The 461,373-nt window shown below is 73.7% G+C and carries 343 protein-coding genes and 1 pseudogene (2 of these 344 only partly in view); 212 read left to right on the forward strand and 132 right to left on the reverse strand.

Annotation, left to right across the window (positions count from 1 at the left end; genetic code table 11):
- The 3 genes in view from O7613_RS07580 to O7613_RS07590 are tightly spaced (at most 37 nt apart) and all read right to left on the reverse strand, a layout consistent with a single transcriptional unit that may run on beyond the window.
- Positions 1–405, reverse strand: the 5' portion of a protein-coding gene (locus tag O7613_RS07580) for a 2-oxo acid dehydrogenase subunit E2 (RefSeq protein ID WP_281583476.1). It extends 330 nt beyond the left edge of the window; the window shows 405 of its 735 coding nt (coding positions 1–405); the start codon lies at positions 403–405; its stop codon lies off the left edge, out of view.
- Complete coding sequence (locus O7613_RS07585; RefSeq protein WP_282292959.1) at positions 402–4,517, reverse strand: beta-ketoacyl synthase N-terminal-like domain-containing protein; 4,116 nt, start codon at positions 4,515–4,517, stop codon at positions 402–404. The genes O7613_RS07580 and O7613_RS07585 overlap by 4 nt, the downstream gene beginning before the upstream one ends.
- A 37-nt stretch (positions 4,518–4,554) precedes the next feature.
- On the reverse strand, positions 4,555–7,656 hold the full coding sequence (locus tag O7613_RS07590; RefSeq protein WP_282292961.1) for an amino acid adenylation domain-containing protein: 3,102 nt from the start codon (positions 7,654–7,656) through the stop codon (positions 4,555–4,557).
- A gap of 219 nt (positions 7,657–7,875) precedes the next feature.
- Here O7613_RS07590 and O7613_RS07595 point away from each other — a divergent pair, with 219 nt between their 5' ends.
- The 3 genes from O7613_RS07595 to O7613_RS07605 are packed head-to-tail and all read left to right on the forward strand — an operon-like array spanning position 7,876 to position 10,274.
- The gene (locus O7613_RS07595) at positions 7,876–8,721 is read left to right on the forward strand and encodes a hypothetical protein (protein ID WP_281583473.1); all 846 of its coding nucleotides are present in this window, start codon (positions 7,876–7,878) and stop codon (positions 8,719–8,721) included.
- Entirely contained in the window at positions 8,718–9,506 is a 789-nt protein-coding gene (locus O7613_RS07600) for an alpha/beta fold hydrolase (protein WP_282292963.1), read from the forward strand. The genes O7613_RS07595 and O7613_RS07600 overlap by 4 nt, the downstream gene beginning before the upstream one ends.
- Positions 9,507–10,274 (forward strand): AfsR/SARP family transcriptional regulator, encoded by a 768-nt coding sequence (locus O7613_RS07605; protein WP_281583471.1) that lies wholly within the window; start codon positions 9,507–9,509, stop codon positions 10,272–10,274.
- Positions 10,275–10,409: 135 nt separating this feature from the next.
- Here the strand turns inward: O7613_RS07605 and O7613_RS07610 are convergent, their stop codons facing one another.
- Together O7613_RS07610 and O7613_RS07615 are read right to left on the reverse strand one after the other, a co-directional pair.
- A complete protein-coding gene (locus O7613_RS07610; RefSeq protein ID WP_282292965.1) occupies positions 10,410–13,265 on the reverse strand; it encodes a LuxR family transcriptional regulator in 2,856 nt (951 codons plus the stop codon).
- A 311-nt stretch (positions 13,266–13,576) separates the two neighbouring features.
- Positions 13,577–16,300 (reverse strand): AAA family ATPase, encoded by a 2,724-nt coding sequence (locus tag O7613_RS07615; RefSeq protein WP_348775400.1) that lies wholly within the window; start codon positions 16,298–16,300, stop codon positions 13,577–13,579.
- A 238-nt stretch (positions 16,301–16,538) separates the two neighbouring features.
- Between O7613_RS07615 and O7613_RS07620 the strand changes: the two genes are divergently transcribed.
- Positions 16,539–17,525, forward strand: coding sequence for a pyridoxal-phosphate dependent enzyme (locus O7613_RS07620; protein WP_281583468.1), 987 nt, complete (start codon positions 16,539–16,541; stop codon positions 17,523–17,525).
- A gap of 32 nt (positions 17,526–17,557) precedes the next feature.
- Here O7613_RS07620 and O7613_RS07625 read toward each other — a convergent pair whose 3' ends face one another.
- Complete coding sequence (locus O7613_RS07625; RefSeq protein WP_281583467.1) at positions 17,558–17,767, reverse strand: DUF5988 family protein; 210 nt, start codon at positions 17,765–17,767, stop codon at positions 17,558–17,560.
- A 142-nt stretch (positions 17,768–17,909) separates the two neighbouring features.
- Between O7613_RS07625 and O7613_RS07630 the strand changes: the two genes are divergently transcribed.
- The 3 genes from O7613_RS07630 to O7613_RS07640 all read left to right on the forward strand — a co-directional run bounded on the left by O7613_RS07630 (position 17,910) and on the right by O7613_RS07640 (position 19,711).
- Positions 17,910–18,167, forward strand: a complete 258-nt coding sequence (locus O7613_RS07630; protein WP_282292967.1) for a hypothetical protein — start codon at positions 17,910–17,912, stop codon at positions 18,165–18,167.
- A 221-nt stretch (positions 18,168–18,388) separates the two neighbouring features.
- On the forward strand, positions 18,389–19,504 hold the full coding sequence (locus tag O7613_RS07635) for a cytochrome P450 (protein ID WP_281583465.1): 1,116 nt from the start codon (positions 18,389–18,391) through the stop codon (positions 19,502–19,504).
- Between the two features lie 12 nt (positions 19,505–19,516).
- Positions 19,517–19,711, forward strand: coding sequence for a ferredoxin (locus O7613_RS07640; RefSeq protein WP_281583464.1), 195 nt, complete (start codon positions 19,517–19,519; stop codon positions 19,709–19,711).
- Positions 19,712–19,840: 129 nt separating this feature from the next.
- Here O7613_RS07640 and O7613_RS07645 read toward each other — a convergent pair whose 3' ends face one another.
- From O7613_RS07645 to O7613_RS07675, 7 genes are all read right to left on the reverse strand, one after another.
- Entirely contained in the window at positions 19,841–26,341 is a 6,501-nt protein-coding gene (locus O7613_RS07645) for a type I polyketide synthase (protein ID WP_282292968.1), read from the reverse strand.
- 150 nt (positions 26,342–26,491) lie between these two features.
- Positions 26,492–38,077 (reverse strand): type I polyketide synthase, encoded by an 11,586-nt coding sequence (locus O7613_RS07650; RefSeq protein ID WP_282292969.1) that lies wholly within the window; start codon positions 38,075–38,077, stop codon positions 26,492–26,494.
- 53 nt (positions 38,078–38,130) lie between these two features.
- Positions 38,131–59,646, reverse strand: coding sequence for a type I polyketide synthase (locus O7613_RS07655; RefSeq protein ID WP_282292970.1), 21,516 nt, complete (start codon positions 59,644–59,646; stop codon positions 38,131–38,133).
- 46 nt (positions 59,647–59,692) lie between these two features.
- Positions 59,693–75,337 (reverse strand): type I polyketide synthase, encoded by a 15,645-nt coding sequence (locus O7613_RS07660; protein WP_282292972.1) that lies wholly within the window; start codon positions 75,335–75,337, stop codon positions 59,693–59,695.
- 34 nt (positions 75,338–75,371) lie between these two features.
- Complete coding sequence (locus O7613_RS07665; protein ID WP_282292973.1) at positions 75,372–84,800, reverse strand: type I polyketide synthase; 9,429 nt, start codon at positions 84,798–84,800, stop codon at positions 75,372–75,374.
- Positions 84,801–85,009: 209 nt separating this feature from the next.
- Positions 85,010–87,877 (reverse strand): LuxR family transcriptional regulator, encoded by a 2,868-nt coding sequence (locus O7613_RS07670; RefSeq protein WP_282292974.1) that lies wholly within the window; start codon positions 87,875–87,877, stop codon positions 85,010–85,012.
- 829 nt (positions 87,878–88,706) lie between these two features.
- Complete coding sequence (locus O7613_RS07675) at positions 88,707–89,183, reverse strand: OsmC family protein (protein ID WP_281583457.1); 477 nt, start codon at positions 89,181–89,183, stop codon at positions 88,707–88,709.
- A 272-nt stretch (positions 89,184–89,455) separates the two neighbouring features.
- Here O7613_RS07675 and abc-f point away from each other — a divergent pair, with 272 nt between their 5' ends.
- Positions 89,456–91,087 carry a ribosomal protection-like ABC-F family protein gene (abc-f, locus tag O7613_RS07680; RefSeq protein WP_282292975.1) on the forward strand — a complete coding sequence of 544 codons (1,632 nt, stop codon included), beginning with the start codon at positions 89,456–89,458 and terminating at the stop codon, positions 91,085–91,087.
- A gap of 66 nt (positions 91,088–91,153) precedes the next feature.
- The gene (locus O7613_RS07685) at positions 91,154–91,999 is read left to right on the forward strand and encodes a hypothetical protein (protein ID WP_282292976.1); all 846 of its coding nucleotides are present in this window, start codon (positions 91,154–91,156) and stop codon (positions 91,997–91,999) included.
- Between the two features lie 6 nt (positions 92,000–92,005).
- On the opposite strand, the gene O7613_RS07690 is transcribed toward O7613_RS07685, so the two are convergent.
- The 4 genes from O7613_RS07690 to O7613_RS07705 form a co-directional block, all read right to left on the reverse strand.
- Positions 92,006–93,979 (reverse strand): acyl-CoA dehydrogenase, encoded by a 1,974-nt coding sequence (locus O7613_RS07690; protein WP_282292977.1) that lies wholly within the window; start codon positions 93,977–93,979, stop codon positions 92,006–92,008.
- An 83-nt stretch (positions 93,980–94,062) separates the two neighbouring features.
- Positions 94,063–94,719, reverse strand: a complete 657-nt coding sequence (locus O7613_RS07695; protein ID WP_282292979.1) for a response regulator transcription factor — start codon at positions 94,717–94,719, stop codon at positions 94,063–94,065.
- Positions 94,716–96,668 (reverse strand): sensor histidine kinase, encoded by a 1,953-nt coding sequence (locus O7613_RS07700; RefSeq protein ID WP_282292980.1) that lies wholly within the window; start codon positions 96,666–96,668, stop codon positions 94,716–94,718. Before O7613_RS07700 ends, O7613_RS07695 begins: the two co-directional genes overlap by 4 nt.
- Before the next feature lie 100 nt (positions 96,669–96,768).
- Positions 96,769–99,915, reverse strand: a complete 3,147-nt coding sequence (locus O7613_RS07705) for a hypothetical protein (RefSeq protein WP_282292981.1) — start codon at positions 99,913–99,915, stop codon at positions 96,769–96,771.
- Positions 99,916–100,118: 203 nt separating this feature from the next.
- Between O7613_RS07705 and O7613_RS07710 the strand changes: the two genes are divergently transcribed.
- A complete protein-coding gene (locus tag O7613_RS07710; protein ID WP_282292982.1) occupies positions 100,119–100,274 on the forward strand; it encodes a hypothetical protein in 156 nt (51 codons plus the stop codon).
- On the forward strand, positions 100,271–101,281 hold the full coding sequence (locus O7613_RS07715; RefSeq protein WP_282292983.1) for a cupin-like domain-containing protein: 1,011 nt from the start codon (positions 100,271–100,273) through the stop codon (positions 101,279–101,281). Before O7613_RS07710 ends, O7613_RS07715 begins: the two co-directional genes overlap by 4 nt.
- Before the next feature lie 18 nt (positions 101,282–101,299).
- Here O7613_RS07715 and O7613_RS07720 read toward each other — a convergent pair whose 3' ends face one another.
- On the reverse strand, positions 101,300–102,706 hold the full coding sequence (locus tag O7613_RS07720; RefSeq protein ID WP_282292985.1) for an alpha/beta hydrolase: 1,407 nt from the start codon (positions 102,704–102,706) through the stop codon (positions 101,300–101,302).
- 608 nt (positions 102,707–103,314) lie between these two features.
- Between O7613_RS07720 and O7613_RS07725 the strand changes: the two are divergent.
- Positions 103,315–104,064 (forward strand): annotated as a pseudogene (locus tag O7613_RS07725) (XRE family transcriptional regulator).
- Positions 104,065–104,097: 33 nt separating this feature from the next.
- Here the strand turns inward: O7613_RS07725 and O7613_RS07730 are convergent.
- Positions 104,098–104,412 carry a TraR/DksA C4-type zinc finger protein gene (locus O7613_RS07730; RefSeq protein ID WP_281583447.1) on the reverse strand — a complete coding sequence of 105 codons (315 nt, stop codon included), beginning with the start codon at positions 104,410–104,412 and terminating at the stop codon, positions 104,098–104,100.
- Positions 104,413–104,729: 317 nt separating this feature from the next.
- Between O7613_RS07730 and O7613_RS07735 the strand changes: the two genes are divergently transcribed.
- Positions 104,730–104,960, forward strand: coding sequence for a potassium transporter TrkA (locus O7613_RS07735; RefSeq protein WP_281583446.1), 231 nt, complete (start codon positions 104,730–104,732; stop codon positions 104,958–104,960).
- A 3-nt stretch (positions 104,961–104,963) separates the two neighbouring features.
- Here O7613_RS07735 and O7613_RS07740 read toward each other — a convergent pair whose 3' ends face one another.
- The 3 genes from O7613_RS07740 to O7613_RS07750 all read right to left on the reverse strand — a co-directional run bounded on the left by O7613_RS07740 (position 104,964) and on the right by O7613_RS07750 (position 107,731).
- Positions 104,964–106,193, reverse strand: a complete 1,230-nt coding sequence (locus O7613_RS07740; RefSeq protein ID WP_281583445.1) for a helix-turn-helix domain-containing protein — start codon at positions 106,191–106,193, stop codon at positions 104,964–104,966.
- Between the two features lie 70 nt (positions 106,194–106,263).
- Positions 106,264–107,307, reverse strand: a complete 1,044-nt coding sequence (locus tag O7613_RS07745) for a polyprenyl synthetase family protein (protein ID WP_282292988.1) — start codon at positions 107,305–107,307, stop codon at positions 106,264–106,266.
- A gap of 7 nt (positions 107,308–107,314) precedes the next feature.
- Positions 107,315–107,731 carry a hypothetical protein gene (locus tag O7613_RS07750; protein WP_282292990.1) on the reverse strand — a complete coding sequence of 139 codons (417 nt, stop codon included), beginning with the start codon at positions 107,729–107,731 and terminating at the stop codon, positions 107,315–107,317.
- Between the two features lie 154 nt (positions 107,732–107,885).
- Between O7613_RS07750 and O7613_RS07755 the strand changes: the two genes are divergently transcribed.
- The 7 genes from O7613_RS07755 to O7613_RS07785 all read left to right on the forward strand — a co-directional run bounded on the left by O7613_RS07755 (position 107,886) and on the right by O7613_RS07785 (position 117,673).
- Positions 107,886–108,863: a hypothetical protein gene (locus tag O7613_RS07755; protein WP_282292991.1), complete on the forward strand. Its 978-nt coding sequence runs from the start codon at positions 107,886–107,888 to the stop codon at positions 108,861–108,863.
- A 218-nt stretch (positions 108,864–109,081) separates the two neighbouring features.
- Positions 109,082–110,635: a phenylacetate--CoA ligase family protein gene (locus tag O7613_RS07760; protein WP_282292992.1), complete on the forward strand. Its 1,554-nt coding sequence runs from the start codon at positions 109,082–109,084 to the stop codon at positions 110,633–110,635.
- A gap of 2 nt (positions 110,636–110,637) precedes the next feature.
- On the forward strand, positions 110,638–111,078 hold the full coding sequence (locus tag O7613_RS07765) for a DUF4188 domain-containing protein (RefSeq protein ID WP_281583435.1): 441 nt from the start codon (positions 110,638–110,640) through the stop codon (positions 111,076–111,078).
- Positions 111,075–112,157: a hypothetical protein gene (locus O7613_RS07770; RefSeq protein ID WP_282292993.1), complete on the forward strand. Its 1,083-nt coding sequence runs from the start codon at positions 111,075–111,077 to the stop codon at positions 112,155–112,157. Before O7613_RS07765 ends, O7613_RS07770 begins: the two co-directional genes overlap by 4 nt.
- 1 nt (position 112,158) lies before the next feature.
- Positions 112,159–113,199, forward strand: coding sequence for a nitroreductase (locus O7613_RS07775; RefSeq protein ID WP_282292994.1), 1,041 nt, complete (start codon positions 112,159–112,161; stop codon positions 113,197–113,199).
- A 187-nt stretch (positions 113,200–113,386) separates the two neighbouring features.
- Positions 113,387–114,775 (forward strand): glycoside hydrolase family 43 protein, encoded by a 1,389-nt coding sequence (locus tag O7613_RS07780; protein WP_281583432.1) that lies wholly within the window; start codon positions 113,387–113,389, stop codon positions 114,773–114,775.
- Between the two features lie 72 nt (positions 114,776–114,847).
- Entirely contained in the window at positions 114,848–117,673 is a 2,826-nt protein-coding gene (locus O7613_RS07785) for a glycoside hydrolase N-terminal domain-containing protein (RefSeq protein WP_282292995.1), read from the forward strand.
- 106 nt (positions 117,674–117,779) lie between these two features.
- Here the strand turns inward: O7613_RS07785 and O7613_RS07790 are convergent, their stop codons facing one another.
- Positions 117,780–118,496: a hypothetical protein gene (locus tag O7613_RS07790; protein WP_281583430.1), complete on the reverse strand. Its 717-nt coding sequence runs from the start codon at positions 118,494–118,496 to the stop codon at positions 117,780–117,782.
- Positions 118,497–118,570: 74 nt separating this feature from the next.
- Here O7613_RS07790 and O7613_RS07795 point away from each other — a divergent pair, with 74 nt between their 5' ends.
- A complete protein-coding gene (locus O7613_RS07795) occupies positions 118,571–119,398 on the forward strand; it encodes a PIG-L family deacetylase (RefSeq protein WP_281583429.1) in 828 nt (275 codons plus the stop codon).
- Between the two features lie 12 nt (positions 119,399–119,410).
- On the opposite strand, the gene O7613_RS07800 is transcribed toward O7613_RS07795, so the two are convergent.
- Together O7613_RS07800 and glnA are read right to left on the reverse strand one after the other, a co-directional pair.
- Positions 119,411–120,577 carry a glutamate--cysteine ligase gene (locus O7613_RS07800; protein ID WP_282292996.1) on the reverse strand — a complete coding sequence of 389 codons (1,167 nt, stop codon included), beginning with the start codon at positions 120,575–120,577 and terminating at the stop codon, positions 119,411–119,413.
- Positions 120,578–120,680: 103 nt separating this feature from the next.
- Positions 120,681–122,105: a type I glutamate--ammonia ligase gene (glnA, locus tag O7613_RS07805; RefSeq protein ID WP_281583428.1), complete on the reverse strand. Its 1,425-nt coding sequence runs from the start codon at positions 122,103–122,105 to the stop codon at positions 120,681–120,683.
- Between the two features lie 156 nt (positions 122,106–122,261).
- On the opposite strand from glnA, the gene O7613_RS07810 reads away from it, so the two are divergent.
- Positions 122,262–124,043, forward strand: a complete 1,782-nt coding sequence (locus tag O7613_RS07810) for an N-acetylglutaminylglutamine amidotransferase (RefSeq protein WP_282292997.1) — start codon at positions 122,262–122,264, stop codon at positions 124,041–124,043.
- A 17-nt stretch (positions 124,044–124,060) separates the two neighbouring features.
- A complete protein-coding gene (locus tag O7613_RS07815) occupies positions 124,061–124,321 on the forward strand; it encodes a hypothetical protein (RefSeq protein WP_281583426.1) in 261 nt (86 codons plus the stop codon).
- 18 nt (positions 124,322–124,339) lie between these two features.
- On the opposite strand, the gene O7613_RS07820 is transcribed toward O7613_RS07815, so the two are convergent.
- The 9 genes from O7613_RS07820 to O7613_RS07860 form a co-directional block, all read right to left on the reverse strand.
- The gene (locus tag O7613_RS07820; protein WP_281583425.1) at positions 124,340–124,510 is read right to left on the reverse strand and encodes a hypothetical protein; all 171 of its coding nucleotides are present in this window, start codon (positions 124,508–124,510) and stop codon (positions 124,340–124,342) included.
- A gap of 101 nt (positions 124,511–124,611) precedes the next feature.
- Complete coding sequence (locus tag O7613_RS07825; protein ID WP_282292998.1) at positions 124,612–125,313, reverse strand: aspartate/glutamate racemase family protein; 702 nt, start codon at positions 125,311–125,313, stop codon at positions 124,612–124,614.
- Complete coding sequence (locus O7613_RS07830; RefSeq protein WP_282292999.1) at positions 125,310–126,590, reverse strand: FAD-dependent oxidoreductase; 1,281 nt, start codon at positions 126,588–126,590, stop codon at positions 125,310–125,312. Before O7613_RS07830 ends, O7613_RS07825 begins: the two co-directional genes overlap by 4 nt.
- Positions 126,591–126,602: 12 nt before the next feature.
- Positions 126,603–127,481, reverse strand: coding sequence for a family 3 encapsulin nanocompartment shell protein (locus O7613_RS07835; protein ID WP_281583422.1), 879 nt, complete (start codon positions 127,479–127,481; stop codon positions 126,603–126,605).
- Positions 127,482–127,495: 14 nt separating this feature from the next.
- Positions 127,496–128,335 (reverse strand): class I SAM-dependent methyltransferase, encoded by an 840-nt coding sequence (locus O7613_RS07840; protein ID WP_282293000.1) that lies wholly within the window; start codon positions 128,333–128,335, stop codon positions 127,496–127,498.
- 31 nt (positions 128,336–128,366) lie between these two features.
- Positions 128,367–129,197, reverse strand: a complete 831-nt coding sequence (locus O7613_RS07845) for an SDR family oxidoreductase (RefSeq protein ID WP_282293001.1) — start codon at positions 129,195–129,197, stop codon at positions 128,367–128,369.
- A 5-nt stretch (positions 129,198–129,202) separates the two neighbouring features.
- Positions 129,203–130,168, reverse strand: a complete 966-nt coding sequence (locus O7613_RS07850; RefSeq protein WP_281583419.1) for a sulfotransferase domain-containing protein — start codon at positions 130,166–130,168, stop codon at positions 129,203–129,205.
- On the reverse strand, positions 130,165–131,346 hold the full coding sequence (locus O7613_RS07855; RefSeq protein WP_281583418.1) for an MFS transporter: 1,182 nt from the start codon (positions 131,344–131,346) through the stop codon (positions 130,165–130,167). Before O7613_RS07855 ends, O7613_RS07850 begins: the two co-directional genes overlap by 4 nt.
- Entirely contained in the window at positions 131,343–132,659 is a 1,317-nt protein-coding gene (locus O7613_RS07860) for an aminotransferase class I/II-fold pyridoxal phosphate-dependent enzyme (RefSeq protein WP_281583417.1), read from the reverse strand. Before O7613_RS07860 ends, O7613_RS07855 begins: the two co-directional genes overlap by 4 nt.
- Positions 132,660–133,097: 438 nt before the next feature.
- Between O7613_RS07860 and O7613_RS07865 the strand changes: the two genes are divergently transcribed.
- Entirely contained in the window at positions 133,098–134,195 is a 1,098-nt protein-coding gene (locus O7613_RS07865; protein WP_281583416.1) for a right-handed parallel beta-helix repeat-containing protein, read from the forward strand.
- 86 nt (positions 134,196–134,281) lie between these two features.
- The gene (locus O7613_RS07870) at positions 134,282–137,074 is read left to right on the forward strand and encodes a BTAD domain-containing putative transcriptional regulator (protein WP_282293002.1); all 2,793 of its coding nucleotides are present in this window, start codon (positions 134,282–134,284) and stop codon (positions 137,072–137,074) included.
- 34 nt (positions 137,075–137,108) lie between these two features.
- Here the strand turns inward: O7613_RS07870 and O7613_RS07875 are convergent, their stop codons facing one another.
- Positions 137,109–138,335: a helix-turn-helix domain-containing protein gene (locus tag O7613_RS07875; RefSeq protein ID WP_282293003.1), complete on the reverse strand. Its 1,227-nt coding sequence runs from the start codon at positions 138,333–138,335 to the stop codon at positions 137,109–137,111.
- A gap of 84 nt (positions 138,336–138,419) precedes the next feature.
- On the opposite strand from O7613_RS07875, the gene O7613_RS07880 reads away from it, so the two are divergent.
- The 5 genes from O7613_RS07880 (at position 138,420) to O7613_RS07900 (ending at position 145,897) form a co-directional block, all read left to right on the forward strand.
- Positions 138,420–139,511, forward strand: a complete 1,092-nt coding sequence (locus tag O7613_RS07880; protein WP_282293004.1) for a ferredoxin reductase — start codon at positions 138,420–138,422, stop codon at positions 139,509–139,511.
- Positions 139,512–139,525: 14 nt separating this feature from the next.
- Complete coding sequence (locus O7613_RS07885) at positions 139,526–140,665, forward strand: acyl-CoA desaturase (RefSeq protein WP_282293005.1); 1,140 nt, start codon at positions 139,526–139,528, stop codon at positions 140,663–140,665.
- A 155-nt stretch (positions 140,666–140,820) separates the two neighbouring features.
- Complete coding sequence (locus O7613_RS07890) at positions 140,821–142,374, forward strand: glycosyltransferase (protein ID WP_282293006.1); 1,554 nt, start codon at positions 140,821–140,823, stop codon at positions 142,372–142,374.
- Between the two features lie 816 nt (positions 142,375–143,190).
- Positions 143,191–144,363, forward strand: a complete 1,173-nt coding sequence (locus O7613_RS07895) for an alanine--tRNA ligase-related protein (RefSeq protein WP_282293007.1) — start codon at positions 143,191–143,193, stop codon at positions 144,361–144,363.
- Between the two features lie 67 nt (positions 144,364–144,430).
- Positions 144,431–145,897 carry an ATP-binding protein gene (locus O7613_RS07900; RefSeq protein WP_282293008.1) on the forward strand — a complete coding sequence of 489 codons (1,467 nt, stop codon included), beginning with the start codon at positions 144,431–144,433 and terminating at the stop codon, positions 145,895–145,897.
- A gap of 56 nt (positions 145,898–145,953) precedes the next feature.
- Here the strand turns inward: O7613_RS07900 and O7613_RS07905 are convergent, their stop codons facing one another.
- Positions 145,954–147,303, reverse strand: a complete 1,350-nt coding sequence (locus tag O7613_RS07905; RefSeq protein ID WP_282293009.1) for a hypothetical protein — start codon at positions 147,301–147,303, stop codon at positions 145,954–145,956.
- A gap of 190 nt (positions 147,304–147,493) precedes the next feature.
- Between O7613_RS07905 and O7613_RS07910 the strand changes: the two genes are divergently transcribed.
- Positions 147,494–150,952 carry a BTAD domain-containing putative transcriptional regulator gene (locus O7613_RS07910; protein ID WP_282293010.1) on the forward strand — a complete coding sequence of 1,153 codons (3,459 nt, stop codon included), beginning with the start codon at positions 147,494–147,496 and terminating at the stop codon, positions 150,950–150,952.
- Here O7613_RS07910 and O7613_RS07915 read toward each other — a convergent pair.
- Entirely contained in the window at positions 150,940–152,295 is a 1,356-nt protein-coding gene (locus O7613_RS07915; protein WP_282293011.1) for a VCBS repeat-containing protein, read from the reverse strand. The two genes, O7613_RS07910 and O7613_RS07915, sit on opposite strands and share 13 nt — an antisense overlap.
- 149 nt (positions 152,296–152,444) lie before the next feature.
- Here O7613_RS07915 and O7613_RS07920 point away from each other — a divergent pair, with 149 nt between their 5' ends.
- Entirely contained in the window at positions 152,445–154,256 is a 1,812-nt protein-coding gene (locus tag O7613_RS07920) for an acyl-CoA dehydrogenase (RefSeq protein ID WP_282293012.1), read from the forward strand.
- Positions 154,257–154,298: 42 nt separating this feature from the next.
- On the opposite strand, the gene O7613_RS07925 is transcribed toward O7613_RS07920, so the two are convergent.
- Both O7613_RS07925 and O7613_RS07930 read right to left on the reverse strand, forming a co-directional pair.
- Positions 154,299–154,799: a hypothetical protein gene (locus O7613_RS07925; RefSeq protein WP_282293013.1), complete on the reverse strand. Its 501-nt coding sequence runs from the start codon at positions 154,797–154,799 to the stop codon at positions 154,299–154,301.
- A 436-nt stretch (positions 154,800–155,235) separates the two neighbouring features.
- Positions 155,236–156,075, reverse strand: coding sequence for a helix-turn-helix transcriptional regulator (locus tag O7613_RS07930; protein ID WP_282293014.1), 840 nt, complete (start codon positions 156,073–156,075; stop codon positions 155,236–155,238).
- 113 nt (positions 156,076–156,188) lie between these two features.
- Here O7613_RS07930 and O7613_RS07935 point away from each other — a divergent pair, with 113 nt between their 5' ends.
- The 4 genes from O7613_RS07935 (at position 156,189) to O7613_RS07950 (ending at position 159,733) form a co-directional block, all read left to right on the forward strand.
- On the forward strand, positions 156,189–157,184 hold the full coding sequence (locus O7613_RS07935; RefSeq protein ID WP_282293015.1) for an aldo/keto reductase: 996 nt from the start codon (positions 156,189–156,191) through the stop codon (positions 157,182–157,184).
- A gap of 102 nt (positions 157,185–157,286) precedes the next feature.
- Positions 157,287–158,072, forward strand: coding sequence for an alpha/beta hydrolase (locus tag O7613_RS07940; protein WP_282293016.1), 786 nt, complete (start codon positions 157,287–157,289; stop codon positions 158,070–158,072).
- Positions 158,073–158,215: 143 nt separating this feature from the next.
- A complete protein-coding gene (locus O7613_RS07945; protein ID WP_282294506.1) occupies positions 158,216–159,412 on the forward strand; it encodes a helix-turn-helix transcriptional regulator in 1,197 nt (398 codons plus the stop codon).
- Between the two features lie 120 nt (positions 159,413–159,532).
- Complete coding sequence (locus tag O7613_RS07950; protein ID WP_282293017.1) at positions 159,533–159,733, forward strand: hypothetical protein; 201 nt, start codon at positions 159,533–159,535, stop codon at positions 159,731–159,733.
- A 458-nt stretch (positions 159,734–160,191) separates the two neighbouring features.
- On the opposite strand, the gene O7613_RS07960 is transcribed toward O7613_RS07950, so the two are convergent.
- The gene (locus O7613_RS07960) at positions 160,192–160,572 is read right to left on the reverse strand and encodes a helix-turn-helix domain-containing protein (protein ID WP_282293019.1); all 381 of its coding nucleotides are present in this window, start codon (positions 160,570–160,572) and stop codon (positions 160,192–160,194) included.
- Positions 160,573–160,657: 85 nt separating this feature from the next.
- On the opposite strand from O7613_RS07960, the gene O7613_RS07965 reads away from it, so the two are divergent.
- Positions 160,658–161,278 carry an NAD(P)-binding domain-containing protein gene (locus tag O7613_RS07965; protein WP_282293020.1) on the forward strand — a complete coding sequence of 207 codons (621 nt, stop codon included), beginning with the start codon at positions 160,658–160,660 and terminating at the stop codon, positions 161,276–161,278.
- A 77-nt stretch (positions 161,279–161,355) separates the two neighbouring features.
- Entirely contained in the window at positions 161,356–162,024 is a 669-nt protein-coding gene (locus O7613_RS07970; RefSeq protein WP_282293022.1) for a uridylate kinase, read from the forward strand.
- Positions 162,025–162,030: 6 nt separating this feature from the next.
- Here O7613_RS07970 and O7613_RS07975 read toward each other — a convergent pair whose 3' ends face one another.
- Both O7613_RS07975 and O7613_RS07980 read right to left on the reverse strand, forming a co-directional pair.
- On the reverse strand, positions 162,031–162,387 hold the full coding sequence (locus O7613_RS07975; RefSeq protein ID WP_281583400.1) for a nitroreductase/quinone reductase family protein: 357 nt from the start codon (positions 162,385–162,387) through the stop codon (positions 162,031–162,033).
- 33 nt (positions 162,388–162,420) lie between these two features.
- A complete protein-coding gene (locus tag O7613_RS07980) occupies positions 162,421–162,828 on the reverse strand; it encodes a nitroreductase family deazaflavin-dependent oxidoreductase (protein WP_281583399.1) in 408 nt (135 codons plus the stop codon).
- Between the two features lie 78 nt (positions 162,829–162,906).
- Here O7613_RS07980 and O7613_RS07985 point away from each other — a divergent pair, with 78 nt between their 5' ends.
- A complete protein-coding gene (locus tag O7613_RS07985; RefSeq protein ID WP_281590332.1) occupies positions 162,907–163,446 on the forward strand; it encodes an ATP-binding protein in 540 nt (179 codons plus the stop codon).
- Positions 163,447–163,453: 7 nt separating this feature from the next.
- On the opposite strand, the gene O7613_RS07990 is transcribed toward O7613_RS07985, so the two are convergent.
- The 4 genes from O7613_RS07990 to O7613_RS08005 form a co-directional block, all read right to left on the reverse strand.
- On the reverse strand, positions 163,454–164,410 hold the full coding sequence (locus O7613_RS07990; RefSeq protein WP_282293025.1) for a sulfotransferase: 957 nt from the start codon (positions 164,408–164,410) through the stop codon (positions 163,454–163,456).
- A 97-nt stretch (positions 164,411–164,507) separates the two neighbouring features.
- Positions 164,508–167,207 carry an RICIN domain-containing protein gene (locus O7613_RS07995; protein ID WP_282293027.1) on the reverse strand — a complete coding sequence of 900 codons (2,700 nt, stop codon included), beginning with the start codon at positions 167,205–167,207 and terminating at the stop codon, positions 164,508–164,510.
- 301 nt (positions 167,208–167,508) lie between these two features.
- Positions 167,509–168,114, reverse strand: a complete 606-nt coding sequence (locus O7613_RS08000; RefSeq protein WP_282293029.1) for a YdeI/OmpD-associated family protein — start codon at positions 168,112–168,114, stop codon at positions 167,509–167,511.
- Between the two features lie 189 nt (positions 168,115–168,303).
- Positions 168,304–168,483 carry a hypothetical protein gene (locus tag O7613_RS08005; protein ID WP_281583395.1) on the reverse strand — a complete coding sequence of 60 codons (180 nt, stop codon included), beginning with the start codon at positions 168,481–168,483 and terminating at the stop codon, positions 168,304–168,306.
- Positions 168,484–168,722: 239 nt separating this feature from the next.
- Here O7613_RS08005 and O7613_RS08010 point away from each other — a divergent pair, with 239 nt between their 5' ends.
- Positions 168,723–169,331, forward strand: coding sequence for a class I SAM-dependent methyltransferase (locus O7613_RS08010; RefSeq protein WP_282293031.1), 609 nt, complete (start codon positions 168,723–168,725; stop codon positions 169,329–169,331).
- Positions 169,332–169,418: 87 nt separating this feature from the next.
- A complete protein-coding gene (locus tag O7613_RS08015) occupies positions 169,419–169,808 on the forward strand; it encodes an OsmC family protein (protein ID WP_281583393.1) in 390 nt (129 codons plus the stop codon).
- On the opposite strand, the gene O7613_RS08020 is transcribed toward O7613_RS08015, so the two are convergent.
- Positions 169,700–171,052 carry an MFS transporter gene (locus O7613_RS08020; protein ID WP_282293033.1) on the reverse strand — a complete coding sequence of 451 codons (1,353 nt, stop codon included), beginning with the start codon at positions 171,050–171,052 and terminating at the stop codon, positions 169,700–169,702. The genes O7613_RS08015 and O7613_RS08020 overlap by 109 nt on opposite strands.
- A gap of 91 nt (positions 171,053–171,143) precedes the next feature.
- Here O7613_RS08020 and O7613_RS08025 point away from each other — a divergent pair, with 91 nt between their 5' ends.
- The 3 genes from O7613_RS08025 (at position 171,144) to O7613_RS08035 (ending at position 173,494) form a co-directional block, all read left to right on the forward strand.
- Entirely contained in the window at positions 171,144–172,094 is a 951-nt protein-coding gene (locus O7613_RS08025) for a LysR family transcriptional regulator (protein WP_282293035.1), read from the forward strand.
- A 74-nt stretch (positions 172,095–172,168) separates the two neighbouring features.
- Positions 172,169–172,807, forward strand: a complete 639-nt coding sequence (locus O7613_RS08030; protein WP_281583390.1) for a class I SAM-dependent methyltransferase — start codon at positions 172,169–172,171, stop codon at positions 172,805–172,807.
- 18 nt (positions 172,808–172,825) lie between these two features.
- Positions 172,826–173,494, forward strand: a complete 669-nt coding sequence (locus O7613_RS08035; protein ID WP_281583389.1) for a hypothetical protein — start codon at positions 172,826–172,828, stop codon at positions 173,492–173,494.
- 87 nt (positions 173,495–173,581) lie between these two features.
- On the opposite strand, the gene O7613_RS08040 is transcribed toward O7613_RS08035, so the two are convergent.
- Both O7613_RS08040 and O7613_RS08045 read right to left on the reverse strand, forming a co-directional pair.
- The gene (locus O7613_RS08040; RefSeq protein WP_282293037.1) at positions 173,582–174,679 is read right to left on the reverse strand and encodes a winged helix DNA-binding domain-containing protein; all 1,098 of its coding nucleotides are present in this window, start codon (positions 174,677–174,679) and stop codon (positions 173,582–173,584) included.
- A gap of 80 nt (positions 174,680–174,759) precedes the next feature.
- The gene (locus O7613_RS08045) at positions 174,760–174,891 is read right to left on the reverse strand and encodes a hypothetical protein (protein ID WP_282293039.1); all 132 of its coding nucleotides are present in this window, start codon (positions 174,889–174,891) and stop codon (positions 174,760–174,762) included.
- A 118-nt stretch (positions 174,892–175,009) separates the two neighbouring features.
- On the opposite strand from O7613_RS08045, the gene O7613_RS08050 reads away from it, so the two are divergent.
- Entirely contained in the window at positions 175,010–175,975 is a 966-nt protein-coding gene (locus O7613_RS08050) for an RNA polymerase subunit sigma-70 (protein ID WP_282293041.1), read from the forward strand.
- A gap of 50 nt (positions 175,976–176,025) precedes the next feature.
- Here the strand turns inward: O7613_RS08050 and O7613_RS08055 are convergent, their stop codons facing one another.
- From O7613_RS08055 to O7613_RS08085, 7 genes are all read right to left on the reverse strand, one after another.
- Positions 176,026–176,205 carry a hypothetical protein gene (locus tag O7613_RS08055; protein WP_281583385.1) on the reverse strand — a complete coding sequence of 60 codons (180 nt, stop codon included), beginning with the start codon at positions 176,203–176,205 and terminating at the stop codon, positions 176,026–176,028.
- 73 nt (positions 176,206–176,278) lie between these two features.
- Complete coding sequence (locus tag O7613_RS08060; protein ID WP_281583384.1) at positions 176,279–176,989, reverse strand: spermidine synthase; 711 nt, start codon at positions 176,987–176,989, stop codon at positions 176,279–176,281.
- 84 nt (positions 176,990–177,073) lie between these two features.
- On the reverse strand, positions 177,074–177,682 hold the full coding sequence (locus O7613_RS08065) for a class I SAM-dependent methyltransferase (protein WP_282293044.1): 609 nt from the start codon (positions 177,680–177,682) through the stop codon (positions 177,074–177,076).
- On the reverse strand, positions 177,621–178,517 hold the full coding sequence (locus O7613_RS08070; RefSeq protein WP_281583382.1) for a sulfite exporter TauE/SafE family protein: 897 nt from the start codon (positions 178,515–178,517) through the stop codon (positions 177,621–177,623). Before O7613_RS08070 ends, O7613_RS08065 begins: the two co-directional genes overlap by 62 nt.
- Positions 178,514–179,101 (reverse strand): rhodanese-like domain-containing protein, encoded by a 588-nt coding sequence (locus tag O7613_RS08075; RefSeq protein ID WP_281583381.1) that lies wholly within the window; start codon positions 179,099–179,101, stop codon positions 178,514–178,516. Before O7613_RS08075 ends, O7613_RS08070 begins: the two co-directional genes overlap by 4 nt.
- Before the next feature lie 107 nt (positions 179,102–179,208).
- A complete protein-coding gene (locus O7613_RS08080; RefSeq protein ID WP_282293046.1) occupies positions 179,209–180,609 on the reverse strand; it encodes an MBL fold metallo-hydrolase in 1,401 nt (466 codons plus the stop codon).
- A gap of 126 nt (positions 180,610–180,735) precedes the next feature.
- On the reverse strand, positions 180,736–181,005 hold the full coding sequence (locus O7613_RS08085) for a metal-sensitive transcriptional regulator (protein WP_281583379.1): 270 nt from the start codon (positions 181,003–181,005) through the stop codon (positions 180,736–180,738).
- 234 nt (positions 181,006–181,239) lie between these two features.
- Here O7613_RS08085 and eccB point away from each other — a divergent pair, with 234 nt between their 5' ends.
- Positions 181,240–182,622 carry a type VII secretion protein EccB gene (gene eccB / locus O7613_RS08090; RefSeq protein ID WP_281583378.1) on the forward strand — a complete coding sequence of 461 codons (1,383 nt, stop codon included), beginning with the start codon at positions 181,240–181,242 and terminating at the stop codon, positions 182,620–182,622.
- A 77-nt stretch (positions 182,623–182,699) separates the two neighbouring features.
- On the opposite strand, the gene O7613_RS08095 is transcribed toward eccB, so the two are convergent.
- Positions 182,700–183,302, reverse strand: a complete 603-nt coding sequence (locus O7613_RS08095; RefSeq protein ID WP_282293047.1) for a class I SAM-dependent methyltransferase — start codon at positions 183,300–183,302, stop codon at positions 182,700–182,702.
- 165 nt (positions 183,303–183,467) lie between these two features.
- Between O7613_RS08095 and O7613_RS08100 the strand changes: the two genes are divergently transcribed.
- The 11 genes from O7613_RS08100 (at position 183,468) to O7613_RS08150 (ending at position 211,398) form a co-directional block, all read left to right on the forward strand.
- Positions 183,468–184,811 (forward strand): hypothetical protein, encoded by a 1,344-nt coding sequence (locus tag O7613_RS08100; RefSeq protein ID WP_282294507.1) that lies wholly within the window; start codon positions 183,468–183,470, stop codon positions 184,809–184,811.
- A gap of 90 nt (positions 184,812–184,901) precedes the next feature.
- On the forward strand, positions 184,902–185,297 hold the full coding sequence (locus O7613_RS08105) for a DUF2267 domain-containing protein (RefSeq protein ID WP_281583375.1): 396 nt from the start codon (positions 184,902–184,904) through the stop codon (positions 185,295–185,297).
- Between the two features lie 328 nt (positions 185,298–185,625).
- Positions 185,626–189,093, forward strand: coding sequence for an AMP-binding protein (locus O7613_RS08110; protein ID WP_282293049.1), 3,468 nt, complete (start codon positions 185,626–185,628; stop codon positions 189,091–189,093).
- A complete protein-coding gene (locus O7613_RS08115; RefSeq protein WP_282293051.1) occupies positions 189,090–192,212 on the forward strand; it encodes a thioesterase domain-containing protein in 3,123 nt (1,040 codons plus the stop codon). Before O7613_RS08110 ends, O7613_RS08115 begins: the two co-directional genes overlap by 4 nt.
- Positions 192,209–195,709 (forward strand): amino acid adenylation domain-containing protein, encoded by a 3,501-nt coding sequence (locus O7613_RS08120; RefSeq protein WP_282293052.1) that lies wholly within the window; start codon positions 192,209–192,211, stop codon positions 195,707–195,709. Before O7613_RS08115 ends, O7613_RS08120 begins: the two co-directional genes overlap by 4 nt.
- A gap of 32 nt (positions 195,710–195,741) precedes the next feature.
- Positions 195,742–201,189 carry a type I polyketide synthase gene (locus O7613_RS08125; protein ID WP_282293054.1) on the forward strand — a complete coding sequence of 1,816 codons (5,448 nt, stop codon included), beginning with the start codon at positions 195,742–195,744 and terminating at the stop codon, positions 201,187–201,189.
- Positions 201,190–201,216: 27 nt separating this feature from the next.
- Positions 201,217–202,170 carry a TauD/TfdA family dioxygenase gene (locus O7613_RS08130; protein WP_281583370.1) on the forward strand — a complete coding sequence of 318 codons (954 nt, stop codon included), beginning with the start codon at positions 201,217–201,219 and terminating at the stop codon, positions 202,168–202,170.
- Between the two features lies 1 nt (position 202,171).
- Entirely contained in the window at positions 202,172–202,360 is a 189-nt protein-coding gene (locus O7613_RS08135; protein WP_281583369.1) for an MbtH family NRPS accessory protein, read from the forward strand.
- The gene (locus O7613_RS08140) at positions 202,357–205,464 is read left to right on the forward strand and encodes an amino acid adenylation domain-containing protein (RefSeq protein WP_282293056.1); all 3,108 of its coding nucleotides are present in this window, start codon (positions 202,357–202,359) and stop codon (positions 205,462–205,464) included. The genes O7613_RS08135 and O7613_RS08140 overlap by 4 nt, the downstream gene beginning before the upstream one ends.
- Complete coding sequence (locus O7613_RS08145) at positions 205,461–210,971, forward strand: non-ribosomal peptide synthetase/MFS transporter (RefSeq protein WP_282293058.1); 5,511 nt, start codon at positions 205,461–205,463, stop codon at positions 210,969–210,971. The genes O7613_RS08140 and O7613_RS08145 overlap by 4 nt, the downstream gene beginning before the upstream one ends.
- A 142-nt stretch (positions 210,972–211,113) precedes the next feature.
- Complete coding sequence (locus O7613_RS08150) at positions 211,114–211,398, forward strand: DUF2277 domain-containing protein (protein ID WP_282293060.1); 285 nt, start codon at positions 211,114–211,116, stop codon at positions 211,396–211,398.
- 76 nt (positions 211,399–211,474) lie between these two features.
- On the opposite strand, the gene O7613_RS08155 is transcribed toward O7613_RS08150, so the two are convergent.
- Entirely contained in the window at positions 211,475–212,140 is a 666-nt protein-coding gene (locus O7613_RS08155; RefSeq protein ID WP_282293061.1) for a TetR/AcrR family transcriptional regulator, read from the reverse strand.
- 54 nt (positions 212,141–212,194) lie between these two features.
- Here O7613_RS08155 and O7613_RS08160 point away from each other — a divergent pair, with 54 nt between their 5' ends.
- Together O7613_RS08160 and O7613_RS08165 are read left to right on the forward strand one after the other, a co-directional pair.
- Positions 212,195–212,959 (forward strand): SDR family oxidoreductase, encoded by a 765-nt coding sequence (locus O7613_RS08160; RefSeq protein ID WP_282293063.1) that lies wholly within the window; start codon positions 212,195–212,197, stop codon positions 212,957–212,959.
- 117 nt (positions 212,960–213,076) lie between these two features.
- Positions 213,077–213,631 carry a DinB family protein gene (locus tag O7613_RS08165; protein WP_282293064.1) on the forward strand — a complete coding sequence of 185 codons (555 nt, stop codon included), beginning with the start codon at positions 213,077–213,079 and terminating at the stop codon, positions 213,629–213,631.
- Here the strand turns inward: O7613_RS08165 and O7613_RS08170 are convergent.
- The gene (locus tag O7613_RS08170; RefSeq protein ID WP_282293065.1) at positions 213,577–214,794 is read right to left on the reverse strand and encodes a serpin family protein; all 1,218 of its coding nucleotides are present in this window, start codon (positions 214,792–214,794) and stop codon (positions 213,577–213,579) included. The genes O7613_RS08165 and O7613_RS08170 overlap by 55 nt on opposite strands.
- Positions 214,795–214,834: 40 nt before the next feature.
- Entirely contained in the window at positions 214,835–215,347 is a 513-nt protein-coding gene (locus O7613_RS08175) for an NUDIX domain-containing protein (protein WP_282293066.1), read from the reverse strand.
- A gap of 63 nt (positions 215,348–215,410) precedes the next feature.
- Here O7613_RS08175 and O7613_RS08180 point away from each other — a divergent pair, with 63 nt between their 5' ends.
- The gene (locus O7613_RS08180; protein ID WP_282293068.1) at positions 215,411–216,148 is read left to right on the forward strand and encodes a class I SAM-dependent methyltransferase; all 738 of its coding nucleotides are present in this window, start codon (positions 215,411–215,413) and stop codon (positions 216,146–216,148) included.
- A gap of 102 nt (positions 216,149–216,250) precedes the next feature.
- Positions 216,251–216,745 (forward strand): type II toxin-antitoxin system PemK/MazF family toxin, encoded by a 495-nt coding sequence (locus O7613_RS08185; protein ID WP_281590000.1) that lies wholly within the window; start codon positions 216,251–216,253, stop codon positions 216,743–216,745.
- 154 nt (positions 216,746–216,899) lie between these two features.
- Here the strand turns inward: O7613_RS08185 and O7613_RS08190 are convergent, their stop codons facing one another.
- Positions 216,900–217,535, reverse strand: a complete 636-nt coding sequence (locus tag O7613_RS08190; RefSeq protein ID WP_281589998.1) for a GGDEF domain-containing protein — start codon at positions 217,533–217,535, stop codon at positions 216,900–216,902.
- Positions 217,536–217,757: 222 nt separating this feature from the next.
- On the opposite strand from O7613_RS08190, the gene O7613_RS08195 reads away from it, so the two are divergent.
- From O7613_RS08195 to O7613_RS08210, 4 genes are all read left to right on the forward strand, one after another.
- Complete coding sequence (locus tag O7613_RS08195) at positions 217,758–218,015, forward strand: DUF397 domain-containing protein (RefSeq protein WP_281589996.1); 258 nt, start codon at positions 217,758–217,760, stop codon at positions 218,013–218,015.
- 107 nt (positions 218,016–218,122) lie between these two features.
- On the forward strand, positions 218,123–219,010 hold the full coding sequence (locus O7613_RS08200; protein ID WP_281589994.1) for a helix-turn-helix transcriptional regulator: 888 nt from the start codon (positions 218,123–218,125) through the stop codon (positions 219,008–219,010).
- Positions 219,011–219,104: 94 nt separating this feature from the next.
- Positions 219,105–219,953, forward strand: coding sequence for an SAM-dependent methyltransferase (locus O7613_RS08205; RefSeq protein ID WP_282293072.1), 849 nt, complete (start codon positions 219,105–219,107; stop codon positions 219,951–219,953).
- Between the two features lie 57 nt (positions 219,954–220,010).
- On the forward strand, positions 220,011–221,438 hold the full coding sequence (locus O7613_RS08210; protein WP_281589990.1) for a serine/threonine-protein kinase: 1,428 nt from the start codon (positions 220,011–220,013) through the stop codon (positions 221,436–221,438).
- 20 nt (positions 221,439–221,458) lie between these two features.
- Here O7613_RS08210 and O7613_RS08215 read toward each other — a convergent pair whose 3' ends face one another.
- Positions 221,459–222,151, reverse strand: coding sequence for a carbon-nitrogen hydrolase family protein (locus O7613_RS08215; protein WP_282293074.1), 693 nt, complete (start codon positions 222,149–222,151; stop codon positions 221,459–221,461).
- Between the two features lie 65 nt (positions 222,152–222,216).
- Between O7613_RS08215 and O7613_RS08220 the strand changes: the two genes are divergently transcribed.
- Entirely contained in the window at positions 222,217–222,963 is a 747-nt protein-coding gene (locus tag O7613_RS08220) for a DedA family protein (protein ID WP_281589984.1), read from the forward strand.
- Between the two features lie 10 nt (positions 222,964–222,973).
- On the opposite strand, the gene gdhA is transcribed toward O7613_RS08220, so the two are convergent.
- Entirely contained in the window at positions 222,974–224,305 is a 1,332-nt protein-coding gene (gdhA, locus tag O7613_RS08225) for an NADP-specific glutamate dehydrogenase (protein ID WP_281590331.1), read from the reverse strand.
- 183 nt (positions 224,306–224,488) lie between these two features.
- Here gdhA and O7613_RS08230 point away from each other — a divergent pair, with 183 nt between their 5' ends.
- Complete coding sequence (locus O7613_RS08230) at positions 224,489–225,322, forward strand: hypothetical protein (RefSeq protein ID WP_281589983.1); 834 nt, start codon at positions 224,489–224,491, stop codon at positions 225,320–225,322.
- A 16-nt stretch (positions 225,323–225,338) separates the two neighbouring features.
- Entirely contained in the window at positions 225,339–226,310 is a 972-nt protein-coding gene (locus O7613_RS08235) for a pirin family protein (protein WP_282293075.1), read from the forward strand.
- Positions 226,311–226,576: 266 nt separating this feature from the next.
- Here the strand turns inward: O7613_RS08235 and O7613_RS08240 are convergent, their stop codons facing one another.
- Complete coding sequence (locus O7613_RS08240; protein ID WP_281589979.1) at positions 226,577–226,846, reverse strand: DUF2795 domain-containing protein; 270 nt, start codon at positions 226,844–226,846, stop codon at positions 226,577–226,579.
- Positions 226,847–226,989: 143 nt separating this feature from the next.
- Here O7613_RS08240 and O7613_RS08245 point away from each other — a divergent pair, with 143 nt between their 5' ends.
- On the forward strand, positions 226,990–227,397 hold the full coding sequence (locus tag O7613_RS08245; RefSeq protein ID WP_282293076.1) for a DUF2267 domain-containing protein: 408 nt from the start codon (positions 226,990–226,992) through the stop codon (positions 227,395–227,397).
- 490 nt (positions 227,398–227,887) lie between these two features.
- Here O7613_RS08245 and O7613_RS08250 read toward each other — a convergent pair whose 3' ends face one another.
- Entirely contained in the window at positions 227,888–229,045 is a 1,158-nt protein-coding gene (locus O7613_RS08250; RefSeq protein ID WP_282293077.1) for a CaiB/BaiF CoA-transferase family protein, read from the reverse strand.
- 243 nt (positions 229,046–229,288) lie between these two features.
- Between O7613_RS08250 and O7613_RS08255 the strand changes: the two genes are divergently transcribed.
- The 4 genes from O7613_RS08255 (at position 229,289) to O7613_RS08270 (ending at position 232,083) form a co-directional block, all read left to right on the forward strand.
- Complete coding sequence (locus O7613_RS08255) at positions 229,289–230,323, forward strand: TerC/Alx family metal homeostasis membrane protein (RefSeq protein WP_281589973.1); 1,035 nt, start codon at positions 229,289–229,291, stop codon at positions 230,321–230,323.
- Between the two features lie 119 nt (positions 230,324–230,442).
- Positions 230,443–231,033: a sulfite oxidase-like oxidoreductase gene (locus tag O7613_RS08260; RefSeq protein WP_281590329.1), complete on the forward strand. Its 591-nt coding sequence runs from the start codon at positions 230,443–230,445 to the stop codon at positions 231,031–231,033.
- A 1-nt stretch (position 231,034) separates the two neighbouring features.
- The gene (locus O7613_RS08265) at positions 231,035–231,793 is read left to right on the forward strand and encodes a ferredoxin reductase (RefSeq protein ID WP_281589971.1); all 759 of its coding nucleotides are present in this window, start codon (positions 231,035–231,037) and stop codon (positions 231,791–231,793) included.
- Between the two features lie 17 nt (positions 231,794–231,810).
- Positions 231,811–232,083 carry a DUF6510 family protein gene (locus O7613_RS08270; protein WP_281589969.1) on the forward strand — a complete coding sequence of 91 codons (273 nt, stop codon included), beginning with the start codon at positions 231,811–231,813 and terminating at the stop codon, positions 232,081–232,083.
- 32 nt (positions 232,084–232,115) lie between these two features.
- Here O7613_RS08270 and O7613_RS08275 read toward each other — a convergent pair whose 3' ends face one another.
- Both O7613_RS08275 and O7613_RS08280 read right to left on the reverse strand, forming a co-directional pair.
- On the reverse strand, positions 232,116–233,801 hold the full coding sequence (locus tag O7613_RS08275) for a glycosyltransferase family 2 protein (RefSeq protein ID WP_282293078.1): 1,686 nt from the start codon (positions 233,799–233,801) through the stop codon (positions 232,116–232,118).
- 169 nt (positions 233,802–233,970) lie between these two features.
- The gene (locus O7613_RS08280; RefSeq protein WP_281587641.1) at positions 233,971–234,615 is read right to left on the reverse strand and encodes a C39 family peptidase; all 645 of its coding nucleotides are present in this window, start codon (positions 234,613–234,615) and stop codon (positions 233,971–233,973) included.
- A gap of 621 nt (positions 234,616–235,236) precedes the next feature.
- Here O7613_RS08280 and O7613_RS08285 point away from each other — a divergent pair.
- On the forward strand, positions 235,237–235,920 hold the full coding sequence (locus O7613_RS08285; RefSeq protein WP_282293080.1) for a GNAT family protein: 684 nt from the start codon (positions 235,237–235,239) through the stop codon (positions 235,918–235,920).
- Positions 235,921–236,036: 116 nt separating this feature from the next.
- Positions 236,037–237,338, forward strand: a complete 1,302-nt coding sequence (locus tag O7613_RS08290) for an NAD(P)/FAD-dependent oxidoreductase (RefSeq protein ID WP_282293081.1) — start codon at positions 236,037–236,039, stop codon at positions 237,336–237,338.
- A gap of 10 nt (positions 237,339–237,348) precedes the next feature.
- Here O7613_RS08290 and O7613_RS08295 read toward each other — a convergent pair whose 3' ends face one another.
- The 3 genes from O7613_RS08295 to O7613_RS08305 all read right to left on the reverse strand — a co-directional run bounded on the left by O7613_RS08295 (position 237,349) and on the right by O7613_RS08305 (position 240,308).
- Complete coding sequence (locus O7613_RS08295; protein WP_281589961.1) at positions 237,349–238,443, reverse strand: AI-2E family transporter; 1,095 nt, start codon at positions 238,441–238,443, stop codon at positions 237,349–237,351.
- Between the two features lie 39 nt (positions 238,444–238,482).
- Positions 238,483–239,268 (reverse strand): fused MFS/spermidine synthase, encoded by a 786-nt coding sequence (locus O7613_RS08300; protein WP_282293082.1) that lies wholly within the window; start codon positions 239,266–239,268, stop codon positions 238,483–238,485.
- An 86-nt stretch (positions 239,269–239,354) separates the two neighbouring features.
- Entirely contained in the window at positions 239,355–240,308 is a 954-nt protein-coding gene (locus O7613_RS08305) for a DUF2267 domain-containing protein (RefSeq protein ID WP_282293083.1), read from the reverse strand.
- A 226-nt stretch (positions 240,309–240,534) separates the two neighbouring features.
- Between O7613_RS08305 and O7613_RS08310 the strand changes: the two genes are divergently transcribed.
- Positions 240,535–240,846, forward strand: a complete 312-nt coding sequence (locus O7613_RS08310) for a hypothetical protein (RefSeq protein WP_281589956.1) — start codon at positions 240,535–240,537, stop codon at positions 240,844–240,846.
- A gap of 77 nt (positions 240,847–240,923) precedes the next feature.
- Here the strand turns inward: O7613_RS08310 and O7613_RS08315 are convergent, their stop codons facing one another.
- Both O7613_RS08315 and O7613_RS08320 read right to left on the reverse strand, forming a co-directional pair.
- Positions 240,924–241,358 (reverse strand): STAS domain-containing protein, encoded by a 435-nt coding sequence (locus O7613_RS08315; RefSeq protein WP_281589953.1) that lies wholly within the window; start codon positions 241,356–241,358, stop codon positions 240,924–240,926.
- On the reverse strand, positions 241,355–241,690 hold the full coding sequence (locus O7613_RS08320) for an STAS domain-containing protein (RefSeq protein WP_281589952.1): 336 nt from the start codon (positions 241,688–241,690) through the stop codon (positions 241,355–241,357). The genes O7613_RS08315 and O7613_RS08320 overlap by 4 nt, the downstream gene beginning before the upstream one ends.
- 259 nt (positions 241,691–241,949) lie before the next feature.
- Here O7613_RS08320 and O7613_RS08325 point away from each other — a divergent pair, with 259 nt between their 5' ends.
- The 4 genes from O7613_RS08325 (at position 241,950) to O7613_RS08340 (ending at position 245,703) form a co-directional block, all read left to right on the forward strand.
- Positions 241,950–243,713 (forward strand): PP2C family protein-serine/threonine phosphatase, encoded by a 1,764-nt coding sequence (locus O7613_RS08325; protein WP_282293085.1) that lies wholly within the window; start codon positions 241,950–241,952, stop codon positions 243,711–243,713.
- On the forward strand, positions 243,710–244,762 hold the full coding sequence (locus O7613_RS08330; protein WP_281589947.1) for a cobalamin-dependent protein: 1,053 nt from the start codon (positions 243,710–243,712) through the stop codon (positions 244,760–244,762). Before O7613_RS08325 ends, O7613_RS08330 begins: the two co-directional genes overlap by 4 nt.
- 76 nt (positions 244,763–244,838) lie before the next feature.
- Entirely contained in the window at positions 244,839–245,186 is a 348-nt protein-coding gene (locus O7613_RS08335) for an STAS domain-containing protein (RefSeq protein ID WP_281589945.1), read from the forward strand.
- Positions 245,187–245,256: 70 nt separating this feature from the next.
- Positions 245,257–245,703, forward strand: a complete 447-nt coding sequence (locus O7613_RS08340; RefSeq protein WP_281589943.1) for a response regulator — start codon at positions 245,257–245,259, stop codon at positions 245,701–245,703.
- A 12-nt stretch (positions 245,704–245,715) separates the two neighbouring features.
- On the opposite strand, the gene O7613_RS08345 is transcribed toward O7613_RS08340, so the two are convergent.
- Positions 245,716–246,387: a hypothetical protein gene (locus tag O7613_RS08345; protein ID WP_282293088.1), complete on the reverse strand. Its 672-nt coding sequence runs from the start codon at positions 246,385–246,387 to the stop codon at positions 245,716–245,718.
- A gap of 477 nt (positions 246,388–246,864) precedes the next feature.
- Between O7613_RS08345 and O7613_RS08350 the strand changes: the two genes are divergently transcribed.
- Complete coding sequence (locus O7613_RS08350; protein WP_282293090.1) at positions 246,865–247,815, forward strand: endonuclease/exonuclease/phosphatase family protein; 951 nt, start codon at positions 246,865–246,867, stop codon at positions 247,813–247,815.
- Between the two features lie 9 nt (positions 247,816–247,824).
- On the opposite strand, the gene O7613_RS08355 is transcribed toward O7613_RS08350, so the two are convergent.
- Positions 247,825–248,253, reverse strand: a complete 429-nt coding sequence (locus tag O7613_RS08355; protein WP_282293092.1) for an OsmC family protein — start codon at positions 248,251–248,253, stop codon at positions 247,825–247,827.
- A 76-nt stretch (positions 248,254–248,329) separates the two neighbouring features.
- Positions 248,330–249,277: a serine/threonine-protein kinase gene (locus tag O7613_RS08360; protein ID WP_281589936.1), complete on the reverse strand. Its 948-nt coding sequence runs from the start codon at positions 249,275–249,277 to the stop codon at positions 248,330–248,332.
- Between the two features lie 166 nt (positions 249,278–249,443).
- Between O7613_RS08360 and O7613_RS08365 the strand changes: the two genes are divergently transcribed.
- From O7613_RS08365 to O7613_RS08385, 5 genes are all read left to right on the forward strand, one after another.
- On the forward strand, positions 249,444–250,199 hold the full coding sequence (locus tag O7613_RS08365) for a response regulator transcription factor (protein ID WP_281589934.1): 756 nt from the start codon (positions 249,444–249,446) through the stop codon (positions 250,197–250,199).
- Positions 250,177–251,712, forward strand: coding sequence for a HAMP domain-containing sensor histidine kinase (locus O7613_RS08370; protein ID WP_282293094.1), 1,536 nt, complete (start codon positions 250,177–250,179; stop codon positions 251,710–251,712). The genes O7613_RS08365 and O7613_RS08370 overlap by 23 nt, the downstream gene beginning before the upstream one ends.
- 45 nt (positions 251,713–251,757) lie before the next feature.
- Positions 251,758–254,079 carry a glycosyltransferase family 39 protein gene (locus O7613_RS08375; protein WP_282293097.1) on the forward strand — a complete coding sequence of 774 codons (2,322 nt, stop codon included), beginning with the start codon at positions 251,758–251,760 and terminating at the stop codon, positions 254,077–254,079.
- A 3-nt stretch (positions 254,080–254,082) separates the two neighbouring features.
- Complete coding sequence (locus tag O7613_RS08380; RefSeq protein ID WP_282293099.1) at positions 254,083–255,300, forward strand: glycosyltransferase; 1,218 nt, start codon at positions 254,083–254,085, stop codon at positions 255,298–255,300.
- 100 nt (positions 255,301–255,400) lie between these two features.
- On the forward strand, positions 255,401–256,141 hold the full coding sequence (locus O7613_RS08385) for a helix-turn-helix domain-containing protein (protein WP_282293101.1): 741 nt from the start codon (positions 255,401–255,403) through the stop codon (positions 256,139–256,141).
- Positions 256,142–256,219: 78 nt separating this feature from the next.
- Here O7613_RS08385 and O7613_RS08390 read toward each other — a convergent pair whose 3' ends face one another.
- Complete coding sequence (locus O7613_RS08390) at positions 256,220–256,618, reverse strand: VOC family protein (protein WP_282293103.1); 399 nt, start codon at positions 256,616–256,618, stop codon at positions 256,220–256,222.
- Positions 256,619–256,801: 183 nt separating this feature from the next.
- Here O7613_RS08390 and O7613_RS08395 point away from each other — a divergent pair, with 183 nt between their 5' ends.
- From O7613_RS08395 to O7613_RS08410, 4 genes are all read left to right on the forward strand, one after another.
- Positions 256,802–256,951 carry a hypothetical protein gene (locus O7613_RS08395; protein ID WP_281589926.1) on the forward strand — a complete coding sequence of 50 codons (150 nt, stop codon included), beginning with the start codon at positions 256,802–256,804 and terminating at the stop codon, positions 256,949–256,951.
- A 4-nt stretch (positions 256,952–256,955) separates the two neighbouring features.
- Positions 256,956–258,371 (forward strand): methyltransferase domain-containing protein, encoded by a 1,416-nt coding sequence (locus O7613_RS08400; protein WP_282293105.1) that lies wholly within the window; start codon positions 256,956–256,958, stop codon positions 258,369–258,371.
- Positions 258,364–260,406 (forward strand): sulfatase-like hydrolase/transferase, encoded by a 2,043-nt coding sequence (locus O7613_RS08405; RefSeq protein WP_282293107.1) that lies wholly within the window; start codon positions 258,364–258,366, stop codon positions 260,404–260,406. Before O7613_RS08400 ends, O7613_RS08405 begins: the two co-directional genes overlap by 8 nt.
- A 239-nt stretch (positions 260,407–260,645) precedes the next feature.
- Positions 260,646–261,929 (forward strand): citrate synthase, encoded by a 1,284-nt coding sequence (locus tag O7613_RS08410; protein ID WP_281589920.1) that lies wholly within the window; start codon positions 260,646–260,648, stop codon positions 261,927–261,929.
- A 180-nt stretch (positions 261,930–262,109) separates the two neighbouring features.
- Here the strand turns inward: O7613_RS08410 and O7613_RS08415 are convergent, their stop codons facing one another.
- Entirely contained in the window at positions 262,110–263,507 is a 1,398-nt protein-coding gene (locus O7613_RS08415; RefSeq protein WP_282293109.1) for a glycosyltransferase family 4 protein, read from the reverse strand.
- Positions 263,508–263,799: 292 nt separating this feature from the next.
- Here O7613_RS08415 and glgX point away from each other — a divergent pair, with 292 nt between their 5' ends.
- The 6 genes from glgX (at position 263,800) to O7613_RS08445 (ending at position 272,069) form a co-directional block, all read left to right on the forward strand.
- Positions 263,800–265,920 (forward strand): glycogen debranching protein GlgX, encoded by a 2,121-nt coding sequence (glgX, locus tag O7613_RS08420; protein WP_282293111.1) that lies wholly within the window; start codon positions 263,800–263,802, stop codon positions 265,918–265,920.
- Between the two features lie 2 nt (positions 265,921–265,922).
- Complete coding sequence (gene treY, locus O7613_RS08425) at positions 265,923–268,223, forward strand: malto-oligosyltrehalose synthase (RefSeq protein WP_282293113.1); 2,301 nt, start codon at positions 265,923–265,925, stop codon at positions 268,221–268,223.
- Positions 268,220–269,953 (forward strand): malto-oligosyltrehalose trehalohydrolase, encoded by a 1,734-nt coding sequence (treZ, locus tag O7613_RS08430; protein WP_281589912.1) that lies wholly within the window; start codon positions 268,220–268,222, stop codon positions 269,951–269,953. The genes treY and treZ overlap by 4 nt, the downstream gene beginning before the upstream one ends.
- A 334-nt stretch (positions 269,954–270,287) precedes the next feature.
- The gene (locus tag O7613_RS08435) at positions 270,288–270,593 is read left to right on the forward strand and encodes a hypothetical protein (RefSeq protein WP_282293115.1); all 306 of its coding nucleotides are present in this window, start codon (positions 270,288–270,290) and stop codon (positions 270,591–270,593) included.
- 56 nt (positions 270,594–270,649) lie between these two features.
- Positions 270,650–271,261 carry a DUF6518 family protein gene (locus O7613_RS08440; protein ID WP_282293117.1) on the forward strand — a complete coding sequence of 204 codons (612 nt, stop codon included), beginning with the start codon at positions 270,650–270,652 and terminating at the stop codon, positions 271,259–271,261.
- Between the two features lie 172 nt (positions 271,262–271,433).
- Positions 271,434–272,069 carry a hypothetical protein gene (locus tag O7613_RS08445; RefSeq protein WP_282293119.1) on the forward strand — a complete coding sequence of 212 codons (636 nt, stop codon included), beginning with the start codon at positions 271,434–271,436 and terminating at the stop codon, positions 272,067–272,069.
- Positions 272,070–272,113: 44 nt separating this feature from the next.
- Here the strand turns inward: O7613_RS08445 and O7613_RS08450 are convergent, their stop codons facing one another.
- Entirely contained in the window at positions 272,114–273,592 is a 1,479-nt protein-coding gene (locus O7613_RS08450; protein WP_282293121.1) for a glutamate--cysteine ligase, read from the reverse strand.
- A 184-nt stretch (positions 273,593–273,776) separates the two neighbouring features.
- Here O7613_RS08450 and O7613_RS08455 point away from each other — a divergent pair, with 184 nt between their 5' ends.
- Positions 273,777–274,130 carry a DUF3817 domain-containing protein gene (locus O7613_RS08455; RefSeq protein ID WP_282293123.1) on the forward strand — a complete coding sequence of 118 codons (354 nt, stop codon included), beginning with the start codon at positions 273,777–273,779 and terminating at the stop codon, positions 274,128–274,130.
- Between the two features lie 47 nt (positions 274,131–274,177).
- Here O7613_RS08455 and O7613_RS08460 read toward each other — a convergent pair whose 3' ends face one another.
- A complete protein-coding gene (locus O7613_RS08460) occupies positions 274,178–274,726 on the reverse strand; it encodes a hypothetical protein (protein ID WP_282294508.1) in 549 nt (182 codons plus the stop codon).
- Positions 274,727–274,868: 142 nt separating this feature from the next.
- Here O7613_RS08460 and O7613_RS08465 point away from each other — a divergent pair, with 142 nt between their 5' ends.
- The 4 genes from O7613_RS08465 to O7613_RS08480 all read left to right on the forward strand — a co-directional run bounded on the left by O7613_RS08465 (position 274,869) and on the right by O7613_RS08480 (position 280,738).
- The gene (locus O7613_RS08465) at positions 274,869–275,993 is read left to right on the forward strand and encodes a Vms1/Ankzf1 family peptidyl-tRNA hydrolase (protein WP_281589901.1); all 1,125 of its coding nucleotides are present in this window, start codon (positions 274,869–274,871) and stop codon (positions 275,991–275,993) included.
- Positions 275,986–277,743 carry a thiamine pyrophosphate-binding protein gene (locus O7613_RS08470; protein WP_282293126.1) on the forward strand — a complete coding sequence of 586 codons (1,758 nt, stop codon included), beginning with the start codon at positions 275,986–275,988 and terminating at the stop codon, positions 277,741–277,743. The genes O7613_RS08465 and O7613_RS08470 overlap by 8 nt, the downstream gene beginning before the upstream one ends.
- 212 nt (positions 277,744–277,955) lie before the next feature.
- On the forward strand, positions 277,956–279,371 hold the full coding sequence (locus tag O7613_RS08475; protein WP_281589897.1) for a hypothetical protein: 1,416 nt from the start codon (positions 277,956–277,958) through the stop codon (positions 279,369–279,371).
- A 233-nt stretch (positions 279,372–279,604) separates the two neighbouring features.
- A complete protein-coding gene (locus tag O7613_RS08480; RefSeq protein ID WP_281589895.1) occupies positions 279,605–280,738 on the forward strand; it encodes a SigB/SigF/SigG family RNA polymerase sigma factor in 1,134 nt (377 codons plus the stop codon).
- 122 nt (positions 280,739–280,860) lie between these two features.
- On the opposite strand, the gene ctaD is transcribed toward O7613_RS08480, so the two are convergent.
- The 4 genes from ctaD to O7613_RS08500 all read right to left on the reverse strand — a co-directional run bounded on the left by ctaD (position 280,861) and on the right by O7613_RS08500 (position 286,107).
- Positions 280,861–282,864 carry a cytochrome c oxidase subunit I gene (ctaD, locus tag O7613_RS08485; RefSeq protein ID WP_282293127.1) on the reverse strand — a complete coding sequence of 668 codons (2,004 nt, stop codon included), beginning with the start codon at positions 282,862–282,864 and terminating at the stop codon, positions 280,861–280,863.
- Between the two features lie 88 nt (positions 282,865–282,952).
- Entirely contained in the window at positions 282,953–283,681 is a 729-nt protein-coding gene (locus tag O7613_RS08490; RefSeq protein WP_281589891.1) for an ATP-binding protein, read from the reverse strand.
- A 226-nt stretch (positions 283,682–283,907) separates the two neighbouring features.
- Complete coding sequence (locus O7613_RS08495; RefSeq protein ID WP_281589889.1) at positions 283,908–285,062, reverse strand: glycosyltransferase; 1,155 nt, start codon at positions 285,060–285,062, stop codon at positions 283,908–283,910.
- Positions 285,063–285,093: 31 nt separating this feature from the next.
- Positions 285,094–286,107, reverse strand: a complete 1,014-nt coding sequence (locus tag O7613_RS08500) for a glucosyl-3-phosphoglycerate synthase (RefSeq protein WP_281589887.1) — start codon at positions 286,105–286,107, stop codon at positions 285,094–285,096.
- Between the two features lie 188 nt (positions 286,108–286,295).
- Between O7613_RS08500 and O7613_RS08505 the strand changes: the two genes are divergently transcribed.
- The 7 genes from O7613_RS08505 to O7613_RS08535 all read left to right on the forward strand — a co-directional run bounded on the left by O7613_RS08505 (position 286,296) and on the right by O7613_RS08535 (position 295,460).
- Positions 286,296–287,303 carry a Gfo/Idh/MocA family oxidoreductase gene (locus O7613_RS08505; protein ID WP_282293128.1) on the forward strand — a complete coding sequence of 336 codons (1,008 nt, stop codon included), beginning with the start codon at positions 286,296–286,298 and terminating at the stop codon, positions 287,301–287,303.
- A complete protein-coding gene (locus O7613_RS08510; protein WP_282293129.1) occupies positions 287,296–288,384 on the forward strand; it encodes a zinc-binding dehydrogenase in 1,089 nt (362 codons plus the stop codon). The genes O7613_RS08505 and O7613_RS08510 overlap by 8 nt, the downstream gene beginning before the upstream one ends.
- Before the next feature lie 51 nt (positions 288,385–288,435).
- Positions 288,436–290,181 (forward strand): ABC transporter ATP-binding protein, encoded by a 1,746-nt coding sequence (locus O7613_RS08515; RefSeq protein WP_282293131.1) that lies wholly within the window; start codon positions 288,436–288,438, stop codon positions 290,179–290,181.
- A gap of 112 nt (positions 290,182–290,293) precedes the next feature.
- On the forward strand, positions 290,294–292,588 hold the full coding sequence (secA2, locus tag O7613_RS08520) for an accessory Sec system translocase SecA2 (RefSeq protein ID WP_281589882.1): 2,295 nt from the start codon (positions 290,294–290,296) through the stop codon (positions 292,586–292,588).
- Between the two features lie 182 nt (positions 292,589–292,770).
- Positions 292,771–293,511 (forward strand): GAF and ANTAR domain-containing protein, encoded by a 741-nt coding sequence (locus O7613_RS08525; RefSeq protein WP_281589881.1) that lies wholly within the window; start codon positions 292,771–292,773, stop codon positions 293,509–293,511.
- Between the two features lie 76 nt (positions 293,512–293,587).
- On the forward strand, positions 293,588–294,094 hold the full coding sequence (locus tag O7613_RS08530) for a DUF2231 domain-containing protein (RefSeq protein ID WP_282293134.1): 507 nt from the start codon (positions 293,588–293,590) through the stop codon (positions 294,092–294,094).
- Positions 294,095–294,707: 613 nt separating this feature from the next.
- Positions 294,708–295,460, forward strand: a complete 753-nt coding sequence (locus O7613_RS08535; protein WP_281590323.1) for a class I SAM-dependent methyltransferase — start codon at positions 294,708–294,710, stop codon at positions 295,458–295,460.
- Here O7613_RS08535 and O7613_RS08540 read toward each other — a convergent pair.
- Positions 295,438–296,412 carry a DUF3500 domain-containing protein gene (locus tag O7613_RS08540; RefSeq protein ID WP_282293136.1) on the reverse strand — a complete coding sequence of 325 codons (975 nt, stop codon included), beginning with the start codon at positions 296,410–296,412 and terminating at the stop codon, positions 295,438–295,440. The genes O7613_RS08535 and O7613_RS08540 overlap by 23 nt on opposite strands.
- A gap of 19 nt (positions 296,413–296,431) precedes the next feature.
- Positions 296,432–296,824, reverse strand: coding sequence for an ankyrin repeat domain-containing protein (locus tag O7613_RS08545; RefSeq protein WP_282293138.1), 393 nt, complete (start codon positions 296,822–296,824; stop codon positions 296,432–296,434).
- 110 nt (positions 296,825–296,934) lie between these two features.
- Between O7613_RS08545 and O7613_RS08550 the strand changes: the two genes are divergently transcribed.
- From O7613_RS08550 to O7613_RS08600, 11 genes are all read left to right on the forward strand, one after another.
- Positions 296,935–297,387, forward strand: coding sequence for a cysteine dioxygenase family protein (locus tag O7613_RS08550; protein WP_281589874.1), 453 nt, complete (start codon positions 296,935–296,937; stop codon positions 297,385–297,387).
- Positions 297,388–297,437: 50 nt separating this feature from the next.
- Positions 297,438–297,929, forward strand: coding sequence for a rhodanese-like domain-containing protein (locus O7613_RS08555; RefSeq protein WP_281589872.1), 492 nt, complete (start codon positions 297,438–297,440; stop codon positions 297,927–297,929).
- 52 nt (positions 297,930–297,981) lie between these two features.
- On the forward strand, positions 297,982–298,590 hold the full coding sequence (locus O7613_RS08560; RefSeq protein WP_281589870.1) for a winged helix-turn-helix domain-containing protein: 609 nt from the start codon (positions 297,982–297,984) through the stop codon (positions 298,588–298,590).
- A gap of 291 nt (positions 298,591–298,881) precedes the next feature.
- Positions 298,882–299,487, forward strand: a complete 606-nt coding sequence (locus O7613_RS08565; protein ID WP_281589868.1) for a winged helix-turn-helix domain-containing protein — start codon at positions 298,882–298,884, stop codon at positions 299,485–299,487.
- A 103-nt stretch (positions 299,488–299,590) separates the two neighbouring features.
- On the forward strand, positions 299,591–300,220 hold the full coding sequence (locus O7613_RS08570) for a uridine kinase (protein WP_281589866.1): 630 nt from the start codon (positions 299,591–299,593) through the stop codon (positions 300,218–300,220).
- 196 nt (positions 300,221–300,416) lie between these two features.
- On the forward strand, positions 300,417–300,815 hold the full coding sequence (locus tag O7613_RS08575; protein WP_282293142.1) for a TraR/DksA C4-type zinc finger protein: 399 nt from the start codon (positions 300,417–300,419) through the stop codon (positions 300,813–300,815).
- A gap of 25 nt (positions 300,816–300,840) precedes the next feature.
- Entirely contained in the window at positions 300,841–301,710 is an 870-nt protein-coding gene (locus tag O7613_RS08580; RefSeq protein WP_282293143.1) for a DUF72 domain-containing protein, read from the forward strand.
- A gap of 104 nt (positions 301,711–301,814) precedes the next feature.
- Entirely contained in the window at positions 301,815–302,000 is a 186-nt protein-coding gene (locus O7613_RS08585) for a hypothetical protein (protein ID WP_281589860.1), read from the forward strand.
- A 5-nt stretch (positions 302,001–302,005) separates the two neighbouring features.
- Positions 302,006–302,434, forward strand: a complete 429-nt coding sequence (locus O7613_RS08590) for a DUF2267 domain-containing protein (protein WP_282293145.1) — start codon at positions 302,006–302,008, stop codon at positions 302,432–302,434.
- 213 nt (positions 302,435–302,647) lie between these two features.
- On the forward strand, positions 302,648–302,950 hold the full coding sequence (locus O7613_RS08595; protein WP_281589856.1) for a hypothetical protein: 303 nt from the start codon (positions 302,648–302,650) through the stop codon (positions 302,948–302,950).
- A gap of 9 nt (positions 302,951–302,959) precedes the next feature.
- Positions 302,960–304,231, forward strand: a complete 1,272-nt coding sequence (locus O7613_RS08600) for a cupin domain-containing protein (RefSeq protein WP_282294509.1) — start codon at positions 302,960–302,962, stop codon at positions 304,229–304,231.
- 124 nt (positions 304,232–304,355) lie between these two features.
- On the opposite strand, the gene O7613_RS08605 is transcribed toward O7613_RS08600, so the two are convergent.
- The 5 genes from O7613_RS08605 to O7613_RS08625 all read right to left on the reverse strand — a co-directional run bounded on the left by O7613_RS08605 (position 304,356) and on the right by O7613_RS08625 (position 309,400).
- On the reverse strand, positions 304,356–305,027 hold the full coding sequence (locus tag O7613_RS08605) for a hypothetical protein (RefSeq protein WP_282293147.1): 672 nt from the start codon (positions 305,025–305,027) through the stop codon (positions 304,356–304,358).
- On the reverse strand, positions 305,024–307,696 hold the full coding sequence (locus O7613_RS08610; protein ID WP_281589852.1) for an FtsK/SpoIIIE domain-containing protein: 2,673 nt from the start codon (positions 307,694–307,696) through the stop codon (positions 305,024–305,026). The genes O7613_RS08605 and O7613_RS08610 overlap by 4 nt, the downstream gene beginning before the upstream one ends.
- Positions 307,689–308,567: a hypothetical protein gene (locus O7613_RS08615; protein WP_281589850.1), complete on the reverse strand. Its 879-nt coding sequence runs from the start codon at positions 308,565–308,567 to the stop codon at positions 307,689–307,691. Before O7613_RS08615 ends, O7613_RS08610 begins: the two co-directional genes overlap by 8 nt.
- Positions 308,568–308,576: 9 nt before the next feature.
- Positions 308,577–308,837 (reverse strand): hypothetical protein, encoded by a 261-nt coding sequence (locus O7613_RS08620; RefSeq protein WP_281589849.1) that lies wholly within the window; start codon positions 308,835–308,837, stop codon positions 308,577–308,579.
- Positions 308,838–309,022: 185 nt separating this feature from the next.
- Positions 309,023–309,400, reverse strand: coding sequence for a hypothetical protein (locus O7613_RS08625; protein WP_281589847.1), 378 nt, complete (start codon positions 309,398–309,400; stop codon positions 309,023–309,025).
- 113 nt (positions 309,401–309,513) lie between these two features.
- On the opposite strand from O7613_RS08625, the gene O7613_RS08630 reads away from it, so the two are divergent.
- The 3 genes from O7613_RS08630 to O7613_RS08640 are packed head-to-tail and all read left to right on the forward strand — an operon-like array spanning position 309,514 to position 312,632.
- Positions 309,514–312,063 carry an ATP-dependent Clp protease ATP-binding subunit gene (locus O7613_RS08630; protein ID WP_282293150.1) on the forward strand — a complete coding sequence of 850 codons (2,550 nt, stop codon included), beginning with the start codon at positions 309,514–309,516 and terminating at the stop codon, positions 312,061–312,063.
- A gap of 45 nt (positions 312,064–312,108) precedes the next feature.
- On the forward strand, positions 312,109–312,282 hold the full coding sequence (locus O7613_RS08635) for a hypothetical protein (protein ID WP_282282010.1): 174 nt from the start codon (positions 312,109–312,111) through the stop codon (positions 312,280–312,282).
- Positions 312,282–312,632, forward strand: a complete 351-nt coding sequence (locus O7613_RS08640; protein ID WP_282294510.1) for a DUF3140 domain-containing protein — start codon at positions 312,282–312,284, stop codon at positions 312,630–312,632. Before O7613_RS08635 ends, O7613_RS08640 begins: the two co-directional genes overlap by 1 nt.
- 94 nt (positions 312,633–312,726) lie before the next feature.
- On the opposite strand, the gene O7613_RS08645 is transcribed toward O7613_RS08640, so the two are convergent.
- From O7613_RS08645 to O7613_RS08655, 3 genes are read right to left on the reverse strand one after another with little or no spacing between them, the layout of a single operon-like run.
- Positions 312,727–312,963 carry a hypothetical protein gene (locus O7613_RS08645; RefSeq protein WP_281589839.1) on the reverse strand — a complete coding sequence of 79 codons (237 nt, stop codon included), beginning with the start codon at positions 312,961–312,963 and terminating at the stop codon, positions 312,727–312,729.
- Between the two features lie 20 nt (positions 312,964–312,983).
- Entirely contained in the window at positions 312,984–313,970 is a 987-nt protein-coding gene (locus O7613_RS08650; protein WP_281589837.1) for a LysR family transcriptional regulator, read from the reverse strand.
- A 49-nt stretch (positions 313,971–314,019) separates the two neighbouring features.
- Positions 314,020–314,637, reverse strand: a complete 618-nt coding sequence (locus O7613_RS08655; protein ID WP_282293153.1) for a hemerythrin domain-containing protein — start codon at positions 314,635–314,637, stop codon at positions 314,020–314,022.
- Positions 314,638–314,764: 127 nt separating this feature from the next.
- Here O7613_RS08655 and O7613_RS08660 point away from each other — a divergent pair, with 127 nt between their 5' ends.
- Complete coding sequence (locus O7613_RS08660) at positions 314,765–316,084, forward strand: M20/M25/M40 family metallo-hydrolase (RefSeq protein ID WP_282293155.1); 1,320 nt, start codon at positions 314,765–314,767, stop codon at positions 316,082–316,084.
- A gap of 59 nt (positions 316,085–316,143) precedes the next feature.
- The gene (locus O7613_RS08665) at positions 316,144–316,797 is read left to right on the forward strand and encodes a hypothetical protein (RefSeq protein ID WP_282293157.1); all 654 of its coding nucleotides are present in this window, start codon (positions 316,144–316,146) and stop codon (positions 316,795–316,797) included.
- A 55-nt stretch (positions 316,798–316,852) separates the two neighbouring features.
- Here the strand turns inward: O7613_RS08665 and O7613_RS08670 are convergent, their stop codons facing one another.
- Together O7613_RS08670 and O7613_RS08675 are read right to left on the reverse strand one after the other, a co-directional pair.
- The gene (locus O7613_RS08670) at positions 316,853–317,044 is read right to left on the reverse strand and encodes a DUF5703 family protein (RefSeq protein WP_107155556.1); all 192 of its coding nucleotides are present in this window, start codon (positions 317,042–317,044) and stop codon (positions 316,853–316,855) included.
- A 69-nt stretch (positions 317,045–317,113) separates the two neighbouring features.
- On the reverse strand, positions 317,114–318,085 hold the full coding sequence (locus O7613_RS08675; protein WP_281589829.1) for an aldo/keto reductase: 972 nt from the start codon (positions 318,083–318,085) through the stop codon (positions 317,114–317,116).
- A gap of 163 nt (positions 318,086–318,248) precedes the next feature.
- Between O7613_RS08675 and O7613_RS08680 the strand changes: the two genes are divergently transcribed.
- Both O7613_RS08680 and O7613_RS08685 read left to right on the forward strand, forming a co-directional pair.
- Positions 318,249–319,301, forward strand: coding sequence for an LLM class F420-dependent oxidoreductase (locus tag O7613_RS08680; RefSeq protein WP_281590319.1), 1,053 nt, complete (start codon positions 318,249–318,251; stop codon positions 319,299–319,301).
- On the forward strand, positions 319,298–320,134 hold the full coding sequence (locus O7613_RS08685; protein ID WP_281589827.1) for an undecaprenyl-diphosphate phosphatase: 837 nt from the start codon (positions 319,298–319,300) through the stop codon (positions 320,132–320,134). Before O7613_RS08680 ends, O7613_RS08685 begins: the two co-directional genes overlap by 4 nt.
- A 56-nt stretch (positions 320,135–320,190) precedes the next feature.
- Here the strand turns inward: O7613_RS08685 and O7613_RS08690 are convergent, their stop codons facing one another.
- Complete coding sequence (locus O7613_RS08690) at positions 320,191–320,766, reverse strand: hypothetical protein (RefSeq protein ID WP_282293159.1); 576 nt, start codon at positions 320,764–320,766, stop codon at positions 320,191–320,193.
- A gap of 751 nt (positions 320,767–321,517) precedes the next feature.
- Here O7613_RS08690 and O7613_RS08695 point away from each other — a divergent pair.
- From O7613_RS08695 to mshC, 4 genes are all read left to right on the forward strand, one after another.
- Complete coding sequence (locus O7613_RS08695) at positions 321,518–322,231, forward strand: histidine phosphatase family protein (RefSeq protein WP_281590317.1); 714 nt, start codon at positions 321,518–321,520, stop codon at positions 322,229–322,231.
- 112 nt (positions 322,232–322,343) lie between these two features.
- Positions 322,344–322,937: a DUF3090 domain-containing protein gene (locus O7613_RS08700; RefSeq protein WP_281589825.1), complete on the forward strand. Its 594-nt coding sequence runs from the start codon at positions 322,344–322,346 to the stop codon at positions 322,935–322,937.
- Positions 322,934–323,752 carry an SCO1664 family protein gene (locus O7613_RS08705; protein ID WP_282293161.1) on the forward strand — a complete coding sequence of 273 codons (819 nt, stop codon included), beginning with the start codon at positions 322,934–322,936 and terminating at the stop codon, positions 323,750–323,752. The genes O7613_RS08700 and O7613_RS08705 overlap by 4 nt, the downstream gene beginning before the upstream one ends.
- Before the next feature lie 67 nt (positions 323,753–323,819).
- Positions 323,820–325,058, forward strand: a complete 1,239-nt coding sequence (gene mshC / locus O7613_RS08710) for a cysteine--1-D-myo-inosityl 2-amino-2-deoxy-alpha-D-glucopyranoside ligase (protein WP_281589823.1) — start codon at positions 323,820–323,822, stop codon at positions 325,056–325,058.
- 121 nt (positions 325,059–325,179) lie between these two features.
- Here mshC and O7613_RS08715 read toward each other — a convergent pair whose 3' ends face one another.
- Complete coding sequence (locus O7613_RS08715) at positions 325,180–325,971, reverse strand: GntR family transcriptional regulator (RefSeq protein ID WP_281589822.1); 792 nt, start codon at positions 325,969–325,971, stop codon at positions 325,180–325,182.
- A gap of 114 nt (positions 325,972–326,085) precedes the next feature.
- Positions 326,086–326,955, reverse strand: a complete 870-nt coding sequence (locus O7613_RS08720) for a PAC2 family protein (RefSeq protein ID WP_281589820.1) — start codon at positions 326,953–326,955, stop codon at positions 326,086–326,088.
- 239 nt (positions 326,956–327,194) lie between these two features.
- Between O7613_RS08720 and metH the strand changes: the two genes are divergently transcribed.
- From metH to O7613_RS08735, 3 genes are all read left to right on the forward strand, one after another.
- Positions 327,195–330,719 carry a methionine synthase gene (metH, locus tag O7613_RS08725; protein ID WP_282293163.1) on the forward strand — a complete coding sequence of 1,175 codons (3,525 nt, stop codon included), beginning with the start codon at positions 327,195–327,197 and terminating at the stop codon, positions 330,717–330,719.
- A gap of 120 nt (positions 330,720–330,839) precedes the next feature.
- On the forward strand, positions 330,840–331,220 hold the full coding sequence (locus O7613_RS08730; RefSeq protein ID WP_282293165.1) for a hypothetical protein: 381 nt from the start codon (positions 330,840–330,842) through the stop codon (positions 331,218–331,220).
- A 168-nt stretch (positions 331,221–331,388) separates the two neighbouring features.
- Positions 331,389–332,897: an FAD-binding oxidoreductase gene (locus O7613_RS08735; RefSeq protein ID WP_282293166.1), complete on the forward strand. Its 1,509-nt coding sequence runs from the start codon at positions 331,389–331,391 to the stop codon at positions 332,895–332,897.
- Positions 332,898–332,921: 24 nt separating this feature from the next.
- On the opposite strand, the gene O7613_RS08740 is transcribed toward O7613_RS08735, so the two are convergent.
- Positions 332,922–333,257: a YnfA family protein gene (locus O7613_RS08740; RefSeq protein WP_281589813.1), complete on the reverse strand. Its 336-nt coding sequence runs from the start codon at positions 333,255–333,257 to the stop codon at positions 332,922–332,924.
- 89 nt (positions 333,258–333,346) lie between these two features.
- On the opposite strand from O7613_RS08740, the gene O7613_RS08745 reads away from it, so the two are divergent.
- Both O7613_RS08745 and O7613_RS08750 read left to right on the forward strand, forming a co-directional pair.
- Positions 333,347–333,673, forward strand: a complete 327-nt coding sequence (locus O7613_RS08745; protein ID WP_281589811.1) for a metalloregulator ArsR/SmtB family transcription factor — start codon at positions 333,347–333,349, stop codon at positions 333,671–333,673.
- Positions 333,673–334,431: a cation transporter gene (locus tag O7613_RS08750; RefSeq protein WP_282293168.1), complete on the forward strand. Its 759-nt coding sequence runs from the start codon at positions 333,673–333,675 to the stop codon at positions 334,429–334,431. The genes O7613_RS08745 and O7613_RS08750 overlap by 1 nt, the downstream gene beginning before the upstream one ends.
- Here O7613_RS08750 and O7613_RS08755 read toward each other — a convergent pair.
- Both O7613_RS08755 and O7613_RS08760 read right to left on the reverse strand, forming a co-directional pair.
- Positions 334,406–334,930 carry a GNAT family N-acetyltransferase gene (locus O7613_RS08755; protein ID WP_282293169.1) on the reverse strand — a complete coding sequence of 175 codons (525 nt, stop codon included), beginning with the start codon at positions 334,928–334,930 and terminating at the stop codon, positions 334,406–334,408. The two genes, O7613_RS08750 and O7613_RS08755, sit on opposite strands and share 26 nt — an antisense overlap.
- 58 nt (positions 334,931–334,988) lie before the next feature.
- Positions 334,989–335,648 (reverse strand): HNH endonuclease family protein, encoded by a 660-nt coding sequence (locus O7613_RS08760; protein WP_282293170.1) that lies wholly within the window; start codon positions 335,646–335,648, stop codon positions 334,989–334,991.
- 243 nt (positions 335,649–335,891) lie between these two features.
- Between O7613_RS08760 and O7613_RS08765 the strand changes: the two genes are divergently transcribed.
- The 4 genes from O7613_RS08765 to O7613_RS08780 all read left to right on the forward strand — a co-directional run bounded on the left by O7613_RS08765 (position 335,892) and on the right by O7613_RS08780 (position 337,954).
- Positions 335,892–336,095 (forward strand): hypothetical protein, encoded by a 204-nt coding sequence (locus O7613_RS08765; RefSeq protein ID WP_281589804.1) that lies wholly within the window; start codon positions 335,892–335,894, stop codon positions 336,093–336,095.
- Between the two features lie 39 nt (positions 336,096–336,134).
- On the forward strand, positions 336,135–336,341 hold the full coding sequence (locus tag O7613_RS08770) for a hypothetical protein (RefSeq protein WP_281589803.1): 207 nt from the start codon (positions 336,135–336,137) through the stop codon (positions 336,339–336,341).
- Between the two features lie 109 nt (positions 336,342–336,450).
- Entirely contained in the window at positions 336,451–337,200 is a 750-nt protein-coding gene (locus O7613_RS08775) for a neutral zinc metallopeptidase (protein WP_282293172.1), read from the forward strand.
- Positions 337,201–337,315: 115 nt separating this feature from the next.
- Positions 337,316–337,954 (forward strand): HAD family phosphatase, encoded by a 639-nt coding sequence (locus O7613_RS08780; RefSeq protein ID WP_281589799.1) that lies wholly within the window; start codon positions 337,316–337,318, stop codon positions 337,952–337,954.
- A 52-nt stretch (positions 337,955–338,006) separates the two neighbouring features.
- Here the strand turns inward: O7613_RS08780 and O7613_RS08785 are convergent, their stop codons facing one another.
- The 5 genes from O7613_RS08785 to O7613_RS08805 form a co-directional block, all read right to left on the reverse strand.
- Positions 338,007–340,556 carry an ABC transporter permease gene (locus O7613_RS08785; RefSeq protein ID WP_282293175.1) on the reverse strand — a complete coding sequence of 850 codons (2,550 nt, stop codon included), beginning with the start codon at positions 340,554–340,556 and terminating at the stop codon, positions 338,007–338,009.
- Positions 340,556–341,323 carry an ABC transporter ATP-binding protein gene (locus tag O7613_RS08790; RefSeq protein WP_281589796.1) on the reverse strand — a complete coding sequence of 256 codons (768 nt, stop codon included), beginning with the start codon at positions 341,321–341,323 and terminating at the stop codon, positions 340,556–340,558. The genes O7613_RS08785 and O7613_RS08790 overlap by 1 nt, the downstream gene beginning before the upstream one ends.
- A 259-nt stretch (positions 341,324–341,582) precedes the next feature.
- Positions 341,583–342,266 carry a response regulator transcription factor gene (locus O7613_RS08795; RefSeq protein ID WP_281589795.1) on the reverse strand — a complete coding sequence of 228 codons (684 nt, stop codon included), beginning with the start codon at positions 342,264–342,266 and terminating at the stop codon, positions 341,583–341,585.
- Positions 342,263–343,207, reverse strand: a complete 945-nt coding sequence (locus O7613_RS08800) for a histidine kinase (RefSeq protein ID WP_282293177.1) — start codon at positions 343,205–343,207, stop codon at positions 342,263–342,265. Before O7613_RS08800 ends, O7613_RS08795 begins: the two co-directional genes overlap by 4 nt.
- Positions 343,208–343,286: 79 nt before the next feature.
- Positions 343,287–344,204, reverse strand: coding sequence for a PD-(D/E)XK nuclease family protein (locus O7613_RS08805; RefSeq protein WP_282293179.1), 918 nt, complete (start codon positions 344,202–344,204; stop codon positions 343,287–343,289).
- Between the two features lie 81 nt (positions 344,205–344,285).
- Between O7613_RS08805 and O7613_RS08810 the strand changes: the two genes are divergently transcribed.
- From O7613_RS08810 to O7613_RS08820, 3 genes are all read left to right on the forward strand, one after another.
- Entirely contained in the window at positions 344,286–345,428 is a 1,143-nt protein-coding gene (locus O7613_RS08810) for a site-2 protease family protein (protein WP_282293181.1), read from the forward strand.
- On the forward strand, positions 345,425–346,369 hold the full coding sequence (locus tag O7613_RS08815; protein ID WP_281589788.1) for a tRNA (adenine-N1)-methyltransferase: 945 nt from the start codon (positions 345,425–345,427) through the stop codon (positions 346,367–346,369). Before O7613_RS08810 ends, O7613_RS08815 begins: the two co-directional genes overlap by 4 nt.
- 143 nt (positions 346,370–346,512) lie before the next feature.
- Positions 346,513–347,085, forward strand: coding sequence for a hypothetical protein (locus tag O7613_RS08820; RefSeq protein ID WP_281589787.1), 573 nt, complete (start codon positions 346,513–346,515; stop codon positions 347,083–347,085).
- A gap of 48 nt (positions 347,086–347,133) precedes the next feature.
- Here O7613_RS08820 and O7613_RS08825 read toward each other — a convergent pair whose 3' ends face one another.
- A complete protein-coding gene (locus tag O7613_RS08825) occupies positions 347,134–347,427 on the reverse strand; it encodes a ferredoxin (protein WP_281589785.1) in 294 nt (97 codons plus the stop codon).
- 178 nt (positions 347,428–347,605) lie between these two features.
- Here O7613_RS08825 and arc point away from each other — a divergent pair, with 178 nt between their 5' ends.
- The 9 genes from arc (at position 347,606) to O7613_RS08870 (ending at position 356,146) form a co-directional block, all read left to right on the forward strand.
- Entirely contained in the window at positions 347,606–349,387 is a 1,782-nt protein-coding gene (arc, locus tag O7613_RS08830; RefSeq protein WP_281589783.1) for a proteasome ATPase, read from the forward strand.
- A 92-nt stretch (positions 349,388–349,479) separates the two neighbouring features.
- Positions 349,480–350,238, forward strand: coding sequence for a hypothetical protein (locus O7613_RS08835; protein WP_281589781.1), 759 nt, complete (start codon positions 349,480–349,482; stop codon positions 350,236–350,238).
- 158 nt (positions 350,239–350,396) lie between these two features.
- Positions 350,397–351,914 carry a depupylase/deamidase Dop gene (gene dop, locus O7613_RS08840; protein WP_348774325.1) on the forward strand — a complete coding sequence of 506 codons (1,518 nt, stop codon included), beginning with the start codon at positions 350,397–350,399 and terminating at the stop codon, positions 351,912–351,914.
- 107 nt (positions 351,915–352,021) lie between these two features.
- On the forward strand, positions 352,022–352,228 hold the full coding sequence (locus O7613_RS08845) for a ubiquitin-like protein Pup (protein WP_013286106.1): 207 nt from the start codon (positions 352,022–352,024) through the stop codon (positions 352,226–352,228).
- 77 nt (positions 352,229–352,305) lie between these two features.
- Positions 352,306–352,746, forward strand: a complete 441-nt coding sequence (locus tag O7613_RS08850; protein WP_282293187.1) for an endonuclease VII domain-containing protein — start codon at positions 352,306–352,308, stop codon at positions 352,744–352,746.
- Positions 352,665–353,504: a proteasome subunit beta gene (gene prcB / locus O7613_RS08855; RefSeq protein WP_281589778.1), complete on the forward strand. Its 840-nt coding sequence runs from the start codon at positions 352,665–352,667 to the stop codon at positions 353,502–353,504. The genes O7613_RS08850 and prcB overlap by 82 nt, the downstream gene beginning before the upstream one ends.
- A gap of 52 nt (positions 353,505–353,556) precedes the next feature.
- Positions 353,557–354,390, forward strand: coding sequence for a proteasome subunit alpha (prcA, locus tag O7613_RS08860; RefSeq protein WP_281589777.1), 834 nt, complete (start codon positions 353,557–353,559; stop codon positions 354,388–354,390).
- A gap of 146 nt (positions 354,391–354,536) precedes the next feature.
- Positions 354,537–355,895 (forward strand): Pup--protein ligase, encoded by a 1,359-nt coding sequence (gene pafA, locus O7613_RS08865; RefSeq protein ID WP_281589775.1) that lies wholly within the window; start codon positions 354,537–354,539, stop codon positions 355,893–355,895.
- 56 nt (positions 355,896–355,951) lie between these two features.
- Complete coding sequence (locus O7613_RS08870) at positions 355,952–356,146, forward strand: hypothetical protein (protein WP_281589773.1); 195 nt, start codon at positions 355,952–355,954, stop codon at positions 356,144–356,146.
- A 39-nt stretch (positions 356,147–356,185) separates the two neighbouring features.
- Here the strand turns inward: O7613_RS08870 and O7613_RS08875 are convergent, their stop codons facing one another.
- Complete coding sequence (locus tag O7613_RS08875) at positions 356,186–357,121, reverse strand: hypothetical protein (protein WP_281589770.1); 936 nt, start codon at positions 357,119–357,121, stop codon at positions 356,186–356,188.
- Between the two features lie 279 nt (positions 357,122–357,400).
- Between O7613_RS08875 and O7613_RS08880 the strand changes: the two genes are divergently transcribed.
- Positions 357,401–357,949, forward strand: coding sequence for a carboxymuconolactone decarboxylase family protein (locus tag O7613_RS08880; protein WP_282293190.1), 549 nt, complete (start codon positions 357,401–357,403; stop codon positions 357,947–357,949).
- Positions 357,950–357,959: 10 nt separating this feature from the next.
- On the opposite strand, the gene O7613_RS08885 is transcribed toward O7613_RS08880, so the two are convergent.
- Positions 357,960–359,045 carry a DUF3866 family protein gene (locus O7613_RS08885; protein WP_282293191.1) on the reverse strand — a complete coding sequence of 362 codons (1,086 nt, stop codon included), beginning with the start codon at positions 359,043–359,045 and terminating at the stop codon, positions 357,960–357,962.
- Positions 359,046–359,089: 44 nt separating this feature from the next.
- A complete protein-coding gene (locus tag O7613_RS08890) occupies positions 359,090–360,079 on the reverse strand; it encodes a cation diffusion facilitator family transporter (RefSeq protein ID WP_282293193.1) in 990 nt (329 codons plus the stop codon).
- Between the two features lie 105 nt (positions 360,080–360,184).
- Here O7613_RS08890 and O7613_RS08895 point away from each other — a divergent pair, with 105 nt between their 5' ends.
- The 5 genes from O7613_RS08895 to tatC all read left to right on the forward strand — a co-directional run bounded on the left by O7613_RS08895 (position 360,185) and on the right by tatC (position 363,916).
- On the forward strand, positions 360,185–361,183 hold the full coding sequence (locus O7613_RS08895; RefSeq protein WP_282293195.1) for a WYL domain-containing protein: 999 nt from the start codon (positions 360,185–360,187) through the stop codon (positions 361,181–361,183).
- On the forward strand, positions 361,180–362,187 hold the full coding sequence (locus O7613_RS08900) for a YafY family protein (RefSeq protein ID WP_281589762.1): 1,008 nt from the start codon (positions 361,180–361,182) through the stop codon (positions 362,185–362,187). The genes O7613_RS08895 and O7613_RS08900 overlap by 4 nt, the downstream gene beginning before the upstream one ends.
- A 10-nt stretch (positions 362,188–362,197) precedes the next feature.
- The gene (locus O7613_RS08905) at positions 362,198–362,446 is read left to right on the forward strand and encodes a hypothetical protein (protein ID WP_282293197.1); all 249 of its coding nucleotides are present in this window, start codon (positions 362,198–362,200) and stop codon (positions 362,444–362,446) included.
- Between the two features lie 195 nt (positions 362,447–362,641).
- Complete coding sequence (gene tatA, locus O7613_RS08910; RefSeq protein WP_282293199.1) at positions 362,642–362,941, forward strand: Sec-independent protein translocase subunit TatA; 300 nt, start codon at positions 362,642–362,644, stop codon at positions 362,939–362,941.
- Positions 362,942–362,962: 21 nt separating this feature from the next.
- Positions 362,963–363,916, forward strand: coding sequence for a twin-arginine translocase subunit TatC (gene tatC, locus O7613_RS08915; RefSeq protein WP_282293200.1), 954 nt, complete (start codon positions 362,963–362,965; stop codon positions 363,914–363,916).
- A gap of 212 nt (positions 363,917–364,128) precedes the next feature.
- Here tatC and O7613_RS08920 read toward each other — a convergent pair whose 3' ends face one another.
- A complete protein-coding gene (locus O7613_RS08920; protein WP_282293201.1) occupies positions 364,129–365,013 on the reverse strand; it encodes an ABC transporter substrate-binding protein in 885 nt (294 codons plus the stop codon).
- A gap of 142 nt (positions 365,014–365,155) precedes the next feature.
- Between O7613_RS08920 and O7613_RS08925 the strand changes: the two genes are divergently transcribed.
- Both O7613_RS08925 and O7613_RS08930 read left to right on the forward strand, forming a co-directional pair.
- The gene (locus O7613_RS08925; protein WP_282293202.1) at positions 365,156–365,854 is read left to right on the forward strand and encodes a hypothetical protein; all 699 of its coding nucleotides are present in this window, start codon (positions 365,156–365,158) and stop codon (positions 365,852–365,854) included.
- Between the two features lie 79 nt (positions 365,855–365,933).
- Positions 365,934–366,860, forward strand: a complete 927-nt coding sequence (locus O7613_RS08930) for a diacylglycerol kinase (protein ID WP_282293203.1) — start codon at positions 365,934–365,936, stop codon at positions 366,858–366,860.
- Here the strand turns inward: O7613_RS08930 and O7613_RS08935 are convergent.
- Together O7613_RS08935 and O7613_RS08940 are read right to left on the reverse strand one after the other, a co-directional pair.
- On the reverse strand, positions 366,823–367,785 hold the full coding sequence (locus O7613_RS08935; RefSeq protein ID WP_282293204.1) for an EamA family transporter: 963 nt from the start codon (positions 367,783–367,785) through the stop codon (positions 366,823–366,825). The two genes, O7613_RS08930 and O7613_RS08935, sit on opposite strands and share 38 nt — an antisense overlap.
- Positions 367,782–368,468, reverse strand: coding sequence for an HAD-IA family hydrolase (locus O7613_RS08940; protein ID WP_281590314.1), 687 nt, complete (start codon positions 368,466–368,468; stop codon positions 367,782–367,784). The genes O7613_RS08935 and O7613_RS08940 overlap by 4 nt, the downstream gene beginning before the upstream one ends.
- A 164-nt stretch (positions 368,469–368,632) precedes the next feature.
- Between O7613_RS08940 and O7613_RS08945 the strand changes: the two genes are divergently transcribed.
- Both O7613_RS08945 and O7613_RS08950 read left to right on the forward strand, forming a co-directional pair.
- The gene (locus O7613_RS08945; protein ID WP_281589746.1) at positions 368,633–371,416 is read left to right on the forward strand and encodes a DEAD/DEAH box helicase; all 2,784 of its coding nucleotides are present in this window, start codon (positions 368,633–368,635) and stop codon (positions 371,414–371,416) included.
- Positions 371,417–371,578: 162 nt separating this feature from the next.
- Positions 371,579–372,517 (forward strand): MHYT domain-containing protein, encoded by a 939-nt coding sequence (locus O7613_RS08950; RefSeq protein ID WP_282293206.1) that lies wholly within the window; start codon positions 371,579–371,581, stop codon positions 372,515–372,517.
- Between the two features lie 388 nt (positions 372,518–372,905).
- Here the strand turns inward: O7613_RS08950 and O7613_RS08955 are convergent, their stop codons facing one another.
- Positions 372,906–373,829: a 5'-3' exonuclease gene (locus O7613_RS08955; RefSeq protein ID WP_282293208.1), complete on the reverse strand. Its 924-nt coding sequence runs from the start codon at positions 373,827–373,829 to the stop codon at positions 372,906–372,908.
- A 352-nt stretch (positions 373,830–374,181) separates the two neighbouring features.
- Here O7613_RS08955 and O7613_RS08960 point away from each other — a divergent pair, with 352 nt between their 5' ends.
- On the forward strand, positions 374,182–376,752 hold the full coding sequence (locus O7613_RS08960) for a discoidin domain-containing protein (protein ID WP_282293209.1): 2,571 nt from the start codon (positions 374,182–374,184) through the stop codon (positions 376,750–376,752).
- Between the two features lie 114 nt (positions 376,753–376,866).
- Here the strand turns inward: O7613_RS08960 and O7613_RS08965 are convergent, their stop codons facing one another.
- From O7613_RS08965 to O7613_RS08985, 5 genes are all read right to left on the reverse strand, one after another.
- Positions 376,867–378,303 carry a cellulase family glycosylhydrolase gene (locus O7613_RS08965; protein ID WP_281589740.1) on the reverse strand — a complete coding sequence of 479 codons (1,437 nt, stop codon included), beginning with the start codon at positions 378,301–378,303 and terminating at the stop codon, positions 376,867–376,869.
- Between the two features lie 144 nt (positions 378,304–378,447).
- On the reverse strand, positions 378,448–378,732 hold the full coding sequence (locus tag O7613_RS08970) for a BON domain-containing protein (protein WP_281590312.1): 285 nt from the start codon (positions 378,730–378,732) through the stop codon (positions 378,448–378,450).
- Between the two features lie 29 nt (positions 378,733–378,761).
- Positions 378,762–379,298, reverse strand: a complete 537-nt coding sequence (locus O7613_RS08975) for an STAS domain-containing protein (RefSeq protein WP_282293211.1) — start codon at positions 379,296–379,298, stop codon at positions 378,762–378,764.
- Entirely contained in the window at positions 379,295–379,609 is a 315-nt protein-coding gene (locus O7613_RS08980) for a hypothetical protein (RefSeq protein WP_282293213.1), read from the reverse strand. Before O7613_RS08980 ends, O7613_RS08975 begins: the two co-directional genes overlap by 4 nt.
- 9 nt (positions 379,610–379,618) lie before the next feature.
- The gene (locus tag O7613_RS08985; protein WP_282293215.1) at positions 379,619–379,990 is read right to left on the reverse strand and encodes an STAS domain-containing protein; all 372 of its coding nucleotides are present in this window, start codon (positions 379,988–379,990) and stop codon (positions 379,619–379,621) included.
- A gap of 151 nt (positions 379,991–380,141) precedes the next feature.
- Here O7613_RS08985 and O7613_RS08990 point away from each other — a divergent pair, with 151 nt between their 5' ends.
- The 4 genes from O7613_RS08990 to O7613_RS09005 all read left to right on the forward strand — a co-directional run bounded on the left by O7613_RS08990 (position 380,142) and on the right by O7613_RS09005 (position 383,734).
- Positions 380,142–380,816, forward strand: coding sequence for a response regulator transcription factor (locus O7613_RS08990; RefSeq protein ID WP_281589733.1), 675 nt, complete (start codon positions 380,142–380,144; stop codon positions 380,814–380,816).
- Positions 380,813–382,162 (forward strand): HAMP domain-containing sensor histidine kinase, encoded by a 1,350-nt coding sequence (locus O7613_RS08995; protein ID WP_282293217.1) that lies wholly within the window; start codon positions 380,813–380,815, stop codon positions 382,160–382,162. Before O7613_RS08990 ends, O7613_RS08995 begins: the two co-directional genes overlap by 4 nt.
- 98 nt (positions 382,163–382,260) lie before the next feature.
- A complete protein-coding gene (locus O7613_RS09000) occupies positions 382,261–382,797 on the forward strand; it encodes a GerMN domain-containing protein (protein WP_282293218.1) in 537 nt (178 codons plus the stop codon).
- A gap of 127 nt (positions 382,798–382,924) precedes the next feature.
- On the forward strand, positions 382,925–383,734 hold the full coding sequence (locus O7613_RS09005; RefSeq protein WP_282293219.1) for a SigB/SigF/SigG family RNA polymerase sigma factor: 810 nt from the start codon (positions 382,925–382,927) through the stop codon (positions 383,732–383,734).
- Between the two features lie 310 nt (positions 383,735–384,044).
- Here the strand turns inward: O7613_RS09005 and O7613_RS09010 are convergent, their stop codons facing one another.
- A complete protein-coding gene (locus O7613_RS09010; protein ID WP_282293220.1) occupies positions 384,045–386,072 on the reverse strand; it encodes a glycosyl hydrolase family 28-related protein in 2,028 nt (675 codons plus the stop codon).
- Between the two features lie 163 nt (positions 386,073–386,235).
- On the opposite strand from O7613_RS09010, the gene O7613_RS09015 reads away from it, so the two are divergent.
- The 14 genes from O7613_RS09015 (at position 386,236) to O7613_RS09080 (ending at position 414,564) form a co-directional block, all read left to right on the forward strand.
- Entirely contained in the window at positions 386,236–387,237 is a 1,002-nt protein-coding gene (locus O7613_RS09015; protein ID WP_348775401.1) for a LacI family DNA-binding transcriptional regulator, read from the forward strand.
- Between the two features lie 266 nt (positions 387,238–387,503).
- Positions 387,504–388,880 (forward strand): extracellular solute-binding protein, encoded by a 1,377-nt coding sequence (locus tag O7613_RS09020; RefSeq protein ID WP_281589721.1) that lies wholly within the window; start codon positions 387,504–387,506, stop codon positions 388,878–388,880.
- A 61-nt stretch (positions 388,881–388,941) separates the two neighbouring features.
- On the forward strand, positions 388,942–389,901 hold the full coding sequence (locus O7613_RS09025) for a sugar ABC transporter permease (RefSeq protein WP_281589719.1): 960 nt from the start codon (positions 388,942–388,944) through the stop codon (positions 389,899–389,901).
- Positions 389,902–389,904: 3 nt separating this feature from the next.
- Positions 389,905–390,792: a carbohydrate ABC transporter permease gene (locus O7613_RS09030; protein ID WP_282293225.1), complete on the forward strand. Its 888-nt coding sequence runs from the start codon at positions 389,905–389,907 to the stop codon at positions 390,790–390,792.
- 77 nt (positions 390,793–390,869) lie between these two features.
- Entirely contained in the window at positions 390,870–392,495 is a 1,626-nt protein-coding gene (locus O7613_RS09035; protein WP_281590310.1) for a glycoside hydrolase family 13 protein, read from the forward strand.
- Between the two features lie 115 nt (positions 392,496–392,610).
- A complete protein-coding gene (locus tag O7613_RS09040; RefSeq protein WP_282293226.1) occupies positions 392,611–395,481 on the forward strand; it encodes a discoidin domain-containing protein in 2,871 nt (956 codons plus the stop codon).
- 102 nt (positions 395,482–395,583) lie between these two features.
- On the forward strand, positions 395,584–399,870 hold the full coding sequence (locus tag O7613_RS09045; protein WP_282293228.1) for a discoidin domain-containing protein: 4,287 nt from the start codon (positions 395,584–395,586) through the stop codon (positions 399,868–399,870).
- Between the two features lie 439 nt (positions 399,871–400,309).
- Positions 400,310–403,186 carry a LuxR family transcriptional regulator gene (locus O7613_RS09050; protein WP_282294511.1) on the forward strand — a complete coding sequence of 959 codons (2,877 nt, stop codon included), beginning with the start codon at positions 400,310–400,312 and terminating at the stop codon, positions 403,184–403,186.
- 151 nt (positions 403,187–403,337) lie between these two features.
- On the forward strand, positions 403,338–404,357 hold the full coding sequence (locus tag O7613_RS09055) for a hypothetical protein (RefSeq protein ID WP_281589710.1): 1,020 nt from the start codon (positions 403,338–403,340) through the stop codon (positions 404,355–404,357).
- Positions 404,358–404,621: 264 nt separating this feature from the next.
- Complete coding sequence (locus O7613_RS09060; RefSeq protein ID WP_282293231.1) at positions 404,622–406,973, forward strand: TOMM precursor leader peptide-binding protein; 2,352 nt, start codon at positions 404,622–404,624, stop codon at positions 406,971–406,973.
- Between the two features lie 75 nt (positions 406,974–407,048).
- Entirely contained in the window at positions 407,049–408,521 is a 1,473-nt protein-coding gene (locus O7613_RS09065; RefSeq protein WP_282293233.1) for a SagB family peptide dehydrogenase, read from the forward strand.
- Positions 408,518–409,327: an HlyD family efflux transporter periplasmic adaptor subunit gene (locus O7613_RS09070; protein ID WP_281589705.1), complete on the forward strand. Its 810-nt coding sequence runs from the start codon at positions 408,518–408,520 to the stop codon at positions 409,325–409,327. Before O7613_RS09065 ends, O7613_RS09070 begins: the two co-directional genes overlap by 4 nt.
- Positions 409,324–411,507: an NHLP family bacteriocin export ABC transporter peptidase/permease/ATPase subunit gene (locus O7613_RS09075; RefSeq protein WP_282293235.1), complete on the forward strand. Its 2,184-nt coding sequence runs from the start codon at positions 409,324–409,326 to the stop codon at positions 411,505–411,507. The genes O7613_RS09070 and O7613_RS09075 overlap by 4 nt, the downstream gene beginning before the upstream one ends.
- A gap of 24 nt (positions 411,508–411,531) precedes the next feature.
- The gene (locus O7613_RS09080; protein ID WP_282293237.1) at positions 411,532–414,564 is read left to right on the forward strand and encodes an ATP-binding cassette domain-containing protein; all 3,033 of its coding nucleotides are present in this window, start codon (positions 411,532–411,534) and stop codon (positions 414,562–414,564) included.
- 9 nt (positions 414,565–414,573) lie between these two features.
- Here O7613_RS09080 and O7613_RS09085 read toward each other — a convergent pair whose 3' ends face one another.
- A complete protein-coding gene (locus O7613_RS09085; protein ID WP_281589700.1) occupies positions 414,574–415,320 on the reverse strand; it encodes a MerR family transcriptional regulator in 747 nt (248 codons plus the stop codon).
- Positions 415,321–415,689: 369 nt separating this feature from the next.
- On the opposite strand from O7613_RS09085, the gene O7613_RS09090 reads away from it, so the two are divergent.
- From O7613_RS09090 to O7613_RS09135, 10 genes are all read left to right on the forward strand, one after another.
- Positions 415,690–416,052, forward strand: coding sequence for a hypothetical protein (locus O7613_RS09090; protein WP_281589698.1), 363 nt, complete (start codon positions 415,690–415,692; stop codon positions 416,050–416,052).
- Positions 416,053–416,200: 148 nt separating this feature from the next.
- Positions 416,201–416,575: a hypothetical protein gene (locus tag O7613_RS09095; protein WP_281589696.1), complete on the forward strand. Its 375-nt coding sequence runs from the start codon at positions 416,201–416,203 to the stop codon at positions 416,573–416,575.
- A 24-nt stretch (positions 416,576–416,599) separates the two neighbouring features.
- Positions 416,600–417,766, forward strand: a complete 1,167-nt coding sequence (locus O7613_RS09100; protein WP_281589695.1) for a YcaO-like family protein — start codon at positions 416,600–416,602, stop codon at positions 417,764–417,766.
- A complete protein-coding gene (locus tag O7613_RS09105) occupies positions 417,759–419,156 on the forward strand; it encodes a TfuA-like protein (RefSeq protein WP_281589693.1) in 1,398 nt (465 codons plus the stop codon). The genes O7613_RS09100 and O7613_RS09105 overlap by 8 nt, the downstream gene beginning before the upstream one ends.
- Before the next feature lie 10 nt (positions 419,157–419,166).
- The gene (locus O7613_RS09110; protein WP_282293240.1) at positions 419,167–421,284 is read left to right on the forward strand and encodes a radical SAM protein; all 2,118 of its coding nucleotides are present in this window, start codon (positions 419,167–419,169) and stop codon (positions 421,282–421,284) included.
- Between the two features lie 912 nt (positions 421,285–422,196).
- On the forward strand, positions 422,197–424,809 hold the full coding sequence (gene lanKC / locus O7613_RS09115; protein ID WP_282293242.1) for a class III lanthionine synthetase LanKC: 2,613 nt from the start codon (positions 422,197–422,199) through the stop codon (positions 424,807–424,809).
- Positions 424,810–424,815: 6 nt separating this feature from the next.
- The gene (locus O7613_RS09120) at positions 424,816–424,935 is read left to right on the forward strand and encodes a SapB/AmfS family lanthipeptide (RefSeq protein ID WP_281589685.1); all 120 of its coding nucleotides are present in this window, start codon (positions 424,816–424,818) and stop codon (positions 424,933–424,935) included.
- Between the two features lie 44 nt (positions 424,936–424,979).
- Positions 424,980–425,099, forward strand: coding sequence for a SapB/AmfS family lanthipeptide (locus tag O7613_RS09125; RefSeq protein ID WP_281589684.1), 120 nt, complete (start codon positions 424,980–424,982; stop codon positions 425,097–425,099).
- 64 nt (positions 425,100–425,163) lie between these two features.
- Positions 425,164–426,831: an ABC transporter ATP-binding protein gene (locus O7613_RS09130; RefSeq protein ID WP_282293244.1), complete on the forward strand. Its 1,668-nt coding sequence runs from the start codon at positions 425,164–425,166 to the stop codon at positions 426,829–426,831.
- Entirely contained in the window at positions 426,828–428,603 is a 1,776-nt protein-coding gene (locus O7613_RS09135) for an ABC transporter ATP-binding protein (RefSeq protein WP_282293246.1), read from the forward strand. Before O7613_RS09130 ends, O7613_RS09135 begins: the two co-directional genes overlap by 4 nt.
- Here the strand turns inward: O7613_RS09135 and O7613_RS09140 are convergent.
- Both O7613_RS09140 and O7613_RS09145 read right to left on the reverse strand, forming a co-directional pair.
- Positions 428,533–429,144, reverse strand: coding sequence for a response regulator transcription factor (locus O7613_RS09140; RefSeq protein WP_281589679.1), 612 nt, complete (start codon positions 429,142–429,144; stop codon positions 428,533–428,535). The genes O7613_RS09135 and O7613_RS09140 overlap by 71 nt on opposite strands.
- Positions 429,145–429,260: 116 nt before the next feature.
- Positions 429,261–429,878 carry a response regulator transcription factor gene (locus tag O7613_RS09145; protein ID WP_282293247.1) on the reverse strand — a complete coding sequence of 206 codons (618 nt, stop codon included), beginning with the start codon at positions 429,876–429,878 and terminating at the stop codon, positions 429,261–429,263.
- Positions 429,879–430,169: 291 nt separating this feature from the next.
- Between O7613_RS09145 and O7613_RS09150 the strand changes: the two genes are divergently transcribed.
- Entirely contained in the window at positions 430,170–430,982 is an 813-nt protein-coding gene (locus O7613_RS09150) for a CPBP family intramembrane glutamic endopeptidase (RefSeq protein WP_282293248.1), read from the forward strand.
- On the opposite strand, the gene O7613_RS09155 is transcribed toward O7613_RS09150, so the two are convergent.
- Entirely contained in the window at positions 430,979–431,341 is a 363-nt protein-coding gene (locus O7613_RS09155; RefSeq protein WP_282293249.1) for a helix-turn-helix domain-containing protein, read from the reverse strand. The genes O7613_RS09150 and O7613_RS09155 overlap by 4 nt on opposite strands.
- Before the next feature lie 95 nt (positions 431,342–431,436).
- Here O7613_RS09155 and O7613_RS09160 point away from each other — a divergent pair, with 95 nt between their 5' ends.
- The 5 genes from O7613_RS09160 to O7613_RS09180 all read left to right on the forward strand — a co-directional run bounded on the left by O7613_RS09160 (position 431,437) and on the right by O7613_RS09180 (position 436,962).
- Positions 431,437–432,321: an NAD(P)-binding domain-containing protein gene (locus tag O7613_RS09160; protein ID WP_282293251.1), complete on the forward strand. Its 885-nt coding sequence runs from the start codon at positions 431,437–431,439 to the stop codon at positions 432,319–432,321.
- A gap of 252 nt (positions 432,322–432,573) precedes the next feature.
- Entirely contained in the window at positions 432,574–433,719 is a 1,146-nt protein-coding gene (locus tag O7613_RS09165; protein WP_282294512.1) for a helix-turn-helix transcriptional regulator, read from the forward strand.
- A gap of 153 nt (positions 433,720–433,872) precedes the next feature.
- Positions 433,873–434,025 (forward strand): hypothetical protein, encoded by a 153-nt coding sequence (locus O7613_RS09170; protein ID WP_281589661.1) that lies wholly within the window; start codon positions 433,873–433,875, stop codon positions 434,023–434,025.
- On the forward strand, positions 434,015–435,190 hold the full coding sequence (locus O7613_RS09175) for a helix-turn-helix domain-containing protein (protein WP_282293253.1): 1,176 nt from the start codon (positions 434,015–434,017) through the stop codon (positions 435,188–435,190). The genes O7613_RS09170 and O7613_RS09175 overlap by 11 nt, the downstream gene beginning before the upstream one ends.
- Positions 435,191–435,402: 212 nt before the next feature.
- Positions 435,403–436,962 (forward strand): polysaccharide lyase family 1 protein, encoded by a 1,560-nt coding sequence (locus O7613_RS09180; RefSeq protein ID WP_282293255.1) that lies wholly within the window; start codon positions 435,403–435,405, stop codon positions 436,960–436,962.
- A gap of 103 nt (positions 436,963–437,065) precedes the next feature.
- On the opposite strand, the gene O7613_RS09185 is transcribed toward O7613_RS09180, so the two are convergent.
- The 3 genes from O7613_RS09185 to O7613_RS09195 form a co-directional block, all read right to left on the reverse strand.
- Positions 437,066–438,487, reverse strand: a complete 1,422-nt coding sequence (locus tag O7613_RS09185) for a non-reducing end alpha-L-arabinofuranosidase family hydrolase (protein WP_282293256.1) — start codon at positions 438,485–438,487, stop codon at positions 437,066–437,068.
- 200 nt (positions 438,488–438,687) lie between these two features.
- Positions 438,688–439,749 (reverse strand): SRPBCC domain-containing protein, encoded by a 1,062-nt coding sequence (locus O7613_RS09190; RefSeq protein WP_281589654.1) that lies wholly within the window; start codon positions 439,747–439,749, stop codon positions 438,688–438,690.
- Between the two features lie 33 nt (positions 439,750–439,782).
- Positions 439,783–441,099 (reverse strand): low temperature requirement protein A, encoded by a 1,317-nt coding sequence (locus O7613_RS09195; RefSeq protein ID WP_281589652.1) that lies wholly within the window; start codon positions 441,097–441,099, stop codon positions 439,783–439,785.
- A gap of 112 nt (positions 441,100–441,211) precedes the next feature.
- Between O7613_RS09195 and O7613_RS09200 the strand changes: the two genes are divergently transcribed.
- The 3 genes from O7613_RS09200 (at position 441,212) to O7613_RS09210 (ending at position 444,617) form a co-directional block, all read left to right on the forward strand.
- Positions 441,212–443,056 (forward strand): serine/threonine-protein kinase, encoded by a 1,845-nt coding sequence (locus tag O7613_RS09200; RefSeq protein WP_282293257.1) that lies wholly within the window; start codon positions 441,212–441,214, stop codon positions 443,054–443,056.
- 84 nt (positions 443,057–443,140) lie between these two features.
- The gene (locus tag O7613_RS09205) at positions 443,141–443,926 is read left to right on the forward strand and encodes a hypothetical protein (RefSeq protein WP_281589648.1); all 786 of its coding nucleotides are present in this window, start codon (positions 443,141–443,143) and stop codon (positions 443,924–443,926) included.
- A gap of 7 nt (positions 443,927–443,933) precedes the next feature.
- Complete coding sequence (locus O7613_RS09210; RefSeq protein ID WP_282293259.1) at positions 443,934–444,617, forward strand: class F sortase; 684 nt, start codon at positions 443,934–443,936, stop codon at positions 444,615–444,617.
- A gap of 9 nt (positions 444,618–444,626) precedes the next feature.
- On the opposite strand, the gene O7613_RS09215 is transcribed toward O7613_RS09210, so the two are convergent.
- On the reverse strand, positions 444,627–445,217 hold the full coding sequence (locus tag O7613_RS09215; protein ID WP_282293261.1) for a TetR family transcriptional regulator: 591 nt from the start codon (positions 445,215–445,217) through the stop codon (positions 444,627–444,629).
- Between the two features lie 120 nt (positions 445,218–445,337).
- Between O7613_RS09215 and O7613_RS09220 the strand changes: the two genes are divergently transcribed.
- Together O7613_RS09220 and O7613_RS09225 are read left to right on the forward strand one after the other, a co-directional pair.
- Positions 445,338–446,978: an MDR family MFS transporter gene (locus tag O7613_RS09220; RefSeq protein ID WP_281589643.1), complete on the forward strand. Its 1,641-nt coding sequence runs from the start codon at positions 445,338–445,340 to the stop codon at positions 446,976–446,978.
- An 88-nt stretch (positions 446,979–447,066) separates the two neighbouring features.
- The gene (locus O7613_RS09225; protein ID WP_282293264.1) at positions 447,067–447,918 is read left to right on the forward strand and encodes a phosphatase PAP2 family protein; all 852 of its coding nucleotides are present in this window, start codon (positions 447,067–447,069) and stop codon (positions 447,916–447,918) included.
- Positions 447,919–447,926: 8 nt separating this feature from the next.
- Here the strand turns inward: O7613_RS09225 and O7613_RS09230 are convergent, their stop codons facing one another.
- Positions 447,927–450,005, reverse strand: coding sequence for a cellulose binding domain-containing protein (locus O7613_RS09230; protein WP_282293266.1), 2,079 nt, complete (start codon positions 450,003–450,005; stop codon positions 447,927–447,929).
- A 225-nt stretch (positions 450,006–450,230) separates the two neighbouring features.
- On the opposite strand from O7613_RS09230, the gene O7613_RS09235 reads away from it, so the two are divergent.
- From O7613_RS09235 to O7613_RS09265, 7 genes are all read left to right on the forward strand, one after another.
- Entirely contained in the window at positions 450,231–450,983 is a 753-nt protein-coding gene (locus tag O7613_RS09235; RefSeq protein ID WP_281589637.1) for a lytic polysaccharide monooxygenase, read from the forward strand.
- A 50-nt stretch (positions 450,984–451,033) separates the two neighbouring features.
- A complete protein-coding gene (locus tag O7613_RS09240) occupies positions 451,034–451,645 on the forward strand; it encodes a DUF305 domain-containing protein (RefSeq protein WP_282293268.1) in 612 nt (203 codons plus the stop codon).
- Between the two features lie 867 nt (positions 451,646–452,512).
- Positions 452,513–454,102, forward strand: coding sequence for a DHA2 family efflux MFS transporter permease subunit (locus O7613_RS09245; RefSeq protein WP_281589634.1), 1,590 nt, complete (start codon positions 452,513–452,515; stop codon positions 454,100–454,102).
- 159 nt (positions 454,103–454,261) lie between these two features.
- Positions 454,262–454,489: a hypothetical protein gene (locus O7613_RS09250; protein WP_281589632.1), complete on the forward strand. Its 228-nt coding sequence runs from the start codon at positions 454,262–454,264 to the stop codon at positions 454,487–454,489.
- Between the two features lie 35 nt (positions 454,490–454,524).
- A complete protein-coding gene (locus O7613_RS09255; RefSeq protein ID WP_281589630.1) occupies positions 454,525–455,607 on the forward strand; it encodes a PIN domain-containing protein in 1,083 nt (360 codons plus the stop codon).
- 17 nt (positions 455,608–455,624) lie between these two features.
- Entirely contained in the window at positions 455,625–456,098 is a 474-nt protein-coding gene (locus O7613_RS09260; RefSeq protein WP_282293271.1) for a molybdenum cofactor biosysynthesis protein, read from the forward strand.
- 162 nt (positions 456,099–456,260) lie between these two features.
- The gene (locus O7613_RS09265) at positions 456,261–456,827 is read left to right on the forward strand and encodes a sigma-70 family RNA polymerase sigma factor (RefSeq protein ID WP_281589628.1); all 567 of its coding nucleotides are present in this window, start codon (positions 456,261–456,263) and stop codon (positions 456,825–456,827) included.
- Between the two features lie 112 nt (positions 456,828–456,939).
- Here O7613_RS09265 and O7613_RS09270 read toward each other — a convergent pair whose 3' ends face one another.
- The gene (locus O7613_RS09270; RefSeq protein ID WP_281590304.1) at positions 456,940–457,674 is read right to left on the reverse strand and encodes a zf-HC2 domain-containing protein; all 735 of its coding nucleotides are present in this window, start codon (positions 457,672–457,674) and stop codon (positions 456,940–456,942) included.
- A 146-nt stretch (positions 457,675–457,820) separates the two neighbouring features.
- Between O7613_RS09270 and O7613_RS09275 the strand changes: the two genes are divergently transcribed.
- Positions 457,821–458,282 (forward strand): hypothetical protein, encoded by a 462-nt coding sequence (locus tag O7613_RS09275; RefSeq protein ID WP_282293272.1) that lies wholly within the window; start codon positions 457,821–457,823, stop codon positions 458,280–458,282.
- A gap of 355 nt (positions 458,283–458,637) precedes the next feature.
- Here O7613_RS09275 and O7613_RS09280 read toward each other — a convergent pair whose 3' ends face one another.
- Positions 458,638–458,874, reverse strand: a complete 237-nt coding sequence (locus O7613_RS09280) for a hypothetical protein (protein WP_282293273.1) — start codon at positions 458,872–458,874, stop codon at positions 458,638–458,640.
- Positions 458,875–459,027: 153 nt separating this feature from the next.
- Between O7613_RS09280 and O7613_RS09285 the strand changes: the two genes are divergently transcribed.
- The 3 genes from O7613_RS09285 to O7613_RS09295 all read left to right on the forward strand — a co-directional run bounded on the left by O7613_RS09285 (position 459,028) and on the right by O7613_RS09295 (position 461,094).
- Positions 459,028–459,834, forward strand: coding sequence for a helix-turn-helix transcriptional regulator (locus O7613_RS09285; RefSeq protein ID WP_282293274.1), 807 nt, complete (start codon positions 459,028–459,030; stop codon positions 459,832–459,834).
- Positions 459,821–460,012: a DUF397 domain-containing protein gene (locus O7613_RS09290; RefSeq protein WP_282293275.1), complete on the forward strand. Its 192-nt coding sequence runs from the start codon at positions 459,821–459,823 to the stop codon at positions 460,010–460,012. The genes O7613_RS09285 and O7613_RS09290 overlap by 14 nt, the downstream gene beginning before the upstream one ends.
- Before the next feature lie 449 nt (positions 460,013–460,461).
- Entirely contained in the window at positions 460,462–461,094 is a 633-nt protein-coding gene (locus O7613_RS09295) for a dihydrofolate reductase family protein (RefSeq protein ID WP_281589624.1), read from the forward strand.
- 5 nt (positions 461,095–461,099) lie between these two features.
- Here the strand turns inward: O7613_RS09295 and O7613_RS09300 are convergent, their stop codons facing one another.
- Positions 461,100–461,373 carry the 3' portion of an acyl-CoA synthetase gene (locus O7613_RS09300; protein WP_281589623.1) on the reverse strand. Its footprint extends 1,124 nt past the window's final position, so 274 of the gene's 1,398 nt are visible here — the last part of the coding sequence; its start codon lies beyond the right edge, outside the window; it ends in the stop codon at positions 461,100–461,102.

The following is a 461,373-nucleotide window of genomic DNA, read 5'->3' on the forward strand; positions in this document are numbered from 1 at the left end:
CAACCGGCGGACGGCCGCGAACTCCGGCATCGTGTCGGGGTCGCCGTCGCGGAACCGTTCGACCTGCCGCTGGATGTCGGCGAGGCTGGCCCGCTCGAGGCCCGGCAGCACGGCCGAGAGCACGACCCGGTGGCCCGACATCGTCTTGTCGAGGGTGAACTTGCCGCCGACGGTGTGGTAGCGGGCCATCCGCCGGCCGCGGAGCGCGACGTTGGCGTCGGGGTGCGCGGCGAGCACCCGGGCCGCGGACCACAACACGTACGTGACGATGGAGTGTTTCGTCGTGCGTCGGTGGGCCAGCACGGCGCTCATGTCGATCTCGGTGTCCAGGAACACCGGTGCGATCTCGCGGATCTGGTCGAGGAAGTAGAGGGTGTGCCGGCGCGGCCGGGGCAGGCCGCTCATTGGTGCCCCGCCGGGACCGCCAGCTCGTCGAGCAGGTGCGCGGCCAGCTCGGCCGGGGTCGGGCTGTCGTAGATGAGCGACGGGCTCAACGCCACCCCGGCCTCGTGGATCCGGGCGGTGAGTTCCATCGCCGTGATCGACGACAGTCCCATGTCGAGCAGGTTGTCGTCCGGGCCGATCGTGTCCGCCTCGTCGAGGCCGAGCGCGCCGGCGACCTGCGCCCGGATGTAGTCGATCAGCAGTCCGAGGCGTTCCTCCGGGGCGGTGGCCGCGAGCCGGTCGGCGAGCGGAACCTCGTCGGCCCGGTCGGTGGGCGCGGCGTCGCCGGCCGGGACGGCGTCGGTGAGCACGACCGTGGCGGGTGCCGACGCGGCCCAGCTCAGGCTGCCGGCGACGGCCCGGTCCGGGAGCGGGCGGGGCCCCGGCTGCACCACGAGTCCCCGTTCACCGGCGGCCACCCGGTCGAGGGCGGTCAGCTCGCAGTACCTGGTGGTGCCGGCGTCGTCCGGCGGGGCGAACAGGACGAACGCCGACAGCCCGAGCCCGCGGGTCAGCTCGTCGAGGTGACCGACCGCCGCGGCGCCGCCGGGTGCCGCGAGGTGCACCACGGCGTCGACCGGCTCGTCGGCCAGCAGGTCGGCCACCGCCGCCCGGTCGGCGAGGTCGCAGGCCACGACGGTCACCTTGGCCCCGAGCGCGGTCAGCTCGGCGCGGTCGTCGGTGTGCCCGGCGTTGACCAGGATCAGCTTCGGCGCGCCGTTGGCGGCGAGCCACCGGGCCGCGTGTCCGCCGAGCGCGGTGTCCGCCCCGGTCAGCAACACGGTCCCGGTCGGCGTCCAGCCGCCCCGAGCGGGGGAGGGGGCGGCGACGAGCCGCCGGACCGACAACCCGGTGTGCCGCAACGCCACAGTCGGTTCGTCGACGGCGCCGGCGAGGACCGCGACGAGCTGCCGCCGCACCACGTCGTCGAGTTCGGCCGGCAGGTCGAGGAGGCGGTAACCGTGCTCCCGGGCCACGCCCCAGGCGGTGGCGGCCTCGGCACGCGAGCCCCGGGCCAGCACCCACCGACCGCCAGGCCCGGAGATGTCGAACGGCTCGGCGGGTCCGGCCGGGGTGACTGTCACCTCGGCTCCCGCGTTGCGTAGGACGTCGGCGAGCACCTCGTCGCGGACGATCCAGCCACCTGCCAACCCGCCCGCGACAGATGGCGCCGGCACCGGGCTCCACGCGTGGGTGTGCCGCCCGGCGATCCGCCGGCGCAGGTCGCCGAGCGCCGGGAGCAGCGCCCGCAGGCCCGTGCGTTCGTCCTCGCTGAGGGACAGCAACGCCTCGAGGCGGGCGGTGTCCGCGCGTTCGACGGCCGGCCAGAAGTCGTCGTGCGCCGCCCCGGCGCCCGACGGCCCGGCGGCGTCGAGCCAGAAGGGCCGGCGCTGGAACGGATAGAACGGAAGCTCCACGGCGGCGGCCGGCTTCGGGCCGAGGACCGTCGCCCAGTCCACGGCGTGCCCGTCGGTGTGCGCCAGCGCGGCCGCGGCGAGCGCGGTGTGCGGCTCCGGCCGGTCGGCGTGCAGCAGCGGCCCGGCGGCGGCGCTCCGGCCGAGCGCCTCGCGGACGAAGCCGAGCAGCACCGGGCCGGGGCCGAGTTCGAGGTACGCGGTGGCGCCGAGCTGGTCCAGCGTGGACAACGCCGCGCCGAACCGGACCGGTTCCCGGATCTGCCGGACCCAGTGGCCGGGATCGTGCAGCTGCTCGGCGGTGGCGACGTCGCCGGTGAGCCCGGTGACGACCGGAACCGCCGGCGCGGCGAACGTGAGGTCGGCGACGGCCGCGTGGAACTCGTCCAGGACCGGGTCCATGTGGTGCGAGTGGAACGCGTGGCTGACCGTGAGCCGCTTGGTACGCCGCCCGCGACGGGCGAACCTCTCCGCCAGCGCGGCGACCCGGTCGGCGTCGCCGGAGACGACGGTACGCATCGGGGCGTTGACCGCCGCGATCGAGACGCCGTCGATGAGCTCGGCGAGCACCTCGTCCTCGGTCGCCTCGACGGCCGTCATGACGCCGCCCGCCGGCGCGGCCTGCATCAACCGGGCCCGGGCGGCGACGAGGCGGGCCGCGTCGGCGAGGGTCAGCACCCCGGCGGCGTGCGCGGCGGCGATCTCACCGACCGAGTGACCGGCCACCGCGTCGGGCCGGACACCCCACGACTCGAGCAGCCGGAACAGCGCCGTCTCCAGCGCGAACAGCGCGGTCTGGGTGTAGAGCGTCTCGTCGAGCCGGGCCGCGTCGGCGAACATCACGGCCCGCAGCGGGCGGTCGAGGTACGGGTCCAGGTGGTCCGCCGCCTCGTCCAGAGCGGCCCGGAAGACGGGATACGAGTCGTAGAGGCCCCGCCCGGCGCCGGCCCGCTGGGCGCCCTGCCCGGTGAAGAGGAAGACCAGCTTGCCGCCCGTACCGGCCACGCCGCGTACCACGTCGCGCGACTCGGTGCCGACGGCGAGCGCGGCCAGCCCGCGGGCGAGCCGGTCCCGGTCGTCGGCGATCACCGCGGCCCGGTGCGGGAAGTGGGTCCGGGTCGTGGCCAGCGCGTGCGCGACCGTCGCCGGGCCGGCGGCGGGCAGGCCGGCGCGCAGCCGGTCCGCCTGTGCTTCGAGGGCCGCGTCGGTGCGGCCGGACAGGAGCCACACGTACGGCCCGCCGGGCTCGTCGCCGGCCGGCGGTTCGGCGGGCGACGCCTGTTCGAGGATCACGTGGGCGTTGGTCCCGCTGATGCCGAACGACGAGACCGCGGCCCGGCGGACCCGGCCGGTGTCCGGCCACGGCCGCGACTCGGCGAGCAGGCGGACCGCTCCGCTGTCCCAGTCCACGTGCGGGCTGGGCGCGGTCGCGTGCAGCGAGCGCGGAAGCTCCCCGTACCGCATGGCCTGGATCATCTTGATGATCCCGGCCACCCCGGCGGCGGCCTGGGTGTGCCCGATGTTCGACTTGATCGAGCCCAGCCACAGCGGCCGGTCCCGGTCCTGGCGTTGCCCGTAGGTGGCCAGCAGAGCCTGGGCCTCGATCGGGTCACCGAGCACGGTGCCGGTGCCGTGGGCCTCCACCGCGTCGATGTCGTCGACGGTGAGCAGGGCGTTGGCCAGGGCCTGGCGGATCAGGCGTTCCTGCGACGGGCCGTTCGGCGCGGTGATGCCGTTGCTCGCGCCGTCCTGGTTGGTGGCCGACCCGCGGATGACGGCGAGCACCCGGTGGCCGTTGGCCTGGGCGTCGCTGAGCCGTTCCAGCAGCAGCAGGCCGCAGCCTTCGGACCAGCCGGTGCCGTCGGCGCCGGCGGCGAACGACTTGCACCGCCCGTCCGGGGCGACTCCCCGCTGCCGGCTGAACTCGATGAACACACCGGGCGTGTGCATCACGGTGACGCCGCCGGCGAGGGCCAGCTCGCACTCGCCGTTCCGCAACGCCTGCCCGGCGAGGTGAACGGCGACGAGCGACGACGAACAGGCGGTGTCGAGGGTGACCGCCGGTCCCTCCAGCCCGAACGTGTAGGCGAGCCGGCCGGAGGCGAGGCTGCTGGCGCTGCCGGTGCCGAGCAGGCCCTCCAGGTCGGGCGGAACGTCGTGCATGACCCGGACGCCGTAGTCGTCGTACATCACGCCGGTGTAGACGCCCACCGGCCGGCGGCGCAGGTCCGCCGGCACGATGCCCGCGTGCTCGAAGGTTTCCCAGGCGGTCTCCATCAGAAGCCGGTGCTGCGGGTCCATCGCCCGCGCCTCCCGCGGGCCGATGCCGAAGAACGCGGGGTCGAAATGGTGCGCGTCGTAGAGGAAACCACCCTCCCGGGTGTACGTCTTGCCGGTGTGCTCCGGATCCGGGTCGTAGAGGTCGGCGGTCGACCAGCCGCGTTCCTCCGGGAAGCCGGCGATCGCGTCGGACCCGTCGGCGACCAGTCGCCACAGGTCGTCCGGGGTCCGTACGCCACCGGGGTAGCGGCAGGCCATCCCGACGACCGCGATCGGCTCGCGGGCCGCGGCCTCCGTCCGGCGCAGCTGTTCCCGGGTTCGATGCAGGTCGGCGGTCACCCACTTGAGGTAGTCGACCAGCTTCTCCTCGTTGGTCATCGCAGCGTCCACGGCCCTTCTCTGTGGATCGGTGGCGTCACACGGCCGGTTCGGCGTCGAGTTCGCGGACCCGCGCGGCCAGCCCGGCCGGGGTGGGTGCGTCGAAGAGGTCGGCCAGCTTGAGCGGGACACCGATGTCGTCCTGGATCTGCTGGAGCAACTGCGCCCCGGCGAGGGAGTGGCCGCCGCTGGTGAAGAAGTTGGCGTCGGCGTCGACCTCGTCGTGGCCGAGGATGGCGCGCCAGTGCCCGACGAGCCGCGTCACCAGCGGGTCGGCGCCGTCGGGTGTCGGGTCGCCGAGGTCGGGGTGCGACGGTGCGGTGGACCGGTCCCGGTGGGCGTGGCCGGCGAGCTGCTCCAGCCGGGGGTAGTCCACCTTCTCGTTGGCGTTGACCGGCAGCGCGTCGACGGGGTGGAACTCCTGCGGGATCGAGGCGTGCGGCAGTTCGGCCCGGGCATGCTCCCACAGCGCCGCCGAGATGTCCGCGTCGCCGGTGGTCTCGACGAACGCGACCAGGCGGGCGTCGGCGCTGCGGTCGCCGACCGCGACGACCGCGACCGCCCGCACCTCCGGGTGGCTGAGCAGGGCCGCCTCGACCTCGCCCAGCTCGATGCGGTTGCCCCGCAGCTTGATCTGGCGGTCGGAGCGGCCGAACAGCTCGATGGTGCCGTCCGACCGCCAGCGCCCGACGTCGCCGGTGCGGTAGAAGCGGCCGTGCACCGGGTGCGTGCCGAACCGTTCCGCGTTGAGGTCGTCCCGCTCGTGGTAGCCGAGGGCGACGCCGTCCCCGGCGATCCAGACCTCGCCGCGGACACCGACCGGCAGTTGGCGGCCGTCCTCGGCGGCGACACCCAGGTAGGTGTTCCAGATCGGGCCACCGACGTCGAGCCGGTCACCCTCGATCCGGTCGACCCGCGCCCAGGTCGCCCACGTGGTGGTCTCGGTCGGCCCGTACGCGTGGTGCAGCTCGCAGCCGGTGTCCAGCAGCCGGCGGGCGATGTCCACCTGCACGATCTCCGCCCCGGTCACCACGCGCCGTCCGCTGAGCTGGTCGGCGACCTGGTCGAGCACGATCCGCCAGGTGGTCGGGGTGGCCTGGAGGATGTGCGGCTGGTGTTGTTCGATCGCCGCGCGCAGCGCCACGCCGTTGCTGCGGGCCTCGTCGGCGGCGACGGCGATCTGCCCGCCGCTGTAGAGCGGCACGTACATCTCCAGGTTGGCCATGTCGAAGGCGAACGTGGTGAGCCAGAGCGTGACGTCGGACCGGGTCGCGTCCAGGATGTCCACGTAGTGGGCGGCGGCGTTCGCGATGCTGCGGTGCCGGATCGAGACGCCCTTGGGCCGCCCGCTGGACCCGGAGGTGTAGATCAGGTAGGCGCGCTCGTCGGGGCCGGGCTCATGCGGGACCGCGGGCAACGGACCGTCCGGCGGCACGTCCGTGCCGTGGGCGTCGTGCAGCGCCAGGACGGTGACCGGGCGGTCCGGCGCCGCCTCCACCGGATGGTCGGCGAGCACGACGCGGGCGCCGGAGTCGCGCAGCACGTGCTGCACCCGGTGGGCCGGGTGTTCCGGGTCGACGGGCAGATAGCCGGCCCCGCACAGCCAGACCCCGAGCGCGTTGGCGATCAGGGTGGCGTCCCGGGCGGCGGCGATGGCGACGAGGTCGCCGGGGCGGACGCCGGCCCCGTGCAGCCGCTGGGCCGCGCCGGCCGCGGCGAACCACAGCTGGCGGTAGCTGACCGGGCCGGTCTCGTCGCGGATCGCGACGGCGTCGGGGGTGGCGAGCGCGTGGTGGCGAACGGCGGCGACGACCGTGTCGAAGGGGATGTCGTGGGCGGTTTCGTTCGCCGCCTCGATGACCGCGTGGTCGGTGGCGGACCAGACGGCGAGCTCACCGGTCGGGGTGTCGACGGTGTCGCCCAACATGGTCAGCAGGGCCTCGTAGCGGTGCAGCAGCGCCACCACGTCGTCCCGGTCCAGCACGTCGGTGGCGAAGCGGGCGACCAGGTCGATGCCGTCGTCCGCCGAGGCGACGAAGAACTCCAGGTCGTACTTGCTGAAGCCGTTGTCGATGACGAGCGGGCGGGCGTCCAGGCCGCCGATGCGGAACCGGGCCTGCTGGAGGGGGAAGTAGTTGAACAGGTGCCGGGTGAGCCGCGGGCGCCTGTTGTCTGCGGTACGCGGCACCAGCCGGGCGATGTCCTCCTCCGGCACGACGGCGTTCATCAGCGCGCCGAAGTAGGTGTCCCGGACCCGGCGGACCAGGGTGCGGAAACTCTCCCGCCGGTCGATCCGGGCGCGGATCGGCAGCACGTTCGTGTGGTGGCCGACGGCGCCGGCGGCCACCTTGCCGCGCACGTTCACCGGCGTGCCGACGGCGAGGTCCGGCCCGGACCCGTGCGAGGCGAGCAGCAGTTGGAAGGCGGTGAGCAGGATGACCGCCTCGGGCGCGCGCACCTCCTTCGGCAGCCGCCGAACGATCTCCCGGGTCGACGCGCTGAGCCGGTGGGTGACCTGGTCGCCGCGCAGGCTCGGCTGGTCCGCGTCGGGCGCGCCGCACGCCAGGCCGAGCGCCGCCGGGTCGTATCCGGCCAGCTCGGTACGCCAGAACTCGACGCTCTCGGCCGCCGGCTCCGCCTCGGTGAACGACGGCACCTCGGCGCGCAGCTCGGCCGGCAACGGTTCCGGCGTGGCCAGCGCGTCGTAGGCCCGGATCAGGTCGGCGAGGATGATCGAGCCGGAGATGATGTCGTAGACGAGGTGGTGGAAGGCGAGGCAGACGACATCGCCGTCGGCGTCCCGGCGCATCCCGGCCCGCACCAGCGGCCGGCCGTCGAAGGTGAACGGGCGGACGACGAAGACCTGCGGGTCACCGTCCGGCAGCCGCTCCAGCGGCACGTCGAAGTCGCCGGGGGCGACGACCTCCTTCTCCAGCGTCGAGCCGACCGAGTGGTAGACCGTGCGCAGCGTCTCGTAGCGGGCGAGGATCGCCCGCAGCGCGGCGGTCAGCCGGGCTTCGTCCAGCCGGCCCTCGACCTGGAACGCCAGGGTCAGGTTGTTCGGCGCGCTGTCCGGAACGAGGCGCTCCAACAGCCACAGGGCGGCTTCCTTCCGGCTGGCCGGGGTCCGTCCCGTCACCGCTGTCGCTGCGATATCCACCCTTGCCTCCCACCCCGGCCGGTGCCGCTGTCGGTCCGAACTGTAGGGACGCTCCCGGCACGCCGGGTACCCCTTGACCCGCGGACCGGGGGTGGTCGAGTAGGGGATCGATAGGGGTGCGCGAAGCCGGAGCGGCCCCCCGCGCTGACCTAGGCTCGGTCGGCATAGCACACCCGAATGCCCTGACTGGAGCGGAACATGGCGCGAGCTGATGGATGGCGGGTGCTTGCCGAGCCCGACCACGCCGAGCGGGTCATCCTGGCCGTCGACTTCGATGCCACCGGGCGGCCGGAGGCGAGGTTCTCCGATCTGGCGGAACGACTGACTGTCGACTGCGCGTTCTGGGAGACCCTTCCGCCCGGCCCCGACATTGAACGGACCGCGTCCGGGCCGGCGTACATCGAGCACTGGTGGACGGCGTTCCAGCGCCGGCCCCGGCCGGTGGCCGCGGTGATGGGGTTCTGCGGCGGCGCCGTCTACGCGGCAGCCCTGTCCGAGCGCGTCGCCGCCTGGCAGGGCAGCGAACCGCAGCTGCTGCTCTTCGACCCCGAGATCGCGGTGCCGCAGACGCTCGTGTGGCAGTTCCACAAGGTCGTCGGATACCTCGCCGGGGTGCTGCCGATGGAGGACATCCAGCGCGCCCAGGACGCCGCGCAGGACCTGCACGACCGCGAGTGCGGGATGGCGGAGATGTGCGAGACACTGTGCCGGCTCACCCTGGAGATGGGTGACGTGGCGTTCGCGCAGGCCGGGCTCAGCAAACCGCTGCGCGACGAGCTGATGGGGACGTTCTGTTCGTTCCTGCGCTACCTCACCGCCGCCGCCGAGCTGGACCCGCTGCCCCGCTGGCGGACGGCGACCGCCTTCCAGTCGGTCACCGAGCTGAGCGGGCTGCACGCCGTGCGTACGTCCGGCATCGGCGGCGCCGGGCCACTCGTGGGCCGGGAGATCGCGGTCGACGACGAGCACGCGAAGCTCCTCGCCAACGACGAGGTGGCGGCCACGGTGTCCGGCCTGCTCGCCGGCGACGGGAGCGCGCGGTGAGCCCGGCGTCCGCGGCGACGCGCACCGGCACCCCCTGGCTGCGGCGGTTCCACCCGCGCCAGGACAGCGAGGTCGAGCTCTTCTGCTTCCCGCACGCGGGCGGCTCGGCGAGCGCCTACTTCCAGCTCTCGCAGCAGGTGGCGCCGCGGGTGCAGGTCTCGGCCGTGCAGTACCCCGGACGGCAGGACCGCCGCAACGAGCCCCGCATCGACAGCGTCGACGAGTTCGCCGACCGGATGTGCGCCGAACTGCTCGCCCAGCCGGCCCGCCCGTTCGCGATGTTCGGGCACAGCATGGGCGCGGTCATCGCGTACGAGACGGCACAGCGACTGGCCGCCGCCGGCCGGGTGCCGGTCTGGTTCTTCGCCTCCAGCCGTCGTGCCCCGTCCCGCCTGCGGCACACCGACGTGCACCGGCGGGACGACGCGGGCATCGTGGCCGAGCTGCGGTCCCTCGCCGACGGCGAGGTCGGCTGGCTCGCCGACGAGGAGCTGCTCGCGTCGTTCCTGCCGGCGATCCGCAGCGACTACCGGGCCATCGAGACCCATCCGTACCGTCCCGGCCCGCCGCTGCGCTGCCCGGTGACCGCGTTCATGGGCGACCGTGACCCCTACACGACGCCGGACGAGGCCCAGTCGTGGCGCGACCACTGCACCGGGCCGTTCGACCTGCACGTGTTCCCGGGCGGGCACTTCTACCTCGACAAGCACACGGCGCAGGTGGCCGCCCACGTCGGTCGGGTGCTGGGCACCGCGGCCGGGGTGGCGCCGCGCGGGGAGGCGTAGATGCGATACGAACTACTCGGATCGTTGCGGGTGATCGGCCCGGACGGTCCGCAGATGCTCACCGCCCGGAAGATCGAACTGCTGCTCGCCGTGTTGCTGGTCCGCGCCGACCACGTGGTCAGCACCAACCAGCTCATCGGCGAGGTGTGGGGGGAGCGGGCGCCGCACCGGGCGACCGCGGGCCTGCACGTCTACGTGTCGGAGCTGCGCAAGTTCCTGGCCCGGCAGCGGCCCGGCACCGAGACCATCGTCACCCGGTCACCGGGCTACCTGCTGCGGCAGGGCGACGACGAGTTCGACTTCCAGGACTTCCTCGCCCTGGTCGAGGCCGGCCGGGGCTACCACGCCGCCCACCGGTACGAGGAGGGGGCCGAGGTGCTCCAGCGCGCGCTCGCGCTGTGGCGGGGCCCCCTGCTCGGCGAGCCGAGCGACGGCGTCATCGTCGGAAGCTTCGCCGCCTGGCTGGCCGAGGTGCGGATGGAGTGCCTGGAGATCCTCGTCGACGCGCAGCTCGAACTGGGCCAGCACCGCCGGCTCATCGGCCGGCTGCGTCAGCTGGTCGCGGACAGCCCGCTGCACGAGGCGTTCCACCGCCAGCTCATGCTGGCGCTCTACCGGTCGGACCGCACCGCCGACGCGCTCCAGGCATACCAGCAGGCGCGCGCGACGCTCAACCGGGAACTCGGCCTGGAGCCCTGCCGCGCGCTCCAGGAACTCCAGCACGCGATCCTGGTCGGCGACGAGCGGGTGCTCTCGGCGCGGGTGTAGACGCCCCGCACCGCCCGGTTCGGCTGGTCGTACGCCCTGCCTGCCCTCGCGTCCGGCCCATCGTGCACCGGCCCGCTAAAGCCGCGACAAAGCGACCGGGCCGCCGCCCGGTTGGCGGAACCGGCCGCCGCCCGGCTACGACGCGTCGTCGAGACCGCTCTCGTCCCGGCCCAGCATCTCCGCGGCCAGCGCGGAACGGCGCTTGACCTTGAGCTTGCGGTAGATGCGGGTGAGGTGCTGCTCGACGGTGCTGACCGTGATGTACAGGCGCCCGGAGATCTGTTTGTTGGTGTAGCCGTGCGCGGCGAGCATCGCCACCCGCCGTTCGGCGTCGGTGAGCTCATCGAGGCTACGCCCCGCCTGCGACCCCCGCGGCACCAGCACCGTGGGCTCGGCCGGGGCGGCCGGTTCGGCCACCTTCTCGACCGGCGCGGCCTCGGCCCGGGCGGAGCCGCCGCGCAGCAGCTGCAGACCGATGGGTTCCGCGCCGCACTCCTCGGCCAGTTGCGCGGCCCGCCGGATCCGCAGCCGGCCGCGGGCGCCGTCGCCGGCGGCCCGCAACGCGTGCCCCTGGTCGGCGAGCGCGCACGCCAGCTCCAACCGGTCGCCCGCGCCCTCCAGCAGGTCGGCGGCCTCGGACAGCAGCGGCCCGCGCTGGTGGGCCGGAAGCGTGGCGGCCAGCAGCCGCATCGCGACGCCGCGGGTACGCGCGTGGTGCCGGGCCGGCTCGTCCGGCCGGCGGTCGTCGAGCCGGTCCAGCTGGGCGCGGACCAGTTCGGCCGCGGCTGCCCGCCCGCCCAGGTGCAGTTCGACGCGGGCGAGTTCGAGCCGCCACGGCACCAGGCCGTCGGTGTCCATGCCCCACCGGGTCATCAGGCTGCCGCACAGCCGCAGCTCGTTGGCGGCGGTGCGGGCCCGCCCGGTCGCCAGGTGGTGGCGGGCGGCGGCCTGCAGATACGGCAGGCCGAACGGGGTGCGGAACATCGCCTCCGGCACCGGCTGGGTCAGGTGTTTCTCCGCGTCGTCGAGCCGGCCCGCGGTCGTGGCGGCGTTGACGAGCGTGGCCAGGGGCACGCCGACGGCGACACCCCACCCGTGCGGCGACACGTCGGTGAGGGCCGCGCTCGCGTGGTGCGCGGCCCCGGTCAGCGAGCCCGTCCGCAGCAGTGCCTCGGCCCGCAGCGCGTGGAAGACCGCCGTCCAGGTCGGTCGGTGCGCGAACGCGTCGTCGGTGGCCAGCTCGTCGAGCCACGCGAGGCTGTTGGCCGGGCAGCCCGAGTAGGTGAGCGCGGCCACCGCCGGGGCGAGTACGGCCGGGTCGACCGACGTCGGGCCGTAGCGGCGCAGCAGCAGATCGGCGGCCTGTGCGGCGTCCGTCGCCCGTCCGGGCTCGAGTGCCGTGCCGAGCGCCGCGATCGCGTCGAGGCAGGGGTGGACGGCCGCCGACTCGGCCAGCCCGGGTTCGGCCGGCCGGTCCGGACCGTTCGGGTCGGGACGTATCAGCGCGAGGAGCATCTCCGCGGTGCGGATGCGTGCCGGTGGCGTGGTGTCCGGCCGACGAAGCCGCAACGCCTCCGTGGCGTCCTCGGCGCGGCCCTGCCAGAGCAGGTAGGGTACGGCGCTCGCGGCCTCCGCGGCCGGAGCGCCGCGGCGCAGGCGCAGCACGATCTCGTCGAGTTGCGGCGCCGCGGACCGCGGATTGAGCTGCCAGCGGGCGCGCAGCAGCATCATCCGCGCGGCGGCGCGCTGCCGTGGGTCGAGCGGCCCGCGCTGGGCCAGCTGGAGATAGACGTTCGCCCGGTCGGCCCGCCCTCGCGACAGCTCGTGCTCGGCCGCCTCGTGCAGGGAGGAGACCGCCCAGGTGGCGCCGGCCCATCCGGCCGAGACGAGTTGTCCGGCCACCGCGTCGGGGGAGGCGCTGTGCGCGAACAGCGCGGTGGCCGCCCGGCGGTGCAGGTTCCGTCGTTCCTCGTCCGGGACGGCCGCGAGGATCCGCTCGATGATCCGCCGATGACGCAGCCGGTCACCGTCGGCGAGGCCGGCGCTCTCCAGGATCCGCATGGCACGGGTCACCGCCTCGGGGACGACGTCGAGCATCTGCCCGATGGTCTCCGGCGGCGCCGGCCGGCCGAGGACGGCGGCGGCGTGGGCCACCGCGCGGGTCTGCGGCTCCTGCCGGTAGAGGCAGGAGAGCACCGCCTGGTCGAAGGTGTGGCCGGCGACGCCGGGCGTCCGGGCGTGCTCGGCCAGCCAGTCGTCGACGAACGCGCGGGCGAGCAGGGGACTGCCGCCGGTGGTCCGGTGCGCCTCGCCGGCGATCTCGTGCGCGGTGACCGGATCGGTGTGCTCGGCGATCAGCTCGGCCAGTCCCTTTTCCGACAACGGATGCAACGCTATCCGGGAGAGGTGGGGTGAACTGAGCAGTTCGGCGCGGAACTCGGGGTGCGCGGGCACCGCCCGCGGCGATTCGGCGAGCACCAGCATGATCGGGGCGCGACGAATGCGTCGTGCCAGGTGCGAGAGGCAGAACAGCGACATCGCGTCGACCTCGTGCAGCCCGTCGATCACGATGCAGAGCGGCGCGACGCCGGCCAGGGCGAACAGCCCGGCGAAGATCGCACCGAGCAGCGCGGTGACCGCGGGACCGTTCGCCGCGCGCGGGTCGAGCGGGTCGGCCCCGCCGGTGGGCAGGCGTGAGGTGACGGCGAGGATCATCCGGCGAACGCGGTCCGCGACCGCGTTCGGGACGGTGGCATGCTCGAAGAGTTGGGCGATCGAACCGAGCGGGGTGCCGCGCCCGGTGAACGAACCGTCGGTGCCCAGTGTGCGTCCGCCGGCCGAGTGGACCTCGTCCGCGAACGCGTCCAGCAGGGCGGTCTTGCCGCTGCCGGCCCCGCCGGTGACGAGCACCACCTGCCCTCGTCCGGCGCGCGTGTCACGCCACGCGCCGGACACCGTGCTCAGCTGTTCCTGTCGCTCCACAAGTGGCATCGAGCGAGCTTCCCTCCCCCCGAGGGCGCAGGCCGTCTTCTCTGCGCGGGCATGGTCGATCACGTCCGGGACATCGTTCGTTCGCGCGTGGCAACCTCCGGTGTGGACGCCGGGACACGATCTCCGTGCGGTCCGCGCGGACCGCGGGCTGAGGCGGCCGATGCGGGGAACATGCCGAGTGTTCCAAGGTGCCGTCGCGCTGCGCAACGACAGATCACCCCACTGTTTCCGGCCCGCCCCCGGGAAGGAGTCCCGTTGTGGCCCCTAGGGGTTGACCGACGGCGGCGCGATGGATATGGAGGTGCCCGTGGCTAGTCGGTGTCGGTGGCGAGCAACCGGGCCGCGAGCTCGCCCCGCCCGCTCACCGACAACTTCCGGTAGATCCGGGTGAGCTGCTGCTCCACCGTGCTTGTGGTCAGGAAGAGGCGGCCCGCGATCTCCCGGTTGGTGTGCCCCTGTGCGGTCAGCGTGGCCACCCTTACCTCGTCGGCGGTCAACCCGCGTACCGCCTCCGGCATCGGCGTGGCCGTCCAGGCCGACTCGCCGGGCGCCCCGCTGCCGGCCGAGTAGGGGTCGAGGCTCCACTGCTCGACGACCCGGTCCGCCCGGCGCGTGGCGTGGCCGGCCCGCCTGTGATCCTCGGTGAGACGCAGGGCGCCGGCCAACTCGCTCAGCGCCCGCGCCAGCTCGATCCGGTCGCTCGACATCTCCAGGGCCCGGATCGCGTCCTCGAGCGTGGCCGCGCGATCGCGCAGGCCGACACAGCCGGCGAGGGTACGCAGGGCGGCGCCGCGCTCGCCCGGATGCCCCGCGCCGAGCCGGTCGAGCTGATCCCGGACCAGGTGTTCGGCGGTGCTCCGGCGGCCCAGCCTGAGCAACGCGCGGGCGGCCTCGGTACGCCACGGCACCAGCGCGGGCAGGTCGTGGCCCCAGCGGCGCATGAGCTCGCCGCACCGCCGGAAGTCGCGCAGCGCGAACCGGTCCGCGCCGCCGGCCATCGCGTGGACGCCCCGGGCCCGGAGATAAAACAGCCCGAAGACGCTGTCGAACATCACCGCCGGCACCGGGGTGCGCAGCCGGACGGCCGCGTCGTCGAGCTGCCCCAGGTCGGTAAGCGCCCGCACCGACACGGCGAGCGGAAGACCGATGGCGACCCCCCAGGCCGGCGTGGAGAGCCCCCGCAGCGCCTCGTCCGCGAGGTGGTACGCGGTCCGGGCGTCACTGCGACGCAGCGCGATCTCGGCCCGGACGGCGGTGAGCAGCGCTGCCGACAACCGGTCGAGGGCGGGACCGCCGAGCAGTTCCCCGCACCAGGCGTCGGCCCGGTCCAACCGGTCGGCGAACACAAGCGTGGCCAGCGGCCAGATCAGGGTCCAGTGCACCGGCTCCCGGGCCCCGCGCGCCCGCAGCGCGTGCTCGGCCGCTTCGGCGAGGGCGTCGTCCCCGCCCCGGCGTACCGCGGCCTCCAGGCCGGCGATGCCGGCCAGGCGCGTGCGCAGCGTGGCCGCCCCGGCCCGGCGCAGCGGTGGGCGGTGCGGTCCGTCCCGCTGCGCCGCCGCGAGCTCCGGGAACAGCAGATCGATCCAGAGGCCGGCCAGGAAGAGGTCGGCCGGGTCGTCCGGGTGGGCGCCGGCCGCGTGGTGCCACACCTCGCTCGCCTCGGTGACCCGGCCGAACCACAGCAGGTGGCGGATCGGCTCGACGGACCGGGCACAGTCGAGGCCGGCGGTGCGCACCGCGCTCGGGACGTCGGCCAGCTGCCGCAACCCGGCGTCCGGGTCGAACCGCAGCTGGAGGTCGGTGAGAGCGATCCGGATGCGGGCCTGCCGGGCCTCGTCGTCGCAGTGCCAGGCGGCGTGCCGGAGGCAGCGCCGGGCGAGCTCGGGCTCCGCGTCGGCCAGCTGGGCCGCCGCGTCGAGCAGGCTCTCGGCCATCCACGGCTCGGCGGCCGGGTCGATGGCGAGCAGGTGGGGCGCGATGGCGGTGGCCGACGCGCCGTCGCGGCGCAGGGCGGCGGCGACCCGACCGTGCAGATCGGCCCGGGCCGGATCGGGCAGCCCGTCGAGCACCGCCCGCGCCAGCGCCGGATCGCCGAGGCCGCCGTCGGTGACCAGACCGGCCGTGGTCCCGGGTCGCAGCGCCGGCAGTGTCGACGCGGCGCCCGGACCGAGCACGCCGGCCAGGACGTCGCGGGAGAGCCCGTCACCGGCGACGGCAAGCACGCGGACCGGGTCGAGCACGTCGGGCTCGCACCGGTGGAGGCAGGCGAGCACCGCGTCGCGGTACACCGCGCCGGCGACCAGCCGACTGGGCGCGTCCGAACGGCCGAAGGAGTCGTCGAGCAGGGCGCGCACCAGCAGCGGGTTGCCGCCGGTGACCCGGTGGCACTCGGCGCCGAGTTGACGCGCCAGCTCGACGCCGCAACGGTCGGCGAGAACCTCGGCGACGCCGGACTCGGACAGCATGGCGAGGGTCACCCGGCGGACCCGGGCCGGACGCAGCAACCCGGTGAGCGCCGGCGAGCGCGGGCCGACGCGTTCCGCCTCCGCCGTCACCAGCCGGACCAGCGCCGGCCGCGGTTCCCGCATCAGGTGGGACAGGCAGCGCAGGGACGCCGCGTCGGCGTGGTGGACGTCGTCGACCACGATGACGAGCGGCGTGCCGTCGGCGGGGCGCGGGTGAGCCTCGTCGAGAAGGCGACAGATCTGCCGTACCGCCTCGTCCGTCTCGTCCTCGGTGGTCAGCTCGTATGCCGCGGCGAGCCGTTCGGCGATCTCCCGGCCGGTCCGGGCGGGCACCGGCAGGTCGGGGCAGAGCTGCCGGAGCACGTCGAAGGGCAGGGCGCCCAGCCCGGAGGACGCCTCGGCGGTCGCGATCCGCGCGCCGCGCCGGGTCGCCCGCCGGGCGAACGCGTCCAACAGCCGGGTCTTGCCGGAGGCGACCGGCCCGCTCACGACCACCATGTCGGGACCGAGATCATCGGAAAACATTCGCTCAAGCAGTGCGAGCTGCTCGTCGCGCTCCACCAACCGCACCAGTCGGTCCCCTCACGTCACGTTCCGGGGTCTCGACGATCGGTCCGAGGAATGATGAAATCCGGGCGACCACCAGAACGGCGACATCACGGTAATCCCCAGCCGACCCGGTCACAACCCGGACATGCGCGCGCCGGGGGCGATGGCGTCCGCGGCTGAAGGGCAGCTTTAGCGATACGTTGGCCGGAACGCCGACGCTGCGGTGGTGACAGGGACAGAACAACGCGGCGCGGCAGTCATGACTGCCGTCGAGGCGCCGACGCCGGAGAGTGTGCGTGCCGCGGCCCGGCGGCTGGCCGCCCGCGTCGTGACCACCCCGGTGGTGCGGGACGACGAACTGGACCGGCTCGCCGGCGCCCGGCTGTGGCTCAAGGCCGAGTGCCTGCAGATCGGCGGCTCGTTCAAGATGCGTGGCGCGCTGCTCGCGGTCGGCCGGCTGGCCGGCGCCGGCACCGCCGGGGTGCTCGCGCAGAGCACCGGCAACCACGCGATCGCCGTCGCCCGGGCCGCGCGGGAGGTCGGCGTGCCGGCGACGGTGGTGCTGCCGACCGACATCGCACCCGGCAAGCTGCGCCGGATCCGCGCGGCGGGCGCCGAGGTGCTGCTGGCCGGCACCACGCTCGCCGAGCGTCTCGCGGTGCTGGCCGAGGTGCGGCGCACGCGCGGGCTGGACGTCGTCGACCCGTACGAGGATCCCGACGTCGTCGCGGGTCAGGGCAGTGCCACGGCCGAGATGCTGGCCCAGGTACGCGCCGCGGGCGGCCGCCTGGACGCGATCGTGCTGCCGGTCGGCGGTGGCAGCGCGGTCGCCGGAGGTTGTCTCGCCGCCGAGGGCGAGGACGTGCGGGTGGTGGCGGCCGAGCCGGCGGCGGTACCGGCCCTGACCGAGGCGCTGCGGGCGGGGCGCCCGGTGACCGTCCGGACGCGGCCGACGATCGCGGACGGACTCCGGCCGGACCGCATCGGCCAGCTGCCCTTCGCCCTCGCCCGGGGCCGGGTCGCGGACGTGGTCACCGTCGAGGAGGCGGAGATCGCGTCCGCGCTGTGTGCGGTCCTGATGCATGCCCGCCTGCTGGTCGAGCCGGCGGCGGCCACCGCCCTGGCCGCCGCGCTGCGGCTGTCGTCCCGCCCCGGCGACCGGTGCCGGGACATCGGCGTGCTGCTCAGCGGCGGGAACGTCGACAGCGGTCTGGTCACCCGCCTGCTTGCCGGTCACCAGGGTTGAGACGGGGTGCCCGGCCCGGCCGGGCACCCCGGTCACTCCGCGGCTCTGGTCTGCATGGTCCAGCGGAAGATCGGCAGCCCGGTCTCGGTGAACTCGTCCATCCGCTCGAAGTGCTCCCACGCGTTGTAGAACGGGACCTTCACCTTGTTCTCGGCCATGAGCACCTGCGGATTCCGTAGGTTGTCCGGCAGGTAGCCGGGACCGCCCTCCAGGCGGCATTCCTCGTAGCGGACATCGGTCATGATTCGACACCTCCATAGTGTCGCGCCGATTTAGTGGCGCTTCTCACGCTAAGGCGGCGTGGAAATGGCTGTCAACCCTCAGAAAAATCGTTTCGGCGCATCGCGGTCCGCTTAAGCGTCGTATTAGTGACGGGAAAGAAGGATGCCGGACAATCGCTTTCGCGGCCTGGGTTCGCGGATATCGCGTCGGTTGCGGGCCGGCGGGTGCACGTGGGCGGTCGGTGTCGTCGTCCGCCTCGAACTGCTGTTGTGCCCGCGCGGCGGACGGCCCGGCCGGTTCGGCCCGATCAGCGGGAACCTGGCGGAACGGGACCTGCCCGAGCGGCCGTTGACGGCGGACGAGCACCGCGCCTGGCTGCGGCTGGCCGCCGCGCTGCAAACGAACGACGAGGCCGGATGAGACCGACCCCTGCGGACCCGCCGGCATAGGGGGCAGGTTAGGGGTGTCGAGCCAGTTCGACGCGATAATACGATCGGATTCGGCCACTGGACCGACGATTGGTAATCGCAATGGACGATGTCGAAGCGGCAATTCCACCCGCCTTCCCGATGCCTCGCACCTGCCCGGTCGATCCGCCCGCCGGCTATGCGAAAATTGCCGCCGAGCAACCGATCTCGAAGGTGACGCTCCCCACCGGCAGGACCGCCTGGCTCATTCTGGGCCACGATTACCTGCGCCAGATCCTGGCCGATTCCCGGGTCAGCGTGAACCGCCTCGACCCGGCCTACCCGCACCTCGTCGAGATGGACGGGCAGGCGATGGGCGCCATCTCTCTGGTCAGCAAGTCCCTGGTGGGGCTCGACCCGCCGGAGCACACCGTGCACCGGCGGATGCTGATCAACGAGTTCACCGTCAAGAAGCTCGCCGCGATGCGCCCCCGCATCCAGGCGATCGTCGACGAGTGCATCGACAACCTGCTCAAGCAGGAGCAGCCGGCCGACCTGGTGACCGCCCTGTCCCTGCCGGTGCCGTCGCTCGTCATCTGTGACCTGCTCGGCGTGCCCTACACCGACCACGGGTTCTTCCAGGAGCGCACGCTCGTCGCGTTCAACCGCAAGTCCACCCAGATGGAGCGGATGCAGGCCGGCGCCGGCCTGCTGATGTACATGGACAAGCTGGTCACCGGGAAGGAGGCCGCGCCGAGCGACGAGGACCTGATCGGCCGGTTGATCACCAAGTACCGCGAGGCCGGCAACTACGACCACGCGCACCTGGTGGGGCTGTCGATGCTGCTGCTGATGGCGGGCTTCGAGACCACGGCCAACATGATCTCGCTGGGCACGCTCTCCTTCATCCAGAACCCGGACCAGCTGGCGAAGCTCACCGACGACGGCACCCTCGCGGTTCGCGCCGTGGACGAGCTGCTGCGCTACCTGAGCATCGTGGACGTGTCCGGCGGCTCCCGGGTGGCGCTCGACGACATCGAGATCGGCGGCGTGACCATCCGCAAGGGCGACGGCATCATCGCCCTGCTCAGCGGTGCGAACCGGGATCCCGGCCACTACGAGCGTCCGGACACGTTCGACATCGACCGGGGCGCCAGGTCGCACGTCGCCTTCGGCTACGGCATCCACCAGTGCCTGGGCCAGAACCTGGCCCGCCTGGAACTGGAGATCGTCTACCGGACGCTCTTCGAGCGGGTGCCCACGCTGCGCCTCGCGGTGCCGGTGTCGGAGCTGCCGCTGAAGGACGAGGCCAGCATCTACGGGCTGGCCGAGATGCCGGTGTCCTGGTAGGACGGCGCCGACATGAGGATCACCGCGGATCGGGAGGCCTGTGTCGGCGCGGGGCAGTGCGTGCTCTCCGCCGACACGGTCTTCGACCAGGACGAGGACGACGGTCGCGTACTGCTGCTCAGCGAGCGGCCCGACGACGACATCGCCGGGGTGGAGCAGGCGGTGCTGCTCTGCCCGTCGCAGGCGCTCACCCTCACCGACGACTGACCACACACCCCCCTCCACGCCTGCCCCCGGCCTTCGGGCCGGGGGCACGCGGCCTTTCCCTGTGGTACGCGAGCAGAAGCCGGCGGGCACGGCAGGCGGTCACCGCCTGCCGTGCCCGCCGTCGGTCGATCAGGCGCCGAGTTCCCCGTCCAGCATCGCGAAGAGCTCGTCGTCGCTGGCGACCGAGAGGTCCTCCGCCGGGTCCGGCTCGGCGGCGGTGGGTGCGTGCCTGTCGGTCCACTTCCAGAGCAGGCCACGCAGCCGTTCCTCGATGCGCCGCTCCGCCGCCTCGCCCGGCTCCAGCGCCGTGATCCGCGCCTCCAGCCGGCCGATCTCGGCAAGCACCGCGGTCGCCGCCGCGTCCTCGTCGGCCGGGGCGACGGCGCCGTGCAGGAAGGCGGCAAGCGCCTCCGGCGTCGGATAGTCGAAGACCATCGTCACCGGCAGCCGCAGCCCGACCGCCGCGTTCAGGCGGTTGCGCAGCTCCACCGCGGTGAGCGAGTCGAAGCCGAAGTCCTTGAACGCGCGCCCGGCGTCCACCTCGGCGACGGAGGCGTGCCCGAGCACGGTGGCGACCTGGGTGCGGACCAGGTCCAGCAGGATCGCCCGCCCCTCGTCCCGGGAGGCCGAGGCGAGTTGCCGGGCCAGGGCCGAGGCGTCCACGGTGACCCCGGCGGCGCTGCGCCGGGACGTGCCGCGGACCAGCCCACGCAGGATCGGCGGCGCGACCCCGGCCTCGACCTGGGCGCGCAGCGCCCGCGCGTCGACCCGGACCGGCGCCAGCACCGGCAGCGCGGACGACCACGCGGCGGTGAACAGGTCGAGTCCGTCCGTCGTGCTCAGGGCGAGCATGCCGGTCCGACCGAGCCGGGCCAGGTCGGCCCGGCCGAGGTGACCGGTCATGCCGCTGGCCTCGGCCCACAGACCCCAGGCCAGCGCGAGCGCCGGGCGGCCCCGGCCGCGGCGGTGCACGGCCAGCGCGTCGAGCGCCGCGTTCGCCGCCGCGTAGTTGCCCTGACCGGGACCGCCGAGCGTGCCGGCGGCCGAGGAGAACATGACGAACGCGTCGAGCGGCAGCCCGGCGGTCAGCTCGTGCAGGTGCCACGCGGCGTCCACCTTGGGGCGTAGGACCCGGTCCAGCTGTTCCGGCGTGAGCGCGTCCACGGTGGCGTCGTCGAGCACCCCGGCCGCGTGGACGACCGCGGTCAGCGGATGTGCCGCGGGAATCCCGGCCAGCAGCGCGGCCAGGGACTCGCGGTCGGCGAGGTCGCAGGCGGCGATCGTCACCCGGGCGCCTGCCGCGGTCAGCTCGTCGCGCAACGCCTCCGCGCCCTCCGCGGCCGGCCCGCGCCGACTGGTGAGCAGCAGGTGCCGGGCGCCGTGCTCGTCGACCAGCCGGCGGGCCACCAGGCCGCCGAGCACGCCGGTGCCGCCCGTGACCAGAACCGTGCCGTCCGGGTCGAGCGCGGACGGCACGGTGAGCACCACCTTGCCGGTGTGCCGGGCCTGGCTCAGGTAACGGAACGCCTCGGGGGCGCGACGCACGTCCCAGGCGGTCACCGGCAGCGGCCGTAGCGTGCCGTCGTCGAACAGGACGGACAGCTCGTCGAGCATCTCCTTGACCCGGTCCGCGCCGCCGTCCATCAGGTCGTACGCCTGGTAGGTGACGCCGGGGTGGTCGTCGGCGACGCGTTGCGGGTCCCGGATGTCGGTCTTGCCCATCTCCAGGAACCGGCCGCCGCGCGGCAGCAGCCGCAGCGACTCCTCCACGTACTCCTTGGCCAGCGAGTTGAGCACCACGTCCACGCCCTGGCCGCCGGTCGCCGCGAGGAACGCGTCGGCGAACTCCAGGTTTCGGGAGGAGGCGATGTGCGCGTCGTCGAGACCCAACGCCCGGAGGGTGTCCCACTTGCCCGGGCTGGCCGTGCCGTACACCTCGACACCCCAGTGTCGCGCGAGCTGGATCGTCGCCATGCCGACCCCGCCGGTCGCCGCGTGCAGCAGCAGCGTCTCGCCCGGCTGGATCTTCGCCAGGTCGACCAGCCCGTAGAAGGCGGTCAGGTAGACCACCGGGATGGTGGCGGCCTCGGCGAACGTGCAGTTCGGCGGCATCCGGGTGAGCAACCGGTGGTCGGTGACGGCGATCGGGCCGATGCCGGAGACCAGGCCCATCACCCGGTCGCCGGGGGCGAACTCGTCGACCCCCGGGCCGGTCTCCAGCACCACGCCGGCGGCCTCGCCGCCGAGCGGCCGGCCGTCGTTGCGGACCAGGCCGAGACTGATCAGCACGTCGCGGAAGTTGAGCCCGCCGGCCCGTACGGCGAGGCGCACCTGTCCCGCTTCCAGCGGCTGGTCCGCCTCCGGCCACGCGCGGATCAGCAGGTTGTCCGGGGTGCCACCGCCGGTGGAGTCCTCCTGCCAGTGCAGTCGCCACGCGGGGGCGTCCGGCAGCGGCAGGGCGGGCGCGCTGTCGGCGCGGGCCAGCCGGGCCACCTGCACCACGCCCTGCCGGACGGCGAGTTGCGGCTCGTCGAGCGCCAGCACACCGGCCAGCGCGGCCGTCGAGGCGGGATCCCGGTCCAGGTCGACAAGGGTCAGCCGGCCCGGGTGCTCGGACTGCGCCGAGCGCAGCAGCCCCCACGCCGCGGCGGCGGCCGGATCCATCCGGACGTCGTCACCCGGGACCGCGCGTACCGCCCCGGTGGTGACCAGGACGAGCCGCGGCCGGTCCGCGGCCACGTGCTCGCGGAGCAGGTCGAGAGCGGTACGCACGGCGGCGCGGACGCGGTCCGGCAGGTCACCGCCCGGGATCGGCAGCGCCGCGACCGTCACCTCGGGGTCCCCGGCGGTGGCGGGGGGCAGGTGGGCGGCCAGCCCGTACGGGTCGTCGCCATCCACCACCGCGCGCGGCGGCGTCTCCGGGCCGGGCCCGGTGGCCGGCGCGGTGGCCCAGTCCAGGTGGAACAGCCAGTCGTGGTGCGGCTCGCGGGTGGTGGCGAGCGCGGCGGCGGAGACCGGCCGGACCGCGAGCGCGCCGACCCGCGCCACCGGGCCGCCGGCCGGGTCGGCCAGGTCCAGCGTCACGCTGCCCGCGCCGGCCGGGCGCGCCCGGACCCGCAGCCCGGTCGCGCCGGAGGCCAGCAGCGCGGTGTCGGACCAGGAGAACGGCAGGAGCACCTCGCCGTCGCCGACCGGGGCCGCCCCGGTGAGCCCGGCGGCGTGCAGGGCGGCGTCGAGCAGCGCGGGATGCAGGCCGAAACCGGCCGCGTCGGTGCCGTCCGGCAGCTGCGCCTCGGCGTACACCTCGTCGCCGAGACGCCACGCGGCGCGCAGGCCACGGAAGAGCGGGCCGTAGCCGTACCCCTGCCGGTCGAGCCGTTCGTAGTGGCCGTCGAGCGGGATCGCGGTGGCGCCCGGCGGCGGCCAGGCGCCGGTGAGCGGTCCCGGGCCGGCGTCCGGCTCGTCGCCGGCGTCGGCCGGGGCGAGCAGGCCGGCGGCGTGCAGCGTCCAGGGCCGGTCCGTGCCGTCCTCGTCGGAGTCCGGCCGGCTGTGCACGGTGACCGGGTGCCGGCCGGTGGCGTCCGCCGCCGCGACCGTGACCTGGAGGGCCAGCCCGCCGGTCACCGGCAGCACCAGCGGCGCCTGCAACGTCAGCTCCTCCACCCGATCGCAGCCGACGCCGTCCCCGGCGTGCACGGCGAGGTCGACCAGGGCGGCGGCGGGCAGCAGGATCCGGCCGAAGACCGCGTGCTGGGCCAGCCACGGCTGGGCATGCAGCGACAGACGCCCGGTGAGCACCGTCGCGTCCCCGTCGGCGAGCGGGACGGCGGCGCCGAGCAGCGGATGCGTGGTGGCGGTGAGGCCGGCCGAGGTGACGTCGCCGGCCCCGGACGGCGTCGGCAGCCAGAACCGGTCGCGCTGGAAGGCGTAGGTGGGCAGGTCGACGCGCGGTCCGGACGGGATCCGCCAGTCGACGGGTACGCCGCCGACGTGGGCCCGGGCCAGCGAGGCGTGGAAGCGGACGAGGTCGCCGTCGTCGCGGCGCAGGGTGCCGAGGGTGAGTCCCGGCGCCGCGTCGGCCCGCTCGTCGAGCGTCTCCTGGATCGGCACGGTCAGGATCGGGTGCGGGCTGATCTCGACGAAGACCCGGTGCCCGCGCTCGTGCAGCAGCCGGGTGACGTCCGCCAGCCGGACCATCCGGCGCAGGTTGCGGTACCAGTAGTCGGCGTCCAGGACGGCGGGCTCCGGCTCCTCCCCGTCCACTGTGGAGTAGAACGCGATCTCCGCGGGCTGTGGGGTGATGCCGGCCAGGCTCGTCAGCAGCGTCTCCCGGACCGCCTCCACGTGCTCGCAGTGCGACGCGTAGTCCACCGGGACGGTGCGGGCGTCCACCCCGTCCGCCTGGGCGGCGGCGACGAGCGCGGCGACGGCCTCCGGGGTGCCGGCCACCACGGTGGCGGTCGGGCCGTTGACCGCGGCGATGGTCACCGCGCCGGCGGCCTCCAGCCGCGCCTCGACCCGGTCGGCGGGCAACGGGATCGAGGCCATCGCGCCGGTGCCGGCCAGCACGCCGAGGGCGCGGCTGCGCAGCGCGACCACCCGGGCGGCGTCCGGCAGGCTCAGCACGCCGGCGATGTGGGCGGCGGCGATCTCACCCTGGGAGTGCCCGACGACCGCGTCCGGCCGCACCCCGTACGACTCCCAGAGCCGGGCGAGGGCGACCATCACCGCGAACAGCGCGGGCTGCACCACGTCCACCCGGTCCAGGGACGCCGCGCCCGGCTCGTCGCGCAGCACCGGCAGCAGGTCCCAGTCGGTGTGCGGGCGCAGCGCCTCGGCGCACTCGGCGATCCGGTTCCGGAACTCGGGGCTGGCGTCGAGCAGCCCACCGGCCATGCCCACCCACTGCGAGCCCTGGCCGGGGAAGACGAAGACCACCCGGCCCGGGTCCCCGGCGGCCACCCCGGTCACCACGCCCGCCGGCGCGTCACCGGCGGCGAGCGCGTCGAGCGCGGCCGTCCGGTCGCCGGCGAGCACGACCGCCCGGTGGTCGAGTACGGCCCGGGTGGTGGCCAGCGCCGCGGCGATCCCGGCCGGGTCCAGGTCGGGCCGGTCGGCGACCAGGTCGCGCAGCCGCGCGGCCTGGGCGCGCAGGGCCGGTGCGGTCCGCGCGGAGAGCAGCCACGGCGCGGCGTCGGGGGCGGGGGTCGGCGCGGTGTCGTCGCCGCTGGGCGCCTCCGTCGCCGGGGCCTCCTCGACGATGACGTGGGCGTTGGTGCCGCTGATGCCGAACGACGACACGCCGGCCCGGCGGACCCGCTCCCCGCGCGGCCACGACCGGGCCTCGGTCAGCAGCGCGACCTCCCCGGCCGTCCAGTCCACGTGCGGGCTCGGCGCGTCCACGTGCAGGGTGCGCGGGAGCGTCCCGTGCCGCAGGGCCAACACCATCTTGATGATCCCGGCGACGCCGGCCGCGGCCTGGGCGTGGCCGATGTTCGACTTGATCGAGCCGAGCCGCAGCGGCCGGTCGGCGGGCCGGTCCCGACCGTACGTGGCGAGCAGCGCCTGCGCCTCGATCGGGTCGCCGAGCGTGGTGCCGGTGCCGTGCGCCTCCACCGCGTCCACGTCGCCCGGTTCGAGGCGGGCCGCGGCCAGCGCGTCGCGGATCACCCGCCGCTGCGACGGCCCGTTCGGGGCGGTGAGCTGACTGCTGGTGCCGTCCTGGTTGACCGCGCTGCCGGAGATGACGGCGAGCACCTGGTGGCCGTGGCGTTCGGCGTCCGACAGCCGTTCCAGCAGCAGCAGGCCGGCGCCCTCGCCCCAGCCGGTGCCGTCGGCGCCGGCCGCGAACGGCTTGCACCGGCCGTCGGGCGCCAGCCCCCGCTGCCGGCTGAACTCCACGAACAGCCGCGGCGTGGCCATCACCGTCACGCCGCCGGCCAGCGCGAGCGTGCACTCGCCCTGGCGCAGCGACTGCACCGCGAGGTGCACCGCGACGAGCGACGACGAGCAGGCGGTGTCCACGGTCACCGCCGGGCCCTCGAAGCCGAACGTGTAGGCGATCCGGCCGGAGGCGATGCTGCCGGCGCTGCCGGTGCCGATGAAGCCCTCGAACTCCGGCGGCATCGGCTGGATCCGGGCGCCGTAGTCGTTGTACATCACGCCGGTGAAGACGCCGGTGCGGCTCCGGCGCAGCGTCACCGGGTCGATGCCACCCGCCTCGAGCGCCTCCCACGTGGTCTCCAGCAGCAGTCGCTGCTGCGGGTCGATGGTGAGGGCCTCGCGGGGGCTGATGCTGAAGAAGTCCGCGTCGAAGTCGGCGGCGTCGTGCAGGAAGCCGCCCTCGCGGGCGTACGTGGTGCCGGTGCGCTCCGGGTCCGGGTCGTAGAGGGCGTCGGTGTCCCAGCCCCGGTCGTCGGGGAACGCCGAGATCGCGTCGGTCTCGTCGCGGAGCAGCCGCCACAGTTGCTCGGGGGTGCGCACCCCACCCGGGTAGCGGCAGGCCATCCCGACGATCGCGATGGGCTCGCGGGACCTGTCGGCCAGCCGACTCTGTTGCCGGCGTAGCTGTTCGTTCTCCTTCAGGGATGCCCGGAGGGCCGCAACGATCTGGTCGGTCGAGGTCGTCATCGCAGCTCCAGCGTCCAGCGGTCGAAGCGGGCTGCTCCAGGTTGCCGACCTGCGCTAACGGGCGGCTTGCCGGGCGCTAAAGCTGCGTCGGCCGGGCGCCAGCTGCGTCGGCCGGGCGCCGCGAACGGTCGCGGCGCCCGGCCGGCGCGCTCAGGCCCGGCCCAGCTCCCGGTCGATGAAGTCGAAGATCTCATCGGCGTCGGCGGTCTCCAGCCGGTCGGCGACGGCCGTGGCCGACGTCGCCGAGTGCTCGGTCCAGCGGGCCAGGAGCGTCTGGAGGCGCAGGGTGATCCGGCCGCGTCCGGGGTCGTCGGCGGCGACCGCGCCGAGCGCACGCTCCAGCCGTTCCAGCTCCTCGGCGGCCGGGTCCCGGACCTCGGCCGGGGCGAGCCGGTCGCGGACGTGCCGGGCGAGCGCGCCGGTGTTCGGATAGTCGAAGATCACCGTCGGCGGCAACCGCAGCCCGGTCATCGTGTTGAGCGTGTTGCGCAGCTCCACCGCGGTCAGTGAGTCGAAGCCGAGATCCTGGAACGGCCGGTCGACGTCGACGGCGTCCGGCGAGGCGTGCCCGAGCACCGTGGCGATCTGGCCGCGGATCAGGTCCAGCAGCACCGTCTCCCGCTCCCCGTCGCCGAGGTCGGCCAACCGTCGGGCCAGGGCAGCGGCCCCGGCGGAGGTCCGACGCGGCGGCACCCGGACGAGGCCGCGCAGGATCGCCGGCAGCACCCCGGCGCCCGCCTGGGCGCGCAACGCGACGGTCTCCAGCCGCACCGGCACGAGGGCCGGCGCCCCGTCGGCGAGCGCGGCGTCGAGCAGCCGCAGCGCCGTCGCGCCGGGCAGCGGGAGCAGGCCGTTGCGGGCCATCCGGGCCCGCTCGGCGTGCTCCAGCGTCGCGGTCATGCCGCTCTCCTGCTCCCACAGGCCCCACGCCAGGCTGGTGGCGGGCAGGCCGTCCACGCGCCGCCGCTCGGCGAGCGCGTCGAGGAACCCGTTCGCCGCCGCGTAGTTGGCCTGCCCCGGGCTGCCCACCGTGCCGGCGAACGAGGAGAACAGCACGAACGCGGCGAGGTCGTGGTCGCGGGTCAGCTCGTGCAGGTGCCAGGCCGCGTCGGCCTTCGGGCGCAGCACCGTGTCCAGCCGGTCGGGCGTGAGCGCGGTCAGGACGCCGTCGTCGAGGACACCGGCCGTGTGCACGACCGCGGTCAGCGGATGCGCGGCCGGGACCGCGTCGATCAACGCGGCGAGCGCGTCCCGGTCGGCGACGTCGCAGGCCACGATGCGCGGCTCGGCGCCGAGCGCGGCAAGCGACGCGGCCAACTCGTCCGCGCCGTCGGCCGCCGGGCCACGCCGGCTGGCCAGCAGCAACCGCCGGGCCCCGTACACGGTGACCAGGTGCCCGGCGACGTCCGCGGCGAGGGTGCCGGTGCCGCCGGTAATCAGCACGGTGCCGTCCGGGTCGAGGCGCGGCGGGGTCCGCTCCGGCGCCGGCTCGGTGGCGACCAGCCGTGGCACCAGGACCGCCCCGTCGCGTACCGCGATCCGTGGTTCGTCGGCGGCGATCGCGGCGCCGAGCGCGCCCGGGAGCGCGGCCCGCGACGCGGCCGTGTCGTCCAGGTCGACCAGGAGGAACCGGCCCGGGTTCTCGGTCGCGGCGCTCGCCAGCAGACCGGCCACGGCCGCGCCGGGCAGGTCGCGTGGCTGCGTGCCGGCGGCGGTGGCGCCCCGGGTCACCAGCGCCAGCCGGGTGTCGGCCAGCTCCGGCGCGGCCAGGAGGTCCCGGCACAGGTCCAGCACGCGTGCGGTGAGCACGTGCGCCCCGGCGACCGGGTCGGCGTCCGGCCCGGTCGACGCGACGTGCAGCAGCAGCCCGGGCGCGGCCTCGCCGGCGGCGACGGCGGCCCGCAGCGTGGCCAGATCCGGGTGGGACGCCGTGGCGCCGAGCCCGAACGGATCCGGCCCGACCAGCGTGAAACCGGTGTCCGCGGGGGCGCCGGACGCCGCCGTCCAGTCCAGCCGGTACAGGGTGCCGTCGCGGCCACCGGCGCGGCGTAGCTGCTCGACCGCGATCGGACGGATGGCAAGCGACTCGATCGTGGTCACCGGGGTGCCGGCCGAGTCGGCCAGGTCCACCCGCACGGCGCCGGATCCGGCCGGGGTGACCCGTACCCGCAGCGTGTCCGCCCCGGGTACGGGCAGGTCCACGCCGGAGAAGACGAACGGCACCTGGGCCTGCTCGGGGGTGCCCGGGAGCAGCGCGATCGCGTGCAGCGCGGCGTCCAGCAGCGCCGGGTGCAGGCCGAAACCGTCAGGTGTGGTCCCCTCGGGCAGCGTCACCTCGGCGTGGACCGTGTCGCCCTGCCGCCAGGCGGCCCGGACGCCCTGGAACGCCGGTCCGTAGGCCAGCCCGGCGGCGAGGAACCGCTCGTACAACTGGTCGACGGCGACCTCGTCGGCCCCGGCCGGCGGCCAAACCCCGCCGGGCGCGGTAGCCGGTTCCGGCGTGGTCGCGGCGGCGAGCACACCGTCGGCGTGCCGGGTCCAGACGCCGTCGCCGTTCGCGCCGGCCGGCCGGGAGTCGATGGTCAGCGAGCGGCGTCCGTCCGGGTCGGCGGGCCCCGCGACCACGTGCAGCCGCACGCCCGCCGGGTCGTCGAGGACGAGCGGGGCCGCGAGGGTCAGCTCCTCCAGCCGGTCGCCGTCGGTGTGCGCGGCCACGTGCAGGGCGAGTTCGGCGAACGCGGCGCCGGGCAGCAGCACGTGGTCCAGCACGGCGTGGTCGGGGATCCAGTCGGCGGTGTCCGGCCCGAGCCGGCCGGTGAACAGCCAGCCCCCGTCGGGCAGTTCGGTGGCGGCGGCGAGCAGCGGATGGCCCGCCGGGCCGAGCCCGGCCGCGGTGACGTCGGCGGTCGCGGCGCCGCGCAGCCAGTAGGGGCGGCGTTGGAACGGGTACGTCGGAAGCTGCACCCGCCGTGGCCGCAGCGGCGCGAGCACCGGCGACCAGTCCACCTCCACCCCGCGCACGGCCAGCCCGGCGGCGGAGGTCAGCAGCCGGGTCCAGCCGCCCTCGTCCCGCCGTAGCGTCCCGGTCACGGTGGCCTCGATGCCGGCCTGCTCGGCGGTGTCCTGGAGCCCGGTGGTGAGCACCGGGTGCGGGCTGCACTCGACGAAGTGCCGGAAACCGGCGTCGAGCAGCGCCGCGGCCGTCGGCGCGAACCGGACCTGGTGGCGCAGGTTGGCGTACCAGTAGTCGGCGTCCAGGGTGGCGGTGTCGATCGGCTCGCCGGTGAGCGTCGAGTAGAAGGCCACCTGGGCGGTCCGGGGTTCGATCCCGGCCAGCACCTCCCGCAGCCGGTCCTGGATCGCCTCGACGTGGTGCGAGTGCGAGGCGTAGTCCACCGGGATCCGGCGGACCCGCACGCCGTCGGACTCCCCGTCGGCCAGCAGCTCGTCCAGGGCGGCGACATCGCCGGAGACGACTGTGGCAGCCGGCCCGTTGACCGCGGCGACGCTGATCCGGCCGTCCCAGCGGGCGATGAGCTTCTCGGTCGCCTCGACGGGCAGCGGCACCGAGACCATGCCGCCCAGGCCGGCGATCGCGGCGAGCGCCTGGCTGCGCAGCGCCACGACCCGGCAGGCGTCGGTGAGGCTGAGCGCCCCGGCGACGTACGCGGCGGCGATCTCGCCCTGCGAGTGGCCGATGACGGCGTCCGGCCGGACCCCGAGGGCCTGCCACTGCCGGGCCAGCGACGTCATCACGGCGAACAGGGCGGGCTGCACCACGTCGGCGCGCTCCAGCGGCGGCGCGTCCGGCGCCCCGCGCAGCAGCTCCAGCAGCGACCACCCGGTGAGCGGGTCGAGGACGGCGGCGCACGTCTCGATGTGCTGGGCGAAGACCGGCGCGGTGGCCAGCAGCTCGGCCGCCATGCCGGCCCACTGCGAGCCCTGCCCGGGGAAGACGAAGGCGATCGGGCCGGCCGGACCCTCGGTGACGCCGCGCACCAGGTTCGCGGCGCCGCTCTCGGTGGGCAGCGCGGCCAGGCCGGCGAGCAGCTCGTCCCGGTCGGCGCCGACGACGACGGCGCGGTGCGGGTGCCGGGCCCGGCCGGTGGCGAGGGTCTGCGCCACGTCCGCCGGCCGCAACGCGGTTCCGGCCCGTACGAAGGCGCCGAGCTGCCCGGCCTGGTCCACGAGCGCCTGTTCGGTGCGGGCGGAGAGCAGCCAGGCGACCGGCGCGGACGCCGGCGGCTCCGACTCGTCGGCGGGCGCGTCGTCCGGCGCCTGCTCGATGATGACGTGGGCGTTGGTGCCGCTGATGCCGAACGAGGAGACCGCCGCCCGGCGGGGTCGCCCGTTCGGCTGCCACGGCTGCGCCTCGGTCAGCAGCGAGACGTTGCCGGTGCTCCAGTCGACGTGTGGGCTCGGCGCGTCGGCGTGCAGGGTCTTCGGCAGCTCGCCGTGTTGCAGGGCGAGGGTCAGCTTGATGACGCCGGCGATCCCGGCGGCGGCCTGGGTGTGCCCGATGTTCGACTTGATCGAGCCGAGCCAGAGCGGCCGGTCGTCGGGCCGGTCCTGGCCGTACGTGGCGAGCAGCGCCTGCGCCTCGATCGGGTCGCCGAGCTTGGTGCCGGTGCCGTGCGCCTCGACCGCGTCCACGTCGGCGGTGGTCAGCCGGGCGTTGGCCAGCGCCTGCTGGATGACCCGCTGCTGGGACGGCCCGTTCGGGGCGGTGAGGCCGTTGCTGGCGCCGTCCTGGTTCACCGCCGATCCGCGCACCACGGCGAGGATCGGGTGCCCGTTGCGCCGGGCGTCGGAGAGCCGTTCCACGAGCACCACGCCGGCGCCTTCGCCCCAGCCGGTGCCGTCCGCGTCCGCGGCGAACGACTTGCACCTGCCGTCCGGGGCGAGACCGCGCTGCCGGCTGAACTCGGTGAAGATCGCCGGGCTGGCCATGATGGTGGTGCCGCCGGCGACCGCCATGTCGCACTCGCCGCTGCGGATCGCCTGGCAGGCGAGGTGCAGCGCGACGAGCGAGGACGAGCACGCGGTGTCGACCGTGACAGCCGGTCCCTCCCAGCCGAACGTGTAGGCGATCCGGCCGGAGGCGATGCTCGTGGTGGTGCCGATCATCAGGTAGCCCTCGGCGCCGGAGGAGGCCGGCGACGTGCTGCCGTACGCCTGCGCGATCACCCCGGCGAAGACGCCGGTGTTGCTGCCGCGCAGGGTCGCCGGGTCGATCCCGGCCCGCTCCAGCGCCTCCCACGTCGTCTCCAGCAGCAGTCGCTGCTGCGGGTCGGTGGCGATGGCCTCCCGGGGGCTGATGCCGAAGAAGTCCGCGTCGAAGTCGGCGGCGTGCGGGACGAAGCCTCCTTCGAGCGCGTACGTCTTGCCGGCCGCCCCCGGGTCCGGGTCGTAGATGTCGGCGGTGTTCCAGCCGGGCCGGTCGGGGAACCGGCCGATCGCGTCGACGCCGCCGGCAAGCACCTGCCAGAGCTGTTCGGGGCTGTCCGCGCCGCCGGGGAAGCGGCAGGCCATCCCGATGATGGCGACCGGCTCGTCGGCCGGCCGGGTGGTGGCCGTCCGGCGGGTGGTCTTCGCGCGCGTCCCGCCGAACTCGGTACGCAGGAAGCCGCCGAGCGCGGCCGGTGTCGGGTAGTCGAAGACCGCGGTCGGCGACATCCGCAGCCCGGTGGCGGTGTTCAGCCGGTTGCGCAGCTCCACCCCGGTCAGCGAGTCGAAGCCGAGCTCGGAGAACGGCCGGTCCGGGTCGATGTCGTTGGCCGAGGCATGGCCGAGCACGGCCGCGATGTGGGTGCGGATCAGGTCGACGAGCAGCCGATGCTGTTCCGCCTCGCCCAGTCCGGCCAGCCGGTCGCGGAGCGCGTCGCCGTCACCGGTGTCCGTGTTGGTGGCCCGCCGGGCCGGCCCGCGCACCAGTCCGCGCAGGATCGGCGGCACCGCGCCGGAGAGGGCACGCAGCGCCCGGGCGTCCAGCCGGGCCGGCACCACCGTCGGGCGGGCGCCCCGGACCGCCGCGTCGAACAGGGCCAGCCCCTGCGCGGCGGTCAGCGCGGCGAGCGCGCCCGGACGCCGGGGCGTTTCGCCGCCCATCCCCGCCGCGTCCTCCCACAGTCCCCAGGCGAGGGAGAGCGCCGGTCGACCCTGGGCGTGCCGGTGTGCGGCGAGGGCGTCGAGGTAGGTGTTGGCGGCGGCGTAGTTGGCTTGTCCGGGGTTGCCGAGGGTGCCGGCGATGGAGGAGTAGGTGATGAAGGCGGTGAGGTGGTGTGTGCGGGTGAGGTGGTGCAGGTGCCAGGCGCTGTCGGCTTTGGGGGTGAGGACGGTGTCGAGTCGGTCGGTGGTGAGGTCGGTGAGCAGCCCGTCGTCGAGGACGCCGGCGGTGTGCACGACTGCGGTGGGTTGGTGGGTGTCGAGCAGGGCGGTCAGGGCGTCGGGGTCGCTGGTGTCGCAGGCGGTGATGGTGACCTCGGCGCCGTGTTCGGTCAGCTCGGTGTGGAGGTCGGTGGCGCCGGGTGCGTCGGGTCCGCGGCGGCTGGTGAGGATGAGCTTGCGGATGCCGTGGGTGGTGACGAGGTGGCGGGCCAGCAATGCGCCGAGGGCTCCGGTGCCGCCGGTGATGAGGACGGTGTCCTCGCTGGTGAGGGGGGTGGGGATGGTGAGGATGACTTTGCCGGTGTGGCGGGCTTGGCTGAGGTGGCGGAAGGCGGTGGGGGCGTCGCGGATGTCGAACGCGGTCACCGGCAGCGGCTTCAGCACCCCCGACGCGAACAGGTCGCCCAGCTCGCGCAGCATCTCCGCGACCAGATCCGGGCCCGCGTCGACCATGTCGAACGCCTGATATTCCACGCCCGGGTGGGCGTCCGCGACCACCTGCGGATCACGGATGTCGGTCTTACCCATCTCCAGGAACCGCCCACCGCGCGGCAGCAGCCGCAGCGAGGCGTCCACGAACTCCCGGGCCAGGCAGTCGAGCACCACGTCCATGCCCGCGCCGCCGGTCGCGTCCAGGAACTGCCGCTCGAAGTCGAGCGTACGACTGTTGCCGATCCGGTCGTCGCCGACGCCCTGGCCGCGCAGCGTCGGCCACTTCGGCGTGCTGGCGGTCGCGTAGATGTCCGCGCCGAGGTGCCGGGCGAGTTGCACGGCGGCGGTGCCGACGCCGCCTGTTGCCGCGTGGATCAGGATCCGCTCGCCGGGCCGCAGCACCGTCAACCGGGTCAGCGCGTAACACGCGGTCAGGAACACGATCGGCGCGGCGGCGGCCTCGGCGAACGTCCAGCCCGGCGGCACCGGGGCGACCAGCCGCTGGTCGGTGACGGCCACCGGTCCCATGGCGCCGGTGAACAGGCCCATGACGTGTTGGCCGGGGGTGAGGGTGGTGACGTCGTCGGCGACGTGGGTGATGATGCCGGCTGCTTCGCCGCCGATGGCGGCGTGTCCGGGGTACATGTCGAGGGCGATGAGGACGTCGCGGAAGTTGAGGCCGGCGGCGCGGACGGCGATGCGGACCTGGCCGGGTGCGAGTGGTTGGGTGAGTTCGGGTGCGGGGAGCAGGGCGAGGTTTTCCAGGGTGCCGGCCGTGGTGACGCCGAGGCGCCAGGGTCCGTCGGGGGCGGTCAGCGTCGGCGCGTCCGTCGTCCGGGTCAGGCGCGGCGCGTAGGCCACCCCGTCCCGGACGGCCAACTGCGGCTCACCGGTGCCGAGCAGGGCGGGCAGCGACGGCACGACCTCCGCCGCGCCGTCCACGAGCACGAACCGGTCGGGGTGCTCCGACTGGGCGACCCGCACCAGACCCCAGACCGCGGCCTGCGCCGGATCGGCCACCCGGTCACCAGGCTGGGCCGCGACCGCGTCCTGGGTACGCAGCACCAACGTCGTACCGGCCAGCCGGTCGTCGGCGAGCCACCGGCGGGTCAGCTCCAGCGTCCAGGCGGCCGGTCCGTGATCGGCGCCGGACCCACCGGCCGGCACCGCCGCGACCACGGTCGCCGGTGCCTCCTGGCCGGCGTCCAGCGCGGCGAACAGCGCCTCGACGTCGGGGTGGTCCCCGGCGCCGAGCACCAACGGGGCCGTCTCGTCCGGCTCGTCGGCGGGCCGCACCGTCGTCCACCGCACCTCGAAGAGCGAGCCGTCCGCGCGCGGACCGGCGGCGGCCAGTTGCTCCGCCGAGACCGCCCGCAGCGACAGCGACTCGATCGACGCGACCGGGGCTCCGGACAGGTCGGCGACCTGCACCGAGACCGCGTCGCCGTGGGGCGCCGGCGCCAGCCGGACCCGCAGCCGGGTAGCGCCGCCGGCGTGCAGCGTCACGCCGGACCAGGCGAACGGCAACCGGATCGCCGGGTCCGCCGCGTCCCGGGCGGCGGCGCCGAGCACCATGCCGTGCAGGGCCGCGTCGAGCAGCGCCGGGTGTACGCCGAAGCCGTCCGGGTCGGCGTCGTCGGGCAGCCGGACGTCGGCGTAGACGACGTCGCCGTCGCGCCACGCGGCCCGGACACCCTGGAACGTCGGGCCGTAGTCGAGGCCCGCGGCGGTCAGCTCGGGGTAGAGCCCGGTGACGTCCACCGGCTCGGCGCCCTCGGGCGGCCACGCCCCGGACAGCTCCTCCGCAGCCGCCTCGGCCGGTTCCGACCCGGGCGGGCGCAGCGTGCCGCTCGCGTGCCGGGTCCAGGGCGCCTGGTCGTCGGCGGCCGGGCGGGAGTGGACGGTGACGGTCCGGCCGCCCCGCTCGTCCGGCGCGCTGACGGCGGTCTGGAGGTGGACGGCGCCGCGCGGGTCGAGCACCAGCGGGGCCTCCAGCAGCAGTTCGTCAACGCCGGCGGACCCGGCCTGGGCGGCGGCGTGCAGTGCCAGGTCCACGAACGCGGTGGCGGGCAGCAGGACGGTGCCGTGCACGGCGTGCCCGGCCAGCCAGGGGTGGCTCTTCAGGCTCAGGTGGCCGGTGAACACCCAGCCGTCCTCGCCGGCCAGCGGCAACGCCGCCCCGAGCAGGGGGTGGGTGGTGCCGCCCAGGCCGAGGCCGCCGGCGTCGCCGGGGCGGCCCTGCACCCAGTAGCGCTGGCGTTGGAACGGGTAGGTGGGCAGGTCGGTGTGTCGGCCGGCGGGTGTGGTGGTGGTCCAGGTGGTGTGGTGTCCGGCGGTGTGGAGCGCGGCGTGGGCGTGCTGGCCGAGGTGGGCGGCGGTGATGGTGGCGTTGTGGTTTTCGGGGAGGCAGGCGTGGGTGAGTGCGCTGAGGGTGTTGTCGGGTCCGAGTTCGAGGTAGGTGGTGACGCCTGCGGCGTCGAGGGTGGTGATCATGTCGCGGTAGCGGACGGCGTCGCGGATGTGTCGGGTCCAGTAGCCGGCGTCGAAGGCTGGGGCGATGTCGCCGGTGCGGTTGGAGATGACCGGGATGGTGGCCGGGTGGTAGGTGACGGTCGCGGCGATGGCCTGGAACTCGTCCAGGATCGGGTCCATGTGGGGGCTGTGGAAGGCGTGTGAGGTGGTGAGTTTCTTGGTGCGTCGTCCCTGCCCGGCCCAGTGCACGGCGATCTGGGTGACGGCGTCGACGTCGCCGGAGATGACGGTGCTGGTGGGGGAGTTCAGTCCGGCGATGGAGACCTTCTCCGGGTCGAGCATCGGCGTCAGCTCGTCCTCGGTGGCCTCGATCGCGATCATCGCGCCGCCTGAGGTGGCGGCTTGCATGAGTCGTCCCCGGGCGGTGACGAGGAGCGCGGCGTCGGGCAGGCTCAACACTCCGGCGAGGTGCGCGGCGGACAGTTCGCCGATCGAGTGTCCGGTGAGGTAGTCCGGCGTGATCCCCCAACTGGTGACCAGGGCGTGCATTGCCACGTGTGTGGCGAACAGGGCGGGTTGGGTGTAGCGGGTTTCGTGGACGGCGTCGACCATGGCCTCGCGCAGTGGCCGGTCGAGGTGCTTGTCCAACTCCGCGCAGACGGCGTCGAAGGTTTCGAGGAAGACGGGTTCGTCGCGGTGGGCCATCTCGGGGTGTTGGCTGCCCTGCCCCGTGCACAGGAAGGCGATCTTCCCCGTCGGGCGGGCGATGCCGCGCACGAGGGAGGGGTGGGGGTTGTCGGTGGCGAGGGCGGTGAGCGCTTCGTGGTGGTTGTCGAGGATGACGGCGCGGTGGGTGTGCTGGGCGCGGCGGGCCAGGGTGTGGGCGACGTCGTCGGTCGGCAGTGACGTGGCGGCGGTGGTGAGGCGGGTGGCCAGGGCGGTCAGCGCGGCGGGGGTCTTGGCCGACAGCAGCCACGGCACCGGCGTACCGACCGGTTCCGGTTCTTCGGTGGCGGGTGGTTCTTCGATGATGAGGTGGGCGTTGGTGCCGCTGATGCCGAACGACGACACGCCGGCCCGGCGCGGGTGACCGTTGCGCTTCCATGGCTGGGCCTGGGTGAGCAGCGCGATGTTGCCGGCGTCCCAGTCGACGTGCGGGGACGGCTTGTCGACGTGCAGCGTCTGCGGGAGCAGGTCGTGGCGCAGCGCCTGCACCATTTTGATCACTCCGCCGACGCCGGCGGCGGCCTGCGCGTGGCCGATGTTCGACTTGATCGAGCCGAGCCAGAGCGGCCGGTCGGCGGGCCGGTCCTGCCCGTAGGTGGCCAGCAGGGCCTGGGCCTCGATCGGGTCACCCAGGGTGGTGCCGGTGCCGTGCGCCTCCACCGCGTCGACGTCGGCGGGCGACAGGCGCGCGTTGGCCAGGGCCTGGCGGATGACCCGCTGCTGCGACGGCCCGTTCGGCGCGGTGAGGCCGTTGCTCGCGCCGTCCTGGTTCACCGCCGACCCACGGATGACGGCGAGCACCGGGTGGTTGTTGCGCTGGGCGTCGGAGAGGCGTTCGAGGATGAGCATGCCGGCGCCCTCGCCCCAGCCCACCCCGTCGGCCGCCGCGGCGAAGGACTTGCAGCGGCCGTTGCGGGCCAGCCCACGCTGCCGGCTGAACTCGGTGAACAGGCCGGGCGTCGCCATCACCGTGGCGCCACCGGCAAGCGCCAGGTCGCACTCGCCGCCGCGCAACGCCTGCGCCGCCAGGTGCATGGCGACAAGCGACGACGAACACGCCGTGTCGACCGTGACCGCCGGGCCCTCCAGGCCGAACGTGTACGCCACCCGACCCGACGCGACGCTCGCCGAGCTGCCGGTCACGACGTACCCCTCGACGCTCTCCAGGCCCTGCATCAACCGGACCATGTAGTCCTGGCCGGTCGCGCCGATGAACACCCCGGTCGCGCTGCCGCGCAGCGACTCGGGATCGATGCCGGCCTCCTCGAACACCTCCCACGACGTCTCCAACAGCATCCGCTGCTGCGGATCCATCGCCAGCGCCTCGCGCGGGCTGATCCCGAAGAAGTCCGCGTCGAACTCGTTCGCCTCGTGGAGGAACCCGCCCTCCCGGACGTACGACTTGCCCGAGGCGTCCGGGTCCGGGTCGTACAGCTCGTCGGTGTCCCAGCCGGGCCGGGCCGGGAACTCGCTCACCGCGTCTGCACCGGTTGCGAGCAGCCGCCACAGGTCCGCGACGGATCCCACCCCGCCGGGGTAGCGGCAGCTCATCGCCACGATCGCGATCGGCTCGTGGTCCCGCGACTCCAGCTCGCGCAGCCGCCGGTTCGCCTGCCGCAGGTCGGCCGTCGCGCGCCGCAGGTAGTCGCGGAGCTTCTCGTCGGTTCGCGCCGGGTCGGTCGTCGGGTTCGTCGTCGCGGCCACATTCTCGGCAGGCATCACAGGTGCTCCGGATCTCGTCGTCGGTGCGGTCGTCGTGGGTGGTCGGGTGGTCAGCGGGTCCGGTCGTCGGCGCGGGCCAGCGCCATCTGCACGAGGTCGTCGACGTCGGCGGCGTCGATGTCGTCCGTGTGGTCGCCGCCGTTGCCACCGGCCGACCCGTCCGGCTGGTTCTCCAGGCTCAGCACCAGCTCCAGCAGACCGGCCTCGCGGAACCGGGCCAGCGGGATGGCCGCGATCCGGTCCCGCAGCTCGGCCTCCGCGTTCCGCTCGGCGGGCGCACCGCCCCGGGCCTCCGCCTCCACCCGCAGTTGGGCGGCGAGCCCGGCCGGTGTCGGGTAGTCGAAAAGCGTGGTGGCGGGCAGGCGCAGCCCGGTCGCCGCGGCCAGCCGGTTGCGCAGCTCGACGGCGGTGAGCGAGTCGAAACCCAGGTCCAGGAAGCCCCGTTCGACGTCGATGGTCGACGGGTCGGCGTGCCCGAGCACACCGGCGACCTCGGCGCGGACCAGGTCCAGCACCAGCCGGTCCCGAGCCGGTCCGGCCAGCCCGGCCAGCCGCTTGTCGAGCGGCACCGAGGTGGCAGCCGCCCGCCGGGCCGGGACCCGGACCAGACCGCGCAGCACCGCCGGGACGAGCCCGCCGGAAGCGCCGGCGGCCAGGTCGAACCGGGCCGCCACCAGGGCCGGCGGCCCGCCGGTCAGGGCCGAGTCGAGCACCGCCAACCCCTGCTCCGCGGTGAGCGGCAGCAGGCCACCGCGCGCCGCCCGACCGGCCTCGGCGTCCCCGCCCATGCCGCCGTCCGCCGCCCACAGGCCCCAGGCCAGGGCGACGGCGGGCAGCCCGCGCGCCCGACGGTGCGCGGCGAGCGCGTCCAGGTAGGCGTTGGCCGCCGCATAGTTCGCCTGGCCCGGGCTGCCGAGCACACCGGCGACCGAGGAGTAGAGCACGAACGCGGCGGACGGCCGGTCGGCGGTCAGCTCGTGCAGGTGGTGGGCGGCGTCCAGCTTCGGCGCCAGCACCGCGTCCAGACGCTCCGGGGTGAGCGACTCGACCACGCCGTCGTCGAGGACACCGGCCGTGTGGAACACCGCGGTCAGCGGATGCCGGCGGGGCACCGAGCGCAGCAGCGCGGCGGCCTGCTCCCGGTCGGCGATGTCGCAGGCCACGAGCTTGACCCGGGCGCCGAGGTCGCGCAGTTCGGCGCGCAGGGCCGCCGCGCCGGGGGCGTCCGGCCCCCGCCGGCTGGTCAGCAGCAGCCGGGTGATCCCGTGGGTGGTAACCAGGTGGCGGGCGAGCATCGCCCCGAGGGCGCCGGTGCCGCCGGTGATCAGGACGGTGCCGTCCGGTTCGAGGGCCGGGCCGGCGGTGGCCGCCGGCTCGGTGGGTGCCGCCGCCAGCCGGGGCACCAGCAGCGCGCCGGCACGCAGGGCCAGTTGCGGTTCCGCGCCGGAGGCCGCGCGGGCCAGTGACTCCGGCGCCACGTCGGCCGGCCCGTCGGGGTCGAGGTCCAGCAGGACGAAACGGTCGGGGTGCTCGTTCTGCGCCGACCTGATCAGGCCCCAGACGGCCGCGCCGGGCAGGTCGGTGACGTCCGCGCCGGGCGCGGCGGGGACCGCGCCCCGGGTCGCGAACACCAACCGGGTGTCGGCCAGCCGCTCGTCCGCCAGCCACTCCCGCACCAGGCGCAGCGCCCAGCGGACCGGCTCGTGGTCACCCGGATCGCGCCCCGCCGGCACCGCGGCCAGCACCGCCTCCGGTGCCGAGCCGGCGATCGCGGCCAGGTCGGGGCTTCCGTCCGGCATCGTGCCGAGGTGGACGACGGCAGGCGCCGAGGTCGACGGGCTGGCCGGCGACCAGTCCAGGTGGTAGCGCAGGTTCTGTCCGCCCGGTCGGACGGCGGCCAGTTGCGCGGCCGAGACCGGCCGGGTCACGAGCGACCCGACCGACGCGACGGGCGCGCCGGTCTCGTCCGCGACGGCAAGCGAGATCGCGTCCGGGCCGTCCGGGGTGAGCCGCACCCGGACCGTGCCGGCGCCGGCGGCGTGCAACGTCACCGCACGCCAGGCGAAGGGCAGCCGCAGCATCCCGTCGCGGTCGCGGTCGCGGTCGCGGTCGCCGTTGCCGTCGGCGGCGGCCGGGTGCAGGGCGGCGTCCAGCAGGGCCGGGTGCAGGCCGAAGCCCGCGGTGGCCGCCTCGGCCGGCAGCTCCACCTCGGCGAGGAGCGCGTCACCGGCGCGCCACACCGCCCGCAGGCCCTGGAACGCCGGGCCGTAGTGCAGACCGGACCGGGCGAGCCGGTCGTAGATCCCGGCCACGTCGACAGGTACGGCCCCGGGTGGAGGCCACTCGCCGGCCGCGAACGGCATCGGCTCGGCCTCCGGCCCGGCCTCGGTGAGCGTGCCGGTCACGTGCTGGGTCCAGGCCGTGCCGTGCGGCGCCTTCTCGTCCCGGGAGTGCACGGCAAGCGCACGGGTGCCGTCGTCGCCGGGACCGTCGACCGTCACCCGCAGCTGCACGCCGCCGTGTTCGGCAAGCACCAGCGGCGCGTGCAGGGTCAGCTCGGCTACCTCGGCGGCGCCGACCTGACCGGCGACATGCAGGGCGAGGTCCGCGAATGCCGCGCCGGGCAGCAGCACCAGGTCCTGCACGGCGTGGTCGGCCAGCCACGGCTGGGCCGGCAGCGAGATCCGCCCGGTGAAGACGCGACCGCCGTCCGGGAGTTCCACCTCGGCCTGCACCAGGGGGTGGCCGGTAGCGGCCTGGCCGAGACCGTCCGGGCTGTTCCGCGCCGCCGGCGGGTGCAGCCAGTAGGGCTGGCGCTGGAACGGGTACGTCGGCAGTTCGGTGTGCCGGCCGACCGCCGGTACGACGGGCGTGGCCAGGTCGTGTCCATGGACGTGCAGCTGGGCGCGGGCCCGTGCGGGCTCGACCGTGGGGACGACTGCCGACTCGTGGTCGTCGGGGAGGCAGGCGAGAGTGAGGGTGCTGAGCGTGTTGTCCGGTCCGAGTTCCACGTAGGTGGTGACGCCGGCCGCGTCCAGGGTGGAGACCATGTCGTGGTAGCGGACGGCGTCGCGGATGTGTCGGGTCCAGTAGGCGGCGTCGAAGGCCGGTGCCACCTGGCCGGTCCGGTTGGAGATGACGGGGATCCTCGCCGGGTGGTAGGTGACGCTCGCGGCGATGGCCTGGAAATCCTCCAGGATGGGGTTCATGTGGGGGGAGTGGAAGGCGTGTGAGGTGGTGAGTTTCTTGGTGCGTCGTCCCTGTGCGGCCCAGTGCACGGCGATGTCGGTGACGGCGTCGGTGTCGCCGGAGATGACGGTGCTGGTGGGTGAGTTCAGTCCGGCGATGGCGACCGCTTCGACGTCGAGCATGGGGGCCAGCTCGTCCTCGGTGGCCTCGATGGCGATCATCGTGCCGCCTGCGGTGGCGGCTTGCATGAGTCGTCCTCGGGCGGTGACCAGCAGGGCGGCGTCGGGCAGGCTCAACACGCCGGCGAGGTGGGCGGCGGACAGCTCGCCGATGGAGTGCCCGGTCAGGAAGTCCGGCGTGATCCCCCAGCTCGTGACGAGGGCGTGCAGGGCGACGTGCAGGGCGAACAGGGCGGGTTGGGTGTAGCGGGTCTCGTGGACCGCGTCGACCATGGCCTCGCGCAGCGGCCGGTCCAGGTGCTTGTCCAACTCCGCGCAGACCGCGTCGAACGTGTCGACGAAGACGGGATCACGCAGGTCCGCCATTGCCGGGTGTTGGCTGCCCTGGCCGGTGCACAGGAACGCGACCTTCCCGGCCGGGCGCGCGATGCCGCGTACCAGGGACGGGTGGGGGTTGTCGGCGGCGAGGGCGGTGAGCGCTTCGTGGTGGTTGTCGAGGATGACGGCGCGGTGGGTGTGCTGGGCGCGGCGGGCGAGGGTGTGGGCGACGTCCGCGTCCGCCTTGCCGTCGACGTGGGTCCGTAGTCGTGCGGCGGACTCGCGCAGCGCGTCGGCCGTGCGGCCGGAGAGCAGCCACGGCGCCGGCGTACCGGTGGGCTCCGGTTCCGGTCCGGCGGCGGTCGGTGGCTCTTCGATGATGAGGTGGGCGTTGGTGCCGCTGATGCCGAACGACGACACGCCGGCGCGGCGGGGGTGGCCGTTCGGGGTCCACGGCTGGGGGGTGGTGAGCAGGGTGACGTTTCCGGCGTCCCAGTCGATGTGCGGGGATGGCTGGTCGACGTGCAGGGTCTGCGGCAGTTCGCCGTGGCGCATGGCGAGGATCATTTTGATGACGCCGGCGGTGCCGGCGGCGGCCTGGGTGTGGCCGATGTTGGACTTGATGGAGCCGAGCCAGAGGGGCTGGTCGTCGGGTCGGTCCTGTCCGTAGGTGGCGAGGAGGGCTTGGGCTTCGATGGGGTCACCGAGGGTGGTGCCGGTGCCGTGTGCCTCGACGGCGTCCACGTCGGCGGGGGTGAGGCGGGCGTTGGCGAGGGCCTGCCGGATGACACGTTGCTGCGACGGGCCGTTGGGTGCGGTGAGGCCGTTGCTCGCCCCGTCCTGGTTCACCGCCGACCCGCGGATCACCGCGAGCACCGGATGGTTGTTGCGCCGGGCGTCGGAGAGCCGTTCCAGGACCAGCATGCCGGCGCCCTCGCCCCAGCCCACCCCATCGGCCGCCGCGGCGAAGGACTTGCACCGCCCGTCCGGGGCGAGGCCGCGCTGCCGGCTGAACTCGATGAACGTTCCGGGCGTCGACATCACCGTCACACCACCGGCCAACGCCAGGTCACACTCGCCGCCGCGCAGCGCCTGACCGGCCAGGTGCATGGCCACGAGCGACGACGAACAGGCCGTGTCCACGGTGACCGCCGGACCCTCCAGACCGAACGTGTACGCCACCCGGCCCGACGCCACGCTGTAGGCGCTGCCGGTGCCCAGGTAGCCCTCCAACTCGTCCGGAGCCTGACCGTAGAGACGGGCGCCGTAGTCGCCGTACATCACGCCGGCGAAGACACCGGTCGAGGAGCCGCGCAGCGTCGACGGGTCGATCCCGGCCGCCTCGAACGCCTCCCACGACGTCTCCAGCAGCAGCCGCTGCTGCGGGTCGATGGCGAGCGCCTCCCGCGGGCTGATGCCGAAGAAGTCGGCGTCGAAGCGGTCCGCGTCGTAGAGGAAACCCCCCTCCCGGACGTAGGACCTCCCGGTCGCGTCCGGATCCGGGTCGAAGAGCGTGTCCAGATCCCAGCCCCGGCCGTCCGGGAACGCCGCGACCCCGTCGGCGCCGGCCGCGAGCCGCTCCCACAGCTCCGCCGGGGTGGCCACGCCGCCGGGATAGCGGCAGGCCATGCCGACGATCGCGATCGGGTCGCCGTCGACCGCCGTCGCGGCCCGCACGGTCGCCGTCTCCCGCCCGCCGCCCAACTCCGTCATCAGGTGTCCGACGAGGGCGTCCGTGGTCGGGTAGTCGAAGACCATCGTCGCGGGCAGCCGCAGCCCGGTGGCCGAGCCGACCTGGTTGCGCAGCTCGATCGCGGTCAGCGAGTCGAAGCCCAGGTCCTGGAAGGCGCGGGCGGGGTCGACCGAGGCGGCCGACCCATGTCCGAGCACGGCGGCGACCCGGCCACGGACCAGGTCGAGCAGCGCCGTCCGCCGCTCGGCCTCGGTCAGCCCGGCGAGCCGCAACCCGGCGCCGGCGATCGCACGCCGCGCCCGGACCCGCACCAGGCCGCGCACCGCCGCCGGCAGCGGCTCCGCCTCCGCCAGCCTTCCCAGATCAAACTTCACGGGTACGACGAGTGGTCCGGCCGCCGCGCGCAGGGCCGCGTCGAAGAGCGCCAACCCTTCCGCGGCGTCGAGCGGGAGTACGCCCCGACCCCGCCCACCGTCGGCCGCCATCCCGCCGTTCGCGGCCCACGGACCCCAGGCGAGCGACGTGCCGGGCAGCCCGTGGGCGTGGCGGTGTGCGGCGAGGGCGTCGAGGTAGGTGTTGGCGGCGGCGTAGTTGGCCTGCCCGGGGTTGCCGAGGGTGCCGGCGATGGAGGAGTAGGTGACGAAGGCGGTGAGGTCGTGCGTGCGGGTGAGGTCGTGCAGGTGCCAGGCGGTGTCGGCCTTGGCGGTGAGGACGGTGTCGAGCCGGTCGGTGGTGAGGTCGGTGAGCAGTCCGTCGTCGAGGACGCCCGCGGTGTGGATGACGGCGGTCAGCCGGTGGCCGTCGAGCAGCGCGGCCAGAGCGTCGCGGTCGCTGGCGTCGCAGGCGGCGACGGTGACCTCGGCGCCGTGCGCGGTCAATTCGGCGTGCAGGTCGGTGGCGCCGGGTGCGTCGGGTCCGCGGCGGCTGGTGAGCAGCAGCCGGCGGACACCGTGGGTGGTGACGAGGTGGCGGGCCAGCAGCGCGCCGAGCGCGCCGGTGCCACCCGTGATCAGCACCGTGCCGTCCCGGTCCAGCCCGATGCCGGCGGCCTCCGGGGCGGGACGCGGAACGTCTACCGGGGCGGGACGCGAAACGTCCACCGGGGCGAGGCGCGGAACGTGGCACCGGTCGCCGCGTACCGCCAGCTCGGGGTCGGTGCCGGCGACGAGCCGCCGGAGCACGTCGGCCGGGATCCCGTCCCCGTCCGCGTCGAGCAGGTGGAACAGGTCGGCGTGCTCGTTCCGGGCGGTCCGGGCCAGGCCCCAGACGGCGGCCCCGGGCAGGTCGGTCACGTCCTCGTCGGGCTCGACCGCGACCGCGCCCCGGGTGACGAGCACCAGGCGGGTGCCGGCCAGCCGCTTCTCCGCCAGCCAGTCCTGCGTCAGCCGCAGGACGTCCCGCACCGGACCGTGGTCGGCCGGGTGCCGTCCGGCGGGCACCGCGACCAGCGCCACCGCGGGACGACCGTCGTCCCCGGCCAGCGCGGCCAGATCGGGGTAGGCGACCAGGCCGGGCCCGGCCGGACCGTCACCCAGGACGGCGACCGGCTCGTCCGCTCTGGCGTCCGCCGTGCCGTCCAGTGGCGTCCAGCCCAGTCGGTAGAGCGTGCCACCGGTCCGGGGGGCGGTCGCGGCCAGCTGCCCGGCGGTGACCGGTCGGGTGGCGAGCGAGGCCACCGTGGCGACCGGGGCGCCGGCCTCGTCCGTCACCAGCATCGAGATCCCGCCGGTGACCTGTCGCAGCCGGACCCGCAGGCTCGTCGCGCCGGTGGCGAAGACCCGTACGTCCGACCACTCGAACGGCAGGTGGGCCTCGTCCAGGGTCGTGGCCGTGGCGGCGGTGGCGTGCAGCGCGGCGTCGAGCAGCGCCGGGTGCACGGTGAAGCGGTCGGCGTCCGGGTGCTGCTCGTCGGGGAGTGCGACCTCGGCGTACACGTCGTCGCCGGCCCGCCAGGCGGCGCGCAGCCCCTGGAAGGCGGGTCCGTAGCCGTAGCCGGCGGTAGCCAGTCGGTCGTAGAGCGACTCGGTGTCCACCGGGGCGGCGCCCGCGGGCGGCCACGCGGTCAGGTCATCCGGGTCGTCGCCGGTGGACCGTCCGGCAAGCGTGCCGCTCGCGTGCGCGATCCAGGCGCTGTCGGGGCCGTCCGGGCGGGAGTGCACCGAGAACGGTCGCCGCCCCCGCTCGTCGGGGCCACCGACGGTCGCCTGGAGCCGCACCGTTCCCCGTTCCGGGAGGACGAGCGGCGCCTGGAGCGTCAACTCCTCCACCCCCGGGCAGCCCGCCCGGTCCGCGGCGTGCACGGCCAGTTCCACGAGCGCGGTCCCGGGCAGCACGACCGTGCCGAGCACGGCGTGGTCGGCCAGCCAGCGGTGCGTGCGCAGCGAGAGCCGCCCGGTGAGCAGCCATCCGTCGTCGTCGGCCAGCGGCAGCGCGGCTTCGACGAGCGGGTGGCCGGTGCCGGTCAGGCCGAGCGCCGCGGAACCGGGCTGGGCCCGGACCCAGAAGTGCTCACCCTGGAACGGGTACGTGGGCAGGTCGATCAGCCGCCCGGCGGGTGTGGTGGTGGTCCAGACCGTTTCACGCCCCGCCGCGTGCAGCACGGCTTGGGCGTGGTGGCCGAGGTGGGCGGCGGTGATGGTGGCGGTGTGGTTCTCGGGGAGGCAGGCGTGGGTGAGGGCGCTGAGGGTGTTGTCGGGTCCGAGTTCGAGGTAGGTGGTGACGCCAGCGTTGTCGAGGGTGGTGATCATGTCGCGGTAGCGGACGGCGTCGCGGATGTGTCGGGTCCAGTAGGCGGCGTCGAAGGCTGGGGCGATGTCGCCGGTGCGGTTGGAGATGACCGGGATGGTGGCCGGGTGGTAGGTGATGCTGTCGGCGATCGTCTGGAATTCGTCCAGGATGGGGTTCATGTGGGGGGAGTGGAAGGCGTGTGAGGTGGTGAGTTTCTTGGTGCGTCGTCCTTGCCCGGCCCAGTGGGCGGCGATGTCGGTGACGGCTTGGGTGTCGCCGGAGATGACGGTGCTGGTGGGGGAGTTCAGCCCGGCGATGGAGACCGTGGCGGGGTCGAGCATCGGGGTCAGTTCGTCTTCGGTGGCCTCGATGGCGATCATGGTGCCGCCGGGTGTGGCGGCTTGCATGAGTCGTCCTCGGGCGGTGACCAGGAGCGCGGCGTCGGGCAGGCTCAACACTCCGGCGAGGTGGGCGGCGGACAGTTCGCCGATGGAGTGTCCGGTGAGGTAGTCGGGCGTGATCCCCCAGCTCGTGACGAGGGCGTGCAGTGCCACGTGCACTGCGAACAGGGCGGGTTGGGTGTAGCGGGTCTCGTGGACCGCGTCGACCATCGCCTCGCGCAGCGGCCGGTCCAGGTGCTTGTCCAGTTCGGCGCACACCCGGTCGAAGGCTTCGACGAAGACCGGCTCGTCGCGGTGCGCCATCTCGGGGTGTTGGCTGCCCTGGCCGGTGCACAGGAACGCGACCTTCCCCGTCGGGCGCGCGGTGCCGCGTACCAGTGCGGGGTGGTCGTTGTCGGCGGCGAGGGCGGTGAGCGCTTCGCGGTGGTCGGCGAGGATGACCGCGCGGTGGGTGTGCTGGGCGCGGCGGGCCAGGGTGTGGGCGACGTCGACGTCCGCCTTGCCGTCGACGTGGTCGTGCAGCCGCACGGCGGACTCGCGCAGCGCCTCGGGGGTGCGGGCGGACAGCAGCCACGGCACCGGCGCGCCGGCCGGCGGCTCCGGCTCCTCCACGTCCGGTGCTTCCTCGATGATGACGTGGGCGTTGGTGCCGCTGATCCCGAACGACGACACGCCGGCCCGACGCGCATGACCGTTGCGCTCCCAGGGCCGGGCCTCGGTGAGCAGCGCGACGTGCCCGGCGTCCCAGTCGACGTGCGGGGACGGCTCGTCCACGTGCAACGTCCGGGGCAGCTCGTCGTACCGCATCGCCAGGACCATCTTGATGACGCTGGCGACGCCGGCGGCGGCCTGGGTGTGGCCGATGTTGGACTTGATGGAGCCGAGCCAGAGGGGCTGGTCGTCGGGTCGGTCCTGGCCGTAGGTGGCGAGGAGGGCTTGGGCTTCGATGGGGTCGCCGAGGGTGGTGCCGGTGCCGTGTGCTTCGACGGCGTCCACGTCGGCGGGGGTGAGGCGGGCGTTGGCGAGGGCCTGCCGGATGACACGTTGCTGCGACGGCCCGTTCGGCGCGGTCAGGCCGTTGCTCGCCCCGTCCTGGTTCACCGCCGACCCACGGATGACCGCCAGGACCGGGTGCCCGTTGCGCTGGGCGTCGGAGAGCCGTTCCAGGACCAGCATGCCGGCGCCCTCGCCCCAGCCCACCCCATCGGCCGCCGCGGCGAAGGACTTGCACCGCCCGTCCCGGGCCAGGCCGCGCTGCCGGCTGAACTCGGTGAACACGGTCGGGTTCGCCATCACCGTGGCGCCGCCGGCCAAGGCCAGGTCACACTCGCCGCCGCGCAACGCCTGTGCCGCCAGGTGGATCGCCACGAGGGACGACGAACACGCGGTGTCGACGGTGACCGCCGGACCCTCCAGACCGAACGTGTAGGCGATCCGGCCGGACGCCACACTTGTCGTGGTGCCGGTGATGCTGTAGCCCTCGATCTCCAGCGGCGCCTCGGTCCCGTACTGCTGGGCGACGACACCGGCGAAGACGCCGGTGCTGGTGCCGCGCAGCGTCGCCGGGGTGATGCCGGCCGCCTCGAACGCCTCCCAGGTGGTCTCCAGGAGTAGCCGCTGCTGCGGGTCGGTGGCGGTGGCCTCGCGGGGGCTGATGCCGAAGAAGTCGGCGTCGAAGCGGGCCGCGTCGTGGACGAAGCCGCCCTCCCGGGCGTAGCACTTCCCCGGCGCGTCGGGGTCCGGGTCGAAGAGTTCGTCGATGTCCCAGCCGCGCCCGTCGGGGAACTCGCCGATCGTGTCGGCGCCCTCGGCCAGTAGCCGCCACATCCGTTCCGGGGTGTCCGCCTCGCCGGGGAACCGGCAGGCCATCGCCACGATCGCGATCGGTTCGCCGGGCACGACGGCCGACGGCGCCGGCGTGGCGGTCGCGGTGGCGGCCGGCGCGATGTGGGTGAGCAGGTACGCGGCGAGCGCCTGCGGCGTCGGATAGTCGAAGATCATCGTCGCCGGCAACCGCAGCTCGGTGTCGGCGGTGAGGCGGTTGCGCAGCTCGACCGCGGTCAGCGAGTCGAAACCCAGATCCTGGAAGGTGCGGTCCGGGTCGACGGCGTCCGCGGCCGGATACCCGGCGACCGCGGCGACGTGCTCGCGGACGAGGCCGAGCAGCGCGCCGAGCCGGTCCGGTCCGGCCAGCCGGAGCGCGAGCGCCGACCCGCCCCGGCTGGTCCCCGAGGCGACCGCTCGCCGTGGCGCGGGCCGCACCAGCCCGCGCAGCAGCGGCGGCACGTCCGGGCTCCCGGCGAGGCGTCGCAGCGCGGCCGGGTCGAGGCGGGCCGGGACGAGCGTCGGAGCCGGATCGGCGAGCGCGGCGTCGAACAGCGCGAGGGCCTCCTCCGGTGTCATCGGCAGCAGGCCGCTGCGGCGCATCCGCTGCGCGTCGGCCTCGGCCAGCCCGCCGCCCATGCCGTCGCCCCCGGCCCACAGTCCCCAGGCGAGGGAGGTGGCGGGTAGTCCGTGGGTGTGGCGGTGTGTGGCGAGGGCGTCGAGGTAGGTGTTGGCGGCGGCGTAGTTGGCTTGTCCGGGGTTGCCGAGGGTGCCGGCGATGGAGGAGTAGGTGATGAAGGCGGTGAGGTGGTGTGTGCGGGTGAGGTGGTGGAGGTGCCAGGCGGTGTCGGCTTTGGGGGTGAGGACGGTGTCGAGTCGGTCGGTGGTGAGGTCGGTGAGGAGCCCGTCGTCGAGGACGCCTGCGGTGTGGATGATCGCGGTGGGCCGGTGCCTGTCGAGCAGGGCGGCGAGTTGATCGGGGTCTGCGCTGTCGCAGGCGGCGATGGTGACCTCGGCGCCGTGTGCGGACAACTCGCTGTGCAGTTCGGTGGCGCCGGGTGCGTCGGGTCCGCGGCGGCTGGTGAGGATGAGTCGGCGGATGTCGTGGGTGGTGACGAGGTGGCGGGCCAGCAATGCGCCGAGGGCTCCGGTGCCGCCGGTGATGAGGACGGTGTCCTCGCTGGTGAGGGGGGTGGGGATGGTGAGGATGACTTTGCCGATGTGTCGGGCTTGGCTGAGGTGGCGGAAGGCGGTGGGGGCGTCGCGGATGTCGAACGCGGTCACCGGCAGCGGCTTCAGCACCCCCGACGCGAACAGCAGACCGAGTTCGTCGAGCATCTCCCGGATCACGTCCGGCCCGGCGTCGACCATGTCGAACGCCTGATATTCCACGCCCGGGTGGGCGTCCGCGACCACCTGCGGATCCCGGATGTCGGTCTTACCCATCTCCAGGAAGTGACCGCCGCGCGGCAGCAGCCGCAGCGAGGCGTCGACGAACTCCCGGGCCAGCGAGTCGAGCACCACGTCCATGCCCGCGCCGCCGGTGGCGGCCCGGAACCGCTCCTCGAAATCCAGGGCGCGGCTGTTGCCGATGTGCTCGTCCGGGAGGCCGAGCGCCCGTAGCACCCGCTGCTTCGCCGGGCTGGCGGTCGCGTAGATGTCCGCGCCGAGGTGCCGGGCGAGTTGCACGGCGGCGGTGCCGACGCCGCCGGTCGCCGCATGGATCAGGATCCGATCCCCGCGACCCAGCCGCATCAGACGGGTGAGGCCGTAGTACGCGGTGAGGAAGACGACAGGCGCGGCGGCGGCCTCGGCGAACGTCCAGCCCTCCGGCACCGGCGCCAGGAGCCGCTGGTCGGTGACGGCCACCGGTCCCATGGCGCCGGTGAACAGGCCCATGACGTGTTGGCCGGGGGTGAGGGTGGTGACGTCGTCGGCGACGTGGGTGATGATGCCGGCTGCTTCGCCGCCGATGGCGGCGTGTCCGGGGTACATGTCGAGGGCGATGAGGACGTCGCGGAAGTTGAGGCCGGCGGCGCGGACGGCGATGCGGACCTGGCCGGGTGCGAGTGGCGCGGTGAGTTCGGGTGCGGGGAGCAGGGCGAGGTTTTCCAGGGTGCCGGCCGAGGTGACGCCGAGCCGCCACGGGCCGTCCGGCGGGCTCAGTGGCGTGGGCTCGGCGGCCCGGGTCAGGCGTGGCGCGTAGGCCACCCCGTCCCGGACGGCCAACTGCGGCTCACCGGTGGCGACCGCCGCGCTCAGCACCGCCGCGTCCGCCGGGTCCGGGCCGAGGTCCACAAGCTGGACGAGACCCGGGTGCTCGGACTGCGCGGCGCGGACCAGACCCCACACCCCGGCCGAGGACAGGCCGTCGACCGGGTCGCCGGGACGCGCCGCGACCGCGCCCCGGGTGACGATCACCAGGCGGCCGTCCGCCGGCGGGTCCGCCGCCAGGCGATCCTGCACCAGCGTCAGCGCACGCGCGGCGGCCCGGTGACCGGTCGGATCGTCGCCGTCCACGGTGGCCTCCACCACCTCCACGGCGTCACCGGCCCCAGGTTCGCCCACCGGCACCGGAATCCACTGCGTCCGGTACAGCCCGCGCCGGGTCGGATCCCCGGCCGCGGCGAGCTGTTCCGGCGAGACCGGGCGCACCGTCAGGGCCGCGACGGACGCGACCGGCAGGCCGGCGACGTCGATCAGCTCCAGCGACAACTCGTCGTCGGCGACCACCAGCCGGGCCCGCAGCACCGACGCGCCGGCGGCGTGCAGCGTCACGCCGCGCAGCGCGAACGGCAGCCGTACGTCGTCGTAGGTGAGCGCGGCAGCGTGCAGAGCCGCGTCGAACAGCGCCGGGTGCAGGCCGAACCCGGTCGGGTCGGCGTCACCGCCGAGCGCGATCTCCGCGTACACCGTGTCGCCGTCGCGCCAGGCGGCGCGCAGGCCCCGGAACTCCGGGCCGTACTCCACCCCGACGGCGGACAGGCGCGGGTAGAGGTCGTCGACATCCACCGGCTCGCCCGGTGGCGGCCAGGCGAAGCCCGCTGCCGACGCGGGCGGCGCGGCGCTCACCGTGCCGGAGGCGTGGCGGATCCACCCCTCGTTCTCGTCGGCGCCGGCCGGCCGGGAGTGCACCGAAACCGGCCGCTGGTCGCCCTGGGCCGTCCCGACCCGCACCTGGACCTGCACGGCGCCCCGGGCGGGCAGCGTCAGCGGCGCCTCCAGGATCAGCTCGTCGAGGTGCGGCGCGCCGACTTCGTCGGCCACGTGCAGCACCAGGTCGGCGAGCGCGGTGGCGGGCAGCAGCACGGTGCCGTGCACGGCGTGCCCGGCCAGCCACGGATGGCTCTGTAGGCCGATCCGCCCGGTGTAGAGGAGGCCGCCGCCGTCGGCGAGTTCGGCGGCGGCGCCGAGGAGCGGGTGGTCGGCGGTTGCCAGGCCGAGGCTCGCGGCGGTGCCGGTGGTGGCCGGGCGCAGCCAGTAGGGCTGGCGTTGGAACGGGTAGGTGGGCAGGTCGGTGTGTCGTCCGGCGGGGGTGGTGGTGGTCCAGGTGGTGTGGTGTCCGGCGGTGTGGAGTGTGGCGTGGGCGTGCTGGCCGAGGTGGGCGGCGGTGATGGTGGCGTTGTGGTTTTCGGGGAGGCAGGCGTGGGTGAGTGCGCTGAGGGTGTTGTCGGGTCCGAGTTCGAGGTAGGTGGTGACGCCGGCGTTGTCGAGGGTGGAGATCATGTCGCGGTAGCGGACGGCGTCGCGGATGTGTCGGGTCCAGTAGCCGGCGTCGAAGGCTGGGGCGATGTCTCCGGTGCGGTTGGAGATGACCGGGATGGTGGCCGGGTGGTAGGTGACGCTGTCGGCGATCGTCTGGAACTCGTCCAGGATGGGGTCCATGTGGGGGGAGTGGAAGGCGTGTGAGGTGGTGAGTTTCTTGGTGCGTCGTCCCTGTGCGGCCCAGTGCACGGCGATTTCGGTGACGGCGTCGAGGTCGCCGGAGATGACGGTGCTGGTGGGCGAGTTCAACCCGGCGATGGAGACCGCGGCGGGGTCGAGCATCGGCGTCAGTTCGTCTTCGGTGGCCTCGATGGCGATCATCGCGCCGCCGGGTGTGGCGGCTTGCATGAGTCGTCCGCGGGCGGTGACCAGGAGCGCGGCGTCGGGCAGGGTCAACACGCCGGCGAGGTGCGCGGCCGACAGCTCGCCGATCGAGTGCCCGGTGAGGTAGTCCGGCGTGATGCCCCAACTGGTGACGAGGGCGTGCAGGGCGACGTGGGTGGCGAAGAGGGCGGGTTGGGTGTAGCGGGTTTCGTGGACGGCCTCGACCATCGCTTCGCGCAGCGGCCGGTCGAGGTGCTTGTCCAACTCGGCGCATACCCGGTCGAAGGCGTCGACGAAGACCGGTTCGTCGCGGTGGGCCATCTCCGGGTGCTGGCTGCCCTGCCCCGTGCACAGGAACGCGATCTTCCCCGTCGGGCGCGCGGTGCCGCGTACCAGTGCGGGGTGGGGGTTGTCGGCGGCGAGGGCGGCCAGTGCCTCGTGGTGGTCGGCGAGGATGACCGCGCGGTGGGTGTGCTGGGCGCGGCGGGCCAGGGTGTGGGCTACGTCGAGGTCAGCCTTGCCGTCGACGTGCTCGCGCAACCGTGCGGCGGACTCGCGCAGCGCCTCCGCCGAACGGCCGGAGAGCAGCCACGGCACGGGTGTCCCGACCGATGGCGGCTCCTCGACGGCGGGCGCTTCCTCGATGATGACGTGGGCGTTGGTGCCGCTGATGCCGAACGACGAGACGCCGGCCCGGCGCGGGTGACCGTTGCGTTCCCACGGTTGCGCCTCGCTGAGCAGCGCGATGTTGCCGGCGTCCCAGTCGACGTGCGGGGACGGCTCGTCGACGTGCAGCGTCTGCGGGAGCAGGTCGTGGCGCAGCGCCTGCACCATTTTGATCACTCCGCCGACGCCGGCGGCGGCCTGCGCGTGCCCGATGTTCGACTTGATCGAGCCGAGCCAGAGCGGCCGGTCGTCGGGCCGGTCCTGCCCGTAGGTGGCCAGCAGGGCCTGGGCCTCGATCGGGTCACCCAGGGTGGTGCCGGTGCCGTGCGCCTCCACCGCGTCGACGTCGGACGGCGTCAGCCGGGCGTTGGCCAGGGCCTGGCGGATGACCCGCTGCTGCGACGGCCCGTTCGGCGCGGTGAGGCCGTTGCTCGCGCCGTCCTGGTTCACCGCCGACCCGCGAACCACCGCGAGCACCGGGTGGTTGTTGCGGCGGGCGTCGGAGAGCCGTTCGAGGAGCACGATCCCGGCGCCCTCGGCGAATCCGGCGCCGTCGGCCGTCGCGGCGAAGGACTTGCACCGCCCGTCCGGGGCCAGGCCACGCTGCCGGCTGAACTCGGTGAACAGGCCGGGCGTCGCCATCACCGTCACGCCACCGGCAAGCGCCAGATCGCACTCGCCGCCGCGCAACGCCTGCGCCGCCAGGTGCATGGCGACAAGCGACGACGAACACGCCGTGTCGACCGTGACCGCCGGACCCTCCAGACCGAACGTGTACGCCACCCGGCCCGACGCCACGCTGCCCGCGCTGCCGTTGCCGACGTAACCCTCCACCTCCTGCGGCACCTGGTTGATCAACCGTCCGCCGTAGTCGCCGTACATCAGACCGGCGAAGACGCCGGTGGCGGAGCCGCGCAGCGTGGCCGGGTCGATCCCGGCCGCCTCGAACGCCTCCCACGACGCCTCCAGCAGCAGCCGCTGCTGCGGGTCGATGGCGAGCGCCTCGCGCGGCGTGATGCCGAAGAAGTCGGCGTCGAACCGGTCCGCGTCGTAGAGGAAACCGCCGTGCCGGGCGTAGGACTTGCCGGGTGCGTCCGGGTCCGCGTCGTAGAGGTCGTCGAGGTCCCAGCCGCGCCCGGTCGGGAAGTCACCGATCGCGTCGACGCCGTCGGCGAGCAGCCGCCACAGCTCCTCGGGGGAGCTGACGCCGCCCGGGTAGCGGCAGCTCATCGCCACGATCGCGATCGGCTCCGCGGACGGGTGGCCGGCGCCGGCCACCACCCCGACCGCCGGGCCGGTCCCGAGCAGCTCCGCGCCGAGGTACGCGGCGAGCGCCGCCGGCGTCGGATAGTCGAACACGAGCGTGGCGGGCAGCCGCAGCCCGGTGGCGAGGGTCAGCCGGTTGCGCAGCTCGACCGCGGTCAGCGAGTCGAAGCCGAGTTCGGCGAAGGCCAGGTCGGTGGCGACCGCGTCGGCCGCGCCGTAGGCGAGGACCCCGGCGACGTGCCCGCGTACCAGGTCCAGCAGCAGCCGGTCGCGCGCCTCGGGGGCGAGGCCGGCGAGTCGCCCGGCCAACCCGTCGGCGTCGGGCGCGGTCTGGGCGGCCTGCCGGGCGGGCGTCCGGACCAGGCCGCGCAGCATCGCGGGCAGCCGCCCGGCGCCGGCCAGGGTCCGCAGCGCCGGCAGGTCCAGCCGAACCGGGGCGACCGCCGGACGGTCACCGGCGAGCGCGGCGTCGAACAGGGCCAGCGCGTCCGGCGCGTCGAGCGGCAGCACGCCGCCCCGGGCCAGCCGGGACCGGTCGCCGTCGGCCAGCTCGCCGGTCATGCCGCTGGCGTCGGCCCACAGCCCCCAGGCGAGCGAGACGGCGGGCAGGCCGCGCGCGTGCCGGTGGGCGGCGAGCGCGTCGAGGTAGGCGTTCCCGGCGGCGTAGTTCGCCTGCCCGGGGCTGCCCAGGGTGCCGGCCGCCGAGGAGTAGAGCACGAAGGCGGCGAGGCCGGCGTCGGCGGTCAGCTCGTGCAGGTGCCAGGCGCCGTCCATCTTCGGCCGCAGGACGGCGTCCAGCCGGTCCTCGGTCAGCGCGGTGACGATCCCGTCGTCGAGCAGCCCGGCGGCGTGCACGACGGCGGTCAGCGGATGCGCGTCCGGAACGGCGTCGAGCAGGGCGGCGACGGCGTCGCGGTCCGCCAGGTCGCAGGCGGCGATGGTGACCTCGGCGCCGCGCGCGGCCAGCTCGTCGCGGAGTTCGGCGCTGCCCGGGGCGTCGGCGCCGCGTCGGCTGGTGAGCAGCAGCCGGGTGACGCCGTGGCGGGCGACGAGGTGACCGGCGAGGAGCCGGCCGAGGGTGCCGGTCCCGCCGGTGATCAGCACGGTGCCGTCCGGGTCGAGGGCGGGTGGCGTCGGGTCGGACCCGGTCAGGGTGGTGGCGCGGGCCGCCAGCAGCCGGCCGTCGCGGACCGCGAGCTGCGGTTCGTCGCCGGCGGCGATCCGGGCGAGGAGGTCCGGGCCGGGCTCGTCGTCTGCGTCGACCAGGACGATCCGGCCGGGGTGCTCGGCCTGGGCGCTGCGGGCCAGGCCCCAGACCGCCGCCGCCGCAAGATCAGGAACATCCTCCCCGGTACGGGTGGCGACCGCGCCCCGGGTCAGCAGCACGATCCGCGCCTCGGTGTCGAGCCACCGGCGCAGCACCCGCAGGGCCTGCCGGACCGGCTCGTGGTCGGCCGGATGGGCGCCCGCGGGCAGGCGCACCGCGACCACCTCGGCGTCGGCCGGCTCGTCGCCGTCGAGCAGCACTACCGTCGGCGCGTCCGCCACCGCACGCGGCTCGCTCGGCACCCAGTCCACCGCGTACAGCGGCTGCCGGCCCGCCGGCCGCGCGGCGACCAACTGCGCGGCCGACACCGGCCGGGTGACGAGCGAGTCGATCGTGGCGACCGGCGCGCCGTCGGCGTCGAAGAGGGCCACCGTCACGGTGTCGTCCCCGGCCGGGGTGATCCGGACCCGGGCGGTACGGGCGCCGGTGGCGTGCAGCCGCATGCCGGCGAACGAGAACGGCAGCCGGACGGCGTCCCGGTCGTGCCCGAGGGCGATCGGGTGCAGGGCGGCGTCCAGCAGCGCCGGGTGGATGCCGTACCCGTCGGTCTCGGTCTCCGCCGGCAGCGCCACCTCGGCCCAGACCGCGTCGCCGGCGCGCCACACGGCGCGGACGCCCTGGAACACCGGCCCGTAACCGAGCCCGGTCTCGGCCAGCGCCGGATAGAAGTCGGCCAGGTCCACCGGCTCGCCGGCCGGCGGCCACGCCGTCAACCCGGCCGGCTCCGTACCGCCTGCCCCGGCCGCGCTGGCCGTGCCGGTGACGTGGCGGATCCAGGTCGGGTCCGCGTCGTCGTCCGCCGGCCGGGAGTGGATCGACAGCGCGCGGCTGCCGTCCGGCCCCGGCGCGTCGACCCGCAGTTGGACGTGCACGGCCCCGGACGCCGGCAGCATCAGCGGCGCGTGCAGGACCAGCTCCTCGATCCGGTCCGCGCCGGCCTGCCCGGCCGCGTGCAACGCCAGGTCGGCGAGGGCCGCGCCGGGCAGCAGCGGGTCGCCGAGCACCGCGTGATCGGCCAGCCACGGGTGCGCGTGCAGGGACAACCGGCCGGTGAACAGGTGCCCGTCGGTGTCGGCGAGCGTCACCGTCGCGCCCAGCAGCGGATGCCCCGACGGCCGCAGACCCAGGTCGGCGACGTTCCCGTCGCCGGGCGGCACGTCCAGCCAGTACCGCTGCCGGACGAACCCGTAGGTGGGCAGGTCCCCGGCGTGGACCGGGGCGGCGCCGTGGAAGACGGACCAGTCCACCTCGGTGCCGGCGGCGTGCGCCTGCCCGAGCGAGGTGTGGAACCGGCGCAGGCCGCCGTCGTCGCGACGCAGCGAACCGGTCGCGGTCGCCCCCGGCGCGGCGGTGTCGAGCGTCTCCTGGGTGGCGACGGTCAGCACCGGGTGCGGGCTGGCCTCGATGAAGACCCGGAAACCGGCCGCGTGGAGGGCGCGTACGGTCTCCTCGTAGCGGACGGTCCGGCGCAGGTTGGTGTACCAGTAGCGGGCGTCCAGGCCGGTGGTGTCGAACTGCCCGGCGGTGACGGTGGAGTAGAACGGGACGGCGGACGCCATCGGACGGATCCCGGCCAGCAGGCCGAGCAGTTCCTCCTCGATCGCCTCCACGTGCGCGCCGTGCGAGGCGTAGTCGACCGGGATGCGGCGGGCCCGCACGCCGTCCGCCTCACAGCGCGCGATCAGCGTCGCGAGCGGCTCGGCGTCGCCGGAGACGACGGTGGACGCGGGACCGTTGACGGCGGCGATGCCGAGCCGGTCGCCCGCGTCGGCCAGCAGCGCGGCGACCTCGTCCGCGGGGAGCGGGATCGAGGCCATGCCACCCCGGCCGCCGATCGCGGCCAGCGCCCGGCTGCGCAGCGCCACCACCAGGGCGGCGTCCTCCAGGCTGAGCGCGCCGGCGACGCACGCCGCGGCGATCTCACCCTGCGAGTGACCCACGACCGCGTCCGGGCGTACGCCGGAGGAGCGCCACAGCTCGGCGAGCGACACCATCACCGCGAACAGGGCCGGCTGCACCACGTCGGCCCGTTCCAGCGGCGGCGCGTCGGGGTGCCCGGCGAGCACGTCCAGGATGTCCCAGCCGGTGTGCGGTCGCAGCGCCGCCGCGCACTCCCGGAGCCGGTCCCGGAACACCGGGGCGGTCTCCAGCAGCTCGGTGGCCATCCCGGCCCACTGCGAGCCCTGGCCGGGGAAGACCAGGACGGTCCGGGCCGGCCCGGCGGCGGTGCCGGTCACCACGGCGGCGGACGGCTCACCGGCGGCGAGCGCGGCGAGCGCCTGGCGGAACTCGTCCGGGCCGTCCGCCACGATCGCGGCCCGGTGCGGGAACCGGGCCCGGGTGCTCGCCAGCGCGGCGCCGATGGTGGCCGGGTCGGCCTCGGAGTGGGTGTCCAGGTGGTCGCGGAGCCGGGCGGCCTGGATCCGCAGCGCCGGCTCGGTCTTCGCGGACAGGATCCACGGCCCGGGCGCCGGGCGGGCCGGCTCGGCGGCGGGCTCCTCGGCCGGCGGCTCCTCCAGGATCAGGTGTGCGTTGGTGCCGCTGATGCCGAACGACGACACCGCGGCCCGGCGCGGGCGCCCGGTCACCGGCCACGGCTGGGCCTCGGTGAGCAGGTCCACCGCGCCCTCGGTCCAGTCCACGTGCGACGACGGCGCGTCGATGTGCAGGCTCTTCGGCAGGACGCCGTGCGCCATCGCCTGGACGATCTTGATGACGCTCGCCGCGCCGGCCGCCGCCTGGGTGTGCCCGATGTTCGACTTCACCGAACCCAGCAGCAGCGGCCGGTCCGCCGGCCGCTCCCGACCGTAGGTGGCGAGCAGCGCCTGGGCCTCGATCGGGTCGCCGAGGGTGGTGCCGGTCCCGTGCGCCTCCACCACGTCGATCTGGTCGGAGGTCAGCCGCGCGTTCGCCAGCGCCTGCCGGATCACCCGCTGCTGGGAGGGCCCGTTCGGGGCGGTGAGCTGGCTGCTCGTACCGTCCTGGTTGAGCGCGCTGCCGGTGATCACGGCGAGCACCCGGTGTCCGTTGCGGCGGGCGTCGGAGAGCCGTTCCAGCAGCAGCACCCCCGCGCCCTCCGCCCAGGCCACCCCGTCGGCGGCCTCCGCGAACGACTTGCACCGCCCGTCCGGCGCCAGCCCGCGCTGCCGGCTGAAGTCGATGAACGTGCTCGGCGTCGCCATCACCGCGACGCCGCCGGCGAGCGCCAGCCCGCACTCCTCGTTGCGCAGCGCCTGGCAGGCCACGTGCATGGCGACGAGCGAGGACGAGCAGGCGGTGTCCACGGTGACCGCCGGGCCCTCGAACCCGAACGTGTAGGCGACCCGGCCGGAGGCGATGCTGCCCGCGTTGCCGGTGCCGATGAACCCCTCGAAGCCGGCCGGTGTGCGCTCCTGCAACCGGGAGCCGTAGTCGTTGTACATCACGCCGGCGAAGACACCGGTGTCCGAGCCGCGCAGGGTGTCCGGGGTGATCCCGGCCCGCTCCATCGCCTCCCACGACGTCTCCAGCAGCAGCCGGTGCTGCGGGTCGACGGAGAGCGCCTCCCGGGGGCTGATGCCGAAGAAGCCGGGGTCGAACAGGTCCGCGTCGTGCAGGAACCCGCCCTCCCGGGCGTAGCTGGTGCCGGTGTGCTCCGGGTCCGGGTGGTAGAGCGCGGTGGTGTCCCAGCCCCGGTTCTCCGGGAACGGCGTGATCGCGTCCACCTCACCGGCGACCAGGTCCCACAACTGTTCCGGCGTGCTCACCCCGCCCGGGTACCGGCAGGCCATGCCGATGATCGCGATCGGCTCGCGGCTCGCGGACTCCGCCTCGACCAGACGCTGCCGCGTCTGGTGCAGCTCGGCGGTGACCCGCTTCAGATAATCGCGGAGCCTGTCCTCATTCACCATGAACCTTCATTCCTCCGGATCCGGCGTGCTGAGCGGTGTCACGTCAGGAGATGCCGAGCTCTTTGTCGATCAGGTCGAACATCTCGTCGTCGCTTGCGGTGTCGATGCGGTCGGCGACCGACGCGCCGTCGCTCCGGGCGGCGTGCACCCGGGCGAGCAGGGTCTGCAGGCGGGTGGCGAGCGGGCCGAGCGCGTCCGGTCCCAGGCCGGGCATCCGCGCCTCCAACCGGTCCAGGTCGGCCAGCGGTGAGCCGTCCGCGGGCGCTCCGACCGGGCCGGTGGCGGTCGGTGCCGGGACGACCCGGCCGAGCAGGTGCCCGGCCAGCGCGGTGGGCGTCGGGTAGTCGAACAGGACGGTGGCCGGCAGGCGTACCCCCACCGCCCCGGCCAGCCGGTTGCGGAACTGCACCGCGGTCAGCGAGTCGAAGCCCATGTCGAGGAAGCCGCGCTCCGCCTCGATGCTCTCCGGCCGGTCGTGCCCGAGCGCGGCGGCCATCGTGCCGCGGACCAGGTCCAGCAGGACCCGGCGCCGGTCGTCGTCGCCGAGCGTCGCCAGCCGCCGGGCCAACGCCTCGGCGTCCGCCGCGGCCGTCTGCGCGGTCCGCCGGGCCGGCGCCCGGACCAGGCCCCGCAGCAGCGGCGGCACCGTCCCCGCCGAGGCCCGGGCGCGCAGCCGGGTCAGGTCGAGCCGGACCGGCACCAGGGCGGGCCGCTCCGGCAGCCGCAACGCGGCGTCGAAGAACGCCAGCCCCTGCGCGGCGGTCAGCGGCACCACGCCGGACGCCGCGATCCGGGCCGCGCCGGCCGGGTCGAGCGTCTCACCCATGCCCGCCGCCCACAGGCCCCAGGCAAGCGAGCTGGCGGGCAGCCCTCGGGCGTGCCGGTACGCGGCGAGGCCGTCCATCCAGGCGTTCGCCGCCGCGTAGTTCGCCTGTCCCGGACCGCCGAGTGTGCCGGAGACCGACGAGTACATGACGAACGCCGCCAGGTCGTGCCCCTGGGTCAGCTCGTGCAGGTGCCACGCCGCGTCCACCTTGGGTCGCATCGCGGTGGCCAGCCGGCGCGGGTTCAGGCCGGTCACCATGCCGTCGTCGAGCACCCCGGCCGCGTGCACCACCGCGGTCAGTCGCCGTCCGGCCAGCAGCGCCGCCAGCTCGCCCCGGTCCGCGGCGTCGCAGGCGGCGATGGTGACCTCGGCGCCGAGCGCGGACAGCTCGGCACGCAGCTCCGCCGCGCCGGACGCGGCCGGTCCTCGGCGGCCGGTCAGCAGCAGCCGCCGGGCACCGTGCGCGGTGATCAGGTGCCGGGCCAGGAGCGCGCCGAGCGCACCCGTGCCGCCGGTGATGAGCACCGTGCCGTCCGGGTCGAGCGCCGGCGCGTCACCCCCGGCCGGCGGCACGACCGCCAGCCGGGGCACCACGATCTCCCCGGCCCGGATCGCCAGTTGCGGCTCCGCGCCGGCCAGGGCCCGCCGGAGCAGGTCCGCTGGCAGCGCCGCCGCCGGCACGTCCGAGTCGAGCAGCCAGAACCGGTCCGGGTGCTCGCTCTGCGCGGTGCGCACCAGCCCCCAGACGGCGGCGGCCGAAAGATCAAGGACATCATCCCCGGTACGGGTGGAGACCGCCCCGCTCGTGACGATCGCCAGCCGGGTGTCGTCGAGCCGGTCGTCGCTGAGCCACCCCTGCACCAGTCGCAGGACGTCCTCGGTGGGCCCGTGGTCGGCGGCGGTCCGGCCGGGCGGCACCACTGCCACCACCACCGGCGGCCGGCCGGTGTCCCCGGCCACCTCGTCCGGATCCCGGTAGACGGTCGCGCCCGGCAGCTCCCGCAGCGCGCCGATCCGGTCCGGACCGGCGTCACCCGCGCCGGCGGCGGTCCAGGTCGTCGCGTACAGCGGGTCGGCGACCGCGACCCGGGCGCCGGCGATCTGCGCCCGGGTGACCGGCCGGGCGGTCAGCGAATCGACCCGCACCACCGGGGCGCCGGCGCCGTCGACCGCGGTCAGGCTCACCGTGTCCGGGCCGGTCGGGGTGACCCGCAGCCGGAACCGGGTGGCCCCGGTCGCGTGCAGGGTCACGCCGCTCCACGCGAACGGCAGCAGGATCTCCCCGTCCGCGCCGTTGTCGCGCGCGGCGACGTCCAGCAGCATCGGGTGCAGGGCCGCGTCCAGCAGGGCCGGGTGTACGCCGTACCCGGCCGGATCCGTCCCGGCCGGCAGCGCGACGTCGGCGTAGAGCGTCTCGCCGTCCCGCCACACCGCCTCCAGGCCGCGGAAGCGGGCCCCGTAGCCGTAACCGCGGACCGCGAGCGCGTCGTACAGGCCGTCGAGCCGCACGCTCTCGGCGGTCGGGGGCGCGGCGGTGTCCTCGGGGGCGGCGGTCGCGGCGTCGGTCGCGGTGCCGGTGGCGTGGGTGGTCCATTCGGTGCCGGCCGGGGCCTTCTCCGGCCGGGAGTGGATGGTGAGCGTCCGGTCGCCGTCGTCGCCGGCCGGGCCGACCTGCACCCGCAGGTGGACGGCCCCCTGCTCGGGCAGGATCAGCGGGGCCTCAAGCGTCAGCTCCCCGACGCCGTCCGCCCCGGCCTGGCCGGCGGCGTACAGCGCCAGCTCGACGAAGCCGGTCGCCGGGAGCAGGACCGCGTCGTGGATGGCGTGGTCGGCCAGCCAGGCGTGGGTGGCGAGGCCGATCCGACCGGTGAAGAGGTGGCCGCCGTCGGGCAGCTCGGTCGCGGCCGACAACAGCGGGTGGTCGGCGGTGGCCAGGCCGAGGCTCGCGGCGGTGCCGGTGGTGGCCGGGCGCAGCCAGTAGGGCTGGCGTTGGAACGGGTAGGTGGGCAGGTCGGTGTGTCGTCCGGCGGGTGTGGTGGTGGTCCAGGTGGTGTGGTGTCCGGCGGCGTGGAGCGCGGCGTGGGCGTGCTGGCCGAGGTGGGCGGCGGTGATGGTGGCGGTGGTGTCGTCGGGGAGGCAGGCGTGGGTGAGTGTGCTGAGGGTGTTGTCGGGTCCGAGTTCGACATAGGTGGTGACCCCGGCGGCATCCAGGGTGGAGATCATGTCGTGGTAGCGGACGGCGTCGCGGATGTGTCGGGTCCAGTAGCCGGCGTCGAAGGCTGGGGCGATGTCTCCGGTGCGGTTGGAGATGACCGGGATGGTGGCCGGGTGGTAGGTGACGCTGTCGGCGATCGTCTGGAACTCGTCCAGGATCGGGTCCATGTGGGGGGAGTGGAAGGCGTGTGAGGTGGTGAGTTTCTTGGTGCGCCGCCCTCGTCCGGCCCAGTGCACGGCGATCGCGGTGACGGCGTCGGTGTCGCCGGAGATGACGGTGCTGGTGGGGGAGTTGAGTCCGGCGATGGAGACCTTCTCCGGGTCGAGCATCGGGGTCAGCTCGTCTTCGGTGGCCTCGATGGCGATCATCGCGCCGCCGGGTGTGGCGGCTTGCATGAGTCGTCCTCGGGCGGTGACCAGCAGGGCGGCGTCGGGGAGGCTGAGCACGCCGGCGAGGTGGGCGGCGGACAACTCACCGATCGAGTGCCCGGTGAGGTAGTCCGGGGCGATGCCCCAACTGGTGACCAAAGCGTGCATTGCCACGTGCGTGGCGAACAGGGCGGGTTGGGTGTAGCGGGTTTCGTGGACGGCGTCGACCATGGCCTCGCGCAGCGGCCGGTCCAGGTGCTTGTCCAGTTCGGCGCACACCCGATCGAAGGCTTCGACGAAGACCGGCTCGTCGCGGTGGGCCATCTCGGGGTGTTGGCTGCCCTGGCCGGTGCACAGGAACGCGATCTTCCCCGTCGGGCGCGCGGTGCCGCGTACCAGTGCGGGGTGGTCGTTGTCGGCGGCGAGGGCGGTGAGCGCTTCGCGGTGGTCGGCGAGGATGACCGCGCGGTGGGTGTGCTGGGCGCGGCGGGCGAGGGTGTGGGCGATGTCGGCGTCCGCGTGGCCGTCGACGTGCTCGCGCAGCCGCGCGGCGGACTCCCGCAGCGCCTCCGCCGTGCGGCCGGAGAGCAACCACGGCACCGGCGTCCCGGCCGGCTCCGGCCCCTCCACGTCCGGTGCTTCCTCGATGATGAGGTGGGCGTTGGTGCCGCTGATGCCGAACGACGAGACGCCGGCCCGGCGCGGTGACCCGTTGCGCTTCCACGGTTGGGCCTCGGTGAGCAGCGCGACGTCGCCGGAATCCCAGTCGACGTGCGGGGACGGCTCGTCGACGTGCAGCGTCTGCGGGAGCAGGTCGTGGCGCAGCGCCTGCACCATCTTCACCACCCCGCCGATGCCGGCGGCGGCCTGCGCGTGGCCGATGTTCGACTTGATCGACCCCAGCCACAGGGGCCGGTCGGCGGGCCGGTCCTGCCCGTACGTGGCCAGCAGCGCCTGGGCTTCGATCGGGTCGCCGAGGGTGGTGCCGGTGCCGTGCGCCTCGACGGCGTCGACGTCGGCGGGGGTGAGGCGGGCGTTGGCGAGGGCCTGCCGGATGACACGTTGCTGGGACGGGCCGTTGGGTGCGGTGAGGCCGTTGCTGGCGCCGTCCTGGTTGACCGCCGACCCGCGGATGACCGCCAGGACCGGGTGGCCGTTGCGGCGGGCGTCGGAGAGCCGTTCGAGCAGGAGCATGGCGGCGCCCTCGGCCCAGGCGGTGCCGTTCGCGCCCGCGGCGAAGGACTTCGCCCGGCCGTCCGGGGCGAGCCCGCGCTGCCGGCTGAACTCGATGAACATGCCCGGCGTCGACATCACCGCCGCCCCACCGGCCAACGCCAGATCGCACTCGCCGCCGCGCAACGCCTGACCGGCCAGGTGCATCGCGACCAGCGACGACGAACACGCGGTGTCGACGGTGACCGCCGGGCCCTCCAGACCGAACGTGTAGGCGATCCGGCCCGACGCCACGCTCGTCGTCGTCCCGGTCAGCAGGTGACCCTCGACGCCCTCACCGCCGGTGTGCAGCAGCGACAGGTATTCGTGGGCGGACACCCCGGCGAAGACGCCGGTGGCGGTGCCGCGCAGCGTCGCCGGGTCGATGCCGGCGCGTTCCAGGGCCTCCCACGAGGTTTCCAGCAGCAGCCGCTGCTGCGGGTCGATGGCGAGCGCCTCCCGTGGGCTGATCCCGAAGAACTCCGGGTCGAAGCGGTCCGCGTCGCGTAGGAAACCACCGTGCCGCACGTACGTCTTGCCGCTGGCGTCCGGGTCGGGGTCGTAGAGGTCGTCGACGTCCCAGCCCCGGCCGTCCGGGAAAACCCCGACCGCGTCGACCCCGCCGGCGAGCAGCTCCCACAACGCCTCGGGGGTGTCCGCGCCGCCCGGGAACCGGCAGGCCATGCCGACGATGGCGATCGCCTCGTCGTCGGGACCCGTGGCGCGGGCGGGTGCCACGGCGACGGCCCGGTTCGCCGGGGCGTCGGCGAGGCGTCCGTGCACGAACTCGGCGATCGCCGCCGGCGTCGGGTAGTCGAAGACCAGGGTGGCGGGCAACCGCAGCCCGGTCGTCGCGCTCAACGCGTTGCGGAACTCCACCGCGGTCAGCGAGTCGAGGCCCATCTCCAGCAGCGCGCGGGAAGCGTCGATCCGGTCCACGTCGGTGTGGCCGAGCACCTCGGCGACCCGGGCGCGGACCAGATGCAGGACGGTACGTAGTTGCTCGCCCGCGGGCCGCCCGGCCAGCTGACCGCGCAGCGCCGCGCCGCCGGTCCCGGCGTCGGTGGCGGCCCGCCGCTGCGGGGCACGCACCAGCGCCCGGAAGACCGGGGGCAGACCACCGGCGGCGGCCCGGGACTGCAACGTGCCGTGGTCGAACAGGGCGGGCACCAGGGTCGGCGCCCCGGTGGCGAGCGCGGCGTCGAAGAGCGCGAGCGCCTCCGCGGCGGGCAGCGGCAGCACGCCGGTCCGGCCGATCCGGGTGGAGTCGGCGTCCGGAAGCGCCGCGCCCATGCCGCCGCCGTCAGTCGGCGCCCACAGCCCCCACGCCAGCGACGTCGCCGGCAGCCCGCGCGCGTGCCGGTGGGCGGCGAGCCCGTCCAGGTACGCGTTCGCGGCGGCGTAGTTGGCCTGCCCGGCGCTGCCGATCGTGGCGGCGACCGAGGAGTAGAGCACGAACGCCGCCAACGGGCGGTCCGCGGTCAGCCGGTGCAGGTGCCAGGCGCCGTCGGCCTTCGGGCCCAGCACCGCCGCCAGGCCGTCGTCGTCGAGTGCGCCGACGGTGGCGTCCCGCAGCACGCCGGCGGCGTGGATCACCCCGGTCAGCGGGTGGGCGTCCGGGATCGCGGCGAGCAGTGCGGCGAGTTGGTCCCCGTCGCCGGTGTCGCAGGCGGCGACGTCGGCGTGCGCGCCCAGCTCCGCCAACTCCTCGACGAGCCGGCCGGCGCCGGGTGAGTCCGGGCCGCGGCGGCTGGTCAGCAGCAGCCGGCGCACGCCGTACCTGACGACGAGGTGCCGGGCCAGCAGCGCGCCCAGCGCCCCGGTGCCGCCGGTGATCAGGACGGTCCCGGCCGGGTCGAACCGGCCCTCGACGACCGGCTCGGCCGGGCGGTCGGTGGTGACCAGTCGGGGGACGAAGGCCCGGCCGGCGCGGAACGCGATCTGCGGCTCCTCGGCCGCGAGCGCCTCGGCCAGCGGCTCCGGTGCCAGATCCGCGAGGGCGGCGTCGGCGTCGGCGAGCACGAACCGGCCGGGATGTTCGGTCTGCGCGCTGCGCACCAGACCCCACACCGCCGCCGCGGGCAGGTCGGTGACGTCCTCGGCGTCCTCGGTGGCGATCGCGCCCCGGGTCAGCAGCACCAGCCGGCTGCCGTCCAGCCGGTCGTCGGCCAGCCAGTGCCGGATCAGGTCGAGCGCCGCCCGGATCGGCGCGCGGTCGTCCGGGCCGCTGGCGGACGGCACCGGGGCCAGCACGATCGGGGGTACGGCGCCCGCGTCGGCGAGCGCGGCCGGATCCGGGCGGACCGGCACACCGGCCGGACCGGCACCCGGCACGCCGAGCACGGCAAGCGCCGGTGCCCCGGCCGCCGCCGCGAGGGTCCCAGCCGCAGGCGCGGCGGCCCCGGCGGGCGTGAAGGTCCCGGTCAGCGGCGCGGCGGTCCAGGCGAGGCGGTACAGCGGCGGCCGGGCGTCCGGACGGGACGCCGCAAGTTGCTCCGGCGACACCGGGCGCATGGTGAGGGCGTCGACCGCCAGCACGGGCGCGCCGGTCGGGTCGGCCATCAGCAGCGACACCGTGTCCGGCCCGGACGGGGTGACCCGGATCCGCAGCGCGGTGGCGCCGATCGCGTGCCGGCTGACACCGGTCCAGGAGAACGGCAGCCGCACCGTCCCGCCGTCGTAGCGGAAGTTCAGCGGGTGCAGCGACGAGTCGAAGAGGGCCGGATGTACGCCGTACGCCTCCGGCCCGGACCCGTCGGGCAGCCCGGTCTCCGCGTAGATCGTCTCGCCGTCCCGCCAGGCCGCCCGCATGCCCTGGAACAGCGGTCCGTAGTGGTAGCCGCGCTCGGCGAACTCCCGGTAGAAGCTCTCGGTGTCGAGCGGCGAAGCGCCGGCCGGCGGCCACGCCGCAAGCGCTTCGGCGGGCCGGGGCGTCTCGGCGGTGAGCGTGCCGCTGGCGTGCCGGGTCCACGCGGCCCCCGGCGCGGCGTCCTCCGGTCGGGAGTGGACGGTGAACCTCCACCGCCCGCCCTCCGCGGCGCCCGTGCTGACCCGCAGGTGCAGCGCGCCCTGCTCGGGCACGGCGAGGAAGACGTGGTGGGTCAGCTCCTCGACGGCCGCCGCGCCGATCCGGTCGGCGACCTCCAGGAGCAGGTCGATGAACGCGACGCCGGGCAGGACCACGGTGCCGTGCACGGCGTGCTCGACGAGCCACGGGTGGGAGCGCCGGGAGATCCGCCCGGTGTAGAGCCGGCCGTCACCGTCGGGGAGTTCCACCTCGGCCTGGAGCAACGGGTGGGTGGCGTCGTGCTGGCCGAGGCTGCTCGGGTCGCGCGGGGTGGCCGGTGCGGCGAGCCAGAACGGCTGGTGCTGGAAGGCGTAGGTGGGCAGGTCGAGGTGCCGGCCGGGCGGGGGCGTGGTGGTCCAGACCGTCTCGCGCCCCGCCGCGTGCAGCACGGCGTGGGCGTGCTGGCCGAGGTGGGCGGCGGTGATGGTGGCGGTGGTGTCCTCGGGGAGGCAGGCGTGGGTGAGGGCGCTGAGGGTGTTGTCGGGTCCGAGTTCCACGTAGGTGGTGACCCCGGCGGCATCCAGGGTGGAGACCATGTCCCGGTAGCGGACGGCGTCGCGGATGTGTCGGGTCCAGTAGCCGGCGTCGAAGGGCGGGGCGATCTCGCCGGTCCGGTTGGAGATGACGGGGATCGTCGCCGGGTGGTAGGTGACGGTCTGCGCGATGGCCTGGAACTCGTCCAGGATGGGGTCCATGTGGGGGGAGTGGAAGGCGTGTGAGGTGGTCAGCTTCTTGGTGCGTCGTCCCTGCCCGGCCCAGTGCACGGCGATCTGCGTGACGGCGTCGACGTCGCCGGAGATGACGGTGCTGGTGGGCGAGTTCAGTCCGGCGATGGACACCTTCTCCGGGTCGAGCATCGGCGTCAGCTCGTCCTCGGTGGCCTCGATCGCGATCATCGCGCCGCCTGAGGTGGCGGCCTGCATGAGTCGTCCCCGGGCGGTGACGAGCAGCGCGGCGTCGGGCAGGCTCAACACTCCGGCGAGGTGCGCGGCGGACAACTCACCGATCGAGTGCCCGGTCAGGTAGTCCGGCGTGATCCCCCAGCTCGTGACGAGGGCGTGCAGGGCGACGTGCGTGGCGAACAGGGCGGGTTGGGTGTAGCGGGTCTCGTGGACCGCGTCGACCATCGCCTCGCGCAGCGGCCGGTCCAGGTGCTTGTCCAGTTCGACGCAGACCGCGTCGAAGGTTTCGACGAAGACCGGCTCGTCGCGGTGCGCCATCTCCGGGTGCTGGCTGCCCTGGCCGGTGCACAAAAATGCGACCTTCCCGGCCGGGCGCGCGGTGCCGCGTACCAGTGCGGGGTGGGGGTTGTCGGCGGCGAGCGCGGCGAGCGCTTCGCGGTGGTCGGCGAGGATGACCGCGCGGTGGGTGTGCTGGGCGCGGCGGGCGAGGGTGTGGGCGATGTCGGCGTCCGCGTGGCCGTCGAGGTGGTCGCGCAGCCGGTCGGCGTTGTCCCGCAGCGCCTCCGGCGTCAGCCCGGAGAGCAACCACGGTGACCCCACCGGCGAGCCGGCCGCGCCCTCGCCGGACGGCGCCGCCGGAGCCGGGCCTTGCTCCAGGACGAGGTGCGCGTTGGTGCCGCTGATGCCGAACGACGACACCGCGGACCGGCGCGGCCGGCCGGTGTCCGGCCAGGCCCGCGACTCGGTGAGCAGGGCGACGCTCCCGGCGTCCCAGTCGATGTGCGGGGACGGCTCGTCGACGTGCAGCGTCTGCGGCAGCACGCCGTGACGCATGGCCTGCACCATCTTGATCACCCCGCCGATGCCGGCGGCGGCCTGCGCGTGCCCGATGTTGGACTTCAGCGAGCCGAGCCACAGCGGCTGGTCGTCGGGCCGGTCCTGCCCGTACGTGGCCAGCAGCGCCTGGGCTTCGATCGGGTCGCCGAGGGTGGTGCCGGTGCCGTGCGCCTCGACCGCGTCGACGTCGGCCGGTTCCAGGCGGGCGTTGGCCAGGGCCTGGCGGATGACCCGCTGCTGGGCGGGACCGTTGGGGGCGGTGAGGCCGTTGCTCGCGCCGTCCTGGTTGACCGCCGACCCCCGGATGACGGCGAGGATCGGGTGCCCGTTACGGCGGGCGTCGGAGAGCCGTTCGAGCAGGAGCATGGCGGCGCCCTCGGCCCAGGCGGTGCCGTTCGCGCCCGCGGCGAAGGACTTCGCCCGGCCGTCCGGGGCGAGCCCGCGCTGCCGGCTGAACTCGATGAACATGCCCGGCCCGGCCATGATGGTCGCGCCGCCGGCCAGCGCCAGGTCGCACTCGCCGCCGCGCAACGCCTGACCGGCCAGGTGCATGGCGACGAGCGACGACGAACAGGCCGTGTCGACGGTGACCGCCGGGCCCTCCAGACCGAACGTGTAGGCGATCCGCCCGGACGCCACACTCGTCGTCGTGCCGGTGAGCAGGTAGCCCTCCACCCCCTCCGAGCCGGTGTGGCAGAGCGAGACGTACTCCTGGGCGGACACCCCGGCGAAGACGCCGGTGGCGGTGCCGCGCAGCGTCGCCGGGTCGATGCCGGCGCGTTCCAGCGCCTCCCACGAGGTTTCCAGCAGCAGCCGCTGCTGCGGGTCGATGGCGAGCGCCTCCCGCGGGCTGATGCCGAAGAACTCCGGGTCGAACTGCTCGGCGTCGTAGACGAAACCGCCCGCCCGCACGTACGTCTTGCCGCCGGCGTCCGGGTCGGGGTCGTAGAGCTCGTCGGCGTCCCAGCCCCGGCTCGCCGGGAACCCGCCGACCGCGTCGACCCCGCCCGCGACGAGGTTCCACAGCGTCTCCGGGGTGTCCGCGCCGCCCGGGAACCGGCAGGCCATGCCGACGATCGCGATCGCCTCGTCGTCGCCCGCCCGGGTCCGCCGAACGGTCCGGGTCGGGAACTCGGCACCCGCGTCGGACAGCTCGGCGGTCAGGTGGGCGCCGAGCGCCGCAGGTGTCGGGTAGTCGAAGATCAACGTCGCGGGCAGGGCCAGCCCGGTCGCCTTTCCCAGCCTGGTCCGGAACTCGATCGCGCTCAGCGAGTCGAAGCCGAGTTCCTGGAACTGCCGGTCGGCGTCCACGGTCGCCGCCGACGCGTGCCCGAGCGCGCCCGCGACCTGCGCGCACACCAGGTCGGTGAGGATCCGCCGCCGCTCCGGCTCCGGCCGCCCGGCCACCTGCCGGCGTAGTTCGTCACCGCCGGCCTGGCCGCCGCGGGCCGCCCGCCGGGCCGGCGCGCGCACCAGACCGCGGAGGATGGCCGGCAGTTCGCCGCCGTCGGCCAGCCGGCGCAGCGCCGCCAGGTCCAGCCGGGCCGGCACCAGCGCGGGCCGGTCCCCGGCCAGCGCCGCGTCGAACAGTCCGAGCCCTTCCGCCGGGGTGAGCGGGACGATCCCGCCCCGGGCGACCCGGGCCGCCGCCGCCTCGTCCAGGGTCGCGCCCATCCCGTCGTCCCCGGTCGGCGCCCACAGCCCCCAGGCGAGGGAGACCGCCGGCAGCCCGTGCGCGCGCCGGTGCGCGGCCAGTCCGTCGAGCGCGGCGTTCGCGGCGGCGTAGTTGCCCTGCCCGGCCGTCCCGAGCGTCCCGGCGATCGACGAGTAGAGCACGAACGCGGCCAGGCCGGAGTCGGCGGTCAGCTCGTGCAGGTGCCACGCCGAGTCCACCTTCGCCGACAGCGTGGCGTCCAGGTGCTCCGGGGTGAGCGACGTGAGCGCGGCGTCCCGCAGTACCCCGGCGGCGTGCACCACGGCGGTCAGCGGGTGCGCGGCGGGCACGGTGGCGAGCAGCTCGGCGACCCGGTCGCGGTCGGTGAGGTCGGCGGCGACGATGTCCACGTGCGCGCCCAGCCCGGTGAGGGTGGCCCGGAGCGCGGTGGCGCCCGGGGCGTCGGGTCCGCGGCGGCTGGTGAGCAGCAGGCGGGTGACGCCGTGGCGGGTGACCAGGTGGGTGGCCAGGAGCGCGCCGAGGGCGCCGGTGCCACCGGTGATCAGGACGGTGCCGTCCGCGTCGAGCGGGGTCGGGACGCCGCCGGTCACGGCCGTCACCCGGGGCGCCAGGACCCGGCCGTCCCGCAGGGCGACCTGCGGTTCGTCGCCGTCGGCGAGCCGGGCGAGCAGATCGCCGTCCGGGTCCTCGTCGGCGTCGACAAGGACGACGCGTCCGGGATGCTCGGCCTGGGCGCTGCGGACCAGGCCCCAGACGGCCGCGCCCACCAGATCAGAAACATCGTCGCCGGTACGCGTCGCGACCGCGCCCCGGGTCAGCAGAAGCAGCCGGGCCTCGGCCGGCCGGGGCGCGTCGAGCCAGCGTTGGAGGAGCCCCAGGACGGCCGCGACCGGCCCGTGGTCGGGTCGCTCGCCGGCCGGCACCCGCACGGCGATCCGGTCCGCGAGCTCCGCGGGCCATCCGTCCTCCGCCAGCAACTCCACCGGAGCGCCCACGGCGGCGCCCGGACCCGGCCGGGGCACCCAGTCCACCCCGTACAGCGGCAGGCCGGTGTCCGGCCGGGCGGCGGCCAGTTGCGCGGCCGACACCGGGCGGGTGATCAGCGAGTCCACGGTCGCCACCGGCGCGCCGGTGCCGTCGGCGATGGTCAGCGCCAGCCGGTCCAGGCCGGACACCACGATCCGGACCCGCAGCGTGTCGGCGCCGACCGCGTGCAGCGCGATTCCGCCCCAGGTGAACGGCACCCGCACCTGGCCGGCGTCCGGGTCGTCCACGGGGCGCAGCGCGGAGCCGACCGCGATCGGGTGCAGGGCCGAGTCGAGCAGGCCGGGGTGCAGGCCGAAGTCGCCCGGGTCGGCGCCCTCCGGCAGCGACACCTCCCCGTAGATGGTGTCGCCGTCCCGCCACGCCGCCCGCAGGCCCAGGAAGAGCGGGCCGTAGCCGAAACCGGCGCCGGCCAGCCGCCGGTAGAGGTCCGCGACGTCGATCTCCGCGCCCGGGGGCGGCCACTCGGTCAGCCCGGCCGGCGTCGCGTCCGGGTCGGCGACGGCCAGGACGCCGGTGGCGTGCCGGGTCCAGTCCGTGCCGGGCGGCGCGTCCTCGGACCGGGAGTGGACGCTGAACGTACGCCGGCCGGCGTCGTCGGCCGCGTCCACGGAGACCCGCAGGTGCAGCGCGCCCTGCTCGGGTACGGCCAGGAAGACGTGGTGGGTCAGTTCTTCGATCAGGTCGCAGCCGACCCGGCCTCCGGCGTGCAGCAGCATGCCCACGAACGCGGCACCCGGCACGACGAGCGCCCCGTGCACCGCGTGCTCAGCGATCCACGGGTCGGTACGCGCCGAGATCCGGCTGGTGAAGAGGTGGCCGTTGCCGTCCGGCAGTTCGACCTCGGCCTGGAGCAGGGGGTGCGCGGCGGTGGCCTGGCCCAGGCTGGCGGCGTCGTGCGGGGTGTCGGAGGCGTCGAGCCAGAACGTCTGCCGCTGGAACGGGTAGGTGGGCAGGTCGATGAGGCGTCCGGCGGGTGTGGTGGTGGTCCAGGTGGTGTGGTGTCCGGCGGCGTGGAGCGCGGCGTGGGCGTGCTGGCCGAGGTGGGCGGCGGTGATGGTGGCGGTGGTGTCGTCGGGCAGGCAGGCGCGGGTGAGTGCGCTGAGGGTGTTGTCGGGTCCGAGTTCCACGTAGGTGGTGACCCCGGAGGCGTCCAGGGTGGACACCATGTCGTGGTAGCGGACGGCGTCGCGGATGTGTCGGGTCCAGTAGCCGGCGTCGAAGGCCGGGGCCACCTGGCCGGTCCGGTTGGAGATGACGGGGATCGTCGCCGGGTGGTAGGTGACGCTGTCGGCGATGGCCTGGAAGTCCTCCAGGATCGGGTCCATGTGGGGGGAGTGGAAGGCGTGTGAGGTGGTCAGTTTCTTGGTGCGCCGTCCCTGTGCGGCCCAGTGGGCGGCGATGTCGGTGACGGCGTCGACGTCGCCGGAGATGACGGTGCTGGTGGGGGAGTTCAGCCCGGCGATGGAGACCGTGGCGGGGTCGAGCATCGGCGTCAGCTCGTCTTCGGTGGCCTCGATGGCGATCATCGCGCCGCCGGAGGTGGCGGCTTGCATGAGTCGTCCGCGGGCGGTGACCAGGAGCGCGGCGTCGGGCAGGCTCAACACGCCGGCGAGGTGCGCGGCGGACAGCTCACCGATCGAGTGCCCGGTGAGGTAATCCGGCGTGATGCCCCAACTGGTGACCAAAGCGTGCAGGGCGACGTGGGTGGCGAAGAGGGCGGGTTGGGTGTAGCGGGTTTCGTGGACCGCGTCGACCATGGCCTCGCGCAGCGGCCGGTCGAGGTGCTTGTCCAACTCCGCGCAGACGGCGTCGAAGGTTTCGACGAAGACGGGTTCGTCGCGGTGGGCCATCTCCGGGTGCTGGCTGCCCTGCCCCGTGCACAGGAACGCGATCTTCCCCGTCGGGCGCGCGGTGCCGCGTACCAGTGCGGGGTGGGGGTTGTCGGCGGCGAGGGCGGTCAGTGCCTCGTGGTGGTCGGCGAGGATGACCGCGCGGTGGGTGTGCTGGGCGCGGCGGACCAGGGTGTGGGCTACGTCGAGGTCAGCCTTGCCGTCGACGTGCTCGCGCAACCGTGCGGCGGACTCGCGCAGCGCCTCCGCCGAACGGCCGGAGAGCAGCCACGGCACGGGTGTCCCGACCGATGGCAGCTCCTCCACCTCGGGTGCTTCCTCGATGATCAGGTGCGCGTTGGTGCCGCTGATCCCGAACGACGACACCCCGGCCCGACGCGGGGACCCGTCCGGCGTCCACGGCTGGGCCTCGGTGAGCAGCGCGACGTTCCCCGCCGACCAGTCGACGTGCGGGGACGGAGTGTCCACGTGCAGCGTCTGCGGCAACACACCGTTGCGCAGCGCCTGCACCATCTTGATCACCCCGCCGACTCCGGCGGCGGCCTGCGCGTGCCCGATGTTCGACTTCAGCGACCCCAGCCACAGCGGCCGGTCGTCGGGCCGGTCCTGGCCGTACGTCGCCAGCAAAGCCTGGGCCTCGATCGGGTCACCCAGGGTGGTGCCGGTGCCGTGCGCCTCCACCGCGTCCACCTCGGACGGCTTCAGCCGCGCGTTGGCCAGGGCCTGGCGGATGACCCGCTGCTGCGACGGCCCGTTCGGCGCGGTCAGGCCGTTGCTCGCCCCGTCCTGGTTCACCGCCGAACCCCGGATGACGGCGAGGATCGGGTGCCCGTTGCGCTGGGCGTCGGAGAGCCGCTCCAGGAGCAGGATGCCGGCGCCCTCGGCCCAGGCGGTCCCGTCGGCGGTGGCGGAGAACGACTTGCACCGCCCGTCCGGGGCCAGGCCACGCTGCCGGCTGAACTCGATGAACATGCCCGGCCCGGCCATGATGGTCGCGCCGCCGGCCAGCGCCAGGTCACACTCACCGCCGCGCAGCGCCTGACCGGCGAGGTGCATGGCGACAAGCGACGACGAGCACGCGGTGTCGACGGTGACCGCCGGGCCCTCCAGACCGAGCGAGAAGGCGATCCGGCCGGACGCCACGCTCGTCGTCGTGCCGGTCAGGACGTACCCGTCGACGTCCGCCCCGCCGGCGTAGCACAGCGACGCGTACTCCTGGCTGATCGCCCCGACGTAGACGCCGGTCCGGCTGCCGTGCAACGTCGCCGGGTCGATGCCGGCCCGTTCCAGGGCCTCCCACGAGGTTTCCAGCAGCAGCCGCTGCTGCGGGTCGATGGCGAGCGCCTCCCGTGGGCTGATCCCGAAGAACTCCGCGTCGAAGCGTTCGGCGTCGTAGAGGAAACCGCCGTGCCGGGCGTACGACCTGCCGGCCGCGCCCGGGTCCGGGTCGTAGAGGCCGTCCAGGTCCCAGCCCCGGGTGACCGGGAAGCCGCCGATCGCGTCCACGCCGCCCTCGACGAGCGACCACAGCGCCTCCGGGGTGTTCGCCCCGCCCGGGAACCGGCAGGCCATGCCCACGACGGCGATCGGCTCCTGCCGGTCCGCCTCCGCCTTGCGTAGTTGCCGCCGGGCCTGGGCCAGGTCCGCCGTCACGCGCTTCAGATAATCGCGAAGCTTTTCCTCGTTCACGAACAACCTCGATATCTTCCAGGCGGGCGGCGGCTCAGATCGCGTCGAGCTCGTTGTCGATGAAGTCGAAGATCTCGTCGTCGGTGGCCGAGTCGATTCGCTCGTGCACGGCCGTGGCCAGGTCGCGGTCCGGATCCCCGTCCCCGCGCAGCGCGAACAGCAGGTCCTCGACGCGGCCGACGAGCACCTCTCGCAGTCGCTCGTCCGGCGGCGACTGCCGGACGGCGGCCTCCAGCCGGTCCAGGTCGGCCAGGGCCGGCGGTGGCACGTCCTCCCCGGCCAGCTCGGTCAGCAGCAGCTCGGCGACGGCGGCCGGGGTGGGCCGGTCGAAGGTGAGCGTCGAGGGCAGCCGCAGCCCGACCGCGGTGCCGAGCCGGTTGCGCAGCTCCACGGCGGAGAGCGAGTCGAACCCGGCCTCCTTGAACGACCGGTCGCCGTCGACCGCGCCCGCGCCGGTGTGCCCGAGGACCGTCGCCGCCTCGGTGCGGACCAGGTCCAGCAGGACGCCGTGCCGTTCAGCCAGGGACAGCCCGGCCAGCCGGCGCGCCCAGGCCGCCGCCGGTGACTCGTCGGCCGCGGTGGGTTCGGCCGCCCGCCGGGCGGCCGGGCGGACGATGCCCCGCAGGATCGGCGGCACCGAGTCGGGGCGGACCCGCAACGCGGACACGTCCAACCGGGTGGGCACCACCATCGGCAGGCTCGTCTCCCGGGCCGCGTCGAACAGCGCCAGCCCGTCCTCCTCGGTGAGCGCGGTGATGCCGTTGCGGGCCATCCGCAGCAGGTCGGCCTCGTCCAGCCGGTCGGCCATGCCCCGGCCGGCCCAGAGGCCCCAGGCCAGCGACGTGGCGGGCAGCCCGACCGCCTGGCGGTGGGTGGCGAGCGCGTCCAGGAACGCGTTCGCGGCGGCATAGTTGGCCTGCCCGGCGTTGCCGAACGTGCCGACCACCGAGGAGAAGAGCACGAACTCGGCCAGGTCGGCGTCGCGGGTCAGCTCGTGCAGCAGCCAGGCCGCGTCCGCCTTGGGACGCAACGTGGCCGTGACGGCATCGGCGTCCAGCCGCTCGACGGTGGCGTCCGCGACCACCCCGGCGGCGTGGATCACGGCGGTCAGCGGGTGCGCCGCCGGCACGGCGGCCAGCAACGCCCGGACCGCGGCCGGCTCGGCGAGGTCGACGGCGGCCACCGACACCTCCGCGCCGAGCCCGGTCAGCTCGGTGACCAGCTCACCGGCGCCGTCCGCGGCGCCGCCACGGCGGCTGGCCAGCAGCAGCCGCCGGGTCCCGTGCCGGGCCACCAGGTGCCGGGCCACGAGCGCGCCCACGCCCCCGGTCCCGCCGGTGACGAGGACGGTGCCGTCCGGGTCGAGCGGCCGGGGCACGGTCAGCACCAGCTTGCCGACGTGCCGGGCCTGGGCCAGGAAACGGAACGCCTCGGGCGCCTGCCGGACGTCCCAGCCGGTCGCCGGCAGCGGACGGAGGGTGCCGTCGGCGAACAGCGGCATCAGCCCGTCCAGCATCGCCCCGATCCGCTCCGGGGGCAGGGCCAGCAGATCGAAGGCGCGGTAGGCGACGCCGGGATGCGCGGCGGCCACCGCCTCCGGATCGCGGATGTCGGTCTTGCCCAACTCGACGAACCGTCCGCCGCGCGGCAGCAGGCGCAGCGAGGCGTCGACGAACTCGTGGGCCAGGCAGTCGAGGACCACGTCGACTCCGGCGCCGTCGGTGGCGGCGAGGATCCGGTCGGCGAAGTCGAGGCTGCGTGAGGAGGCGATCGTGGACTCCGGGAGCCCCAGCTCGCGCAGCGTCTCCCACTTGCCGGGGCTGGCGGTGCCGTACACGTCGGCGCCGAGGTGCCGGGCCAGTTGCACCGCGGCCATGCCGACGCCGCCGGCCGCCGCGTGCACCAGCACCCGCTCGCCCCGGCGCAGGGCGGCCAGTTCGACGAGCCCGTACCAGGCGGTCAGGAACACCACCGGTACGGTGGCCGCCTCCGCGTACGTCCAGCCGGCCGGCATCGGCGCGAGGGTGTGCTCGTCGGTGACCGCGATCGGCGCGAACGCGCCGGTGAGCAGCCCCAGCACCCGGTCACCGGGCACGAACCGGGTGACGCCCGGCCCGGTGTCGAGCACCACGCCGGCGCCTTCCAGCCCCAGCACCGTGTGCTCGGGAATCATGCCCAGGGCGAGCGCCACGTCCCGGAAGTTCAGCCCGGCCGCCCGCACCGCGATCCGCACCTCGCCGGCCCGCAGCGGCCGGTCCGCGTCCGGGTTGGGGACCAGGGTCAGGCCCTCAAGCGAGCCGCGTTCGTGCACGTCCACCCGCCAGCCGCGGTCGGCGGTGGCGGCGGCGAGCGCGGTCTGCGGCGTCACCCGGGCCAGCCGGGGCACGAGCACCGCTCCCTCCCGGACCGCCACCTGCGGTTCGTCGCTGCTCACCGCCGGGACCAGCATGCGGTACGACTCCGGCCGCCCGTCGACGTCCAGGAGGGTGAACCGGCCGGGGTGCTCGACCTGGGCGGCGCGGATGAGCCCCCAGATCGGCGCGGTCCCGAGGTCCGGGGACGTGTCGGCGCCCTCCACGGACACCGCGTTGCGGGTGAGGACGACAAGCCGCGACCCGTCGAAGGCGTGGTTGTCCAGCCAGCCCTGCAACAGGGCCAGGGTCTCGGCGGTGTGCCGGTGCGCGCCCTGGACCGGGTCCTCGCCGGGCACGTGCGGCGGACTGGCGCACAGCACCACCGTGGACAGCGGGCTGCCGGTGCGTACCGCCGCGGCGAGCGTGCCCAGGTCCCGGTAGTCGCGGACGGCCACGCCGCTGTCGGCGAGCGCGCCGAACAGTTCGGCGTCGTCGCCGAGGACGGCCCACGGCGCGTCGGGGGCGCCGGGTGCGGCCGGGCCGGCGGGCAGCCAGCCGAGCCGGTAGAGGCCGTCCCGGTCCTCCGGCGCCTCGGTGAGCCGGTGGCGGGGGACCGGACGCAGCGCGAGGGACTCGACGTCGAAGACCGGCTGGCCGCCGTGGTCGGTGGCGGCCAGCGCGTACGCGTGCGTCCCGGCCGGGGTCAGCCGGACCCGCAGGGCGGTCGCGCCGCCGGCGTGCCAGTGCAGTCCGGTCACGGCGAACGGCAGCAGCAGTTCCCCGCCACCGTCCGGGTCGGCGTCCGCGCCGGCGGTGGCCAGGACGGCGTGCAGCGCCGCGTCGAACAGCGCCGGGTGCACCGGGAAACGTCCGGCGGCGGCCCGTTCCGATTCCGGCAGCCGCACCTCGGCGAAGAGGGCGTCGCCGTGCCGCCACATCGCGGTCAGCCCTCGGAAGGCCGGTCCGTAGTGGTAGCCGCGGGCGTCCAACGCGGGATAGAGGTCGTTCAGGCCGACCGGGGTGGCGCCGGTGGGCGGCCACGGGGCGCCGGTCGGGTTGGCGGGCGTGGTGACTCCGGCAGCGGCCAGTAGCGCGCCGCTGGCGTGCCGTACCCACGGCCCGTCGCCGACGCGCGCCCGGATGGTCAACGCCCGGCGTCCGTCGCTGTCCGCGGGTGCCACGTGCACCTGGAGGCCGACGAAGCCCGGCGCCGGCAGTCGCAGCGGCGCGTGCAGGGTGAGTTCGTCGACGTGACCGCCGCCGGCCTGGTCGACGGCGTGCAGAGCGAGGTCGGCGAACGCGGTGGCGGGCAGCAGGACGGCGTCATGGATGGCGTGGTCGGCGAGCCACGGGTGGGTTTCCAGGGACACCCGTCCGGTGAGCAGTTGACCCCCGTCGGGCAGGTCGGCGGAGGCGACCAGGATCGGGTGTTCGCTGCCGGCGAGGCCGAGGCCGACCGGGTCGGTGGTTTCCGGCTGGTTCAGCCAGTAGCCCCGGTGCTGGAACGGGTAGGTCGGCAGGTCGGTGTGTCGTCCGGCGGGTGTGGTGGTGGTCCAGGTGGTGTCGTGGCCCGCCGCGTGCAGCACCGCGTGGGCGTGCTGGCCGAGGTGGGCGGCGGTGATGGTGGCGTTGTGGTTTTCGGGGAGGCAGGCGTGGGTGAGGGCGCTGAGGGTGTTGTCGGGTCCGAGTTCGAGGTAGGTGGTGACGCCAGCGGCGTCGAGGGTGGTGATCATGTCGCGGTAGCGGACGGCGTCGCGGATGTGTCGGGTCCAGTAGGCGGCGTCGAAGGCTGGGGCGATGTCGCCGGTGCGGTTGGAGATGACCGGGATGGTGGCCGGATGGTAGGTGACGGTCGCGGCGATGGCCTGGAACTCGTCCAGGATCGGGTCCATGTGAGGGGAGTGGAAGGCGTGTGAGGTGGTCAGCTTCTTGGTGCGTCGTCCCTGCCCGGCCCAGTGCACGGCGATCGCGGTGACGGCCTCGGTGTCGCCGGAGATGACGGTGCTGGTGGGGGAGTTCAGTCCGGCGATGGAGACCTTCTCCGGGTCGAGCATCGGCGTCAGCTCGTCCTCGGTGGCCTCGATCGCGATCATCGCGCCGCCTGAGGTGGCGGCTTGCATGAGTCGTCCCCGGGCGGTGACGAGGAGCGCGGCGTCGGGCAGGCTCAACACTCCGGCGAGGTGCGCGGCGGACAGTTCGCCGATCGAGTGTCCGGTGAGGTAGTCCGGCGTGATCCCCCAACTCGTGACCAAAGCGTGCAGGGCCACGTGCGTCGCGAACAGGGCGGGTTGGGTGTAGCGGGTTTCGTGGACGGCGTCGACCATCGCTTCACGCAGTGGCCGGTCGAGGTGTTTGTCGAGTTCGGCGCAGACCGCGTCGAAGGTTTCGAGGAAGACGGGTTCGTCGCGGTGGGCCATCTCGGGGTGTTGGCTGCCTTGCCCGGTGCACAGGAAGGCGATCTTCCCCGTCGGGCGGGCGATGCCGCGCACGAGGGAGGGGTGGGGGTTGTCGGTGGCGAGGGCGGTGAGCGCTTCGTGGTGGTTGTCGAGGATGACGGCGCGGTGGGTGTGCTGGGCGCGGCGGGCCAGGGTGTGGGCGACGTCCGCGTCCGCCTTGCCGTCGACGTGGGTCCGTAGTCGTGCGGCGGACTCGCGCAGCGCGTCGGCCGTGCGGCCGGAGAGCAGCCACGGCGCCGGCGTACCGGTGGGCTCCGGTTCCGGTCCGGCGGCGGTCGGTGGCTCTTCGATGATGAGGTGGGCGTTGGTGCCGCTGATGCCGAACGACGACACGCCGGCGCGGCGGGGGTGGCCGTTCGGGGTCCAGGGTTGGGGGTGGGTGAGGAGGGTGACGTTTCCGGCCGACCAGTCGATGTGCGGGGATGGCTGGTCGACGTGCAGGGTTTGCGGCAGTTCGCCGTGGCGCATGGCGAGGATCATTTTGATGACGCCGGCGGTGCCGGCGGCGGCCTGGGTGTGGCCGATGTTGGACTTGATGGAGCCGAGCCAGAGGGGCTGGTCGTCGGGTCGGTCCTGTCCGTAGGTGGCGAGGAGGGCTTGGGCTTCGATGGGGTCGCCGAGGGTGGTGCCGGTGCCGTGCGCTTCGACGGCGTCCACGTCGGCGGGGGTGAGGCGGGCGTTGGCGAGGGCCTGGCGGATGACACGTTGCTGCGACGGGCCGTTCGGGGCGGTCAGGCCGTTACTCGCCCCGTCCTGGTTCACCGCCGACCCACGGATCACCGCGAGGACCGGATGGTTGTTGCGCCGGGCGTCGGAGAGCCGCTCCAACACCAGCATGGCCGCGCCCTCGGCCCAGGCGGTCCCGTCGGCGGTGGCGGAGAACGACTTGCACCGCCCGTCCGGGGCGAGGCCGCGCTGCCGGCTGAACTCGATGAACATGCCCGGCCCGGCCATCACGGTCGCCCCGCCGGCCAACGCCAGGTCGCACTCGCCGCCGCGCAACGCCTGACCGGCCAGGTGCATGGCCACGAGCGACGACGAACACGCGGTGTCGACGGTGACCGCCGGACCTTCCAGACCGAACGTGTAGGCGATCCGGCCCGACGCGACGCTGCCCGAGCTGCCGGTCAGCAGATAGCCGCCGAGCTGCTCCGGCGCCTCGTGCAGCGGCGGCCCGTAACCGGAGGCCATGCAACCGGCGAACACACCGGTACGGCTGCCCCGCACCGACGCCGGATCGATGCCGGCCCGTTCCAGCGCCTCCCACGACGTCTCCAGCAACAGCCGCTGCTGCGGGTCGATGGCGAGCGCCTCCCGCGGGCTGATCCCGAAGAACTCCGCGTCGAAGTGGTCCGCGTCGTAGAGGAAACCGCCCTCCCGGACGTACGTCTTGCCGTGCGCCCCCGGGTCCGGGTCGTGGATGTCGCCCCAGCCGCGACCGGTCGGGAAGGCGCCGATCGCCTCCGCGCCGGTCGAGACGAGGCCCCAGAGCGCCTCCGGTGACGCCGCGCCGCCCGGGAACCGGCAGGCCATGCCCACGACGACGATCGGGTCGGCGTCGTCGGCGGCGCGTGTCGCCGGGGCACCCGTCGGGGCGTCGCTCTCGCCGAGCGCCCGCGCCCGCAGGTGGCGGACCACCGCCGCCGGGGTCGGATGGTCGAAGAGCAGGCTGCTGGGCAGCCGCAGCCCGGTGATCCGGGCCAGCCGGTTGCGCAGCTCCACCGCGGCGGCCGACTCGAACCCGAGGTCCTTGAACGCGCGACCGAGGTCGACCTCGTCCGGCGCGGAGTGGCCGAGCACGAGGGCCACCGTGCGCCGGACCAGCTCGCGCAACCGGCGGTCCCGGTCGGCCGGCGGCAGCGCCCGGATCCGGTCCGCCCACCCGTCGGCCACCGGCTCCGGCGAGTCGTCCGCGAGCACCGGCTCCGGCGAGCCGGTCGAAGGCACCGGGACGGTCGCGACCGGCGCCGAGGGCCAGTAGTCGCGGCGCTGGAACGCGTACGTCGGCAGCGGCACCCGAGTCCCCGGGCGGTCGGCGAAGAACGCCCGCCAGTCGACGTCGGCCCCGCGGGTGTACGCCTGCGCCAGCGCGTCCAGGATCCGCTGCCAGGCGCCGTGGTCGCGGCGCAGCGAGCCCACCACCAGCGGCTCGGCGTCGTCGCCGTCCTCGCCGGCCAGCCCGGCGACGGTCTCCTGCACGCCGGCGAGCAGGACCGGGTGCGGGCTGCACTCCACGAACACCCGGTGCCCGGCGGCGGCGAGCGCGCGGACCGCCGGTTCCAACCGGACCGGCCGGCGCAGGTTCTCGTACCAGTAGTCCGCGTCGAGGCCGGCCGTGTCGAGGACGCCGCCGGTCACCGTCGAGTAGAACGCGACGGGCGACGACACGGGTGTCACCCCGGCGAGGTCGCGTAGCAGTTGCGCGCGGACCGGCTCGACGTGCGGCGAGTGCGAGGCGTAGTCGACGGGCACCCGGCGGGCCCGGATCTCCTCGGCCTGGGCGCTCTCCACCAGGGCGTCCACCGCCGCGCTGTCGCCGGCGACGACGGTGGCCGACGGGCCGTTCTCGGCGGCGATGGTGAGGCGGTCACCCCACGGCGCGATCCGGGACGTGACCTCGGCCGGGGACAGCGGGATCGACGCCATGCCGCCGGTGCCGGCGATCGTGGCCAGGGCGCGGGCGCGCAGCGCCACCACCTTCGCCGCGTCGGCGAGGGAGAGCGCTCCGGCGATGTGCGCGGCGGCGATCTCGCCCTGCGAGTGGCCGACGACGGCGGCGGGTCGTACCCCGAACGACTCCCAGAGCCGGGCCAGCGAGACCATCATCGCGAACAGCGTGGGCTGGACCACGTCGACCCGGGTCAGCGGCGGCGCGTCCGGCTCTCCGCGCAGCACGTCCACGAGTCGCCAGTCCACGTGCGGCGCCAGGGCGGCGGCGCACGCGGCGATCTGCTCGCGGAACACCGCGGAGGTGTCGAGCAGCTCGCGGGCCATCAGCGGCCACTGCGAGCCCTGCCCGGGGAAGACGAAGGTGACCTCGCCCGGTGCGGCGACGCCCTGCACCAGGCCCTCGGCGTCCTCGCCGGCCGCCAGCGCGTCCAGCCGTGCGGTGAGGCCGGGCAGATCCTCGGCGATCAGGACCGCGCGGTGGGTGAACGCGCCGCGCGAGGTGACGAGCGCCCGGCCGACGTCGCCGGGGGCGAGGTCCGGGTGCCGGTCGGCCCAGGCGCGCAGCCGGCCGGCCTGGGCCCGCAGGGCGGCGCCGGACTGCCCGGAGACGACCCACGGCGTCAGGGCGGTGGCGACGCGGGGCGTCAGGGCGGTGGCGACGCGCGGCTCGGCGGCCTCGGCGGGGGCCGGTGCGGTGCGGGGCGGTTCGGCGACCACCAGGTGGCAGTTGGTGCCGCCCATGCCGAAGGCGCTCACGCCGGCGACCAGCCGCCGCTCCGGGTGCGGCCACGGGCCGTGCGTGGTCCGCACGGCCAGGCCGGCCTCGTCGAGCCGGACGTCCGGGTTGGCGGTGCGGAAGTGCAGGTTCGGGGGCAGCTCCCGGTGACGGATGCTCAGCGCCACCTTGAGCAGGCCGGTGATGCCGGCGGCGCCCTCCAGGTGGCCGACGTTCGTCTTCGCCGAGCCGACCACGAGCGGGTCGCCCGCCGGCCGGGCGGCGCCGAGCGCGTCGCCGAGGGCGCCGGCTTCGATCGGGTCGCCGACCCGGGTGCCGGTGCCGTGCAGTTCCACGTACTGCACGTCGGTGGCGGCGAGCCCGGAGCGGGCGACGGCGTCGGCGATGACGTCGGCCTGGGCGTGCCGGCTGGGCACGGTCAGCCCGTCGGTGCCGCCGTCGTTGTTCGTCGCCCCGCCGAGCAGCACGCAGACGATGTGATCTCCGTCGGCCACCGCGGCAGCGAGCGGTTTCAGCACGACGACGGCGCCGCCCTCGCCGCGGACGAACCCGTTGGCCCGGGCGTCGAAGGTGTGGCATCGCCCGTCGGGGGAGAGCCCGCCGAACGCCGCGGCCCGCAGCGTGCTCTCCGGCGTCAGGATCAGGTTGACGCCGCCGGCCAGCGCCGTCGTGGACTCGCCGCGCCGCAGGCTGGCCGCGGCCAGTTGCACCGCGACGAGCGACGAGGCCTGGGCGGCGTCGACGGTCAGGCTGGGACCGAGCAGGCCGAGCGTGTAGGAGACCCGGTTCGCGATGATCGCCCGGTTCACACCGGTCATGGTGTAGGGGGAGGCGTCCGGCGCGGCGGTGAGCGTCGCGTAGTCGTCCCAGGTGGCGCCCATGAACACCCCGGTGGCGCTGTCGCGCAGGTCGCCGGGGACGATCCCGGCGTCCTCCAGCGCCTCCCAGGCCAGCTCCAGCGTCAACCGCTGCTGCGGGTCCATCGCGAGCGCCTCACGTGGCCCGACGCCGAAGAAGCCCGCGTCGAAGCCGCCGACCCCGCTCAGGTAGCCGCCCCGCCGCGCGCCGGGCTCCGCGGTGGCGAGCCGTTCGGCGGGCCAGCGGTCGGTGGGCGCGTCGGTCACGGCGTCGCCGCCGGTGGCCAGCAGCCGCCAGAACGCGTCCGGGTCGGGGGCCTGCGGCAGGCGGCAGGCCATGCCGATCACCGCGATCGGTTCGTCGGTCGGCTGCCTGTCCGCATCGGTCATCGTGTCGGCCCCTCCCGTTGCACGCCGGCCGACGCGACGTCTCGCGCCGGCTTCTCAGCCTCGGCTCCGGGGCTTGACCGGCCCTTGCCGCGGCCTAAAGCCATGCCAGACCAAGATCAAAATCCAGACCCGGGGGGTACGCGGAGACGCGCGCGACGGCACCCACCGGGTACCGCCCCGCGCGTGGTGTCGGGGTCCGGGCGGCCGGCTCAGGCCACGCTGACCTGGCTGCCGTCGGGGGAGCGTGTTCCGTCCCCGGCGGGGTCGTCGATGAGCCCGGTCGGCAGGTCGGTGCGCCGGCTCACCTGGAGCTTCCGGTAGACCCGGGTCAGGTGCTGCTCGACGGTGCTGACCGTGACGTAGAGCTTGGTGGCGATCGCCCGGTTCGTGTGCCCGACGGCGGCGAGCGCGGCCACCCGTCGCTCGGCGTCGGTCAGCCCGTCGACCGCGATCGCCGCGGCGAGGTGCGGGCAGGAGCCGCCGAGCGCGCCCGGCTCGGCGGGCTCGTCCGGATCGTCCGGGCCGAGGACCCCGCGGAGCCGGTCCAGCAACGGTTCGGCGCCGCTGCGCCGGGCCAGTCGGCGGGCCGTCTGCCAGGCCGCCCGCGCGGCGTCGGCATCACCGGCCCGGTGCAGGGCGTCACCCAGATCGGCGGTGGCACACGCGGTGGACAGCTCGTCGTCGCTGGCCCGCAGCAGACTCACCGCCTCCTGGAGCAGGGCGAGCCGCTCAGCCGGATCACTGGCCAGGGCCAGCACCCAGAGCGCGGACCCGCGCTCGCGGTCGTTGTGCTGCGGCAGCCGGCTGAGCTGGTCGCGGGCCAGCTCCCGGGCCTGCTGGGTGCGGCCGAGGGCGAGGTGCGCCCGGGCCAGTTCGGTGCGCCAGGGCACGAGCTCCGGCAGGTCGAGCTCCCAGGCGATCATCATCCGGCCGCAGGCCTGGAAGTCGATGAGCGCCGCCCGTACGCAGTTGGTTCGCAGGTAGTAGGTGCCGCGCGCGTGCAGGTACTTGAGGCCGAACGGGGTGTCGAACATGGCCGCCGGGACCGGGATGGACAGCCACTCCTCGGCCGCGTCGTAGGCGCCGGAGATGGTGGTGGCCAGCACCATGTTGGACAGCGGCGCGCCGACGGCCACGCCCCAGCCCTTCGCCGGGATCAGGTCGAGGCCGCGCCGGGCGTGCTCCTCGGTCGCCGCCAGGTCGCCGCGGCCCAGGGTGCCCTCGGCGAGGATCGCGGAGACCAGCGCCTGTGTGGTCGGCGTCCGGCGGTCGGCCGCCCGGTGCAGCACCGGGTAGTGCGACGAACCGGTGGCGCCGATCCGGTCGGTGAAGATCGTCGCCAGCAGCGCGATCGAGATCGGGCCGAGCGCTTCGTGATCCACCCGCGTGTTGTGCACGACCTGCTCGGCGGCGGCCACCGCGTCGCCGTGCGGACTGCGGGCGGCCAGCGCGGTCAGCTCCGCCGCCGCGTGCAACGGTCGGCACGGCGGTGGCACCAGGCCACGGGCGGCGAGGTTGTCCCAGGGCCCGCGGACCCGGTCCAGATGGTCGGGGAAGAGGTAGGCGAGCAGGAGCAGGGGCACGCTCAGGCTGGCGGCGAACTCCGGTTCCATCGGGTCGTTCGCGGTGAGCAGGGTGATCACCTCCACCGCGTCGTCGATGTGCGCGTGCCAGAGCAGGTACGCCACCAGTGCGACCGCGTGCCGGCGTACGAGCACGCCGGCACGCACGGCCGCGACCAGCTCGGGCAGCCGGCGGGCGGCGTCGGCGGGGTTGGTCTGCCACTCGATCCGGGTCAGCGCCGAGGTGGCCTCGGCGCGCTGGCGCTCGTCGACGCCCGCCGTGCAGGCCGAGTCCAGGAAGCTGATCGCGTCCTCGACCCGCCCGTCGGCCAGGGCCTGGTCCGCGGCCTCGTGCAGGGTCGGCGCCACCCAGGCCCCGTCGACCCGGTCGGCGTCGACGAGATGGCGGGCCACCACGGTGGCGGGCTCGCCGGCCGCGTGGCTGACGCTCGCCAGCCGCCGGTGCAGGTCCGTCCGCTCGTCGGGCAGCATGCCGGCGAGCACGGCGGTGCGGATCCGCGGATCCCGGAAGGTGCCGTCGGAGAGCAGGCCGACCCGGCGCAGCGTCAACAGCGCGCACCGGACCATCTCCTCGTTGATGCTCAGCAGCCGGGCCAGCACCGCGGGCTCGGTCGGCACGCCGGCCACGGCCAGCGCGCGGGCGACCGGCAGGGCGGGTGGCTCGCTGCGGTAGAGGCAGGTGCGTACGGCCTCGAGGAACGTCTCCCCGACGACCGTGCGGGTGCCGTCCGCGCCGTGGTCGATGCGCCGCAGCGAGTCGCCCACGAGCGCGGTGGCCAACCTCGGGTTGCCGCCGGTGATGGCGTGGTACTGCGCGGTCAGGCCGCGGTCGGCCGGCTGCGGGAGCCGGTCCAGCACCTGACCGATGCCCTGCCGGCTCAGTGGGCGCAGGGACAGCGAGACCGGGGCGGAGCTGTGCAGCAGTTCCGCGTACTGCATCGGATGGGCCGGCGCCAACTGCGGGATCACCGCCAGGACCACGAGCATCCGGGCGTTGCGGACCCGGCGCATCAGGTAGGACAGGCACTCCAGGGACGACGGGTCGGCATGGTGCACGTCGTCGACGTAGACCACGAGGGGCTGGTCGGCGGCCCGGCGCAGCAGGGCCATGCAGAGCGAGTGCAGGATCCGGGCCGACGGCTGCACATGGATCTGCTCGGTCGAGGAGCTGTCCCAGCGCCCGGACATGGCTTCGTCGAGGAGTCCCGCGATCGGCGAGTCGTGCCCGGTCACCAGCCCGGCGCCGTGCGCCAACTGCCCGATCACGCCCAGCGGCAGCGACTGCTCGGTCCGCGACGCCACCGCGGCGACCACCTCGGCGCCGGCCTCGGCGGCGAGGTGGGCGAGCCGGTTCAGCAGGACGGTCTTGCCGCTGCCGGAGGCGCCGCTGAGCACGATCGCCTGTCCCCGCCCCTCAAGGGCGGCGGACAGCAGGTCCTGCAGTATCTGTAAGTGCTCATCCCGCTCGATCAGCTCCCCCGTCGACTGGTTCATGGCTGCCTCCCCGTAGCCATACCGCCGAGTGTCGCGCTCGCGTCAATATATGCATCGGCTCATATTGATGGCAACGGGGAGGCGACATTCCCGGCGTCGGGAAACGCCCCTTTCCCGCAGATGCCGCATGTCATTTTGGCGACAGCGTCTTTGTTACCGGGCGGTCATCTATTCTCACCCGGGGTGGCGCGGGGGTAGATCCGGCCGCATCGCCCAGAGCGGAGCAAACCGATGGAGTCGGTTGCATCACCCCAGATATGATAAGCGTGCTAAATGGCTACATAGCGGCTCTTGGTCGGAGCGGCGATCGGAAATGTGGGGATTCGCTATTCCGGAATGGTTGCGGCGCGGAAATTCTCCGGTGGCCGACGATCGAATTCGAGCGAAATCACGGTGGCGAACCAGGCCCCGGCCATTGCCGTCTCCGGTGGAGGTGTGATCGTGTCCGGCCACGTCCGGGTCGCCCGGATCGCCGAGTGGCCGCCACGGGCGGCGCCCCGCCCACGGCGCCATCCGGCACCCATTCTGTCCCTTTCCCGGCACGTTTTCCGTCCGCCCCCGCAGGAAGTGGAAGAGTGGCTGGCCGTTTCGACCACAAAAGGCGTCGATGCGATTACTCTGTTTCGGCCGCAAAACCGCAGTTCAGGGCCGTGGCTCCCGAGGTGGCGGGGTGGACCGTCCACGCCGGGGCGTCATTCCCGGCCGATGGCGTCGATCGGTGCGAGGCGCATCGTGAACCGGGTGGCCATCGCGATTGCGCCCCAGGAAAGCGCGATCGTCAGCGCCACGATTGCGGCGAGTCCGCCGACCGGGACCCCGCGGTCCTTGCCTACCCCGCCGCCGCGGGTGGGGCAGGCGGCCGGTCATCCGGCTCCCGGCCGGCGGCGTCGACGATCTCCACGGGCGTGCCGAGCTGGACGGTGCGGGAGACGGTGCAGAGCCGGTCGTGCGACTGCCGCAGCGACCGGGGGAGCGCCTCGCGCGCCCGGTCACCGTCCGGTCCCTCCGGGAAGGTCACGGTGAACTCCACCCGGAGGTTCCGCATCCGGTTGCCGCCCGCCTCGTCCCGGATCTTGTCGCCGGTGACCTCGACGGAGAAGTGGGTCGGCTCGGCGCGACGGCTGGTGATGTGGTCGACGTCCACGGCGGTGCAACCGCCGAGCGCGGCCAGCAGCAGTTCCACCGGGGTGAAGCTGTCGTCCTGGCCCGAGCCCATGGAGATCGATCCGCCGCGGGCGTTGCGTGCCGTGTAGCTGGCCAGGCCGGTGCGCTCGATCTCCACCGAGCGGAAGCTGTCGTCACTCATGACAGCGAACCTACGAGGCCGCCCGGCCGTCACCCACCGGACGGGCCGGGTCGGCGTCGCCGGCCCCGGTCCGCCCGGTCGATCGGCTATCCTGGCCCGAGTCGCCCAGGACAGGAGCAGACCGTGGCAGGTGACGACGACATCTCCGGGTGAGAGCCCCGGAGCGGTGACCGACGGAGCGCGACCCGCGCCGTCGCGTCGCCCATGTCGTCCTGCCTTGCCCACGCCGGGCAGCGCCTCCGCGCCCGGATCACCTGTCTTCCGAGGTTCCCATGTCCGACAGTCATGTCGTCAGCTCCGCCCTGTCCTTCGCCTGGCCGGACGACACCCCGGTCTTCGAGGACCTGTCGTTCTCCGTGCCCGACGGGCGCACCGGCCTGGTCGCGCCGAACGGCGCCGGCAAGTCCACGCTGCTTCGGCTGATCGCCGGTGAGCTCCGCCCCACCGGCGGCAGCGTCACCGTCGACGGTGTGCTGGGCTACCTGCCGCAGCACCTGCCGTACGCTTCGCGGCAGACCGTGGCCGAGGTGCTCGGCGTCGACCGCGTCGTCGCCGCGCTGCACGCCATCGAGGCCGGCGACGCCGCCGAGGAGCACTTCACCACCGTCGGCGACGACTGGGACGTGGAGGAGCGGACCCGCGCCGAGCTCGACCGCCTCGGGCTCGCCGACGTCGCGTTGGACCGGCGGCTCGGCACCCTCAGCGGCGGCCAGGTGGTCACTCTCGGGCTCGCCGCCCAACTGCTCAAACGGCCCGACGTGCTGCTGCTGGACGAGCCGACGAACAACCTCGACCGCGAGGCGCGGGATCGTCTGACCGCCGTGCTCCGTTCCTGGACCGGGTGCCTGCTCGTGGTCAGTCACGACCGGGCCCTGCTGGACGAGATGGACCGCATCGCCGTCCTGGAACACGGCGAGATCCGCTGGTACGGCGGCAACCACACCGAGTACGAGCAGGCGGCGCAGGCCGAACGGGAGGTCGCCGAGCGGCAGGTGCGGCAGGCCGAGCAGGACGTGAAGCGGCAGAAGCGCGAGCTTCAGCAGGCCCGTGAGCGGGCGGCACGGCGTGCCTCCACGGCCTCGCGCAACCTGGCCGACGCGGGGTTGGCCCGGATCGTCGCCGGCGGCCTCAAGCGCGACGCGCAGGTGTCGGCCGCCAAGGCCGCCGACGTGCACACCTCCCGCGTCCGCGACGCCCAGGCCCGGCTGGACCAGGCCAGCGGCGCCGCGCGGCGGGACGACCACATCGCCCTGGACCTGCCCGACACGACGGTGCCCGCCGGCCGCACCGTCTTCCACGGCGAGGGCATGCAGGCCGGGTACGACGGCCGGCCGGTCTTCCACCGCGACGGCGTCGACCTGGACATCCGGGGTCCGGAACGGATCGCCCTCGTCGGTGGCAACGGCGCGGGAAAATCCACGCTGCTCCGGCTGATCGCCGGTGACCAGGAACCGGTCGCCGGCACCGTCACACGCGCGCAGGGGCGGGTGGCGTACCTGTCGCAGCGCCTCGACCTGCTCGACCCGGACCGCACGGTCGCCGAGAACCTCGCCGCCTTCGCGTCGGCGCGGCCCGAGGCGGAGCGGTTGAACCTGCTGGCCCGCTTCCTGTTCCGGGGCGCCCGCGTCCACCTGCCGGTCGGCGTGCTCTCCGGCGGCGAACTGCTGCGCGCCACGCTCGCCTGCGTCCTGTTCGCCTCGCCCGCGCCGCAGTTGCTGCTGCTCGACGAGCCCACGAACAACCTGGACCTGGTCAGCGTCGCCCAGTTGGAGAGCGCGCTCCTGTCGTACCGGGGGGCGTTCGTCGTGGTCAGCCACGACGAACGTTTCCTGGCCGAGATCACGGTGGGTCGCTGGCTGCGGCTGGCCGACGGCCGGCTCACCGAGACCGGCGGGCCGCGGTGATCGGCCGGTGGTTCCCGTCCGGCAAGGGGATGGGACAGCCCGCACACCGATGCCTACCCTGACCCGGTGACCTTCCTGACGGTCGTCGTCGTGAGCCTGGGATTCCTCGGATTCGCGATGATCGTGCTGGCGCCGGTCCTGCTGGCCCTGGCGGTGTCGGACGGCCGGCAGCACCGGTGGGTGCGCCGGCACCCGGTCTCCCCGTGCGCCGCGCTGCGCCCCGGCAGGAGACTGCCCTCGCGGCTCGCCGTCTACGGCCGGACCGTGCCGGGGCGGGACGGGTTGATCGTCGCGCCGCTGTCCGGCGTCGAGGCGGTGTGGTTCCGCACCCTGGTCTACTCGACCGTCACCTCCGGTGACCCGGGCCTCACCCAGACGTCCGTCCTCTGGGAACAGTCCGCCGGAGACCCGTTCGGTGTCGCCGACGACACCGGTACGGCCGCCGTGTCGGCGGGCCTGCTCCAGGCGGCCAGCCACGACCCTCGACTGTCGCTGTGGGCGAGCACCCGGCTGCCGGTGGCGCACGCCGGTCCCGTGCCGGTGCGGACCGTCGTCGACGAGGAGACCACGAGCCATCGCCACCACGGCCGGTGGCTCCAGCAGTTCATCGACCGTGGCCTGGTCCCGGCGGACGCGGCGCGGCGGGTGGACCGGGTGCGGGTGATCGAGCAGGTCGTCCACCCCGGCGAGCCGCTGCACGTGATCGGCAGGCCGGCGATCCTGGACGGCGGGGTCGCCGCGTTCACGCTGCCGCGTACCGGCCGTTACCTCCTGCTGAGCCGGGAGCCGGCGGAAACCGAGAGCACACTCGCAGGCGACCGCACGTACGGCATGGGGTGTGCGCTGTGGGCCGCGCTGGTCGGCGTGGCCGCCCTCGCCGCCGTCTGGGCGGTCGGCCGGGTGCTGGCGTAGCGGCGGCTACGGGTGGTCGGCGGTGTCGTGGGCGGCCATGGTCCCCTGCCGGCCGGGTTCCTCGCGCAGGACGGCGCAGTGCAGCCAGGAGTCCGGGATGGCGAAACCGTCCACGAGCGTGCGCATGTGCGGGCGCAGCTCCTTGAGCAGGCCGTTCACCACCCCGGTGATCGCCTTGGCGCGGGCCGGGGTGAGCCGGCCGTGCTCCAGCAGCCAACCCTTGTGGGTCTCGATGACGCTCAGCGCGTAGAGGTCGCAGACCCGGGAGAGCAACGCCCGCGTGGCCGGATCGGTGGCGGTTTCGATGCCGGCCACGAACGCTTCGAGCGTCACCCGGTCGATGTGCGCGGCGGCGACGGCGAGGACATGGTCCTGGACGTCGTTGAAGATGTCGAAGGGGCGGTCCTTCTTCGTGGCCGCGCCGTTGCGCAGGCGACGGACCGCGCCGTCGAGGAGGTGCCGTTCGCGGTCCTCGAAGACCTTGAGGTGCCAGCCGCGGTCGGTCACCGCGACCTCGTCGTCGCGGCCGGGCACGGCGCTGATCAGCCGTTCGATGAGCGAACGCGCGGCGGTGCGTTCGAGCACCATCTCGCGCACCTGCTCGGCGACGAACGAGGCCCGCCCCCAGCCGTCGAGCGAGCCGAACTCGTCCCGGTAGCCGGTGAGCAGCCCCTTGGCCACCAACTGGAGCAGCACCGTGTTGTCGCCCTCGAACGTGGTGAAGACGTCGGTGTCGGCCTTCAGGCCGGGCAGCCGGTTCTCCGCCAGGTAGCCGGCGCCGCCGCACGCCTCCCGGCACATCTGGATGGTGCGGGTCGCGTGCCAGGTCTGCGCGGCCTTCAGCCCGGCGGCCCGGGACTCCAGCTGCCGTTGCCGGTGCTCGTCGGCCGTCCCGTCGTCGCCCTGCACCTCGGCGAGCGCGGTGACCAGCTCGGACTGGGCGAACGTCAACGCGTACGTGGTGGCGAGCGCGGGCAGCAGCTTGCGCTGGTGGGCCAGGTAGTCGTTGAGCAGCACCTCGCGGTCGGCGTCGGGGGCGCCGAACTGGCGGCGGATGTCGCCGTAGCGCACCGCGATGGTGAGCGCCGACTTGGTGGCCGCCGACGCGGCGCCGCCGACGCTGACCCGGCCGCGGACCAGGGTGCCCAGCATGGTGAAGAAGCGCCGGGAGTCGTTCTCGATCGGGCTGGAGTAGGTCCCGTCGGCCGCGACCTGGGCGTACCGGTCCAGCAGCATGTCCCGCGGCACCCGCACGTGAGCGAAGCTGAGCCGTCCGTTGTCGACGCCGAGCAGGCCGGCCTTGGGTCCGGCGTCGCCGATGGTCACGCCGGGCAGCGGGTCGCCCCGCTCGTCGCGGATCGGGACCAACCACGCGTGTACGCCGTGCCGCCGCCCGCCGGTGACCAGTTGGGCGAAGACCACCGCCATCCGCCCGTCCCGGGCCGCGTTGCCGATGTAGTCCTTGCGTGCCGCCTCGTGCGGGGTGTGCAGGTCGAAGGTCTCGGTCCGCGGGTCGTACACGCAGGTGGTGCGCAGTTGCTGGACGTCGGAGCCGTGGCCGGTCTCGGTCATCGCGAAACAGCCGAAGATCCGGCCGGCGATGATGTCCCGCAGGTAGGCGTCGTGGTGCCGTCGGGTGCCGAGGGCCGCGACCGCGCCGCCGAACAGGCCCCACTGCACGCCGGCCTTGACCATCAGCGACAGGTCGACCTGGGCCAGCATCTCGATGGCGACGATCGAGCCGCCGACGTCGGCCCCGCCGCCGTACTCGGTGGGGAAGCCCGCGCCGATGCCCAGCTCCACCGGGAGTTCGCCGAGGAGCCGGCTGATCCGCTCGCGGGCCTGGTCACCGGTCTCGCCGTAGACCGGGAGGAAGCGTTCGTCGAGGTGCTCGCGGTGCGCGTCGCGAACCCCCGCCCACCTGCCGTCGAGCACGGACCGCAGGCGGGCCGGGTCGACCGGGCCGGGCAAACTGCTCATGGCTACCTCGGATGCCGCCGTCATGGCTACCGTTCGTACCCGGTAAACGCCGTCGACCGGCCGCGGTGACGCGGTGAGACCCGTCACGGCGGGGCGGCGGGTGCCCCCAGACCGTGGTCGCGGGCCAGCGCGATCGCCTCGCCCCGGCTGCCGAGGTGCAGCTTGACCAGGACGGCGGAGACGTTGTTCCGCACGGTCTTCGCGCTCAACCCGAGCCGGTGCGCGATGAGCGCGTTGGACAGACCCCGGGCGAGCAGGTCCAGCACCTCGCGTTCCCGGTCGGTGAGTTGCGGGAACGGCGCGTCGGACCGGGCGCCGAGCAGGACGCCGGCCCGGTCGGCGAGCGGGGCGCCGAGGATCAGGTCGCCGCCGGCCACGCCGCGGATGCCGCGTTCCACGTCCGCGGCCGAGGCGCCCTTGACCACGTATCCGCGTGCGCCGGCGCGGAGCGCGGCGACGAGTGAGGCGTCGTCGTTGAGCATGCTCACCACGAGCACCCGGACCGCCGGATGGTCGCGGCGCAGCAGCCGGGTCGCCTCGATCCCGGAGCCCTGCCCGAGGTGGAGGTCCATCAGGACCACGTCGGGTCGTACGCGGGGGACGAGCGTCAGGGCGTCGGCGGCGTCGGCGGCCTCGCCGACGCACTCGATGCCGTCGAGCGTGTCGAGCAGCGCGCTCATGCCGAGGCGGAAGACCGGATGGTCGTCCACCACGACGACGCGGATCGGGTTGTCGGTCATGGCTGCTCCAGGGGGATGGTCAGGCAGACGGCGGTGCCGCGCGGGCCGGCGGGTCCGACCGTCAGGGTCGCGCCCACCGCCTGCGCCCGTTCCCGCATCGCGTGCAGGCCGACGCCGGCGCCGGTGGGGCCGGCCGGAACTCCCCGGCCGTCGTCGGTGACGGTGACCCGGAGTCGGTCGGGTCGCTGGTCCAGCGACACCGTGCACCTGTCCACCCCGGCGTGCCGCTGCACGTTGCGGATCGCTTCGGCGGCGACACCGTACGCGGCGGTGGCGATCCGTTCCGGCAGCGGCTCCATGGTGGCCGGGCCGTGCAGCACGATCCGCAGTCCGGCCCGTGCGTACTGGTCCCGCAGCAGGTCCAGGGCCGGACCGAGGCCGCCGTCGGCGAGCACCGGGGGCAGCAGGCCGTGCGCCAGCTCACGGACCTCCGCCGCGCGTGCGGTCAGCTCGTCGGTCAACCGGTCCAGCAGCTTCTCGGCCCGGTCCGGGTCGCGGCGCAGCAGGTTGCGGGTGGCGGCCAGCCCCAACCCGATGCCGCTGAGCGCCGGCCCGAGACCGTCGTGCAGGTCCCGGCGCAGCGACTTGCGCTCCTCGTCGCGTACCTCCGCCAGCCGTTGCCGCGACCGGGCCAGGTCCCGGTTGGTGCCGGCGAGGTCGACCACCGCGGCGACCACCGGGGCGAGGACGGCGAGGGACTCGGCGGCCCGGGCGCCGAGCAGCTCGCCCGGCCGGGGCCAGGCGTGCAGGTAGCCGACCGACCGGTCGCCGCTGGTCAACGGCACGGTCAGCGGCGGACCGTGCTCGTGCGGTGGCGGCTGCGGTCCGTCCTCGGTGATCCGCACCTCGGCCAGCCGGAGCGCGGCGGCGACGGTGGCGCCGATGTCGGTGGTGCGGCCGACGCTGTGCATCACCTGGTGCAGCAGGGGCTCGGGCGCCTCGCCGTGCACCAGCCGGTCCACCCGCCGCTGCACCGCCACCCGCATGGGTTGGAAGGCCGCCGCGAGGACGCCTGTCACCACGAGCTGCGGCACCGGCGGGGCCGGCGGCAGCAGCCGGTCGAGCAGGGCCACCGTGAGGCAGTAGGCGGCGATCACCACGGCGGTCATGAGATACCAGACCAGGGTGCGGCGCACGGCCAACCGCAGCCCCCACAGTTGCTGGCGCAGCACCACCACCGCCACCGCGGCGGGGAAGAACGCCTGCGAGGCGAGCATCAGCAGCGCCGGCACGACGGCCGGCAGCACCGGCGGCAGCAGCGTGACGCCGAAGGCGAGGGTGAGCAGCGTGCTGCCGGCCGTCGCCCAGCCGAGGCCGTGGCGCTGGCGCGCCGGCCCGCGCCGCCACCGCCAGGCCAACCCGGCGCCGGCGAGCAGGCCGAGCCCGACAAGCGCGTACGGCAGGACGGGCGCCAGCGGTCGCAGCACCGCGGCCCGGGCCTCGCGCAGCTCGGGCGTCAGCGGCAGCACGCCCACCGGCGGCGGCGCGGTGGCGAGGGCCAGCACCGTCACCGCCAGGTAGCCGAGGCCGGTGGTCGCGGCGATCCGGTCCAACCGGCGCAGCGGCCGGTCCGGCAGCAGCCAGGGCATGACCACGACGAGCGCGTACAGGCCGGGCACCCAGGCCCAGACGTGCAGCGCGGTCAGCAACGGGGGCCCGCCGACGGCGAGCTGCCACTGGGCGGCGCACGCGGCGAGCGCGCTGCCGAGCGCCGCGGCGGCGGCGATGCCGCCGGGCAGCCGGCTGCCGGTACGCTGCCGGCCCAGGATCAGCCACGCCACGACCCCGTAGACCACGCCGTCGAGCAGGTCGACGAGCGAGTAGAGCTGGGTGGCCGTGTACGGGGGAGTCGCCACCGCCCAGGCGACGACCGCGCCGACGGTGAGCAGCGCGGTGGCGGCGAGGACGGTCCACGCGGTCCACCGCCCGACCGGGGATGCGTTCGGCATGTCGGGTCCACTGTGTCAGTCCGGCGCCGTCGGCGGGACCACCGGAACGGTGTACGCCGGACGGCGGGCCGGTCACTCCGACCGGCCCGCCGTCCGGGGATCAGCTCTGTGTGATCGCCGTGCCGGTGACCTTCAGCTGGTCGACCACGGCGGCGACCTCCGGCAGCCGCTCCCGGTAGACGTTCGCGGCGAGGCGCTGCGAGTACGTCTCGTAGACCGCGGCCAGCTCGCCGGCCCGCCCGATGGCCACCGCGTGGATGCAGTTGCCGAGGTACTCGTTCGGCGAGTTCGGGCTGTCCGCGCCCGAACACGACGTGCCGAAGATGGGCGCCTGCCCGACCCGTGGGTCGATCTCGGACATCGACTCGGGGCACGGGTCGCCCGGAACCGGCTGCGTGCAGGGCGCGTAGTCGGCCTCGGCGATGGTGTACGCCCGGCTGATGTTCGTGTCCGGCAGCTCCTGCCCGACCGGCGCGCCCGGGTGGCGGTAGTCGCTCGGCAGCAGGTTGCCGCCGAACAGGTAGCCGCTGAGCGAGGCGTCCGCGTCCAACGCCACCGGGAAACCGAGCTTCGTGTACGCCTGGAGCAGCCGGAACGCCTGGGTGACCTGGTTCCCGGCCTGGCGCAGGGGCGAGGTCGGATCGCCGAACCTCTGGTTGACCAACTGGTAGTAGCGCTTCTGCTTGCCCCACAGCATCCGGTCACCCAGTTGACGGGCGATGGTCAACCGCTCGGTGTTGTCGGCGTAACGCGCACCCGTCTCGAACGCCGGCAGGTGCACCGACTCGTCGTTGTGGGTCATGTAGTAGACCTCGTCGTAGCAGTACCCGGTGGGCGGGTTGTCCCGGGTGCTCCACGAGCAGACGATGCCGGCGCTCTTGGTGTTGCGCCAGGTCCGCACGTCCATCCAGAAGGCGCCCTGGTTGACGCTCATCTGCGCGTGCACGGTCAACTGGAGGTCCGCCCTGGTGGTCTCGGCGCGCGGACCGGTGGTGGTCGTGTGGTTGACCAGCTCCGCGTCGTAGCAGATCCGGAAGTGCGGCTGGAACTGCCGGCTGGTGCCGTGGGTGAGCAGTTGGAACGCGTTCGGCAGGTCGCCGAGGTTCACGTTGTTCGGGATGCGCACGCGCGGCAGCGGGCTGAACGGCGCGCAGCCGGACATCTTGGCGTCCGCGTTGTAGGTGCGCTCGTTGTCCGGCGTCCAGTAGGAGCGGGTGTTGGTCAACGGCGTCGGGGACTTCTGGTCCGGCCCGTACCACGGGTTGTAGCCGCCGCCGGTGGCCTCGTCCCGCAGCTTGCGCAGCTCGGCGGACTGGGCGTTCACCGCGCCCTTGTAGTTGTCGACGAGGCCGGTGAACAGCGCGTTGCGGTGCCCGTCGGCGGTCGGCCGGCTGAACCGGCTGCTCGCGTCCAGGATGACCTGGCCGGAGCGGCCCATCCGGGCGGCGAACGAGTTGTCGCCGGTCATGTCCCCGACAAGCGTCGGGTTCTCCAACGCCAGCGCGGTGAACGCCCGCGTCGACATGGTCCAGACCCCGGCGTGCGGGACCTTCGTGGTGGCCGGGTACACCGGGTCCCAGGTGCGGGCCAGGTAGGACAGGTAGTCGATGGCGCCGTAGGGGCTCTTCTCGTCGAGCACCCGCACCGGGTCGACGCCGCCCTGCGACCACTCGGCCGGCGTGAGCACGAAGGGGGCGCTGGCGGCGGTGGAGGTGGCCGAGGTGAACAGCCGCCCCTCCGTCTCGTCGTACTGCGCCACCGAGAGGGAACGGCCGGTGCGCGCCTTGTATCCGACGTAGGTGTTGATGGCGAACTCGGTGTCGCTCAGCGCGTTCTTCTTCAGCGCCTCCTGCATGGAGAGGCTGAGCTGGTCGACGCGGGTCTCCAGACCGTTGATCTGGCGCTTGATCGCGTCGATGTCGCGGATCACCCCGTCGAGGTCGTCGCGCATCCGCTCCAGGACCGACATGACGTCGTCGTAGATCGCCGAGAGCATCGCCTCGACCCGGTCGAACCGTTCGTGCATCTCGGTGCGCAGCTCGCCGACCTGCTCGCGCAGCTTGCCGATCTCCTGCATCACCAGCTCGTGCTCGCTCGGTGCGCCACCAGTGAACAGCGGGAGGAGGGTCATCACGGCGCCGAGGACGTTGCCGGTGAGCACCACCGTGCTCAGCGACCCGATCGCGTCGCTGAGGCTGAGCCCGGCCACCGTGGGCAGGTACTTGTTGATCGCGGTGGCGATGCCGATCGCCGCCTTGCCGATCGCCAGCACCTCCTTGCCGGCCTTCTCGTCGGCGAACCCGGCGAGCGTGGCCAGGATCGTCACCGCGGAGTCCGCCGCGTCGATCGCCACCTGCCGGTTGGCCGCCTCGGCCAGCGCGGCGGTGTAGTCCTGCGGCGTCGGCTTCGGGCCGGGGCCGACCGGATACTTCAGGTCGGCGGCGGCCAGCTTCTCGATGATCTCCGCGTTCTGCGCGGCCACCTTGCCCAGCGCGCCGCGCAGCTCCGTGCGCAGCGCCGCCAGGTACGCCTGCTCGTTGCCCAGGTGCTCCAGGATGGCCTCGGTGTTGACGAACGAGGCGAGCAGCGGATCGGCGAGCAACTGCTCGGTGGTCGCGGTGGCGCGGACGTTGAGCTGCGCCCCGATCTCGCCGTCCCAGGCCGCCGCCAGGTCGCCGTCCTGCGCCGCCGCCCGGGTGAGCTGGCCCCACGCGCGCTCCTGCTGGGCGTAGAGCGCATCCATCCACCGGTAGTTCTGGTAGGCGCTCGTCACCGCGTCCTCGACCTCGGCCGAGGCGGTGATCGTGCCGCCGATCGTGGCGTCCAGCAGCCCCTTGACCATCGGCGCGCCGATGGAGACACCCGGGACGCCGGAGAGCGCGTCGATGACCTTGATCAGGGTCGTGTAGTTGGTGCGGGCCGTGGTGTCGGAGACCCCCGCCGCGTCGACCGCCTGCCGGGTGGCGACCAGGTGCCGCACCACCGCGTCCCGGGACGCGCCGGGGTTGCGGCCCCGCCAGTCCAGCAGCTCCGCGGTGAGCACCAGGTTCTTCAGCCCCGCCACCCCGCCGTTGTGCGCCCGCAGGTACGCGGCGAACACGCCGTCGTGGAACCGGGTCGCCTCGTAGTCCACCGTCTCCGCGGCCACCGCCGGTGTCGGCGACACCACCACCACCGCCGCCACGACCGCGGCGACAAGCGCTCTCCACCGCCGACGCCGTCGCGGCGCCTGCACCATCACACCCACTGGGATTCCTCCGGATCACTCCGTCCGCCGGTCCGGCGGACGCGCAGCGCAGCCTGCCCGCGGGGGTGTCCCGTCGACCAGGGGTGGATGTCCCGGGTCGGCGGGACCGGGGTGGATCGGCCGTCCGGCCGAGGCCGGCGTCCCGGGCCGGACGGGACCGCTGTCCCTGGCGGTCCGGGACACCGCGCCTGTTGACTGCCGCCATGACCGACACCTCGCCGGACCACATCCCGGCCCACGTCAAGGGTTCCTACGTCAACTGCTCCGAGTACACCCGGGCGCCACGGCTAACCCCGCCGCCGGCCGGCGCCGCCACCGACCGCGTCGTACCGCCGGCCACCGCCGGGGCGACCCGGTGACCGTGGCCGCCGCGCCGGGCCTGCTTCCCGCCTGGCGGGAGTGGCTCGCCGAGAACCTGGCGATGGGGATCGCCGCCGAGCAGGCCCGCGCGGCGGCCGTCGACGCGGGTGCGGACGCCGACGCGGTCGACGCCGAACTGGCGGCGCTCGCCACACACCCGTACTTCGCCGTCTGCCGGCGGCTCGCGCTGCGCTACGACTGGATGGAGTCGGTGCTCGACACCTACCGGGTGCTCCGCGACGACGACGGCGGGCGGGACCTGGACCGGCGTACCGACGTGAGCGCGGAGGAGTTCTTCGGCCGCTACTACTACGGCAACCGGCCGGTCGTGCTCGACGGCCTGATGACCGGCTGGCCCGCGCGCGAGTGGACGCTGGCGCGGATGGCGCGCCGGTGCCCGGACGCCGTGGTCGAGGTGATGACCGGCCGGGAGGCGAACCCCGACCACGCCTGGCAGTACGACAGGCACCGCACCACCATGCCGTTCCGCGACTACCTGGCGATGCTCGGCTCCGGAACCCGGACCAACGACTACTACATGGTCCCCCGCAACGAGAACTGGAACGGGGCGCTGCGCCCGCTCGCCGAGGACGTGCGGCCACCGGCCCACCTCGTCGACCCGGCCGGCGGCGGGCACCTGCTGCTCGGCCCGGCGGGCACCGTCACGCCGCTGCACGTCGACAACAGCACGGTGCTGCTCTGCCAGGTGCTCGGCCGCAAACACGTCCGGCTGGTCCCGTCGTACCAGCGGCACCTGGTGTATCCGCGCGGCGGCACGTTCAGCGCGGTGGACGCGGCGCGTCCGGACCTGGACCGGCACCCCCGGTACGCCGAGGCCACGGTGCTGGAGACGATCCTCGAACCGGGCCAGATGCTGCTGATACCGGTCGGCTGGTGGCACTGGGTGCACGCCCTGGACCTCAGCGCCACGGTCACCTTCCACCACTTCCGGGTGCCCGGACAGAACCATCGGATGGCCACCCCGCCGGCCGCCGGGGCGGCCTGAGGCCACGCCGCCGCCGGTTCAGCTCGCGGGGCAGCGGGCGCCGGGGGCGGGCAGCGTCAGGTCGACGAGGTACCGGTCCACCACCGCGATCGTGCAGTCGTTTCGTTCGTACGCGCCGTGCCCCCACCCGTCGTACGTGACCAGGCGTCCGTGCCGGCCCAGTTGCCGGGCGACGTCGGTGGCCCAGGCGTAGCCGGTGCGGGGGTCGTGCCGGGCGTTGATCAGCAGCAGCGGCGCACGGGTGCGCACGTGCAGGCGGTGTGGCGGGTTCCGGACCGGGGACGGCCAGCCGAGGCAGGTCTGCACCGCCAGCAGCCCGGCGCCGTACCGGACGTCCGGCGCGGCGGTCGCCGCCACCCGGACCAAGGCGGCGTACTCGTCGTAGTCACGCACCGGGGCCGGCCAGTCCGCGCAGAAGGCCGCCACCGCGATCGGCAGCTTCACCTCGTCGGGCGGGGCGCCGGCCTCCATCTTCCGGATCTCGGTGGCCAGTTGCGGCCAGCGCGGGCCGGCGAGCAACCCGAGGGCCACGGCGGTCACGTCGAAGGCGGTACGCGGGGCGTACCCGCCGCGGTCGGCGCGGGCCAGCACGCCGGCCCAGACCGACCGCACGTCCCGGCCGTGGAGCACACAGTCGGTCGACCTGTCGCACCAGGACACGAACTCGTCGAACGAGTCCTGGAGCGTCGCCGCCTGGGTCCGCACGAACGGGCGCAGGCCGAGGCCGTGGTCGAACACGCCCTCCAGCACGACGGCCCGCACCCGGCCCGGGTACCGCTCGGCGTACTGCTGGCCCAGCAGCGTGCCGTACGAGCTGCCGTGGAACGTGAGCCGCCGTTCCCCGAGCGCCCGCCGCAACGCCTCCAGGTCGTGCACCGTGCTCACCGTGTCCGCGTGCTCGAAGACCGGGCTGGTCGGGCGGCACCGGTCCCACAGCGCCCGGTTCCAGGCCACCGCGGCGTCGAAGTCGGCCTGGTCGGCGAGCGGGATCGGCGGTCGGCGCAGGCTCGGATCCGGCGCGCAGACCGGCGCGGCGGAGCGGGCCACCGTACGCGGGTCGAAGCTGACCAGATCGAACCGGTCGAGCAGTTCGGGGCTGAAGCGGTCGCCCTTGCGGATGCGTTCCACCCCGGAGTCGCCCGGACCGCCCGGCCCGAACACGAGCGTGCCCACCCGCCGCTCCGGCACCCGGGCGGCCCGGCGCGCCACGGCCAGCTCGAACGTCGGGCCGTGCGGCCGGTCCCAGTCCACCGGCAGGCGGAGCCGGGCGCACCGCACGGCCGGGTCGAGCGGGACGTCCGGCAGGTCGTCGGCGCACGCGCCCCAGGCGAGACCCGGTGGCCCGGGATCGGCGCGTGCCGGCGTGGGCGCTCCGGCGAGAAGGGTGAGCACGGCGACGGCCAGGGCCAACGGACGACGGAACACGGTGCCTCCTGAGGGCTGGATGTCCGTCCATCCTCGACCGGCGCCGCGCCCGAGTCCCATGGGCGATCCCCCGGAGGGGACCCTGAGGTTCGCCCCGGACACACCGCTCAGCCGACCCCACCAGACTTACTTGGCACTTCGTCACCGTCAAGTAGGTAAGTGACGAAGTGGCAATGCGAGTCGTGCCTACGGTCAGGCTGTGAGACTCGTGGCCTTGGCAGACGTCGCCGAGATGCTCGGTGGTGTCTCACGCACCCGGGCGACGGAGATCGTCAGGCGACCTGGCTTCCCGGACCCGCTGGACGTGGTCGGCAACGGCCGGATGCGCATCTGGGCGCGTGCCGACGTTGAGGCGTGGATCAGGGCCAACCGGCCGCATCAACACTCGGATTAACGGTAGTCGCTGACGCCTTTGTGGACCGAGCTATGAGATCACCATCCGTCACCCTTACCCGGCATCCCCACCTCCGCCCGTAGAAAGCGGCGGCAGGTCGACCGTCGCGAATCCATAGTGACGTCGGGATGTCATCTAGCGCGACGGCACAAGAGCCGACAATCAGGTCACTTGGCCGGCGACATTAAGGCGACACGACGCTATGGTGACAAACATGGCCGCGCCGAACACCGCCCTACGCGCCGTCCGCACCGGGATGCGCATGAGCCAGGACGACTTCGCTCGCGCCCTCCAGGCCGCCGGCCACCGCGTCGGCGAACCCAACGACGCCAACAAGAGACTCGTCCAACGATGGGAGTCCGGCGCAATCGCCGCGCCCCGCCCCGTCTACGCCCGCGCCCTGGAGGTCGTCACCGGGCTACCCATCTCACTGCTCGGCTTCGACGCGGTGCCCGGCGGGCATGTCACCGACGACGAACACGGCGGCCACGACCTGACCTCGCCCGTGTCCAGCCTGGCCACGCCGACATCGACGCCCAAGCCCACCACGGCCCACCGGTCGTACGAAGGCGTGTGGCTCAGCCGCTACCAGTAATACTCCAGCGGGCGGGCAGACTCCTTCGCCGGACAGCACTTCGTGGTGCTGCTCCAGCACGGCGACCGGCTCACCGCCCGCAGCCTGCCCGGCTCGGCGTCGTCGTCTCTCTCGCTGGACCTGACCGTGGACGGTGCCGTCGTCACCGGCACCTGGGTCGAACAGACCGACCCCACCGGCTACTACCGAGGCGCCCGCTACCACGGCGCAATCCAACTCATCGCCGAGCCCACCGGCCGACGGATGGCCGGGAAATGGATCGGCTTCGGCAAGGACATGGACGTGAACACCGGCCCGTGGGAACTCGTCTTCCGCGACGCCTCGACATCCAAGGCGACACTCGATCGCTACAACACGCCGGTGACGTAGCACGCTGCCGCGAGTCTTGGGTGAGACGGCTGGTCAGCGGGACTGCTGGCAGGGCACGCAGAAGCGGGCGGCGGGACGGATCTCCAGGCGGTCCGTGGGAATGGCCTGACCGCAACGCTCGCAGACGCCGTACGTGCCCTCGGACATGCGCCGCAACGCCTGCGCGGTGTCCGCGGCGCCGTGCCGGGCCGCCTCGATCAGCCGGCGCAGGGTGTCCGGGTCGTGACCACCGTGGCCCGGCTGCCGTGTGGCCGGCGTCAGTTCGGTGAGCTGGTCGGTGTAGTCGGCGAGCTGCTGTTCCAGCAGTTCGCGCAGCGTCCCGGTGCGGTCGTCGAGGGTGTGCGTCATCGTCGGTGGTCCTTTCCTGGAGAAGCGCCGTGCCGGCCGTGGCGGGGCAGGCATCCGTGCCGGCCCGTGCCGGCCGGGAGCGTCCACGCTGCCCGGGGACGTCTGCGGAGTCCCAGCGTCGCCCGGAAAGTGAGGACCGGCATTGCCCGTCACCGGCCAACAAGCGCCCGCCAGATTGCCGGCGGCGGGCGAGGATGCCGCCCCGCCCGCTCGCTATGGTTGCCACATGCGGCACCAGCAGCACCACCCGCCCGCGTTGCCATAGCGCCGGCCCGCTCCCGGCCGGCCCCGGCAGCCGTCACCGAAGGAGCCCTCCTGTGGTCATCGAACGCACCCATCTGCCGGGCATCGGGGTACGACACGCCTTCACCACCGAACAGGGCCGCCGGATCGCGGTCGTCGAGCACGCGGTGGGTGGCCGCCGGGACGTCGTCCACGACGATCCGGACGACCCCGACGGCATGGTCGGTCTCGCCCTCACCCCGGCCGAGGCGTCCGCGCTGGCCACCCTGCTGGGCTTCCCGGAGCTGGTGGCCGTCCCCGCCTGACGGTCAGGCCGGCAGCGGCCGGCGCGGCCAGTCCAGGGCCCGCGCGCCGAGCACGGCGGCGTGCAGGGTGAACCTGTCCCGCGCATCGGCGGGATCATGGCCGCTGAGCGTCCGGATCCGGTCGAGCCGGTAGGTGACGGTGCGGACGGACACGTGCAGGCGGCGAGCCGCCTCGGTGGCGACCTCGCCGCAGGCGAAGTATTCGGCCAGGGTGTCCACGAGCGGCTCGGCGCCGCCCCGGGCCTGGCCCAACGGGGTCAGCACGGCCCGCACCAGGTCCACCATCGCCGGCTGGTCCCGCAGCAGGACGCGGTAGATGAGCAGGTCGTGGGCGTCGATCACCGGCGCGTCGGCGTGCAGCCGGCGAGCCGTGGCGAGGGCCTCCCGGGCCTCCTCGTAGGAGCGGGCGATGCCGTACAGGCCGGGGTGCGGGCGGCCGACCACCACCTGCCACGGCCGGCCCCGCGCCAGACGGTCCAACTCGCCGTGCATCAGCCGGCCGAGGTCGTCCGTCGGCCCGCCGGGGTCGCGACCCCCGCCGGGCCGTGCCGGTTCGGCCGGGGCGACCACCACGAGCAGCCCTTCCTTCGTCGCCACCAGCACGTCCCGGTCGCCGAGCCGGTCGAAGATGACCCGTTCCAGGGCGCTGACCGCCGGTTCGGTGTCGGGCAGGCGGCGGCCCGGCGCGGCGAGCGCGACCTGGTGGACGCGGGCGAGATCCAACCCGAACGGCTCGGCCCGCTCCACCAGCCCGCCGAGGTCGGAGTCGCCGCGCAGCAGGTCGTCGACGAGTTCGCGGCGTAGCGACTCCTCGTGGCGGACCAGTTCCCGGCGGGCCACCGCGTAGCCCTCGGCGAGCGTGGCCACGGCGGCGTCGACCACGTGGAGGACGGCGTCCGCCGCGGCCCGGACCGTCTCACTGTCGGTGGAGCGGTCCAGGTGCGGCAGGTGCCGCCACAGCCGCCGCGCCGCGGACAGGTAGAGGCGTACCGCCCGGCCGGCCGACACGCCCTGTTCGGCCGCGCGCCGGCCGAGGACCCCGACCGCGTCCAGTTCGCCGCGGCGCGGCCGGCGACCGGTCACCGCCGCGTCCCGGAGCAGCCGGAGATAGTCGCCGAGCAACTCCACAGGTACGCCGTCGGCGTCGGCGCTCGCCCCGCGGGCCACCTCCGCCAGCCACTTGTCGTCGCCGCGCGCTCCGGCCGGCTCCGGCCGGCGGACGCTCTCGGTCATCGCGGTCCCCCCGTGCGGGGCCGGCCCGGACACCGACCCGATCCACCCAGGTTAGGTGGCGACCGGCGGCCTAGCGGTTGCGCTCCACGACGTACTCGGTCAGGTCGAGCAGGAAGCGACCGTCCTCGGTGTCGGCCGCGGCGCCCAGTGCCCGCTGCCCCTCGCGCCGGGCGGCCTCGGCGAGTTCCCGGGCGCTGCGCCGCGCGGACTCCACGCAGTCGTACGCGAGGAGCCGCCGGTGCAGCCAACCCACGTCGGTCGCGGAGCGTCGCGCCCGGGTCCGGCCCAGGAAGTCGATGACCCGTTCGCGTTCGTCGGCGGTGCACCGCCGCATGAAGTCGATGAGGATGAGCGTCCGCTTGCCCTCCCACAGGTCGCCGGCGATCTCCTTGCCGTACCGCGCGTAGTCGCCGGTCAGGTTGAGCGCGTCGTCCTGGATCTGGAACGCGGCGCCCAGATACCACCCGTAGCGGTCGAGGACGTCCACCGCGTTCTCCCGGCCGGTGGCCACGATGATCCCGCTGCGGCACGGATAGATGCAGGTGTACCAGGACGTCTTCTTCAGGCACATCCGGTAGTAGTCGTCGGCGTCCAGGTCGCACACGTTGTCGCGGATCCAACCGATCTCGATCGCCTGCCCCTCCAGCGAGTGGCGCAGCATCAGTTCGGTCTCGGTGAACAGCCGCCAGGCGATCCCGGAGCCGAGCGCCGCCCGGTTCGCGGCGAGTCGCTGCAACGCCAGCAGGTTCGTCATGTTGCCGACGTTCAGCGCCACGCCGACCCCGTACTCGGCGTGCAGGGTCTGCCCGCCGCGCCGCTGCTCGCTCTCGTCCTGGATGTCGTCGTGGATGAGGAAGGCGTTGTGGAACAGCTCCACGGTCACCGCGGCGTTGAGGCCCACCGCCTCCCCGCCGCCGAACGCCCGGCAGGTGGCCAGGCACAACGCGGCGCGCAGCCCCTTGCCCCACCGCCGGGGATATTCCGCGACCAGGCCGTACAGGTAGCGCGGCCCGCCCGCGGGCACGTCGTCGAGCAGCGCGCCGAGGGCGAGGCCGCGATAGCGCTCCAGCATGCGTTCCACGTGCCCGCCGGCCACTCCGGCGGTCGGCGTCATCGCGCCGCTACCGGTCCGTCCGGGCCGGGCCGTGCGGGGTCGGCGACGTCAGCCGGTCCGCGAGCCCGTTGGCCACGTCGGGCGCCAGCCGGGCCAGATTGAGTACGGTGTCCAGCGCGTCGTGCGCGTCCGAGGTGTACCGACGGATCACCTCACCGCGCTGTTCGTCCGCCATCTTCAACTGCCCGACCACGGTGTCGATCAGGGCGTGCCCGTCGGTGCGCACACGTGCGACCAGTTCGTCGAACGCCTCCGGGTCCACCCGGCGGCTCTCGGTCAACTTCTCCTGGAGCCGGCGCGCGCCGGCCAGCCCCGCCGAGAGTTCCTCCTCCAGCACGGTGGCCGCGTGGGTCACCGTCTCGGAGGTCTCCTCGGCCACCTTCTCGAAGCGCTCGTCGGTGCGCTCACGCTCGCCGTCTGTCATGGGCGAATTGTCATCGGACCGCCGCCGACCAGCCAGGCAAGTGTCGAGATGGTGACTCAGCGTGGCATTCGCCAGCGTCTGGGGTCGGTGGGCCAAACGGGTGGTGCGTCCACGCCGGGTCGGCGACCATGGTCGGCATGGCGAGGGGGCGGGCATGAGGCTGCCGCTCCAGGGTGGGCTGCCGCCGGTCCAGACGCCGTCCGGGGCCGTCGTGGAGATCGCCTGTGACGAGTCGGGTTTCTCCGGCACCAACCTGCTCGATCCCGCCACGCCGGTGATCAGCCACGCCAGCGTCGACCTGGGCGTCGACGAGGCGGCCGGGATCGTCGCGACGCTGCGTTCCGGCTTCCGGTTCGCGCCGCACGAGTTCAAGTCCCGGCAGCTCCTGCGCCGACCCGAGGCGGCCGAGGCGTTGCAGTGGTTCCTGGCGGCGTTGCGCGGGCGCGCCCACGTGCACCTGGTCGACAAACAGTTCTTCCTGGTCACCCGCGTCGTGGACCTGCTGCTGGCCGAGCCGTCCTACCTGGCCGGCACCCGGCTGGCCGCGGCGCACCGTACGGATGCCGTCGCGCTGCACCGGGTCGGGCGCGCGGCCGGCCCGGACTGGGACGCCTTCCTCGCGGCCCTCGTCGAGATGCTGCGGACCAAGCGGCGGGACCGGGCCGGCGACGGGAGCGTCGACCGGTTCTTCACGGCCCGGGACGCGCTGCTGCGGCACGCGCCGGACGACGCCGTCCTGTGCGCGCTCGACCGGGGTCGGGTGGCCGCCGTCCAGGCCCGGCTGTACGCCGAGGACCGGTCGATCCCGCCGCCGCTGGAGCCGATGCTCCCGGCGCTGGCCGAGACGGTCCTGTTCTGGAGCGCCGGGCGGCGGCGGGTGCTGGTGGTCCACGACGAGCAGAGCGCGCTCACGGCCGACCGGCTGCGCCGCCTCCAGCGGGCCCTGGCCGAGCGCGCCGGGCTGCCAACGGGGGAGTCGCCGTTGGCCGGGCTGGTGATGACGGACTCCCGGGACGACCCGCGGGTGCAGGTCGCCGACCTGCTCGCCGGGATAGCCCGACGGATGCCGGACGCCATCGACGACGGCCCGCTGCAACCGCTGCTGTCTCCGGTTTCCCCGCACACCGGCTGAACTTGCCTTGATCGACTCCATCTCGCCGAAGTGGCGGGGTTCGACGTGCCGGGATACCGCTACCTCGGAGAAGTGGAGTCGATCAAGCGGAACACCGTTCCGGCCGACGCGGGGCACGGGGCCGAGGGAGCGTGGAGGGCCGCTGGGTACGCGTACTCAGCGCGAATGCCGTCTCGTGGCTCAGGTGTCGACGGGGCGGTGTCGGCAGGATCCTTGGCATGGCCGAGACACTGCACCGACCCGCCGTCCTGCGTACCGTCGACATGCCGTTGCCGGGGGAGGCGACCGCCGGCCGCGCGGTGGCCACGTTGGTCCGGCTGGTCGGCCGGCACCCGGCCGGGTGGCGTTGGCTGGCCCGGCGGCACCACCCGCTCCTGGACCGGCTGGCCGCGGCGAACGCGCGGGCGGCCTGTGTGCGGGCGGCCCGGCGGGTGCCGGCCTACCGCGAGTTCCTGCGGGCCCGCCCGGCGGGCGTCCGCCGCCGGCTGCGGGACTTCCCGGAGACCGACAAGCTCGGGTACGTGGTGGGCCACGACGCCGCCGCGCGGTGCTGGGACGGGCGGCTGCCGGAGCGGGGTGTGGTGGTGGACGAGTCGGCCGGCTCGTCGGGGCGGCCGTTCAACTGGCCGCGCGGCGAGCGGGAGCTGCGCGCGGTGCACCGGGACATCGCCGGCTACACCGGGCTGGTCTTCCCGATGCGTCGGCCGTTCGTCATCAACGCGTACTCGATGGGCGCGTGGGCGACCGGCACCACGACCGGCGCGGCGATGGCCCGGATCGCGGTGGTGAAGAACACCGGCCCGGACCTCGGCAAGATCGTCGACACGTTGCGGGAGTTCGGCCCGGAGCACGACTACCTGGTGACCGCGTACCCGCCGTTCCTCAAGCACCTGCGGGACCGGCTGGACGCCGAGGACTTCCCCTGGTCGCGCTACCGGATCTTCGGCAGTTGCGGCGGGGAGGGGATGACCGAGGCGCTGCGCGACTACCTGGAGCAGCGGTTCGTCCGGGTGCGTTCGGCGTACGGGGCGTCGGACCTGACCATCGGCATCGGCGCGGAGACCCGGTTCACGGTGTGGCTGCGGCGTCGGCTGCGCACCGACCCGGCGTTGCGGGCGGAACTGCTCGGCGCCGACGAGCAGCGGCTGCCGATGGTGTTCCAGTACAACCCGTTCGCGTCCTACCTGGAGACGAACGAGCGGCGGGAGCTGGTCTGCACGGCGGGCGGCCGGGACGTGCTCCAGCCCCGGCTGCGGTACAACGTCGGCGACGAGGCGCTGCTGGTGCCGTACCGGCGGATCGCCGAACTGGCCGTGGCCGACCCGGTGCGCGCGGCCGAGTTCCGGGCCGCGACGGCGCAGGAGCGGATGACGCTGCCGGTGCTGCTGCTGTTCGGCCGGCGCGACTCCACGGTGTCCTACCTGGGCGCGAACCTCTACCCGCAGGACGTCGAGTACGGCCTCTACACCGGCAACCCGCACGCCGCCGCGATCAGCCGGTTCTGCCTGGCGCTGGTGGAGGACGCGGCGCTGGAGACCCGGCCGGTGATCCACGTCGAGCTGCGCGGTGACCTGGCCGCCGCGGATCGCGCCGCGCTCGCGGCGGCCTGCCGCGACGGGGTACGCCGGCACCTCGCCTCGGTCTCCCGCGACTTCGCCCAGTCGCTGACGGAGGATCCGACCGCCGGTGACCTGCGGGTGGAGTTGCACGACCCGGGCACCGGCCCGTTCGCCGGCCCGCAGAAGATCAAGAACGCCTACCTGGTGAGGTGACCATGCGTACCCGAGATTTCTCCCGCGCCCCGGCGCAGGCCCGCGCCGGCGCGATGTTCATCGGCGGCACCCGGTACGCCAGCCCGCTGGTGCTGCTGCGGCTGGCCCCGGACTGGTTCCGGATGGTCCGGGACATGCGCCGGATGTCCGGCTACCGCTGGCACACCGTCTACTGGCAGTTCCCGCTGACGTTGGGCACGATCGCGTTCTTCGCCGACCGGGACGCGATGCTGCGCTTCGCGCGGACCCGGCACCACCGCAAGCTGATGGCGTGGCTGACCGACGGCAACCGCAACGCCACCGCCGGGTTCATCCGGCTCTACACCGCCGACCCGGACGGCTACTCCAACGGCGCGTGGCGGGCCGAGGACGGCGCGATGGGCCACATCGAGGAGTTCACCCCGCTGGGCGCGGAGACGACCGGGCCGGCGGTACGCCGGTGAGCGGCCACCGGTTCGAGCGGGTCACCGACCGGCGCGGCCTGCGGGAGTTCCTCGCGCTCACCGACCGGCTGTACGCGGGGGAGCGCCGGTACGTGCCGACGCCCCGGCAGCAGATCCGCCGCTGGTGGCGCGACGGCGTGCCGCTGTTCGTGCTGCGCGACGCCGCCGGCGCGGTGGTCGGGCGGACCACGCTGCACACCGACGCGGACCTCGACGCCAAGCTGGGCCGCCGCTGCCAGTTGTTCGGGCTGACCGAGTTCACCGCGCCGGCCGCCCGGCCGCTGTTCGACGCGATCGACGCGCACGCCGCCGCCGACCGGGACCTGCTGTTCGGACCGGTGGCGCTGCTGCCCAACCAGGCCGGCGGCGTGATCACCTCCGGGTTCGACGATCGGGGCTTCGTCGACAGCGCCTGGAACCCGCCGCGTTACCCGGCCGCCTACGAGGCGTACGGCTTCACCCGCCGGTTCGTCGCGGACACCTGGATCTGCCCGGTGCCGGCGCCGGGGGAGCCCGCGCCCGCGCTCGGGCCGCAGCCGGACGGCGCGCGGCTGGAGCTGCACCGGGGGAACGTGCGACGGCTCGACGAGCAGCTCGACCTGCTGCGCGGGATGCTCAACGACTCCTTCGCCCAGCTCGGCTACTACACGCCGATCTCGGCGGCCCAGTTGCGCCGGCAGACCGACGGGCTGGCGTACCTGCTCGACGAGTCCCTGCTGCTCTACCTGACCCGGGACGGGCGGCCGGTGGCGTTCGTGCTCTGCGTGCCGGACCTCAGCGATTTTCTGGTCCGGGTGCGCGGCGACCTGAGCCCGGTCAACCAGCTTCGGCTGCTTGCCACCCGCCGGCGCTACCGCCGGGAGGCGGTGCTGATCGTCAAGGGCGTGGTGCCGGAGTGCCAGGGGCGCGGCTACCAGCGACTGCTCTCCACGCACCTGCACCGCAACCTGCACGACGGCGGCTACACGACGCTGCGCAGCACGTACGTCGAGCGGGACAACCCGGCGTCGGCGGCCCAGTACCGGCGGCTCGGCGGCCGGCCGCTGCACGGCTACACCTTCTACGCCCGGGAGCGCTGACATGGACCTCGCCGCGTTCCGCGCGTTGGAGCCGCTGTGCTGGCGGGCCCCGAGCGCGCACAACACCCAACCGTGGCGGCTGCGCTACGAACGCTGGGCGATCACGGTCGGCTGGGATCCCGCCGACGCGCTGCCGGCCGGCGACCCGACCGGTCGGGATCTGCGGCTGTCGCTCGGCGCGTTCGTGGAGACCTGCCTGATCGTTGCCGCCGACGCCGGGCTGCGGCTGGACTTCGTGGCCGACCACGACGAGTCCGCGCATCGGGTGGGCCGGCTGCGTCCGGCGCGGCAGCCGTACCGGACGCCGTTCCGCACCGCTGACGTGTGCGCGCGGCGTACCCACCGGGGCCGGTTCGCCGACGGCCCGGACGCCGCCGTGCTCGCCGCCGCCGACGACGCCGCCCGGTGGGCCGGCGGCGCGGTCCGGGTGGTGCCGGCGGCGGCCGGGCGTCTCGGCGCGTTGCTGCGCGCCGCCGACCGGCAGGTGTACGCGGACCCGGCGGTCGTGGCCGAGTTGCGCCGTTGGCTGCGGCTGGACCGGGCCCGACCGGACTACCGGGCCGACGGGCTCAGCGACCGCTGCCTGGGGCTGTCCCGGCCGGCCGCCGCCGGGTTGCGGACGGCGCTCGCCGCGTATTCGGTGCTGCGTCCGTTCGGGTTGCCGCGCCTGCTGGCCGCCGGCGACGACCCGCTCGCGCGCGGCGGCACGGTGCTGGCGCTTGTCGCGCCGCCCGACCTGGACGCGGCCGGGCAGGTGGAGTTCGGACGGGTGCTGATGCGGGTCTGGCTGACGCTGCACGCGGCCGGCCTGGCGGCGCATCCGCTGAGCCAACTCGTCGACGTGGCCGCCACCCGCGACGCGCTGGGCGCGCTGCTGGACGTGGCGCCGGAGCGGATCGTGCACGTGACCCGGGTGGGCCGGCCGGTGGCCGCGGCGGCCCGCTCGGCCCGCCGGGTCGACCGGGTCGGCGGGCGGCCCGGTTCGAAGTTTAGCGATAACATTCCGGACTCTCGATGTCGGGAACGCGCGCTCCACGGCTGACGGGTGCTCGCCAGGAACTTTCGCGAAACCTGATCGTCACATCTTGACGTGGCCAGATCCATCCATGAGAGTCCATATAGGCGAATGCGGCAGGCGAACGGGAGCCCGGGTGCCGGCAGGCGTCACGGCATGTGGTGCGCGGGTGCATGGGCAGCGCCTGTTAACGCTAACAGAAGGGTTCCGCAACGTGCCCATCAGTCGAAGAGCACTCATCAAGGCCGCCGCCGCGTCCGGCGCGCTCACCGCCGCGTCGGTGGCCGGTCTGCCCGGCGTCGCCTGGGCGGCGAACACCGCGTACGCGATGGCGTACTTCACCGAGACGCCCAACGGTCAGGGCGCGGACTACGGCCTGCACCTGGCGGTGAGCCGGGACGGCCTCAACTGGACGCCGCTGAACCAGAACAACCCGGTGGTCACCCCGACCCAGGGGCAGCTCGGCCTGCGGGACCCGTTCGTGCTCCGCAAGCGGGACGGCACGTTCGTTGTCCTGGCCACCGACCTCAAGGGCACCGACTTCGGCCAGCACAGCCAGTACCTGCACGTGTGGGACTCGACGAACCTGACGAACCTCACCGGTTACCGCCGGATCCGCATGCACACGCTGCCCGACTCGCACACCTGGGCGCCGACCGCGTTCTGGGACGCCAACCGCGGCCAGTACGGCATCGTCTACTCCTGCAACAGCGGCGGCGACGTGCTGATGGTCAACTACACCAGTGACTTCGTCAGCGTCGGCCCGCAGCAGGTGTTCTTCAGCCCCGGCTTCGGCGTGCTCGACGGCGACATCGTCGTCGACGGCGGCACCACCTACCTCTACTACAAGAACCTGTCCACCGGCCTGCTCCACGGCGCCCGCTCCTCGACCGGCGCGCCGAACAGCTTCACCACCTACACCAGCGGGCTGCGGCAGGGCAACGGGATCGAGGCGCCGCTGCTGGTGCGGAACAACGACGGCAGCGGCTGGCGGCTGTGGGGCGACTCGTACAGCCCGGTCAACAACGACTACTACATGTGGTCCACCCCGGCCATCGGCGGCAACTCGTGGACCCCGCTCAACCAGCGTGACTACACCCCGCCGCTGAACGCCAAGCACGGCTCCGTCGTCGGGATCAGCGACGCCGAGTACAACGGCCTGGTCTCCCGGTGGGGCACCCCGAACTGGGTACGGCTCAAGTCGTCGAACCTCCCGGACTACGTCGTCCGGCACCGCGACTACGTCGGCCGCATCGACCCGTACCCGTTCGATCCCTACCAGGACCAGATGTGGCGGATGGTGGCCGGACTGGCCGACTCCGCCGGGGTCTCGTTCGAGGCGGTGAACCGGCCGGGCATGTTCCTGCGGCACTACAGCTACGCGCTCCGCCTCGACACGAACGACGGGACGTCGACCTTCCGCGCCGACGCCACCTTCCACCGGACGGCGGGCCTCGCGGACGGCGCGTGGACGTCGTTCCGCTCCCACAACTTCCCGGACCGCTACCTGCGGCACGCCAACTATCTCCTGCGGATCGACCCGCTCAGCTCCGGTTCGAGCCTGAGCGACAGGCAGGACGCCACCTTCCGCATCACGCCGTGAGGAGTCAGCCGATGTCGAAGACGCCGTCCCTGACCTGCGCCCGCCTCTGATTCGCCCGGCTTGGAGAGCATCATGTCCGACATGACCCGAAGGAACATCCTCAAGGCCGGCGCGGCCGGGGCCGGCGCCGCCCTGGTGCCGGCCGCCTGGACCGCGACCGCCCGCGCCGGATCGGCCGCGCCACCGCAGGTGCTGGCCGCGAACGACCTGGCGCTGTGGTACGACGAAGGAGCCGGCACCGACTGGCTCCGCGCGCTGCCGATCGGCAACGGACGGCTCGGCGCGATGGTGTTCGGCAACGTCGACACCGAACGGCTCCAGCTCAACGAGGACACCGTCTGGGCCGGCGGCCCGTACGACTCGGCGAACACCCGGGGCGCGGCCAACCTCGCCGAGATCCGGCGGCGGGTCTTCGCCGACCAGTGGACCTCGGCGCAGGACCTGATCAACCAGACCATGATGGGCAACCCGGGGGGCCAGCTCGCCTACCAGACGGTGGGCAACCTCCGGCTCGCCTTCGGCTCCGCCAGCGGGGCGAGCCAGTACAACCGGACCCTCGACCTGACCACCGCCACGGTCACCACCACCTACGTGCTCAACGGGGTACGCCACCAGCGGGAGGTGTTCGCCAGCGCCCCCGACCAGGTGATCGTGGTCCGGCTGACCGCGGACCGGGCCAACTCGATCACGTTCTCCGCCACCTTCGACAGCCCGCAACGCACCAGCGTGTCGAGCCCGGACGCGGCCACCATCGGGCTCGACGGCATCTCCGCCAGCCAGGAGGGGGTCACCGGCTCGGTGCGGTTCCTGGCCCTGGCGAACGCCGCCGCGACCGGCGGCACGGTCAGCAGCTCCGGCGGCACGCTGCGGGTGTCCGGGGCGACGAGCGTGACCATCCTGATCTCGATCGGCTCCAGCTACGTCAACTACCGGACGGTGAACGGGGACTACCAGGGCACCGCCCGCAACCGGCTCAACGCCGCCAAGAGCGTCGCGATCGACCAGCTGCGCAGCCGCCACGTCGCCGACTACCAGGCGCTGTTCAACCGGGTGAGCCTCGACCTGGGCCGGACGGCCGCGGCCGACCAGCCCACCGACGTCCGGATCGCGCAGCACGCGAACGTCAACGACCCGCAGTTCGCCGCGCTGCTGTTCCAGTTCGGGCGCTACCTGTTGATCTCCTCCTCGCGGCCGGGCACCCAGCCGGCGAACCTCCAGGGCATCTGGAACGACTCGCTGACCCCGTCCTGGGACTCGAAGTACACGATCAACGCCAACCTGCCGATGAATTACTGGCCGGCCGACACGACGAACCTCTCCGAGTGCTTCCTGCCGGTCTTCGACCTGGTCAAGGATCTGACGGTGACCGGCGCGCGGGTGGCCCAGGCGCAGTACGGCGCCGGCGGCTGGGTCGCCCACCACAACACCGACGCGTGGCGGGGCGCCTCGGTGGTCGACGGGGCGCTGTGGGGCATGTGGCAGACCGGTGGCGCCTGGCTGAGCACGCTCATCTGGGATCATTACCAGTTCACCGGCGACCTCGGCTTCCTCCAGACCAACTACCCGGCCCTGAAGGGCGCCGCCCAGTTCTTCCTCGACACCCTGGTCGTCCACCCGACGCTCAACTACCTGGTGACTAACCCGTCGAACTCGCCGGAGCTGCCGCACCACTCGAACGCCAGCGTCTGCGCGGGGCCCACCATGGACAACCAGATCCTGCGCGACCTGTTCGACGCCGCCGCCCGGGCCAGCGAGGTGCTCGGCGTCGACACCACCTTCCGTTCCCAGGTGCGCACCGCCCGGGACCGGCTGCCCCCGAGCAAGGTCGGCTCCCGCGGCAATGTGCAGGAGTGGCTCGCCGACTGGGTGGAGACCGAACGGACCCACCGGCACGTCTCCCACCTGTACGGCCTGCACCCCAGCAACCAGATCACCAAGCGGGGCACGCCGGCGCTCCACGAGGCCGCCCGTAAGACCCTGGAGCTGCGCGGCGACGACGGCACCGGCTGGTCCCTCGCGTGGAAGATCAACTTTTGGGCCCGGCTGGAGGACGGCGCCCGTGCCCACAAGCTCTTCCGTGACCTGGTACGCACCGACCGACTCGCGCCGAACATGTTCGACCTGCACCCGCCGTTCCAGATCGACGGCAACTTCGGCGCCACCTCCGGCATCGCCGAGATGCTGCTGCACAGCCACACCGGCGAGCTGAACGTGTTGCCGGCGCTGCCGAGCGCGTGGTCCACCGGGCAGGTCGCGGGCCTGCGGGGGCGCGGCGGCTACACCGTCGCAATCTCCTGGAGCAACGGCCAGGTCGACGAGATCGGCATCCGCGCCGACCGGGACGGCACGCTGCGGGTGCGGTCCCGGCTGTTCGCCGGCGGCTTCACCATCGCCGACCCCAGCGACGGCAGCACGCCGGCCACCACCCGACCGGAGACGGACGTGGTCCAGTTCAGCGTCCGCGCCGGTCACACCTACCGGGCGGCCCGTCCCGGTGTGACGCCGTCGCCGACCCTGACCGCCTCACCCACCCCCACCACGACACCGACCAGCACCTCGCCGACCCCGACGCCGACCACCAGCTCGCCCGCGCCGTCCGGCGCACGGGCGACGTACGCGGTGACGGGCTCGTGGTCGGGCGGCTTCCAGGGCGAGGTCACGGTGACCGCCGGCGCGACCGCGATCCGCGGCTGGACGGTGTCCTGGACGTTCCCCAACGGGCAGGTCATCAACCAGATCTGGAGCGGCACGCACACCCAGAACGGCGCGAACGTGACGGTGCGCAACGCCGACTACAACGGCGCGCTGGCGGCCGGCGCCTCCACCACCTTCGGCTTCATCGGTTCGGTGAACGGCACCAACAACCCGCCGACGAACCTCACCTGCACCACCACCTGAGCAGGGTGGGACGCGCCCCGGCCTGGTGGGGTGCGTCCCACCCGATCCCTTCCGCGCGCCGTGACCGGCGGGACCACGCCGCGACCGGTTCCTGGGTGGACGCCGGTCAGGCCAGGAGCGTCTCGCGCAGCCGCGCGCCCAGGTTGATCCGGCCGACCACCCGGGGACCGGCCGGGTCGTAGACGTCGATGCGGTGGTTGCGGCGCATCAACTCGCGCACCGCCGGCGGCAGCCGGGGCGGGTCGTCCATGGCCGCGAGCACCTGCGCGGCGGTGACGGTCAACCGCTCCACCAGGGTGGCGCCGTCGGTGTCCACCCGCACCCGGCCGAACTCCCAGCCGGCGGTGGTGAGGTCGAGCACCTCGAACAGGCGTGCCACGAACGGCTGCGGATCGGTCACCCGGTCGAGGCGTTTCGCCCGGTCACCGATCACCGAGACGGCGGCGGTCACCTGCGCGTACGGGTGCAGGCCGCTGGGCAGCGCGCCGAGCGGCCAGCGCAGCGCCGGGCCGGCCTCCTTCCACAGGGGCCGGTAGTTGCGGCGGTGCACCAGCAGCCGTCGGCCGGTGCGCCGGAACACCTCCTGGGCCTGGGACTGGAGGTCGGCGTGGGCCTCGTCGGCGGCCTCGCAGACGATCCCGGCGGCCACCACCAGGCCGTCGTCGTCGGAGAGCAGGTGGCTGATCGCGTCGACCTGCTCGGGGAACCGGATCCGGGCGTGCGCGCCGTAGGAACGCTGGACGTCCCGCAGGAGCGCCTGCTGGCGCCCCGGGTCCAGGTCGACTCCGCCTTCGCCACCCAGCAACCGCCGGAGCCAACCCATCGTGCCTCGCTTCCGTCGGGCGTCTGCGGACCGGGCAATGCTAGTGCGTCGGCCGGTGCTCGTATGGTGACGGGGTGGCTGAGCGATCCCTGACCCTGATGGCGGTGCACGCGCACCCCGACGACGAAGCGACGAGCACCGGCGGCGTCCTCGCCCGCTATGCGGCGGAGGGCGTCACGACCGTGCTCGTGACGTGCACCGACGGCCGGTGCGGCGACGGTCCCGGCGGTGTCAAGCCGGGCGAGGACGGGCACGACCCGCAGTCCGTGGTGGAGATGCGCCGGGCGGAGCTGGCGGCCAGTTGCGAGGCGTTGAAGGTGACCCATCTGGAGACCCTCGACTACGCCGACTCCGGGATGATGGGCTGGGCGACGAACGACGCTCCCGGCGCGTTCTGGAACACGCCGGTGACGGAGGCGGCCGACCGGTTGGCCGAGCTGATCCGGCGTTACCGCCCCGACGTGGTCGTCACCTACGATGAGAACGGCTTCTACGGCCACCCGGACCACATTCAGGCGCACCGCATCACGATGGCCGCGGTGGAGCGCACCGGCATCCCGGCGAAGGTCTACTGGACCACGGTGCCACGCAGCGCGTTCCAGGAGTTCGGCAAGGTCATGCAGGAGATCGGGGTGGAGTTCCCCGAGCCGGACGCGACCGACGAGATGCCGGCGCTGGGCCTGCCCGACGAGGAGATCACCACCTGGGTGGACACCCGTGGTCACGGCGGGCAGAAGTTCGCCTCCCTCGCCGCGCACGCCAGCCAGGCGGAGAACATCTTCTTCCTGCGGCTGGGGCAGGAGCGGTTCACCGAGCTGATGGGGTTGGAGACGTTCGTCCGGGTCCACGACACCACGGGCGCGCCGACGCCCGAGGACGACCTGTTCGCCGGGCTGCGCTGAGGTCACGGCCGGTCAACCCGCGATGGTCTGGGCGGCCAGGTGGTCCAGCACGGCACGCACGTCCCCGCCGGTGCCGGCCATGATCCGCCGTTGCCGGGTGGCCCCGGTGCCGTCGCGGCGCAGCCGGTCCGCCTCGCGCCGGACCAGGTCCAGGTCCCCGTGCCGCCGTAACGCGGGCACGAGGGCGGCCAGCAGGTCGTCGACGAGGTCCCAGGCCGGCCGGGGCCGGCCGGTGCGCAGGTCCACGAGGTCGCCGTCGACGCCGTCGTGGGCGGCCCGCCAGTGCGCGGCGGCGACCAGGCAGTCGCGGATCCGGGGGGCGGGGCGCCCGGCGCGCACCTCGTCGACCGCGGTGGCGACCAGGGCCCGGACCAGCCCGGCGACGAGCACGGTGTCGTCGACGGTGGGGCAGACGTCGCCGACCCGCACCTCCACGGTGGGGTAGGACGCCGACGGCCGGGCATACCAGTAGACCATCGCGGCGTCGAGCATGATCCCGGTGGCGATCAGGTCCCGCACGGTGGCGTCGTAGTCGGCGGCGGAGTCGAAGTGCGGCGTGGGGCCGATGCTCGGCCAGCGTTCCAACTGCATCGAACGCCAGCTCGCGTGCCCGGTGTCGCGCCCGTCGTGCAGCGGCGAGTTCGTGGTGAGCGCCTGCACCACCGGCAGCCACGGGCGCAGGTGGTTGCAGACCTGCACGGCGAGCTCCCGGTCGGGCACGCCGACGTGGACGTGGCAGCCGCAGACCGCCGGGTCGTGCGCCACCGGGCCGAACCGGCGGGACATGTCGTGGTAGCGCGGTTCGTCGGGCACGGTGCGGTGCGCCTCGCGGACCGGGGTGGCGCCGACCGCCACCAGGCGCGCCCCGACGGCGTCGGCCGCGCGGGCGGCGGCACGGCGCAACGCGACGAGGTGCTCGCGCAGCGCCGCCAGGTCGGGGCTGACCGGCGTCACCATTTCCACCATGCTGTGCCGGAACTCCTGCCGGCTCTGCTCGCGGGCGGTCCCGGAGAGCGCCTCGCGGACCCGGTCGGCGACCGGCATGCTCTCGCCGGTCGTCGGGTCCAGGAGCAGGAACTCCTCCTCGACCCCGAGGGTGAGGGCGGCGGTGGCCGCCGGGTCGCCCGCGGGTCGCGGCCGCACCGACGTCCGAGGTCCGTCGTGGTGAGGCTGCGTCATGTCTCGACGGTACGAGGCCGGCGGCCCTCCGGATGCCGTTTCCACCGACCACCGCCCCCGCGCACGGTCGGCACGCGGGGGCGGTGACGAGCGGGGTACGACGTCAGCAGTCGTAGTACATGGCGAACTCGTGCGGGGTCGGGCGCAGGCGTACCGGGTCGACCTCGTTGGCGGTCTTCCAGTCGATCCAGGTGGAGATCAGGTCGTCGGTGAACACGCCGCCGTCGAGCAGGTAGTCGTGGTCCCGGGCGAGCGCCTCCAGCGCGTGCGGGAGGGAACCGGGGACCTGCTTGACGTCGCCCCACTCCTCCGGGGGCAGGTCGTAGAGGTCCTTGTCGATCGGGGCCGGGGGCTCGATCTTGCTCTTGATGCCGTCGAGGCCGGCCATCATCATCGCGGAGAAGGCGAGGTAGACGTTGGCCGACGGGTCCGGGACGCGGAACTCGACGCGCTTGGCCTTGGGGTTGCTGCCGGTGACCGGGATGCGGGTGCAGGCGGAGCGGTTGCGCTGGGAGTAGACCAGGTTGACCGGCGCCTCGTACCCGGGGACGAGCCGGCGGTAGGAGTTGATCGTGGGGTTGGTGAAGGCCAGCAGCGAGGGCGCGTGGTGCAGCAGGCCGCCGATGTACCAGCGGGCGGTGTCGGACAGGCCGGCGTAGCCGGTCTCGTCGTAGAACAGCGGCTGACCGCCCCGCCAAAGGCTCTGGTGGGTGTGCATGCCGGAGCCGTTGTCACCGAAGAGCGGCTTGGGCATGAACGTGGCCGTCTTGCCGTTCGCCCACGCCTCGTTCTTGATCAGATATTTGAAGAGCTGGAGCTCGTCGGCGGCGTGCAGCAGCGTGGAGAACCTGTAGTTGATCTCGGATTGGCCGCCGGTGCCCACCTCGTGGTGCGAGCGCTCGACCGTGAAACCGGCGTCCACCAGACGGCGGACCATGCTGTCGCGCAGGTCGGCGTAGTGGTCCACCGGCGGGACCGGGAAGTAGCCGCCCTTGTAGCCGGTCTTGTAGCCCCGGTTGCCACCGTCCTCGACCCGGCCGGTGTTCCAGGCGCCCTCGATCGAGTCGATGTAGTAGAACGACTGGTGCGCCGACGTCTCGTGGCGGATCGAGTCGAAGATGTAGAACTCCGCCTCCGCCCCGAAGTAGGCGGTGTCCGCGATGCCGCTGGCGGCGAGGTACGCCTCGGCCTTCTTCGCCACGTTGCGGGGGTCGCGCGAGTACGCCTCGCGGGTGAACGGGTCGTGGACGAAGAAGTTCAGCGCGACGGTCTTCTGCGCCCGGAACGGGTCCACGAACGCGGTCGTCACGTCGGGCAGCAGGAGCATGTCCGACTCGTGGATCGACTGGAAGCCGCGGATCGACGAGCCGTCGAACGCGAGGCCGTCGGTGAAGACGCTGTCGTCGAAGGACTCGACCGGCAGGTTGAAGTGCTGCATCACGCCGGGCAGGTCACAGAAACGTACGTCGACGAACTTCACGTCCTCGTTGCTGAGGTATCGCAGGAGTTCCTCGGGATTGGCGAACACACGTCCTCCTGGCAGGCGTTGTTGATCATGGCCACGTCCCGTGGCCGGACCGCCCGGGGACATGGCCCGCACGATCACCGTACGACGGCGTACCCGTCCCGGCTCGCCAACCGCCCATCAAGGGTTTCCTTGGTCACATGCCGGGTAGTCGCCGACATGTGCGGGATCAGCGGTGAGGCCCGCTTCGACGGGGCCACCCCCGACAGCGGCGCGGTGGCCCGGATGACCACGGCCATGCGCTCGCGCGGCCCGGACGGCGAGGGCCGGTGGAGCGACGACTGGGTGATGCTCGGGCACCGCCGGCTGACCGTCATCGACCTGTCCGAGACCGGTGCCCAGCCCATGGTCCGCGACGACCTCGGCCTCGCCCTGGTCTTCAACGGTTGCGTCTACAACTATCCGGAGCTGCGCGACGAGCTGCGGGCGGCCGGGCACACGTTCCGATCGACGAGTGACACCGAGGTCGTCCTGGTCGCGTACGCCCAATGGGGTGAACGGTTCGTCGACCACCTGGTCGGGATGTTCGCCGTCGCGCTCGTGGACCGACGGCGACGCCGGCTCGTGCTGGCCCGCGACCGGCTCGGCGTCAAGCCGCTCTACCTCGCCGGGTCACCCGGCCGGCTGCGGTTCGCCTCCACCCTGCCGGCGCTGCTGGCCGCCGGCGACGTGGACACCGGCATCGACCCGGTCGCGCTGCACCACTACCTGTCCTGGCACTCGATCGTGCCGGCCCCGCGCACCATCCTGCGCGGGGTACGCAAGCTGCCCCCGGCCACCGTCCGGGTGGTGGAGGCCGACGGCCGCGCCCGCGAGCACGTCTACTGGCGGCCCGACTACCGGCGCGACCCGGCCCACGACGGGATGGACGCCCGCGACTGGCGGGCCGCGATCGGGGGCGCGCTGCGCACCGCGGTACGGCGGAGGCTGGTCGCCGACGTGCCGGTCGGGGTGCTGCTCTCCGGCGGCCTCGACTCCAGCATGATCGTGGCGTTGCTCGACGGCGCCGGGCAGCACCACCTCCAGACGTTCAGCATCGGCTTCGACAGCCGGGGCGACGAGGCCGGCGACGAGTTCCACTACTCCGACCTGGTCGCCCGCGCCTTCGACACCGACCACCACCGCATCCGCCTCGCCGACGGCGACCTCGGCCCCGCCGTCCGGGCCACCGTGACGGCGATGACCGAACCGATGGGCAGCCACGACGTGGTGGCGTTCCACCTGCTCTCCGAACAGGTGGCCCGGCACGTGAAGGTGGCCCAGTCCGGCCAGGGCGCCGACGAGGTCTTCGCCGGCTACGGCTACCACCACCGACTCGCCGAGGCGGCCCGGCCGGACGCCGCCGCCGAGTTCACCGCCGCGTTCTTCGACCGCGACCACGCCGGGCTGAACCGGGTGGTCGACCCGGCGTACGCCTGCGACGCCGACGTCAGCGGCGAGCTGGTCGCCGCGGAGCTGGCCGCGCCCGGCGCGCAGACCGCGGTGGACGCGGTGCTGCGCCTGGACACCCACCTGATGCTCCCCGACGACCCGGTCAAGCGGGTCGACAGCATGAGCATGGCCTGGGGGCTGGAGGTGCGGACGCCCTTCCTCGACCAGGACCTGGTGACGCTCGCCGCCGCCTGCCCACCGGAGCACAAGCTGGCCCAGGGCGGCAAGGGGGTGCTCAAGGAGGTGGCCCGCGAGGTGCTGCCAGCCGAGGTCATCGACCGGCCCAAGGGTTACTTCCCGGTGCCGGCGCTGCGCAACGTCGACGGTCCCGTGCGAGAGTTGGTGGTCGAGGCCCTCGGCGCGCCCGAGGCACGGCGGCGCGGCCTGTTCCGCCGGGCGTACGTCGACGAGCTGCTCGCCGAGCCGGACCGGGCGCGGGCCGCCGCCGGCAGCAACAAACTGTGGCAGCTGGGCCTGCTGGAGCTGTGGTTGCAGACCCACGGCCTCTGATCGGTGGGAGGAGCGCGGTGAGGTTCGTCATCGAGAGCGAGACCGACGGCCGGGTCGGGTTCACCGTGCTCGGCGGCGACGGCCAGGTGCTCGCCACCGGCCGGCCCTGCCCGGACAAGGGGTCGGCGCTGGCCGCCATCGGGGAGTTGATGCACGGGCTCGGTGACGCCTGCATCGAGGACCGCACCGAGGCCACGGCCCCACCGCCGGCCGCGCCCAGTGAGATCGGCGGCGGCGACATGTCGGCCATCGGCCGCTCCGGCATCCCACCGGTCTGAGCGCGGCCCGGCCCCGGCTCACTGCTCGTCGTCGACGACCTCGGTCCGGTCGTCGACGGTGGCGGTGACGTCGAGGTGCTCGTCCGGCTGCGGGGCCTCCGCCAGCGTGTGGTGCGGGTCGCCGTCGGGGGAGAACAGCACGCGGTCGGTCTTGCCGGTCTTCTCCTGCTCCTCTTCCGGCTCCGTCACGGCGTCCCCCTCCGGTCCCGGCCGCCTCCCTGCCCGGCTGCCCTCCTGCCCACGGTATGTGCCACCCGGAGGCAGGGTGCGCGTTTCCGTCTTCCGGCCGGTCACCGGCTCCCGGCGTAGGGGCGGCGGGTGAGCGTCGCGTGGGCCATCGTGGTCAGCGTGACGATGTCGAACACCGGCACGCCGAGCCGCGCCTGGATCCGGTGGGCGAACGGCACCAGGTCGGTGCATTCGATCACCAGCGCGCCCAGGTCGGGGTGGGCGCGGGCGAGCCCGTCCACCCGGCCGTCCACCTCGGCGGCCAGCCGGTCGACGTCGAGCGCGTCGCGCCGCCCCTGAAGCATCACCTCGCGGAACTCCGGCTGCCCGGCCATCCCGGTGACCGCGACCGGCACGTCCGCAGCGCCGACCGCGGCCAGGTGCCGGGGGGTCAGCGCCGCCTCGTCGGCGACCAGCAGCCCCACGGTGCGCCCGACCATCAGGTGCACCATCGGCACCTGCACCAGGCTCGACGACCACAGCGGCACGTCCACCGCGGCGGCGAGTTCGGCCTGGAACAGCACCAGGAAGCCGCACGCGCCGGTGATGCCGGCCACCCCGGCGGCCTGAAGGTCGCGGGCCGCGGCGACGAACGGCTCCAGCAGCGTCGGGTCGGCCTCGCGCACCAGCCGCTGCGGGGTGGCGCCCTCGACCACCCGGTAACGCACCGGGAAGTCGAACGTCGCCGGGTTGCGGATGTGCCCGGGGATCTTGTCGAAGCTGGTGTCGAGGCAGAGCACCCCGATCTCCGGCCGGTCACTCACGAGATCCCCTTCCGGAAGCGGTCCAGGGCGAACGTCTCCAGGGGCACGGCCGGCTCGGCACCGGTCACGAGTTGGGCGAGCAGTTCCCCGCCGGCCGGGGCCAGGCCCATCCCGATGTGCCCGTGCCCGGTCGCCACGCTGACGTTTCCCCAACCGCCGGCCCGGCCGATCAGCGGCAGGCTGTCCGGGGTGCACGGGCGCAGTCCGCTCCACACGTCGAGCCGCCGGTCGGTCTCCAGCGCCGGCAGGTAGCGCCGGGCGGTGTGCAGGATCCCGTCCACCCGGCGCGGCGACACCGAGGCGTCCAGCCCGGACAGTTCCAGCGTGCCGCCGACGCGGACCCGGTCACCGAGCGGCATCACCGCGACCTTGCCCTCGCTGAGCAGCACCGGCCGGGTGGGCGTGCCCGGCCCGGCCGGCACGGTGACCGTGTAGCCCTTCGCCGGTTGCAGGGTCAGCCCGACGCCGAGCATCCGGGCGCACGCCGCCGACCACACCCCGGCGGCGATCACCACCTCGGTCGGGCGCAGGTCGCCCCGGCCGGTCCGGACCGCACGCACCCGCCGGCCGGTCACCTCGAAGTCGCGTACCTCGGCGCCGGTGAGGATCTCCACGCCGCGCGCCCGCAGCTCCTCGGCGAGGCCGACCAGGAACGCGGGGATGCGCAGCGCGGCGCCCTCCTCGTTGAACAGCGCGCCGGCCACGGCGAAGTCGACGCCCGGTTCCAACTCGGCCAGCTCCGCGGCGTCCAGCTCACGCAGCGGCACCCCACGCGCGGTCGCCGCCGGGATCGTCCGGCGCGCCTGCGCGTACCCCTGCTCGGTGTGGCAGGCCAGGATCATGCCGCGGGCGGTGAGCGTGCCGGTCAGCTCGCCCTCGGCGCAGATCTGGCGCAGCAGCGCCAGGCTGCGTTGCTTGAGCGCGAGCAGCGTCTCGAAGCCGGCGCGGGCGTGCCGTTCGGTGCAGTGCCGGCGGAAGTGCCACAACCAGGTCAGCAGCGCGCCGTCGAGGCGGGGCTTGACCGAGAACGGGCTCTCCGGGCTGAACAGCCAGCGGACGCCCTTCGTCGGCACCCCGGGCTCGGCCAGCGGCGCCGAGCCCTGGGTGCCGACGAAGCCGGTGTTCCCGGCCGAGCAGGCCGACGGGTCGCCGACCTCACCCCGGTCCACCACGGTCACGGTGAGGCCGGCGCGGCGCAGGAACCAGGCGCAGCACAGCCCGACCACGCCGGCGCCGATGACCAGCACGTCGGGGTCGCTGCGGGCCGGTGTCGTCATCGTCGCCGCCGGTCAGAGCGTGACGACGAAGAAGCAGGTGGGCAGGTTGACCACGACCCGCTCCCAGATCTCGGCGCGCAACGCCACTCCCGGTTCGGCGAACGTGCCCGGCGGTGGCTCGGCGAACCCGATCGTGGAGCGGCCGGCGTCGAACAGCAGCGCGCCGTGGCCGAAGTCGCCGACGATCGCGGTGCCCGGGTCGACCAGGCGGGTACGCACGATGAAGACGCCGTTCTCCTCCACGTCGCGCATCAGCGTGCCGTTGCCGAGCAGCCGGTAGTAGTCGGCCGGGTTGATGATCAGCCCGTCCGCGGTGCTGCCCATCTGCTCCACCTCGTTGCAGGCGGACAGGATGGTCGAGCCGAACGGCCCCGGTTCGGTGAGCCGGCCCAGGTCCGGCATGGCCAGCAGCCCGCCCTCGCCGCGCAGGATGGTGTGGTTCTCGGCGGTGGCCAGCCGCACCACCAGCCGGTAGTCGATGAACTGGGCGAAGCTGACCGGGTCCTCCCACAGCGTGTCCGGCACCTGCACCCACGCGGTGGTGGTGAGCAGCGGCGGGATGGGGGAGCGGTGGAAGTGGTTGGCGGCCTCCCGGCGCAGGTCCGCGCCGTCGACCGCCGGGTCGTCCGGCCGGGGTGGGCTCTCGTGCCAGTAGAAGTCCTGCGGATCCCGGGACAGGTCCACCACCTTCAGCACGTTCCGGGACGGGTAGCGCGGCTTGCGCCGGGAGCTGGTCAGCGAGTCGGTGACGGTGACGTCGTAGTCGACGCTGGTGTCGAAGCCGTCCTTGGCGAACGCCTCGACGAACAGTCCGCCCGGCGACATCTGGGTCTTCCGCGCGGCGACCACCTCGGCGATGGTCCGCTTCACGGTCTCCATGGGTTGTGGCATCTGCTGTCCCTTCCTCAGGCCGGCTTGCGGGCGACGAACATGCCCCAGCCGAACTCGCCCCGGTCGATGGCCGCCTGGATCTCGTCGCAGGATTCGGCGAAGCCGAGGATCCAGGTCCGCGCCGCCTCGTCCGCCGTCGTCTCCGCACGCTCCCGGGCGGTGCGGCCCAGCACCCGGTACGTCTGCCGGATGTGCGCGTCGAGGCTGCGGGCCACCACGTCCACGAACCCGGCCTCGGTCAACGCCCGGCGGTAGCCGTCGAGCGAGTAGCCGCCGTTCCACCGCACCCGGTCGTAGACGTGCCGCCGGGCCGCCTCGCCGATCCGCTCGGTGGGCTGGAGGAAGTCGGAGACGGCAAGCACCCCGCCGGGGGCGAGCACCCGGAACATCTCGGCGTGGCTGCGTGGCTTCTCCGGCACCAGGAACAGCGCATCCTGGCTGACCACGTGCGTGAACGTGCCGTCGGCGTACGGCAGGGCGGTGGCCGAGCCGTGCCGGAACGACACGTCCAGCCCGGCGCCGCGCTCGGCGCGTCGCTGTTCGGCGAACCGGACCCGCTCGATGCTCAGGTCCACCCCCTCGCCCCGGCACCCGGTGCGTCCGGCCAGCCGCAGCAGGAAGTTGCCGCAGCCGCAGCCGACGTCGAGCACGTGCGACGACGCGTCGATGCCGGCGTCCTCGGCGAGGATGTCCGAGGTCCGGTCGGCCGCGGCGTGGTAGTCGGCGTCGGCGTCGGCGGCGAAGTAGCCGGTGTGCAGCACGCCCTCGCTGTCCCAGAAGCTGAGGTACGTCTGCGTGGTCTGGTCGAAGAACTCGGAGACGTCGCGCTCGGTGAACTGGCTGGTCGTGGACATCGGCACTCCCTCGTGCGGCGGTCGGGTCGACTCAGGCGTAGGTGTCCTTGCGGATGCCGGTCAGGTGCGGCAGGTCGGGGCCGGTGGCGGCGGCGCCGCCGTCGATCAGGTGCACGCCGGCGGTCACGTACGAGGCCCGCTCGCTCGCCAGGAACGCGGCTACCGCGGCCACCTCCTCGGGGCGGGCCAGCCGGCCGAGCGCGCTGTGGTGGCCCATCGCGGCCAGCCGGGCCTCCACGTCGCCGTCGTCGCCGGCCAGCCGGGCCGCCACGCGTTCCATCGGCGGGGTACGCACCCCGCCGGGCGCGAGCACGTTCACGGTGATCCCGTCGCGGCCCACGTCCACCGCGAGCCCCTGGGCGAAGCGGACAAGCGCGGCCCGGGTCACCCCGGACAGCGCCAGCGGGCCGATCGGCACGCAGGCGGTCTCGGAGGCGACGAGCAGCAGCCGGCCCCGCCCGGCGGCGCGCATGTGCGGCAGCGCGGCCAGCGACAGCGCGACCGCGGGCAGCAGCACCTGGTCGACGGCCGCCCGGTAGTCGTCGGTGGCGAAGGCGGTGGCGGTGCCGAACGGCGGGCTGCCGCCGCTGACCAGCAGCACGTCCACCCCGCCGAGGTCGGCGGCGACCCGGTGGACCCAGCGCGCGGCGGCGTCGGTGTCGGTGACGTCCACGCCGGTGGCGCTGACCCGCCCGGTGGTCACCGCGGCCAGCTCCCGCTCGGCCGCGGCGAGGCGCTGCGGGTCGCGCCCGCAGACCGCCACGTGCGCGCCCTCCGCGGCGAATTCCTTCGCGCAGGCCAGCCCGATGCCGCTGGTGCCGCCGGCGACAAGCGCCACCCGACCCGTGAGCCCCAGATCCACGTCCGTCACCTCTCCGTCTCACCGGCGCGGACCGCCGCGCCGGGGTGCGCGCCGACCGGCGCGCCGGACCGGTAGCCGTAGCGGGCGGACAGCGGCCACGCCAGCGCCGCCACGGCGAGGCGCTGCCGGCCGGTGAGCGTGCGCCGCCACCCGTCGTCCGTGTCCCGGACGATCGTCGGACCGGTGCGGAACCGGTCCGGGTTGCCGGTCACCGTGTGGTTGCCGCGCAGCTCGACGGTCCGGTCCCGGACCGGGTTGCCGGCCGGGTCGACGCCGACCAGCCGCAGCAGGGTGCCGATGCTGCCGGCCGGGTCGGCGGCGAAGTCCTCGTAACGCAGGAACGCCGACCGCCCCGGGTGCCGGCGGTTGATCGCGGCCGAGGCCCGGTTGAACCCGTGCCAGTACGCGGTGCTGCGCGCCGCAGACATGGCGTAGACGTAGTCCTTCGGCTCCCGCCAGGAGTGCGCCACCGCGCGCGGGTCACGGACCAGGTGCAGCCAGTACGGCTCGACGCCGGGCACGTGCGGCAGCAACGCCGACTCGCCGGGGATCTTGGTGCTGTCCACGATCACCCGGGCGTCGGTGCGCGCGGCCACCTCCCGGTAGACCGCGCCGAGCAGCTCGGCGTGCGTGCGGGTGGCCGCGTCGTCCGCGCCCCGGCGCAGCACCCGCCAGGTGTGCCGGGTCCGCAGCCGGGCGCGCTGGCGCCGGATCACCTCGGCGGCGTGTGCGTCCGCGGACACGCCGGCCGGACGGCCGACCGGCAGCACCGCCGACCACAGCGGGCAGTCGGTCAGCGGCAGTCCGCAGCCGCACCTGTCGTTGACCCCGCGACCGGTGGCGTTCTTCCACAGGAAGTGCAGTTCGCCGACGTGCACCACGCCGGGTACCTCGCCGAGGACGTTGCCGATGATGGTGCTGCCGTTGCGACACCAGCCGGTGACGCTGAGCACGGTCACGGGTGCGCTCATGACGTCCGTACCTCCATCGGCACCCGGTCGGCGGCGGGGCGGCCGATGCGCAGCGCCATCGCGGCGGCGACCGCCGCGCCGGCCGCGCCGGCCACGAACACCGCCGGGTAGCCGAACCCGGCGGCGACCAGACCGGTCGCCGGCCCCCACACCGCCAGCCCAAGATCCCAGAACGAGGTGTACGCCCCGATCGCCGCGCCCTGCCGCGCCGGGTCGGTGCGGTTCATCACCATCAACGCCAGCGACGGGTGCAGCAGCGAGAACCCGACGCCCATCACCACGCTGCCGGCCACCGCGACCGGCAGGTTCGGGGCGACCGCGATGACCAGCAGCCCGACCGCCTCGCCCACCCCGCACCAGGTGGCCACCCGGCGGGGGCCGAGCCGGTCGGGCAGGTGACCGATGACGAGCCGGGTGCCGGCGTAGACGGCGCTGAAGCAGCTCAGCACCACCACCCCGTGGCCGATGCCCCGCTCGTCCAGGTGCAGCACCACGAACGCGGCCAGCCCGGCGTACCCGGCGGCGCCGAACGTCAGCGCCACGCCGGGCAGCAGTGCGGGGCGCAGCAGCAGTCCACCACCCCGGGCCGCCGGGGCGGCGCGGGGTGGCGTCGGCGCCACCGCGACGAGCGCGGCCCCGACGGCCGGGGCGGCGGCGCTGAGCGCCCACACCGCCGGGTATCCGGCCTGCTGCACGGTCGCGCCGAGGAACGTGCCGGCGGAGATGCCGCCCCACATGCTCACCCCGTACAGGCCGATGAGCTGGCCGCGCCGGTGGTGCGGGGCGAGCTGGACGATCCACACCGCGCCGGCGGTGAACAGCGCCGCCTCGCCCGCCCCGAGCAGCAGCCGCACCGCCACCAGCGCGGGCACGCTCAGCGGCGCCAGGTACAGCAGGCCACCGGCGGCCACCACGAGCGCGCCGGTCAGCATCACCGTGCGATGGCCGTACCGGTCGGCGAGCGCGCCGGCGACCGGCCGGACCAGCAGCGCGGTCACCGCGGTCACGGTGACCACGACGCCGACGGTGAGGTCACCGGCGTCGTGCCGCTCCCGCAGGAAGCCGGGCAGCACCGGGATGACGGCGGTCAACCCCAGGTAGCCGGCGAACAGCCCGCCGAGCAGCCCGACCAGCGCGAGCCGGGGCAGGCGCTTCGGCTCGGCGTCCGCGCCGCTCACGGCCGCGCCAGCGCGGGGTCGCGGGCGGCGGCCACCTTGCGGACCGCGCGGACCAGGTCGTCGCAGTCGTCCGGGGTGAGGTTCGACGACAGCGGCACGTCGACGGTCTCGGTGAGCAGCCGCGCGGTGCGCGGCAGGGTCGCGCGGATCCGCGCCGGGTCCGCCGTGTCGTCGTAGAGGAAGCGCCAGTTCCAGAACGCGCGGACGTTGAGGTCGTCGTCCGCGCCGATGTTGCGGGCGTCGATCCCCTCGGCCCGCAGCGCCCGCGTGAACCAGCCCGCGTCGCCGCCGGGCACGCGGAACACGAACGCCTCCCCGAGGTACGCCCCGGGCGCGACCGGTCGTCGCACGGCGATGCCGGGCAGGTCGGCCAGGGCCGCGGCGACGTGGGCGTAGTTGCGGTGGAACAACCCCAGCCGCTGCGGCAGCCGGGTCAGCTCGGCCCGCAGCAGAGCTGCCCGGATCTCGTCCATCCGCAGGCTGAGCAGCGGCAGGTCCAGGCCGCTCACGGACGGCTCGCCGTGCGTAAAGTGCCGGCGCAGCCGCCCCTCGTACGCCCCGGAGAGCGCGACCGCCCGGGCGAACAGGGTGCTGTCGTCGGTCAGCAGGAAGCCGCCCTCGCCGCAGTTGAGCGCCTTGTCGGACTGGGTGCTGAACGCGCCGGCCGCGCCGAACGTGCCGAGCTTGCGGCCGTTGAGTTCGGCCCCGAGCGCCGGCACGGTGTCCTCGATCAGCGGCACGCCCATCTCGGCGGCGAACGCGGCGAGCGCCTCGACGTCGGCGGCGAACCCCCGCATGTGCACCACCGCGATGGCGCGGATGTCCGGCCGCCACCGTCGGCGCAGGTCGTCGAGGTCCATCCGCAGGTCGTCGTCGACCTCGACCAGGAATGGTCGGCAGCCGGCCATCATAATGGCGCTCGGAGTGGCGACGAAAGTGAATCCGGGGCAGGCGACCAATGACCCCGCCGGCACGGCGGCGCCCATCAGGGCGAGAGCCAGCGCGGCCGTGCCGCTGGAAACGGCGAGAGCGTGCCGGGTGCCGAAATAACGGCACAGTTCGTCCTCGAAGCGACCGCATTCGGTTTCGTTCTGCGGCCGGTGGTCGTAGCGGAAGTAGAGATGACTACGGATGGCCCGAATTGCGGCCTCCTCGTCCTCGGGATGTACGAATACCGCGCCTTTGTCGTAGGTGGGCCACGGCGTGCGCCGGACCGGCCGACCGCCGTGCAGCGCGAGCTGTTCTTGCAGCTCAGCGCCGCATGAGACCGGCCTTGGCCGGCTCGGCGCGAGAGCGTCGTCGTTCCCCTTCACCGGCGGACTCCTCGGGCGAGCGGCGGCATGTCCTATTCGATCGATGGGTTTTTGCCGGTGCGCGCCGGGCGTGCTCGCCCGGCGGAATCTCGCATTACGGCGCGATCCCGTCGTCAAGTGGGAGAAGCCACCGGATCCGACATTGGCGTGAGGTGGATCCAGTGACCATCATGATTGCCTTTCGATCTCCGGCCGTCAACATGCGATCGGGAATTCGCGCAGGCGTCGCTCACAGTGACAGTGGACAATAGGGAATTGCCCCTCGTGGCGGGCGTCGGGCCCACCGCGGTCCACCCGCGAGGATGAACCGCCCGTGGTGGCCCGGCCGCGCCGCCGCACCTCGCCTACCCGGCCGGCGGAGTGGGACCTTCCACGCCGTTTCCACACCCCGCCTCCAATCTGTCGAGGTCGGCATCAGTCGGACGGAAGGAATGACTCATGCGCAGAATCCGTGCCTGGTCGATGGCGTTGGCGGTCGCGACCGCGACCGCTCTGCCCGGAGGTGCGGCCCAGGCCGCGCCGGAGGGCCCGGTGACCGTCTACGTGGACCCGACCGGGCCGGCCGCCCTCCACGGTGGTCAGCAGCGGGACGGAAGCGCCCCCGAACGGGCGGTGGGTTCGGTGGCCGCGGCCGAGTCGGTCCTGCGGGCCCGAGGTGCGCGCGACGCCCGGGTCCTGCTGCGGGGCGGCGTCCACCATCTCACCTCCCCGATCCGGTGGAGTTACGCCCCGCGCGGCGGCAGGGTGACCTTCTCGACCATCCCGGGCACCGGCGCGGTGGTGCTCGACGGATCGCGGATGCGGTCGGCGGCCGTGCCGACGTCGGCCACGGGGGACGACGTCGGCACGGCCGCAGCCGGCTACGGCATGACGCTGACGTCCGCCGACAGCGGCGTGGTGGTGGAGGGCTACACGTTCCAGTACTTCCGCAACGGGGGCATCCGGGTCGCCGGGAAGCCGGGGGACCGGGCCGGCGACATCGTCATCCGGGGAAACACGTTCCAATACCTGGGGGACCACTACAACGCCAACGGTACGGGCACGGGCTACGGCGGTGTCCACGTGACGAACTCGACCGGCACCCGGATCGAGGGAAACCGCTTCTACTACCTTGCCAACGACGACAGCCCGGCCGCCATTCACGGGGTCTACCTCGCCAACTACAGCAATTCGAGCACCATCGCCGGGAACCGGTTCGGCTACGTCACCGGCGATCCGATCCGGACCCGCCACAACAGCAAGTACAACGTCGCCGACGGGAACATGTTCTGGCGGGCCGGCGCGTACGCCATCATGAGCGACTGGCGCTTCGACAGCGAGGACTGCGGCGTGGGCAACGTGTTCAAGAACAACAAAGTGGGTGACACGTCCTACAACGGGGACGCGTGGAACGAGGATCCGCAGGGGGGCATCGACCCGGTCCGGGTCCGGTTGTGGGGCCACGACGACGCGAAGAACGCGAACCTCGGTGGCTGCGCGAGCGATCCGGTCACGTTCGGCGGCGGCAACGTCTACGTGAGCACGCGCCCCTGGTGAGATCTCCGCCCCCGCCGTGACCATTCGCCGCCGTCTATAGTCGGGGGGTCGGCGATCGTCGGGCGGGGGCGGAGCGTGATCTCGGGTTGCTGCGGGTCGACGTGCTCGGGCCGATCCGGGTGGAGCACGACGGCCGGCCCGTCCGGCTGGGTCCGCGACTCGTGGAACTGCTGGCGGTGCTGCTCGTGGAGGCCGGGTCCGCGGTGCCGGCGGACCGGATCGTCGAGTTGCTCTGGGGCGACCCGGCGCCGGAGGCGGCTCGCGCCACCCTCCGCAGTCACGTCTCGCACCTACGGCGGGCGCTCGCCCCGGCGACCGGCCCGCGACAGCCGCCGATCCTGGTCACCACCGGCCTCGGCGCCGGGTCGGCGTACCGGCTCGACCTGCCGCCGGACGCGGTCGACGCCGACCGGTTCCAGCGCCGCTGCGCCGAGGCGCGGCGGCTGCTGGCCGCCGACGAGTCCGACCTGATCGAACGGGCCGTCGCCCTGTTGACGGAGGCGTTGGCGCTGTGGCGCGGCCCGGCGTTCGCCGAGGTGGCCGACCGTCCCTTCACCCTGGTGCACGTCGCCCGGCTCGACTCCGCCCGACGTACGGCGCGACGCGGGCACGCCGAGGCCCTGTCGGCGCTCGGTCGGTGGGCCGAGGCGATCGACGGGTTGACCGGCCTGGTCGTCGACGACCCCTACGACGAGACGGCACGCCGCCTGCTCGCCCGGGCGCTCTACGCCGACAGCCGGGTCGACGAGGCTGCCGAGGTGTGCCGGGAGGGGCTGCGCCTGCTGCGGGAACGGGGCCTCGCGGCGCCGGAGCTGGCGGAGTTGCAGCGGGAGATCCTGCACCGCCGCCTGCCCGTCGGACCGGCGGTCGCCCACCAGCCGAAACTGGCCCGTCCGTCCTTGCTGCCGCCCGACCCGCCGCACTTCGTCGGCCGCGCCGACGAGCTGGCCACCGCCCGTCGCCTGCTCGACGGGTCCCGCCGGCAACCGGTGACGGTGCTGGTCTCGGGCCCGGCCGGGGTGGGGAAGACGTTCTTCGCGCTGCGCCTGGCGCACCTCGTCGCCGCCGGCTTTCCGGACGGTCAGCTCTACGTCGACCTGCGCGGCTTCGACCCCACCGGGCTGGCGATGGATCCGGGCGAGGCGGCGCGGGTCTTCCTGGATGCGCTCGCCGTACCGCCGTCGCGGATCCCGGCGACCGTCGAGGCGCAGACCGCGCTCTACCGGTCCCTGCTGGCCGACCGGCGGGTCCTGGTGGTGCTCGACAACATCGACGACGCCGGGCGAGCCCGTCCGCTGGTGCCGGGGGTGCCGGGCTGCGCCGTGATCGCGGTCAGCCGTAGCCAACTGCCCGGCCTGGTCGCCGTCGACGGAGCCCGTCCGGTCCGGCTCGAACTGCTCGACCGCGGGCAGGCGCGGCGGTTCCTGGCGCGCCGGTTGGGCGCCGAACGCCTGGCCGGTCAGGACGCGGCGGTGGACGAGATCATCTACTCGTGTGCCCGGCTTCCGCTGGCGTTGGCGGTCGCGGCGGCCCGGGCCGCCATCCACCCGGAGTTCCCGCTCGGATCGCTCGCCGCCGAGCTGCGCGCGGACCGGGGCGGACCGGATCTCGACGCCTTCGCCCACGGCGACACGGGCACGGACGTCCGGAGCGTGCTCTCCTGGTCGCGTCGGGGCCTCACCGAGGCGGCGGACCGACTGTTCCGGCTGCTGGGCCTGCCGGCCGGTCCGGACCTGCGCGCCGAGGCCCTGGCCAGTCTCGCCGGCCGGGACGTCGACGAGGTGCGGTCGCCGTTGCGTGAGCTGGCCACCGCGCACCTCGTCACCGAACACCTGCCCGGCCGGTACGCCTGCCACGACCTGCTCCGGGCCTACGCGGACGAACTGGGGCCGCCGGACGGCAGCGCCGGGCGGCGCGCCGCGTGGGGACGCCTCCTCGACCACTACCTGCACACCGCCCTCGGCGCCGACCGGCTGCTGTGGCCGAACCGCGACCCGTTGCCGGTGCCGCCGCCGGCGCCGGGCGTCACGGTGCTCGGCTTCGCCGACCGGCAGGCGGCGCTGGCCTGGTTCACCGCCGAGCACGCCGGGCTGCTGGCGGCGCTCGAGCAGGCCGTCGCCGACGGGCTCGACAGGCCGGCCTGGCGGCTGTCCTGGGCGATGGCCAACTTCCTGCCCCGGCGGGGCCACCGGCACGACTGGGAACGGGTCGGCCGCGCGGGGGTGACCGTCGCGCGTCGGTTGGGCGACCCGGCCACCGTGGCGGAGGCACACCGGCTGCACGGCAGCTCATGCGTCGAACTACGCCGGTTCGACGACGCGCGGGCGGACTACCGGCAAGCCCTCTCGCTCTATCACGACCTCGGCGACCGGGTGGGCCAGGCGTTCATCTACCGCTGCCTGGGCTGGCTGGCCGAGGAGCAGGGTGAGCTGGCCGAGGCGCTCCGGCACGACGAGCAGGCCCTGACCCTGTTCCGCCAGGCCGGCCACGACCGTGGCGAGAGCTACGCGCTGAACTCGGTCGCCTGGTGCCTCGCCCAGCTCGGCGACCACGAGCGGGCCGCCGCGTACGGCAGGCGGGCGCTGGACCGCCTCCAACGGGCTGGCGACCGGATGGGCGAGGCCAGCGTCTGGGACACCCTCGGACACGCCTACCGGAACGTGGACGCGCACCGGGCGGTGGACTGCTACCGGCAGGCCATCGCCCGCTACCGCGACCTGGGTGACCGGATGAACGAGGGATTCACCCTGCGTCGGCTCGGGGCCGCCCTGGCGGCCGCCGGAGAGGCCGAGGCCGCGCGGCAGACCTGGCGGGAGGCGTTGAACATCCTGCGCGCCAACGACCATCCGGACGCGGATCGGATCGCCGCGCTGCTGTGAGTGTTAAGCGGGGGCCCCGCCTCTGCCGGAGGCGTTAAGCGGGGGCCCCGCCTTGCTCCGGGACGGCGAGGGCGATGGTGAGGTCGAGGACCGTCGCGGGGTCGAGCAGGCGGTCGCCGAACAGCTCGCGGAGCTTGCCCATCCGGTAGCGGACGGTCTGCGGGTGCACGAACAGGTCCGCCGCCACGTCGTCGCGACGGCCCTGGTGCAGCAGCCACGACCGCAGCGTCTCGGCGAGCCGGTGCGCGGTGGCCGGAGGCAGCGCGGCAAGCGGCGCGAGGGCCTGGGTACGCAGGTCGGCGAGCGCCTCCGGGTCCATGCTGAGCAGCAACGTGGACAGGTGACGCTCGGTGTCGACCGGCCCGGCGTCCGGCGCGTCGAGGCCGAGCGCGAGGGCGCGGGTGGCCCGCTGGTAGGACGCGGCGACCCGGTGCCAGGGGCGGGCCGGGCCGAGCACCGCCCGGTGCCCGTGCAACAGCCGGACGAGCTGGCGACGCCGGCCGCCGTGTGCGTCCGGCACCAGCAGCACCGCCAGGTCCTCGGCCGGGCTCATCCCCGGCAGGTCCTCGCCGCTCTCCAGCGTCTGCGGGTTGAGCAGGGCGAGCACCGCGCGCAGGTGCCGGCGGGGCAGCAGGACGACGGTGAGCGTCTGCGGCGGCGGCCAGTCGGCCCGGTCGGCGCTGCGCCGCAGCGACTCCTCCGGCTCGCCGGCGAGCAGCTGCTGGGTGAGCCGCTCCAGGTCACGGCGGCGCACCCGGCCGGCGCTCGCCAGCTCGTCGGCGTGCCCGGCGACGCTCGCCGCGGACAACTCGTCGATGTACGCGAACATCAGCTCGGCGAACTCGGCCACCGTCTCGGCGGCCAGCCCGCTGCGTACCGTCGTGGTGGAGACCTCCCGCCAGGCCACCCGGGCGCCCACCCGGTACGCGGCCAGCAGCGCGTCCATGCTCCGCCCCGACCGGGCCTCGCCGCTGCCCAGCGCGTACGCTGCCTCCAGCGCCGGTGCCAGGGGAGTGCTCGGGTCGTACGCCTGGGTGCCCTCGAGGAGCTGGAGGAAGGTGCCGAGCGCGATGCGTACCGCTTTTTCGATCTTCTCCCGCATGGCGCCGGTGAGCGCGCCGGAATAGTCGGACACCTCGGCGGTGATCGCGCTCACCGTGCGCTCGGCGACCGTCGGCAGCCGATCGCGCAGCATGGCCGCCACGCCGGCGTCGAGATCGAGATGGGCGGCACGCTGCCCGGTCCCGGCCTCCTGCGACATGTTTGTACCCTCCGAACAAAAAACCGTGACCGTTTCACCTTTGCTGGTCAAGATGTTATGCGATTGCGCAGCCACGCTGGTCATATGACCACAACTGCGCCCCGCCGCTCCCAGAAGGTCTCCTTCCGGCACAGGTTGCTGCGGCTGGCCGGCACGGTCACCACCCCGCTGTTGCCCGACGACTACCTCGACCTGATCGCCCCGCTGCGCGCGGGCGCGCCGCTGCGCGGCCGGGTCGTCGCCGTCCGCCCGGAGACCCGGGACGCGGCCACCGTGGTGATCCAGCCGGGTCGTGGCTGGCGGGGCCACCTGCCGGGGCAGTACGTGCGCCTCGGCGTGGACGTCGACGGGGTGCGCCAGTGGCGCGCGTACTCGGTCACCTCGATGCCCGGCGCGCCGGACGGCCGCATCGCCGTGACCGTGAAGGCGATCCCGGACGGGAAGGTCAGCAACCACCTGGTCCGCCGGATCCGGCCCGGCACGATCGTCCAGCTCGACCAGGCGCAGGGCGACTTCGTGCTGCCCACGGTCACCCCGGAGCGGGTCCTGTTCCTCACCGCCGGCAGCGGCATCACCCCGGTCATGGGGATGCTGCGGGCCGGGCTCACCGAACGGGCCGACGTGGTGCTCGTGCACTCGGCGCCGACCCGCGACGACGTCATCTTCGGCGCGGAACTGCGCGCGCTCGCCGGGCGCGGCGCGCTCCGCCTGGTGGAGCGGCACACCGAGACCGCCGGCCTGCTCGACGTGGCCGAGCTGGACGAGCTGGTGCCCGACCACGCCCGGCGGCACACCTGGGCCTGCGGGCCGCTGGGCCTGCTGGACGCGGCCGAGGCGCACTGGGCGGCCCGGGGCGCCGCCGATCTGCTGCACACCGAGCGGTTCCGTCCCACGGTGATAACGCCTGGCGACGGCGGCACGGTGACCTTCACCGGGGCCGGGGTGACCGTCCAGGCCGACGGCGCCAGCACCCTGCTCGACGCGGGGGAGAACGCGGGGGTGCTCATGCCCTCGGGCTGTCGGATGGGGATCTGTTTCGGCTGTGTCGTGCCGCTGCGCCAGGGCGCGGTGCGTGACCTGCGCAACGGCGACGTCACCACGGCAGTGCCGGGCGACGGCGTACGGATCCAGACCTGCGTGTCGGCCGCCGCCGGTACCTGCGACATCGATCTCTGACAGGAGCCACCGACGTGACCGTGATCCAGAAGAAGGCCGACAACCCGATCGCCCACCTGAGCGCCGAGGACATCGAGATCATCGGCAAGGAACTGGACGCGATCCGGGACCGGGTCATCGCCGACCGGGGCGAGCGGGACGCCCGCTACATCCGCAAGGTGATCAAGACCCAGCGGACGCTGGAGATGAGCAGCCGCGCAGTGCTGCTCTTCTCGCTGTTCCCGCCGGCCTGGATCGTCGGCACGGCCGGCCTCACGGTCGCCAAGATCCTCGACAACATGGAGATCGGGCACAACATCCTGCACGGCCAGTGGGACTGGATGCGCGATCCGAAGATCCACTCCACCACCTGGGAGTGGGACCACGTCTCCCCGGCCGCCCAGTGGAAGCAGTCGCACAACGAGCTGCACCACCGCTTCACCAACGTGGTCGGCAAGGACAACGACCTCGGGTACGGCATCATGCGCGTCGACGAGGACCAGCCGTGGCACCCGATGCATCTGGGCCAGCCGGTGTGGAACCTGCTCAACGCCGCCTTCTTCGAGTACGGCATCGCCGCGTACGACCTGGAGCTGGGCGAGCACCTCAAGCAGAAGCGGCTCAAGGACCCGACGTTCCGGGCCAAGGCGAAGGCGGTCGGCCGCAAGATCCGCCGCCAGGTGCTCAAGGACTACGTGATCCACCCGCTGCTGTCCGGCCCGTCGTTCCTGTCCACGCTCGCCGCCACGTTCACCGCCAACCTGATCCGCAACGTGTGGAGCCACTCGGTGATCATGTGCGGGCACTTCCCGAGCGGCGTGGAGACGTTCGAGAAGACCTCCATCGAGGGCGAGACGCGCGGCGAGTGGTACCTGCGGCAGATGCTCGGCTCCGCCAACATCAGCGGCCCCCGCCTGCTGCACATCATGACCGGGAACCTGTCCTTCCAGATCGAGCACCACCTCTTCCCCGACCTGCCGAGCAACCGCTACCAGGAGATCGCCCCGCAGGTGCGGGCGCTGTTCGACAGGTACGGGCTGCGCTACACCACCGGCCCGCTGCCCAAGCAGGTCGCCTCCGCCTGGTGGAAGGTCATCCGCCTGTCGCTGCCCAACCGGCGCGACCGCCGGCAGCCGGTCGCCCCGGGTCCGCTGGTCCCCTCCGGCGCCGCCTGACCGGCACGTGCACGGCGGGTGAACTTCCGCCCGCGGCCACCTGCACGTTCGGTGTCTTCCCAGCTCAGGCCGCATTCCGTGATCGCCGGGGCGGTCCCGCGTCCCCGTACACTCGCGCCGGTCGGGCCGGCGAGGGTGAAGGGGTGTGGTGGCCGATGCAGCGCGACACCGTGACGCGGCGGGTGGTGATGCTCGTCGACAACGCGGTCGAGGGCGACTCGCGGGTGCAGAAGGCCGCCCGGTCCGCCGCCGCCGCCGGCTGGGACGTCACGCTGCTCGGCTGCGCCCACGTCGACGCCGAGCGCCGCTGGCGGCTCGGCGACGCCGAGGTACGGGTGCTGCCGTTGGACGCGCCAGCCGGGGTACGAGTGCTGCCACCGGACGCGCCCGCCGAGGTGCGGGTGCTGCCACCGGACGCGCCCGCCGGGATGCGGGTGCTGCCGCCGGACGCGCCCGCCGGGATGCGGGTGCTGCCGCCGGACGCGCCCGCCGGCCGGCACGACGCGGGCGCGGCGAGCGCCGGTCGAGTCGGTGCGACCGTCCTGCGTGGTGGCGCGCGCGGCCTGCGGCGGCGGCTGGTGGCGCGCGGTGGGCTGGCGTTGCGGGCCGCCCGGCTGGCCCGACGACCGGTCGAGCACGCGCAGGTCCGCTACTGGCAGGCCCGGCTCGGCGACCGGGCCTGGCGCCGGCTGGAGCCCGGCCTCTGGGCGTACGAGCGGCTCGCCGGCCCGGTCATCGACGAGCTGCGCCCCGACCTGATCCACGCCCACGACTTCCGGATGCTCGGCGTGGCCGCCCGCGCGGTGGACCGGGCCCGCGCCCAGGGGCGGGTCGTGAAACTGGTCTGGGACGCCCACGAGTGGCTGCCCGGCGCCCGGCCCCGCCGCGACGACGCCCGCTGGCTGCCCGCCCACCTGGGCTACGTCCGGGAGTACGTCGGCCACGCCGACGCGGTCGTGACCGTCTCCGACACGCTCGCCGACCTACTGATCCGCGACCACGACCTGCCCGAACGCCCGACCGTCGTGCTCAACGCCCCGGTCGCCGAGCCGGCACACGTCACCGCCGCCGAACCCGCAGCCGGTGGGCCCGCACCCGACCTGCGGAACCGCTGCGGCCTGACCGCCGACACGCCGCTGCTCGTCTACAGCGGGGCGATGGCCGTGCAGCGTGGCGTGGACACCGTCGTCGCGGCGCTGACCCGGCTGCCCGGCGTACACCTGGCCCTGGTCGTCGCCGACCCCGCCGCCGGATACGTTCGCCAGGTCGTCGCCCGCGCCACCCGGCACGGCGTCGTCGACCGGGTGCACGTGCTGCCGTACGTGCCGCACCGGCAGCTCGTCGCGTTCCTCGCCGGGGCCGACGTCGGCCTCATCCCGCTGCACCACTGGCCCAACCACGAGATCGCGCTGATCACCAAGTTCTTCGAGTACGCGCACGCGCGGCTGCCGATCGTGGTCAGCGACGTCCGCACCATGGCCGACACGGTCCGGGCCACCGGCCAGGGCGAGGTGTTCCGCGCCCGGGACGTGGTCGACCTCGCCCGAGCGATCCGGGCGGTGCTCGCCGACCCGGCCCGCTACCGCGCCGCCTACGAAGGACCGGACTCCCCATTGCCCACCTGGACGTGGGAGTCCCAGGCCGAGCGCCTGAACGCCCTCTACCACCGCCTGCTCACCCCGACTCCCGCTCCGACCCCGACCCCCTGATCGCTCGCCCCGCCGCACTGCTCCCACCTGCCAACAATTCCTCCCACATCCCGGGAGTAGGACAGATCTGACCGTTAAACAGACCCAGCTTGCACCCGTTTGGCCGTCTTGATGCCCGCGGTGCTCGGGAGACGTCGGTAGGCCGGGCGCCAGTTCGGTGATGTGGCGGTATCCGACCACCGGCGATGCCCCCACTTCACCGAACTGGTGTTGATCATGGCCAAACGATCACCGCCCGCGTTTCCTCGCACGAGACCCGGCCGGAGAGCAGGCCACCGTGCGGCCGGTTGCCCGTTTTCACGCCTGCGCGGCGTCCCGACGAGACCAGGTGACTTGGAAGGAAAGTGCCCCTCCAGGGGCCCTCTCCTTCCAAGATCTCGCCCGGAACATCGATCACGCAGTCGTGACGCCGGCCGTCGACCCTTGACCATGAAGTTGGCGGCGACAAATCAGGCCCTCATGACCGTCAACTTCATGATCACCAGGGCAGGGCAGGGCAGGGCAGGGCAGGGCAGGGCAGGGCAGGGCAGGGCAGGGCAGGGCAGGGCAGGGCAGGGCAGGGCAGGGCAGGGCAGGGCAGGGTGGGGCGGGCGGGCAGGGAAAAGGGGTGGGCGGGGGTGGCGGGGTGGGTTACCGTTGCGGGTATGCAGAGTTGGCGAACCATCACCGCCGCGACCGCGCGAGCTTTCCGCTCGCCGGTTGCCGCCGCCTGACCTGCCTCACCCATCGCCGGCGACCGGAAACGGTCCGCCGGCTTTGTCGTGTCACGCCACCGCTGCGGACCGTCCGGACGCCCATACCCGGAAGGCGCCCGCCATGACATCCGACGAGATCACCCGCATCTTCGAAGACCACTACCACCGCCTCGGTCACCGGGACGCGCCGGAGAGTTCCCTGCTGCCGCCGCCGGGCGACCCGGTGCTGTTCACCACGTCCGGCATGCACCCGCTCACGCCGTACCTGCTGGGGCGCCCGCACCCCGGCGGACGGCGACTGGCGAACGTGCAGCGGTGCCTGCGCACCACCGACCTGGACGAGGTCGGCGACCGTACCCACCTGACCGCGTTCCAGATGCTCGGCTCCTGGTCGCTTGGCGACTACGACATCGCGACCAGCCTGCGCTGGGGCTTCGAGCTGCTCACCGACGGCTACGGCATCCCGGCGCGGAAGCTGCACGCGACGGTCTTCGGCGGCGACGACCACCTCGACCCGGACGCGACCGCATGGGACACCTGGACCGCGCTCGGCGTGCCGGTGGAGGCGCTGGGCGAGGAGAACTGGTGGTCCAACGGGCCGACCGGCCCCTGTGGGCCGGATTCGGAGATCTTCGTGTGGACCGGTGACGGCCTGCCGACCGGCCGCCCGAGCGGCGACGACCGCTGGGTGGAGGTGTGGAACCACGTGCAGATGAGCCATCACCGCCACCCCGACGGTCGGCTCACTCGGCTGCCGCTGACCAGCATCGACACCGGGATGGGGCGGGAGCGGCTGGAGATGGTGCTGCGCGGCGACCGGTCCGTCTTCACCGGCGACGGGTTGGGCCCGTGGGCGGGCGCGGTCCGCGACCGGTGGGACCTGGCCGGCACGGACCTGCGCGTGGTCGCGGACCACCTGCGCGCCGCGGTGGTCGTGCTCGGCGACGGGGTACGCCCGGGCAACACCGGCCGGGGGTACGTGCTGCGCCGGCTGCTGCGCCGTGCGCTCACCGTGCTGTGGCGCGACGACCCGACGCGGAGCCTCGGCGACCTGCCGGTGACCCTCCACGCGGACACGATGCGCCGGTTCCGCCAGCCGGTCGACCCGGGCCCGCTGCCCGAGCTGCTGTGCGACGAGGAGCACCGGTTCCGCGGGCTGCTGCGGCGCGGCCGACCTCTCGTCGACCGGGTCCGGGCGCGGGGTCCGTTGACCGAACGCGACTACCACTGGCTGCACGACACCCACGGGCTGCCCCGCGACCTGGTCGACGGCCTGCTCGCCGACGCCGGTTGAGCGGTGGCCGGCCCGCCCGACCGGTGCCAGACTCGACAGCACACGTCGCGGCGAGGGAAGAGGACCCATGACCGGGTACGAGGTGCGGACGGACGAGGAGACGGTGTCGTTGCTCGGCACCGAGGTGCGCATCGTCGACCCGGCCGGGCTGCTCGCCGCCGCCGCGGACGGGCCGGTGGAACTGCTGGCCGGCGCGGACTTCCCCACCCCGGTGCGGGAGGTCCGCTGCACCGTGCGTGCCGACATCGCCGACGGGCAGCCGGTGCACCGCTTCGAGGCGTACCTGCGGGTGGAGGCCGCGCCGGCCGGTCTGCTCGCCCTCGGGCTGGCCGGGCCGGTCGGTCTGCTGCTCGCCGAGCGGCTCGCCGCGGGCGGGGACGGCCCGGCCGCCGCGGTGGGCCGGGCGGCGGCCGGTGCGGGCCGCCGGCTCGGGCTGCGCCCCGCCGGCGCCGCGCTCGTCGCGCCGCCACGCGACCCGGCCGGCCGGGAGGTGTTGCGCGCCGCCGAGGCCGCCGGCCTGCGTCCCCGCGTGGACCAGGACAACGGCACGGTACGCATCCGCGTCGACGTGCCGAGCGCCGACGTCGGTCCGGAGCACCTGCGCGCGCTGCTCGGCGTGGTGTTCCAGGCCGTCCGCGAGTTGACCGGCGACAACGTGGAGCCGACCGTGTTGCGCGGGCGGACGTACCTGGTGGGGCGGCGAACGGTGGCGGTGGCCGGGCCGCGCAGCGCGACGGTGACCCTCGACCAGGTCGGCGGCCTGGCCGACGTGGTCGCGCGGTTCCGCGAGGTGGCGGTGTCGTTCCGGCATCCGCAGGCGATGGCCCGCTGGGGCGCGCGCCGGCCGCAGGGCATCCTGATGTACGGCCCGCCGGGCACCGGCAAGACCATGCTTGCCCGGGCCCTGGCGAACGAGGTCGGCGCGGACTTCGTGGAGATCCGCACCCCGGAGATCCTGGACAAGTTTCTCGGCGGCTCGGAGCGCAACATCAAGCGCATCTTCCGCGACGCCCGCCGCTACCGCCGGCCCACCGTGATGCTCTTCGACGAGTTCGACTCGATCATCAGCTACGCGGGCGCGGGCGGCGACGCGGCGAGCCAGGCGGTCAACGCGGTCGCCGGCATCTTCAAGCAGGAGATGAACACGCTGTTCGAGGAGAACCCCGACGTCATCGTGGTGGCCACCACCAACTTTCCGCAGCGTGTCGACGCCTCGCTGATCCGCTCCGGCCGCTTCGACCTGAAGATCGCCATTCCGGCGCCGGACGAGTCCGGCCGCGCGGAGATCCTCACCAAGATGATCCGGGAGCTGATCGACCGGCACGAGCGGCCCGGCTTTCGGATGTTCGCCGCCGACGTGGACCCCGCCGCCCTCGCCGTGGACACGGCCGGGCTCACCGGCGCGGACCTGCGCGAGGCGTTACGCCGGGTGCAACTCGCCAAGGCACTACGGGAGGCCACGGAGGGCGCGCCGCCGGCCCCGATCGACCAGGGCGACCTGCGGGAGGCCGTTGCCGGGCTGGGCCGCGGCTGACGACCACGGCGGCGGGACCCGGTGGTGTCCGGGTCCCGCCGGTTGGGGGGTGTCGGTCAGATGCCGTAGATGAATTGGATGTCTACCGGGCCGGCGCTGTTGGTGTTGCGGAGGTAGACGGTGTTGTTGTCGGGGCGGCGGACGCCGGGGGTGTCGGTGTTGTCGTTGTTCCAGTCGCCGGTGACGGGGATGTCGCCGGATCCGCCGTGGCCGTAGATGAACTGGTGGTCGGTGGTGGTGGTGCCGTTGGTGAGGTACCAGGTGGAGTTGCTGGGGCGGAAGACGCCGGGGGTGTCTGTGCCGTCGTTGTTCCAGTCACCGGCGACGGGTTGGTCGCCGGAGGGTCCGTGGCCGAATTTGAATTCGTAGTCGGTGTTGTTGGTGGCGGTGGTGGTGCCGTTGGTGAGGTACCAGGTGGAGTTGCCGGGGCGGAAGACGCCGACGGAGTCGTAGCCGTCGTTGTTCCAGTCGCCGGCGACGGGGATGTCGCCGGATCCGCCGTGGCCGAAGATGAACTGGGCGTCGGTGGTGGTGGTGCCGTTGGTGAGGTACCAGGTGGAGTTGCCGGGGCGGAAGACGCCGACGGTGTCCTTGCCGTCGTTGTTCCAGTCACCGGCGACGGGGATGTCGCCGGAGGGTCCGTGGCCGAATTTGAAGACGCGGGTGGCGTCGCCGCTGTTGGTGTCGCGGAGATAGAAGGTGGAGTTGGAGGGGCGGTAGACGCCGACGGTGTCGGTGCCGTCGCCGTTCCAGTCACCCGACACCGGAATGTCCTCCGGGGACACGTCCTCCAGGATGTTGTCGTAGCGGACCGGGGTGTAGAGGCCGGCGTAGCTGGAACTCCAGGTGCGCTCGATGGTGTCCGCGCTGCCCGTCTGCTCGATGACCACCGGCTCGGTGTGCGCGGAGTTGCCCCACTTCACGAACAGCGCCACGTGGTTCTCGCTGGGGTCACCGGTGTGCCGGAGCAGAGCGTCGCCCGGCGCCAGGTCGGCGCGTGGGATCGTGTGCGACCGGGTGTCCAGGTTTCCGGTCCAGAAGGAACTTCCCGATCCGCCGAGACCCCACGCCATCGCGACGAAGCCCGAGCAGTCGGTGCGGTAGTCACCGTACTGGTTCTTGTAGCAGCGACTCTGGCTGTAGGGGACGCCACCCACGCTGAGCCAGCTTCGGGCCCGGCTGACCGCGTCCGACCGACGCATGTCCTTGTCCGAGCCGTTGCTGTCGCAGGGCACCGGTGTGGTGCTCACCGCGGCGGCCGCCCCCTGACGCGGGGACAGGCCGGGGTACTCGGGCAGCGCCGGGTCGCCCGGCACGGTGGTGGCGGCCAGGCGCGCCGCCGTGCTGTCGAGCGCGGCCGATGCCGGCATCGGCATCGCGACCACGGTCGCGGCCAGCACGGCCACCGGCACCAGGGTACGGCGCGCCAGTGACGCGCGCCGTCGAGCGGATGAGTGCAATGTGTTCTCCTCCCGTGTCGGCGAGCTGCCGCCCGCCTGCTGACGAGTGTGGAGAGCGCTCCTGACGTACCGCTGGAGGGACAGAACCTGTAGTGGACCTCGTACTACGATCCGTCCGAACACGGGGGAGTCAGAAATGGACGATCGTAGACATGAGGGCCTGGGTGACCTGTTGCGGAGCGCGCGGGTCGGCCGTGGCCTGACCCAGGCCGACCTCGCGGACCAGGCGGGGGTCAGCGTCGGTGTGGTACGCGACCTCGAACAGGGGCGCAGCGGGAGGCCGCGGGGCCGCTCACTGCGCGCCCTCGCGGACGCGTTGGGGCTGCACCACGAGGACCGCGAGCGGTTCACCCAGCTCGCCCGGCCGCCGCAGCGCGCCCGGGTCGAGGCGCCCGGCCCGGCCCGACTTTGGGCGCTGGGGCCGCTGCTCGTCACCCGTGCCGGTCGGCCCGTCAATCTCCGCGCCGGCCGGCACCGTGTCGTGCTGGCCCGCCTCGCGCTGGAACCCGGCCGGCCGGTCAACCGGGACGAGCTGATCCACCTGCTGTGGGGGGAGCGGCCACCGCCGTCGGCGGCCAACGTGGTGCAGACCCATGTGAGCCGGATCCGTCGTCTGCTGGAGCCGAGGCGCCAACCCGACCCGACGCCCACGGTGACCCTCGACTCGGGTGGCTACCGGCTGCACGTCGACGGCGAGCAACTCGATCTCGTGGCCTACCGGTCCCGCGTGGCCGAGGCCGCGGCGCCGACCATCCCGCCCCGACGCGCCTTCGACCTGCTCCTCGACGCCTCCACCATGTGGCGCGGTGACGACGTCGTCCAGGACGTGCCGGAACTCTCCGGGGACCCGCTGGTCACGGCACTGGCCGAGGAACGCGTGGAGATCGCCGTCCGGCTGGCGCGACTCGGGGAGGTGGTGGGCGAACAACGCCAGGTCCTCCCACTCCTGCGCCGCCTGGCCGGGCGGTACCCGTGGCACGAGTCGCTGCACGCGCGGTTGGTGGTCGCGCTCGCGGCCTGCGGCCAGCAGGCCGCCGCGATCGAGGCGTTCGAAAGCGTCCGCCGCCGGCTCGCCGACGAACTGGGCATCGATCCCGGCGCCGAGCTGGTCGAGGCCCGGCAGGCCGTGGTCAGCGGAGAGCACGTTCGCGCTGCCGGCACCTCTTCGGTGAGCGGCGGTGCGGTCACGCCGCGGCAGACCCCGGCGCCACCGGCGGACTTCTGCGGACGCGCCGACGAACTCCGGGGGATCGAGCGGGCGCTGCGCTATCCGCGTGGCGGATCACCCGCCGTCCACGTCATCTCCGGCATGGCCGGTGTCGGCAAGACCAGCCTCGCCCTGATGGCGGCCTGGGAGGTGCGCCGCGACTTCCCGGACGGTCAGCTCTACATCGACCTGCGTGGCAGCGACGACCGGCCGGTACCGGTGGCGTACGCCCTGGCCCGGCTGCTGCGGGCGCTCGGCGTCGAGGCGCGGTCCGTCCCCGGCGACGAGCGGGAGGCCGCCGCGCTCTACCGGAGCGTCCTCGCCGACCGGCGGGTGCTTGTCGTGCTCGACAACGCGCACAACGCCGCCCAGGTCCGCCTGCTGCTGCCGGGTCCGGGCGGAAGCGCGGTGCTTGTCACCAGTCGTAACCGGTGCGAGGAGTTGGACGGCGCCGGCGCGACGCCCCTGGCGGTGTTCACGCCGACGGAGGCACTGGGCCTGCTGCGGGCAGCGCTGGGGGAGACCCGCGTCCGGACCGAGCGTCGGGACGCCGAGGCGCTGGTCGAGGCGTGCGGCCGGTTGCCGATCGCGGTGCGGCTGGTGGCGGGCCGGTTGGCGGGCCGCCGAGAGAGCATGATCGCCGAGGTGGTGCGGGGACTCACCGACGAGCGGTCGCGGCTCGCCCGACTGAGCCTCGGCGACCGCACCGTGACGAGCAGCTTCGCGATCAGTTGCCGTGACCTGCCGCCGACGGCGGCCGAGGTGTTCGGCACGGCCGCGCTGATCCCGGGGGAGAGCTTCTCGGCCGACGCGGTCGCCGCGCTGCTCGGCGTCGAGCCGCGGGCCGTCCGCGCGGCGCTCGACCACCTCGTCGCGGAGAACCTGCTCCAGCCCGGCGACGCGGACCGTCGCTACCGCTACCACGACCTGCTGCGACTCTATGCGCTGCGGGACGGTGAGACCCGGGGGGCATCCGTCGACCGCGCCGCCGCGCTGGGCCGCCTCTACACCTGGTATCTCGCGCGGACCGCCTCCGCGATGAGCCTGGTCTACGCCGACATGGTGCGGTTGCCGATCGACGTCGAGCCGACACCGTACCCGTTCCCCGACGTCGATGCCGCGACGGCGTGGCTCGGCGAGGAGGTGGGCAACCTCATCGCCGCCGTCGAAGCCGCACCGGCGGACGGGCACGGCGCACGGTCGTGGGAGCTGGCCGACCAGCTCCGCGGCTACTTCTTCGTCTCGGGCGACCTGGTCGCCTGGCTCGCGAGCGGGGCGGCCGGGCTGGCCGCCGCGCAGGCCGCGGGTGACGTGCGGGCCCAGGCCGCCATGCACCAGACCATCGGGCAGGCGCACTGGGCGGCCGGCAAGCACCACCTCGCCGCCGACGACTACCGCCGGGGCATCGCCGCCGCCCGCGCCAGCGGCTGGCACGTCGGCGAGGCATACCTGTCGCACAACCTCGGGCTCGTCCAGGCCGAGCTGGGTCGGCCCGCCGAGGCACAGGAGCTCTACCAGCGGGCACTGGATCTCGGCGGCGGTCCGGAGTTCCATCACGTGCGGGCGGTGACGTTGAACGACCTGGGCACCCTGTGCCACGAACGGGGGCAACTCACCGAGGCGGCCGACCACCTGAAGGCGGCCCAACGGTTGAACGAGAGGTCGGCGCGGCACCTGTCGGCGATGGCGAACCGGCACAACCTGGCGATGGTCCTGCGGCAGATGGAAGACTTCGAGCCGGCCCGTGCCCACTTCGAAGCCGCGCTCGACTACTACCGACGTACCGGCTCGACCCTGCGCGAGCTGTCGGTGCTCGACGAGCTGAGCCAACTCGACCGCCAGTTGCACGAATGGGTGCCCGCGGTGAACAACGCCGCCGAGGCGTTGCGGCTCGCTCGCAAACAGCGCAACCTGCGGGCCGAGGCGGCCACCCTCAACACCCTGGGGTACGCGTTGCTCGGCAGCCGCGCCGTCGAGGAGGCCCAAGCCCGGTTCATCGAGAGTCTGTCGATCAGCCGGAGCCGCGGCTTTCAATACTTCGAGTGCCAGTCGACCATCGGCGTCGCCGAAGCGGCCCTGCTGAGCGACGCCGCCGAGCAGGCATATCGGGCCGGGACGGAGGCGCTCCGGATCGCCTCGCGCAACGCCTACCGGCCACTGCACGCCGACGCCCTCATCGTGCAGGCCCGAGCGGCGATCTGTCTGGGTGAGACGGAGACGGCCGGTCGGCACGGCAAGGCGCTTCGCGAATTGCTCGGGACGACGCCGCTACCGGACCGGGAGCGCGCCTGCGAGGCGATCGAGGCGCGGTTGGCCCGGTCACCACGGCGGCGGGACCCGGTGGTGTCCGGGTCCCGCCGGTTGGGGGGTGTCGGTCAGATGCCGTAGATGAATTGGATGTCTACCGGGCCGGCGCTGTTGGTGTTGCGGAGGTAGACGGTGTTGTTGTCGGGGCGGCGGACGCCGGGGGTGTCGGTGTTGTCGTTGTTCCAGTCGCCGGTGACGGGGATGTCGCCGGATCCGCCGTGGCCGTAGATGAACTGGTGGTCGGTGGTGGTGGTGCCGTTGGTGAGGTACCAGGTGGAGTTGCTGGGGCGGAAGACGCCGGGGGTGTCTGTGCCGTCGTTGTTCCAGTCACCGGCGACGGGTTGGTCGCCGGAGGGTCCGTGGCCGAATTTGAATTCGTAGTCGGTGTTGTTGGTGGCGGTGGTGGTGCCGTTGGTGAGGTACCAGGTGGAGTTGCCGGGGCGGAAGACGCCGACGGAGTCGTAGCCGTCGTTGTTCCAGTCGCCGGCGACGGGGATGTCGCCGGATCCGCCGTGGCCGAAGATGAACTGGGCGTCGGTGGTGGTGGTGCCGTTGGTGAGGTACCAGGTGGAGTTGCCGGGGCGGAAGACGCCGACGGTGTCCTTGCCGTCGTTGTTCCAGTCACCGGCGACGGGGATGTCGCCGGAGGGTCCGTGGCCGAATTTGAAGACGCGGGTGGCGTCGCCGCTGTTGGTGTCGCGGAGATAGAAGGTGGAGTTGGAGGGGCGGTAGACGCCGACGGTGTCGGTGCCGTCGCCGTTCCAGTCACCCGACACCGGAATGTCCTCGAGACGAGGGGCGGGGACATTCCAGAGGCTGTCGACGATGATCTGCGCGTCCGATGCCTGCGCCTGGTAACGGTCGGGATAGGCCGACACCTGCACCGCCTGGCAGACCTCGCCGATCGGGGCGCTGGCCCAGCTCCCGCTGGGATACTTCCGCACCATCGCGTCGAGGAAGGCGTTCGTGGCGTAGTCCGGGTTCAGCCGCTGCGCCCGGGTGCCCCACCACTCCTGCTGCTGGAACAGGCCGAGGCTGGTGTGGTCCACCTCCTCGCTGATGTTCTGCAGGTGGGTCTCGACGATCACGGTGGTGATCGCGATGACCGCCGCGCGGGAGGAGAGCCCTCGGTCCCGCACCGCCTCGACCACCTCCCGGGCGCAGGAGACGCGATACGCCGACATGTAGCCGCGCATGTCGGCGTTCAACCGCGAGTTGAGCTGGGTCGCGAGCGTACCGTCGGCCCCGGTGGGACCGTCGGGGTCGCACGCCGCGGTCTGGTAGAGCGCGGTGAGCGGGGCGAGCGCCGGCGGCAGGTCCGGCGCCGGGGCCGCCTCCGCGGCGAGGGCGGGGGATGCGCCGATCAGCGTGGCCAGCGCGAACGCGGCGCAGATGGGCGATACTTTCGAGAGAACGTTGTCCACAGGTGGTAATCCGTTCGCCGAGGAATCCAACTACCGGCCGGGTCCGGGTCGACCCGGCCTGCGGTCAGACTCAGGCACGCCCCTGACGGACGGCTGGCACCTGACTTCCCGGACCGATCCCGTATCCGGGTACGACGGAAGGAACCCCGTTGTCGTCGTCCGACCTGCTGCTGTCTCGCCGTGACCTGGCGTTCCTGCTGTACGACTGGCTGGACGTGACCCGGCTGACCGAACGGCCCCGCTACGCCGAGCACTCCCGGGAGACGTTCGACGCGGTGCTCGACCTCGCCGCACGGGTCGCCGCCGAACGCTTCGCCCCGCACAACCGCGCCGCCGACACGAGCGAACCCACCGTCGACGGCGGACACGTGCGCACCATCCCGCAGGTCAAGGCCGCGCTGGAGGCGTTCGCCGGCACCGGCCTGTTCGCCGCCACGCTCGACGAGTCGGTCGGCGGGATGCAACTCCCGCACGCGGTGGCCGCCGCCACGTTCGCCTGGTTCCAGGCCGCCAACGTGGGCACCTCGGCGTACCCCTTCCTCACCCTCGGCAACGCCAACCTGCTGCTCGCCCACGGCAGCGCTGAGCAGGTCGACACCTGGGTCCGCCCGATGGTGGCGGGCCGGTTCTTCGGCACCATGTGCCTGTCCGAGCCGCAGGCCGGCAGCTCCCTGGCCGACCTCACCACCCGCGCCGAGCCGCAGGACGACGGCACCTACCGGCTCACCGGCACCAAGATGTGGATCTCCGCGGGGGACCACGAGCTGGCCGAGAACATCGTCCACCTGGTGCTGGCCCGCATCCCCGGCGGGCCGCCCGGCGTGAAGGGCCTGTCCCTGTTCGTCGTACCCAAGGTGCTCCTCGACGACGACGGCGCGCTCGGCCCGCGCAACGACGTGGTGCTGGTCGGGCTCAACCACAAGCTCGGCTACCGGGGCACCACGAACACGCTGCTGACCTTCGGCGAGGGCGTGCACCGGCCGTACGGGCGGGCCGGCGCGGTCGGCTACCTGGTCGGCATGCCGCACCACGGGCTGGCGCTGATGTTCCACATGATGAACGAGGCGCGCATCGGCATCGGGGCCGGCGCCACCGCGCTCGGCTACACCGGCTACCTGAAGTCCGTCGCGTACGCCCGGCAGAGGCCGCAGGGCCGCCCGGTGGCCGACAAGGACCCCACCGCGCCGCAGGTGCCGATCATCGCCCACCCCGACGTACGCCGGATGCTGCTGGCCCAGAAGAGCTACGTGGAGGGCGCGCTCGCGCTCGTCCTCTACTGCGGACGGCTGCTCGACGAGGAGAAGACCGCGCCCGCCGAGGCCGACCGGGAGCGGGCGCACCTGCTGCTGGAGCTGCTCACCCCGATCGCCAAGAGCTGGCCGTCTCAGTGGTGCCTGGCCGCCAACGACCTGGCCATCCAGGTGCACGGCGGGTACGGCTACACCCGCGACTACGACGTCGAGCAGCACTGGCGGGACAACCGGCTCAACGCCATCCACGAGGGCACCCACGGCATCCAGGCCCTCGACCTGCTCGGCCGCAAGGTCACCATGCGCGACGGCGCGGCGCTGGAACTGCTGCTGGAGACCATGCGGGCCACCGCCGACCGGGCCTGGAAGGCGGACGGGTTCGCCGCCGACCTGGCCGGGCGGCTCGCCACGGCGGTGGACCGGATCGCGGTGGTGACGCGGCGGTTGTGGGCACCCGGTGACCCGGAGCTGGCGCTGGCGAACGCTTCGGTCTATCTGGAGGCGGTCGGGCACGTGGTGATCGCGTGGATGTGGCTGGAGCAGGTGCTGGCGGTGGAGGCGTCGGGGTCACCGGCGGACGAGTTCTGCGCCGGGAAGCGGGCGGCGGCGCGCTACTTCTACCGATGGGAGCTGTCCACGGTGACGGCCCAGTTCGACCTGTTGGAGAGCCTGGACCGCACCACGCTGGACATGCGGGAGACGTGGTTCTGAGCGGATGAGGTGGCGGCGCGAGGGCTGGGCCGCCTGGGAACTTCATACTGTCACTAGCATGATAACGGTCACCCCGATCGCGATGACGCCTATCGTCTCCCCAATGATTGCCGCCATCAAGATGAGCGCCTTCTTCTTGTTTTGATTCTGGACCGCGCCCAATAATATTAGCTGGCTATTTGCGACAGCCCGAACCGCCTCACTCTTCGGGGCGCCCCAATATTTGTCTGTCAGGTGTTCCTTGAAGGCAGCTGGGGCGACGGTCATCGACTTCATGGGTGCATTGCTGTACACCGCCACGACGGCCGAGAGGAGGAACGCCGTGGCGGCGACAGAGATCGGAACCCATGCTCCTCCGGGAAGCGCGTAGGCGGGACGTTGAGCAACGAGGGCCGAAAGTGCCAGCAGTAACGTCGTGAGAGTACCTGCGGAGGTGATCACGGCGAGCCCGCGGGTTTCAAGAGAGGCTTTCGTCGCGCGCTCGGTGGTCAACTGCTTCTCGATGAATGAGGAAACCACATCGCCGGCCGACTCGCTACTCACGCGTCTTGTCCTCTGTTGGATGCGATTTACGACCGGCCTAAAACTTCACCGGCGGGTCGTCTCGGGTCGGCGATGGCGGAATGGGTGGATATGTTGGCGGTGGTGATGATGGAGGAGCTGGAGGAGGCGGGGGCGGTTCTTTCCTGTCAGTCATTCGGTCTCACTGCGTCCTTAAGAGATCCGAGGCGCTTGCCGGCTGATTCTTCCATCCGGGAATTTGAGCTGCTGTCGGATCATCGACAGATGTTCCGCCTTCCAGGGTGCATTGCCAGATGACGTGGCCGGTCGTGCGGTCGTGGAGGGCGCGATACATGCGGGGAGACGTGGTTCTGAGTGGGCGGTGCCGAAATTCGGCTCTGTCCACGCTGGGTGCCGTGACTGCACCGGCTGATGGTGGATCGCCGGGAAGTCCGCGGTGCGTTGGCATCCCCGCCGGTCAGCCGACCGGAAACTCTTCGGTGCCCAGCACGCGCAGCAGGTCGAGGCGCTCGCGGGACCCGGCGTCGGCGGGCGTCAACACCAGCAACTCCTGGCCCAGGTCGGGGGTCACCAGCGTCTCGCAGTCCAGCGCGATCGGCCCGACGCGGGGGTGCACGAACGTCTTGCGATCCGCCCGCCGTACGCCGACCTCGTGCTCGGCCCACAGCCGTCGGAACTCGGGGCTCGCCGCCTCCAAGCGGGCGATCAGGCCGGTCACCGTCGGGTCGCCCGGACGTCGGCCGGCAACGGCGCGCAGATCCGCCACCATCTGGCGGGAATGACCCTCCTGCTCCTCGGGCGGGTGGAAGGGGCGGGAGTGGGGTTCGGCGAACCAGCGGTATGCGAGATATCGCCGATCACCGGTGAAACCGGTGTGATCGCCGGTCAGCAGCTTGGCGGTCGGGGTCTGCGCCAGCACCTCTCCCAGGTCGGACACGACAAGCGCGGCCGTGTCGCCCAGCAGGTCCAGCATGCGGAGCAGGCCCGCGCGGGCGAGTCGGGCCACGCCGTCCGCAGGTGGGGGCTGGTGGCCGGCCAGGCGGAACAGGTGGTCGCGCTCGTCGTCGGACAGGCGCAGAGCGCGGGCCAGGGCGCCCAGCAGTTGCGTGGAGGGCTGGCTGCTGCGGCCCTGCTCAAGGCGTACGACATAGTCCACCGACATGCCGGCCAGCATCGCGACCTCCTCACGCCGCAGGCCCGGTATGCGGCGGCGGGGACCGTCGGCGATGCCCACGGCGGCGGGACGGATGGCCTCGCGGCGGCGGCGCAGGAAGTCGGCAAGTTGCTCACGCTGCATGTTCTCCATGTTCCCCGGCGACTGCCCCGCGTGCGAGGGTCGAAGCAGGGAGTGGCGCTCCCACGATGAGCGGTCCGCTCCCGGCCGTCGGCAACCGGGAGCAGAGTGGGGACATGCGGAAACGAACGTTGGGAACGACAGGTCCGGCCGTCGGCGCGTTGGGTCTGGGCGCGATGGGGATGACAAGCGGTGTGTACGGCGTCTCCGACCGTGCCGAGAGCATCGCGACCGTGCATGCGGCGCTGGAGGCAGGGCTCACGCTTATCGATACCAGTGACCACTACGGCGCCGGGCACAACGAGATGCTGCTGGCCGAGGCGCTGCGCGGTCGGCCGCGGGAAAGCTACGTGCTGAGCGTCAAGTTCGGGGCGCTCCTGGCACCGGGGGGCGGCTTCCTCGGACAGGACAGCCGGCCCGTGGCGGTGAAGAACTTCCTGATCCACTCGATGACCCGGCTGGGTGTCGACTACGTCGACATCTATCGGCCGGCGCGACAGGACCCGGACGTGCCGATCGAGGACACGGTGGGCGCGATCAAAGAGATGATCGAGGCCGGATACGTGCGGCACGTGGGCCTTTCCGAGGTGCGCGCCGAGACGATCCGCCGGGCGTACGCCGTGCACCCGGTCGCCGACCTGCAGATCGAGTACTCGCTGATCTCGCGCGGGGTGGAGACCGACGTACTGCCGACGCTGCGAGAGCTGGGTGTCGGGATGACCGCGTACGGCGTCCTGGGCCGAGGACTGATCTCCGGGCACTGGAAGAGCGCCGCACCGCGGCCGGGCGACAACCGAAGCCGGATGCCACGGTTCTCGGGCGACAACGTCGAGCACAACCTGACCCTGGTGGAGGCGCTGCGGCGGGTGGCCGAGCAGAAGGGCTGCACCGTGGCCCAACTGGTGATCGCGTGGGTGGCAGCCCAGAGCGACCATATCGTCCCGCTCGTCGGCGCCCGTACCCGCGATCGCCTGAACGAGGCCCTGCCCGCCGCCGACCTGACACTCTCCGCGGACGACCTGGCCGAGATCGAGAAAGCGGTGCCGGCCGGCTCGGCACACGGCGACCGCTACCCCGCCGCGATGATGGCCAACCTCGGCGCCGGCAACTGACGCCGGCCGGGCGGGATCCCGGTGCTCGCCCCACCGCCACCGCGCGTGAGCCCGGCAGTCTGGCGGCGGGCGACGGAACGCCTATGGCATAGGGTCGGATCGATGAGTCAGGTCGAGTCGACGATGCGGTTTCGTGCCGCCGACGGTAGTGAGCTGCCGTTGCTGGTCTTCGAGCCGGGCGACGGCACGCAACCTCGCGCGGGCGTCGTCCTGTTCCACGGCGGCGCCCTGCGCGAGGGATCGGCGGCCGGGCTCGCCCCGCACTGCCGGCGATTGGCCGCGCACGGGATCTTCGCCGTCTCCGCCGGGTATCGGCTACTCGGTCGTGGCGCGGTCAGCATCGACGACTGCCTCGCCGACGTGCGGCTCGCGGTCGAGCGGTTCGGCCTGCTGGCCGCGTCGCGCGGGCTCGAAGCGCGCCACCTGGCCTCGGGCGGCAGTTCGGCCGGGGCTCATCTCGCGCTCGTCGCGGCGATGAGCGTGGAGTCGTCCGCCGCGGCACCGGGGCCGGGCGTCGCGGGCGTGGTCGCCCTCAATCCCGCAGGACTGGATCTGCGCTCCCTCGACCCGGCCGTGCGCCGCCGCCTCGAACAGCAGATCGGCATCGCGCCGGGCCGGCTGGCCGAGTATTCGCTCATTGAATTCGTGCGGACGGGGCATCCGCCGATGCAGATCCACCACGGCACCCGCGACGAGGTCGAGCCGATCGACGTGGTGCGGCGGTTCCGGGACGCGATGGCGGGAGTCGGCAACGAGTGCACGCTTATCGAGTACGCACACGCCGGACACGGCTTTCACTACCCGGGCCACGGCGGTCATTTTGGCGACGTCATGGACGCCGCCGCGCAGTTCCTCCTCGACCGGATCGCCGGGCGACGATCTCATTGACGCCTTTCGCGGGTGCATTACCAGCCGGAGAGGCCGTGTCGTGCGGTCATGGTGGGCGCGATGAGCCTGCTGAGCGAGTACCGTCGATGGTGGCGGCACTCCGGAGCAGCAGCCGGTGGCCGGCCGTTACCTGGGAGGCGATGATGACCGATTCCGCAACCTTCGGTGCCCGCCTCCGCGCCTTCCGGGAGCGCGCCGGCAAGACCCGGGCTGTCCTGGGTGGACTCGTCGGTCGCAGCGCCGAGTGGGTCAAGGCCCTGGAGAACGGCCGCCTTCTCCCGCCCCGACTGCCGATGCTTCTCCGGCTGGCCGAGGTGCTGGACATCTCCGACCTGGCGGACCTGACCGGTGACCAGTCGTTGCCGGTGGCATCGGTGACGCGCGCCGGCCACCCTGACATCGACGCCGTAGCCTCCGCCATGCAGCGGTCAGCGACGGCGACCGGTGAGCCTACGCGGGTCGACATACTGCAAGGACTGGTCGACCAGGCGTGGAAGCTGTGGCACCGATCGACCGTCGAGCGCTCGGCCGTCGCCGGCGTGCTGCCCAGCCTGCTGGCCGACGCGCAGCGGAGCGTCCGGCACTTGGCGGGGCAGGAGCGCCGGCAGGCCCTCATCGAGCTGGCGCGCGTCTACCACCTTGCGCAGCTGTATCTGGCCCACCAGCCGTACCCGGAGTTGGTGTGGGTCGCCGCGGACCGGGCCATGAGGGCGGCTCAGGACGCCGACGATCCTGCGGCGATCGCGGTGGCCGCCTGGTACTACGCGCACGTCTACCGAGGCTCCAACCAGGTTGACCTCGCCGAGCATCTGCTGCTCGACGCCGCAGCTCCGCTCGACCCGGCTCGGGGTGGGGAAGAGCTGGCCCGGTGGGGGCAGGCGCAGCTCGGCGTCGCGCTGGGACACAGCAAGGCGGGCAGGGCGGGTCAGGCGTGGCGAGCATGGGACGCGGCTGAGCATGCGGCGAGCCGGCTCGGTAGCACGTATGCCCACCCGTGGCTGATGTTCGGGCCGGCAGCGTGCGCGGCGTACGCCGTCACGATCGAGACGGACCTGTGTCGGCCCGGCGAGGCGGTCAGGCGGGCCGACAGCGCGAACTACTCGGCGCTGCCGTCGCACACCCGACGTGCCGCCGCGCTGATCGACGCCGCGCGGGCGCATCTGCTTGACCGAGGCGAGGTGGCGGCGATCCATCTGCTCGGCCGCGCGCTGCGAGAAAGCGTCGACACGGTGCGGCACAACCCCTACGCCCGGGCAGCCGCTCTCGAACTGTCGAACCGTCCGGGCACGGTCGGGGAAGATGCGCGTGAGCTGGCGCTCGCGATCGGGATGCAGGGGTAGCCCTCCCTCGGGTACAAACTCTCCCCGCCGGCACTCCTCACTATTCGTAACGTCAAAGTCACTTGCGACGGTGACGTCTCAACGTAGACCGGTTGAGGAGTCCGTGTCGCGTCCCTGAACGTGAGCGAGGGAGCGAAAGCGGTGACGTGGTCGGGTGCGGTCAAGCTGTCGCGATTGTTGCATCGGCGGTCGGTGTTGCCGTCGTCTTCCGGGCAGCGACATCAGGAACGCGAACAGAGGGCGGCGCAGCAGCGGCTGCTCGACCAGGCGCGGCAACTGCGTGAGGCGCGCTCGGCCGAGCAGCCGGAGCATGCGGAGTGAGTGCGCCCGAGCGGTTGATCCCGGCTGGCGGCGTACCTCTGTTGGCAGATGGCGCGGGCGGGCGTGGCCCGCTTTCTGGGGGTGCGGGGGTGAGCGCGCACGGGCCGGTGTTGCCGGTCTGGACGTGCGGTGGGTGCGACGGACCGTGGCCGTGCGCGACGCGGCGGCGGGAGTTACGGGAGGAGTTCGAGGGTGCGCCTTTTTCCTTTGGCGTTGTACATGGGCGCGCAGTTCGTGCGGGCGACGGCGGACCTGGGTTGGGCACCGGCCGGGGCGTTGCACCGGCGCTTCCTGGGGTGGTTGCGGTGAGCGTGTTGCGGGCGGGGGATGAGAAGTTCCACTACAGCGACGGGTCGCATCGGTGGATCGCGCCGGGGCCGGACTACGACCAGGCGGTGTGGGGCGAGCAGGTGCGCCAACACAAGCTGGGTAGACCGGTCCGCCGCAGGAACGGTCCGTCAGGTGCCGGTCATGCGTATCCGTTCCTGCGCCTCGAAAAACTCGTCGCCGTACCGAAGGACCCAGTCGACGAGCGCGCGCATCGGTCCGTCGGCGAAGGTCCGCCCCAGAGGCGTCAACGCATAGTCGACGCGCGGGGGCGCCTCGGCGTAGGACGTCCGCTCGACCAGGCCGCCGGCGACGAGCCGGTGGAGCGACTCGGTGAGCGCCTTGTCACTGATGCCGCCGATGTTGGCGCGTAGCGCGCGGCGGCGCTGCGGGCCGACGGTGAGAGCGGCAAGCACCACCGGATCCCACTGATGCGTGAACAGGTCCGTTCCCATCCGCAGCCGGCAGTCCGCCACGAAGTCGTAGCACCCGCCATCGTCGTCACGAGACATCCGGCCATCGTGCCATCGCCGACGCGCACCTGGCGGTGTGTGACGTTCCGATCGGTTCGCGCCGGTCTCGCTACGGTCCGAGGCCATGCGTATCGGAATCCTCGGCACCGGAACTCTCGCCACAGCGCTCGCCACCGCCTGGACCCGGGCCGGACATGACATCAGCATCGGCGGTCGCTCGCCCGAGCGTACGGAGGCCGCGGCGACGGCATCGGGAGCTCGGGCCCGACGGCTGCCCGAGATCTCCGCGAACGCCGACGTCGTCCTTCTCTCCGTGCACTGGGAGGGCATCGCCGAAATCCTCACGGCCGCCGGCGCGCCCGCCGGATCGCTTGTCGGAAAAGCACTTATTGATCCCACGAACGCGGTGGAGCACGGCATCGGCGTGCTGCGCACCGAACCCGGACGCGCGATCGCCCAGCACGTTGCCGAATTAGCCCCGGGCGCCCACGTGGTCAAGGCGTTCCACCTCTTTCCGTCGACACGCTGGACGACGCCCGGGTCGGAGCCGGCGACGGTCGCGATGTGCGGGGACGATCCACGATCACTGGAACTCGTCGGCTCGCTCGTACGCGATGTCGGAGGCGTTCCCGCCGTCGTGGGCGGGCTGGACCGGGCACGCCAACTGGAGGAGGCGGCCGGTTTCGTCATCGCGCTCGCCTTCGCCGGCGTCGACCCGCAGTCGGCCATCCCGGCGGTTCCGTAGGCGGCGTCCGGGCCGGCGGCACGCCGGCGCGGCGGTTACGGTGGACGAGCAGAGGCGGTCGTCGCGGAGGGCGGAGCATGGAGCACGGCATTCGCGATGATCTGCTGCGCTGCCTGGCCGAGGCGGTCGGATCCGTCGCCGTCGGGCATCCGACGCGGGTGGCCGTCGACGGACCGCCCGCCGCCGGCAAGACCACGCTCGCCGACGAGTTGGCTGCGGTCCTGCGCGAGCAGGGCCGCGACGTCATCCGCGCGACTGTCGACGACTTTCTGGTCCCGCGGGCGCGGCGCTATCCGCGCGGTGAGTTCTCGGCCGAGGGCTGCTACCGCGACGCCCACGACCACGGCGCGTTGAACCGGGTCCTGCTCGATCCACTCGGGCCCGGGGGAGACCGACGCTTCCAACACGCGGTCTACGACCACGCTGGGGACACCGTGCTGTCCCCGCCGATCCGGACCGCGCCGGCCGACGCGGTGCTGCTCTTCGACGGTGTCTTCCTCATGCGCCCGGAACTGATCGACCGGTGGGACCTGCGTGTCCTCGTGTCGACCGCGCTCGACACCATCGTGGAGCGTGCCGTGATCCGGGAGCGCCAGGTGTCCGCCCGGGCCGAGGTCGAGCGGCGCTGGCGCGAGCGGTACATCCCCGCCCAGCAGCTCTACGTCGCCACGGCCCGCCCGACCGCGTACGCCGACATCATCGTGCACAACGACGAACCGCGGCGGCCGGCCTGGGAGATCCGCTGACCGCGATCAGGTCAGCTCGATCTCCACGAGCGGGCTTCCGGCGAGCCAGCTCTCCAGGCTGCCGGCCCAGTCCAGCGTCGGGACGATCTCCCCGAACACGCGGGCCCGTTCGTCCGGGTCGGTCACCGCGCGCCCGCGTACCGGAAGGTCCAGGCCGGTCAGGTGCAGCGTGAACGCGGGATGCGCGAGCAGGTTGGCGTACCAGTCACGCGCGCCCGGGCTACCGGTCAGCCAGTAGCGGCCGGCGGCCCGGTAGCGCCAGATCTCCATTCGCTTCGGCTGGCCGCTGCGCCGCCCGATGGTGGTGATGTCCACCGTCTGCTGCCGATCCAGTGCCCGCCGCGCCTCGTCCGTCACCGACATGCGCCGATGATCCGACCTCGACCGGGCTTCACGTCAAGGCGCGGGTTCCAGCACGACCACCGGGATCTCGCGGCTGGTCTTCCGCTCGTAGTCGGCGAAGCCCGGGTACGCGGCCTTCTGCGCGCTCCAGATCCGTTCCCGCTCGTCCCCGTCGGCGACCCGGGCGACCAGCTCGACCGTGTCCGTGCCGATCTCCGCCCGGACCCGCGGCTGGGCGCGCACGTTGTGATACCAGTCGGGATTGGTGGGCGCGCCGGCCTTGGACGCGAACACGGCCCAGCCGCCGTCGAGCTTCTGGTACATCATCGGATGTACGCGAGGCTGGCCGCTCTTCGCGCCGACGGTGTGCAACAGCAGCAGCGGCGCGCCGGCGAACTGGCCGCCCACCTGGCCGCCGTTGGCACGGAACTCCTCGATGATCTTGTCGTTCCAGTCGCTCACGACTACTCCTTGCCCCATGAACCGGCCCCGTGAACCCTATCCTGACGTTGTCGACCGAGGCACGGCGGGAAACGGGTGATGATGGGGCAACCAACACTCTTCCTGACTGTCGGGCTCCCCTGCACCGGAAAGACCACATCCGCTCGACGCATCGAGATCGAGCGGAAGGCGCTTCGCCTCACGAAGGACGAATGGGTGAAGGCTCTCTACGGGCACGACAACCCGCCGTCGGCTTCGGATGTGATCGAAGGGCGGCTCATCCAGATCGGGCTGCGCGCCCTCGAACTCGGCACCAACGTGGTGATCGACTTCGGCCTCTGGAGTCGGGCCGAGCGTTCCGCCCTGCGGCAGGCCGCGGCGGACCTCGGCGCGACGGTGGAGATGCGCTACTTCGCGCTCACCGCGGCCGAACAGCGCAGACGACTCGACAGGCGCCAAGCCGAAGCGCCGCACACGACGTGGCCCATGTCCGACGAGGAACTCGCCGCGTGGGCCGCCGCCATCGAGATCCCCACGCCCGGCGAACTCGACGGCAGCGAACCGATCGGTGACCCGCCGGCCGGGTTCGCGACGTGGCACGAGTGGCGCACCCACCGCTGGCCGCCGTCGGTCTCCTGACTGCCCGTCACTCGTACCCCATGGCGGTGATGATCGTGCCGAGCGCTGCCCTGACGTATTCGCGGGTCTCGTCGTCGAACTGGTTGTCGCGGTGCGCAAGCTTGTGCGACTGGAACGTGGCGGCGGTGACGGCGTCGTCCACTCCGAGCTGTGCGAACAGGGCGCGGCGCTGACCCGGCCAGTCCGCGGCGAGATCCTCCGCCTTCACCTCGACGTACCGCCTGCCGGTGAGGTCGACCGTGTTCCTCCAGGTGAGCCACCGGTGGTAGACCGCCGTGAGGTAGGCGAGCGCGCCGTCGACCGTGGGTGGCGCCCACGGCTGGGCCAGGTGGGACGCGAGCACGGCGAGCGGGTGCCGTTTGATGTGCACGATCGTCGCCTCGGGCACCAGCTCCCAGAGGAAATCCATGCACAGCAGGTTGAACGGTGTCTTCTCGCACCAGGTCGGCTTGCCCGCGTCGACGGCTGCCCCGCCGAACATGGTATCGACCAGGTCACGCAGGATGCCGAGCAGTTCGTCCCGGTCGCGGAAATGCCGGGGGAGTATCCGCCGCCGGCTGGGCGGCGCGAACGGTCCGGCGGGCCGGTCGGCGTCGCCGAAGCCTTCCGCGGGCGTGGGTTCGTCGTACGCGCACGCGACCAACCGTGGCCAGAGCCGGTGCACCGCGTCCCGGTAGCGCCGCTCGCCGACCAGTTCGGGGACGGTACCGCCACGGTCGTCGCGCCGGCCGGGGATTCGTACGGTGAGCAGGTCGCTGAGCCGGTGCAGGGCGTCCTCACCGACGATCGGGTCGTACCGGTGGGTGAGCGCGTCGGCCAGGTCCCGTAGGCCACCCGGGTCGACGATGAACCGGGTCTCCATCGGAATCCGGTGGATCAGCGGGTGTTCGCCGATGATGTCGGCGATCCGTGACGTCCCCGAACGGCCCGTGCCGGCGACGAAGACCGGTGCGGGGGTAGGCATGGCAAGCAGTCAAAGCCTCAACCTGGTGACCGTGCAAGTCACTTTGCCGGAGCCGCGCCGGGGCCGGGTCGCGTGACCCGGCCCCGGCTGTGTCCGGTCAGTTGCGGAGGCTCCACTGCTGGTTCGCGCCGCCGTTGCACGACCAGAGGATGATCTTCGTGCCGTTGGCGGTCGCGGCGCCGTTGGCGTCGAGGCAGAGCCCGGACGCGACGTTGGTGAGCGTGCCGTTGGCGTTGACGTTCCACTGCTGGTTGGTACCGCCGTGGCAGTCCCAGATGATGACCGTGGTGCCGTTCGTCGTGCCCGCGCCGTTCGCGTCCAGGCACTTGTTGCCGTACCCGGTCAGTTGCCTGTTGGCGCCGTAGGTCCACTGCTGGTTCGCGCCGCCGCCGCAGTCCCACAGCTGCACCTGGGTGCCGTTCGTGGTGGAGGAGTTGGGCACGTCGACGCAGCGACCGGACTGGCCACCCACGAGCCGGCCACCCTGCTGGCCGCCGCCGGTGCCCTGCTGCCGGACGATCGAACCCGACTCGGCGGACCGGCCGCCCTGCGCGTCGACCACGTACAGCCGGTACTCGCCCTGCGTCGTCGGCACGGCGATGGAGGTGGCGGTGCCCCCGGCCCGGGTCATCGTCGGACCGGCGGTGAAGGTGGTCGTGCCGGCGGGCGCCAACCAGACCGTCCTGGTCGCGTCGCCGGCGCTCCGGATCGGGATGGAGGACGTCCCGCTGGTGACAAAGGTGCTCGCCGGCAGAACATGGTTCGGCAGGGAGAGGTCGGCCGCCGGGACGATGTCCCGGTACGCGTCCTCCAGGCCGGAGTTGACCGCGATGGCGTACGCCGGGGCCGGCCAGACGTAGTCGGAGGAGACGAGGATGTCGTTGACCGTGCTGTTGGGCAGGTTCTTGTTCGAGACCTTGTTGATCGGGCCGTAGGTCTGCGTGATGCTCAGGTCGTGCTTGCGCCCGAAGTCGTCGGAGTTGATGAGCCAGGTGATGTTCTTGTCCACGCTCAGGACGTTGTCACGGAACGTGATGTACGCCGAACCCTCGTCCGGGTGCAGGCCGTACTTGTGACCGGACGGCACGCCCTGGAGGTAGTTGTTGGTGATCGTGGTCCCCGGCTGGCTGCCCAGGGTGTAGATGGGTGCGGTGTCGCTGAGTCGCTGGACGGTGTCGATGATGTGGTTGTAGCTGATGGTGTTGTTCCGTGCCGTGGTGGTGGGCCGGTTCGGTGCGATCGAGCCCGATGACCCGTCGAAGTTCCACCAGCCCCAACCGAGCGTGATGCCCGACCACGGTGACTTCTCGATCCGGTTGTGCTGCACCGTCAGCGTGTCGACGAAGTACGCCGAGATGGGGCTGTGCCCGTTGAACAGCACCGCGCTGTCGTAGAGGTAGTTGTTGCGGATCTCGATGTTCTTCGGCAGCCCCTCGACCTGCGGGGACCACTTCTCCCGGTTGGTCGACGTCCCGTCGCCGATGTAGACGTGCTGGGGATGGCCGACGGTGATCGCCGAGCCGGCGATGTCGTTGGTGACGTTCCCGACCAACTGGCTGTTCTGCACGTCGTTGACCATGTTGACGCCGTCGACGCCGGTGTGCTGGATCCGGTTGCGCTCCAGGCGGACACCGTCGGCGTTCTCCACCTGGATCATGCCGGGAGTGACGTCCACGTTGCGGTAGTAGTAGTCGTGGAAGTTCTTCTTCGCGTACGCCAACGCCCCGAGGTTGCCCTGCTGTGCCTGCTTGTACGACGAGCCGGCGACGGTGAACAGGTTCCAGTCGGAGTGCTGCACGGTGAGCCCGGAGAACGTGATGTTGCGCGCGTGGCTGCTCGTCGAGGTGCCGGCGACCCGCAGCAGCGTGGTCACGTTGTTCGGCGCGAAGACCGACGCGGTCGCCATGTTCTCGGAACTGCTCTTGTAGTAGTAGACCGTCCGGGCGCTCTTGTCGAAGTAGAACTCACCAGGCGTGTCCAGGAACTCGTAGGCGTTCATCACCTTGTGGGAGCCGCCCGTCTGGGCGTTGCCGTTGAACGCGCCCTGGGCGATGGCGGCGCCCGGCTGCTGGAACAGCGCCACCCGGTTCGCGCCGTCGGAACTCGTGGTCACCTGCCGGACCCCCACGATGGCGGTGGTCCAGGTCGTCGCCGTCTCGATCTCGATGTCGTCGGCGTTGCGGGCGATCGCGGGGAAGTCGTTCAGGCTGTACTTGGCGCCGTCGCACTGCGACCCCGACTCCCAGGCCCACGCGGCCTGCCCGGCCGTGACCGTGTACGTCCCGTAGCAGCCGGCCGAGCCGATCGTCTTGGACGCCATGTACGCCCGCTTGTCGTTGACGTAGAGCGCCCGCAACTTGTTGGCGCGGTCGAGCGGCGCCTTCCAGATGTTGCCGCTGTGCTGGGTCCACCCGGTCACCTGCACACCACCTTCGAGCACCGGCGTCTCGTTCGGGTAGGCGGAATAGACGACCCGGTGACCGTTGGTGCCGGAGTCGGCCGCGCCGAACTCGATCGTGCTGCTCACCGGATAACTACCGCCGCGCAGATATACCTGGATGTCGCCGGTCATGCTCGAATTCACCGTACGCACGGCGTCCCGCGCACGTTGCAGGGTCTTGAACGGCGACTGGAGCGTGCCCGGGTTGGCGTCGTTCCCGTCCGGGGCGACGTAGTAGGTCTGCTGGACGGCGGCCGAAGCCGGCAACTGATTCACGAGGACCGCCGGAAGCGTGGAGGCGACCACAAGCGCAACCGCGAGCAGCAACCGTCGAGCGGTGGAGACGTCTGATCTCACGTGCCATTCCTTTCGCTTACCGCCGAAGGAGATGGTCGCTGGACAGTCATCCTGGGGGCTACCTGGCGATTCCGACCATGGCGGGTTCCTTGGCAAGGGGCAGCGACATGCAGAGGCAAGGTCATGCGTGCCCTACGAGCAGCGAAGCTCACCCGACCGGCCGCACTCACCGTGCCACCGGGAACGTCCGCCGCCCGTTCGCAATCTCTCGCCCATGGTCACAGAATTCCGTTTTGGAGCGTAGGCGTCGGAGACGCCGGACGCAACAATCATCAGACGTCTATGCACAACTGATCGTCGGTCAGGGCGTGGCGGAGGGCCTGGCCTTTTGCGGGTGGAGGGTCTCGTGGCGGGCCAGCATGGCGACGAACTCGCCGATCTTCCGCTCCCGGGTCTCCGCCCGCTTCACAGCGTTGAGCCGGTGGGCGAGAGCGAACCGGTTGGTCCTGGTGAGCACGTCGAACATGGCCTGGGCAGCGGGATCGGCGGCGATCGCGGCGAGCAGATCGGCCGGCACCTCGGTCTCCGACGACGGGGCGTAGGCGGCGGCCCAACGCCCGTCCGCCTTCGCGGCCTCCACCACGGCGCGGCCCGCCGGCTGCATCCGCCCGGCCGCCTCCAGCCGCGCCACGTGCGCGACGTTGCGTTGCGACCACCCGCTGCGGGGCCGGCGCGGGGTGAACCGGATCCAGGAGCTTTCCTGATCCCGCCGGCGGGCCTGCCCGTCGATCCAGCCGAAGCACAACGCCTCGTCGACCGCCTGCTGCCAGGTCAGCGTCGTCACGGTGCCGCCCTTTCTGGTCAGGGCCAGCCACACGCCGGGCGAGGTGGCGTGGTGGGCGGACAACCAGGCGCGCAGCGCCTCGGCGTCCGCGACGATCAACTCGTCCAGCTCGGGGCTCGGCATGACGGAAGGCTAACCGGAGGGTACGACGCACGAGACCGTCCGTCCGTCGACGAGATGTCGGGCCCTCGTGCGACGCTTCGGGCATGGCGACGTTCGTGTTGCTCCACGGCGGCCACTCGGTGGCGCTCAGCCGCCCGAAGCAACTCGCTGATCGGCTGTCCGGCTACCTGCGGCCCTGAGGCCGCTGTCTCACCGGCCGCGCTTTCTCAGCTCCCGCAGCCGGAGCACCTGCGCGCTCGCCACACAGGCCATGCCGAGGGCGGTCGCCCAGGAGCCGACCCGGGAGGGGTCGAGCATGGCCATCACAAGGCTGACGAGACCGACGACGACGGCACCCGCCAGCAGGATCAGCGTGCCCTTCCGTCCCATCCCGTCCGCCCCCCATCCCGTCCGCCGCTGATCAGGAAACCAGTGGCAGTCGACGCTCGCCGTCAAGCGACGGCCAGCGCATGGTCAAACACTGCTCGAAGGCCACCACCCGAGCCTAGCCCACCCCCCGCGTCGGCGTGATCAAGGAGTTCGCGTCGAAGACGACCTCCACAATGTCCCAACTCCTTGATCGCCTGACCTACCGCGAAGGACCGTGACCGGGGCTCTAGGGTCGGGGCATGAGGACCGAGCAGGTGCGCCGGTCGTACGCCGCCGTCGCGAACCAGTACATCGCGTTGTTCGGCACGAGTGAGCAGGTCCACGCCGACGACCGGGCCTTCATCCGACGTCACCTCGGCGGCCGGACCGGCACGGTGCTCGACCTGGGCTGCGGACCCGGCCACCTCACCGACTTCCTCCGCGCGCAGGGCGTCGACGCGATCGGCTTCGACCTCGTCGGCGAGTTCATCGCCCACGCGCGGGCCACCCACCCCGGCGGTCGCTACGTGCTCGGCTCGATGGCGAGGCTCGCCGTCGCCGACCACGCCGTCGCCGGCATCCTGGCCTGGGGGTCGGTGATCCACCTGCCGCCCGACGACCTCGACGCGGTGCTCGCCGAGTTCCGTCGGGTCGTGGCGCCCGGCGGCACGGTGGTGCTGGGCATCTTCGTCGGCGACGAGGTCGCCGCGTTCGACCACAAGGTCGTCACCGCCTACCGCTGGCCGGTCGACGAGTTCTCCGAACGGCTGGCCCGAGCCGGCTTCAGCGAGGTGGAACGGGTGCACCGGCCCGGCGACGGCGTCCGCCGGCCGCACGCCGCCGTCGCGGCGACGCGGACCGCCGGCTGACGCCTGTGCGTCGCACTCCTGGCCGGATGCCCCGGGCGGGGGCACAATGGCCGGGTCCGACGTGGTACGAGCGAACGGGGCGAGCCGGTGGGCGAGTTCGAAGTGGTGGTCGGCGCCGGCTCGTACCGGTCGGGCGCCGCCGAAACGGTCCGGTTCCCCCACCGGTGGACGGCGGAGGGCGTGACGGTCACCGCCGACTTCACCGGGGCCCACCTCCTGCACGTCGCGGCGGCGGGCTGCGTGCTCAACGACGTGTACCGCGAGGCGGGCGAGATGGGCATCCGCGTCGACGGGGTGCGCGTCACGGCCGCGGGGGGCTTCGACACGACGACCTGGGCGTCCACCGGCATCACCTACCACGTCGAGCTTCATTCACCCGCGCCCGCCGACGACCTGGACCGGCTGCTGGACCGCGTCGACGAGGTGGCGGAGATCCCGCGCGCCATCCGCGCCGGAGCCCCGGTGGAGCGCCGCTGAACCCTCCGGACCGGCAGCTCGACCCGGGTCTGACCGACGCTCTGCGACCGCATGAGCGCCGCGCCGGGCAGCAGGAGCGGGGTGGCGAGCAGACACACACCGGAGACGACGATCGCGGCCAGCGGGCCGATGACCGTGGCCAGCACACCCCACACCAGCGTCGACGCGGCCTGCGTCAGCCGGCTGCCGACACTCCACGCGCTCAGCACCCGGGCGACCCGGTCCGGGGGAGTGCGCCGCAGGCGTTCGGCGGCGTGGATCGGGTTGAACACCCCCATGCACGTGATCAGCAGGGCCTCCACGACGATCACCGTGAGCAGCCCGGCGAGGCCCGGCCGGACCAACGCGAGACCGAGCGGGAAGATCGAGCGCAGCCAGCCGGACCCGGTCAGCACCCGGTGCTGCCCGTACCGCCGCACCAGACGGGGGCAGAGCCGGGCGCCCACGAAGCCGCCGAGCGCCGGCACGCCGAAGGCGAGACCGTACTGCCAGGCCGGGAAGCCGTACTCGCCGAGCAGCAGGACAGCCAGCAGTGGCACGGTGGCCGTGATCAGGCCGCCGACCAGCGCCGCGTTGAGGAACAGGCGCCGCAGCACCGGGTCGTACCGGATGAACCGCCAGCCGGCGGCCAGCGCGGCGGCGCGCGACCCGCCGGCCCACGGCGCCGCGACGTCGTCGCCGCGGATGCGGCGGACCGCCAGCGCGGACAGCAGGTAGCTCACCGCGTCGGCGGTGACGGTGACGACCGGACCGAGCAGCCCGACAAGGGCGCCGCCGAGCGGCGGACCGGCCGCGATCGCCACCCAGCTCGTGCCCTCGAACCGTCCGTTCGCCACCACCAGGTGGTCGCCGCGGACCAGATGCTTCAGGTACGCGCCGGACGCCGCCGTGAAGGCGATGCCCGCCGTCCCGGTCACCACCGCGACGACGAGCAACTGCCCGTAGGAGAGAAGACCCAGGCCGTACGCGACCGGCACGCTCACCATGGCGGCGAACCGGACCACGTCCATGGCGATCATCACGGGGCGCTTGCGTCGGTGCTCGACCCACGGGCCGAGCGGGAGCGCGACGAGCGCCGCGACGGCCAGCCCGGCCGCCTCCAGCAGCGACACCGCGAACGCCGACGAGTGCAGCACCTGCACCGCGAGCAGCGGAAACGCCCCGAAGGCGAGCCACGTGCCATACGTGCTGACCGCGTACGCCGACCACAGCCGGCCGAAGTCGGGGCCCAGATTCTCGCGCATCCGCGCATCAGACCGGCCGGGGCGGCGCGGGAGCAAACAACCGGCGACCGGCGAGCCACAACCATCGGTTGTGCGGCCCTAGGGTGGGCCGGTGGACACCGAGGCACTGCGATCGTTCGTCCGGGCGGCCGAGCTGGGGCAGCTGCGACACGCCGCCGACGAACTGGGCGTCACCCAGCAGGCCGTCTCGAAACGGGTCGCCGCCCTGGAGCGGGAACTGGCGGTCCGCCTGTTCACCCGTACCGCCCGAGGGGTCGAGCTGACGCTCGACGGCCAGGCGTTCCTCGCGCACGCCCGGGACATCGTCGCGACCGCCGACCGGGCCGTCGCCGCGGTCCGGCCCGGCTCGCGGGCGCTGCGGATCGACGTGCTCGGCCTGCGCAGCGCGCAGGCCGTCATCCTGCACGACTACTGGCGGTCGCGACCCGGCGTCGACCTCGACGTGGTGACGTTCCGGGTCGACGACCCGCACCTGGTCGCCGCCGCCGTCCGGGCCGGCGACCTCGACGCCGCCTTCCGGACCGTCACCGACCCGGCGACGCTGCCGCCCGGCGTACGGATGGTCCACGCCTTCGACAACCCGCTGGAACTCCTCGTCGGCCCCCGGCACCCACTCGCCGCCGCTCGCACCCTCAGCCCGCCCGACCTGCGCAAGCTCCGGATCTGGGTGCCGGGCATCGTCCCGCGCAGCGAATGGTCCGAGTTCTACGACGAAGTGGCCACCGCCTTCGACCTGCGCATCGACGCGACCGGCCCGAACTTCGGCGTCGAGGTGCTCCTCGACGCGCTGGCCGACACCGCCGACCTGGCCACCTTCGTCGGCGCGCGGGACCGCCACCTCTGGCCGGCCGGCCACGACCTGCGCCGCATCCCGATCATCAACCCGACGCTCGCGTACCCGATCTCGCTCATGCTGGCCGCGACCGCCCCGCACCCGGCGCTCGGGCCGCTCGTCGACCACCTCGCGGGCCTGCCGCCGCCGCCCGGTCCGGTGTGGCGCCCGTCCTGGCCGAGGCTCAGCCCGGCGGCGGCGTCGCGGTGACGCGCCGCCGGCCGGTCCCGGGAGCGGTGGCACCGGATCGCAGCCGTGGCGGCGGCGGTGGCTAGGGTACGGCGATGGACGCACCCGGCTGGCTCGACGACACCCGGATCTCCTACGACACGGTGGCGGCCAGCTACGCCGAGATGCTGCGCGACGCGCTCGCCGAGGAACCGTTCCAGCGCGGCGTCCTCGCGCTCTTCGCCGAGCTGGTGCGGGCGCGGGGGCATGGGACGGTCGCGGACGTCGGCTGCGGGCCGGGTCGACTCACCGCTCACCTGCACGGCCTCGGACTGGACGCGTTCGGCGTCGACCTGTCCCCGCGGATGATCGAGATGGCCCGGCGGGACCATCCGGGCCTGAGGTTCGAGGTCGGCACCATGACCCGCCTCGACCTGGCCGACGAGGCCCTGACCGGGCTGCTCGCCTGGTTCTCGCTGATTCACGTCCCGGACGGCGAGGTGCCGGCGGTGCTGGGCGAGTTCCGGCGCGTGCTGCGGCCCGGCGGCGTCGTGCTGCTCGGGTTCCACGCCGGCGACGGCAGCCGGCTCAAGACCGAGGGATACGGCGGTCACCCCATGCGCGTCCACGTGCACCGCCGCCCGCCGGAGCGGGTCGCGGCCTGGCTGGACGCCGCCGGGTTCACCGTGGCGGCGGAGATGACGCACCGCCCGGCCCCGGGTGTCGCGGGCGGGTTCGTCTTCGCCCACCGGTGAGCGCGCTACCGTGCCGGGGTGACCCAGCCGTTGGCGACGTCGGTCGTCGCCCCGTCCACGCTCGACTACTACCTGCTGGGCCCGGCCGCGCCGGTCGGACTGCTGGTCGAGGAGTTCGAGCTGGCCGACGACCTGTCCGCCACGCGCCTGCGTACCGCCGGCTGGACGCCTGCGGACGGCGGCTGGTGGAGTGCGGCGGCGTTCACGCGGGCCGTCCGCGCGAACCCGGACGTGCGCGCCCGGGTGCGCGCGGTCACCCGCGCCGACGCGGAGGAGACCTACCGCCGGCTCGGCGGCGGCGTGCTGCCGGACGACGACGCGCTGCGCGACCGCTTCCGGGACGACGTGCCGTTGGCGGCCACCGCGCCGCTGCGGCTCGGCTTCGGCCCGGCCGTGCACCGGGTGCTGTTCGCCGGTGACCTCGACGCCGAGCGGTTGACCGGCCTGCGGGTGGCCCTGCGTCTCGACGGGGGCACCGACCCGGGTGTGGTCGGCACGGGTCGGCTGCACCTCGACGGGACGGCGTTGCGCTGGGATCTGCGTCGCGTCGGCGGTGGGGTGGCATGGTGCCTGGACGTGACGGCCGAGCCGCTCGACCGGGAGGCGTTGCGCCCGCTGCTCCACCGGCTCACCGACGTCGTCCGACGCCACGGCCTGATCCCCGCGACGATCGAGTGCTTCACCTGAGTCGATCGACGCGAGCCGGCGCGAAAGGCTTGACGATCATGAAGTTGGCGGCCTGGGGGAGCGCTCTCCCGGCAGTCAACTTCATGATCAGCGGGAGTCGGCGAACTCGACGCCCGCGAGGGTGGCCGAGCGGTGCGCGGCGAGGCGTTCGGCCTGCTCGACGACGGCCCGGCGGCGGCTGTCGGGGAGCTTCTGCCACGGCTGAACGGTGACCGTCAGGCGGGTGCCGGACTTGCGGGGACGCCAGGCGCCGACCAGGTCGCCGTCGATCAACACCGCGCCCGGTCGGCCGAGCACCGGCCACAACTCCTTGGCCCGGGCCGCGTCCGGCGCCAGCGTCGCCCGGTCCTTCGCCTGGAGGAACAGGTCGAACGGGCCGAGCAGGCGGACCCCGGTGCTCCCGGCCGACGCCAACGCCGCCTCGTCGGCGGCCAGGAGCCAGCGGGTCTCGCCGTCGACGGTCACCTCCACCACGTCCTGCGGCCAGCGGGCCTTCACGTCCCTGACCGGGGCGTCGAGGTAGTCGGCCACGTGCTTCGGCGTGGCCGGGCCGAGCAGCCGGAGGTAGGCGCGGACCAGGTCGAATCGCTCGCCCGGGGCCGCCGCCCGACGGAACCGCGGAATGCGGCGCAGGACCGGCGGCGAGGTGCCGGGCGCCAGCTCCAACCCGGCGCGCACGGCGGCCAGCCGGAACGGCATCTCGTAGATGTGGGTGACACCGCACGGCCGGCAGAAGCGCAGGTAGGGCTCGGGCAGCATCGTGGCGAGACGGCCCGAGACGTCACCCTTGACCGTCGGCTCGGTGACGATCGACCGCATGCCGGCGGCCACCTCGTCGAGCGCGTCGAGGATCCCGATGCCGGCCGCCCGCAACGGCTTGGCCGCGTCGTAGATGCGCTTGGCCGCGTCGGCGTCCGAGAACGGCTCCACCGCGGCTGCCACCCGGTCGACGTCGGCACGGCGGTAGAGATGGGGGGCGCCGCGCACGGTCCACAGCACGACCAGCTCGTCGTCGGCCGGCGCGGAGACGTCGACCCCGCGCAAAGCCAGCGCCCACCGGCCGCCGTCGGGGCCGGTGTCCTGCACCCCGAGGTCGAGCACGGCCGTGTCGTCAAGCGCGCCCTTGGCGCGGTCGAGCTGCTGGGCCCGGACGCGGAAGCCCATCACCTGCCGGCGGTCCACCATCGCCACAGCGTAGGCGTCGGCACCGACACCGACCGCGGCACGCGACAGGTGTCGGCACACCGACGACGGCGGGCGGCTGCTCAGCGCACTCCCCGGTCCACGATCGGCGCGGAGACCGAGCTGCTCACCGGGTGCGGCGCAGGACCGCGCCCGTCGGGGTCGGAGACCACGCCGTCAAGCGTGACGAACTGAATGACGATGACGTCGCCCATCGAAGGCTCCCTGCGGTCGTGGCGGCTCCGGTCGGGGCCGCCCTCACCCGCACATACCGGCGCCACGCGCGGAACTCATCGCATCCCGGGCAGGGAGTTCCGCGTAGGCTCGCACGGGGTGGCGGGGGACCCGACGAAGCACGAGGCGTACCGCGGCGATCTGCTGGCGCACTGCTACCGGATGCTCGGCTCCGTCGACGAGGCCGAGGACGTGGTGCAGGAGACGCTGGTGCGGGCCTGGCGGGCCGCCGACAGGTACGACCCGCGGCAGGCGTCGCTGCGCACCTGGCTGCACCGGATCGCCACGAACGCCTGCCTCACCGCCCTGGCGGGGCGGGCCCGGCGGCCGTTGCCGAGTGGCCTCGGCCCGCCCGGCGACGACCCGCACGCGCCGCTGGTGCCGAGCCGGCACGTCTCCTGGTTGCAGCCGTTCCCGGACACCCGGCTCGGTGACCCGGCCGACGCCGCCGAGCAGCGCGCCGGACTGCGGCTCGCCCTGGTCGCGGCGCTGCAACTGCTGCCGGCGCGGCAACGGGCCGTGCTGCTGCTGCGCGAGGTGCTCCAACTGCCCGCCACCGAGGTGGCGCAGGCCCTGGGCAGCAGCGTCGCCTCGGTGAACAGCAGCCTGCAACGCGCCCGGGCGAGCCTGCGGGCCGCCGGGCCGGTCCTCGACGAGTGGCGCGAGCCCGCCGACCCGGACGAGCAGGCGACGGTCGAGCGTTACCTGACCGCGTTCGAGGCGGCCGACGTGCCCGGCCTGACCCGGCTGCTCGCCGACGACGTGGTGCTGGAGATGCCTCCGGTGCCGCTCTGGCTCGCCGGCCGGACGCACTACCGCGAGTTCATGGCGCGGGTCTTCGCCCTGCGCGGCGACGGTTGGCGGCTGCGAGCGGTGGCGGCCAACGGCAGTCCGGCCCTGGCCGCGTACGCGCCGGACCCGGCGACCGGTGGCGGCCGGGCCCACTCCGTCCAGGTGTTCACGGTGCGGGACGGCCTGATCCGGCGCTGCGTGACGTTCGCCGACCCGGCGGTGCTCGACCCGTTCGGGTTGCCGCACACGGTCGACGCCCACCTCGCCGTGTGACATCCGTACCGGCCGACGGCTCACGGTTGCGGGCAGGTCCTCCGACCAGCTCAGCGGCGGGGCGTCGAGTGGTGGTGCACCACCCGCCGGGTCTTCAGGATGCCGAAGATGATGACCGCGGCCAGCGCGATCACGCCGATGATCACGAGCCAGCGGACCGCCTCCAGCAGCAGCCCGAGCAGGATGAGGACGCCGGCGACCACGCCGACCACCCAGAGCAACGCACGCATGTGGTGCCTCCCGTCTCCTACGGTGCGCCCGGCGCTTTCCCACTGCGCCAGCGAGCATGCCCGCCGCCGACGGTCAACGTCGCGCCACGTAGACGGTGTTCGCCGCCTCCCGCCCCTGCAACGGGTTGGGAAACCGGACGACGTGCGCCACCGAGGTCGGGAACACCTCGGTCAGCGTGCGCTGGAACTCCGGGTCCGGCGGGTCGTTCGACCAGAGCGCGAACACCCCGTCCGGGTGCAGCAGCGCGGCCAGCCGACGCAGCCCCTCGACCGTGTAGAACGAGGCGTGGCCGGGATGCAGCACGTGCCGGGGGGAGTGGTCCACGTCGAGCAGCACCGCGTGGAACCGCCGCCCGGGCTCGTCCGGGTCGAAGCCGCCGTCGGCGACCGCGGCGAAGAAGTCCGCCCGGACGAAGCGGGTACGCGGGTCCCCCGCCAGGCCGGCGGCGAACGGCAGCAGGTCCTGCCGGTGCCAGTCGATCACGTCCTCGATCGCCTCGACCACCAGCAGCGAGCGCACCCGGGAGTCCTCGAGCGCGGTGCGCGCGGTGTAGCCGAGGCCGAGCCCGCCGACCACCACGTCGAGCGACTCCCCGGTGAGCGGGGCCAGCCCGAGCCGGGCCAGCTCGATCTCCGCCACCGGGAAGGCGCTGGACATGAGGTATTCGTCGCCGAGCTTCACCTCGTACACGTCGGCGTGCAGTGCCGGGTCGTGTCGGCGGCGCAGGCTGATCTCCCCGATCGGCGTCTCCCGCCAGGCCAGTTCCTCGAAACGCACGCCCACCCGGTGTCCCCTCCGCCGATCCCGTCCCCGGGATGTTACCGGCCGGCACCGGGGTGGCCGGCGGGAACGACCGCCGCCGGTGGCTCAGCCGGCGGGGCGGTTGGCCACCACCACGGTGTCCAGCGCGTCGACCGTGCCGCCGTCCGTGGTCGACACCGGTCGGCGGGCCGTCTCCGCCCGCCGGATGCGCAGCCCGGCCAGCCCGTCGACCACCGCCTCGGGGGTGAGCAGCACGCTCGGGTCCTGCGGGCCGCCGGTGCCGCCGTCCAGGTTCGCCAGGTCGTGGCCGACGACCACGAGCGTGCCGCCGGGACGCAGCGCCGAGCGCGCCGCGGCGAGCACGCCGGCGAAGTCGGCGCCGGGCAGGTGCAGGTAGCTGATCAGCACCAGGTCGTAGCTGCCCGGCACCGGCCGGTACGCGGTCACGTCGGCGATCCGCCAGTCGACCGCGACGCCCCGCGCGGCGGCCAGCTCACGCCCTCGCTCGACGGCCACGGTCGAGAAGTCCACCGCGTTGACCCGCCACCCCTGACCGGCGAGCCATACCGCGTTGCGCCCCTCGCCCGCGGCCATGTCCAGCGCTGAGCCGGGACTCAGACCGGCGACCGACTCGACCACGAAGCGGTTGGGTTCAGCGGTCCACACCAGTCCGGATGCGTTGGCGTACCTGTCGTCCCAGTCGCGACTGTCCACAGTAATCCCTTCTTCGGCGGCCCCACACCGCCACCGTGACCGTACCGGCCGTGGCAAGAACGGCCAGCCCGAGTCCGGCGACCGGCGGCAACTGCCGGGCCAACACGAACACGCCCATCACCACGACGAACCAGCCGAACGCGCGGCGCAGGACGTCCTCCGGGATCCGGCCGGCCAGCCGGCCGCCGAGCAGGCTGCCGACGATCGCGGCGGCGGTGACGGCGGTCGCCAGGCCCCAGTCGATGCTGACGCTGGACAGGTAGCCGGCCAGGCCGGCGAGGGACTTCATCGCGATGACGACGAGCGAGGTGCCGACCGCCACCGGCATCGGCAGGCCGCCGAGCAGCGCCAGGGCGGGCACCACCAGGAAGCCGCCGCCGGCGCCGACGAGACCGGTGACCAGGCCGACGACGATTCCGTCGAGGACGACCCGGAACACCGGCAGCTCGTGCGGCACGGGCCGGCCCGCGGCCGGGCGGCGACCGCGGATCATCGCCGCCGCCGTGGCGAGCATCATCAGCGCGAACGCGGTGAGCAGGACGTTCGCCGGGACGAACTCGGCCAGCCGGCCGCCGGCGTACGCGCCGGTCATCCCGGCCAGGCCGAAGACCAGCCCGGTGCGCCAGCGCACCCGGTGGGCGCGGGCGTGCGGCAGTACGCCGACGGCGCTGGTGGCGCCGACGACGAGCAGCGAGGTGGCGATGGCCTCCTTGGCGGGCAGGTCGGCGACGTAGACCAGCAGCGGCACCGCGAGGATGGACCCCCCGCCGCCGAGCAGGCCGAGGCTCACCCCGATCAGCACCGCGCCGACCAGGGTCAGCGCCAGGGCGGTCACGACCGCCGCCCCGTGTCGCGCAGCTGGCCGACGACGGTGTCCAGGTCGCAGCTCGCGCCCCGGTTGTAGGGCAGCTTGCTGAGCAACATGCCCATGGCGCAGGTGTTCGAGACGGCGGCGACGGTGAGGCCGGCGCCGATGAACCCGGCGACCCACTTCAGGCCGGGCAGCCACACCGAGCCGACGACGGCGGCCAGCACGATCGAGCCGGCGACGAGCCGCACCTGGCGTTCCAGGTCCCAGCGCGGGCGTCCCCGGTTGACCGGGGCGTTCGTGGCCTGCCAGGCGAGCATGCCGCCGTCGAGCACCCGGAGATGGGGCAGGCCGGCGGCGGCGAGCGTCTGCCCGGCCTGAGCGGCGCGGGCGCCGGAACGGCAGATCAGCACCACCTCCTCGTCGAGGTGGTTGCGCAGCTCGTCGCGGTGCTCCCGGAGCAGGTCCAGGGGCACGTTGTAGGCGCCGGGGACGTGTGCGGTCTCGAACTCGCCCGGGGTGCGGACGTCCAGCATCCGGGGGGCGTGGCCGGTGGCGATCAGCTCGCGCAAGGTGGTCGCGTCGACGGTCGACGGGTTGGTCGTGGTCATGGTTCTCCTTCGGGGGCGGACGGCCACCGGGTCGGCGGGAGCCGTCGCGGGCAGGGGGCATCGCCGGCCGGCGCTGTCGGCGCGCCGGCCGGGCGGGGCAGGGGAGGTCAGGCGGCGGGCGCCATGCGGACGCCGGCCGCCTCGGCCCGGCCGAACGCGTCGTCGATCAGCACGACGTCCCGACCGGCGTTGGCCAGCAGGGACGCGGCGGCGGTGGCCCGGTAGCCGGAGCCGCAGTGCACCCAGACCGTCCCGGCGGGGACGTCGGCGAGTCGCGCGGGCAGGTCGGGGAGCGGGACGTGGACCGCGCCGTCGACGTGCCCGGCCGTCCACTCGTTCGTCATCCGGACGTCGAGGACGACCTGCGGGTCCGGCAGGCCGGCCGGGGTGTTTCCAGCCTGCGCGTCGGCCAGGGCGCCGAAGTCGGCCACGGGCAGGTCACGCAGCTCCGACGGTGCGGTGGCCCACCGTTCAGGCGCACCGGTGGCCTGGGCGGCGGGCCGGTCGATCCCGATCCGGACCAGTTCCCGCTGGGCGTCGGCGACCTGGCCGGGGGTCTCGGCCAGGAGCGTGATCGGGACGCCCCAGTCGATCAACCAACCGAGCCAGGTCGACATCGGCCCGTCCAGGCCGAGGCTGACGGTGCCGGCAAGGTGCGACGTCGCGTACGCCTTGCGGTGCCGCAGGTCGACCACCCACTCGCCGGCGGCGATCCGGCGGCGCAGCTCGGCGGCGTCGGCGCGGGCCACCGGCGTGAGGTCGACAGGTGCGGGACCGGCGGCGTTGGCCACGCCCATGTGGGCGTAGTAGGCCGGGTAGGCGTCCAGGCCGGCGAGCGTCTCGGTGACGAACCGGTCGGCGGCCAGTCGCAGCACCGGGTTGACGTCCTTCTCCCGGCCGATGGTCGACTCGGGGGCGTCGGCCTGGCTGGCCGAGCAGAAGCTGCCGAAGCCGTGCGTCGGCCACACCTGCGCGCCATCGGGCAGCAGGTCGGCCAGCTTGCGCGCGGAGGCGTGCTGGTGGTGCGCCAGCTCGTGGGCGTGTCGCTGGCCGAGCAGGTCGGTGCGACCGGTGGTGCCGAACAGGAGCGAGCCGCCGGTGAACACGCCGATCGGCGTCCAGCCGCCGTCGCTCGCCTGGTCCAGCACGTACGACAGGTGGTGGAACGTGTGGCCCGGCGTGCCGACGATCCGCAGTCGCAGGTCGTCCGAGACCGGCACCACGTCGCCGTCGGCCACCGGCGTCCGGTCGAAGCCGACCTGGTCGGCGGCGGCGACCAGGTAACGCGCGCCGGTGAGCCGGGCCAGTTCCAGGCCGCCGGAGACGTAGTCGTTGTGGATGTGGGTCTCCACCACGTGGGTGATGCGCACCCCCTTGGCGCCGGCCAGGTGCAGGACCCGGTCGATGTCGCGCTGCGGGTCGACCACGACTGCCGTCCGGCCGTCGGAGGCCAGGTAGCTGCGGTCGCCGAGCGAGGACGTCGCGATGACGGACACCTCTGCGGTCATGTCTCGTTCTCCTCTCCTCGCCCGCTATACCCCGGGGGGTATGCGGGGCGCAGACTCCGGCCCGGGTTCGGGCGCGGATTACCCGCCCACGTCGCGATCAGGCGACGCGGGCGGAGTTCGGTGGAATCAGGCCAGGGAGAGGAAGAGCCTCTCCAGCTCCTCCTCGGTCATCTCCGGCTCCTCGCCCGCCTGGCGGGCGGTGCCGCAGTGGCGCATGCCGGAAGCGATGATCTTGAAGCCGGCGCGGTCGATGGCCTTGGACACCGCGGCGAGCTGGGTGAGCGCCGCGCGGCAGTCCTCACCGTTCTCCATCATCTCGATCACGGCGTTGAGCTGCCCGCGGGCCCGCTTGAGTCGGGTCAACGCGTCGCCGGTCATCTCGGGTCGCAACTTCACGTCCCACCTCCTGCCCCCAACATACCCCCGGGGGTAACCGAAGCGCCACCGCCCCTGGCTGATCATGAGGTTAACGGTGTTCCTGTCCGTTATGTCGGACGGCAACCTCATGATCGACGAGGTGTGGGCGGGTCGGCGGACGTGGGGACGAGAGTCAGCGGAGGCACGCAGGGTAGCTGGGGGATCGACGGAGTGCTTATTCTGTGCGGCGACGATCCCGGCGGAGGGACCCCGATGGCGTCGCGGCAGGACCAGCTGCACTCGTACCAGTTCACCGTCCAGCGGGCGGTCGCCGCGCTCGTCATGCGGGAGACCGACCCCCCGCAGTCGCCGTTTCGCCGGCTGGCCGGCGCCGGCCTGGCCAGCGTGCTGGTCGCGGCGATCGCACTCGGCGCGGTGGCGCTGTACGGCCTGTTCACCGGCGGCGGCAGCTCCTGGCGGGACACCGGCGCGGTGATCGTGGAGAAGGAGTCCGGTGCCCGGTTCGTCTACCGCGACGAGAAGCTGCATCCGGTGCTCAACTACGCCTCGGCGCTGCTGATCATCGGCGCGGACCGGCCGACGACCGTGCTCGTCACCCGCCGGGCCATCGACGGGGTGCCGCGCGGCCTGCCGCTCGGCATCGCCGACGCCCCGGACTCGCTGCCCGCGCCCGACCGGCTGGTCCGCGACGGCTGGACGCTCTGCTCGTCGGTGACCGGGGAGGCGGGGCAGGACCAGGCCCGCTCGGCGCTGCTGATCGGGCGGGACGCGGCCGGCGGCCGGGCGCTCGGGGACCGCGGCCTGCTGGTCCGTCACCCGGACGGCGGCCTGCACCTGCTCTGGCACGACCGGCGTTACCTGCTTCGCGACACCGACCGGGTGCTCGCCGCGCTCGCCGCCACCCGGGCGCGAGCCGTGCCGGTCGCGGCGGCGCTGCTCAACACGATCCCGGCCGGCGTCGACCTGGCCCCGCCGCCGGTCGGTGACCTCGGCGTACCCTCCGGGGGGATCGCCGGGGCCACGGTGGGCGACGTCTACCTGGTGCGCAACTCCGGCGGCGGCCGGCAGTACGCGGTGGCCGCCCGCGACGGGCTGGCCGGTATCACCGAGTTGCAGGCCGCGCTGCTGCTGGCGCGCACCGGGCAGGGTGAGCCGGAGCCGATCACGCTGGGCCGGTTCGCCGCGCTGCCGAAGCTGCCCGACCTGGTACCCGGCGGCCCGACCGCGCCGCCGGCCGTGCCGCCCCGGCTGGCCGCGTCCGAGGCGGGCGCACTCTGCGCACGGGCCGGCGACGACGCGGGCGTACGCGAGATCCGGCTCGGGGTGACCGCGCCGGACCTGGCTGCCGTCGCGCGTACCTCGGGAGGGCGGGGTGGGCTGGCCGACCAGGTCGTGGTGGAGCCGGGGCGCGGCGCGCTCGTGGAGGCGGTGGCGGCCCCGGGCGCCACCGGCGGCGCGGTGTGCGTGGTCACCGACCTGGGCCGGCGGTACGCGCTCGCCGGTGCGGACGTGCCGGGCATGCTCGGCTACGCCGGGGTGCGTCCGGTGCGGCTGCCGGCGGGCCTGGTCGACCTGCTGCCGGCGGGCAGCCCACTCGACCCGGAGGCCGCCCGCGTGGTCGCCGCTCCGGCCTGACCACCGGCCGCGACTCACCGCGGACCGTGAGGCACGACGGCGACCCACCCGGCCCGTGATCCGGGCCGGTCCGCGACTCAGGCGGGGCGGCGCAGGACGGTGACCACGAACCCGGCGTCGTCGCGCCACGGCCGCAGGTCCCAGGTGGCGAAGCGGTGCTCCGGGCGCAGCCCGGCGGCCACCGCGTCGGCGTCCAGCCCGGCGACCGGATAACCGCGGTCGGTGCCGAAGCCGACCACCACCACGCCGTCCGGGCGCACGTGCGTGGCGATCCGGGTGAGCACGTCCCGTTCGGTGCCGGGGGCGACGAAGGCCATCACGTTGCCGGCCACCACGGCGGCGTCGAACGGCTCGGCCTCGCCGTGCGCGGGCAGGTCCAGCTCGGCCAGATCGGCGACCAGGAAGCGGGGGCGGGGGTGGTCGGCGTGGGCGGCCTCGACGAGCGTCGGGTCGGCGTCCACCCCGACCACGGTGTGCCCTCGGGCGGCCAGCGCGGCGGCGACCCGGCCGGTGCCGCAGCCGGCGTCCAGGATCCGGGCGCCGGGCGGCACGAGCGCGTCGATGAGCCGGGCCTCACCGGCCAGGTCCGCCCCTTCGGCGGCGAGGCGGCGGAACCGGTCGACGTACCACTGCGAGTGGCCGGGTTCGGTGTCGGTCACCCAGCGGGTCGGCTTGGCCATGGGCTCACGTTAACCGTCGGACCTCCCGCCCGCCGTCGTCGCGGGCGGTCGCGTCGACCCCGACCGGCGCCGGGAGTAGCCGTCTAATCACATATGCCCATTTTTGGGGTACGATCGGATCCGGCACCCCCTTCATGCACCCTGGTGACGGAGGACGTGACGCCCTTGACCGGCAGCCTGGCCGCCGGGGTACGCGCCGGCGCGGAACGCGACGCCCGGCTGCGCCGGCTCGCGCTGGCCACGTTGGACGCCAACTGGGAACACGACCACACCGTCCCGTCCCGCACGCTCTATCCGCACCAGTGGAGCTGGGACTCGGCGTTCGTCGCGGTCGGGCTGGCCCACGTGCGCCCGGACCGGGCCTGGCGCGAGCTGCGCACGCTGTTCGCCGCGCAGTGGGCCGACGGTCGGGTGCCGCACATCGTGTTCAACCCGGCGTTGCGCGTCGGCGCGTACTTTCCCGGGCCGGAGTTCTGGGACTCGGCCCGCGTCGACGGCGCACCGGCGGTGGCCACCTCCGGCATCGTCCAACCGCCGGTGCACGCCCCGGCGGCGTGGCTGGTGCACCGCCGCGCCCCCTCCGAGGCGTCGGTGGCGGCGTTGCGGCGGCTCTATCCCCGGCTGGTCGCCCAGCAGCGCTATCTGACCGGGCGGCGGGACGTCGGCGGGGGCGGGCTGGCCGCGATCGTGCACCCGTGGGAGTCGGGCCTGGACAACAGTCCGGCCTGGGACGCCCCGCTGGGGGCGGTGCCGGCCGACGAGTCGGTGATGCGCGTGTACCGCCGGCATGACACCGCGTACGCCGACGCCGCGCACCGACCCACCGACCTGGACTACGCGCGGTACGTCGCGCTGGTGGAGAGCTACCGCGCCGGCCGCTACCGGGACGACCGCCTGCTCGGCCGGCACCCGTTCCTGGTGGAGTGCCCGCTCGTCAACGCCGCCCTCGGGGTCGCCGAGTACGCGCTGGCCCGGATCGCGACGGTCGTCGGCGCGGACCCGTGCCCGCACCGCGACCGGGCGGCCCGGATCACCGAGGCGCTGGTGACCCGCCTGTGGGACCCGGTCGCCGGCACGTTCCGCCCCCGCGACGTCCGCACCGACCGGCTCGTGCCGGCGCGTACCGTGCTCGGGTTGATGCCGCTGGCCCTGCCCGAGCTGCCGGAACGGCAGGTGCGGGCGGTGCTGGCCGAGGCGTGCTCACCCCGGTTCGGCCTGGCCACCCGGATGGCCCGGCCGCTGCCCACGCACGACCGCACCGCGCCGGACTTCGATCCGTTGCGGTACTGGCGCGGACCGAGCTGGGTGAACACCGGCTGGCTGCTCTGGCAGGGGCTGCGGACCCACCGCCGGGCCGACCTGGCGGCCGGGCTGCGGGAGTCCCTGCTCGACCTGGTCGACCGTGCCGGCTGCCACGAGTACTTCCACCCGGACACCGGCGTCGGCCTCGGCTCACCGGCGTTCAGCTGGACCGCGGCGCTGGTGCTGGACGCGCTCGCCGAGGGCTGAGCCACGTCGTTTGGTGGGGGTGGGCGCGGGTACTCGCCGGGGTCGGCGGGCGGCGGCGGGTCGGTGGCCGGCGACGAGGGGAGGGGCGGCATGCGGTTTCCCATGTTCGTCGAGGCGGTGGCGCGCCGCGCGGAGCTTCCCGGCGACCAGGCCGCCACCATCTCCCGGGCGGTGTTGCAGACCCTCGCCGAACGGATCACCGCCGACGAGTCGGCCGATCTGGCGGCCCAACTCCCGGACGACGTCGGCGGCTACCTGACGACGTCCGAACCGGCCGGGGCGACCGGCGCCCTGGTGGACTTCCTCTTCCGGGTGGCCGACCGGGCCGCGGTGGATCCGGCGGTCGCCCAGGTGGGCACCCGGGCGGTGCTGGAGACGTTGCGCGAGACGGTCACCGTGGGCGAGTTCCAGGATCTGGTGGCGCAGTTGCCCAAGGGGTTCGACGCGATGGTGGACCCGATTCCGCGTCCGCCGTACGATGTCTGAGCAGGCTCCCCGCGATCCGGGTCGAGCTGCCGGCATCGGGGCCGCCAGGTGAAGATTTCGCGGCCCGAAAGTATTTTCACCGTAAAATAACTCGCCAGTAGGTGCCTACGCTGAAAATCGTCTTCGCGCTAGAGGGATGATCGGACGGATTCCTCCGCCCGTGGTGCCAGGGGCCTTCCCCCCTTCGGCTTGACCCGCATCGATGCTCTTCCGGTCGAGGGGTCGGGCCATATTCTGCTTCCAACGTGAAGTCCTGGGGGGGAATCAATGATCACGTTCATTCCATGCTGCGTGCCCGCCGTCGGTGGAGAGCCGTCCGTCTCCTGACATGGCAGAGACGACGATCATCAATCGTTTCGGCGCGGTCGCAGCGGTCCACGGTGGCCGCCCGGCGCTTCTCGGCGAGACCCACGAGGTCGGTTACGCCGAGCTGGCCGAGGCAGCCGGCGGGCACGCGGCCCGGCTCGCCGCCGCCGGCTTCCGCCCCGGCGACCGGATCGCGCTGCTCACCGCGCACGGTGCGCCGACAGTCACCGCGTTGCTCGGCACGCTCGCCGCCGGATGCGCGTACGTGCCACTGGACCCGGGCTTCCCGGTCGCGCGGCTGCGGCAGATGGTCGACGCCGCCGACGTGACCGCCGTGGCCTGCGCCGCCGAGCACCGCGAGCTGGCCCGGACGCTTGCCGGCGGACGTGCCGTGGTGCCGCTCGACGACGTGCCGCCGGCCCCACTGCGCCCCGTCCCGGTCGACCCGGACGCGCTCGCGTACGTGCTGTTCACCTCCGGCTCCACCGGCGTGCCCAAGGCCGTCGGGCAGACCCACCGCAACCTGGCCCACGTCGTCGACAACCAGATCGACGCGCTCGCCGTCGGCCCCGCCGACCGGCTCAGCCTGCTCGCCTCGTTCAGCTTCGACGCCGCCATCCCCGACCTCTACCCGGCGTTGCTCACCGGCGCCGCGGTCGTCCCGGTCGACGTGCGCCGGCAGGGCCTGGCGTACGCCGTCGAGCAACTCGACCGGCACCGGACCACCGTGCTGCACTGCACCCCCACCGTCTACCGCTTCCTGCTCGACGCGCTCGGCGAGCGGCGGCTGCCCTCGGTGCGGGTCGTGCTGCTCGGCGGGGAACAGGCCACCTGGGCCGACGCGGCGCGCGGCCGGGACCGGTTCGCCCCGGACTGCTGGCTGGTCAACGGCTACGGGGCGACCGAGATGACGTTCGCCGCCCGACACGTGCTGAGCCTGTCCGGGGTGGACCCGACCGCGACCGGGCCGCTGCCCGTCGGCGCCGCGTTACCCGGCTACCGGCTCGACCTCGCCACCGGCACCGGGGAGATCGTGGTCCGCAGCCGACACCTCGCCCCCGGCTACCTCAACCAGGACAGCGACCGCTTCGGCACGGACGCCGACGGCGTGCCCACGTACCGCACCGGCGACCTCGGCCGGTGGCTGCCCGGCGGCGAGCTGGTCTGCCTGGGCCGGCTCGACCGGCAGGTCAAGGTGCGCGGGCACCGGATCGAGCTGACCGAGATCGAGACCGTGCTCGCCGCCCGGCCCGGCGTGGCGGGCGTCCGCGCCGTCGTCCGCGACGGCGAGCTGCTGGCGTACGTCCGACCGGCCGGCGACCGCCCCGATCCGACCGCGTTGCGCGCGGCGCTGGCCGCCGCCCTGCCCGAGCACGCGGTGCCCCGCGCGGTGGTCGTGGTCGACGAGTTCCCGCTCACCGTCAGCGGCAAGGTCGACGAACGGGCGCTGCCCGACCCGGTCGTCGACGTGCCCGCCGACGCGGCGCCGGTCACCGACACCGAACGCGCCGTGCACGACATCTGGTGCGCGGTGCTCGGCCGCCCGGCGGTCGGCCGCACCGACGGCTTCTTCGACGTGGGCGGGCAGTCGCTGCTGCTGGGCCTGGTGCAGCAGCGGATCGCCGAGCGGTTCGGCGTACGCCTGCCGATGCTGCGCCTGTTCGACCACCCCACCGTCGCGGCCCAGGCGGCGCTGCTCGACGCCCCGCCCGACGCGGTCCGGGTGCCGGTGCTGCCCGCGCCCGCCGCGCCGGTCGGCGTGGCCCGCGCGCACACCGGCGACGAGATCGCCGTGGTCGGGGTCGCCGGCCGTTTCCCGGGCGCGCCGGACGTGGCGACGTTCTGGTGGAACCTGTGCACCGGGGTGGACTCCGTCCACGACCACACCGACGAGGAGTTGGCCGCGCTCGGCATCGGGCCGGAGCTGCGCGCCGACCCCCGGCACGTCCGCGCCAGCGGCCGGCTCGACGGGGTGACCGACTTCGACGCCGAGTTCTTCGCCTTCGGCGCCGACGAGGCCGCCCGCACCGACCCCCAGCACCGGCTCTTCCTGGAGACCGCGTGGGAGGCGATGGAGGACGCCGGGCACGACCCGCGACGCTTCCCCGGGCCGGTCGGCGTCTACGCCGCCACCTCCGCCAACCGCTACTTCCTGTTCCACCTGATGGACAACCCGGCCGTGGTCGGCGACGTCGACCCGGACGACTGGGAGGCGCGGCTGCTCGGCCGGCAGTTCACCGACCACCTGCCCGGGCAGGTCGCCTACCGGCTCGGCCTGACCGGGCCGGCGGTGGCGGTGCAGAGCGCCTGCTCCAGCTCGCTCGTCGCGGTCTGCCTGGCCGCGCAGAGCCTCGCCGACTACCAGTGCGACCTCGCCCTGGCCGGCGGCGCCACCGTGACCTGGCCCCGGCACCGGGCCACCCCCGGCGGGCTCGCCTCGCCCGACGGCCGGTGCCGGGCCTTCGACGCCGCCGCCGACGGCTCCGGGTTCGGCTCCGGCGCGGGCGTGGTCGCGTTGCGCCGGCTCGCCGACGCCCAAGCCGACGGCGACCGGATCTACGCCATCCTGCCCGGCTGGGCGGTCACCAACGACGGTCCGGACCGGGCCGGCTTCGCCGTGCCCGGCCCCGCCGGGCAGGCCGCCGCCGTGGCGAACGCGCTCGCCACCGCCGAGGTCGACCCGGGCGAGGTCCGTCTCGTCGAGGCGCACGGCAGTGGCACCCCCCTCGGCGACGCCATCGAGGTGGCCGCGCTGCACGAGGTGTACGCCGGCGCCGCGCCCCCGGGCACCTGCGCGCTGGGCTCGGTGAAGACGAACATCGGCCACCTCGACGCGGCGGCCGGCATCGCCGGGCTGATCAAGGCGGTGCTCGCCGTCCGACACGGCGTGATCCCGCCGAACCTGCACTTCACCCGCCCGCACCCGGAGATCGACCTGGCCGCCGGCCCGTTCTACGTGCCGACCAAGGCGCGGGACTGGCCCGACGGCGCCCGCCGGGTGGCCGGGGTGAGCGCGTTCGGCCTGGGCGGCACCAACGCCCACGTGGTGGTGGAGCAGCCACCGCCGGTCGACCCGGGCGACCCGTCCGGCGACGGGCCGTGGCTGCTGCCGGTCTCGGCGCGTACCCCGGCGGCGTTGCGGGCCGCGCTGGCCCGGCTGCGCGGCCACCTGGCCGGGGCCGCGCCGCCGTTGCCCGAGGTGGCCGCCACGCTTGCGCTGGGCCGGCGACCGTTCACCCACCGGGCCGCGGTCGTCGTCGCCTCCCGGCCCGCCGCGCTGGCCGCGCTGGACGTGCTGCTCGACACCGACGCCCGGATCGCCGGGGACGGCGGGGCGCTGCGCGAGCTGGCCGCCGACTGGGTGGCCGGGCGCGACGTCGACTGGGCCGCCCTGCACCCGGAGGGCGCCGTGCGGCGTACCGGCCTGCCCACCTACCCGTTCCAGCGCCGCCGGCACTGGATCGACCCCGTGCAGAGAGGCCCACGGTGAACTGGTTCGTCTCCGCCGGCAGCCGACCCGAGGCGCCGGTACGGCTGTTCTGCCTGCCCTACGCGGGCGCGGGCGCCAGCGCGTTCCGGCACTGGCCGGCCGCGTTCGGTCCGGGCGTCGAGGTGCTGCCGGTGCAGCTACCCGGCCGGGAGAACCGGATCATGGAGGATCCGCGCTTCACCGTCGCCGAGGTGGCCGACGCCATCGCCGCCCGCGCCGCCCGCCCGTACGCGATCTACGGCCACTCGATGGGCGGCCGGCTCGGCTTCGAGGTGGTCCGCGAACTGCGCCGTACCGGTCGCCCGCTGCCGCTGCGGCTCTACGTCGGCGGTGCCCGCGCCCCGCACGTCGTCGGGCCGGGCCTCTTCGACGGGCTGTCCCGCGCCGACGACGACGAGCTGCTGCACCGCCTGCGCGACGGTGGCGGGCTCTCCGCCGAGCTGCTCGACCACCCGGAGCTGGTGGACCTGCTGCTGCCGCTGCTGCGGGCCGACTTCGGCCGGGTCGACGACTATCGCTACGTCCACGGTGAGCCGCTGCCGGTGCCGATCGTCGCGTTCGCCGGCGACCGGGACCGGGCGGTCACCCGGGAGCAGAACGTCGCCTGGGCCGAGCACACCGCGGCCGGGTTCACCCTGCACGACCTGCCCGGCGGGCACTTCTTCCTGCACGACCGGCTCGCCGAGCTGGCCGCGCTGATCCGGGCCGACCTGACCGCCGTGCCCGGCACCTCCGACCCCCGCGCCGGTGCACCGGTCGCGGGTCCGGACCCGGTGCGCGCCGCCGGCCGCGGGACCGCCTGCGGTGCGCACCGGGTTCCCCTCGGCGACACCGGGTGGTCGGTGTGGCGCGACGCGATGCTGCGGACCACCGGCTTCCCCGCCGACGGGCTGGAGCTGCTGACCGCGCCCCGGGCCGCCGCCGCCGCCGACGAGCTGCTCGACACCGGCGCCGGCGCGGACCGGTTCGACAAGGAGTTCGACGAGGCGGTCCGCGCCGGCGCCGAGCGGCTCAACGCGCTGGCCGCCGATCCGCTGGTGCGTGCGGCGGTGACCTGGCAGAACCGGGGCGCCCTGATCGCGCTGGACGGGCTGGCGCGCGGCGGCGCCGACACGCGCCGCAACGTGCGGCGGCGGGACCGGGAGCGGGCGCTGCTCAAGTACTGGCAGCGGTACTGCGGTAAGAACGAGACGATCGGCTTCTTCGGCCCCAGCTGCTGGGTCACCCTCGACCCCGACCGGACCGAGGTCGCCCGGGTCGACCCCGGCGACCGGCTCACCCGACGGCGCTGGGTGTGGTTCGAGTCCTGGGCCCTGGCCGCGTACGCCGACCGGATCGGCGCGGATGTGGCGGTCCGCCGCTGGTGGCCGCCGATGCTGCGGCCCCACCTGGCGGTCCGGGACCGGACCGTGCTCCGGCCCGGCCGTCCGCCGCTGACCGTGACCCCGGTCGAGGCCGCGTTGCTGCGTGCCGCCGACGGCCGCCGTGCCGCCGTCGACCTGGTCGCCGACCCGGCGATCGGGCTGCGCCGGCCCGAGGACGGCTACACGCTGCTCGACCGGCTGGTGGAGCGGGAGCTGCTCACCTGGGACGCGGCGCTGCCGGTGAGCCCGGACGCCGAACGGGTGCTGGCCGAGCGGATCGCCGCGATCGGCGACGAACCGGCCCGCGCCGCCGCCCGGTCCGGCCTCGACCGGCTGCGGGCCGCCCGCGACGCGGTGGCCGCGGCGGCCGACGATCCGGAGCCGCTGCGCGCCGCGCTGGACCACCTCGACGCCACGTTCACCGAGCTGGCCGGCGTGCCGGCCGCGCGCCGTCCCGGCCAGATGTACGCCGGCCGCACCATCTGCTACGAGGACACCGCCCGGGACCTGGACGTGGTCTTCGGCAGCCCGCTGCTGGCCGAGCTGGCCGCCCCGCTCGACGTGCTGCTGCGCGCCGCCCGCTGGCTCGCCGGTGCGCTCGCCGACGCGTACCTGGAGGTCCTGCGCGGCCTGCACGACGAGTTGCGGGCCGAGTCCGGCGGGCCGGTGGCGCTGGCCGACCTGTGGTTCCTCGCCCAGGGCATGTTCTGGGGCGACGGCGAACGGCCGGTGGACGCCGTCGCGGCCGACTTCGCCGCCCGCTGGGCCGGGCTGTTCGGCCTGGACACGCTCCCCGCCGGGACGACCGAGATCCGGGTGCGCGCGGCCGACCTGGCCGACCGGATCGACGTGGTCTTCCCCGGCTCCCGGCCGACCTGGTCCAACGCCGCGATGCACAGCCCCGACCTGCAGATCTGCGCCACCGACGCGGCGGCGCTTGGTCGCGGCGACTACACCGTGGTGCTCGGTGAGCTGCACGCCGCCTGGTCCTCGTTCGACTGCGCGGTCTTCACCCCGTCGCACCCGGACGTCGAACGGTTGCGTGACGCGCTCGCCGCGGACCTGGGCGAACGGCGGGTCCGGCTGCTCTTCCCGGCCGACTGGCCGCGCCGCACCAGCCGCACCGCCGAGTCGCTGGCCGGCCCGACCGACCGGCAACTGGCCTTCCAGGACGCGCCGGGCGCGGACCCGGCCCGGGTGCTGCCCACGGTGGACCTCACCGTGGACGCGGTCGACGGCGACCTGGTCGCCACCGCCTCCGACGGGCAGCGCTGGCCGCTCGCCGAGATCTTCGCCCCGGTGCTCAGCGCGCACGCGGTGGACGGCTTCAAGCTGGTCGCCGCCGCGCCCCACACGCCCCGGATCACGGTGGACCGCCTCGTGGTGGCCCGGCAGACCTGGCGCACCACGGTCGGCGAGAGTGGCCTGGCCACCGTCACCGGCGAGCGGAACCGGTTCCTCGCCGTCCGGGCCTGGCGCCGCCGGCTCGGCCTGCCCGAACGGGTCTACGTCAAGCTCGGCACCGAGACCAAACCCTGCTTCGTGGACCTGGCCGCACCGGGGTTCGCCACCATGCTCTGCGCCCTGGTGCGGGCCGCCCGCGGCACCGGGGGCGACGGCGTCCCGCTCACGGTCAGCGAGATGCTGCCCGGCCCGGAGCACGCCTGGGTGCCCGACGGCGCCGGCCGTCGCTACTTCAGCGAGCTGCGCCTGCACATCACCGACCCGGCCGAGCACCTGGGAGCACACCGGTGACCGACGTCCTGCCCGCCACCGCCGCCGTCATCGGGGACGACCTGCCCTGGCCGGACGCGACCCTCGCCGACCTGATCACCGCCCGGGCCGCCCTCGCGCCGGACGCGGTGGCGGTGCGCCAGTGGGACCACCGGCTCACCTACCGGGAACTCGTCGAGCGGGCGGCCGGGGTCGCCGCCGCGCTGCGCGCACACGGCGTCGGCCGGGGCGACCGGGTCGGCGTCTGCGGCGCGCGTACCCCGGACCTGGTGGTCACCGTGGTCGGCGTGCTGCTGGCCGGCGCCGCGTACGTGCCACTGGAGCCGGGCGGCCCGCGGACCCGGCTGCGCGAGATCGCCCGGGACGCCGGGGTGCGGGTGGTGGCCGGCGACGCGGCGGCGGCCGAGTTCGGCGACGAACCGGGCGTGCGGACGCTCGACCGGACCGGCCCCGCGCCGCTGGCGCCGTGCCCGGCCCGCCCCGGCGACCCGGCGTACGTGCTGTTCACCTCCGGCTCCACCGGCCGCCCCAAGGGTGTGCTCACCACCCACCGCAACGTGGTCGAGTTCGTCACCGGGGTGTCCGCGCTGACCGGCGCCGACGCCTCGATGCGCAGCCTCGGCATCGCCTCGCTCGGCTTCGACGCGGCCACCATGGACCTGTTCGTGCCGCTGACCCTCGGCGGCGCGGTGCAGCTGCTCGGCGCCGACGACCGGGCCGACCCGGCGCGGCTGGCCCGGTTCCTCGCCGCGCACGACGTGACCTGGGGGTTCGTCACCCCCACCATGCTCGCGCTGCTCGACCCGGCCACCACGCCGTCGTGGCGGGTGCTGCTCTGCGGCGGCGAGGCGGTCCCGGCCGAGCTGGTCGCCCGCTGGGCGCCGGGCCGGCGGTTCGTCAACGCCTACGGCCCGACCGAGACCACCGTGCTGGCGGTCAGCGGCGACCTCACCCCGGCCGACGCCGATCCGGTGCCGATCGGCCGGCCGCTGCCCAACCACCGCGCGTACGTGGTCGACGCCGACCTGCGGCCGGTGCCGTCCGGGGAGACCGGTGAGCTGCTGATCGGCGGCCCGGGCCTGGCCGACGGCTATCTCGACCGGCCCGGCCTGACCGCCGAGCGGTTCGTGCCGGACCCGTTCGGCGACGCGCCGGGCGAACGGCTCTACCGCACCGGTGACCTGGTCCGGCAGGCGCCCGACGGCCGGCTCGTCTATCTCGGCCGGGCCGACCGGCAGGTCAAGGTGCGCGGCCAGCGGATCGAACCCGGCGAGGTGGAGGCGGCGCTGGCCGCCCACCCCGGCGTCGAGCGGGCCGTGGTGGAGGCGGTGCCCGGCCCGGCCGGCACCGAGCTCGTCGCGTTCCTCACCCCGGCCGGCGCCCCGGACCACGACACGCTGCGGGCGTACGCGCGGCAGCGGCTGACCGCCGCGATGCTGCCGGCCCGGACGGTGCGGCTGGCGGCGTTGCCGGTGAGCCCGACCACCGGCAAGCTGGACCGGCCGGCGCTGCGCGCGCTGGCCGCCACCGCGGCCACGGTGGACGACACGCCCGACGGCGACGACCCGGTGCGCGACGCGGTCCGGCGGCTGTGGACCCGGCTGCTCGGCGCCGCACCCGCCCCGGACAGCGACTTCCTCGCCGCCGGTGGCAACTCGATCGCCGCGATGCGGCTGGTCGCCGCGCTCCGCGCCGAGCTGGGCCGGCAGGTCGACACCCGGGTGCTGTTCACCGACCGCACGTTCGCCGCGCTCGTGGACCGGGTCCGCGCCGCCGACCCGGCCGACGGCGACGGGCTGACCACCGGCAACCCGCCCACGCTGTCCCCGCCGCAGCGGCGGCTGTGGTTCACCGACCAGCTCACCGCGTCCAGCGCGCCCTACAACATCGCGGTCGCCCACCGGCTGCGCGGGCCGCTCGACGTGGCCGCGCTCGGCGTCGCGCTGCGCGCCGTCGCCGAGCGGCACGACGTGCTGCGCTGGCGCATCCCGCAGACCGGCGGCGTGCCGTACGCGGTCCGGGAGGAACCGACAGACGTGGCGGTGCCGGTGGTCGACCTGACCGCCGCCGCCGACCCGGACACCGAACTGGCCGGCATGCTCGCGGCCGGCGCCGGGCACGGGTTCGACCTGGCCACCGGACCGGCCTGGCAGGTCACCGTCTACCGGCTCGCGGCCGCCGAACACGTGCTCGCGATCACCGTGCACCACGCGGTCTTCGACGGCTGGTCCGAGGCGGTGCTCTACGACGAGCTGGCCACCGCGTACGCCCGGGCGGTCGGTGGGCCGGCACCGGGCCGCCCGCCGCTGCCCGCCACGTACGCCGACTACGCGGTGTGGCGCGCGGAACGCGACAGGCGTCGCGGCGAGGCGGACCTGGCCTGGTGGACCGGGCACCTGGCCGGCGCACCGACCGTGCTGGAGCTGCCCCGCGACCGGCCCCGCCCGGCCGTGCAGACGTACGTCGGCGCGGAGGCCGCGGTCCGGCTCGACGCCGCGGCCGACCGGGCGGTCCGCGACCTGGCCGCAAGGCGCGGCGCCACGGTCGCGGCGGTGCTGCTGGCCGGCTTCGGTGAGCTGCTGCGCCGGCTCACCGGCGGCGACGACCACCTGCTCGGCGCCGTCGTCGCCGACCGGAGGCTGGCCGCGTTCGACGAGGTGATCGGCTTCTTCATCGACACCGTGCCGGTGCGGGTGCGCGCCGGCGGCAGCTTCGCCGAGCGGGTCGACCGGTGCGCCGCCGAGCTGCGCGCGGTCACCGACCATCCGGGCGCGCCGCTGGAACGGATCGTCGAGGCGCTCGGCGTCGGCCGGGACACCTCCCGCGCGCCGCTGGTGCAGGTGCTGTTCAACGTGCTCAACTTCGTCCCGCCCCGGCTGGCGCTGCCCGGCCTGACCGCCGAGCCGGTGCCGGTGCCGAAACCCGGGTCGCCGTTCGACCTGACCGTCTACGTGGTGCACCGGGACGGGCGGGCCGGCGTCGAGGTGGTGTACAACCCGGACCTGTTCGACGCCGACCGGATCGCCGCGCTCCTGGCCGACCTGGTCGCCCTGGTCGGCGCGCTCGCCGCCGACCCGGACGCGCCGGCCGGCGAGGTGGCGCCCGAGCTGCCCCGCCCGGCGGTGCGGGTGGCGGCGCTCGGCGCGATGACCGTCGCCGCCGAGCCGGCCCGGGCGTCGCTGCCGGCCGGCCCGGACACGCTCACCGGCACCGAGGCGCTGATCGCCGGCATCTGGCGGGACGTCCTCGGCCGGGACACCGTCGGCGTCGCGGACAACTTCTTCGACATCGGCGGCCACTCGATGGCGCTCGCCGCGGTGCACGCCCGGCTCGTCGAGGCCACCGGCCGCTCGATCACCATGCTCGACCTGTTCCGCCACCCGACGGTGCGGGCGCTCGCCGCCAGCCTCGACGGCGCCGCCGACCGGCCGGAGCTGGCCCGCGCCGCGTTGCGCGCCGCCGCCCGGCGGGGCCGCGCCCGCCGTACCCCGCCGCCCCGCCGACCCCAGCAGCCGTGATGCCGCAACCCCGTGCGAGTGAAGGACCTCCCATGCATAACGACTTTCCCGCCGCCGCCGCCGACGACGGCATCGAACCCATCGCCATCGTCGGATTGGCGGCCCGCCTGCCCGGCGCGGCCGACGTCGACGAGTTCTGGCGCAACCTGGTCGACGGCGTGGAGTCGACCACCGAGCTGACCCGCGAGGAGCAACTCGCCCGGGGCGCCCGCCCGGACGAGGTCGACGACCCGGGCTGGGTCAACCGCGCCCCGCTCGTCGACGGCTACGACGAGTTCGACGCCGGCCTGTTCGGGATGACCGCGCGCGAGACGGAGGTCACCGACCCGCAGCACCGGCTGTTCCTGGAGACCTGTTACACCGCGTTGCAGGACGCCGGTTACGACCCGGGTCGCTACGACGGCGCGGTGGGGGTCTACGCCGGGGCCGGCGGCAACACCTACCTGCACCGCCACGTGCTGCGCAACAAGCGGGTCGGCGGCAACCCGCACGGCCTGGTCTCGATCGCCACCGGCACCTCGCCGAACTACGTGGCCACGAACGTCTCCTACCGGCTGGACCTGCGCGGCCCCAGCCTCACCGTGCACACCGCCTGCTCCACCTCGCTGGTCGCGTTCCACCTCGCCTGCGAGGCGCTGCGCAACGGCGAGTGCGACATGGCCCTGGCCGGCGGCGTCAACATCGAGCTGCCGCACGTGGGCTACCTCGGCATGGACGGCTTCACCTCGCCGGACGGGCGGTGCCGGCCGTTCGACGCCGACGCCAACGGCACGGTGTGGGGCAGCGGCGTCGGCGTCACCCTGCTCAAGCGACTCTCCGACGCGATCGCCGACGGCGACACCATCCGCGCGGTGGTGCTCGGCAACGCGATCAACAACGACGGCGCCGGGAAGGTCGGCTTCACCGCGCCGAGCGTCGAGGGGCAGACCGAGGCGGTCGCCCAGGCCGTCGGGCTGGCCGGGATCGACCCGCGCAGCATCAGCTACGTCGAGGCGCACGGCACCGGCACCGCGCTCGGCGACCCGATCGAGATCGCCGCGCTCTCCGCCGTCTACGCCCGGGACACCGACGACCGGGGCTGGTGCGGCATCGGCTCGGTGAAGTCGAACATCGGCCATCTCAGCCAGCCCTCCGGGATCGTCAGCGTGATCAAGACGGTGCTCGCGATGGAACACGGGCTGATCCCCCCGACCATCAACTACGAGACGCCGAACCCGGCCATCGACTTCGCCGACACCCCGTTCTACGTGGCGAACACGCTCACCAAATGGGACACCGACGGCGAACCGCGCCGCGCCGGGGTCAGCTCGTTCGGCATCGGCGGCACCAACGCCCACGTGGTCCTCCAGGAGGCGCCGGCCGCGTACCGGGCCGAACGGCGGGTCCGCCCGGCGCACCTGCTCCAGGTGTCGGCGAAGACCCCCACCGCGCTGGACGAGGCCGTGCGCCGGCTCGCCGACCACCTGGCCGGCGACAGCGACGGGTCGCTCGCCGACGTCGCGCACACGCTGCGCGTCGGCCGTCAGGCGTACGCCCACCGCGCGACAGTGGTCGCCGGCGACCCGCAGGACGCCGCCGCCGCGCTGCGCGAGCGGCGCCGGACGCACCGGGGCGACGCCGACGCCGCACCCCGGGTGGGGTTCCTGTTCAGCGGCCAGGGCTCGCAGTACGCCGGGATGGGCGCCGAGCTGTACGCCGAGGACCCGGCGTACGCCGCCGCCGTGGACGAGTGCGCCGAGCTGCTCCGCCCCGAGCTGGGCCGGGACGTCCGGGACCTGATCCTCGGCCGCGACCCGGACGCGGCGGCGCTGCTCACCGAGACCCGCTGGACCCAGCCCGCCCTGTTCACCGTCGAGTACGCGCTCGCCGCCGCGTGGCGGGCCGCCGGCGTCACCCCGGCCGCGATGATCGGCCACTCGATCGGCGAGTACGTGGCCGCGACGCTCGCCGGGGTGATCGCCCTGCCGGACGCGCTGCGGGTGGTGGCCGCCCGGGGCCGGCTCATGCACGCCCTGCCGGCCGGGTCGATGCTCGCCGTCACGCTGGACGAGTCGGCGGTGGCCGAGCTGCTGCCCGCGGGCCTGTCGGTGGCGACCGTGAACGGCCCCGGCACCTGCGTGGTGGCCGGCGAGACCGCGCTCGTCGAGGCGTTCGCGGAGAGCCTCGGCGGGAAGCACAAGGCCAAGCTGCTGCGCACCTCGCACGCGTTCCACTCGCCGATGATGGACCCGATCCTCGACGAGTTCACCGCGCTGATGGCGACCGTGCCGCTGCGCCCGCCGGCGGTGCCGTTCGTGTCCAACGTGACAGGCGCCTGGATCACCGACGCGCAGGCCACCGACCCGGCGTACTGGGCCGCGCACCTGCGCCGGCCGGTCCGCTTCGGCGCGTGCGTGGCCACCCTGCTCGCCGAGGGCGCCTGGGCGCTCGTCGAGTGCGGCCCGGGCCGGCAGCTGGCCAACCTGGCCCGGATGCAGGTCGCCAGGGCGGGCGCGGCGCAGCGGGCGCTCACCCCGCTGGGCAGCCTGCCCGGGCCCGGCGAGTCGACGGGTGACCTGGCCACGCTGCTCGGCACGGCCGGCGCGCTCTGGTGCGCCGGCACGGCGGTGAACCTCGCCGCCGACCCCGACGCGCGGCGGGTGCCGCTGCCCACGTACCCGTTCGAGCGACGCCGCTACTGGGTCGAGCCGGACCCGGTGGAGGAGACGGCCGCGGCCCCGGCGGAGACCGGTCCCCGGCCGCTGCCGGAGTGGTTCGCCGTGCCGGTGTGGCGGCAGGTCGCGCCGGCCCGCACGGTCGAGCCGCTGGGCCGCTGCCTGGTGCTTGCCGACGGTCCGCGCGGCGAGGCGCTCGTCGCCGCGTTGCGGGCCGCCGGCGACGACCCGGTGGAGGTACGCGCCGGCGGCGCGTTCACCGTCACCGCGAGCGGCTACCGGCTGCGCCCCGGTTCCCGGTCCGACGCCGACGCGCTCGTCGCCGCGCTCGGCGCGGACCTGCCCCGCCGGATCGTGCACGCGTTCGCGTTCGACGGCGAGCCGGCCGGCACCGACGTGACCGCCGCCTGGGCCGCCCAGGACCGTGGCTTCTTCGGCGCGCTGCACCTGGTGCAGGCGCTCTCCGGCGCCGGCCTGACCGCCGACGAGGCGGGTGTCCGCCTCGACCTGGTCACCGCCGGCATCGGCGACGTGCGCGGCGACGACGTGGTCCGCCCCGAGCACGCCACGCTCGCCGGGCTGGCCCGGGTCCTCCCGGTCGAGCTGCCCGGCCTCACCGTCCGGCTGCTCGACGCCGACCCGGCCGCGCGCGGGGTGGCCGCCGTCGTGGTGGAGTTGCGCAGCCCGGTCGACCCGGAGCACCCGGAGGTGGCGTTGCGCCGCGACCGGCGTTGGGTGGGCGGCTACGAGCAGGTGACCGTGGGGCCCGAGGACGAGCCGGGCGTGCTGCGCGAGGAGGGCCGCTATCTGATCACCGGCGGTCTCGGCGGCATCGGCGTCACCCTGGCCGAGGACTTCGCGGTCCGGGCCCGCGCCAAGCTGGTGCTGCTGGCCCGCTCCGGGCTGCCGGAGCGGGACGACTGGGACGCGCACCTGGCGGTGCACGGTGGCGCCGACCGGGCCGGCCGGGCCATCGCGGCGATCCGCCGGATGGAGGCCGCCGGCGCCGAGGTGCTGGTGCTCGCCGCCGACGTCACCGACCCGGACGACCTGCGCCGGGCCCGCGCCGAGGCGGAACACCGCTTCGGCGGGTTGGACGGCATCGTGCACGCCGCCGGCCTGCCCGGCGGCGGCATGGCCGAGGTGAAGGAGCGGGCCGAGGCGGAGCGGGTGCTCGCCCCGAAGCTCGCCGGCACGCTCGCCCTGGCCCGGGTCTTCGGTGACCTGCCGCTGGACTTCGTGGTGCTCTGTTCGTCGGTCACGGCGGTGATCGGCGGGTTCGGTCAGGTCGACTACTGCGCCGCGAACAACGTGCTGGACGCCTTCGCGCGCTCCGGCGCCGGTTTCCGCGCGCCGGTGGTGGCGCAGAACTGGGGCGGCTGGGCGGAGGTCGGCATGGCGGTGGAGACCGACGCGCCGGCCGCCTTCCGGGCCGCCGGGCGGGACACCGTGACCAGCGCGGTCGTCCACCCGGTGCTGACCACCATGGTCGCCGGTCCGGACGGCGCCGTGCTGCACGGCCTGGTCTCGGCGGAGACCCACTGGGTGCTCGACGAGCACCGGATCGGCGGCGTGCCGGTGGTGCCGGGCACCGCCCACCTGGAGTCGGTGCGCGCCGCCGTGGTCGCTGCGCTGCCCGCGCCGGCGCCGGACGCCGCGGTGGAGCTGCGCGACGTGGTGTTCCTGGAGCCGTTCGGCGTCCCGGACGGCGCCGTCGCGCAGTACCGGGTCGAGCTGGCCCCGGCCGAGGACGGGACGGAGTTCACCGTGGCCAGCCTCGCCGCCGGCCGGTCGCGCACGCATGTGCGGGGCACGGCCGGCTGGACCACCGAGGCCGCGCCGCCACCCGCCGCTGTCGCCGTGACCGGGCGGCGGGTGGACGACGACGCCTCGTTCGGGCGCGGTCGCTCCAGCATGCTCACGTTCGGACCGCGCTGGGCCGCGCTCGCCGAACACCACCTGGGCGAGGGGGAGGAGCTGGCCCGGGTGCAGGCGCCCGCCGCGGCGCGCGACGACCTGCCCGCCTGGGGGCTGCACCCGGCGCTGCTCGACGTGGCCACCGCGTTCGGCCGCGGTCAGGGCGCCGGCACCTACCTGCCGCTGTCGTACGGCCGGATCGTGGTGCGCGGGACGCTGCCGGAGACGTTCCACAGTCACCTGCGGCACCGGTCCGCCGCCACCGACGAGGTGGTCGCCGCCGACCTGTCGCTGCGCGACCCGCACGGCCGGGAGCTCGTCGCGATCAGCGACTTCGTGCTGCGCCGGGTGGACCAGGGCGCGGTCGCCGGCACGCTGGCCGAGACCCCGGCGACCGACGAGCCGGCCCCGGCCACCGAGGACATCCGGCCGGTCGACGGCGCGGAGGCGTTCCGCCGCAGCCTCGGCGCCGGCCTCGGCGCGCAGGTGGTGATCGCCACCCGCGCCGTGGCCGACATCCGGCGCCGGGCCGCCCGGGTCACCACGGACAGCCTGGCCGGGGCGACCGACGCCCCGGCCGGCGCGTCGGCCGTCACCGGTGGCTCGGCCGCGCCCGGCACCGACCTGGAGCGCACCATCGCCCAGGTGTGGCGCGACGGCCTCGGCGTCACCGACGTCGGCGTGGACGACGACTTCTTCGCCCTCGGCGGCAACTCGCTCGTGGCCGTGCAGCTCATCGCCGCGATGCGCAAGGCGACCGGGGTGCGGCTGCCGATGCGCAGCCTCTTCGAGACCCCGACCGTGGCCGGCCTGGCCGCCCGGATCGAGGAGTTGCGCGCCGAGGCGACCGCCGAACCACCGGCCGCCCCGGCGGCGATCCCGGCCATCCCGCGGCTACCCCGCGGCTGACCCGACCCGACAAGGAGACACCGCATCATGAGCGAGACAACCGCCACGCTCCCGGTGGTCGTGGCGAACGACGGTCGGGCGCTCACCGACCTCATCGCGGCCCGCCGCGCCGAGCTGCGGGACACCCTCGTCGCCCACGGCGGGCTGCTGTTCCGCGGGTTCGACGTCGGCGGCGTGGACGGCTTCGACGCCGCCGTGCGCGCGCTTGCCGGCGAGCCGTTGACCTACACCGAGCGTTCCTCGCCCCGGCACTCCATCTCCGGACGGGTCTACACCTCGACCGACTACCCGCCGGACGAGGAGATCTTCCTGCACAACGAGAACTCCTACCAGGCGCGCTGGCCGCTGACGCTGTTCTTCTACTGCATCACCCCGCCGCAGACGCGCGGCGCCACCCCGCTCGCCGACGTGCGCCGGGTGTACGAGCTGATCGACCCCGCGGTGCGGGAGGAGTTCGTCAGGCGTCGCTGGATGCTGGTCCGCAACTTCCACGGCGACTTCGGCACCCGCTGGCAGGAGGTGTTCAACACCGAGAGCCGCACCGACGTCGAGGCGTACGCGGCGGCGAACGGCATCACCGTGGAGTGGGTCGGCGCGGACGGCCTGCGGACCCGCGCGGTGCGCGACGTGGTGCACCACCGGCCCGGGTCGGACACCCCGCGCTGGTTCAACCACGCCACGTTCTTCCACCTCAGCACGCTGCCGGCGGACTACCAGGAGGGACTGCTGGCCATGTTCGGCGCCGACGGGCTGCCGTCGAACACCTACTACGGCGACGGCGGCGAGATCCCCGCCGACGTCATGGACCACCTGCGCGCCGCCTACCGGGCGGCCACGGTCCGCTTCGACTACCAGCGCGACGACGTGCTCGTGGTCGACAACATGACCGCCGCGCACGGCCGGGAGCCGTTCACCGGCCCGCGAAAGATCGCCGTGGCGATGGCCGAGGCGTACACCCCCGACACCGCTGGAGCGAACTGACATGGCCGAACCCCGATTCCTGGTCGTCCGCAACGACGAGGAGCAGTACTCGATCTGGTCGGCCGACCGGGACCTGCCCGCCGGCTGGCACGACACCGGCTTCGCCGGCAGCCGCGACGAGTGCCTGGCCCACGTCGACGAGGTCTGGACCGACATGCGCCCACGCTCGGTGCGCGAGGGGCTCTCATGAGCCAGGAGTGGACGTTCCCGGCCTCGTACGCCCAGGAACGGGTGTGGATGGCCAACCAGCTCGACGCGGGTTCGCCGGTGTTCAACATCTCCGTCCCGTGGACCGTCCCGGCCGGGACGGACGCCGCGGCGGCCGTCGCCGCGCTGGACCGGGTGGTGGCCCGGCACGAGGCGCTCCGCACCCACCTGCGGGTCGACGACGGCGCGCTGGTGCAGGTGGTACGCGCCCACGAGCCGCTCACGCTGCCCACCACCGACCTGAGCCACCTGCCCGCCGGCGATCGGCCGGCCGCCTTCGAGCGGCTGCGGACCGAGCTGGCCCGCACCCCGATCCCGCTTGACGCGCCGCCGCTGTGGCGTGCCCGCCTGGTCGACCTCGGCGACACCCGGCGGTTGCTCTTCGTGGTGCACCACGCCGTCTTCGACAGCCACTCGGCGGTGCTGTTCCACGCCGAGCTGGCCGCGTTCAGCGCGGCCGGGCCCGCCGTGCCGGAACTGCCCATCCAGTACGCCGACTTCGCGGTGTGGCAGCGCCAGCAGTTCGCCGGCGACGAACTGGACCGGCAGCTCGCGTTCTGGACCGGTCACCTGGCCGGCGCGCCACCGGTCACCGGACTGCCGCTGGACCGGCCCCGCCCGGCCCAGCTCGGGTTCGCCGGCGACGAGGTGCGCTTCGCGCTGCCCGACGGGCTGCTCGACCGGGTCGGCGCGCTGGCGGTCGGCGCGCAGGCCACGCCGTACATGGTGCTGCTGGCGGGTTTCGCGGCGCTGCTGTCCCGGATCTCCGGCGACACGGACGTGGTGGTCGGCGTCTCCACCGCGGGCCGCGACAACCCCGAGCTGGCGCCGCTGATCGGCATGTTCGTCAACCCGGTGGCGCTGCGCTGCGACGTCTCCGGCGACCCTACCTTCGCCGACCTGCTCGGCCGCGTCCGCAACGGCCTGCTCGACGCCATGGACCACGGCGGCACCCCGTTCCAGAAGATCGTCGAGGCGGTGGCCCCGCAGCGGGACCCGTCGGTGCAGCCGATCTTCCAGACCGCGCTGAACTGGATCCCGGACTCCGGCCTCGACCCAGCGGAGCTGGGCACCACCAAGGACGACCTGGCCTTCGACATCACCGCCGGCGAGTGCCGCCTGGTCTACCGGACCGCGCTGTTCGACCGGGCGAGCGCGGAGACGGTGGCGCGACGCTACGTGCGGCTGCTCGACGCCGCGGTGGCCGGGCCGGACCGGACGGTCGGCGCGCTGCCGCTGCTCACCGACGACGAGCGGGACCGGGCGCTCGACGCCTCGACCGGCGACGCGCGGGACACGCCGGTGACCACCGTGGTCGACGAGGTGCGGCGGCAGGTCGCTGCCACCCCGGACGCCCCGGCGCTGGTCTGCGACGGGGCGACGCTCAGCTACGCCGAGCTGGACACCGCCGCGAACCGGCTGGCCCGGCTGCTGGTGGCCCGCGGTGCCGGCCCGGAGACCCGGGTCGCGCTGGTCCTGCCCCGCTCCTGCGAGCTGGTGGTGGCGCTGCTCGCGGTGCTGAAGTCCGGCGCCGCGTACGTGCCGGTGGACCCCGCCTACCCGGCCGCGCGGATCTCCTACCTGCTGGCGGACGCCACCCCGACGCTCGTGGTGGCCGTGCCGGACACCGCCGCGCTGGCGTCCGGCGACGCGCTGGTGCTCGACGGTGAGGTCGGCGCGGACCAGCCCGACGACGACCTCACCGACGCCGACCGGGTCGCCCCGCTGCGCCCGGAGCACCCGGCGTACGTGCTGCACACCTCCGGCTCGACCGGCCGTCCCAAGGGCGTGGTGGTGGAGCACCGCGCGGTGACCGCCTACCTGGCCTGGGCCCGGGCGGCCTACCCGGGCCTGGCCGGGGTGGCGCTGCTGCACTCGCCGGTGTCGTTCGACCTCACCGTCACCGGCCTGCTCGGCACGCTCACCGCCGGCGGCACGGTGCGGCTGGCCGCGATCGACTCGACGGACGCCCGGGCCGGCGGCCGGCCGTCCTTCCTCAAGGTCACCCCGAGCCACCTGCCGCTGCTCGACGCCGACCTGTCACCCACCGCCGACCTGGTGATCGGCGGCGAGGCGCTGACCGGCGAGCAGCTCGCCGGCTGGCGGGCCGCGCACCCCGAGGTGGCGGTGACCAACGAGTACGGCCCGACCGAGGCCACCGTCGGCTGCGTCACGGCCCGGATCGCCCCCGGCGCGCCGCTGCCCCCGGGGCCGGTGCCGATCGGCACGCCCGCGCCGAACACCGGTGCGCTGCTGCTCGACGGCGCCCTCCAGCCGGTGCCGCCGGGCGTGGTCGGCGAGCTGTACGTCACCGGCGTTCAGCTCGCCCGCGGCTACCACGACCGGCCCGGCCTGACCGCCGGGCGGTTCCTGCCCTGCCCGTACGGCCCGCCCGGCGCCCGGATGTACGCCACCGGCGACCTGGCCCGCCGGCGTCCCGACGGCACGCTCGACTACCTGGGCCGCCGCGACGAGCAGGTCAAGGTGCGCGGCATGCGGATCGAGCTGGGCGAGGTCGAGGCCGCGCTGCTCGCCCACCCGGACGTGCGGGCCGCCGCCGCGGCGGTCCGCGCCGACGGCGGCGAACCGACGCTCGTCGGGTACGTCGTCGGGCCGGCCCGGGAGGACTCGGTCCGCGCCGAGCTGGCCCGGGAGCTGCCGGCGCACCTGGTGCCGGCCGCCCTGGTCCGCCTCGACGCGCTGCCGCTGACCCCCAACGGCAAACTGGACCGGGCCGCGCTGCCCGCCCCGGCGGCCGGCGAGTCGACGCGGGACAGCTACGTCGCGCCGCGCACCGAGGCCGAGGCCCTGGTCGCCGAGGTGTACGCGGACATCCTCCAGGTGGAGAAGGTCGGCGCGCTCGACGACTTCTTCGCCCTCGGCGGCAACTCGCTGCGCGGCATGCGGGCGATGGCCCGGATCCGGGCCGAGGTGGACGTCGAGCTGCCCATGCGGGCGCTGTTCGGCAGCCCCGTGGTGGCGAACCTCGCCGCCCAGATCGAAGCGCTGATCGCCGCCGAACTCGACGGGCTCTCCGACACCGAGGTCGCCGCGCTGCTCGCGGCGGAAGAGGACACCCACTCATGACCGACCTGAAGGATCCGGCCCGCGAGGCGGCCCGGCAGGCGCTCGTCGCCCGCCGGCTACGCGCCCGCCACGGCGCCGCGCCCGCGGCCCGGATCACCCCCCGGCCGGACGGCGCGCCGGTGCCGCTGTCGTACGCCCAGGAGCGGGTCTGGTTCATGGACCAGCTCGCGCCGGGCGAGGCCGCGTACCACATCGCGGTGCCGCTGCGGGTGCGCGGACCGCTCGACGTCGGCGCGCTGCGCGCGGCCCTGGCCGCGCTCGGCGCCCGGCACGAGTCGCAGCGCGCCCGCTTCCCGGCCGACGCCGACGGCCGACCGACCGTGGTGATCGCCGAGACGCCGGACGTCCCGCTGACCGTGGTGGAGGCGGCCGACGAGGCCGCCGCGCAGGCCCTGGTCGACGCGGCGGCGGCCGAGCCGTTCGACCTGGCGCACGGGCCGCTGCTGCGGGCCCTGCTGATCCGCCTGTCCGCCGTGGACCACGTGCTCTTCCTCGGGCAGCACCACATCGTCGGCGACGGCTGGTCGGTGGACGTGCTGCTGCGCGACCTGATCACGCTCTACCGCGGCGGCGAGCCGCCGGCCCTGCCGATCCAGTACGGCGACTTCGCCGTCTGGGAGGCGCGGGAGCTGGACGGGGAGCGGGCCCGGTCGCACGTGGACCACTGGAAGCAGCGCCTCGCCGGCATCACGCCGCTGGACCTACCGCTGGACCGGCCCCGCCCGGCCACCCAGACCTACCGGGGTGACTTCGTCGAGTTCCAGCTCGACCCGGCGGCCACCGAGGCGTTGCACGCGCTCACCCGGGGCAGCGGTGGCACGCTGTTCATGACGCTGCTGGCGGCGTACCAGGTGCTGCTGGCCCGGCACGCCGGGCAGGACGACTTCGCCGTCGGGGCGTCGGTCGCCGGCCGCGCCGCGCCGGAGCTGGAGGACGTCGTCGGCATGTTCGTCAACATGCTGCCGCTGCGCGCGGACCTGGCGGGCGACCCGACCTTCACCGAGCTGCTGGCCAGCACCCGGCGCACCGTGCTGGACGGCTTCGAGCACGCCGAGGTGCCGTTCGCGAAGGTGGTGCACGAGCTGGGACTGCCGCGCGACGTCAGTCGCTCACCGGTGTTCCAGACCATGTTCGTGCTCCAGAACTACGAGATGGGCCGGTTCCGCGCCGTGTCCGACGCCGACGAGGTCACCTTCGCGTGGACCCCGATGGAGCTGAGGGCGACCCGGTTCGACTTCGAGCTGCACGCGGTGGAGACCGTCGACGGGCTCTGGGGCAAGCTCGTCTTCAACACCGACCTGTTCGACCGGGCCACCGTCGAGCGGATGGCGCAGCGGTGGACCACCCTGCTGGACGCGGTCGTCGCCGCGCCGCACACCCCGGTCTCCCGGCTGCCGCTGCTGCCGGACGCCGAGCGGGCGCTGCTGGCCCGCTGGAACGACACCGCGGCGGACTTCCCGCGCGCGCAGACGCTGCACGCCCCGTTCGAGGAGCGTGCCGCCGCCACCCCGGACGCCGTCGCCGTCACCATCGACGGGCACAGCCGCACGTACGCGCAGCTCAACGCGGACGCCAACCGGATCGCGCACCGGCTGCGCGCGGCCGGCGTCGGCCCGGAGACGCTCGTGGGGGTGTGCGCGGAACGCTCGGTCGAGCTGGTCGCTGGCCTGCTCGGCGTGCTCAAGGCCGGTGGCGCCTACCTGCCGCTGGATCCGGAGTACCCGGCCGACCGGCTGGCCTTCATGGTCACCGACGCGGACGCGCCAGTGGTGCTGACCCAGCGGCGCCTGCGCGACGTGCTGCCGGCCACCGACGCCACCGTGCTGGACCTGGACGACCCGGCGGTCTGGGCCGACCAACCGGCCACCGACCCGGCGCCGGTCGCCGGACCGGAGCACCTGGCGTACGTCATCTACACCTCCGGGTCCACCGGCCGACCCAAGGGCGTGCCGAACACCCACCGGGGCATCGTCAACCGGCTCGACTGGATGCAGAAGACGTACGGCCTCGGCGCCGACGACGCGGTGCTCCAGAAGACCCCGGCCAGCTTCGACGTCTCGGTCTGGGAGTTCTTCTGGCCGCTGCGCACCGGCGCCCGCCTGGTGCTCGCCACCCCGGGCGGGCACAAGGACGCCGGCTACCTGCGTGACCTGCTGGTGTCCGAGCGGATCACCACCGCCCACTTCGTCCCGTCGATGCTCACCGTCTTCCTGGCCGAGGACGGCGTCGAGGCGGCCACCGCGCTGCGCCGGGTGATCTGCTCCGGCGAGGAACTGCCGCCGGCCACGGCGGTCGACTTCACCGCCCGGCTGCCCCGGTGCGGCCTGCACAACCTCTACGGCCCGACCGAGGCGGCCATCGACGTCACCGCGTGGGAGTGCGAGCCGGCGCGGCTGGCCGAGGTGAGCGCGGTGCCGATCGGCGCGCCGATCGCCAACCTGCGGCTGCACGTGCTCGACCCGTCCGGCGCCCGCTGCCCGGTCGGGGTCGCCGGTGAGCTGCACATCGGCGGTGTCGGGTTGGCCCGCGGCTACCACCGTCGGCCGGCGCTGACCGCCGAGAAGTTCGTCCCCGACCCGTACGCGGCCGAGCCGGGCGCCCGCCTCTACCGCACCGGGGACCTGGCCCGCTGGGTGGTCGGCCCGGACGGCGCCGGGGTGCTCGAGTTCCTCGGCCGGATCGACCACCAGGTGAAGCTGCGCGGCCTGCGCATCGAGCTGGGCGAGATCGAGAGCGCGCTGCGCGAGCAGCCCGGCGTGACCGAGGCCGCGGTGATCGTCCGCGAGGACAGCCCGGGAGACAAGCGGCTCACCGCGTACCTGGTCGGGCCGGCCGAGCACGCCGCGCTGAAGGCGGCGCTGAAGGACACGCTGCCGGAATACATGGTGCCGGCGGCGTTCGTCACGCTCGACGTGTTGCCGCTGACCCCCAACGGCAAGCTCGACCGTAGGGCGCTGCCCGCCCCCGTGGTCACCCGCGAGGCGTCGGTGGCGCTCGTCGCGCCGCGCGACGACACCGAACGCGCGCTCGCGGTGATCTGGTCGGAGGTGCTCGGCGTCGACACGCTCGGCATCGACGACGACTTCTTCGACCTGGGCGGGCACTCCATGCTCGCCACCCAGGTGGTGGCGCGGATCCGCAAGGCGGACCTGGGCGGCCGGGCGGTCGGCGTGATGGACCTGTTCCAGCAGCGCACCATCCGCGAGCTGGCCGCGTTCGTCGCCGGCGACGCCGCCCAGGAGGGGCCGCGCCGCCTGCTCTACGAGCTGACCGGGCCGATCCCCGCCGCCCAGCGGGTGCTCACCTACGTCTGCGTCCCGTACGGCGGCGGCAGCGCCATCGTCTACCAGCCGCTCGCCGACGCGCTCCCGGCCGGGCACGCGCTGTGGTCGCTCGCCATCCCCGGCCACGACGTCGGCCTCAGCGAGGACGCGCTGCCGTTCGACGAGCTCACCACCCGGGTCGCCGACGAGATCATGGAGCGCGTCGAGGGCCCGGTCGCGCTCTACGGCCACTGCGGCGTGGGCAGCGCCATCGTCACCGAGGTGGCCCGGAAGGTCGAGGCGGCCGGCCGGGACCTGGACGCCGTCTACATCGGCGCGATGTTCCCGTTCGCCCGCCCGAAGGGCCTCTTCGCGGCCACCCGCAACCGGCTGGAGCAGCTGCGCAGCAACAAGCACTACGCGAGCTGGCTCAAGTCGATGGGCGTGGACACCGACGAGCTGGACCCGGAGCAGGCCGACCGGATCATCAGCAACATGCGGGCCGACTCCCGCGCCTCGGAGGAGTACTTCACCCGCCTGCTCGACCGGCAGGCGACGAAGCTGCGCGCCCCGATCATCTCGGTGGTCGGCTCCGAGGACCCGGTCACCGACTACCACCGCGAGCGGTACGCCGAGTGGCAGTTCCTCAGCGACACGCTCGGGCTGGTCGTGCTCGACCAGGCCGGGCACTTCTTCCTCAAGTACCGGGCCGTGGAGCTGGCCGAGATCGTCACCCGGGTACACCCCGCGGTGGTGGCCGGTGACGTCACCGCGCTCGCCCCGCAGGCCCGGGGCGAGGACGCCGGCTGGGCAGTGCAGGACACGCTGCGGGTCGGCGCGGACGGGCCACCCGTCGCCACGGTGAAGCCGAGCATGGGCCGGTTCCTGGCCGTCACGGTCGGGCAGCTCGTCTCCAGCACCGGCTCCGCGCTCACCGCGTTCGCGCTGCCGATCTGGCTGTTCAACCGGACCGGCTCGGTGGCCGACCTCGGCCTGCTCTGGGCGCTCGCGCTGATCTGCGGCGTGCTCATGCTGCCGGTGGCAGGCGCTCTGGTCGACCGGGTCAGCAGGCGTCGGATCATGATGCTCGCCAGTTGCGTCGCCGGCTCGGTCCAACTGGTGCTGGCCGCCCTGCTGTGGACCGACAACCTGGTGCTCTGGCACATCTACCTGCTGGTGGCGTTCAGCTCGGTGGCCGGGTCGTTCCAGCGGATCGCGTTCCAGTCGGCGGTGCCCCAGCTGGTGCCGAAGCGCTACCTCGGCCACGCCATGGGCATCACCCAGCTCTCCACCGGCGTGGCCACGCTGCTCATGCCGGTCTTCGCCGCCGGCCTGCTCGCCGCGATCGACCTCAAGGGCATCCTGGTCATCGACGTGGCCAGCTACCTCGTCGCGGTGCTCACCCTGGCCGTGGTCCGCTTCCCCGACCTGCTCGGTTGGCGGCCCCGGGAACGGCTGCTGGTGGCCATCGCCAACGGCATGCGCTACTCTTGGCGGCACCGCGGGTTCCGACTGATGCTCGGCTACTTCGCGCTGGGCAACATCTTCCTCGCGCCGGCGCTGGTGCTCACCGCCCCGCTGGTGCTGTCGTTCGGGAGCCCGACCCAGGTGGCCCAGGTCGCGCTGGCCGAGGCGGTGGGCGCGGTGCTCGGCGGCGTGCTGATGGCGCTCTGGGGCGGGCCGCGCCGGCGTCGCATGATCGGCGTGCTGATCGGCAACCTCGGCACCGCGACCGGTTGCGTGCTGATCGGCCTGGACGCGTCAGTCGCGATGATCTGCGTCGGTTTCTGTTGGCTGGCCATGGCGATGACCACCGCACAGTCGATCTACGCGACGATCGTGCAGGTGAAGGTGCCGCAGCGCTTCCACGGCCGGGTGTTCAGCCTGAACCAGACCATCTCCTGGTCCACCCTGCCGATCGGGTTCGCGGTGCTCGCGCCGGCCGCCACCGCCCTGTTCGAGCCGATGCTCGCCCCGGACGGCACGCTCGCCGGCACCGTGGGCGAGGTGATCGGCACCGGTCCGGGCCGCGGCATCGGCTTCGCGTACGTCTGCTTCGGGGTGATCCTGATCCTGGTGACGCTCGGCGGCTTCGCGATCCGGTTGCTGCGCCGCTTCGACCTGGAGGTCGAGGACTCCCTGCCCGACGACCTGATCGGCGCCCAGGAGCGGGAGAAGCGCCTCGCCGCCACCGCCGTGCCGTCCCGGCCGGACTCGTCCCGGGGTGGGTCAGCGGTTGCTTGATCCACTCCACCTCGCCGAGGTGGCGGTGTCCTGGCATGCCTGACCCCGCCACTTCGGCGACCTGGAGTCGATCAAGCAACCGCGGCGGCCGTTCGACGCGCCGGTCGGTGCGGGTGTCGGACCCGGGTGGCATGGTGGGGGCATGTGCCGCAACATTCGCGTGCTCCACAACTTCGAGCCGCCCGCCACCGACGACGAGATCGAAGCCGCCGCCCTGCAATATGTGCGCAAGGTCAGCGGCGCGACCCGGCCGTCCACGGCCAACGAGGAGGCGTTCGACGAGGCGGTCCGCGCGGTCACCGCGGCCACCCGGACGCTGCTGGACCAGCTCGTGACGAAGGCGCCGTCCCGGGACCGTGAGGTGGAGGCCGCGAAGGCGAAGGCGCGCGCGGCCGAACGGTACGGCCCGCGGGCGGCGACGTCCTGAGCCGAGCGGGCTCCCACCAACACCGGCGGTCTACCGTCGCGCTCCGCTCATGCCGGGCCCGTCGCGGTCCCGTCGCTCACGGGTGTGCCGGCGTCCCTCCGGTCGCTCGGCGGCGCCGCGATCCGGCTGCCGCGCCGCTTTGACCTGGAGCCTCGGCCTGGTCGCCGAAGGCCGCCGCGAACGCCTGCGTGATCAGGTCGCCCAGGTCGTCGCGGCCGTCATCCTCCGCCCACCGGACCAGCGCGGTGTGCATGGCGGCCAGGCAGGCGCTGGCCGCCGCCGCCGCGTGGAAGGCCGCCTCCGGGCCGTCGCCCTCGCCCCCGAGGCCGTTCACGATGGCCTGTTGCAGCAGGTGGTGGTTGTCCAGGTGCCGGGCGCGCAGGGCGGGCGTCGAGATCATCAGCCGCAGGCGGGCCAGCAGGAACCTGTCGTCACCCTCGGTCAGCGTGCGTGCCGAGTCGACGAGCGCGGCGCCGATGCGGCGCACCAGTGGTTGCCCGGCCGGCGTCGCGGCGATCCGCTCGGCGACAAGCGGACCGTTCTGGTCGAGCAGCACGAGATCCTCCTTCGTCGGGAAGTGCCGGTAGACCGTCATCGGTGACACGCCCGCCGCCTCGGCGACGTCGTTCACGGTCGTGCCGTCATACCCGCGCTCGACGAACAACCGCACCGCATGTGCCTGGATCATGCGCTGCGTCTCGGCCCGTCGTTGCTCCCGCAGTGTGGAGTGCCGCCCGTCCATCTGGTAGACACTATCAGGCTGGTAGTGACTAACAGTTTGGGAGTAGCTCACATCATGAACGATCTGATCGGCAGGACGGCGCTCGTCACGGGCGCCTCGCGCGGCATCGGGCAGGCCATCGCGGTCCGGCTGGCGGCGCGGGGCGCGGTAGTCATCGCCCACCACGGCACCGGCGCGGGCGGCGCGACGGAGACGGTCGACCGGATCGCACGGGCCGGCGGCACCGCGTACCCCGTCGGCGCGGAACTGGGCGTCGACGGCGACGTGGACACGCTCTTCGCGGGCATCGAGGAGCATCTGGCCGGGCGTCCGCTCGACATCCTCGTCAACAACGCGGCGGCGCCACCCGCCGGCCCGATCGGCGTCACCACGCGAGCCGCGTTCGACCACCTGTTCGCGGTCAACGTGCGGGCGCCGTACTTCATCATCGAACGGGCGCTGCCCCTGCTCCGCGACGGCGGCCGGATCATCACCCTCTCGTCCGTGGCGACCCGGATGGCGAACGCCACCCAGACCTCGTTCGCCATGACCAAGGGCGCGGTCGAGACGATGACCCGGACCCTGGCCAACCAGCTCGGCGCCCGGGGCGTCACGGTGAACGCGGTCGCGCCCGGCGCCACCCGCACCCCGACGAACGGGCCGGTCTTCGCGACACCCGGCCTGGTCGAGTTGATCGCCGGCATGACGGCGCTCGACCGGCTGGGCAGCCCCGGCGACGTCGCCGACGTGGTCGCGTTCCTCGCCTCCGACGCCGCACGGTGGATCACCGGCCAGGTCATCGACGCCAGCGGCGGCCTGTTCCTGGGCCCCCGCCCCTGACGTGCAAGGCGGGGGCCCTTATTAACGCTTTCGGTAGAGGCGGGGCCCCCTTTTAACACCCCGGATCGCGCCGAGGCGATCCCCCTCGGCCGGACGACGGTCTGGAATGCTTCGCCCATGCCTTCCTTCCCGCCCACCTTCGCCGACCGGGTCGTCGCGCTGCCGGCCCGTACCCAGTTCGAGGCGTTCCTCGACGAGCACCGGGACGCGCTCAACGCCTGCCTGGACGGGCTGACCGAGGAGCAGGCACGCCGATCGTTGGTGGCCTCCCGGACCACGCTGCTGGGTCTGGTGAAACACGCGACCTTCGTGGAGCAGGTCTGGTTCGACCAGGCCGTCACGTGCCGGTCGCGCGCCGAGATCGGCATCCCGGAGAACTCGGAGGAGTCGTTCCTCCTCGACGCCGACGACACGATCGCCGCCGTCCGGCGGGCGCACCGCGACGCCTGCGACGCGTCCCGCCGGGCCACGTCCGCCCTGGGGCTGGACGACGTCGTACGGGGGCACCGGCGGGGCCCGCTTCCGCTGCGGTGGGTGTATCTGCACGTGCTGCGCGAGCTCGCCCAGCACTGTGGACACGCGGACATCCTCCGCGAACAGATCCTCGAACGTGGTCGTCAGCCGGCCTCGTCGGCGGGCACGTCCTCCGGGTCGGCGACCCAGGCGGAATAGACCGGCAGGCCGTGCCAGGGGCCGCCGGCGGCGTCCGTGGCCACCGCGACCACGGCGTACGGGTGACCGAAGCGCAGGTCGGCGATGCGGGCGACGCCCTCCGGCGGCAGCCCGGCCACCATCCCGAACGCGGTCACCGCGGCGGCCTCGAAGCCGTATCGGCCGAACCGCGCCACCGTCGACTGCGCCGCGGCGAACGGCGGCTCGACCAGTCCGAGCAGCTCACCGAGCGCGCCGGCCGCCGCGTCGAAGCCGAACCCGGGCGCCGTGAGGTCGTGTCGGCTCCGCGCCGCCCAGCAGGGCAGCACGGCGGTGGCGCGTTCCTCCCGGCCGTCCCGGGCGAACGTGCGGGTCGGCTCTTCGCGTACCGTCCACAGCGGGCTCTCGCCCAGCGGCAGCTCGAACAGCGACCGGCGGCCCGGCACCGGCCCGTCCGGGACGGTGGCGGCGGCCCCGGCCAGGTTCCACGCGGCGGCCAGCACCGCACCGGCCGGCACGTCCGGCGCGGCGGCCACGGACACCACGAGCATCCCCGCCCCGTCATCGTCCACCCGGGCCGGCGCCACGTGCACCGCCACGTCGCCGGCCCGGTCGGTGACCGACACCCAGCAACGGTGCCCGACCGGCGGCGTCCGCAGCACCTGCCGCAGCCGACCGGCCCAGACGCTGCCCGCACCCAGTTCCGTGCCCGGCGCCACCTCGAACGGGTCGGCCCAGGACACGCGCGTGGCGAGCGCGCTGGCCAGCACGAGCAGCGTCTCCGGGGCGGCGTCGACCGGGAACCGCTCGATCAGCCCGCCGGTGCGCTCCCGGGCCCAGGCGTCGAGCGCGGCCTGGTCGGGCAGCGGGCCGCGTTCGGTGTACGCGGGGAGGGCGGCCCGCCACTCGGCCAGCTCCTCGAACGGCGTCCGTTCCCACAGCGCGGTGGCCGCCGCGACCATCGGGTGCGGCGCGGCGAGCAACGCCCGGGCCGCCGCGGCGGCGTCGTCGGGGTCGACGCCGAGCGCTTCGGCGAGCGCCGACCGGGCCTGTCCGGTGGCGGCCGGGCCGGTCAGCGCCAGCAGCAGCCAGGCGCCGAGCGGCGAGGCGACGTGGTGGGTGTCACCGGCGGCGCGGTGCAGCCGCTCGGCGTACTGGGCCAGGGGGGCGTGGAGAGGAGTCACCGTTCCACTCTGCCCGCTGACGCGCCCACCGGCACGCCGGTCAGGACCACAGCTCGAACGGCTCGTCGATCTCCTCGCCGTCGAGGAACGCCGGCAGCAGCTCCGGCAGCCGGCCGGGGTAGCAGCGCGGTCGGTCGGCGAGCACCTCGGCAAGCGGCCACCAGCGGAACCCGAAATAGTCCTCCACCTCGTAGTCCAGCCGGTACGCCCCGTCCACCTCCGGACCGGGCCCGGGCAGCCGCACCGCCACCACCACCTCGTCCTGGAGGTGCCGCCGCTGCCGGTGCCGGAAACTGGCCCGCCGCCGCCAGCTCGGCGCGCCGATGTCGTCCGCCGCCACCACGATGCCGGTCTCCTCGCGCAGCTCGCGCACCGCCGCCTCCCGGTACGTCTCGCCCGGGTCCAGCCCTCCGCCGGGCAGCTCCCACCACACCCCCAGGTCGGGGTGTTCCGGGTCGCGGGTGTGGAACAGCAGCACCCGGTCGGCGGCGTCGAGCATCACCACCCGTACCGCGGTGCGCTCCACCACCGGAAAATCGCGAGGCAACTCCATGCCGGCAGCGTAGGGAAGCCGACCGGGCCCGCCGGCACCGCCCGAACCTGGGACGATGGCGGGATGTCGCAACTGTTCGGGGAGACCGCCGACACCTACCACGAGGCGCGGCCGGGCTATCCGGTCGAGGTCACCGAGGCCGTCCGTGCCTACCACGGTGGACCGCCCGGCACGCTTGTCGAGGTCGGCGCCGGCACCGGCCTGGCCACCGCGGCGCTGCTCGGGCTCGGTGCGGCCACCACCTGCGTCGAGCCGGACGCGCGGATGGCCCGCGTGCTCGCCGAGCGGTTTCCGGATGTCGAGGTGGTGACGGCGACCTTCGAGCAGTGGAGCCCACCGTTCGGCGGTGTCGACGCGTTGGCCTGCGCGATGGCCTGGCACTGGCTCGACCCGGCCACCCGCAACCGGCGCGCCCACGACGCGCTGCGCCCAGGCGGCACACTCGCCGTCCTCAGCCACCGCTACGCCTACGTCGAGGCGGCGCAGGCCGAGGCGATCCGGGTCGCGTTCAGCACCGCCGACCCCGCCGACCGGGGCGACCGTCCCGACGGCTGGTTCCGCGACGACATCGCCGACAGCGGCTTCTTCACCGACGTGCGGCTGGACCGGTTCCGCCGCGCCGTGCCGCTGGACACCGCGGCGTACCTGCGGCTTGTCGACACGTTCTCGCCGCAGTTGCGCCGCCCGCCGGAGCTGCGCGCGCGGGTCCGGGCCGCGGTCGGCGCGGCGGTCGACGGCTTCGGCGGTACCGTCGTACTGGACCTTCGCACCGCGCTCGCCCTGGCCCGCCGTCCGGCCTGACCTGGGCGCGGACCGCCGTCCCCGCTGCGCCGCCGCCCGGGTGCGGACCGCCGTCCCGCCGCGCCGCCGGGCGGTCCGCGCGGACCCGATAGGCTGCCCGCCGTGGCAGGACTGTTGAAGAACGTGGCGTCCCGGCTCGGCCGGCTGACCGGGGGCGCCGCCGCGCCGACCCGCACCGGCGGGCCGATCCCGGCCCAGGTCGCGCGGCGACGCCAGGTCAGCGCGTTGCAGCGCCGCGAGCTGTCGTACGCTCCGGAGCCGGACGGGCAGGCGGATCCGGGCGAGATCGTGTGGACCTGGGTGCCCTACGAGGACGATCCCCGGCAGGGCAAGGACCGGCCGGTGCTGGTGGTGGGCCGGCACAGCCGCACCCTGTACGGGCTGATGCTGTCCAGCCAGAGCGACCGGGACGGCCAGCGGCACTGGCTGTCGCTCGGCCCGGGGGAGTGGGACCGGGAGAAGCGGCCGAGCTGGGTGCGCCTCGACCGGGTGCTCACCATGCGCGAGGACAGCATCCGCCGCGAGGGCGCGGTGTTGGACCGGCCCCGCTTCGACCGGGTCGGCCAGGCGTTGCGCGCCGGCTACGGCTGGCGCTGAGCGCAGCGCAGCACGACGCCGTCTCGGCCGGCACGGCACCGGCGCGGCGGCAGGGGCTGGCGCGGGCTGGTCACGGCTGGCGCTGACGCGGCGGCGGGGGCTGGCCTGGGCTGACTACGGCTGGCATTTGACGGCCCGGCGCGGGCCGGTCGAGTCAGTGCTCGGCGACGAGCTGGCGGTGCACGGGGGCGGCGCCGAGCGTCTTCGCCTCGTACATGGCGGCGTCGGCGCGGCAGAGCGCGTCGGTGAGCTGGGCGGGGCTGTGCACCGGGGCGAGCCCGACCGAGGCGGTGACCCGGATGCTGCGACCGCCGAGCGGGATCGGCGCGGCGAGCGCCTCGCAGAGCCGGCGGGTGGCGTGCTCGATCCACCGCCGGTCGGCGGTCGGGCTGGCCAGCAGGCCGGCGAACTCGTCGCCGCCGAGCCGGGCCACCAGGTTGTTGCCGGCGAACGCGGCGAACCGCTGGGCCACGCTGATCAGAACCTGGTCCCCGGCGGCGTGCCCGAAGCGATCATTTACCTGTTTGAACCCGTCGAGGTCGAGGATCACCGCCACCAGCGGTTGACCGCCGGGGTCGGTGAGCAGGGTGGCGGCCAGCCGGAAGAAGGCCCGGCGGTTGGGCAGGCCGGTGAGCGGGTCGTGGCTGGCGGCGTGCCGTTCGGCGGCCAGTTCGGATTCGAGCAGCTTGATCTCGGCCTCGGCGCGCAGGGCCCGCCGACGCATCTGCCAGGCGGACACCAGCGCGCCTGCGGCGGAGACGCCGGAGGCGACGGTCATCGGATCCGGCACGCGCCCTCCTCACCGCAGTCCCCGGCCGCGCGGGGCGGCTTCCGGGGGCCGGGTTCGGGTCACCGAACGTGAGCGACCCGGCACACCGTACGTTCGGTTATCATGCTCGCAGTCCATTGCAGATGCAATAGCAGATGCACGTGCATCTCATTCCTCAGTCGACAAACGTCGCCACCCACCGCTCCTCCCCGCGGCCACGGCTGGCCTTCCCGAAGGACGCCCATGCAACCGCCTCCGAACGGCGTACCCGTGCCCCACCTGCCCCCGATGAGGTGGTTGAAGAGCCGCCGCAGCAATCCCAGCGGCAACTGTGTCGAGCTGGCCGAACTGCCCGGCGGCAGCGGCATCGCGGTGCGCAACTCCCGGCACCCCGAGGGGCCGGCGCTGATCTACACCGTCGAGGAGATCGCGGCGTTCGTGCTCGGCGCCCGGGACGGGGACTTCGACCACCTGATCCCGCCGTCCCGTACACGGGACTGATTCGGCCGTCCGGGGGAGTTCACCTCACTGTCGGTCCATGGCATGCTTACACGTCGGCCGGGGCGGGCGCCCGGTCCGGGAGCGGCCGGGATGCGAGGGGCGGTCAGGTGACGACGGTGCCTGTCGAGGGCGGACCGACGAGTGGTCCGACAGTGCTGCGCATGCTGCTCGGGGCGCAGCTGCGCCGCCTACGGGAGGGCGCCGGGGTCAGCCGGGAGAGCGCCGGCTGGGAGATCCGCTCCTCCGAGTCCAAGATCAGCCGGATGGAGCTGGGCCGGGTCGGCTTCAAGGAGCGCGACGTGGCCGACCTGCTCACGCTCTACGGGGTCACCGCGCCGGGCGACCGCGACGCGCTGCTCAAGCTGGCCCGGGACGCGAACAGCCCGGGCTGGTGGCACCGCTACAGCGACGTGCTCCCCGCCTGGTTCCAGTCCTACCTGGGGCTGGAGGCCGCCACCGCGCTGATCCGCACGTACGAGGTGCAGTTCGTGCCCGGCCTGTTGCAGACCGCCGCGTACGCCCGGGAGGTGATCCTGCTCGGGCATCGCGGCGCCTCGGCGGCGGAGCTGGACCGCCGGGTCGACCTGCGGATGGAGCGCCAGGGGCTGCTGCGCCGCGCCAACCCCCCACAGCTGTGGGCGGTGCTGGACGAGGCCGTGCTGCGCCGGCCGATCGGCGGCGCCGCGGTGATGCGTGAGCAACTGGACGCGCTGATCGAGGCGACCGCGGCGCCGCACGTGCGGCTCCAGATCGTCCCGTTCACCGCCGGCGGGCACGCCGCCGCCAGCGGCGCCTTCAGCATCCTGCGCTTCGGCGACGAGGACCTGCCCGACATCGTCTACATCGAGCAGCTCACCAGCGCCATCTACCTCGACAAGCGCGACGACCTCGACTACTACGCGGAGGCGATGGAGCGGCTGTGCGTCGAGGCCGCGCCCCCGGAGCGCACCCGCGAGATGCTGGCCCGCATCCGCGACGAGCTCTACCCGGCCTGACCGTCGGGAGACCGGGCGATACCATGGCCGGCACACCGGTGACAGTGGACGGACGCCATGCCACGGCGGTGGCACGCGAGTCGTGGAGGCGGCCTTGACCAGAGACGCGAACGGCACGGCCACCGAGCCGGCGCACCCGGGCGACCGGATCGACACCTCGGTGGTGCACCCGGCCCGGCGATACAACTACTGGCTGGGCGGCAAGGACAACTTCCAGGCCGACCGCGAGTCCGGTGACGCGATGGCCGCCCGCTTCCCGACCATCCGGGTCAGCGCGCTGGAGAATCGGCGGTTCCTGCGCCGCGCGGTGCGGCACCTGGCCGCCGAGGCGGGGATCCGTCAGTTCCTCGACATCGGCACCGGCATCCCGACCGCCGACAACACCCACGAGGTGGCGCAGTCCGTCGACCCGCGCGCCCGCGTGGTCTACGTCGACAACGACCCGATCGTGCTGGCCCACGCCCGGGCCCTGCTCACCAGCTCAGCCGCGGGCGCCACCGCCTACCTCGACGCGGACCTGCGCGACCCGGAGCGGATCCTCGCCCACCCCGAGCTGCGCGGCACCCTCGACCTGTCCGAGCCGGTGGCGTTGATGCTGGTGGCGGTGCTGCACTTCGTGCCGGACGCGGACGATCCCCACACCACGGTCCGCCGGTTGCTGGACGCGCTGCCCGCCGGCAGCTACCTGGCCGCCTCGCACGCCACCCACGACCACCTGCCGGCCCACCTCGCCGCCGAGGCGAAGGAGACGGCCCGCGGCGGCGGCCCGCACGGGATGATCAACGTACGCGGGCGGGACGAGTTCACGCGCTTCTTCGACGGCCTCGAACTGGTCGAGCCGGGCGTCTGCCCGGTGGCCGACTGGCGCGCCGAGGGCGAGCCCGAGCCCCGCCCCGCGGCCGTCGACGTCAGCCTGTACGGCGGAGTGGGCCGCAAACCCTGAACTCTGCAGCGAGGCACTTGGTGACGTACGGGAGGTGGCCGGGCAGACTTGTACATCATGTCGCCGTTCACGCCCGAACTCCGGCTGCACGACCGGTACGTCCTGCGCGAGCGCATCGGGCTCGGCGGGATGTCCGAGGTGTGGCGCGCCGACGACGAGGTGCTGCACCGCCCGGTCGCGGTCAAGGCGCTCGCCGGCCGCCTCGCCGCCGACCCGCAGTTGCGCGCCACCATCCAACGCGAGGCCCGCGCGGCGGCGCGACTGACCCACCCGCACGTGACCCAGGTGTACGACTACGGCGAGGCGACCCTGCCCGGTGGCGTGGTGACGCCGTACCTGGTGATGGAGCTGGTGGAGGGGCAGACGCTCGCCGACCGGCTGGCCGGCGGGCCGCTGGCCTGGCCGGACGCGGTCCGGACCGGCGGTGAGGTCGCCGCCGCGCTGGCCGCCGCGCACCGGATCGGCGTGGTGCACCGCGACGTCAAACCGGCCAACGTGATGCTCACCGAGACCGGCGCGAAGGTGCTCGACTTCGGCATCGCCGCGCCGGCGGGCCCGCACCAGCCGGTCACCGGGCCGGCCGGCGAGCCGTTGGCCGGCACCCCGGCATACTTCGCCCCGGAGCGGCTCGATCCCGGCCCCACCCACCCGGCCGGTGACGTGTACGCGCTCGGCGTGCTGCTCTACCGCAGCCTCACCGGCCGGCCCCCGCTGCCGGTGCGGACCTGGGATGACGTGCTCGACCTGCGGGACCGGCGGCCTGCGGTGCCGCCGCCCCGGGTGCCCGGGTTGCCGGCCGACGTCGCCGCCCTGGTCCTGGACTGCCTGGCCGTGGACCCGGCCCGGCGGCCCACCGCGGCCCAGGTCGCCGACCGGCTCGGCGCGGGCCGACCGGTCGACCCGCCGACCGCGTTCCTGTCCACGGTGTCCGGAGCCGAGCGTCCGGCCACGCTCGTCGAGCGGCGACCCACGCCGGCCCGTCCGGTCCCGCCGGCCCGGCCGGAGGTCTCGCCGAACCGGTTGACCGGCGTGCTCGTCGCCGGCGCGGTGGTGTTGCTGCTCGCGTTGGTCGGCGCGCTTGTCTTCGAGGGCCGCTCCGGCCCGTCGCCCGCCGCCGCCCCGCCGGCCACGTCGAAGAGCACCGCCCGATCCGCCGTCCGGCCCGCGCCGAGCCGCGCCGCACCGACGACCCGGTCACCCCAACCGGTCACCGCGCGTCAGCTCGCGGACCGGTTCGCCGACCTGCTGGACCGGGCCGAGACGGCCCGGCTCATCGACCGCAAGACCGCCGACGACCTGCGGAAGAAGGCCGCCGAGCTGGGCCGGGGCAAGCCGAGGGAGCGCGCCAAGCGGGTCGAGGACCTGCACGAGCGGATCGAGGACGCCGCCGACGACGACAAGATCGACGGTGCCACGGCCACGGCCCTGCGGAAGGTACTCGACGCCTACGATCGGCTGCGCGGCGTCGCCCGCGACGAGGGCTGAGCCCCACCCGCGCGGTGTCCTCAGTGCAGGGTGGCGGTGACCAGTTCGCCGGTGGCCGTGCCGGTCCGCGCCACCGCCCGGCCGGCCGGGGACCAGACGCCCGAGCCGCCGGCCGCGTGCGCGTACCCGCTGCCGGTCGACCCGGCGAAGCTCGCCATCGCCACCCAGATGCCGTGCGCGGCGGCGATCCGGCGGGCGCGTTCGTCCGGCACCGCCGCGTCGTCGGCCGACTCCAGCACCCCGGCCAGGTAGGCGTCGGCGCCCGCGGCCACGGTCGCGTCCGCGTGCGCCGGCACGCCGGTGTCCTTGCAGACCGCGAGGCCCAGCCGCCAGCCGTCCACGGCGAGCACCGCCGGCTCCCGGCCCGCGCGGAACCGCTGCGGCTCCGCGCCACCCAGCCACATCTTCCGGTACGCCACCCGTACGCCCTCGCCGTCGACCGCGAGCACCGCGATGTGCGGTCCGGCCACCGGCGCGCCGGCGAGCGCCAGCGTCCCGGTGTCGGCGCACGCCGCCCGCAGCGGCGCGAGCCGGGCGTCGGACGGGTCCAGTTCGGCGGCGTCCAACTCGTACCCGGTCAGGGACAGCTCGGGGAAGACCACCACCCGGGCGCCGGCGGCCCGGACCGCGGCGGCGTGCCGTGCGGCGTTGCCGGCGACGTCGTGGGCGAGGGTGAGCGGCTGGGCGACCGCGATCCGCAGCGGCGTACGCATGCGCGGCAGCGTAACCGGCCCGGCTTTCCGTGGCCGTTGCCCACCTCGCCCCGTAACGTGGTCGGATGATCGGACACGCACCTCTGCTCGCCGGACCCCGGGCGAGCGCCGCGCGGGCCGCGGAGCCGGCCGGTGAGGGACCCGTCGGCTGGGTCACCGGCCTGGTGGAACGGCTCGGCGGCCCGGGGGCCGGGCTCGCGGTGGCCCTGGAGAACCTGTTCCCGCCCATCCCGAGCGAGGTCATCCTGCCGCTGGCCGGGTTCACCGCCAGCCAGGGCCGGATGAGCCTGTTCGGCGCGATCGCGTGGACCACGCTCGGGTCGGTGCTGGGCGCGCTGGCGCTCTACTACGTCGGCGCGGCCCTCGGGCGGGACCGGATGCGGGCGCTGGTCGGGCGGCTGCCACTGGTCAAGGTGGAGGACGTGGACCGCACCGAGGCGTGGTTCCTGCGGCACGGCGTGAAGGCCGTCTTCTTCGGCCGGATGATCCCCATCTTCCGGAGCCTGATCTCGATCCCGGCCGGCGTGGAACGGATGCCGGTGCCGGTGTTCCTGCTCTTCACCGCGCTGGGCAGCCTGATCTGGAACACCGCGTTCGTGCTCGCCGGCTATCTGCTGGGCGAGAACTGGCACGTGGTCGAGGCGTACGCCGGCACGTTGCAGAACGTGGTCATCGTGGCGGTGGTGGCCGGGGTGGGCTGGTTCGTGGTGAGCCGGGTCCGCCGGTCCCGCCGGTCGGACCCGACACCTGACGCCCCACCCCGGCCGGGCACCGTCTACCGGGGCGGCTGGTACGGCGCCGACGAGGACTGACACCGGCCGGTCACACCACGCCGTGCGCCAGCATCGCCTCGGCCACCCGCCGGAACCCGTTGATGTTCGCGCCGGCCACGTAGTCGCCAGGCAGGCCGTACTCCTCGGCGGTAGCCCAGCACCTGTCGTGCACGTCCCGCATGATTTCGCGCAGCCGCTGTTCCGACCGGGCGAACGTCCACGAGTCACGGCTGGCGTTCTGCTGCATCTCCAGCGCGCTCACCGCCACCCCGCCGGCGTTGGCCGCCTTGCCCGGCGCGAACCGCACCCCGGCCCGCCCGAGGATCCGCACCGCCTCCGGCGTGGTGGGCATGTTGGCCCCCTCGACCACCGTGCGGCAGCCGCCGGCCACCAGCGCGGCGGCCTCCGCGCCGCCGATCTCGTTCTGCGTCGCGCAGGGCAGCGCCAGGTCGCACGGCACCTCCCAGACGGTACGGCCGGCGACCGCGACGGCGTGCGGCACGTGCCGCACGTAGTCGTCCAGCCGGCTGCGGCGCTCCTCCTTCAGCTCCCGCAGCAGCGCCAGGTCGATGCCCTTCTCGTCCAGCACGTAGCCGTCCGAGTCGGAGCACGCCACCACCGTGCCGCCGAGCTGGTGCACCTTCTCGACGGCGTAGATGGCCACGTTCCCGGAGCCGGACACCACCACCCGCTTACCGTCCAGGCTGTCCCCGCTCTGCTTGAGCATCTCCTCGGCGAAGAACACCGCGCCGTAGCCGGTCGCCTCCCGGCGCACCTGTGCGCCCCCGTACGTCAGGCCCTTGCCGGTGAGTACGCCCGCCTCGTACCGGTTGGTGATCCGCTTGTACTGCCCGAAGAGGTAGCCGATCTCCCGGCCGCCCACCCCGATGTCCCCGGCCGGCACGTCGGTCTGCGCGCCGATGTGCCGGTGCAGCTCGGTCATGAAACTCTGGCAGAACCGCATCACCTCCCGGTCGGAGCGGCCCTTCGGGTCGAAGTCGGCGCCGCCCTTGCCGCCGCCGATCGGCAGCCCGGTCAGCGCGTTCTTGAAGATCTGCTCGAACCCGAGGAACTTCACGATGCCCAGGTAGACCGACGGGTGGAAGCGCAGCCCGCCCTTGAACGGGCCGAGCGCGCTGTTGAACTCCACCCGGAACCCCCGGTTGACCCGGACCCGGCCGTGGTCGTCCTCCCACGGCACCCGGAAGATGACCTGCCGTTCCGGCTCGCAGATGCGCTCGACCACCTCGGCGTACCCGGGGTGGCGGTGCAGCGCCGGACCGATGCTCTCCAGCACCTCCCGGACCGCCTGGTGGAACTCGGGTTCCCCGGGATTGCGCGCGACCACCTTGGTGAACACCGTCTCGACGGTCTCCGGCATCACGGGCACGTCCTTCCGCCTCCGGCACGCGCACCGTTGCCCGCACCGCCCCCGGATACGGATCGTCACCGCCGTCCGGTTCACCGGCCGGGTGAACTCCGGACGCCGCTGCCCGCCGCCCGAATGAACCGCGACGGAAACGGAGACGTATGACCCGGTGGGGACCGGTGAGAGGGGACAACCATGACTGCACCGTCGGGAGACGACGCTGACCTGACCGACACACGCTGGTCCGGGGCCGCCCGGCTGCTTGTCGCCGCCGCCGTGGTGGTGGTGGTGCTCGGCGCGGTCGCGGTCGCCGCGACGATGTCCAACCCGGCCCGCCTCGGCGTGGTCTTCTCCGGCGGCTCGTCCACGCCGGCCACCGGCGGCGGCTCGGGCGGGGTGGGCGGCGCGGAGGTCGCCGCCACCGAGACGCTGACCGCCCCGCGCGGGGACCGCCGGCGGGCGGATTTCGAGCTTGCCGACGGCCTGACCAGCTTCACCCTGCGGGCCGCCGACCTCGGCGACGACCTTTACCGGATCGGCGCGCCGGACGGTGCCGGCGTGACGCCGCGCCCGCAGGTCACCGGGGACCGGGTCCGGCTGCGGATCGTCGAGAACGGCCGCCCCGGCCCGGCCGACGTGGAGGTGGTGCTCAACTCCCGGCTGACCTGGCGACTGCGGCTGGTCGGCGGCGTCCGCGAGCAGCAACTCGACCTGGGCGCGGCCCGGCTCGCCGGCATCGAGCTGATCGGCGGCGCGGCGCGTACCGAACTGCGGTTGCCCCCGCTCGGCGGCACGCTCACCGTGCGGATGACCGGCGGGGTCAACCAACTGACCGTCGCCGTGCCCGGTGGGCCGCCGGCCCGGGTGCGGGTGGCCGCCGGCGCCGGCTCCCTGAACGTCTACGACGAGAGCCACGGCGGGATCGCCGCCGGCGACGTGGTCAGCTCGCCGGGCTGGGACCGGGCGGGCGACCGGCTCTACCTCGACCTGGTCGCGGGCGCGAACACGGTGAGTGTCACCGCCGGCTGAGCGTACAGTTCGGGCGGTGGACCGTACCGAATCGTTGCCCGCGCAGACGCTCCCGCCCGGCGTCGGCGCCACCGACCCGGGCAGCGTGCTGCTGCCCGGGCACGACGTTCCCCTCGGCCGCTACACCACGGTGCGCCGGCTGCTGCCGCAGCGGCAGCGGCGGATGGTCGGCGCGTGGTGCTTCGTCGACCACTTCGGCCCGGACGACGTCGCCGAACGCCCGGGCATGGAGGTGCCGCCGCACCCGCACACCGGGCTCCAGACGGTCACCTGGCTGCTCGACGGCGAGATCCTGCACCGGGACAGCCTCGGCAACGTGCAGCCGATCCGCCCCGGCCAGCTCAACGTGATGACCTCCGGGCGGGGCATCGCGCACTCGGAGCGTTCGCCGTTGGTCCATCCGCCGCTGATGCACGGCGTGCAGTTGTGGGTGGCGCTGCCCGATCCGGCCCGGGCCGGCGACCCCGACTTCGCCCACCACGCCGAGCTGCCCGCAGGGCGCGAGGGCGACCTGGACCTGACGGTGCTCGTCGGCGAGTTCGGCGGGAAACGCTCGCCCGCCGTCGCGCACACCCCGCTGCTCGGCGTGCAGATCGAGGCGCGCGGACCGGCGCCGGCCACGCTGCCGCTGCGCCCCGACTTCGAGTACGGGATGCTCGCGATGTCCGGGTCGGCCGAGATGGACGGTGTGGCGCTCGCCCCCGGCGCGCTGCTCTACCTCGGGGTGGGCCGGACCTCGCTGACGCTGCGTGCCGCACCCGGCAGCCGGCTGCTGTTGCTCGGCGGCGCGCCGTTCGAGGAGCCGCTGGTGATGTGGTGGAACTTCGTCGGCCGGTCGCATGAGGAGATCGCCGCCGCGCGCGAGGACTGGATGGCCGGCCGCCGGTTCGGCTCGGTGGCCGACGACGCAGCGCCCCCGTTGCCCGCGCCCGCGTTGCCCACCACCCGGCTCAAGTCGCGCGACCGCAGCGGCGGGGTACGCGACTGAGACTCGTAGGCGACGTGCCGCCCGACACACTTTCGCGAACATCACCCGTTCGGCTGATGCCGCGCCGTATGATGATCGTGGCAGTGATGCCAGCCCGGTTCGGGCGAACATCCACCGCCTGACGATCGCGACCCGATTCGGGCGCGGACCGGCAGGCACAGGTGCTGCGTGGCGCCCCAGGTCGCGGTTCGCGACCCGGGGCGCCCGCCTGTCGAGGAGCCGGCGCCGCCCAGCGCCGAGCCCGGCCGCGTCGTCGACCGGGCGGCTCAGATGCCGCGCAGGTGCTGCGAGACGCGCGAGTGGTCGTCCCTCGCCTGCGCCGCCCGCTGCGACCGGTCCACCTCCGGCGCCGCCTCGATGCCGGCCGACCGGGCCACCTCGACGCCGTTGGCGTAGTCAACCGGCGGCAGCGCACGCAACGCCCGCAACACGTCCGGTGGCGCGCCCTCCCGTTCGGCCTCGCGGATGACGTCGTCCTTCCCGGCCGGATAGTCAAGCGCGGACAGGTACTCAAGGACGTCCGAATAGCTCGCCATGGGTCGGGCTCCTCGCGCCAGTCGTCGGGTCGTGACCGTGCGGCGGTTACCCGTCTCGCGGCGGCTCACGCCAGTGATCCTCGGCTGTTTCCGCCGCGCCGGGACGGGTAGCCCCCTGCGTGCACCGAAGGGGGTAGCAACCGATGGACCACCACACCTTCGTGGCCCGGGTCGCCCGGCTCACCGGCACCGCCGAGAACCGGGCCGCGACGCTCACCGCCGCCACGCTTGAGACGCTCGCCGACCGGCTGACCGGCGGCGAGGTGCTGGACCTCGCGGCGCAACTGCCCAAGCCGCTGTGGGCCATGCTGCGCCCGCACCCGCGCACCGAGGCGGCGGAACGGTTCGGGGCGGCCGAGTTCGTCGCCCGGGTCGCCCGGCGGCCCGACTGCGACGAGAACGCCGCCCGAGGCGCGGCGCGGGCGGTGTTCGCCACGCTGCGCGAGGCGATCAGCGGTGGCGAGTTCGACGACGTCGTGGTGCAACTACCCCGCGACTACCGGGACATGGTGGAGCCGGCACTCGCGCCGGCCGCCGCCCGTCGCCGCTGACGCGTCCCGTCGCCGCTGACGCCGGCCGTGGCCGGGCGCTGCCGGGCCTCGCGGCGGTCATCCGCGCGGGCCGCCGCTGTGGTGCGCGCCGTGCGCGCCCGGTGCCCGACCTCGGCGCCGGCACGACGAAAGCGGCCACGTTCCGTCACGGGCCTCACTCCCGTAGCTGGTCTCCACCACCGCCTTTGCTCTGCAGCCATCGGCGCAGCACGCACGCATGGTCACATCCCTGGTCGACCGTCGTCGCACCGCACTTCCGGCGAACCCCTGCTCAAGGCACCAGTGCGTCCGTGGCTGCAGAGCAAAGGCGGTCGAGGCGACTCCCGTCACCCGCACCGCACGGACACGCTGAGTGACGGCGGCGCGGATTTGCGGTGAGTGATCGTAGGCGAGGGCCGAAAGCCGTGGCGTTATGGTCGTGCATCTCCACCAGTCCGGTCCTCCCGCGACCGGCGACCGGCGGCGGCCGGAGGGCCCGCGGGATGCTTGCTCAGCCGATCGCGCCGGTGGCGCGCAGCGCGGCGATCCGGGCCGCGTCCACGCCCGCCTCCGCCAGCACCTCGTCGGTGTGCTCGCCCGGTCGCGGCGGCGGGCGGCGCACCGAGGTCGGCGTGCCCGAGAAACGCGGTGCCGGTGCCGGCTGGGTGACTCCCTCCGGCGCGACGAACACCCCGCGGGAGGCCAGGTGCGGGTGGTTTGGGGCCTCGGCCCAGTCGAGCACCGGAGACACGCAGGCATCCGTGCCGGCCAGCAGTTCCGCCCACTCGTCCCGGGTACGGGTGCGGAACAGCCGCGCCCAGGCGGCCCGCAACGACGGCCAGTTCGCGGGGTCGTCCCGGTCCGGGGCCTCGTCGCCGTCGAGCGGGAAACCGGTGAGCCGGACCAGCTCGGAATAGAACTGCGGCTCCAGCGCGCCCACCGCCACGTACCGCCCGTCGGCGCACTCGTACGTGTCGTAGAACGGGGCGCCGCCGTCGAGCAGGTTCACGCCGCGCGGATCCTGCCAGAGACCGAGTCCGCGCAGCGCGTGGATCTGGGTGGCCAGCACCGACACGCCGTCCACGATGGCCGCGTCGACCACCTGGCCGGGAGCGCCGCCGCGGACCGCGTACAGCGCCGCGACCACGCCCAGGGCCAGCATCATGCCGCCCCCGCCGAAGTCGCCGAGCAGGTTCATCGGCGGCACCGGACGCTCGCCGGCCCGGCCCACCCCGTGCAGCGCGCCGGTGAGCGCCAGATAGTCGATGTCGTGGCCGGCCGTGCGGGCCAGCGGCCCGTCCTGTCCCCAGCCGGTCATCCGCCCGTACACCAGGCGTGGGTTGGCGGCGAGACACTCCCGCGGGCCCAGGCCGAGCCGCTCGGCGGCCCCGGGCCGGAAGCCCTCGACGAGCGCGTCCGCGCCGGTGACCAGGGACAGCGCCAGATCCCGCGCGTCCGGGTGCTTGAGGTCCAGCGCGACCGAGCGGCGGTTGCGGTTCAGCAGGTCACCGGGGAAGGCGCCGAACCCGCCGCCACCCGGCCGGTCCACCCGCACCACGTCGGCGCCCAGGTCGGCAAGCATCATCGCGGCGAACGGGCCGGGGCCGATGCCGGCCAGCTCGATCACCCGTACGCCGGTAAGCGGCCCGGAGTTGCTCACCCGCGTCACCCTAGGGTCCGGGACCGGCCGACGCCACGTCCGGTCCGCGCGGACAGCGGTTGACCAGGGCAATCAACGTGGCGTTAGTTGGCGTCCGGCCCCCGGTTGGCCTAGCCTGGGGTCGGCGAGGGGAGTACTTCCCACGAACCATTCCGGTCAGTACGGCGAGCCCCGAGGGCGAGCCTCGGGTGGTTGCCCACGAACGGTGGGTGAAGGAGACCTCGAACATGACACGGTGTTCGAGGAGGCCCCATGCCCGAGTTGTCCTACCTGTCCGCGGGTGAGCTGTCGTCGATCGGCACGCCCACGCTGTGGGCCGTGACGATCGCCGGCGTGCTCGCCCTGCTCGTGCTGGACTTCCTGGTCACCCGCAAGCCGCACGAGGTCTCCATCCGGGAGGCGCTGGCCTGGTCGGCGTTCTACATCGCCCTGCCGCTGGCCTTCGGCGCCTGGGTCTGGTCCCGCTGGGGCGGCCAGCAGGGCATCGAGTACCTCACCGGCTACCTGGTCGAGAAGTCGCTCTCGGTGGACAACCTCTTCGTCTTCATGCTGCTGCTGGCCGCGTTCGCGGTGCCCGCCGCGCTCGCCCAGCGGGTGCTGCTCTACGGCATCGCCGGGGCGCTGGTGCTGCGGGCGATCTTCATCGCGCTCGGCGCCGCGGCCCTCCAGACGCTCGACTTCGCCTTCCTGCTCTTCGCCGTCATCCTGATCGCCACCGCGATCAAGCTGCTGCGCGACGCCCTCTCCGGGCACGAGCAGGAGGTCGACATCAACAAGATGCGGTCGGTGAAGCTGCTCCGCAAGGTCATGCCGGTGGTCGAGGAGTACCACGGCACCCGGATGACCATCCGCCAGCAGGGCCGCCGGGCGCTCACCCCGTTCGCGCTTGTCGTGGTCGCGGTGCTGGCCACCGACATCGTCTTCGCGGTCGACTCGGTGCCCGCCGTCTACGGCATCACCGAGGACCCGTACCTCGTCTTCGCCACGAACGCGTTCGCGTTGCTGGGCCTGCGGGCGCTCTACTTCGTGCTGCACGCCGCGCTGAGCCGGCTGGTGCACCTCAGCTACGGCCTGGCCGTCATCCTGGCGTTCATCGGGCTCAAGCTCGGCCTGCACTGGGCGCACGGCATCTGGGCCGGCGTGCCGCAGATCCCGACGCTCGCCTCGCTCGGTGTGATCATCGGTGTCCTGGTGATCGTCACCATCACCAGCCTGCGCGCCACCCGCGACAGTGGCGACGGTGACCGCACCGTCGTGCACGAGGTGCAAGGCGGGGGCCCCGCTTAACGCTTTCGGTAGAGGCGGGGCCCCTTCTTAACTCCGCGTGTTAAGAAGGGGCCCCGCCTTACACCGCGGAAGCCGTTCCCGGACGTCGCCGGGGGTGGTAGGACTGACGGGTGGGAATCGTGTCGCCGGGCTTTCAGGGCCGGCCCCGGTCGTCCGCCCCGGACCTGCCGCCGGGGCAATACCTCACCGAGGACTTCCCGGTGCTCTCCGCCGGCCCGACGCCCCGGGTGTCGCCGGACACCTGGGAGTTCGTGCTGACAAGCGAGACCGGCGCGGAACACCGCTGGTCCTGGGCCGAGATGATGAGCCTGCCGCAGGACACGCCGACGGTGGACCTGCACTGCGTCACCCGCTGGTCCAAACTCGGCACCACCTGGCAGGGCGTCTCGCTGGACACGCTGCTCGACGGCGTGGACACCGCCGCCCGCTATGCCCTGGCGCACTCGTACGGCGGCTACACCACGAACCTGCCGCTCGACGACCTGCGCGGCGGGCGGGCCTGGGTCGTGCACACGTACGACGGCGGGCCACTGCCGGCCGAGCACGGCGGCCCGGCCCGGCTGCTCGTGCCGCACCTCTACCTGTGGAAGTCCGCCAAGTGGGTACGCGGCATCCGGCTGCTCACCGACGACCGGCCGGGGTTCTGGGAGACGGCCGGCTACCACGACTACGGCGACCCGTGGCGCGAGCAGCGCTACCAGGGCGATTGAGGTGACCGCACCGACCACGGGGAGCCGGGTCGTGCCGCTGACCTGGCGGGTGGCCCGGCTGGTCGAGCGGCGGGTCGAGACGTCGACCGCGCAGACGCTCGTGCTGGACGTGCCCGGCTGGCCGGGGCACCTGCCCGGACAGCACGTCGACGTGCGACTGACCGCCCCGGACGGCTACCAGGCGGCCCGGTCCTACTCGCTCGCCGGCCCGGCCGACGGCGAACGGATCGAGGTGACCGTCCAGCGGGTGCGCGACGGCGAGGTGTCGCCGTACCTGGTGGACACCTGGGCCGAGGGCGACCCGGTGGAGGTCCGCGGGCCGGTCGGCGGCTGGTTCGTCTGGCGTACCGACGAGACCGCGCCGGTGCTGCTCGTGGCCGGCGGCTCCGGCGTGGTGCCGCTGATGGCCATGGTCCGGGCCCGCCGGGCCGCGGGCAGCCGGACCCCGTTCCGGCTGATCTACTCGGTACGGACGCCGGACGACGTGATCTACGCCGACGAGCTGCGCCGCCGGGCCCGCGACGACCAGGGCCTGGACGTCGCGTACGTCTACACCCGGACGGCGCCCGAGGGGTGGCGGGGCGAGCCGCACCGGATCGGGCTGGCCGATGTGAACAGTCACGGCTGGCCGCCGGACCTGGAGCCGCTCTGCTACGTCTGCGGCCCCACCGGGTTCGTGGAGACCGTGGCCGACCTGCTCGTCGGGCTGGGCCACCCGACCCGGCGGGTGCGGACCGAGCGGTTCGGTCCGACCGGCTGACGACCCGAGGAGGACGCGTGACCGACCTGTCGTACCTGGACGGCAACATGCTCGACGGACCGCTACGGGAACTCCTCGCGGTCGACCTCAGCGCCACCACCGGGCGCTGCGACAACTGCGGCACGACCGGCCCGATGGCGGGCCTGCACGTCTACTCGCACGCGCCGGGCCTGGTGGGGCGCTGCCCGGCCTGCACCGGGGTGATGGTGCGCCTGGTCCGCGCGCCGGAGCGGGCCTGGCTGGACCTGCGTGGCACCACCTACCTCCAGGTCCCCATGCCGCCGCGCTGACGTCGGGAGGCCCCGCCTGCCTGGCAGGACAGCTAGCGGGTGACGGTCAACCGCTCCACCGGGGTCGGCGCCGGCTCGGCGTGGTGGCCCCGCCCGGGACGCGGCGGGGTGACCGGGACCAGGGCCGGGGCCGGTCGGGACGCCACCGTCGGCGGGTTGCCCCGCCAGCGGCGGCGCAGCCGACCGACAAGTTGGCCCACGGTCACCGGGACCACCGACAGCACGAGCTGGCCGTTGCGCGGGTCGACGGTCGCGGCCACCCCGTACAGCCGGGCGCCGTGCCGCAGCAGGCGGGGACGGCCGGCGGCGAGCCGGGGCGCGCGTACCGGGGCGGCGCCGCGACCGTGGTCGCCGTCCACCTCGGCGCGCACCGGATGGCGCTGGCCGCTGGCCGCGCTGGCGGCCAGCAGCAGGTCCGCCGGGAAGTCGGCGCGCACGGTCCGGCCGGTCGGGTCGCGGGCGTCCAGCCGGGTGGCGCCGGCGACCCGCCCGGCCATCAGCCGGACCGGACCGGCCGCCACGGCGAACCGGGGGTACGGGCTGCGCGCGGTCACCGTCACGGTCTCACCGTCGACCCAGCTCACCTCGACGGTGTCCAGCCGGGCCAGCCAGTCGGCGCGGACATCGGTGACGTCGGTCCACGCGGCCGGCGCGCCCCGGTAGCCGGCATGCCACCGGCCGCCCGTCACCACCGTGTCCGGTACGCCCCGCCGGGTGTCCTGGTCGATGACGGCAAGCAACTCGTCGACGCCGCCGCCGGTCACCGCGCCCAGGCGCAGCCGGGCCTCGATGTCGAGCCGGTTTCGCAGGCCGTCGGTGACGTGCCGCTCGACCAGGCGGCGGACCGTCGCGTGCACCCGTTCCTGCGCGGCCCGGTCCAGCCGGCGGAAGTCGTCGCCGACCAGGTTCGCCAGTTCCAGCCCGACGTGGCGGCGCAGCACGGCGTCCCGCCGCGCGCCGGCCGGGATCAGTCCGGCGACGAACGCGAACAGCCGTTCCACGCTCACCAGGCGCTGCTCGATCCGGCTGTGGTAGGTGATGTTGCGGGCGTCGAGCCGGCGTACCGCGTGGTAGTAGTCGTAGTCGGCGAGCGCCGAGATCCGGCGGGCGTGGTAGCAGGCGGCAAGCGTGAACGGCTGGTCGCTGAGCACCGGCATGTCCTCCGGGAACCGCAGCCCGAGCCGGTCGACGAGGTCCCGGCGGAACAGCTTCGTGTTCGCCAGCGACCAGGGCAGCGCCGAGTCGAACAGGTCCACGTCGACCGCGTTGCCGGCAGCGAACACGTCGGAGAAGACGTGCCGGCCGTTGACGCCGACGACCTTGCCGAGCACCACGTCCGAGCCGTACCGGTCGGCGGCGGCGACCAGCCGTTCCAGCGCCTCCGGGCCGAGCCGGTCGTCCGAGCCGAGAAAGAAGACGTACCGGCCGGTGGCCAGGTCCAGCCCCCGGTTGCAGGGCGCGGCGGGGCCGCCCGAGTTGGGTTGGTGCACCACCCGGACGGCGCCGGGGTGCCGGGCGGCGAGCCGGTCCAGCAGGCGAGCGCTGCCGTCGGTGGACCCGTCGTCCACCGCCACGATCTCCATCCGGTCGAGCCCGATGGTCTGCCGCAGCACCGAGTCGAGGCAGGCCCGCAGGTAGCGCAGCGTGTTGTAGACCGGCACGATCACGCTGACGTCGGGGCGGGCTGTCGGTGGGTCTGTCGCCTCCTCGGCTGCCACTGCTGCTCCTCCGCTGGGGTAGACCGTCCGGTGCCACCCAGCGTGGTGGGACGAGCGGTCCGGGTGACGACGCCGACATGACCGCGAGGTGACCGGGAGGCAGCGGTTCGATACGCGAATGGGCCCGACCCCGTGTTCGTGGGGTCGGGCCCATTCGTGTGGTTGTGGGTCAGGAGGTCGAGTAGCCGCGGGTGGCGATCCAGTCGGCGAGGTGGTCGACGGTGATGTGGTAGGAGGCGGTGTTCGGGTTGGCGCTGTCGGCGATGGTGACGGTCTTGCCGCCGTTCTGGTAGCCGACGATGCTGATGTAGTGGCCGCCTTCGAAGGCGTGGGGGTTGCCGTCGGTGTCGGTGGTGGTGCCGGCGATGTTGGCTACGACCGCGCGGCCGTCGTCGATGGTGCGGACGATGTCGGTGCGCAGGGTGTCGGTCTGCTTGTCGTCGGCCTTGGGTGTCTTGATTTCGACGGATTTGTAGGTTTTGCCGGTTTCCTTGTTCAGGACGGGGGTGATGTCGTTGATGCTGTTGGTGCCGTCTTCGGTGGTGCCCATTTCCTTGGCCATGGTGTCGACGTCGATGTTCTTGCCGAGGACGCTGATGGCGTTGCGGGCGGCGGCGGGGCCGCAGTAGTAGAAGTTGGGCTGGGCTTGGTAGCGGACGTCGAGTTCCCGATCGCCGCTCGTGCGGTCGGCGACGACGGCGGTCTTGGGGGCCGGGGTGGCGTGGGCGGCGATGGCGGGTCCGGCGATGCCACCGGTGGTGGCGGCGATGCCGGCGGCGGTCAGCACGGTCTTACGCAGCAGGGTGGTAGCCATGATGGTTGCCTCCCAGGGGGTTGGGGGATGACGCGGCGGTGCCGCGTGCGGGGGTGTGCGGCGATCGGGGGATGCCGCGACGTTTCAGGTGAGCGCCCCGGCGCGGTGCGGTGCGGGGCTGAGCCGCAGGGGCGCGTCCGGCGGCTGGGCCTGCTCGGACGGCCGGGGGATGTAACGACGGCCGGTGGCCGGTCATTCCGACCGGGGTTGCCTGGGCGGGGGCCGGGCTCCACGCGGTCTGCCAGGTATAACGCCTGACCCCCGGCGGCGATTCCGCCGTGGCGGTGGCCCCGACCACGCTCGACCCACCCAAACCGGACGCCTGGCCTCGGCTTCGGCCCATCGCGGGTGGGGGGAGCGGCCTTTGGGTGCGTCTGTTGTCGCCCAGGCGACAACAGACGCACCCAAAGACGGTGGAGTTCGTGCTCGCCGCTCGATGTCAAAGTGCCCGCCGCGGGAGATGCCCGAATCCAGCCCGCTGTGCCGGGAACCGCCGTTTGCCGGGTTTTGAGACCGCGATCGACTCCAGGTCGCCGAAGTGGTGGGGTCGGACCGCTGGGATGCCGCCACTTCGGCGAAAAGGAGTGGATCAAGGCGCGGGATGCCGCCACGCTCGCCGAAGTGGAGTCGATCAAGGAGCGGATGCGGCTCGAAGCCGTGCTGACCGTTCGGCACGTCGAGCATGTGCGGCGGCAACGGCGTCGCCGGGTGGACCGGTGCGCGCCGCACCACCCCGCTCGGGCCCCGCTGGGGTCGGTGGTCGAGAGTGGGTGGGTGAGATACCTGCGTAGCGATGAGCGGGTCGCGCTCCGCCGGCCCCGACCCGCCGACGAGGCGGAGTTCGTCGCCGCCGCCCGGCGCAGCCGGGACCTGCACCACCCGTGGCTGTCCGCGCCGGACGACAACGAGCGGTACGCGGCGTACCTCCGGAAGATGCGGCGGCGAGACAGCGAGGGCTTCCTGTTCTGCGACCGCAGCACAGGTGAGATCGCCGGGTACGCGAACATCGGTGGCATCGTGCTGGGCGCCCTGCGTGGCGGCTACCTCGGCTATGCGGCGTTTCGCCCGTACGCGGGCACCGGTCACGCCTCGGCCGGGGTGCGGCTGGTGGTCGCGCACGCGTTCGACGCGCTCGGCCTGCACCGGTTGGAGGCGAACATCCAACCGGGCAACGAACCGTCGAAGCGGCTGGCCGGTCGCCTCGGCTTCCGGCTGGAGGGCTTCTCGCCCGACTACCTGTTCGTTGACGGGGCGTGGCGGGACCACGAGCGCTGGGCGCTCACCGCCCCGCCGCCGACGCGCTGAGCCGGCGTCTCAGTTGCCCGGTTTCGGGAACGCGACCGGGCTGGAACGTCAGGTCGGCAGAGGCGGGTGGAGGGTCGAAACGTTTGTCGGAGGTCTGTGCGGGAACGGCAGCAGACATGACGAAACCACGTGTGGTGATCGTGGGGGCCGGGTTCGCCGGGTACCACGCGGCCAAGACGTTGCGCCGACTGGCCCGCGACCGGGCCGAGATCGTCCTGCTGAACGCGACCGACTACTTCCTCTACCTGCCGCTGCTGCCCGAGGTCGCGGCCGGCGTGGTCGAGCCGACCCGGATCTCGGTGCCGCTCGCCGGCACGCTCGACGGCGTCCGGGTGGTCGTCGGCGAGGCGGACCGGGTCGACCTGCAGAACCGCTGGGTCGGCTACCGCTCCGCCGAGGGCGACCACGGGCAGCTCGCGTACGACCGGCTGGTCCTCTCCGTCGGCAGCGTCAACAAGCTGCTGCCCATCCCCGGCGTGACCGAGTACGCGCACGGCTTCCGCGGCCTGCCCGAGGCGCTCTACCTGCACGACCACGTGATCCGGCAGGTCGAGCTGGCTGAGCTGACCGACGACCCGGCCGAGCAGCGGGCCCGCACCACGTTCGTGGTGGTCGGCGCCGGCTACACCGGCACCGAGGTCGCCGCGCACGGGCAGTTGTTCACCGACCGGCTGATGGCCCAGCGCCCACACCTCAAGATCCGGCCGCGGTGGATGCTGCTGGACGTCGCCCCGCGCGTGCTGCCCGAGTTGGACCGGCGGATGTCCGTCACCGCCGACCGGGTGCTGCGCCGCCGCGGCGTGGACGTGCGGATGGGCACCTCGGTCGCCGAGGCGACCCCGGACGGGGTGATGCTCACCGACGGCGAGTACGTCCCGAACTGCAGCCTCATCTGGTGCGTGGGGGTGCGCCCCGACCCGTTCGTGGCGCAGTTGGGGCTGCGCACCGAGAAGGGCCGGCTGGTGGTCGACGAGTACCTCAACGTACCCGGCTTCCCCGAGGTGTTCGCCTGCGGCGACGCCGCCGCCGTCCCGGACCCGACCCGTCCCGGCCAGGTGTGCGCGATGACCGCGCAGCACGCCCAGCGGCAGGGCAAGCTGGCCGCGCACAACATCGCCGCCTCATACGGCCAGGGCGCCCGCAAGTCGTACAAGCATCACGATCTGGGCTGGGTGGTGGACCTGGGTGGGAAGGACGCGGCGGCCAACCCGCTGAAGGTGCCGCTGGCCGGCCTGCCGGCCAAGGCGGTCACCCGCGGCTACCACCTGCTGGCCATGCCGGGCAACCGTCCGCGGGTCGCCGTCGACTGGGCGCTCGACGCGGCCCTGCCCCGACCCGCGGTGCAGCTCGGCCTCGTGCCGGCGAACGCGGTGCCGCTGGAGAGCGAGTCGCCCGAGTTGGTACGCCGGGGCACCTGACCGGCGAGAGTCAGCCGCCGGCCGGCGGGGGGTCCACGGCACCGTCGTCGCGTTCCCCGTCGGCCGGCGCGGCCAGGACCGTCCGGCCGGTGGGTACGAACTCGCGCAGCAGCACCTGCACGATGCCGGCGGCCGGGATCGCCAGCAGGGCGCCCACCAGGCCCGCCAACTCGGCCGCCAGCAGCACGCTGAACAACACCGTCAGCGGGTTCAGCCGGACCGCGCGGGCCATGATGACCGGTTGCAGCAGATGGTTCTCCACCTGCTGGTAGACCACGAAGAAGACGAGCACCACGATGCCGGCGGTGGGGGAGCGCGCGAAACCCGCGCCGGCCGCGACGATCGCCCCCAGCGTGGCGCCGACCAGCGGGATCAGGTCCACCACGGCGACGACCAGGGCGATCACCGCGGCGAACGGCACGTCGAGCAGGAGCAGCACGGCGAAGGTCAGGCCGCCGCAGATCAGGCTGATCACCAGGTTGCCGCTCAGGTAGCCGGTGACGATCCGGGACGAGTCGCGGCCGATGCGCCGCAACCGTTCCGCCGGGCCGTCCCCCACCAGCCGCAGCGTGACGGCCACGATCCGGGGCGCTTCCAACACCATCAGGTACGCCAGCACCACCACCGTGACCAGCGCGGCGACGGCCTGCGCCACGCTCCGGACCAGCCCGACGGTCGGCTCGCCGAGCTGGGAGCCGTACCGGCGCAGATGGCCCGGCTCGGCGTACCGCAGGAGGTGCAGGCGGTCCAGCAACTGGCCGATCGGCCCCCGCCCGGCCTGCGTCTCGTGCACCACCTTCGGCGCCCGGTCGGCGAGCCGGCCCAGCTCGTCGACCAGCGGCAGGACAATCAGCGCCCCCAGCGCGGCCAGCAGCACGAACGTGGCCAGGAAGACAAGCAGGGTGGCAAGCGCCCGCCGGCGTACCCGCCGCTCCAACCGGTCCACGAGCGGTTTGAGGGCGACCGCGAGGAACGCCGCGACCAGCCCCCAGACGAGCACGCGGCGGGTTGCCCAGACCAGCGTCAACCCGACCACGGTCGCCAGCACCAGCACAATCACGATCAACGTCCGGCGGGCGGTGGTCCGGTCGTCGGCGACGCTCATCCGCGCGGCTACCCGCCCTACCGGCCGGAAAACCCGCGCTCAATCCACGTCGGCGTCGGTGACCGGCCAGGCGTCGGCGGCGAACGCGTCGAGCGCCGCCCCGTGCAACACGGTGCCGGGCACCGGGTCGCCGGCGACCCGGGCGGCGAGGCGGCGCACCGGCAGCCGCCCGGCGCGCGCCGCGCCGGCGAGCACCACGTTGCCGTACCGCCGGCCGCGCAGCATTCGCCGGTCGGTGATCAGGCAGACGTCGACGAAGACCGCGCGCAGCGTGGCCACCTGCGCGCGGGTGTGCGCCAGGGGCGGCAGGTCGGCGAGGTTGACCAGGTAGACACCGTCCGGGCGGAGCACCCGGGCCGCCTCGGCGGCAAACTCGACGGCCGCCACGTGCCCGGGCATCCGGGCCGCCCGGTAGACGTCACCCACCACCAGGTCGTACGTCCGGTCCGGCGTACCGGTGACCGCGTCGCGGGCGTCGCCGAGCGTCACCACCACCTCCGGCGGCACCGGCGGCAGCTTCCGGCGGACGAGGTCCACCACACCGGGGTGGCGCTCGACGACCCGCTGCGTCGAGCCGGGACGGGTGGCGGCCAGCCAGCGGGGCAGGGTGAGCGCACCGCCGCCCAGGTGCAGGGCGGTCAGCGGGTGGCCGGCCGGCGCGCTCAGGTCGATCACGGTGGCGATCCGCCGGACGTACTCGAAGTGCAGGTGGCGGGCGTCGGCCACGTCCACGTAGGACTGCTCCACCCCATCGGCGAGCAGCGTGCGCCCGGTGGGCCGGGCCGGGTCCACGACGATCTCCAACACCTCGGCGTCGCTCTCCACCGCGGCAACGCTACCGCCGCGGGCGCGGTGTTAAGCGGGGCCCCCGCCTATACCGGAAGCGTTAAGCGGGGGCCCCTCCTTACACCTCAACCGGCGGTGTCGAGAGCGGCGTCGACGCGCTGGGCCAGGTCGACGTCCGCGGCGGTCACGCCGTCGGCGTGCTGGGTCCGGACGGTGAGCACGGCGTTGTCCGGGTCGGGGCGGCCGATCTGCGGACCACGCCCACCCTCGGCCCGGAGCCGGTCCAGCCGGTCCAGCAGCCGGTCCAGGTCGCCGCCGGGCAGCTCGATGGTGCGCACCAACGACCGCCTGTCGCTGGACCAGTAGGGCAGCGACGCCAGCGCGTCCCGCAGCTCCGGCTCGGTCAGCGGCGGCGTGGCCGAGGAGGCGCCCACCAGGCCACCGCCGTAGTCGGCCGGTGCGAGCAGGTCCCGCAATCCGTCGGGTACGCGCAACGAGCCGACCAGTTCTGCGTCGGCGTCGGCGAGGGCGGCCAGGGTCGCCTCGGCCTGGTAGCGCGCCTGTTCCGGGGTGAGCCGGCTGCGCCGCCCGACTTCGGCCAGGAAATCCGGCAGGTCGTGCCGCCGCTCGATGCCGTCCACCGGCACCACGTCGTGCAGCTTCACCGGCACCGCGTCGAGCAGCCGTTCCCGTTCGCTCTCGTCGAGCGCCCGGGCCAGGGCGAGCACCGTGGCCTCCGCCGCGATCTTCGCCTCGGTGAAGTCGACGCCGGCGCGTCGGCTCACGTCGTCGACGAGCTCCCGGTAGCTCATCGTGGCGGCCCGTCCGGTGGGCGGATCCGGAAGCGGGCGTGGCCGCTCGGCCACCCCGACCGGGGGCGGCGCGGGACCGCCGCGCGTGCTGTCCGGCTTGTGCCGGCCGGCCGGCGGCGGGCCGGACCGGTCGTGGCGGTCCAGCGAGGTGACCTGCTTGGACGCGCTCAGGCTGGCGCCGGTCTGACTCGGTCGCCGCCCCTGCTCGCGGGCCTGGCGGGCGAGGGCCCGGCGGCGCTTGTTGTCGCCCTCCATCTGCTTGCGCATCGTCGCACCTCGTTCCTGGTCGGTTGCGCCTGCGCCGGTCGCCTTCCCAGCGCTGCGGGGAAGCTAACGGGTGCTGCGGGGAAGCTGACGGTCGCGGCCGGGAAGCGCACGGGCGCTGTGGGAGCGGTGGCTTCATTCCCTGGGGGTGAGGAACGGTCACCCCGTCGGGTCGCAGGATCGGGGGTGGACCGGACAACTTCCGACGCACGCGGAAGGGTAGGTCGTGATGAAACGGATCGTGGAGATCGTCCCCGCTCGTCCCGGTTGGTATGCCCGGTGGCGCCTCGGCCCGGAGACCACGCGGTGCTATCCGGTGACCCTGTGGGCGCTGCTGGAGCGCCATGACGGCAGCGGACGCGAGGTGGTCGGCGTCGACTGCGTGGGGCAGTGGCCCGGCGCGGACGACGCCGCAACCGTGGACTTCGTCCGCTATCTGTTTCAGACGCCCGATTCCGGGATGCCGGAGGACGCCGAACCACCCGCGGCGGGTCAGACCCGTGAGACCGGGACGCACGTCGCGGCCGTGCCCGCCGCCTGAGCCACCCCTCCCGGCCCCCGACCCCTGGTCCCAGGGTCGGGGGCCACCCCCTGTCCGGGATCGGTGAGGGGATGGCCTCAGCCCACCTCGCGGGCGTCGGCGGCTGCCGCCCGCGAGGTGACCACGTCGTGGGTGGCGCCGGGCGCCGCGTGCGGGGCGACGGCCAGCACGTCCGCCAGACCGGTGCGGTCGAGCAGCCGCTGGATCCGCGGATTCAGCCCGAGCAGGTGGACCGCGCCGGCGCCGGCGCGGTGCACGACCAGCAGCGCGCTCAGGCCGGAGGAGTCGCAGAGCGTCACGCCGGCGAAGTCGAGCCACAGCTCCTGGTGGCCATCGCGGCGCAGCCCGGCGGCTGCCTCGACGAGGTCCGGCGCGGTGTCGAAGTCGAGCTCACCGGCGAGCCGCAGCCGGGCGGACCCGGCGTCGATCCGGTCCACCTCGATGGACAGCAGCGGCGCGCGCACCGCTTGATGGTCCCAGCCGCCCGTGCCCGGGGCCACCCCCGGGCTCATGCGGACACGATCGAGCCGGGGGCGGGCCGGCCGCCCGCCGCGGGGCGGTCCAGCAGAGCGGTCACCCCGGTCATGTCGAGGATGGTCGCCAGGAAGCGCGGGACGGAACGGAGCTCGATCGCCGTGCCGACCTGCTGACCCTCCCGCCAGGCGTGCACGATCACCGACAGGCCGGTGCTGTCGAGGAAGACCAGGTCGGCGAAGTCCACCACCAGCGTGGCCGGATGCGCGGCGAGCAGGCGGTCCACCTCGGTCCGCAGCGGCATGGCGGTGGTGTAGGCCAGGTCACCTCCGACGCTCACCACCGGCGCGGCGGGATCGGAATCGTCCACGGAGAGGCTCAGCGGCGTCGCGTCGGGCTTTCTCCGTTGGGGCACCACTCATCACGCCTTTCCGCAAGCTGCCGGTCGGGCAGGCACGTTCGGATCGTAACAACCCCGCAACCGGACCGCTCGGCGCGCGTCCGTCACCCGGCGGCGCGCTCGGGTGGCGGTGCGGCCGGACCGGCGTAGGGTGGGGTGACGAGACGTGACCACGGGTGCCGGGTTTCGGCACCCGACGGATGTCGACGAGGAGAGTGGGGCCCCGCTGGTGACTGCTTCCGACGTCAGGGGTTCCGACCCGGGCGACGGACGGATCTCCACGACGAGTGCCGCACGGGCTCCGGCGTGGTCCGCCGTCGCCGCGACCACGTCCGAGCTCCCACCGCTGGCCCCCGACTTCGACGTCGCCGCCGTACCCGAGTGGTCCGAGGTGGTGGAGCACTTCCGCGAAGGCCTCATCGTCTGCGACGCCGACGGCGTGGTGCGTCAGGTGAGCCCGGTCGCGGAACGCCTCGTCCCCGAGGTGGCGCCCGGCGAGGTGCTCGCCGCCGCCGCGGTGGCGCCCCTGCACGGCGACGGCCCGGCCGAGTTCACCCACCACGGACGGCGGCTGCGGCTGCGTCCGGTGTCGCTCTCGCGCGGCCGGCGCTGCTGGTACGTGGAGGACGTCACCGAGAGCGTCAGCCGGGCCGACGCGCTGCTTGCCGAACGGGCTCGTTCGCTGTTCCTCGCCGTGGTCGGCGAGAAGCTCGGCAATCCGCTGCACCCCGACCGCGCCGCCGCCGCCGTGGCACGGCTCGCGGTGCCCGCGGTGGCCGACGTGGCGGTGCTGGTGCTGGCCCCGCGCGCCGGACGGGCCCGCTGGTGGCGGGCGGTGCGCGCGGACGACGAGGCCCCCGCCGTGGATACCGGCGTGCTGCCCGCCGCCGCGCTGCCCGCGGCGATCGAGGCCGGTCTCGCCGGCGCCGAGCCGCACGCGCTGGACTGGCTGGCCGAGCAGGCCGCCGAGGCCGGTTGGCTGCCCGGCCTCGACGTGCCCGGCGCGACCGCCCGGGTGGTGCCCCTGCCCGGCCGGGAGTCGCCGGCCGGTGTGCTGCTGGTGGCCCGCCGGGCCGGTCGCTGGTACGACGAGGCCGACGTCGACCTGGTCCGGGCGTTTGCGGCCCGGGCCGGCGCGGCGCTGACCACCGCCCTGCTCTACCGCGAGCAGGCCGAGGTCGCCGACACCCTGCAGGCCAGCCTGCTGCCGGTCGAGCCGGCCGCGGTCTCGGGCGGGCAGTGGGGCACGGCCTACCGGCCGGCGCAGGCCGGGTTGCGCATCGGCGGCGACTTCTACGGCTCCCACCGGCTCACCGACGGCGGCTCGGTCTTCTTCCTCGGTGACGTGTCGGGCAAGGGCGTGGAGGCGGCGGTCTTCACCGGGCAGCTCCGCCAGTGCCTGCACGCGCTGCACCGGGTCGAGTCGCAGCCGGGCCGGTTGCTGAAGCTGCTCAACGACGCGCTGCTGGAGACGACCCAGGCTCACGGGCAGGGTCGGTTCGCGACCATGGTGCTCGGCGTGAGCCGACCGCACCGCGACGGCGGGCTGACCCTGACCCTGGCCGGCGGCGGTCACCTGCCTCCGCTGGTGCTGCGCGAGTCCGGCGCGGTCGAGGTGGTGCCGTTGAGCGGGATGCTGATCGGCGTGGTGCCGGACCCGCGGATCGGCGAGGTGACCGTGCACCTGGCGCCGGGGGAGACGTGCCTGCTCTACAGCGACGGCGTGACCGAGGCGCGGGGTGGGCGGCGCGGCGCCGAGCAGTTCGGCGCCGAGCGGCTGCTCACCGCCGTGGCCGGCTGCCATCGGATGCCCGCGGCGGCGTTGGCCGAGCGGGTCGAGCAGGTGACCTGCGACTGGCTGGCCCACGGCGACCACGACGACATCGCGGTGCTCGCGCTGCGGGCGACGGGTCCGTCCGGCCGCGCGTCCCGGCACCTGCACGCGGTGCCCGGCCCGACCAACGCCGACCGAGCGAGGGAGCAGCCCGCGTGACCGCGACGAGCACCGGGGCCGACCCGGTCCGCGCCTTCCCCGGCTATCTGGAGTGCCTGGCCGAGGCCGACGAGCAGGGCGCCGTGACGGTGGCCCGGGAGCTGCTGGAGGCCGGTGTGCCGGCCGAGCGGGTCCTGCTCGACCTGGTCGCCCCGGCCCAGGCCGAGGTGGGGGAGCGGTGGGCGCGCAACGAGTGGAGCGTCGCCCAGGAGCACGCCGCCACCCACATCAGCGAGCGGGTGGTGGCCGCGGTGGCCGCGTACGCCGATCCCCGCCCGACCCGCGGCCGGATCGTGATGGCCTGCATGGACGGTGAGTGGCACGCGTTGCCGGCCCGCCTGGTCGCCGAGGTGCTGCGGCTGCGGGGCTGGCAGGTCGTCTTCCTCGGCGCCAGCGTGCCGGCCGCGCATCTGGTGTCCTACCTGCACCGGTACGACGCCGACGCGGTGGCCCTGGCGTGTGCCCTGCCGATGCGGCTGCCGCACGCCCATCGGATGATCGAGGCGTGCCGCCGCTCCGACGTGCCGGTGGTGGTGGGCGGGCGCGGGTTCGGCTCGGACGGCCGCTGGGCGCGCGTGCTCGGGGTGGCGTGGGCACCGGACGCACCGACCGCGGCCGATCTGGTCGCCGACGACCGGGCGCTGCGCGCGACGCCGCCCGCGCGCCTGGACCACCTCGCCGACGACGAGTACGCCAGCCTGGTCAAGCGGCGCGGTGAGCTGATCGACAGCGCGCTCGCCGACCTGCGTGCGCGGGTGCCGGCGGTGACCGACTACACCCCGGCGCAGCTCGACTCGACAGTCGGCGACCTCGGCTACATCGTCGACTTCCTGGCCGCCGCGCTCTACGTGGACGACGGGACGCTGTTCGCCGAGTTCGTCGAGTGGCTGGTGGAGATTCTCGTCAGCCGCGGCGTGCCGGCGGCTGCGGTCGGGCTCACCCTGGACCACTATGGACACGAGTTGCGCGACTTCCCGCGCGCGGCCGGTTTCCTCGGCCGGGGGCGCGCCGTGGTGGGCGGCCGGTCCGCGGCGGCGGCGGGCCGCTGAGCCGCGAAACACCGCACACCCCCTATACTTGCTGCACTGCAAGGGTTCGCCTGCGGTGGGAGCGAGAGGGGCCACGGTGACGTTCACCGTCACGCATGCCCGGCGCGGCGAGGCCGGCGCCTGCCTTCGGCTCGCCGGCGAACTCGACCTGAGCACGGTCGGGACGCTGAGCGCGACGATCGACCGGCTCATCGCCGAGGGTCGGCGTGAGCTGCTGCTCGATCTCAGCGAGTTGACGTTCTGCGACTCCACCGGCATCGCCGCCTTCGTGCGGGGGGACAACCTCGTCGCCGACGACGGCGGGTGGCTGCGGCTCACCGGAGCGACCGGCCGCGTGGCCCGGGTGCTCCAGGTGACCGGCCTGGCCGAGGTGCTGCGCCACGATCGCGACACGTTCGACCCGACGCGGTCGGCCAGCGCCTGATCGGATAGATTTCCCCGCCAGCGGCCGGCCGTGCGGTCGGCGCCCTCCTCGAGACGAAGCAGGTAGCCCCATGGGTCAGCCCAGCCCCAACCCCGTTCGTATCCTGGTGGTGGACGACGATCCGGGCGATGTCCTGATGATCGAGGAAGCGCTTGAGGATTCCGACGTCGAGAAGGTCATCGACGTGGTCGCCGACGGTCAGGAGGCGATGGAGTTCCTCCGTCGCGAGGGTCGGCACGCCGAGGCGCGGCGACCGGACGTCATCCTGCTCGACCTCAACATGCCTCGGATGGACGGGCGGCAGGTGCTCGGCGAGGTCAAGCGGGACGAGAACCTGCGGACCATCCCGATCGTGGTGCTGACCACCTCCAACGCCGACACCGACGTGGTGAGCAGCTACACGCTCCAGGCCAACGCGTACGTGACCAAGCCGATCGACCTGGACGACTTCAACGACGTGGTGCGCCGCATCGACGAGTTCTTCGGCCGGGTGGTCGTGCTCCCGAAGCACGCCTGACGGACGCCCGCGTCAGGCCAGCGCCGCCACCACCGTGACGGCCCGCTTCTCGTGCTTGGCGTACGCGTCGGGGAACGCGGAGACCTGCACCGCCTGGGCCGCGCCGGTGACGCTCATGTCCGCCCAGCCGCGCACCTCGACGAGCGCGGTGAGGAACGCCCGGGCGGCGTACGCCGGCCGCATCAGTTCGGCGACCGTGCCCCAGCCGCTGCTCGGGCGCTGCTGGAACAGCCCGACCGAGTCGTGGTCGGAGCCGCTGCCCTGGTGCGGGTGGTCGAAGGACGCGGGCACCACGTCGCTGGCCAGGTTGTAGAGGTCGCTCTCCTGCATGGCGGTGGCCACCGCCACCACCATCGCCCGGCGCGGCAGCCTCATGTCCCGTCCGACGTCGACGATGGCCTTCGCGTTGTCCATCTGCCGCTGGTCCAGGCCGGCGACGGGCCGCGGGTGCCGGGGGCGGACGACCTTCTTCGGCGCCTTCTTCCGCGTCGGTGTCGGGCTGGGCGTGGCGATCGGCGCGGGCGCGGCGACCGGTGGGGCGGCGCGGGTGAAGTCCCGGGAGGCCCGCTGCTCGACGGCGGCCCGGTCGGCGAGCGCCTCGCGTACGTCCGGGTGCGACTGCCGGGCCTCGCCGACCCCGGCCACGCCGACCAGGCCGAGACAGCAGGTGATGCCGGTGGTCACCGCGATCCGGCCGGGGACGGACCGGGCCGGCCCGCGCCGGGGCGGCTCCGCGGCGCGATGACGCCCCACCCTCCGTCCGGCCGATGCCGGGTCGATCGTTCGGCCGGCCGGGCGCTTCGCGGGCAAGGGCTGGGAGTCGTCGTGGTCGGCATGCACCCGCCGAGGTTAGAGATCTTGCGGGCGCTTGCCATCGGGCTGGTTGGTGGCATGCGCCACAATTCGCCGGAATCGACCCCCGCATTACCGTCACGAGCCCCCAGAACGGGCCATCCGTTCGTGTCCGTAAAGACGTCTATGTCAGATTGGACGGGGTAATTCGGGCACGAGCGGGCCGGTGTCGACCCGAACGGCGGCATCGGCCGTTCGACCCAGGCCGCGCCGGTCGCACGGGTCATGACCTGTGGTGCTGGCGGTGGACCTGTCCGCGTACCGGAATCGGGCCCACCGGCGCCGGGGCTGCTCGATACGATGCGGACGGTGACGGGGCAGATGGTCGACGAGCGGGCCGGCGGAGAGCCCGCCGGCCGCCGGAGTCGGCGGGGCACGGTCGTCATCGTCTGCGCCGTGCTGCTCGCCGTGCTCCTCGCCGGCCACCGGGCGGTCCCCAACGTGCGTGGTCTGGGCAGCCTGGTCGACAGCGCCGTCCCGCTGCTCGGCCTCGGCGTACCCCTGCTCGGGCTCGCGGCGTTGCTGTGCCGCTCCCGCCGGGCGCTGCTCGTCGTGCTGCTGCCGGCGTTGGTCTGGGCCGGTCTCTACGGCCGCGCCTGGCTGCCCCCGCCCGCCGTCGCGGACGCCACCGTGGTCCGGGTGGCCAGCCAGAACCTGCGGGCCGGCAACCCCGACCCGGCCGCCACCGTCGGCGCGCTGGCCGGGGACGCGCCGGACCTGATCGGGTTGCAGGAGGTCGACGACGACGCGCGGGTCGCGCCCGCGCTGGCCGGCCGCTACCCGCACCGGACGGCGGTCTCCACGGTCGCGCTGTGGAGTCGCTGGCCGATCCGCGAGGCCCACGGCGTGGACACCGGACTGGGCTGGGACCGTGCCCTGCGCGCCGTGGTGGCGGCCCCCGAGGGCGACCTGACGGTGTACGTCGTACACCTGGGGTCCGCGCGGGCCGGCCACACGACCACCCGGGACGAGACCGTCGCGGCGCTGGCCGGCACCGTCCGTGCCGACCCGGCCGACCGGCTGGTGGTGCTCGGCGACCTCAACACGGCCACCACCGACCGGGCCCTCGACCCGCTGACCCGGCTGCTCGGCGACGCGCAGGCCGAGGCCGGGCAGGGTTTCGGCTTCACCTGGCCGGCGGAGGTGCCGGTGACCCGCCCGGACCACGTCCTCTACCGGGGGCTCACCCCGACCCGGGCCGGCGTGGTGCACACGCCGGACACCGACCATCGTGCGGTCACCGCCGGCTTCCGCTGGTGAACCGGCCGCTCAGTGCCGGCCGTTCTCGGCCGGGGTGACCGTGAGCCGGTGACGGCTCGGGTCGCCGCTGGAGAACGGCCAGAGCCGGTCGGCGTTCGCGACCAGGTCGGCAAGCTGCTCGCGGGTGAGCCCGGCCGAGGAGATCTCGGCGTGCACGTCGGCCCGGTAGCGGCCGTCGTCGTCGCGGCCCAGCCGCGCCTCGGCGGTCACCTGCACGGTGTGCGCCTCGTCGGTGATCTTCCCGGCGGCCTCCACCGCGGCGTGGTGCAGGCAGGAGGCGAACGCGGCGGCCAGGAGCTGCTCCGGTGTCAGGCCGGTGCAGTGCGGCGCCAGCGGGGACGCCAGGGCGGAGGAGAGACCGCCGTCGTCGGTGCGTACATGACCGCCCGCCGCGGTCGCCGTGGCCGTCTCGGTCAGCCAGGAACTCGGATCCGGCATCGCGTTCCTCCCGTCACTCACCGGCGGGCGTTCCCGACCGCCGACCGGCGAAACCGCCGCCGATCAGGGAGTACGCTCAGCGCACCCGACCGCTTGTGGCTGCCTCCAGGGCCATCGCCTCGGTCGCCTCCGCGGCGGCCCGGCGGGTCCACGGCGACACCTCCGGGGCGCGCTGCCGGGGGAGCAGCACGGTCATCGGCACGTAGATCCGGGCGTCGACCGCCTCGGCCAGCAGCAACGCGGCCATCGCGCTCGTCGGGCGCGCGGTCGGGTCGGAGTCGAGGCAGCGCTCGCACAGCTCGGCCACCTCCGACGGCAGCCCGGGGACCTCCGGCAGGGGCCGGGGCGGCCGGCGGCGGCGTACGCCGAGCAGTTGGGTGGCGCTGTCGGCGTCGTAGGGCAGGCGGCCGGTCAGGCAGTAGTAGAGCAGCACGCCCAGGGCGTACATGTCGGCGGCCGGGGTTGCCGGTTGCCGGTCGAGCTGCTCCGGAGCCAGGTAGGCCGGGGTGCCCACCACCATCCCCTCCGGCGTGCGGTCCGGCGCTCCGGCCGGGGTGGCGATGCCGAAGTCGAGCACCTTCACGCCGGACGGCGTGAGGATCACGTTCGCCGGTTTCACGTCCCGGTGCACGATGCCGTGGCCGTGCGCGGCGGCCAGCGCGGCGCACACCTCGGCGCAGACCCGCACCGCGATGCGCCAGTCCAGCGGGCCGGCGCGCAGGTGTGCGGCGAGCGTCTCCCCCTCGGCCAGCTCCATCACGATGTACGGGACCGGCCGCCCGTCCGGCAGCGTGGCCGTGCCGAAGTCGTGCACGCTTGCGACGTTCGGGTGCACCAGTCGCGCCGCCGAGCGGGCCTCGGCCCGGATCCGCTCCACCGAACCGGCGTCGCCGTCCAGGCCGGGTGAGATCAGCTTGATCGCGACCGTGCGGTCCAACACCCGGTCGTGTGCCCGCCACACCTCGGACATGCCACCCAGCGCGGCTCGCTGTTCGAGCTCGTACCGCCCGCCCAGCGTCCTCATCGAAAACTCCCTGCCGTCATCCGGTCCCCCCGAACCCGCTACCCACGCCCCGAGCTGTGCAAACCGCGAGGGTGTACGGCGACCGACCCGCCCGGATGCGCCGCGCGCCACGGGCACAGCTGGTACACAGGATCGGGACAGCGCCGGTACAGCGGGTGCGCCCACGATGGGGAGCATGGTCATGAACGGGCAGGCCGCGCAGGGCCGCATCGAGCTGCGCCGACCCGACGGTGAGCCGGTGCGGGTGTTGGTGGTGGACGACGAGCCGACGCTCACCGACCTGCTCTCGATGGCCCTGCGCTACGAGGGCTGGCAGGTGGCCGCCGCCGGCAACGGGATGGCGGCGATCAGCACGGCCCGCCAGTTCCGGCCGGACGCCGTCGTGCTCGACGTGATGCTGCCGGACCTGGACGGGTTCCAGGTGTTGCGCCGCCTGCGCGAGCAGTCACCGAGCGTGCCGGTGTTGTTCCTGACCGCCCGGGACGCGGTGGAGGAGCGCATCGCCGGGCTCACCGTCGGCGGCGACGACTACGTGACCAAGCCGTTCAGCCTGGAGGAGGTGATCGCCCGGCTGCGCGCCCTGCTGCGCCGCACCGGGTTCGCGGTCGCCGCGCGGGAGGAGGCGGTGCTCACCGTCGGCGACCTCAGCCTCGACGAGGACAGCCACGAGGTACGCCGCGGCGACGACCTGATCACGCTCACCGCCACCGAGTTCGAGCTGCTGCGCTACCTGATGCGCAACCCCCGCCGGGTGCTGAGCAAGGCGCAGATCCTGGACCGGGTGTGGAACTACGACTTCGGCGGCCAGGCGAACGTGGTCGAGCTCTACATCTCGTACCTGCGCAAGAAGATCGACGCGGGCCGGACACCCATGATCCACACGCTGCGTGGCGCGGGCTATGTCCTCAAGCCCGCACAGTGACCTCGGCGGGCGGCTGCGGCGGCGGCTGGCCGGCTGGTCGCTGCGCCGCCGCCTGGTCCTCTCCGTGGTGGCGCTGCTGGCGCTGGTGAGCGTCGGCATCGGCGGCCTGACCACGGTCGCCCTGCGGCACTTCCTGATCGGCCAGATCGACAACCAGCTCACCTTCGGCGACCGCCGGCCGGCCGACCTGGAACGCTGGGCCCGCCGCGGCGTCGACCCGACCCGGCCCAACCAGGTGGCCCCGCCCGTACCGCCCGCCGGCGAGACGGCGCCGGCGCCGCCGGGAGGCTTCCCGCCGGGCTCGATCGCGGCCCGGGTGCCACCCACCGGCGGCCCCTCCGGGCAGGTCCGGACCGAGAGCGGCGCCACCGAGTCGGTGTCCGCGGCCGACCTGGCCGACCTGGCCACGGTGACCCCCGACGACCGTCCCCGCACGGTCGACGTCGGGGACCGGGGAGACTTCCGGGCCATCGCGGTGACCTCCCCGCGCGGCGACGGCGACGTGCTGGTCCTGGCGATCCCGACGGCCCAGGTCGACGAGACCGTGATGTGGATGCTCGTGGCCCAGGCCGGGGTCATCGGCGCCGGCCTGGTCATCGCCGGCGGCCTCGGCGCGTTGATCGTCCGGGGCACGCTCCGCCCGCTGAACCGGGTCGCCGCGACCGCCGCCCGGGTCACCGAGCTGCCGCTGGACCGGGGCGAGGTGGCCCTGTCGGTCCGGGTGCCGGCCGCCGACACCGACCCGCGTACCGAGGTCGGGCAGGTCGGCGGCGCGCTCAACCGGATGCTCGGCCACGTCGCCGCCGCGCTCGCCGCCCGGCAGGCGAGCGAGACCCGGGTACGCCAGTTCGTCGCCGACGCCAGCCACGAGCTGCGCACGCCGCTGGCCGCGATCCGGGGTTACGCCGAGGTGGCCCGGCGTGGCCGGCAGGAGGTGCCGCCGGACGTGGCGCACGCGCTGCGTCGGGTCGAGTCGGAGAGCACCCGGATGACGAGCCTCGTCGACGACCTGCTGCTGCTCGCCCGCCTGGACTCCGGCCGTCCGCTCACCGCCGAGCCGGTCGACCTCACCGCGATGGCGGTGAACGCGGTGAGCGACGCGCACGTGGCCGGACCGGAGCACCGTTGGCAGCTCGAACTGCCCGACGAGCCGCTCACCGTCACCGGCGACCCCCACCGGCTGCACCAGGTGGTGGGGAACCTGCTGGCCAACGCGCGGGTGCACACCCCGGCCGGCACCGCCGTGACCACCCGCCTCGCGGCGGTCCCGGACGGCGTCGAGCTCCAGGTCACCGACGACGGACCGGGCATCCCGGCGGACCTGCAGGCGGAGGTGTTCGAGCGGTTCGCCCGCGGGGACAGCTCCCGTTCCCGGGCGCACGGCAGCACCGGTCTGGGCCTGGCCATCGTGGCCGCCGTGGTGGAGGCGCACCACGGCCGGGTCGAGGTGGCCAGCGATCCCGGCCGCACCGCGTTCACGGTGTGGCTGCCGCGATCCACAGCGGACGCATAGGTCGTTCACGGGGGCGGGCCAGCGGGCGCTCCGAAGCTTGCCGGCATGGACAGAACCGAGAGCCTGCTGACCGGTGGCCCGGGCGCGACCGCCCCCGAGACCGGTCCGCCCGCGACCGATCCGGCCGCCCACCCCGTACCCCGGCCGACGCCGACCCCGGCGGACCCGCCGGCCGGTCGTGACCCGCGCTGGGCCCGCCCGGCCCTGCTCGCCCTGCTGGTGACGACCGGGCTCCTCTACCTGTGGGGCCTGGGCGCCTCGGGATGGGGCAACGCGTTCTACTCCGCCGCGGTGCAGGCCGGCTCGGAGAGCTGGACGGCGTTCCTCTACGGCTCCTCGGACGCGGCCAACTCGATCACCGTGGACAAGACGCCCGCCTCGCTCTGGCTGATGGCCCTCTCGGTGCGCGTCTTCGGGCTGAGCAGTTGGTCGATCCTGGTGCCGCAGGCGTTGCTCGGCGTCGCCTCGGTCGGCGTGCTGTACGCCTCGGTGCGCCGCTGGTACGGCCCGGCCGCCGGGCTGCTCGCCGGTGCGGTCCTCGCGCTCACCCCGGTGGCGACGCTGATGTTCCGGTTCAACAACCCCGACGCGCTGCTGGTGTTCCTGCTGGTGGCCGCCGCGTACGCGACGGTGCGGGCGGTCGAGACGGCGAGCACCCGGTGGCTCGCGTTGGCCGGCGTGCTCGTCGGCTTCGGCTTCCTCACCAAGATGCTCCAGGCGTTCCTGGTGCTCCCGGTCCTCGCCGGGGTCTACCTGCTGGCCGCGCCGACCGGCCCCGGACGGCGGATCCGCCAGCTCCTGCTGGCCGGTCTGGCCGTGCTGGTCTCCGCCGGCTGGTGGGTGGCGCTCGTGGAGCTGGTGCCGGCGAGCGCCCGCCCGTACATCGGCGGCTCGCAGCACAACAGCATCCTGGAGCTGACGCTCGGCTACAACGGCCTGGGCCGGATCACCGGCGACGAGGTGGGCAGCGTCGGTGGGGGCGGCCGGCCGGGCGGCGGAGGCGGGGGACCGTTCTCCGGGCAGGCCGGGTTGCTGCGGATGTTCGACACCGAGGTCGGCGGGCAGATCTCCTGGCTGCTGCCGGCCGCGCTGATCCTGCTGGTGGCGGGCCTGTGGCTGGCCGGCCGGGCGGCGCGTACCGACCGGCGGCGGGCCGGCCTGCTGCTCTGGGGCGGCTGGCTGCTGGTCACCGGGCTGATCTTCAGCTTCATGTCCGGCATCTTCCACGCGTACTACACGGTCGCCCTCGCGCCGGCCGTCGGCGCGCTCGTCGGCATCGGGGTCACCATGCTCTGGCGGGCCCGGACCGCGCCGGGCAGATGGCGTGGATACGCCGCCACGCTGATCCTGGCCGGCACGCTCGCGACCACCGCCTGGTGGTCGTGGCGCCTGCTCGGCCGCACCCCCGACTGGCACCCGTGGCTGCGCCCCACAATCCTGGCCACCGCGCTGACGACGGCCGCCCTCTTGGCCCTCCTCGACCTCCGCACCCCCCGGACCCTTCCGGTGACCAAGGAGTTCGCGTCGGGAAGCGAGCCGGGCGGCGACGCGAACTCCTTGGTCACCCCGGGCCGGGCGGGCCGGCGGTGGACGCGGTGGGTGGTGGCGGGAGTTGCGGTGGTGGGGGTGGCGGTGGGGATGGCGGGGCCGGCGGCGTACGCGTGGCAGACCGCGGCGACCCCGCACACCGGTTCGATCCCCAGCGCGGGTCCCTTCGTGGCGGGCGGCTTCGGTCCCGCCGGCCGGGGCGGCTTCCCCGGTGGGCGGAGCCCGGGCGGTGGGGAGTTCCCCCGGTTCCCCGCCGGCGGCAACGGCGCGTTCCCCGGCTTCCCCGGCGGTCAGAACGGCGCGGGTCAGAACGGCGGGAGTCCGGGTTTTCCGGGCGGCGGCCAGGCTTCGGGTGTCCCCGGCGGCCCGGACGGTGGCGCGGGCCCGGACGGCGGCACGGGCCAGGACGGTGGCGCGGGCCAGGTCGGGGGTGGCGGCTCGCGCGGCGGCGGCATGGGTGGGCTGCTCGACGCCCGCGAGCCGAGCGCCGAGATGACCGCACTGCTCACGGCCGACGCGTCGGACTACACCTGGGTCGCGGCCACGGTCGGTTCGAACAACGCGTCCGGCTACCAGCTCGCCACCGGCGAGCCGGTGATGCCGATCGGCGGCTTCAACGGCAGCGACCCGTCGCCGACGCTCGAACAGTTCCAGCGGTACGTCGACGCCGGGAAGATCCACTACTTCATCGGGGGCGGCGGGTTCCGGGCCAACGGCGGCAGCAGCGCCTCGGCCGAGATCGCCGCCTGGGTGGCCGAGACCTTCACCGCGACCACCGTCGACGGGGCCACCGTCTACGACCTGAGCAGCGAGGGCTGAGCCATGACCCGTACGTCCGAGCCCCGGGCCGCGGTGCACGCCCGGCCCACCGACGCCACCGCCGTGTTGGACGTGGTGGTCCCGGTCCACAACGAGGAGGTCGACCTCGGCCCCTGCGTACGGCGGCTGCACGCGCACCTGACCGCGCACTTCCCGTACCCGTTCCGGATCACGGTGGCCGACAACGCCAGCTCCGACGGCACCCGGGCGGTGGCCGAGGCGCTCGCCGGCGAGCTGCCCGAGGTGGGGGTGCTGCACCTGGCGGAGAAGGGGCGCGGACGGGCGCTGCGGGCGGCCTGGTCCGCGTCGCCCGCGCCGGCGCTCGCGTACCTGGACGTGGACCTCTCCACCGACCTGGCCGCGCTCCTGCCGCTTGTCGCCCCGCTCCTGTCCGGCCACTCCGACCTGGCCATCGGCACCCGGTTGGCGCGGGCCAGCCGGGTGGTCCGGGGCGCCAAGCGGGAGGTGATCTCACGGGGCTACAACCTGCTGCTGCGCGGCGCGCTCGCGGCGCGCTTCTCCGACGCGCAGTGCGGCTTCAAGGCGATCCGCGCCGACGTGGCGGCGGAGCTGCTGCCGCTGGTCCAGGACACCGGCTGGTTCTTCGACACCGAGCTGCTGGTCCTGGCGCAGCGGGCCGGGCTGCGGATCCACGAGGTGCCGGTGGACTGGGTGGACGACCCGGACAGCCGGGTCGACATCGTCGCCACCGCGCTGGCCGACCTGCGCGGCATCGGACGGCTGGGCCGGGCGCTGCTCACCGGCGCGTTGCCGCTGGCCCGGTTGCGTTCCCAGCTGGGTCGCGCGCCGCTTCCGGCGGCGCAGGTGCCGGTCGGGCTGCCCGGCCAGCTCACCCGCTTCGCCGCCGTGGGGGTGGCCAGCATGCTGGCGTACCTCCTGCTCTTCGTGGCGGCTCGCGGCCCGCTCGGGGCGCAACCGGCGAACCTGCTGGCGCTGCTGCTGACCGCGGTGGCCAACACGGCGGCCAACCGGCGGCTCACCTTCGGCGTCACCGGCCGCCGGCACGCCGGGCGGCACCACCTCCAGGGGATGCTCGCGTTCGCGCTCGGCCTGGCCCTGACCTCCGGGGCCCTGGCCGTCCTGCACGCGACCACGACCGCGTCCCGGGCCGCGGAACTGGCCGTCCTGGTGACGGCGAACCTGACCGCCACCGCCCTGCGTTTCCTCCTGCTCCGCCTGGCCATGCACCATCGCCGCTGAGGAGACGGCCGCCGTCGATCATGAGCTTGCCGTCCCGACACGCCCCGGACGGGGTGACGCCAACTTCATGATCGTCGGCGGGCGGTGGCAGGGTGGGTACGTGTACCGGGAACGTGAGGCGGGGCGGCTGCGCGGGGCGACGGTGTGGACGAGCGTCGCGTCCGGGGCCGGGCCGGTGCGGGTGCTGCCGGACGGGTGCCTGGACCTGCTCTGGTCCAGTCGGGCGGGGCTGCTGGTGGCCGGGCCGGACCGCACCGCGCACCTGTCCACGTCAGCGCCGGGGGAGCGGTGGATCGGTCTGCGCCTGCCCCCGGGCGTCGGGCCGGCGGTGTTCGGGCTGCCCGCCGAGGAGTTGCGGAACCGCCGCGTCCCGCTTGCCGACGTGTGGGGTGGCGCCGCCGACGATCTGGCCGAGCGGGTCGAGGCGGCGGTGTCCGGCCCGGGCGACCCGGCCGGGTGGCCGGGCCGATCGGCGGCGGGCGCCGCGATCCTGGAGGAGATGGCGGGCGCGCGGCTGCGGGCGGCCGGCGGGCCGGACCCACTCGGCGTCCGGGTGGCCGCCCGGCTGGCCGCCGGGGCGACGGTCGCCGCGACCGCCGCCGAGGTCGACCTCGGCCCGCGCGCCCTGCACCGGCGCAGCCGGGCCCTCTTCGGGTACGGCCCGAAGACGCTCGCCCGGATCCTGCGGATGGGCCGCGCGCTGGGCCTGGCCCGGGCCGGGGTGCCGCTCGCCGAGGCCGCCGTGCGGACCGGGTACGCCGACCAGGCGCACCTCACCCGCGACGTGCGGGAGTTGGCCGGGGTGCCGCCGACCCGGCTGCTCAGCCCGCCGGTCGACTGAGCGTGCGGCCGGCGCCGCCTCCCGGCGCTGGATCAGTCAACCTCCCGGCGCTGGGTCAGTCGGCCTCCAGGCGCTGGATCAGTCGGTGGCCAGCGGCGCGAACAGGTCGACGCCGTTGCCGTCCGGGTCGTGCAGGACCGCGTACCGCTGCCCCCAGAAGGCGTCCCACGGCGGCAGCTCCCCGTGGTGGCCGGCGGCGGTCAGCTCGGCGTACCGGCGGTCCACCTCGGCCGGGTCGGCGCAGCGGAACGCGAGGCTCATCCGGGGGCTGCCGGTGGGCGCGGTGAAGCCGGGATGGAAACTCCGGATCGTCTCGACGGTGTCCCAGGCCAGCCGGACGCCGTTGGGCAGGGTGATCTCCACGTGCGGTTCCGCCTCGGCGCCGGCCGGCACCGGCAGCCCCAGTCGGCGGTAGAAGTCGAGAGAGCGGCCCATGTCGGTGACGACCGTCCCGACGAGATCGAACTGCAGTGTCATGCCCGCCACGGTAGGCCGGGGCGGCGCCGGCCGTCTTGAACGGATCGGACGGGCGAGGAGTGCCCGGTGTGCCCGCGCGTATCCGGTCGACCGCGTACCGTAGGGGACGAGTCCGGCCTTTGCGCAATCAAACTCGCGTACCGGGCGGACAGCGATGAACCGGCGAAGGAAGGGAAAGCAGCCGTGACGCACCTGGCCTACCTGGACGCGGGATCCGGCAGTCTCATCGTGCAGGCGGTGGTCGGCGGGGTGGCCGGAGTGGCCGTCACCGCCAAGCTCTACTGGCGGCGCCTGGTGACCCGGTTCCGTCGCCAGCCCACCGACCGGGGCTGACGGCGTGACGGTCCCCGACACCGCCCTCCGCGTCGACCCCGGCTCCTTCCGCGACCCCGGCAACCGGGTCTACCACCGGGGCGCGGAGGTGCTGCGCGGGCTCGACGAACGATCCGCCCGCGACTGGCAGGCGCTGTCCGCCACCGACTTCTTCCGCGACCTCACCGCCGCCGGCCACGTCGTCGGCACCGAGGAGCTGACGCCGACCCCGGTCGACGCGCCCTGGGCCGCGGTGCTGCGCCACGACCGGATCCCGTTCGTCTCGCACCCCTACGAATGGTCGTACGCGATGCTGCGGGACGCGGCGCTGCTGCACCTGGACGTGCTGCGCGCCGCCCTGAACGCCGGCTTCACCACCAAGGACGGCTCGGCCTACAACGTGCAGTGGCGCGGCGCCCGGCCGGTCTTCATCGACGTCGGCTCGTTCGAGGCGCACCGCGACGGCGAACCCTGGGCCGGCTACCGGCAGTTCTGCCAGACCCTGCTCTACCCGCTGCTCATCCAGGCCCACCTCGGGCTGGACTTCCAGCCGTTCCTGCGGGCCCGCGTCGACGGCGTCGAACCGGACCAGATGCGCCGGCTGTTCGCCGGGACCCGCCGCTGGCGCGCCGGCGTGCCCACCCACGTGCACCTGCACGGCGCCATGCAGGCCCGCAACGCACGCGCCAGCACCAGCGACGTCCGCGCCCAGCTGCGCGCCGCCGGGTTCTCCCGCGAGCTGGCCCTGGCCACGGTACGCGGGCTGACCCGACTGATCCGCCGGCTCGACCATCGGCCCGGCGACACTCACTGGTCGGACTACCAGCGCACCTGCGCGTACTCCGTGCCGGACCGGCAGGTCAAGGAGGCGTTCGTCGACCGGGCGATGGCCGCCACCGCGCCCGGCTCGGCCCTGGACCTGGGCGCCAACGACGGCCGGTACGCCCGGATCGCCGCCCGGCACGCCGCGCACGTGGTCGCCGTCGAGCAGGACCCGGCGGTGGTCGACGCCCTCTACCGCGCCCTGCGCGACGAGGGGGAGCAGCGGATCCTGCCGCTGGTGATGGACCTGGCGGATCCCACTCCGGGCGGCGGCTGGCGCGGCGTCGAGCGGGCCGCGTTCGCCGACCGGGCCCGCGCCGACGTGGTGCTCGCCCTCGCCGTGACGCACCACCTGGCGATCGGCCGGAACGTGCCGCTGCCCGAGGTGGTGGACCAGCTCGCCGTGCTCACCGAGACCGGCGGCAGCCTGGTCGTCGAGTTCGTCCACCCCGACGACCCGATGGCCCGCCGGCTGCTGGCCAACAAGCCGGACGGACTCTTCCCGGACTACCGGCCGGAAGTGTTCGAGGCGCTGCTGGCCCGGCACGGACGGGTGGTCGCGCGCGCCGAACTGCCGTCCGGCACCCGCACCCTCCACCAGGTGGTGGTGGGTGGCTGAGGGCACCCTCGCGCCGCCGCGGGAGCGCCCCGCCGGCACCGGGACGCCCCGACGGCGGGTCGCCTGGCGGGCCGAGGCGGCACGGCTGGCGGAAATGGTGGCGCTGATCGGCCTGGTGGTCACCCAGCCGCTGCTGGACGTGCTCGGGCGCAGCCCCGACTTCTTCCTGTTCCACCGGGCCTCCCGGGGCGACGTGCTGCTCCTGGTCGCCCTGATCGCGGTGGCGCCCACGCTGCCGGTCGCGGCGCTCGGCGCGCTGTCCCTGCTCGGCGGCCGGGCCATCCGTGCCGCGGTGCACACCGCGCTCGTCGGGCTGCTGCTCGCCGCGCTCGCGGTCCAGGTCGGCCGGCACCTCACGCCGCTGCGGGGCGTACCGCTGCTGGTCGTGGCCGGCGGGGCCGGCGCCGCCGCGGCGGTCGCGCACCGGCGGTGGCGGGCGCTGCGCCGGGTGCTGCGGGTGGCTGCGGTCGGCCCGGTGGTCTTCGTCGGGCTGTTCCTGTTCGCGTCGCCGGCCTCCGCGGTGGTGCTGCCGAGGGGCGACGGCGGCACGGCCGGCGTGGCCGGGGCGGGCGCCCACCCGCCGGTGGTGATGATCGTGCTGGACGAGCTGCCGCTGGTGTCGCTGCTCGGCCCGGACGGGCGGATCGACGCCACCCGCTACCCGAACTTCGCCGCGCTCGCCGACGGATCGACCTGGTACCGCAACGCCACCGGGGTCAGCGGCTGGACGCCCTACGCGCTGCCGGCGATGCTCAGCGGCCGGTACCCCGACCGGGCGGTGGCGCCGCACTACTCGCAGTACCCGGACAACCTGTTCACCGCGCTCGGCGGCCTCTACCAGATCAAGGCCGAGGAGAGCATCACCCGGCTCTGCCCGCCCAGCCGCTGCGAGCAACCGGCCAGCCCGCCACAGGGATTCGGGGTGCTGGCCCGGGAGAGTGGCAAACTGCTGCGCCAACTCGCCGCGCCGGTGGACAGCCAGGTCGACCCGGAGGACTCCTACCGGGAACAGACCGCCGCCGAGGCCGGACTGGACGCCGCCGAGCCGGTGCCCGACGACCCGAAGTTCCGGTGGGACACCCTCGACGACAACCAGCCCGCCCGGTTCACCTCGTTCCTCGCCGGGCTACGCCCCGCCGACCGCCCCACGCTGCACTTCCTGCACCTGCTGATGCCGCACTCGCCGTGGGCGTACCTGCCGTCGGGGGCGCATTACGACGCGCCGGAGGACCTGCCCAACGACGGCGCCGGCTGGGTGGACCTGGCCCGGGCCCGGCACCTGGCCCAACTCGGCTACACCGACCGGCTGATCGGCGAGACACTGCGTACGCTGCGCGCCACCGGTCTCTACGACCAGGCGCTGCTGCTGGTCACCGCCGACCACGGCGTCAGCTTCCGCCAGGACTGGCAGGGACGCGGGATGGGCGCCATCGACCACGCCGCCAACCAGGTGGCCTGGGTGCCGATGTTCGTCAAGGAGCCCGGCCAGCATGCCGGCCGGGTGGACGACCGCAACTGGGAACACGTCGACCTGCTGCCCACCATCGCCGACGAGACCCACATCCGGGTGCCCTGGCGGATGGACGGCGTCTCCGCCGAGGCCGCCCCGCGCCAGCGGACCGACAAGCGCTTCTACGACCGGCCCGGGCAGCCGGTGACGATCACCGGCGGGGTGCCCGCGCCGGTGCCGCCGCCCCCCGCCGACCCGCTCGTCGGCAGGCGGGTCGGGAACGCGCCGGCCGGCGGGACGGCCACCGTGGCGAACCGCGCCGCGTTCGACGCGGTCGACCCGGCGCGCGGGCTGCCCGCGCTGGTCTGGGGGACCGTGCCCGACTCGGTGCCGGACGGCACCCGGCTCGCGGTCGCGGTCAACGGGACGGTCGGCGCGGTGGTGCCGGTGGTGCCACCGGACGCCGGCGGGCGGCGGTTCGCCGCATTCCTCCCCGACGACCGGCTCTTCGTCGCCGGCGCCAACCGCCTCGACCTCTACCGGGTCGACGCCGGGGGCGCGCTGCGCCGCCTCACGCTGTCCTGACCGCGTCCCCGCCGGTATCCGCCCCGGCCGCTGCCGGCATCCGCCCCGGCCGCTGCCGGCATCCGCCCCGGCCGCTGCCGGCATCCGCCCCGGCCGCTGCCGGTTTCCGCCCCGGCAAGTCGGGAATGAGGTGACGCATACCTCACCGCGAAACCACGCCGGGCGTTGTCCCCCGCACCGTGATTACGGTAGAAGCGAAGGCAATTCAACGAAGATCTTGCCGGCGAAGCGAGGAACAGATGACGGAAGTCAAGCTCGACCACCCCGGTGGGCAGCTGTCGATGCCGGTGCAGTCCGCGGTCGAAGGCCCCGCCGGCATCGGGGTGAGCAAACTGCTCAAGGAAACCGGGATGACCACGTACGATCCCGGGTTCGTCAACACCGCGTCCTGCTCGTCCGCGATCACCTACATCGACGGCGACGCCGGGATCCTGCGGTACCGCGGCTACCCGATCGACCAACTGGCCGAGAAGTCCTCCTTCCTGGAGGTCTCCTACCTGCTGATCTACGGTGAGCTGCCGACCCAGGCGCAGCTCACCGAGTTCAGTGAGCGGATCCGGCGGCACTCGCTGCTGCACGAGGAGATGCGCCGCTTCTTCGACGGTTTCCCCCGTGAGGCGCACCCGATGGCCGTGCTCTCCTCGGCCGTGAGCGCCATCTCGACCTTCTACCAGGACAGCCTGGACCCGTTCGACTCCGAGCACGTGGAGATGTCCACCGTGCGGCTGATGGCGAAGGTGCCCACCATCGCCTCGTACGCCTACAAGAAGGCGATCGGCCAGCCGCTGCTCTATCCGGACAACTCGCTCGGCTACGTCGAGAACTTCCTGCGGATGACGTTCGGCGTGCCGGCCGAGGAGTACGAGGTCGACCCGGTGGTCGCCCGGGCGCTGGACATGCTGTTCATCCTGCACGCCGACCACGAGCAGAACTGCTCCACCTCGACCGTGCGGCTGGTCGGCTCCAGCAACGCCAACCTGTTCGCCTCGGTCTCGGCCGGCGTGAACGCGCTGTTCGGCCCGCTGCACGGCGGCGCCAACCAGGCCGTGCTGGAGATGCTCCAGAAGATCCAGGCCGACGGCGGCGACGTCCGCTCCTTCGTACAGAAGGTGAAGGACAAGCAGGACGGCGTGAAGCTGATGGGCTTCGGGCACCGGGTCTACAAGAACTACGACCCGCGCGCCGCGATCGTGAAGAAGGCCGCCCAGGACGTGCTCGACCGGATGGCCAAGCCGGACCCGCTGCTGGACCTCGCGATGCAGTTGGAGGAGATCGCGCTCGACGACGACTTCTTCGTCTCCCGGCGGCTCTACCCGAACGTGGACTTCTACACCGGCCTGATCTACAAGGCCATGGGCTTCCCGACGAAGATGTTCACGGTGCTGTTCGCGCTGGGCCGGCTCCCCGGCTGGATCGCGCAGTGGCGCGAGATGATCAACGACCCGGAGACCAAGATCGGCCGTCCGCGGCAGCTCTACACCGGCGCCCCCGAGCGGCAGTACCTCCCCGCCACCAACCGCTGAGCTGTAAGGCGGGGCCCCCGCTTAACGCCTGCGGTATAGGCGGGGCCCCTTTTTAACCACCGCCGACGAGTGAGGCCGCCGACCCCGTGCAGGGGTCGGCGGCCTTTCCCGTGCTCCGGAGCGCTGGGGTGTTAAGCGGGGCCCCCGCCTCTACCGGAAGCGTTAAGCGGGGCCCCCGCCTTACCGCAAACCGGCGGCGGTGAGCAGGTTGCCGGCGGGGAGAGCGGGGCGGGTGTGGCCGGCGGCCATGCGCTGTTCGGCGCGGGCGGCGGTGAACGCCGGATCGCCGGCGATGGCGGCGGCGTACGCGGCGGCCGTGCGGGACGCGATCGCCGACCAGGCGTACCTCTCGTGCACCATGGCGCGGGCGCGGCGGGCCAGCGCGCGGGCCCGGTCGGTGTCGGCCAGCACCGCGTGGACCGCCCCGGCGAGCGCCTCCGGGTCCTGCGGGGCGAACGTCATCCCGGTGACGCCCGGCTCGACGATCTCGGCCAGCCCGCCGGTGCGCGACACCGCGAGCGGCGCGCCCGCGGCGGCGCCCTCCAGCGCGACCATGCCGAAGGGCTCGTAGACGCTGGGTACCACGAAGCAGTCCGAGGCGGCCATCACCGCGGGCAGGTCGGTGCCGCCGAGGAAGCCGGGCATGCGCACCGTGTCGCCGAGTCCGAGCCGGCGCACCTCGGCCTCCAGTTCGGCGCGGTACGGGCCGTCGCCGACGATCACCGCGCGTAGCCCGGGGTGCCGGTCCCGCAGCCGGGGCAGCCCGGCCAGCAGGTGTTGCACGCCCTTCTCGTAGACGAGCCGGCCGGCGAAGGTGACGAGCGGGCCGTCGGCGGCGAAGCGGGCCCGGGCGGCGGCGACGGCCGAGGCGGGCGCCCGCCAGCGGTGCGCCTCGACGCCGTTGGGGACCACGTCGACCCGGGACGGTTCCACGCCGAACAGCGCGCCGACCTCGTCGCGCATGTAGCCGGAGCAGACGATCACCCGGCCGGACTCGCCGGTCAGCCAGTGCTCGACGCCGTGGATGGTGCGGTTCATCTCCGCCGGCAGCCAGCCCTGGTGCCGCCCGGCCTCGGTGGCGTGGACGGTGGTCACCAGCGGTACGTCCAGGTGTTCGCGCAGCGTCATCGCGGTGTGCGCGACGAGCCAGTCGTGGGCGTGGATCACGTCGTACGCGCCGGACTGGGCGGCGCGCAGGGCGGCCCGGGTGAGCGTGTGGTTGAACGCCATGGTCCAGGCCAGCAGCGAGTCGGTGGCGAGGGGGAAGCGCACCGGGTCCTCGGCGGCGCGGACGATCCGCACGCCGTCGGCGTACTCCTCCAGGGGCGCGCCCTCGGCGTGCCGGGTGACGACGGTGACCTCGTGCCCGGCGGCGGCCAGGGCGACGGAGAGCGCGTGCACGTGGCGGCCGAGGCCACCGACGAGCACCGGCGGGTACTCCCACGACAGCATCAGGATGCGCCGGGTCCGGGGCGCGCCGCCGGGCTGCGGCGGCGCGGTCGGGCGGGAGGTGAGGGTGGGCCGGTGGAGCCGGTCCGTCGCGGTGGCGGTCTGCGCGCCGACCCGCAGAGAGGTCACGTCGATCTCCGTCCATGCATGGGGGGACACGCCGGCGTCGGTGACGGCGGGGGACAGCGGTGAGGGTGGCCGAACGGCCGGGGTGGACCCGCGCGGGCGCACGTCCGCGGTCCAGGAAAGTGCATCCGGGCCGAACCCGCATCTTGAAATGGACGATCGTGACGGACGACACCCGGGGCGTTCGGGTCTACCGTCCGAACGGGTGGATTGGTGGCGGGTGCGGCGGGGCATCATCGGCGTGTGTGCCGGCCGCCCGTCCGGTGCGCTCATGATCATGGCCCGAAGGAGCGACATGCAGGTCTGGCCGGGCGACAGCTACCCCCTCGGCGCCACCTACGACGGGATGGGCACCAATTTCGCGATCTTCTCCGAGGTGGCGGAGCGGGTCGAGCTGTGCCTGTTCGACGAGTGGGACATCGGCACCGAGCGGCGGGTCGAGCTGCGTGAGGTCGACGCGTACGTCTGGCACGCCTACATTCCGGGAGTCGAGCCGGGTCAGCGCTACGGCTACCGGGTGCACGGGCCGTGGGATCCCGCCATCGGGCTGCGGTGCAACCCGCACAAGCTGTTGCTCGACCCGTACGCGAAGGCGGTCGACGGCGAGGTCGCCTGGGACCCGGCGGTCTACGACTACGAGGTGGGCGGCGACCCGGACCTGATGAACACCGCCGACTCGGCGCCGCACATGCCGAAGTCGGTGGTGGTGAACCCGTACTTCGACTGGGGCAACGACAAGCCGCCGCGCACGCCCTACCACCACTCGGTGATCTACGAGGCGCACGTGCGCGGGTTGACCATGCGGCACCCGGACATCCCGGAGGAACTGCGCGGCACGTACGCGGCGATCGCCTCGCCGGTGATGATCGAGCACTTCCAGCGGCTCGGGGTGACCGCGGTCGAGCTGATGCCGGTGCACGAGTTCGTGCACGACCACCGCCTCGTCGACCTGGGCCTGCGCAACTACTGGGGCTACAACACGATCGGCTTCTTCGCCCCGCACCACGGCTACTCGGCGCTGGGCCGGCTCGGGCAGCAGGTGCAGGAGTTCCGCGGCATGGTCAAGGCGCTGCACGCCGCCGGCATCGAGGTCATCCTCGACGTGGTCTACAACCACACCGCCGAGGGCAACCACCTCGGGCCGTCGCTGAGCTTCAAGGGCATCGACACGCCGAGCTACTACCGGCTGTCGGAGGAGGATCGGCGGTACTTCGTCGACTACACCGGCACCGGCAACAGTCTCAACGTGCGCAGCCCGCACTCGCTCCAACTGATCATGGACTCGCTGCGCTACTGGGTCACCGAGATGCACGTCGACGGTTTCCGGTTCGACCTGGCCGCCACGTTGGCCCGCGAGTTCTACGAGGTGGACCGCCTCTCCACGTTCTTCGAGGTGGTGCAGCAGGACCCGGTGGTCGGCCGGGTGAAGCTGATCGCCGAACCGTGGGACATCGGCCCCGGCGGCTACCAGGTGGGCAACTTCCCGCCGCAGTGGACCGAGTGGAACGGAAAATACCGCGACACCGTACGCGACTTCTGGCGCGGCGAGCCGGCCACGCTCGCCGAGTTCGCGTCCCGCATCTCCGGCTCCGCCGACCTCTACCAGGACGACGGGCGCCGTCCGTTCCACAGCATCAACTTCGTCACCTGCCACGACGGGTTCACGCTCACCGACCTGGTCTCCTACAACGACAAGCACAACGACGCGAACGGCGAGGACAACCGGGACGGGGAGAGCCACAACCGGTCCTGGAACTGCGGCGTCGAGGGCGACACCGACGACCCGGGCGTACGCGCGCTGCGGGAGCGGCAGCGGCGCAACTTCCTGGCCACGCTGATCCTGTCGCAGGGCGTGCCGATGCTCGGGCACGGCGACGAGCTGGGCCGCACCCAGCGCGGCAACAACAACGCCTACTGCCAGGACAGCGAGTTGGCGTGGGTGGACTGGGAGAGGGCGGACGACGAGCTGCTCGCGTTCGTGCGGCGGCTCACCGACTTCCGCAACCGGCACCAGGTGTTCCGCCGCCGCCGGTTCTTCACCGGCCTGCCGGTCGGCGGTCGGGCCGCCGGCTCCGGCCTGCCCGACCTGGCCTGGTACACCCCGGACGGCCGGGAGATGACGGGCGAGGACTGGGGCAACGACTTCGGCCGCTCGGTGGCCCTGTTCGTCAACGGCGACGGCATCCCGGAACGCGGCCAGTACGGCCAGCGCCACCGGGACAGCTCCTTCCTGCTGCTGTTCAACGCGCACGACGCGCCGCTGGACTTCACGCTGCCCGGGGAGGAGTTCGGCCCCGGGTGGGAGCTGGTGATCAGCACCGCGGAACCGGATCCGGAGAAGACGACAGTGGTGGAGGCCGCCGGCACGGTCTGCGTACCGGACCGCTCGCTGCTGGTCCTGGAGAGGACGCCCTGACCATGCCCGACGCCCCCCGCTCGACCTACCGCGTGCAGGTGCGCCCCGGTTTCGACCTGGCCGCCACCGCCGACCTGGCCGACTACCTGGCCGGGCTCGGCGTCACCCACCTCTACACCGCGCCCCTGCTCACCGCCACGCCCGGCTCGCCGCACGGCTACGACGTGGTCGACCACCGCGCGGTCAACCCGGAGCTGGGCGGCGAGGCCGGCCGGCGGCGGCTGGTCCGGGCGCTGCGCGCGGCCGGGCTCGGGCTGGTCGTGGACATCGTGCCCAACCACGCCGGGGTGGCCCGGCCGGCGGCCAACCCGGCCTGGTGGGACGTGCTGCGGCGGGGGCGCGACTCGGCGTACGCGGACTGGTTCGACATCGACTGGGACCGGGGCCGGCTGCTGCTGCCGGTGCTCGCCGACGCCCCCGACGCGCTCGACGACCTCAAGCTCGTCGACGGGGAGCTGCGCTACCACGAGCACCGGTTCCCGGTCGCCGACGGCACCGGCGACGGCACGCCCCGGCAGGTGCACGACCGGCAGCGTTACGAGCTGGTGAACTGGCGGCGCGGCGACACCGAGCTGACGTACCGGCGGTTCTTCGCCGTCTCCGACCTGGCCGGGCTGCGGGTGGAGGACCGGGCCGTCTTCGACGCCACCCACGCGGAGGTCCTGCGCTGGGTCGACGCCGGGGACGTCGACGGCATCCGGGTCGACCACCCGGACGGGCTGCGCGACCCGGCCGGCTACCTGGCCTGGCTGCGCGCCGCCGCGCCGGACCGCTGGCTGGTGGTGGAGAAGATCCTGGAGTACGGCGAGGAACTGCCGGACTGGCCGGTCGACGGCACCACCGGCTATGACGCGCTGGCCGCCGTCAGCGGGCTCTTCGTCGACCCGGACGCCGAACCGGACTTCACCGCGCTCGACGGTCGGCTCACCGGACGGCACACCTCCTGGGCGGACCTGACCCACGCCACCAAGCTGGAAGCCGCCACCCGGCTGCTCGCCGCCGAGCTGACCCGCCTCGCCGCGCTCGTGCCCGAGCTGCCCGGGGAGCAGGTCCGCGCCGCCCTGGCCGAGCTGGCGGCCTGCTACCCGGTCTACCGCGGCTACCCGCCCGAGGGCGCCCGGCACCTCGCCGCCGCCCGCAGCGAGTCCGGCCGCCGCCGCCCGGACCTGACCGGCGTGCTGGACCAGGTCACCGCCCGGCTCCGCGAGCCCGGCCACGAGCTGGCCGCCCGGTTCCCGCAGCTGACCGGCGCGGTGATGGCCAAGGGCGTGGAGGACACCGCCTACTACCGGTGGAGCCGGTTCGTGGCGCTCAACGAGGTGGGCGGCAGCCCCGCCCACTTCGGCGTGCCGCCGGCCGAGCTGCACCGCTTCGCCACCGCCCGCCAGGTGCGCTGGCCGGCGAGCATGACCACGCTCTCCACCCACGACACCAAGCGCGGCGAGGACGTCCGCGCCCGGCTGGCCGTGCTGAGCGAGATGCCGGGCCGCTGGGCCGAGCGGGTCGCCGACTGGATGTCCCGGGCGCCGCTGGCCGACCCCGCGCTGGCCCACCTGCTCTGGCAGACCGCCGTCGGGGCCTGGCCGATCGAGCGGGACCGGCTGCACGGGTACGCCGAGAAGGCCGCCCGGGAGGCGTCGGTCAGCACGAGCTGGGCCAACCCGGACCCGGCCTTCGAGCACGAGATGCACGCCCTGGTCGACCGGATGTACGACGACCCGGAGCTGCACGCCCAGATCACCGCGTTCGCCGCCGAGATCACCCCGGCCGGCTGGTCCAACGCGCTCGGGCAGAAACTGGTCCAGCTCGCCATGCCCGGCGTGCCCGACACCTACCAGGGCACCGAGCTGTGGGAGAACTCGCTCGTCGACCCGGACAACCGCCGCCCGGTCGACTTCGCCGTACGCCGGAAGGTGCTGGCCCGGCTCGACGCCGGCTGGCGGCCCGCGGTGGCCGCCGACGGAGCGGCCAAGCTGCTCGTGGTGTCCCGGACGCTGCGGCTGCGCCGCGACCGCCCGGACCTGTTCGGCGGCTACCGGCCGGTGCCGGCGCGCGGCCCGGCCGCCGCGCACGCGGTGGCGTTCGACCGGGGCGGCGCGGTAGCAGTGGCGACCCGGCTGCCGCTGCGGCTGGCCCGCGCCGGCGGCTGGCGGGACACCACCCTGTCACTGCCCGTTCACGAGTGTGCCGACTTGTTCACCGGACGGGTCTACAGTGGTGCTGAGCTGCTCCTGGATGATCTGCTGAGCACCTATCCCGTCGCCCTCCTCGCGCCCATCGACTTTGTGGAGGCCGCCGCATGACCGAGTTCACGGTGTGGGCGCCCGAGGCCGCCCGGGTACGGCTGCGCCTGCCCGGCGTCGCCGACCACGAGCTGCGTCCGGGGCGGGACGGCTGGTGGCGGGTCGAGGCGCCCGACGCCGGGCCGGGCACCGACTACGCCTTCCTGCTCGACGACGACGAGCAGGCGTTGCCCGACCCCCGGTCGGCCTGGCAGCCGGCCGGCGTGCACGGACCCAGCCGGGTGTACGACCAGTCGGCGTTCGCCTGGACCGACCGCGCCTGGACCGGCCGGCAACTGCCCGGCAGCGTCCTCTACGAGCTGCACGTCGGCACGTTCACCCCGGAGGGCACGTTCGACGCCGCGATCGCCCGGCTCGACCACCTGGTCGACCTCGGTGTCGACCTGGTCGAGCTGCTGCCGGTCAACGCGTTCAACGGCGAGCACAACTGGGGCTACGACGGGGTCTGCTGGTATGCGCCGCACGAGCCCTACGGCGGGCCGGACGGCCTGAAGCGGTTCGTCGACGCCGCCCACGCCAAGGGCCTGGGGGTGATCCTCGACGTCGTCTACAACCATTTCGGGCCCTCCGGGGCCTACGCGCCGCGATTCGCGCCCTACCTCGCCGAGCAGAGCAACACCTGGGGCCGCACGGTCAACCTGGACGGCCCGCACTCCGACGGCGTACGCCGTTACATCGTCGACAGCGTGCGGATGTGGCTGCGCGACTACCATGTCGACGGGCTGCGGCTGGACGCCGTGCACGCCATGCCGGACGGCCGTGCCACCCACTGGCTGGCGGAGGTGGCCGCCGAGGTCGAGGCGCTGTCCACGGCCCTGGGCCGGCCGCTGTCGCTGATCGCCGAGTCCGACCTGAACGATCCGACGCTGATCACCCCGCGCGAGGCCGGCGGCTACGGCCTGCACGCCCAGTGGAACGACGACGCCCACCACGCCCTGCACACGCTGCTCACCGGCGAGCGGCAGGGCTACTACGCCGACTTCGGCTCGCTGGAGTGCCTCACCGACGTGCTGACCGGCGCGTTCTTCCACGCCGGCACCTGGTCCAGCTTCCGCAACCGCAGCCACGGCCGCGCGGTGGACCGCCAGCGCACGCCCGGCCACCGGTTCGTCGCGTACCTCCAGAACCACGACCAGATCGGCAACCGGGCCACCGGCGACCGGATCTCCGCCACGCTTTCGGCCGGGATGCTGCGGGTCGGCGCCACGCTGCTGATGACCGCGCCGTTCACCCCGATGCTGTTCATGGGGGAGGAGTGGGCCGCGACCACGCCGTGGCAGTTCTTCACCAGCCATCCCGAGCCGGAGCTGGCGGTGGCGGTCGCCACCGGCCGCCGACGGGAGTTCGCCGCGCACGGGTGGGCCACCGACGACGTGCCCGACCCGCAGGACCCGCAGACGTTCACGCGGTCCCGGCTCGACTGGGCCGAACTGGACAAACCCGAGCACCGCGAGATGTACGAGTTCCACCGGCGGCTGATCGCGCTGCGCAAGTCCCGACCCGACCTGTCCGACCCCCGGCTGCACCGGGTGGAGGTGCGTCACGGCGACCAGTTCCTGGTGATGCGGCGCGGCGACACGCTCGTGGTGGCCAACCTGGCCGACCGGCCGCAGCGGGTCAACCTGCCCGGGGTGGTGCGTCGGGTGCTGCTCGCCACCTCCGAGGGCGTCACCGTGATGCGCGACGGCCTCCAACTGCCCGCCGAGAGCGCGGCGATCGTGTCGCTCTGAGCCTCGCGGCTGCGGCGCGGCTTCCTGTTCGCCGATCCGGCTGCGCCGGTCGGACCATTGAGGTTCGGGCCCTGCGTCAACGTGCGTGACCAGGTGTCGGGCGGCTCGCCGCGGGCCGGCGAGGTCGTTGACGCCCTGCCTACAAACTTGATGTCGTGAACGACTCACGCCCGGTGCCACCCACCCACCCACCCACCCACTCCCGGGGCCGTGATCATGAAGTTGGCGGCATCGGCGGAGATCAACACTGCCGTCAACTTCATGATCACGGCATTGAGGGTGTTTGTGGGGTGGGGGTGGTCTTTGGGGGACGGCTCGAATATTTGGAGGGTGCATGTCCGACGAACTGTGGGGGCTCGCGCACGCCGAGCGGGCCGCCCTCGCCGACGACCTGGCCGGACTCGACGCGGCCCCAGTGGGCGCGGCGCTCGCTGTGCGGCCGGTGGACGGTGGAGGAGGTGGTCGCGCACCTGACCGCGGCGGCGAGCCTCGGCCGGGTCCGCTGGCTGGCGAGCGTGCTGGGCGCCCGGTTCGACTTCGACAGGCCCGGGACTTCACGGTGGCCGGGCGGGTCGCGTACTGCGACGACCTCAGCGGGCCCGGCCTGCCCACCCTGCGGGAGCGCTGCGTGCCGGCCTGACCGTGTTGCCAGGGCCCGCCGTCGCGCGGAAGGGCATACTGAGTATGCTCGCGGACATGCCACCCGCCCGTCACGTCCTGGCGCTCGTCGCCCCCGTCGCCGGTTTCCTGCTCGGCTTCCTCGACTTCGTCTGGATCACGCGGGTGCCGTACCCGTTCGCCGAGCTCGGCAACTCCACCGCCACCTGGGCGGTCGCCGCGTTCGCGCTCGGCTGGTGGGCCGGGGCCGGCGCGCTGCGGGCGGCCGTGGCGGGCGTGGTCCTGCTCGTCGTCGCCGTGCCCAGCTACTACCTGGCGGCGACGCTCCTCCAGGGCGACGACCTGGCCGTCATCTGGGCGCCCAGTTCGCTGGTCTGGATGGCGTCCGGCGTGCTCGCGGGCGTGGTGTTCGGCGTCGCCGGCGTCTGGGCGCGGTCGGCCGGGTGGCGGCGGGTGGTGGCGATCGCGCTGCCGGCGGCCGTGTTCGTCGAGGAGGCGCTGCGTTTCGCCGGCCGGGCCCGGACCGGCTACTACCCCGGGGCGTGGTGGAACGTGGCCATCGACCTCGGGCTCGCCGCGCTGGTGGTGGTGCTGGTCGGCCGCTCCGCCCGGGTGCGACTGCAGGCGGCGGTGGTGGCGCTCCCGCTCGCCGCCTTGGGCGCGGTGGCGTTCGGCGCTGTCGGCGGTTGACCTTAACCCGGCCCGGAGGGTACGCGCAGGACAGGCGATGGTATGCCGGTTATTCCGGATATGGAGGGCGTTGTCGATTACTTAGCGTGGTCGGATCGCCGGTAATGCCGGGTCGCGATGTTACTTACCGTATGGAGGTCATTTCGACAGCTACCTGAACAGGAGCACAACCATGTCCGAGCACAACAGACCCTGGCGGCACGCCATGACGGCCCTCGCCCTCTGCGGCGCCGCCGCGGTCGTGGTGGTCGCCCCCGCCACCCCGGCCTCCGCCGCCGTCCCCGGCCTGGTGCGGATCTCCGCGGTCAGCGCGAACAACTCGAACGACTTCCGGACGGTCACCGCGACCTGCCCGGCGGGCAAGGTCCTCGTCGGCACCGGCTACGAGCTCAACGGCGCGACGGGCGAAGCGGTCGTGGACGACCTGCGGCCCAACGGCGGCGCGGCCACCGCGCCCACCGCGGTGACCGTGGGGGCGTACGAGGCGGACGCGTTCGCCGGTAACTGGAGCGTCACCGCGTACGCGATCTGCGCCAACCCGATCGCCGGGCTGGTCCGGACCACGGTGACCGGCCCGAGCAACTCCAACGACTTCCACAGCACGGTCGCGACCTGCGCGGCCGGCAAAGTCCTCACCGGGGCCGGCTACGAACTCAACGGCGCGACGGGCGAGGCGGTGGTCGACGACTTCCGGCCCAACGGGAGCAGCGTCACGGCACCCACCTCGATCACGTCGGGCGCCTACGAGGAGGACGCCTTCGCCGGCAACTGGACCCTGACGTCGTACGCGATCTGCGCGACCGCGTAACCCGCGGCGCGGATGCGGGCCGTCCCCGGGCGGGGGCGGCCCGCTCAGGGGATCGGCCACTCGTGCACCGGACGGTTGCTGTGCATCAGGTCGACGTAGTGGCGGACCACCTCGCGCAGCGCGGCCGGCCGGTCCAGGTGGTCGGCGGACTCCAGTCGGTGCAGCGTCTCCACCTGCCAGGTCGCGCCGTTGCGGCCGGTCAGGCAGCGCTGCTCGATGATGCCGAGCAGCCGGTCCCGCTCGGCCGGGTCCAGACCCCACCGGTCCAGCCCGTGATGGGCCATCGGCAGCAGCCGGCGCAGCACCAACTCGGTCACCGGCAGGTAGCCCAACCCGGGCCAGAACACCTGGGCGTCGATGCCGTGCCGGGCGCACACGTTGAAGTTCTCCTCGGCGGCGCTGAACGACATCTGCGACCACAGCGGACGGTCCGACTCGGCGAGCGCCCGGACCAGGCCGAAGTAGAACGCGCCGTTCGCCACCGTGTCCACCACCGTCGGGCCCGCCGGCAGCACCCGATTCTCCACCCGCAGGTGCGGTCGGCCACGCAGCACGTCGTAGACCGGCCGGTTCCAGCGGTAGATGGTGCCGTTGTGCAGGCGCAGCTCGGCGAGCTTCGGTACGCCGCCGCTCGCGAGCGTCGCCGCCGGATCCTCCGGGTCGCACACCGGCAGTAGCGCCGGGAAGTAGCGGACGTTCTCCTCGAACAGGTCGAACACCGACGTGATCCAGCGTTCCCCGAACCACACCCGCGGGCGTACCCCCTGGGCTTTGATCTCCTCCGCCCGGGTGTCCGTGGCCTGCTGGAACAGCGGGACGCGGGTCTCCCGCCACAACTCCCGGCCGAAGAACAGCGGCGCGTTCGCGCCGAGCGCCACCTGGATGCCGGCGATCGCCTGGGCCGCGTTCCAGTAGTCGGCGAACTGCGGCGGACTGACCTGGAGGTGGAACTGCGTGCTGGTGCAGGCCGCCTCCGGCGTGATTGAGTCGGCGGTGGTGGCCAGCCGCTCCACCCCACTGATCGAGATCGGCAGGTCCTCACCGCGGGCGGCCAGGATCTGCTCGTTGAGCAGCGCGTACCGGGGGTTCGTGGAGAGCGTGTCGGCGGTCAGGTGCGCCGGGCGCAACGTCGGCAGGATGCCGATCATCACCATGTGCGCGCCCACCGTACGGGCCTTGGCCTCGGCCGCGTTGAGGCTGGCCCGGACGTGCTCCTCGAACTCGGCCGTGCCGGCGCCGGCCAGCCGGCGCGGCGCGACGTTGATCTCCACGTTGAACCGCCCCAGCTCGGTCTGGAACGCCTCGTCGGCGATCGCCTCCAGCGCGTCGGCGTTGCGCATGGCCGGGTCGAAGCTGTCGTCGACCAGGTTCAGCTCGATCTCCAGCCCGGTCATCGGCCGCTCCACGTCGAACCGGGACTCCCGCAGCATCTCGGCGAAGACGTCCAGGCACCGCCGGACCTTCTCCCGGTAGCGGGCCCGATCCTCCCGGCTGAAGGTGCGTACACCGACGTCCTCGCCCATGGTCACCACCCTGTCACCGTTGGTTTCCCGCAACCTGTACCCCATCCCGCCCTCGCCAACGCCTGCGGTGCAAGGAGGGGCCCCTTGTTAACGCCTGGGGTATAGGCGGGGCCCCCTTTTAATAACACCCGGTCGGAGGCCGGCCGGCTACCATGGCCGCCGACGGCGACTCCGGGAGTGGTTGATGCGCGACGGGTGGATTCGGGCGTTCGTGGTGGCGGCCGTCGCCGAGGCATGCTCCTGGGCGGCGCTGCTGGCCGGCATGGCCGTCAAGTACGGTCCGCCGCGCAACGAGATCGGCGTGCAGGTGTTCGGCCCGATCCACGGCGCGCTCTTCGTGGCGTACGGGCTGCTGGTCCTCGTGGTGGCGCGGCGCTGTCGCTGGTCGCTGGTGCAGACCGGGCTGGCGCTGGCCAGTTCCGTGCCGCCGTTCGCGACGGTGGTGTTCGAGCGCTGGGCCCGCCGCCGCGGCCTGCTCTCCGCCGCCGTTTCCGCTCCCGCCGCCGCCGAGCCTCCGCGCGTCGGCGTCGGTGGTTAAGAGGGGCCCCCGCCTATACCGGAGGCGTTAAAAGGGGCCCCCGCCTTTCACGTCAACGCGGAGCAGGCGGCCACGGTGAGCAGCAAGAGGGCGCCCAGGGTCGCCTGGAGCAGCAGCGCCGGGCCCAGGTGCGACCAGAGCGTCGCGGTACGCGGGGTGAGCAACTGCCCGGTGGTCAGGTTGACGATCCGCTCGATCCGGGGCGGCAGGTCCGGGTCGCGCTGCGCCCGCAGTGTGAGCTGGACGTGGTCGCCCGGGTGCAGGGCGCTCTGCGGCAGGTGCCCGTGCAGCTCCACCTCGACCAGCCGGTCGGCGGTGTCGCGTACCCGCACCGGGGTCACCAGGAACTCGGGCCCCTTCTTCAACTCCTTGAAGCTGCGCTTCGCGCCCCCGCCGCCGCTGCTGAGCAACGCGCGGACCACCCGCAGCAGCAGCCCCACCACGCCCGCGGCGGTCAGCACCGCGACCAGCACGGGCTGGCCCACCCGTACCTCCCGGGCGTAGCCCTCCATGAACCGGACCATGCGCCCGGTGACGATGCGTTCCGTCGGACGGGCCACGCGTCGGGTGTGCAGCTCCGTGTCCATCTTCACCACCCAGAGTTCCGTTCCGTGCACAGATGGTATCGATCCTTCGGGTTGAACGACGTGAATGAACGGCGGTCACGCACCGGCGCGCGGAAGGTGACATCGGCCGGGGCGCGGGTATGCGTGCGGCCGAGCTGGAAAGGGGTCGAGCATGCAGCTGTCCTTCCTGCGCCCGCTCTACGACCGTCCCGGGCCCTGGTGCTCGGTGTACCTGGACGCCTCCCGGGACACCCACGACTCCCGGCCGCAGGTCGACCTGCGCTGGCGGGCCCTCAAGGGTGACCTGCTCGCCCAGGGCGCCGACCAGGTCACCGTGGAGGCGGTGGAGGAGGTGGTCCGCCGGCACGAGCCGATGCCCGGCGACTACGGCATCGCCGTCTTCGCCAGCCGGGGCCGGGTGGTGCTGACCGAGTACCTCTCCGCGCCACCGCTGCGCGACCTGGGCACCTGGGCGGCGCTGCCGCACACCATGCCGCTCGTCGCCCAGCGCGGCGAGCAGGTGGCGTGGGTGCGGGTGCTGGCCGATCGCACCGGCGCGGACGCGATGGCGGTCAGCGCCGGCGGGGTGCCCCGGCGGGCCACGGTGAAGGGCCGGCAGACCCGCCAGCTGCGCCGGGTGCAGCCGGGCGGCTGGTCGCAGTCGCGCTACCAGCGCGCCGCCATGGAGGCGTGGCACCAGAACGCCGGCGACGCCGCCGCGGCCACCGCCGACCTGGCCGAGCGGGTCGGCGCCGACGTGGTCGTGGTGGCCGGCGACATCCGGGCCACCGGCATGATCGCCGCCCAGTTGCCGGAGCGCTGGCAGGACGTGCTGGTCCGCACCGACGCCGGCTCCCGCGCCGGCGGCGCGGAGGACACCCTGATGGACGACCTCACCGTGCAGACCGTCGCCGAGGTCGCCGACCGCCGGGTCGCCGCCGCGCTGGACCGGTTCGGCGTGCAGGAGGACGTCGGCGCCGGACTCGACGCGGTGGTCGCCGCGCTGCAACGCAACCAGGTCGACACCATGCTGCTCGTCGACGACGCGTCCGCCGACGGCGAGCTGTGGGTCGGACCCGAGCCGACCGAGATCGCCACCGACCGGACGCAACTGGCGGACATGTCGGTGGCCGACCCGCAGCGGGTACGCGCCGACGCGGCGCTGCTGCGCGCGCTGATCGGCACCGACGCGGACCTGACCGTGCTCGCGCCCGAGGAGGCGCCGGAGCTGACCGACGGGGTGGGCGCGGTGCTGCGCTACGTCGACGCCGGCACCCCGGGGCGGGACGATGGCTGACCGTACCGTCGCCGACCTGGTGGTCGAGCGGCTGCGGGCGTGGCGGGTGCCGCGGGCCTTCGGCTACCCGGGCGCGGCGCTCGCCCCGCTTGTGGCCGCGCTCGTCGACGCGGGCGGCGACCCGGCGTTCGTGCCGGCCCGGCACGAGGAGACCGCCGCCTTCATGGCCACCGGGCACGCCAAGTTCACCGGCGGCATCGGGGTGTGCCTGGCCACGCAGGGCCCCAGCGCGGTGCACCTGCTCAACGGTCTCTACGACGCCAAGCTGGACAACAAGCCGGTGGTGGCGATCATCGGCGAGGACGTCGACGGCCCGCTCGGCGGGGCGCACGAGGAGATCGGGCTGAGCCGGCTCTTCGGCGACGTGTGCAACCAGTTCATCCGCTACGGTCGCCGTCCGGACCAGGTGCCGGCGCTGCTGGACCAGGCGTTCCGCACCGCGGCGGCGACCCGCAGCCCGACCTGTGTGGTGCTGCCCCGGGCGTTGCAACTGGCCCCCGTACCCGACCTGCTGCCGCAGACCGCGGGCGTGGTCACCGCCACGCCCGGCGAGCCGCTGGCCCGGGTGCTGCCGCACGCCGCCGACCTGGACGCCGCCGCCTCGCTGCTCGGCGCCGGACAGCGGGTGGCCCTGCTTGTCGGCCAGGGCGCGCACGGCGCGGCCGGGGAGATCGTCGCGCTCGCCGACCGGCTCGGCGCGGGCGTCGCCACGTCGTTGCTCGGCAAACCGGTGCTCGACGAGCGGCTGCCGTTCCACACCGGTGTGCTCGGTGCGGTCGGCACGCCGGCCGCCGCGCAGCTCATGGGTGGCTGCGACACGCTGCTGCTGGTCGGCACCAACGACCCCTGGACCGACTGGTTCCCGATGCCGGGGCAGGTGCGCACCGTCCAGATCGACGTCGACGGCCGGCACATCGGCGCCCGCTATCCGGTGGACGTGCCGCTGGTCGGCGACGCCGCCGAGACGCTGCGGGCGCTGCTGACCCGGGTGCCGGAACGGCCGAACGCCCAGTGGCGTCGTGTGGTGGAGAGCGCGGTGGAGCGGTGGCGTACCGTCGCCGCCGACCGCGTCGCCAGGCCGGCCGAGCCACTCAACCCGCAGTTGGTGCTCCGCGAGCTGTCCGCCCGGCTGCCGGCGCGCGCCGCGGTCGCCGTCGACATCGGTTCGGTCGTCTACTGGTACGCGCGGCACCTGGAGCTGCCGCCCGGGGTGCAGGCCCGGCTCTGCGGCACGCTCGGCTCGATGGGCTGCGCCCTGCCGTACGCGGTGGCCGCGAAGCTGGCCGAACCGGACCAGCCGGTGCTCGCGCTGCTCGGCGACGGGGCGATGCAGCTCAACGGTCTCGCCGAGCTGATCACCGTGGCGCACCACTGGACCGGGTGGCCCGATCCTCGGCTGGTCGTGCTGGTGCTGAACAACCGGGACCAGTCCGGCGTGGGCGACGGCCGCCCGCCCGGCCTCCCGGTCGGCCGGCGGCCCGACGTGCCGTACGCCGGATGGGCCCGGCTGCTCGGGCTGCACGGCGTCCGGGTGGACCGTCCGGATCTTGTCGGCGCGGCCTGGGACGAGGTGCTCGCGGCCGACCGGCCCAGCGTGCTGGAGGCGGTGGTGGACCCGACCGTGCCGCTGGAGGTGCCCGAGCCGGCGCTAGCCGACCTGCGCGGCCTGATGGTCGACGGGGAGGCGGCCCGCCGGGTGCGGGAGCGGGTGAGCCAGACCGAGGCCATCGCGGCGGAGGACCTCGTCTAGCCGCCCCGCCAAGCGGGGCCCGTTCCTCTACCGGAGGCGTTAAGCGGGGGCCCCTCCTTTCCGTCGCGTCCCGCCGTGGCCCCGAACCCGCACCGCCGTGCCGTTGCGCCCGCGACGGCGGTTCAGCGGCGCGACGGCACCGGACCGGGCATTGGTCCGCGTCGTGGGGAGATGCCCCGTTTAGACCCCAGAGGGACGGGAAGCCGGGCCGCGTGGTGAGCGAACGAGGCAAGCGAGCGCCGGTGGTCGACGCCGGGCTGCCCGGCGAGCGGGTGGTGACGGCGGGCAGCGCCGCCCGGATCCTGGTCGCCGCGACCGCCCGGGCGCTGCGCGGTGACGACTGCGGCGACCTCGGCCACCCGGGCCCGCTGGCCCGCCTCTCCGGTACGCCGGAGCCGGTGCGCCGCGCCGCCGCCGCCCGCGCCGCCGGCCGGGCCGCGCTCACCGCCGCCCAGGTCGCCCGCGTCGACGCCGAGCGGGTGGCCGAATGGTTCGTCGGCCAGTATCCGGAGCGGCACTGGCCCGGGGCGGTGCTCGGCTCGCCGCACGGCGCGGCGGCCCACCTCGCGGTGGCGCTCGGCGTGCCCTGGCTGCCCGCCGGTTTCGAGCTCACCGCGCGGTGGGGCCGGGGTGCGGTGGACCGCCCGGACGCCGCGCTGGACCACGGGGCGGCGCTCGCCGGCCGGCTGCTCGCCGGAAACCCCCGGGTGCACGTACGTCAGGTGCACTGCCCGGCCAGCCGGGGCGTGGCGGCCGGCGCCACGGTGACCCTTGCCGCGCGCTGGCGGGCGCTGCCCGGGGCGTACGCGCGGTTCCTGGCCGACCGGCTGGAGCCGTCGGCGCCGGTGCTGCTGTTGCACGACGCGCGCACGTGGCCGGTGCGGGACGACGGCGCCGGGCACAGCTTCCAGGCCGGCTGCCCGGCCAGTGGCCTCGACCCGGTCGACTTCCACCCGGACGCCCGCGCGCTGCGCCATGTGCTGCGGGCGGCCGGCGCTGACGAGACGCACTGGACGTCGCCCGAGGTCACGGAGTCGGCGGCGTTCGCCGAGCACGGCGTGGAGTCCGGTTTCGAACACGGCGCGCGGGAGTGGGGCGACACGCACGGGCACCCCCTGCACCGGGTGGTCGTCCCGCAGCCGGACGCGCTGAGCGCGGCCACCGCCGACCTCTACCGGCGTTGGCTGCGCCGGGCCGGCAAGACCGGAAACCGGCTGGTGGTGGAGTGCGGCCGGCTGCTCGACCCGGGGCAGGTGCTTCGCGCCGGACTGGTGCCCTACTGGTGCGAGAACGCCACCCGTCGCCGGGTGGAGGGGGCCGAGTGGTGGTTGGCCGGCAGCGAGCCGTTCAGTTCGGTGGACGTGCTGCCCGAACCGCCCGGGCTGCGGTCGCCGGCGCTCGCCGGCCTGCCCCAGTGGCTTGCCGTGGCCGGATTCGGGCGGCGGCGGCGGGCGTTGGACCGGGGTGCGGCGCGCGGTTACCCGGTCACCTCGGTACCGACCCGACGTGCCACGGAGGTGTTGCGCAACCAGCCCTGTGACCTGCCCGTACCGCCGCCGCTGCGGATGGCCGAGGCGCTGTCCGCGCTCCGCGACGCGGGCGCCCACCAGGGGCTGCTGGTCTGCTGACCCGGCCGCCCGGGCAACCTGGCGAAACATACTCGCGATCCTGCGGACCGTGATTGAGTACCTACGGAGCGGGAAGACCGCTCGCCGCGGAACGGCCCACGACGCCGCGCGGCGGGCAGCGACCGCTTCCGACGTATTCCGTCACGTAACCCAACTTCCTCACCCGGTGCGTGGTCCGACCACGCGCGTAACCGGTTCCGACCGGGCGGGGGACTTCGGCGAGGGAGGCGCGGATGTTCGGACAGACCACCACACCCACCCCACCGACCACCGAGCGGGGACTGGAGGACCTGGACGCGGCGGCGCTGGCGTACGCGGCCCGGATCGCGGGGCTGCCACCCGAGCGGCGGCAGGAGGCGCGGGACGACCTGGTCCGCTTCGCGTTGCCGTTCGCCGGGCGGCTGGCCCGTCGCTACCGAGGCCGCGGGGAACCGCTCGAGGACCTGGAACAGGTGGCCCGCCTCGGCCTGGTCAACGCCGTCGACAGGTACGACCCGGAGCGCGGCTCGTTCACCGCGTACGCGGCGATCACCATCGTCGGCGAGATCAAGCGGCACTTCCGCGACCGCACCTGGGGCGTGCACGTGCCGCGCCGGCTGCGTGACCTGATCCTCGAGGTGGGACAGGCGACGGCGACGCTGACCAGCGAGCTGTCCCGGGCCCCCTCGGTCGCCGAGCTGGCCGCGCGGCTGGAGACACCGGAGGAGGAGATCCTCGCCGCGCTGGAGTCGGCCGCCGGCTACAGCCCGGCCTCGCTCAACGCGCCGGTGGGCGGGGAGAGCTCGGCCGAGTTCGGTGACCTGGTGGGCGAGTCCGACAACGCGTTGGAGTCGGTCGACGACCGGGTCACGATCAGTGGCCTGCTGCACCGGCTGCCGTGGCGGGAGCGGCGGATCCTGGCCATGCGCTTCTACGGCAACCAGACCCAGGCGGAGATCGCGGCCCGGTTCGGCATCTCGCAGATGCACGTCTCCCGGCTGCTGTCCCGGGCGCTGACCTGGCTGCGCCAGGCGATGCTCGCCGACGCGCCACCGCCGTGGCAGAACGGCGCCGCCGAGACCGAGCCGGCGAAGGCCCGGATCTCGGTGAAACACAACGGCGACCGGGTGGTCGTCGAGGTGGGCGGGGAGGTCGACCGGGCCGGCGCGGACCAGTTGCGCCGGGCGGTGCTGGAGGCGGTCACCGGCCAGCCCCGCGAGGTGGTCGTCGACCTGGTCGGCGCCGGCGGCTTCGACGCCGGCGGGATCGCCGCGCTGATGGCCGGCCGGGACGCCGCCGTCCGGACCGGGGTGCCGCTGCGGCTGACCCGGGTGCAGCCGGCGGTGCGCCGCTCGCTGACCGCGGCGGGCCTGCCGGCCGCCGACTGAACGGTCCGCGCGCCGCCGGCCCTCGACGGGCCGGCGGGCCGCGCCGCGGCTTCGGCGCCTCGATGGGCATGTTAAGCGGGGCCCCCTCCTCTACCCCAGGCGTTAAGCGGGGGCCCCTCCTTTCAGTTCTGCGGGGTGTCGCCGTGTCCGCGCGGGTGCCGCCAGCGGTCGTTGGGTTGGTCCTCGCGCTGGGCGCCGAGGATCGTCTCCTCCGGCTCGTCGGTCTCCTCGAAGCTGGCGCGGCGCACCTCCTCCGGTTCCGGCACGACCACGGGGCGGGCGCCGGACTGCGGCGCGGGCTGGTATTCCACCGCCTCGCGGGCGCCGTGCGCGCCCTCGGCGGCCGGCGACTCCGGCACCAGCATTTCGCGGTGGAACTCCTCGGTGAGGCGCTGCGGCGGCTTGGTGGTGCGTTGCGGCAGGTCGCGGCCGAGGTTGGAGACGAGCGGGCCGTACTTGGCGTCGAACGCCGGGCGCTCGGACCGGATCCGTGGCATCCGGTCGAAGTTGCGCAGCGGCGGCGGGCAGGTGGTGGCCCACTCCAGCGAGTTGCCGAAGCCCCAGGGATCGTCGACGGTGACGAGCGCGCCGTAGCGCCACGACCGCCACACGTTGTAGATGAAGAACAGCGTGGACGCGCCGAGCACGAACGACCCGATGCTGGAGATCTCGTTCAGCCCGGTGAAACCGTCGCCGGGCAGGTAGTCGGCGTACCGGCGGGGCATGCCCTCGGCGCCGAGCCAGTGCTGCACCAGGAAGGTGGCGTGGAAGCCGACGAACATGGTCCAGAAGTGCATCTTGCCCAGCCGCTCGTCGAGCAGCCGGCCGGTCATCTTCGGGAACCAGAAGTAGACCCCGCCGAACGCCGCGAACACGATGGTGCCGAAGAGCACGTAGTGGAAGTGCGCGACCACGAAGTACGAGTCGGTGACGTGGAAGTCGACCGGCGGGCTGGCCAGCAGCACCCCGGTCAGGCCGCCGAGCAGGAACGTGACCAGGAAGCCGACCGCGAACAGCATCGGCGTCTCGAAGGTGAGCTGCCCCTTCCACATGGTGCCGATCCAGTTGAAGAACTTCACCCCGGTCGGCACCGCGATCAGATAGCTGAGGATGCTGAAGAACGGCAGCAGCACCTGGCCGGTGGCGAACATGTGGTGTGCCCAGACGGCCATCGACAGCACCGTGATGGCGAGCGTGGCCAGCACCAGACCGGTGTAGCCGAAGACCGGCTTGCGGGAGAAGACCGGGATGATCTCGGTGATGATGCCGAAGAACGGCAGCGCCACGATGTAGACCTCGGGGTGCCCGAAGAACCAGAACAGGTGCTGCCACAGCATCGGCCCGCCGGTCGTCGGGTCGTAGACGTGCGAGTGCAGGATCCGGTCCGAGGCGAGCGCGAACAGCGCGGCGGCCAGCAGCGGGAACACGAAGATCACCAGGACGCTGGTGAGCAGCAGGTTCCACGTGAAGATCGGCATCCGGAACATGGTCATCCCGGGCGCGCGCAGGGTCAGCACCGTGGTGATCAGGTTGACCGCGCCGAGGATGGTGCCCAGCCCGGAGAGGGCCAGGCCGACCACCCACATGTTGGCGCCGACGCCCGGGCTGTGCTGGGCGGTGCTCAACGGCGTGTAGGCCGTCCAGCCGAAGTCCGCCGCACCCTGGGGCGTGACGAAGGCGGCCACCACCATCGTGCCGCCGAACAGGTACAACCAGTAGGCGAACGCGTTGAGCCGGGGGAACGCCACGTCCGGCGCCCCGATCTGCAGCGGCACGATGTAGTTGCCGAACGCGAAGACCAGCGGGGTGGCGAACAGCAGCAGCATGATCGTGCCGTGCATGGTGAACATCTGGTTGTACTGCTCGGGCGAGAGGAACTGCATCCCCGGCCGGGCCAGCTCGGCCCGCAGCACCAGCGCCAGCACGCCGCCGACCAGGAAGAACAGGAACGACGTGCCCAGGTAGAGCAGGCCGATCAGCTTGGCGTCGGTGGTCCGCAGCAACCGCCACAGCGAGTTGCCCTTCGTAGCCTCCCGGACCGGGCCGGGATACCCCCCGAACCGGGCCGGCGCGAGGATCGCGGGCCCCCGGTCTCGTGCCGGATCCGTGACTACCCGCTTGGGCATGGCATCTCACCCCGTATGACGACAGACAGGACGGGCGCGCGTACCCGACCCCGCTGCCCATGAAACCAGGCGAGAGCGGAGAATTCGGTCAGTTCGCCGGGAGCATGGCCCAGACGACCTTGCCGGCGCCGACCGGCGTGCTGCCCCACCGCTGGGTCAGCTCCCGCACCAGCATCAACCCGCGGCCCCCCTCGGCCGACGGGTCGTTGCCGGCCGCCGCCCGCGCGTCGGCCGGGCTGCCGTCCATCACCGCCACCCGCAGGTACGGCCGGCGCAGCGTGAGCGTGACCTGCATCGGCGTGCCGGCGTGCCGGACCACGTTGCCGACCAGTTCGCTGAGCACCAGCGCGGCCGGCCCGGCCAGCTCTGGCACGTTCCACCTGCCGCACGCCTCGGTGACCAGCTCCCGGGCCCGCCGGCAGGCCCCGGCGACCGGCTCGAACCGGGCCCGCAACCGCGGCGACGCGGCCGTGCCGGCCAGCGCGGTCGCCTCGGTGCAGTCCCGGCGCACCGGCACCACCCGGCAGGCGATCGTCTCTTTCAACCGGGCCGCCGCCGACGGCGGGGCGGAGAGCACAAGCGGCACGGCCGGCCAGTCCGCGGCCCGCCGGCAGGCCGCCGCGAAGACGGACAACGCGAGCGGGTCGAGGACGTCGAGCTTCTCCAGGTCGACCACGAGCGCGTCCGGCTGCGCGGAGAGGCAGCGGTCCAGCACCTCGTGCACGGAACGCGTCGTGCCCAGGTCGAGCGCGCCGGCCAGCCGTACGACCGTGACCGGGGACTCGTCGCGGACCTCGCACCTGATCCGGGTCGACATCGGGCCCTCGTTTCCAACTCGTCGGAGGACTACCGACGTACCCGCGCCCCGGACCACCGAAACCGGGGGCTCCGGAGTCCTCCGTCGCAGGTCAGCCCCGTTGCCAGCCCGCCTGCGACAGGTGCGGGCCGCGCGCCGGGGACCCGAGCGCGACGCGGAGCGGCCCGGATCCGCGCCGGCCCGAAGGCGCGAGGCCGACCGGACCGGCGACGGCGACGCCCGGGTCTCAGGCGGGCTGCAACGGCTTCGTGGCACCCTGGCGGACCCGGTCGTACAGCTCGACGTACCGCTGCGCCATCCGGGCCGGGGTGAACCGCCCGGCCGCCTCGCGCCGGCACTCGCCGGCCGCCAGCAGGCCGGCGGCGAGCACCAGGTCGCCCAGCTCCTCCTCGTCGGCGGCGAGCAGGCCGGTGCGGCCGTGCTCGATCAGCTCCGGCAGGCAACCGCGGGCGGTGGCCACCACCGGGGTGCCCAGGGACAGCGACTCGACCACCGCCGTGCCGCCCGGCTCCTCCCAGCGCAGCGGGAACAGCGACGCCCGCGCGGACGCGACCAGGTCGTCGCGCTCCGGCCCGGCCACCGTGCCGACCCAGCGCACCAGGTCGCCGTCGACGTACGGCGCGACGTGGTCGTGGAAGAACCGCACGTCCGGGTTCTGCCGCGCCTCGTCGCCGGCCGCGGCCAGGTCCGCCGGCCGGTGGTACGGGCCGACCGGCCCGGCCAGCACCAGCGGGAAGCCGACCTCCCGGGCCAGCCGGGCCCCCAGATCCTGCCCCTTGCCCGGGTTGATCCGGCCGAGGATCACCACGTGGTCGCCCTTGTCGACCGCCGGGCGGCGGTCCGCGTCGACGGCGAGCGGGGTGGCCAGGTGCACGTGGCCGACCGAGTGCTCCCGCAGCGCGCGGGGCGCGCGGGCCAGCTGCGACGCGGACACCCCGTTGACCCGGACCCGGTCGCCGCCGTCCAGGTTGCCGTACAGCTCCGGGTGCTTGGCCAGGTCCCAGTGCAGCGTGTGCAGCACCGGCGGCGCGTCCGGTCCCATCGCGGTGAGGGTGGCCAGCCCGACCGCCTCCACGTGGTCGTGCACCAGGTCGATGTCGTCGCGGACGTGCAGCGCCCGCACCACGGCGGCCAGGTGCGCCTGGGAGACGCCGCAGACCTGGTTGTACGGCCGCTGCAACGCGTGGAACTGCCCGTCCGGGAAGACCGCGATCCGCTCGTCCACCGGCAGCGTGCTGCTCTCCACCGAGGCGAGCACCACCCGCACGCCGAGGCGCCGCAGCTCCGGCACCAGCGTGGCGACCACGTTCTCGATCCCGCCGTAGCCCGGCGGCGGCACGGACAGCCACGGACCGGCGTTCATCAGCACGGTGAGCGTCATGCGCCGCCTCTTCCTCGCTCGGACGTCGCGGTCACGCGGGCACGCGCCGGCGGGGCACCCGGTGGCGCAGCTGCGCCAGCGGCGGGCGTTCCTCGACCGAGACGTCGGTGACGACGATCTCCCGGTCCAGGTGGGGCAGCGTGTCGGAGCCACCCCGGCGGAACTGGGTCAGCAGCGGGGTCGGCGCCGTGCCGGTGGCCGCCCAGCCGCGTCGCTGGAGCCGGGACCAGGCGGTCAGCATGATCTGCGCGGACATCCGGCCCAGCGCGGCGGTGTCCTGGTGCCGGTGCTTGCGCTCGCCCAGGTCGACCTGGGCCAGGGCGTCCAGTCCGACCAGTTCCAGCAGGTCGATGAGCATCGCCGTCTCGACGCCGTACCCGGTGACGAACGGCACCCGCTCCAGCACCGCGCGGCGGCCCGCGTACTCGCCGGCCAGCGGCTGCACGAAACCGGCCAGATCCGGCCAGAACAGGTTGAGCAGCGGGCGGGCCATCAACTCCGTCACCCGGCCGCCGCCGTCGGGTTCCACGCTCGTCGCGCCGACGAGCGGCCGGTGGTAGAAGCCCTTGACGAACTCGACGCCCGGGTCGGTGAGCAACGGCCCGAGCAGGCCGGTGACGAAGTGCGGCCGGAACTCGCGCAGGTCGGCGTCGACGAACGCGACCACGTCCCCCTCGGCCGCGGCCAGGCCGGCCCAGAGCGCGTCACCCTTGCCGGTCAGCCGCGGCAACCCGCGGGTCATCGCGTCCTGGCCGACCACCTCGGCGCCGGCCGCGCGGGCCACCTGGGCGGTCCGGTCGGTGGACCGGGAGTCGACCACGATCAGCTCGTCGACGAGCGGCACCCGGTCCATCAGGTGCTCGCGGATGGTCGACACGATCGCGCCGACCGTCGCCTCCTCGTTGCGCGCCGGCAGCACCACGCTGACCCGGCTGGTGCCCTTGGCCCGCACCAGCCGGCGGGCCGGCCAGTCGTCGGCCGTGCTGGTCCGGTACGTGGCCCACGCCTCCACCACAGGTGAGACGGTCGAATCTGATTCCCGCACGGGCACCCCCATCAGTGGCGGAATCGCGGGTTCCTGTTTTCCCGGTTCCGGACCCGCGCTAACCGGATCCTGCCCACTCTCGTGATCAAGCGGATGAACGTCACGTTGCGCCCCCGGTCGCGTTTGCCGGGACACCGGCCGGGGGAGTGCTCCGCGCGGGTGTCGAGGTCACGGTGAGGGGCGGTCGGATGCGGGTGGGACTGGTCGGGGCGGGCGGGGTGGCGCAACGCCACGCCCGCGTGCTCAGCGGCTTCGAGGACGTGGACCTGCTCGGCGCGACGGATGTCGCGCCGGGCGCGGCGGAGGCGCTCGCCGGGACGTACGGCGGCCGGGTCTTCCGCGACCCCGACGAGTTGCTCGCCGCCGGCCCGGACGCGGTGTACGTGTGCGTGCCGCCGTTCGCGCACGGCCCGGTGGAGGAGGCGGTGATCGCCGCCGGCGTGCCGATGTTCGTGGAGAAGCCGGTGGCGGCGGACCTGGAGACGGCCGAGCGGATCGCCGCCCTGGTGCGGCGACGCGGGCTGCTCACCGGCGTCGGCCACCACTGGCGCTACCTGCACGTGGTGGCCGAGGCCCGGCGGCTGCTCGGCGACCGCCCGGTGCGGATGGTCAACGGGGCCTGGCTGGACAAGGTGCCGCCGGTGGCCTGGTGGGCGCGCCGGGACCGGTCCGGCGGCCCGGTGGTGGAGCAGGCCGCGCACGTGCTCGACCTGGTCCGGCTGCTGGCCGGCGAGGTGGCCGAGGTGACCGCGTACGGCGACGGCGACCCGCCGCCGGTCGACGGCGCCGACATCGACTCGGTGACGGCGGCGACGCTGCGGTTCGCCTCCGGCGCGGTCGGCACGCTCGCCGCGGCCTGCGTGCTCACCTGGAAGCACCGGGCCGGCCTGGAGATCCTCGCCGACGGGTTGGTCCTGTCGCTGGCCGAGGACGGCCTGACGGTCCGGGACGCCGACGGCGAGCGGCACCTGTCCGCCGACCCGGACGCCGCCCGGGTCGCCGTCGACCGGGCCTTCGTCGACGCGGTCCGCGGCGTCGGCGACGACGTGCGGGTCCCGTACGCCGAGGCGCTGCGTACCCAGCGGCTCGCCGTCGCGGTGGCCGAGTCGGCGCGGACCGGCCGCCCGGTGGCCCTGCCGACCGGCCCGGCGGCCCGGGCCGCGGTCGCCGACGCGGGGGTGGCCGTCGATGCGTGACCGGGTGCTGGTGGTCCGCGGACCCGGCCGGGTCGAGCTGGTCGAGCAGGACGCGCCCGAGCTGCGCGACGGCACGTTCCGGGTGGAGACGATCTACAGCGGCGTCTCCGCCGGCACCGAACTGAGCTACGTCAAGGGCACCAACCCCTACCTGCACGTCACCTGGGACGCCGGCCTCGGGCTGTTCCGGCCGGGGGCGGCGACCACCCCGTACCCGGTGACCCGGCTCGGCTACATGCAGGTCGGCCGCGTGGTGGCGAGCCGCACCCCGGCGGTGGCGGTGGGCACGGTCGGCGCGATGACGTACGGGCACCGCAGCGGCTGGGTCGCCGACCCGGTCGCCGAGCGGTTCGTCCCGCTGCCCGACGACCTCGACCCGCTGCTCGGCGTCTACGTGGCGCACATGGGGCCGATCTGCGCCAACGGGCTGCTGCACGCCGCCGCGGACCTGTGCGGCACGGACGTGCGTACCCTCGGCGACGGGGTCCGTGGGCGCCGGGTGGCGGTCGTCGGCGGCGGCGTGGTCGCCCTGCTCACCGCCCTGTTCGCCCGCCGCCACGGCGCCGCCTCGGTGGTCGTGGTGGACCCGACCCCGGCCCGGCGGCGGGTGGCCGAGGCGCTCGGCCTGGCGACGCTCGACCCGGACGCGGACGACCCGGCCGTGGTGCTGAAGACCCGGTGGCACCACGCCGCCGGGGACCGGGGCGCGGACGTCGTCTTCCAGTGCCGGGGCCAGGACTGGGCGTTGCAGCTCGCGCTGCGGCTGCTGCGGCCCCAGGGCACGGTGGTCGACCTGGCGTTCTACCAGGGCGGCGCGGAGGCGGTGCGGCTCGGCGAGGAGTTCCACCACAACGGACTGTCGCTGCGCTGCGCGCAGATCGGCCGGGTGCCGCGCGGTCTCGCCCCGACCTGGGACCGGGAGCGGCTCTCCGCGGAGACCATCGCGCTGCTGCGCCAGGACGGCGCGGAGATCCGCGAACACCTCGTCTCCGCCGTGGCGCCGCTGGACGAGGCGCCCGCCCTGCTCACCGACCTGGCCCAGCGGCGACGGTCGGAGTTGCAGGTCGTGCTGACCGCCTGACGGCGGCGCGGGGGCGCCGGATCCGTGCGGCGCCCCGCTACCGTTTCCGTCATGACCGTCGAAGCCGGCCCGATGCCGGGGCTCGCCGCGCTGCTGCCCTATCTGCGTGCCCACCGCGGCACCCTCGCCGGGGTGGGTGGGTTGTCGCTCGCCGGGTCCGTCGCCGCGCTGACCCAGCCGCTGCTCACCCGCACCGTGCTGGACCGGATCACCGCCGGCCAGCCGGCCGCGTTGCTCGTGGTCGCGCTCGTCGCCCTGGTGGTGGTCGCCGCGCTGCTCGGCGGGCTCCGGGACTACCTGCTCCAGCGGACGGCCGAGGGGCTCGTGCTGGGTGTGCGCCGTCGCCTGGCCGGGCACGTGCTGCGCCTGCCGATCGTCGAGTACGACAGGCGTCGCACCGGCGACCTGCTGTCCCGGGTGGGCGCGGACACCACGCTGCTGCGGGCGGTGATCACGTCCGGCCTCTTCGAGACCGTCACCGGGGCGGTGATGGTGGTCGGCGCGGGCACCGCCATGCTGCTGCTGGACCCGCTGCTGTTCGGGGTGACGCTGGCCGCGGTCGCGGTCGGTGTGGTCTTCGCGGTCACCGTCGCCCGCCGGGTGCGGGGCCTGGCCCGCCGGGCGCAGGAACGGGTCGGCGAGATGACCTCGGCCGTGGAGCGGGCGATCTCCGCGGCGCGCACCATCCGGGCCAGCCGCGCCGAGGGCCGCGAGACCGACACGGTGGTGACGAGCGCGACCGCGGCGTACCAGGCCGGGTTGGGGGTGGCCCGGGCCGAGGCGCTCGTGGGCCCGGCGAGCACGATCACCGTGCAGGGCGCGTTCCTGCTGGTGCTGGCCGTAGGCGGGGCCCGGGTGGCGTCGGGGGCGATCAGCGTGGGTGACCTGGTCGCCTTCGTGATGTTCCTGTTCTTCCTGGTGATGCCGCTGGGCCAGGGCGCCCGCGCGTACACCCAGTTGCAGAGCGGGTTGGGCGCGCTGGCCCGGATCGAGGAGATCCTCGCCGTGCCGGGCGAGGGCGCGGACGACCGTCCCGCCGGGGCGGGCACGCCGTCCGTGGACGTTCCGGCCCGGGTCGAGTTCGACCGGGTCAGCTTCGGCTATCCCGGCGGTCCGCCGGTGCTGCGCGGGGTGAGCTTCACCGTGCCGGCCGGCACCCGGACCGCCCTGGTCGGCCCGTCCGGCGCCGGCAAGTCCACCGTGCTGGCGCTGGTCGAGCGCTTCTACGAGGTGGGCGAGGGCGCGATCCGGCTGGACGGGGTGGACGTGCGGGAGCTGCCCCGGGACGCGCTGCGCGCCCGGCTCGGATACGTCGAGCAGGAGGCGCCGGTGCTCGCCGGCACGCTGCGGGACAACCTGCTCATCTCCGCCCCGGACGCCACCGACGACCGGCTGCGCGCGGTGCTCGACGAGGTGAACCTGACGCACCTGGGCGACCGCACCACCGACGGGCTGGACGTGCAGGTCGGTGAGGGCGGCGTGCTGCTCTCCGGCGGGGAACGGCAACGGCTGGCCATCGCCCGGGCGCTGCTGGCCGGGGCGCCGGTGCTGCTGCTCGACGAGCCGACCAGCAACCTCGACGCGCGCAACGAGGCGGCGCTGCGCCGGGCGATCGACGCGGTGGCGGTGCGCCGCACCCTGTTGATCGTGGCGCACCGCCTCTCGACCGTGGTGGACGCCGACCAGATCGTGGTGCTCGACGGCGGCCGGGTGGCGGCGATCGGCACCCACGACGAGCTGACCACGGTCAGCCCGCTCTACCGCGAGCTGGCCGCGCACCAACTGCTCGTGGACTGATACCGCCCGGACCGGCCCTGACCTGCGGTGACCGGCCGGAACCCGGACACGTTCCGACCGCCGTGCCGGGCGGGGGTCACAATCGGCTGCGGTTCGCGTACCGTTGCGGCTCATGGGTGTGTCGCAACGGTTGAAGACCAGGCTCCGCCAGTTCCTCCAGCGCCCGGGGACGACTGTCGACCTGGCCCCGCTGGAGAAGCTGCTGCCGGCGATCGAGGCTCGCGAGACCGAGCTGGAAAAGCTCTCCGACGCTGAGCTGACCGAGGCCGCCGGCCGGGCGGAGAAATACGAGGAGATCTGCGCCGTCGGCCGTGAGGCGGCCCGCCGCGGGCTCGACCAGCGTCCCTACGACGTGCAGCTGCTCGGCGCGATGGCGCTGCTCTCCGGCAAGGTCGCCGAGATGGCCACCGGCGAGGGCAAGACGCTCACCGCGACCGTCGCCGCGTACGGGCACGTGCGGCTGGGCAACGGGCCGGTGCACGTGCTCACCGTCAACGACTACCTGGCCCGCCGGGACGCCGAGTGGATGGAGCCGGTCTACACCCTGCTCGGGCTCACCGTGGGCTGGGTCAACGAGGCGTCCACCCCGGAGGAGCGGCGCGCCGCGTACGGCTGCGACGTCACCTACGTCGCCGTCAGCGAGGCCGGTTTCGACTACCTGCGCGACCAGCTCGCCACCGACGTCACCGACCGGGTGCAGCCCTCCTTGAAGACCGCGATCGTGGACGAGGCCGACTCGATCCTCATCGACGAGGCGCGGGTGCCGATGGTGCTCGCCGGCGCGGTCCCGGGCGAGCAGGATCCGGTGCACGCCGCCGCCGCGCTGGTGCGCGGGCTGCGCAAGGGCCGGCACTACACCGTCGCCGAGGACGGTCGCAGCGTCGCCTTCACCTCGCTCGGCCTGGCCACCGTCGAGGCCAAGCTCGGCGGCATCGACCTGTACGACGCCGAGCACGTCGGGCAGCTCTCCGCGGTGAACGTGGCGTTGCACGCGCACGCCCTGTTGCACCGCGACGTCGACTACATCGTGCGGGACGACTCGGTCGAGCTGATCGACGAGATGCGGGGCCGGGTCGCCCAGCGGCGGCGCTGGCCGGACGGGCTCCAGGCCGCGGTCGAGGCGAAGGAGGGGCTGGACGCCACCGCCGAGGGCGAGGTGCTGGGCACGGTGACCGTGCAGGCGTACATCGCGCTCTACCCGACGGTCTGCGGGATGACCGCGACCGCGGTGCTCGTCGGCGACCAGCTCCGGGAGTTCTTCGGCCTGGAGGTGGCGGTGATCCCGCCGAACACGCCGTGCGTCCGGGAGGACGAGCCGGACCGGATCTACGCCACCCGCGCCGAGAAGGACGAGGCGCTCGTCGACGAGATCACCCGCTGCCACGAGGCGGGGCGTCCGGTGCTCGTCGGCACGCTCGACGTCAAGGAGTCCGAGGCGCTGGCCGCCGCGCTGGGTGAGGCCGGGGTGCCGAGCGTGGTGCTCAACGCCAAGAACGACGACGAGGAGGCCGGCATCATCGCCGAGGCCGGCGCGTACGGCGCGGTGACGGTCTCCACCCAGATGGCCGGCCGGGGCGTGGACATCCGGCTCGGCGGCAGCGACCAGTCCGACCGGGAGCGGGTGGCCGAGCTGGGTGGCCTCTACGTGATCGGCAGCGGTCGGCACGACAGCCGCCGGGTCGACGACCAGTTGCGCGGGCGGGCCGGCCGGCAGGGTGACCCGGGCGGGTCGGTCTTCTTCGTCAGCCTGGAGGACGACCTGGTCGTGCGGCACGCCGGCGACACCGTGCCGGCGTCGCCCCGGATGAACGCCGACGGTCTGGTCACCGATCCGGTGGTCGACTACGCGGTGGAGCACGCCCAGCGGGTCGCGGAGGGCGTCAACCACGAGATCCACCGCAACACGTGGCGCTACAGCCATGTGATCGAGCAGCAGCGCAAGGCCCTCGCCGAGCGGCGGGAGCGGCTGCTGACCACGGACATCGCCGCGCTCATGCTGCTGGAGCGCGTGCCGGAGAAGGCCGGCGAGATGGACGAGGACCTGCTCGCCGACGTGGCCCGCAAGATCGCGCTCTATCACCTGGACCGGCTCTGGGCCGAGCACCTGGCCGAGTTGTCCGAGGTGCGCGAGGGGGTGCACCTGCGGGCGCTGGGCCGGCTCGACCCGCTTGACGAGTTCCACCGCAGCGCGGTGCCGGCGTTCAACGCCCTGGTGCCGGAGATCGAGACGCGGACCGTCGCCACGTTCGAGGAAACCGAGTTCGACGAGGGCTGGGAGCCGGATTCGTCCAAGCTGGTGCGGCCCACCGCCACCTGGACCTACCTGGTGCACGACAACCCGTTCGGCTCGGAGCTGGACCGGCTGATCGCCTCGGTGGGGCGGCGGCTCATCTCCGGGTCGCGCTGACCCCGAGCGCAGGGCCCCTTCCGCCGATCCGGTCGGAAGGGGCCTTTTTGCGCGGTTTCGACGGTGGTCTGGGAGGGTAGTAGGCCGAGGCTCGGCAGAGAGAGGGCGGACATGGGACAGGCAACGACGCCGGACACGGACACCGCGCGGGCGGACGCGGGGGCGGTGGGGGCCGCGACGCGGTGAACCTCCACACCTGCCATCCGACAACCGAGGATCTCGGCGTGCTGGAGACCGCCGCGCTGCTGCGCGAGCTGACCGCCGGCCTGATCGCCGTGACCGATTTCGACGAGGCGCTGGACCGGCTGGTCCGGATCGCCCGGGCCGCGGTGCCCGGGGTGGACTGCTGCGGCTTCACCGCGTTGCGCGCCGGTGAGCCCGCCGGGGTGGCCGCCTCCGACGCGCGCCGGGCCGAGCTGGACGACCTGCGGTACGGCCCGGACACGCCGGCCCTGAGCGCCATCCGCCGCCGGGAGATGACCATCGCGGGCGCGCTGGCGGAGGAGACGCGCTGGCCGGCCTGGTGCGCGCGCGCCCGGGCGCTCGGCGTGCACGGTGTGGTCTCCGCGCCGGTCGATGTGGACGACCACGTCATCGGCGCGATCAACCTGTACGCGGAGTCGCCCGGCGCGCTCACGCCGAGCCACCAGCTCACCGCGATGCTGCTGGCCGAGCACGCCGGGCTGCTGCTGGCCGCGGTCCGCGACCGGGAACGGGTGGCCGCCCGGGCCGGTCAGCTCGACGGCGCGTTGCTGGTCGAGGGCGTGGTCGGGCAGGCGGTCGGCGTGATCATGACGCAGCGGGGCTGTCCCGCGCCGGAGGCCCTGGACGTGCTGCGCAGCGCCGCCTCCTCGTTGGACATTCCGCTGCGCGCGGTGGCGGAGCGGCTCGTGCTCACCGTCTCCCGTCCTCGGGACAACTGAGCGACAGTCGTTTCGCTCCACGGGCCGTCGGGTAGCACCCTGGACTGGTGAGCCGCGCCGACGTGGGGAGGACGCGATGGAGAGCCGACTTCGGGTGCAGGGGCACCCGATCCAACCGATGCTTGTGACGTTCCCGTTCGGGCTCTTCGTCAGCGCCGCCGTGTTCGACCTGGCCGATGTGGTCGGCGGGCCGGCGTTCCTCGGCGAGGTGGGCTACTGGACGGCGGTCGCCGCCCTTGTCGCCGCCGCGCTCACCACGGTCGCCGGGATGGTCGACCTCTGGGACGTACGCGCCGGTCGGGCCGACCGGACCGCGCTCACGTTCAACGTGGTGAACGCGGTGATGGCCGGGCTGTTCCTGCTGACCTGCCTGGTCCGGGCGCAGGCGCCGCAGCGGGGCGCGACCACCGGCCAGCTCGTCACCGAGCTGGTGGCGCTGGTCGTGGGCGCGGTCGGGGTGGCGCTCGGCGCCCGCTTGATGCAGCGGTCCGACCGGAGCCACCCCGCCGAGCCGACCGGGCTGGAGGCGCTCGCCGAGATCCCCGGCGCGACCGTCGAGATCTCCCGTCCCCGGCCGTTCTGACCGTTCCCACCCGCAGGCCGCCCGCCACGGGCCGCCCGTCCGCCGGCGCGGCGCCTCTCCGGCGTGCGGCACGGCCGTGCCGTACCCCGGCCGTGCCGTACCCCGGCCGTGCCGTACCCCGGCCGTGCCGTACCCCGGCCGTGCCGTACCCCGGCCGTGCCGTACCCCGGCCGTGCCGTACCCCGGCCGTGCCGTACCCCGGCCGTGCCGTACCCCGGCCGTGCCGTACCCCGGCCGTGCCGTACCCCGGCCGTGCCGTACCCCGGCCGTGCCGTACCCCGGCCGTGCTGGACCCCGGCCGTGCCGCACGGCCGGTGGGCCCCAGCCCGGTCCGCCGCCGGGGTACCTGCTCCCGTTTCTCGGGATCGATCTTCCAAGTCGCGAGACCAGGAGAGATCTTGGTAGAAATCGGCCCCTATAGGGGCCATTTCGTACCAAGATCTCCGTGCGTCGCCACCGAAAGGCACCGACCGCGTCGGCGGCGGGAACGCCGAGAGCGTCCGGTCCAGTGCCGAGGCCGGGGTACGGCGAGGCGGGGGTACGGCGGTCGGCCGGCGCGCCGGGTAAAGGCGTTGCCAGCCCCCGGCGCCGGCGGCAGGCTGCGTCCATGACGATGGAACGGGGGTTCGACGAGCTGGTCGCCGAGGCCGTGGCCGCGCCGGTCGAGGGTTGGGGCTTCTCCTGGCTGGCCGGTCGCGCCACCGAGGAGCGCCCGCCATGGGGTTACGCGCGCCTGGTCGGTGCCCGGCTGGCCGCCGCCCGGGCCGCGCTGGACATCGACACCGGCGGCGGCGAGGTGTTGGCCGAGGCGCCCGCGCCACCGCCGCTGCTGGTCGCCACCGAGGCGTGGCCGCCGAACGTGCCGGTGGCCCGGCGCAACCTGCGCCGGGTCGGCGCGTCCGTGGTGCGGGTGGCCGACCGGCCGCCGCTGCCGTTCCGGGACGCCGGGTTCGACCTGGTGGTCAGCCGGCACCCGGTGGACACCTGGTGGGACGAGGTGGCCCGGGTGCTGCGCCCCGGCGGCAGCTATCTGTCCCAGCAGATCGGCCCGGGCACCGTGCGGGAGCTCAGCGAGGCGATCCTCGGGCCGTTGCCGCCGCCGGCGCACCGGCACCCGGAGCGCGCGGTGGCCGACGCCGAGGCCGCCGGGCTGACCGTGGTGGACCTGCGCACGGCCACGCTGCGTACCGTCTTCCACGACATCGGCGCGGTGGTCTGGTTCCTGCGCAAGGTGGTCTGGACCGTGCCCGGCTTCACGGTGGAGCGGCACCGCACGGCGCTGCGCCGGCTGGACGAGCGGATCCGCGCCGAGGGGCCGTTCGTCGCCCACGCCCGACGGTTCCTCATCGAGGCGCGTCGCCGGTGACCGGGCGGTGCGCGGCGGCGTGGTGGGCGGCCAGCACGTCGGCGCCGAAGTCGGCGGCCGGGCGGCGCAGCACGGTGTGCGCGTGGTTGCCGTCGTCGGTGGTGTTGTCGTACTCGATCAGCAGGTCGTCGCCCTGCACCCGGTAGTAGTGCCGCCGGCCCGGCTCGACCGGACCGGCCCAGGCGAAGTGCAGGTCGCCGCCGTCGAGCCGGGCCGCCTCGCGGGCCGCCAGGTCGGCCGGGAGCCGGTCCAGGTAGAGCGCGACCAGGCGGTCGAGCAGCGCGCGGCCGGTCGGCCCGAGCCGACCCCGTGGTACGCCGAGCGGGTCGAGTCGCTTGGGCGCGGTGGCCCGGGTGGCGCTGATGATGTCGGCCGGCGCCTCCTCGGCGATGATCGCGGCGGAGCGTCCGGCCGGGCCGAGCGCGTCCAGCAGCTCCCGGGCCAGGTCCTCCTCCGGGCCGAGTGGCCGGGAGACCGGCCGGCCGGCGTGCCGGACGGTGGCCGGGTTCGCGCCGAGGAAGATCGGGGCGGGGGAGACCAGGTCGTCGGCCACGGTCATGCTCACCGACAGGTGGTGTCCCTCGAACCGCCAGGCCCAGCGGTCGTCGCGCGCCGGGTCGCCGAAGACCGCCACCCAGTAGTCGCCGCTGTGCCGGCCACGCCGCCAGCCCTCGGCGCGGTCGAGCACCTCCTCAAGGGCCACCACGGCCATCGCCTGGGCGTACGCGGGCGGGCTCAGTGCGGTGGCGAGCAGCCGGTGGGCGGCCTTGCGGGCGGTGACGTCGAGGACGGCGACCGGGACGCCGGGCCGGGGGCGGGGCCGGTACTCCAGCCACCGCCGGGCCGGCTCGTCGTCGAAGTCGTGCCGGGCGCGCCGGCGGGCCGGCTCGTCGAGCGCCGCCAGCAGCGCGCTGGCCGCGGTGCGCATCTGCTCGGGTACGGGTTCCTCCACCGGCCCTGTATACCGCAGGTCAGTCCCGACCGAGCAGCGTCAGCATCTCCGGCAGGTCGAAGAAGCGGGCGGTCTCGACCGCGGAGGGGCCACCGTGGTCCGGGTCGGCGCCGGCGTCGAGCAGCGCCCGGACCGCCGCCGCGTTCTGCCGGAACACGGCCGCCGCCAGCGCGGTCTGCCCCCGGTCGTTGACCCGGGCCGGGTCGGCGCCGCGGGCGAGCAACGCCGAGACGGTCTCCGGGTGGGCGTGGTAGGCGGCCAGGATCAGCAGCGTGTCGCCCTTGGCGTTGGTGAGGTTGACCGGCAGTCCGCCGTCCACGTTGGCGGCCAGTTCCTCCGTCGCTCCGCTGCGGGCCAGGTCGAACATCCGGTGCGCGAAGGCGATCGTCTCGCCGTCCAGTTCGTCGGGCATCCGCCCAGCCTAGATCATCCCAGCATCTGGAATTACCTACTAAACCTATCGGGTTTGCCGCCTAAGGTATGGGAGTACGCGCCGCTCCGCACCGTGAGGACGTCCCGCCGATGACCAGCACCGACCCGACCGACCTGCGCACCGTCGCCGCCCGCTGGGCCGACCCGACCGGCTGGCCGGTGCCGTTGCGCTTCGACCGGTCCGAGCGGTGGTACGCGCGGCTGCACGCCGACGGCGAGCACGAGGTGTGGGCGCTGAGCTGGTTGCCGGGGCAGGGCACCGACCTGCACGACCACGGCGGCTCGTCCGGCGCCTTCCTGGTCGTCGTCGGCGTGCTCACCGAGGAGACGGTGAGCGGCAGCCGGCTGCGTCCGCACCGGCTCGCCGCCGGCGCCGGCCGGCGTTTCGGCGCCCGGCACGTGCACCAGGTCACCAACCGCGGCGACCAGCCCGCGGTGAGTGTGCACGTCTACCGGCCCGCGCTGCGCCGGATGACCCGCTACCGCCTCGACGCCGGGCGGCTCCGGGTCGCCGAGGTGGCCGAGGCCGGCGTCGCGTGGTGAGCCGGCCCGCCACCCCGATCCCGAACCCCGTCGAACGGAAGGACGCCGACATGGCGCTGACCCCCGCCCTCGTCGAGAGCTGTCCGGTCCCCCCACCCGGCTCCCGGGGGATCGACGACCTCCTCGCCGCCGCCCGCGCCCGGCTGCGGCGCCTCGACCCGGAGCAGGCGCACCTGGCCCACCGGGGCGGCGCGTTGCTCGTCGACATCCGCCCCGCCGGCCAGCGGGCCGCGCACGGCACCGTGCCCGGCGCGCTCACCGTCGAGCGCAACGTCCTGGAGTGGCGCTTCGACCCGCGCTGCCCGGCCCGGCTGCCGCAGGCGGTCGACTACGACGTGCCCGTGGTCGTCCTCTGCCAGGAGGGCTACACCTCGTCGCTGGCCGCCGCCGCGCTACAGGACATCGGCCTGCGCCGCGCCACCGACGTGGCGGGTGGCTTCGCCGCCTGGCGCATCGCCGGCCTGCCCACCCTCGGCCCCACCCCGCCGTCCCGACCCTCGTCCACCGCGCCCCCGGTCACTGCCGGCCGGGCGCTCCGCTGACCGTCCCGCCGCACCCGGCGGGGCGGGGAGCCCGCCCGCACAGGAGGCACCCATGTCCGTCGTCGCCCTCACCACCCGTCCGGCCCGACCGGGCCGCACCGACCGGGTCCTGCCGCCCCGGCCGCGTACCGGACCGACCCTGACCGTCACCCTCGACCTGGGTGCCGGCCCGCTGACGCCCGGCCTGGCCCGGCTGGTCGAGCTGCTGGACGAACTCGCCACCGCCGGCGAGGACGCGGTCCACCCCGACGGGCACCGGGCCGCCCCGGCCGTGCTCGACCTGCGCCGCGTCGCCGCCCGACCTGCCGAACCCCGGGAGACGCCGGCCGAGCCGCCACCGGCGACGCCGGACCTGTCCGGCGGCCTGCGCATCCTCACCGGCACCCGGCGGGTCCGGCACGGCGGCGTCGAGGTCGCCCTCACCCGGATCGAGTACGACCTGCTGCTGTTCCTCGCCGAGCACCCGCGTCGGGTGTTCACCCGGCGGCAGCTCCTCGCCAACGTGTGGGGCTACGAGCACGCGGTGGCCCGCACGGTGGACGTCCACATCCGTCGGCTGCGGGCCAAGTTCGGTCCGGACACGCCGCTGGTGACCACCGTGTACGGCGTCGGCTACCGGCTCGCCGACGACGCCCCGATCGAGGTGGACCGCGACGCCTGAGCCGCCGCCCGCCGACACGCGGCGTACCCGGCTTCCGGGTGCGCCGCGTTCACGTTCCGTGCCCTACCGGCCATTGTGAACCGGGCGGGGACCCCCCGTAACACCGCGTTTCGTCGCTCTGCTGTAATCAACGGGCCTCGCACGCAGAGCGAGCACTCCGCTCCGGTGTGTTCGTCAATTGTCACATTCATGCAACGCAATGGCCCCTTGACCCCCACGCGAGCGCCGGGAAGCATCGATGAAGCGGTGTCCCGGGCCGCGGGGAGATACCCGGACCAGCCAAGGAGGACCATGTCGGTCAGCCCCGCCTCGCCGCGTGCCGGATGGCATACGTCCCAACCCGTGGTCCCCGGTCGTCCGCCCGGCGGTCAACGTCGCCCCGCCAACACCGCCACGCCCGTGCTCACGGTGACCCTGAACATTCCGCTGGCCTGCGAGGAGTCGCTCACCCCGGCCGCCCGCCGGCTCCTCGACGCGGCTCGTGAGCTGCTCGAACGCGGCGACGCGGTGATCAGCACGGGGACCGTCGCGGCGGAACGCCGCCCCGAGGTGCCGACCGGTCGGGCCCCCGCACGTCCGCTCGCCTCGACGATGACGACCCTGCACATCCTGGCCTCCTCCCGGTCGGTGCTGCGCGACGGCGAGCCGTTGCCGCTGACCCGCCTGGAGTTCGACCTGCTGCTGCACCTGGTCGCCCACCCGCGCCGGGTCTTCACCCGACTGCAACTGCTCAACGCCGTCTGGGGGTACGAGCACGCCGGCGTCCGCACCGTCGACGTGCACGTGCGCCGGCTGCGCGGCAAGGTCGGCGTGGACGTGCCGCTCGTCACCACCGTCTACGGGGTGGGCTACCGGCTCGCCGACGACGCCCGGGTGACCATCGACCGCACCGGCTGACCCGCACGCCACCCCTGCGAGAGCCCGCTCGCCGGACGGAGCCCCGACCGCCCGGACGCGCACTCGTGGTCGGTCCGCGCGGCTGGCCGGGCAGGATGGACGGATGCGTGTCCGTCCGATCAGCCCCGACCGCCTCGTCGCCGAACTGGTCGCGCGGCTCACCTCCGCCGAGACGCCCGGGCGGCTGCGGGTGGCCGTCGACGGGCCGCCGGCCGCCGAACCGGACGCCCTCGCCGCCGCCCTCGTCGACCCGCTGCGCGCCGCCGGACGGCCGGTGCTGCACGTACGGGCCGCCGACTTCCTCCGTCCCGCCTCGGTGCGCCTGGAACAGGGACGCACCAACCCGGACGCGTACTACGAGGGCTGGCTCGACGAACCGGGCCTGCGCCGCGAGGTGCTCGACCCGGCCGGTCCGGACGGCAGCGGCCGGCTGCTGCCGTCGCTCTGGGACGCCGACACCGACCGGGCCAGCCGGGCCACCTACCGGCGGGTGCCGGCCGGTGGCGTGGTCCTGGTCAGCGGCGCGCTGCTGCTCGGCGGCCCGCTGCCGTTCGACGTCGCCGTGCATCTGGTGCTCTCCCCGGCGGCGCTGGCCCGGCGCACCGACCCGGCGTGGCGCTGGACCCTGCCGGCCTTCGCCCGCTACGCCGACGAGGTCGACCCGGCCTCCTTCGCCGACGTGGTGGTACGCGCCGACGACCCCCGCCACCCGGCCCTCGTGGAGACCGGCTGAGCCGATGCGCGCACGCGGGCACGAACTCACCGGAAAGTGACAGGAAATCTCCGGTTTGGCCCGCTGGGGGCAGGGGTATTCGCCCGGCTCACAGGGCACGGGTGAGTTCGCCCGCCCACCACGTCCCGGACCGGGTCCGCCGGCGCTCGTCGCTCCGGCCGGACCCGTTATGAGACCGCAGGAAAGGCAGGCAGCGATGCTCGTCCACGACACGACAGCCACGGGCCGCTCCCAGGCGGAGGTCGACCAGATCCGGCAGTCCCTGCGGTCCCGGTACGACGAACTGACCGCGGAGTACGACCACGCCGTCGCGCAGAGCCAGGTGCTGCGTCTGGTCGAGGTCGGCGACACCGCCGGCGACGACCAGGCCGACAGCGGCACCAAGACCGCCGAGCGGGACACCGCGCAGTCCCTGCTGCGCACCATCCTGGAGCGGCGCGCCCAGTTCGAGCGCGCGCTGGCCCGCCTCGACGAGGGCACCTACGGCTACTGCGAGGGCTGCGCCGCGCCGATCCCGGTGGAACGGCTGGAGATCTTCCCGTCCGCCACCTCCTGCGTGGCGTGCAAGCAGACCCGGGAGCGGCGGGCGGCCTGAGCCCGCCCGGTCGTCGGTCGGTCCCGTGGGTGAGATCGAGGTGGGCACCGCGTCGTGGATCGACCGGACCCTGCTCGACTCCGGCTGGTACCCGGCGGACGCCGACACCCCGGAGCGCCGGCTGTCCTACTACGCCCGGCAGTTCCCGTTGGTCGAGGTGGACGCCACCTACTATTCGCCGCCGGCCGAGCGGACCGCTCGGCTGTGGGCGGACCGCACGCCACCCGGGTTCACCTTCAACGTCAAGGCGTTCAGCCTGCTGACCGGCCACCCGACCCGGGTCTCCGCGCTCTACAAGGACCTGCGGCCGGCCACGCAGAAGCGCACCGTCTACCCGGGTGACCTGCCGGCGCAGGCGTACGAGGAGGTCTGGACCCGGTTCCTGTCCGCCCTCGACCCGCTGGTCTCCGCCGGCAAGCTCGGCGCGCTGCTGTTCCAGTTCCCACCCTGGTTCACCCTCCGGCGGGACAACAAGCAGTACCTGCTCGAGGTGGCGCGGCGGTGCGCCCCGCTGCGCCCGGTCTTCGAGTTCCGGCACGCCTCCTGGTTCGACGGCGACCACGCCGACGAGACGCTGGAGTTCCTGCGCGGGCACGAACTGCCGCTCGTCTGCGTGGACATGCCGCAGGGCCACCGGTCGTCCGTACCGCCGGTGCTGGCCGCCACCGCGGACCTCGCGGTGGTCCGGTTCCACGGGCACAGCGACAAGTGGACGAGCAAGGACATCCACGAGAAGTTCGGCTACGACTACTCCGACCGGGAGCTGCGCGACTGGGCGCCGAAGCTGCGCGAACTGGCCGGGCGGGCCGAACGGACGCACGTGCTGATGAACAACTGCTACCGCGACCACGCCCAGCGCAACGCCACCACGCTCGTCGGCCTGCTGGCGAACTGAGCGCGCTTCACCCACACCGGGTGAGGCCCGCTCACCCGTCCGCCGCGCAGCATGGGCGGTGCGCGCGGCCCGCCGGACCGCGCGCGGCGACGAGGAGGTGGGTCATGACGGTACGGGTGGTGGCGGATCGACGCCGCGGCGGCGTCCTGCACGTGGTCGGCGACACCGGTGTGCCGCGCGGGCGCGCGGGGCGGCCCGGCCGCTTCAGCCCGACCCGGCTCTGGCGGGGGCCGAGCGGGCCGCCGCGACGCGCCGACGACCGACGCTGGGAAACCGACGCCCGGGGGTGAGCCGGATGGCTGAGCAGTTGATGTCCGCGTTCGAGTCCTCGCTGGACAAGACGAACGTGATCCTCAAGGAGATCGAGTCGGCGTACGGCTGGCCGGCGGATCGCCGCAACCAGTCCTACGCCGCGTTGCGCACGGTGCTGCACCTGCTGCGCGACCGGATGCCGGTGGGGGAGAGCGCCGAGTTCGCCCAGCAGCTGCCGGTGCTGCTGCGGGGCATCTACTTCGACGGCTGGCAGCCGGAGAACGTGCCGATCAAGCTCAACCGCGACGACTTCCTCTACGAGGTCCGCCAGGGCTTCCCGTACGACACCGACGGCGGCCCGCGGCGGGTGGTGCAGGTCGTGCTGGACACGCTGCGCCGGCACGTCACCCAGGGCGAGTGGCAGGACGTCAAGGCGAGCCTGCCGCGGGATCTCGGTCAGCTGATCCCCTGACCGGCCGGTGGCGTCCGGGGGACCGGCGGCCCGGCCCGCCGGTCCACCCTCCGCGTCCTGGCACCGACCGGGTCCGCCCGCCGTGCCGGCGCGAACCGTCCGCGCGTGCCGGTCCGGACGTCTACGGTGTGTTAGAGAAGATCGAATGTGGGGTACCACCCGCTGCAACACGGTCCCCGGGAACACGCGGGGCGGCACACCGAGGGAGCACCCATGGCTTTGAACGACGACGACATCCAGACCAGCGGCGGCGGCGGGCTGGAGGGTCCGGCCGACGGTGGCGCGACGCCGGGTCAGCACGACGGTGGCGCGGACGGCGGCGCGGAGGGTCCGGCCGACGGCGGCGCGGCCCCGGGTCAGCACGACGGTGGCGCGGACGGCGGCGCGGAGGGTCCGGCCGACGGCGGCGCGACGCCGGGTCAGCACGACGGTGGCGCGGACGGCGGCGCGGAGGGTCCGGCCGACGGCGGCGCGACCCCCGGCCAGCACGACGGCGGCGCCGACGGCAGCGCCTGAGCGATGACCATGACGCACGTCGACCCGCCGGGTGGCCACGGCCACCCGGCGGGTCCGTCTCCTGCCGCCGGGGCGCTGGCCCGCTGCGTGGCGGTCGAGCCGGCCACGTTCGTCGCCGACCACTGGGGCCGCGGCCCACTGCTGTCCCGGGCCGCCGAGCTGCCCAACTCGGACGGCTTCACCGACCTGCTCAGCCCCGCCGACGCCGACGAGTTGCTCAGCCGCCGCGGCCTGCGTACCCCGTTCCTGCGGGTGGCCAAGGACGGCCAGCTCGTGCCGGCGGCGCGGTACACCGGCGGCGGTGGCGCCGGCGCCGAGATCGGCGACCAGGTGCGCGACGACAAGGTGCTGGCGCTCTACGCCGACGGCGCCACGCTCGTGCTCCAGGGCCTGCACCGCACCTGGCCGGCGCTCGTCGACTTCGCCCGTGACCTGGGCGCCGCGCTGGCCCAGCCGTTGCAGGTGAACGCCTACCTCACCCCGGCCGGCAGCCAGGGTTTCGCCACCCACTACGACACCCACGACGTGTTCGTGCTCCAGGTCGACGGCCGCAAGCACTGGCGCATCCACCCGCCGGTGCTCGCCGACCCGCTGGAGCGCCAGCCCTGGGGTGGCCGGGCCGACGAGGTCGCCGCCACCGCCGACGGCCGGCCCGCGCTGGACGTGGTGCTCGAACCGGGCGACGCGCTCTACCTGCCCCGCGGCTGGCTGCACAGCGCCCAGGCGCAGGAGTCCAGCTCGCTGCACCTGACCGTGGGGATCCGGGCGCTGACCCGCTACGCCATGGTCGAGGAGCTGCTGGCCCTGGCCGCCGAGGACGCCCGACTGCGCGCCGGCCTGCCGTTCGGCCTCGACCTGGCCGACGCCGACGCGATCGAGCCGGAACTCACCGAGACCGTCGAGGCGCTGCGCGACTGGCTGCTGCGGGCCGAGCCGGCGGCGGTGGCCGCGCGGCTGCGGGACCGGGTGTGGCCGGCCGCCCGCCCGGCGCCGATCCGACCGCTCGCCCAGGCCGAGGCGCTGGCCCGGCTGAGCCCGGACAGCCGGATCGCTGTCCGGGACGGCCTGCGCTGGCAGCTCACCCCGACCGGCGACGGTCGCGTCGCGCTGCGCCTGCTCGACCGCACGCTCACCCTGCCCGGCACCTGCGAGGCGGCGCTGCGCGCGCTGCTGGCCGGCGAGGTCACCCGGGTCGGCGACCTGCCCGGCCTGGACGACGACGCCGACCGCCTGGTGCTGACCCGCCGCCTCCTGAAGGAAGCCGTCCTGACCCCCGCCTGACCCACCCCACCCACCCACCGTCCCGCCGCGGTGATCATGAAGTTGACGGCGATGTCGATCTCCGTTGATGCCGCCAACTTCATGATCGCCGGGCCGGCGCGGGGTGGGGTGGGGTGGGGGCGGGTCAGCGGGTGTAGGTGACGGCCAGCAGGAGCAGCGTGGTGGCCAGGCCGCTGGCGGCGACCAGAATCATCGGGCGCGGGGTCAGCACCGCGTGCCGACGGTCCGCCAGCAGCCGGGCCGGCGCCAGCCCGACCAGCGGACCGAGCAGCGTGATCACCAGCGCCAGCACCGGCAGGCCCACCGCCAGGTCACCGCCCGAGCCGGCGCCGAGCGCCCGCGTCCCGATCCCCAGCAGGTACGCCACCAGCGCGCCGCCCACCCCGCACGCGATCAGCAGCGGGTTCACCGAACCGGGCAGCTCGCCCGGCGTTCCGGTGCGCTCCAGCAGCTCCCGCACGCCGCGCAGCAGCGGCACCGGGTCACCGGCGACGTCCCGGGCCGGCCCGGGCGGGTCACCCAACCGCCGCACGCTCATGCCCAGCCGATCGCGGAGCTGCGCCCACAGGTGGGTGACCTCGCCGTCCACCCGGTCCACCATCCGCTGCGCCGCGGTCACCTCCGCCTCGGCCCGTCGGACCGCCTCGGCCGCCTCGGCCACCGCGCGGTCGGCGGCGGCCACCTGCTGGGCGTACCAGGTGTGTGCCTCGGCCCGCTGGGCGGACACCCGGGCGGTCAGCTCGGCGAGTCGGCGGATCTGGGCGCTGTACGTCTCACTGGAGACCGGTTCGTTCATCGCGATGGACCATAAGGGATGATCACCTGCCCGGTGCGGTGCACCGCGCGGTCGAAGAAGAGACCGCGCCACGGCCGGGGATACCAGTCCGGCCCGCCGCTGCCCGGGTAGAGCGACGAGCCCAGCTCACCGCCCTGCACGTCGAGCGCCACCCAGGCGCCGATCTGGTCCGTGCGGGCGCCGGCGCCGCCCAGGTCGGCCCGCATCCGGGCCACCCCGCGCCACCAGGCCAGCACGTGGGTGCGGCGTTCCGGCCCGTCGTGCAGGATCCGGCGTAACTGCGCCAACCCGGTCCGGGTGCCGGCCTTGCCGGCCAGCGACCCGGCCGCCGCGTCCACCGCGTACAGCAGCAGGAAATGGGGGGTACGCGGGGTGCCCGGCGCGGCCAGGCCGTCGCCCACCTCGGCCATCAGCTCGGGCACCGTCTCCTCGTCGTACCAGGAGGCGTCGCCGGGCAGGTCCTCGTAGAGCGCCCGGGCGGCCGGGTCGGCGTCCGGGTCGAGGCAGGCGATGGAGAAGCGGGCGGCGCCGGGACGGTACTGCCGGGCCAGCGAGCGGGCGGCGGCGTCGAGCACCGCGCACGCCTCGTCCACCCGGGTGCCCAGCACGGCCAGGTTCCGGCCCGGGGCCCGGGGCAGCCGCAGCGCCGCCGAGCGGGACTGCACGTCGATGATCTCCCCGAGCACCGCCACCGGGTTGCGCGGCAGGCCCTGTTCGGGGGCGGTCAGGGCACGGAAGTCCGGCGCGTCGGCGAGCCGGGGGATCGCGTCGCCGTCGAAGAGCCGGGCCGGCGCGGCGTCCTGCGGGCGCATCCGCCACAGCCGGTGCTGCAACTCGCTCCACGTCTCCCAGTCGCTCGCGGACGGGATCCGGGCGATCTCGTTGCCCTCGGTCAGGCCCGACTCGGCGTTGACCACCGCGTGGTGGCGGGGCAGCGACTGCGCGGCGTCGTTGCGTTCGGCCAGGATGCGCAGCGCCTTGGGCAGCGCGATGCGCAGGGTGAACTGGGCGACCAGGGCCGGCCGGCCCCACAGCGCCTCGATGCCCCGCACGTCCTGGGACGCGAGCACCAGGTGGATGCCCTGCGACCGGCCCCGCCGGGCCAGGTCCTCCAACAGGTCGGCGGCCTCCCGGGCGACCACGTCCCGGCCGGCGAGCAGCGCCTGGAACTCGTCGACCACCGCGACGATCCGGGGCCAGTGCCCGGTCGGGTCCACCGCGCGCAGCTCGGCCAGCTTGGTGACCTCGTGCTTCTTCGCCGCGTCGGCCCGCCGGCGCAGCTCCTCGGCGAGGAACCGGAGCAGGCCCAGGCCGAACTCCCGGTCGGTGTTGACGTTGATCCCGACCAGCCGCATGTGCGGCAGCCAGCTCGGGTCGCGCCGACCCTTCGCGAACCGGGCGAAGGACACCCCCTCCTTGAAGTCGAGCAGATAGAACTCCAGCTCGGCGGGGGAGTAGCGGGCGGCGAGCGCGCCGATCCAGGCGAAGATCAGGTTGGTCTTGCCGGTGCCGGACGGACCGCCGATCAGCGCGTGCGGCGGGTAGTCGCCGAGGGTGAGCAGCACCGGGCGCCCGTGCGGGCCCTCGCCGATCGGGGCGCTGAGCCCGTGCGCCGAGTCCTCCCGCCAGTATTCGTCCGGCGCGGGCAGCAGGTCGGTGAAGGGCGTCGGCGGCGGGCCGGCGTTGACCCGGGAGGCGAGCGTGCGGCAGGTCTCGGTGACCAGGGCGGGCGGCGGCGGGTCGTCGAGCACCACCGGCAGCCCGGCGATCCGGGCGTCGTCCGGGTCGACCACGATCCGGGTGACGGTCCGGTCGTCGGGCAGGTCGATGCCCCGGACCACCAGGTGCACCCCGCAGGCCGCGCCGGTGCGCACCACCCGGTCGAGCTGGCCGCGCTCGTGCCGGGACAGCTCGTCGCCGCCGAGCAGCACCGCCACCCGCCACGGCTCGGGACGACGGCCGGTGGCGGCGGCCAGCTCCCGCAGCGAGCCGTACTCGCCGGCCAGCACGGTGGCGTTGATCCGGCGGATCTGCTCCACCAGGTCGTCCAGGAGCCGGCCGAGACCACCCGGGCCGACGAAGGTGAGCAGGCCGGCGGTGCCGAGCGGGGCGAACCCGGCCAGCCCGCCGCCGAGGTGCTCCGGGTCGTACCCGAACAGCCGGACCCCGCCCGGGTCGGCCCGGCCGACGGAACGCAGCAGCAGCGCCGGCACCACCGCGGCGAGGCCGTCCCGGTCGCCGCCGGCCAGGTGCGCGTGCCCGGCGTCGAGCAGCGGCACCAGCGCGGGCACCGGCGCGGCGCCGGGGATGCGTACCGTGCCGATCCGGACCGCGCCCGGTGGCTCGCCGCGACCGGCGGGCGCGGCCTGCCAGTGCTCCCACGGCGTGGACGCCGCGCCGGGCGCCTCCCGCCGCGCGGCGTCGGCGGCCCGGCCGGCCAGCTCGGCCAGCCGGGTGGTGTGCCGGGCGTCGATCTCGGCGAGCCGCCGGTCGCGCGCCGCGCCGACCCGCTCCGGCACCGCGGCGGCGGCACGTCGGGTACGGTCCAGCCGCTCCCGGTCGGCGGCCAGCTCGGCCTCGGCGGTGGCGAGGCGGGTGCGGGTGGCGCCCAGGGCGTCGGAGAGCATCCCCCGGACCCGCGTCACCAGTTGGGCGCGGACGTCAGCCACGCGACGGCTCCCGTTCCTCGGTGTCCCTGGGCAGGTCCCGGCCGAGCCGTTGCAGGAGCACGCCGGTGACCACCCCGGCGGTGACCGCCGGGTCGGCGGCGTGCGGCTGCTCCTGCCCGTCGTCGCGGCGCGGCGGTGGCATCCGGCAGACCCGGGTGAGCAGCGTGTCGAGCACCGGCGGCGGCAGGCCGGGCAGCAGGTCGCGGACCCGCCCGTCCAACTCGCGGCGCAGCCGGGTCAGGTCGTCCGCGCGGGGCGGGTGGCCGAGCAGTTCCCCGGCCAGGTCGCGCAGCATCGGCGGGGCGATCGCGGCCAGGCCGAGCCCGACGTCGGCGTGGGCCCGGCGGAGCTCGCGGTGCAGCCGGTCCCGGTCGCCGGAGCGGATCCCGACGACCACCCGGCGCAGCAGCTCCCGGGAGTCCTCGATCCGCTCGTCCGGCTCGTCGGGGGCGCCCTCCCGCCCGCCGGTCAGCTCGGCCACCCGGACCGCCCACCACCGTTTCACCGCGGGTTGCTCGTCCGGCTCGGCGTCCGGGCCCGGCGCGGGCGGCGCGTCGCCGCGCGGCGTGTCGTGCCGGGGCCGGCGCTCGCCCGGCGGCGGGGGCGGCGCGCCGTCCGGGGACAGCCCGATCGCGGCCAGGTACGCGGTGAGCTGCTCCTGCGCCACGCGCAGCGCGTAGCCGGTGGTCTCGGCGTGCTCGATGGCGGCGGACAGCTCCGGCACGCCCATCGGGTCGGCCGACTCCTGGCGGACCCAGCGCAGCCGTTCCTGCGCCTGGCCGAGCTTCTCCAGCGCGGCGGCGAGCTGCGCCAGCGGCAGCTCCTCGGCGGCAGCGCGGACCTGCGCGCCGATGTCCTCGACGATGGACACGGCCGGCCCTCAGAGCGTCGACACGTAGAGCTGGGCCTGCTCGACCGCCACGAGTGTCGCCGCGAGGCAGTCCTCCAACCCCTGGCTGGCCTGGGTCAGCGAGGACTGGGCCGCCTCGACGGTCTCGTGGCCGCTGCCCTCCAGCGCGCCGGCCAGGGTCTGCTGTGCCTCGGCCAGCTTCTCGCCGGCCGCCTGCACCGCTGTCTGCCCGTCACCGATCTGCTGGAGAGCGACATCGATGGCGGCCTTCAGCTCGGCGACGCTCGCCACGTGGACCTCCTGGGGGCAGGGGAGATCTCCATTACAACCCATCCCACCGGATGGGCGAACATCCGCCCTCGCGCCGTTCCTGCCCGGGTGTCCGATCAGGGCGCTGACGTGCGCGAAGACCGCGCCGCCCGGCCTCCGCTGGTCCCACCGACGGGCGGGTCGGTCCCACCGGCGGGACCCCCGGGTCAGCGGCCCAGCCAGCGCGGCCCGCGTACCTCCGCGCCGAGCGCGGTGACCCGGGCACGCAGCTCCCGGTCGGCGGTCACCACCACCCGGCGCCGGTCCGGCGCGGCGGCGACCAGCTCGACCACGGTGTCGTCGCCGGACCCGGAGGCGGACACCACGTCGACCCCGGGTGACGGCGCCACCCGGCGGGCCGCGCCCTCCACCACCAGCACCACCTGCACCGGTGGTGGCAGCTCCGGCGGCACCCCGGCGTCGGCGAGCGGCGCCAGGGCGTCGCGCAGCCGGACCGCCGCGCCGGCCCGGTCGCGCCACCAGCCGTCCGGCCGGGAACCCACCACGTTCGCGCCGTCGACGACCAGCAGCGGCCTGCTCTCCATGCCCCCAGCCTGCCATCCGGTCGCGTTTGCCGCGCACCCCGCCGGGTAGCCACCGCCGACCGTGCCGTGTCGTGTCGCGTCCCGGTCGTGCCGACCGACTGCGGAGGACGAAGATGACGGGACCCGGTGACTTCGGCAACGACCCGTGGGACGAGTTCCTGGCCCGCTACTTCGGCCGGGGCGAGGGAGGCCGCCGGCCGGCCCACCGGGTCGACATCACTCGCCTGATGACCGCCGACGCCCGGGAGATGCTCGCCGACGCCGCCCGGCGGGCCGCCCAGAAACACAGCACCGACCTGGACACCGACCACCTGCTCTGGGCGGCGTTGCAGCGCGCGCCGCTGCGGGACCTGGTCCGCCGCGCCGGCGCCGACCCGGACGCGCTCGTGAACGCGCTCGGCGGGCGGGCCGAGGGCGCGCCCGGCGGCGACGTGCCGCCGAACCTGTCGCTCACCCCGGCCGCCAAGCGGGCGTTGCTCGACGCCCACCAGCTCTCCCGGGCCATGGGCGCCAACTACATCGGCCCCGAGCACATCCTGATGGCGTTGCCGCTGAACCCCGAGTCGCCCGCCGGGCGGATGCTCGCCGCCGGCCGGATCCAGCCGGAGTCGTTGCAGGCGGCCAGCGCCGAGCGCGGCGCCGCGAACGGCCCGCGCCCGGACCACGGCACCCCCACCCTGGACCAGTACGGACAGGACCTGACCGAGCTGGCCCGGATGGACCAGATCGACCCGGTGATCGGGCGCGCCGACGAAATCGAGCAGGCGGTGGAGATCCTGTCCCGGCGGACCAAGAACAACCCGGTGCTGATCGGGGAGGCCGGCGTCGGCAAGACCGCCATCGTGGAAGGGCTGGCGGAGCGGATCTGCGACGGCGACGTGCCGCAGACGCTGATCGGCAAGCGGGTCATCCAGCTCGACCTGTCCGGCCTGGTCGCCGGCACCCGCTACCGGGGCGACTTCGAGGAACGCCTGAAGAAGGTGATCGACGAGATCCGGGCCCACCGCGACGAGCTGATCATCTTCCTGGACGAGATCCACACCCTGGTCGGCGCCGGCGGCGCCGGCAGCGAGGGCGGGATGGACGCGTCGAACATGCTCAAGCCGGCGCTCGCGCGCGGCGAGCTGCGGGTGATCGGCGCGACCACGCTCGACGAGTACCGGCGCAGCATCGAGAAGGACGCCGCCCTGGCCCGCCGGTTCCAGCCGGTGCTGGTGCCCGAGCCGGGCGTCGAGGACACCGTCGCCATCCTGCGCGGCCTGCGCGACCGCTACGAGGCGCACCACCAGGTCCGGTTCACCGACGAGGCGCTCGTCGCCGCCGTCGAACTCGCCGACCGGTACGTCACCGACCGGTTCCTGCCGGACAAGGCGATCGACCTGATCGACCAGGCCGGCGCCCGGGTGCGGCTGCGCACCCGGACCCCCGCCTCCGACGTGCGCGACCTGGAGCAGCAACTCGACGAGGTACGCCGGGACAAGGAGCAGGCGGTCTCCGACGAACAGTACGAACGGGCCTCCGCGCTGCGCGACCGGCTCGCCGAGCTGGAGGACCAGATCCGCCGCGCCCGCGGCGACGAGGGAACCAGCCAGGTGCCCGCGGTCGGGCCGAAGGAGATCGCCGAGGTGGTGTCCCGGGCCACCGGCATCCCGGTCAACCAGCTCACCGAGGAGGAACGCGACCGGCTGCTGCGCCTGGAGGGACACCTGCACGAGCGGGTGATCGGGCAGGACGACGCGGTCGGCGCCGTCGCCGAGGCGGTGCGCCGCTCCCGCACCGGGCTGGCCGACCCGAACCGGCCGATGGGCAGCTTCCTGTTCCTCGGCCCCACCGGCGTCGGCAAGACCGAGCTGGCCCGCGCGCTCGCCGAGGCGCTCTTCGGCGAGGCCGACCGGATGGTCCGGGTGGACATGAGCGAGTTCCAGGAGCGGCACACCGTCAGCCGGCTGGTCGGCGCCCCGCCCGGCTACGTCGGCTACGAGGAGGCCGGCCAGCTCACCGAGGCGGTCCGCCGCCGCCCGTACGCGGTGGTGCTGCTGGACGAGATCGAGAAGGCGCACCCCGATGTGTTCAACGTCCTGCTCCAGGTGCTCGACGACGGCCGGCTCACCGACAGCCAGGGCCGGACGGTGAACTTCCGGAACACCGTACTGATCATGACCAGCAATCTCGGCTCGGAGCTGATCACCGGCACCCAGCGCACGGTCGGCTTCGCCACCGGCGAGCCGGGCGAACAGGAGGCCACCGAGCTGCGGGAACGGCTGATGCGCCGGTTGCAGGAGAACTTCCGCCCGGAGTTCCTCAACCGGATCGACGAGGTCATCATCTTCCAGCGGCTGGAGGCCGAGCAACTGCGCCAGATCACCGGCCTGCTGCTGGAGGAGACCCGCCGCCGGCTGCACGCCCAGGACATCCAGGTCGAGATCAGCACCGCCGGGGTGGACTGGCTCGCCGAGCACGGCTACCAGCCGGAGTTCGGCGCCCGGCCGCTGCGCCGGGTGATCCAGCGCGAGCTAGACAACCGGCTGTCCCGGATGCTGCTGGAGGACGAGATCTCACCCGGGCAGAAGGTCACCGTGGACGCCCGCGACGACCGGCTCGTCCTCGACGTGTCCGCCGGCGAGCGCGGCTATTCGGCCGCCACCACGTCCCACCCCCGGTGACCCGCCACCGGGGGCCGGCCGGCACGTGAGGATCGGAGGGCGGACATGACCGAACCCGAGGAGACCCGGGAGGACGCGGCGGCCGGCGAACCCATCGAGGTCGCGCCGACGGCCAACCCGTCCCGGGTGCGGGTGCCGCCGGAGGGCCTGACCCCGCGGACACCGACGAGCGAGGGCGAGCCGGAACCGTCCGGGCCGCCACCGGAGGAGGAGGCGTGATGGTACGCGAGGCGCGACTCGACCCCGAGGTCGAGGTGATCTGGGACGACTTCCACGCCGAGGTGAACGTGCCCTCCGAACAGTTGCGACAGTGGCTGCTCACCCGCGGGTCGGGGGAGGAGGCGTTCGGCCCGGACCCGGACCTGGACCTGCCCGAGCCGGGCCGGCAGATCCTCGCCGTGCTGCGCAAGCGCAAGGTCGACCTCACGCCCGAGGACATCGAGGTGATGCGGGACGCGATCACCCGGATCCGGGAACTCAGCGCCGAGCGGCCCGACCGGGGCAACGCCGACGACGAGTGGCGGCACGCGCTGCTCGACCTCGGCCACGACGTGCTCGTCGAGCGCTGAGCCGCCGACCGGGCGGCCACGCCGCCCGGGCCGACCGGGCATGGCCTCACGGCCCTCGCTTCGCTCGGTGCGTTCGCCCCTGCGGGGCCTCCGGTTACTCCGACTCCACGCTGGGCAGTCGCAGGCCGGCGGCGTCGGCCGCGGCCTGCCGGTCCGCCCGGGCCCGCTCCTCGCGGCTGAGCAGATCGGCGTACTCGGTGACGTCCGCCGGATCCGGCACCTCCGGCAGGCGGCGCAGGAACGCCTCCACGTCGGCGGCGGCGGTGGTGTGCGCGGAGGCCGCCCGACGCAGCAGCTCCCGCTCGTCGGCGGCGGGATACAGATCAGTCATGTCGTCGGTGATACCCGCGTTCAGCCGGTTCGCACCCCGCCCGCGCCGTGCGACTGCGCCCCGAAGTCCGGGTGGGCCGGCAGCCAGGACAGATAGTCCGGGTGGTGGGCCAGCGCGTCGGTGTACGCGGCCACCGCCGTCCGCAGCACCGGCTCCGCCACCGCCGCCGCCGGCGCCTCCGGGTGCCAGCCGAACAGCAGCCGCCAGCGCAGCGGCGCGCCGGCCAGCCGGCGGGTGACCAGCCCCGCCACCGGGCGGAACGTGGCCTGGCACAGCGCCACCGCGGCGCCCGCGTCCACCAGGTCCAGCGCGGCCCGCACGTCCGCCTCGTACACCTTGCGGGGGGTGAAGCCGGCGCGCGCGCAGGTGGCGGCGAAGCAGTCGCCGAAGCAGCCGTCGCCCGGCGCAGCCACCCACTGTTCCCGCCGCAGCTCCACCAGGTCGATCTCGTCCCGGCCGGCCAGCGGGTGGGTCTGCGGCAGCAGTACGAGGACCGGGTCGACGGCCACCTCGCGCCAGCTCAGCCCGAACACCGGCGACGGGGTGGCGTCGCCGCACACGCCGGCGAGGGCGAAGTCGAGCCGGCCGCCGGCCACCATCTGCGCCAGCTCGTCCACCGACCAGGACGCGTACGTGGTGATCTGCGCGTCCGGGCGCTCCGCGGCGAGCCGGTGCACCAGCCGGCCCAGGATCGGGCTGTTCACCCCACCGAACCGGTAGCGGCGCAGCGGGTCTCCCGCGCCGGCCATCCGGGCCGCCTCGTCCTGGAGGCCCTTCATCGCCGGCAGCAGCACCCGGGCCCGGTCCAACACCAGCTCGCCGAGCGCGGTGGGTCGGGCGCCCCGGCGGTCCCGCTCGAACAGCGGCCCGCCGAGGACCCGCTCGATCCGCTGGAGCTGGGCGGTCAGCGCCGGCTGGGCCAGGCCGAGCAGGGAAGCCGCCTTGGTGACGCTGCCCGTCTCGGCGATCGCGCACACCACCCGCAGGTGTCGCAGCTCCAGGTTCATACCGTGACGGTAGGACCACGAACGGGTGTCCGGGAAGAGGCGGATCGGCTCAGGCGTCCCGGCGATGCTCCAGGTCGGCCAGGCGGGTACGCCGCCCGGTGACCGCGTCGCGCACCTTGTCCACCACGCCCACCGCCGGCTCGACGATCTTGTTCCAGGGCGGCCGGGCCGGGGTGCCCGGATGCGGCCGGGTGGGCGCCGCCTCCTCGGCGATCTCCCACCGGTTGCCCAGCCGGATCAGCTCCGCGTCGCTGGCCACCTCCCGCAGCGGCGTGACGAGCGCGTCGACCCGGCCCACGTGCCGGCGTACCCGCTCGGCCACGTCGGCGACCGCCGCGTCGTCCGGACCGGACAGTCCCTTCAACGCGGCCAGCAGCGCGGCGTCCGCCTCGATCTCGCGCGCGACCAGCTCGCCGCTCTCCGGCACCGCGGCACAGGTGGCGGGGAACAGGTACTGCTCCTCGGCGGAGAGGTGCCGGGACACGGCGGCGGTGAGCACGTCGAGCACCCGGCGGCGACCGGCCGGGTCCAGCCCCGGCTCGGTCACCCGGTCGGCCAGGTCGAGCAGGGTGCGGTGCTCGGCGTCCACCAGGTCGGCCATGCTCCGCCCACCCGGCCGGTAGGCGTCGTCGGCGGTGGGCGGTAGCGGCGGCAGGGGGACGGTCACGGTGCCCTCCTCGTGGCGGCCGGCGTGGTGCCGGGATCGATGTCCGGCGTTACCCGCCCGCGCGCCCCGCGAAACCGGTCCGCACCGCGCCCGCCGTCGCGACCCGTTCGGCTGGTATAAGGAAGCGATGACGACCTCCTCCCCGCCCCGGCCCGCCGACGAGGTCGTGGACCTCTGCCGGGACCTGCTGCGCATCGACACCACGAACACCGGGGACAACGACACCAGTGTGGGGGAGCGGCGCGCCGCGGAGTACGTCGCGGAGAAGCTCGCCGAGGTCGGTGTCGACGCCGAGATCCACGAGTCGGCGCCGGGCCGGGCGAACCTGGTGGCCCGGATCCCGGGCCACGAGCCGGGCCGGGACGCGCTGCTGGTGCACGGTCACCTCGACGTGGTCCCCGCCGACCCGGACGAGTGGTCGGTGCACCCGTTCTCCGGCGAGATCCGCGACGGCTACCTGTGGGGCCGCGGCGCGATCGACATGAAGGACTTCGACGCCATGGTGCTGGCCGTGGTCCGCGACTGGCAGCGCACCGGCGTCCGGCCCCGCCGCGACATCGTGCTCGCGTTCACCGCCGACGAGGAGGCCGGCAGCGACTACGGCGCGCACTTCCTGGCCCAGCGTCACCGCGGGCTCTTCGACGGTTGCACCGAGGCGATCGGTGAGGTGGGCGGCTTCTCCTACTCCGTCGACGAGTCCCGCCGGCTCTACCTCATCGAGACCGCCGAGAAGGGCATCGACTGGCTGCGCCTGCACGCCAAGGGCCGGCCCGGCCACGGCTCGATGGTGCACGACGACAACGCGGTCACCGCGCTCGCCGAGGCGGTCGCCCGGATCGGCCGGCACCGGTTCCCGGTGGTGATGACCGACACCGTGCGCGCGTTCCTGGCCGAGGTCGGCGACGTGCTCGGCATCGAGATCGACCCGGACGACCCGGAGACCGCGATCGCCAAGCTCGGCCCGATCGCCAACATCATCGGCGCCACCGTCCGCAACACCGCCAACCCGACCCGGTTGGCCGCCGGCTACAAGGACAACGTCATTCCCGGCCGGGCCACCGCCACCATCGACTGCCGCAGCCTGCCCGGGCAGAGCGAGGAGTTGGAGCGGCAGCTGCGGGAGCTGGTCGGGCCGGACATCGTCATCGAGTACGTCCAGCGCCAGCCGGCCCTGGAGACCACGTTCGACGGTGAGCTGGTGGCACAGATGTCCGCCGCGCTGCGCGCCGAGGACCCGGGCGCGCACCCGGTGCCGTACATGCTCTCCGGCGGCACCGACGCCAAGGCGTTCTCCGCGCTCGGCATCCGCTGCTTCGGCTTCGCGCCGCTGCGGCTTCCCGCCGACCTCAATTTCTCCGGCCTGTTCCACGGCATCGACGAGCGGGTCCCGCTGGACGGACTACAGTTCGGCGTGCGGGTTCTCGACCGCTTCCTCCGCAACTGCTGACCGCGCCCGCCGCGGCGCCGCCCGCGCGGACCTCCCCCATCGCGAAGGGACTGCCTCACATGACCGACCAGCACGGTGAGCTGGACGCCGCCCTCGAGCAGGTGATCGACGCGGCCCGCGCCCATCTGGCCGCCGTCCGGGCCGCTCATGGCCGGATCGACGACGACGCCGTCTGGCAGGCGTACGTCGCGTTGAACAACGCCTCCTTCGCGTACGACGAGCGGCTGCTCGACGCGTTCGGCGAGGTGACACCCTGGGACGTGGAGTCGATCGACCCGGACGAGGCCGACGAGCGGTTCGGCGCGGTCGAGGGCGGTGAGCCCACCGACCCGCACCCGCGGGTGATCTCGGTGCGGCAGCGGCGCGACTACCGGGTGCCGAGCATCGCGGCCCTGCTCCGGGTCGCCGAGGTGGCCCGCCGGGAGGGCACCCCGGAGGACGACGAGCCGGCGCCGGTGGAGGGGGTCGGCGAGGCGGTGCTGGAGCTGTTGCAGAGCGGTGACGGCTCGCTGTCCGCGCTCGACGTGCCCGAGCTGGAGCCGCTCGACGGTGTGGTCATGGTCAGCGAGGTCGGCACTCCGGTCGACCTGGAGTCGTTCGACGACGACGACCCGGTCGGCCCGTTCCAGCCGGCCGTTGACGACCGGCTGGTCGGCCGCCTCGACGAGCACCCGTTCCTGGACCTCGACGAGGAACACGACCACGCCCACTAGGCCGTGACCGTCCCGGGGCCGCACCGCGCGGCGCGGCCCCGGGTACGGGGCGGGGTCAGTACGACAGGCCCGGTTGCGGCTTGTTCACCACGCGGCGGCGCAGCATCACCTGCCGTGTGCCGTCCCGGTAGAGCCGCACCCGGGCCAGCTCCCACCCGGAGAACTCCGCCTGGATCGCCAGTTGCGCCGCGGCGGTCAACCGGTCGACGTTCGAAGGCAACCGCAGCGGCGCGTATTCGTAGTCCATGTCCCCATGCTGCCCAGCTCGCGGCCCCTCCGCCACCCCCCTGGCGGTGGCCCGGGTCGCGGCGGCGGGTCAGCCGTCGCGCTCCGGGTAGCCGACCGGCACCGCGGAGACGTCGTCGAGCGCGGTGACGATCTCGTCCGGCAGGGTCATCCGCTCCACCTGGAGCGCGCCGAGCAGCTGCCCGACGGTGCGGGCGCCGAGGATCGGCGCGGTGACGCCGGGCCGGTCCCGGACCCAGGCCAGCGCCACCTCCGTCGGCGACACGCCGAGCCCGCCGGCGGCGATGGCCACCGCCTCCACGATGCTGGAGCAGCGGGGCTCCAGGTAGGTGGCCACGAAACGCTCGAAGTGCGGCGACACCGCCCGCGAGTCCGCCGGGCGGCCGTTGCGGTACTTGCCGGTCAGCACCCCCCGCCCCAACGGCGACCAGGGCAGCAGACCCAGCCCCATCCCGGCGCAGGCCGGCAGCACCTCACGCTCGATGCCGCGCTCCAGCAGCGAATACTCCACCTGGGCGGCGACCACCGGGGCCCGCCCCGGCCAGGCGGCCTGCCAGGCGGCGGCCCGGGCGGTCTGCCAGCCGGAGAAGTTCGACACGCCCACGTACCGGGCCTTCCCGCTGGACACGGCGTGGTCCAGGGCCGAGAGCGTCTCCTCCAGCGGCGTGTCCGGGTCGTACCCGTGCACCTGCCAGAGGTCGACGTGGTCGGTGCCGAGCCGGCGCAGCGACGCGTCGAGCGTGCGCAGCAGGTGCCCGCGCGAGCCGTCCCGCCGGCGACCGCTGCCCGGCCGTAACCCCGCCTTGGTGGCGATGAGCATCTCGTCGCGGTCCACCAGGCTGCCCAGCAAGGAGCCGATCACCGACTCGGCGTCGCCGTCGGCGTACACGTCGGCGGTGTCGACGAGGTTGCCGCCCGCGTCGAGGTAGCTCTTCAGCTGCGCGGCCGCGTCGTCGGCGTCGGTGTCCCGTCCCCAGGTCATGGTGCCGAGCGCGAGCCGCGAAACCGCCAGCCCGCTTCGGCCGAGCGGTCGCTGTTGCATGCGTGAACCTTATTTCGAACCCGGTGTCACGGGTATCCTCGCCGCAGTCAACTTCCCGCGCGACCGCAGAGCGGTGTGACGTGTTCGGGCGAGCCGGTGGTCGGCGGCGTCACCGGCATTGCGTAACCTGATGCGACCTGTGGTGCGGACGGTGGGAGGACCATTGCGACTCGGGCTCAGCCTTGGCTACCAGACGGCGTGGAGCACGCCTGCGGACCACCTGGCGCTCGCTCAGGAGGCGGACCGGCTCGGCTACTCGGTGGTGTGGGCCGCGGAGGCGTACGGCTCCGACTCGCCGAGCATGCTGGCCTGGATGGCCGGGCAGACGGAGCGGATCGACCTCGGCGCCGCGGTCATGCAGATCCCCGCCCGCACCCCGGCGATGACCGCGATGACGGCCGCGACCATCGACGCCCTCTCCGGTGGCCGGTTCCGGCTCGGTCTGGGCGTCTCCGGCCCCCAGGTCTCCGAGGGCTGGCACGGCGTCCGGTTCGCCAAGCCGCTGGCCCGCACCCGGGAGTACGTCGACATCGTCAAGCTGGCGGTCGCGCGCAAGGAGGTCGTGTACGACGGCGAGCACTACACACTGCCGCTGCCGGACGGCCCGGGCAAGGCGTTGCGGCTGGGCTTCCGTCCGCCGCGCGAGCACATCCCGATCTACCTGGCCGCGGTCGGCCCGAAGAACCTGGAGCTGGCCGGCGAGATCGCCGACGGCTGGTTGGCGGTCTTCTACGCCCCGGAGTTCGCCGAGGAGCAGCTCGCCCCGGTCCGGGCCGGGCGGGCGCGGGCCGGCCGGGAGCTGGCCGGCTTCGACGTGGTGCCGTCGGTGCCGGTGGTGGTCGGTGACGACGTCGCCACCTGCGCCGAGCTGGTCCGCTGGTACGCCGCGCTCTACGTCGGCGGGATGGGCAGCCGCGAGCAGAACTTCTACAACCAGCTCGCCACCCGGATGGGCTACGGCGACGCGGCCCGCGAGGTGCAGGATCTCTACCTGGCCAAGCAGCAGCGTGCCGCGGCGGCGGCGGTGCCGATGGAGTTCATCGACCGCACCTCGCTGCTCGGCCCGAAGGAACGCATCGCCGAGCGGATGCGGGAGTACGCCGCCGCCGGTGTGACCACGTTGTCGGTGACGCTGTTCGTGGCCGACCGGGACAGCGGCGTGCAGACGCTGCGCACCGTCGCCGAGGCCCTCGACCTGTCCGGGGTCGGCGAGTGACCTGGGTCGAGGCCATCGTCCTGGGCGTCGTCCAGGGCCTGACGGAGTTCCTGCCGGTGTCGTCGTCGGGGCACCTGCGCATCACCTCGGCAATCTTCTTCGGCCGGGACGCGGGCGCGTCGTTCACCGCGGTGACCCAGCTCGGCACCGAGGCCGCCGTGCTCATCTACTTCTTCAAGGACATCTGGCGGATCGTCCGGACCTGGTGCCTGGGTCTGGTCGACCGCTCGGTGCGTTCCAGCCTCGACTACCGGATGGGCTGGTACGTCATCGTCGGCACCATCCCGATCGGCATCCTGGGGCTGATCTTCAAGGACCAGATCCGCACCGCCGGCCGGAACCTCTACCTGATCTCCTTCACGCTGATCTTCTTCGCCCTGGTGCTCGCCTTCGCGGAATACTGGGGGCGGCAGACCCGCACGCTGGAGAACTTCCGGATGCGGGACGGCGTGGCGATGGGGCTGGGCCAGGCCATGGCGCTGATCCCGGGCGTCTCCCGCTCGGGCGGCACGCTCACCGTCGGCCTGTTCCTCAACCTCACCCGGGAGACCGCGGCGCGGTACTCGTTCCTGCTGGCGATCCCCGCCGTGGTGATCTCCGGCGTGTTCAGCCTGCCGGACGTCTTCGAGCCGTCCGCGCCGGGCACCGCCGCGCCGAGCGTGGCGCAGATGGTGGTCGCCACCGCGATCGCCTTCGCCATCGGGTACGCGGCGATCGCCTGGCTGCTGCGCTACGTCGCGCACCACACGCTGTACCTGTTCGTGATCTACCGGGTGGCGCTCGGCACGCTCGTGCTCTGCCTGCTGCTCACCGGCACCATCAGCGCCACCTGACGTTCGCCCGGCACGCCGACGGCCGGCACCCGTTCGGGGTGCCGGCCGTCGTGGTGTCAGCCGTTCCAGTGCTGGCCGACGAGGTCGGCGGCCTGCTGCTCCCACTGCGCGTACGCGTCCGGGTAGGCGCTGACCTGGACGGTCTGCGCGGCGGCGGTCAGCGGCATGTCCTGCCAGCCGTCGACCTGCTTCAACCCCTTGAGGAACGCCAGGGTCGAGTATTCAGGGTCGGTGATCTGCTCCGGCGTGCCCCAGCCGCTGGACGGGCGCTGCTGGAACAGGCCCAGCGAGTCGTGGTCGTTGCGGTCGCCGAGGTGACCCAGGTTCTCCAGCTTGGACTCCTGGAGGCTGGTGGCGATCGAGATGACCGCGGCCCGTTCGGGCAGGCCGGCCTTCTTCGTCGCCGCGATGATCGCCTTGGCGTTGGCGGTCTGCTCGTCGGTCAGGTCGATGCGGGACTGGGCGCCCTGCACGCCGTGCGGCACGAGCGCGGCGGGGTCGGCCTGCGCGGTGACGGCGACCTCGCGGGCGGTGGGGCTGGTGTCGTGGTGGTTGAGCGGGCCGGCGGCCAGGCCACCGGCGACGGTCAGTCCGGCGATGCCGAGGATGCTCTTGCGCAGCATGGTGTTCATGGGGGGCTCCATTCGGGGGTCGACACCCGGGGGTGGGGTGCGCGAGCACCGTCAGGCGCTCTCGGGGGATCCGACCGGTCACGGGGCGGGGGCCTCGTCGTGCCGGCGGAACGATGTGCAACGACCGGCGACCCGCCGTCATTCCGCGGATCCGTGATCCGGAGTGGCGGGCGTTTCCGCTGCTCAGCCGCGCACCGGGTATAACGCCCCCGGCCCGGCGCCGATTCCGTCGAGCGGGTGTCGCCCACCACCCGGAAACCCGACATCTCACCCGCCTCGGATTGACCGGCAACGTCCCACCCCACTCGCCCGGCCCCCGGCCCGGCCGAAACGCCCGCCGGTTCGCCGAGGTGGCGGTATCCCGGTGCACCTGATAGCGCCACCTCGGCGACCTGGAGTCGATCCAGCCAGGGCATCTCGCAATTTGGGAGTTATCTCCCATCTTGTGGGGCGCTCGGGCATGTCGGCACGAGAGCGCCCCCCTGATGGGCCGCATCTCCGCACCACGGGACCGCCGAACCTCCGCCGTGCCACCTGGTTGGCGGCGGCGGCCCGGCGCTGTGGTGGGGGCCGGGGAGCTCGTTGCCCGTGCGGAGGGGCGATGGCAGGCAGGGTGCCCGAGGAATCTCCAGGCCGACCGTCGGGCGATATGTCTGTTTTGTGCGTTTGTGACGTGCGGGCGCCGCCGGACCGACCCGCCTCCGCACGTGATCACCGAGCGGGGGCGGGCGTCGCCGTGGCACGGCCTAGGGTGGTGGGTGTGGCGACCCTTCTGCTTCTGCGACACGGCCGGACCACCGCGAACGCCGACGGCGGCCTGGCCGGCCGGCAACCGGTCGAGCTTGACGACACCGGGCGGGACCAGGCCACGGCGGTCGGCGGGCGGCTCGCCGGGCTGCCGCTCGCGGCGGTGGTGACCAGCCCGCTGATCCGCTGCCGGCAGACCCTGGCGCTGGCGCTGCCCGGAGCCGAGCCGGTGGTCGAGGACGGGTTGATCGAGTGCGGCTACGGCACCTGGGAGGGGCAGGCGCTGAAGAAGCTGGCCAAGGAGCCGCTCTGGCCGGTGGTCCAGCAGCACCCGAGCGCCGCGGCCTTCCCGGAGGGGGAGTCGATGGCGGGGATGTCGGCGCGGGCGGTCGCGGCGGTACGCGCGTGGGACGCGCGGGTCACCGCCGAGCACGGGCCCGAGGCGGTCTGGTTGGCGTGCAGCCACGGTGACGTGATCAAGGCCATCGTGGCGGACGCGCTCGGCGTACACCTGGATCTTTTTCAGCGGATCGTGGCCGACCCGGCGTCGGTGACGGCGATCCGTTACACGTCGCTGCGACCGTTCCTGGTCCGGCTCAACGACACCGGCGGGGACCTGTCGGCGCTGGTCCCGCCGCCGGGCAAGCGGCGCCGGCGGGCGGCCCGGAGCACCGAGTCGGACGCCGCGGTGGGTGGTGGCGCGGGGGCGGCCCGGTGAGCGGTGCCGTCGCGACCGCCGGCGGCCGGGGCGGCGGGGCGGGTTGCGCTCTGGGCGGATTCGGCGTCGGTGGGCTGCGCGGTGCTTCCGCCCGCCGGATAGGGTCGTGGGTATGACGCACCAGGTGCACGCCTTCGAGCCGCCGGAGCGGTTCGTCGCCGGGACGGTCGGCCCGCCGGGGGAGCGCACGTTCTTCCTCCAGGCGCGTGGCGGCGGCCGGCTGGTCAGCGTCGCGCTGGAGAAGGTCCAGGTGTCGCTGCTCGCCGAGAAGCTGGAGGAGCTGCTCTCCGAGGCGCAACGCCGGTTCGGGGTGAAACTGCCGGAGGCCGCGCCGGTGGTGCTCGGCGACAACGAGCCGCTCGACACCCCCGTCGACGAGGAGTTCCGGGTCGGCACGCTGGGCCTGGCCTTCGACGTGGACACCGCCACCGTGGTGATCGAGGCGATCGCCGTGGGCGAGGCGGAGGTCGAGGTCGAGCTGGGCGACGCGGACGACGAGGTCGAGGTCGAGATCGACGAGGAGCCGGACGAGCCGGACGAGGACCTCGACCGGCTCCGGGTGCGGCTGACCCCCGAGGCGACCCGCGAGTTCATCGAGCGCGCCAAGCGGGTGGTCAACGCCGGCCGGCCGCCCTGCCCGCTCTGCGGCCAGCCGCTCGACCCGGCCGGCCACCTCTGCCCCCGGCACAACGGCTATCACCGGTGACCTCGTCGGAGTTGCAGCCCCGACAGGACGGCGCCGAGGCGCTGCGGCTGCTCGCCGACGGTGAGCTGACCCTGGAGGGGCGCCTCGTCGACGCCTCCAACACCACGCTGCGCGGTGTCATCGCCCTCGGCGAGGTCCGCGCGCACTGCGTCTACAAGCCGGTGCGCGGCGAGCGCCCGCTCTGGGACTTCCCGGACGGCGCGCTCGCCGGCCGGGAGGTGGCCGCCTACCTCGTCTCCCGGGCCACCGGGTGGGACATGGTGCCGCCGACCGTGCTGCGCGACGGCCCCTTCGGTCCCGGCTCCTGCCAGCTCTGGATCGACGAGCCGGCCGACGCCGAGCCGCTCGTGGGGTTCGTGCCGGCCGAGTCGGTGCCGCCGCGCTGGTTCCCGATCGCCGCGGCGCGCGACGACGACGGGGCGGCCTACGCGCTGGCGCACGCCGACGACCCGCGGCTGGCCCGGCTCGCCGTTCTCGACGCCGTGATCAACAACGCCGACCGCAAGGGCGGGCACGTGCTCGTCGGCGCGGACGACCGGATCTACGGCGTGGACCACGGCGTCAGCTTCCACGTGGAGGAGAAGCTGCGTACGGTGCTGTGGGGTTGGGCCGGGCGCCTGCTCCCGCCGGACGCGGTGGAGATGCTCGACGGCCTGGCCGGCCTTCTCGGCGGCGCGCTCGGCGAGGAGCTGGCCGACCATCTCACCATCGGCGAGGTCGCCGCGGTGACGGCGCGGGTGGAGCGGCTGCGGGACACCGGCCGGTTCCCGCTGCCCCCGGAGGAGTGGCCGGCCATGCCCTGGCCGCCGATGTGAGCCGTTGTCGCGTTGATCACCCGTGGGGCGGCATCCGCGTGCCGGACGGCTCGTTAGGCTGGCGGTCATGGAGTCTTGGGCGGGACACGAGGTGCCACGGCTGCCGGGCGAGGGCGCGCCACTGAGGTTGTACGACTCGGCGCGACAGGGTCTCCACCCCAGCCGGCCCGACGGCGTCGCCTCGATGTACGTCTGCGGCATCACCCCGTACGACGCCACCCACCTCGGCCACGCCGCCACCATGATCACGTTTGACCTGGTGCAGCGGATGTGGCGTGACGCCGGCCTGACCGTGAGCTACGTGCAGAACGTCACCGACATCGACGACCCGCTGCTGGAACGCGCCGAGCGCGACGGCGAGGACTGGAAGGTCCTGGCCATGCGGGAGACCGCGCTGTTCCGCGAGGACATGGAGGCGCTGCGGATGATCCCGCCGGCGCACTACGTCGGCGCGGTCGAGTCGATCCCGGACATCGCCGACAAGGTGCTCGTGCTGCTCAAGGACGGCGCGGCGTACCGGCTCGACGACGGCACCGGCGACGTCTACTTCGACATCTCCGCCGCCCCCGAGTTCGGCTACGAGTCGAACCTGTCCCGCGCCGAGATGCTGGAGATCTTCCCGGAGCGCGGCGGCGACCCGGAGCGGGCCGGCAAACGCGACCCGCTCGACCCGCTGCTGTGGCGCGGCGCCCGCGACGGCGAGCCGTCCTGGCCCGGCGGCGAGCTGGGCCCCGGCCGTCCCGGCTGGCACATCGAGTGCACGGTCATCGCGTTGCACCTGCTCGGCGACCGGATCTCCGTGCAGGGTGGCGGCAACGACCTGGTCTTCCCGCACCACGAGTGCTCCGCCGCGCACGCCGAGCGGCTCACCGGCGCGGCGCCGTTCGCCGACCACTACGTGCACGCCGGCATGATCGGCCTGGACGGCGAGAAGATGTCGAAGTCGAAGGGCAACCTGGTCTTCGTCTCCCGCCTGCGGGCCGACCGGGTCGACCCGATGGCGGTGCGGCTGGCGCTGCTCACCGGCCACTACCGCAGTGACCGGACCTGGACCGACGAGCTGCTCGCCGAGGCGCTGCGGCGGCTGGACCGTTGGCGGCGGGCCGCCGCCGCGCCGTCCGGCCCGTCGGGGGAGGCGCTGCTGGCCGGGGTACGCGAACGCCTCGCCGACGATCTCGACACTCCCGGCGCTCTGGCGGTGGCCGACGCCTGGGCCGAGCGCACGCTGGCCGGCGACGGCGCCGACCCGACCGCCCCCCACCTGTTCGCCGACACCGTCGACGCTCTCCTCGGCATCCGCCTGTAAGGAGGGGGCCCTTGTTAACGCTTTCGGTAGAGGCGGGGCCCCCGCTTAACAGGTGCCGGTTAAGAAGGGGCCCCGCCTAACCACAGCCGGGCACGGACCGGGCCGCCCCCGCGGGCGGCGCTCAGCCGAGGACGAGGCCCGGGTCCGGGTCCGGGTCGGGTGCCGGCGCGGGGATCTTGTACTCCTCGGTGAGCGTGGTCATCGGTCCGGGCCAGGTGGCCTGCGCGACCTCGATCGGCTTGCGCCGCTCGTCGTACGCGACGTGCAGCAGGTGCAGCACCGGGGTGTCCGGGCGGATCTGGAGGATCTCCGCCTCCTCCCGGCTGGGCTGGCGGGCGCTTATCGTGTCGGCCGCCGTGACGTACCGGCGGCCGGTCGCCTCCTCGGCCTCCTGGTAGAGCGGGCGGCCGAACGCCTCGGCCCGTTCCAGGGAGGTGCCGGCGGTGTCGGCGGGCAGGAACCAGGAGGCGCCGACCTCGACCGGGGAGTCGTCGGTGCGGACCAGGTGCCGCCGGCAGAGCAGTTCGGTGCCGTCGGTGACGCCGAACACGTCGGCGACCTCGGGCGGGGCGGCGGCGCGACCGACCGAGACGAGCTGCTGCCGGTATCGGGCGGCCAGGTCGGTGTGGTAGCCGCGGAAACCGCCGTACCGGCCCCGGGCGAGGCGGTTGAGTCGGCGCCGGGTGCCCCGGACGTACGTACCGGAGCCGGGTTTGGTGATCAGGATGCCCTCGACGCGGAGCTGGTCGACGGCGCGTTGGACGGTCTGCTTCGCGACGCCGAACATCTCGGCGATGGCCGGGATGGACGGCAGCCGCTCGCCCGGCCCCCAGTCGCCGCGCCGCACCTGCGCCTTGAGCTGCGCGGCGATCTGCCGGTGCGGGAACTCGGCCGCGCCCGGGTTGATCTGCATTGCCCGCCTCCTCAGAACAGCTAGGTTCCTAGGATGCCCTAGAGGGCGTGACGGCGCCACCCCGGACACGCGGAAGGCCGGGCCCGACGAGGACCCGGCCTTCCGCGGAGCGAACTACCAGGAGCCGGCGGTGGGACCGGCGGAACCGCCCCGACGGCGCAGGTACTTCTCGAACTCCTGGGCGATCTCGTCCCCGGTCAACGGGGTGATGCCGGCGTCGCCGACGCGCTCCTCCAACTCACGCACGTATTCACCCAGCTCGGCGTCCTGCTCGGCGGCGCTGCGTACCCGCTGCTCCCACTCGGCGGCCTCCTCGGCCAGGTCGGCCATCGGCACCGGCAGGTCGAGCACCTCCTCGACCCGGTGCAGCAGCGCCAGGGTCGCCTTCGGGCAGGGCGGGTTGTTGGCGTAGTGCGGCACGTGCACCCAGAACGACACCGCGTCGACCTCGGCCCGGGAGCTGGCGTCGTGCAGCACCCCGACGATGCCGGTCGGGCCGTCGTAGCGGGTGGGCGTGAGCTGGTAGCGCCGGGCCGCGTCGGCGTCCGACGCGCTTCCGCTGATCGGCAGCGGCCGGGTGTACGGCACGTCGGCCAGCAGGGCGCCGAGCAGCACCACCCGTTCGACCTCCAGGCTGTGGCAGATCTCCAGCACCTGCTCGCAGAAGGTGCGCCAGCGCATGCTCGGCTCGATGCCGCGGATCAGCACCACGTCCCGCTCGGTGCCCTCCGGGCTGGCCACCATGAAGCGCGTCGTCGGCCACTCCACCCGCCGGGTCTCCCCGTCGGCCATGGTGATGGTCGGTCGGCTCACCTGGAAGTCGTAGAACTCCTCCGGATCCAGCTCGGTCACCTGCCGGGCCTGCCAGACCTGTTCCAGGTGTTCCACGGCGGCGGTGGAGGCGTCCGCGGCGTCGTTCCAGCCCTCGAAGGCCGCGATGGCGACCGGTGAGCGTAGAACCGGCAGCCCGTCGAACTCGGTCACGCCGTCACCTCACCCTGCTCGTCGGGAGCGGCGTGGCCCCGTCGCCCGGTCGCGTCCCTGATGTCCTTCACGTCCGCCAGCCTACGTGCCGCCGCCGGAGCCGGCCCGTCGGCCGCGCCGGTCGCCCGGCCCGACCACCCGGTCGAAGCGGATGAGGGTACGCGGTGATCCAGCCGACAGTATGTGGGAAGGGACCGTTGGGGTGCCCTTCGCGTCCGTCGCCGCACTAACCTGGGTTTGTGTCTACTTCGTTGCGCGACCTGCTGGCGGACCGGATCCTCATCGCCGACGGGGCGATGGGGACGATGCTCCAGGCAGCCGACCTCACGCTCGACGACTTCGACGGCCTCGAGGGCTGCAACGAGATCCTCAACGTCACCCGGCCGGACGTGGTCCGTGGTGTGCACGACGCCTACCTGGCCGCCGGCGCGGACTGCGTGGAGACCAACACGTTCGGCGCCAACCTGCCCAACCTCGCCGAGTACGGCATCGCCGACCGGATCTGGGAGCTGTCCGAGGCGGCGGCGCGGATCGCCCGGGAGGCCGCCGACGCGTACGCCACCCCGGAACGGCCCCGGTTCGTGCTCGGGTCGATGGGGCCGGGCACGAAGCTGCCGACCCTTGGTCACGCGAGCTACGCCTCGCTGCGCGACGCGTACCAGCAGAACGCCGCCGGCCTGATCGCCGGCGGCGCGGACGCGCTGATCATCGAGACCTGCCAGGACCTGCTCCAGGTCAAGGCCGCGGTGGTCGGGTCGAAGCGGGCCCGCGACGCCGCCGGCCGGGACGTGCCGATCATCTGTCAGGTGGCCGTGGAGACCACCGGCACCATGCTGTTGGGCAGCGAGATCGGCGCGGCGCTGACCGCGATCGAGCCGCTCGGGGTCGACCTGATCGGGCTCAACTGCTCCACCGGCCCGGCCGAGATGGGCGAGCACCTGCGCTACCTGTCCCGGCACTCCCGGATCCCGGTGTCGGTGATGCCGAACGCCGGCCTGCCGGTGCTGACCGCCGACGGCGCGTACTTCCCGCTCGGCCCGCAGGAGATGGCGGACGCGCTGGAGCAGTTCGTCGACGACTACGGCGTCGGGCTGATCGGCGGCTGCTGCGGCACCACGCCGGAGCACGTCCGGGCGCTCGTGGAGCGGCTGGGCGGGCGTCGCCCGGCGGCCCGGGCGCCGGAGCCGGAAGCGGGCGTTTCCTCGATCTACCACCACGTGCCGTTCGCCCAGGACGCCAGCGTCCTGATGGTGGGGGAGCGCACCAACGCCAACGGCTCGAAGGCGTTCCGCGAGGCGATGCTGGCCGCCGACTGGCAGGCTTGCGTGGAGATCGCCCGCAACCAGGCCCGGGACGGCTCGCACCTGCTCGACCTCTGCGTCGACTACGTCGGTCGGGACGGCACGCAGGACATGCGGGAGCTGGCCGGCCGGTTCGCCACCGCGTCCACGCTGCCGATCGTGCTGGACTCCACCGAGCCGGCGGTGATCGAGGCGGGGCTGGAGATGCTCGGCGGTCGCTGCGTGGTCAACTCGGTGAACTTCGAGGACGGCGACGGCCCCGACTCCCGCTACGCGCGGGTGATGCCGGTGGTGAAGGAGCACGGGGCCGCCGTCGTGGCGCTGCTCATCGACGAGGAGGGCCAGGCCCGCACCCGGGAGTGGAAGGTACGGGTGGCCAGCCGGCTGATCGACGACCTGACCGGCCGGTGGGGGCTGCGCCGGTCGGACATCCTGATCGACGCGTTGACGTTCCCGATCGCCACCGGGCAGGAGGAGACGCGCCGCGACGGCATCGAGACGATCGAGGCGATCCGGGAGATCACCGCCCGCTATCCGGGGGTCAACTTCACCGCCGGCATCTCGAACGTGTCGTTCGGCCTGAACCCGGCGGCCCGGCAGGTGCTCAACTCGGTGTTCCTGCACGAGTGCGTGCAGGCCGGCCTGACGTCGGCCATCGTGCACGCCAGCAAGATCCTGCCGATGACGAAGATCCCGGACGAGCAGCGCGAGGTGGCGCTGGACCTGGTCTACGACCGCCGCCGCGAGGGCTACGACCCGGTGCAGCGGTTCATCGAGGTCTTCGAGGGCGTCGACGCGGCGTCGGCGCGGGCCACCCGCGCCGAGGAGTTGGCCGCGCTGCCGCTCGAGGAGCGGCTCAAGCGCCGGATCATCGACGGCGAGCGCAACGGCCTGGAGGCCGACCTGGACACCGCGATGGCGCAGGGGCGCACGCCGCTGTCCATCATCAACGACCTGCTGCTGGACGGCATGAAGGTGGTCGGCGAGCTGTTCGGCTCGGGCCAGATGCAGTTGCCGTTCGTGCTCCAGTCCGCCGAGGTGATGAAGACCGCGGTGGCCTACCTGGAGCCGCACATGGAGAAGGCCGACTCCGAAGACGCTGCCGGAAAGGGCAAGATTGTTCTTGCCACGGTGAAGGGCGACGTGCACGACATCGGCAAGAACCTGGTCGACATCATCCTGTCCAACAACGGCTACGACGTGGTCAACATCGGCATCAAGCAGCCGATCACCGCGATCCTGGACGCGGCCGAGGAGCACCGTGCCGACGCCATCGGCATGTCCGGCCTGCTGGTCAAGAGCACGGTCATCATGAAGGAGAACCTGGCCGAGATGGCCACGCGCGGCGTCGCCGAGCGCTGGCCGGTGCTGCTCGGCGGGGCGGCGCTGACCCGGGCGTACGTGGAGGACGACCTGCGGTCGATCTACCCGGGCCAGGTGCACTACGCCCGGGACGCGTTCGAGGGGCTGTCCCTGATGGACCGCGTGATGGCGGCCAAGCGGGGTGGCGCGCCGGTGGTCGACCCGGAGCGGGAGGCGGCGTTGGCGGCCCGCCGGGAGCGGCGGGAGCGGCAGCGGGCGCAGGTCCGGGAGGCGCTGCCCGAGCTGGACGACGCCTCCGTCCGCTCCGACGTGGCGCCGGACGCCGTGGTGCCCACGCCGCCGTTCTTCGGCACCCGGGTGGTCAAGGGCGTGCCGCTCGCGGACTACGCGGCGCTGCTCGACGAGCGGGCCACGTTCCTGGGCCAGTGGGGGCTGCGCGGCGCGCGCGGCGGCCAGGGCCCGTCGTACGAGGAGTTGGTGGAGACCGAGGGCCGGCCGCGGCTGCGCTACTGGCTGGACCGGCTCATCGCCGACCAGGTGTTGGAGGCGGCCGTGGTGTACGGCTACTTCCCGGCCTACTCCGAGGGCAACGACCTGGTGGTGCTGGACGAGAACGGGCACAGCGAGCGAGCCCGGTTCTCCTTCCCCCGGCAGCGGCAGGAGCGCCGGCTGTGCCTGGCCGACTTCTTCCGGCCCAAGGGCGACCAGCTCGACGTGGTGGCGTTGCAACTCGTCACCGTCGGGCAGCCGATCAGCGAATACACGGCGAAGATGTTCGCGGCGAACGAATACCGCGACTACCTGGAGGTGCACGGTCTGTCGGTGCAGCTCACCGAGGCGCTTGCGGAGTACTGGCACCGGCGGATCCGGTCCGAGCTGGTGCTGCCGGGTGGGCGTACCGTCGCCGAGGACGACCCGGGCGACCTGGCCGGCCTGCTGCGCACCGACTACCGGGGCTGCCGGTACGCGTTCGGCTATCCGGCCTGCCCGGACCTGGAAGACCGGGCGAAGGTGGTGGGGCTGCTCGGCGCGGAGCGGATCGGCGTGGAGTTGTCGGAGGAGTTCCAGCTCGTGCCCGAGCAGGCCACCGACGCCATCGTGGTCCACCACCCCGACGCGAACTACTTCAACGCGAAATAGCCCGCGCTTGATCCACTCCACTACGCCGAGGTGGCGGTAACCGGCTTGCCCGGATGGCGCCACTTCACCGAGCTGGTGTGGATCAAGGGGCGTGGTCTCGGTCGGAATATGATGACGATCATGAGCGGGGGGCTGGCGTCGGGGGTGCTCGGGCGCGCCTTCGCCTGGCTCGCGTTCTGGTACACACTGGCGTGTGTCCTGCCGGTCGGCCTGCTGGTGATAGTCCGGTGGCCGCAAGGGGGCACCACCCCCGGCTACTCGTACGTCAACGGCCGCAGCGTCGAGTGCACCGGCAAGTTCGGGTGCCCGACCGCGTCGGTGGATGTCGGCGCGGAGCTGTACGACATGATCGTGATTCTGGCGCCGACCTTGCTCGTGGCGGTGCCGCTGTGTGCGTACCTGGTGCGAAGGTGGCAGCTTCCGGCGTTGGCGGGATTCGTCGCCGCGGTGACCGGCTGGCTGCTTCTCTGCCTGGGTGGCTGGCTCCGTCTCCATCTTTGAGCGCGGGTGGTGGACACGCCCGGCTCCTGACGGAGCGCGTTTGTCCCATCGGCACTTGTCTGCGTCACCCGGAAGGGTTTTCGCATCGCCTTCCGGTTATGTGAGTAGGTGTCTGGTTCTAGCGTGAATGTTGCACGCCAGCGGACGGTGTGACCCGATCGAGAGTCCATGACCATGCACGACATCTCGCGTCGAAAGCTGCTCCAGGCGACCGCCGCCGTGGGCGCCGGTGCGGTCGTCGCCCCGGCCGTGTTCACCGGACCCGCCCTGGCGACGACCGGCACCGACGGCTCCGGAGCACCCATCTGGGCCGAGTGCCCGCCGGTGGAACTGACCGGGCGGATCGTGCGCTTCGGTGATCCCGACTACCCGACCGCGAGCGTCGGGTGGGACGAGTTGTTCGTGCACAACCCGCTTGTCATCGTGTTCGCGCAGAACACCCAGGACGTGGTGAACGCCCTCGCCTGGTCCCGGCAGAACAACGTCGCGCTGCGGGTACGCAGCGGCCGGCACAGCCTGGAGGGCTGGTCCAACGTGGACAACGGCATCGTGATCGACGTCAGCGAGCTGAAGTCCGCCGAGATCAACCGGCCCGCGCTCACCGCGCGCGTGGGCGCCGGGCTCAACCAGTTGGAGGCGGTCACCACGCTCGCCCAGCAGGGTCTCGCGGTGACGACAGGTACGGAGGGGAGCGTGGGTCTGTCCGGCGCGACCCTGGGCGGGGGTTTCGGCTTCCTCACCCGGTGGCTCGGCATGGCCTGCGACAGCCTGATCGGGGCGGAGATCGTCGTCGCGTCCGGGGCGAACGGCGCCAGGGCGGTCGAGGTGGACCTGCGGAACCACGCGGACCTGCTCTGGGCGTTGCGCGGGGCGGGTAACGGCAACTTCGGCATCGTCACCTCGCTCACCTACCGGGTGGCCCCGCTGCGCGGCGTCGCCTACCTTCAGGCGACCTGGTCCGGCCTGGACGACCTGCCGGGCGTCTTCGACAGGTGGCAGCGCACCGCGCCGTTCACCGACGTCCGCCTCGGCTCCCAACTGGAGATCCACAAGTCGCAGATCCTGCTGTTCGGCGTGCTGGTCGAGGGCACCGAGGCGGAGGTGCGGCGGCTGCTGGCGCCGGTCCTGTCGGTCGGCAGCCCGCAGGTCACGGTGCAGATCGGCGGGTGGGGCGAGCTCTACGCCGGGTTCCAGGTGCCGATCGAGGACGAGCCCGCGAACTGGAAGTTCTTCTCCCAGTTCACCCGCCGGCCGTTCCCGCCCGAGGCGATCGAGATCATCCGCTCGTTCATGGCGGTCGCGCCCACCGACGACAGCAACTTCTTCACCCAGGCGTTCGGCGTCGGCGCGCAGGCGAAGCAGCCGGCCGGCGGCTCGGCGTTCCCGCACCGCGACGCGATCTTCTACTCCGAGCCGGGCGCCGGCTGGGGGACCCGGGGCGTGCCGGACAGCGGCGACGCCCTCACCCCGGCCGCCCAGGCGTGGATCGCCGAGTTCAGCCAGGCGCTGCGCCCGTACGTGGACGGCGCCTACGTCAACGTGCCGAACATCGGCATGCAGGAGTGGGAGACCGCGTACTGGGGGCCGAACGTCGAGCGCCTGCGCCGGGTCAATGCGTGGTACGACCCGCACAACGTCTTCCAGTACGAGCAGAGCATCCCGCCCGCCTCATGCTGAGCCGGGATGACCGCGTCGGGCAGGTCAGCTCGCGCGCGGCGCGTACATGATGATCGCGACGCCGACCAGGCAGACGGCCGCGCCGGCGAGGTCGTAGCGGTCGGGCCGGAACCTGTCGACGAGCATGCCCCAGGCGAGCGAACCGGCGACGAAGACGCCGCCGTAGGCGGCGAGGATGCGCCCGAAGTTCGGGTCGGGCTGGAACGTCGCCACGAAGCCGTAGAGGCCCAGCGCGATGATCCCGCCCGCGATCCAGAGCAGCCCGCGGTTCTCCCGCCAGCCCTGCCAGACCAGCCAGGCGCCGCCGATCTCGGCCAGTGCGGCGACCAGGAACAGCAGGATGGAACGGGCGACGGTCATGCGTCCGACCGTATCGTCACGATCTTGTCGGTGGGCTACCGGAGGCAAGCCCGTCCACAACAATACAGTCAGTGATGTACTGTCGTCGCATGCAGACGCTCCCGCACGCGCAGGTGCTGGCCCGCTTCGGTCACGCCCTCTCCGAGCCGATGCGCGCCCGGCTGCTGCTGGCCCTGCGCGACGGACCCGGCTATCCGGCGCAGTTGGCGGACCTGCTCGGCACCAGCCGGCAGAACGTGTCCAACCACCTGGCCTGCCTGCGCGGTTGCGGCCTGGTCGTGGCCGTGCCCGAGGGCCGGCGCGCCCGTTACGAGTTGGCCGACGCCCGGCTCGCCCACGCGCTGGGCGACCTGCTCGGCGTCGTGCTCGCCGTCGACCCGGCCGTGTGCGCCGACGCCGCCTCAGGTTGTTGCTGATGACGCACCTGCCACTCGTCCCGCTGACGGCCGCCGGTCCCGCGCCGGCCCGCCGCGCCGTGCTCGCCCGCCGGGTACGGCTGCTGGTCGCCGCGACGATCACCTACAACGTCGTCGAGGCGGTGGTGGCGATCGGCGCCGGCACCGTGGCGTCGTCCACCGCCCTGATCGGCTTCGGTCTGGACTCGGTCATCGAGGTGGCCTCGGCCAGCGCCGTGGCGTGGCAGTTCGCCGGCCGGGACCCCGAGGCGCGGGAGCGGATCGCGCTGCGGGTCATCGCGATCTCGTTCTTCGCGCTCGCCGGGTACGTCACCGTCGAGGCGGTCCGGGCGTTGCTCGGCGGCGCCGAGGCCGCGCACTCCACGGTCGGGCTGGTGCTGGCCGGCGTGTCGGTGGCGGTGATGCCGGTGCTGTCGGCCGCGCAGCGGCGGGCCGGTCGGGAGTTGGGTTCCCGATCGGCGGTCGCCGACTCGAATCAGACGTTGCTGTGCACGTACCTGTCGGTGGTTCTGCTCGTGGGGCTGGCCGTCAACGGCCTGTTCGGCTGGTCGTGGGCCGACCCGGTCGCGGCACTGGTGATCGCCGTGGTCGCGGTGCGGGAGGGCCGGGACGCCTGGCGTGGCGAAACCTGCTGCGCGGTTCCGCCGGCCTCCGGTGGAGCGGCCGAGGACGCCCACTCGTGCGGCTCCGATTGCTCCTGCTGCGGCGTGCCGGTCGGCCGTGAGCCGTCGGTCAGCGACGCGGACCATCCGCGATGAAGATCCAGTCGAGGCCGTCCTCGCCCGGCACGTCCAGGTGCGCGGCGTGGCGCAGGCCGGCCCGTTCCGCGACCCGCCGGGAGGCGATGTTGGCCGGGCGGATCCGGGCGGCCACCGGCAGGTCGGGCCGGTGCGTGCCGGCCCAGCCCACGACGGCGGTGGCCGCCTCGCCGGCCACGCCGTCACCCCACCCGGCCGGGTCTAGGCGGTAGAACAGGTTCAGCACGTCGCGTTCGTGCAGCCGCATGATCTTCAGGCCGCAGAAGCCGAGCCGCCGGTCGTCGCGGCACACCACCCAGTAGCCGAAGCCGTGCACCCGCCAGTGCCCGTCCCAGCGCCGGAAGCGCTCCTGCGCCTCGGCGCGGTCGCGCAGCAGGTCGGAGGGGTTGTGCGCGCAGGCCCGGGGGTCGGTGTGCAGGGCGTGGAGCAGGTCGACGTCGGCGTGGGTGGGGCGGCGCAGGCGCAGCCGTGCGGTGGTCAGCTCCTCGTGCTCTCCCATCGCCGTTCATCATTCCAGCCGGTGCCCGGGCCGGTCCGGCCCGGGCACCGGGAGGGCTTCAGTACGCGTAGGTGACCGAGATGGTGGCGGCCGGGCAGTTGTTCGCCCAACTGGTCAGCGCGCTCTTCTCCGCGCTGTCCACGGTCAGCCGCCAGCGGATCTTCACCGCCACCCACTCGCCGACGTAGCGGCAGCGGGCCGAGGCGTACGGCGGCAGCCACGTCGCCGGGTCCTGGTCGCCCTTGGACTGGTTGACGTTGTCGGTGACCGCGGCCAGCGCCCGCGCGTCGCCCAGGTCGTTGGCGTACGCCTGCCGTCGGCTGGTGGTCCAGGTGCGCGCGCCGGAGTCCCATGCCTCGGCGAGCGGGACCATGTGGTCGATGTCCACGTCGCCGGTGGCGGTCCAGGTGGCGTTGTCGTAGTAGGAGTACCAGCGACCGCCGGAGAGCGTGCAGGTGCCGCTGATGGTGGGCTTCGTGGTGGCCTCGGCGTAGAGCACCTCGTTGCGGGTGTTGCAGCCGTCGCCGTCCGCGTCGATCCAGTGCGGGAACAGGTCGCGGCTGTAGCCGGTGCGGACCTCGGTGGCGACGCTCAGGCCGGCGACCGCGGTGGTGAGCGGGGCGGAGTAACCGGCGGCGCGGGCGGGCTGGGTGAGGCCGAGGGTGGCGGCCGTGATCGCGGCGAGGCTGATGGCCGTGGCGCGCAGGGTGCGGGACATGGGACTCCATCCAAGCGGGATTGGCTCTTACCGGTGCCCTCTTATATAGACAGACGTGGAAGCGATGGTCCAGTTCAACTTCCGTGAACATCCGCTGACGATCCCACCCCTACCTGCGCCGGGGTCCGGAATAAGGGGTGTGCGGTCCGGCCCGGCGGGCTACCGTCCGGAGTACGGCACGCCGAGCGCCGCGTCCCCACCCGCGCCGTCCGGTTGACGCGGCCGAGACGCCGAGGGGCGAGCATGAGCACGACGAAAGGGGCGGAGATGACCGACGAGGTGACGTCGAAGGTTCCGCCGGACCCGGCCCCCGTGCTGACCGCGCTTCCCCGCCCGCCGCAGGTCGGGCCGCCCAGCAGCCTCGACCTGTGGGCCCGCGCCCAGGTGTTGCACCGCTGCTTCGGCGACGACGACGGCGAGCCGCACATCATGCGCGGCCTGGACTAGGCGTACATCCGCTCGCCCGCGCCCCCTATCGTGGCGGATATGACGGCGGCGCTGGCGACGGTGATCGTGGTTCTGCTCGTGGCGGGCGTGGTCGGCTACGTCTCCTGGCGGGACCGGCGGCGGACCATCGACGAGGATCCCACGGCGGTCCGGGCGGCCCGGGCCGAGCGACACCGGCGGGCCGCCGAGCAGGCCCGCGCCCAGCACGACGGCTGGAACAGCGGCGGGCACGGCTTCACCGGCTGACGGCATCGTCGCGCCCGCGACACCTGAACGTTTCCCGACGCCGGTACGTGCAAGCCGGTGAGCGTAGGGGTACAAGCGCTCACACGGGTCGGACAGCCGGGAGGTAGTCGTGGGGGACAGGGTGGAACGCCGGCGGCTCGGACCGTTGGCCGGGCTGCTGGTGGCCGTGGTGGTGGCCGCCGGCTGCATGGGTGGTGGACTCGACCAGGGGGAGCCGCAGCAGCCCGCCCCGCGGCCGAGCGGGGAGCCGGCGTCACCGGACGCGGTGACCACCCGGGCGGACGGGACCACGAGCGTCGCCGAGTTCAAGCAGGACTTCGCCGACGCCGTCGCCGTCGCCGAGCAGTACTGGACCGCCCGGTTCCGCGCCTCCGGGCAGCGGTTCCAGCCGATCCGGCGGGTGGTGCCCTACACCCGTGCGGGCGAGGTGACCTGCGGCGGGCAGGGGCTGCCGCGCAACAACGCCGTCTACTGCTCGGCCGGCGACTTCATCGCCTACGACGTGAACTGGTCGGTCTCGGCGTTCCGGCAGGTCGGGGACGCGTTCCTGTTCTACCTGCTGGGTCACGAGTACGCCCACGGCGTGCAGACCCGGCTCGGCATCCGCTACAACTTCACCATCCAGCAGGAGTTGCAGGCCGACTGCATGGCCGGGGCGTACCTGGGCGACAGCGTGCGCGACGGGACGCTGAAGCTGGAGGACGGCGACCTCGACGAGTTCCGGGAGGGGCTGCTCGCGGTCGGCGACGACCCGGACCAGCCCTGGTTCGCCGAGGGCGCGCACGGCACCGCCGAGCAGCGCAGCGAGAAGTTCTTCGCCGGCTACGAGAACTCGCTCGACGCCTGCGGCCTCGGTTGATGCCACAGGTCACCCCGGGAGGGGACGATGCCGTGCGGGCGGCGGGCGGCTGGCAGGATCGCCCCGGTAGGCGTACCGAAGGAGGCCCCCGCTGAGCAGCCCACACCCCGCCGCCGTGCTTTTCGACATGGACGGCACCCTGGTCGACAGCGAGAAGCTGTGGGACGTCGCGTTGCAGGAGATGGCCGCCGTCTACGGCGGCACGCTGTCCGAGGCGGCCCGGCAGGCGATCATCGGGACCTCGATGGCCGACGCCATGCGGATCGTGCACGACGACCTCGGCCAGCCGGAACGGGATCCGCAGGCCAGCGCCGACTGGATCAGCACGCGGATCCTCGACCTGTTCCGCACCGGACTGCGGTGGCGGCCGGGCGCGTTGGCGTTGCTGCGGGCGGTGCGGGCCGCCGGCATCCCCACCGCGCTCGTCACCTCCAGCGGCCGGTCGCTCGTCGAGGTCGCCCTGGACACGCTGGGGCGCGACAGCTTCGACGCGGTGGTCTGCGGCGACGAGGTGGGCGAGGCCAAGCCGCACCCGGAGCCGTACCTGACCGCCGCGAAGCTGCTCGGCGTGCCGATCGAGCGGTGCGTGGCGATCGAGGACTCACCGACCGGCGTGGCGAGCGCGCTTGCCGCCGGGGCGGCGGTGCTGGCCGTGCCGGCCGAGGTGCCGCTGCCGCCGACCGACGGCGTGCACCAGTCGGAGAGCCTGACCGCCGTCGACCTGGAGTTGCTCGCCGCCCTGCTGAACCGTTAGGCGGGGGCCCTTCTTATCGCCCAGGCGATAAGAAGGGCCCCCGCCTTTCACCTCAGTCGTGGGCGATGGCGCCCAGCACGTTGATGCGGGCGGCGCGGATGGCCGGCAGCACCGCCGCCACCACGCCGATGATCGCGGCCAGGACCAGGAACGTCACCATCTGACCCCAGGGCAGGACCAGGTCGGTGATGCCCTCGTCCTTGAGCGCCCGCACCACGGCCGCGCCGAGACCGGTGCCGACCACGACGCCGAGCAGCGCGCCGAAGACCGAGATCACCACCGCCTCGACGGTGATCATGCGCATGGTCTGCGCCCGGCGCAGGCCGATCGCCCGCAGCAGACCCAGCTCGCGGGTCCGCTCCAGCACCGACAGGGCCAGGGTGTTGATGATGCCCAGCACGGCGATCACGATGGCCAGCGCCAGCAGGATCTGGATCATCCGCAGCGGGGTGTCCAACTGGCTGGTCTGCTGCTTGATGAACGCGGCCCGGTCCGCCACCGACACCTCCGGACTGTCCGCCAGCAGCCGTTCGATCTGCGGTTGCACCGCGCTGACCGGCGTGCCCGGCGCGAGTTGCACGAAGCCCTGGCTGGGCTGTGGGATCGCGAAGTCGGTGACCGCCTGCGGCGGGAGCACCACCGGGTTGGTCAGCTGGGAACTCTCGTAGATGCCGCTGACCGTGTAGGTGCGCGCGTCACCGCGGGACAACTGCACCGGCACGGTCGAGCCGACCGACAGGTTGCGGGACTTCGCGGTGTCCGAACTGAGCAGCATCTGGTCCGGGGCCAGCCGGCTGATGTCACCGGCGGTGGCCTTCGCCCCGAAGATCCGCTCCAGCGCGGACACGTCGCTCGACGCCGCCACCCAGGTCCGCTTGCCGCCGACGGTGGCCATGTCGCCGTACTCGCCGTCGACGAGCCGCACCCCGGGGATCGCCGCGGCCTGGGCCAGCACCGCCGGGTCGAAGCTCGCCGGGCGGGGCCCGGACATGCTGCCCGCGATCACCAGCTCGGCCTTGATCCGGTCCTCGGCGAGGGCGCTGATGCTGCCCTTGGCCGAGTCCAGGATCACCGTCACGCCGGTCACCAACGCGATGCCCACCATCAGCGCGGCGGCGGTGATCGCGGTCCGGCGCGGGTTGCGGCCCGAGTTGAGCCGGCCCAGCTTCCCCGGCACCGACCAGGCGAACAGGGCGCCGAGCAGGGCCACCACCGGCCGGCTGATCACCGGGGTCAGCAGCGCCACCCCGATGAACGCGAACAGCACGCCGCCGAGGATGGTGGCCAGGGTGTTGCCGCCGGCGTTGCCGCTGAGCCCGAGGAAGAGCAGGACCGCCCCGATCGTGGTGACCACGGCGCCGCCGACGGTCACCTTGGTCAGTGGCCGGTCCGGTGTGGCCACGTCCTGCATCGCGGCGATCGGCGGGATCCGCGCGGCCCGCAGCGCCGGCAGCAGCGCCGCGACCACCGTGATCAGCAGACCCACCGTGAACGCGCCGATCACCGCCGCGGGCGGCACGCCCAGCCCGGCCAGGGTGAGACCACCGGCGAGCGTGCCGAACAGGTACGCCAGCAGCGCGCCCACCCCGATGCCGGCGGCGAGCCCGAGCACCGAGGCGACCAGGCCGACCGCCACCGCCTCCAGCACCACCGAGCCGATGACCTGCCGGCCGCTGGCCCCGATGGCCCGCATCAGCGCCAGCTCACGGGTGCGCTGGGCCACGATGATCGAGAAGGTGTTGAGGATCAGGAACGTGCCGACCAACAGCGCCACCGCGGCGAAACCGAGGAGGATCTTGTTGAAGAACGACAGCCCCTCCTTCAGGCTGGCCGAAGCGTCGTCGGCGAGCTGCTCGCCGGTCTTCACGTCGTAGTCGGCGCCGAGCGTGCGGGACACCTCGTCGCGCAGCGCCTCCGGCGTGGTGCCGTCGGCGGCACGCGCGCTGACGTGCGTGAACACGTCCGGCTTGCCGAGCATCAACCGCTGGGCGACGGGCGTGGTGAAGGCGATTTCGTTCACCCCGCCGATCGAGTCCCGGCCGCCGCTGTAGCCGAACACGCCGACCAGGGTGAACTCCTTCTTCGGCGACAACGTCAGCACACCGACCCGGTCGCCGACCTTCACGTTCGCCGCCTTGGCCAGCGCGGCGTTGACCGCGATCTCGTCGTCGGCCCGCGGGCCGCGGCCCTCGCGCAGCTTCATCAGGTCGTCCTCGCCGAGCCAGTTCTCCCCGAGCTGCGGCGGCCCGAACGAGGTGACCACCTTGCCGTTGCTGCCGATCAGCCGCGCGCCGTCGGCGGCGACCGCCCCGCGTACGTCCGTGGCGCCCGGCACCGCCGCGACCCGGTCGACCACCGACGCCGGCACCGGGGCGGCCACCGGCTCGCCCTCGGCCTCGGAGACCTCGACCTTCGGCTTCGCCGCCACGTTCACGTCGATGGCGGCGTAGGCGTCGGAGAAGACCGCGTCGAAGGACCGGCCCAGCGTGTCGGTGAGCACGAACGCGCCGGAGACGAACATGACGCCGAGCACCACCGCCAGGCCGGACAACACCAGGCGCAGCTTGCGCGCCAGCAGGCTCTTGAGCGTCGCCCGGAACATCAGTTGCCCACCTCGACCGGCGCGTCGAGCTTCTTCATGGTGTCCAGCACCGTCTCGGCGGTCGGCTCGACCAGCTCCGAGACGATCTCCCCGTCGGCGAGGAAGACCACCCGGTCGGCGTACGCCGCGGCGGTCGGGTCGTGGGTGACCATGACGATGGTCTGGCCGTGCTCGCGCACCGAGTCGCGCAGGAAGTTGAGCACCTCGGCGCCGGAACGAGAGTCCAGGTTGCCGGTCGGCTCGTCCGCGAAGATCACCTCGGGCCGGGCGACGAGCGCCCGGGCGCACGCCACCCGCTGCTGCTGGCCACCGGAGAGCTGCGCCGGTCGGTGCCCGAGCCGCTCCCGCAGGCCGACCGTGTCGATCACGGTGTCGTACCAGGCCGGGTCGGGTTTGCGCCCGGCGATCGACAGCGGCAGCAGGATGTTCTCCTGCGCGGTGAGCGTCGGCAGCAGGTTGAACTGCTGGAAGATGAAGCCCACCTTGTCCCGGCGCAGCTTCGTCAGACCCGAGTCGTTGAGCCCGGTCACCGTCGTCTCACCGATCATCACGGTGCCACGGGTCACCGAGTCCAGGCCGGCCAGGCAGTGCATGAGCGTCGACTTGCCGGAGCCCGACGGGCCCATGATCGCGGTGAACCGGCCGCGTTCGAACTCGGCATTCACCCCCCGCAGCGCGATGACCTGCGCCTCACCGCTGCCGTACACTTTCCACACGTCGTTCGCCCGGGCCGCGGCCTGCGCCTGCTGGCCTACCGTCGCGGTCACGTCATCTACCTCTTCCGTCGTGCTCGGAGATCCGCACCGCCCCCGCTGGCCGGTGCGGCAGTTCCCATCCTCGGCGCCGCCGGTCGCGGATCCGTCCGACCCCGGGCGGAATCCGTGCCGAATTTCTGGTGGGGGTCGCCCCCCAGGCCGGCTCGGGGTGATCCCTGACCGGGCGGCGGCGTCGACGGTAGGACCCCACGTCGCGTGAGGGTCAACTACGCGCCGCCGCCGTTGGTCACGGTACGTGGATGCCGCCACCTCAACCGCCCGGCCGCACCAACCCCGTCTCGTACGCCAGGACCACGGCCTGCACCCGGTCGCGCAGCCCCAGCTTGGTCAGCACGTGCCCGACGTGGGTCTTGACCGTGGTCTCGCTCACCGACAACTCCCGGGCGATCTCGGCGTTGGACAGGCCGCGCGCCACCTGGGTCAGCACCTCCCGCTCGCGTTCGGTGAGCGGATCCAGCACCCGCGGCGGCGCGGCGGCCGGATCCGGCAGCACGTCGGCGAAGCGGTCCAGCAGCCGGCGCAGGATCCGCGGCGCCACCACCGCCTCCCCGGCCGCCACCGTGCGGATCGCGGTGACCAGGTCCTCGGCCGGCACGTCCTTGGCCAGGAAACCGCTCGCGCCGGCGCGCAACGCCCCGACCACGTACTCGTCCAGCTCGAACGTGGTCAGCACGAGCACCCGCACCGGCAGCCGGGCGTCCACGATCGCCCGGGTGGCGGCCACCCCGTCCATCCGCGGCATCCGGATGTCCATCAGCACCACGTCCGGCAGCAGCCGCCGGGACAGCTCCACCGCCTCCACCCCGTCGCCGGCCTCGCCCACGATGTCCAGGTCACCCTCGACGCCGAGGACCATCCGGAACCCGGTACGCAGCAACGGCTGGTCGTCGGCGAGCAGGACCCGCACCGGTCGGGGCGCGGCGGCGTCGGTCATGTCTTCCCCTCGTCGTGCCGGTCGGCGGTCGGTCCGCCGACCGTGCCGGCCGGGTCCAGCGGGATCCGGGCGTACACCCGGAAGCCGCCGCCCGGCGCCGGTCCGGTCCGCAGGATCCCACCGTAGAGGGCGACCCGCTCCCGCATGCCGACCAGGCCGGGTCCGATCCGGTCGGGCGACGCCGGGCCGCGTCCGGTGTCGGTCACCTCCACGGTCAGGAATCCGTCAGCGGCGGTGAGCCGGACCGACGCGGTGGCCGGACCGGCGTGCCGGAGCACGTTGCGCAGCGCCTCCCGCACGACCCGGTGCGCGGCGAGCGCGACGCCGTCGCCCACCGGCGTGAACGAGCCCTCGGTCCGCAGCGTGACCGGCAGCCCGGCGTCGCGGGCCTGCCGCACCAGGGTGACGACGCCGGCCAGGCCGGGCAGCGGCGCCAGTTCGGCGGCCGGGCCGGCGTCGGCGCGCAGCACCCGCAGCAGCCGGCGCAGCTCCCGAAGGGCCGCCCGGCCGGTCTCCTCGACCGCGGCCAGCGCGCGGTCCGCCGCCGCCGGATCCCGGGGCAACGCCCGGCGGGCCCCGGTGGCCAGCACCCCGATCGCGGCGACCTGGTGGGCCACCAGGTCGTGCAACTCGCCGGCGATCCGTCGACGCTCGTCGGCGACCACCGCCGCGCCGGCGGCGGCGTCCCCAGCGTCCGGCCCCGCCGCGCCGGTGGCGGCGCCCCGGACGGCCAGCCCCGCCGCGCCGGTGGCGGCGCCCCCGGCGGTCGACGTCGGCGCCCCGGGGCCATCCGCGACGGGCGGTGTCCGCGCCGGGACGTCCCCGTCGGCGCCCGTGCGGGCGCGGACGGGCCGGGGTCGCGCCGCCCGACCCACCGCGTACGCCACCGCGGCGGTGAGCAACGTGTCGAGCATCCGGCGGGCCGGTAGCCGGTCGGTCATGCCTGGAGACGCTAGGCCGACCCGGCGCGCCTCTCGTCGTCGCCGGAGCCGAACCCGGCCTCCTCCCCGAGGAGGAGCGTCACTCGTCGGCCCCCGGGGTGGCGGGGCGGGACCGGGCGTCCACGAGCGGGTCGGGCGCGGCGGCGGCCACCGGGAACGGCGGCGGGGTGCCGCCGAAGCTCGGACACCGCGACTGATGGCTGCACCAGTCGCAGAGCCGACTCGGCCGGGGCCGGAAATCCTGCCGGACGGTGGCCTGCTCGATCGCCCGCCACAACGCCACCACCGTGCGCTCGAAACGCACCAGTTCCTCGGCGTCGGGGGCGTAGTCGCACACCTCGGCGTCCTTGAGGTAGAGCAGGCGCAGCACCCGCGGCACCACCCCCCGGGTGCGCCACAGCACCAGGGCGTAGAACTTCAGCTGGAACAGCGCCCGTGCCTCGAACGCCTCCCGCGGCGCGCCGCCGGTCTTGTAGTCGACCACCCGCAACGCGCCGTCGGGCGCCACGTCGAGCCGGTCGAGGTAGCCCCGGATGAGCAACTCGTCGTCGACCACCGCGGAGATCAGCGCCTCGCGCTCGGCCGGCTCCAGCCGGCGCGGGTCCTCCACCGCGAAGTAGCCCTCCAGCAACGCCGCCGCCGAGCGGAGGAACCCCTCCACGCCGGCCGTGTCGTCGTCGGCGAACAGCGTCGACAGCTCCGGCTCCGCGGTGACCAGCCGGTCCCACTGCGGGGCGACCAGGTCACCCGCCGACTCCGGGGTGCGCGCCGGCGCCGGCAGGTCGAACAGCCGCTCCAGCACGGCGTGCACGAGCGTGCCCCGGGCCTGCTCGACCGTCGGGCGCTCGGGCAGCCGGTCGATGCTGCGGAACCGGTAGAGCAGCGGGCAGGTCTTGAAGTCGGCCGCCCGCGACGGCGACAGCGACGCCCGCACCGTGACCGGCGCCGCTTCCGCCGTCGGGTCGCCCTGCGTGTCGATCACCGGTCTCGCCGTCATGCCCGGAAGGTTAGGCCACCGGTGTGACACCGCCGCCGTCGCCGCACCGGTCGATGATCTCCCCCGCGTAGCATCGCCGGAATGGAGCAGCGGACCCGACGACCGCGCCGGCCCGGGCTGAGCCTCGGCCGGGTCTTCGGGGTGCCGCTGCGGGCCGACGCCTCGATGCTGCTGCTCACCGTCGTGGTCACCGTGCTCTACGCGGCGCTTGCGCGCCGCCAGCTCGACCTCGGCGGCCCCGGCAGCTACCTGATCGGGCTCGGTTTCGTCGTCTCGCTGCTCGGCTCGGTGCTGCTGCACGAGCTGGCACACGCGCTCACCGCCCGCCGGTTCGGCATCGGAGTGCGGGGAATCACGCTGGAACTGCTCGGCGGCTACACCGAGATGGACGCCGACGCGCCCACTCCCCGGGTGGAGCTGTTGATCTCGCTGGCCGGCCCGGCGGTGTCCGCCGTGCTCGGCGCCGGCGCGGTCGCCGCCACCCTGGCGCTGCCCGCCGGCACGCTCGGCCATCAGCTCGCCTTCCAACTCGCGGTCGGCAACGCGGTGGTGGCGATCTTCAACAGCCTGCCCGGGCTGCCCCTGGACGGCGGGCGGGCGCTGCGCGCGGCGGTGTGGGCGCTCACCCGGGACCGGCACCGGGGCACCGAGGTGGCCGGCTGGGTCGGCCGGGCGGTCGCGCTGGGCACGGTGGCCCTGGTGGTGGCGCTCACCCTGCGCCGGGCGCTCGTCCCACTGGCCCTGCCGCTGCTCCTGCTGGTCGCGCTGACCCTGTGGCGGGGCGCCGGGCAGTCCATCCGGCTGGCCCGGATCGGCCGCCGGCTGCACCTGGTCGACGTGGCCCGGCTGGCCCGCCCGCTCCTGCCGGTGCATACCGGCACTCCGCTGGCCGAGGCGCAGCGCCGCCGTGACGAGGCGGGCCCGCCGGACGCGGCGCTGGCCGTGGTCGACTCGACCGGCCGCACCGTGGCGCTGGTCGACCCGGCCCGCGCCGCCGCCGTACCCCGGGACCGCCGGCCCTGGCTGGCGGTGGACGAGGTGGCCCGCGGCCTGGCCACGCTGCCCGTCCTGCCGGTCGGCGCGGACGGCGAGCGGGTGCTGGAGACCGTGCGCGCCCACCCGGGCGCGCAGTACCTCGTGACGGCAGGCGAAGATGTGGTGGGCGTGCTGCACGTCGCGGATCTCGCCCAGCTCCTCGAACCGAAACGGAAGACGAACACGTGACCGCAGAGATCTCCACCGTCCCGGCGCTGCCTCCCGTGCACCGCGGGCCGTTCCGGCCCGGCGACCGGGTGCAGCTCACCGACCCGAAGGGCCGGATGCACACCGTGACGCTGGAGCCCGGCAAGGAGTTCCACACCCACCGGGGCATCCTCAGCCACGACACCCTGATCGGCCTGCCCGACGGCAGCGTGGTCACCACCACCGGCGGCGGCACCGCCTTCCTGGCGCTGCGGCCGCTGCTGTCGGACTACGTGCTCTCCATGCCGCGCGGCGCCCAGGTGATCTACCCGAAGGACTCCGCGCAGATCGTCGCGATGGGCGACATCTTCCCCGGCGCCAAGGTGCTGGAGGCCGGCGCCGGCTCCGGCGCGCTGTCCTGCTCGCTGCTGCGGGCCGTCGGCACCGACGGTGAGCTGCACTCCTTCGAGCTGCGCGACGACTTCGCCCAGATCGCCAGGCGCAACGTCGAGGCGTTCTTCAACGGCCCGCACCCGGCCTGGCGGCTGCACGTCGGCGACGTCGCCGGGTGCGCCGAGACCGGTTTCGACCGGATCATCCTCGACATGCTGACCCCGTGGGAGATGCTCGACATGGTCGAGCGGGCGCTCGTACCCGGTGGTGTGCTGATCGGCTACGTGGCCACCACGCCCCAATTGTCCGAGCTGGTCGAGGCGCTGCGCGAGCGCGGCGGCTGGACCGAGCCGCGGGCCTGGGAGTCGATGGTCCGCGACTGGCACGCCGAGGGGCTGGCGGTCCGGCCCGACCACCGCATGATCGCGCACACCGCGTTCCTGGTCTCCGCGCGCAAGCTCGCCCCGGGGGTCACCGCCCCGCCGCGCCGGCGCAAGCCCAGCAAGGGCGCCGAGGCGTACGCCCAGCGCCGCGACGCCCTGCGCGCCGCGGCGGCGGCCCGGTCGGTGGCAGAGCCGGAACAGCCCTGACCCCCGCCGCGCGAAGCCCCACGGACGGGCGGATCATGTGTGCCCGTGGGGACGACGACACCGGAGACGGTAAGCATGAGGGAGCGGATCGGGGCGCGTGACGGGCGGGCAGCCCGTCCCGGCGGAGCGGGGCGGGAGGTGGCGTGAGCAGTCCCGGCTACGGCAACGGCGAGATGCCCGCCGTCTTCCCCGACTGGTCGCCCTACGCCGACCTGGAGTCGGCCGCCCGGGCCTACCTGCGTGACCCCGACATCGCCCTGGAGGCGCTCGGCGGGGTGCTGCGGGGCGCCTCGGTGCTCGGCTTCACGCTGGAACGCTTCGTCAACGAGGTGAACGGCGTGTGGCAGGAGGTCGTCGTCTGCGACGGCAGCCGACTGGTGCTCTGGCACGGCGAGGACGTCCCGCCGGGGGAGGGGCCGCCCGGCGCGATGACCTCCTCGCTGCGGGTGGTGCCGGTCTCCACCGTCACCGAGGTCGGCTGCCGGCGCCGGCTCACCCGCGCCGAGGACGGCACGGTCCGGGTCGACAGCATCGACGTCTACCTGCTGCTCAGCTCGCTGGACGAGGCGCCGCCGAGCGACGAGGTGGCGGGCACGCCGCGGCACGACGCGCTGCGCTTCGGCAAGACGCTCGACGACGGCGGGGCCGGACAGATCGGGCGGTTGGAGGAGTTCGCCCGGCTGGTGGCCTCCGTCGTCGGTCGTCCGATGCTCTGAGACGCGGGTGGGCCGGGGACCCGTCCCCGGCCCACCCCGCTCGTCCGCTCAGCCCTCGGCCTCCGGGCCGGCCACCTCGACGCCGTCGCCGGCCCGCACCACGTGGATGCACTCGCCGGGGCACTCCTTCGCCGAGTCGATCACTTCGAGGCGCAGGTGCTCCGGCACGTCCACCCGGGCGCCGGGGCTCAGCCGCAGCTCGCCGTCCGGCCCCTTGACGTACGCCAGGCCGTCGACGTCGAACTCGAAGACCTCCGGCGCGTACTGCACGCACAGCCCGTCGCCGGTGCAGAGGTCCTGGTCCACCCAGACCTGCACCTGGTCCGTCGCGACGTCGGTCATCGAAGCACCCCCCATGTTCTCCCGTACCGGACTCCGACGGTACCCGAACGCCCGTACCCGCCCGTCAACCAGCCCTTGGCGATCAAGCTTCGGTGACGAGCGCGTTGCGGAGGACCGAATCGGGCTCATAGCGGCTAGTGTTAGCTCAGAACGTTCAAGCCCCCCGGGGAGGTGGGACGTGGCACGCAGCGACGACGCGGACTCGCGCGCCGCACGGTGGGAGAAGGAAGCCCACGATCTCTCCACGCAGGTCGCGTTCCTTCAGGAGGAACTCGCTCTGGTGCGACGCAAGCTGACCGAAAGCCCCCGACACGTCCGGCAGCTCGAAGAGCGGCTGGCGGCCACCCAGGCACAGTTGGCCCGGCTGACCGAGAACAACGAGCGGCTCGTGAGCACCCTCAAGGAGGCTCGCGCGCAGATCGTCACGCTGAAGGAGGAGATCGACCGGCTCGCCCAGCCGCCCAGCGGCTACGGCGTCTTCCTGGCGAGGCACGACGACGGCACGGTGGACGTGTTCACCGGCGGGCGCAAGCTCCGCGTCGCCGTCTCGCCCTCGCTGGAGGTCGACGAGCTGCGCCGAGGCCAGGAGGTCCTGCTCAACGACGCGCTCAACATCGTCGACGCGTTCGGCTACGAGCGGGTCGGTGAGGTGGTGATGCTCAAGGAGATCCTGGTGGGTCCCGACGGCGCCCCGGGTGACCGGGCGCTCGTGGTGTCCCACTCCGACGAGGAGCGCATCGTGCACCTCGCCGAGACCCTGATCGGCAGCACGATCAGGGCCGGCGACTCGCTCATGATCGAGCCCCGCTCGGCGTACGCGTACGAGCGGATCCCGAAGAGCGAGGTCGAGGAGCTGGTGCTGGAGGAGGTGCCCGACGTCAACTACGAGGACATCGGCGGCCTCCAGTCGCAGATCGAGCAGATCCGCGACGCGGTGGAGCTGCCCTTCCTGCACGCCGACCTGTTCCGCGAGCACCAGCTCCGGCCGCCGAAGGGCATCCTGCTCTACGGCCCGCCCGGCTGCGGCAAGACGCTGATCGCCAAGGCGGTGGCCAACTCCCTCGCCAAGAAGATCGCTGAGCGTCGCGGTGAGGAAAAGCACACCAGCTTCTTCCTCAACATCAAGGGTCCGGAGCTGCTCAACAAGTACGTCGGCGAGACCGAGCGGCACATCCGGCTGATCTTCCAGCGAGCCCGGGAGAAGGCCGGCGAGGGCACCCCGGTGATCGTGTTCTTCGACGAGATGGACTCCGTCTTCCGCACCCGCGGCTCCGGCGTCTCCTCGGACGTGGAGAACACCATCGTCCCGCAGCTGCTCAGCGAGATCGACGGCGTGGAGGGCCTGGAGAACGTCATCGTCATCGGCGCCTCCAACCGGGAAGACATGATCGACCCGGCGATCCTGCGACCCGGCCGACTCGACGTCAAGATCAAGATCGAGCGGCCGGACGCCGAGGCGGCCAAGGACATCTTCTCCAAGTACATCCTCGCCGGCCTGCCCCTGCACGCCGACGACCTGGCCGAACACGGCACCGATCCCCAGGCCACCGTGGCCGCGATGATCGACGCCGTGGTCCTGCGGATGTACTCGGAGACCGAGGAGAACCGCTTCCTCGAGGTGACCTACGCCAACGGGGACAAGGAAGTCCTCTACTTCAAGGACTTCAACTCCGGCGCGATGATCCAGAACATCGTCGACCGGGGCAAGAAGATGGCCATCAAGGAGTTCCTCACCTCCGGGCGCAAGGGGCTGCGGCTGCAGCACCTGCTCGACGCGTGCGTCGACGAGTTCCGCGAGAACGAGGACCTGCCCAACACCACCAACCCCGACGACTGGGCGCGCATCTCCGGCAAGAAGGGCGAACGGATCGTCTACATCCGCACGCTCGTCTCCGGCGGCAAGGGCGCCGAGGCCGGCCGGTCCATCGAGACCGCCAGCAACACCGGCCAGTACCTCTGAGGTCGGCCCATCGGGGCGGCGCCGCGCCGGCGCCGCCCCGATCGGTCGTTTCCGGGGCCACGAAAACGCGGCATCCCCGCTAGTGTCTGCCGGTGCGTAGATCACTTACCCCGCTCCTGGCCGTCTGCCTCGCCGCCCTGCTCGCCGCCTGCGGCACCACCACCGACGGCGGCGGCACCGAGCCGGCCGGCCCGTCGTCGGCGTCCACCGCCGCCGCGGACCCGGTCGACGCGATCCGCCAGGGCCTCGGCCGCAGCCTGGAGAAGACGGCCAAGATGGACGTCACCATCAAGGCGGGAGAGCAGACCATCACCATGCGGTCCGCCATCGAACCCGCCACCGGCGCGATGATGCTGGACATGACCACACCCGACCCGGTCAGCATGGTCCTCACCGCCGACGCCCTCTACCTCAAGCAGGACGAGTCCGACGGCAAGCCCTGGGTCAAGCTCGACCGCAAGCGGCTCCGGCCGGACGGACCGCTGGCCCAGGGCCTCGACGTCCGGGCGCAGGCCGGCATCCTCGGCGGCGTGGAGTCCGCCGAGCCGGCCGGCGACGGCCGCTACACCGGCGTCGCCGACGCCGACAAGGCCGTCGCGGCGGCCTCCACCGAGGGCGAGCGGACGACGCTGCGGAACGCGTTCAAGGTCCTCAAGAACAAGTCGGTGCCGTTCGAGGCCACCCTGGATCCCGAGGGCCGGCTCACCCTGCTCACCTACACGTTCGACACGGCCGCCGGGACCATCGAGAACGAGATGAAGATGCACAGCTTCGGCGAGCCGGTCCGGATCACCGCACCGAAGGCGTCGGACACCGAGGAGGCGTCGGCCGAGATGTACCGCTTCTTCTGACCTGTCGCGGCGGGTGGCCGGAGCGGAAGACACCGCTCCGGCCACCCCGGGTGCCGGACCGTACCGCCCACCCGGGGCCCGGCGCGCCACCTATCGTCGACGCGCCGACTACGCTCGACATGACGGGGACCCCGACGGCGAGCGGAGCGGGCAGGTCGATGAGCGTCAGACGGATCATGGGCACCGAGGTCGAGTACGGCATCTCCGTGCCCGGCCAGGCCGGAGCCAACCCGATGGTCACCTCCTCGCAGGTGGTCAACGCCTACGGAGCACGACCCGAACTCAACCGGGGCGGGCGGGCCCGCTGGGACTACGAGGAGGAGTCGCCGCTGCGCGACGCCCGCGGGTTCACCTACTCCGGGGCGGCGTACGACCCGGCCGAGGCGCTCGCCGACGAGGACCTCGGGCTCGCGAACGTGATACTCACCAACGGCGCCCGGCTCTACGTCGACCACGCGCACCCCGAATACTCCACCCCCGAGGTGACCACCCCCCTCGACGTGGTGCGCTGGGACAAGGCGGGGGAGCGGGTGATGGCCGAGGCGTCCCGCCGGGCCGCCACGATTCCGGGCACCCACCCGATCCACCTCTACAAGAACAACACCGACAACAAGGGCGCGAGCTACGGCGCCCACGAGAACTACCTGATGCGCCGGCAGACGCCGTTCGCCGACATCGTGGCGTACCTGACGCCGTTCTTCGTCACCCGGCAGATCGTCTGCGGCGCCGGCCGCGTCGGCATCGGCCAGGACGGCGGCCAGAGCGGCTTCCAGATCTCCCAGCGGGCCGACTTCTTCGAGGTCGAGGTGGGCCTGGAGACCACGCTGAAGCGGCCCATCATCAACACCCGGGACGAGCCGCACGCCGACGCCGACAAATACCGCCGGCTGCACGTCATCATCGGCGACGCCAACCTGTCCGAGATCTCCACGTTCCTCAAGGTCGGCACCACCTCGCTGATCCTCGCCATGATCGAGGAGAAGGCGCTCGGCGCGGACCTGGGCATCGCCGACCCGGTCGGCGAGCTGCGTGCGGTCAGCCACGACCCGTCGCTGAAGCACCTGATGCGGCTGCGCGACGGCCGCCGGCTCACCGCGCTCGACGTGCAGTGGGCCTACCTGGAACGGGTCGGCTCCTTCGTGGACGACCGCTACGGCCAGGACGTGGACGCGCAGACCGCCGACGTGCTGCGTCGTTGGGAGAGCGTGCTGGACCGGCTCGGCCGCGACGCCTTCGAGTGCGCCGACGAGCTGGACTGGGTGGCCAAGCTGCGGCTGCTGGAGGGCTACCGGGAGCGGGAGAAGCTCGGCTGGGGCTCGCACAAGCTGCAACTGGTCGACCTGCAATATTCCGACGTGCGGCCGGAGAAGGGCCTCTACCACCGGCTGGTGCAGCGTGGCTCGATGAAGACGCTGCTCAGCGACGAGCAGACCCGCACCGCGATGACCGAGCCGCCGGAGGACACCCGGGCCTACTTCCGGGGCCGCTGCCTGGCGCAGTACGCCTCCGAGGTGGTCGCCGCGAGCTGGGACTCGGTCATCTTCGACGTGGGCCGGGAGTCGCTGGTCCGGGTGCCGATGATGGAGCCCGAGCGGGGCACCCGCGCGCACGTCGGCCAGCTCTTCGACAGGTGCGAGAGCGCCAAGGACCTGTTGGAGATGCTGACCGGCGGCTGACCCGGATGCCGGAAGGCCCGCCGAGTGCCGGAACCCGGCGCGCGGCGGGCCTTTCGTCGCCCGCGCGAGGTAAGTTGATCGCAGGCGATCGTGGAGGAGGCACCACCATGGCGACGCAAGAGGGTGGGCAGACCCAGTCCGGCAAGTCCCGCGAGGAGGTCGAGGAGGTCACCGCTGAGGCCAACCCCGAGGTTGCCGAGCGGCACGCCGAAATCACCGAGGACGTCGACGACCTGCTCGACGAGATCGACTCCGTCCTGGAGGAGAACGCAGAGGAATTCGTGAGAGGATACGTACAAAAGGGAGGTCAGTGAATATAACGGTTTAAAACGGACATGTCGCTCCCGCTGGATGATCAGGACAGCCGACGCCGTTGCCGCGACTGCGGGGAATGGAAGCCGCTCGAAGATTTTGTGCAAGCAGCAAGCGTCCCACCGGCCGCGGCAGCTACTGCAAGCCTTGCCACAACAAGCGGACCACGGAATCCAAACAACGGCTCTACGACGGTGATCGCGAGTATCACCTGCGGCGCCGGTACGGGGTCGGTGAGAAGGAGTTCCAGGAGCTCCTGGCCGAGCAGGGCGGCGTGTGCGCGATCTGCCGGCGCCCCGATCCGGAACACCTGGACCACGATCATCGCACCGGATGGGTGCGCGGGATACTCTGCTTCAACTGCAACGGTGGTCTCGGCCAGTTCAAGGATGACCTCGACAACCTGGCCGGGGCGATCACGTACCTGAGAGGAACCACGTGGCAGCGGGTTTTGATCCATCCGGGCGTCTTCCAGATGTGTTCACCAACGCGGGGACGTCCTCCTTCACCACATTTCTGAGCAAGGTGGCCCCCGAGATGCTGCCCGGCCGTCGGCCGCTGCCGCCGGGCATGGCCGCCGACATGGCGCCGCACGCGACCACGATCGTGGCCATCTCGGCCGCGAACGGCGTGGTCATGGCCGGTGACCGCCGCGCCACCATGGGCAACCTGATCGCCCAGCGTGACATCGAGAAGGTGCACCCGGCCGACGCGTACTCGCTCGTCGGCATCGCGGGCACCGCGGGCATCGGCATCGAGCTGATGCGATTGTTCCAGGTGGAGTTGGAGCACTACGAGAAGATCGAGGGCGCGATGCTCTCGCTCGACGGCAAGGCCAACCGGCTGGCCTCGATGATCCGGGGCAACCTGGGCGCCGCCATGCAGGGCCTGGCCGTGGTGCCGCTGTTCGCCGGCTTCGACCTGGCGGCGAGCGACCCGGCGCGGGCCGGCCGGATCTTCAGCTTCGACGTGACCGGCGGCCCGTACGAGGAGACCGGCTACGACGCGATCGGCTCCGGCTCGTTGTTCGCCAAGTCGGCGCTGAAGAAGCGTTTCCGGGCGGGCCTGTCGGTCGAGGACGCGACGCGGCTGGCCGTCGAGGCGCTCTACGACGCGGCGGACGACGACACCGCCACCGGCGGCCCCGACCTGACCCGGCGGATCTACCCGGTCGTGATGACCGCGACGGCCGAGGGCACCCACCGGCTCACCGACGCCGAGACGGCGGCGCTCGCCGAGGGCGTGGTGTCCGGCCGGATGGAGAATCCCGGCGGCTGACGCCGTCCACCCGTCACCGAGCCAGCAGTCCCGAAGAAGGAGAACCGCCGCCGTGGCCATGCAGTTCTACGCCTCGCCCGAGCAGATCATGCGCGACCGTTCCGAGCTGGCCCGCAAGGGCATCGCCCGGGGGCGTAGCGCGGTGGTCCTGAGCTATGCCGGCGGGGTGCTCTTCGTCGCCGAGAACCTCTCCAGCACCCTGCACAAGGTCAGCGAGATCTACGACCGGATCGGTTTCGCCGCCGTGGGCCGGTACAACGAGTTCGAGAACCTGCGGCGCGCGGGCGTGCGGATGGCCGACCTCAACGGCCTGAGCTACGACCGGCGGGACGTCAACGGCCTGGCCCTGGCGAACGCGTACGCGCAGACGCTTGGTGCGATCTTCACCGAGCAGTCGAAGCCGTTCGAGGTGGAGATCTGCGTGGCCGAGGTGGGCGCGACGGCGGAGGACGACTCGCTCTACCGGGTGACCTACGACGGCTCGGTCAACGACGAGCCGGGCCGGATGGCGATGGGTGGCCAGTCCGAGGCGATCGCCGGCGTGCTGAAGAACGAGCACCGTCCGGAGATGTCGCTGGCCGAGGCGGTCCGCGCCGCGATGAAGGCGTTGAGCAGCGTCGGCGGTGAGGGTGGGGCGGCCCGGACGATCGCCGCCAACCAGTTGGAGGTGGCGGTCCTGGACCGCGCCCGGGTGGGCCGGACGTTCCGGCGGATCACCGGGGCGGCGCTGTCCGGGCTGCTGGACGGCGACGCGGCTGCCGACACGTCGCCGGCGCCGGGCCGGGCGAAGACCCCGACGGTGCCGACCGAGGAGGCGAAGAAGCCGACCACCTCGGCGGGTTCCGCCGATCTGGAGGGTCACGCGGAGGACAAGCCCACCGAGTGAGACGTGCTTTCGGACCCCGCCACTTCGCCGAAGTGGCGGGGTCCGCTGCTGTGCGATGGCACCACCTCGCCGTACCGGCGGCCTTCGCGCGTGACGCTGACCGTCGGCGCTGCCCATTGCGGGCTCCGGGCGGCTAATGTCTCATCATGGAGCGGCGAATCTTCGGCCTCGAAACCGAGTACGGCGTCACCTGCACCTATCGCGGGCAACGCCGACTGTCCCCCGACGAGGTCGCGCGGTACCTGTTCCGGCGGGTGGTGTCGTGGGGCCGGTCGAGCAACGTGTTTCTGCGTAACGGCGCCCGCCTCTATCTGGACGTGGGCTCGCATCCGGAATACGCGACGCCGGAGTGCGACTCGGTGACCGACCTGGTGGCCCACGACCGGGCCGGCGAACGGATCCTGGAGGGTCTGCTCGTCGACGCGGAGAAGCGGCTGCACGACGAGGGCATCGCGGGCGAGATCTACCTGTTCAAGAACAACACCGACTCGGCCGGCAACTCGTACGGCTGCCACGAGAACTACCTGGTGTCCCGGCACGGCGAGTTCGGCCGTCTCGCCGACGTGCTCATCCCGTTCCTGGTCACCAGGCAGTTGATCTGCGGCGCGGGCAAGGTGTTGCAGACGCCGCGCGGCGCGGTCTACTGCTTGTCGCAGCGGGCGGAGCACATCTGGGAGGGTGTCTCCTCGGCGACGACGCGCAGCCGGCCGATCATCAACACCCGGGACGAGCCGCACGCGGACGCGGAGCGCTACCGGCGGCTGCACGTGATCGTCGGTGACTCGAACATGAATGAGGTCACCACGTTGCTGAAGGTCGGCACCGCCGACATCGTGCTGCGGATGATCGAGGCCGGCGTGGTGATGCGGGACCTGACGTTGGAGAACCCGATCCGGGCGATCCGTGAGGTGTCGCACGACATCACCGGTCGGCGCAAGGTTCGGCTGGCCTCCGGCAAGGAGGTCTCGGCGCTCGACATCCAGCAGGAATACCTGACTAAGGCGACGGAGTTCGTGGAGCGTCGGGGCGGCGACCAGACCGCCAAGCGGGTGGTGGAGCTGTGGGGGCGGGTGCTGCGCGCGGTGGAGACCGGCGACCTGGACCCGGTGGCGCGGGAGATCGACTGGGTGTCGAAGCTGAAGTTGATCGAGCGCTACCAGCGCAAGCACGACCTGCCGCTGTCGCATCCGCGGGTGGCGCAGATGGATCTGGCCTATCACGACGTGCGGCGCGGCCGGGGCCTGTACGGGCTGCTGGAGCGCCGGGGCGAGGTGGACCGGATCGCGAACGACCCGGAGATCTTCGAGGCGAAGGAGACGCCGCCGCAGACCACCCGGGCGCGGCTACGGGGTGAGTTCATCCGGCACGCGCAGGAGAAGCGACGCGACTTCACCGTCGACTGGGTGCACCTGAAGCTGAACGACCAGGCGCAGCGCACGGTGTTGTGCAAGGACCCGTTCCGGGCGTACGACGAGCGGGTGGAGCGGCTGATCGCCAGCATGTGAGGCCGGTGGCGGGCCCGTGCTCCGGCGGACCGGAGCACGGGTACGCTGGCGGTGCCATGAACACTTCCGATTCCGCTGGCCGCGATTCCGGCGCGGAGAAGCTCAACTGGATTGACCGTCGCCGGGAGAAGATCCGCGCCGAGATCGAGCGGAACCGTCGTGGCGAGCACAGGGTGCCGACCTGGGTGTTGGCTGCGGTGCTGGTGTTGATCGTGGTCGGCTGGTTGTCGTTCGTCTTCCTGGCCGGCTGAGCCGGGTCGCGCCCCGCCGGTCGCGCCCCGCCCGTCGCGTCAGTTGTAGGGCATGGTGGGGAACCAGCCGATCCCGAAGCGGGCGGGCAGGCGCACGTCCCAGTAGACGACGGTGAAGACGCCGAGCGCGACGAGCAGCGCGCCGGTCACCACGGCGGCGCGGCGAGGGTCGGCCATCCAGGTCAGGAAGCGTCCCCGGCTGGCCATGACGACGATGCCGAAGATCAGCGTGACGAGCAGGATGTTACCCAGCGACTGGAGAGCGAAGGCGAGCGCGCCGTAGAGCGGGTTGCCGGTGTCGGCGGCCCAGTGGAACAGCTTGTTGAACATCGGGTAGGGGCGTCCGATGAGGAATCCGCCGACGAGCGCGCCCATCGTCACGACCCGGCCGACGGGCCGGCGGGCGAAGACGTCGGGGAGCAGGCCGAGCGCGGCGAGCCCGAGGTAGATCAGCGCCAGGCCGATGACGCCGAACACGACCGACGACTGGACGAGGCGGACCGGCATGCCGTCGACGTCGGCGGTGGAGAGTTGGGGGAGCCGGTCGCCGAGCAGGACGCCGATGGCGCCGTAGCTGGCCGAGACGGTGATCATGCCGAGGGCGAGCCATCCGACCGGGCGTAGCAGGGCCCGTAGCGGCGCGGTGGTGGCGTCGGTGCCGGATGCCTGGCTCATCGGGCCGACCGAGGCGGCCATGGCGACGTTGCAGGCGGTGAAGGTGCCGGCGAAGCCGGAGACGAACGCGAAGAGCAGCCCGGCGGCGGTGCCGGTGATCGCGGTGCCCTTGGCGTCGTGGCCGAGCACGGTGTTCGCGACGTTGTCGCCGATGACCTTGTCGACCAGTTCGAACGACCACAGGACGGCGAGCAGGACGCCGGTCGCGGCGCTGAGCAGGACGACCCGCGCGCGGCGCCGGGCGCGGGGCGGCGGGACGTCTGGCCGGCGGCCTGTTTCCGGAAGCTGTCGCAGGGACATGGCGCCTCACCTTCCGTTGCGGGGACGCGGCGGCCCGGGGCCGCGGCGGGGGTGGGGATGGGGGTGGGGGTGGGGGTGGGGGAAGCGTGCCGGGATGGTGCGTCCGGGACAGGGAAAGGATAGGACCGGTGGGTCGGCGTGCGGTCTTCCAGCTTGCGCTTCTCGTGGTCACACCATGGAGGGCATCGGTGGTCGCGGATATCTTGGGCGGGACGCCGCGGCCCGGTCGGGCATGCCGGGTGGCCGGGCCGGGCGGTTCGACGCAGGGAGGGCACCGCCGTGGCGCACATCGATCTTGGTCTGGACGAGAAGGCGCATCCGGGCATCAACGGGCCGATGCGGTTCCGGCCCGAGACGGCCGGGCCGCTCAACGCGCTCGCCGAGCAGTTGCTGCGAGCCCCGCATCCCACGCTGACGCCGGGCGAACGGGAGCTGATCGCCGCGTACGTCTCAAGTCTCAACGAGTGCGTCTTCTGCTGCGCGGCGCACTCGGCGTTCGCCGCCGCCCAGTTGCCGACCGGGATGACGCTCGTGGATCAGGTGCGGCGGGACGCGTCGTCGGCGCCGGTGAGCGCGAAGCTACGCGCCCTGCTCGACATCGCCGCGGCGGTGCGGCGCGACGGCCGGGAGGTCACCGTCGAGTTGGTGGACGCCGCCCGGGCGCGCGGCGCGACCGATCTGGAGATCCACGACACGGTGCTGATCGCCGCCGCGTTCTGCATGTTCAACCGGTACGTCGACGGGCTGGGCACGTGGGCGCCGCAGGACCCGCAGGTGTACGCGGTGGCCGCCGAGCGCATCGTGGCGCACGGCTACCGCGCGGGCTGAGCGGCGGCGGTCAGCCGAGCAGGCCGGCGGCGTGCCGGCCGGCGGCGGCTGCGGTCAGGAAGTAGGCGTGGTCGGCGTCGAGGCCGCGGCCCATCGTCGACAGCCCGACCGGGCTGGCGCGCAGGGCCGCGTCGAGGCCGTCGGTGGGCACGGTGACGATCCGGTGCCGGTCGGCCAGGGGCGTCAGCGCCGCCGTGACGGCCGCGGTCAGCTCCGGGTCGAGGCCCTCCGGCACCACCAGGTCGGCGGCGGCCAGCGCCACCCGGCCGTACGCGGTGAGGCTGTGGTGGGAGACGCCGCGGTGCCGGGGGCGGGGGTCGGCGGCGGAGACGCGCAGCGAGCCGACCGGGCGCCCGCCGAGCGTGGCGACGGCGTTGACGGCCTCGCCGACGGCCACCCCGGAGAAGCCCCAGCGGGTGCCGGTGCCGAGGTTGCCCGGTCCCTGGGCGACGATCGCCAGGTCGGCGTGGAGCACGTGCCGGGCGGCGAGCAGCCCGCTGTGCAGCGTGCTGGCCTCCAGGTCGCCGCCGAACGCCTGACCGACGCTCACCGTGCCGGCGAGGTGGCCGGCGAGCCCGGCGAGGGTGCGGGAGAACCAGGCCGGCAGCGCCCCGCCGTCGGTGAGCAGGTAGGCGACCCGGGCGTGGGGGGCGTCGGCGTGCACGCCGGCCAGGATCGCCGGCAGCGCGGAGTGCAGGTCGGCGGTGACCACGGGCATCCCGTCGAGCGACTCGGCGGCGGCCAGCCGCGCGTGGTGCGGGGAGGCTTCCTCGTCCACGCCGAGCAGGATCGGTTGCAGCGGGGTGTAGCGGGCCTTGACCAGATGCCCGGCGTCGCGGCTGTCGCCGGCCTGCGGCGGGTCGGCGGGGAGCCGGTCGGGCAGCGCGACGACGAGGGCGTACCCGCCGGTGCCGAGGCCCATCAGCAGGGCGCCGGCGTTGAGCAGCACCCGGTCGCCGGGCTCGGGGTCGCCGACGAGCGCCGGGTAGGCCAGGGCCCGCATCCGGTCGCCGCCGGGCAGGTCGACGTCGAGTTCGACCGCGCCGGCCCATCGTCGCCGTACCGCCGTGACCGTGCCGGACCGCCATCGCACCATGACCGGCACGCTATCGGCCGACGTCCGGGCGGGCGCCGGCCGGGTCAGGTCTCCTGGTCGACCGGCCGGCCGGTCTCGTCCTGGGTGGTCCGGGCCGGCCGGCCGGTGGAGCGGGACCGGGTCGGGTCGAGGAAGACGTACGCGATCTCCGGGAACTGCCCGGTGAGCCGGCGCTCGGCCTCGTCGGAGGCGGCCTCGATCTCGGCGCCGGTGGCGTCGTCGCGGAAGTCGACCTTCGCGGCGACCAGGATGTCCTGCGGGCCGAGGAACATGGTCATCAGCGTGTCGATCCGGTCCACCGTCGGCAGCCGCGTCAGCTCCTGCTCGATCTGGCCGTGCAGCCGCTCGGAGACGGCGCGACCGACAAGCAGCGAGATGTTGCTGCGGGCCAGGATGGCGGCGACCACCAGCAGCAGCACGCCGATGAGGATCGAGGCGATCCCGTCGTACAGCTCGTCGCCGGTGAGGTGGGACAGGGTGAGCCCGGCGGCGGCGAGCAGTAGGCCGACCAGCGCGGCGCTGTCCTCCAGGAAGACCGCCTTGACCGTGGTGTCGGCGGTGAGCCGCAGGTAGCGGCGCGGGGTGGTACGCCAGCGTCGCGACTCGGCGCGCACCTGTCGCACCGCCCGAGCCAGCGACACCGACTCGATGACGAACGAGACCGCCAGCACCACGTACGCGACCAGGTAGTCGCCGGTGTGCTCGTGCATCAGGATGGTGGTGACGCCGTGGGTGATGGCGAAGCCGGCGCCGGCCACGAACGTGAACAGCGCGGCGAGGAACGCCCAGACGTAGCTCTCCTTGCCGTACCCGAAGGGGTGCCGGGGGTCGGCGGGCCGCGCGCCGCGCCGCAGCGCCAGGTAGAGCAGCACCTCGGTGGTGGTGTCGGCCATCGAGTGGGCGGCCTCGGAGAGCATCGCCGCGGAGCCGGAGAGCAGGCCCGCGACCAGCTTGGCGATGGCGATGGCGAGGTTCGCCGCGCCGGCCACCACGACGGTGCCGACGCTCTCGGTCTTGACTTCCGCTTCCGCCACGCCCTCACCCTATGGCCGGTCCCGGCGGGCCGCCCGTCGAGCCGGAGCCGCGCCGCGCCCGCGCGGGTGCCCGCGTCGGACGTGCGGGCTGCTAGCGTTCGGTACGTGTCCCGGACCCGTACCGAACGCCTGGTCAACCTGGTGATCTGCCTGCTGTCCACGCGGCGTTTCCTGACTGCCGCCCAGATCGCCGCGACCGTGCCCGGCTACGAGCACGACCCGGACGACGCGAAGGACCACGAGGCGTTCCAGCGCAAGTTCGAGCGGGACAAGGCCGAGCTGCGGGAGTTGGGCGTGCCGTTGGAGACCGGGACGGCAAGCGTCTTCGACGCCGAGCCGGGCTACCGGATCGCCCACCGGGAGTACGCGCTGCCCGACATCCCGCTCGAGCCGGACGAGGCCGCCGCGGTGGGCATCGCGGCGCGGCTGTGGCAGCACGCCGGCCTGGCCGCCGCCGCGTCGTCGGGGCTGGCGAAGCTGCGTGCCGCGGGCATCGACGTGGATCCGCAGGCCACCCTCGGCCTGGAGCCGATGGTGACGGTCGACCCGGCGTTCGCCCCGTTGACCGCCGCCGCGCGGGACCGGCGGGAGGTCAGTTTCGACTACCGGGTGCCGGACCGGGACGCGCCGACCCGACGCCGGGTGCAGCCGTGGGGCGTGGTCTGCTGGCGCGGCCGGTGGTACGTGGTCGCCCACGACCTGGACCGGGCGGCGACCCGCTGCTTCCGGTTGTCCCGGGTGGTGGGCGCGGTCCGGGCGACCGGGGAGCCGGGGGCCTACGAGCCGCCCGCCGGGGTGGACCTGATCAGCCACGTGGCCCGCTGGTCGGGGCCGGTGGAGCGCACCGGCCGGGCGACCGTGCTGGTGGCGCCGGGCCGGGCCGCCGGGCTGCGCCGCTGGGCGGTGGAGAGTGACGCCGGCCCGGACGGCGACCGGCTGGTGCTTCCGTACGCCGACGCCGACTTCCTCGCCGGTCAGATCGTCGGCTACGGCCCGGACGTGCGGGTGTTGGAGCCACCGGAGGTGCGGGAGGCGGTCATCCAGCGGTTGAAGGAGGTCGCCACCCGGCACGACGAGCTGGCGGTGGCCGGGGGTGCCCGGTGACCCGGCCGTCGGCCCGCGCCGGCCGCGCCTCCGCCGACCGGCTGGCCCGGCTGCTCAACCTGGTGCCCTACCTGCTGGCCCGCCCCGGCATCGAGATCGCCGAGGCGGCGCACGACCTCGGCGTGACCGACAAGCAGCTCCGGGAGGATCTGGAGCTGCTCTGGGTGTGCGGGCTGCCCGGTTACGGGCCGGGTGACCTGATCGACATGGCATTCGACGGCGACCGGGTGACCATCACCTACGACGCCGGCATCGACCGGCCGCTGCGACTCACCCCGGACGAGGCGTTGGCCCTGGTCGTGGCGCTGCGGATGCTCGCCGAGACGCCCGGGGTGGCCAACCGGGAGGCGGTGGAGCGGGCCCTGGCGAAGATCGAGGGCGCGGCCGGCGACCTGGCCGGCGCGCCGGTGGAGGTGCGGCTGCCCGGCGACAACGCCCGGGTCCGCGAGCTGCGCGCCGCCGTCGAGCGGGGCCGGGCGCTGCGGATCACCTACTACACGCCGGCCCGGGACGAGACCACCGAGCGCACCATCGACCCGTTGCGGATGCTGATGGTCGCCGGCCGGGCGTACGTGGAGGCGTGGTGCCGCCGGGCCGAGGCGGTCCGGCTGTTCCGGGCCGACCGGATCGACGCGGTCACCGAGCTGCCGGAGCGGGCCGTGGTGCCGCCGCAGGCCCGCCCGCACGACCTCAGCGACGGCGTGTTCCGGCCGTCGGCCGACCTGCCGCTGATCACGCTGCGGATCGGCCGGGGCGAGCGGTGGATCACCGAATACTATCCGTGCGAGCGGGTCGAGGCCGACGGCGAGCACTGGCTGGTGTCACTGCGGGTCACCGACCTGGGCTGGGCCCGCCGGTTCGTGCTCGGGCTGGGCCCGGAGGCGACCGTGGTGGCCCCGGCCGAGCTGGCCGAGCAGGTCCGCGCCCAAGCGGTCGCGGCGCTCGACGCGTACGCGGTCCCGACCGGCACCGCCGACCCGGCGGCGGCCGGCGGCACCCGATAGGCTGACCGCCGTGGTGATCTGGATCGTGCTCGGGGTCGTCCTGTTCGCGCTGGTCGTGCTGGCCCTGGCGGTCCGCCCGGTGGTGGCGCGGCTGCCCCGGCTGCGCCGCGCGGCGGTGGCGTTGCAGCGTCGGGCGACCGAGGCGGAGGCGCTGCGCTCGGCCGCCGAGCAGTTGCAGGCGCGGGCCGAGACGCTCCAGGAGCGGGCGGCGGTGGCGCAGGAGCGGATCGTGTTGATCAAGGCCAAGCGCGGGGAGTGATCGACGCCCGTCGTCTCTGGGCGGTAACGCGCCCGAATGCGCCGCGATGGGCGGTTGACGGGACACTTCGGGTTGGTCGAGACTTCACCGACCGGGCCGCACCAGCAGGCCCGGCGGGGATGGCAAGCCGCCGCGACGCACGTACGATGGGCGGCGACCCACCCACACACCGACACAGAGCGACTGGAGCTTCCCATGGGTGCCCTCAAGCCGTGGCACATCGCCGTACTCGTGGTCGTGCTGATCCTGCTCTTCGGCGCGAAGCGGCTCCCCGACGCGGCCCGCTCGCTCGGCCGCTCGCTGCGGATCATCAAGGCCGAGACCAAGAGCCTGCAGGACGACGACCGTGACCTGGCCGAGAAGGCCGACGCGCAGGCCGGCTACCAGCCGCTCCCGCCGCAGCAGCAGTACGTGCAGGGCCAGCAGCAGTACGCCCAGCCGCAGCAGCCGGTCGCCCCGCCGGCCGACCCGGTGCAGCGCGTCCGCGAGAACTGATCCGAAAGGGCCTCCACCACCGTGGCCTTGGGTTTGAAGAAGCGCGGACCGAGCACGTTCGCGCGCGCGGCGGACGGCTCCATGACGCTCATGGAGCACATCCGCGAGCTGCGTAACCGCCTTTTCCGGGCGTCGCTGGCGATCCTGATCGGCTTCGGCGTCGGCATCTGGCTGGCCACGCCGGTCCGGGTGTTGCTGTCGAAGCCCTACTGCGACCTGCCGCAGTCGATCGATCCGGACACCGGCAAGTGCAACTTCGTGCAGCTCGGCGTCGCCGATGTCTTCCTGCTGAATCTGAAGATCGGGCTCTGGGTCGGCCTGATCATCGCCGGGCCGGTGTGGCTCTACCAGCTCTGGGCGTTCATCGCGCCCGGCCTGCACCGGCACGAGCGGCGCTACGCGTACGTCTTCACCGCCCTGGCGGCGCCGCTGTTCGCGGCCGGCGCGGTGCTGGCGTTCTTCGTCACCACCAAGGGCCTTGAGTTCCTGCTCAACGTCTCCGGCGACGACATCTCGACGAACCTCGAGGTGACCCGCTACATCTCGTTCGTCACCAACCTGATCCTGCTGTTCGGGGTGGCGTTCGAGTTCCCGCTGATCGTGCTGATGCTCAACTTCGTCGGCCTGGCCAGCGCCAAGCGGCTGCTGAGCTGGTGGCGGGTGGCGATCTTCGTGTTCTTCGCGTTCTCCGCGGTGGTCACGCCGACGCCCGACCCGTTCGGCATGACGGCGTTGGCGGTCTGCCTCTCCGCGCTCTACTTCGGGGCGGTCGGGGTGGCGTTCCTCAACGACCGCCGGCGCCGGCGCGGGCAGGAGGTCTACGCCGGTCTCGCCGACGACGAGGTGTCGCCGCTCGACCTGTCGGACGAGCCGGTGCCGACCGGCGCCCGGATCGAGGCGTCCGCCCCGGTCGAGGCGCCCGAGCCGATCGCCGCCCCGGCGCCGATCGAACGCCGCTACGACGACATGACCTGATCCTCGCCCGCACCTCCACCCGAACGCCGCCCCCGCACTCGCGAGGGCGGCGTTCCCGTCCTCGCCCTCGCCCCGCCCTCGGGCCCGTCCCTCGCCCCCTCGCCCCCGTCGATCTTGGACTTGTGGCGCCTCGAATGCCGGTTAGGCGACTTTTGTGAACGACCACAAGTCCAAGATCGACGAGGCGATGGCGGGCCGGGGCGAGACGGGGGTCAGGCCACCCGGCGGGCGGCGGTGGGGGAGACGGGTGGGACGGCGTCGGGGTGCAGGATGGCGGCGATCGCCTCGACGCCGTCAACCAGGCGGGGGCCGGCGCGCACGACCAGACCGTCCGCGTCGAGCGCCCACACCTGCGCGCCCGGGAAGTGACAGGCCACCTCGGCCGCCTGCCCGGCGGCGCCGTCCAGGTGGAAGCCGCACGGCGCGACGAGCACCACGTCCGGGCGCGCGGCGCGTAGGTCCGCCCAGGTGGTCGGCGTGGACCTGGCGCCCGGGTGGGTGGCCACCGGCGTGCCGCCGGCCACGTCGACCAGGTCCGGGATCCAGTGCCCGGCGCCGAACGGCGGATCCACCCACTCGACCACGGCGACCCGCCGTCGGGGCCGGCCGGCCACCGCCGCGCCGACCGCCGCCAGCCGGGCGCGCAGCCCGTCCACCAGGGCCTCGGCGCGGTCCGGCACCCGGGCCGCCGCGCCCACCGCGCGGATCGTGCCCAGCACGTCGTCGAGGGTGTACGGGTCAAGCGACACCACGTCCGCCCGGGCGCCGAGATGGTCGACGGCGTCTGTCACCCGGCCGGCGGGCAGCGCGCAGACGCGGCACAGGTCCTGGGTGAGGATCAGGTCCGGATCCAACCCGGCCAGCGCGCCGGCGTGCAGCGTGTAGAGGTCCGCGCCGGCGGCCAGCCGCTCCCGCACGTACGTGTCGATCTCGCCGGGACTCATGCCACCGGTGTCCCGGCCGCCCACCACCACGGTCGTGCCGGCCCGGTACGACGGGGGCACCTCGCACTCGAACGTCACCCCGACCAACTCGTCGCCGAGGCCCAGGGCGTACACGATCTCGGTGGCGGAGGGGAGCAGGGAGACCAGTCGCATCCCGCCATCATCGCCGCAGCGGAGCCGGACGACCGAACCGCCCTCGGGCCTTGCCGGGGCCGGCCGCCCGCTTAGACTCTGCTGACTCCGCCGAGTCCCACCCGTCCCGGTCAGCGCGCTGACCTCCGCTCCGGAGAGCCCGATGAGAAGCCGTACCGCCGTCGTCCTGACCGTCCTCTGTGCCACCACCGCGCTCACCGCCTGCGGCGACGACGAGCCCGCGCCGAAGGGCGAGCAGGTCCCGGTGACCGCCACCGACACCAGTTGCGAGGTCACCACCACGCTGTTCACGCCGGGCACGGTCACCTTCAGCGTGACCAACCGGGGGGAGCAGGCCACCGGGGTCTACGTCTACGGCCGGGAGGGTGAGAAGTTCACCAAGATGGTGGGCGAGGTGGCCGACGTGCCCCCGGGCCGCACCGGTGACCTGCGCGCCACGCTCGCCACCGGCACGTACGAGGTGGCCTGCAAGCCGGGCCGGCAGGGCGACGGGGTACGGACCAGGATCACCGTCACCGACGACGGCGCCGTGGCCAGCGCCGCGGCCGAGACGGAGTACGACCGGGCGGTCGCCATCGAGCTGAGCGGTGACACGCTGACCGGCGTCGACGGGCTGATCGCCGAGCCGGGCGAGAAGCTGGCGCTGAAGGTGACGAACAAGACCGCCGGCGCCCGGACCCTCTACCTGCTCAACCCCGACGGCAAGCGGGTCGCCGAGCTGAAGGCGGAGCCGAACGGCACCGCCGAGACGGTGGTGGCGCTCGGCGCCGCCGGCACCTGGACGTTGAAGGTCAAGGGTGACGGCGTCCCCTCGGTGAGCGAGCGGCTGGTGGTGCGCTGACCCGGCGACCCGGACGACCGGGTCGAGTTCCGGCCCGGCGGGCGTCGTCCCTGGTGGGTCGCGCGCCTCGTGTCGTACCGTGCTCGCCGTGACCGCGTCCGATCATGTTCCGTCCGGCCCCGTCGCCGTGCTCGCCAACCCGGTCGCCGGACGGGGGCGGCGCCGCGGTCTGCTGCCGGCGATTCTGGAGCGTCTCGGCGCGGCCGGTCGCCAGGTGGAGCTGCTGCGCGCGCGTACCCCCGGGGAGGCGGAGGCGGCGTGCCACGCCGCGGTGGCCGGCGGCGCCGGGGCGCTCGTCGCGGTGGGCGGGGACGGCACCGTGCACCGTGCGATACAGGCGGTCGCCGGCACCGCCGTGCCGTTCGGGCCGGTCCCGGCCGGCACCGGCAACGACTTCGCGGCCGACACCGGCTTCCCGGCCGATCCCCTCGCCGCCGCCGACGTGATCGCCGCCGCGCTGGCCGCCGGTCGCCGCCGTCCGGTCGACCTGGCCCGGATGTCCCGGCCCGACGGCGACGGGCGCTGGTACGGCGCGGTGCTCGCGGCCGGCTTCGACGCGATCGTCAACGAGCGGGCCAACCGGATGCGTTGGCCGCGCGGACCACGTCGCTACGACCTGGCGATCCTGGTCGAGCTGGCCCGGCTGCGGCCCCGTCGCTACCGGCTGTCCCTGGACGGTGTGCCGCAGGAGGTGGACGCGGTGCTCGTCGCGGTCGGCAACACGGCCGGCTACGGCGGCGGCATGCGGATCTGCCCGGACGCCGAACCGACCGACGGCCTGCTGGACGTGGTGGTGGGGGGTCGGTTCGACAGGCGCACGCTGATGCGGGTGAAGCCGCGGATCTACCGGGGCACCCACGTGACGCACCCGCTGGTGCGGACCTACCGGGCGCGGACGGTGGAGTTGGCCGCCGAGGGCATCACCACGTACGCCGACGGGGAGCGGGCGTTCGACCTGCCGGTGACCGTCACCGCCGTGCCGGCGGCGCTGCGGCTGCTGCGCTGACCACCGTCGGCGGGACGGGCGGCGTCGGCGGTCCCGGCGGCGGCGGTGGTCTCGGCGTCGACGGTGGGGGCGCCGCGGCGCGGACCGCGCCGACGCTCGCGGCCACCACGAGCGCGATGGCGAGCACCTCGACCGGGCGCAACGCCTGGCCGAGCACCAGCCAGCCGGCCAGCGCGGCGATCGCCGGCCCGAGACTCATCAGGACCGCGAACGTCGCCGTGGGCAGCCGCCGCAGCGCCGCCAACTCCAGGCTGTACGGCAGCACGGAGGCGAGCAGCGCCAGCCCCGCGCCGAGCCCCAGCACCGCCGGGTGGGCCAGCCGGCCACCGGCGCCGACCAGCCCGATCGGCAGGGTGACGAGCGCCGCCACGGCGAGGGCGAGGGCCAGCCCGTCGGCCCGGGGGAACCGCGCGCCGACCCGGGCCGAGCAGACGATGTACGCGGCCCACATGCTGCCCGCGGCCAACGCCAGCGCGGCGCCGACCGGGTCGAGCCGGTCGAACCCGCCCTGCCCGAGCAGCGCCACCCCGGCCAGCGCCAGCCCGGCCCAGCACCAGGCCGCGACCCGGCGCGCCCCGACCACCGACAGCGCCAGCGGGCCGAGCACCTCAAGCGTCACGGCCGGACCGAGCGGGATCCGCTCGATCGCCTGGTAGAAGATCGAGTTCATCCCGGCCAGCGCCAGCCCGAACGCGACCACGGCGGCCCAGTCACCCCGAGCGTGCCCGCGCAGCCGGGGCCGGCACACCATGAGCATCAGCAGCGCGCCGAGGGTCAGGCGCAGCGTGACCGCGCCGGCCACCCCGGTACGCGGGAACAGCAGCGCGGCCAGCGCGGAGCCGAACTGCACCGACAGCGCGCCGCCGAGCACCAGCGCGACGCCACCGAGCCGGCCCGGCGCGCGTCCCGGTGTGCCGTCGCTCACCCGACCCCGGCCAGGTCGAGCACCGCCCCCAACCCGTTCGGCCGGCCGGCGTCGGCGCACGGCAGCACCAGCACCCCGCACCCGGCCGCCACCGCGCCGGCGTCGGCCGGGGTGTCGCCCACCATCAGCGTGTGCTCCGGGTCGACCCCGAGCATGCCGCAGGCGCGCAGGAAGATCCCCGGGTCCGGTTTGCAGCGCCCCACCTCGTACGACAGGGCGTACGCGTCGACGAGCGCGTCGAGGTCCCAGGCGGCGAAGAGCGGCCGTAGGTCGAAGCCGATGTTGCTGACCACCGCCACCTTCACCCCGGCGGCCCGCAGCGCGCCGAGCACCGGGGCGGCGTCCGGGTAGGGCAACCAGCCCTCCGGGACCAGCACCCGCTCGTAGAGCGCGTCGGCGAACCCGTCGATGCCGGTGTCGACGGTCTCCGCGAGCCCGGTGTAGGCACCCCGGTGGGCGTGCGGGTAGAGGTCGCGGTCGGCCCACAGCTCGGCCAGCCGGGGCGGCACGCGGGTCGGCCGCGGCCCGCCCGCCCGACCGGCGGTGAGCAGCCGGTCGGCGAGCGAGGTGGCGCGGATGCGGTCCAGCTCGACCCCGCAGGCCGCGGCGGCGGCGCGTACCCAGGCCAGCGGCTCCTCCACCTGGGCGAGGGTGCCGTGGAAGTCGAAGAGCACCGCCTCCACCGGCCGGCGGGACGGGCCCGGGCGGACGGCGTCGTCGGCACCGTTCGAGGCGTGGGGGAGTTCGGTACGGTCCGGCACGTGGTGCACCCTACCGACCCCCTCCGACCCCCCTGCCGGACGGCCTTGACCGGTGGTCGTCGGCGGTACCGATTAATCTTGGATGCATGTCGAGCCCCGCCGAGCGGTACGCCGCGGCGCGCCGCCGGGCCGCGCAGGCCTCCGCCTTCCCGGCCCTGGACGAATTCTCCCACGATCTCGGGTTCGACCTCGACGACTTCCAGCGCGAGGCGTGCCAGGCGCTGGAGCGGGGCAGCGGCGTCCTGGTCTGCGCGCCCACCGGCGCCGGCAAGACCGTGGTGGGCGAGTTCGCCGTGCACCTGGCGCTGCGCGGCGGGTCAGTCGACGGCGACGCCCCGGCCACCCGGCGCAAGTGCTTCTACACCACGCCGATCAAGGCGCTGTCCAACCAGAAATACCACGACCTGGTCGACCGCTACGGCGCCGAGCGGGTCGGGCTGCTCACCGGCGACAACGCGATCAACGGCGACGCGCCGGTGGTGGTGATGACCACCGAGGTGCTGCGCAACATGCTCTACGCCGGCTCGGCCACCCTCGCGGGCCTGGCCTACGTGGTGATGGACGAGGTCCACTACCTGGCCGACCGGTTCCGTGGCGGGGTCTGGGAAGAGGTGATCATTCACCTGCCGGAGTCGGTCACGCTGGTGTCGCTGTCGGCCACCGTCTCCAACGCCGAGGAGTTCGCCGACTGGCTGGTCACCGTGCGCGGCGAGACCACGGTGGTGGTCTCCGAGCACCGGCCGGTGCCGCTCTGGCAGCACATGCTCGTCGGCAAGCGGATGTTCGACCTGTTCCACGACGCCGACGCGGCCCGCAAGCACGACGTCCACCCCGAGCTGCTGCGCTACACCCGGGACACGGTGCGCCGGTTGGAGCTGGGCGAGGGGCGCGGCGCCGGCCCCGGCGGCGGGCGGCGCGGTCCCCGCTGGCGCGGTCCGATGCGCCCGGACATCGTCGAACGGCTGGACCGGGAGAACCTGCTGCCGGCGATCCTGTTCATCTTCAGCCGGGCCGGCTGCCAGGCGGCGGTCCAACAGTGCCTCGCCGCCGGGCTGCGGCTGACCTCCGCCGAGGAACGCGCCGAGATCCGCCAGGTGGTCGAGGCGCGGATCACCGCGATCCCGGGCGAGGACCTGACCGTGCTCGGCTACTGGGAATGGCTCGACGGGTTGGAACGCGGCCTGGCCGCCCACCACGCCGGCATGCTCCCCGCGTTCAAGGAGGTCGTCGAGGAACTGTTCGTCCGCGGCCTGGTCAAGGCGGTCTTCGCCACCGAGACGCTGGCCCTGGGCATCAACATGCCGGCCCGCTGCGTGGTGCTGGAGCGGCTGGTGAAGTTCAACGGCGAGGCGCACGTCGACCTCACCCCGGGCGAATACACCCAGCTCACCGGCCGCGCCGGCCGGCGCGGCATCGACGTCGAGGGCCACGCCGTGGTGGTCTGGTCGCCGGAGACCGACCCCCGCCACGTGGCCGGCCTGGCCTCCACCCGCACCTATCCGCTGCGGTCCAGCTTCCGGCCGTCCTACAACATGGCCGTCAACCTGGTCGGCAGCGTCGGCGCGGAGCCGGCCCGGGCGCTGCTGGAGTCCTCCTTCGCGCAGTTCCAGGCGGACCGGTCGGTGGTCGGGCTGGCTCGGCAGGTGCAGCGCAACACCGAGACGATCGAGGCGTACGGCGCGGAGGCCGCCTGCCACCACGGCGACTTCGACGAATACTTCGCGCTGCGGGTGGCCATCGCCGACCGGGAACGGGCCATCGCCCGGCAGGGGCAGACCCAGCGCAAGGCGGCGGCCGTCACCTCGCTGGAGCGGCTGCGGGTCGGCGACGTGATCCGGGTGCCGTCGGGGCGGCGGGCCGGCCTGGCCGTGGTGCTCGACCCGGCGACCGGCGGTTTCGGCGAGCCCCGCCCGCTGGTGCTCACCCAGGACCGCTGGGCCGGCCGGGTCAGCCCCGGCGACTTCACCACCCCGGCCGAGGTGCTCGCCCGGATCCGGGTGCCGAAGCACTTCAACCACCGGTCGCCGGCGGCGCGGCGCGACCTGGCCGCCGCGGTCAGCGGCACCGGGCTGGACCGGCACGGCGGCCGGCGCGGCGGGCGGTCCCGCCAGGCGGTCGGGGAGGACCACCGGCTCAGCCAGCTCCGCGTCGAGATGCGCGGGCACCCCTGCCACGCCTGCCCGGACCGGGAGGAACACGCCCGCTGGGCCGAGCGCCGTCGCCGGCTGGAGCGCGACACCGAGGAGCTGCGGCAGCGGGTGAGCGGGCGGACGGGCTCCCTCGCGCGTACCTTCGACCGGATCGTCGCGTTGTTGACCGCGCGCGGCTACCTGGCCCCCGACGGTGAGGTCACCGACGCGGGCCGGATGCTGGCGCGGATCTGGACCGAGGCCGACCTGCTCGTCGCCGAGTGCCTGCGGCGCCGGGTGTGGGACGGGCTCTCCCCGGCCGAGTTGGCCGCCGCCGTGTCGGTGGTGGTCTTCGAGGCCCGGCGGGACGTCGACGAGCGGGCGTCGCTGCCGCGCGGCGCGGTCGGCGACGCGGTCGACGAGACGCTCAAGCTGTGGGGCGACATCGAGGCGGACGAGGCGGCGCGTGGCCTGACCGCCACCCGGGAGCCGGACCTCGGCTTCGCCTGGCCGATCTACCGGTGGGCGCGCGGGGAGGCGCTCGCCAAGGTGCTCGCCAGTGGGCACCAGATCGACGGCGAGATGCCGGCCGGTGACTTCGTCCGCTGGTCGCGGCAGGTGGTCGACCTGCTCGGCCAGCTCGCCGACTCCGGTGGCGCCTCCACCGAGCTGCGCGCCACCGCGCGGCAGGCGATCTCGGCCGTCAACCGGGGCGTGCTGGCCTACCACGCCTCCGCCTGACGATCACTTTCGGTCACCATCCGTCAAGAATCGACGCAGCTTTGCGTCATCACGACACCACCGCCCGGATACCCGGGGGGCGGTGTTGTGCCTGATCAGGCGTTGCCGGATCATTGCGGGGCGCGATGTCTACGCGTCGGTAGCGGATCGAGGATGGTCACCGTGGGCGAGATCAATCACTTTGAGTACGGGTGGATCACACCCGCGCTCAGCTACGCGCTGTCCGTGCTCGGTTCCGTGCTCGGTCTGGTCTGTGCCGGGCGGATCCGGACCGCCGCCGGCGCCGGTCAGCGGATGTGGTGGGGTCTGCTCGCGGCCTGGGCCCTGGGCGGCACCGCCATCTGGGCGATGCACTTCATGGCCATGCTCGGCTTCGCCGTCAGCGGCACCCGGATCCGCTACGACGTGCCACTGACCGCCGCCAGCACGGTGATCGCCGTGGGCGCCGTCGGCGTCGGCCTGGCCATCGTGGGCACCGGCCGGCTCACCGCGCCCCGGCTGCTCGCCGGCGGCCTCTTCACCGGCGCTGGGGTCGCCGCCATGCACTACACCGGGATGGCGGCCATGCGGCTGGACGGCACACTCGGCTACGACCGGCTGCGGGTGACGCTCTCCGTCGTCGTCGCGCTGGTGGCCGCCACCGTGGCGCTGTGGCTGGCGATGACCGTCCGGCGGGGTGTCGCGATCATGGCGTCGGCACTGGTCATGGGCGTCGCCGTGAACGGCATGCACTTCACCGGCATGAGCGCGCTGTCGGTGCACCTGCACGACGGTGCCGGCCCCCCCAACACCGGTACCGAGGTCAGCGGCCTGCTGGTGCCGATCGTGCTCGCCGTGGTCTTCGGCGTGGTGGGGCTGGTCTACGCGCTGCTCGCCGCACCGTCGGACGACGACCGTGCCGGTGCCGCCTACGTGGCATCGCGGCTCGACGGCGTGTCCCCGGCGGCCGAGGCCGAGCCGGCACCGGACCCGGTGGGCCTGCGTGCCCGCTCGGCGTCGGACTCCTCTTCGCCGGACCCGGTGGGGCTGCGGGCGCGCTCGACGCTGGCGCAGCCCGGCGCGCAGTTCCCCTCCCGTCGTGGGACCGACCCCCGTCGCTAGGCCATCCGCGCGTTGCGCTGTCCGTCGCCGCGCCGATGGTGCGGCGTGGCGATGTAGCGGCGTGCTCATGGTGCTCCCGCACTCCGAGATCGATCTTCCGAGCTGTGGAAGTGCCAGAGATCTTGATACGGAAGTGCCCCTATGAGGGCCATTTCGCTTCAAGATCTGCCGCTGCCTTGATCCTCGACCGATGGGTCCGGGCACGTTGGGGAAACTGCCGCCCGTTTGGGCCGGAGCAGTCGGTCCTGCTTCCGCGCCGGAGGGAGGCGAGGCGTGGCGTGACGGTGACGCGTTCCAACAGGCTCATGGCTGGACCCGGTGGCGAGCGCGTGCTCATCGGCCGGCGGCTGGTGGAACCGGGGTGTCCGACGGTCGGCGGCGCCACCCGTCAGGTGCGGGGGGTGGCGAGCGCGTCGACCAGGCGGCGGCACGAGCCGGCCAGGTTCCAGCGCTGCGCCAGATCGAGCAACCGGTCGGGATCGGCCGGGGACGTCGGCAGTGCCGGGTCCAGCTCGGGCAGCGGCACGTCGGTGGCGACCCGGACCACCTTGGGCGCCACGGCCAGGTAGTCGCGGGCGCCGTCGAGCTTGCCGCGCAGCCCGGGGGCGAAGCCGGAAGCGGGGTCGTCGAGCGCGGCGAGGATGCCGTCGAGCCCGCCGTAGCGGTCGATCAGCCGGGCGGCCGTCTTCTCGCCCACCCCGGGCACCCCGGGCAGGCCGTCGCTCGGGTCGCCGCGCAGCGCGGCGAAGTCGGCGTAGCGGTCGGCGGGGACGCCGTAGCGGGCCCGCACCGCGGCGTCGTCGCAGTCGTCCAGCTTGGCCACGCCCCGGCCGACGTAGAGCAGGCGCGTCGGGTGGGCGTCGTCGACCAGTTGGAACAGGTCGCGGTCGCCGGAGACCACCTCGACCGGGCCGGGCTGGGTCACCGAGAGCGTGCCGAGCACGTCGTCGGCCTCGTAGCCGGTGGCGCCGACCGCCGGGACGCCGAGCGCGTCGAGGACCTCCAGGATCATCGGCACCTGCGGGGACAACGTGTCCGGCACGACCTCGCCGCCCTCCGGCGCCACCCGGTGCGCCTTGTACGAGGGGAGCAGCTCCACCCGCCACGCCGGCCGCCAGTCGTGGTCGAGCGCGCAGATCATCCGGTCGGGCCGCCGGGTGCGGACCAGTTGGGCGAGCATGTCGAGGAAGCCGCGGACGGCGTTGACCGGCTGGCCGTCGGCCGTCTTCGCGGCCGACTCGGGGATGCCGAAGTAGGCGCGGAAGTAGAGGCTGGGGGAGTCGATCAGCAGGATCGGACGTCGGTGTGCCACGCCGCCCAGCGTGGCACACCCCTCTGACGATCTGGGGAAGGCGGCACCCTGCGGGAAACCGGCGTACGCGGCGGGGGCGGCGTCGGCGCACGATGTGCTCACCCGTTCGGGCCGGGTCCGCCGGACGGCGGCGGCGGTGCCGCCGGACTGACGCCGACCCCGCCGCCCGGCGGGGTACCCCGGCTTACGCTTTGTTCCGGACTTTTCACAAGGCGCGAAAAAAGCCCTCCGAGGCGGGCTCGGGAATTGACACACGCCACTGCGCCCGGGGAGGGTCCACCGCACGGGTCGGCACGCCGACCCGTCCGGACCCGTTCCCCCGCCCCGCACTCCACCCGTCCCGGAGATGCCCATGTCACCCGTACCGATGTCGTGGACCCCACGGCGACTGCTCGCCGCGCTGGCCGCCCTGCTCGCCACCGTGGCGCTCGTCGCGCCACCCGGCCCGGCCAGGGCCGCCGACCCGTTGATTTCCCAAGGCCGCCCCACCACCGCCTCCTCGACTGAGAACGCCGGCACCCCGGCGTCCAACGCCACCGACGGCAACACCGGCACCCGCTGGTCGAGCGCCTTCGCCGACCCGCAGTGGATCCAGGTCGACCTCGGCGCCACCGCCACCGTCTCCCGGGTCAACCTGACCTGGGAGGGCGCGTACGCCCGGGCGTACCAGGTGCAGACCTCGACCGACGGAACCACCTGGACCACCGTGTTCAGCACGACGAACGGCGACGGGGGCACCGACGACCTGGCCGTCAGCGGCTCCGGACGCTACGTGCGGGTGTACGGCACCGCGCGGGGCACCGCCTACGGCTACTCGCTCTGGGAGTTCCAGGTCTACGGCAGCGCCGGCGCCGGCGGCGGCTGTGACACCACGACGAACGCCGCCCGGGGACGACCGGCCACCGCCTCGTCGACGGAGAACGCCGGCACCCCCGCCTCGGCGGCGGTCGACGGCGACCCGGGCACCCGCTGGGCCAGCGCCGCCGCCGACCCGCAGTGGCTCCGGGTCGACCTGGGCAGCGTCCGGACCATCTGCCGGGTGGTGCTGAGCTGGGAGGCCGCGTACGCGCGGGCGTACCAGGTGCAGACCTCGACCGACGGGACCACCTGGACCACCGTGTCCAGCACGACGAGCGGCGACGGCGGGACCGACGCGCTCACCGTCAACGGCTCCGGCCGCTACCTGCGGGTGTACGGCACCGTGCGGGCCACCGGATACGGCTACTCACTGTGGGAGGTCGCCGTCAACACCACAGGCGGCGGCACCGTGCCCGGCGGCGGGTCGCTCGGACCCAACGTCATCACGTTCGACCCGTCGATGTCCGCCGCCAGCATCCAGGCCCAACTCGACGCCGTCTTCCGCACCCAGGAGTCGAACCAGTTCGGCACCCAGCGGTACGCGCTGATGTTCAAGCCGGGCGACTACTCCGGCATCAACGCGCAGATCGGCTTCTACACCTCGATCATGGGACTCGGCCGGAACCCCGGCGACGTGCGCATCCACGGCGACGTCACGGTCGACGCCGGCTGGTTCGGCGGCAACGCCACCCAGAACTTCTGGCGCTCGGCGTCGAACATGCAGGTCTTCCCGTCCGCTGGGTTCACCCGCTGGGCGGTGTCGCAGGCCGCGCCGTTCCGCCGGATGGACATCCAGGGTGACCTCAACCTGGCCCCGAACGGCTACGGCTGGGCCAGCGGCGGCTACATCGCCGACAGCCGGGTGACCGGCGTGGTCCAGCCGTACTCGCAGCAGCAGTGGTACACCCGGGACAGCAACGTGGGCGGCTACCTCAACGCGGTCTGGAACGTCACCAACTCCGGGGTGGTGGGCGCGCCCGCCACCAGCTTCCCGAACCCGCCGTACACCACGCTCGCGCAGACCCCGGTCAGCCGCGACGTGCCCTACCTCTACCTCGACAACGCCGGCGCCTACCAGGTCTTCGTGCCGTCCACCCGGACCAACGCCAGCGGGGCGTCCTGGCTGGGCGGCTCCACCCCGGGCACGTCGATCCCGCTGAGCCAGTTCTACGTGGCGAAGCCCGGCGACTCGGCCGCCACCATCAACAGCGCGCTGGCCCAGGGACTGAACCTGCTCTTCACCCCGGGCGTCTACACCGTCGACCAGACCATCGCGGTCAACCGGGCCGGCACGGTGGTGCTCGGCGTCGGCTACCCGACGCTGGTGCCGCAGAACGGCGTGGTGCCGATGACCGTCGCCGACGTCGACGGGGTCCGCCTCGCCGGGCTGCTGTTCGACGCCGGTGCGGTCAACTCGCCGGTGCTGTTGCAGGTCGGCCCGGCCGGCTCGACCGCGAGTCACGCCACCAACCCCACCTCCGTGCAGGACGTCTTCTTCCGCATCGGCGGCGCGCACGCCGGGAAGGCCACCACCAGCCTGGTGGTCAACCAGGACGACGCGCTGATCGACCACATCTGGGCCTGGCGGGGCGACCACGGCACCGGCATCGGCTGGACCGTGAACACCGCCGACACCGGCCTGATCGTCAACGGCGACCGGGTCACCGCGCTCGGGCTCTTCGTCGAGCACTACCAGAAACACGAGGTGATCTGGAACGGCGAGAACGGGCGGACCATCTTCTTCCAGAACGAGCTGCCGTACGACCCGCCGAACGCAGCGGCGTGGATGAACGGCTCCCGGGTCGGCTACGCGGCGTTCAAGGTCGCGGACGCGGTCACCTCGTTCGAGGGCTGGGGGATGGGCAGCTACTGCTACTTCAACGTCGATCCGAGCATCGCGGCCTACCACAGCTTCGAGGCGCCTACCCGGGCCGGCGTACGGTTCCACGACCTGCTCACCGTGTCGCTTGGCGGCAACGGGTCGATCACCCACGTCATCAACGACACCGGCGCCACCGCGCAGGGCACGAACACGGTGCCGGTGAACGTGGTGAGCTACCCCTGACAGAGGTGAGGAGGGGCCCCTTTTTAACAGACGTCGGTTAAAAAGGGGCCCCTCCTTCGGGGAGGGCGGGCCGGCGGCGACCCGAGGGGGGAAGGGCCGCCGCCGGCCGCCCGGTCAGGAGGTGGGGAAGTTGTCCGGGGTACGGATCCGGTTACGCATGTACGCGCCGGACTCGGTGAGCATCGACGTGCCGGAGAAGTTGCCGGCCGCGCAGGTGCCCGGCCGCAGCGCCGCGCTGCCCTCGGCCGCGTCCGAGAACGTCCAGTTCGCGTAGCTGATCTTCAACCGGTCGAGCAGGTCGAGCCAGGCGTTGCTGCTGGCCGTGTCGACCGCGCCGTCACCGGTGTAGGTCACCGTGCCGAACTCGGTGACGAACAGCGGGAGCCGGGAGGCCGCACGCTGCACCTCGTTGCGGTAGTTGTCCTTGTGCGACGCGGCGTAGAAGTGGAACGTGTACATGATGTTCTCGGCCCGCACCGGGTTGTTGACGACCTCGTCCGAGTTGCCGCCGTCGGACACGCCGAGCGAGGACCAGCCCCGGGTGCCGACGATGACCACGGCGTCCGGGTCGTTGGCCCGGATCACCGGGATGACCTGCTCGGCGTAGCTGCGGATGGTCGACCAGCTCACCCCGTTGGGCTCGTTGGTGATCTCGTAGATCACGTTCTTCTTGGCGGCGTTGCGCGACGCCACGTTGGCGAAGAACGTCTTGGCCCGGTCCAGGTTGTACATCGGGTCGCCGGGGGTCAGCGTGTGGAAGTCGATCAGCGCGTACATGCCCCGGGCCTCGGCCTTGTCGACGAGCGTGTTCACCTGGTTGGTGAAGGCGGCCGGGTTGGTCTCGTAGCCCTTCTCCTGCACGTACATCGAGATGCGCAGCAGGTCGGCCTGCCACTCGTCGGCGAGCGCGGTGAGCGAGGTGTCGGTGTAGCAGTTGGCGAACCACTGCAACCCGTGCGTGCTCATCCCGCGCAGCTGGATCGGCCGGCCGTACTGGTTGCAGAGGTTGACCCCGCAGACCCGCAACTGTCCGTTGATCGCCACCGGCGTGGTGCCGGTCGGCGGCGGGGGCGTGGTCGTCGGGGGAGTGGTGGTGGGCGGCGTGCTCGTCGGCGGCGTGGTGACGCCGCCGGTGCAGACCGCGCCGTTGAGCGTGAACGAGGTCGGGTCCGGGTTCGACCCGGTCCAGGAGCCGTTGAAGCCGATGCTGGTGCTGGCGCCGGTGCCGAGGGAGCCGTTGTAGTCCACGTTGCGCGCGGTGACCGCGGAGCCGCTCTGCTGCCACGTGGCCGACCAGCCCTGCACCACCCGTTGGCCACCGTCGGGGAAGGTGAAGCCCAGCGTCCAGTTGCTCACCGGGTCGCCGAGGTTCTTGACCGTCACATTGGCGGTGAAGCCACCCTGCCAGGAGTTGGTGGTGTAGGTGACGGCGCAGCCGGTCGCCGCCATCGCGTTCGTCAACGGCAGGGCGGCCGTGGTCGCGAGGGCGAGCGCGCCGACGGCGCCGCCGACGAGCAGGTGCCGCCGGGACGGCCGGGGTATCGAGGACATGCGGGAAGGTCCCATCTGGTGGATGATGAATCGGACGTTGCCCGTCGTGAACCTGCCCGGAAAGCCCGACGTGGCGGCCGGGGGAGCGCTCCCACGCCGAGGGTAGAGGCGGATACCGATACGTGCAACCAGCACCCCGGCGGATCAGCGCCGGGTACGGCGCCCGCCGTAGAGCCGCAGCGCGTTGCAGACGTCGAACACCCCCGGCACGTCCCACGCCAGCTCGGCGGCGACCCGGCGCGTCTCCGGATCCGCGACCAGGCCGGCGAGGATGACCACCCGGTTCTGCACGGTGACGGTGATCTGCTGCCGCCGGGTGGTCCAGTCGGCGCTCAGCCGCTGGGCGACCAGGGACGTGAGCCGCACGTCCGCGCCGTCGGGCTCCGGCCCGTCGCCGGGGAACGGAAACTCGGGGTACGGCCAGGGCATCATCGCGGGGAGGGCTCCTTCTTCTTCGGTCATGCGCGCCGACCGGGTGCGGCGCCCGACGTCGGGGCGGGATCGTCGACCACGGCGAAGACGCCGTCGAGCCGCATGGTGTGCAACACGGTGAGCACGAACCGGGACGGGGCCACCAGGCACAGCTCCCGGCCGTCGCGCCGGGTGTCCTGGTGCGCCCGCACCAGCAGGCCGAGGCCGACGGAGTCGATCACCTCGATCCCGGCGAGGTCGACGAGCACCCGGTCGTCGCGGACGATCCGGTCGGCGAGCGCCCGGCGTACCCCCTCCGCGGAGTCGCCCTCGGGGGCGGTCCGCGGTCCGGTGACCTGCTCCAGGTCGTCGGCGCCGAGGCCGTCGTCGGCGACGGCCGCGCGGGCGCTGCACCGGGGGCAGTGGTGCGGGCCGGAGGCGAACGGCGAGCCGACCCAGTCGTGTTCGAAGACAAGCGTCCACACCACCTCGGCGTCCGGCAGCGTGGTGCCCGCGCCGGTGACGCTGTCGCCGCAGCCGTCGCAGATCAGCATCATCAGGTGTTCCGCCGGTACGACCGTCACACCTCCTCCTTCCGCCGCGCGCCCGGGTCGGAGGGCGCCTGCCGGTCCGCCGCCGACCGTCCGGCGGCCAGCACCGCCAGGATGACCGCCACGGCGGCGAAACCGGCCTGCACCAGCAGCGGCAGCAGCATCGAGCCGTCGGGCCGCCGGTCGACGAGCCCGGTCACGATCGCCCCGAGCAGCGCGGCGGCCACCCCGAGCGCGAGTGTCAACCAGACCGGGACGGCCTTGCGTCCGGGGACGGCGAGACGGCCCACGCCGCCGACCACGAGACCGACGACGAGTGCTCCGACGAGCGTGCTGGTGGTCACCACTCCTCCTCAGCGCGGCTGGGACCGGACCCGGGCCCGGCCGCGTACGGCCGGAACCGGCGTGTCGACGACGGTTACGGCCGCGCCCAGTCCGCCGGTGGCGAGGATGCGCCGGATCCGGGGATGCGGGTTGCTGAGGGTGAGGGTTCCGTCCCGGCGGGCCAGCCGGCGGCGGACGTCCAGCAGCAGCGCGATGGCGGCGGCGTCCAGGTGACGACACCGGGCGAGGTCGATCGTGATCTCGCCCGGCTGCAGCGCGAGGACCCGGTCCAGCACGTGCGCCACCTCGGGGAGACCGGCCAGGTCCAGCTCGTCGGTGATCTCCACCCGCACGTGCGGCACGGCGGACTCCGGCGAGGCGGACGGCAGGGAGACGGTCATCAGGTCGCTTCCGTGACGGGGTTCCGGTGTCCGTCCCACTCTGGTCAGCGATCTTGGAGGTCACCGGACGGTTGGATGACGGTTCGGTGACAAAAGTCGTGAACGGCCGACGCGATTGGGCGACCCGTGGTCGGCCGGTCATGATGCCCATATGACGGCCGTACTGGTGATCGAGGACGACGACCGTATCCGACTCGCGTTGCAGCTCGCCCTGGAGGAGGAGGGCTACACCGCCGCCGGGGCGGCCACCGCGGAGGAGGGGCTGCGCCGGCAGCGGGAGAGCCCGGCCGACTACGTGCTTGTCGACCTGATGCTGCCGGGAATCGACGGCTTCGACTGCATCCGCCAGTTGCGCCGCGACGACGACGTCCCGGTCGTGGTGATCAGCGCCCGCGACGACACCCACGACATCGTCGCCGCGCTGGAGGCCGGCGCCGACGACTACGTGGTCAAGCCGGTCGCGATCAAGGAGCTGTCGGCCCGGTTGCGCGCCCTGCGCCGGCGGGCCCGGACCGTGGCCGGACCGGCGCCGGCCCAGTTCTTCGGCGACCTGGAGATCAGCCCGGAGGCCGGCGAGGTCCGCCGCTCCGGGCGGCCGGTGCCGGTGACCCGGACCGAGTTCCGGCTGCTCTGCGAGCTGGCCGAGCACGCCGGGCGGGTGCTCTCCCGCCAACAGTTGCTCAGCCGCGTCTGGGGCTACGAGACCGGCGACGAGCGGCTGGTGGACGTGCACGTCGGCCGCCTGCGGCAGAAGATCGAGCCGGATCCGGCCAACCCCCGCCACCTGGTCACACTCCGGGGCCTCGGCTACAAGCTGCAACGATGAGCCGACCCGGACTGCGCGCCAGGGTCACCGCGGCGTTCGCCGTCGGCGCCCTGCTGCTGGCCGCGCTGATGGCCCTCTTCTCGTACGACCTGACCCGGCGCTCGCTGCTCGACGAGCGCGAGCGCGCCGCGGTCCGGGCGGCGTACTACGACGCGGCGGTGGTGCGTTCCGGCCTGGACACCGGCACCCCGGACGTGGTGGCGGTGCTGCGTTCGCTCGACACCGGCAGCGCCCGTCGTCCGCTGCTGCACCTGCGCACCGGCTGGTACGCCCGCACCGCCGACGTGGGAGCCGGCTCGGTGCCGGTGGAGTTGCAACGGGTGGTCGCCGACGGGCGGCCCGCCGTGCAGCGGATCCGCCTGGACGGCCAGCCGACGCTGCTCGTCGGCGTGCCGTTGCAGGGTGAGCTGGGCTACTACGAGCTGACCTCGCTGCGGGAGGTGGAGGACACGTTCCAGGTGGTCGGGCTGGCACTGACCGCGGTCGCCATCATGATCGCCGGCGCGGGCGCGGCACTCGGCTGGTACGCCACCCGCAACAGCCTCCGACCGCTCACCGCCGTCGCCGACGCCGCCGAGCGGATCGCGGCCGGCGACTTCGCCACCCGGCTCGACCCGACCACCGACCCGGACCTCACCCGCCTGTCCACCTCGTTCAACGCGATGGTCGACAAGCTGGTGCAGCGGATCGACCGGGACCGGCGCTTCGCCGCCGACGTGAGCCACGAGCTGCGCTCACCGCTGCAGACCCTCGCCGCGGCGGCAAGCGTGCTGACCCGCCGCAAGGAGCACCAGGACGAGCGCACCGCCACCGCGGCCGGTCTGGTCGCCGACGAGGTGGCCCGGTTCCAGCGGCTGGTCGACGACCTGATCCAACTCGCCCGCACCGAGCAGCCCGCGCACCGGCAGACCGTCGACGTGGCCGAGCTGGCGCGCGCCGCCTGCCGGGAACGGTCACTGCCGGAAAGCCTGGTCACGGTCACCGACGGCGTCCCGGACCGGTGGTGGGTCGACCGCCGCCGGTTCGCGCAGGTGCTGCTGAACCTGCTGGAGAACGCCGAGCGCTACGGCGGCGGTCCGGTCGCCGTCCGCCTCGACGCGGAGGACGGCGTGGGCGTGCTGGAGGTCGACGACGACGGGCCTGGTGTGCCGCCGGCGGACCGGGAGGCGATCTTCGACCGGTTCGTCCGGGGACGCGCCGCCCACGCCCGGGCCGGCACCGACGGCACCGGCCTCGGGCTTGCCCTGGTGGCCCAGCACGCCGCGGCGCACGGCGGGACGGCCGCCGTGCTCGACCGGGCCCGGGGCGCCCGGTTCCGGGTCGAGTTGCCGGGGGCGGTCCGATGATCGGGTGGCGGGGTCCGGGTCGGGCGGCGGTGGGTGGTTCGTGGCCCGGTCGGCGGGGTGCGGGTCCGGCTGCCCGGCGCCGGTTGGTGGTCCCGACGGTGCTCGCGGTCGTGCTGCTCGCCGGCTGCGGCGTGCCGGTCGACGACGAGCCCAGGCTGGTACGCGAGCCGTCGGGCCGGTTCCCGACGCCGTCGGGCACCACGACCACCGCCCCGGCCGGGCGGGTCGACGAGCCGTTCTGCTTCGTGCGCGACGACGGACTGGTGGTGGTCAACCGCCGGGCGGACGGCCTGCCGGGGGTGGACGCCCACCTCCAGCACCTGCTGGCCGGGCCGAACGGCGCGGAACGCCGGAACGGGCTGGCCACCGCGTTGCCGGGCACGGTGGCGGTGGCCGGCGCCACCCTGACCGGCGCCGTCGCCACGGTCGAGGTGCGCCAGGCCGGCGAGGAGACCGGCCGCAGCGACGAGGTGTTCGCGTTCGGGCAGATCGTGTGCAGCCTCACCCAGCGGCCGGACGTGGACAGCGTCGCGTTCCGCCGGGACGGGCAGCCGTTGGAGGTGCCCCGCGCCGACGGCAGCGTCTCGTCGCTGCCGTTCACCGCCGCCGACTACCGCCCACTCCTGCATCGCTGACCGTATGTCCGAAATGACATTAGATATCCATCGTCCGTTCGGTTGATTTGACGGTGACCTTTGGTCTAGTGTGGCTGGCACGACCGGTGTGGGAGACCACCCGTTCTTCTAGGACAGGAAGGGCAGCATGACCACGATGACCATGGCACCGTCCGTCACCGAGGTGCACCGCGCGCCGCAGACCGGTGAGGAGAGCCGCGCCAGCGAACTCATCGCGGCGCTGGCCGAGCTGCCGGCCGGTCACCCGCGCCGGGCGGCCCTGCGTAACCAGGTCATCGAGGCGTGGCTGCCGCTGGCCAACCACCTGGCCGCCCGCTACAGCGGTCGCGGCGAGCCGGCCGGTGACCTCGCGCAGACGGCGGCGCTCGGCCTGATCAAGGCGGTGGACCGGTTCGACGCCTCCCGCGGGGTCGACTTCGCCGGCTTCGCGATCCCCACCATCCTCGGTGAGATCAAGCGGCACTTCCGCGACCGCACCTGGAACATCCGGGTGCCGCGTCGTCTCCAGGAGCTGCGGCTGCGCATCTCCGAGGCGAACAGCTCGCTGACCCAGACCCTCAACCGGGCGCCGACCGTCGCCGACATCGCCACCCACCTCGACGTCACCGAGGAAGAGGTGCTGGAGGGCCTGGAGGGTGCCCGCGCCTACAACGCGGTCTCGCTCTCGACCCCGATCGGTGACGGCGAGAGCGCCACCGAGCTGGGCGACACCCTCGGCAGCGAGGACAACGAGTACGAGCTGGCCGAACTGCGCGCCTCGCTCGGCCCGGCGCTGGCCACGCTCGACGAGCGGGAGCAGAAGATCCTCACGCTCCGCTTCTACGGCAACCTGACCCAGAGCGAGATCGCCGCCCGCGTCGGTGTCTCCCAGATGCACGTGTCCCGGCTGCTCGCCCGCGCCCTGACCAAGCTGCGCGGCCAGCTCACCGAGGCCTGAGAGGTAAGGAGGGGGCCCCTCTTAACGCCCTTGGTATAGGCGGGGCCCCTTCTTAACACTTCTGACCGCACCACGACCGACCGCCACCGGCAACGGCGCCAGTGGCGGTCGCGTCGTTCCACCACCTGCCTGGCGGGTGCCTGGCACCCCGCCAGTTCGCCGATGTGGCGGCATCAGCCGGCCGTTGATACCGCCACATCGCCGAGATGGTGTTGATCATGCCGCCCGCACCTCGGGCCGCGCCCGGTCACCCGGCCGCCGCCCCGGACCGCGCCCGGTCACCCGGCCGCCGCCCCGGACCGTGTTCGGGTCACCAGGTCGCCGGCGGTGGGGGCGGCACCACTGCCGGGCGGTCGTCGCAGGTGATGGTGTTCGGCAGCAGCCACGGCGCGAGCCAACCGCCGTCGTTCCCACCGAGATCGGTCAGGGCGAACTCCGACCCGGCGGGGGTGAAGTGGAACGAGCCGCAGTTGTTCACCCCGACCGCGCCCACGTGGCGCGCGTCGACGTCGGCGAAGCTCGCCCCGCCGGCGGTCCGGGCGCTCACCACCGAGGTGCCCGTGCCGTCGACCCGGATGTCGCGGAACGCCACGTTGTCGATCCGTACGCTGTCCTTCACCGGCCAGTCGCTGACCAGCATGATCGCGTTGTAGGTGCTGTCCAGATAGGTGTCGCCGGTGACCCGGATGTCGGCGTCGATGCTGCGGTCCAGCGCGTAGAACCAGATCGCGCCCAGGCCGATGTTCCAGTTCAGGTCGTAGGTGCCGGCCCGTACCGTGGTGTTTCCGGTGATCCGCACCCGGCCGGTGAACGGTTCCGCGCCGAAGCGGGAGCCGACGTGGATGGCGCTGCCCTCGCGTACCGGATCGGCGATCAGGTTGTGCGCGACGGTCAGGTCGGCGCCGCCGTAGAGCGCGATGCCGTTTGCCAGCACCGGCGACTGCACGGTGTTGTACGCGAACGTGTTCGCGGCGTTCGCCGTCCCCTCCGACCACATGGCCAGCGCGTCGTCGCCGCTGTTGCGGACCACCGAGTTGGTGACCGACGAGTGCGTGACGCCGGTGTGGAAGTTGACCCCGTCGGCGATCTGGTCGGCGATGACGGTGTTCGTGACCCGCAGGCCGGTCATCGGCCCGTCGAACCACATGCCGACCTTGGTGTGGTGCAGGTAGAGCCCGTCGACGGTGCTGTGGTTGAGCGCCCCGCCCACGCCGTTGACCTGGTCGGTGTCGATCCGCTCACGGACGTCGCCCTCGATCGCGAAGCCGGAGAGGTGCACGTTCCGACTGCCACCGTCGGCGGCGTCGCGGCCGTAGAAGCCGACGCCCGTGTGCCGGGAGCCGTCGGGCGCCGGGGTGTCGAGGGCGACCTCGCGTCCCTTCACCACCGTGTACCAGCTGCCGGCGCCGGTGATGGTCACGTCGTCCACCACGATGTGCCGGTTGACCTGGTAGGTGCCCGGCGGCAGGTACAGCGGTCGGTGCACCCGGCGGGCGTACGCGACGGCCCGGTCGAACGCCCCGGCGGACTCCCGCCGGCCGGTCGGGTCAGCGCCGAAGGTCAGCACGTTCACCGCGCGGGGGAGCACCCGGGGCGGGGCGACCAGGTGCGCGTCGAGCAGGTCGATCACGGTCCAGGCGGCGGCCGTGCCGGTGGGCGCGGTCAGCCGGACCACCTCGCCGGCCCGATGGGTACGGCCGAGCAGCAGCCGCTGCTCGTCGTAGAAGTGGTGCGGTCGGAACGGCTTGGTGATGACAGGCGTGGGGGTGGTGGCCGCCGGCACGCAGGCGCACTCGGTGATCCACCAGTCGGGGTGCAGCAGGTCGGCGTCCGGGTCGTTGGTGAACGGGTACTGGTTGTAGAGCCAGGCGTACTGCGAGGTGAGCGTCATGGTGCGCGCGGGTGTCCGCCCGACGGCGACCCGCAGCGGCGCGGTGATCCCACCCCCGCCCGGCGCGTCCGGGATGCTGTAGCGCACGGTCAGCGCGTTGGTGGCCCGGGGCAACGTGAACTCGACGTACTGGCCGGGAAGCAGGCGCACGGCGCGGCGGCCGGACGCCTCGCCGGCGAGCGTGTACGCGGACCGGTCCGGGCCGATGACCGTGCCGGTGGTCCGGGCGTGCTCGGCCTCCTGTTCGACGTGGTCGACGGTGGCGCCGCGTCCGGCGACAAGCGCCGGGTCGAGGGCGGCGCGGGTCGTCGCGGTCGGTGGGCCGCCCGGGACGGGCGACGCGCCGGCGGCCCCGGACGGTACGACCAGGGCGATCGCGGTGGCCGCGGCGGCGAGAATCTTGGGCACGGACGGACGGCCCGCCGGGCCGGGAACGCTCCGCTGCATCGGAGCACCCACTTTCTCAGGGGAGGGACGGTGGCGGCCATGTTATTCCTTAGTTCTGTCGCATTTCAAGCATCTAGATGCTCGGATCTTTCGCCGAGTCTGGGGCGAAACACGGCAGGACTGCTGTTCATTTCTTGCAAGAATCCGACGTAGGATTGACGCCGTGACGAAACGACTGACGGAGGTGGCTCGCAAGGCGGGCGTCAGCGAGGCGACCGTGAGCCGGGTGCTCAACGGCCGGGGCGGCGTGTCCGAGGCGACCAGGACGGCCGTGCTGACCGCGCTCGACGTGCTCGGCTACGAGCGCCCGACCAAGCTGCGCGGAGAACGCGCGCGGCTGGTCGGCCTGGTCCTGCCGGAGTTGCAGAACCCGATCTTCCCGGCGCTGGCCGAGGTGGTCACCGGCTCCCTCGCCCAACGCGGCTTCACCCCGGCGCTCTGCGCCCGCACCATCGGCGGCGTGCCCGAGTCCGGCTACGTGGAGATGCTGCTGGACCACCAGGTCAGCGGCGTCATCTTCGCCGGTGGCTCGTACGCGCTCGCCGACGCCTCGCACGAGCACTACCGGCGCCTGATCGACCGGGGCCTGCCCGTGGTGCTGGTGAACGCCGGCGTCGAGGACCTGAGCTTCCCCCGGGTGTCCACCGACGACGCGGTCGCGGTCGAGCAGGCGTACGGGCACCTGCGGTCGCTCGGGCACGAGGTGATCGGCATGGTGCTCGGCCCGGAGGACCATGTGCCCTCCCGGCGCAAGCTGGACGCCATGGTCCGGATAGACGAGTGGGGCGAGGACCCCAGTTACGTCGAGCGTTCCAGCTTCTCCATGGAGGGGGCCCGGGTCGCGGCGACCAAGCTGATCGAACGCGGCGTGACCGGCATCGTCTGCGCCAGCGACGTGCTGGCGCTCGGCAGCATCCGGGCGGCACGCCGGCTCGGGCGCGCGGTGCCGGCCGACGTGTCGGTGGTGGGCTTCGACGACTCGGCGTTCATGACCTGCACCGACCCGCCGCTGACCACGGTGCGGCAGCCGATCGAGACGATGGGCCAGGCGGCGGTGGACCTGCTGGTCACCCAGATCGAGGGGGCCGGCGTGCTGCACGACGAGCTGCTCTTCGAGCCCGAGCTGGTGGTACGCGGCTCCACCGCCCCCGCCCCCCGCGCCTGACCCCTTCGTCACCCCGGCATCCCGTTCCGCTCCTGCCCAGCCCGCACGACACCATCCGAACGGCCGTCGACCGCACCCGCGGTCGGCGGCCGTTCGCGTGCCGGGAATCGCCTCGGTCGCGACCAGCCGTTGCAAAGTCGTGTTCTTTCGTCATCCAGTCGACACCTTGCTGTAAAGAGTCGACGTCGCTACATTGACTCCACTCACAGCGGTCCCGCACCTCAGTGGAAGTCACCGATACATCAGTTCCCGAAGGGATGGACAGCATGTCCGTACCGCAGTACCGGAAGGTCGCGGCGGCGGCGCTCGCGGCCGGCCTCGGGCTCAGCCTCGCGGCCTGCTCCACGAAGAGCGACGACTCCGGCGACGCCGGCGGCAAGGTCACCATCACGGTCGACTGCCAGCCGGTCGGCGCGCAGAAGGAGCTACTCCAGAACTGGAACGACGACGTCGCCGAGTTCCAGCGGCAGAACCCGACGATCGTGGTGAAGAGCGTCAGCGTCGGCGAGCAGTGCAACAACCCGCCGGACTTCACCGCCCGCCTCGCCGGCGGCACCGTCACCGACGTGTTCTACGGCTACATGACCGACCTTCAGCAGGTGCTGGACTCCGGCCAGGCCATGGACATCACCGAGTACGCCACCAAGGACACGATCCCCACCTGGGACAGCGTCGACCCGGCGCTCAAGGAGGTCTTCACCGACTCCGGCAAGCTCTACGGCGTACCGGTGAAGAACTACTCGATGGGCCTGATCTACAACAAGGCGCTGTTCCAGCGCGCCGGGCTCGACGTGAACAACCCGCCGAAGACGTGGCCCGAGGTGCGTGCCGCGGCCAAGAAGATCTCCGCGCTCGGCGGCGGCGTCGCCGGCTACTCCGAGTACAGCGCCGGCAACACCGGCGGCTGGCACTTCACCTCGCTGCTCTACTCGCAGGGCGGCCAGGTGCTCACCGCCGACGGCAAGAAGGCCGACTTCAACAACGCCGCCGGCAAGCAGGTCCTGCAGAACCTCAAGGACATGCGGTACGGCGACAACAGCATGGGCAGCCGGCAGTTGCTCCAGTGGGGCGACCTGCTCACGAACGCCGGCGCGGGCAAGGTCGGCATGTTCATCGGCGCGCCGGACGCCACCCAGGCGATCGTCAGCCAGTTCCAGGGCAAGTACCAGGACTGGGCGATGGGCCCGCTGCCCGGCCAGGACGGGCCGGCGAAGGCGACGCTCGGCGGCGGCGAGGGCTACTTCTTCAAGAAGGGCCTGAGCCCGGAGCAGGTCAAGGCCGGTCTGAAGTGGATCGCCTACCAGAAGCTCACCCCGGGCAAGGGCCAGTTCGACTACGCGCGGGCCAAGCCGCAGAACTACCCGGTGGGCCTGCCCCAGCCGCTGCTGTTCACCAACGGTAGCGACGCGCAGAAGCAGGAACTCGACCTGCGCAAGGCCAACGCCAACGTCGACACCACCAACTTCGCCGTCTTCGAGGCGAACCCGGTGCCGATCAAGGGGGAGCCGCGCAACGCCCAGGCCATCTACGCGGTGCTCGACGGCGCGATGTCCGGGGTGCTGACGAACCCGAACGCGAACGTCGACGCGCTGCTCAAGACCGCCGAGGACAAGGTCAACCAGTTGCTGGCCGCCGAGAGCTGAACCGACAGGTGTGGGGGCCGGCGCGCCCGGCCCCCACACCCCGAGCACCGCAGGAGTTGCCTTGGCGCTCACCACCGCCCCGGGTGTCACCCGCCGGTCGAGCCGTTCCGCCCCGCCGCCGCGGCGTTCCGCCGCGCGCCGCGCCGGCCTCGGTCGGAAGGTACGCGACAACCTCACCGGGCACACGTTCCTCATCGGCGCGGTCGCGTGCTTCGCCGTCTTCTCCTGGTATCCGATGGTCCGCGGCGTGGTGATGAGCTTCCAGCGCACCCGACGCGGCGAGACCACCTGGGTGGGCTGGGACAACTACGCCCGGATCGTGGCCGATCCGAGCTTCTGGACCGCCTGGAAGAACACGTTCGTCTTCACCGTCCTGGCGCTCGTGCTCGGCTACGCGGTGCCGTTCTTCGTGGCGATCCTGCTCAACGAGCTGCGCCACGCCAAGGGCTACCTGCGGGTGCTCGTCTACCTGCCGGTGATGCTGCCGCCGGCGTCCGCGCTGTTCCTGTTCAAGTTCTACGCGTACGACCCGAGCGAGGCGGGGCTGTTCAACGCCGTCCTCACCGCGCTCGGCCTGCCCACGTCGGAGTGGATGCAGTCGCCGACCATGACGATGCCGGCGATGGTGCTGGCGTCGACCTGGATGAACATGGGCGGCGCGGTGCTGATCTATCTCGCCGCGTTGCAGAACATCCCCGGCGAGCTGTACGAGGCGGCCGAGATCGACGGCGCCGGCGTGTGGCGGCGGATCGTGCACGTGACGATCCCGCAGACCCGGCTGATCCTGGCGCTGCTGGCGATGCTCCAGATCGTCGCCACCATGCAGCTCTTCATCGAGCCGCTGATCCTCGCCAACGGCGCCGGCACGCAGGACTCGGCGACCTCGGTGGCGTACCTGATCTATCAGCACGGGTTCTTCCAGAACGACCTCAACGGCGCCGCCGCGCTCGGCGTGATCATGCTGGTGGTGCTGGCCGGGTTCTCCGCCGTCTACGTGCGACTGACCGCGAGGCAGGACTAGGACATGGCAGCCGACCTCACCACCCGTACCCTGATTTCCCCGGCCCAACTGCGGCGCGGTCGCGGCCGGGTCCTCTACTGGGCCGTGCTCGCCGTCGTCGTGGCGGTCTTCACGCTCGTCTTCCTCGGCCCGCTCTACTGGATGGTCACCGGCGCGCTCAAGAGCGGCCAGGAGATCGCGCAGACCCCACCGTCGCTGTTTCCGCGCGACCCGCAGCCGCAGAACTACGTGGACGCCTGGACCAACCTCGACCTGGCGAAGCTGCTGTTCAACACGTTCTACTACGCCACCGGCGCGGTGCTGTTCCAGTTGGTGTTCGACACCGCGGCGGCGTACGCGCTGTCGAAGCTGCGCCCGGTGCTCGGCGGGCTGATCCTCGGCATGATGCTGGCGACGCTGATGATCCCGGCGATGGTGCTGATCGTGCCGCAGTACGTGACCGTGATCGACCTGCCGATCGTGCACGTCAACCTGCTCGACTCGCCGTTCGCGATCTGGTTGCCGCTGGTGGCCAACGCGTTCAACATCTTCCTGCTGAAGCGGTTCTTCGACTCGATCCCGGAGGACCTGATGTCGGCCGCGGTGATGGACGGCGCGTCGCCGCTGCGCACGCTCTGGTCGATCGTGCTGCCGATGTCCCGCCCGATCCTCGGTGTGGTCGCGATCTTCGCGGTGACGGCGGTCTGGAAGGACTTCCTCTGGCCGAAGCTGGTCATGCCGTCGCCGGAGACGCGCACGGTGAGCGTGGGCATCTACGCCTTCGCCGGCGGCACCCCGATGAACGTGGTGATCGCCGCCTCGGTGATCGCCGCGATCCCCACCGTCGTGCTGTTCCTGATCTTCCAACGGAACATCATGTCCGGCCTGACCACCGGCGGCCTCAAGGGCTGACCGGGCGCCGCCGCCCGCAGCCCGCCGCGAGTCCCGTCGCAGCAGAACCGATCCGCAGAAAGCAGGTGACCGTGTCCATGGTCGACAGCAGCCCGTGGTGGCGCTCAGCGGTGATCTACCAGGTCTACCCGCGTAGCTTCGCCGACGGCAACGGCGACGGGATCGGCGACGTCGCCGGCATCCGGTCCCGCCTGGACCACCTCGCGGCGCTCGGCGTCGACGCGATCTGGTACAGCCCCTGGTATCCCTCGCCGATGGCCGACGCCGGCTACGACGTGTCCGACTACCGCGACATCGACCCGGTCTTCGGCACCCTCGGCGAGGTGGAGGCGCTGATCACCGAGGCGCACGCGCTCGGCATCCGGACCATCGTCGACGTGGTGCCCAACCACTGCTCGGACGCGCACCCGTGGTTCCGGGCCGCGCTTGCCGGCGGCCCGGACGCGCCGGAACGGGAGCTGTTCTGGTTCCGCGCCGGGCGCGGCCCCGGTGGCGACCTCCCGCCCACCGACTGGACCGGCGAGTTCGGCGGCCCCACCTGGACCCGCACCACCGACCCGGACGGCACCCCCGGCGACTGGTACCTGCACCTGTTCGCCCCGCAGCAACCGGACTTCAACTGGGACCACCCCCGGGTCCGCGCCGAGTTCGAGGACATCCTGCGGTTCTGGTTCGACCGCGGGGTGGACGGCATCCGGATCGACTCGGCCGGCCTGCTGGTCAAGGACGGCACGCTGCCCGAGGTCCACCCGGACCGGCCGCACCCGTTCCGCGACCTGGACGGCGTGCACGACGTCTACCGCGCCTGGCGGCGGATCGCCGACAGCTACCCGGGCCAGCGGGCGCTGGTCGGCGAGGTGTGGCTGCCGGACCGGCAGCGGTTCGCCAACTACCTGCGCCCGGACGAGCTGCACACGGCGTTCAACTTCGACTTCCTCGGCTGCGCCTGGGACGCCGTCGCGCTGCGGGAGAGCATCGACGGCACGCTCGCCGCGCACGCGCCGGTCGGCGCGCCGGCCACCTGGGTGCTGTCGAACCACGACGTCACCCGGCACGTCACCCGCTACGGCCGGGCCGACACCACGTTCAGCTTCGCGGCCAAGCGCGAGGGCATCCCCACCGACCTGGAACTGGGCACCCGCCGGGCCCGGGCCGCCGCGCTGCTCTCCCTGGCGCTGCCCGGTGCCGCCTACGTCTACCAGGGCGAGGAACTGGGGCTCTGGGAGGTCGAGGACATCCCGTACGAGCTGCGGCAGGACCCGATGTGGGAACGCTCCGGGCGGGTCGACCCGGGCCGCGACGGGTGCCGGGTGCCGCTGCCCTGGCAGGGCGACACGCCGCCGTTCGGGTTCAGCCCGGACGGCGCGACAGTCGCCCCCTGGCTGCCGCAGCCGGCGGACTGGAAGGACCGCACGGTCCGCGCCCAGGCCGGCGACCCGCACTCGATGCTGGAGCTGTACCGGGCGGCGCTGGCGCTGCGCCGGGCCTCACCGTCGCTCGGGGACGGCGCGTTGACCTGGCTGCCCGCACCCGACCGGGTCTTGGCGTTCGCCCGCGAACCCGGCCTCACCTGCGTGGTCAACCTCGGCGACGAGGCCGTGCCGCTGCCCGCGTACGACCGGCTGCTGCTGGCGAGCGGACCACTCGACGACGACCGGCTACCAGCGGACACCGCCGTCTGGTTGCGTACCCGATCGGCCTGACGGCGGCGTGCCGGCGGCACCGTCCCGCCGCCGGCGCGCCGCGCCCGGGGAGAAAGGAGCAGCGCACCGCCGCACACGGGGGACCTGGCCACCGATGAAAGGGAGCACACCCCGCATGGCCGAGTACCGCACCACCCACCGCCACCGCAGGACCGGGCTGGCGGCCCTGGCCGCCGCCGCGCTCGCCGCCTCGACACTCACCGTCGTGGCGTTGACCTCCACCGCCACCCCGGCGCAGGCCGCCGGGCTGTCCCCGTTCGACATCTCCGGCCGCGGCGCCACCGTGCCGTTCCGGGAGCAGGAGGCGGAGCAGGCCGCCCACAACGGCACGAAGATCGGCCCGGACCGGCGCTACGGCACGCTGCCGTCGGAGGCGTCCGGCCGGGAGGCGGTCACCCTCGACGCGGTCGGGGAGTACGTCGAGTTCACGCTCGCCGCCCCGGCGAACGCGGTCACCTTCCGCTACAGCCTGCCGGACAACGCCGCCGGCACCGGCCGCGACGCCAGCATCGACCTGCGCGCGAACGGCACGCTGGTCAAGGCCGTCCCGGTGACCTCCCGGTACGGCTGGTTCTACGGCGGGTACCCGTTCAACAACAACCCGGGCGACACCAACCCGCACCACTTCTACGACGAGACGCGGACGATGTTCGGCACCACCTATCCGGCCGGCACGAAGATCCGGCTCCAGGTGTCGTCGACCGCGCAGTCGCCCACGTTCACCATCGACCTGGCCGACTTCGAGCTGGTCGGGTCGCCGATCGCCAAGCCGTCCGGCGCGCTCGACGTGGTCACCGACTTCGGTGCGGACCCGACCGGCGCCACCGACTCGACCGCGAAGTTCCAGGCCGCGGTGGACGCCGGGAAGGCGCAGGGGAAGACGGTGTGGATCCCGGCCGGCACGTTCACGCTCTGGGACCACGTGGTGGTCGACGGCGTGACGCTGCGCGGCGCCGGGCCGTGGTATTCGGTGCTCGGCGGCCGGCACCCGACCGACCGCAAGCGCGCCGCCGGCATCTACGGCAAGTACGTGCCGGGCGGCGGCTACTCCGGTGAGATCCGCTCGCACGAGGCCGGCGGGCCGAGCCGCAACGTGACGCTGCGGGACTTCGCCATCATCGGCGACATCCGCGAACGGGTGGACGAGGACCAGGTCAACGCGCTCGGCGGCGCGATGACCGACTCGGTGGTGGACAACCTGTGGTTGCAGCACACCAAGGTCGGCGCGTGGATGGACGGGCCGATGGACAACTTCACCATCCGCAACAGCCGGATCCTCGACCAGACCGCGGACGGGGTGAACTTCCACTGGGGGGTCACCAACTCCACGGTCACCAACACGTTCGTCCGCAACACCGGCGACGACGGCCTGGCCATGTGGGCGCAGAGCATGCCGAACGTGGGCAACTCGTTCACCCACAACACGGTCGGCGTGACGATCCTGGCGAACCACCTGGTCACGTACGGCGGGCGCAACATCACCATCGCGGACAACGTGACCGCCGACTCGGTGACCAACGGCGGCGGCATCCACGTGGCCAACCGCTATCCCGGCGTCACCGGCCCGACGGCGGTGGCCGGCACCATCACGGTCGCCCGCAACACGCTGATCCGCAACGGCAACTCCGACTACAACTGGAACTTCGGGGTGGGCGCGATCTGGTTCTCGGCGCTGAACGAGCCGATCCAGGGCGCGGCGATCAACGTCACCGACACCGACATCCTGGACAGCTCCTACGCGGCGCTGCACTGGATCGAGGGGCAGACCAGCGGGATCAGCTTCAGCAACGTCCGGATCGACGGCGCGGGCACGTACGCGCTCCAGGTGCAGGCGCCCAGCCAGGTCAGCTTCACGAACGTGCGGGCCACGAACATCGCCCAGGCCAACCCGATGCACAACTGCGTCGGCAGCGGCTTCCAGATCACCCAGGGCAGCGGCAACTCCGGTTGGTACACGGCCACCCCGTACTGCGGTCCGTGGCCGCAGCCGCAGTGGGGCAACGGCCCGTCCAGCCCGCCGCCGACAAGCGTGCCCCCGACCACCGCGCCGCCGACCACGACCCCGCCGACCACCGCACCCCCGACCACCCCGCCGCCGGCCGGCGGCAACCTCGCCCAGGGACGCCCGGCGACCGCCACGAGCGTCAACCAGGTGTACGCCGCGGGCAACGCGGTCGACGGCAACGCGGCCAGCTACTGGGAGAGCGCCAACAGCGCGTTCCCGCAGTCGCTGACCGTCGACCTCGGCGCGTCGCGCACGGTCGACCGGGTGGTGCTGAAGCTCCCGGCCGGCTGGGAACGCCGCACCGAGACGCTGTCCGTGCTCGGCTCCACCGACGGCTCCATGTTCTCGACTCTCGCCGCGTCGGCGGGCCGGGTGTTCGACCCGGCGGCCGGCAACAGCGTGTCGATCGCGCTGCCGTCCGGCGCCCGCCGGTACGTCCGGGTCACCGTCACCGGCAACACCGGCTGGCCGGCGGCCCAGCTCTCCGAGCTGGAGGTGTACGGCGGCGGCACGACCACCCCGCCGCCCACCACCACCCCGCCGCCGACCACCGCGCCGCCGACCGGGAACCTGGCCGCCGGCCGCCCGGTCGCGGAGACCAGCCACGCCGACGTGTACGGCGCCGGCAACACCGTCGACGGCAACGCCACCACCTACTGGGAGAGCGCCAACAACGCCTTCCCGCAGTCGGTGACCGTCGACCTGGGCAGCGCCCGGCCGGTGGCCCGGGTGGTGCTCAAGCTGCCACCGTCGGCGGCCTGGCAGACCCGCACCCAGACGGTGACCGTGCTCGGCTCCACCGACGGCTCGTCGTTCGCCACGCTCAAGGCGGCGGCCGGCTACACGTTCGACCCGGCGGGCGGCAACAGCGTGTCGATCGCGCTGCCCTCCGGTGACCGCCGCTTCGTGCGGCTGACCTTCACCGGCAACACCGGCTGGCCGGCCGGCCAGCTCTCCGAGTTCGAGGTCTACGCCTCCTGACCGGCGCGGCGGGGACCCACCCGGGTCCCCGCCGTACCACCACATCCCCCCACCCCCGTCAACGCCTCTCCACCTCCCCCGGGAAGAAGGTGTCCGTCCACCATGTCCAGACTCCGTACCAGAATGGTCGCGGTGCTCGCCGCGGTCGGCCTGGCCGTCACCGCGGCGCCGGCCCCACCGGCCCTCGCCGCCGGCGGCCCGAACCTCGCCGCCGGCCGAACCGCCACCGCCAGCAGCGTCAACGGTCCCTACGTCACCGCCAACCTCACCGACAGCAGCCAGGGCAGTTACTGGGAGAGCAGCGGCGCGCTGCCGCAGTGGGCCCAGGTCGACCTCGGCACCAGCCGCGCCGTCGACCAGGTGGTGCTCAAACTCCCGGCCGCCTGGGAGGCGCGCAACCAGACGCTGTCCGTCCAGGCCAGCGCCGACGGCAGCGGCTTCACCACGGTCGTCGCGTCCGCCGCCCGCTCGTTCAGCCCGGCCGCCGGCAACGCGGTGACGCTCGGCTTCACCGCCACGAACGCCCGCTACCTGCGCGTCGTGATCACCGCGAACACCGGCTGGACCGCCGCGCAGCTCGCCGAGCTGGAGGTCTACGGCACGGCCAGCTCGTCGACGAACCTGGCGCTCGGCAAGGCGATGACCGAGAGCGGCCACTCCGACGTGTACGGGGCGGGCAACGCCAACGACGGCAACGCGGCCACCTACTGGGAGAGCCCGAACAGCGCGTTCCCGCAGTGGATCCAGGCCGACCTGGGCGCCGCCACGAGCGTCAACCGGCTGGTGCTGCGGCTGCCCACCGGCTGGGGCGCCCGCAACCAGACGCTCACCGTGCAGGGCAGCACCAACGGCTCGACGTTCGGCACGCTCGTCGCGTCCGCGTCGTACGCGTTCGACCCGTCCGGCGGCAACACGGTGACCGTCACCGTGCCCACCGCGTCCACCCGCTACCTGCGGCTGCTGTTCACCGCGAACAGCGCGTGGCCCGCCGGTCAGCTCGCCGAGCTGGAGATCTACGGCCCGGCGACAGGCGACACCCAGGCGCCGAGCGCGCCGGGCAACCTCGCGTTCACCGAGCCGGCCACCGATCAGGTCCGGCTGACCTGGACCGCGTCCACCGACAACGTCGGCGTCACCGGCTACGACGTCTACGCCAACGGCGTGCTGCGCACGAGCGTCGGCGGCAGCACGCTCACGTACACCGACACCCAGCCCGCCGGCAGCACGGTGTCGTACTACGTCCGGGCCCGGGACGCGGCCGGGAACGTGTCCGCGAACAGCAACACGGTGACCCGCACCGGCAACACCGGCGACACCACCGCGCCGACCGCGCCCGGCAACCTGGCCTACACCCAGCCGGCGAGCGGGCAGATCAAACTGACCTGGACCGCGTCCACCGACAACGTCGGGGTCACCGGCTACGAGGTGTGGGCCAACGGCGCGCTGCGTGCCACGGTCGGCGGCTCCACGCTGACGTACACCGACAGCCAGCCGGCCAGCGCCACCGTCTCCTACCAGGTGCGCGCCCGCGACGCGGCCGGAAACGTGTCGGCGAACAGCAACACCGTCACCCGTACCGGCAGCGGCACCGGCGGCACCAACCTGGCCGTCGGCAAGCCGGCCACCGCCTCGTCGGTGGTGCACGTGTTCAACGCCGCGAACGCGGTCGACGACGACGTCGCCACCTACTGGGAGGGCGCGCCCGGCGCGTACCCGAGCACGCTCACCGTGGCGCTCGGCGCCAACGCCAGCATCAGCGCCGTGGTGGTGAAGCTCAACCCGGACCCGGCGTGGGGCGCGCGCACCCAGACGTTCCAGGTGCTCGGCCGGGACCAGTCCGCGTCCGGGTTCACCAGCCTGGCCGGCTCCGCGACGTACTCCTTCAACCCGAACACCGGCAACACCGTGACCGTCCCCGTCTCGGCGACCGCCGCGGACGTGCGGTTGCAGTTCACCGCGAACTCCGGCTCCTCCAACGGCCAGGTCGCGGAACTCCAGGTGATCGGCGTGCCGGCGCCCAACCCGGACCTCACCGTCACCTCCCTGACCGCCGCACCGTCCGCGCCGGTCGAGACCGACGCGATCACCCTGTCCGCCACCGTGCGCAACGCCGGCACCGCCGCGTCCGCCGCCACGAGCGTCAACCTCTACCTGGGTACGACGAAGGTCGGCACCGCCTCGGTGGGCGCGCTCGCGGCCGGCGCGTCGAGCGCCGTCTCGGCGAACATCGGCGCGCGTGACGCCGGCAGCTACCAGCTCACCGCCAAGGTCGACGAGTCGAACGCGGTGATCGAGCAGAACGAGGCGAACAACTCCTACACCAGCCCGAGCGCTTTGACGGTCCGCCCGGTGGACAGCTCCGACCTGGTGGCCTCCGCGGTGACCTGGTCGCCGGGCACGCCGGCGGCCGGCGCGACGGTCAGTTTCGCGGTGACGCTGCGCAACCAGGGCACGATCGCCTCGGCGGGCGGCGCGCACGGCATCACGCTCACCGTGCTCAACGACTCGGGTTCCGTGGTCCGCACGCTCACCGGCTCGTACTCCGGCACGATCGCCGCCGGGGCCACCGCCGGCCCGGTGTCGCTCGGCACCTGGACCGCCGCCAACGGCCGCCACACCGTGCGGGTGGTGCTCGCCGACGACGCCAACGAACTGCCGGTGAAACGGCAGAACAACACGAGTGACCGGGCGCTGTTCGTCGGTCGCGGGGCGAACCTGGGCTACGACATGTACGAGGCCGAGGACGGCTCGGTCGGCGGCGGCGCGCAGGTGATCGGACCGAACCGCACCATCGGCGACCTGGCCGGCGAGGCGTCCGGCCGGCGGGCGGTCACCCTCAACACCACCGGCGCGTACGTCGAGTGGACCACCAAGTCGGCCGCGAACGCCCTGGTCACCCGCTTCTCCATCCCGGACGCCCCGGGTGGCGGCGGGATCGACTCGACGTTGAACATCTACGTCAACGGGGTGCTGCACAAGCCGATCAGCCTCACCTCGAAGCACATCTGGCTCTACGGCGCGGAGGCGGCGCCGAGCGACTCACCGAGCGCGGGCGCGCCCCGGCACCTCTACGACGAGGCGAACGTGCTGCTGAACTCCACCGTCCCGGCGGGCAGCCGGATCCGGCTCCAGAAGGACCCGGCGAACAGCACCACGTACGCGATCGACTTCGTCAACACCGAGCTGGTGTCGCCCCGGGCCAACCCGGACCCGACCCGCTACAAGGTGCCGACCGGGTTCAGCCACGCCGACGTGCAGAACGCGCTCGACGCGGTGCGGATGGACACCACGGGCACGTTCGTCGGCGTCTACCTGCCCGCCGGCACCTACGAGACCGCGCAGAAACTCCAGGTGTACGGCAAGGCGGTGAAGGTCGTCGGCGCGGGCATGTGGTACACCCGCTTCCAGACGCCCACCAACCAGCAGAACACCGACGCCGGGTTCCGGGTGGAGTCCTCGGCCAGCGGTTCGACCTTCGCCCACCTGGCGTTCTTCGGCAACTACACCAACCGGATCGACGGTCCGGGCAAGGTGTGGGGCGAGCTGAAGGACGTGGACGACCTGACGCTCGACAGCGTCTGGGTCGAGCACACCGTCTGCGCGTACTGGGGGGTGAGCGTGGACGGGCTGACCATCCGGGACAGCCGGTTCCGCAACACCTTCGCCGACGCGGTGAACATGACCAACGGCAGCACCAACGCCCTGGTCACCAACTCGGAGGGCCGCTCCAACGGCGACGACGCGTTCGCGTTGTTCTCCGCCACCGACCAGGGCGGCTCGGGCGGCAACCACGGCAACGTGTTCGAGAACCTGACCGCCACGCTCACCTGGCGGGCGGCGGGCATCGCCGTGTACGGCGGCTACGACAACATCTTCCGCAACCTCTACATCGCCGACCAGTTGACGTACTCGGGCATCACCATCAGCTCGCTGGATTTCGGCTACCCGTTCGTCGGGTTCGGCGCGAACCCGCCCACCCGGTTCGAGAACATCTCGCTGATCCGCTCCGGCGGGCACTTCTGGGGCGCGCAGACGTTCCCGGCGATGTGGCTGTTCTCCGCGTCCAAGGAGTTCCGCGGCATCCGGGTGACCGACGTCGACATCGTCGACCCGACGTACTCGGGGATCATGTTCCAGACCAAGTACACCGGCAGCCAGCCGGAGAACCCGATCACCGACACGGTCCTGACGAACGTCTCGATCTCCGGGGCGCGGCGCAGCGGTGACGCCTTCGACGCGAAGTCCGGCATCGGCATCTGGGTCAACGAGATGCCCGAGGCGGGCCAGGGGCCGGCGGTCGGCTCCGCGACCTTCACCAACCTGCGCCTGACCGACAACGCCCAGGACATCCGCAACACCACCAGCACGTTCACCATCACCCGCAACTGAGGTAAGGCGGGGCCCCTTCTTAACGCCTGCGGTATAGAAGGGGCCCCATCTAACGCCTGGGCGACTGGCGTGTCGGGATCACCGCTCCCACCCGCACCGTCGCAATTGAGGGAACACCGGGTTCCGAGGGCGGGGTGGCGGTGACAGCCGCCGCCCTGCGGTGGTAATGCCTCCGATAGAAGGATCAATCCGACATAACCTCCAAGATCGCCGGATCGGGTCGCGGCATCCGGGCGAATTTATTGGGCTTCGGGGATATCGTTCCGGCCTTTTGGTGACCGGTCCCTTATGCAGGGTGTGGCGCGAATGTGGGAAGAGGCGCCCTTGGCCCGGCTGCTGAAAATAGATGGGCCGCATCGGTATTTTCGGCGGTCGACGGCGCTCCGGTATAGTGCGTTCAATCCCCATTGGAGTTCGTCGGGAAGCGTTTTGCTGCGTGATGACAACTGGGCTGGATAATGTGCCAACGGGCCCCCGTTTCGTCGGGCGGCGACCACTGTTGGCGCGTATCGACCGGGCCCACGACGCCGCCCTGAGCCGCGGGCGACAGGTGGTCTGCGAGGTGGTCGGCGAGCCGGGGATCGGCAAGACCCGACTGGTCCGCGAGGCCCTGCACCAGTGCGTCCCCCAGGTTCCCTGGACGGTCGGGACCTGCGCGCCGGAGGAGCGGGGCGTCCCCTTCCACGTGTTCCGGCACGCCTTCGCCGCGGGGCAGTCACCGCGACGGGGGCTGGGTGCCGGGCGACCCACCGGAGCGACCGGGGAGATCTGGGGCTTCGCCGCGGCGCCGCCGACGTCGGCGTCCGACGCGCGGCGGTTCCGCGCCTTCCAGTTGGCCCGCCGGCTGATCGGCCTGGCCGCCCGGGACGGCCTGGTGCTGGTCCTCGACGATCTGCACTGGGCGGACGCCGCCTCCGCCGGCCTCATCGCCCACCTGCTGCGATATCCGGTGCCCGCGCCGCTGCTGCTGGTGCTCGTCTACCGGCCGCGGCAGACGGCGACGCCGATGCCGTTCGGTCCACCCGATCCCGGTGGACACGTCGAGGCGGAACCGGCCTCACACGACCGGCTCGAACTCCACCCCCTGAGCCTCGCCGAGACCGCGCTCCTGCATCCTGGCGTCGATCCGGCGGAGCTGCGCGCCCGCTACGAGCTGACCGGCGGCAACCCCGGCTACCTGGCGGCGCTGCCCGGCGGCCCGGCCGCGGAGCGCGCCGAGGAGGTCCGTGAACCGCCGGGTGCCCGGCTGTCCGACGCGACGATGGCGGTGCTGCGCCGCGAGTGGGCGGACCTGCCCCCGGTCGACCTGGCCTGCCTGCGCGCCGGGGCGATCCTCGACGCGCCCTTCGCCCCCGATCTGCTCGCCGAGGTCGCGCAGGTGCCCGCGGCCCTGGCGGTCGAGGCCGGTTGGCGGCTGGCCCGACGCGACCTGATCCGCCGGGTGCCCGGCACCGGACGGTTCGCCCTCCGGCATCCGGTGCTGCGGATGGCGGTCGCCCAGGATACCGATCCGGCGTGGCGGGTGGACGCCTGCGCGCGGGCGCTCACCGCGCTCGTCGATCTGGGCGCGTCGCCCGCGGAGCGGGCCCGCTACGCGGAGCGGCTGCTCGCCCTGCCGAGCGGCCGTTGGGCCGAACGCTGCGTGGACGTGCTCTGCCGGGCCGCGCAGGAGATCCGGCGCGAGACACCGGACCTGGCCATCCACTGGCTGCGACTGGCGTTGCGGGCGCTGCGCCCGACGGCCGGCTCGACGCCGCGTCACCGGGAGGTGTCGCTGGCGTTGGCCCGGGTCATCGGGGAGGCGGGCGACCTGGCCGAGAGCCGGGCCCTGCTCCAGGAGATCGTGCCGTTGCTCCCCGCCGACCCGGAGGGGCGACGGGCCCAGGCGGTCGCGCTGTGGGCGCGGGTGGAGCGCCTCCTCGGGAACTACGCGGAGGCGGCGGCCATCAGCCGGCGCGAGCTGGCCGCCCTTCCGGTCGGCACCGGACCCGCCGGCGGCTACCGACTCGCCACCGAGATCGGCGCCGCCGGCATCCTCGCCGGGCGGCCGGTGGCCGGACTGCCCGACGCGCTCACCGGAGACCCGGACGGCTCCGGCGCGGACCTGGCCGGCCTGCTGGCCGTACGCGGCCTGGCCGCCGTCCACGGCGGCGCGGTCGACGACGCCCGGGGTCTGCTCGACGCCGGCGCCCGGATCGTCGACTCGCTGCCCGACCGGGACGTGCGCGACCATCCGGACTGCCTGACCGCGCTCGGCCTGACCGCGTTGTATCTCGAACGTCAGGCCGACGCGGTGCGGCACCTCGACCGGGGGTTGACGCTGGTCCGCGCCGCGCACCGGGACGACGGCCTGTGCCAGCTGCTGCTCGGTCGCTGCCAGGTGGCCTACCACAGCGGCCAACTGACCGCGGCCATCGGGTTGGCCACCGAGGCGGGCATCGTCGCCCGGCGCATCGGCAGCCGCCACCTGCTGTGTTTCGCCCTGGCGTTCGAGGCGGAGGCGACGGCGTGGCGTGGTGGCCTCCGCGACGACGAACGGGCGGTCGGGCTGGCCCGCAGCGCCGTCGACCTCGCCACCGACCTCGCCACCTGGTCCGGCCGGACCGCCGCGACGGCGTTGGCGACCGCGACGTTGCTGTCCGGTGATCCGGCCACCTGCGCCGATTTGGTGCGTTCGGCCGGGGGCGACAGCCGGCTGAGCCACCTCCAGGACACGTTGCGGCCGATGTGGCACGAACTGCTCTGTGCCGCCGCGCTCGCCGCGGGCGAGGTGGCCGACGCCGAGCGGCAGGCGCGGCTGGCGATGGCCGAGGCGGAGCGGGTCGAGCTGCCCGGGCAGCGGGGCTTCGCCGAGTCGGCGTACGGCGAGGTGCTGCTCGCCCGCGGTGAGGTTGAGGCGGCGCTGCCTCATCTGGAGACCGCGGCCGATCTGTTCCGCGTCGGCGGGATGGCGCTGCGCCGCAGCTTCGCGCTTGCGTCCCTGGCCCGGGCCGCCGAGGCCGCGGACCGGGGCGTTCCGGCGGCGCGGGCGCGCCGCCGGGCGCTGGAACTGGCCCGGTGGTGCGGGACGGAACGGGTCGGCGCGCGACTGGCCAGTCCGGTCGGAGCGCGCGCGGTCGCCGCCCTGACCGATCGGGAGTGGCACATCGCGCAGTTGGCGGCGACCGGGGTCACCAGCCGGTTGATCGGGCGTCGGCTGAACATCAGTCCCCGCACGGTGGAGGCGCATCTCACCCGGATCTACCGCAAGGCGGGCGTCGCGTCCCGGTCGGCTCTGGTCGCCTGGGTCGCCCGGCTCGATGTCACCGATCGGTGACCGCGATCCGGCCCGGATGACGTCATTCGGTGCAACGCCGGATGGCCCGGCAGCATGAGGCCGCGCCGCCACCGGCGGGCTCCGACCGTCGCTCACATACTCGACTGCATCGGGCGCGATTCCCGTGCACCGGTTTCGGATGGAGGACGAGATGCTGGGCAGTAGATCCGTGGGGAGCCCGCGCCGCCTCGTCGCGCCGCCGATGCCGGTCGCCGCCGCCGCGCTGGCGTTGCTCGTGCTGGCGGGCTGCGGGGACGAACCGGTGGATGCGGCCGCGCCGGCGGCGTCCGATTCGGCCACCTTCGGCAGGGACCGCGCCGCGCTGGTGCTCACCGCCTTCGACTCGGCCGACTCGGCGGCATCGGTGGCCGGAGACGTCGAGGCGCTGCGGACCCAGGAGGTCTCGCCCTCGCTGGACCTCAGCATCGCCGCGGTCCGCCGGGCCACCTACAACAAGCGTCCGCAGCCGTCGTTCCAGCACCTCAACCCGGCCTTCGCGGTGCCGCCCGGCGACCCGGCCTGCTTCCTGGCCACGGCCACCCTCCGGCTGGCCGGCTCGGAGCTGGCCCCCACCGACGTCAGCCAGTTCGTGCTCGACGCCGACGGCCAGTGGAAGCTCAGCCACAACATCCAGGTGACCCAACCGTCGCTCGTGGTCGCCCGGAGCATCGACGGCCGACCGGCCACGGAGGGCGGCGAGGCCCTGGACGAGACCAGCCGCCGGGCCCTCGCCGCCGAGGTGTTCGCCCGCAGCATCGGCTCCACCACGAGCAACAGGTCCCTCGTCGCGTCGAGCCCGCTGCTGGACGGCCAGTTCGCCGGCGGTTGGGAGGTCTACGGGCAGCAGCTCGCCGGCGCCGGCGCGACGGTGCGACGGACGATGGACCGGGCGGAGTGGTCGGACTGCGCGGTCGAGGTGCCGACCGGCACGCTCACCTTCCTGACGATCCACGCGACCGACACGCTGAGTCCGGCGCCCGACGGCCCGGCCACCGTCAAGATGGTGCCGCAGAGCCCGGACCTGATCGCCACCGGCCATCGCGCGCCGGTGAGCGGGAAGTCGATCCGGGTGGCCCGGGTGGAGACCTTCCTGCTGCTGGTGCCGGCACAGGCCACCGGCACCTCGGTGCTGGGTCTCAACGACACCGCGCTGACCGTCACCGCCGCCTGACGGTCACCGCCTGACGGTCACCGCCTGACGGTCACCGCCGCCCGGACCGCCCTGACCGTGCCGTCGTCTGACAGCCGGTGCCTGACGGCGACGCCGCCGGACCGCCGCCGGACCGCGCCGGCGACCGGCCGGGCTGCCGGCGACGGCTGAAACCGGTGGCAGAACTCGGGATCGGACCCCCGGGACCGCGACGATGGCAGCAGCCCTGATCGCCGGCGGGGCCGGGGCACAGTCGCGGTCCGGCCACCAGGCCCGGGAGGAACCATGTGGCGTCCGCGCTTCCGATCGGACTACCTGCCGGTGCGGCTGCCCGACGGTCCGCTCGTGGTGCTGGGGGAGACCCGCAGCCTGCTCATCGACGACCCGGTCACCGCCGAGCTGGCCGATCGGCTCGACGGCACCGTACCGCTTGCCGACGTGGTGGCCCGGCTGGCCGCCCGGCACCCGATGGCCGCCGTCGCCGCCGCCCTCGCCCGGCTGCGGGACCACGGCCTGCTCGTGTCCGGTCCGGCGCACGCGTCGCCGGCCGAGGCCGCCGGTTGGGACGCCCGGGGTGTGCCCCCCGAGGCCGGGCTGCGGTGGGTGGCCGGCGGCCGGGTCACCATCGTGGACCTCGGGGCACCGCGGGTCGCCGAGGTCGCCGGGGCGTTGCGCGCCCTCGGGCTCACCGCGACCGTGGTCGGGCCGGACGCCGAGCCGGGCGCGCTGGACGCCGACCCGGGCGCACCGGACGCCGACCCGGGCGCGCTGGACGCCGACCCGGATGCGCCGGACGCCGACTCGGGCGCCGCGCAGGTGCTGGTGCTTCCGTCGTCGATGCTCGACCCCCGGCTGGCCCGGCTCAACGAGCGCCACCTGGCCGCCGGCCGGGCGTGGACCCTGGCCCGGCCGCACGGCAACGTCGTCCTCCTCGGGCCGCACCTGGTGCCCGGCCGCACCGGTTGCTGGGCCTGCCTGCGGCAACGCTGGCAGGAGAACGAGCAGGTGAACGCGTTCCTCGGCGGGCAGGACCTGGCCGGTCCGCTGCCGCAGCCCGGCCGGGCGGTCCTGCCCGGACTGGCCACCACCGCCGCGGGGCTGCTCGCCGCCGAACTCGCCGTGCTCGCCGTGCGGGGCACGTCGCCCCGCCTCACCGGCCGGATGGTCGCCCTGGACACCCGGGACCTGAGCACGGAGAGCCACCAACTGGTACGCCAACCGCAGTGCCCCGCCTGCGGCGACCCGGATCTCGTCGGTAAGGCCGAGCCCCGGATCGACCTGCCGCCCAGCGGCGCGGAGCCCAGCCGGGGCGCGGAGGCTCGCACCCGTGACCCCGCCGAGGCGTACGCCGCGCTCGCCCACCACGTCAGCCGCTACCTGGGGGTGGTGAGCCGGCTGACTCCGCTGGAGGCGACCGACAACGGCGTCACCCACACCTATTCGGCCGGGCACAACTTCGCCCAACCCCGCCAGCTCGCCGCGCTGCGCCGCAACCTGCGCGGGCAGAGCGGCGGCAAGGGCCGCACCGACCTGCAGGCGCGGATGAGCGCGGTCGGGGAGGCGGTGGAGCGCTACTGCGGGGTGTGGCGCGGCGACCGCCCGGTGCACCGGGCGACCTACCGGCAGCTCGGCCCGGACCGCGCGCTGCACCTGCGCGAGTTGCTGCTGTTCTCGGACCGCCAGTACGCCGACCGCGACCGGCTCAACCGCGACCTGGGCCATCTGCACCGCATCCCGCGCCCGCTGGCTGACGAGACGGAACTGGACTGGACCACCGGCTGGTCGTTGACCCGGCAGGCGCCGCGCGAGCTGCCCGCCGCGTACTGCTGGTACGGGCATCCGGAGCAGGCCGGGCCCGGGGTGTGCGCGGCCGACTCGAACGGCAGCGCGGCCGGCGGCACCCGCTCCGAGGCGATCCTGCAGGGCTTCTGCGAACTCGTCGAGCGGGACAGCGTGGCCCTGTGGTGGTATCACCGCTCCCGGATGCCGGGGGTGGACCTCGCCTCGTTCGCCGACCCGTGGACGGCCGCCTGCGTGGCGCACCACGCCACCGCCCTGGGCCGCGAGCTGTGGGCCCTCGACCTGACCGCCGACCTCGGCGTACCGGCGTTCGCGGCGGTGTCCCGGCGGGCCGACGGCGGGCCGGAGGACGTGCTGGTCGGCTTCGGCGCGCACCTGGACGCACGGGTCGCGCTGACCCGGGCGCTGACCGAGGTGAACCAGTTCCTGCCCGCCGTTCCCGGTCCCACGTCGAGCCGCAACAGGTACGGCGTCGACGACCCGGACACCGCGCGCTGGTTCGGCACCGTTCGGGTGGCCGACCAGCCCTGGCTGTCCCCGGACCCGGCCCGGCCGCCGCGCACCGCCGCCGACCACCCGACGCTTGCCACCGGCGACGTCGGCGACGACGTGCGTCGCTGCGTCGGCCGGGCGGAGCGCGCCGGCCTGGAGGTGATCGTCGTCGACCAGTCCCGTCCGGACATCGAGCTGGCGGTGGTGAAGGTCGTGGTGCCGGGGCTGCGGCACTTCTGGCGCCGGCTCGGTCCGGGCCGGCTGTGGGAGGTCCCGGCCCGCCTCGGCCGCGGTCCGGTGGCCGTCGACGAGACGTCGGCGAATCCGTTGAACGTCTTTTTCTGACCGACGCTGTCGACCTGCCGGGAACCGGGGGAGGGACGTGGAGATGAGCACCGATCCGGACGGTCGGCGGTCGCCGTGAGCGGCTCCGGCGGCGGCCCGCCGATCCAGGAGTCCTACCGGCTGCGCCGCGACGCGGAGTTGCGACTCGGTGAGGACGGTTCGCTGACCCTGCGGCAGACCCGCTTCCAGCTCACCCTGGAGCGACCGGGGATGGGCCGGCGGGCGCTGCTGCTGCGGCTCGCCGCCGACTGGGTCGGTGACGTCGAGGTCGGCCGGCTGATCAGCGGCCTGGAGGGGGAGAGCCGGGTGCTGCCGGCGCAGTTGCTGCTGCGCCGGCTGCTGGCCCACTCCTGGTTGGAGCGCCGCGTCCAGGTCGACGACCGGGCGCTGCTCGACCTGGTGCCGACCGGCCTGGGCCGGGGCAGCCTGCCGGAGAGCCGCACCCACGCCCCAGGCGTCCGCTACCGGCTGTCCCGCTTCGCCACCCTCCAGCACGAACGGGACATGCTGGTGGCCGCGTCGTCGCTGAGCACCCTCGTGGTCGGTTGCGCCGACGCCGCCGTCGGCGCGGTGCTGGCCGCCGCCGTGCCGGGCGTCGGCCCGGACACGGTGGCCCGCACGCTCGGCGTGTCGCCGGCCGCCGCCGGTCGGGTGCTCGACGAGCTGGCCACCGCCCGGGTCCTGGTCACCGACGCCGAGTTCGAGGCGGAACGCGACGACGCGCCGCTCGCCTACTGGTCGCCGGAGGAGTTGCGGCTGCACCAGCGGTCCCGGGCCGGCCGGCACGCGCTGCCGGTGGGCGGCACCTACCGGATGCGCGAGCGGTTCGCCCCGCAGCCGCTGCGCCGCCCCTACGACCGGGACCGGGCGGTCGAGCTGCCGCTGCCGGACCTGGCGACGATCGCCAAGGCGGATCCGGGGTTCAGTCAGGTCGTCGCCGACCGGCGCAGCATCCGCGAGCACGACGACGCGGTGCCGTTGCCGATCGAGCGGCTGGCGGAGTTCCTGTACCGCTCGCAGCACACCACCGCCGTCGGCGAGGCCGGCGGGCAGGAGGTGGGCCACCGGCCCTATCCGGGCGGCGGCGGGGTCTACGAACTGGAGATCTATCCGCTTGTCGCGCGCTGCGCCGGGCTGGACCCCGGGCTCTACCACTACGACGCCGTCGGGCACCGGCTGGAGCCGGTCGCCGGCTGGGCGCCGGCCGCCGACCGGCTGTTGGCGTACGCCCGGGCGGCCGGCGCCATGCCCCGGCCGCCGCAGACGGTTCTGCTGGTCACCGCGCGGGTCCAGCGACTGATGTGGAAGTACGAAGGGATGAGCTACGCCATGATTCTCAAGGACGCGGGTGTGCTGACCCAGCAGATGTATCTCGTCGCCACCGCCATGGGGCTGGCGCCGTGCGCGCTCGGCGCCGGCGACTCCCAGGCGTTCGCCGAGTTGTCCGGGCTCGATCCGCTGGTCGAGCCGAGCGTGGCCGACTTCCTGCTCGGCTCGCGCGGCGCCGACGTGCCGCCGGGGCTCGGGCGGGCGGGGGCCCGGCCGTGAAGTTCCGACGGCAGGCGTTGCGCCAGTTGGAGGCGCCCGAGCAACTGGACCTGGCGGTCCGGCTGACCACCGTGCCCAGCTGGTTGGCCACCACCGCGCTCGTCATCGTCGTGATCGCGGCCGGTGTCTGGTCGGTGCGCACGGTGGTGCCCCGGACCGTCGAGGCGGCCGGGGTGCTGATCCACTCCAACGGGATCTCCGCCCTCGACGCGCTCGACAGCGGTCAGGTCACCAAGGTGTGGGCGTCCCCGCACCAGCGGGTGCCCAAGGGCACCCCGCTCTACAGCCTGCGCACGTCCGACGGCGCGGTGCGGGTGGAGACCGCGCCGGGTGATGCGTACGTCGTCGCCTGGCTGGTCTCGGAGGGCGAGATCGTCACCCCGGGCTCGCACCTGGCCGACCTGGAACGGCTCGACACCGCCGGGGACGCGTTGCAGGCCGTCGTGTACGCACCGGCCGTCGCCGCGCCGCTGCTGCAACCGGGCGTACCCGTCGAGGTGGCCGCCGCGGCGGCGCCGCGCAACGTGTTCGGCACCCTGGCCGGTCGGGTGAGCACGGTCGGCGCCTTCCCGGAGACGGAGGCGTCGCTGCGTGCCTTCCTGGGCACCGGGCCGGACGTCCGGCGGCTGCTCGCCCGGGGCAGCGTGGTCCGGGTCACGGTCGCGCTGGAGGCCGACCCGGCCGCGCCGGGCGGTCTGCGGTGGACCAAGTCCCCGCCGCCGTTCCAGCTCAATTCGGCAAGCGAGGTCACCGCCTGGTTCACCGTGGACCAGGATCACCCGATCGACTGGTTGCTGCGGCGATGAGCGGGCCGAGGACCGCCGCGATCGGCGCGCCGGAGCTGCCCCGGATCCGACGTCGACGGGTGCGTACCCCCACCCTGATCCAGATGGAGGCGGTGGAGTGCGGCGCCGCCGCGCTCGGGATCCTGCTCGGTCACCACGGCCGGCACGTGCCGCTCGAGGAGCTGCGCCGGGTGTGCGGCGTGAGCCGGGACGGCTCGACCGCAGCCACCGTGCTCAAGGGCGCCCGGCGGTACGGGATGGTGGCCAAGGGTTTCCAGATGGATCTGGGCGGCCTGGCCGGGGTGGCGTTGCCGGCGGTGCTGTTCTGGCGGTTCGAGCACTTCGTGGTGCTGGAGGGGCTCGGCCGCAAGGTCCACATCAACGATCCGGCCACCGGGCCACGCGCGGTGAGCTGGGAGGAGTTCGACGGCGCCTTCACCGGCATCGTGCTCACCATGGAGCCCGGCCCGCAGTTCGAGCCCGGTGGCGCCCGCTACCGGCTGCTGCGGGTGCTGGCGCAGCGGTGGCGCGGCCCGGGCTCGGCGATCGCGCAGATGCTGTTGCTCGGCCTGCTGATCGCCCTGGTCGGTCTGACCATCCCGGTGATGGCCCAGATCTTCGTCGACCGGGTGCTGTTGCAGGAGGACCGGGCCGCGTTCGCCGGCCTGGTGGCCGCGGTGGCGGTGGCCGCCGTGCTGACCTTCCTCGCCAGCCTGCTCCAGCAACGCCTGACCGTACGGTCGGAGACGACACTGGCCCTGGGCAGCGCCGCCCGGTTCTTCCGACATCTGCTGCGGCTGCCGCCGACCTTCTTCGACCAGCGGCAGGCCGCCGACCTCAGCCAGCGGGTCCGCGGCAACGAGGTCGTCGCCGAGGTGCTCACCCGCCGGGCGGCCACCACCGTCGTGGACACCGCCCTGGTGCTGGCGTACGGGGCGCTGCTCTGCCAGTACGACCTGTTGCTCGGGCTGTGCGCGGTGGTCCTGGCCGGGTTGAACGTCAGCGTGCTGCGTTACGTCGCCTCGACCCGGTCGACGGCTGTCGCCGGATTGCAGGCGGACCGCAGCAAGCTGGTGACCACCGTGTACACCACCGTCCAGATGATCGAGACGGTGAAGGCCGGTGGCGAGGAGGAACGGGCCGTGGCCCGGTTCGCCGCCCGCAACGCCACCGTCACCAGCCGGCAGCAGCGGCTGGGGGTGCCCACCGCGGTGCTCTCGGTCCTGCCCGTGTTCCTCGCCTCGGGAACCACCGCGGTGCTGTTGGGGCTGGGCAGTCGGCAGGTGGTGGCGGAGGCGATGAGCGTCGGCGTGCTCGTCGGCATGCAGAGCCTGGCCGTCGCGATGAACCGGCCGTTGGGCAACCTGGCCGCGCTGGGCTCCCGGCTGCAGGACATGAGCGCCGACCTCAACCGGCTGCGCGACGTGGAGCGCTATCCGCTGGCACCGGTCGAGGACCGGTCGGCCGGGCCGCTGGCGCCGATGGAGGGTCATCTGCGGATCGAGGACGTGACCTTCGGCTACAACCCGTTGGGCCGTCCGCTGTTGGAGAACTTCAGTCTGGACCTGCCGCCGGGCGCCCGGGTGGCGCTCGTCGGGCGGTCGGGCAGCGGCAAGTCGACGGTGGGCCGGCTGGTCGCCGGCCTCTACCGTCCGTGGACCGGGCGGGTCACGGTGGACGGTCTGGAACGGTCGGAGGCAGACGGCGGGCTGTGGGCGGCCACCGTCGCCATGGTGGACCAGGACCAGCGGCTGTTCGAGGGAACGGTTCGGGACAACGTCACCATGTGGGACCTCACGATCGCCGACGAGGACGTCGTCACCGCGCTCACCGACGCCTGCCTCTACGACGAGGTCGCCGCCCGCCCGGGCGGCCTGGGCAGCCCGGTGCGGGAGAACGCCCGCAACTTCTCCGGTGGTCAGCGGCAGCGGTTGGAGATCGCCCGTGCGCTCGTCCGCAACCCCCGGGTGCTGGTGCTGGACGAGGCCACGAGCGCGCTCGACGCCGAGACCGAGCGCCGGATCGACATGCACCTGCGCCGGCGCGGGGCGACCTGTCTGATCGTGGCGCACCGCCTGTCCACGGTCCGCGACTGCGACCTGATCGTCGTGCTGGACGGCGGTCGGGAGGTGGAGCGCGGCACCCACGAGCAACTTGTCGCCCGGGACGGGGCGTACGCGCGCCTGGTCCGGGACCACTGACCACGACGATCCGAGGAGACACTGATGAGTGGCGCGGTGGAGGACCTCCCGGGCGGTGGCCTGATCGGCCTCTGCGGCGACGGCGTACGGGAGGTCTGTCGCCTGGACGGCCCGGTGGCCGGCTGGCTGGTGTCCGGTGGCGAGGCCGACCTGTTCGCGGTGCGCCGGGCGGGGATGAGCCCGTCGCGCCGCCACCACGTGGCCCGGCTGCCCGCGGGCGGCCTGGTGCCGACGTCCACCGCGATCGGCGCGTGGCAGTTGATCCTGGTGCCGCTGCCCGGCACGGAACTGCGGGGGTTGCCCCGGCACCACCTGTCCCGGTTGGAGCGGCACGTCCGGGTCGGTCGCGCCGGGGACGAGGAGGTGCCGCCGCGGGCGCGGACCGCCGCGACGGAGCTGGTCGCGGCGGTGGACCTGGTGCTCGTCGCCGTCGCCGACGCGATGCGCCGGGGGCAGGCGCCCCGGGAGGCGTCCACCCTGCGCGGACGCGAGATCGTCTCGCTGGCGCCGGGGAGCGCGGTCACCTCCACCGCCGGCGCGTGGTGGCTGCGCAGCGCCGGGGCGCAGCTGCGCCGCAACGACGGCGGCCCGGCGGAGATGTCGGGGGAGCGGGAGCTGCTGCTGGTCGCCGAGCGCGACTGGGTGGTGGCCGAGTCGGCCTGCGCGGTGGAGAGCCACGGCAGCTGGGACCTGCTGGTCACCGGTCAGCTCCGGGCGGCGGTGGACCAGCACGTGGCGCGGCTGCTGCGGATGGTGGAGACCCGGATCGAGGAGGCCGACGCCGCCCTGCTGCGCGCGGTGGAGCGGCGCCGGCAGATCGACGCCGCGGTGCTCGCCGCGGCGGCCCGCCGGTCGATCGGGGTGATCGGCGCGGGGGAAGCGGTGCCGGTTCCGGAGGATGAGCCCGGCTTCGACAGGTACGGTCGGGCGGTTTCGGTGGTCGGGGTGGTCACCGAGGGCATGGGTTGCCCGGTCAACGAGCCGGCCGATCGCAGCCGTGTGCCGCTCGACGACCGGGCGGCGGTGCATGCGGTGTCCCGCGCGTCCAGCCTGTTCCTGCGCGAGGTGCGGCTGCCGGCCCGCTGGTGGCGGCGGGACCTGGGCCCGCTCGTGGGGTGGCGGGTCGCGGTCGACCCGGAGCGCGCCGTCGCGGTGCCGCTGGTGTTCCGCCGGGGTCGCTACCACCACGTCGACCCGGACACCCGGGCGCACGGCCCGGTCGACGCGACGGTGGCCGCGACGTTCGCCGCCGAGGCGACCCAGGTGCAGGCGCCGCTGCCGTCGACCGCGCGGATGCGCCACCTGCTGCGGGCCGGGCTGGTCGGCGCGGCCCGCGACGTGCGGGGCCTGCTGGTCGCCGCCGCCTGCGTGGGGTTGCTCGGCCTGGGTGTGCCGCTCGCGACCGGCCAGGTGCTCGGCCAGTTGGCCCGGCAGGGCGAGGTCGACGGGCTGGTCGGCTTCCTCGCGCTGCTGCTCAGCGCCGCGGTGGTGGCGGGGCTGGTCGGCGTGGTGCAGAATCTGCGGCTGCTGCGGTTGGACGGGCGGTTGCAGTCCGGCGCGCAGATGGCGATCTGGGACCGGCTGATGCGGCTGCCGGCCCGTTTCTTCACCGGCCGCAGCAGCGGTGAGATCGCCAACTCGATGTTGGGGATCTCGTTCGTCGGCGAGGCGCTGAGCGCGCTGTTGCCGCAGGTCGTCTCGGCGGCGGCGACCGTCGCGGTGACCCTGGGCCTGCTCCTGGTGGTCGAGCCCGTGCTCGGGTTGTGGGGGTTGGCGATCGTCGCGGTCACCACGCTCGCGTTCGTCGCGTTCGCCGTGCTCATCGTCCGCCGGCAGCGGTCCGCGTTGCCGGCCGAGCACCGGACGGCGACGATGACCAACCAGCTGCTCGGCGGCATCGTCAAGATCAAGCTGGCGGCGGCCGAGGCCCGGGCGCACGCCAGGTGGTCGGAGACGGCCGCGGTGGCCCGGGCGGCGCTGCAACGGGTCCGGCAGAGCCAGTCCGGCCTGGTCGCCTTCGCCACCGTGCTGCCGGTCGCCGGCCAACTGGTCCTGTTCGCCGTGCTGATGGGACCGCTCGCCGGCCGGGTGGCGCCGGCCGACTTCTTCGTCCTCAACGTGGGCTTCGCGATGCTGCTCGGCGCGCTGCTGGTGCTGGTGTCGGCCGGGGTGGAAGTGGTCGCGGCGGTGTCCCGGCTGGGCAGCCTGCGGGAGATCCTGCGCGCCGAGCCCGAGGCGCGGCCGGACCGGGTGGACCCCGGCGAGCTGCGCGGCGAGATCGCGCTGCACCGGCTCACCTTCGCCTACCAGCCGGACGAGCCGCCGGTGCTCGTCGACATCGACCTGCACGTCCGCCCGGGTGAGTTCGTCGCCATCGTCGGGCCGAGCGGCTGCGGGAAGTCCACCCTGCTGCGGCTGCTGCTCGGCTTCGAACGCCAGCAGCAGGGCGCGGTGCTCTACGACGGCCAGGACCTCTCCGAGCTCGACGTGCACGCGGTCCGCCGGCAGTGCGGCGTGGTCCTGCAGGACGGCCAGCTCTTCGCCGGCTCGGTGCGGGACAACATCTGCGGCGCCGGCAGCTTCCCGCTGGACCAGGTCTGGGAGGCGGCGCGGATGGCCGGACTCGCCGACGACCTGGAGGCGCTGCCGATGGGAATGAGCACCATGGTGCCGTTCGGCGGCGGGACGCTCTCCGTCGGGCAGCGCCAGCGGGTGCTGATCGCCCGCGCGTTGGCGCCCCGGCCCCGGATCATCTTCTTCGACGAGGCGACGAGCGCACTGGACAACCGGACCCAGGAGGTGGTCACCCGGAGCACCGCGACGCTGGCCGCGACCCGGGTGGTCATCGCGCACCGGCTGTCGACGGTCCGCGCGGCGGACACCATCGTGGTCCTCGACGCCGGGCGGATCGTCCAGCGGGGCAGCTACGACGAGTTGATGGATCAACCCGACGGGCTGTTCCACAGGTTGGCACGGCGGCAACTGCTGACCGAGCCGGAGCCCGCGGACGTGGTGGTGGAGAGCCGGAAGCCGGACGGTCAACCCGCGACGGGCTGACCACGGCGGTCAGCCGTTGTCGATGACACTGCTGTCCTCCAGGCACACGTCCGTGTCGAGGTGGTTCTCCAGCAGCTCCGCGACGTGCGCCTCCGCCTGGTTCTCCACGGCCAGCCGGAACGCCTCGCTGAGCACGTTGACCACACCCTGGGTCAGCAGCAGCGTCTCCCGGTCCAGGTCGGCCCAGGACGACCGGGCGCCGCCGCGTACCAGGTCCGGCGCGAGGGCCAGCAACCGCGCGGTGACGGCGGCGACCAGTTCGTCGGCCACCGGCCGGAGGCTGTCCAGCACCTCGCTGAGGGTCTGCAGGGCCGGCGCCGTGCCCACCCGTACCCGCTGCAGGTCCAGGGCGGCGCGCAGCGGGCGCGGCCGGACGGTGCGCACGGTGCCGTCGCTGGTCCGTCCGATCACGCCGTGCCGGGTCAGCGCGTGGGCCAACGCGGGACGGTCGGTGGTCAGGCGTTGCAGCATCGCGGTCAGCCCGTCGGACGCCTCGTCCCGGGCCCGGACCCCGAGCATCGCCTCGATGGAGACGAGGTTGAAGCCCTGCCGTTGCAGGGCGAGGATCGCGTCCAACCGGCGCACGTGGGAGTCGTCGTAGAACGCGGCCCGGCCGTGCCGCACCGGCGGGGGCAGCAGTCGACGGGCCTGGTGGGCGCGGATGTTGCGCGGCGACATCCCGACCTTGCGGGCGAGTTCCTCCACGGTGTACCCGGCCGAACCGCCGGGCGTCGTCGTCACCTCGTCGATGGTCACGGTGGCCTCCGGCAACATCTCGGTGACGGAACACGGCGCGCCGTCGAACCGCTGTCACGGGGGACGGCCCGACGATCGCAGCGTAGGTGCGGGCACCGGTCGGGTGACAGGCGAGGAATTACTACTTGTCCACAGTGGTGCCGGTCATTAGAATCGCAAACCGCCGCCCGTCGCTCATTCCCAAATTACCCGGCTTTCGCCGCAGCGCGACCTTTTCGCGGCCACATTCGATGAAATTGCCCCGCTCCGGGCGGACCGGCTCCACCGGTGCCCCACGATGAAGCGAACCGGCGGCCCGGAATCTCCCGCGCCGCCTGTGGCCGCCGGCGGCGACGCCGCCGCCGGCCCGCCGTCGAAGGGAGTAGGGGTGTGACACCTGTCGATCGAGCGGTCTTCGTGGCCGCGTACAGCCGACTGGTCGCCGACGTCTGGGCCGACCCGGCCAGGGAACAGGCGCTCGACGCGGATCCGCGCGGATTCCTCGCCGGCTACGGGCTTGAACTGCCCGAAGACGTGCAGGTCCGAGTGGTGCGCGACGTCGCCGACGCCGATCCGGACCTTGAGGTGCAGGTCGAGTCGTGGGAGCGGGCGGGGGCCACCGGCGCCTTCGTGCTCTTCGTGCCGTCGCTGCTGCCGGTGGCCGAGGCGGAACTGGCCGAGGACGAATTGGACAGCGTCGTCGCCGGCCTGGACTCCAGCTGCGCCTGCTGCTGCCCGTGCTGCTGCACCTGACACCGATGTCTGCCGCCCAGCGGGTGGCGCGGCACATTCTGATGGCAGCCGGAAGAAAAGCTTGATTGTCGAACACCGCTATTCCTAGCGTTCTCGCCACAACGATTAACCCTCCTCCCGCAGCGACCCCCGAGGAAAGGACCGAACGATGAGCAACGACGACCAGGAATACGGCGCGAGGTTCGTGACGAAGTACTCGGAACTGGTCACCGCGGTGTGGCGCAGCGACGAGGAACTGCAGCGGCTCCTCGCCGACCCGACCGCGTACGCGACCGCCGCCGGCCTTCCGGTCGCCCCCGGCGCCACCGTCGAGGTCGACCGCGCCCAGCCCGCCACGCTCTACACCAAGGACCAGATCGTCGCCGACTGGTCCGGCACGCCCGGCCGGCACGTGCTGCACGTGCCGGAGGTGCCGTTGGTCGACCTCAACGAGCTGACCGAGGCCGAACTGGAGACCGTCGCCGGTGGCGTGGCCCCGGTCGCCGACAACAACGTCAACGTCATCGCCGTTCTCATCCTCTGAGTTCCACCCCCGCCGGGAGCCTCGATGACTGACACGACCGAGACCATCGCCTTCCGATCCGGCACCTACCGGACGGCCACCGTGGAGCAGACCTGGGCACGGGTCGGTGGCATGCTCGACAGGTTCCGGATCACCCGGGTCGCCGACATCACCCGACTCGACGAGATCGGCCTCCCGGTGCACGTCGCCTACCGGCCGGTCGGCGCCACCATGGCGGTGAGCGTCGGCACCGGCGCCACGGCGACGCAGGCCCGGGTCAGCGCGGTGATGGAGAGCATCGAGTCCTGGCACGCCGAGAACCTCCGGCCGGGGACCGTCGTCCGGTCCCCGGCCGAGGCGCTCGACCTGCCGTACGACGTCCGCTGGCTGCACCTGGCCGAGCGCTCGCCCGTGACCTCCGCCGTCGAACTCGACTGGGTGGCCGGCCGGGGGCTGGTGACCGGCGCGGACTGCCTGGTGCCCCGCGCCACCATCGAACTCGACTTCACCGTCCGGCGCGGCTGGGACCGCGCCCTGTTCACGCCCAGCAGCAACGGACTCGCCACCGGGAACACCTTCGCCGAGGCCAGCCTGCACGCCCTGCTGGAGGTCATCGAACGCGACTGCATCGCCCCGTACTGCACCTCGCCGTTGTCCGAGCGCGTCTACGCCGACCCCGGCACCGCCACCAACGCGATGACCCGCGCCGTGCACGAGGCGCTGGTGCGGGCCGGCTGCTGGGTGGAGGTCTGCGACATCACCAACGCCCTCGGCGTGCCCTGCTACGCCGCCTCGATCTGGTCGGAGGACCTGCCGGTCACCTTCGGCGGCTTCGGCTGCCACGTGGACCCGGAGATCGCCGTCGGCCGGGCCATGGCCGAGGCGGCGCAGTCGCGGCTGGTGATGATCTCCGGGGCCCGGGACGACATCGACGCCACCGCGTACCGCGACGTCGGCGCCGCGCCGGTGCCCCCACCCACCGTCGACCGGCCGGTCCGGCCGGTCCGCCGGGATCCGCCGCCCGCCGGCGATGTCACCCAGGTGCTGCGCGAACTGGCGTCGCGGGTACGGCGGGTCACCGGCGTCGAGCCGTTCAGCGTCGACCTGACGCACGACGACATCGGCATCCCGGTGAGCAAGGTGTTCGCCCCCGGCCTGCGGATGTTCGACGAGCGGGCCCTGAGTACCCGACCGGGAGTGCCACGTGACTGACGTCGTCTACATCGGTCCGAGCCTGCCGGCCGACGAGGTCGGCCGGCTGCTGCCCGACGCGGTGGTGCTGCCCCCGGTGGCGCACGGCGACCTGCTGCGCCTCGACGTCGGCCCCGGCGACCGGGTCCTCGTGATCGACGGGTTCTTCCTGCAACACCCGCCGGTCCGCCACCGGGAGATCCTCGACCTGCTCGACCGGGGGGTGACCGTGGCCGGCGCCGCCAGCATGGGCGCGCTGCGTGCCGCGGAGCTGTGGCCGTTCGGGATGCGCGGCGTGGGCGAGGTGTTCCGGCTCTACCGCGACGGCGTCGTCACCGGCGACGACGAGGTGGCGGTCGTACACGGGCCGGCCGAGGAGGGCCACCGCGGCCTGAGCGAGCCGCTCGTCAACATCCGGGTCGCGCTGCGCCGCGCCGTCGCCGCCGGTGTGCTCAGCGACGCCGAGGCCACGCTGCTGCTGGAAACCGGCCGGGACCTGCCGTTCCGGCGGCGGTCGTACCGCGCGCTGGCGCACACCGCGCCGCCCGGTGCGGCGGCCACTGTGGACCGTTTCCTGGCCTGGCACCGGCGGAACCCGTGGGACGCCAAGAGCGCCGACGCGCGGACGCTGCTGTCGATGGCGGCGCGTAACGCGCCCGAGTTGTGCCCGGCGCACGCCGCCGACCAGCCGATCGACAATCTGCACACCCGCTTCCTCGACAGCTGGCGGGCGCGGTTCGCCGGGGCGTCGGTCGGCGGGCACCGGGTGAACGACCGGGACGCCGCCGCGGTGCTGATGCTGACGCACCCCGAGGCGCCGACCTGGCACCGGCGCGCGGTGCTGGCCGGACTGGTCGGAGCCGACCTCGCCGACCCGACAGTCGAGGAACGCGCCCACGAGGTCGCCCGCCGCCGCGGACTGACCCACCCGACACCGACCGGGTCCGACTGGCTGACCGAGCGCGAGCGCGCGCTCGACCAGCGCGAGGCGGTGCTGCGGGTGCTGGTGCGGGCCTTCGGCACCACGCCCTACCGCAGCCTGGCCCTGTGGATGGTCGCGGCGCCGCTGCGTACCCCCGCGATGCTCGCCGCGGCCCGGCAGGTCGCGGCGACCGCGGCGTCGCTGAACGAGACGCTCGTCCCGCGTACGACGGGACGCCGCCGCCCGGGTGGTCGGCTGCACTTCCGCACCGAGGTCGTCGACGAGTGCTTCGCCGCGTTGTGGGGCTGCGGCGCCGACGGGCTTGAGGCGGCGGCGTGGGACCGGGGCTTCGTCGACCTGGCGGCGTTCCGGTATGCCGCCGAACCGTTGGTGGCGTACGTGAAGGCGTTCGGCGCCCCCCGGCTGCCGGCGGTGGCGCAGCGCGCGCCGGAGGAGACCCTGGCCGGTTCCGCGGCCCGGGTCGGCTGAGGAGGAATCGATGAGCGGCATGGTGAACGCGGCACTGATCTACCCCCCGCTGACCGATCCCACCTCGGGATACCACTCCCTGAACTACCTCGACTCGTACGCCCGGGCGCAGGGACACCGGCCGGCGGAGATCATCGACGCCAACATCGAGGCGTTCCACCACTCGTACACCCCGTCGGCGTACGAGTGGCTGCGGCGGGAACTGTCCCGGCGCTCGACCGACGACCTCAGTGGCCCGGACGCGCTGATGGCCCGGGCGAACCAGCTCGGCCTGCCCGACCCCGACCCGGAGCGGCTGCGCCGGTCGATCGGCGTGTTGCAGGACCCGACCCTGTTCTACGACTACGCGCACTACCAGGACGCCGTCGAGGGTGTGATCTCCTGGATGGACGCGCTCGGCGCGGTCGGCTTCCCCGGGCAGTTCCGCGCCGGCTTCCGGCTCCACCCGCCGCCGATGATCTCGGTCGGTTCGGTCGCCGCGCTCACCGACGAGACGTTGCTCGGCCGGCTCAACCGGCCCTTCCAGCCCTACTACGAGGACGTGCTGATCCCGCGGCTGGTGGCGGGCGGGCACCAGGTGATCGGGATCAGCGCCACCTACCAGTGGCAGCTCCCGTTCGCGCTCTGGATCGCCCGGCTCGTCCGGCGGGCCTGCCCGGACGTCTTCCTCATCGCCGGCGGCACGGAGATCTCCGACGTCTGGAAGTGCGCCAGCCGGCCCGAGTACGTCTTCCAGGTGCTCGCCGACTTCGACGCGATCGTGGTCGGGGAGGGGGAGAGCGCGTACACGGAGATCCTGGACGCGGTGGCGACCGGGACCCTGCCGGCCGGGCATCCCAACGTCCGCCTGCACCCGAAGTACGGCCGCCAGCGCCAACTGCCCCTGCGCTACGAGCGCCTGGCGCAGGTGCCCGTCCCGGACTTCTCCGGCCTGCCCTGGGACCTCTATCTCAGCCCGGAGCGGTTCGTCTACTACTCGCCGACGCGCGGCTGCTACTGGAACAAGTGCACGTTCTGCGACTACGGCCTGAACACCGACGGCCCGACCAGCCCGTGGCGGCAGGACACGGTGGACACGATGGTCGCGGACGTCACCGAGCTGTCGAAGTTCGCCAAGTTCATCTACTTCTCGGTGGACGTGCTCGCGCCCGCCACCATCCTGCGTTTCGCCGAGCGCGTCGTCGAACGGGGGCTGGACTTCCGCTGGGGCGCCGAGATCCGGCTGGAGAAGTACTGGTCGGACGAGCGCTGCGAGCTGTTGCGGCGCAGTGGCTGCGTGGCCATCTCGGTCGGCTTCGAGTCCGGCAACCAGCGCATCCTCGACCTGATCGACAAGGGCACCAAGCCGGAGCAGGTACGCCGCACCATGACGGCGATGACCAAGGCCAACATCGGGGTGCAGATGATGGGCTTCACCGGCTTCCCCACCGAGACCCGGGAGGAGGCGCTGGACAGCATCACGTTCCTGCGCGACAACCCGGACCTGTGGACCCTCGGCGGGCTCGGCGACTTCATGCTGACCCCGGGCGCCATCGTCGCCAAGGAGCCGGAGCGGTTCGGCCTCACCAACGTCCGGCCGGTGGAGGGTTCGGACATCGTCCGGGTTCTCCAGTACGACGAGCCGGTGACCGAGGCGGCGCGCGACGAGGTCGCCCAGGCCAAGGCCGACCTGAACCCCGGGCACTTCCACCGCCCGTGGCTCGGCTCCACCGACACCCCGCACACGTTCTTCTACCACGACCGCTACGGCACGTCGGTGCGTGGCGTGCTCGCCGACGACCGGGTCCGGCTGGACTCCGACGACCGGACCGAGTTCCTCGCCAACGGCTGCTTCGTCGACCACGACGACGAGCAGCTGCGGGAGGCGTACCGGCGGATCCAGTCGGACGACCAGGACGGCACGGGCGAGCTGCCGCCCGGCCGGCACCTGTTCCGGCGGGCCGACGGGCAGGTGTTCGCGCTCAACCGCAGCAGCCGGCTGTTCCTGGACCTCTTCACCGCGCCGCTCACCCTCGCCGACGCGCAGCGCCGGCTCTGGATCGTCGAGCCGACGGTCGCCGAGCGGGTGTGGCGGACCTTCATCGGGCAGCGCCTGATCCGCCGCCTCCGCACCCCCGATGTGAGGTAAGGCGGGGCCCCTTGTTAACGCCTCCGGTATAGAAGGGGCCCCGTCTCACGACCTCGGGAAGAGATTCTTCGCCGGCTGGGCGTCATCTGTTCGCTCCCGGGAGCCGGGCAGCCGTCGTCGCCTGTCCCATGGGCCGGCTCTGACCCTGCCGAAAGCCGCTGGTGGGCTGCGCGAAGCGCTTGCCGGTCCGCCTGATCCACGGGCCCGGCGCGGTGTCCGGCATCGGCCGGCGGTTGTGGTCACCGCAGCGGTATGCGCGGTGGTCGGTGAACGCAATGGTTGTGTCCCGGCACCGCAGACACCCGTGCCGCTCCACTCATATCCCACCCTGCCCGCGGCTGGAACGCCGTGGGTGCGTCCGAGCGCCACGGGCACCCATGGCGTTCCACCCGACTGCCGGACAACGCGCCGAGGCGACACTCCCGGCCCTGCGCCCCGTGACCACCGCCCTCACGGGTAACCGCCGCCGCCCACCGACACAGTCGACGGCCGCCGAAGCGCTTCCCCACCACGCGCCATTGGTCCGCCGGTGCTGGGAGCCAGCAGGTGATCAAGGAGTTCGCGTCAGCCACGGAGATCGACTTCGACGCAAACTCCTTGATCACGGCTAATGGGGCTGCCGCCGGGCGGAACGAGGAGCGGCAGAGAAGGGTGATCATGAAGTTGACGGCTTCGGTGGAGATCAACACCGCCGTCAACCTCATGATCGCCGGGCCGGGCCGGGCCGGGCCGGGCCGGGCCGGGGGAGGGGGCGACGTGACTGGTCAATCGGTATTCGTGAGTTCAAACTCCGCTGTTGTCACGACTTCGGCGTGTGGAACTCATCGGCCGGTCATGACTCATCGCACTGTGCCCCGCCTCCGCCTTCCGGTTTGATTGACATCAACCGATCAGGCGGTGGAGGCATCCGACATGGACGAACGGTACGACTCGTACTGCGCGGTCGATCCGCTCTTCTACGACTCGCTGGCGAGCACCACGGCCGAGGCCGACGGCTACTCGACCGGCCCGGTCCCGCCGGGCTGGGAGTGCGAGGCCAAGGACGACTGGATGATCCACGGCCCGGTCGACGGTTCCCTCCCCGCCCAGGGCTGGAAGATCCACATCTCCGCGTGCCTGGACAACGCCGAGCACGTCCTCGCCCAGGTGGTCGACTACTGCCGGCCCCGCGGCATCCCGTTCAAGCACCTACGCGGCCCGCGCCTGCTGCTCATGCGCAACAGCAAGTACGCCCGGCGCGGCGCCAGCGGGAAGTTCGTCACCGTCTACCCGCGCGACGACGCCGAGCTGGAGCTGACGGCCAAGGAACTCGCCGGCCTCCTCGACGGCGAGCAGGGACCGTACATCCTCAGCGACCTGCGCTACGGCGACGGCCCGGTCTACCTGCGCTACGGCGGTTTCGCCGCCCGCTACTGCGTCTCCGCCGACGGGCAGACGGTGCCGGCGATCGAGGACGCGGACGGCGTCCTGGTGCCGGACCGGCGGGACCCGGTGTTCCACGTGCCGGAGTGGGTGACGCTGCCGGACTTCCTCGCCCCGCACCTGGCCGCCCGGAACGCGGCGACGACCACGGACCTGCCGTACCGGATCGAGAAGGTGATCCACTTCTCCAACGGCGGCGGTCTGTACGAGGCCCGCGACACCCGCACCGACGAGCGGGTGGTGCTCAAGGAGGCGCGCCCGCACGCCGGCCTGGACGCCACCGGCGCCGACGCGGTGACCCGGCTGCGCCGCGAGGCGCAGACCCTTCGGCGCCTCGCCGACGTGCCGCACCTGGTCCGGGTGCACGACGAGTTCAGCTTCGGCGGCCACGAGTTCCTGGCCCTGGCCTTCGTCGAGGGTCGCCCGCTCAACCAGGTGGTGGTGGAGCGGTACCCGCTGGTCCACCCGGACGCCGACCGGGCCGACTACACCCGGTGGGCCCTGGAGGTGCACCGCCAGGTCGCCGAGGCGGTCGCCGCCATCCACGCGCACGGCGTCGTCTACGGCGACCTGCATCTGTTCAACATCATGGTCGGCGACGACGGCGAGGTGACCCTCGTCGACTTCGAGGTCGCCACCAGTGTCGACGAGGCGACCCGGCCCGCGCTGCGCAACCAGGCGTTCGCCGCGCCCCGGGACCGCACCGGCACCGAGGTCGACACGTACGCGCTCGCCTGCCTGCGCCTGGCCCTGTTCCTGCCGTTGACCGCGATGCTGCGGCTGGCGCCCGCCAAGGCGGCGCACCTGGCCGACGTGGTCGCGGAGAGCTTCCCGGTGCCGCGCGAGCTGCTCGACGAGGCGGTCGAGGTGATCGTGGGCGGCCGGCCGGCGGACCTCCGGCACGTCGTCGCGATCGACCCGGACGACTGGCCCGGCCTGCGCGACCGGATCGCCGAGGCGATCACCGCAAGCGCCACACCGGAACGCGACGACCGCCTCTTCCCCGGCGACATCCGCCAGTTCGCCGGCGCCGACGGCGGGCTCAACCTCGCGTACGGCGCGGCCGGGGTGCTCTGGGCGCTGCACGCCAGCGGCGCCGGCACCGACCCCGCGCACGAGCGGTGGCTGATCGACCGGGTCCGCCAACCCGCCTCCGGCAGCCGGCTCGGCCTCTACGACGGGCTGCACGGCATCGCGTACGTGCTGGACCTGCTGGGCCACCGGGACGAGGCGGTGCGCCTGCTCGACCTCGCCCTCGACCAGCCCTGGACCGAGCTTCGTGACGACCTGACCGGAGGGCTGTCCGGCATCGCGCTGAACCTGGCCCACTTCGCCGCGCGCACCGGCGAGCGGCGGTACGCCGACGCCGCCCGGCGAGCCGTCGACGTGGTGGTCGGACGGCTCGGCGACGTCGACTCGGTCGCCGAGGTCAGCGGCGGGCAGCACCCGTACGCCGGGCTGGCCCGGGGCGGGGCCGGCGTGGCGTTGATGCTGCTGCGGATGTACGAGCGGACCGGCGACGCCGATCTCCTCGACCACGCCCGCACCGCGCTGCGCCAGGACCTGCGCCGCTGCGTCCGCCGTGACGCCGGGCACCTGGAGGTCAACGAGGGCTGGCGGACCATGCCCTATCTGGCCGAGGGGAGCGTCGGCGTCGGGCTGGTGCTCGACCAGTACCTGCGGCACCGCCCCGACGACGAGCTGCGCGACGAGGCGACCGCGATCCGCCGCGCCGCCGACTCCCCGTTCTACGCGCAGTCCGGCCTCTTCGCCGGCCGCGCCGGGATCGTCGCGTACCTCGCCGAGCACGGTGACCGGGAGGCGGCCCGGCAGCAGGCCCGGCTGCTCGGCTGGCACGCCCTGCCGTACTCCGACCGGCCCGCCTTCCCCGGCGACCAGCTCCTGCGGCTCTCCATGGACCTGGCCACCGGCGCCGCCGGTGTGCTCGCCGCGCTCGCGGCGACCCGGCCGGCCGACCCGCTCCACCTGCCGTTCCTGACTCCGCTGCCCGACGCGCCGCGCGTCGCGGGCGCGGACCGAACGGCCACCGACCCCCCGGTTTCCCCGGGGCGATCCCGTACCGACGTGACCGGAAGGAGGTGAATCGACATGGTTCTGCTCGATCTCCAGGGCATGGAACTGCCGGCCGCCGAGCGCACCGGCGGTGGCAGCCGCGCCAGCCTGCTGCTCTGCGGCGACAGCTCGCTGAGCGTCACCACCTGCAAGTGATCCGTCCGACGACCGACGTCACACGAGAGAAACGAGGAAGCGACATGACTCTGCTCGACCTCCAGGGAATGGAACTGCCGACCGTCGAGCGCACCGGCGGTGGCAGCCAGGCCAGCCTGCTGCTCTGCGGCGACAGCTCGCTGAGCGTCACCACCTGCAACTGACGATCAGTCGCTTGGCCCCGGACCGGCGTACGCCGGCCCGGGGCCCGCGCCCGTGGGAGGCCCGATGACCCCCGCCGACCGGCTCGCGCTTCGCGCCGTGGCCTTCGCCGGATGGTGGACACCGTCGTTGGCGGTGCTCGCCGTGGTCGAGGCCGCGGCCGAACTGGCGCTCCCCGCCGTCCTGGGGCGCGCCGTGGACGCCGTGGTCGGCGCCGCCCCGCAGTCGTCGGCCGACAGGTGGATCGCGGTGGTCGCCGCGCTGGTGCTGGTGCTGATCGGCACGCGGGCGGCAAGCGACTTCGGCGACGGCGTGGCCGGGGCCCGCTCGGTCGCCGCGCTGCGGCACGCCCTGGTCCGGCACCTCTTCACGCTCGACCCGCGCACGGTGGCCCGCCGACCGGTGGGCGACCTGGTCGGCCGCCTGGTCGGGCAGGTCGCCGACGCCGGGCAGGCCGCCCCGACGGTCGTGCTGGCCGGCAGCGTGCTGCTGCCACCGCTGGGCAGCCTGGTCGCGCTCACCCTGCTCGACCCGTGGCTCGGCCTGACCTTCGTGGTCGGCCTGCTGCTCCTGGCGCTGCTGCTGCGGCGTTTCGTCAGCGAGGCGTCCGACGCGGTCGCCGGCTACCAGCGGGCCCAGGGGGATCTGGCCGGGCGGCTCGTCGAGGCGCTCGCCGGCGCGCGGACCATCACCGCCGCCGGCACCGCCGGGTGGGAGGTCGACCGGGTGCTCACCCCGCTGCCGGAGCTGCGCCGGCACGGCGTACGCACCTGGCGGGTGCTGGCCGGGGCGTCCGCCCGGGGCGCGCTGCTGAATCCGTTGCTGCAACTGGCGGTCGTGGCGGTCGGCGGCTGGTCGCTGTCGGCCGGTCGGCTGACCCCGGGCGAACTGCTCGCTGCCCTCCAGTACGCGGCGATCGGCGCGGGGCTGGGCGCCGCGATCAGCGCCGTGAACACCGCCGTCCGGGTCCGCGCCGGCTGCGCCCGGGCCGCCGAGATCCTCGACGAGCCGGCCCGCCGGCACGGCGCCCGCGACCTGCCGCCCGGGTCGGGCCGGCTGGAGCTGTGCGGCGTCGACGTCCGTGGCGACGACGGCGAGCCGCTGCTCGACCGGGTCGACCTGCGGGTGCCCGGTGGCACGCTGCTCGCCGTCGTCGGGCCGTCCGGCGCCGGCAAGTCCCTGCTCGCCGCCGTGGCCGGCCGGCTGCGGGACCCGGACTCCGGCGAGGTACGCCTGGACGGCGTACCGCTGCCGCAGTTGACGCCGGCGGCGCTGGGTCGGGCGGTCGGCTACGGCTTCGAGCGGCCCGTGCTCGTGGGCGACACGGTCGGCGCGGCGGTCGGCTGCGGCGACGACCCGGTGCCGCTGACCCGGGCGGCGCAGGTGCACGACGTGGTGCGGCTGCTGCCCGAGCGCTACCGCACGCCACTTGCCGGGCTGGCCCTGTCCGGCGGGGAACGGCAGCGGCTCGGCCTGGCCCGCGCGCTACGGGCCGAACGGCTGCTGATCCTCGACGACGCGACGTCCAGCCTGGACACCGTCACCGAGCACCGGGTGGTGGACGCGATCACCGGCCCGCACGACAGGCGTACCCGGGTGGTGGTCAGCCACCGGGTGGGCACCGCCGCCCGCGCCGACCTGGTCGCCTGGGTCGACGGCGGCCGGGTGCGGGCGGTGGCGCCGCACGAGGTGCTCTGGGACGATCCGGCCTACCGGGCGGTGTTCTGGTCGTGACCACGGTGGGCGCGACGACCCGCGCGGCGCTGGCGCAGCGCCGCGGTCCGCTGCTGCGCCTGGCCGGCTGGTCGCTCGCCGAGGCGCTGCCGGCGGCGTTGACCGGGCTGCTGACCGCCCGTGCCGTGGACGACGGGTTCCTGGCCGGCCGGCCCGGCGTCGGGCTGGCTTGGCTGGGCCTGCTGGCAGTCGCCGTGCTCGTCGGCGCGGTCGGCACCCGGCAGGCGTACGGGCTGCTGGGCGAGGTGGTGGAACCGTTCCGGGACGACCTGCTGCGGCGGGTGGTGGCGGGGACGCTCGCCGGCGCGACGGACGGGCGGGGCGACGACGCGGCGGTCACCCGGCTGACCCACCAGGTGGAGATGGTCCGGGACACCTGGGCGGGCCTGCTGATGGTGGTCCGGGGTTTCGTGTTCGCCGCCGGCGCCGCCGTGGTCGGCCTCTGCTCCCTGGCCGCTCCGGTCGCGCTGCTTGTCACCGGGCCGGTCCTCGCCGGTCTCCTGCTCTTCGCCGCCGCGCTGCCGGCGATGGTCGCCCGGCAACGGGAGTACGTCCTGGCCGGTGAGCGGCTCGGCCGGGACGCGGTCGTGGCGGTGGCCGGGCACCGCGACGTCACGGTCAGCGGGTCCGGGGACCGGGTCGTCGGCTGGCTCGGCGGTCACGTCGACGCGCAGGCGCGGGTGGAGCGGCGGTTGGCCGTCATGGCCGCCGCGCGGAGCTTGAGCCTGGCCGTCGGCGGATGGCTGCCGGTGCCGCTGCTGCTGGTGGCCGCTCCGTGGCTGCTCCGCCAGGGCCTCGGGCCGGGCGCGTTGCTCGGGGCGCTCGTCTACGTGGTCCGCGGCATCCAGCCGGCGCTGCACACGCTGTTCCAGGGTGTGGCGGCCGGCGGTCTCCGCTTCGTGGTCACCCTCGACCGGCTGCTGACGACCTGCGTACCCCCTTCGGGGTCGGGAGGCGCAAGGGCCGCGTCGCCGCGCGACCCGGCCGCGCCCGCGTTGTCGTTGCGGGCGGTGACGTTCCGGTACGGCCCGGACGCGGTGCCGGTGCTCGACGGCTTCGACCTGGTCGTGCCGGCCGGTGACCACCTGGTGATCGTCGGCGCGAGCGGGATCGGCAAGTCCACCCTCGCCGGCCTGATGGCGGGCGTGCTGCGCCCCGGGGCCGGCACCGTCCACGTGGCCGGGACGCCGACCGCCACGGCCACCGCCGCCGAGCTGGCCGCGCACCGGGTGTTGATCCCGCAGGAGGCGTACGTGTTCACCGGCACGGTCCGGGACAACGTCCGCTACCTGCGACCCGACCTCGACGACGCGGCCATCGATCGGGCGGCGGACCGGATGGGCCTGGCCGACCTGGTGGCCCGGCTCGGCGGACTCGACGCGACGTTGCGGCCGGCGGGCCTGTCCGCCGGGGAACGCCAGCAGGTGGCGCTGCTGCGGGCCTGGCTGTCCCCGGCGCCGCTGGTCATCCTCGACGAGGCGACCTGCCACCTGGACCCGGCCACCGAGGCGCGCCTGGAGACGGCGTTCGCCACCCGGCCCGGGACGCTCGTGGTGATCGCGCACCGGATCAGTTCGGCGGCGCGGGCCCGCCGGGTGCTGCTGCTCGACTGCGGGTACGCCCACCTGGACAGCCATCGCGGCCTGCTGGCCGGTTCGGCGGCCTACCGGGAGCTGGTGGGCTACTGGGCCGGCGACGGGGTCAGATCCAGCAGGACTCCCGGGCGATCCGCACCGCTTCCAAGCGGGTCCGCGCCCCGGTCTTCGCCATGACGTGGGACAGGTGGTTGCGGACCGTGCCGGGGGACACGCCGAGCTTATCGGCGATCTCCCGCACCGGTACGCCGGCGGCGGCCACGTCGAGCACCTCCCGCTCACGCGGGGTCAACGGATTGTCCGCCACCTCCAGCGCGGCGACGACCAGATCCGGGTCGAGCACCACCTGACCGTCGGCGACCTGCCGCACCCCTTCGGCGATCCGTGCGGGTGGTACGTCCCGGTCGAGGAAGCCGATCCGGCCACGATGCGCGGCGAGCACCGCGCGGAGGCGACCGGCCCGCCGCCGGTCCACGAGCACCAGCAACCGGCCGCCGTGGTTGCCGTCGGCCGCGGCGGCCAGGCACACGAGCCGCTCCACCGGTACGACGTCGACGTCGATGACGGCGACGTCCGGGCGGACGTCCAGCAGCGCGTCGTGGACGGTGTCGGCGGTGTCGGCCTCAGCGACGACATCGATGTCCTCCTGGGTGGCGAGCAAATGGGCGAGCGCCCCCCGGACGAGCCGTCCCTCGATCGCGAGCAGCGTGCGGACCATGTCGACTCCCAGCCATGACCCCCGCCTTCCTGACCCAATGTGAACAGCCGATAACCAGCCGTCAGGATCTTATGTAAATCATTGGCTCGGCGACACCCGTATCCGGGTGTCGGCAATCAGATCCAACCGGCGTCGCGGGCCCGTTGCACCGCCTCCCACCGGTTCCGGCCGCCGGCCTTGCGCAGGAGGCTGGACAGGTGGTTGCGGACCGTGCCCGGAGCGAGGTGCAGCAGCGCGGCGATCTCCCGGCTCGGCAGTCCCTTCGCCGCGACGGCGGCCACCTCACGCTCCCGGTCGCTGAGCGGGTTGTCCGCGGTGTCGAGCGCGGCGAGCGCGGTCACCGGGTCGATGGTGCGGCGCCCGTCGGCGACCGCCCGCAACCGGGCGAGCATCTCCTCGGGCGGCACGTCCTTCGCGACGACCCCACGGGCCCGAAGCCGCAGCGCCGAGCGCAACACCCGGGCGGTCGGCCGGCCCGTCAGCACCACGACGGCGCAGTCCGGCACCGCGCCGCGCAACGCCGCCACCACGGCCCACGGTTCGTGCTCCGGGTCCTCACGTTCCGGGTCCTCGTGCTCCGGGCTCAGGTCGACGAGCACGAGATCCGGGTGGGCGGCGGCGAGACGGCACAGGTCGGTGGCGTTCCCGTCGCACTCCCGCACCACCTCGAAGTCGGGCGCCGACGCCACCACCCCGGCCACGAGCGTCCGGCACAGCCCGGGTTCACCGAGCACGGCGACCCGGACTGTCGATGTCGACCCTGGGGACGGTAAGGATGGAGTATCACTCACGGGACCACAGTGCCCGACGGAGCGTCACGGATAAACTCCTTCCGCGGCACATTCCCGGCCGTCCCGTCATGTGGTCGGGCGCGGCGCACGCCGCGCTCACCGCCACGTCGTCGACGCCGTCCGGCAGCCGGACTCACAGGTCCGCGCACAGCCTTCGGGGTACGTTCAGGCCCACTACGGAGACGCCGCCCAGCGGTAGTGCTCCCGCCACGCCCGCGATGATCAGCTCAGGGCATGTCACTTCGGGTACGAGGAATTGTCGTCTTCCTGGTCATCGCGTTCGGCGGGACGTGGCCGTACCTCTTCTTCGCCAGGTGGGGGATGGGCTGGTCGCTGGTGAACCCGCTGGTCCAACTGCCGGTGGCGCTGATGCCCGCGCTCGGGGCCGTGGTGGTGCGGCGATGGGTGACCCGGGAGGGGTTCGCCGACGCGGGCCTGCGGTTGCGGCTGCGCGGCGCGTGGCCGCACTGGCTGCTCGCCTGGTTCGCGCCGCTCGCCGTGACGTTCCTGGCCCTGAGCTGCGCCGCCGCCCTCGGGTGGTGGCGGCCGGATCTGTCGCCGGCCGGCGGACCCGGCGGCATCGCGCTGCTGCTGATCCTGCAACTGGTGTCGACGCCGGTCTACTGGGGGGAGGAGTTCGGCTGGACCAGCTTCCTCTGGCCGCGACTGGTTCCCGGCCGCCCGCGTGTCTCGGTGGTCGCAACCGGTTTCGTCTGGGCCGTGTGGCATTACCCGCTTGCCTACCTCGGGTACGCCGAGTTCACCGACCACACGGTGAGCATGGCGCTGTGGACCGTGATGTTCGTGCTGTTCCAGGTGATGCTGTGCTGGCTCTACGCCCGCACCGGCTCGGTGTGGGTCACCAGCCTGGCGCATGCCGGCAACAACATGGTGATGGGGCTGCTCACCGAGCAGTTGTTCGGCGACCTGACGCCCGTACGGAACATGATCTGCGTCAACGTGGCGCTGGCCCTGGTCTGCGTGCCGCTGCTCTGCTCGGCCGCGTTCGGTCCGACGCGGCGCCGATCGTCGACCGCCCGTGTCTAGCCCGCCCGGACCTCCGGCCGGCGAGCGGCCCGCCGCTCGCGCCCCCACGCGGCCAACGGCCGGAGTGCCTCGTTGACGCGCCTGCCGTCGTCGGTGAGCGAGTATTCGACGCGGGGCGGCACCTCGTCGTAGGCGACCCGGAGCACGATGCCGTCCGCCTCCATCTCGCGCAGGTGCGAGGCCAGCACCTTCTCGGTCACCCCCGGGAGGAGCCGGCGCAACTCGCCGAAGCGGCGGCGCGGGTGCTCGTGGAGCGCCCAGAGGATCAGGACCTTCCACTTGCCGCCGATGACCTCCATCGCGGCGTCGATCCCGCACGTGTGCCCGTCCGGTGCGCCCGGCCGGTTCAACGTCGTCATGCCCCACCCTCCGGCCTGCTCGCTCACCCCAGGGTAACCACCCACTCCGAAGTGCGTACTTGATCATCGTCGGGCCGGTGGCCAGCCTGGTCGACATGGCACCGAACACTGTGGAGAAGACACCCGTCACACTGCTGGGCCTCGGCGCGATGGGCGCCGCGCTGGCCCGCGCCTGGATCGCCGCCGGCCACCCACTCACCGTCTGGAACCGCACCCCGGCCCGCGCCACGAGGCTCGCCGGCGAGGGTACGCGGGTCGCCGGCACCGCCGCCGAGGCGGTCGCCGCGAACACCCTCGTCGTCACCTGCCTGCTTGACGACGCCTCGGTCGACCAGGCGCTCGCCGACGCCGACCTGACCGGCCGGGACCTGGTCAACCTGACCACAAGCACCCCCGCCCAGGCCCGCGCCCGCGCCCGGTGGGCCCACGAGCGCGGCGCCCGCTACCTGGACGGCGGGATCATGGCCGTCCCCCCGATGATCGGCGTGCCGGAAGCCGGCGGCTACATCCTCTACAGCGGCTCGGCGGAACTGTTCGAGCGGCACCGGGAGACGCTCGCCGTCCCGGCCGGCGCCACCTACGTCGGCGCGGACGCCGGCTTCGCGGCCCTGTACGACGTGGCCCTGCTCAGCGCCATGTACGGCATGTTCGCCGGCACCGCGCACGCCTTCGCCCTGATCCGCAGCGAGGACATCGACCCCGCATCGCTCGCCCCGCTGCTCGCCGACTGGCTGACCGCGATGGCCCCCTCGGTCCACCAGACCGCCGGCCACCTGCGCAGCGGCGACTACACCAGGGGTGTCGTCTCCACCCTCGCCATGCAGGTGGCGGGCGTGCCGACGTTCCTGGACACCGCCGAGCAGCAGGACGTCAGCCCGGAACTGCTCATCCCCTACTTCGAGGTGATGCGCCGCCGCCTGGCCGAGGGCAACGACGCGGAGGGCCTGACCGGCGTGATCGACCTGTTGGTGCGCCGATAGCCGGGCTGAGGGAAGTGCTGCCGCACGGTCTGCGGCTCACGGAGTTGACCGGTACCCGCACGGCCGAGGCATGCCTCCGGTCGATCCGAGCGTAGTCGCGCGGTCACCGGATCGCGGTCCGGCTTCGACGCGCTCTCGCACCTACCGGTGTACCGTCCGTTGTGGCAGCCTGCCGGAAAGTGATCGGCAGGGTTTCTCGTGTGTCTGGGAGCGCCGCTGATGCCTCGCCGTCCCATCCCCGCCGATCCGTCTATCGGCGACCGCATCCGGGCCCGCCGGGAGTTGCGCGGGTGGAGCATCCGCTACGCGGCCAGCCGCGCCGGCATCTCCCACACGTCCTGGTCCCGGATCGAACGTGGGCAGCAGCGCACCGACAGGTACATGGTCGTGGACCTGGCCGCCGCACTCGAATGCTCGGTGGTGGACCTGACCGGGCAGGCGTACACACCGGCCGACCGGCAGCTCGACGCCGCGCGCATCGACGCGGAGCGGGTCTGGCGGATCATGATGGACACGCCGATGACCGGGCGGTCCGACGCGCCGGCCACTGTCGAGCAGGTGCGTCGCGAGGCGACGCTCGTGCGTGGACTCTACGGTCGGTGTGACTACGCGGGCGCGTTGCGGCGGCTCGTCGATCTGGTGCCCGCGATGCACGGGCTGACCGAGCGGCGTGCGGCGTTGGCGGAGATGGTGCCGGTGTACGGCGTGGCGATGGGCTCCCTGCTGAGCGTCAGCTATCCGGTTCACGCCTGGCTGGCGGCGGAACGCTGCGCCGAGGCGGCTGCCCTGCTCGACGATCCGATCGCGGTCGGTGTCGCGACGGCCAACCGGGCACGGGTGTCCGCCTACTCGGGGGCGTACCGGCCGGCTCGGGCGTGGTGCGACGCGGCGGCGGCCGATCTCGCGGGCAGCGCGGTGGGCGGCGCGTTGGACGTTCTGGGATTCCTGCACCTCGCCCGGGCGCATCATCTCGCCGGCCTGCGGGACCGGGCGGGTGCCGAGGACCATCTCGACGAGGCGGCACAGATCGCCGCGCGGACCGGGGAGACGGACAGGTGGGATCTCGCCTGGGGTCCGCGGAACGTGGCGATGTGGCGGATGGCGTTCCTGCTCGACACGGGCCGGCCGGAGGAGGCCATGGCGGTGGCGGCGGGTGTGGACCTGGCCGGTCTGCCGGCGGTGCGACAGGTGTACTTCTGGCTCGACATGGGGCGCGCCGCCGAGGCCGTCGGCCGGGATCGGGAGGCGGTGCGGATGCTGCTCGCCGCCGAACGGGTCGGCCCGCAGCACGCCCGATCGTCCGTCTCGGCTCGGGAAACAGTGCGTTCGTTGCTGCGTAGGGGAGCGACGTCGAGCGAACTGCGGGGGCTCTGCGAACGAATGAGCCTCACGACGTAGTAGTGGTGCGTAAGCGTTCCAGCCGTTCCGTGCACGTTCCGTAGCGTCCCGATCACAGGCGTGGCGGCGGCGTTCCTGCCGGATCCGCGTCTTTGAACCGGCGCGACGGAGGCGGGTCCTTTCGCCGTGCCTCGTGTCCAGAGGGGAGCACCGATGGGACAGGGCGAAAGCGCTGGCGAACAGGCTGACCGGGCGGAACGGGAGGCGGCGCGGCAGCGGATCATCGCGCAGGCCGAGGCGGAGCGGACACCTGTTGACGACATCACCCGGGCGGTGCCGGATCGGCGGTGGCGGCGTGAGCGGTGAGCGGGTGCCGATCGGTCGGCGGGTGGCCTACCTGCGGGTGCGCCGGAAGCTCTCGCAGCAGACGTTCGCCGACCGGTTGGGCAAGTCGAAGAGCTGGGTGGACAAGGTCGAGCGCGGCGTGCGGTCGCTGGAACGGGTGTCGACGATCCGGGAGATCGCGGCGGTGCTGCGGGTCGACGCCGCCACCCTGCTCGGCGACGATGCCCGGCCCGCCGGGACGGCCGAGCGCACCGAGGGCGTCACGCGTATCCGCGCGGCTCTGTCCACGTACGGGATGACGCCGGCCCGCGACGACGTGCCGCCCGATCGGTTGGTCCAGGCGGTGCGGCACGCATGGACCACCTACCAGTACGCCCGGTATCCCCAGTTGGTCGAGCAACTGCCGGCGTTGCTGACCGGTGTCCAACGGTGGCAGGCGCGGGATACGCAGGCGGACCGTGCGGCGGTGGTGGACGCGTACCGGGTGACGGCGGCGCTGCTGACGAAGCTGAATGAGGCTGGCCTCGCGTGGTTGGCCGCGGATCGGGCGATGGCCGTCGCGGCGGGGGACCGGGTGTTGCTGGCCTGCGCGGCGGTGCAGCTCGGTCCGGTGTTGCGGGCGTCGGCGCGGGCACGGTCGGTGCTGCTGGCCGCCGCGTACCGGATCGCGCCACGCGACCTGGATTCCGGTACGCCGGGGGAGGTGTCGCTGTGCGGGACGCTGTTGACCCAGGCGGCGCTGACGGCGGCCCGGGCAGGCAACGGGCGCGCGGCCGGTGACCTGCTGGACGAGGCGGGGGAGATGGCCGCCCGGGTGGGCGACGGGTGCGACCACCACCGGACCGCGTTCGGGCCGGCTGCCGTGGAGGTGGCGCGGGTCGTGGCCGCCGTGGAGTTGGGTGACGGTGCGGAGGCGGTCGCCCGCCACGAGTCCGCGATCGAGGGGCAGGGGTGGCGGTGGTTGCCGCTGGACCATCGCGCGGCGCACCTGGTGGACGCCGCGCGGGCGTACCTCCTGGTCGGTGACGCCCAGAGCGCGGCGCAGGTCCTGGCGCGGGCGGACCGTCTCGCGCCGGCCGAGGTCCGGCACCGGCCGGCGGCGTGTGAGGTGGTCGCCCAGGTCGCCCGGTGCGCGGACGCCGCCGCGACGCTCGGCCGGCTCGCCCGGGGCCCCGGGGTGGTCTGAGGTAGTGCAAAAAACCTGCAAACGCCAGCCCTTGCCATCCACGAAAGCGCTTTCATACGATTGCGTTACATCGATGTTTCATTTGCGGACCGGGCTCCGCGAATGAATGAGAGCGGCCGGCGACGCGCCTGATCGCGTCGCGGCAATTCACCTTTCCCTTTTCGGCGACAGCTGGCTGTTCCGGCGTGCCCGAATACGAAGCGAGGCGGAAAATGAAACGACCAGTCGCACTGCGACTACAGGCCGCAATGGCAACGGCGGCGGTGGGAGCCGCGGTGGTGGTGGCGCTGCCGACACCCGAGGCGTCGGCGGCGGCCGGCGTCGCCACCGGCTACGCGACCCAGAACGGCGGGACCACCGGCGGCGCGGGCGGGCAGACGGTACGCGCCACCACCGGGACCGCGATCCACACCGCCCTGTGCAACCGGGCCAGCAGCAGCACCCCGATCATCATCGAGGTCAGCGGCACCATCAACCACGGCAACACCGCGAAGGTCTCCGGTTCGAGCTGCAACACGGCGGCCGGCGTGATCGAGCTGAAGCAGATCAGCAACGTCACCATCATCGGGGTGGGCGGCGGCGCCGTCTTCGATCAGCTCGGCATCCACATCCGCGAGTCGCGCAACATCATCATCCAGAACGTGACCGTGCGGAACGTCAAGAAGTCGGGCTCGCCGACCTCCAACGGCGGTGACGCCATCGGCATGGAGAGCACTGTCCGCAACATCTGGGTGGACCACGTGACGCTTGAGGCGTCGGGTGGGGAGTCGGAGGGCTTCGACGGCCTGTTCGACATGAAGAACGACACCCAGTACGTCACCCTGTCCTACAGCATCCTGCGTAATTCCGGTCGCGGCGGGCTGATCGGGTCGAGTGAGAGCGACCGCTCGAACAGCTTCATCACGTTCGACCACAACCTCTACGAGAACATCGACTCCCGTACGCCGCTGCTGCGCGGCGGCACCGCCCACATCTACAACAATCACTATGTGAGCCTGCACGAGTCGGGCATCAACTCCCGGGCCGGGGCGAAGGCGAAGGTGGAGAACAACTACTTCCGCAACTCGAAGGACGTACTCGGCACCTTCTACACCAACGAGCGCGGGTCCTGGCAGGTCAGCGGCAACATCTTCGACAACGTGACCTGGTCCGCCACTGGCGACGAGAACTACCCGGCGGGGCCGAACCCGACGTCCAACACCACCGTCGGCATCCCCTACTCGTACCGTCTCGACGGGGCGAGCTGCGTGCCGGACATCGTGCGGCAGACCGCCGGCGCGAACACCGGTCTGCGGGTGTCCGACGGCAACTGCACGCCGCAGTCCCCGCCGCCGACCACGCCGGGGCCGACCACGCCCGCGCCGACCACGCCGCCGCCGACGACCACGCCGCCGCCGTCCGGCGGGACCAACCTGAGCCTCGTCTCCGGCGCCGGCGCGGACGGCTCCAGCAAGGCCAGCGGCACCAGCTACGGCAACGTGCGTGACGGCAACCTCGGCACCTGGTGGTCGCCGTCCGGTTCGACCGGCACCATCTCGATCAAATGGGGCTCGGCCACCCGGGTGTCCCGGGTGGTGATCCGGGAGCCGTCCGGTACCCAGGGTTCGATCGGTTCCTGGCAGCTGGTCAACAACGACACCGGGGCCGTGTTGGCCGCCGGCAGCGGCGCTGGCGCCATCAGCTTCGCCGCCACCTCACTGAAGAAGATCAACTTCAAGATCAACAGCTCCAGCGGTACGCCGAGGGTCGGCGAGTTCGAGACGTACGCCTGACCGGCGCAAACGAGGCGGGGCGGCCGGATTGGCCGCCCCCGCCCCTGTGCGTCCCTCCGTCAGAGGGTGAGCAGTCTTCTCATGACCTCTTTCTCTCCGTGCCTCAGCGCTGGAGGGTGAGCAGGCCCGGGCGGTAGGGCAGGAGGCCGTAGTCGCCGCCGGAGTTGGGGGAGCGGCCCTGGTAGAGGAGTTGGAGGTTGCAGGGGTCGACGGTGAAGGTCTGGTCGGCGGTGGTGCGGATGAGTTCGCCGTGGCTGATGTCGTTGGTCCAGGTGGCGCCGCTGTTGGCCTTGCCGGCGAAGGGGTTGCTCTCGCTGGTGGCGTTGGGGGTCCAGGAGCCGCCCAGGCTGGTGGCGGTGAAGGAGCGGAAGTAGCGGCCCTGGGAGCCGATGGCTTCGACGATCATGAGGTAGCGGGTCTGTCCTTGGAGTTTGTAGACCTGGACGGCTTCGAACAGGTTGTTCGTGCTGTCGCTCATGATGGTGGTGTAGTTGGAGCCGAAGTTGCCGGGGAAGTTCCCGATCGGCATGCTGGCGCGGTAGATCTTGCCGTTGTCGCCGGCGAAGAACAGGTACATGTTCTGGTCGTCGGCGATCAGCGTCTGGTCGATCGGGCCGGTGCCGGAGCCGGAGATGCTGCCGGTGAACAGGGGTTGTGCCGAGGACCAGCCGTTGGGGTTGGTCGGGTCGGACGAGGTCTTGTAGGAGAACGCCGTGCCGCCCCACTGGTAGGCGAGCACCCAGATGTTGCGCGGGGCGAAGTAGAACAGGGTGGGTGCGACGGTGCCCTGGTTCATGCCGTTCTGGCTGGCCGAGGCCATGTCGGACCAGTTGGTGAACGGGCTGAAGTTCATCGAGCCCCACGACGAGCCGGTGTTGTGCGTGGTGGCGTAGACCAGGTGCTTACCGTTGTAGGGCACCACGGTGAAGTCCTTCAGCGACACCCAGCCGGACTTCGGCTGCGCCAGCGCGCCGGTCGACGACCAGCGGTACGACGTCGGCAGACTGCACGTGTTGTTCGGCGGCGGCGTGGTCGTCGGCGGCGGCGTGGGCGAGTTCGTCGGCGACGTGGTGGGTGAGCTGGTCGGTGACGTGGTGGGGTTGGTGGTGCCGCCGGTGCAGGTGACCCCGTTGAGGGTGAAGCTGGTGGGGGCGGGGTTGCTGCTGTTCCAGGCACCGTTGAAGCCGAACGAGGTGGTGCCGTTGGTGGGGATCGAGCCGTTGTAGCTGACGTTCTTGGCGGTGACGGCGGCGCCGCTCTGGGTGACGGTGGCGTTCCAGGCCTGGGTGACGGTTTGTCCGGCGCCGTAGTTCCAGGTGAGTGTCCAGTTGGACAGTGAGTCGCCGAGGTTGGTGATGGCGACGTCGGCGCCGAAGCCGCCGCCCCACTGTGCCGTCACGGTGTACTTCACCGAGCAGCCGGCAGCCGCGGCCCCGGCCGGCAGCGCCGCGACGACTCCGGTCGTGGCCAGCAGCACGGCGCCGGCCGACGCCAGGCCGACATTGGCGGCCCTAAATCTAGGCATAACGCTTCCTCCTGTGGTGGTGGCGGCCGGTGCATTCGCGGGGATGATTGTGTTGTGAACGTTAACAGCCGCGTCAGGTATGTTACGGGAGCGCTCCCAGGGGCTCAATGGGGGAAATTCTTAAGAAAGACGCCCGGCGATCAACCGATTGCCGGGCGGGTGGACGACGATGGCCCGGTGTCGCTGCTGCGGGCGGTGGGTCAGGGGGTGGCGCAGGGGGTGTTGTCGGTGGCGCAGGCGGCGGGGGCGTTGTGCAGCGGGTCCGGGTCGCGGATGTCGAAGCGGATGGTGACCGACCCGTCGGGCGGCAGTTCGGCGCCGGTGAACGTGACCACGGTGCCGTCCTGCGCCGCCTCGGCACCCTCCACCGAACCCACGGTGGCGTTGTCGCCGATGGTCACCGTCACCGTCCACTCCGGGCGTGGGACCTGGCCCGGGTTGCGCAGCACGACCTCGCCGCGATAGCCGAACACCCGGTCGGTGACGGTCTGGTAGGTCGCGGCCAGCGGAAGGGCGGCCGGCGGCGTCGGGCTCGGCGTACGGCTGGTGGAGGGGGACGCCGACGGCGACGGCGAGGCGCTGCGACGGCTGGCGCTCGGCGTGGGCCGGGCGGTCGTGGGCCGGGGCGACGCGCTGGCCGTGGTGGAGGGCAGGACAAGCGGCGGCGGTGACGGCGGCGGCGCCTCGGACGCGGCCGGGGTGTCCCGGTTCGCCCACAGCGCCGCTGCGGTGGCGGCGCCGAGCAGCACCACCGTGGCGACGGCCAGCAGCACCCGCCGCCGGGACCGGCGTCGCTTGTCGCCGGACAGCCGGACCACAGGCAGTTCCGCGGTCAGCCCGCCCTCGGCGCGGCGCAGGTCGACCTCCTGGAACGCGAGCCAGTCGAGGATCGCCGGTAGCCGTCCGGTCACCGCCTGCCCGTGCTGCGCGGCGCGGGCCTCGGCGTCCCAGTCGCCCTCCTCCAGGACCTCTCGCACGGAGAGTCGGGTGCCGTGCGCGGTGGGGACCAGGTCGCAGGCCAGACGGGTGGCCCGACCGGCTTCCCGGCACCGTACGACCAGCCGTTGGGCGACGCGTAGCTCGACCACCTCGACCTCGGTGTCGGCCTGGTAGCCGGACAGCCCCGCGGTCGCCAGCACCCAGCGGTCGTCCTCCGATGTGCTCTCGGCGAACCACTTGGCCAGCAGCGACCGTTCGGTCAACGCCTGCCAGATCCGGGCCGACGGATGGGACAGGTCGACCTCGGTGACGATCTCGATCACGCGGAGACTCTAGGGCCTCTGTCAAGTAATGGGTCACTCCGTCCCATCCTCGCGCCACCGGGCCCGCCAGGCGGCCTCGCGCTGCTCGCCGCTGACCCGCTCCTGGTGCACCATCCGCCGTAGCGCGGTCCGGGCGTCCGCGTAGACGACCAGCTCGACCGCGACGAGCGCCACGCAGATCGTGGTGAGCAGTCCGAGCGCGCCGAGCGCCGGCAGGTGCCGGCCCACGGGCAGCGCGATCGCGAGCGCGACGAGCGTGCCGACCCGGGTCCACGACAGGGTGCCCAGCGTGCGCCACTGGAACGCCATGTTGGCGGCGAGGTAGACCATCACGCCGGCGAAGAGCAGCGGCGCGGCCGGTCCGTGGCCCCGCTCCGCCGCCCCGCCCGACGGGTCGGTGACGGTGCGGACCAGCTCCTCCGCGCCGATCGCGAACAGGATCACCCCGGCGATCATCGGCAGGTAGAGATAGGCGTACGCGTCGCGGGCCATCGCCACCCGGGGATGGCCCTCGGCGGTGTGCAGCGCGATCCGCGCCGCCGGCCCGATCATGTCGAAGTGGGCCCACCACAACGCGGCGGTGAACAGGATGCCGAAGATCGCCGCCGGGATGGCCGGCCAGGTCACCGTCTTGCCGAGCAGGTTGCCACCGACCCCGACCGCGATGACCGACTCGCCCAGCGCGATGATCAGGATCAGGTCGTAGCGTTCGGTCCAGTGCTCGGCCGAGGCGATCCGCCAGCCGTCGGTGCCGGCCAGCAGCCCGCTGCTGTACTGCACCGCGACGACGGCGATCCACAGCCCGTCGCGCAGCCACGGCCCGTTCTGCGGGTCGACGTGTGGCGGCAGCAACGCGGCCACCAGCAACAGGCAGGTCGAGAGCACCAGCTCGGGCAGGAACAGCCACACCTTGTGTCGGGCCGGTGGGTCGCCACGGGTGGCGTACCAGTACAGCGACGTGTGCACGACCCGGATCACCACGTAGCTGACCGCGACCAGGATCGGGCCGGCGGCGCCGTTGCGCAGGTCGCCGAAGGTCTGTGGCAGGGCCAGCGCGAACGTGAACAGCGCGACCATGCCGACCACCATGAGGATCGGTACGAAGCCCTCGCCCAGCCGCAGCCGGGCGGCCACCGCGCTGTGCACCACCCAGCACCACCAGAGCACGGCGAGCACCAGCAGCGCGTGCAGCAGTTCCCGCAGCGTCAGGTTGGCGGCGGTGGCCCGGGTGATGAGGAAGAAGGACACCACGAAGACGAGGTCGAAGAAGACCTCGAACTTGTCCACCCGGGTGGCCGGGGCGACCTCGGCTGCGGGTCCGAGGCCCTTACGCCACCGGTCGCCGCCCACCGGCCGAGTGTGTCAGCCCAGCTCAGAGGCCGTCCCGAATTCGGTGGTCAGGCCACCCATCCGCAGCCGGGGCGGCGCCGAATCACCAGTTGTGACGGACCATCTCGAACGCGTGGGGCGGTACCGGCTGGTGCGCTGCGTCGGCCAGGGCGGCATGGGGCGGGTGTGGCTGGCCCGGGACGAGTTGCTCGACCGCGACGTCGCGGTCAAGGAGGTGCTTCCGCGGGCCGGCGCGTCGCCGCCGGAGACCGCCGAGTTGCACGACAGCACGCTGCGCGAGGCGCGGGCCGCCGCCCGCCTGGACCACCCCAACGTGGTACGCGTCCACGACGTCATCACCGCCGACGGCCGGCCCTGGATCGTCATGCAGTACGTCCCGTCCCGGTCGCTGCACCGGATCGTCACCGACGACGGCCCGCTGCCGCCCCGGTCGGTGGCCCGTATCGGGGCCGAACTGGTGGAGGCGCTGCGTGCGGCGCACCGGGCCGGGGTGCTTCACCGGGACGTCACTCCGCGCAACGTGCTGGTCACCGCAGACGGGCAGGTGCTGCTCGGCGACTTCGGCGTGGCGGCGGTGGAGGGGGCGGCGGCGTTGAGCCGGTCGTGGGGGATCACCGCCACCCCGCAGTACGTGGCGCCGGAGCGGGTCCGCCGGGGCGTCTCCTCACCCGGCACCGACCTGTGGGCGTTGGGTGCCACGCTCTACACCGCGGTCGAGGGACGGCCACCGTACCGCCGGGACGGCACCATGGCCACGTTGCTGGCGATGGCGACCGAGCCACCGGACCGGATGCGTCGCGCCGGCCCGCTGGCTCCGGTCGTCGCCGGTCTGCTCGCCCGGGACGAGCGGCAGCGGCTGACCGCGGGGGAGGCGGCCCGGATGCTGCGCCGGGTCGCCGGCCTCGACGGCCGGCGCGGGTTCGGCCGGCTCCGCCCACCCTCCCGGTCCGTCGAGGGGGCGGACCGGTCGCGGGTCACGCCACCGGCGTCGCCACCCGGCGCCGACGTGACGCAGGCGCTGCCGGCACCGGAGACCACGGGACCGCCGCGGACAGCGGAGACCACGGGACCGCTGCCGTCGGGGGCGGAGGTCACCCAGGCTCTGCCGGCGGGTGGTCACGGTGTCCGCCGGACTCCCGTCGTACCGGGGCTCGACGTCCTGCCGCTGCGCGTGCCGAGCGGCGGGTCGGACCGGCGTACCGGATGGCGTTCCGCGGCCACCCTGGCCGCCGTGGTGGTGGCGCTGGCGACGGCCGGTGGGGTGGCGGTCGCCGGCGTGCGGACCGCGCTCGGCGAGTGGCGCGACGGCGTCGGGGGTGGTCCGTTTCCGACGGCGGCCGGACCCGTGCCGCCCGGCCCCGCGCCCGCCGGGACGGGTCCGACGCCGGCCGGGACGAGCCCGGCGGCGGCCGGGGCGGGTGCCGCGCCGGCGGTGCCGGGCGCGCCGTGTCTCAGTCGGCCGTCCGCGCCGACGCCGGTGACCGCCGGTCGGGCGCCGGCTGGTGGTGGCCGGCTGCCGACCGGGTGGGTGTGGCACCGGGACCGGGTCGGCTTCGCCGTCGGCCTGCCGGCCGGCTGGACGCGCGACGTCGACGGCGCGGTGGTCTGCCTGCGCGACCCGGCCGGCACCCGGGTGCTGGGGGTGCAGGTCGCCGGTGGCCGGGCAGCGGACCCGAGCGGGCTGTGGCGGCGCGAGGCCGAACGGCTGCGCGCCGCCGGCGGGCTGCCCGGATACGAGCGGGTCAGCATCGGCCCGGTGATCCGGCCGGGCGGCGCGGCCGAGTGGGAGTACACGTGGGACGGACCCGACGGCCGGCTGCACGCCCGCCGCCTGGTCGCCAACGGCACCGGGGCCGGCAGCCGGCACCGGCTGGTCTGGGTCACCGCCGACGACCGCTGGTCGGCGGAGCAGGAGGTCCACCGGGTGGTGCTGGCGAGCTTCCGCCGGCCCGCGTGAGCCGCGACCCATCCGGTCGCCGCGCCGCTCCGAATGCCTGACACGTCCCGGCGCCGGTGCCGGGACCGGCGACGAGGAGAAACCGTGAAACTGTCCCGAACCCTGCTGGCGCTGCCGGCGGCGGCGCTCGTCCTCGGCTTCCCCGGGGTGGCGCACGCCGACGAGAGCGTCCGGGTGGCCCTGCTCGACCTCAACGAGACCGGGGCCCGCGGCACCGCCACGCTGACCACGACCGACGGCGGCGACCTGCGGGTGCGGATCACCTCCACCGGGATGACCCCGAACTCCCCGCACGCGCAGCACATCCACGGCGCGGTGAACGGCATGGACTTCCACTGCCCGGACAAGTCCGCCGACGCCGACGGCGACGGCTACGTCAGCACCGAGGAGGGCCTGAAGATGTACGGCGACATCTTCATCTCGCTCACCACCGCCGGTGACACCACCCGGGCCAGTGGCCTGGCGGTGGACCGGATGCCCAAGGCGGACGCCCAGGGCAAGCTGACCTACGACCGGGTCATCAAGGCCGCCGAGCTTCCGGCCGGCACCATCGACCACCTCAAGGACCTGCACCTGGTGCAGCACGGCATCGACGCCAACCGCAACGGCAAGTACGACATGGAGGCGCTCGGCGAGTCCACGTTCGCCAAGTCGGTCGGCGTGAACGGCATCCCGGAGGAGGCCACCGACCCGGCCACCTGCGGCATGGTCAGCGGCGCCGCCGCGGGCTCCGTACCGGCCGGCGGGGTGGCCACCGGCGACGGCAGCACCGAGCCGACCCCGATGGGCATGTACGCCGCGGGCGGACTGGCCCTGCTCGGGGCGGCCGGCCTGGTCGTCGCGCGGCGTCGCGTCGGCCGGCAGGGCTGAGCCGGCCGTGGACAACCCGGAGAATCGTACGGCCACCGGCCCCCGCCGTCAGCGCACCGCGCTCGCGGCGGGGGCGGCCCTGCTCGCCGTCGCCGCCGCGGTCGCCGTCGGCCTGACGGTGTCCGGTGGGAACGACCGCCCGCCGCGGGTTACGGTCCCGGCGGCGACGAGCCCGGCTCCGGCGCCGCCCCCCGCCGGGCGTGCGGGTGTGCTGACCAGCGGGCCGTTGATGGCCTCGTCCCCGCCGGTGCGCATCGGCATCCCGAGCCTGGGGGTGGACGCGCCGATCGTCCCGCTCGGACTGCGGCCGGACGGCGCGATGCAGGTGCCGGACAGCGCGACCGACGTCGGCTGGTTCACCCGGGCCCCGACGCCGGGCTCTCTCGGGCCGGCGGTGCTGGCCGGACACGTGAACTGGAAGGGGCGCGAGGGCTCCTTCTTCGACCTGGCCCGCCTGCGTCCGGACACCCCGCTGGCGGTGCGGCGGCGTGACGGCAGCACCGCCACGTTCGTCGTCACCCGGGTCGAGCAGCACCCGAAGGACCGGTTTCCCAGCGACGACGTCTACGGCCCGACCGATCACGCCGCGCTGCGCCTGATCACGTGCGGCGGTGAGTTCGACCGGAAGCGGGACAGCTACCGCGACAACGTCATCGTCTACGCGCGGCTCGCGCGCGCCCAGCCGGCGTGACGCGGCGGCTCAGCCGGTCGCCGGCGTGGCGTGGGCGAGGACGTCGCGCAGCACGTCGCGCAGGGGCATGTCCGGGTGCTCGATCCACTGCTGGGCGGCGACGCGGAGGGTGGCCAGGAACGTGGCGGCCAGGATGCGCGCCCGCAACGGCGCGTCCGGGCCGGTGAGCCGGCGGGCGATCTCCGTGGACAGGTCCCGCTCGATCGCCGCGTACGCGCCGACCTGGTGGGCGATCAGGCTCGGGTGGCCGTGCAACTGCCGGCGCCGGGCCAGCCAGGGCTCGGCCGGGTCGTCGTGGCTCTCGTCGGCCTCGGCCACGGCGGCCCGGGTCAGCGCGGTCCAGGGCGGCAGCTCGGCCGGCTGCTCCGCGACGAGCGCCAGCATCCGGCGCAGCCGCAGCGTGTCGCCGTGGAAGAGGGCCTCCTCCTTGCCGGAGAAGTAGTTGGAGAACGTGCGTCGGGAGACGTTGACGGCGTCGGCGATGGCCTCGACGGTGACCCGGTCGGGGCCGTGCTCGACGGCCAGGCGCAGGGCCGCCTCGTGCAGCGCCAGGCGGGTGGCCGCCTTCTTCCGCTCGCGCAGGCCGGTGCACTCCTCCATGCCGGCCAGCGTACGTGATCCTTTTCTCAATGGGCAAACTTGCCTCATGGGCAACATTTGCTGATGATTGCTTGGGGCAACCAAGCGGCCACCCTAACCGACACACCTGGAGGACGCGCGATGAGCGCACCCACCGCGACGGCCGAGGCCGCGCCGATGAGCCGGCGGCAGACGCTGGAGGCACTCAGCGGGCTGCTGCTGGTGCTCTTCGTGGCCATGCTGAGCAGCACCGTCGTCTCGACCGCCCTGCCGAAGATCATCGGGGCGCTGAACGGCTCGCAGACGCAGTACACCTGGGTGGTCACCGCCACCCTGCTCACCGCCACGGCGACCACCCCGATCTGGGGCAAGCTGGCCGACCTGTTCAACAAGAAACTGTTGATCCAGGTCGCCATCGTGGTCTTCCTGGTCGGCTCCGTCGCGGCCGGCTTCTCGCGGAGCGCCGGCCAGCTCATCGGCGCCCGGGCCTTCCAGGGCATCGGCGTCGGCGGCCTCCAGGCGCTGGTCCAGGTCGCCATCGCGGCCATGATCCCGCCGCGCGAGCGGGGCCGCTACAACGGCTACCTGGGCGGTGTCATGGCGCTCGCCACGGTGGGCGGCCCGCTGCTCGGCGGCCTCATCGTCGACACCTCCTGGCTCGGCTGGCGCTGGTGCTTCTTCGTCGGCGTGCCGGTCGCGATCATCGCGCTGTTCCTGCTCCAGATCACGCTCAACCTGCCCACCGTCCGCCGGCAGAACGTCAAGATTGACTATCTGGGCGCCACGCTCATCGCGGCCGGGGTCAGCGTGCTGCTGATCTGGATCTCCTTCGTCGACGGCTCGTTCGCCTGGCTCTCCTGGCAGACCGGCGCCATGGTCGGCGGCGCGGTGCTGCTGCTCGCGTTGGCCGTCTGGGTCGAGGCGCGGGCCGCCGAGCCGGTGGTCCCGCTGGCGATCGTCCGGGAACGCACCACCGCGCTCGCGATCCTCGGCAGCCTCGCGGTCGGCATGGCCATGTTCGGCGGCGCGGTCTTCCTCGGCCAGTACTTCCAGATCGGCCGCGGCTACAGCCCGACCGAGGCCGGCCTGCTCACCATCCCGATGATGGGTGGCGTGCTGATCTCCTCGATCGTCGCCGGCCGGATGATCACCTCAAGTGGAAAGATCAAGCCGTACATCGTGTTCGGCTCGATCGTGCTCGTCGCCGGCTTCGCGCTGCTGGGCACCATCGACCACCAGACCTCCCTGGTGATCGTCGGGGTGGCCATGTTCGTCGTCGGCGTCGGCGTCGGCATGACCATGCAGAACCTGGTGCTCGCGGTGCAGAACACGGTCGCGCTCAAGGACATCGGCGCGGCCAGCGCCAGCGTCGCCTTCTTCCGCTCGCTCGGCGGCACCATCGGCGTGTCGGTGCTCGGTGCGATCCTGGCCCGGCAGGTCACCGACCGGATCACCCGCGATCTCGCCGCGGCCGGCATCCCCGCCTCCGGCAGCGGTGGCAGCAGCACGTTGAACCTCGACGCGCTGCCCGAGCCGGTACGACAGATCGTCCGGGCCGCGTACGGGGACGCCACCGGTCACATCTTCCTCATCTCGGCCGCGATCGCCGTCGTCGGTGTCGTTGCGGCGCTGTTGCTTCGCCCCGTTACTCTTCGCTCCAGCCTCGATCTTCCGGACGTCGGCCGATCGGTGGCGGTGGGCGCCGACGCGGTCGACGGGGCGCCCGCGTTCGACGGGGTGGGTGCTGACCCGGCCGGCCGGGAGGAACACGCCCGCCGCTGAGCCCGTACCCCAGGGCCGTCGCCGACCACGGCGGCGGCCCTGGTGCGTGCGTGCCGGCCGGCGGGCGGACCAGGTGAAGGAGGAGCGGGTGCAGACCAGCCAGGGCGCGTCCACACGGGGAGGCGCACTGCGCCGGGCGGCCCGCGAGCTGACGCTCGTCGCGGTGCTCTTCCTCGCCTACAAGGTGGGCCGGCAACTGGTCGCCGGCCGGGCCGGCACCGCGCTCGCCAACGGCGAGCGGATCTGGTGGCTGGAGCGGCTGCTGCACCTGCCGAACGAGGCGCTCGTGCAGGCGCCGCTGCTGGCGCACGAACTGCTGGTGCGGCTGGCCAACAGCTACTACGCCTACGTGCACTTCCCGGCCACCGTGCTCTGCCTGATCTGGCTCTACCTGCGCCGGCCGGCGCACTACCTCCGGCTCCGGCGGGCCCTCGCGGCGCTGACCGCCGCGGCGTTCGTGCTGCACGTCTGCGTACCGCTCGCGCCGCCCCGGCTGACCGCGCTCACCCACCTGGTGGACACCGGCCGCCGGTACGGCCCGACCGTCTACGGCCCGCCCGAGGCCGACCAGCTCAGCAACCAGTACGCGGCGATGCCCTCGCTGCACGTGGGCTGGGCGGTGGCGGTGGCGCTGGCCCTGATGGCGGTCACCGCCGGGCGCTGGCGCTGGCTCTGGCTGGCCCACCCGCTCGTCACCATGCTCGTGGTCGTCGGCACCGGCAACCACTACTGGCTCGACGCCGTCGTCGCGGTGCTCCTGCTCGCGCTGATCCTGGCCGCGCTGCCGCGACCGGTCGAGCCGTCCCGGCAGCCGGCACCGCCGCCGGCCGAACCGCCGCGCCCGCACGTGGTGCCCGCGCCGCGCCGCGCCGGCCGCCGCCGGACCGTGAAGGTCCCGACGACGGCCGACGCCCGGCTCCGACCGTCCGGCCGGGGCTGAGGCCCGGCTCAGCCGCGCACGGTGCAGACCATGCCGTTGAGCCGGAACACGCCCGGCGGTACGTTCGGCCCGCTGTACGCCCCGACGAAACCGGCGCTCGTGCTCCCGCCGTCGGCCGCGAGCCGGCGGTTGTCGGCGGTCGGGGTCACCCGGACCTCCCGGCCGGTCTGGGCCCAGGTGGCGTTCCAGCCGCTGCTCACCTGCTGCCAACCGGTCGGCCAGGTCCAGGTCAGCGTCCAGCCGTCGATCTCGTCCGGGCCCGTGTTCACCACGTCGACGGTGGCCACGTAGCCGTTGCCCCAGTCGCTGTCGTTGTGGAAGCGGACCGCGCAGCCGCTGTCGGCCGGGCTGCCGGTGGCGAACGTCAACGGCGGCGACGACCAGGACACCCGACCGGCGGTGTCCCGGGCGAGCACGTTGACCGTGTAGCGGGCGCCCGGTTCGAGGTTGCGTACGGTGAACGAGGTGCCGGCGGTCTCCCCGAGCTGCTCGCTCACCGCGCCGAACTGCCGGTACACCTCGTACTTCGCGATCGGCGCGGCGCCCGCGGTCGCCGCCGGCCAGGAGATGGTCGCCGCGCGGTCGGTCACCGCGCTCGCCGTCGGCCGCCCCGGCGCGGTCGGCCGCCCGGCCGTGCCGCCGGCCGGTCGCAGCACGAGCGTGGTCAGGGAGTACGGCGGAAGCGTCCGGGTGGTGGCGCTGCCGGAACGGTCGGTGCTCACCCCGGTCGCGCCGTTGGTGAGCGTGTGCACGGTGGGCGCCTCGTCCGCCGGGGTGAACCCGGCATAGTCGACCGCCACCGGGTACGCGGTGTCCGGGTCCTTGTTGAGCAACTGGACCGCCAGGCTGCCGTCGGGTCGGCGTACCGCGTGCGCGGCGACAAGCGGCTGGTCGGTGCCGGCGCGGACGAACTGATCGCCGGGGCGGGCGAACAGGTTCATCATGGACAGCGCGTGGTAGGGCGCGAACGGCGTGTTGAACGGCGGCTCGCAGACGTCGCCGTCGCTCGTGCAGTTGCCGCTCGACAGCAGCCCGAAGTCGCCGTAGTCGGTCTGCCCGGCCACCTCGGAGACGGTGCCGAGGCCGTTGTGCACGTTCCACCACTGCACCGTGAAGACGCCCTGTTCCAGCAGGCCGCTGTAGGCGTCGGCGAGGAACAGCGCGCCGGGCTGGGTGTTCCGGCCGGCGTCGACGTTCAGCTCGGTGAGGCTGATCCCGATCCGGTCGGAGTCCGGGCCCGCGTACCGGGAGATCTGCTGGCGCAGCAGCCAGGCGGCGTCGGGGAGCTGGTTGGTGCGGGTCAGCGACTCGGCGGCGGTGCCGCCCGGGTACCAGTGCACGTCCACGAAGTCGATCTTCGGGCCGGCGAGGGAGAGCACGGTCTGGTTCCACGGTCCCGGATCGGCGCCGGCGGTGATCCCGTCGGGCCAGTTGCCGGGCATGGTCAGCACCGCGCCCACCTTGACGCTCGGGTCGACCGCCTTCATCGCGTCGGCGTACTCGATCACCAGCTTGGCGTACTGGGTGGCGCTCTTGTCGGCGTGGTCGTCGGCCTCCCAGGCCGACCCGTAGTGGCCGTTGCCGTAGTTCTCGTTGCCGACGGTCCACCACTTCGCGCCGTAGCCCTTGGTGACGTTGGCGTAGCGCACCCAGTCGGCCGCCTCGGCGGGCGTCCCGGTGCCGTAGTTGGCGATGATCATCGGCTGGGCGCCGACCCGGCGCGCGCCGGCCATGAACGTGTCGAAGTCGGTGTCCGGCGCGACGTAGCCGCCGGGCGCGGTGTGCGTCTTCCAGTGGTAGATGTCGGCGTACGAGCCGCCGGGGTAGCGCAACATCCGCACACCGGCGGCCTTGAGCAGGTCGGACGTCTCGGCGCTGCCGAGTTTGGCGTCCCAGATGGCGTGGTTGACGCCGAGCGCGGTGTCCGGCACGGTGGCCAGCCCGGCGCGGGCGTTCACGGTCACCGCGACCGGGTCGGCGGCGGCGCCGGCGGCGGGCGCCTCGACGGTGGCGAGCGCGGTGGTGGCGAGCAGCAGACTGGCCGCGTACGCGGTCCAGCGGCGTACGTGGGGCAGGGATCTCCACATGGGGGTGTCCTTCGAGAGGCGGGTTCCCGGGTCGGTGCCGCCGTCCTCCCGGATGCCTACCGGCGCCCGGGTGCCCAGGAACGACGATCGGCTCCACGCGCTGATCAGGATCACACGCGCGAGGCGAAGCTCTCAAGGCTTAATTTATAGACAGGAGTCTTTACTGTTAACAAGGTTTAATTTATGTTCGTGACACCTTCCGTACCCCCCGAAGGAGTTGCCACCATGCGCCGAAGAATCACCCTCCCGCTGCTCACCACCGGTGCCGTCACCGCGACGCTGGCGCTGGCCGCACCCGCGCAGGCCCACGGCTACGTCTCCTCGCCGCCCAGCCGCCAGGCGCTCTGCGCGCAGAACCGGGTGCCCGACTGCGGCCAGATCCGGTACGAGCCGCAGAGCGTCGAAGGACCCAAGGGCCTGAAGAACTGCCACGCCAACATCGCCGGATTCGCGGTGCTCAACGACGACAGCCGCAACTGGCCGGCCACCGCGGTCGGCGGCACGGTGACGTTCACCTGGATCAACACCGCCCGCCACGCCACCGCCAACTGGGAATACTGGATCGGCAACACCCGGGTCGCGGTCGTCGACGGCGGTGGCCGCCAACCCGACGCCACCGTGTCCCACACCGTCAACCTGGGCGGCTTCTCCGGCCGGCAGAAGCTGCTCGCGGTCTGGAACATCTCCGACACCGCGAACGCGTTCTACTCCTGCGTCGACCTCCAGATCGGCGGCGGCAACCCGTCACCGTCACCCACCCCGACCCCGTCACCGACCCGCACCGCCACGCCGCCGCCCACCCCCACCCCGACCGCCAGCGCCACGCCGGCGCCCGGCGGCACCTGGGCCGCCGGCAGGACGTACCAGGTCGGTGACACGGTGACCTACGCCGGCCGCAGCTACCGCTGTCGCCAGGCGCACACCGCGATCGCCGGTTGGGAACCCCCGAACGTGCCCGCCCTGTGGCAGCAGCTCTGACACCGCCCCCACCCTCTGTTGCCTGCTGCACTTTCACGGAAAGAGTGGTCATGTCACGCGGAACAACCACTCTTTCCGTGAATCAGCGCTCGGCCCGGCGTGCGGGGTCGGCTCTTCTGGTGGGGGTGGTGCTCGCTCTGGGCGGGTGCGGGGGTGCGCCGGCGACACCCGTCGGCGCGCCGTCGACGTCGGCGGGTGCCGCCGAGACCAGCGGAATCGACGCGTTGTTCCTCGCCATGATGGTGGCGCACACCGAACAGACCCTGGAGATCGTCGGGCTCGGCCTCGACCGGGCCATCGACCCCCAACTCCGTACGCTGATCGCCGCCGTCCGGGCCACCGAGACCGACGAGCTGGCCACCATGCGCGGCTGGCTGCGCGAGGCCGGTCCGTCCGCGTCGGCCGCCGCCGCCCGGCACGACCACTCCGGGCACAGCGACGCCGTCGCCGGCCTGGCCCGGCTGCGGGCCGCCCCGGCCACCGGCTTCGACCGGGTGCTACGCGAGGTGCTCGCCGCGCACCAGCGCACCGCCGCGGCTCTGGCCCGCGCGCAGGTGGCCGCCGGCACCAGCGAGCGGGTACGCGACCTCGCCGCCCGGATCGACCGCTCGCGCACGGCCGAGGTGGCACTGATGACGTCTTCCGCTCCGGCCCCTTCCTGAGGGCCCTTCCGCCGCTCCCGGTCTGCTCCGCTCCCGGTCTGCTCCGCTCCCGGTCTGCTCCGCTCCCCGGTCCACCCCGGGCTGGTCTGCTCCGGTGCGATCTGGTCTGGACCTCGGGGAGATGACGGCTGGTCGAGGCGGACGGTGCCCGTCCCGGGCTCAGGGGGCGAGCGATCAAGGAGTTCGCGTCATCGGGGGACCCAGCTCCGACGCAAACGCCTTGATCACGCGGAGACGTCGCCCCGACGGCCAGCCCGCAGCCGGAGGGAGGGCGTCGATCATGAAGTTAGCGGCGGTGGGGAGCGCTCTCCCAGTGGCCAACTTCATGATCAGCAGGGGAGCAGGGGAGCAGGGGAGCAGGGGAGCAGGGGAGCAGGGGAGCAGGGGAGCAGGGGAGCAGGGAAGGGGGCGGGTGGGGGACGGACTGGTGTGGGCTTGTTGTTGCGGCGCTGGCTTGGGGGAATGGGGTTGTGGTCGGTGGCGGACGCTGCCACTTCGGCGGAGTGCTCGCTTGCGGTCCCGGCTGCCGTTGATTCGGGCGGGGGAGGGCTCGACGGGGGCATGACCTTCGTCACGGTGAGTGGTGCCGCCTCGGTGTGCCGCAACGGCCGACGAAACGGGTCGCATCGGTGCTTTCCGCTTGGCGAAGTGCGGTACGCGCGCCGGAAAGCGGGCCGCGCGCGGGGCGCGGAGGCCGGTCGGCGGCTGCGCGGTCGTTCGCCTCTCGGCGAAACGGGCCGCGCGATGTCGCAGCCCGTGGCTAGGCTTTCCGCCGAACGTCGTCCCCGCCTCACGTCCGTCCGTGCGCCCCATGGCGCGCGGCGCCGCCACGGCCCCTCGGACCGGACCGGAACCAGGAGATTGTCTGTGACCCAGCAACCCGTCGCGACATCGAACAAACTCGACGCCGCGGTGCTCAAGGTGGCCGGCGTCGTCGTGCTCGGTGCGATCATGTCGATCCTCGACGTGACCGTCGTCAGCGTGGCCATCCCGACGTTCCAGAGCGAGTTCGACGCCTCGTACGCGCGCGTCGCCTGGACCATGACCGGCTACACCCTCGCGCTGGCGACGGTGATCCCGCTCAGCGGGTGGGCCGCGGACCGGTTCGGCACCAAACGCCTCTACATGGTGGCGTTGGCGCTGTTCACCATCGGCTCCGGGCTGTGCGCCACGGCCGACTCCATCGGTGAGCTGATCGCCTGGCGCGTCGTCCAGGGCCTCGGCGGCGGCATGCTCATGCCGCTGGGCATGACCATCATGACCCGGGCCGCCGGCCCGCACCGGATCGGTCGGCTGATGGCCGTGCTCGGCATCCCGATGCTGCTCGGCCCAATCGGCGGTCCGATCCTCGGCGGCTGGCTGATCGACACCGCGAGCTGGCACTGGATCTTCCTGATCAACCTGCCGATCGGCGTGGTCGCGCTGGTCTACGCCCAGCTGGCGCTGCCGAAGGACGCTCCCGAGCCGTCGGAGTCGTTCGACTTCCTCGGCATGCTGATGCTCTCGCCGGGCCTGGCGCTGTTCCTCTACGGCGTCTCCTCGCTGCCGGAGGCCGGCACGGTCACCGACCCCGAGGTCTGGTTGCCCATGGCCGTCGGCGCCGCGCTCGTGGTCGCCTTCGTCCGCTACTCGTTCCGGCCCCGGCACCCGCTGCTCGACCTGCGGCTGTTCCGCAACCGCAACCTCACTGTCGCCGCGCTCACGCTGTTCGTCTTCATCATCGCGTTCATGGGCGCGGGCCTGCTGTTCCCGAGCTACTTCCTGCAGATCCGCGGCGAGACCACGCTCACCGCCGGCCTGCTGATGGCGCCGCAGGGCATCGGTGCGATGATCACCATGCCGATCGCCGGCATGCTCGCCGACCGGGTGCCCGTCGGCCGGACGGTGCCGTTCGCGCTGGTCCTCCTCGCGGCTGGGTTCTTCACCTTCACCCAGCTCGGCACCGACACGTCCTACCTGCTGCTCTGCGGTTCGCTGTTCGTGATGGGCCTCGGCATGGGCGGCACCATGATGCCGATCATGACCTCGGCGCTGAAGACGCTTCAGGCCGCGGAGGTGGCTCGCGGGTCGACGCTCGTCAACATCCTCCAGCAGATCGGCGGCTCGGTCGGCGCGGCGGTGATGTCGGTGATCCTCACCAGCGAGCTGAACGGCTCGCGGCCGATCCCCGGCGTGACCGATCCGGGCAGCGGCGCCCCGGTCACCGAGGCGCAGCTCGCCATCGCCGTGCAGCAGCAGCCCGAGCTGGCACAGCAGTTCCCGGTGCCGCCGTCGCTGATCGAGCGCGGCCTCGACTTCGCGGCCAGCTCCTTTGCCACCACGTTCTGGGTGGCGTTCGGCCTGGTGCTGCTCACCTTCATCCCCGCCGCCCTCCTGCCCCGCCGGCGCGAGCCGTCGCACCTGCTCGACGGCGAGCCGGGGGAGGAGCAGCGGCCGATGCCGGTGCCGATCCACTGATCCTCGCCCGTCTCGCATCGGGCCGACCGCCGCCGGCGGTCGGCCCGATGACGTGTCGGCCGGGCCGCGCCATGGGTCGGCGGGGGTCGGGGCGTATCGCCACCGGCGGGCCGGGCAGCGCCTAGGCTCGACCCAGGACGCCGGCGAGAGGCGGGCAGGGTGAGCGCAGGCGGCGAGGACCGGTCGGCGCGGCGGCGCAGGCGCCTACTGCTGGCGGGCCTCCTGGCCGTGGTCGCGTTGATCCTGCTGCTGCTCGCACTCACCGTCGCCACCGGCACGGTCGCCGGCGTCGAGGTGGTGCTCGCCCTGCTGCTGCTGGTGGCCAGCTACGCCGTCCAGCGGGTGGCCCGCCGGGAGACCGTCTACCGCGACGAGCGGCGGCGGTGACCGGCGTGACCACCTGACCCGGCTAGGCTGACCGGGTGGATCAGGAAGACCGGATCGCGCTGTTCCTCGACTACGAGAACCTGGCGCTGGGCGTACGGGACCATCACGGCGGTCGGCCGTTCGACTTCCGTCCGATCGCCGACGCCCTCGCCGAACGTGGCCGGGTGGTGGTGCGCCGGGCGTACGCCGACTGGTCGTACTTCGACGAGGACCGGCGGATGCTCACCCGCTCGCACGTCGAGTTGATCGAGATCCCGCAGCGGATGGGCTTCTCGCGCAAGAACGCCGCCGACATCAAGATGGCCGTGGACGCGGTCGAGTTGGCCTTCGAGCGTGGCTACATCTCGACGTTCGTGATCTGCACCGGTGACAGCGACTTCACCCCGCTCGTGCACAAGCTGCGCGAACTCAACAAGCGGGTGATCGGTGTCGGGGTGGAGAAGTCGACCTCGGCGCTGCTGCCGCCGGCCTGCGACGAGTTCCTCTACTACGACCGCCTCGAAGGGGTCGACGTGCCGCCGCCCGCGGCCCGCCGCACGCGCCCGTCCCGGCCGGCCGGGCCGTCGCCGGTGGAGCCGGCGCCGGAGCCGCCGGTGGAGACCGCCCCGGCCGAGGACGAGTCGGCGCGCGACGTCGACACGCTCGCGGTCCTGCTCGTGCAGACCGTGGCCGGCATGCAGGGCAGCTCCAGCGGCGAGGTCACCGCGTCCGGCCTGAAGCGTGCCCTGCTCCGCAAGGACCCGACGTTCAGCGAGTCCGACTACGGCTTCCGTACCTTCGGTGAGCTGCTGCGGCACCTGGCCGCCTCCAACGTGGTGGAGTTGGCCGCCGGCCCGGCCAAGGGCGACCCGGAGGTGTCGTTGCCCGAGCGGGGTGACCGGGAGGTCGCGTTCGGGCTGCTCCGATCCGTGGTGGTGGACCTGACCGGCGAGGGCGGCGCGGTGGCGCTGTCCGGCCTGAAGGACCAGCTCCGGCGCGCCCGGCCCGACTTCAGCGAGAAGAAACTCGGCTACCGCAGCTTCCTCCAGTTCTGCAAGGCCGCCGCGACCGACGGGGCGGTGGAGCTGCGGTGGAGCCCGGACGACGGCGACTACCTGCTCACCCCGCAGCCCACCTGAGCACGGCACACGTCGCCATGGCCCGGATCGTGCAGCTGCTGGCCTCGCCGGTGCACCGCTACGTGGGCCGGCCGGCGGACGGACCCGCCCCGGCACCGCCCGGCGAACTTGTCGACCGGGTGCGCGTACGCGCCGGCCTGGGCGTCGTCGGTGACCGCTATTTCGGTCGGGCGGCACACCGCACGGCGAGCGTCACGCTCATCGCGCAGGAGTCACTGCCGCCCGGCGCCGACCTGACCGAACTCCGCCGCAACGTGCTGACCAGCGGCATCGCGGTGGACGAGATGGTCGGCCGGGTGCTCATCCTCGACTCCGGCGACGGGCCGGTCAGCCTGCGGGTGCACCGGGCCGCGCCGCCGTGCGCCTGGCTGGACGTGGTGGTCGCGCCAGGCACCTGGAAGGCGCTGCGGCGGCGGGCCGGCGTGCGCTGCGAGCCGCTCACCGACGGCGTCCTGCGGGTCGGCCCGGTCACGGTCGCCGTCGACGGCTGAGGGTGCGCCGGAACTTTTCCCGCCCGCCGGCCGACCAACCTCGGGGTCACCGATCGTCGCGGTCGGCGGCGGGGTGACGGAGAGGACGCCAGGGATGAACCGAACGACGCCCGCATCCGTACCGTCCGACATGATCGTGTCGGAGCGGCGGGCGAGCCGCGGATGAGCCTGGACGCCGACGACGAGCAGGTGACCCGGTGGGCGCACCTCGCCGGGCAGGGCGACCAGCAGGCCGCCGCGGCGTTCGTCCGGGCGCTCCAGGGCCCGGTGTGGCGGTTCCTCGCCCACCTGGCCGGGCCGGCGGAGGCCGACGACCTCGCCCAGGAGACATTCCTGCGTGCGCTGCGCAGCCTGCCCGGCTTCGCCGGCCGTTCCTCGGCCCGGACCTGGATCTTCACCATCGCCCGCCGGGTCGCCGTGGACCAGGTGCGGGCCGCGACCGTACGCCCCCGGGTGGCCGCGCTTCCCGACTGGCAGGCCGCCGCCGAGGCGGCCGGGGCGGTGACCGCCGGCGGGGACGACAGCGTGGCGCTGCGCGGGCTCATCGCCGGGCTGGCGCCGGACCGGCGGGAGGCGTTCGTCGCCACCCAGGTGCTCGGCCTGTCCTACGCCGAGGCCGCCGAGGTGTGCGGCTGCCCGGTCGGCACCATCAGGTCCCGGGTCGCCCGCGCCCGCGAGGACCTGGTGTCGGCCTGGACCACCGACACCCGGGACCGCCGCGCCCGCTGAGCCAGCGTCACCCGCACGAGCCGAGCGCTGATTCACGGAAAGAGTGGCTATTCCGCGCGGAATAGCCACTCTTTCCGTGAAAGCGCAGCAAGGGCGGGTGGGGCGGGGTACGTCAGGCGGCGCGGCGGTCGTGGGCCTGTGCGGTGTACGGGCCGGGCGGCACCAACCGCAGCGGGGCCGGCGCGGGTGGCTCCTCGGTGCGCAGCGCCCAGCGCGACCCGGACGACCGCTGGTCGGGCGGCGTGTCGCCGGGCCGCCAGCCGGGCCGGGACAGCACCAGCATCACCGCCCAACCGACCAGCAGGAAACCGTGGCTGACCAGCCGGGTCACCGCCACCTGCCCGGTGATCAGGTCGTTCACCGACAGCAGTACGAGCGTGACGACGAACGCGCTGAGCATCGGCAGCAGCCCGGACGGGGTGGACCGGCGCAGCGCGACGTAGAGGAAGCCGGCGCCGACGGCCACGTTCCACGCCGCCGACTCGTGCCACAGGTGCTGGCCGGTGGTGTGCGCGTGCGCGACCACCGCCTCCCGGCCGATCTGCGCCAGGCCGAGCACCAGTTGCACGGCCCCGAGCAGGCCGAGCGCCGCGCGCAGCCCCAGCGCCAGCTGCCGGCGGCGGCTCCGCCGGGGCGGCGGCGCGGCGGCCAGTACGGACGCGACCAGGTCGGGCACCTGCGGGGCGAGTTGGGTACGGGCTCGCCGGTTGACCGCCGCGGCCGAGTCGAACCAGCGTCGGCACCCGGCACAGCCGCTCAGGTGCGCCTCGGCCGCCTCGGTCTCCGCCCGGGACGCCTCACCGTCCAACTGGGCCGACAGGATCTCCCGCCACTGCTCACACGCCATGTAGAGATAGTCGTCCGGCCCGGCCACCTGGTTCCCGGTGGGGTGCCGATCACGCTGGTCGGGGGGCGATCGGCGCTGTTCGCGCCACCGGCGTGCCGCCGGACGCGGCGGTCCGCCGGGCCGCCGCCGCCCGTTAGCATGTGCCGATGACCTTCGACGCCACGCTCACCCGTATCAACGAGGGCGTGCAGTTGCACCACCAGCAGGGCGAGCGTGCCGCCGCGCGGGACCTGTTCGCCCAGGTGTGGGACGAGATCGGCGGGGAGCGGGGCGACGCGCTGCACGTCTGCGTCCTCGCCCACGCGATGGCCGACGTGCAGGACGACGTCCGCCAGGAACTGCTCTGGGACGAGCGCGCGCTGGCGGCGGCCGACCGACTCACCGACGCCCGGGTCGCCGAGTCGGGGGTGCCGCTGTCGGTGGCCGGGCTCTATCCGTCGCTGCACCTCAATCTGGCCGAGTGTCACCGCAGGCTCGGCGACCTCGACCGGGCCCGCGAGCACCTGCGGCAGGCCGAGGCGGGCATCGACGCGCTCGGCGACGACGGGTACGGCAAGCTGATCCGGGACGGCCTGGACCGGCTGACCCAGCAACTCGCCGCCGGGTAGCGGCTACGGGCCGCCCGCGGTAGCGGCGACGGGCGGCGGGACCGGTCGAGCCACGCCAGGAAGCGGTCCCACAGGACGGCCGGCTCCGGAACGTCGTGCGGGTTCAGCGCGTACAGGTCACCGACCGCGTCGTGCAGCATCCCGGCCAGGTAGACGGCCAGGCCCACCATGTCGCCGTCGTAGTCGCGCAGCATAGCGGCCCGCGCCGGCTGGCACGGCCAGTGCGTACCGTCCAGGCGGCAGAGCCAGATCGGGCGTACGGGACGATGCCCGTTGTCGCCGCCCGTCGTGTCGCCGCCGGTCATCGCAGCCTCAGCGCAACGGCGCGGGCCTCCTCGTCGCTCAGCGAGAGGAATCACAGGAAGCGGCGGACGATCGCCACCGGGTCCGGGCCGCCCGGCCGCCCCCGCAGGTCACGGATCGCGTGGCGGGTGATCCGGGAGAACTCCGGCAGCAGCGTCGCCCGGCGCGCGGCGTCCGTCGGGATGGACCGCAACATCGGGCAGGGCCAGTCCCGTCCGCACTGTTCGCAGACCCAGTCCGGACCGCAGGCCCGATGGCCGTACGGGACATGTGGTGTCTCCTCGCGCACCGCGTCCTCCCATTTCTTGGCATGGCGTCGGTGACACTCTGCTGTGGAGGCACTACGGTCGGAAGGGCCGCCGTTGGTCCGGCGAGCGTTGGGAGAAGCGTTCGCTGCGGCGTGGAGCCGTGGATTGCCGATCTCTGGTTTGGAGCGCACTGGATGGCCGAGGTGCCGGGGCCCGTCGCGGGCTTCATCGTTGCCGAGATCCGCCGGGCCCGGGGCGCGGCGGGCCTGACCCAGGAAGCGTTCGGCAAACACGCCGGCTTCAGCGCGTCGCACGTCAGCGCCGTGGAGAGTGGGACCCGCGCGCTCACGGTCGACTTCATCCGGGGCGCGGACCGGGCCGTGCGCAACGGCGGGCTCTTCGAACGGCTGGCGGCCGAGCTGGGCACGCCGTCGTGGTTCCGGCCGTGGCTCGACGCCGAACGCGGAGCGACCCAACTCCGCTACTTCGAGCCGAACCTGATCCCGGGACTCCTGCAAATCGAGCACTACGCGCGCGGCGTGCTCCGAACGGTCGACAGCCTCACCGACGAGGAGGTGGAGCAGCGCACGTCGGCGCGGCTGGACCGGCAGAAGATCCTGACCGGGGAGCGCCCACCGCAGTTCGTCGCGGTGATCGACGAAGGAGCGCTACGTCGAGGCGGTGACGGGATTAGCGGGGTCATGCCCCAGCAGATCGCCCATCTGATCGCGCTCACCGACCTGCCGCACGTGCACATACTCGTCATTCCGTGGGACAGCGGTCTGCACGTCGGGCTGTCCGGCCCGTTCGCGTTGGCACGGTCGAGTGACGGGCAGTGGGTGGGGCACCTGGAGAATCAGCTTGGCGGTGACGTGGTCGACAAGGACGATGAGGTGGCTACGCTCCACGCGCGGTGGGAGAGCGTGCGAAATGAGGCTCTGCCGCGCCGGCAGTCCATCGACCTGTTGAAGGAAGTGGAGAACCAGCATGGACCTCAGTGACGTCAGGTGGCGCAAGTCCACCCGGAGCGGGGCGAGCGGCGGCAACTGCGTCGAGGTCGCCGACGTCCTTCCCGGCGTCGTCGCCGTACGCGACTCCAAGGACCCCTCGGGCCCGACGCTCACCTTCACTCCGTCAACGTGGCGCACCTTCCTCGCCCAACTCCCCGAACAGCCGTAACCGCCCCGGTCACCCCGTACCAAGTAGCCCATTCGTCCAGAAGGTGGGAAAGCGCTCCCGATAAGCGAGAACCTCGCGCTTGATCGACTCCAGTCCGCCGAAGTGACGGGGTCGAGCGGGGGCGGATAGCGCCACCTCGCCGAAGTGGAGTCGATCAAGACGTCGGCCGCCACCTCGGTGAAGACGCGAAACGGCGTGATCCACCCACGCGACCCATTTGGGGCATGGCCCCCGGCGTTTGCGGCGGATTGTGGTACGCGGGCGCTCTCAGCGGGGCGGTTGCGCACCAAGCCGGTCCGCTCGGACCGTCGTGGAGCGGCAACAGCGGGGCAACCGGGGCAAGGTGGGTCTGCTTCCGGTCAGATCCGCCGCGCGCCGAGCGCGATGAGTTCGGGGGAGTGGGGCGGTCTACCGTGCGACTGAGGCGATCAACTCACGGGAGTCACGGCATGGGGCGCATTCACATCGAGCTGTTCACCACCCTCGACCTCGTCGGGCAGTCGCCGGGCGGCCCGGACGAGGACCCGGTGGGCTTCCCGTTCGGCGGCTGGCAGGCGCCCCTGCTGGACGAGGTCACCGGCGCGCAGGTCTACCAGGCGTACGAGGGCACCGACGCCCTCCTGCTCGGCCGGCGGACGTACGACATCTTCGCCGCCTACTGGCCGCACCAGGAGGGCGGTGCGGACAACGCGATCGCCACCCTCTTCAACCGCATCCCGAAGTACGTGGCGTCGCGCGGTCGGCCCGATCTGTCCTGGGCGGGGTCCACGAAGCTCGGCGCGGATCTGGCCGGCGCGGTGCGGGAGATCCGGGACCGGCACGAGCACGTCAAGGTCGTCGGGAGCCTCAACCTGGTGCAGACCCTGTGGCGGGAGAAGCTGTTCGACCGGATCGACCTGTGGGTGCACCCGATCATGTTGGGGGTCGGGAAGAAGGTCTTCGACGGTGGCGCGGTGCCCACGAACGTCACCCTCCTCGAACCGCCGGTGGCGAACCCGAAGGGCACCGTCTACCTGCGCTACGGTCTCGCCGACGGCACGCCCGCGACCGGGGACATGAGCGCGCCGGACCGTGGCGTCTGAGGGCGTCAGCCCTCGGCCAGCCGGCTCTTCTGCACCTTGCCCATGGCGTTGCGGGGCAGCGCGTCGACAAGCCGCACCTGCCGGGGCCGCTTGTGCACGGACAACTGCCGGGCCACGAAGTCGATCAGCTCGGCCTCGCCCAGGCCGTCGCCGACCACGTACGCGGTGACCTGCTGGCCCAGGTCGGGGTGGGGGAGGCCGACGACGGCGGCCTCCCGCACGCCCGGATGGGCCAGCAGCGCGTCCTCCACCTCGCCCGCGCCGATCCGGTAACCGCCA

Origin of the sequence: Micromonospora sp. WMMD975, assembly GCF_029581215.1 — a bacterium.
Taxonomy (GTDB): domain Bacteria; phylum Actinomycetota; class Actinomycetes; order Mycobacteriales; family Micromonosporaceae; genus Micromonospora.

Excerpts from the sequence above, each read along its gene's own strand:
- O7613_RS07585 (WP_282292959.1), bottom strand. The coding sequence starts at position 4,517 with ATGACCAACGAGGAGAAGCTGGTCGACTACCTCAAGTGGGTGACCGCC.
- O7613_RS07595 (WP_281583473.1), top strand. The coding sequence starts at position 7,876 with ATGGCGCGAGCTGATGGATGGCGGGTGCTTGCCGAGCCCGACCACGCC.
- O7613_RS07605 (WP_281583471.1), top strand. The coding sequence starts at position 9,507 with ATGCGATACGAACTACTCGGATCGTTGCGGGTGATCGGCCCGGACGGT.
- O7613_RS07610 (WP_282292965.1), bottom strand. The coding sequence starts at position 13,265 with ATGCCACTTGTGGAGCGACAGGAACAGCTGAGCACGGTGTCCGGCGCG.
- O7613_RS07620 (WP_281583468.1), top strand. The coding sequence starts at position 16,539 with ATGACTGCCGTCGAGGCGCCGACGCCGGAGAGTGTGCGTGCCGCGGCC.
- O7613_RS07625 (WP_281583467.1), bottom strand. The coding sequence starts at position 17,767 with ATGACCGATGTCCGCTACGAGGAATGCCGCCTGGAGGGCGGTCCCGGC.
- O7613_RS07630 (WP_282292967.1), top strand. The coding sequence starts at position 17,910 with ATGCCGGACAATCGCTTTCGCGGCCTGGGTTCGCGGATATCGCGTCGG.
- O7613_RS07640 (WP_281583464.1), top strand. The coding sequence starts at position 19,517 with ATGAGGATCACCGCGGATCGGGAGGCCTGTGTCGGCGCGGGGCAGTGC.
- O7613_RS07645 (WP_282292968.1), bottom strand. The coding sequence starts at position 26,341 with ATGACGACCTCGACCGACCAGATCGTTGCGGCCCTCCGGGCATCCCTG.
- O7613_RS07650 (WP_282292969.1), bottom strand. The coding sequence starts at position 38,077 with ATGCCTGCCGAGAATGTGGCCGCGACGACGAACCCGACGACCGACCCG.
- O7613_RS07665 (WP_282292973.1), bottom strand. The coding sequence starts at position 84,800 with ATGACCGATGCGGACAGGCAGCCGACCGACGAACCGATCGCGGTGATC.
- O7613_RS07670 (WP_282292974.1), bottom strand. The coding sequence starts at position 87,877 with ATGAACCAGTCGACGGGGGAGCTGATCGAGCGGGATGAGCACTTACAG.
- O7613_RS07675 (WP_281583457.1), bottom strand. The coding sequence starts at position 89,183 with ATGAGTGACGACAGCTTCCGCTCGGTGGAGATCGAGCGCACCGGCCTG.
- abc-f (WP_282292975.1), top strand. The coding sequence starts at position 89,456 with ATGTCCGACAGTCATGTCGTCAGCTCCGCCCTGTCCTTCGCCTGGCCG.
- O7613_RS07690 (WP_282292977.1), bottom strand. The coding sequence starts at position 93,979 with ATGAGCAGTTTGCCCGGCCCGGTCGACCCGGCCCGCCTGCGGTCCGTG.
- O7613_RS07695 (WP_282292979.1), bottom strand. The coding sequence starts at position 94,719 with ATGACCGACAACCCGATCCGCGTCGTCGTGGTGGACGACCATCCGGTC.
- O7613_RS07700 (WP_282292980.1), bottom strand. The coding sequence starts at position 96,668 with ATGCCGAACGCATCCCCGGTCGGGCGGTGGACCGCGTGGACCGTCCTC.
- O7613_RS07710 (WP_282292982.1), top strand. The coding sequence starts at position 100,119 with ATGACCGACACCTCGCCGGACCACATCCCGGCCCACGTCAAGGGTTCC.
- O7613_RS07730 (WP_281583447.1), bottom strand. The coding sequence starts at position 104,412 with ATGACGCACACCCTCGACGACCGCACCGGGACGCTGCGCGAACTGCTG.
- O7613_RS07740 (WP_281583445.1), bottom strand. The coding sequence starts at position 106,193 with ATGACCGAGAGCGTCCGCCGGCCGGAGCCGGCCGGAGCGCGCGGCGAC.
- O7613_RS07745 (WP_282292988.1), bottom strand. The coding sequence starts at position 107,307 with ATGACGCCGACCGCCGGAGTGGCCGGCGGGCACGTGGAACGCATGCTG.
- O7613_RS07750 (WP_282292990.1), bottom strand. The coding sequence starts at position 107,731 with ATGACAGACGGCGAGCGTGAGCGCACCGACGAGCGCTTCGAGAAGGTG.
- O7613_RS07755 (WP_282292991.1), top strand. The coding sequence starts at position 107,886 with ATGAGGCTGCCGCTCCAGGGTGGGCTGCCGCCGGTCCAGACGCCGTCC.
- O7613_RS07760 (WP_282292992.1), top strand. The coding sequence starts at position 109,082 with ATGGCCGAGACACTGCACCGACCCGCCGTCCTGCGTACCGTCGACATG.
- O7613_RS07765 (WP_281583435.1), top strand. The coding sequence starts at position 110,638 with ATGCGTACCCGAGATTTCTCCCGCGCCCCGGCGCAGGCCCGCGCCGGC.
- O7613_RS07775 (WP_282292994.1), top strand. The coding sequence starts at position 112,159 with ATGGACCTCGCCGCGTTCCGCGCGTTGGAGCCGCTGTGCTGGCGGGCC.
- O7613_RS07785 (WP_282292995.1), top strand. The coding sequence starts at position 114,848 with ATGTCCGACATGACCCGAAGGAACATCCTCAAGGCCGGCGCGGCCGGG.
- O7613_RS07790 (WP_281583430.1), bottom strand. The coding sequence starts at position 118,496 with ATGGGTTGGCTCCGGCGGTTGCTGGGTGGCGAAGGCGGAGTCGACCTG.
- O7613_RS07800 (WP_282292996.1), bottom strand. The coding sequence starts at position 120,577 with ATGACGCAGCCTCACCACGACGGACCTCGGACGTCGGTGCGGCCGCGA.
- O7613_RS07810 (WP_282292997.1), top strand. The coding sequence starts at position 122,262 with ATGTGCGGGATCAGCGGTGAGGCCCGCTTCGACGGGGCCACCCCCGAC.
- O7613_RS07830 (WP_282292999.1), bottom strand. The coding sequence starts at position 126,590 with ATGACGACACCGGCCCGCAGCGACCCCGACGTGCTGGTCATCGGCGCC.
- O7613_RS07835 (WP_281583422.1), bottom strand. The coding sequence starts at position 127,481 with ATGCCACAACCCATGGAGACCGTGAAGCGGACCATCGCCGAGGTGGTC.
- O7613_RS07840 (WP_282293000.1), bottom strand. The coding sequence starts at position 128,335 with ATGTCCACGACCAGCCAGTTCACCGAGCGCGACGTCTCCGAGTTCTTC.
- O7613_RS07850 (WP_281583419.1), bottom strand. The coding sequence starts at position 130,168 with ATGAGCGCACCCGTGACCGTGCTCAGCGTCACCGGCTGGTGTCGCAAC.
- O7613_RS07865 (WP_281583416.1), top strand. The coding sequence starts at position 133,098 with ATGCGCAGAATCCGTGCCTGGTCGATGGCGTTGGCGGTCGCGACCGCG.
- O7613_RS07875 (WP_282293003.1), bottom strand. The coding sequence starts at position 138,335 with ATGTCGCAGGAGGCCGGGACCGGGCAGCGTGCCGCCCATCTCGATCTC.
- O7613_RS07880 (WP_282293004.1), top strand. The coding sequence starts at position 138,420 with ATGACCACAACTGCGCCCCGCCGCTCCCAGAAGGTCTCCTTCCGGCAC.
- O7613_RS07890 (WP_282293006.1), top strand. The coding sequence starts at position 140,821 with ATGCAGCGCGACACCGTGACGCGGCGGGTGGTGATGCTCGTCGACAAC.
- O7613_RS07895 (WP_282293007.1), top strand. The coding sequence starts at position 143,191 with ATGACATCCGACGAGATCACCCGCATCTTCGAAGACCACTACCACCGC.
- O7613_RS07900 (WP_282293008.1), top strand. The coding sequence starts at position 144,431 with ATGACCGGGTACGAGGTGCGGACGGACGAGGAGACGGTGTCGTTGCTC.
- O7613_RS07910 (WP_282293010.1), top strand. The coding sequence starts at position 147,494 with ATGGACGATCGTAGACATGAGGGCCTGGGTGACCTGTTGCGGAGCGCG.
- O7613_RS07930 (WP_282293014.1), bottom strand. The coding sequence starts at position 156,075 with ATGCAGCGTGAGCAACTTGCCGACTTCCTGCGCCGCCGCCGCGAGGCC.
- O7613_RS07935 (WP_282293015.1), top strand. The coding sequence starts at position 156,189 with ATGCGGAAACGAACGTTGGGAACGACAGGTCCGGCCGTCGGCGCGTTG.
- O7613_RS07940 (WP_282293016.1), top strand. The coding sequence starts at position 157,287 with ATGAGTCAGGTCGAGTCGACGATGCGGTTTCGTGCCGCCGACGGTAGT.
- O7613_RS07945 (WP_282294506.1), top strand. The coding sequence starts at position 158,216 with ATGACCGATTCCGCAACCTTCGGTGCCCGCCTCCGCGCCTTCCGGGAG.
- O7613_RS07960 (WP_282293019.1), bottom strand. The coding sequence starts at position 160,572 with ATGTCTCGTGACGACGATGGCGGGTGCTACGACTTCGTGGCGGACTGC.
- O7613_RS07965 (WP_282293020.1), top strand. The coding sequence starts at position 160,658 with ATGCGTATCGGAATCCTCGGCACCGGAACTCTCGCCACAGCGCTCGCC.
- O7613_RS07970 (WP_282293022.1), top strand. The coding sequence starts at position 161,356 with ATGGAGCACGGCATTCGCGATGATCTGCTGCGCTGCCTGGCCGAGGCG.
- O7613_RS07975 (WP_281583400.1), bottom strand. The coding sequence starts at position 162,387 with ATGTCGGTGACGGACGAGGCGCGGCGGGCACTGGATCGGCAGCAGACG.
- O7613_RS07985 (WP_281590332.1), top strand. The coding sequence starts at position 162,907 with ATGATGGGGCAACCAACACTCTTCCTGACTGTCGGGCTCCCCTGCACC.
- O7613_RS07990 (WP_282293025.1), bottom strand. The coding sequence starts at position 164,410 with ATGCCTACCCCCGCACCGGTCTTCGTCGCCGGCACGGGCCGTTCGGGG.
- O7613_RS08000 (WP_282293029.1), bottom strand. The coding sequence starts at position 168,114 with ATGCCGAGCCCCGAGCTGGACGAGTTGATCGTCGCGGACGCCGAGGCG.
- O7613_RS08005 (WP_281583395.1), bottom strand. The coding sequence starts at position 168,483 with ATGGGACGGAAGGGCACGCTGATCCTGCTGGCGGGTGCCGTCGTCGTC.
- O7613_RS08010 (WP_282293031.1), top strand. The coding sequence starts at position 168,723 with ATGAGGACCGAGCAGGTGCGCCGGTCGTACGCCGCCGTCGCGAACCAG.
- O7613_RS08020 (WP_282293033.1), bottom strand. The coding sequence starts at position 171,052 with ATGCGCGAGAATCTGGGCCCCGACTTCGGCCGGCTGTGGTCGGCGTAC.
- O7613_RS08030 (WP_281583390.1), top strand. The coding sequence starts at position 172,169 with ATGGACGCACCCGGCTGGCTCGACGACACCCGGATCTCCTACGACACG.
- O7613_RS08040 (WP_282293037.1), bottom strand. The coding sequence starts at position 174,679 with ATGGTGGACCGCCGGCAGGTGATGGGCTTCCGCGTCCGGGCCCAGCAG.
- O7613_RS08045 (WP_282293039.1), bottom strand. The coding sequence starts at position 174,891 with ATGGGCGACGTCATCGTCATTCAGTTCGTCACGCTTGACGGCGTGGTC.
- O7613_RS08055 (WP_281583385.1), bottom strand. The coding sequence starts at position 176,205 with ATGCGTGCGTTGCTCTGGGTGGTCGGCGTGGTCGCCGGCGTCCTCATC.
- O7613_RS08075 (WP_281583381.1), bottom strand. The coding sequence starts at position 179,101 with ATGACCACGACCAACCCGTCGACCGTCGACGCGACCACCTTGCGCGAG.
- O7613_RS08080 (WP_282293046.1), bottom strand. The coding sequence starts at position 180,609 with ATGACCGCAGAGGTGTCCGTCATCGCGACGTCCTCGCTCGGCGACCGC.
- eccB (WP_281583378.1), top strand. The coding sequence starts at position 181,240 with ATGGCGTCGCGGCAGGACCAGCTGCACTCGTACCAGTTCACCGTCCAG.
- O7613_RS08095 (WP_282293047.1), bottom strand. The coding sequence starts at position 183,302 with ATGGCCAAGCCGACCCGCTGGGTGACCGACACCGAACCCGGCCACTCG.
- O7613_RS08105 (WP_281583375.1), top strand. The coding sequence starts at position 184,902 with ATGCGGTTTCCCATGTTCGTCGAGGCGGTGGCGCGCCGCGCGGAGCTT.
- O7613_RS08110 (WP_282293049.1), top strand. The coding sequence starts at position 185,626 with ATGGCAGAGACGACGATCATCAATCGTTTCGGCGCGGTCGCAGCGGTC.
- O7613_RS08125 (WP_282293054.1), top strand. The coding sequence starts at position 195,742 with ATGCATAACGACTTTCCCGCCGCCGCCGCCGACGACGGCATCGAACCC.
- O7613_RS08130 (WP_281583370.1), top strand. The coding sequence starts at position 201,217 with ATGAGCGAGACAACCGCCACGCTCCCGGTGGTCGTGGCGAACGACGGT.
- O7613_RS08135 (WP_281583369.1), top strand. The coding sequence starts at position 202,172 with ATGGCCGAACCCCGATTCCTGGTCGTCCGCAACGACGAGGAGCAGTAC.
- O7613_RS08140 (WP_282293056.1), top strand. The coding sequence starts at position 202,357 with ATGAGCCAGGAGTGGACGTTCCCGGCCTCGTACGCCCAGGAACGGGTG.
- O7613_RS08145 (WP_282293058.1), top strand. The coding sequence starts at position 205,461 with ATGACCGACCTGAAGGATCCGGCCCGCGAGGCGGCCCGGCAGGCGCTC.
- O7613_RS08150 (WP_282293060.1), top strand. The coding sequence starts at position 211,114 with ATGTGCCGCAACATTCGCGTGCTCCACAACTTCGAGCCGCCCGCCACC.
- O7613_RS08155 (WP_282293061.1), bottom strand. The coding sequence starts at position 212,140 with ATGGACGGGCGGCACTCCACACTGCGGGAGCAACGACGGGCCGAGACG.
- O7613_RS08160 (WP_282293063.1), top strand. The coding sequence starts at position 212,195 with ATGAACGATCTGATCGGCAGGACGGCGCTCGTCACGGGCGCCTCGCGC.
- O7613_RS08165 (WP_282293064.1), top strand. The coding sequence starts at position 213,077 with ATGCCTTCCTTCCCGCCCACCTTCGCCGACCGGGTCGTCGCGCTGCCG.
- O7613_RS08175 (WP_282293066.1), bottom strand. The coding sequence starts at position 215,347 with ATGGAGTTGCCTCGCGATTTTCCGGTGGTGGAGCGCACCGCGGTACGG.
- O7613_RS08180 (WP_282293068.1), top strand. The coding sequence starts at position 215,411 with ATGTCGCAACTGTTCGGGGAGACCGCCGACACCTACCACGAGGCGCGG.
- O7613_RS08195 (WP_281589996.1), top strand. The coding sequence starts at position 217,758 with ATGCAACCGCCTCCGAACGGCGTACCCGTGCCCCACCTGCCCCCGATG.
- O7613_RS08210 (WP_281589990.1), top strand. The coding sequence starts at position 220,011 with ATGTCGCCGTTCACGCCCGAACTCCGGCTGCACGACCGGTACGTCCTG.
- O7613_RS08215 (WP_282293074.1), bottom strand. The coding sequence starts at position 222,151 with ATGCGTACGCCGCTGCGGATCGCGGTCGCCCAGCCGCTCACCCTCGCC.
- O7613_RS08220 (WP_281589984.1), top strand. The coding sequence starts at position 222,217 with ATGATCGGACACGCACCTCTGCTCGCCGGACCCCGGGCGAGCGCCGCG.
- gdhA (WP_281590331.1), bottom strand. The coding sequence starts at position 224,305 with ATGCCGGAGACCGTCGAGACGGTGTTCACCAAGGTGGTCGCGCGCAAT.
- O7613_RS08230 (WP_281589983.1), top strand. The coding sequence starts at position 224,489 with ATGACTGCACCGTCGGGAGACGACGCTGACCTGACCGACACACGCTGG.
- O7613_RS08240 (WP_281589979.1), bottom strand. The coding sequence starts at position 226,846 with ATGGCGAGCTATTCGGACGTCCTTGAGTACCTGTCCGCGCTTGACTAT.
- O7613_RS08245 (WP_282293076.1), top strand. The coding sequence starts at position 226,990 with ATGGACCACCACACCTTCGTGGCCCGGGTCGCCCGGCTCACCGGCACC.
- O7613_RS08255 (WP_281589973.1), top strand. The coding sequence starts at position 229,289 with ATGCCCGAGTTGTCCTACCTGTCCGCGGGTGAGCTGTCGTCGATCGGC.
- O7613_RS08280 (WP_281587641.1), bottom strand. The coding sequence starts at position 234,615 with ATGGCTACCACCCTGCTGCGTAAGACCGTGCTGACCGCCGCCGGCATC.
- O7613_RS08290 (WP_282293081.1), top strand. The coding sequence starts at position 236,037 with ATGACGAAACCACGTGTGGTGATCGTGGGGGCCGGGTTCGCCGGGTAC.
- O7613_RS08295 (WP_281589961.1), bottom strand. The coding sequence starts at position 238,443 with ATGAGCGTCGCCGACGACCGGACCACCGCCCGCCGGACGTTGATCGTG.
- O7613_RS08305 (WP_282293083.1), bottom strand. The coding sequence starts at position 240,308 with ATGCGCAAGCAGATGGAGGGCGACAACAAGCGCCGCCGGGCCCTCGCC.
- O7613_RS08310 (WP_281589956.1), top strand. The coding sequence starts at position 240,535 with ATGAAACGGATCGTGGAGATCGTCCCCGCTCGTCCCGGTTGGTATGCC.
- O7613_RS08315 (WP_281589953.1), bottom strand. The coding sequence starts at position 241,358 with ATGAGCCCGGGGGTGGCCCCGGGCACGGGCGGCTGGGACCATCAAGCG.
- O7613_RS08340 (WP_281589943.1), top strand. The coding sequence starts at position 245,257 with ATGGGTCAGCCCAGCCCCAACCCCGTTCGTATCCTGGTGGTGGACGAC.
- O7613_RS08355 (WP_282293092.1), bottom strand. The coding sequence starts at position 248,253 with ATGCCGGATCCGAGTTCCTGGCTGACCGAGACGGCCACGGCGACCGCG.
- O7613_RS08360 (WP_281589936.1), bottom strand. The coding sequence starts at position 249,277 with ATGAGGACGCTGGGCGGGCGGTACGAGCTCGAACAGCGAGCCGCGCTG.
- O7613_RS08365 (WP_281589934.1), top strand. The coding sequence starts at position 249,444 with ATGGGGAGCATGGTCATGAACGGGCAGGCCGCGCAGGGCCGCATCGAG.
- O7613_RS08370 (WP_282293094.1), top strand. The coding sequence starts at position 250,177 with ATGTCCTCAAGCCCGCACAGTGACCTCGGCGGGCGGCTGCGGCGGCGG.
- O7613_RS08375 (WP_282293097.1), top strand. The coding sequence starts at position 251,758 with ATGGACAGAACCGAGAGCCTGCTGACCGGTGGCCCGGGCGCGACCGCC.
- O7613_RS08380 (WP_282293099.1), top strand. The coding sequence starts at position 254,083 with ATGACCCGTACGTCCGAGCCCCGGGCCGCGGTGCACGCCCGGCCCACC.
- O7613_RS08390 (WP_282293103.1), bottom strand. The coding sequence starts at position 256,618 with ATGACACTGCAGTTCGATCTCGTCGGGACGGTCGTCACCGACATGGGC.
- O7613_RS08410 (WP_281589920.1), top strand. The coding sequence starts at position 260,646 with ATGACGGAAGTCAAGCTCGACCACCCCGGTGGGCAGCTGTCGATGCCG.
- glgX (WP_282293111.1), top strand. The coding sequence starts at position 263,800 with ATGCAGGTCTGGCCGGGCGACAGCTACCCCCTCGGCGCCACCTACGAC.
- treY (WP_282293113.1), top strand. The coding sequence starts at position 265,923 with ATGCCCGACGCCCCCCGCTCGACCTACCGCGTGCAGGTGCGCCCCGGT.
- treZ (WP_281589912.1), top strand. The coding sequence starts at position 268,220 with ATGACCGAGTTCACGGTGTGGGCGCCCGAGGCCGCCCGGGTACGGCTG.
- O7613_RS08435 (WP_282293115.1), top strand. The coding sequence starts at position 270,288 with ATGTCCGACGAACTGTGGGGGCTCGCGCACGCCGAGCGGGCCGCCCTC.
- O7613_RS08440 (WP_282293117.1), top strand. The coding sequence starts at position 270,650 with ATGCCACCCGCCCGTCACGTCCTGGCGCTCGTCGCCCCCGTCGCCGGT.
- O7613_RS08445 (WP_282293119.1), top strand. The coding sequence starts at position 271,434 with ATGTCCGAGCACAACAGACCCTGGCGGCACGCCATGACGGCCCTCGCC.
- O7613_RS08450 (WP_282293121.1), bottom strand. The coding sequence starts at position 273,592 with ATGGGCGAGGACGTCGGTGTACGCACCTTCAGCCGGGAGGATCGGGCC.
- O7613_RS08455 (WP_282293123.1), top strand. The coding sequence starts at position 273,777 with ATGCGCGACGGGTGGATTCGGGCGTTCGTGGTGGCGGCCGTCGCCGAG.
- O7613_RS08465 (WP_281589901.1), top strand. The coding sequence starts at position 274,869 with ATGCAGCTGTCCTTCCTGCGCCCGCTCTACGACCGTCCCGGGCCCTGG.
- O7613_RS08470 (WP_282293126.1), top strand. The coding sequence starts at position 275,986 with ATGGCTGACCGTACCGTCGCCGACCTGGTGGTCGAGCGGCTGCGGGCG.
- O7613_RS08480 (WP_281589895.1), top strand. The coding sequence starts at position 279,605 with ATGTTCGGACAGACCACCACACCCACCCCACCGACCACCGAGCGGGGA.
- ctaD (WP_282293127.1), bottom strand. The coding sequence starts at position 282,864 with ATGCCCAAGCGGGTAGTCACGGATCCGGCACGAGACCGGGGGCCCGCG.
- O7613_RS08490 (WP_281589891.1), bottom strand. The coding sequence starts at position 283,681 with ATGTCGACCCGGATCAGGTGCGAGGTCCGCGACGAGTCCCCGGTCACG.
- O7613_RS08495 (WP_281589889.1), bottom strand. The coding sequence starts at position 285,062 with ATGACGCTCACCGTGCTGATGAACGCCGGTCCGTGGCTGTCCGTGCCG.
- O7613_RS08505 (WP_282293128.1), top strand. The coding sequence starts at position 286,296 with ATGCGGGTGGGACTGGTCGGGGCGGGCGGGGTGGCGCAACGCCACGCC.
- O7613_RS08510 (WP_282293129.1), top strand. The coding sequence starts at position 287,296 with ATGCGTGACCGGGTGCTGGTGGTCCGCGGACCCGGCCGGGTCGAGCTG.
- O7613_RS08515 (WP_282293131.1), top strand. The coding sequence starts at position 288,436 with ATGACCGTCGAAGCCGGCCCGATGCCGGGGCTCGCCGCGCTGCTGCCC.
- secA2 (WP_281589882.1), top strand. The coding sequence starts at position 290,294 with ATGGGTGTGTCGCAACGGTTGAAGACCAGGCTCCGCCAGTTCCTCCAG.
- O7613_RS08530 (WP_282293134.1), top strand. The coding sequence starts at position 293,588 with ATGGAGAGCCGACTTCGGGTGCAGGGGCACCCGATCCAACCGATGCTT.
- O7613_RS08535 (WP_281590323.1), top strand. The coding sequence starts at position 294,708 with ATGGAACGGGGGTTCGACGAGCTGGTCGCCGAGGCCGTGGCCGCGCCG.
- O7613_RS08545 (WP_282293138.1), bottom strand. The coding sequence starts at position 296,824 with ATGCCCGACGAACTGGACGGCGAGACGATCGCCTTCGCGCACCGGATG.
- O7613_RS08550 (WP_281589874.1), top strand. The coding sequence starts at position 296,935 with ATGACCAGCACCGACCCGACCGACCTGCGCACCGTCGCCGCCCGCTGG.
- O7613_RS08555 (WP_281589872.1), top strand. The coding sequence starts at position 297,438 with ATGGCGCTGACCCCCGCCCTCGTCGAGAGCTGTCCGGTCCCCCCACCC.
- O7613_RS08560 (WP_281589870.1), top strand. The coding sequence starts at position 297,982 with ATGTCCGTCGTCGCCCTCACCACCCGTCCGGCCCGACCGGGCCGCACC.
- O7613_RS08565 (WP_281589868.1), top strand. The coding sequence starts at position 298,882 with ATGTCGGTCAGCCCCGCCTCGCCGCGTGCCGGATGGCATACGTCCCAA.
- O7613_RS08570 (WP_281589866.1), top strand. The coding sequence starts at position 299,591 with ATGCGTGTCCGTCCGATCAGCCCCGACCGCCTCGTCGCCGAACTGGTC.
- O7613_RS08575 (WP_282293142.1), top strand. The coding sequence starts at position 300,417 with ATGCTCGTCCACGACACGACAGCCACGGGCCGCTCCCAGGCGGAGGTC.
- O7613_RS08585 (WP_281589860.1), top strand. The coding sequence starts at position 301,815 with ATGACGGTACGGGTGGTGGCGGATCGACGCCGCGGCGGCGTCCTGCAC.
- O7613_RS08590 (WP_282293145.1), top strand. The coding sequence starts at position 302,006 with ATGGCTGAGCAGTTGATGTCCGCGTTCGAGTCCTCGCTGGACAAGACG.
- O7613_RS08595 (WP_281589856.1), top strand. The coding sequence starts at position 302,648 with ATGGCTTTGAACGACGACGACATCCAGACCAGCGGCGGCGGCGGGCTG.
- O7613_RS08600 (WP_282294509.1), top strand. The coding sequence starts at position 302,960 with ATGACGCACGTCGACCCGCCGGGTGGCCACGGCCACCCGGCGGGTCCG.
- O7613_RS08605 (WP_282293147.1), bottom strand. The coding sequence starts at position 305,027 with ATGAACGAACCGGTCTCCAGTGAGACGTACAGCGCCCAGATCCGCCGA.
- O7613_RS08625 (WP_281589847.1), bottom strand. The coding sequence starts at position 309,400 with ATGGAGAGCAGGCCGCTGCTGGTCGTCGACGGCGCGAACGTGGTGGGT.
- O7613_RS08630 (WP_282293150.1), top strand. The coding sequence starts at position 309,514 with ATGACGGGACCCGGTGACTTCGGCAACGACCCGTGGGACGAGTTCCTG.
- O7613_RS08635 (WP_282282010.1), top strand. The coding sequence starts at position 312,109 with ATGACCGAACCCGAGGAGACCCGGGAGGACGCGGCGGCCGGCGAACCC.
- O7613_RS08640 (WP_282294510.1), top strand. The coding sequence starts at position 312,282 with ATGGTACGCGAGGCGCGACTCGACCCCGAGGTCGAGGTGATCTGGGAC.
- O7613_RS08645 (WP_281589839.1), bottom strand. The coding sequence starts at position 312,963 with ATGACTGATCTGTATCCCGCCGCCGACGAGCGGGAGCTGCTGCGTCGG.
- O7613_RS08650 (WP_281589837.1), bottom strand. The coding sequence starts at position 313,970 with ATGAACCTGGAGCTGCGACACCTGCGGGTGGTGTGCGCGATCGCCGAG.
- O7613_RS08660 (WP_282293155.1), top strand. The coding sequence starts at position 314,765 with ATGACGACCTCCTCCCCGCCCCGGCCCGCCGACGAGGTCGTGGACCTC.
- O7613_RS08665 (WP_282293157.1), top strand. The coding sequence starts at position 316,144 with ATGACCGACCAGCACGGTGAGCTGGACGCCGCCCTCGAGCAGGTGATC.
- O7613_RS08670 (WP_107155556.1), bottom strand. The coding sequence starts at position 317,044 with ATGGACTACGAATACGCGCCGCTGCGGTTGCCTTCGAACGTCGACCGG.
- O7613_RS08675 (WP_281589829.1), bottom strand. The coding sequence starts at position 318,085 with ATGCAACAGCGACCGCTCGGCCGAAGCGGGCTGGCGGTTTCGCGGCTC.
- O7613_RS08690 (WP_282293159.1), bottom strand. The coding sequence starts at position 320,766 with ATGAACACCATGCTGCGCAAGAGCATCCTCGGCATCGCCGGACTGACC.
- O7613_RS08700 (WP_281589825.1), top strand. The coding sequence starts at position 322,344 with ATGACGCACCAGGTGCACGCCTTCGAGCCGCCGGAGCGGTTCGTCGCC.
- mshC (WP_281589823.1), top strand. The coding sequence starts at position 323,820 with ATGGAGTCTTGGGCGGGACACGAGGTGCCACGGCTGCCGGGCGAGGGC.
- O7613_RS08715 (WP_281589822.1), bottom strand. The coding sequence starts at position 325,971 with ATGCAGATCAACCCGGGCGCGGCCGAGTTCCCGCACCGGCAGATCGCC.
- O7613_RS08730 (WP_282293165.1), top strand. The coding sequence starts at position 330,840 with ATGAGCGGGGGGCTGGCGTCGGGGGTGCTCGGGCGCGCCTTCGCCTGG.
- O7613_RS08735 (WP_282293166.1), top strand. The coding sequence starts at position 331,389 with ATGACCATGCACGACATCTCGCGTCGAAAGCTGCTCCAGGCGACCGCC.
- O7613_RS08740 (WP_281589813.1), bottom strand. The coding sequence starts at position 333,257 with ATGACCGTCGCCCGTTCCATCCTGCTGTTCCTGGTCGCCGCACTGGCC.
- O7613_RS08745 (WP_281589811.1), top strand. The coding sequence starts at position 333,347 with ATGCAGACGCTCCCGCACGCGCAGGTGCTGGCCCGCTTCGGTCACGCC.
- O7613_RS08750 (WP_282293168.1), top strand. The coding sequence starts at position 333,673 with ATGACGCACCTGCCACTCGTCCCGCTGACGGCCGCCGGTCCCGCGCCG.
- O7613_RS08755 (WP_282293169.1), bottom strand. The coding sequence starts at position 334,930 with ATGGGAGAGCACGAGGAGCTGACCACCGCACGGCTGCGCCTGCGCCGC.
- O7613_RS08760 (WP_282293170.1), bottom strand. The coding sequence starts at position 335,648 with ATGTCCCGCACCCTGCGCGCCACGGCCATCAGCCTCGCCGCGATCACG.
- O7613_RS08765 (WP_281589804.1), top strand. The coding sequence starts at position 335,892 with ATGAGCACGACGAAAGGGGCGGAGATGACCGACGAGGTGACGTCGAAG.
- O7613_RS08770 (WP_281589803.1), top strand. The coding sequence starts at position 336,135 with ATGACGGCGGCGCTGGCGACGGTGATCGTGGTTCTGCTCGTGGCGGGC.
- O7613_RS08785 (WP_282293175.1), bottom strand. The coding sequence starts at position 340,556 with ATGTTCCGGGCGACGCTCAAGAGCCTGCTGGCGCGCAAGCTGCGCCTG.
- O7613_RS08795 (WP_281589795.1), bottom strand. The coding sequence starts at position 342,266 with ATGACCGACGCCGCCGCGCCCCGACCGGTGCGGGTCCTGCTCGCCGAC.
- O7613_RS08800 (WP_282293177.1), bottom strand. The coding sequence starts at position 343,207 with ATGACCGACCGGCTACCGGCCCGCCGGATGCTCGACACGTTGCTCACC.
- O7613_RS08805 (WP_282293179.1), bottom strand. The coding sequence starts at position 344,204 with ATGACGGCGAGACCGGTGATCGACACGCAGGGCGACCCGACGGCGGAA.
- O7613_RS08810 (WP_282293181.1), top strand. The coding sequence starts at position 344,286 with ATGGAGCAGCGGACCCGACGACCGCGCCGGCCCGGGCTGAGCCTCGGC.
- O7613_RS08825 (WP_281589785.1), bottom strand. The coding sequence starts at position 347,427 with ATGACCGACGTCGCGACGGACCAGGTGCAGGTCTGGGTGGACCAGGAC.
- dop (WP_348774325.1), top strand. The coding sequence starts at position 350,397 with ATGAGCGTCAGACGGATCATGGGCACCGAGGTCGAGTACGGCATCTCC.
- O7613_RS08845 (WP_013286106.1), top strand. The coding sequence starts at position 352,022 with ATGGCGACGCAAGAGGGTGGGCAGACCCAGTCCGGCAAGTCCCGCGAG.
- O7613_RS08850 (WP_282293187.1), top strand. The coding sequence starts at position 352,306 with ATGGAAGCCGCTCGAAGATTTTGTGCAAGCAGCAAGCGTCCCACCGGC.
- pafA (WP_281589775.1), top strand. The coding sequence starts at position 354,537 with ATGGAGCGGCGAATCTTCGGCCTCGAAACCGAGTACGGCGTCACCTGC.
- O7613_RS08870 (WP_281589773.1), top strand. The coding sequence starts at position 355,952 with ATGAACACTTCCGATTCCGCTGGCCGCGATTCCGGCGCGGAGAAGCTC.
- O7613_RS08875 (WP_281589770.1), bottom strand. The coding sequence starts at position 357,121 with ATGTCCCTGCGACAGCTTCCGGAAACAGGCCGCCGGCCAGACGTCCCG.
- O7613_RS08885 (WP_282293191.1), bottom strand. The coding sequence starts at position 359,045 with ATGGTGCGATGGCGGTCCGGCACGGTCACGGCGGTACGGCGACGATGG.
- tatA (WP_282293199.1), top strand. The coding sequence starts at position 362,642 with ATGGGTGCCCTCAAGCCGTGGCACATCGCCGTACTCGTGGTCGTGCTG.
- O7613_RS08920 (WP_282293201.1), bottom strand. The coding sequence starts at position 365,013 with ATGCGACTGGTCTCCCTGCTCCCCTCCGCCACCGAGATCGTGTACGCC.
- O7613_RS08925 (WP_282293202.1), top strand. The coding sequence starts at position 365,156 with ATGAGAAGCCGTACCGCCGTCGTCCTGACCGTCCTCTGTGCCACCACC.
- O7613_RS08945 (WP_281589746.1), top strand. The coding sequence starts at position 368,633 with ATGTCGAGCCCCGCCGAGCGGTACGCCGCGGCGCGCCGCCGGGCCGCG.
- O7613_RS08960 (WP_282293209.1), top strand. The coding sequence starts at position 374,182 with ATGTCACCCGTACCGATGTCGTGGACCCCACGGCGACTGCTCGCCGCG.
- O7613_RS08965 (WP_281589740.1), bottom strand. The coding sequence starts at position 378,303 with ATGTCCTCGATACCCCGGCCGTCCCGGCGGCACCTGCTCGTCGGCGGC.
- O7613_RS08970 (WP_281590312.1), bottom strand. The coding sequence starts at position 378,732 with ATGCCCTGGCCGTACCCCGAGTTTCCGTTCCCCGGCGACGGGCCGGAG.
- O7613_RS08985 (WP_282293215.1), bottom strand. The coding sequence starts at position 379,990 with ATGACCGTCTCCCTGCCGTCCGCCTCGCCGGAGTCCGCCGTGCCGCAC.
- O7613_RS08990 (WP_281589733.1), top strand. The coding sequence starts at position 380,142 with ATGACGGCCGTACTGGTGATCGAGGACGACGACCGTATCCGACTCGCG.
- O7613_RS08995 (WP_282293217.1), top strand. The coding sequence starts at position 380,813 with ATGAGCCGACCCGGACTGCGCGCCAGGGTCACCGCGGCGTTCGCCGTC.
- O7613_RS09005 (WP_282293219.1), top strand. The coding sequence starts at position 382,925 with ATGACCACGATGACCATGGCACCGTCCGTCACCGAGGTGCACCGCGCG.
- O7613_RS09010 (WP_282293220.1), bottom strand. The coding sequence starts at position 386,072 with ATGCAGCGGAGCGTTCCCGGCCCGGCGGGCCGTCCGTCCGTGCCCAAG.
- O7613_RS09020 (WP_281589721.1), top strand. The coding sequence starts at position 387,504 with ATGTCCGTACCGCAGTACCGGAAGGTCGCGGCGGCGGCGCTCGCGGCC.
- O7613_RS09030 (WP_282293225.1), top strand. The coding sequence starts at position 389,905 with ATGGCAGCCGACCTCACCACCCGTACCCTGATTTCCCCGGCCCAACTG.
- O7613_RS09035 (WP_281590310.1), top strand. The coding sequence starts at position 390,870 with ATGGTCGACAGCAGCCCGTGGTGGCGCTCAGCGGTGATCTACCAGGTC.
- O7613_RS09040 (WP_282293226.1), top strand. The coding sequence starts at position 392,611 with ATGGCCGAGTACCGCACCACCCACCGCCACCGCAGGACCGGGCTGGCG.
- O7613_RS09045 (WP_282293228.1), top strand. The coding sequence starts at position 395,584 with ATGTCCAGACTCCGTACCAGAATGGTCGCGGTGCTCGCCGCGGTCGGC.
- O7613_RS09050 (WP_282294511.1), top strand. The coding sequence starts at position 400,310 with ATGACAACTGGGCTGGATAATGTGCCAACGGGCCCCCGTTTCGTCGGG.
- O7613_RS09055 (WP_281589710.1), top strand. The coding sequence starts at position 403,338 with ATGCTGGGCAGTAGATCCGTGGGGAGCCCGCGCCGCCTCGTCGCGCCG.
- O7613_RS09060 (WP_282293231.1), top strand. The coding sequence starts at position 404,622 with ATGTGGCGTCCGCGCTTCCGATCGGACTACCTGCCGGTGCGGCTGCCC.
- O7613_RS09075 (WP_282293235.1), top strand. The coding sequence starts at position 409,324 with ATGAGCGGGCCGAGGACCGCCGCGATCGGCGCGCCGGAGCTGCCCCGG.
- O7613_RS09080 (WP_282293237.1), top strand. The coding sequence starts at position 411,532 with ATGAGTGGCGCGGTGGAGGACCTCCCGGGCGGTGGCCTGATCGGCCTC.
- O7613_RS09095 (WP_281589696.1), top strand. The coding sequence starts at position 416,201 with ATGAGCAACGACGACCAGGAATACGGCGCGAGGTTCGTGACGAAGTAC.
- O7613_RS09100 (WP_281589695.1), top strand. The coding sequence starts at position 416,600 with ATGACTGACACGACCGAGACCATCGCCTTCCGATCCGGCACCTACCGG.
- O7613_RS09110 (WP_282293240.1), top strand. The coding sequence starts at position 419,167 with ATGAGCGGCATGGTGAACGCGGCACTGATCTACCCCCCGCTGACCGAT.
- lanKC (WP_282293242.1), top strand. The coding sequence starts at position 422,197 with ATGGACGAACGGTACGACTCGTACTGCGCGGTCGATCCGCTCTTCTAC.
- O7613_RS09120 (WP_281589685.1), top strand. The coding sequence starts at position 424,816 with ATGGTTCTGCTCGATCTCCAGGGCATGGAACTGCCGGCCGCCGAGCGC.
- O7613_RS09125 (WP_281589684.1), top strand. The coding sequence starts at position 424,980 with ATGACTCTGCTCGACCTCCAGGGAATGGAACTGCCGACCGTCGAGCGC.
- O7613_RS09130 (WP_282293244.1), top strand. The coding sequence starts at position 425,164 with ATGACCCCCGCCGACCGGCTCGCGCTTCGCGCCGTGGCCTTCGCCGGA.
- O7613_RS09140 (WP_281589679.1), bottom strand. The coding sequence starts at position 429,144 with ATGGTCCGCACGCTGCTCGCGATCGAGGGACGGCTCGTCCGGGGGGCG.
- O7613_RS09150 (WP_282293248.1), top strand. The coding sequence starts at position 430,170 with ATGTCACTTCGGGTACGAGGAATTGTCGTCTTCCTGGTCATCGCGTTC.
- O7613_RS09155 (WP_282293249.1), bottom strand. The coding sequence starts at position 431,341 with ATGACGACGTTGAACCGGCCGGGCGCACCGGACGGGCACACGTGCGGG.
- O7613_RS09160 (WP_282293251.1), top strand. The coding sequence starts at position 431,437 with ATGGCACCGAACACTGTGGAGAAGACACCCGTCACACTGCTGGGCCTC.
- O7613_RS09170 (WP_281589661.1), top strand. The coding sequence starts at position 433,873 with ATGGGACAGGGCGAAAGCGCTGGCGAACAGGCTGACCGGGCGGAACGG.
- O7613_RS09180 (WP_282293255.1), top strand. The coding sequence starts at position 435,403 with ATGAAACGACCAGTCGCACTGCGACTACAGGCCGCAATGGCAACGGCG.
- O7613_RS09185 (WP_282293256.1), bottom strand. The coding sequence starts at position 438,487 with ATGCCTAGATTTAGGGCCGCCAATGTCGGCCTGGCGTCGGCCGGCGCC.
- O7613_RS09215 (WP_282293261.1), bottom strand. The coding sequence starts at position 445,217 with ATGGAGGAGTGCACCGGCCTGCGCGAGCGGAAGAAGGCGGCCACCCGC.
- O7613_RS09220 (WP_281589643.1), top strand. The coding sequence starts at position 445,338 with ATGAGCGCACCCACCGCGACGGCCGAGGCCGCGCCGATGAGCCGGCGG.
- O7613_RS09230 (WP_282293266.1), bottom strand. The coding sequence starts at position 450,005 with ATGTGGAGATCCCTGCCCCACGTACGCCGCTGGACCGCGTACGCGGCC.
- O7613_RS09235 (WP_281589637.1), top strand. The coding sequence starts at position 450,231 with ATGCGCCGAAGAATCACCCTCCCGCTGCTCACCACCGGTGCCGTCACC.
- O7613_RS09240 (WP_282293268.1), top strand. The coding sequence starts at position 451,034 with ATGTCACGCGGAACAACCACTCTTTCCGTGAATCAGCGCTCGGCCCGG.
- O7613_RS09260 (WP_282293271.1), top strand. The coding sequence starts at position 455,625 with ATGGCCCGGATCGTGCAGCTGCTGGCCTCGCCGGTGCACCGCTACGTG.
- O7613_RS09265 (WP_281589628.1), top strand. The coding sequence starts at position 456,261 with ATGAGCCTGGACGCCGACGACGAGCAGGTGACCCGGTGGGCGCACCTC.
- O7613_RS09270 (WP_281590304.1), bottom strand. The coding sequence starts at position 457,674 with ATGGCGTGTGAGCAGTGGCGGGAGATCCTGTCGGCCCAGTTGGACGGT.
- O7613_RS09275 (WP_282293272.1), top strand. The coding sequence starts at position 457,821 with ATGACCTTCGACGCCACGCTCACCCGTATCAACGAGGGCGTGCAGTTG.
- O7613_RS09285 (WP_282293274.1), top strand. The coding sequence starts at position 459,028 with ATGGCCGAGGTGCCGGGGCCCGTCGCGGGCTTCATCGTTGCCGAGATC.
- O7613_RS09290 (WP_282293275.1), top strand. The coding sequence starts at position 459,821 with ATGGACCTCAGTGACGTCAGGTGGCGCAAGTCCACCCGGAGCGGGGCG.
- O7613_RS09295 (WP_281589624.1), top strand. The coding sequence starts at position 460,462 with ATGGGGCGCATTCACATCGAGCTGTTCACCACCCTCGACCTCGTCGGG.